Raw genomic sequence first — 444,619 nt, 5'->3', positions numbered from 1 at the left:
GCTCGCCACCCATTCCGACGTCTGGTCGGGCGACTCGCCGTTCGAGGTCGTGGTGTGGGTGCCGCTGGTCGATGTCCACCGCACCAAGTCGATGTATCTGCTGCCGCCGTCCCTGAACGGCGAGATGCAGGACCGGATGGCGGCCTTGCGCAGCGCCGAAGAGCTCTACAAGACCATCAAGCCGCACGCGACCTTCATCGAGATTCCCTACGGTCACGTCATGCTGTTCAACCAGACCCTGATGCACGGCAATCGCGTCAACGAGGAAGCCGGCACGCGCTGGAGCATGAACTGCCGCTTCAAGAGCATCATGTCGCCCTACGCGGACAAGCGCTTCGGCGAGTTCTTCGAGCCGATCCTGCTGCGCCCCGCAACCCGTGTCGGGATGCAGTACAAGCTGCCGGGAGGCTTCCATGGCTGAGCGAGCCGGCCACCGCGGCTATATCGGCGCCAGGCCGCTGAACGGCAGCCGCACCCCGCAGCACGTCCAGAACATCGTGATCCGCGACTATGCGCGGCGCAAGAACCTGCACTATCTGTTGAGCGCCGCCGAGCACACCATGCCCGGCAGCTACATGGTGCTGGAAGACATTCTGGACGAGCTGCCGCAGCTGCGTGGGCTGATCCTCTACAGCATTTTTATGCTGCCGCCCGACGAGGGTCGGCGGCGGCAGATCTACGACCGCGTGCTGCGCGAGGGCTGCGATCTCCATGCAGCGGTCGAGGAGATCACGCTGGCGTCTCAGAAGGACATCCAGGCCATCGAGGACATCCTGCTCGTCAACAGGTTCGCGACTATCCTGTGATGATGCCGCGGACCGGTTGGCCCCCATGACCGAGATCAACCTGCTCCAGCCGATGCACGCATCGACGAGGCGGGACTACGTCCAGCGCGTGGTCGAGCACGACAAGGCGGAATCCGCCACTGTGGCGCGGCAATGGGGACGCGACTATTGGGACGGCGACCGGCGCTACGGCTACGGCGGCTATCGCTATGACGGACGGTGGCGCCCGCTCGCCCAGACCCTGATCGATCGCTACGGCATCAAACCGGGCATGAGCGTACTCGACGTCGGCTGCGGCAAGGGCTACCTGCTCTATGAGTTCACCCAGCTCGTCCCCGATCTCAGGATCGCCGGCATCGACATCTCCGAGTATGGCATCGCCAACGCCAAGGAGGAGGTGCGGCCGCATTTGAAGGTCGGCAGCGCCGTCGAGCTCCCCTACCCCGACCACAGCTTCGACCTCGTCGTCTCGCTCGGCTTGCTGCACAACCTTCCGCTCGAGGACGTGTTCCGCGCGGTGCCCGAGATCGAGCGCGTCGGACGCGGCACCTCGAAATATCTGATGGTCGAATCCTTCCGCAACGAGCGCGAGAAGGCCAATCTGCTTTACTGGCAGCTCACCTGCCTGAGCTTCCACGGCCCGCAAACATGGGCCTGGATCTACGACAAATGCGGGTATCGGGGCGACCATGGGTTCATCTTCTTCGAATGAGGCAGGCCTGCACCGGCCGACCTCGTTGCGCGCGCAAAATCCGGAAGTGTACTATTCGGACGATGCCTTCGTCACCGCGGACGATGCCACGATCGCGGAGCTGAAGCGCATCGCCGCCGGCAACCCGCGCCTGCGCAGTCGGCTGTGCACGCATCCCGATCCCTCGTCCGGACTGCACGAGATGCTGATCGTGCACCATCGCGAAGCCTATGTGCGGCCGCACAAGCACCTTGGCAAACCTGAATCGTTTCACGTGATCGAGGGGACCGCGCAGGTCGTGATCTTCGAGGACGACGGCGGCATTCGCGAGGTGCTCGAGATGGCGCCCTACGGTCAGGGCAAGCGCTGCTATTATCGCATGCCGGAACAGGTCTTCCACTCCATCCTGATCACCTCGGAATGGCTGGTATTTCACGAAACCACCGCCGGCCCGTTCGATCCTTCGCGCACGGCATTTCCCGACTGGGCGCCTGATGGCAGCGACGCTGCCGCGGTGCAGGACTACGTCACAAGAATTGGTAGGCTCGCCGCGGAGCATCTGAACAAACGAGGCAAAGCCTAGGGCCATGGTCACCCCCGTCGGTTTCGACGATGCTCGCACGAATGTAGATCCGAAAGCTGCGGCTCTCCGACAACGGGAGCGGGCGGGCATTGGATACGTCTACGTCGCTCTGGTTCTCGCCTTTGTTACGGCCGTGCCCGCGCTGTTCGCGCGTGAGGTCTTCGGCGACGATTGGACTGTGTACTACATCTATTGGACTCAAGGTGCCGCTGGCGTCGCTCGCGTGCTGTGGGAGTCGGCACACGCCGGCTTCGCAATCCCGATGACGCTGTTTGTGGCGCTTTTGAACGATACTCCCGATGTCTCTGCGCGGCTCGCGGGACTAGCCTGCCATCTGGTCAACGGCGTGTTGCTTCACTCCGTCCTGTCGCGATCATCCTATACGAGACGGATCGCCGGTCTTGTCACGGCTCTGTTCCTGCTCAGCCCGTTCTATGCAATTCGCCTGACACTCAACGCGGTCTACGACTTCTTCCTGCTCTTCTATCTGCTGTCCTACGAGCTGTCCTATTCGAAGGTGCGGGCGCTTCGATGGAGCGCACCTTTTTGTCTGTTATTCGCGTTGTCGCTCGAGACTCTGATCGCCCTCGAACCGGTTCGCGTCGTGCTCACCTGGTCTGGTCCCGAGCGGTGGAGGCAGAAACTCGCGCGTCTTGTACCGTTCTGGCTGGCCGTTGCAGCCATGATCGTTCTGCGACTGACAATTCTGGGGAAGAGCGGCCACTACGCCGGACAATACAGTTTCGCGAACGATTTCTCGATCATAGCCAATGCGCTCTATGCGCACCTCATGGCCTTCCCGAGCGGCCTGAGCTACGCATATTCTCACGGGGTTGCGCTGCTGGGGCTTCCTGTTTCCGCGGCAGTGACATTGGCCACGATCGCCGTCTTTGCCCGGTTCTCATCGACAGCATTGTGGACGCCCTGGCTGCTGAACGGCCGCTCGACCACGAATGCGATGCTTCTGCTGCTGGTGCTGGGAGCCGCGATTGCCCTCATCGGCGCGCTGCCCTACGCTCTTACCGGAATTTATGGCGACGTGACGCGGGGCGAGTCCAGGCTACTCTTTCCCTCGCAGTTCGGCGTCTTGATCCTGATGGCGACCGTTGTGCAGGCGATTCCGGGATCGCGCGTCCGCGCAGCCGTCGCGGGGGGCTTGGTCGCGATCTTCGCCTTGTCGTCGGCTCACGATTCCAAATGGCTGCTCTACGACGGGTTGCTCAGCAGCGACATGCTGCGGCAAGTCCGAGCAGCCTTGCTCGCGGACCCCGAGCCAAAGGTCGTTAAGCTCCAGTTCGAGAACTCGCACGTCTTCTCGTTCCGCTCACGATGCCTCGGCGGCAATGACATGAACGTGGCACAGACGATCCTGCGGGATGAAAATCGCGAGCGGTCGTTTATCTACACGGACTACTGCGGGGATTTTACTGATCCTCATTTCGTTGTGAACGGCAACTGCCCGGTTTCCTACCTCGAGACCTTTCCTTGCCCACCCCGTCGCGAGACCTGGCGCTATCGCGCCGCCCCGGGAATTCCACGACCCGACGACATTGGATTCATCGAGCTTCTGACGGCGACCCTCGGAAATAACTCCTCGGCCACGGAGGGCCGCGGTGAACTGATGCAGTTGAAGGATGGAGAGCCGGCCCCTGTGGCGAGAGCCGAGTATCGGCCGCCTTGCAATCGGCCTGGCGTCCGAGGCGCAGCCTGGTTGCTGGCGCTGCCGGCCCCGGCATGTGAAGGTGCTGCCTCTGGAGTTCGCTAGAGCATGCGTCAGCCATGGAGGGTTCCAGCGCCCGTCATCCAGACACAAACATTGCCATGCCGGAGGCAACCACGGGCTTCGCGGGATTGTTCAGGGAACGCTGTGGTGGTAGAAGCGCCTCGCAACGGGAAGTTCAGGCAATTGGGGACTGGACGTGATTTCAGAGAAAGTTAGATTTTCCGCTGTGTTCGACGCAGCCTCCTCCCCGACTTCGATCGTAGCTAGCCTCGAGACCTCCTAGTGGAGTACACAAGGGAATTCTCGATCGCCGCCAGAGCTGTTGTGGCCGCCCTGCTGGGATGCGCCGTCGCCTACGTGGTGCTGCTGCTGGTGAAAAATCACCTTCCGTCATTTCAATCAAATTTCGTCGAAGGCTTCGACATGGCCTTGGCAGACAGGAATTGCGATTTCTGCAAGAAGGCGTTCTACGGCTCGTTCTTCCTGTCCGGGCCGATTGCGGCAGCAGCGGCATTGTACGCGACGTATCGATCATCGGGCTCGCTCGCACTGAGCGCCATCACGGCGAGCTTCGTCTATCTTGCCCTCGGCGCTGCCAACGATTGGAGGAGCCCCGGGATCGCGATCGCCCTGCTGGCGGTCGCCGCTATCACCGTCGCGCTCAATCGAGACGCCAACAATTACCTTCCTGCTGCAAAACCCTCGACCGACACCCGGTTCAGCGTGGGGGCCGGCGATCTGCTCGCGATCATATTCCTCGCTCTGCTGCTGATCCCCTCCGACCTCGAAGGCCTGACCGCGGCCGTGAGGGACGAAGCGCACAAGGTAAGTTACTTCATCGGTCCCGCGCTTTATGGCTACGCCCCCGGGCTCGTTCCCGGATTGGACTTCCATTCGCATTACGGCCCTGCGCTCGGCTGGTTCTTTCATCTCATCATGGGAGATGGCTGGAAATCGGCGGCGATGCGAGCGGTCGGATTGAACATCGCGGTCACGCTCGCGACCTACGTCCAGGCCTACTTTCTTCTGTATTACTTGATCCGCTCGAAGCTTGCCGCGATCGCCGTCATCACGGCGCTCGCCGTGCTGGCTTTCTCTACGACCGGCCAGTTCTACTCGCCATCTGCCTACCCGACGCGATTTCCGCTCTTGATCGTCTTTGCGCTCGCGATCAGCCTGCACTGCACCGCTCCCGGGCGCCTGACATGGCTAATCCTATCGGCCATCATGTGCGCCGTCTCGCTGCTCTGGCAGACCGAGATCGGGCTGTTCTTCCTTGTGACGGGTACCTTCGTCGCGGCGATCGCCGGAGGGTTGCCGAACTATCGCAATGCCCTCGTGTTCGCAGTCACATCGATAGGTGCCGCAATCCTGATGTGCCTGGTGCTGTTCGGCACGAGAGCCTTCTCCCTGGAGTTTCTGATCGAATGCTTTCGCCCGCTCGTACTCTACGGGACCGGGTGGGGAAGCACGCCCATCAAATGGGACTTGGGCTGGGGCATCATCTACAATCTGCCGCTCCAGATCGTCGGATGCATCACCGTCGGCTGGGCCGCGATCCGGCTGTCACGGCCCTCCGATTCTTGGCATGACCGGTTCGTGACCGGGATTCTGCTGACGCTGTCGATGATTGGCATGGCGCTGATGATCAAATGGGTCAACCGGACGCTGGACGCTGTCTGGCACCAGAACGCGTTGCCGCTGGTGATGGTCTCGGCCTGGTGGATCCGCCAGTTTTCAACGGGGTGGCAACCGTCGTTCCGAAGAACCGCCGGCGCCATAACGGCCGCTGCGACCGTTCTTGCGCTGCTGTTCGTCCAGGACAAGAACAATCCCCACCTCTACGGCCTGAGATCGTATGCAACTTATCCCAGCCTTCTGCGGTGGCCGTTCGTCTCGAGCCCGGCGGTCACGTGGCAGGAGGACCTGGATCAGATCACCGAGGCCGATGCGAAGTTCATCCAGGATAAAACCAGGCCAGACGAGAGGGTTCTGGTCATCGCCCTCAGGGATTGGGCCTATCTGGCCCAGGCCCATCGGGCGCCGATGGCCTATTTCATGCCGTTCCTGGTGTCCTTTGACGCGCGGTTCCTGGATCGCTCGATGAACCCGGCGGACCGGCTGTTCTACGACAGCATGGTTGAGCGCAGGCCGGAGTACCACCATGTTCAAGAGGTCATGAAGCGGATCAAGCGGGATTTCGTGGCCGTGGAGACCCGGGGTAATTTGACACTCTACGAGCGGCGGCGGCCTTGACGTCGACCGTGCTCGCAGCCGTCGCGCGCGTACATGGCCGGCCGCATCCACCTCCAATTGAGGGACGGCGGCACGTCTTGCAAGACCTATCCACGGCTGCTACCTGCTTTGGCCGAGAACGCACAGGCCGGAGGAATGCCCCGCGTAACCCGGTTATGATGTATCCGGGAGCGTCTCGTTGCCGGCCACGCCGGTTTCCATTGAAGGTCGCCTCGTCAGACCTGCCAAATGCGAGAATAATCAGTGACCGATCATTGCCGCCTCTGCCATTCGACCAACCTGCGACCGGTCATCGACCTCGGGCAAATGCCAATCGCGCATCGACTTCGGCGCAGCCGGAACGAGCAGGAGGAGCGGTATCCGTTCGAGGTGCTCGCCTGCGGCGACTGCGGCCTGCCGCAGATCGTCAAGCCGATTGATCCAGACATCCTGTATCGCCAGTTCAACTACAATTTCAGCAGCTGGAAGCCGGAGCCGCACCAGGTCGACGAGCTCGACACCATCGCGAAATTCTCGAAGCACCAATCCGTGTTCGAGATTGGATGCAACGACGGCCTGTTCATGGACAAGCTGCGCGAACGCGGCGCGAAGGTCCTGGTGGGTGTGGAGCCCAACCCCGTGTCGGGCAAGATTGCCCGCGAACGCGGCATCAAGGTCTATTCCGACATGATCAGCCCGGCCCTGTGTCACGACGCGGTCGCCCAGTCCGGCAAGTTCGATCTCGTGGTCTCGCGCCAGGTGCTGGAGCACATCGTCGATTTCGAGAACTTCTTCGACTGCGTGAAGATCGCGCTCAGCGACGACGGACTGCTGTTCATCGACGTGCCCGACTTTGATCCCGGTTCGACGGCGGGCGACCTCTCCGTGCTGTGGGAGGAGCACGTCAGCTACTTCACCGAGCCGACGCTACTCGCGCTCTTGGTCCGCCACGGCTTCGAGGCCGTCTCGGTGAAGAAATACAATTTCAGCGGCGGCAGCCTCGCGATCGCCGCCCGTCGTGCAACCCGCGACGTGACGCCGCCGCCTGCGCCCTCCGGCGTCGGCGAGAAATTCGGCCAGCGCGCAAGGGAGTACGGCGCGCGCCTGCGGCCGATCCTCGCCAAGGCCCGTGCGAACGGCGCCGAGATTGCCATCTACGGCGCGGGCTGCCGCGCCTGCACCTTCACCAACGCGCATGAGCTGGCGGAGCTCGTCGATCTCTCCGTCGACGACCAGAAGGAGCGCCAGGGGCTGTTCCTGCCCGGCACCGGCATACCGATCCGTTCGCCGGACGAACTCGCCGGCAAGTCGGAGCCGCTCGTCTGCCTTCTCGCCGTGAACCAGGAAAACGAAGCCAAGGTCAGCAGCCGGCTGCGGGAGAACGTGAAGCGGCCGCTGCACATCGTTTCGATTTTCGCGCCCTCCGACATCTGGAGCGAGCTCGATCGGCTCGAGGCGGCCTTGGGTTAGGGACGCGGCATGGCTGACGAGAAGCTCTTCAATTACTACGAACGTCAGGACGTCCTACCGACGTTCGGGAATTTCAAATCGGCCGCCGAACTCGATGCATATGCCAGCCAGCGGCGCGAGCTGTTTTCAGACAAGCTCGTGCTGCCGCCGCGGCTGTTCCGCGATGCGGAGGTGCTCGAATTCGGTCCAGATTCCGGTGAGAATGCGCTGGTGTTTGCCGGCTGGGGCGCGAACATGGCGCTCGCCGAACCGAACCGGCATGCGCATCCGAAAATTGAGGCCTATTTCGCGCGTTTTGGCCTGAGCGAGCGCCTGCGCGAACTCGCGTTGGCCGATGTCGAGGGATTTCGCAGCGAGCGCCGCTACGACATCATCGATGCCGAAGGTTTCATTTACACCGTGCAGCCGACCGAAAATTGGCTCGGCGTCTTCCATCGGCTGCTCAATCCGGACGGTTTCGCCGTCGTGTCCTATTACGAGCGCTATGGCGGCTTCTTCGAGCTCGCGCTCAAGGCAATCCATGCCGCCGGCAAGGCTTTGTCAGGCCGTCCCGCACTCGAAACCGCGAAGACGCTTTTCGACGCGAAATGGAACAGCATTCCGCACACCCGCAGCTTCGAATCCTGGCTGATGGACGTGCTCGAGAACCCGTTCGTCCGGCATCGGTACTTCCTCGACGCAGCCGCCTTGTGCACGGTAGCGCATGAGCAGGGATTCGACATCCATTCGGCGTGGCCAGCCTATCGCGACAGCCTGGACGTCTACTGGCACAAGAAGGTTCTCTCCGCCGACGAGAAGCTGCGGCGTGCGGCGCGCCATCTCCACCGCAGCCGCCTCAGCTTCCTCGGCGGACGCAAGCTCTACCTGGTCGGCAAGGCCGATGCCGTGGCGGCGATTTCGGCATCGATCGAGACGCTGGTTCTCGACGTCGACGCGATGATCGACGCCCCCTTCGGCGAGAGCCTGCCGCGCGTGATCGCAAGCCTTGCGTCCTTACGCGAGGCGATCCGAACGACGGACATTCTCGCGGACGATGCTTCCGACATCGAAACCATCGTTGCGACGCTCGACAGTTTCCACCGCATCTTCGCCGCGATCGGGCGACGCGATGCGCCTGCGGTCACGGCCCTGACCCAGACAGATCCGGCATTCATCAACACCTGGGGACAGCCGGCGCATTTCCTCGTCATCCGGAAGCGCTTCAAGGGATCATAGCCAGTGAGGCCAGGCATTGGCATCATCGGAACGGGGATGGTCGGCCAGATGTGCCACCTCGCCAATTTCGTCGCCAATCCCGCCTGCCGCGTCGTCGCCATCGCCGATCTCCGGCCGGATCTCGCTGGCGCCGCAGCGCAGAAGTTCGGCATCTCGCAGGTCTACGGCACGCATCGGGAGCTGCTCGCGGACGCTGCGGTGTCCGCTGTCGTGGTCGTGACAAAGCGGCGAGCCACCGGTCCGATCGTGCTGGACGCGTTGAACAGCGGCCGCCACGTGCTGTCGGAGAAACCGATGGCCTATACGACGGCTCAGGCGACGTTGCTGGTCGAAGCGGCGCGGCAGCGAAACCTCGTCTACAGCGTCGGCTACATGAAGCGTCACGATGCCGGTGTGGCGCGCGCGCTCGATGTGCTGACGCGCTTGCGCAACGACCGATCGCTCGGACGCGTGGTCCGCGCCAAGGGCTGGTGCTTCGGCGGCGACACCGGCCGGTCGCGCGACAATTTCGTGATGACCGGCGAAACACGGCCGGACGGGATCGAACTCTGGAAGGACGGTCCCGACTGGATGCCGAGCACGATGCGGGCCGGCTACGACAGCTTTCTGAACGTCTTCAGCCATATCATCAATCTGACGCGCTACCTGCTTGGATCATCGCCAACGCTCGCCGACAGCTCCGTCGAAACTTCGGGAGCCGCGCGCATCACCCTCGACTTCGACGGCATCGCTTGTACGCTGGATCTCGTGAACGGGTCCGAGGGAGCCTGGCGCGAGGGTCTGACGATCGATTTCGAGCGCGGCGCGGTGACCTTGAAACTGCCCCCGCCCTTTGCCGAGCAAGAGGCGGAGGTCATCGTCGAGCACGATGGTCAAAGCACGCATCTGACGGGTGAAAAGAGCTGGGCATTTCGGCGCCAGGCCGACGCCTTCGTTTCCGATATCGCCGAGGGACGCCCCCCCCTGGCCTCCGGCGCGGACTCGGTGACCGACATCTCACTGGCGGAGATGGTCTACAAGCGGCGGGCTGACGGCATCGCGTAATGCGGAAGTTTGCGCAGCCAGCCGTTTCCATCGCGACACACGCGAGTCCGCGTGACAATCGCCAGTCAAAGGCGCCGGGCTGCCTTGACCTGAAAAATACGACCCCCTATAGACTTTCGCTCTGACTGGCCTGAGAGGCGTCCGGGACGATTTTCCGCAATGAACCTGCTACCGGGCCCGGCGCAAGCTGCTGCGATTGGTGTCAGCCTCGCCTTTCCACTGTTGTTGCTGCTTTACGCGCGCATCGCCGCCACCGGCGGAGCCGGCCGTCGCTTCCGGCTGGGCTGCATCAGCGTCGTCATCCTTTACGCCGTCGCCTGTATCGCCCTTCCAGGTCAGCGCCACGTCGGCGATGTGCTTGGCGGTCTCTTCCTGCTCGGGACCGCAATGATGCTCTGCTACATCCTGTTCAGCCTGCTGGCCTGGGGCTTCACGCTGACGCTGCTCACCGCACTCGTTCAGGCTGGACATCCTCTCACCCTGGAGCAATGGGCGAGAGCCTACATGCAAGGTGGAGATCTCGGCACCTTCACGCACAACCGCCTGAAGCTCCTGATCGGGGCCGGGATGGTCATCACGGCGGACGGCCGGCTTGCCCCCACCTCCAAGGGGGTTGCGGTAGCGCATCTCGTCAAGCTCGTTCGTCTGTCGACAGGCCTTGGGTGAGTCGATGTCCTTTGCTGTCGGACTTGCCGCCGTCGCCGTTTTCGCCCTGCTGGCGCCTGCTCTGCAATTCATGGCCCGCGCACGCGCTTGGCCGCTCGGACCCGTGACCCTGCTGGCGATTGCCACGATTGTCTCGCACGGTCTCGGGGTGATGCTCGGAATTCTCTTCGTCCCGCAGCTTCAGTACTGGGACGCCGCATCGATTTTCGGATTTTGCGTCATGGCTTACGTGTTCGCCTTTGGCGCCGTGTATAAATCGGTTTCGCTGGGCATCCTGCTCAGCCTCGTCGATCGCCCCGATCGCAGGGCACCGCTATCGGAGATCGCTGACGGGCAGGTTCCAGATCTGTTCCGCGGACGAATTGGGAACTTGGTCGATGGCGGCCTGGTGGAACGGACCGATTCGCACTTCGCGGCGACGGCGGCGGGCCGGAATATGGCAGGCCACGTCGGACGGCTGCGCCGCGCCTTCGGCATTGGCGACACCAGCCTCTATGATTTTTCCGACTAGTTGCGCGGAACACACACATCATAGGTTTCGCGCCGGTCTTGTGGGCATACCGGCGAGCCGCATTGTTCGCCCGGTTCAGATGACCTAGACTTGCATGGGGTCACCGGGACAGAGTGGCCCCGCCAACGGGCGCATACAATGACACCTTCTAGGGCGGCAAAAAGGCTTACGATCGTCATTCCTGCACTGAACGAGCAGGACAAGATCGCCGACACGATCGACGGCGTGCTGCCGCTCGCCCGCGACCTGCTCGACGATTTCGAGATCTTCCTGATCGACGACGGCAGCACCGATGCCACTGGCGCGATCATGGACGAGTTCGCAGCCGGCGAGCCGCGCATCATCGTGCATCACAATGCCGAACCGCGCGGTGTCGGTGCCGGCTTCGAATATGCGCTGTCGCGCGCGAAATTCGATGCCATCACGCTCATCCCCGGCGATCACGCCTTCCAGAACGAGGGTGTTGCCCGGATGTTCAAAGCGGCGGGCGCCGCCGACCTCGTCATCACCTATCGCGACAACCAGTCGGACCGCTCCGTAAACCGCTCGCTGCAGTCGCATTCGTTGCGGTTCATCCTGAACTGCCTGTTCGGCTTCTGGCTGTCCGACTATCACAGCATGATCGTCTATCCCGTGAAATGGCTGCGCCAGATCGCGGTCAAGGCCGACGGCTACGGCTACCAGATCTGTGCGCTGATCTCCCTGCTCCAGCTCGGCCTCACCTACGTCCAGGTTCCGGTGAGCCTGAACGCGGAGCTGAAGGGCTCGTCGCGCGCGCTGCGGCTGCGCACCTATCTCGAGCTCGGCGGGACCATCCTTTCCCTGCTGCGCCGCGTTCCCATCCGGAACGTCAACCTCAGGCAGATTCCCGCCGACGCGGAACGGACCCCGGCGCGCTAGGCCTCGCCGGACTACGACACGGCACCTCCAGCACAGCGGCTGCGAGAGCACGGGCGCGCGCGGGACGCCCTCCCGCCGCAATCTAGTCTAAGTGATTGATTTGGCTGGCAGGAGTGGCAGGGCTCGAACCTGCGACCCCCGGTTTTGGAGTACGGGCGGCATTGTCTCAACCAGTGCCGCCCTGTTCGTTTCCGTAATGAAATCAAGCGGGCGGCACCCGACCGCAGTCCATCAGGTCCAGCCGGTGACGCCCCGTACTTTCGCCTTTGGGTCCAGGATTGGGTCCGGCCTTGGTCGCGCTCAGCGGCCGCGCGATTGTTCGCCGCCATCTCCAGCAGACCGGCGCGCTCCAGCGGCATCGTGCTGTCGTCGGCCAGGCAGAGCCGCTCGAACGCCTCGAGCTCGTCAATATCGTGCTGATGCTGCCCCCATGGGCGCCGATCAGACTCCGGCGCCCATGGTCTCGTCAATCCCGAGATCAGTTAAGCTTCTTCGGCTTGCTGTCTGCAATCAGCTTCGGAAGGTGCTGGAGCGCCTGGCTGTCACGCCCTGCGGCGTCAAGCTCCGCCCGGCTGCGCTGCACCCGGCTGCCGATTAGCTCGGTCTGCTTCGATCGCGCTGCGGATGGCGGATGCACTCGTCGCGCTGGCCTCGATGCAGTCATCGTTGCCAATTCGAATCTCCTGCTCGATGCGTTCTGCCGCGAGTGCTTCCGCCGCCATGACGAATGACAGTTCGGCTACGCTGAGATTGTCGCGGATGTTTGCCATCGGATCCAGCTCGCGGGCCTGGCGCAGCTGGTGAGATCGTCCGCCGAGCAGCTTCAAGTAAACGGCCTCGGTGCAAAGCATATAGCCCTTACCGGTGACGTGGTGCTGCTTGAGCGTGTCTGTGTAGGCGACGCGCTGCGATCGTGAGATGGCTCGAGCGCCGACCCACCTGTTCTCCTCGGCAGTGGCGCGCTGCAATATTTCATCTGCCAGCGAGGCATCGCCTGACCGATAGCGCAGCCAGATCTCACGGACTTCGAGCTCGAGCTTAGAGCTTAGATAGCCGGCGTAGGCGGCGGCCAGGATCGGATGAGCGAATGTGCCAGTACTGCCGCGGCCACGCTTCGCATAAATAGCTGACGTTACAGCCTTATTCTCCTTCAAAGAGGAATTGACGATCTTTTTCTCAAGCTCGCCGATGAGCGCTTTCGCCATTCGAGTGTTGCGCCACTTCGACGGCACCTTTCCTGCGCCAGCTTTCGCTGCCCGCCAGAGGTCGTCGAGGCATACATTCCCGTGGCTATCCTCGTAAACGCGGTGGCCCCGCAGGACCAGAATCGTCGACTCGTTCAAGGTCGTATCTCCTGTGCGATACGACCACTCCGTGCTTGTGGATTTCTCCAGTCAGAGTACAAAGGCCTTGTTCAGGGGCTGTACCGCGCACGTCGTGGTCCAGATTTGAATTAAGAAAGGCGGTCACCCGGTGGTGCGGGGCCGCCTTTCGGCTTTCATGAGCTCAAATTAATTCCGACGGGAGTTACCGGATCGTTCCCCGGTGACCGCTTCGAATCAGCGTGAGCACATGACGCTCATTGGACACCCGGGTGCCGACTCGACGCAACGAACAACGTCGGCACTCCATGAGTTACGAACAGGCACCTGCCCGTTAATTGTGCGAATCCGAAGATATACTGGCTCGTTTTCAGAAAATGTCGCCCGGTCGCAACATCCGGGCGTTACCGGGGATGGGCGCATCTGGCATTGCAGCATTCCACACCCACGACGCGCAGTAGCTGGCGCGCGCCTCGAGGCCCAAGGGATTGATAATTTGCGAGCTACTTAGGTTGCCGCTTTGATGGCGGCATGCCTCGCCCTCCCCGACGCTACACGCCTACGCATGCCGACGGCCGGCCGCTCAAGATCACGTTCGGAGAGATGCGTGAGATGGGCTTGCGCGGCGTCCTGGTCTACTGCCATTGCGGGCACCACGTCGCTCTGAGGGCCGATCGCTGGCCGGATGAGGTACGGCTATCCGACATCGAGCCGCGCTTCGTGTGTCAAGGCTGCGGCAATCGCGGCGCCGAGGTTCGCCCCGACTTCGAGTGGGGCGACTTGCGGCTGGCTATCAGAGGATACCGAAACACACGATGACCAAGGGCTGGGGGCGGCCTTTCGAGGATCCGATCAGGATCGGCGATCGCGTACTGGTGACGCTGCTCGACGCCGGCGAGTACATCGCTGCGCTGCCGAAGAAAGAGCACACCGCGCCGGAATGGCAAGCGGCGATGGAGGCGCTGCTTCTGGTGGTTGAGCGCGACGGCCCAACGATGTTCGCGCGGATCGGCGTCTTGCGGGCATTGAACCGTCACTACGTCCCCGAGTTCAACCCGAAGGGAAAAGAGCCGCATTGGGGCCGGCGCAAGCTGAAGAGGGACCAATGACCGTTTTCGTGTATGTGAACACCGCCAAGCAGGTCGGCGATAAAGACCACATCAAGGTGTTCGCCAACCAGGACGCGGCCGAAAAATGGTTCGAGGAGAACGATCCTGAGGGCGTGGCATTCGAATACGAGGTGCTGGAATAGGCCCGCCAGCCTGAGCCGACGGGCCCTCTCGTTCACTGAGCTCGGCGCTTCGTTGGCCACGCTCCGTCAGTCAAGTCGCCTTTTTGCTCGAGTCTTCGCTTCAACGCGCGGATCAAGTCTGTCGAGCGTCTAAACCTGCTCCGATAACGTTTCCTCAGGACCGCCTCGGTCACTATCAGCGGTCGCTCGGGAATGCGGTCTCTCGACGTCAGGATATAATCGACAGGCTCCTTATTCTGCTCATCCAGCCTGACCACAACGGCGATACCCGGACGCTGATTAGAGCTACGCCGTAGCGTCCAGACCCGACAGTGTCGCTGGGGATGCTGCCAGCATCGGGCGACGCGCAATGATATAAAGGAGCCATCTTTCGCGGCCAAACAGCCTCCCGTCCGCTCAGCAATGAGATTGGAGCCCACGTTAGGCACGCCAGCAGCAATTCTCGCGGCAAGTTGGTGGATCAGGCTCACGCGGTCGCCGCGCGTATCGAGATAGCTGTAGTCTCCTGGAGGATCAAAGCCGATCAGCGCATACGCTTTGCGAAGGCTGCCGAACCGGCGTTCATATATCGACGCGCATGGCACCCCCTTGGCCCGATTGATCGCATCGGCGGACAAAGTGCCTAGCCGGAGCTGTAGAACGCGCAATTTCTTGAGCAACATATCGGACGACAGCTTCAGTCGCACCCGACGCTCGATAATCCGCTGAGCGTTATCGAACACATCGCGAGGTACCATTGGCTCAAGGGTACCCTCTTTGCGGATCCACTTGGCCTTGCCGTTGATGACGCGACGTTGCCGGAGGTAGCTCGATGTCCGATAATAGACGGTATTGCCAATGTAGTTTTCATTGCGAAGCATGCGGCCGATAATCTGAAGATTCCACGGGACGCCGCAATGGTTGGCTACGCCCCTTTCGTTCAGCTCGGCCGCAATGGCGGTTTCCCCTTTCCCGCCAACGAAGCTTTCGAATATCCACCGCACGATCGCGATCTCATCGGGGGACCCGGCCCGTAGCAACACTCTGTCGGTTTGCAATGCCTTCTGCTCGCCAGGCTGGAGAAAGCCCCTCGATCTTCCCGTCGCGTCGACCAGTTCTCTGCGCAGTGCAAAGCCGGGCCGACCACCCACCCGATAGCCGAGCCCAACGATCCGGCTATGCCCCGCAAAAATCTTTGCCGACTTGTCGCGGCTGTCCTCGGCCGCCATAAGGCGCTTCATGCTTTTCCATAGGCCGGACATCGGGCTTCCATCGTTCTCGAAGATCTCAGCGCAATAGATCACCTTCACGCCGGCCAGTTTGCAGATGAACTCATAGTAGGCGCTCTCATCCGTGTCCTGGAAACGACCCCAGCGGCTGACGTCCCGGACCAGAACGTGGGCAAAGTCAGCATCTCCCGATTGCACGTCATTGAGCAGATCGATAAGCCCCTGGCGATTATTAATCCTCAACCCGCTAATGCCCTCATCCATATAGGTGCGCACGATCTCGAGCCGATGCTCGGCCGCGTAGCTCGCGATCAAAGCCATCTGATTTGCGATCGAGTATTGTTGCTGATCTGTCGACATTCGGATGTATTGGGCCGCCCGAAGCTCATTCTCGCGTCGGCGGAGCAACCTGGCACTCTGAACAGTGAGCGCAGTTCCCATGGAACGCCCCTACCGTTGGCCACGTCCAGCCTATCCCAGCCAGCCTGAAAGCCAAGACGAACAGTGCTTTCCGATCCAGTCCAGTGCAAGCGAACCTGCGACCGGCGCCAAGGCAGACCAGAAAGATGTTCCCCAGCAGCAATGTTGCTTGCATCCCAACCGCAGCCGCGGGGCGAAATCAACAGGCCGCATGGATCAATATGGATAGGCCCGCCAGCGTGAACCGGCGGGCCCTCGCCCTTACCGTCTCATCCGGCGGCGGTGGGTCATCAGCCGTTGCCGGTCGCGCTTCCTGTGTCTTCGGCGCCGACCCTTCATTTGCCTTTCCCGTACCGAGCGATTTTGCGCAGAGACAGTCTCACCGTCCGGAGCACGTCGAGCGCTAGCGACTGACCGTTACCGGAAGCGTGGATAATCTCGGTGGGCAAGATGCTGAAATTGCGCTCCAAGTAGAGCAAGAGGTCAATCAGCGCCGTCAGCTCCGTGGGCATGACGAGGAGCAGGTTGTTCGCCGCTTCCCTCATTTCCTCATAGGCCTTAACGGCTTCCAAGTTGGCTTGGCCGATCTGAGCGACAGGCATGTTTTGCTCGGCCATTAGGGCCGCCCGCATGGCGGCCTGCGCGTAGGCTTCCCTCGCGGTGACGTGCCTGCTGATGTCTTTGATGACCCATTGGCGATCGCGCCAGGTTTGAGCCTCGGGACTGGCAATTGAGGGCGCGGGATGGGCAACCGAAGAACTGCCCGGGAATCGAATTAGGTTGGACATGGTGGTGCTCGCGGTATGAACCGGCTTTCCTAGGGCCGGGCGCCAGCGGCGGGCTGGCACCGGGAGTCTAGGAACACGTCCGCGAGAACGTGCGCCACGGCCTTTACCCTTTCGGGCTGTTGCATAACCGTGGCACTCCCGGCATAGTGAGCCGGTCGCAGCCCACGGCAATGGGCGCGGTGACGTCTTTCAGCGGGACATGAGGCCCGGCAAGGCCGATGGCCCGCCTATCGCGGATGAAGCGCTATCCCCGGCAAGGGACCGCTTCGGGAGTTTCCTAGGCTCCGCGAGCATCCCACCATGATTTGGTGAATTTTGTCTATCCCCTTCCGGGGGCGCTTTCGCGCGCGTTCACGCCGGTGGAATTGCGGCCCATGACTAAACCGTTGGTGATGCGCGAGGCTGCATGTCTATGCCCCGGTCAAGGTCGGCGCCAAATCAAGGCCGCGCAGAAGATGACCAGAGGAACCATTACAGCGCTTATCCTGCCGACCCACTTTGCCATTCGCTCGATCTTAAATTGGAGCACCAATTCGTCGGCTCCGCAGGAAGCGGGGTCGGTTGGTTTTCTATGCATGGCAGCTTCTCAGGACGTTGAAGAAAGCTCGAGTTGATGTGCCAACTAAGCCGCGTTCGACCTCAAGCTGGCGGGCTTCTGCTCGAGCTTAGTGTAGCGATGATCACGATGGCTAGAAGAACCCATCCGAGGATATCGACGGATGTCATAGCTCGCTCCGTATCAAGTCAGGCGAAATCAAAGTCCGCGGGCAATTTCGTCTGGTCACTTGGGCCCTCGCTGAACACCCGGAGGCTACCGAGGTGCCGATTGAATATGCTGGCAGACCATCCCGCCCGGACTGTCCGATGTGGCCACGTCATGCACTGCCAATCGTACAGTGCCCTCTCGCTGCGGCTTGCCGGCTTCCAATTCCAGAGCGACGGCCTCAAGCCAAAGGCCTTGAGCCCTTATCAAGCGGCTCGATTCCGTAGCCGCAGCTCCACGCAGCACAGGCAATCTCTCGATCGCGTCCTGAATGGCGCCAGCAAGCGCCTCATCAGTGATGGGCTCTTTGACAACGAGCCCGGCACCTGAGCGCACGACTTCTGTCGCATATCCGCAGACATCGCTGACGATAGCCGGGACGCCGGCAAGCAACGATTCGAGGATCACTTGTCCAGCTGCCTCGACGCGCGCCGGGTGCACCAGGAAGTCAGCTGCACACAGTAACCGTATGACATCGGAGGTGTAGGGCACCAATCGCGCCCGATCCTTGAGCCCGAGTCTTCTGATCTGCCGCCGTATCCATCCCTTTTCCGAGCCGACGATCACGACATAAAGATCGGGATGGCGGGCCGCAGCAGCGAGGACCCTATCGACGCCCTTCTGCAACGGATCCACCGCGATTGCTATCGCTGCGGTTGCGTCCAAAGGGATGTTCAAGGCTTTGCGGACGTCTGATCGAGCCACCCTCGCCTTTGCAGCCTCTATCCTCTCCTGGTGCACGATAAGGGGCAGCACGATGCCGCGAGCCGGATCAAACCGATATACTTTGGCGTATTCGTCCCGCTGGCGCTCGGTTAGGAATAAAAGCTTTGTATTTGAGCCCGATCCGAAGACACCCTCCTCCAGAGCGCGGCGAGTGCGGTATCGCGGCAGCCAGGCGAACAAGCCTCCACACCGGACGACACCATCGGCCGCAAAATGTGCGTCGGCTCCGGGTATCCGTTCAAAAGCCAAGAAGGCCTCAGCGCCAGCAAGTCTTGACCACTGAAGAGCGGCCCGACTGAATGCGCGAGATCTGACGTGGTTGAATTGGCCCGGCGCCTCCAGCAGCACAACCGGACATGGCAACGAAAGCCTCTGATCAATGGCCGTCGCGATGATTGTGACCACATGTCCGCGGCCCCGCAAGAATCGAGCGACCGCAAGACAATCGCGCTCCTTGCCTCCCAGCTTGACAAGCTGGAACACAGCTAACACTACCCTCAAAGTCCGAGCCCCCCGGCCCAAATTGTTTGTTTTTCAATAGAAACATTGTAATGCACCTAACCGCCGGTTGCAAAACAAAAAGTTGCGGCAGTCGCGACCTCAAGCAACGGTTGATATGAAGATAATGCTTAACAATATCAAAGACTTAAAATCTAAACATTTGGGTATTGGGGCCATATTTCTGCTGGGTTTCGCCTGCGCCGCTGCGCCGTCTGTTGCCGAAATCATAACGGCGGTTTTCGTCATGGTGGCAATCGTCGTGCTAGCCCATGATCGCACGCCCCTCGGCGAGCCGCCTATTATCCTAGGTCTTGTTTGGATCGGTTTTGTCTTGTTGAGCGCGACATACGCCGCTGCCCACGGATTGCCGGGCGATCACTTCAAGGCGCTGGGGAAACACCTACCGATCGCTCTCGGGCCCATCGTGGCGGTCCCTCTGGCCTCTTTGCGGCTGCGCCAAGATACGGTTCTGGTCGTCTTCCTCGGTGGGCTCGCGATTGGCGCAGCGGTCTTGTTGGTGCGCAACGGTGCGATCTCCCTGATTGCCGGAGAACTCGTCGAGCCAGACCGCGCGTATCTAGGACACATAAACCGTAATTCTGCTGGTCTAGCATGCGGCCTCTTGATCATATCCGCAGCCTCGCTTTTGCAATATGTGGTGCTTCAGAAACCTTGGCGGCTGCTCTTCAGAGCCTCACTTACTGTTACGCTCGGAGCCGCAATTGTTTTCGCAGAGATCCTGCTGATCTCTCTCCAGAGCAGAACAGCTCTAATAGCTACCGGCATCGCCATGGCGACCTGGTTCGGCGCGCAGCTAAAATATGGTTTTGGTCGCGATGCCAGAGGGCGCGTAGATCGGTATGCTACCGTCGCCCTACTCGCGACTGTGGTCATCGTATCCGCGACAAAATGGTCCACGATTACGCAGCGATTTGATAATCCGATGACCGCCGCCATCGGGATCGGACGACCGCTTGGTGATCTCAGGGCGTCTGGTCAGGACCGGCTCGCTCTAACTGCTCTCGCGCTCGATCTGGTCCAGCAGAGGCCCTTGCTTGGTTGGGGACCCGATGTCTCTCGGCTGCCATACCTCTTCGCGCAGACGAACGGGGTAAAATCGCTCACGCAATTCCACAACGGCTACCTGCAAATCCTGGTCAACTTCGGCGCAATTGGCGCACTCCTTATGACCGCGCTAATAGTTGTGGCGCTGCGCGCGGCTGCTCGGTCGCCCGGCAGCATGCCAGCGGCGATCTATTCAGGAGCTCTTGCTATCGCCGCCTATTTCACTGTCGCAAACTTCACCGAAAGCGTGCTGTTCGTGAAACCAGCAGGAACGAGCGCTATGATCTTGATCGCGGTGGCTTGCATGCCGGCCCTAGGCCGGCGACTAGGCCGTGCAAGAACTTTTTAGCTGACCCCAAGGTCGTCAAATCCACTTTCAGTTAGCCTTGGGTAGCCACGCAAAGGCTTTAAACGACGACGACGCGGCGTCTGCTCGGCAAGCAGCGGGCGCGGATGATCTTGGCCCCGACGCGCAATCAGCACGCCCTCGTCATCGCGTGTCGGTCAGCGCTGGGCCCCCATTATTGCGTTCCAAAACATGCGACTTCCACGGTGGCCGGATCGTAGGACGTCCCGGCCAGGTTCACCGCGAAGATCGGGTTCGCACTTCCTGAACGCCCGCTTGAAGCGCCTTTGACGATTCCGTTGCTGCCGCTGTCCTCGATGTTTCCGACGCAGGTGTAGGTCGTGTTCGCGAACGCGGTCGAGAAGTTCAGAGTGTAGGATCCTGCCGACGAGCGCGTCACGCTTGCGACGTTATAGGCTTGGCTTATCGCTCCGCTTGCACCTGTGAAGCGAACCCACGCTTTGGCCGCGCTCGGATGGCTCTGCTGCTGAGAGGGCGTGACCACTGCGGTTGTGCTGGTAGCCGCCTGCTGATCCGACTTTGTCGCAGCCGTTGCGCAAGTGCCGATCGTGGTGATCGCCGAACCAAAGCACGTGATACTAGTGACCGTTCCGGTTCCGGAAGCGGTGATCCACGACGGATTTGCACCCGCACCACCGGTCGAAAGGAGTTGCCCTAACGTGCCGGGGTTGAGAGCCGACCAGGATGAAGCCCCACGATAAACCAGGCTGCCGTGCGTCGTGCCGAGCAGCTTGTCCAGGACCGCGGAAATGGGGTTATCGTCCAGCGTCGAGGTGATGCCGGAAATGTTGGACCTGATCGTCCCGTCCGGCGCGGTGCTGGGCGACACCAGCGAATGCGCAAACCAATTGCTATAGCCGTCGGAGATGAACACGAAGGCGCCGTTTGCGACGTTGATGACGACCGGCGAAATGCCGCCGTTGATCCTGTCGTCCCCCGCGGTGGTATTCCTCACAATAGTAAGCGGCTTGGCGGCGGTAATCTTCGATCCGAGATCGATGACGTAGAGCGGCTGGCCTGGATTGAAATCCGCGGCGCGGGGAAGAGTCCACGTGTGAGGGTCAAACCATGAGGCTAGCTTGTTCGTGGCAACGACGCGATCCGTATTGCCCATCACGTAGTCGGCATCCGCGACTTTAGTCAGGCTGTAGAGGTTTAAGATTTTCAGAAGCTCTGAGAATGGGAGCGCGTGAGCGGGATTGGTGTAATTCAGGGTGTTGGCAATAACGCTGTTCGGCGGCAACGTGTTGTACATCTGCGCAGTAGCCGCAACGGGCCAAAACGCGACTATCGCCGCTGCGAGCAGAATATTCCGGCCTTTCATCGAATTACCCCCTGGAGCTCTCAAAGTTTGACCTCGACACCGGCGGCCGCGACCCACGGCGCGGTCTCCAGGAAGCGTCGGAAGGCTTCCAAGGCGAGAACCGCATCCTTCTTGGTCCAGCCGGCGCCGTCGAGAATGCGCAGCTCAATGCCGGACGCGGCGCTCGATGCTGTCCCGGTGGTGAAGTCGCTCTGCTTGAAACCCTGGACGCCGCGGTTCAACGCGATGTAGTGATCGGCCACCTTCGTTCTCCGCTCTTTATGCCGCGCGCACGCGATTGCCGATCGGCATGAAGCCAACAGGCATCGCCGGCCGCGCCAGATCTTGCACGGCGCTCATCCAGCACTTGCTGCGCTTCGCCCTCGCCCGCTCCAGTTCGGACAGCACGACGGTGATCGTCTGCTCCTCGGACGTCTTCGGGTTGACGAGATCGAGTTGATATTTGTGCATGGTCAGAAGCTTTTTCGTTCACCTTTGATACCGATGGAGATGGCTGCGTTCGCGATCGTCATGAGCCGGACGGCCTCTTGGTCATTCGCGAGGAATTTCTTGGAGAACTCGGCGTCTCGCATGTGCCGGTCCTTCCAGGCTTTGATGCTTTTGATCTCCTCGGCCGTGTAACCTTCGGCCTTCAGAATCTCGCGGGTCGTGCCGACCGAGATCCCGAGCGAACGCATCCAGGCTGCGCCTTCAGCCAGACGCTTTGAATCGCTGTCCACGAAATCACCGATCCGGGGAACGATGCCCGCGATCGCAGCGTCAACTGCACTCTCATCCTCGCTTCCGAGGCGGGCATGCAGATCGCGCCACTGCTGGTTTGCTGCAACATCGCCGGCCAGCAGACGCTGGCTGAAGTCAGCATCCGCGATCAGGCCGTCGATCTGTGTTCGCGCCTCGGCGGAGGTCGCGGGGGGCGTTTGGGTGCTCATATCAACTCCTATGCTGCGGTCTTGGCCGCGATCGGCATCACTTCGCGGTCGAGCTTCTCGACCTGGGCCCGGACGCTGCGCAGCACCGCTTCGTGCGCATCTTGAAGCGTCTCCCGCGCCGGGCGCATCTTGGCGGTATCGTCCCCAGCGCTGAGCGGCGGGGCCTTCGCAAAGGGAGGCTTCGGCCCCGCGCCGGCAACCCGCCAGGCTTCGCGGCCGATAAGAGCCTCGCCGCTGCCAAGGAATGAGCCGCCATCGCCGAAGTTCATCGCCGGCAGGAAGGTCCCGGTCGGCAACGCGGTTGCGAGCTCGGCGGTCGCCTGCGTGTAGCGTGCCCACTCTGCAGTCGCCTCCGCGATCTTTGCCAGGACCGCAGCCATGGCGTCGACGCGCTCCGCGGCCGCCTTCTCGAACACGGCAAGCTGCTGAGCGCGCATCTCGACAGCTGCCGCAGCCGCGGTTTCGCGGTCCAACCGCTGGGCCAATTCCAGCGCCGCCCGCAGCTCGTCGACCGCCCTCTTGGCCGCTTCAACCTTCTCGCGATGCGCCGCCAGCTTCCCGGCCGCGCCGGGCTGGCGTTCGATCGCTTCAAGCGCGAACAGCGCGACCTCGGTCTCTAGCTCGGCTTGCACCGCCAAGGCGGTTTCGAGATTGGCGCGGACCTGCGGCGCGCGCTGCGTGCAGGCTTCGGGCACGAAAGGCTGGCCGTCCTTCGGCTCGGCGCCGGGTTTTTTGCGGAACATGCCCATGATCCTCACGCTGCCTCGCTGCGATGCTGGTCCTGCCGGCGCGCCGCGGCGACGGCGTCCTCCAGGCGGCACCGGATCCAGTCGGAGACCGTGCGCCGATCGCGTGCGGCGATTTCCTTCACCTGCTCCTCGAGATCAGGTTTGACCCGCGCACCGATCATCTTCGTGTTTGCCATCGTCGACCTCTGTCACGTTCGTAGCGCCACCATCCATCATGATTATATGGCCGCCAGCAACGCACTCGGTTGCTGCACGCTTCTTTGGCCTTGGTGATCGCAAGCGCGGCTTCCATCTGCCGCGGACGCGCTTCGCGAGCTCCTCGTCCTCGACAATCACACAGACCGCAATCCGCAGCGCCAGCGCATCCAGGACCGCCTGGAGCGACATTTCGCCGAAGCCCCTCATCGGTGGGTCCGAGAGCAACTTGCTTACGTAGCCGCTCTGCAAGCCCGTGATGGCGTCGATTGTTTCGTGGCTGAGATTGAGGGCATCCCTGCGATCGCGCACGACCTGCAGCAGCTGCTCGCGTGATGAGACCAGGCGCGGCTTCATGTCAGACATTGCTCAACAGTGTTTGCAGGGGATGGACGCGGAAATTGGCCGGGCCGCCGCGAAAGAGAACGGGGACATGAAATCTGCGAAGGGCTCGGGATTTTCCTGCCACCCACCCCCCGCCGGGTGTTTTTGCATCAGGCCATGGATATTTGCGCCGTCGACAGATCGCTCCACGCGCGCGCGCATTCGAAACGTCTAGAGTTGCTTCGCTGCGCCCATAAATCCCTTCCCCGAATGCGCAAACCGGTGTCGCCGCGTCGACAAGCTGCTGATTTTGTTCGCTGCTATCCAGCCGGGCGAAGGCATTGGACCCAAGCTCGGACCCAGCAAGGCGACAAACCCCGATGGTAACTGTTACTAACGAGTTACGTGCTCGACTAGGTGCCTGGTTATATCCCGACCGATCGCCAGTCGTTTCGACGTTACTACGCACGTGGGCCGAACGAGGTCCTTTCGGCTCAGAGTAACTGCCTATGCCGTTGGGCGAGCGTGCAGCACGCGTGCAGGCGTGCAGCTCGCCTATGGCTAGGCAGAGGAGTGGGCTACACGGGTAGCTGTACGTAGCTACACTGGAGCAACACGGTAGCTGCACGCTTCTGATCATGGCTTCACCGCCAGTCGGGAGGCAGGGCGAGAGGGTCGGCCGTAGTTCTCGACATGGACCTTGCCGGCACTGAACAGGCGCTCCATGGCATCCTTCAGATCGGGCTTACGAAGACCAACCCGCTTGGCGTCGGGATCGGCGGCGAATGCCGTCGGAGCAAAATTGGGCGCGGTCGGTGTCGCGCTCACATTGCGCCCCTGGTCGGCGAACCGGCGCAACAAGTCGAGGAACAACTCGTCAGCCCGACCTTCCCGCGCCAGCTTGTCCAGGCTCGACGCGCCTCCCTCGGGGAGGAAGAGACCGCGCTGATAGCGCAGCACGAGGGTCTCGCCGCGGGGGCCGTACTGGTTCTTCTTGAACTCGAGCTCGCGCAGATCGTTGTCCGGTTGTTCGCTGTCCTCGCTTTTGGCCGCCTTTAGGTACTGCCGGAAGCGGAAGGCGCCGTGCCATGCTGTGGAGCCTGACAGGCCGGAGCCGGAATTGATGCCTTGGAGGCTAGGATGGCTGAGAACGGTCACCGAACCGTCGGCCACCTTAGCGAGGGCCTGCATGTGCATCGCGAAGGCGTACACCTGCACACGATCGATTTCGTTGCCGGAGAAGGCGCGCGAGAGCGTGTCGACCGAGATATTCCGCGGTTTGATGTCGCCGGCGGCCTCGTAAAGTCTGTGATAGAGGCCGGTCACTTCCACCTTGCCCCCCTTCGTCGCGGCGACAAGCGTAGCGTCCTGGCCGAGTAGCGGCAGAACGCGCAAGCCGCCGTCGGCGAGATCCTTGAATGTGGCGTCGTAGTGCTTGGCGATCGCCGCGAGACGGATGTGGATTTCGTCTTGGTCGTCCTCGGCGCCAAGGTAGAATGCGGGCCCGGGCTCAGGCAGGGTGCCCAGCCAATCCTTTGCGGTGACGTGGGCCACATTCTTCATCAGCTCGATGATCGATTTACCGGTGCCCCCTTCCCCGCTGAACAGGCCGGCCTGTCGCAATGGGACACGGTCCTTGATTGCCCATTTGCGCTCCGGCACGGCTTGACCGTCCAGTGCAGACAAGTCGAGCCAAGCGAGTTTCTCGGTCGCCGAGGGCTGCTCTAGCGGAGCCGAAGCCTCGTGCCCGAAAGCATCAAATGACGTGACGGGCGGCCGATCGTCATGCGGCGGCTCCTCCGTAGGAGCCATCTCGCGCACATAGCCTAGGTCCTTGAATACCTGGAGGCCCATCGCGCGATGTGCAGGGTTCAGCATCAGGCGACCTCCAACGTATCAAGAAGCGCCGGCGCGTCGTTCGGATGGTTTCTCAGCCACTCCGCTAGCCGCTCGCGGTTACCCAGGCTCAGCACGTAGTGGAAGGCCTCGATCGTGGCTTGCGTGGTGTAGTAAGACTTGCCGTCGCGTCCGACGCGCTTCTCAGGTGCGTAGTCCTGCGCACCTGACTTGCGGGCCGGAGGCAATTCACCCGTCCATTTCCAGCGATCCCGTTCGTCATCGAGCTCCCAGCGCATGACCAAGTGCGCGGCGTAGTCGGACGGCAGGGTCTCGACTGGCGCGAAGGCAGCCGACATGAGCGCCTGCACCTCGTCCTGGCCGAGATCATCGACATACCCAGCGCATTCCGCGAGCAGCTGCAGGTTATCGACGGCAGTCTGTTTCTCGACCCATCGCTCATCGACGAACCAGCGCTGCGCGGCGCAGCATTCCGCAAATTCCTCAGCGACGCTCATTCGTCGTCGCTCCCGTCGAGGAGACCGAGCTCTCGCGCCTTTTCCACCGCCTTGTTGATCGCCTTGGCGAGATCCGGCAGCCGCGCGACTCCGATAGCGAGGCCCTTCGTCGTCGGAACGAGCTTCCCTTCCCTGTTCATCGCGTGCTTGCGCACGTTGATCAGGTTGTGACCTTTGAAGGTCGTGAGTTCGGTGATGATCGCATCGTGCCGACGGTTGGCCCAGAATTGATCCACGACGATGGGTTGGGCGAGCTCAGGGCGCTTAGCCATGGTGCTCTCCTCAGGCCGCAGTGAGCATGCGCTCGATGACGGCGCGCGGGATCACAATGCGGCGGCCGATCCGGATGCAGCCGATTTCGCCTTTAGCCACCGCCGCGTAGGCGCCGGCGCGGGAGATCGGAAAGATTTCCGGCAGTTCCTCGACTGAGAACGTCGCCCGCCCGTCCCACTTCGGTGGGAGAATTGCCGGTGATTTGTCCATGACATCCGCCTTTTTGGGATTGATGTGTCATGGTCTATTTGCTATTTTGTTTTCTGTAAGTCGTTTTATTGTGGGATTTTGGTATGCAAAAATCACCAAGGAAGCGCGGGCGCCCTCCGGTCGGTGAGGAGACCGAACAGGTCGCAGTCCGACTGCCGAGGGCCTGGATCGAGATGATGCGGCCGCATCTGTCGCAGAACATCCGCAATCGCCTCCATCGCTCTTTGTTCGAGGAGCAGATCGATCAGCAGCGCGACCAGCACCTAGTCAGGCTTGGCGGTCAGATTGAAGAGCTCGCCCGACGCGTTCGGAGAGCGACGCGCGCCGATTGGCATGCGGACCGCATCTCGCATCAGATTTTCTTGGAGACCCTGCGCCTGCTGTTCGAGAGCGAGCCTGCGCCGACGGCGGAGATTTCGAACGTGAAATCCGATCCGAAGCAGGCCGCCGAACTGATCTTCAACAGCTACATCGAAGAGGTTCGCGAGCACGAGCAGGGAAAACACACAATGAGGATGAAGCAAACTCTTCTATCAAAAATTGAGGGCAGCGATGGCTAAACGGGGACACGGCGAAGGCGGTATCGACGAGCGCGGCGAGAATGTTTTCAGGCTGCGGTGGCGTGCGAACGGGAGGCGGCACACGAAGACATTCCGCGGCACCAAGGCCGAGGCACGGAAGGAACTGCGCGCGCTGACCACTGCGGTGGACACGGGCGAGCACGTCGACCCGAGCAAGATCACCGTCAGCCAGTGGATCGATCAGTGGATCGCCGCGGGCGCGCCGGGACGAAAAAAGCAGAAGGTCGGGCAGCGCACCCTGGAACGGTATGAGGAGCTGCTACGCGTCCACGTCAAACCGAAGCTTGGGGACAAGATCCTCCAGAAGCTCAAGGCCACCGAGATCGATGAGCTTTATGGCGAGCTCGAGCAGAAGCTTGCGCCGATGACGGTCAACCATGTGCACCGGTGCTTCAACTCGGCGCTGTCCACGGCCGAGCGTAAGGGGATGCTGGCGAGCAATCCGATGACCCGGATCGAACAGCTTCCGTCGGCCGGCGAAAGCGATCACGGTCTGGCGCTCGACGAAGCGGATCTGAAGACCCTGGTGAACGGCTTCAAGCCGTCGGCGACGATGTACGCGCCGGTTGCCGTTGACGCCTCGACCGGGGTCCGCCGCAATGAGCTGCTGGCCTTCTGGTGGACCGATTTCGATCCCGAGAAGAAGACCTTGAAGGTCGAGCGGGCCCTGGAGGTCACGAAGAAGTTCGGCATCCGCTACAAGGCCCCCAAGACGTGGCGCGGGAAACGCACGATTGCTCTGGACGATGGAACCGTTGCGCTGCTGCTGACCGAGCGGGAGAAGTATCAGCGGCTCACGGCGGGCATCCCTGATGGCGCGGACGCGTCCAATGTCGACTTCACCAGGATCAAGCTGCCTGATGGTGCCTTGATCTTCCCCGGGGCGCCGGCGGCCGGAGAGGACTTCGACCTCACCAAGCCGCGGGACCCCAGCACATTCTCGAAGCGCTTCCGCAAGGGTGCGGATGCTCTCGGCTTCGCCGGTTTCGAGTTTCACCACCTGCGGGGCACTCACGCCACCCTCCTCCTGGACAAGGGCGTGCCGGTGCACACCGTCGCGGAGCGGATCGGTGATGACCCCGCGGTGCTGCTGAGGAACTACGCGAAGCGCAAGCGCAAGCAGACCGCCGACACGTCGGTCGCGTCGGTCATCAACACTATCTCTGCCGGAATTTTCGAGTCCTGAACCGGATTGGGTCCGGGTTGGGTCCAAGTTCAGCGTCTGTTCAGGAGGAATGCCACCTAAGCCTTTGACTTAGCTGGCAGGAGTGGCAGGGCTCGAACCTGCGACCCCCGGTTTTGGAGACCGGTGCTCTACCAATTGAGCTACACTCCTACGAACCCGCGTCGCCGCGGATCAGGGGCGCTTTCAAGCACAGAGAGCGGCCGGTTTGCAAGGGTGAACCGCGCCGGCTTCGCTTGTTTGTGCCGGGGGTTCTGGGCCACAGTCCATCGGCCATAACGAAAAACAATCGGGAGTGCCCATGACCGCTACAGCGACCGCCACTGCCGCCCCGCAGGCCGCAAACGCGCCCCACACCCCAGCTTTGCCGGAAGCGCGCCCAGAGACGCTCGGGCTGTCGCGGCCGCGGCTCCAGGCCATGTCGGACACCTTCAAGCGCGAAATCGACAAGGGAACCGTTCCCGGGGTCACCGTGCTGGTGGCGAGGCGCGGCCAAATCGGCTGGTTCGAGGCGCTCGGCAAGCAGAGCCCGGCAGGCGCGGCGCCCATGGCGCGCGATTCGATCTTCCGCATCTTCTCGATGACCAAGCCGATCGTCTCGGTCGGCATCATGACGTTGGTCGAGGACGGACAGTTCCTGCTCAGCGATGCCGTCGCAAAGTTCATACCGGAGTTCGCGAGCCAGCAGGTCGGCGCCGTCAAGGACGGCCGGTTGGAGCTGGTACCGCCGGCGCGGCCCATGACCGTGCAGGACCTGCTCCGCCACACCTCCGGCCTCACCTACGAGCACCAGGGCGACGGCCCCGTGCACAAGCTCTACCAGGAGTCCCGCGTCCGCAGCCGCAAGATCACCAACGCCGAACATGCCGCGCTGGTGGCGAGCTTCCCGCTCGTCTGCCAGCCCGGCGCGGAGTTCAACTACAGCCGCTCCACAGATATTTTGGGCCGCATCATCGAAGTCGTCAGCGGCAAATCGCTCGGCGCGTTCCTTACCGAGCGCGTGCTTGCGCCGCTCCAGATGGCCGAAACCGGCTTCTCGACAAGCCAAGCCAATGCCGGCCGCCTTGCCGAGCCGTTCGCGGCCGACCCGTGGACCGGCGACAAGGTCGCGCTGTTCAACATGCTCGAGCAGCCCGTGATGGAGTCCGGCGGCGGCGGCCTGGTCTCTACCACGATGGACTACGCCCGCTTCTGCCTCATGCTGCGCAATGGCGGCACGCTCGACGGCAACAGGATCATCGGCCGCAAGACCCTGGAGCTGATGGCCTCCGATCACCTCGGGCCAGGCGTGCCGACCAACGGCACGCTGCTATCGCCGGGTCATGGCTTCGGCCTCGGCTTTGCCGTGCGCCGCGAGGCCGGCATCGCGCCCTTCCCAGGCAGCGTCGGCCAGTATTTCTGGAGCGGCATTGCCGGCACGTTCTTCTGGATCGATCCGAAGGAGGATCTGTTCGCAGTGTTCATGAGCCAGGGGCCGGGACAGCGCGACCACACGCGGACCCTGGTGCGAGATCTGGTTTACGCGGCGGTGGAGTGAGGCCCTGCGCTTACGCGCGACGCCGTATCATCATCCGCACTGTCATGCCCCCGCGAAGGCGGGGCATCCAGTACGCCGCGGCGGTCATTCGTTCACACAACTGCGGCTGCGGGTACTGGATCGTCCGCCTTCGCGGGCGATGACCGCTGTGTATGGGTGGACTACGTGCCCTTTCCCTTCCGACAAACGCATCAACTGATCGTCGCGCCGCCGTCGATCACCATGGTCTGGCCGGTCATGAAGTCGCCGGCCTTCGAGCCCAGGAACACCGCCGCGCCGGCGATCTCGTCGGGGATGCCGATGCGCAAGAGCGGCGAGCGCGAGGTCGAGGCTTTCAGGTTCTCCGGATTGTCCCACAGCGCCTTGGCAAAATCGGTCTTGATCAGGCCCGGCGCGATGCAGTTCACGCGAATGTTGTGCGGGCCGTATTCGCAGGCGAGGTTGCGCGCGAGCTGCATGTCGGCGGCTTTCGAGATGGCGTAAGCGCCGAGGATGGTCGAGCCCTTGAGGCCGCCGATCGAGGAGACGATGATGATCGATCCGTCCTTGCGCTCGATCATCTGGGGCACCACCATCGAGATCAGCCAATTGTTGGCGACGATGTTGTTGTCGAGGATCTTCCTGAACTGATCGTCGGAGATGCCGGCGAGCGGGCCGTAATATGGATTCGATGCGGCGTTGCAGACCAGCACGTCGATCTTGCCGAAGGCGCGGTTGCTCTCGTCGACGAGGTTCTGCAAATTCTCTTTCGAGGAGATGTTGGCGGCGACCGCGACCGCGGTGCCCTTGCCAAATCTGTCGTTGATGCCCTTCGCCACCTGCTCGCACACGTCGGCCTTGCGCGAGGAGATCACCACCTTGGCGCCGTGCTCGGCCATGCGCTCGGCGATCGCAAGCCCGATGCCGCGCGTCGAGCCCGTGATGACGGCGACTTTCCCCTTCATGTCGAACAAGGTCATGTTTCTCTCCCAGATTTGATTTTCGTATTCAGTATCAGGCCAGCTTCTTGACTTCCGGTCCCGCCGGCTGATGCATCGCCGCGTGCGCGGGATCGGCGATCCAGGGCTGCTGATTGACCATCGGCAGCCGCCAGACCGTGCGATCGGGACTCGCAAAATAATCCAGCCGCGTCACCGAGCAATTATCGATGTCGAACGACAGCCCGCGTTCCGGCTGCCCGCCGAGCGCGAACCCCACTGCCGCCCTGATAGTGCCGCCATGCGCGACTGCGATGATGTCCTTCCCGGCCGCCTCGGCGTTGATCCGCTCGATGGTGCGGCGCGTGCGGTTGTAAAGGTCCATGAAGCTTTCACCGCCGGGCGCGGGCTCGTTGATGTCGGCGAACCAGCTCGCACCGACGGGGCGGCTGGCAATGAACTGGGCGCGGTTCATGCCCTGCCAGCGGCCGAGGTTCTGCTCGGCGAGATCCGCCTCCCATTTCAGCGCTGCCGGCCTTGGAAAACCCGCAGCCCAGATCGCCTCGGCAGTTTGATGGGTGCGCATCAGATTGCTCGAATACCAGACCGCCTGGCGTGGCAGCACCTTGGCAACAGCATTGAACACATAAGTATCGCTGGTGTCACAGGCGATGTCGCTCTGCCCGTAGATGTTGCCGCCGTCGTTGCGCACCGGCGCGTGACGGACCCACCACCACCGCGTGATGACCACGTTCGGCTTGTCTGCACCTGCCATCGAAACCCTTCCATCCCGTCTATTGTCGCTGTACGTGAGTAGTGAACGCGTCTCAAGACACTTTGCCGTTTGAAATCTTGTTTGAAATTCCGTCGCGCGGCAAGCGTCGTGCACGAGCAAAAGGGAGAAACGCATGGGTCGCCTGCAAGGCAAATCCGTCATCATCACCGGCGCCGGCAGCGGCATCGGCCGCGCGGCTGCGCTGCTGTTCACCAAGGAGGGCGGCAAGTTGATCGCGGTCGATCGCACCGAGGCGGTGAAGGAGACGGTCGAGGAGATCAAGAAGGCCGGCGGCGTCGCGGAAGCGATGGTTGCGGATGCCGGCTCCGAACAAGACGTCATCGCTGTGATCGACAAGGCGGTGAAGACGCACGGCCGGCTCGACGTGATCTGGGCCAATGCCGGCGTCTCCGGCGGACTCGTTCCGCTCGCCGAGCAGACCGTCGAGCATTGGCAGGAAATCCTGCGCGTCAACCTGATCGGGCCGTTCCTCGCGGTGAAGTACGCAATGCCGCACATGGTCAAGCAGCAGTCCGGCGCAATCGTGCTGACCGCCTCTGTCGCCGGCCTCAAGGCCGGCGCGAGCGGGCATCCCTATGCCGCGAGCAAGGCCGGCGTGATCAGCCTGGTGCAGACCACGGCGTATTCGCTCACCGGCACCGGCGTGCGCATCAATGCGGTCTGCCCCGGCCTGATCGAAACAGGCATGACCAAGCCGATCTTCGACCGCGCCAAGGAGCGCGGCACCCAAGACAAGATCGGCCAGCTCAACCCGCTCAAGCGGCCGGGACAGCCGCACGAGCTCGCGGCGATGGGACTGTTCCTGGCGAGCGACGAGGCTTCGTATGTGAACGGCCAGGCGTTCCCGGTCGACGGCGGCTTGACGGCATCGATGCCGTATACGGGCAAGCCGGTTTAGTTCGCAGGTCGTGTCCCGGACGCGACGCAGCGCGCAAGCGGTGCGGCGCAGAGCCGGGACCCAGCAGGCTACGTCGCTCGCTGCTGCACGGGCCCCGGCTCTGCAGCGCATCGTCGAACCGGACGATGCTTCGCATCGCCGGGGAGACGCTGCGCAGCGTCCGGGCCACGAGACGTGAGTTTCAGGTACACAGCTGCCTCAACCCGTCATTGCAATCCAGAATCCCTGCGCGGAAAGACTATGGATTGCTTCGCTGCGCTCGCAATGACGGTCGTGTGGTGGGCAGCATCCGGGCTGCGGGACTGTGTTGATTTGCTCGACCGGGGCTTACGTTGGTATGGTTCCTGCAGGCAACTCAGCCTCCATTCCCTGACAAGACCGAGACAATGCCAAGCTCAAGACCCGACCGCATCCGAAAACTCCTCGCCGACCTCGTCTCGTTCGACACCGTCAGCGACCGCACTAACCTGCCCCTGATTGCCCATATCGAGAGCTATCTCGCCGCGTTCGGCCTCAAAGGTGAGCGCATCGTCGACGAGACCGGCGAAAAGGCTTCGCTCTGGGTCACGATCGGGCCGGAGGATCGGCCGGGCTTCGTGCTGTCGGGCCATACCGATGTGGTGCCTGTCGTGGGCCAGGACTGGAGCCATGATCCGTTCAAGCTGGTGGAGCGTGACGGCAAGCTGTACGGCCGTGGCACCACGGACATGAAGGGCTATGTGGCGGTGTGCCTCGCCATGGTGCCGGAGATGGTGGAGGCGAGACTCAAGACGCCGATTCATCTGGCGATCTCCTATGACGAGGAGATCGGCTGCGTCGGCGTGCGGCCGATGCTGCACGAGGTCGCGAAGAAGAGGGTCCGGCCGCTCGGCGCATTCATCGGCGAGCCCACCCAGATGCAGGTCATCATCGGCCACAAGGGCAAGCACGGTGTACGCGCCACGTTCCATGGGCTCGCGCGTCATTCCTCGATCGCGCCCGACGGCGTCAATGCGATCGAATATGCCGCCGAGCTGATCGTCGAGATCCGCCGCCGCGCCGTGGCGCTGGCGGCCATGCGGTCGACGGACAGCCTCTACGACGTCCCGCATTCGACGCTGCTCACCAGCATCGTGCACGGCGGCGCAGCGCTGAACATCGTGCCTGATACCTGCACCATGGATTTCGAATGCCGCGGCATCGGGATCACCGAGTCCAAGGAGGTGACCGATGCGATCGTCGCCTGGGCCAAGGCCGAGATCGAGCCGGCGATGGAGGCGAGACATCCCGATTGCGGCATCGATTTCGAGGAGATCCTCGACTATCCCGCGCTCGACACCGCCGCCGACGCCGCCATCGTCACGCTGGCCAAGAGCCTCGCAGGACGCAACGACCACGCCAAGGTCGCGTTCGGCACCGAGGCGAGCTTGTTCGCCGGCATCGCCGACATTCCCTCCGTGGTGATCGGCCCGGGCTCGATCGCGCAGGCGCATACGCCGGATGAGTTCGTGGAGATGGCGGAGCTGGAGAAATGCGCGGGGTTCGTGGAGCGGCTGATCGCGCATTGTGCGAAGGGGTAGCTCGTCATTGCGAGGAGCAAAGCGACGAAGCAATCCAGACTGCGACCGCGGAAGGATTTCTGGCTTGCTTCGCTTCGCTCGCAATGACGGAGCGCGGGGGAACCACCTGTCCGGATCGTCGCACTCATTGCGACTACGGGCTCACCGCGCCCTATCGCTCCTGCAAGGCCAGCCGCACGCCGACGGCGCAGTAGATGGCGCCGACTACCTTGCCCTGCCACTTCACCACCGCCGGATGGCGGCGCAGTAGGTTGCCGAGACGACCGGCGCCGACGGCGAACACGACAGTGCTGACGAGACCGAGCAGCACGAAGACGACACCGAGAATGGCAAGCTGAAGTGCGGGCGCGCCGTGCTCCGGCTTCACGAATTGCGGCAGGAACGCCAGGAAGAACAGTGCGGTCTTGGGATTGAGCACCTCGGTCAGCACGGCCTCGCGAAAGGCACGGCCCGCGCCGATCGCGGGCGCGGCGCCGTTCAACTCGATCGGGGCCTTGTCGAGCATGGCGCGAATGCCAAGATAGATCAGGAAGCCAGCGCCGGCATATTTGACGATGCTGAACAGCAGCGCCGAGGTGGCGATGATCGCCGAGAGTCCGACAATCGCCATCCCCGTATGTACCAGGTCTCCAGCGGCGATTCCCGCACCCGTGGCGATGCCGACCTTCGTTCCCGAGCTTGCCGCCCGCGCCATCGTGAGCAGCGTCGCTGGTCCCGGGATGAAGACGAAACCGAGCACGATGAGGACGTAGGTGATGAGGGTAGTGTGGTCGATCATGCGCGGGTCTCCCGGGGCGGATTGGGCAAAGGGATACAAGGACTCGGTCGCTGCGAAAGGCACTTGCGCGGTGTGAATTGCGAGTCTTGGATTCCGCCTCCTCGTCATTGCGAGCGCAGCGAAGCAATCCAGGGGGCCACCGCGGAAAGAATCTGGATTGCTTCGCTGCGCTCGCAATGACGGCGCGTGTGGAGCAGCGCCTTACCAAAACAAAAAAGGGCGCAGCCATCGGCCGCGCCTTTGTTCTTCCTACACCGCCCCCGCCTTCTGCGCGTATTCCCAGGAAGCCTTCGACAGCGGCACGGTGCGCTTCGCGGATTCGAGCGCCTTGGCGTTGGCGGCGGTGCCGTCGCGGACGCGGCCGGCGATGCCTTGGGTGATGCCGGCGAGACGGAACAAATTGTAGGCGAAGTACCAGTTGAGATCGGGCACCGTCATCTCTGTGACGTTGCAATAGATCTGCGCGGCCTCTTCGAGGCTCGGGATGTTGAGCGCCTTGAGGTCGGTACCGTCGAGGCCCGGCATGATCCATTGCATCAATAGATAGGTGAAGTCGGCCATGGGATCGCCGAGCGTCGACAGCTCCCAGTCCAGCACCGCCTGCACGCGCGGTTCCGTCGCGTGGAAAATCATGTTGTCGAGGCGATAGTCGCCATGGACGATGGAGACGCGCGCCTGCTCCGGCACCGTCTTCGGCAGCCATTCGGCGACCTTCTCGAACTCCGGAATGTGCTGGGTCTCGGAGGCGCGATATTGCTTGGTCCAGCGGTCGATCTGGCGGGCAAAATAGTTGCCGGGCTTGCCGAAATCGCCGAGCCCGATGGTAACAGGATCGAACATGTGGAGTTTCGCCAGCGTCTCGATCTTGCTGGTGAAGATCTTTCGGCGTGCATCGTTGTCCTGGCTCGGCAGCGTCGGATCCCAGAACACGCGGCCCTCCTCCATCGACATGATGTAGAAGGCCGCGCCGATGACGCCGTCGTCCTGGCACAGCGCATAGGCGCGCGCGACCGGAAAGCCCTGCTTGCCAAGCGCCGCGATGACGCGATACTCGCGGTCGACTGCATGCGCCGAGGGCAGCAGCTTGCCGAACGGCTTGCGGCGCATCACGTAGGAGCGGTTCGGTGTGTTGAGGCGATAGGTCGGGTTGGACTGCCCGCCCTTGAACTGCAGCACCACAAGCGGGCCTTCGAAGCCTTCGACGTGCTCGCGCATCCAGGCCTCGAGCCGCATCTCGTCGAAGCGATGCCGCTCCTCGACCGGCTTGGTGCCCGAAAACTCCTCGTCTTTCCTGACGCCGTCAGCCACGGTCACGCTCCCTCTTCAGTCCGAACATGATCCTAATCGGTAACCGCTGACGCACTTGCGTCAAGCGGTTACCGCAATTGGATCATGTCCCGTCGTTTCTTCAAGTCGGGAGCGCCGCAGGGCTCCCCCGCTTAGTGATTGGGAGAGTTTGCATACTTCCGAAGTTCGAGCCTGGCAATGGCGCGATTGTGCACCTCGTCCGGGCCGTCGGCGAGCCGCAGCGTGCGGATGTGGGCGTAGTCCTTGGCAAGGCCAGCCTCGTCCGACACACCGCCGCCGCCGAACGCCTGGATCGCCTCGTCGATGATCTTCAGCGCCATGTTGGGCGCAGCGACCTTGATCATGGCGATCTCGGCCTGCGCGGTCTTGTTGCCGACCTTGTCCATCATGTCGGCCGCCTTGAGACACAGAAGACGCGTCATCTCGATGTTGGTGCGGGCCTCGCCGATGCGCTGCTCCCACACGCTGTGCTCGACGATTTTCTTGCCGAACGCGGTGCGCGAGGCGAGCCGCTTCACCATTTTCTCCAGCGCCTCCTCGGCCTTGCCGATGGTTCGCATGCAGTGATGGATACGGCCCGGGCCGAGGCGGCCCTGCGCGATCTCGAAGCCGCGGCCTTCGCCGAGCAGGATGTTCTCCTTCGGCACGCGCACGTTCTCGAGCAGCACCTGGGCATGGCCGTGCGGGGCGTCGTCGAAGCCGAACACAGGCAGCATCTTCTCGACCTTGATCCCGGGCGTGTCGAGCGGAACCAGGATCTGCGACTGCTGCTGGTGCTTGGCGGCCTTGAAATCGGTCTTGCCCATCAGGATCGCGATCTTGCAGCGGGGATCGCCGACGCCGGACGACCACCATTTGCGGCCGTTGATGACGTAATGGTCGCCGTCGCGCTCGATGCGGGTCTCGATGTTGGTGGCGTCGGACGAGGCCACCGCCGGCTCCGTCATCAGGAAGGCGGAGCGGATCTCACCGTCCATCAGCGGCCGCAGCCATTTCCGCTTCTGCTCCTTGGTGCCGTAGCGGATGAACACTTCCATGTTGCCGGTGTCGGGCGCGGAACAATTGAACACTTCCGAGGCCCAGGTGATGCGGCCCATTTCTTCCGACAAAAGCGCGTATTCGAGATTGGTCAGTCCCGCGCCGCGGAATTCATCGTCCTCATGCTCGGACGGCGGCATGAACATGTTCCAGAGGCCTTCGGCCTTCGCCTTCTTCTTGAGGTCCTCGAGAACAGGGATCACCTTCCAGCGGTCGCCGCTCTTGTCCTGCTGATCGTAGATCGGCACCGCCGGGCGCACGTGCTTGGCCATGAAGGACCGCACGCGGTCGAGCCATTCCTTTTGCTTGGGCGACATATCGAAGTCCATGCGACGCTCCTCTCTCTCACTGGTCCTTTTGCGCCGGACTGTCCTCCCGCTTTGCGCGGCCCGCAAGCGCGAATGCGCGTCCTTGCGGACCTGTCGAAACCCGGCTGCAGTTGCGAACGAGTCCCGATTGCGGATTGACTTTTCCCGACCTTCAAACGATAGTTTCATACAACTGTTTGAATTGCAACTCCCCTCCCCGAGGGCATCCATGGCCAGCGATCATACGAGGTCTGCCATTCTCGCCGCCGCCGAGCGGCTCTATGCCGATCGCGGCTTCGGCGACGTGACGCTGCGCGACATCGTCGCGGAGGCGGGCGTCAACCTCGCCGCGGTGAACTATCATTTCGGCTCAAAGGACGAGCTGATCGCGGAACTATTCGTCACACGCTCGATCGCCACCAACCGCGAGCGCCTGCACGAGTTGAAGGCGGCGGAGGAGCAAGGCGGCGGCCGCGCGCCGATCGAGGTCATCCTGCGCGCGTTGGTCGGGCCGACCTTGCGCGGCTGCCTGGGGCCGGAGAACCAACGCTCGACCGCGGCGCGCTTCATGATCCGCGCCTCGATCGAATCCGTGCCGCCGATCCGGCGCATCAAAAACCGCGAGATCGACCATTTGCGCAAATTCGTCGGCGCGATGCGGCGGTCCCTGCCCGACCGCAGTGACGTCGATATCTATTGGGGCCTCAACTTCGCGCTCGCCATGGCGCATCACACCATCCGTGAGAGCGAGCGGCTGACCAAGCTTTCGGAGGGCAAATGCGACCTCGACGACGTCGAGGATGTGGTCACGCGCGTCGTCAGCGTGGCGACGATGGCGCTGACGGCGGGACGGATGGAGCCGAAGGTCTCTTCAAAGGTGGCGGCGCGTTAGCGCGGATGGGCGTTGACGGTACGGAGCTGGAAGCTGCATTCGCGGTGCGCTCCCTCGCCCCGTTCTTACGGGGCCGCGACGAGCTTTGCTCGCGCTGAGAGGGGTTGGGGTGAGGGGCCTCTCTCCACACGTGCGGTCTTCGGGAGACCTGTACCCCCTCACCCGGATCGCACCGGACGATGCTTTCGCATCGCCGAGGCGATCCGACCTCTCCCCGCAAGCGGGGAGAGGTGAAGTCAGCGCCATTCACCTCACAACAGGCGATGCAGTCGATCTGGTCGAAGAATGATTGGTGGGCGGGACTACGCCCGCTGCGGCATCTCCTCGGCCTCTTCCTTGGCGAGCAGCAGCAGCATCTCGATGCCCATTTCGCCTTCCTGCGGCGAGCGGATGAACTTGATCTCGTCGGCGCTCTGCCGCAGCGCGGCAATGATGGCGACGGCCTGATTGGCGGTGGCCGCCTCGGTCGCCAGAATGGCTTTCTGGTCCTTGGCCTGGAACCCGATCGTGTAGGACATTCACTTCCCTCCCCGAACTCAAGTGGAGAGATCGAATCAGAGTCGGAGGCAAAGCGGAAGCCTGTGCGACTACGGACCGGGATTACTTGGGGATTGCGGGCAAGCTTCACGCAAGCCCCGGCATGGCGCCCCGATTTTTCTCGCCGTTTCCGCAAGCGCGGCCCTCTTCCCTTCTCCCCTTGTGGGAGAAGGTGGCGCGAAGCGCCGGATGAGGGGTTCTCTCGACGAACTCGACTGCAGCTTTGCACGCGGAGAGAACCCCTCACCCGTCTCGCCGCTTTGCGGCGAGCCACCCTCTCCCACAAGGGGAGAGGGAAAGCCGGCGCCGCTTCGTCGAATCTAGATGATGCCCTGCTGCTTCAGCTGCTCGATCTTGCCGGCATCATAGCCGAGCTTGCCGCCGAGCACCTCCTGGGTGTGCTCCCCGAGCAGCGGCGGGGCGCGGTAGTCCTTGATCGGTGTCTCCGAGAGCGTCAGCGCGTTGCGGACCAGCGACAGATCGGGCTCGAAGGGATGGTTGACCTTCACGCGCATGCCGCGCGACTGGACGTGCGGGTCGGAGAACACCTGCTCGAAATTGTTGATCGGCCCTGAGGGCACCCCCGCCTCCTCCAGCTTCTCCAGCCAGTAGGCTACCTTTTGCTTCAGGAACAGGCCGGCGAAGATCGCCATGATCTCCTTGCCGTGCACGACGCGGTCGTTGTTCTTGACGAAGCGCGGATCGCTTGCGAGCTCGGGCGCGCCGAGCACGGCGCAGGTGCGCTGAAACTGGCCGTCATTGCCGACCACGACCATCAGCTCGCCGTCGGTGCAGCGGAACACGCCGGCCGGCATGCCGCCATTGCCCCAGGTGCCGCGGCGCGGCGGGATCTTGCCGTTGACGAGATAGATTTGCAGCCAGTGCGACAGCGATGCGATCACCGTATCGAATAGGCAGACGTCGATGTGCTGTCCCTGCCCGCCCCTGGCGTCGCGATGGTAGAGCGCCGAGAGAATGCCGATCGAGGCGTTCATGCCGGTCATGTAGTCGACGATCGACGGGCCGACCTTCATCGGGCCCTCGCCCGGCTCGCCGTCGATATGGCCGGTGACGCTCATCAGGCCGCCCATCGCCTGCAGGATGGCGTCGTAGCCGGCGCGCGGCGCATAGGGGCCGGTCTGGCCGAAGCCGGTCACCGAGCAATAGATGATGCCGGGATTGATCGCCTTGATGGTCTCGTAGTCGAGGCCGTAACGCTTGAGGTCGCCGACCTTGTAATTCTCCATGAAGACGTCGGCATCCTTGGCGAGCTCGCGGACGATCGCCTGCCCTTCGGGCTTGGCGATGTTGACGGTGACCGACTTCTTGTTGCGATTGGCGCAGAGGTAGAACGAATTGTTGTTGTTGGCCTTGCCCTCGGGGTCGGTCAGGTAAGGCGGGCCGAAGGCGCGCGCGTCGTCACCGGTGCCGGGCCGCTCGATCTTGATCACCTCGGCGCCGAGATCGCCCAGCATCTGGGCCGACAGCGGCCCGGCCAGCACGCGGGTGAGGTCAAGGATCTTGATGCCTGAGAGCGGCAGGGCAGACATGTCGATTTCCTCCGGAGAACTGGATCTTGGCGCGGCGGCGGGATCGCGAGGCCGCGCTCCCTGCCGATACCACCATTTTCGCGCCCTGAGCACTGCACTGGCGGCATACGGCTATCTCCGGCCGGACCGGAGGTCGTCGCCGTCAGCAACTTTCCGCGCGGCGAAGATTGCGTGATCGGCTCAGGTCACAACAACCGGCAGCCGCGGCCGGCGCCGAGCGAGCAGAACGAGGATCAGCACCGTCGCGCAGGAGAACACCAGCGTGAGGCCGAGCGCGCCGCGGCTGCCGAACGCCGTGAGCAGGCCGACGAGGAGCGGCGGCGATATCGCGGAGGCCAAGTTGAGCGGCAGCGCGATCATCGACATCGCTTTGGCGAACTCGGCCTGGTCGTAGAACACCAGCGGGATGGTCGCCCGCGCCACCGCCATCGCGCCGCTGCCGGCGCCATAGAGCAGGATGAAGACCGCCACCGCCCAGGTGGCACCCTCGCCCGTCATCAGCAGCAGCATGGCCACCGGCAAGGCGCTGCCGGCGACGAGCCCCGTCGTGATGCCGTCCCATCGTCCGCCGCCGAGGAAATCCAGTCCGCGAGCGCTGACCTGGATCACGCCCAGCATGGAGCCGAACAAAAGCGCCTGAGCCGGCGCCAGCCCCTCTGCCCGCAACAGCTCGATCAGGATCGCACTGACGCCGAAATTGACGAAGGCGTTCAGCGTGATCGCGGCGACGACGAGACCGAACGTGCTCCGCGCAATCGCGGGCGGCGGCGACCGCGTGGCCGGCGCGGCGCCTTCGTCCCTTGCGATCTGTCGGCGCGGCGCGCAGAACGCATAGAGCGGAAGGCTGACGAGGAGCATCATCGCCGCATAGACCAGACACGTCCCCCGCCAGCCGAGGTGACCGCTCAGGAACGAGGTCGTCGGCCAGAAGATGCTGCTGGACAGGCCCGTCACCAGCATCAGCGCACCGATCGCGTTCTTGGCCTGCCGCCCCGCAATCTCGTTCAGCATGATATAGGCGCCGGTCGACAGCGTGGCGCTGCCGGCGATGCCGAGGACGATCCAGGCGGCGAAGTACAATACCGGCTCTTGCGCCAGCGACAGCAGCACGAAGCCAGGCGCCGTCACGATCGTGCCGACCATCATCACCGTCCGCGCGCCATGCCGCGCAAACGACTTGGCGAGCAACGGGCCGCACAACCCCATCGAGACGTAGAGAACGGACGTGCCGGCGAACACCGCCGGCAGGCTCATGCCGAGATCGGCGGCGAGTTCGCGCCCGACGACGGCGGGAAGCCCGATCGTGCCCCATCCGACCAACTGCGTGATGGCAAGCACCAGCAGCACGCCGATCAGCCTGCGGTCGGATTTCAAGAACTGCATTCCAAACGTCGCCCGCCCGGCAGGCGCCGAGTACGCCTGTAGCATCTGTCTACTCGGAGAAACGGCGCACGGGAACGCCGGCCGCCGAATGGCAGGCGGCAGCCGGGAGCATGTCAGGACGAGGAAGCCGCTTACCCTGCGATGCCGAGCAGCGATCGCGCTTCAGTCGCGGTCGCAACGCGCCGGCCCTGGCGCGCGACCGCCTCGCAGGCCAAGGTCACGAGCTCGGCGTTGCTGGCAGCGAGGCGCGTCTTGTCGATGCGGATATTGTCCTCGAGCCCGGTGCGGACCGCGTCCGCCCCTCGGGCGAGCGCCCACCCCATGACCTCGGCCTGATGGCGGCCGATTCCGGCTGCGGTCCAGGTTGCCTTCGGGATCAGCCGCCTGAGCTCGCCCAGGAGAATGTCGAGCACATGCTCGTCCGCCGGCATCGCGTTCTTGACGCCCATGACGAACTGCACGTGCGGACGCGCGTCGATGAGGCCCGCATCGATCAGGCGGCGGGCGCCATGCAGATGCGACAGATCGAAGATCTCGATTTCCGGCCGGATGCCGTTCGTCTTCATGCTAGTGGCGAGCGTCTCGACCAGCGCGGCGCTGTTCTCGTAGACGATGGTCGGAAAGTTCACCGATCCCGTGGAGAGCGAGGCCATGTCGGGCTTGAGGTAGAGCGCCGATCCGCGCGCCGAGGGATCACGGCCACGCCCGCCGGTCGAGAACTGGACGATCATATCAGGACAATGCTTTTTGATCCCCTCCTGCACCTGGGCAAAACGCTCGGGATCGGAGGACGGCGTCTCGTCGTCGTTGCGGACGTGGATATGCGCAAGCGTGGCGCCCGCCTCGAAGGCCTGGTGCGTCGATTCGATCTGCTCCGAGGGCAGGATCGGCACCGCCGGATTGTCCTTCTTGCGCGGAACGGAGCCGGTGATGGCGACGGCAATGACAGCGGGGTTCATCCAGCGACCTCATGATCTTTGCGCTCGCGCGCATAACGTTCGGCCAGTCTTGCTACAAGTGAAACCCTGTCGCGGCAACATTCGTCGATCGCAGCGACAGGGCCTTTTCGTCCGAATCAGGTCGGAAGTGCGGTCGCCCGGCCTGCTGTGGCCGTGCGGCTGGCGGCGGCGCGCGCGATGACCTCGAGGCGACTACCTCGATTCAAAGGCCGCTACGGAAATGACGGAGGAGTGCCGCCCGCCGCGGGCGATTGATCGTCTGGTCGGTTGGCCGCAGCGGAGCCCCCTCACGCGGTGTGGCCGGGATCCACGTGCTTCGGCGTCTTCTTCTCGCGCTGCGGCGTCATCTTGGCCGGATCGGGCGCGCCCGGCACGCCGCGCGGGCCGAGCTGGTCGCGCTGGATGTCGTCCTCGGAGCGGGATGGCTCGACGCCGTTGGGCTCACGGGGCTTGGTCATCGCGTCTTCCTTCTCAAGCGTTGTCCCGGACGCCGAGCGCGTTGCCTCCCGCCTCGCGGCCGGGCACGCTGACCTGAACTTCATGTCCCTCACGCAGCGCGAGGGATGCGGCGGCGACTGCGGACTCGAACGCGGCTTCCTTGGTGGCGTAGGTGTTCTTGACGTCGCCGTCGTGCAGCACGCCCCATTCGTCCCGCACCGGCACGATGGCATATTGCGCAAGGCCCATTGTCCAAACTCCTGGCTCTAGATTTCAGAGAAAAGGTCTGCACGACAACGCGCCTGCGCGCTTAACGTTGCGTCAGCTGCGGATCGGTCGCGCTCACTCGCCAGACCGTATTGCCGCTGTCGTCCGCAACCAGAAGCGCGCCGGTCTTGTCGATGGCAACACCAACGGGGCGGCCGCGCGCCTTATTGTCGCTGTTGAGGAACCCGGTGACGACGTCCTGCGGCGGGCCGCTCGGCTTGCCGTCCGTGAACGGCACGAACACGACCTTGTAGCCGCTCAGCACCTGCCTATTCCAACTGCCGTGCTCGCCAACGAAGGCGCCGCTGCGATAGGCGGCTGGCAGGCTGGTGCCGGTGTTGAAGGCGAGCCCGAGCGGGGCGACATGCGAGCTCAGCGCGTAGTCAGGCACGATCGCCCTGGCGACGAGATCCGGCCGCTCCGGCTTGACGCGGGGATCGACGTGCTGGCCGAAATAGCTGTAGGGCCAGCCGTAGAAGCCGCCGTCCTTCACCGAGGTCATGTAATCGGGCACGAGATCGGGACCGAGCTCGTCGCGCTCGTTGACCACCGCCCAGAGTGCACCGGTCTGCGGCTCGAAGCTGAGGCCGTTGGGATTACGCAGGCCGCTTGCGAACACGCGCCAGCGGCCGCTGGCGCGATCGACCTCGAGGATGGCGGCGCGATTGTGCTCGGCCTCCATGCCCCTCTCGGCGGCGTTGCTGTTGGAGCCGACGCCGGCATAGAGCTTCGAGCCGTCGGGGCTGGCGACCAGGCTCTTGGTCCAGTGATGGTTGATCGGACCGCCCGGCAGTGGCGTCAGCACCGTGCCCGGCGCGGTGATCTTCGTGTCCCCTTCGGTGTAGGGATATCTGAGGATGGCGTCGGTGTTGGCGACATAGAGATCGTTGCCGACCAGCGCGACGCCGAACGGCGAGTTGAGATGGTCGAGGAAGACGCTTTGCGTCTCCGGCACGCCATCCCCGTTGCTGTCGCGCAGCAGCGTGATGCGGTTGCTCGCGCCGCTGTCGCCGCCGGAGGTCGCCCAGGACTGGATGACGCCCATCACGAGTTCCTTGGGCCGCTTGATCGGAGCGCCTTTCGGCGCCTTGGATTCCACCACCAGCACGTCGCCATTGGGGAGAACGTAGAGCGAGCGCGGGTGCTGCAGGCCGGTGGCGAAGGCCTTGGCCTGCAGGCCCTGCGCGACCGTCGGCGTCTCGTCCTTCTTCCAGCCGACGATGCGGGCAATGTGGACCGGCGGCAGCAGATATTGCTGGATTTCGGGAAGTGCCGGATTGGCGCCGACCTGCGCGTTGGGATCGCCGCTGCCGTCATTGCAGCCGGCCAGCCCCAGCAGCGACGCGCACAACAGCGCGCGGATCATCGCAGACGTCATCGTGCAACTCCCACGCCGTGGCGATAGACGAGAGCCCAGCCGAGCCACCCCGTGATCGGCAGGATCAGCACTGTGAGCGCGGACAAGGCGAGCCCGCTCGGCCACACGGAAGTCCAGCCATCGCGCATGTGGATCATCAGATTGACGATCGAAAGGATCAGCACCACGGCATTGCCGATCAGATGCGGCCAGGCCGGCGCCTGCGCCCGCACCAGCCGATTGCCGAGGAAGTCGATCAGGCCCGCGATCGCCGCCAGCACGCCGAAGACGATTCCGGCGAGCAGCAGCCAGGCCGAAAAATTCGCCCACATGATCTCGGCACTGGCGACATAGGCGATGTCGGTCAGCAGCGCCCCGACGAAACACGTAATCGGGATCGGCACCAGCATCGGATGAATCGGATGACCCGCGATCTGCGCGGTGGAACGCACGCGCACGTCGTCTTGCACGGTTGGCCTCGTGACTTTCACCCTTGCCCCCACGGCGAACTCCTGCTCATGACGAAGGTTCCTCCGCGTGCTGCACCGCGCCTGGAGCGAGGCTGCACCGCGCAAGGGGAACTGAATGGGACATCCGGAAGTCTTGACTGGATCAGCCTTTCGGAGACCGCAGCGTGGATCAGTCTGGCGACGGCGCCTCATTCAACCCAGCATCCAAGCTCGACGGCGTGTCGCGGCGCCAGACCAGGCAGATCGAATCCCAGAGCAGGCCAAGCGCCGCGCTGATCCATGAGACGATCCGCGCCGAAGGCGAGCAGGAGCTGGAGCGGCGATGGTGGGCCATCGTGCTGTCCGGTTTTGCTGCCGGCCTTTCGATAAGCCTGTCGCTAATCGTTCAGGGCGAGTTGCATGCGCTGATCTCGGATGAGGCGACCCGCCGCCTGGTTGCTCCGCTCGGCTACACCGTCGGCTTCCTGGTCGTCGTGCTGGGACGACAACAGCTCTTTACCGAGAACACGCTGACACCGATCCTGCCGCTGTTGCACAACAGGGATCTCGGCACCTTGGCGAGCGTGCTCAAGCTCTGGATCCTGGTTCTCGCCTCGAATATCGCAGGGACCTGGGCAGCCGCCTCCGTGCTCGCTCGCACCAGCATCTTCGAACCTCGCATCGTGGACGCCTTCATCGATCTCAGCCGGCCGACGATCGAGGGGACGTTCTCGAGCACCTTCGTCAGGGCCATCTTCGCCGGCTGGCTGATCGCCTCGATGGCCTGGCTTCTTCCGGCTGCCAAAGGCTCGCGCGCACACATCATCGTAGTGATGACCTATGTGGTCGCACTCGGCCAGTTCTTGCACATCGTCGCGGGTTCGATCGAGTGCGCCTTTCTGGTGCAGAGCGGCCTGGCCTCGTTCAGCCAATATGCCTCCGACTTCTTCATACCCACGCTACTCGGCAATATTATCGGCGGAACGACCCTGGTTGCGCTGCTGAACTACGGACAGGTCGCCGCCGAAATCGATAACCACAGGGGATAGAGCCTGCACGAAGCGGCTGCTTTGGACAGGAACGATAGCGCAGAGCTGGGTTTGCCCTAGCAATCAACGCGGTCAAGCAGGATCATTCATGAGCATCGAGAGCAAGAGCCCATTCGACAGGAACCGGCCGAAGGATCACGCGACATCATTGATCGCGAACTTCAGCGCGGCGACGAGGCCGACAAGGTCGATCATCTCCCCGGCGTGAAGGTCAGCGGACAGCCTCAAGGCGGCGCGCTCGATCGCGCACGGAAGGAACGCGAGCGACGGGACGAGGAATAGCTGATCGGCCGTCAAGCCACGGGCGGCTATCGAGGAAACGCCCTGCTGGGATATCGCGTCCAACAGGTTCTGGAGCGGGTGAAGGGAATCGAACCCTCGTATTCAGCTTGGAAGGCTGCTGCTCTACCATTGAGCTACACCCGCGTTGGGGGCTCCCTAACACGGCCGGGCTGCGGTCTCAACTGCCCAGGAGGTCGCTTTCCGGCGTCTTCGGCGGCCTTGCGAACCACCCGGGTTCCTGCGGACCCGCCGCCCCTTAACAGCGGCGGGATCGCCGCCTATATTGAAGACTTCCGAAACCAACGAAAGGAGGTGATCCAGTGTCTTATCTCAAGCGCTGTCACCTCGCTGGGATCGCCCGCTAAGCTTCGAGTAGGGCTTGGCATCGGGGCGCTCTCAGCCCTGGACCAGCGAGCAAGAAATCGGGCGCGACGGGGCTTCCCCGCCGCGCCTTTTTCGTCTGTCGCCGCGGCTCAGGCGGGCGGCTCGCCGGCAAGCACCTCGCGAATCTTCTGCGACAGCTCCGCCTTGCGGTATGGCTTGAACAGCAGCGCCACGCCGGGATCGAGATGTCCGTCGTGGACGATGGTGTTGTCGGTATAGCCGGAGGTGTAGAGCACCCTCACGCCCGGCCGGCGGAGCCTGACGGCTTCGGCCAATTCATGCCCGTTCATGCCGCCGGGCATGATGATGTCCGTGAACAGCAGATCGAATCGGGCACCTTGGTCGACCAGCGCCAGCGCGGACGCGCCGTCGCTCGCAGCGAGCGTGCGGTAGCCGAGGCCGCCGAGTTGCGCGATGACATAGCCCTGGACCAGCGGATCGTCCTCCACCACGAGTATCGTCTCCCGCCCGCGCGCCGTGGCGGGCGCTTGAACCGGCGCCGTCCTGGCCACCGCCTCGCCCTTTGCCCGCGGCAGGAACAGCCGCATCACGGTGCCGCGCCCCTCCTCGCTTTCGATCGCAACAGTGCCGCCGCTCTGGCGGGCAAAGCCGTAGACCATGCTCAGCCCCAGACCGGTGCCGCGGCCGACCCCCTTGGTGGTGAAGAACGGCTCGAAAACACGCTCGCGGATATCGGCCGGAATGCCGTGACCGGTGTCGCCGACTGCAACCATCACGAAGGCGCCGCGCACGCCCTCACCAGCGGTCCCCGTGCCGTCGAGCTCGCGGTTCGCGGTTTCGAGGGTGAGCTTGCCGCCGCCCGGCATCGCGTCGCGCGCATTGACGGCGAGGTTGACGATCGCGGAGGACAGCTGCGACGGATCCACCATCGCGGACCAGGCCTCGTCGGCGAGCCGCGTCTCGATCTCGATTTGCTCGCCGAGCATCGGCCTCAGCAGCTTCGCGGTCTCGACCACGAGCGCGTTGACGTCGATCTCGCGCGGCTCCAGCGGCTGGCGGCGCGCGAAGGTCAGGAGTTGCGAGGTGATCTCCGCTCCGCGCGCGGCCGCATCATCGATCAATTGCGCGATCGCGGCCAGCTCGGGCTTGTCCGCAAGCCCCTCCTGGATGATCTCGATCGTGCCGGTGATAACCGTGAGCACGTTGTTGAAATCGTGCGCCACGCCGCCGGTGAGCTGGCCGATCGCGTCCATCTTCTGGGACTGACGCAGCCGCTCCTCGATCTCGTGCTGCGCGGTGAGGTCGGTCGCGGAGCCGCGGTAGCCGAGGAAGCGTCCATCGTCGTCGAAAACCGGCTTGCCGTTGACGCTGAAATGATGCATCCGCCCGCGCGTGTCGCGTCCGCGATACTCGAATTTGCGGAACGGCTCGTGACGGTCCAGCGTCGCCAGATGCGCGCGCCATTTTTCAGACTCGGTATCCCGATCGAGCGCAGTATCGATGCGACGCGTGCCGATCCGCACTTTGGGATCCATGCCGAAGGCAATCACCCGGTCAGAGAGGTAGGTGAAGCAGTGGTCCGGCCCGGTTTCCCAGAACCAGTCGGACGCGGTCTCGGCATAGTCGCGGAAACGCTCTTCGCTCGCCCGCGCCTCCGCTTCGGCGCGCCGGCGGATGGTTAAATCGCGCTCGAGATTGGCATTGGCCTCGCGCAGCTCGCCATAGGCCTGCTGGAGGTTCGCGCACATCGCGTTGAAAGCCTCGATCACCTTGTCCAGCTCGTCGGCATCGGAGGGCGGCCGGCGCTCCAGGCGTAACGGCGGTGGGGGCCGGGTCAGGCTGTATTTGCTGACGTACTCGGCGATGGCCGCAAGCGTCTCGATGTCGGTCAGACCAGGCTTCGCCGCCGTCGGCGCGATGGCGTGGCTGCGCTTGGCGTCCTCGTCAGCTGCGTTGGCCATGCACCATGTTCCCGAAATGGCGGCTCGCTGCTGCGGTCGAGCGGTTGCAGTCTCGAGCAATCCATGGGCTGAGACGCGCCCGTCTCGTCACCCGATGCAAGCGACGTCCCGTCGGCCCGCGAGCTCGAAGTCGGCAAGTCACGTCTTCCGCCCCCGCAGCGGCACTGCTGGGCAAATTATCACTGCTCGTGCTAAAATGTCATCGGTGAAAGTCCGGTATGGCTCGCGGGACGAGCGCGCAATGATCGTTGCGACCGGGTGTGCAGGCGCCAACTTTGGCGGCTAGCCGTCGCCTGCCTGTCGCTGCTCGCCACTGACCCTGCGTTGGCGCAGGACACGATCCGGCTGGCGCGCATCGCCTGCAACCACTACCTGCATGAACGTCATCGCGATCTGGTGCCTGAGGTCGGCAAGGTCATCGCCCAGATGCAGGCGAGCGGCGAGCTGGCCTCGCTGCGCGAGGCGCTGGTCAAGCAGGTCTTGAGCGGGCAATGACGAATGCTGCGTCAGCCAGCGCGAAGCCGCTCGCGCAGCGCGACGGCGGCGATCAGCATGCCGACGCACCAGGCCACGACCGCGCGGTGCGGCTCCTCGCCGAGCAGCACCGTGACCAGAGCATGATCCGGAAAGTGTGTAGCGGTTTTCCGAAAAGATCATGCTCAAACATAACCTCTGGTCAGAAGGCACGGGACGATGGCCTTGGAGGTCCGGATCATCAGCGCGAGCAGGAACGGCATCGCCGCGATCGATATCTGCGGAACGTCCATTTCGAACGCCCGCCTCGCCGCAAGGCTTCAGAAGCCGAAGAAGTTGAACGCGCGCCGCAGTTTGCCGCGCCGGCTCTCGACGATCCGCTCACCGCCGTTCTCAGCCGAGCTGCCGTAATAGCGGTGATGGCCGGCCTGGTCGTGCAGATCGGCCGGCTCCGACTGCCCTGCCCGCCGCGCGTCGCAGATGATCTTGATGGTATGACCCGACATTGCCGCCTCCAGCAAAGAACTTGTTGTTTATGGTCCATCAGTCGCGACCAGTTCCGGCGGCGTTCACATGGGCGAGGACGCAATCGGGTTTCAGGACGGTTTCGCCGCTTGCGGGCCACGCAATATTTTGCTTCGGAAGTGTCGGCACGGGCCGCCGTGCCACGTCCTCAGGACTTGCGCAGAAACAAAAGCAGAAAAGAACGAGGTGACGATGCTGTACGCCATCCTGGCCTATCACGTGGAAGACGAGGTCCTGTCCTGGACGGCGGAGCAGGACGCCGCGGTCGTCGCCAAGGTCATCGAGGTTCAGGCGCCGCTGCGGGCCAGCGGGCAGTTTGGTCCGGCGGCCCGGCTGGATGAGACCCGCAAGGCCCGGACCTTGCGCGGCCCCGGCGCGGGAATGGTGCTGGACGGGCCGTTTGCCGAGACCAAGGAGCAGCTTCTCGGCTTCCACTTGATGCAATGCGCCACCGAGGAGGAGGCGATCGAAGCGGCGCGGAAGCTGCGCGCGGTCAATCCGACGGCGGTGTACGAGATCCGCCCGGTCAAGCTTTACGTGCCGGCCGATGGGTTCGGCGCGACATAGAAGCGCTGGATCAGTAGGCCGCCAAAGGCAAAACACCAGATGTAGGGCGCGATATGCGGCGCAAACGCCGCAACGATGGTGCCCGGGATGAACACGGCGACCGGAAACAGCGAAGCCATGATCTCGCGGCCCCAGCCGCGCAGGATGGTCCACCACAGCAAGGCATTGAGGCCGCCGATCGTGGTCAGGTGCAGGCCGTAGAGCACCGCCACCGCGCTGCTCATGGCGTAGTTGGTGTAGAGCCCATTGGTGACCGGCAGCAGCACGATCGAGAGCAGGAAGAAAAGGTTGAGGACCACCATGCCGCGGCTGCCGACGGGCTGACGTGCCAGCCGGCGGTGATGGCTGATCCAGAACACCCCGGCGATGATGAAGCTGAGCGCGAAGCCGGCAAGCTTGCCGGAATACACCCGCGCGAGATCGTTCCAGTCGGGTGCGCCACTGAACACTGCCGCCTTCGGCAGGTCGTAGGCCAGCAGCGTCATGGCGACGCCGAAAATGGTGTTGCTGAGCGACTCCAGCCGCCGCATCTCGAATTGTTCGGGCTTGAGCTCGGTCATCTCGCCATGGGGTGCTGGAACCAAAGGGCCGTCATCCCCCTAAATCCTAATTCCAGTTCCGTCCAGCCGCATTGCGATTCGCGCCGGGATCGCCGAGTCTCATCCTTTCACCGGGGCGATTCGTGGCGACATATCTGGATACGCTCAATGCGGAGCAGCGCCGCGCCGTCGAGCATGGCGTGGCCGACGGCGCAACCGTGGGCGGCCCCCTGCTCGTCATCGCCGGTGCCGGCTCCGGCAAGACCAACACGCTCGCCCACCGCGTCGCGCATCTGATCGTCGCAGGCGCCGATCCCCGCCGCATCCTGCTGATGACGTTCTCCCGCCGCGCCGCGGCGGAAATGGCCGGAAGGGTCGAGCGCATCGCGCGCAAGGTGCTGGGCGAGAACAACGCCGCAATCATGCGCGATGCGCTGACCTGGGCCGGCACCTTCCACGGCATCGGCGCGCGGCTCCTGCGCGAATATGCCGAGCGGATCGGCGTCGATCCCGCCTTCACCATCCATGACCGCGAGGATTCTGCCGACCTGATGAACCTGGTCCGGCACGAGCGCGGCCTGTCGAAGACCGAGAGCCGCTTTCCGGCCAAGGGCACCTGCCTGTCGATCTATTCCCGCTGCGTCAATGCCGAGATGGAGATCGAGAAGGTGCTCGCCCAGCATTTTCCCTGGTGCGCGGGCTGGGCCGCCGAGCTGAAGGGTCTGTTCGCCGCCTATGTCGAGGCCAAGCAGGCCCAGCACGTGCTCGATTACGACGATCTGCTGCTGTATTGGTCGCAGATGATGGGCGATGCGCTGATCGCTCAGGAGATCGGCGGCCGCTTCGACCACGTGCTGGTCGACGAATATCAGGACACCAACCGTCTGCAATCCTCGATCCTCTTGGCGCTCAAGCCCGACGGCCGCGGCCTCACCGTGGTCGGCGACGACGCGCAGTCGATCTATTCGTTTCGCGCCGCCACCGTGCGCAACATCCTGGACTTTCCGCAGAGCTTCTCGCCGCGCGCGGAGATGATCACGCTCGACCGCAATTACCGCTCGACGCAGGCGGTGCTGTCGGCGGCGAACGGCGTGATCGGCCTCGCCCGCGAGCGCTTCACCAAGAACCTCTGGACCGACCGCACCTCAGGTCAGAAGCCGCAGCTCGTCACCGTGCACGACGAGGCCGACCAGGCGCGCTACATCGTCGAGGCGGTGCTGGCGAACCGCGAGCAAGGCGCGCTGCTCAAGCACCAGGCGGTGCTGTTCCGCACCTCCTCGCATTCGGGTCCGCTGGAGATCGAGCTGACCCGCCGCAACATCCCCTTCGTCAAGTTCGGCGGCCTGAAATTCCTGGATGCCGCGCATGTCAAGGACGTGCTGGCCGTGTTGCGCTTCGCCGAGAATCCGCGCGACCGCGTCGCCGGCTTTCGCATCCTGCACCTGCTGCCGGGTATCGGGCCTGCGACCGCACAGCGCGTGCTGGACCAGATGGCGGAGAGCACCGACCCGCTTGCCGCGCTCGGCCGGCTGCCGGGGCCGGCGCGCACCGGCGAGGACTGGACCTGTTTCGTCCGCACGGTCGAAAACCTGCGCTATTCGGAATGGCCCGTCGATCTCGAACGGGTGCGGCTCTGGTACGAGCCGCATCTCGATCGCATGCACGAGGATGCCGAGACGCGCCGCGCCGATCTGATGCAGCTCGAGCAGATCGCGAGCGGCTATGCCTCTCGCGAGAAATTCCTGACCGAGCTCACGCTCGATCCGCCGGATGCGACCAGCGACAAATCAGGGCCACCCCTGCGCGACGAGGATTACCTGATCCTCTCCACCATCCACTCCGCCAAGGGCCAGGAGTGGAAATCGGTGTTCGTGCTCAACGTCGTCAACGGCTGCATGCCGTCCGATCTCGGCGCCGGCACCAGCGCCGAGATCGAGGAGGAGCGCCGCCTGCTCTATGTCGCGATGACGCGCGCCAAGGACGATCTGCATCTCGTCGTGCCGCAGCGCTTCTTCGTGCACGGTCAGGCCGCCAGGGGCGACCGCCACGTCTACGCCTCGCGCACCCGGTTCATCCCGGAGCAATTGGTCTACCTGTTCGAGCGCACCGCCTGGCCGAAGGCAGCAAGCGGTGCCGCGCGCACCGCGGCGCAGGGGCCGAAGATCGACATCGGGGCGCGGATGCGGGGGATGTGGCGGTAGACACAAGAGGCTAGTGTCGAGACCTGTCAGGATAACTGGAACAACAGAGGTCCGACATGAAAGCCGTTGTCGTCGAGCAATACGCCCCCATCGATCAGATCGAGCTGAAGGACGTACCGCCGCCGTCCATGGAGGCGGAACAGCTGCGCATCCGGGTGGAAGCTGCCGGGATTGGCTTCGTCGACGGGCTGAAGATCGAGGGACGCTACCAGACCAAGGACCCCCTGCCCTTCATTCCCGGGACGGAGTTCGCGGGGGTGGTGACGGACGCGCCCGGCGCACCGGGGGGTTACCAACCCGGCATGCGCGTGATGGGCATGACGCGATCGGGCGCACTGGCCGAAGAGATCGTCGTTAGGCCTGAAGCGGTCCATCCCCTGCCGGATGGCGTCGCAGCCGAGGTCGCCGCCTCGTTTCGCGCCAATTACCTGACGGCCCTATATGCGCTGGGCGCGCGCGCTTCGCTGGCCGCAGGCGAGCAGCTTCTCGTGCTGGGTGCCGCCGGCGGCACTGGGATTGCGGCCGTCCAGATTGGAAAGCTGCTCGGCGCTCGCGTCATCGCGGCTGCATCAACACCAGAGAAGCGCGAGTTTGCGCAGGCGCATGGCGCCGATGCGGTGATCGACTATATGCAGGCGGGCTGGCGCGACACGCTCACGGAGTTGACGGCAGGACGTGGCGCGGACGTGATCTTCGATCCCGTTGGCGGCGAAATCTCGGTGCAGGCATTTCGATCCATCGCCTGGCGCGGACGCCATCTCGTGGTCGGCTTTGCCGCCGGCGCCATTCCCGCGCTGCCGTTCAATCTGCCGCTTCTGAAAGGCGGCGCCTTACTCGGTGTCGATCTTGCGCAGATTCCAACGCGCGAGCCCGATGTGCAGAAGCGCCTGATGTCACAATTGACGGACTGGCTTGCCGATGACCAGTTGAAGCCCGTGGTCGGCCAAGTCTTCGCCTTCGAGGATTTCCGCGCGGCATTCAAGACGATGCAGACGCGCGCTGCGCTCGGCAAGATGGTGGTGCGCATCGGGCGATAAGATCCACAAACGGAAACCGAGCATTTCCGCACGTGCGCTTGTGACCGGGCTGCGGTCCCTTAGATGTGGCCGATCCTCCCACAGAGACTTGATCGATGACCCCACCGCTCGAATTCGGATTGGATACCTTTGGCGACGTCACAAGAGATGCGTCCGGCGACATGATTCCGCATGCGCAGGTGATCCGCAACGTCGTCGACGAAGCGGTGCTGTCGGACGAGCTCGGTCTCGATTTCATCGGTCTCGGCGAGCATCACCGCGCCGATTTCGCGATCTCCTCGCCTGAAACCGTGCTCGCTGCGATCGCATCGCGCACCCGGCGCATCCATCTTGGCTCGGCCGTGACGGTGCTGTCCTCGGACGATCCCATCCGCGTGTTCCAGCGCTTTGCCACGCTGGATGCGGTCTCGAACGGACGCGCCGAGGTTATCCTCGGCCGCGGCTCGTTCACCGAATCCTTCCCGCTGTTCGGCTTCGACCTGCGCAAATATGAAGAGCTGTTCGAGGAGAAGCTCGATCTGTTCGCTGCGCTCTTGTCGCAGCAGCCGGTCACCTGGCAAGGCAAGCTGCGTCCGCCGCTGAAAGATCAGCTGGTCTATCCGCCGGTCGAGAACGGCAAGCTGAAAACCTGGATCGGCGTCGGCGGCAGTCCGCAATCGGTGGTGCGCGCCGCGCATTACGATCTGCCCTTGATGCTGGCGATCATCGGCGGCGATCCAGCGCGCTTTGCGCCCTATGTCGAGCTCTATCATCGGGCCTTCAGGGAGTTCGGTCGCCCGGCCCAGCCGATCGGCGTGCATTCGCCGGGCTACGTCGCCGAGACCGACGCGCAGGCGCGCGAGGAGCTCTGGCCCGACTACAAGGCGATGCGCGACCGCATCGGCAAGGAGCGCGGCTGGCCCCCGATGGGACGCGACGAGTTCGTCCATGAGGCCGAGCACGGCTCGCTCTATGTCGGCGCGCCGGAAACGGTGGCGCGCAAGATCGCGAAGACCGCGAAGGCGCTGGGGCTTTCGCGGTTTCAGTTGAAGTATTCGGCGGGGCCATTGCCGCACGAGAAGCTGATGCGGAGCATCGAGCTCTACGGGCGGAAGGTGGTGCCGATGGTGCGGGAGATGATGGGGTAGCGGGCTTGAGAAACAGTCCCAGTCCGCCTACGCCCTGCGGGCTACGGCGCGACAGCCTTCGCTCACTTCGCGCCACGAGCACTTATGCTGGCTTGCCTAGCCGTAGCTCTCGAAGCGAGCGAAGGCTGGTGGGGGAGGCAGGACTCGAACCTGCGAAGCCATGAGGCGGCTGATTTACAGTCAGCTCCCTTTGCCACTCGGGACACTCCCCCGCTCGACGGCAGCACAATCGGGCCGGACCTTGCCGGCGGACCGAAGACGGCCATGGAACGTGAAGGCCGCGGCAACCCGTATCGGGGCGCGACCGGGCGCGTTTATGGGCGAAGCGGTGGGGCAAAGTCAACCGAGGCAAGCAGCTAAAATCGCCCTCGAAGCCACTCAAATTGCCATATTGGGGTCCCCGTGACACAAGCGAGCCCATGAAGGACAAAAAATTCGCCCCGAGGGGCCCCCGCAGGGGGGCTAAGCCCTTCAACAAACCAGGGAAATCGACCGGCCGGCCGGCTTGGCGCGAACGCGATTCGCACCCCGACGGGCCCGTCATTCTCTATGGCTGGCACACCGTCACCATGGCCCTCGCCAACCCGCAGCGGCGGATCCGCAAGCTGACGCTAACCGAGAACGCCGCGCGGCGGCTGGCGGACGAAAACATCGCGACCCGCATCGCGCCCGAGATCGTCCGTCCCCAGGAGATCGACCGCCTGCTCTCGCCCGACGCCGTGCATCAGGGCCTGCTCGCCGAGGCCGATCCCCTGCCCTCGCCGGACATCGAGACGCTCAAGCAGGAAGGCATGGTGCTGGTGCTGGACCAGATCACCGATCCGCACAATGTCGGCGCCATTCTGCGCTCTGCAGCGGCCTTCGCGGTGAAGGCGATCGTGACCACCGCGCGTCACAGCCCCGAGGCGACGGGCGTGCTCGCCAAGGCCGCCTCCGGCGCGCTGGAGCTTGTGCCTGTCGTCACGGTGCAAAATCTCGCCCGCGCCTTAACGGCGTTGAACGAGCGCGGCTTCCAGACCGTCGGTCTCGACAGCGAAGGTACCGAGGACCTCTCGAACGTCACACTGCGCGAGCCGCTCGCGCTGGTGCTCGGCGCCGAAGGCAAAGGCTTGCGGCAATTGACGCGCGAGACCTGCAGCGTCGTGGCGCGGCTCGACATGCCCGGCGAGATCAAGAGCCTCAACGTCTCGAATGCGGCCGTACTCTCGCTCTATGTCGGCGCGAGCCGGCTGGGGCTGATGAAGCGCTAGCGCTTTAGGTGCCGCGCATATCCGGACGATGCTAGACTACGCCTGTTTTGCCCGACGGATCAATCGAAGTCTCTGTTTTTCCGAAATTTGGGGTTCGAACAATGAGCTAATGAGCGATGCTCGCTCATCTCGGTCACATTGCGCTTCAAGCCCTTGATTTCACTGTTCCCGGCTACTGTGCATGGGGTTGTTTTGAAGAGAAAGCAAAACGCCCGTCCGCATCACGCGAACGGGCGCTTCGCAAATCTCAACCGATCAGAGATCAGTAATAGCGGCGCAGCACGCGGTGACCGCCATAATAGCGCGGTGCATGGCGGTGGGCGTAGCCGTAACGGTGAGCATGGCCGTAGTGAACGCGCGGCAGATAGCCGTAGCGCGGGCCGTAGCCGTAGCGATAGGGACGGAAGTACGGGCGGCGATAGGGATAAGCGGCCGGCGGCGCGACCGCAGCGGCACGATAGCCATAGCCATAGCCGTAATTGGCGGGCGCGACGACCGCGTCCTCGCGATAGGTCGGGTACGGCGCGAAGGCTCCCGGACCGGTATAGGTCGGACCCTGGTTGACGTAATAATACTGCGTGGTCGGCTCGGCGAGACGCTCATAGGCGCCGTAGCCGTAGCCATAACCATATCCGCCGCATCCGGTGTTGCAGCCGGCATAGACCGGCGCAACGGGCGCGCATGTGCTGAAGCCGCAGGCCGCGGCCGGCACGGTGGCGGCGAACATCACGGCAGTTGCCGCGACCAGTCCCGAAATCATTTGACGCATTACTCTCTCCTGTTGATTTCCGTTTTTGGTTTTCACGTTTCTCAACCCGGCGGCCTGCCGGGTATCTCTGTGCGCGGCCGCGGCCGCGGGGGCCGAGGACGGTCGTTGATCTCGGGCGCGTAGATCACCGGCGGCGGATCGACGGGCGGATCCATCTGCGCCGGCAGCGGCGCGGACGAGGCACCCCAGCTCTGGTGGTAGCTCTCGGCGGGCTTGGGCAATTTGCGGTTCGCCGGCGGCTCGACCTCGAGCCGGCCGTAGCCCGGCCGCAGGCCCAGCGTCGGATAATAATGGCCGACGTCGTCGGGCTGCCGCTCGGCGATATAGCGTCCGCCATAGATCGTGGGCTGCACCTGCTGGCCCTTGCCGAGACCCCAGGTGCCCTCGACGACGGCATAGGACGCATCGATGTTGTTGATAATGATCGGCACGCCGGGACGGCCGGGAACGACGATCTCGAAGCCGGCTGCAAACGCGGTTGCAGGCAGTCCGATCAGAAAGGCGGCGAGCGCCACGGCACGCATGAGGAGACCCCGGTTATCCGGACGCAACCTAACCGATCGCGACGCAGAGAGAGTTAAGGCCTGCTCACCAAATTCCGGTAAGCCTAACGTGCAAGGATTGCGCGCCGCTCAAATGCTGCACGGCGAGCTAGCGAAGCGTTAACGGCGCGGAACCGCGCGGCTGGAACAACGCATGCTGCTCACATCGGTTTGACGGCTCGCCTCCGAAAAATCCCAAGGTTGCATCGGAACGTCCTGCGCCGTCAGCGTTTAGCTCCTGTCCACAAAATGGGAGCGAACAACCATGACCATCAAGCTTCTCGGGGCCACGGCGATCGCAGCGACCATGCTGGCAGGCTCTGCCATGGCGCAGACCGTCGTCACCAATCAGGGCCGCTGCTCGGCGCAATTCCCGAACGCCAATTGCCAGACCTTCGGACCGGGACAGGCCACCACCGAGAGCGGCTACCGCCACCGCCGCGCGGCCTATCGCCAGACCAACCGCGACTGGAATAACGACTGGAACAGAAGCCCCACTGGCTTCTGGCCGACCGACGTTGCGGCGGGCGCTGTCGGGACGGCGGCCGGCGTCGCGGGCGCCGCGATCGGCACCGCCGGCGCGATTGCCACCGCCCCATTCCGAGGTTGGGACAATTCCTACGCCTATGACAATTCGTGGGACCGCGGCTGGGACAATCGTAGCTGGGACAGGCGCACCTATGCCCAGCGCAACGGCTTCGTCTGTACGCCCGGCACGTACTTCAAGGGCGCAGACGGCCGCCGGCAGCTCTGCCAGTAAGCCGGCTTGAGCCGAACGCGACACATCGGGCGGCCCGCGCGGCCGCCCGATTCACGTCCTGCGACGACGACCTCCCGGTTCTGGCACTTTCCGATCAAGTCTGGTATTGCGGCGCGCACGGGTAGACGGGGCCCGGCGCGAGCCGAGCTCTGCCCTGCCTCTTGAGGCATCGCCGGCTTAGCTCAGCGGTAGAGCAGCGGTTTTGTAAACCGAAGGTCGGGGGTTCAATCCCCTCAGCCGGCACCAGCTTCTGACGCGAAGCTATTCTCCGGCAGCTCATCCAGCCGCCAGAGCCCGAGGCTCTTGTCGCGCCAGCCGCCACCGCCCTCCTCGCAACGCTCGTCGATCAGTGCCTGAGGTGCCGGCCAGCCGAACGGCGCTTTCTCCATGTTGAGCGCGCGCCAGTCGCCATCCTCGCAATCGTGATTGTCGTCCCACTCCGGAAAGGTCGTGACGAGCAGGAAGCGCGCGCCGCTCATCCGAAATTGCGCGAGCGCGCGATAGATGTTCGCAAAGCTCAGATGCACCAGGCAATCCCGGCAGAGAATAACGTCGGCGTGCGGCAGCGCATCGCGCGTGATGTCAGCGACGAGAAACCGACCGGACGAACCGTCGGCTGCGACACGCCGGCGGTTTGCATCGATCAGCGACGGTACGATGTCGATGCCGGTGTAATCGATATCGAGCGCGAGCCGGCCGATCCAACCTGCATCGCCGCAGGGCGCATCGAGCAGCGAGCGCGCGCCGAGCCGTTGCAGCAATGCAGGCAGCGCCTCCTGGATCGCGGCTGTGGCGACATCCTCCGAGCCGAGGCCGGACACCGAAGTGGCCGCGCCCCAGAGGTTGGTCCGCTCGATCCGCGCGAACCGCGCGGCGAGATCCAGCCCTGAGAAATTGTCACGGTCGGCAACGAAGCGTTCGTGCGCAAGCACGGGGGGACGATCGGCGGTCATTGGGCGAGCCTTTTGCGGCACGCGCGCACTATACAACCCAGGCGAACTGTTCGAAACCGGCGCGGTGACGGCTGTCGTCACGACGGCCATGCTGTTCGTGCTTGCGCTCGGCCTTGTGCTGTCGCACTAGGCGCGATCTAAAGTCCCCCGTTTTCGCATCGAAAATCGCCGGCCCGGAACCGGCTCCGGCGCCAGCCGTTGTCAGCGCATGCGGATCCGGGAAGAAAACCGAAGCATGATTCTGCTGGCGACGGTGATGCTGTGCTGCAGCGCCGTGGCCGGGACGCTGGCGCTGTTCGAGCCGGCGCCTGTACGGACGCCCGATAAGCTGGTCGCCGATAGGGCCGTGATCGAGCCCACTCCGCGCACGCCAGCTCAGATCCCGGTTCGGGTGGTCGGCGCGCCGTTCGAGCCCAACGTCAATCCGCGCGAGCGGTAGCGCTCACCTCGACGAGGTCTTGCTTACCTCGGCGAGGCCTTGCTCACCTCGGCGAGGCCTTGGCGCCCTCCTCGGGCCGGCCGTGGACACGCGCCAATTCCTCGACAAACGCGATCACCTCCGCCCGCTTGTCGGGCGGCAGCGTCAGGAACGCGCGGATGAGCCTCAGGCCCTCCGCCTCGTTCGGTCTTTCTTTCGATGCATCCATCTGCCCAGTGTCGGGCTACCGGGAAAAATATGCAACCCTTGCAAACAGCCTTGATTCGAAGCAGCCGCTTTGCTGGAATACGCGCGGCTGAGGTGGATCATGAAATGGATCAGGGAGCGCGACGCACTGATCGCGCAGACGCTGGCTTTCGTCCAATCGGTGACCGGCAGGAAGGATGACGTCCTTCAGCCGGAGGCGCCCGCATCTGGCCCGGCCGTCGCGATGGAGATCGTCACCGTGGAGGCGGTCACCGTCGAGATCGAACCGCCGCAAGCCCCCTTTCCGCCGCGGCCCGCGCCTCTGCCGACGCGGACGAGCGGCGAATTCCGTGCCGAGATGCAGGCCCGCATCGCCAATTTCCGCAAGCACCAGGAGCGCTTCGAGCGCGAACGTGAGGAATATTGTGCGGCGACCCTGACCAAATTGCGTGCAGCCATCCGCGACGCCTCAGGTCCGCCGGCCGAATAAGGCCCGGCCAGGGCCCTACAGCCAGGACCCTACAACCACGACCAGACCAGCCAGAGATTGGCCGCGCAGGCGCCGAACAGCGCCAGCGTGAGCGGCAGGAGCATGTGCCCGCAGGATGTGTTCAGGTCGCTCGTCATGGCCGAAAACATCCGCTGATTCCGGCCGAAGAGTCCCAGGGATTCTTTTTTCCGGGATTCAGGACTCGTTAAGGACTCAAGGGCCGTCCACGACGATCACGGGCGCGTGATCGGGCGGGTGGCCGGAACCCTCCCCCCGTAAGCTCGTTAACGGGCATTCCTGGAGTCGGGATGCATGCCCTACGCCCTCTTCTGCAATGACGCCCAAATCAGCAAGTCCTATCCGAGCGAGGCCGACGTCTGGAAGCTCGCCGAGCGGAGTGGTCTCGTCGTGGACGTGACGGCGGACGACGAGCGGCCGGGACCGCGCCGGGTGCTCGACAATGATTACAAGATCGAGCCGTGCCAGGCGGCTCAAGGCGAGGACCCCGCCAAGAACAAGGCGGAGGCCGATCGGCAGTCCAGAATGGAGCTCGAGCTGAATTCCTGAGCTCCGGCACGGAGCCGGAGCGAAAGCTCAGGGGGTGGCCGCCACAAGCGAGGCTTGCTCGCCCGGCATAGTCACGCAGGCCTTGCGGCGGTGCAGCCCGCGGATGGCGCCGGTGACCTTCATGACCTTGCCCGACGGACATGAAGCGTCCTTGACGAAGGCAACTTCGTACGGTGCCAACATCAGAGGCTCGGATCTGAGGATTGTCTGTGCAGAGCACGGCAGGCAGCCGAAGAACGAGAGCACCACTGCCGACACCAAGATACGCATGTCCGTCGTCCCACCTGCCCGGTAATTGTCATATAACGCGTTCCGGAGCGCGAGTTCCGTAAACCGCAAAAATTATTTTTGCTTTACGCCAGCCCCATGACGCGCGTGAGAAGGCGCGCCAGCATCGTTTGCAAGCAAATGACGCGCCAAATGGTTCACGGAATGCAAAGAAAGCAGGCGCCGGAGGCGGCAGGCCGGCAAACGAAAGGCCGGCGGAGCCGGCCTTTGTCAGGTCTTGGATCTTCAGGTCTTGGATCTTCAGGTCTTGGATCTTCAGATCTTGGGTCGGCGCTGACCGTCAGTACCGCGAGGCGGCCGGGCCGCCCCAGCCGAAGCGATAGTTCACCCCGGCCTTGACGGTATGCTCGTCCTCCCGGCCACGAACGCCGACGATGTCAGCCGGGCCGGAGGTGAAGGTCGTGCTGCCGAAATTGTAATATTGATACTCGGCCTTGGCCGACCAGTTCGGCGCGAACATGTATTCGAGGCCGGCGCCGACCGTATAGCCGTCCTTGTTGTTGCCGGTGGTGGTGAAGGCCTGCGGCACCCCGGCGATGTTCACGCCAAGGCCGTTATTCCGCCAGGCATAACCGCCCTTGGCGTAAAGCAGCGTCGGTCCCCAGGTGTAACCGATGCGACCGGTCACCGACCCGATCTGGTCGGTGTTGGATGTCACCTGCGTGCCCAGCGGGAAGATGGCGCCATTGTTGTTGGTCGGCAGCCAGGAATACTGGGCCTCGATACCCACCACCCAGTTGGGCGCGAACTGGTAGTCGAAGCCGCCCTGCACGCCGCCCAGAAAACGCGCATCGCTCGACTGGAAGCTGTTGTCGCCGGCAAACGCGCCGCCGAGATGGCCGCCGATATAGAAACCGGTCCAGTTATAGATAACCTGCGGCGGCGTGGCCGGAGCCTTGGTGTAGGCGCGCGGCTGCATGTCGGCCGCTGCGGCCGGCGCAACCAGCGCCAGCAGAGCTGCTGCACCCAGCAAGATCGACTTCATGATCATCCCCGTTCTTTCATTACGACACTCGGGAAACAACGTGGCGTGAATTGGGTTGCTTCGCGGCAATGCCGGAACGTTGATCGTTCGTGACTGTGACGGCCTGGCAACAACACGAATTTGTTCCGTCAACTCGGCTGCGCAAGGCCGCCGCCACGATTTGTCGCAAGTCGAAACCACCTCGTTCAAAGCTCGCCGAAATGTGATCCCGCGGCTCCGGCTCCTTCTGTCTAACACCGGGCGATGAAGGCTGCCTTTGCGCTACCGCGTCATCTTTTCCAGTTCCGGAAACGGTGCGTAAACCGCACCGGCGCAGAGATCGCTGGTCTGGTCGACCACGCGGTCCGCCCGGCCGTTGACGAAGATCACGGCCCGCTCGCGCATGCCCTTGTAGCTCCCATCCGTCTCGCGCGGGGTGAAGTGCAGGCAGCTCACATAGAACTGCCGGCCGCCGACCTCGCGCTGTACCGGCTCGGCCATGGCGGCATTGCGCACGCCGACCGGATTGTTGAGATAGGCCCGCATCAACGCCACCGTGTCGTTCCGGAAATTGTCGGGAAACGGCTGCGGCCCGCCGGCCTGGGTCCCGCCCATGAAAGTCGGACGGTCACTGTCGCTGCCGAAACATGCCGCAAGCGCCAGCGGCAACGCCAGGATCACCGCACATCTCGCCAATCGCCCCACAGGCCCCGCTCTCCGCTCGAACAGATCAGGAGACGTTCTAGCCCCAAGCCGGGATGAAGGGAATTCGCTTGCAGCGCGCAAACAGCGCATCGGCCAGCCGCCGAAATCTCGGGCTTCCGCCCGAGGCGTGGCAACGGGCCAGGCCTGACGTCCGCGCGCGGCGGCGGGCAATGCCAGGGATGCCGCCGCGCGGGATCAGTCGTCAGTTGCGCTTATCAGACGTCGCGGGCTTGGTCACATCCGGCTGCGCCTTCTGCGACTCCTTGGCCGTGACCTGCTTGTCGTGATGGCGATGCTTGCTCACGCTCTTGTGCTGGTCGGTGGTGACCGCGGCATTGGCGTCCATTGCCTTCGACTTGCCATCCACCTTGGCGTCCGTCTTGACATCGGAAGCCTTCGCGTCCGTCGTCTTCACGTCCGTCTTGGCGTCGGCCTTGACGCCGGCTTCCGGTTTTGCGGCAGTGGTCGCCGCCTTGGTCTGGCTCTGGTCGGCCTTGATCACCGGCGCGGCTGTGGTGGTCTTGCCGGCCTCGGCGGCGAACGCCGGGGCTGCGATCACGGAGGTTGCGAGCAAGGCTGCAGAAATGGTCTTCAACATGGTGGTCTCCTCTTGGAAGGATCATCAGGCGGCGCCCTCTCGCCCCATCGATCGTGGGAAGGAACATAAGCGGGGTGCACTGAACCCAATCTGAAGCCCCTTGCAGGCTTCCGTTCATCTCGATGACACGTTTGTCATCCACGGCCGGGGCGAATAGATCGTGCGACGCGGGAATGTTTTTGCCCGAGAGGTGTTCCGGTCTTCGGGCAATCGTGTAGGATCGCCACGTTCCATACCGGAGAACTTAGATGCGCAAACTCTCAATGCTCGTTGTGCCGGGACTCGTCGCTATGACACTGGCGGCCGCGCCGGTGCTGTCCAGCGCGTATGCCGCCGCCGGCGACGACCCTTCGTCGCCGCCGAAATCAGACACCTCGACCAAGAAGGGCAAGAAGAAGAGCTCTTCCGTCAGCGACCCCAAATTCCTCGCGGCCTACCGCACCGCCTACGCCGCGATCTACGACAAGCACGATTACAGGGGCGCGATCGACCAGCTGAAGTCGCTCAAGCGCAACGACGTCGCGGACGTCGCCAACTTGATCGGCTACTCCTATCGCAAGCTCGGCGACTACCAGTCGTCGAAGGCCTATTATGAGCTGGCGCTGAAGGACGATCCGAACCACGTCCGCACCTGGCAATATTACGGCCTCTGGCAGCTCGAGCAGGGCAACCGCGAGCAGGCGCAATACCACCTCGACAAGATCGCCTCGCTCGCCGGCACCGGCAGCTCGGAATATCGCTCGCTGGCCGAAGCGCTCGACAAGCCGACCGGCGCGACGCTCGTCTACTGAAGGCATAGACTGGAGACATCGCATCTCCGAACGACGCAAACGGGCACAACCTTTCAGGTTGTGCCCGTTCTGCTTTCTCGGCTAGCCTTTCGCACCGACCTCCCTCGCAAACCGGTAGCGCAATGGACACGTGGCTGCGATCCGCGATCGACTACATCGGCTCCTGGATCGAATACCAGCTGACGACGATCCAGCAGCCGGGCGTCATCGTGGCTTTCGCCCATCGCGGCGAGGTCGTCGCCGAGCATGCGTTCGGCCTCGCCAATCTCGACACCGGCGAGAAGCTCACCCCGCGCCATCGCTTCCGCATCGCCTCGCACTCCAAGAGCTTCACCTCGGCCGGCATCATGAAGCTGCGCGAGCGGGGCAAGCTCCGGCTCGACGACCATGTCGGCCGATATGTCGGCGGCCTCGATCCGCGCGTCGCCGAGACCACGATCGCGCAAGTGCTATCGCACAGCGCGGGGCTGACGCGCGACGGCGCCGATTCCGGCCAGTTCATCGACAGCCGCCCCTATCTCGATGCCAAGGAGCTGCTTGCAGAATTGAAGCTGCCGACCGCGATCGACCCCGGCACACGCTTCAAATATTCCAATCACGGCTTTGGCCTGCTCGGCCTCGTGATCGAAGCTGTTGCGAAGGAGCCCTACTCCGTCTGGATCAAGCGCGAGATCATTGCGCCCGCCGGCCTGCGCGAGACGGAGCCTGACGCACCGTTTCCCAAGGGCGCAGCGTTCGCGCGCGGCCACACGCGCAGGGTGCCCTTTGGCGAGCGTTGCGTGATCCCGGGCGACAATCCCGCCCATGCAATGGCATCTGCCGCAGGCTTCGTCGCCACCGCCGCCGACACCGCCCGCTTCTTCGCGCAGCTGGCGCCCAACGCGAAGAAGAGCGTGCTGTCGGTCGCCAGCCGCCGCGAGATGACGCGAAACCATTGGCGCATCCCGCAGAGCTTCGAGGCCTATTACGGCTTGGGCGTCAATGCCGGCAAGACCGATGGCTGGGACTGGTTCGGCTATGGCGGCGGCTTCCAGGGCTATATCTCGCGGACCTGCTCCATTCCCGCTTGCGAGCTTGCAATCAGCATCCTCAGCAACTCGATCGACGGCGCGGCGCCGTTCTGGATGGACGGCGCGATGCAGATCCTGCGCGTCTTCCAGACCCGCGGCGCCCCCGACCGGCGCGTGCGCGACTGGACCGGGCGCTGGTGGACGATCTGGGGCGCGACCGATCTCGTCCCCGCCGGCAACCGCGTGCTCGTCGCCAACCCGCAGTTCAACAACCCGTTTATGGATGCCGCCGAAATCGAAGTGACCGGCCGCGACACCGGCAAGCTCGCCTGGGCTGCCGGCTATTCCAGCCACGGCGAGCCGGTGCGCCGGGTCCGTGACAAGCGCGGCAAGATCAGCGACATCTGGATTGCCGGCGCGAACGTGAAGCCAAAAAAAGTCGTCGCACGCGAGATCGCGCGCCGGTATCCGCCGCGCAAGCGCCGGCCTACTCCCGAATGAGCGCCTCGACCTCGCTTCGGAACGCCTGCCGCGATCCGTCGCGCGAATAGAACATGTGGCCGCCGGGATAGACCACGAACTTCACGCGCTGCGTCACGAAGGCCGGCAACTGGTCGAGCACCCGCCTCGTTGCGAAATAGGGCGTGGCGAGATCGAACAGGCCGTGCGTGACCAGCACGTTCAGCTTCGCATCGGTGGCGAGGATCTGGCGCAGCTCGGAGACCGATTGCGGCGGGTTGATGCCGCGGCCGAAATCCCATTGCCCTTCGACAGCACCGTTCAGGACTTCATATGAGCCGCCGGGCCGCCAGTTGAGCTTGCGCGAGAGCACGTCGACCGCGGCGCTCGTCAGCGGTGCCTGGAGCGCATCGCCGGAGGGATCGCCGAAGCGCGAGCTGCTCGAGTCCGGATAGGGATCGAAGCCGCGCACCGAGGCATCGTAGCGTCCGGTCACCTTGCCGTTCTTGCGGTCGAATTCGCGGCGGAATTCACCGACGTCGAAGCGGCCGGCGAGGCGGCGGCTCACCGCCTGGTCGATGCCGGTGAGTTCGGCGACCTTGTCGGCCAGACGCGTCGTTGCCTCCTTGTCCGCCTCGCCCCTGACGAGGTCGGTCAGGAATTCGCCGCGCGCATAAGCTTCGACGTCGGCGAGGTCGGCGCGCTTGACTGGACGTTTGGCTTCGCGCGCCACTGCCACGTAGCTCGGCAGCGTCGCGACATATTGCAGGAGGCTCGTGCCGGTGAACTCGCGGAAATCCAAGAGCGGCGAGACCAGGATCAAGCCCCTGACGCCGACGCCGTGCTGGAGCTGCAACTGGCGCAAGACCTTGGGGCCGCGAATGCCGCCATAGCTTTCGCCGGCGACGTATTTCGGCGAAGTCAGCCGCTCGTGCTTTTCGAGCCAGCGGCGGATCACGAGCGCGATCGAGTTGGCGTCGCCGTCGACGGAGTAGAACGATTTGCGGGCATCCTCGCCGCTCGCCACGAAGCGGCTGTAGCCGGTGCTGACGGGGTCGATGAAGACGAGATCGGTGAAGTCGAGCCAGGTCTCCGCGTTCGGCTTCACCTCGGGCGAGGCCGACGGCGACAGGGCCTCGCCATCGAGCGGCAACCGCCACGGCCCGGCCGCGCCGAACTGAAGCCAGGCCGAGGACGCACCGGGCCCGCCGTTGAACAGAAACGTCACCGGACGCGTGGCACGCTCGGCACCGTCGAGCTGGTAGGACGTATAGGCGATGTCGGCCAACGGCTCGCCTTTGCCATCGAACACGCGGATCGACCCCGCGGTGGCCGTGAAGTTGAGGGTCCGGCCAGGCAGATCGAGCGTCTGCTTCGTGGTCGAATCCGGCGGCAGACGGTGCGGCTCGGCCGCGGACGACGACGTCTGCGGCGCGCCTTGCGCGGCACCGCCGCGCCCACCCTTCTGTCCGGCCGGCGCGGCCGCCTCGGAGCGCGGCTGCGGCGCATCATCTGCGGGTGCAACGCCGGCGAACGCGAAAGCCGACACCGCCAACACCAGGCCCGCGCTGCGGAGCGCCGGCAAAGTCGTGACCATGATCATCCTCCGTGTCCGGCCGTGACCGCCGGGGAGTCCGAAAGGTAGCGCCAAATTACGACGGTTTGGGGAATCATTGGCGGTGCGGGCCCTGAAGCGGCCGGCCGGGTTCAAATTGCCCGGTTCTGTGCTTAAGTCCGGTTGGACCGTCCCCATTAGCTTTGGTGGGCGGTCATCCTCGACAATACGGGCCTACCTCGTATAGACGAGCCCGGCGGAACCTTCCTCGACCCAGCGGCCCTGCCGAGAAGCCATGACCAAGCCTGCGCGATACGACCGGATCGCCTTCGTCGCCAGCCCGAGCAACGAGGCGCAAGCCGCCTTTGGCCAGCTGACCAGGGACTATGGCAATTGCGATCCCGATGAGGCCGACGTGGTCGTCGCACTCGGCGGCGATGGGCTGATGCTGCAGACGCTGCACCACCATATGCGTACGGGAAAGCCGATCTACGGCATGCACCGCGGCACGGTCGGCTTCCTGATGAACGAGTACTCGACGCATGATCTGCGCCAACGGCTCGAGACGGCGCATGAATCCGAGATCAATCCGCTCTTGATGCGCGCGACCGACGTCAACGACCGCGTTCACCTGCACCACGCCATCAACGAGGTCTACTTATTCCGCCAGACCTCCCAGGCGGCGCGCTTGCGGATACTTATCGACGAGCGCGAACGCATGCCGGAGCTGATCGCCGATGGCATTATCGTCGCGACGCCGGCAGGCTCGACGGCCTATAACCTCTCCGCCCAGGGACCCATCCTCCCAATCAACGCCGCCCTGCTGGCGCTGACGCCAATCAGCGCCTTCCGGCCGCGGCGCTGGCGCGGCGCCCTCCTGCCCAATACCGCCTATGTCGTGATCGAGGTGCTGGAAGACGACAAGCGCCCCGTCGCAGCGGTCGCCGACCACGAGGAGGTGCGCAGGGTCCGGCGCGTCGAAGTGCTTTCGGACAAGAGCATCTCGATGCGGATGCTGTTCGACCCTGGCCACAGCCTGGAAGAGCGTATCCTGCGGGAGCAGTTCGGCTACTGAGTGTCCTGCCGGCCCACCCCTGGCCGCAACCCTTCGTTAACTCCCGGCACGATATGGTTAACGAAGGTTGACCCGCTTTTGGCCCGGGCGTCATGTTCCGTATCGACTTCAACAAGCTGCGCTTCCTCGTCTGCGACGACAATCCGCACATGCGCCGCATCCTGCGGACGCTGCTGCATTCGTTCGGCGCGCGCGAGGTCTATGAGGCCGAGGACGGCGCCACGGCGCTCGAAATGTACAGCCATTACGTGCCCGACATCGTCATCACCGACTGGGCCATGCCGATCTTCGACGGGCTCGAGCTCGCGCAGATGATCCGGCAGCCGGAATCCAAGGGCAATCCCTATGCACCGATCATCATGCTGACCGGACATTCGGAGAAACGTCGCGTCACGGTCGCGCGCGATGCCGGCGTCACCGAATTTCTGGCCAAGCCGATCTCGGCCAAGGGGCTCTATCAGCGCATCCTCAACGTCGTCGCCAATCCCCGCCCCTTCATCAAGACCAAGACCTATTTCGGCCCCGACCGGCGCCGCAACACCAACTCCGCCTATATGGGCCCGGAGCGCCGCGTCGGCGAAAAGCACGAGGTGCTGCAGCAGCCCTCGCTGCTCGACAAGGCCCGCTCCACCATCTAGCGCAACCGCTTCAGACGAGGCAGGCATCATGGCGAAGAACAGCGCAAAGGACATCGAGGTCAAGGCCTTCGCCACGCACCAAGTCATCACGCAGCCCAATCCGCTGCGCAAGGTCCTGCGCCGCGTCGAAGAAAAAGACCTGGATGACCCGGTCGGCCGCGCCGAGCAGGCGCTCGCGCGCCTCTCCGGCGAGTTCAAGGACTGGATGGTGATCGAGGTCCAGCGACTGTCCGCCGCCTGGACCGCCGTGCAGAAGGACGGCTTCACGAAGAAACTGCGCGACGAGCTGTTTCACGCCGCGCATGACATCAAGGGCGATGCGGCGACGTTCGGCTTTCCTTCAGCCGCAGGCATCGCCGAAAGCCTGTGCCGCGTCATCGAGCACGCGCCTGACCTGGAAAAGGTGCCGGCCGAGCTGTTCACGCACCACATCAACGCCATTCTCGCCATAGTGCACGAGAACACCAGGCTGGACAGGATCAGCGTCTCGGCCGAGCTCAGCCGCCGCCTGCGCAAGGTCGCCGATGATTATCTTGCCTACGTCAACCGCGACCGCCCCGAGCATCTCGAGGTGATCCTGGCGCCGAGCATCGCGCCGGCGGAATAAGGCCGAACTCTCTCCTCTCGTCATTGCGAGCGCAGCGAAGCAATCCAGACTGTCCCCGTGGAGGGATTCTGGATTGCTTCGCTGCGCTCGCAATGACGGAGCCTGTCTCTTCCGGCCCGCCTTGTCGCGAGCTTCGAACTACGCCGCAATCAGATCGTCATAGACCGGATCGACCACATCATCCGCGACAATCTCGTCGCAGAACAGCCGTGCCTCTTCGCGCGCGGACTCGGTCGCGAAGCGTCGCAGCAGGACCATGAGTGGCTCGGTGGCGCCGCGATCGGATTCGCAATGGGTGAGCACGCGTTCGACCATGCGCCGGCGCAGCCGCACCGCGCCGTCGTCGCTGTCGACGAAGCCCTGCTCGTGGCAGGCATCGAGCGCGACCTGGAACGCCGCAAATGTCGCCTCCGGGAGCCCGGCGCGACGGAGCAGCGCGTGCACGCTGTTGCCGCCGCGCTCGTGCAGCAGCGCCGAGACGCGCGCGAGCGGCAGATCGGCGAGCTCGGCGAGTGCCGCATCGAACAAGCCCAGATTGCCGGACAGTAGTGCGCGCAGGATCAGGCCCGCGGTCAGCTGGCCGGTGACGCGCAAATGCCGGACCAGGCCCTGCATGTCATCGCCGCGCGAGCGCGCCGCGATGTTCATGGTGGAGCGATCGCGCGCCTCGATGGTGATGCGGTCCGCGCGCTCGGCGCTCAGCCAGTTCCGCGCCACGACGAATTGCGCCAGCGTCTCGGAGAGCTTTGCCACCAGCGCAGCACGCGTTGCGGCCGGCAGATCCTCCAGCACCAGCATCGCCTCGCGGATCGCGGCGAGATGACCGTGACGCTCGACGATCCGGTCCCAGGAGAACGGGGCGAGCTCGGCATGGGGATTCTCGATCAACTCCAGCGCGGCAGCCGCGCAGCCGACTTCGGCGATCGCGGCGCACACCGACACCGGCAATGCGATGCGGCGGGCGACTGCGCATTGCACCTCCTCGCCGCCGGTCGCGACGATGTCGACGAGATCGGCGTCGATCAAGAGCGGGGAATGTTCGAGCACCGGCAGTGCGACTGTCGGCTGATCGGCCGACAGCGCCCGCACGATTGAGGCCGGCGCGTCGAGGCTGCGGGCAAAGGCTTCGGCCATCGCCTGCCGGACCAGCGGCGAGGCATCGTCGAGCAGCATCAGAAGCGCGCCTTCGGCGGCGCTGCGATCGTCTGCAGAAAGGTCCGAGATCAGCCAGGCCCGGGCAAGCGCCCGTGTTGCCTCGGCCCGCTCGCCTGCGGGCGCCGTCCTGATCCAATGAATGAACTGCCGAACAATCATGCTGCTTCCGGCTTACACAACAAACGAAAAACGATGACGCTCGTCACCTGCAACACAAAATAAACCACGACGCTTAACAAAGCGTTCACCATAACTGGCTGGTTTTGTTGATGATTTGTTAAGGGAACAAAGCCGCCACGCGCGGCACACGCGACGAGCTCTCGCTGATCCTCCGTCATTGCGAGCGCAGCGAAGCAATACAGGACTGTATCCGCGGAGAGATTCTGGATTGCTTCGCTGCGCTCGCAATGACGGTGTTGACGCAGCTGCGCACACAGTCTCGATCTTGTGCACGGACGTAACGCGGCGTCCGGAGCAAGAGCGAAGCTAGCTCGAGAACGTGCCGCTGCGATCACTGAAGAGATCGAGCGGTTGCGGCGGCCGCACGTCCGGCGTCGCCGCTGCGACCGAGGTGAGCGAGGCATTGTTGCCCCATAGTTTCTGCACCGTGGTCGAGACCGGCTGCGTGGCATCGCCGGGTTGATAGATCGAACGAAACACCGGCGTGCCCGTCGGATTGTCCGCGACATGTGTCGACGACGTCGCGCTGACGGGCGTCACTGTGCGGGCATTCGGGAAGGTCTGGAGATAGGCGGCGTTGTCCACGACAGGCGCAGTGGGCACCACTGCATTGGCACTCGCGACCTGCGTGGTCGAAGGCGTGGCGCCATACATCGCCATCGCGCTGCGGGTCACCTTTGAATTGGCCGCGCTGGCATAGCGGCTGTCCAGGACCGAATAGACCTCGGAGACGCTGCGGGCGCGGCCGTCCTTGGCGTAGAAGATCGGGCGGTTGGCGGCCGCCGCGTTGGGAAACAGCCGCGCGCCGACGGCTTGCGGATTGTCCTCGGCATTGGCGATCAATTTCGCCGCGCCGCGGACGCCCATGAAATGGGCCATGTAGAGTTCGCTGTCGCTCGGCCTGCGCCCGAGCAGGCCCGTGAGCTTGAAGCTGTTCGACTGCGTCAGCGCCGCGGCCATGGCGGAAGCGGCTTCGGGATCGTCGCGCAGCTTCATGATCGACCGCTTCTTGACGGGATCGTCGACGGTGTAGGTCCCCGATGACGTCCTGGTGATGGCGTCGGCGTAGCTGCCATAGCCGAGCTGGGCACCCGCTTCCTTCACCGTGCCGAGCCAGGTCTGGTCGATGAACTGGTAGAGCCCCTGCGCGGACGAGGTGGTGGCGGTGGCCGTCGGATTGAAGTCCGATTCCATCTTGGCCGTGGTCAGCATGTACTGGAAGCTGACGCCTGTGACGTTCGAGGCCTGCTTGATCGCACCGGCGACACGCGCGCGCGACGGATCAAGGCCGGCCGTCTGCGTGGCACTGAAACTGTCGATCGACATGGTGGAGGGCCCGCCCCGCGCGGCGCTGAGCGACGCCGGCAATTCGGCGCCCATCGTCTCACCGTGGGGCAGGTATGGTTAAGGCGGGGTTAACTGACGCTCCGCGTCATTCCGGGGCATGCGACAGCGCGAACCCGGAATGACAGGCTGCTACTTCCTGTAAACGTCGTTCGGATCGAACAGCCGGTCCGCCTCAGTGAAGACCAATCTCGCTCCCCCGCCCTCGGCCTCGACCTTGCGGTAGAAGCACGACCGCCGGCCGGTATGGCAGGCCGCGCCGATCTGCTCGATGCGGATCCAGACCGCATCCTGATCGCAATCGGTGCGCATCTCGACCACGCGCTGGGTCTGACCCGACGTCTCACCTTTTCGCCACAACGCATTGCGCGAGCGGCTGAAATACCAGGCTTCGCCGGTCGCAATGGTCTTGCGCAGCGCCTCCTCGTTCATGTGCGCGACCATCAGCACGTCGCCGGTGGCGACGTCGGTGGCGACGACCGTCACGAGGCCAGCGGCATCAAATCTGGGCAGGAAGGCGAGGCCCTCCTCGATCTCATGGGAATGAGCGGACACAGCAACTCTCGCCGGTTTGTCGCGAGGTCAGCGCGTCGTGCCTCGCACCAGGGACAGGAAACGGGCCTGCTCCGCCGGATTGTCGCGGAACATGCCGGTGAAGCGGCTGGTGAAAGTAGAGGCGCCATGCTTGGCGACGCCGCGCACCGACATGCAGGTATGCTCGGCCTCGATCAGCACGGCAACGCCGCGAGGCTTGAGGACCTCGTCGATCGCGGCGGCGATCTGCGCGGTCAGGTGCTCCTGGGTCTGGAGCCGGCGGGCGAAAATGTCGGTCAGGCGGGCCAGCTTGGACAGGCCGACGACGCGCTCCACCGGCGTATAGGCGATGTGCGCCTTGCCGTAGAACGGCATCATGTGGTGCTCGCATTGCGAGGTGAACTCGATGTCGCGCACCAGGACGAAATCGTCATAGCCCGCCGTCTCGCCGAAGGTGCGGTCGAGCACCTCGGCCGGGCACTGGTGGTAGCCCTGATAGAGCTCGTCGAAAGCCTCGACGACGCGGCGCGGCGTGTCGAGCAGGCCCTCGCGCTCGGTGTTCTCGCCGATATAGGCGAGCAGCGTCTTCACCGCCGCTTCCGCCTCGGCGCGCGCGGGACGCGGCTGGTCGGCGCGGACGGCGGCCGCGAGGAATTCGGCAGGATCAAGCTCGGCCGGGCGGTTCTCGGGCTGCCGGTCGGAGGGCTTACCCGGGCGGATGGATTTGATTGCAGCGTCCATATCTTCTCCGTTCGACGGCCTAACGGCCGGAGTGTCACCGGCAGACGGGGCGGCCAAGCCGCCGGACGCCTGAACAGAACAGTTTCGGTGCAAAAGTCCCAAGGTCACAAAGCCGGCAGCGCAGATCTTGATCACCGCCACCGCTCCGCTGGACTGTTTTTCCACCAGTTCCGCCCCTATATAGGACCGTGGGCGGCGCCCGCCAAGGCCGATCCGGCTTGGATGCGGGTGTGGACGCGTTGGACTCCATCACATGCTGAACGACATTTACAACAAGCGGATCATCGAGCTGGCCGGGAATATTCCGCGGCTCGGACGGTTGGCGGACCCCGATGCCTCCGCCACCGCCCATTCCAAGCTGTGCGGCTCGACCGTGAAGGTCGATCTTAAGATGAACGGGGATACCGTCACCGACTTCGCCCATGACGTGAAGGCCTGCGCTTTGGGCCAGGCCTCTTCATCCATCATGGCAAGTCACGTGGTCGGCTCGACTGCGAGCGAACTCCGTGAGTTACGCGAAACCGTTCGCAAGATGCTGAAGGAGAATGGTGCGCCTCCTCAAGGAAAATGGGAGGAGATCAAGTTCCTCGAGCCGGTCCGCGACTACAAGGCGCGCCATGCCTCGACGCTTCTCACCTTCGATGCCGTGGTTGATGCCATCGGCCAGATCGAGGCCAGAACCAAGCAGCCGGCCGCAGCGCAAGGCTGACCCCCTCTCCGTCATTCCGGGCGAACTTGCGCACCCCAGGTACGCACTTGCTCACCAAGGTTCTCGCTGACGCGCGCCCCGGGATGACTACCGAGATTTAAGAGCTTACTTCGGCGCCGCCGCAGCAGCCGGTGTGGCAACACTACCGGTCGGCACCAGGGCTTCCGCCGTCTTGGTCGACTTGGAAGCCTGCTCCGGTTCCGCGCCGAACCTCGCCTGCGTCTTCGGTGCAAGCTCCGCCATTGCCGGCGCCGAGATATCCACGTGCGGGAGCACGTCAGCCACGAGATCGGTCGTAACCAGATTGGTGAGCTTGAGCTCGCCGGCATCGAGCTCGTGCAGGTCCTCCCAAGGCGGGACGCTGAGCGCAAGCGACAACAGATCCCCGGCGCCACCCATATCGAAGGTGTATTTGGCGAGGCGCCCGATGTCGCGCTCCACGATCATCAGGTCCTGCGCGCTATAGCTCGCCGCCTTGGCATCATCGGCGCGGTCGCCCATCCAGATCTGGTGAACCCGGACATGAGCGGCTTCCGGCACGTAACGCTTCTTGCCGGCCAGCAGCAGGAAGGCGCACATGGATTCGCAATACGCTTCCGGCGCGACGGCCGGCCGTGTCGACGGCCCGCCGCGGAGGCTCACGCCGACCGTGGTCAAAAGCCCGAGATTGCGGAAGCGCCGGCCGAGCGTGATCGCGTCATTGACGGAGCCGCCGCTGGAATCGAGCACTACGGTGGCGCCGCCGAGCTGGCGGCCGCGCGAAAACTCTTCGAATTCTTTGGGCGTATCGGCGGTGATGATGCCTACCGCGCTGATCCAGCCGCGGCAGTTCGGCTCGCAGGCGACCCAGCTGAACTTCATCGGCAGCTTGCGCTCTTCGAGGGCAGCGCCGGCGCGGGCCGACGATCCGAATGTTGCGACAGCGCCAGCCAGCGCGACTCCGCAGACGGCGGTTCCCACCAGCAACCAGCCGCGAAGTTTAAGGGAGTTCAGAAGTCTCAATCTGGTTCCTTCCCCAAGCCCCAAAGCCCCAAGGTCCCCAAACAATCCCCGGTGGCGCTACCTGAGTCCATCATACAGGCGTATGCTTCTACACACGACCGTCATAAAAATGGTATCCGGGCGAATACAGATCGTCCACAGATACTTGCTGCACTGCTCCCAAAAAACACGCAAAATATGGCGTGGAAACAACAACTTATGGTTCCCTGCACCGGAACCGGGCAAAGCTTCGCTCAACATCGCAGCACAACGCACATGAAGCATTCAGCTTGCGAGCATTGTTCCAGTTCCGTCGATGGTGTGCTCCGGCTGCCGCGCAGATTCGGCCGTGCACTGATCTGGCTGTATCGCCACACGCTGTCACCTCTGGTCGGTTACAATTGCCGGCACCTGCCGACCTGCTCCGTCTATGGCGATGAGGCAATCGAACGGTTCGGGCTGTGGGCCGGCGGCTGGATGACGCTCGCGCGCCTGCTCCGTTGCCATCCCTTCGGCACGTCCGGCATCGACAACGTGCCTCTCACGGCGCCCAAAGGCGCACGCTGGTATCTCCCCTGGCGCTATGGCCGCTGGCGCGGAGTTAACGCGTCCTGACCTGCGGTGCTCTGAACAGCGCCGCCCTGACCGGAACCTTAGACTTTCCGCCCGCGTTGTCTTGATGCTCCCCACGGGAGGAAACAACAATGCGCTGGAAAATCAGCCCGCATTTTCACGCTAAGCCCGGTCCGAATCTCGATCACAGGGCGCACGATCCAAGAACCATCGACCTGCTCGCCATCATCGCTTTGCTTGCGCTCGTCCTCGGCTCAGGCTGGTATCTTGAGAGGAGCCTTGCGACACAGCCGAGCACGACGACGTTCATCGTGCCGAGCCAGAGCGTGCATTGGTAGTCACCGGAACCAGTAGAACCGTCCCTGTGATGGAGGGATCGACTCCGGCGGTCGTAGCCGCTTCGGGCGCGGCGGCTTTGGCGCCGGCTCGGCGGCCGAAGTGGTCTCTGCAGCCGGTGCGGTCTCGCTGCCCGGCACCTTCACCGCCAGCAGCAAATTCGATTCACGCATGCGCCAGCGATAGCCGACGCCGAAATCGATCGGCTGGGCGCGCGTGAACAGCTCGGCGTAGCGCTCCTGGTAGCGGCCGGGGAATTCGTCGATGGGACCAAGATAGCGGCCGAACGGGAAGAACCGCCATTGCCGTGCATTGTAGTTCGCAAGCGGAATGCCGGAATCGTCCTGGATGATGGTGGCGCTGTTGGCGAGCAACCAGTCGCGTGCGACGGTGAAATTGCCGGAGTGCAACAGGTAGGACGCACTCTTGAGCAGGCTGTTGCCGGGCCCGAGCGTCTCGCAGAATTTCAGGAAGCCCGTGGCACGTGCGCCGGAATTTGAGAGGTCGGTCGCGAAATAATACAGCGTACGCGCTTCCCCGTCGCTGCCGGCAAAGCTGATGCGGACGCCGCGCGTCGCGTTCCGTCCGGGATTGTCGCCGCCGACATGTAGCCCGCCCTTGTCGTCGAGCGCGACCATCTCGACGTTGCGGATGGTCTTGCCGGAGCGGGCGAGGAAGACATAGAGGATCGGCAGGGTGCCGTTGACCTGGTTGGCGCTCAGGTCGACCTTCATCTGCTTGGTGATGAAGAACGAGAAGCTCAGGATCGAGCCAAGCGAGCGTTCGACGTTATAGAGCGCAGCGCCGACCGAACCGCGCGGCAGCCGCGTCAAATCGGGGACCGCGCCGACCGGCTCCAGCGCGCCGAGCACGTAGGTGCTGGCTTTGGGATAGAAGGTGTTGGCGTAGAGGAAATCGGGGCCGCTGAACAAATAGAACATGGTCGGTCGGGGCGCGGCCAGATTGAGGTCGGCCCAGCTGCGGATCTTCGAGAGCTGACGCTGCTCGAGCTGAGCGAAGGCGCCGTCGAAGAATTTGGCGTGACGCTGCCAGGCCGGGTCCCTGGTGAGCGGCACCAGCGGCGAGTCCGCCGAAGGCTGCATGCCCGCAAGGAAGCGCGCCGTGTCATCGAAGGTGACGTCTGCGGCACGCGCGGACGAGACGGCCGCAGCCAGGAGGACGAAAGCAACGGCCGCAATTCTCAGGGGGCGGAGCATGTCTATTCGCGATGCGGTGATGCGGCAGCGACGACGGGCCGCCTGCGGAAAACAGCGTAAATCAAAAGGCCGGAGAGCATGACGAGCATTCCCGACAGCGACTGAAGCGGCCGCTCCGTCAGAAGGTAGTACATCATGAACGCGGTCACGAGCAGAAACACGAGCGGCGTGAACGGGTATCCCCAGGTGCGATAGGGCCGCGGCAGATCGGGATCGGTGATCCGCAGCTTGATGACGCCGGCGACCGTGAAGAACGAGCAGAACAACAGCGCGAACTGGATGAAATCGAGCACCGCCTCGAAGCTGCGCGTGAACAACAGAAGATTGGCGATGGCCAGTTGGAACAGGATGGCATAGGCCGGCGCGCCGCTCACGGACCGCTTGGAGAAAACGCGCAAGGCGGGAATGTCCTCCCCCATCGTCATCATCACGCGCGGGCCGATCCACATCATCGCGCTGATCGAAGAGATCAGACCGAAGCAAATCATGGCGCCGACGATCCGACCGCCGAGGGTGCCGAAGATCGCCGTGCCGGCGACACTGGCGACGTCGAGCTGGCCGGCGAGCGCGCTGACCGGCGCCGAATGGAGAAATACCGCGTTCAGCGCGACATACAGCACGAGCACGATCAGCGTGCCCGCGAGCAGCGCGCGCGGCAGGTTCCGTTGCGGCGTCTTCATCTCGCCGATGATGTAGGTGGCGGCATTCCAGCCCGAGAACGAATACATCACGAAGACGAGCCCGATGGCGAACGGCGCGCTGACGATGTGAGCGATATCGCCGGGCTGCGGCGTGAAGCTGATCGGCTGCGGCACGGCGATGACGAAGCCGGCGACCAGGAAGCCGACGATCAGCACGACCTTGAGGACGGTCGAGATCAACTGGAACGTGGATGAGTGCCTGACGCCGGTCAGTTGCACCAGCGAAACCAGCCACACCACGCCGATGGCGAGCGGAATCGCCGGCAGATCGGGTACAACCGACTTGGCATATTCCCCGAACGCCATCGCGGCGAGCGCGACCGGCGCCGCGAAGCCGACCGTGGCCGACACCCAGCCGGCGAGGAAGCCGAAGGCCGGGTGATAGGCACGGCCGAGGAAATTGTACTCGCCGCTCGAGCGCGGAAACATCGCGCCCAACTCGCTGTACGCGAACACACCGCACAGCGCGACGACGCCGCCGACCGTCCAGAGCAGCAGGATCGAGAAGCCGGACGGGATGTCCTTGACCTGGAAGCCGAGGCTGGTGAAGACGCCGACCCCGATCATGTCGGCGACGACGATGGCGGTGGCGACCGGAACGGAGACCCCGGCCCCCCTCCCGGTCAGCCGGTCCGTCCAGGGCGGGGTACCCGCATCTGATGCCGTCATCGGGGTCCTTAACCTCAGGCGCTTCGCCTAATGGGCCGATCGTGCACTTTGGCCCAGTCAATTCAAGCAGGGTTAACAAGGGTTAAATGAGGCAACGGAGGTAGGTACCTGACCACCGCCTAGGCGCTTCTTTGGACGATGTCTCTGGATGCACCCGGGATTGTCCGTTCCGCTCCCCCACAATCAGGACACGATTGCATGGTCCTTTCGAGCGTTCCGGATGTGGGGAAGTTTCTCCGGACGCTTAACGTCGCCTAAACGCCAGTCGGCTCAATTGTTTCAAGTTTGCCGATGGACGTGTGACTTGGACGTGTGACCTGGGACGTAAGACTTGGGTCGTGACTTTGGGGTCATGGGTGGATGGCCGGGGCCGCTCCTAAACTGAGAGCTGATGATCGTGCCGATCGGACAATGTCCGGTCGGCATGATCGTGCGCTCCGGGCCGCTCTAATCTCAGTCATGGTGCCGTTGTCGCTGACGCTGGTTCAATGCGGCAAGGCGCCGGATCCGGCGGCGCTGGCGGCGAACTCCCAGGCGAATGTCCAGGTGGTCGCCAAGACCAATTCGCAGAGCTCGAACGCGCACCTGGCAAGCGGCGACACGTTCGAGGACCGCTTCCCTGCCCCGCAGTTCAGGGAGCGCTTTCCCTCGGCGAGTGAGAGCTTCCTGCAGCGGCAGATGTCGGACTTCTCGCCCAAGCGCGCCGTGCAGTCTCAGCCGGAGCAGGCGTCCTACAAGGTGGCCTCGCTCGAGCCGCAAGTGCCGTACAAGCGCCCCGCCCGCGAGGATCTGACGACACTCGTCAGCATGAAGTCGTCGGCCTTTCCCTATTTCGGCAACAACCCCGCCTCCGACGCGCCCTTCCTCAACATCTCCAAGGGCGACCGCCGCGGCCACCGCAGCTATTCCGGCCGCGTCTACTGGCAGGACGAGACCTACAGCGACAGCCGCGTGCTGGTGCACGTGCCCGAGCATTTCGACCTGCGCAAGCCGGGCGTGATCGTGGTGTTCTTCCACGGCAATGGCGCAACGCTCGAGCGCGACGTCCGCGACCGGCAGATGGTGCCGAAACAGGTCACCGATTCCGGCGCCAACGCGATCCTGCTCGCGCCGCAGATGGCGGTCGACGCCGCCGATTCCAGCGCCGGAAAATTCTGGCAGCCGGGCGGCTTCAAGCGCTTCATGGCGGAATCGGCCGACCATCTTGCGCGCCTCACCGGCGATCCCAACAGCGCGCGCGCCTTCGCCAACATGCCGATCGTGATCGTCGGCTATAGCGGCGGCTTCCTGCCGACGGCCTGGAGCCTCGAGGTCGGCGGCATCAGCGACCGCGTGCGCGGCGTGGTGCTGCTCGATGCCGTCTATGGCGAGATGGACAAATTCGCGTCCTGGATCGAGAACCACCGTTCCGGCTTCTTCGTCAGCGCCTACACCCGCCACACCGCGCGGCGCGACCGCGAGCTGATGAGCATGCTCCGCCAGAAGGGCATCAGCGTCGCCGAGGACATGGACGGGCCGCTACGACCCGGCAGCGTGGTGTTCGTGGAGACCGGCGAGGGCATCACCCATCGCGACTACGTCACGCGCGCTTGGACGCGCGATCCGCTCAAGGACGTGCTGGTGAAGATGGCGGCGACGCCGTCGCTCGCGCTGACGCGCGTCGCCTCCACAAATCCCTAGCCGGGATATCAGTTCCCAATATCAGTTCCTGGGCAGCTTCGGAATGCTCTCGGCAAAGCCGTTGAAGCAGGCCAGCCGCTCGTCCTCTTCCTTGAAGAAGCGGCAGTCGGCATAGCCCTTGGCCTTGGCCGGCTTCGGCTTCGGCGCCGGCGGGATCACGGCGTCGTAGCAATTGAGGCGATCCTTGGTGCCATCGTCGATGTCGAGGCAGGCTTGGAGGCGGACCGCGATCGATTGCGGCTTGCCCTTTGGAGCAGCGACAGCCTCCTTGGCGCCTTTCGGCTTGACCTGCACCAGCGGCTTGTCCCCCACCATGGGTGGCTTCTCGGTCTGCGCAAATGCGGAGGCTGAATAGAGCACCGCGGCAACCGCCAGAATCATCCTCATCTCAGTCAACTCTCTTTGATCCCCACGCCGGCCTTCTACCGCTCCCGCGCGAGGTTTGCCAAGCGCCTTGCGCGCACGACCTGCTGCGTTCAGGCGGTGGCGGCAGCCGCCCGCCTGGGCCGGGTCACGACCACCAGGATCAGTGCCAGCACGACGAAACCGACCGCGACGAAGCCGAGCGTGTGCAGGAGCTCGCGGGCGAACAGCAAGCCGCCGAGCGCGGAGCCGACCGCCTGGCCGATATAGAGGACGGATGTGTTGAGCGCGACGGTGGCCGATGCCAGCGGCGGCGCAGCCGCGACCAGCCGCACCTGCTGCATCGAGTTGGTCGAGGCGAAGCCAAGGCCCCAGATCGTCACCGCGCCCGCCATCATGACGAGCGAGCCGGCGCCGAGGGCCCACCCGCTCATCCCGGCAAGCAGCAGGCAGGTGAACAGCAACGAGGTGCGATAGGGCCCTGCAGTGTCGACGATGCGGGTGGCGACGACGACGCCGAGGAAGCCGCAGATCCCGTACAGCGCGAAGACCGAGCCGATCGCATCGGGACCGGCGCCGGTGAGCTTGTTGAGCAGCGGGCCCATATAGGTGAACACGACGAACTGCCCCGACATTTGCAGCATCGTGATCGCGAGCAGCAGCAGGATCGTCCTGCTTCGGCCGACGGCGGCCCATGTCTTCAGATCGACCGGTGCGCCCTGCAGGCCCGCCGGCAGGCGCAGCAGCAACAGCAGCAAGCTGACGCAGCCGAGCGCGCCGACCCCGCCATAAGCCGCGCGCCAGCCGTAACGGCTGGCGATAAAGGTGATCAGCGGCAGGCCGACGGCGGCTGCGAGCGACCAGCCGAGGAAGAGGTACGCAATGGTGCTGCCGCGCCGTTCCGCCGGCACGATCAGCGCAGCCGTGCCGGCGGCCTGCGGCGTATAGAGCGAGCCGACTGCGAGCATCGCGAGCCGAATGATCAGCAGGCTGGTGTAATCGGGCGCAAGCGCGGAGGCGAGATTGCCGAGTGCGAGCACCGCCAGCGTCGTGGCGAGCAGGATCCGCCGTTCGATGCGGCTGGTCAGCCACGCCGTCAGCGGCGAGCCGACGCACAGCGTCACCGCGCCGAAGGTGATCAGGAGCCCGGCCGCGTGGATGCTGATCCCGAGCCCCGCCGACAATTCCGGCAGCATGCCCGCCGGTGCCAACACCGAGCAGCCGGTCACGAGATTGCCGAGCATCAGGGCGGTTGGCGCGAAACGGCCGGCGGCTGGGGCGCTTTTCATGCAAACGCATGTAGCGGCGGCCTGCGACCGGTTAAAGGGTACAACGTGAAATAGTTGCTGGCTCCGCCCCGGGTTTTGCGCGCCACTTTCTTGGAAATGCCGGATTGCGCAGGCCGAATCGCCTGATATATCGCTCGTTCCCGCTTACCTGCGCTCGTTCGCAGGAGTGAGCCCCAGGAGAAAAGCAATGTCCGACCAGCCCAAATCCGAGTCCGGCTTCCAGTACAGCCTCTCCAATTTGAAGCCCGTGACCCCCGCCGCCAAAGTCACCCTCACCTTCCCCGACGGCGCCAAGCGCCAGTTCGACAAGGGCATCACCGGCCTCGATATCGCCAAGGGCATCTCGCCGTCGCTGGCCAAGCGCACGGTCGCCATGGCGCTCGACGGCACGCTTGCCGATCTCAACGATCCGATCGAGGCCGACGCTGGAATCGAGCTCGTCAATCGCGATGACCCGCGCGCGCTCGAATTGATCCGGCACGACTGCGCACACGTGCTGGCGGAAGCGGTGCAGACGCTGTGGCCGGGAACCCAGGTCACGATCGGCCCCGTGATCGAGAACGGCTTCTATTACGACTTCTTCCGCAACGAGCCGTTCACGCCGGAAGACTTTGCCGCGATCGAGAAGAAGATGCGCGAGATCATCGCGCGCGACAAGCCTTTCACCAAGGAAGTCTGGGACCGCGAAAAGACCAAGCAGGTGTTCCGCGACAAGGGCGAGGCCTTCAAGGTCGAGCTGGTCGACGCCATTCCCGGCACCGAGCCGATCAAGATCTACTACCAGGGCGACTGGTTCGACCTGTGCCGCGGTCCGCACATGACCTCGACCGGCAAGGTCGGAGGCGCCTTCAAGCTGATGAAGGTGGCCGGCGCTTATTGGCGCGGCGACAGCAACAACCCGATGCTGACCCGCATCTACGGCACGGCCTTCGCCAAGCAGGAGGACCTCGACGCCTACCTCAAGCAGATCGAGGAAGCCGAGAAGCGCGACCATCGCAAGCTCGGGCGCGAGCTCGACCTCTTCCACTTCCAGGAGGAAGGTCCGGGCGTCGTGTTCTGGCATCCGAAAGGCTGGACCATCTTCCAGCAGCTGATCGCCTATATGCGCCGGCGCCTCTCCGGCGACTACAACGAGGTCAACGCGCCGCAGATCCTCGACAAGGTGCTGTGGGAGACCTCGGGCCATTGGGGCTGGTATCGCGAGAACATGTTCGCGGCGCAATCGGCCGGCGACGAGGCCGAGGACAAGCGCTGGTTTGCGCTCAAGCCGATGAACTGCCCTGGCCACGTCCAGATCTTCAAGCACGGCCTGAAGAGCTATCGGGACCTGCCCTTGCGCCTCGCTGAGTTCGGCGTGGTGCACCGCTACGAGCCCTCCGGCGCCATGCACGGCCTGATGCGCGTGCGCGGCTTCACCCAGGACGACGCGCACATCTTCTGCACCGAGGATCAGCTCGCCGAGGAGTGCCTGAAGATCAACGATTTGATCCTGTCGACCTATGCCGATTTCGGCTTCACCGGCGACCTCACGGTGAAGCTCTCGACCCGGCCGGAGAAACGCGTCGGCACCGATGCGATGTGGGATCACGCCGAGCGCGTAATGGCGACGGTGCTGCGCGAGATCCAGTCGCAGAACAATCAAATCAAGACCGAGATCAATCCGGGCGAAGGCGCGTTCTATGGGCCGAAGTTCGAATACGTTCTGCGCGATGCCATCGGTCGCGACTGGCAGTGCGGCACCACGCAGGTCGACTTCAACCTGCCGGAGCGGTTCGGCGCCTTCTACATCGACCATGACGGCGGCAAGAAACCGCCGGTGATGGTGCACCGCGCGATCTGCGGCTCGATGGAGCGCTATATCGGCATCCTGATCGAGCACTATGCCGGCAACTTCCCGCTCTGGCTCTCGCCGGTGCAGGCGGTTGTCACCACCATCACCTCGGAAGGCGACGAATACGCCAAGGTGGTGCTGGAGCAGGCGCGGCGCGCCGGGCTTCGGGTCGAGATCGACCTGCGCAACGAAAAGATCAACTACAAGGTCCGTGAGCACTCGCTGGCCAAGATCCCGGCCCTGCTCGTGGTCGGCAAGAAAGAGGCCGAGACGCACTCCGTCTCGGTCCGCCGGCTCGGCAGCGACGGCCAGAAGGTGATGACCACGGCCGAGGCGATCGCCGCCCTGGTCGACGAGGCGACGCCGCCGGATGTGAAGCGAATGCGCGGCGCCGCTTGATCCTGAAATCGATCTAAATTCGCTTCCGGTTGCGGGCGTGCATGCTTATCTCGGCATGGCACGCCCGCCGACCATTTGAAGAGGATATCGCAGTGCCCGATGCCATCGAACTCCTGAAGACCCGCCGCTCGGTCAAGCCGCGCGAGATGACGGGGCCCGGCCCGTCGGCGGCCGAGCTCGAGACCATCCTCACCATCGGGGCGCGCGTGCCGGATCACGGCAAGCTCGCGCCCTGGCGCTTCATCATCTTCGAGGGCGAGGCCCGGCTACGTGCCGGCGAGGTGATCGCGCGGGTCTTCGCCAGGAAGAATCCGGGCGCGCCGGCGGCCGACGTCGAGACCGAGCGCAAGCGCCTAATGGACGCACCGCTGGTGATCGGCATCGTCAGCTTCACCAAGCCGCATCCGAAGGTGCCGGCGTTCGAGCAGGAATTGTCGGCGGGCGCCAGCGCCATGAACATCGTCACCGCCGCCACCGCACTCGGCTACGGCGCCTGCTGGCTGACCGGCTGGTTCTCTTTCGACCGCGACGTGCTCGACGGCCTCGGCCTCAAGCCGGATGAGAAGCTCGCCGGCTTCATTCATATCGGCACGCCGACCAAGCCGAACGAAGACCGTCCGCGCCCGTCACTTTCGGACATCGTGACGCGATTTTAATCGATGTTGTGTTGACGCATCGAGCCTCTTGCGGCTTTGATCCCGCCGAGGGAGGAAGGTGCGGATGAGACGCCGTGAATTTCTGGTCGGGGCCGCGATGCTCGCCGGCACGATGGCGCGAAGCCGGGCCGCGGACATCCCCGCCCCCTCGCCCGACGGCCTCGACCGCATCACGGCGTACTTCGACAATGAGGTGGCAAGCGGCCGGCTGCCGGGCGCGGTGATCCTCGTTCAGCAGCACGGCAAGCCGGTCTACCTGAAGTGCTTCGGCGTGCGCGACACCAGGAGCGGCGTCGCGATGACGCCGGACACGATCTTCGCCATCCATTCCATGACCAAGCCGATCACGTGCCTTGGCGCGATGATGCTGATCGACGAGGGCAAGCTCGCGCTGACCGACCCCGTCTCGAAATACGTCCCGCTGTTCGCCGGGACCAAGGTGGGCCGCGAGGTGACCCTGCCCAGCGGCACGGTCGAGCTGGACCTCGACCCACCGGACCGCCCCGTCAACATCGAGGATCTGCTGCGGCATACTTCGGGCATCAGCTACGATTACATCGGCAGCGAATGGGTCGAGCACGCCTACAAGATGGCCAACATTTTCGCGGGCCATTTCGACAACAGGGAATTCGCCGATCGCATCGCCAAGCTGCCGCTGGCGCGGCAGCCCGGAACGCTGTGGCGCTACGGCCATTCCACCGACGTGCTCGGCAGCGTCATCGAGATCATCTCGGGCCAGACGCTGTACGACTTCCTGAAAGCCCGCATCTTCGATCCGCTCGGCATGAACAGCACCAAATTTACGCTCGCGACCGAGGACGAGCTGGCGCGGATGGCGCGGCCGCTGCCGAGCGACTCAATCCTGCTCGCCGGCGAGCGCGACCGCCTGGACCATCCAGAATGGCAGTCGGGCGGCGGCGGCCTCCTCTCGACCATCACCGACTATCAGCGCTTCTCGCAGATGCTGCTCAACGGCGGCGAGCTCGAGGGCAGGCGCTATCTCAGCCCCGCCGCGTTCAAGGCCATGACGACCGATCAGATCGGGCCGGGCTCCGGCGTCGGACGCGACTATTTCTATTTTCCAGGCGACGGCTTCGGCTACGGCTACGGCCTTGCGGTGCGCACCGATCCCGGCAATGCAAAACCGCCGCCGCCGGGCTCGCTCGGCGAATTGAAATGGGACTCGGGGAGCGGCACCTATTTCGGCGTCGATCCCAAGCTCGACATGGTCTACGTCATGATGCAGCAGACCCAGAACGAGCGCGGCCGCATCACCCCCGCGTTCAAGGCGCTGGTCTACGATTGCTATCCGCCCGCGTTACGCCGCCCGTGAGGTGCGCTGGCCGAAATCGGCGAGGAGCTTTCCGAGCTCGGCCGCCGGCCGCGCGGCGCTGAACAGAAATCCCTGCACCTCGTTGCAGCCTTCGGCGCGCAGCCAGTCGAGCTGATCCTCGGTCTCCACGCCCTCCGCGGTCGTGGTGATGTTGAGGCTGCGCCCCAAACCCGAGATCGCGCGCACGATCGCACCGCAGTCGGGCCGCTCAGCCAGATCCTTGACGAAGGAGCGGTCGATCTTGATCTTGTCGAACGGAAAGCTGCGGAGATAGCTCAGGCTGGAATAGCCGGTGCCGAAATCGTCCATGGAAATGCCGACGCCGAGCTCGCGCAACTGGTGCAAGGTGGCGACATTGGCGTCGGTCTCGGCCAGGAAAATCGACTCAGTGATCTCGAGCTCGAGCCGCTTCGGCGACAGGCCGGACTGCGCTAGGGCCGAGATCACGACCTGGACCAGGTTGCGGCTGCGGAATTGTGCCGGCGACAGGTTGACGGCGACCTTGACGTCGACGGGCCATTTTACCGCCTCGGTGCAGGCTTCGCGCAGCACCCATTCGCCGAGCTGGGTGATCAGGCCGATGTCTTCGGCGACGGGTATGAACTCCGCAGGCGAGATCATGCCCTTGTCCGGATGACGCCAGCGCAGCAGCGACTCGAAGCCGGAGATGCGGTCAGAGGCGATCGACACCAGCGGCTGATAGTGCAGCTCGAACTCGCCGTTGGCGAACGCCCGGCGCAGATCCAGCTCCATGTCGCGGCGCCTCTGCGCCTGGAGGTCCATCTCACGCTCGAAGAAGTGGTGCACGCCGCCGCCGTCGGCCTTGGCCCGGTACAGCGCCATGTCGGCATTGCGCATCAACTCTTCCGGCGTGGTGCCATCGCCCGGCGACAGCGCGATGCCAACGCTGGCGCCGATCACCATCTCCTGTCCGTCGACGTCGTAAGGCGCCTTGAGCATGTCGATCAGCAGGGAGGCACAGGCGCTGGCCTCGTTCGGCGAGACGTCGGCAGCCAAGATGACGGCGAACTCATCGCCGCCGAGCCGCGCGGCGAGATTGGTGCCGCGGACCGCTATGGTCAGGTGCTCGGCGACCTGCTTCAACAGGCGATCGCCCACCGGATGACCGAAGGAATCGTTGATGTTCTTGAACAGGTCAAGATCGATGTAGAGCACGCCGACCCGTTTTCCCGCGGCCTGGTCCAGCGCCTGCTTCAGGCGCTCCTGGAAGTGCTCGCGGTTCGGCAGGTCGGTGAGCCCGTCATGATGGGCCATATAGGCGATGCGCGCTTCGGCCTTGCGTCGTTCGGTGATGTCGACCACCGCCACCAGATAGCCGTCGCGCTCGTCGAAGGCGACGCGACGGCCGAAGGTGAGCACCTCGATCTCGCTGCCGTCGGCGCGCAGGTGTCGCCAATTGCGCGAGGAGTGGTAGGCGTCGCCGAGGCGCTCCAGCGCCGCGGCGTGGCTGTCCCACTCGTCCTCCGGCCATATCTCGTGCAGCTTCATGCGCAGGAAGGTCGCGCGGCTGTAGCCGTAATGCTGGACCGCGGCGTCGTTGACGCTGAGGAACTCCTTGGTCTCTGCGTCGAACACCCACATCGGCATTGGATTGTTGTCGAACAGGAGGCGGAACGAGGCATCGCGCCGCTTCAGGACGGTGACATCGGAGATGGTCAGCGAGACCACGTCGGCAAAGGCCGTGGCGCTGAGCCTGAGGTAGCGTCCCTCGCTCTCCAGCTCGAGCTGCTCGCAGCGGCTGCCCGAAACGGCCTTGAGCAGGAATTCCATCACCTCGGGGAAAGCCAGCAGCGTGCCGCCTTCGCCGATCCGCCGCCACAACAGGCTTGCGCCTGCAACCTTCAGCAGCTCACCCGCGCTCTTGTTGTGGTGCACGACCTGAAGGTCGAACGGCTTGCCGGCGGCATCGCGCAGCGTCGCCAGGAAGACCACCGCGTCGTCGGTCGCGGAAAAGATGGCGTCGAGGAGATTGTATTGCGCGCCGCGCTCGTTGACATAGGCGCCGATCAGCGTCGCGCCCCAGCGCGAGGACGTCGGCAGCGCCAGCACGTCGTAGGTCCTGACCATGCCGTCGCGCACGCAATGCGCGCTCGCCCGGTGCGGCCGTCCGGCCGCCAGCGCGCTCGCCGCCGCTTCCGACAGCGCCGTGGCGCAATCGGGCGACAGCTCGGCTAGGGGAATGTCCCAGCGCTCCTCGCCGAGCCATTTCTGCACGTAGCGTCCGCTGCGCGACAGTTCGAGCACGCCATCGTTCTTCAAGAGCGCGATGTGGTCGGCGAGCCGTCCGAGACTGCCGAGCATGACGTCCTCGTAACGCGGCAACCGCTCACCCGGCTTCAACGCCGCACGCCATTTGCGCTGAAGCACCGGGATGTCGTCGAACATTTCGGCGGCCGGTTTGCCCGGCATCTTCTTCGCGGCAGTCATTGCAGTCCCCAACGCACTTTCCCGCCGCATCCAATGCAGGCGCGCTTAACGACGTGTAAAAAGCGCGCAGGCGTGGGTTCCATTCGGTGATTATGACAGTTTTAAGTCAGGTGTTGGTTAGTGGGCGTTAGAGACTGTGACGGTTGCGCGAAGGCGATGCTCTCGTGTCCCGGACGCGACGCGTAAGCGGTGCGGCGCAGAGCCGGGGCACGAGAGCGGAGCTTTGGCGCGCACCTGCCTCAACACCTTCATTGCGAGCGCAGCGAAGCAATCCAGAATCCCTCCGCGGATACATTTCTGGATTGCTTCGCTGCGCTCGCAATGACGGAGTGTGTGGTGGGCAGCGCCGTTCTTCAATTCGCATTTCGCTCGCGGACACGCTTCCGCATCCTCGCGGCGCATTTCGCCCGAGCTTTGCCTGTCGTCCGACCCTCAATTGAAAGAGGGCGCAGGGAAGACCGGGTGCCGGCCGGGCACCCACGGTCCACTGTGCGAAAGGTGGCAACGAAGAATTTGCACAGCGGCATACAGGTGAAGCCAAACATCCGGCCTTCCCTGCGCAGTGGCTTTACGGCTTATGTCGTGCTCTCCTCGGGGAGCGATGCACTATTGCCCCCGTCGCCTTGCGGATGGCTGACGCGTGGGCCCGGTTGGGCCGCTCACATCATCACAAGACTTGGCGCACAGACCCCGGGCGCCAGGACCACACGATTTTGCCGTACGCCGATGACACCGGTCGTATGCGCGAGGTCTTTGCTCACGGCTCTCCGCCCTGCAAAGCCTTTCGCGCCAACGCCATCAGCGTCCACCGCCCCTCGGCCCGCGTTCGTGACGATCGCGATACGCCCCTCTTCCTTGGGCCGGGTTGCGCGAGACATACGCGATTTCCGAATTTCGGTAAAGCGGAATATTTTGGGCCGTGTGCGTTGACCTAGCGCTCGCGTGTTTTGCCCGTCGGGCAACGCAAGGGATGGTGGCCTACCCCGCTAATCCTCGCTGGAGGCCGCCGAGCGGTTGCGCAAATAGGCCTGGGACAGCAGGAAGAACAACGCGCGTTCGCCCTGATATTTGGCGGACGGGCGCGTGCGCGCGAAGCCGTCGGCAAATATCTTGCCGGACTGGTCGCACACCTGCCACCGCCAGCCGAACCGCTTGCGCCTGGTGAGGATCACTTCGAACATGTCGACAAGCCTGGTCCCCTGCTCCATGCCGGTCCTGCAAGGCATGAGCCTGCTCCGGCTTCCCCCGTTGGACGGACGCCAGACATATAGCGCAGCAGGATGGAAAGAGAATAAAATTGATTATCGGAAATACGTACCGTCCACGATCGTAAGCAAGACGCGCTGCTGCTGGAATAAGCCGATGCCGCCGGTGTTTGCTGGCCCCTGCACGTAATGATGACGCTACCAGTGTTCACAACAGAACACAGAGAGGGGTCCGAGGTTACCTGGCAGAAACCCACTGACGGTGACGGTAACAGAAGATGCACATCCGTGCGCGCGATGAGAATCGTCGTGCCGGAGCCTCTCGCCGCCGGCTGCCCTTAGCGCGCGATGACCTCGACTTCGCCGTCGACGCCGTTGACGACGTTGAATCCGCGCTCGTAGACCTTGCCCTCGTTCTTGGCGATGGCGCGGTACTCGCCTTCGGACAGCACGACGCGCGGGAACGCGCCGATCGATTCCTTGATGACGTCGCCGCCGGGGGTCAGCACCGACCAGGCGGTGTTGGCGAGCGCCTCGCCGCCCCTGTCGCTGACCAGCTTGAGCGTGATGACGGCGGCGCGGTGGGTGATGGTGACGTCGGTGAGCTTGCCGGCCTGGACGCGGATGTCCGAGCGCACCACCGAATTGGCATCGCCGTAGTTGGAGACGATGTAATAGGTGCCCTCCGGGATCAGCACGACGTCGCCGGCGGCGACGTTCGGCACCAGGGAAGCGCGCTCGCCGGATTCGAACTGGCTGCCCTTGTAGATCGCGAATGAGATCTGGTTCTGCGGAATGCGGCTGGTGCCGACGCGGCCCTCGATGCGCAGGCCGCCGGCCGGCAGCACGAAGGATTCGCGATTGGTCTCGGACTTCAGGCTGACGGTGCGCACCGCGCTGACGAGGCCGAAGGCGACGTGGACGACATAATTGCCGGGCGGCAGCACGATGTTCGGCGTCCCGCTGCGGTCCTCGCGGATCAGCTTGAAGGTGCCGTTCTCGTCGGGCCGGTCGGCAAACACGCGCCAGACCAGGCCGCTGGTGATCGGGGCCGAGTCCTTGCCGTACTTCGCCGTCAGCGACAGCACGCCCTGTCCGGGCACGGCCGCATTCAGCGGGGCGGCGGGCGGCACGGTCGAGACAGCGGGCGGTGGCATGCTCGGGGTCGCCGGCTGCATCAGGGTCGGCGGCAGGCTTGGCGGTCCCGCGCCCAGCCCGGAGGGCGGCGCCAGGCTGACAGCGTTGCCTGGGTCGGGCACCGAGGCCGGCGGTACCGGCGGCGGACGATCCGAGAAAAGCTGCGCCTGGGCGGCATTTCGGCCGGAAGTAAAGAGGCATGCGGCAAGGACGAGCGCCGGCAGCAGCCTGCTGCTGCGCCGCCATCCGCTGATGCCGTCACCCCCGCGTGTCATGGTCCCTGCTTTTCACCGAAAACGCGGCAAATTCAAGCCTCTGAAACACCAGGGAATACGGCCCTGGACCTTCGGTGGAACCGGCTTGACGGTTGCGTGATTAGCCCCGTGGCAACCGGCCCTCGCCATATTCCTGCCCCGTGCCCTTTCCAAAGCGGCATAAACCATGCTTCGCGCCTGATATGGCGGAGCGCAAGTGCGATGCCTAGTCTGACGATGCGGGCTGGCCCGGCGTAGGAGAGTTTCGGTGCTGGACAGATTGAAAGGCCGGGGCGCGAACGGCTCGAACGGCGAGAAAGTGGGCGAAAAAGTCGGCGAAAAAGTTGGCCTGGGCAGCATCCGCCGGCCGGTGATCGGCCTTGCCCTCGGCGGCGGCGCGGCGCGCGGCTTTGCCCATATCGGAATCCTGAGGACCCTGATTGCCAATGGAATCGTGCCCGATGTCGTGGTCGGCACGTCAATCGGCGCCGTGGTCGGCGGCCTCCACGCGGCCGGCCGGCTCGATACGTTCGAGGAATGGGGGCGCAGCCTGCAAGGGATGCGCAACATTCTCGGCTATCTCGATATCCGTCTCAACGGCTCCGGCCTGCTCGGTGGCGAGAAGCTCGCGACCCGGCTCGAGGAGGCGATCGGGCAGATCCTGATCGAGGACCTGCCCATCAAGTTCGCGAGCGTCGCGACCGAGGTTCGCACCGGCCACGAGATCTGGCTGACGCGCGGCCGCGTGGTCGATGCCATGCGCGCCTCATACGCCCTGCCCGGCATCTTCGCGCCCGTGCTGATCGGCGACCGCTGGCTGGTCGACGGCGCGCTGGTGAACCCGGTGCCGGTCTCGGCCGCCCGCGCGCTCGGCGCCGAAATCGTCATCGCCGCAAATCTTTCCAGCGACATCTTCACCCATTCCACCACGATCTATTCGCACGGCGCAGTGCCCGCCCCGGTCGTACCGGTGGCCGAGGAGCCGACGGCGAAGCGGCGCTTCCCGCGCCTGTTCTCGCCCGAGAAGACGATGAAGCGCGAGTTCTTCGGCGGTAACGGCCGGCCCGGCATCTCCTCGGTGATGGTGGACGCCTTCAACATCATGCAGGACCGCATCACCCGCGCCCGTCTCGCCGGCGATCCGCCCGACATGCTGATCACGCCGCGGGTCGGTCAGTTCGGCTGGTTCGACTTCCACCGCTCCGAAGACCTGATCGCACATGGCACGCGCGCTGCGGAGCGTGCACTGGAGTCCATCCAGGAGGCGATCCACGTGCTGGCGCCGGCGCCCGCGGGCATCGCGCCGAAAGCGGACGAGCCGAAAGCGGGAGACTTGGCCTGATCAGGCGGTTTTGATGTAGTCGCGCAGGGCTTCCTGCTCGCTCTCGTATTCCTGGACGCGGCGCTTGACGATGTCGCCGATCGAGATCAGGCCGACCACCTTGCCGTTGTCGATCACGGGCAGATGACGGAACTTGCCGGTCGTCATCATCTCCATGAGCTCGGCGACGGTGTCGGTCTCCTTGCAGGTCACGACCTTGCGGGTCATCACCTCCGAGACCGGCGCCTCCAGCACGCCGGCGCCGCGCTCGCCGAGCACGCGCACAATGTCGCGCTCCGACAGGATGCCCTCGAGCCGGCTCTGGCTCATCACCAGCACCGCGCCGATCTTCTTCTCGCCGAGCAGCTTGATCGCGTCCGCCAGCTTGGCGTCGGGCTCGACGCTCATGATCTGGTGGCCCTTGGTGTTCAGAATGGAACGTACCGTCATCGTCGCCTCCCTGAATCCGAGCCGTCCGCCTTTGGCGGTTCGGACTTGTTCGCGAGTCTTCAACTAACAGTTACAGCGCCGGTTTCACGCTCGTGCGCTTTGCGAAGCATCGTCGCTAAGGACGTGTCGCTTCGGAACATTCTTCGCGGGAATGATGGATGAATTCGGGCCGCGTCGCAAGCGCCGCTTCAGATACGGTCTGAAACGTCCCGTGATGACGCATCCGCAGCATCGCTTCGCACGCGCGGCACGGGATCGAACAGCGCGAACAACAACAGGCCGGCGAAGAAGCCGCCGATATGCGCCTGCCAGGCCACGCTCGTGGTTTCCGCATCGACCCCGATCGCGCCCACGCCGAAGATGATGTTGATGCCGAACCAAACGGCGAGGAAGCCGACCACCCGCCCGTCGCGGAGCGCGCGCGACAGCGGCAGCGCCGGAACTTTCGCGGCGGTATCGGCATCCGATCGGCTGAACGACAGGAAGCTGCCGCGGACGAAGGCAAAGCGGATTGCGGCTGCCATCGCGCCCGACACCGAGGCCGAGGCGCCGATCATCGGCGCCACCGCATGCTCATGGGTGATGAGATGGGCGAGCGCGCCGGCCGCCGCCGTCACGGCCAGGAAGACGAAGAACCTGACGGTGCCGAAACGCCGCGCCAACGCGCTGCCGAACGGCAAGAGCCACAGCACGTTGAAGCCGAGATGGGTGAGATTGGCGTGCAGCAGCGAATAGGTGACGAAGGTCCAGACCTTCGCCCCCGCCCCGCCCGGGATCTGCAGATTGAGCAGCGAGGAATCGTAGCGCTTCGGGATGAAGCCGAAGACGTCGATGGTCCAGTTCTCGAGCTCGGGCGGTAGCAGCACGTGCAGATGGATCACCGCCAGCAGCAGGATATAGGCGGTCAGCGCCGGAGGCAGCGTCAGGATCGGCTCGCGCGGAGCCTCCACGACGGCCGGCGGGCCCGGCTCAGGACCTTGCGGCGACGAATCTTGCGGGGAATCCAAGGCAGCTTCGCTTTCGGGCGACATCGGGGCGACAGACTTGGAGATAGGCGCCTTTGCCGTCCCTGCGCAAGTGCACAAAAGGAAAAGGCAGGGCCGAAGCCCTGACTGTCCGTGTCGGTCTTCCGGTGGCCGGAGAGATAAGGCGTATCCCCACCCCTCCCCGCGGCCCGTGACCAAACTGTTTGACGCCCTGTACAGGCCCCGCCGAGAACCTGGAGAAAAGCGGCGAGGCTTGCGACCGCGGTCACCATAGCAGGCGCGCGGCCGGCACGAAGCGCATAGTTAATTTAACGTTAACGACGCAAAGGCCGGCCCAAGAAGCCTGAAAACGCGCCGGCGGCATGGACGCTGCAAATCCCCTCCTGCACAACAACAGAAGGGATCGCGGGTGCACTGAAGCGGGACAAGTCTGTCCCTTCGAGGTTGCACCCCGGGGCGAGCGTTCAGTCATGAAACATCCGTCGAGCCGCGCGTTCTTCGCGTATTGGGACAAGAAGCGCGGCACTGCACGGGCTCCTGACCGGGCCGACATCGACCCGGCCGCGGTCCGCGGCCTGCTCGGCGACATCTTCGTGCTGTCCTGCGAGCCGAACCTCGGCTTCCCGTTCCGCGTCGCCGGCACGCGCGTCTGCGCGCTCGCAGGAACCGACCTCAAGGACCGCAGCTTTGCGGCGCTGTTCACAGAAGCAAGCCGCAGCGAGATCGAGGAGATCACGACGATCGTCGCCGACGAGACGCTGGGCGCGATCGCCGGCGTCACTGCCGCGCGCGAGGACGGCAGCAAGGCGCATCTCGAGCTCCTGCTGCTGCCCTTCAACGCCCGCCCGCATACGCCGGTCAGCGTCACCGGCGTGCTCGCGCCGTTCGACGACGAATGCGGCACGTTGTCCGCCTTCACCCTCACTTCCTGGCGCTACCTGCACCAGCCGGAGAAACTCCTGCCGCGCGCCATCCGCAAATTGCAGATCGCGCGCGGGCTGATGGTGTATGAGGGGCTGCGATAGAGCCCCTGCAGACGTGCGGCGATCCTGCGATGGATCGTCGCGCAGCGTGACCGTTTTTGCCGGATTTGCGTCATTCCTGACGTCGATGCGACCGGATAGCTTCCGCGCCGCGTGAGACGAGCGGGTGACATCATGATGAGCTGGCGCAATCTGGCGTGGACTGCCCTCGGCGGCATGACATTGCTGGCAGGGATCGGCGCGACCTGGCTGCTCCTGCTGCCAGCCGCGCCAGCCTCGGGAACCGCGCCTGCGATTTCCAGAGACGAAACCGAATCGACCCTGGCGGCGCTGAAACCGCCGAAACGCAAGCGCCCCTTGATCGCCATCGTCGGCATCAACGACATGAGCGAGACCACCGATTACCTGATGCCCTACGGCATTCTCGCCCGCGCCGATATTGCCGACGTCCTCACCTTGTCGACGCAGCCAGGGCCCGTCACGCTCTATCCCGCCCTCAAGGTGCAGCCGCATGCGACCATCGCCGAGTTCGATGCCGCGCACCCCGATGGCGCCGACTACGTCATCGTGCCGGCGATGAGCCGCGACGACGACGCAACGGTCTTGCACTGGATCAGGAGCCAAGCCGGCAAGGGCGCGATTGTGATCGGCGTGTGCGTCGGTGCCACGGTTGTTGCCAACACCGGGCTGCTCGACGGCAAGCGGGCCACGACGCATTGGTATTCCGTGGGCGATCTGAAGAAGCATTCGACGATCCGCTACGCGGCGGACCGCAGGCTGGTCGTCGACCAGGGCGTCGCGACGACCACTGGCATCACCGCATCCATGCCGATGGCCCTCACCTTGATCGAGGCGATCGCCGGCCGCGCCAAGGCCGAGGCGGTCGCCGGCGACATCGGCCTTGCGCGATGGGACGCACGCCACCGCAGCGACGCGTTCAGCTTCACACGCCCCTTCGCGCTGACGGCGATCGCAAACACGCTCGCATTCTGGAAGCGCGAGCAACTCGGCATCGCGTTGACGCCTGATGTCGACGAGGTCTCGCTCGCCCTGATCGCCGATGCGTGGTCGCGCACCTACCGCTCGCGCGCCCTCACCTTCGCCGCCACGGCAGAGGCGCGGACCAGCCGCAGCGGTCTTCGCATCCTGCCGGACCGCATTGCCGGGAGCTGGCCGGCGGAGCAGGCCGTGCCGGATTCCGGCGCCTCGCCGCCGGCGCGGGCGCTGGACGAAACGCTGCGCGCGATCGAGACGCGCTACGGAGCACGCACGGCCGACTTCGTGGCGATGCAGCTGGAATATCCGCGATAACGACCGCCAGGATCTTTCCCGCTGCGCGCATCGCCGCGGCGGAATAGATTGGAAGGACACCACGGAACGACGGATCGACATGAGCAAGCCGCATTGGCGTCCCGCGCGCGCCTCCGACCTTCCTGCGATAAGCGCGATTGCGGCACGCATCCATCCGGCGTTGCCCGAACGCGAAGAGGTGCTGGCGGAGAAGATCAGGCTTTGCCCGGAGGGCTGCGGCGTGCTCGATACGGACCAGGGCATCATCGGCTACGGACTGGCACATCCCTGGATACGGTACCGAATTCCGCCGCTCGACGGCTTTCTGCAAGCATTGCCCGATCGCGCCGACTGTCTCTACATCCACGACGTCGCCGTATTGCCGGAGTTCCGCGGCGGCGGCGTGCGCGCTTATGTCGGTGATATCGAGAAGCTGGCGCGTGCATCACGCATCAGAACGCTCGCGCTGGTCTCGGTCTACGGCACGCCGCCGCTATGGGAACGCGTCGGCTTTCGGACCGTGACGGCGGACGCCGAGTTGCACGCAAAGCTCGCATCCTACGGCGACGGCGCGACCTACATGCTGCGCGACCTCGCCGCGACGTAATGCCCGTCCCCGGGCAAATTGATCGGATTGCTTCGCAGGACGCCGTCAGGCTGCTTCTTCACGCCGCCCCCGCGCGGAACGACTGCCTACCCCCGGACTTCCCGTTTCGTAGACCCAGGCCTCCTTGGCAAACCACTCGTGCGTTGCCGCACACATCTCGCAATAGGTGCGAGAGAAGAACACTACACTGCACCGAAATCGTTCGCGGTCCATCTCGATGCCGGTCGAAATGGCTCGGCCCGTTTCCGGGCACTTGATCATCACCATACCCATCTGATTTCCTCCAACTCGGCATCCCTTCACGGAAGGGCGTCGCCGCCATCAGCCGGACGGCGTCTCTTCTGGCGAAGACGCTCGTCCGCCGATTCACGCGGCCGATAGCCTCGATTCAAGCTGCCCTGTGCAGAACCCGGTTGAAGCTCTTCTTGATCGGCTCGGCCGTCTCGGTCGCAACCTTCTGAGCAAGGTCCCAAAGCTCCCGGTTATGCCCGGAAGCCATTTCAAAGGTCCTGCGGCTGTGGGTGGTGGAGAGGTTCACGACATCCGCAAACGACCTCGCATCGGCCAGTTGGGACAGGAATTCCAGGGTGGAGCTGGTATTGATTTTCGATATTTCGATGACCTTGGTGCCGTAGTCGGCGGCACGCGTGGCATTGGTCGCACAGGCTTCGCGGAAAGCGTCGGTGATCTCCTCGGAAGCCGCCTTCATCTGCTCGAGATTTGCCTTGGCCCGCGCGGCGCCCTGCTCGGCAAGATCACCGAAGATCTCCTGGATATTGAAAAACGGCACGTCGAACTTGAGCCTTGCACCACCATTCCCACCCGCGGGAGTGGCATTCGTCTCGGCTTTCACATTGGCATCATGCATCGTCATTCCATCCTTTCACGCGAAACCAGATGTTGGATTGAAGACTCTCAGAAGCTCCCGGGTGCGGGCCGCACCGGGAAACCAGTGCCCCTACTCTCAAAAATGGAGGGATGCTGCTGATGAGCTGCTCTCGCCCCCCTGCCGATGCCAACTATGACCAACCAGGATCGGACCTTCAGTTCGCTTTCAGACTCTCGACTTGATTAAATTCGATTCAAGCGACGCCTCGCCGCAGGCGCCGCTCTTGCCGCTTTGAGTTTGCCGAAAAGGATTCTGCCAACTCGAGAAGGCGCGGGCTCGCAGGCGCGTCCGGATGGCACCATGTTACTGATTGATTGCGCCATAGCGCACCGCGCGAGCCTTCGGCGGCGTTAGTCTGGCCGGGGCCGGAAAGCGGCAGATCAGCCCCGACGCTTCTTCTTCGCATTTTTCTCGGGCGCGCCCTTCGCAGGCCACGGCGTGACCGAAGGCTCTGCATGGCCGGGCTTGTTCTTGTGCTTCTTTTTCTTTGCGAAAGAACGCGCATCACCGAATTTCGACGCGCGCTCGCCCTGAGGCTTGCTGCGCGACTTGAATCCACTCGCCTCGCGCGGGCGATCCTCGCGCCGTTCATGATGAGCGCCGGCCTCGCGCTGCGGCGCGCGGGGGCGCTCCTGAGGAGCTTCTTGCCGGTCCGGCGCATCCGTCATCGGCTCGATCCGGATGCTGTCTTCCTTGTCGGGACGCTTGATCTTTGCCGCAAAGGATTCGGCGACCCGCTGGGAGATCTCGAACTCGGTGGTGGTGTCCATGATCCTGATGGCGCCGATGTCGCGCTTGTCGATGCCGCCGCGGCGACAGATCATCGGCAGCAGCCAGCGCGCTTCCGCGTTCTTGCGGCGCCCGATGGCGGCGCGAAACCAGACGCTGCCATCCGCCATGGCGTGCTTCGAGGATTTCCCAGCCTTCGACCGCGGCTTGGCGCGGTCCTCGCCCTGTTCCGACCTATCACGCCCGCGTTCCGGCCTGCCGCTTCGCTCGCCGGGATCGATGATGTCCTCGGGCGACGGCAGCCGCGCGCGATAAAGCCGCGCGAGCGCGGCGGCGATGTCCTCGGCCGAGCGCTCGGCCAATAGCGATTGCGCCAAAGCCAGATCGTCGGGACCAGTCTCCTCCGTGAACAGCACGTCCTTCATGCGCGCATGATCGAGCTTGCGGATGTCTTCCGCCTGCGGCGCCGTGCCCCAGACCGCGTCGACCCCTGCGAGATCGAGCAGCAGCTCGGCGCGCCGCCGCCGCGCGGGCGGCACCAGCAGGACGCTCGTCCCCTTCCGGCCCGCGCGCCCGGTGCGGCCCGAGCGATGCTGCAGGACCTCGGCGTCGTTGGGCAAATCGGCATGAATGACGAGGTCGAGGCTCGGCAGGTCGATGCCGCGGGCGGCAACGTCGGTCGCGACGCAGACGCGGGCGCGGCCGTCGCGTAGCGACTGCAGCGCCAGGGTGCGTTCGTTCTGCGTCAATTCACCCGACAGCGCGACCACAGAGAAGCCGCGCTCCAGGAGCGCGGCTTGCAAATGCCTGACGGCATCGCGCGTGCTGCAGAACACCAGCGCGCTCGGCGCCTCGTAGAAGCGCAGCACGTTGACGACGGCATGCTCGACGTCGGCGGGCGCGATGCGGATCGCGCGGTATTCGATATCGGCGTGGCCGCCCTCGTCGCCGGCGACCTCGATCCGGAAGGCGTCGCGCTGATATTGCCGCGCCAGCGCGACGATGCCACGGGGAAACGTCGCCGAGAACAGCAAGGTGCGGCGCGTCTGCGGCGTGGTCTCGAGGATGAATTCCATGTCCTCGCGAAAGCCGAGATTGAGCATCTCGTCGGCCTCGTCGAGCACAACCGCGGCGAGCTCGGAAATGTCGAGACGGCCGCGCCGCAGATGATCGCACAGACGCCCGGGGGTGCCGACGACGATATGCGCGCCGGCGGCGAGCTCGCGCTGCTCGCGCCGCGGATCCATGCCGCCAACGCAAGAGACGACACGCCCGCCGGCATGCCCATAGAGCCAGGCCAGTTCGCGCTGAACTTGGAGCGCGAGCTCGCGGGTCGGCGCCACGATCAAGGCCAGCGGCGCGGCCGCCGGTGCGAACTGCTCGGCGTCATCGAGGATGTTCTTCGCGATAGCCAAGCCGTAAGCGACGGTCTTGCCGGAACCGGTCTGGGCCGAGACCAGGAGGTCGCGGCTGGTGGCTTCATGGGCGAGCACCGCGAGCTGGACGGGCGTCAGTGAATCATAGTTCCGCTCGGCCAAAGCGCGGGCGAGCGGCGGGGTCAGGGCCGGAAGAGACACGAGATGGGAAACCTTGTTTGATTCAGGCGCGCGAACGGTTGAACCGGCGCCCCGAGCTGCGTGCGCGGCAAACGGCCCGACCGCACGCTGATTTGATCTGGGCGCTCTTTACGCCAAGCGCCCGGAAATCACCATAGCCGTGATGCATGGCTTGACGGCGAGCCGCGCCTGAAGCTTGCAGCGGATTTTTGCGGCCAGCTCGATTAACCTTGGCGCGGCGGAATCGGCCTATAGCCGAGCCACGCTCACGTCTGGCGATATGGGGAATAAAGATGCGATTGGCGGTCATTTCCGACATCCACGGCAATCTCGCCGCGCTGGAGGCGGTGCTGGCGGATATCAAGACGCGGGGCGTCGATCGGATAGTCAACCTCGGCGACTGCGTCACCAGCCCGTTGTGGCCGAGGGAAACGTTCGAATTCCTCCAATCGCTGGCGTTGCCGACCGTGCGCGGAAATCATGATCGCTGGATCGAGGAGTTTCCGGACGACAAGCTCTCGCCGGCAGGTCTGTTTGCGCGAAACGCACTGACTGCAGAGCAGCGCCGCGCGCTTCACAACCTGCCCTCCCAGCTGCGGCTGGACGACGGCATCCTGGCCTGCCATGGCACGCCCGAGAGCGATACGGCGTGCCTGCTGGAGGACGCACTCGACGACGGCCGCTTCGTGCCGGCACGCCGCGACGTGCTGGAAGCACGCCTTGCGAGCGAGCCGGCGGCGCGCGTGGTGCTGTGTGGCCATAGCCACCGCCCGGCCGTCGTTCACGGGCCGCGCGAATGTCTGGTCCTCAATCCCGGCAGCGTCGGATGCCCTGTTTTCGCTGACATTCCCTTTGCCGCGAAACTGGAACACCGCTCGCCTCACGCCCGCTACGCGATCCTCACCAAGGGCAAAAGGGGCTGGCAGGTCGAGCTGCTGGTCCTCGAATACGACTGGGAGGCCGCCTCGGCGCGCGCGCTCGCCAACAACCGTCCGGACTGGGCGCACGCCATGTTGTCGGGATACGTCAAATAGAATTTCTCAGATCTCGGCGTACACCTCCAGCAGATTCCCGTCGGGATCGCGGAAGAACAGCGTGCGATGGCCGAAGGGCTGGTTGGTCGGCGGTGACAGCAGCGCCACGCCTTGCCGCACGAGTTCATCGGCGCACGCGTCGACCTCTGCAGCAGAGACCTTGAAGGCCAGCTGCAGCGAGGCGCTGCCCGCTGGCGTCGGTGCATCGCTGGCGGTGCGGCTCGGCCTTGCCAGCACCAACGTGTTGCTGCCGAGGCCGTACTCGATCCAGTTCGGCGACAGCTCGCGCGAGAGCGGAAAGGCGAGGACGTCTTCGTAGAAGCGGCGCATCGGCGCCATGTCGCGCACGAAGATGACCGTGTAGTCGATCGCGCGGATGGCGTGGAAGGGGGATTGTCGGGCTGGTTCGGGTGTCTTTTCGTCGGTCATTTCGTCGCTCGTTCCAGGCTCCGACTTTTAGCCCGCATGGAGCAAAGCGGAATGCGGGACGGACGTCCCCGGATTACGCTCGGCTCCACCCGGGCTACGGATTTTGTCTATCGCAGCAGGCCGCCATCATAGCGCAGCTCATAAAGCGGTGTACCATCCTGCCGGGCAATCGTCTCCACACCGTGGAAGCGATCGGTACCGCCTTCGATCTCGTTGCGGTACGCCATGCCGTCCTGCTCGAACAGGCGAGGTCCCCGGTAAGGCTCTTCGACGCCGACGCGCAGCAACGCCTGGCGCAGGAATTTGTAGATGGCGAGGAAGATCTCCCGCTCCGTGATCTCCGCACGAACGCCGCCGCTGTAGCTCATCGACCAGATGACGCGTTCATCCCGCGACACGGTCTCCTGCCCGACGAAGAAGCCCATCCCGAAATAGATATCGCGATAGGCATAAGGCGGCGCGTGATGCTCGAGCTGCTTGGAGCCGGTAAGCAGCGGCGCAGCAACGGTCGCATCGTCATCGAGACCCGCATAGGTGCGGCGTTTGGCTTCGACCAGGAACGCCGCGAGATCGTGAGGCGCGGACGGCATCGTCTACTCCACCAGCTCCGGCCACGGCACGATCGTCGCCTTCACCGTCTTCATCGCCATTGCGTCCTGCACGGCCTGCGCGACGCCCGCTTCCGTGAACGGGTAGATCGTCTGCATTTTCAGCCACGGGTATTTGTCACGGGTGCGGTAGAGCATGTCGACGCCGAGCGGGAGGTCGTTCCCGGTGAAGCCCCAGGATCCCAGCACGTTGAGATCCTTGGTGCAGATGCGGTGCCAGGAGGTGTCGATCGAGCCGGCGTCGGTGAACTGGCCCATCTCGACATAGGTGCCGCCGTCGCGCAGCATCTCGATGCCTTCGGGGCCGGCTGAGGGGTGGCCCGAGCAGTCCATCACGAGATCGGCGCCGAAGCCGCCGACGATCTCGCGGACGCGCGCAATGCGATCCTGCGGTGATTTCAGCTCCTCGATGTTCACGGTCGCCTCGGCGCCGAACTCACGCGCCAGCTTGAGCCGCGGCTCCTCCGGCGCGCCGACGCAGATGATGCGCCCCGCCCCCATCTCCCTGGCGGCCGCGACCGCCAGAATGCCGATCGGGCCGGAGCCCTGGATCACCACGGTGTCGCCCCAGCTGAATCCGCCGGCGCGGGTCGCACGATTGAAGGCCCGAATGCAGGAGGTCAGCGGCTCCGACAGCGCACCCAGGCGCAACGACATGTCGTCCGGCAGCTTGTAGATCTTGGTGCCCGGCAGCATGTCGAGATCGACATAGACATATTCGGCCCAGCCGCCCCACAAATGCGGCGCCTTGTCGAAGCCGAGATAGCGGCCGTAATAGACCGGCGTCAGGCATTTGTTCGCGGTTTGCGGATAGTGGATGCAATAGTAGCAGCGGCCGCACGGCATCAAGGGCGGGATCATCACTTTCGATCCAACTTTGAGCGGCTTGCTCATGAAATCTTCGGTGAACTCGTCGCCGCATTCGACGATGACGCCGCCGAGCTCGTGTCCCAGCGTGAACGGCCAGGGCAGCGGCTTCGGCCAGTGCCCCTTGAGGATATGGAGATCGGTGCCGCAAACCCCGCAGGCGCCGACCTTGATCAGCGCAGCCTTGCGGCCGACCTTCGGCCACGGCACGGTGCGGATCACGGGCTCCGAGCCGGGACCTGCGTGGGTGCAGACGCGGATTTGTTGCATGGCTGTTTCCTCGCTGCCCGCTTGTTGTGTTTTGATTGTGCGGGCTGAGGCGAAGCGTATGTGAGATGCGCGCTCGTGCCAAGCGGACAGGATCGTAGCCCGGATGGAGCGCAGCGCAATCCGGGAGAAGTCCATCCACGGCTAACGGCCCGGATTTCGCTTCGCTCCATCCGGGCTACAGGACTAAAGGCCGCAGACGCATATCTGCCGCATGCTTTCCGCCGTTAACGTGCTGCGATCGAAATCACCGAAGCGCTCGATGAGGCGGAGGCCGCCCGAGGTCACGAGCAACGGCATCTCCTGCGGGAAGATGTTGCGCATCGGCAAGGCGGCTTGCCAAAAATCCTTCTCCGTCTTGCTCGACCAGCACCAATCCACGTGCCTGATCTGGGTGAGCGGGTCGTATCTCGCAGTCTCCTCGACAGTGATGGCGCCAAGGCGATCGTGGACCACCGTGCCGATCAACTCGCGCTTGTTGGGATCAGCGTTGAGCATGGCGATATTGGGCAGGAAGGCGTCGAACACCAGCCGACCCTGCGGCGACAGATGTCTGCCGACCGATCCGAAGAAGTCTCTGAAGTCGTCGAGACTATGCAGATGCAGGATCGAGTTCACGGCGACGACGATGGTGTCGAAAGTCCGCCCGCCGAGATCGAAATCGCGCATGTCCAACTCGACGAAGCCGGGCTCAACCGCGTTCGCCCTGGCGTAATCTCGCGCCCGCTCCAGCATCGCGCAAGACAGATCGCCTCCAATGACATCAAGGCCCGCCCGCGCCAATGGAACGGTGAGGCGACCGCTCCCACAGGCAAGATCGAGCACGCGGCCACCGCGTTCGCGCGCGATGTCGACATAGAAGCCTTCGAGGATCGGATCTGGCGGCGCCATCAGGTCATAGAGATCCGGCCGATCGTAGAGACTGTTCTGTTCCATGGAGACGATCGTAGCGAATAATTCCGTGCCCTGCATGCGGCGACTGCTGCGGCTCGACGAGCGCAGGCCGGAAGCCGCAAGGCTCGCACCTCAGATAACGCAGGCCTCGTGGCAGGAGTGCATGGCTGCTGTTCCAGCACGCCCAATTGTCTTGAGCGCCGACTGGCGAACGTGTAAGGCGCCAGGAGTCTCACCTCAGGTCCTCCAGTGAACCCCCTCCCCCAAAATCCCGTGGCCGCGTCCGGATCGTTCGCGGCGATGAGGTCCGTGCCCTACCGTCTCCAGTTCGCCTCTTACGTGCTGGCGATGATGGCCGACAATATCGAGCATGTGATCAGCTATTGGGTGGTGTTCCAGAAATTCCATTCGCCGACGCTGGGCGGGTTTGCCGTGCTGTCGCACTGGCTGCCGTTCCTGCTGTTCTCCGTCGCGGTCGGCGGCCTCGCCGACCGGTTTGATCCGCGCCGCATCATCCAGTGCGGCATGCTGCTGTTCATCGTCGCCTCCGCCGGTTGGGGCTTCTTCTTCCTGACCGATACGATCCAGATGTGGCACGCGATGCTGCTTCTGGTGATCCATGGCTGCGCCGGCGTGCTCTGGCAGACGCCGAACCAGCTCTTGCTCTACGACCTGGTCGGCCCGGCCGACCTGCCGAGCGCGGTGCGGCTGAACGCGATGGCGCGCTATCTCGGCATCCTGGTCGGCCCCGCGGTGGGCGGGCTCATCATGCTGACGCTCGGTCCCTCGCACGGCATCATCTTCAACACGCTGTTCTATCTGCCGATGCTGCTGTGGCTGTTCTGGGCCCCGATCAGGGACAAGAGCGTGGCGGCGCGCCGCTTCGCGGTGCGCGGCCTCGCCGACATCGTGCTCACCATCCGCGCGATCGGCACCCAGCCCGTGCTGTCGGCGATGACGTGGCTCGCCGGCCTCACCTCCTTCATGATCGGCAACGCCTATCACGCCCAGATGCCGGGCTATGCCGGCGATCTCGGCCATGGCGATCCCGGCGTCTCCTACAGCGTGCTGCTCGCCTCGGACGCGGCCGGCGCATTGCTGGCCGGCATCGCGCTGGAATCCTGGGGACGGCTGAAGGGCACCCCGCGCACCGCGATCACGCTGGCGATGCTGTGGAGCGTGGCGCTGCTCGGCTTCGCGCTCGTGCCGGTCTATCCGGTCGCGATCGCGCTATTGTTCTTCGCGGGCTTCTTCGAGCTCTCCTTCAACACCATGGCGCAGGCGCTGGTGCAGCTGAACGCCCCGCACGACATCCGCGGCCGCGTCGTCGGCCTCTACAACATGGCCGGGCTCGGCATGCGCGCCTTCAGCGGCATCACGGTCGGGGTGGCAGGCGCGGCGATCGGCATCCACTGGTCGCTCGGCTTGTCGGCCGCCGTGCTGCTGGCGCTGCTGTGCCTGCTTTATGGGCGCGCCGCGAGGAAGCCGAGCCCCGCCTGAAGGTGTGGCTTTTCGAGCGCATCGTGTCTGTCCGTGTCCAGCGCGCCCGATCCTAACGCGGCATTAACCCTGTGCACCTTAGGGTCGCAAGGACTCCGCCCGGGCGGGGGGTCGGGTGTTGGAAATGGCGTTGGCGAACAAAAAATTTCTTCCGGCCGCCGAGGAGCGCAGGCGCTTCCAGCGGGTGAAGGTGCACCTGCTCGGCCGCTACATGCTGCCGGACCGCCGGGAATTCCCCTGCCAGGTGATCAACATGTCGCCGGGCGGCCTCGCCTTGCTCGCCCCCGGCATCGGCAATGTCGGCGACCGCGTGGTCGCCTATCTCGACCATATCGGCCGCGTCGAGGGCAAGATCACCCGGATCATCGACAACGGCTTCGCCATGACCATCGGTGCGACGCCGCGCAAGCGCGACAAGCTCGCCGCGCAGCTGACCTGGCTCGCCAACCGCGACATCCTCAATCTGCCGGAGGACCGCCGCCACGACCGTATCGTGCCGCGCAACCCGATCGCGGTGCTGACGCTCGAGGACGGCACCAAGATGACCTGCCGCATCATCGACCTCTCGCTGTCGGGCGCGGCCATCGCCGCCGAGAACCGGCCGCCGCTGAAGTCGACGGTTCTGCTCGGCCGCGTCCAGGGCCGCGTGGTTCGAAACCTCGAGGACGGCTTCGCGCTCGAGTTCATGCACGAGCAGCCAGTGGAGACACTCGAAGAGAGCGTTACCGCGCGGTAAAGCGCAAGGACGCGAAAACCTCCATATTTCCAGGCTCGAAGGCGGCTTCCGCGATGCGGACGCCGCCTTTTTCATGTCTCGCGGTGAATGGCCAGCGGTTAACGGAGGGGCCGCAGATGAGCGCAAACAACGCTCCTCCCAGCGTTTCCGCGTTAATAGATAAAATTTGAATCAATTGCAGTCATATCCAATTTTACGCGAATTCTATTCAAGTATAGATCGAATTCGCCGCGCCTTTTACTTGCATTCGTCTCGACTTGACTTGGTCGACTTAGCGGCAACTCAAAAGCTCCGTGCGAAATGTGGTCCCAACAAGAAACGGGGGCCGCAATGTTTGACTTCAGGGGACGGGGGAAGGGACTGGCGCTGGCCGCCATGCTCTTCGGGATCAGCGCGGCAGCGCAGGCCGGCGAAGGCCGTCTGCTCTACGCGAGCCTCGGCGACACCACGCGTGCGCCGATCGGCTGGGTCGAGTTCTGCGCGGACAATGCTGCCCAGTGCCAGGGCGCACCGCTGCAGCCGCGCGACATCGTGATGTCGCAGGCGGCTTGGCGCGACCTCGTCAAGGTCAATCGCTGGGTCAACGAGACCGTCAAGCCTCTGACCGACCAGGAGCACTGGGGCGTGATCGAGAAGTGGTCGCTGCCGTCAGACGGTTACGGCGACTGTGAAGACTACGTGCTGTTGAAGCGCAAGATGCTGATGGACGCCGGCTGGCCGCGCCAGGCCCTGCTCATCACCGTGGTGCGCGACAAGAAGGGCGAAGGCCACGCGGTGCTGACGGTGAAGACCGACAAGGGCGAGTTCATTCTCGACAATCAGAACGAGAACGTCCTCGCCTGGACGGAGACCGGCTACCGCTTCGTCAAGCGCCAGTCGCAGAGCGATCCCAACGTCTGGGTCTCGCTGGGCGATACCAAGCCGGCGGTCTCCACCGCCAGCGCGAAAGATCAGTAGGAACGAGACAACAGGTTACGCGACCCGGTCACATCCCCACCCCTCCCCGTCCCAGACCGGTTCGCGCGCGGCCAGCCATCCCCCAATGGCTGGCCGCAACTTTTTTGGGAAAGCGCGATCAGCTCTGCTGGCCCTGGCGCGACCAGGGCACGCGTGCGGCGGCAAAATCCCGCCAGCTATCCTGCAAGCCCTGCTGCACGCCGATCGATGCCCGCGCCTGCCAGCCGGCGATCGCGGCCGCCGCAATGGCGCTGTCGCGATCGTCAGCGCCGAGCCCGTCGAGCAACGAGGCCGTCACCGCCATGTCGTTGAAGACGCCGAGCTCCTCCTGCAAGCCGGCGAGCCGGCGTGCGAATTTTCGTGCGGACTTGCGATCCTCGTAGAGCGGCAGCAGGAACTCGCCGAGATAGCGCAGCCGCTTGGTGGCGAGCCGCACGCGGTGCAGTTCGTCGACCGTCAGCGATTTGAAGCGGCGGCCGCGCTTGAGCACCTTCGCGTGCTGTTCCGATAGGACGCGCTGCGCGAAATTGAGGGCGGGCTCGGCGAGCCGGCCGAGATCTTCGGGCGCGACGCCGTTGCGCCAGCCGCGCGTCTCGATCCAGCCGCCGAGGCCGATCAGGAAGAGCGCGCAGCGGCGATCATCGAGCGCGTGGCGGGCGCTGCGATAGGCTTCCGCCTGACGCTGAGCCGCGGCGCGCCCAAGCGCATCGAAGCCCGCGACCGAAGGACAGGCTCTTGCGATCGCCGGCAAGGTGTCGAGCTGGAACACGTCCCAGTCGCGCGCGGCGGACAGGCCTTGCGCCAGCCATTTGGCCTCCGAACGCAGCGCCTCGAGATTGCTGAGCGCGCCGACCGAACGCATCAGGTCGAGCGCGGATCGCAGCCGGCGCAGCGAGACGCGCAGCTGATGCACGCCTTCCGGATTGCGGCCGTCCTCGGCCGCCGGCAGCGATTGCAGCAGGTGAAGGAAGCAGGCGCGCAGGATGGTCGCGAAGGCTTCGTCGAGCGTCACGGAGGGATCGAGGCGAAGCTTGCGCGGCCGGCGTGCCGACGGCGGCAGGTCCGCGGCAAGGTCGAAGCCGCGCGCAGACTTGCTGCGGATGGACGGCTTCACCGTTCCGTGCTCCGCAAGGCGCAGAGCGATCTCGTAGATCGCGCTCGTGCTGCCGCTCTTCAGCTCCAGCTCGATCTCGCTGACTGGAACCGACCGGTCGCCGGCCGTCAGCTCGCCTTGGTCGAAGGCGACCTCGACCGTGCCGGACGGCAGGTCGACGATGCGCGTATGCCGGTGCACATCGGCCGTGAACACCGCTTCCAGCGGCTGCGCCTTGAGTTGCTCGCGAAGCTTCTCCGGAATGAACGGCATCGCCAAAGCGAGATCGGGCACAAGCGAATGCACACTTGCTTCCCATTCGCCGCGACGCAACGGATCGTCCGCAACTTCGGTCTTCACGGTCTGCACGAAACGCGAGCCGCTGTGGCGGACGCGCAAGCTGAGGCCAGCGCGACGCAGCGCCCGCTCGGGCGTGTCGTAATAGACGGACTTGAGACGTTTGCGCGTGCCCTTGTTGCGTGCATTCGCTGCGATGACGGGCGCTGCGCCGAAATGCGCCATGCGATCGGCACCAACGAGCAGCTTGAGCTCGATTTCGGCGGCGGGAGATGCGGGCTGGGTCGGGCTCGGCGCGGGCGTCACGTCCTGCGATGGCGTCTGCTCAATGGCAGCGCGCTCCTCGACCGTCGCGGGTTCCACGCTGACGTCCTCGCGTCGCCCCGGGAAGCCGGTGAGGAGCTGCCTTCTCTTGGTGTTCCCAACAGCAGGATTGGCTTCCGGTGCGCCCGGAGTCTTGCGAGCCGGCGCAGCATCTGACTTTAGCATTTGCAATAACATGACAGTTCGATGACAAGGCGACAGGATATAGCCTGTACAGCCTGCGAGGACTAGTCACATCAGATCGCCGTGCGATCATGATTCACACGTAACGCGTCACATAAAAGCTGCAGCCGTCAGCGCATACCCCTTCAAAGCCTGACCACAACACGCCGAGGGATGCCGGTCATTCTGCCGCTTCAAGATTGGCCGGCTTATCAGCCTCGCCGAGCGGGGAAACCGCCGGGCCGTTGAGCGCGGTGCCATCGGGTGCAAACTGCGATCCGTGACATGGGCAGTCCCAGCACTGTTCGAGTGAGTTCCAGTGCACGACGCAGCCCAAATGGGTGCAGCTCGCCGAATGCAAATGCAAATGTCCGCTTCGGTCCCGGCACGCCGCGATCTTCTTCAGGCCGCTTCGGAAGAGGCGCCCCTCGCCGGGCCGCAGTTGTTCAGCGCTCGCGATTTCACTTGCGGTGAGATACTCCGCGAAATTCTTGATAGGGGTGATGTTCTCGCTGATGAACTCGCCGATGTTCCTTTGAATCTTCCGCGACGGAGCGTAGACGTCCTCCCAGGCACTTGCGCCGCTGGTGATGAGATCCGCGATCAGCATGCCGGCCACGAGCCCGTTGGTGATCCCCTGCCCGGAGTCGCCGCTGACAACGAATACATGCTCCTCGCCGGGGCTGCGGCCGATGAAGCCGGCGAAATCGACCGGCTCCAGCACCTGACCCGACCACCGATGGGTGACCTCGCGCAAATCCGGCAATCGCTCGCGCGCCCAGCGCTCAAGCGCGTCAAGGCGCTGTGCGCCATCATTCGCCTCACCCGACTTGTGATCTTCGCCGCCGATGATCACGATGTCCTCGTCGGCAGATAACGGGTGGAGGCGTACATAATGATAAGGATCGAGCGTGTCCCAATAGAGCGCATCCTCCACGGCGCCGGCCGCAATCTTCGCGGCGAGTGCATAAGTGCGGTAAGGCGCCTGCTTGGTGTGGATCGCCACCTGAACATTGACGGGCGAGTTGGTCGCAACCACCACGTCGGCGGCGTGAACCTCGTAGCCTGAGGCGGTGGTGACGACCATGCTACCCTGGCGTTGCTGGATGCTCTCGACGCAGGTGTCAGCATAGAGCTGGGCGCCCCGGCGCTGCAGTGCGCTCGCCAGACCGGCGAGATATTTAGTCGGATGCAGGCGCGCCTGGCGCGGAAAGCGCAGCGAACGCGTCTGACCGCTGTCATGGAATGGTGTCCGCTCGATGCAATTTTCGACCGGAATCTGCAGCTTGCGACAGCAGTCCAATTCACTATCCAGCTCGGATGCGGACGTTTCGGATGCCAGTACCCAATAGCCATCGACGCGCTTAAAACCGCAATCGATGTGCTCGGCGCCTTGGATGGCCTCGACGCGATCGATCGCGGCAGCGACGCTCTGATAGTAACGCCGCGCACAGTCAGGGCCGCGGACTCGCACAAACGCATCGTAACCATCATCAAGTGCGGTCGCCAGATGCGCCGTGGTGCGCGCCGTCATCCCGCTGCCGATGCGGCCGCGATCGATGACTGCGACCGAACGTCCATGGCAAGCAAGTTCATATGCGACCGAAAGCCCGGCTATTCCGGAGCCGACCACGGCAACGTCCACGCCGACCGTACTCGACAGCACCGGAGCTTCGGCGACAGATACGTCCATCCAGAGGGACCACGTGTGCTCATCCCGTACATTCATGGCGCTACTCCTCGGAAGAGCAAACGATGCAGCAGAATGACGGTTCCTATGTGCGCTATCGACCGAAACGCCGATGAGATGGCCGCATTCATTAGGAACCTTCATCGTGCTCGCGCTTGAACCGGCATGAAAAGTCCATCACCGGGGATGCGCAGGGCGCTACGCCAGGCGCGATTGTACGGGCACCTGCTCGTCCGCAACGACAGGCTGTATCACCCGGGCGGCAATCATCCGATCTGCTCGATACAGCTTGCACGAGAAATGGTCAGGTCAGGATGGATGACCAAGCACGACGGCGAATACGAGATCACGGCAGAGGGGCAGCTTGCCGCCGAAAGCGAAATCGGTCGCTGAGGTCGATGCGGCACCGTCCAATTCCCGGCCGGGAGTCGGGCCTGTTGACTGATCCGGCGATTACATCATTGACTAGCGGAACGGTCCTCACAAAGAGCTGCCATGCCCTCGTTCCGTCCCGTTATCGCGTTGTCGAGAGGCCTCGAGGTTCTGCGCGTCATCAACCAGGAACGGCAATCGACCGTAGGCTCGCTGCATAAGGCGACGGGCCTCAACAAGGCAACAATCGTCCGCATGCTCGAAACGCTGGAGCATGAAGGATATGTGGTGCGGCGCGCCGAGCCGCCCAGCTATGCCCCGACCGGACGGGCGCTCCTGCTCAGCGCCGGCTACGACGAACCCAATTGGATCGGCGGTATCGCCGAACCGATGCTCAACAAGTTTCGCCAACAGATTCAGTGGCCCTCGGACGTGGCTGTGCTCGACGAGGAATCCATGGTGATCGCGCATACGACGCGGATCGGCGGTTCGCTGCTCTTCTACCGTCCGCCGGGTTTTCGCTTTCCCGTGCTGGGCACCTCGATGGGGCGCGCCTATTTGGCGTTTTGCGAACCGGCCGAGCAGGAGCGCATCGCGGCGCGCCTTGCCCTCAGCCCGGAGCCCTGGAACGACCTCGCCCGCAATCCCGCCAAACTCACCAAGGTGCTGCGCGCGATCCGGAAAGCCGGATTCGCAGTGATGGACGAGAGCTACAGCCGCCGCATCTTCGGCGGCGCCGTCTGGGCGATCGGCGTTCCCGTCGCTGTTCCGAACCGCCTGTTCGCAAGCATGAACGTGATGATGCTGCGCGAGGCCGTCAGCACCGAGGAAGGTCTCAGGCGCTTCGTGCCTCAGATGAAGAAAGTCGCCTCCGCACTGGCCGAGACGCTCAGCGCCAGGCTTGCTGCGGCAGGCCCGTCCGCGGCCGCCAAGAGCTAGCCATTTCATACAATGAAATGTTGTTTCTATTTGACTCTGCTCGTGTGACATCTCTGCCCGGCGGCCAAAGGGCGCCCAAAGACGCAACAAAACCGGAGGGGCAAGTGAGGACATTCGTCGCAATGCTGGGCGCTGCAATTGCAGGCCTGGTGCTGGCCACGGCTGACGGGGCTGCGGCCGAAGCCTGGCCGACCAAAGCAATCAAGATCGTCGTGTCGACGCCCGCCGGCGGCATCACCGATGCGTTCGCCCGCGCCTATGGCGATTACATCTCTCAGAAGCTCGGACAGCCGGTCGTCGTCGAAAACAAGACGGGAGCGAGCGGCGCGCTGGCAGCCCAATCGGTCAAGGATTCGCCGGCGGACGGCCATACGCTGATGTACACGATCTCGTCCACGCTGCTCGGAAACCGGCTGCTGCTGAAGTCGCTCGCCTACGATCCGGACAAGGATTTCACGATCGTCGCGATGACGCCATCGGGTCATCTGCCGCTGGTCGTCCATTCCGCTACCGGTGCAAAGTCCATCGAAGATTTCGTCGCCTATGCGCGCCGCAACAAGGTCACGGCCGGGTCGTATGGGATCGGTTCGTTCGCGCACATCGCGATCGCCGAGCTCAATCGCCAATACGGCCTCGACATCTCCATCGTGCATTACCGCGGCGAAGCGCCGATGTGGCAGGACCTGGCGGCCGGCGTCATCCAGGCCGCGACCGGCAGCTACCAAGCCGCGCTTCCGGTCCTTGATACCGGCGTCGGCCGCGCGATCGCTGTTCCGTCACTGGTTCGCATGAAGAAGCTGCCGGACACCAAGACGTTCACCGAGCAGGGGGTCACCGGCAAGGTCTTCCAGCTGACCAGCTTCACGACCCTGGTGGCGCCCGCTGCGACGCCGACCGACCGGATCGAGCTGCTCGCCAAGCTGATGGTCGAAGGCGGCAAGACCGAGCGTGTCCAGAAGCTGCTGGAGGCCTTCGGGGTCGATGCGCCGGCAATGGACCGCGCATCCTCGGTCGCCCTCTACGAAAAAGAAGGGCCGGTCTGGCTGGAGTCGATCAAGAATCTCGGATTGGAGCCACAATAGCGTCCGGACCCGCCGATCCCGTGCGCTGGCGACGCCCTTCTCACGCCCCCAGCACGTCCGCCAGCCGCAATTCGTCGGCGGCGGGATCCTTCAGGAACAGCTCCGCCTCGATCTCGTTCAGGTGCGACAGCATCAAGGCGCCGGCGCGCGCCTTGTCGCGCTTGCGGATCGCGGCGGCGATCCCGGCATGATGATCGGTGCCGCACGCGGGCGTGTCGTGACGGCGGTAGAGCAGGATGATGAGCGAGGAGCGCGCGATCAGCTCCTTCAGGAAGCCGAGATAGATGCTGTGGCCGCTCATCTCGGCGACGAGACGATGAAACTCGCCGGACAGACGGACGGAGGCGCGGGCATCGCCGCGCAACTCGGCCTCGCGTTCTTCCGTGAGATGGTGCTGCAGGCGATCGAGCCAGGCCGGCGAAACCGCGTCAATGGCGCGGTCCACGATGCTGGGCTCGATCAGGCGCCGCGCCTCGAACACCTCGCGGGCATCAGCCGGCGTCGGGCGCGCAACGAAAGCGCCGCGATTCTTCTCGATATTGACGATGCCCTCATGCGCAAGCTGCTGCAGCGCTGAGCGCACCAGCGTCCGGCTTGCGCCGTAGATGTCGCCGATCTCGTCCTCCCCGAGCTTGGTGCCGGGCAGCAGGCGATGCTCGAGGATCGCGGCAGTCACACCCTCCCGGATACGGCTGACGCGATCGCTCGCGTCTGGCGCATCGGGTTTCTGGCGGGACTTGGCGGCCATGATTGTGAGGCTCGATCGACGAACGTTCGGCCTGCAATGTTAGTCGACGAGCTGTATCCAATCACAGGCGAAACTTTATACAATCTTCGCCCGTTTTGTGTGCAGCTGGCTGCACGGGTGACGGCCCGACATTGGGCCGGAATCGATCTAACGATCTGACTCCGCTGCACAGTTTCTGAAATTCGCATCGTCGCGGGCTGTTGGCACGGACCTTGCGGAGAGAGGCGGGACGCAACGCCCCTCCTCGGACACGCCATGGCCATTCCCGCCGCTCTCGAACTGGTCGCCGTCACCAAGCGCTACGACGCCACGCTGGCCGTTGACAACGTCAACCTGAAGATCCCGGCCGGCACCTATTGCTGCCTGCTCGGCCCCTCCGGCTGCGGCAAGACCTCGACGCTGCGCATGATCGCAGGTCACGAGGCGGTCAGCGAAGGCGACATCATCCTCGGCGCGCAGAACGTCACCGACCTCGAGCCCGCCAAGCGCGGCACCGCGATGATGTTCCAGTCCTACGCTCTGTTTCCGCACCTCTCCGTGCTCGACAACGTCGCCTTCGCCCTGAAGATGCGCGGCATCGACAAGCCGACGCGGCACAAGCGCGCCGGCGAATTGCTCGAGCTGGTCGCGATGAGCCAATATGCAGGCCGTCTTCCGGCGCAGCTCTCCGGCGGCCAGCAGCAGCGCGTCGCGCTCGCGCGCGCGCTGATCACCGAGCCGCAGATCCTCCTGCTCGACGAGCCGCTCTCGGCGCTCGATCCGTTCCTGCGCGTCAAGATGCGCGGCGAGCTGAAGCGGCTGCAGCGCGAGCTCGGCATCAGCTTCATCCAGGTTACCCACGGCCAGGAAGAGGCGATGGCCCTCGCCGACCACATCGTGGTGATGAACCACGGCAGGATCGAGCAGCAGGGCACGGCGCGCGACATCTTCCATCGTCCCCGCACCGAATTCGTGGCCCGATTCATCGGCGGACACAACGTGCTCAGCGACGCCGGCAATCTCATCGCCGTTCGCGCCGATCAGCTCGGCATCGTGCCGTTCGTCGACGGCGCCTTCGGCGCGCCGGCGCTGCTGACCCAGACCGAGTACCAGGGCTCCTACATCGCCGTCTCGCTCACGCTCGACGACGGCACCGCCCTTTTCTCCCACGTTCCCGAGGCCGCCTTCGACGTGCATCCGTTCCGCCCGGGCGATCGCGTGCTGGCGACCTGGGATCCCGCCAAGGCGCAACGCCTACAATAGCACCCTTCACCACGGAATGCGCAACACAGAGGAGTGAGCGAAATGACCGAGACGACCAGGAAGACCGGCGTCAGCCGCCGCACGCTATTGAAGGGCACCGCGGGTCTCGCCGGCCTCGCCGCCGGCTCCGGCGCGATCACCGGCTTTCCTTACGTGAAGTCGGCCGATGCGAAGGTGCTGCGCTATCTCGGCACGGCCGTGAACGAGGGCGACGACATCGCCAAGCAATGCCTGAAGGACACTGGTATCAAGATCGAATACATCACCGCAACCACGGACGACGTCACCAAGCGCGTGATGACCCAGCCGAATTCCTTCGACGTGCTTGATACCGAATATTTCTCGCTGAAGAAGCTGGTGCCGTCGGGCAACATCCTTGCGCTCGACGCCAAGAAGATCAAGGAGTTCGGCAACATCACGCCCGTCTTCACCAAGGGCGAGACGCCCGACGGCAAGAAGATCGGCGGCCAGGGCACCGCGCCATGGAAGGTGCTCTATCTCGAAGGCAAGGACTCCAAGAAGTTCGCGACGTCGGCGACCGAATTCGTCACGCTGATCCCGACCGTCTACAACGCCGACACGCTCGGCATCCGCCCCGACCTGATCAAGCGTCCGATCACCACCTGGGCCGAGCTGCTCAACCCCGAATTCAAGGGCAAGGCTTCAATCCTCAACATCCCCTCGATCGGCATCATGGATGCCGCCATGGTCGTGGAAGCCTCCGGCAAGTACAAATATGCCGACAAGGGCAACATGACCAAGGAAGAGATCGATCTCACCATGAAGGTGATGACCGAGGCCAAGAAGGCCGGCCAGTTCCGCGCCTTCTGGAAGGACTTCAACGAGAGCGTCAACCTGATGGCCTCGGGCGAGACCGTGATTCAGTCGATGTGGTCACCGGCGGTCACCAAGGTGCGCTCGATGGGCATCCCCTGCACCTTCCAGCCGCTGAAGGAAGGCTACCGGTCCTGGGCTTCCGGCTTCTGCGTGTCGAAGGGCGTCTCGGGTGCCAAGCTCGAATGGGCCTATGAATTCGTGAACTGGTTCCTGTCGGGCTTTGCCGGCGCCTATCTCAACCGCCAGGGCTATTACTCCGCCGTGCTCTCCACCGCGAAGGCCCACATGGAGCCCTACGAATGGGCCTACTGGATGGAAGGCAAGCCGGCCGAGAAGGACATCAAGGCGCCCGACGGCTCGCTGCTTGAAAAGGCCGGCGCGGTGCGTGACGGCGGCTCCTACGAGGATCGCATGGGCGGGGTCGCGTGCTGGAACGCCGTGATGGACGAGAACGACTACATGGTCCGCAAGTGGAACGAGTTCATCGCGGCGTAACGGACATGTCGGAAGAAGTCCTGCAACAGGCAGCCCCGGGCTTGATCCCGGGGTCGGGCACAGCGCGCGCCGCAAAGCCGACGCGCCTGTCGCCGTCCTTCATCTCCTGGCTCCAGGCCGGGCCGATGATGCTGGTCTTTCTCGCGTTCTTCCTCATTCCGCTCGTCTTCGTCGTCATCGTCTCGTTCTGGGACTACAACGAATACCAGCTGCTGCCGGCTTTCTCCGGCCGCGGCTACACCGACACGTTCGAAGGCTGCATTGCGCAGCTCCCTGAGCTCTGCACCATCGCCAAGACCTATCTGAAGACGCTGAAGCTCTGCTTCCTGGTCTGGGCCATCACCCTCTTCATCGGCTTCTGGGTCGCCTACTTCCTCGCCTTCCACGTCAAGTCCAAGACCTGGCAGATGGGCTTGTCGCTGCTCTGCACGATCCCGTTCTGGACCTCCAACGTGATCCGCATGATCGCCTGGATCCCGCTGCTCGGGCGCAACGGCCTGGTGAACACCGGCCTGATGAAGACGGGGCTGATCAACCATCCGATCGAATGGCTGCTGTTCTCCGAGTTCTCCGTGGTGCTGGCACTGGTGCACCTCTTCACCTTCTTCATGGTGGTGCCGATCTTCAACTCGATGGTGCGCATCGACAAGTCGCTGATCGAGGCCGCTTATGACGCCGGCGCCAGCGGTTTCCAGACCCTCGTCAACGTCATCATTCCGCTGGCCAAGCCCGGCATCGTGATCGGCTCGATCTTCGTCATCACCATCGTGATGGGCGACTTCATCACCATCGGCGTGATGGGCGGCCAGCAGATCGCCGCCGCCGGCAAGATCATCGAGACGCGGGTCAACGCGCTGCAATTCCCCGCCGCCGCGGCCAATGCCGTGATCCTCCTCGCAATCACCTTCCTGATCATCACCATGATGTCGCGCATCGTCGACATCAAGAAGGAGCTCTAGAGCATGAAGGAAGGACGCCCGCGCTCGTTCTACGTGCTCGCGATCTTCTTCGCGGCCTATGTGCTGTTTCTCTATGGGCCGATGATCGCGATCTACGTGCTGTCGTTCCAGGGGCCGCAGGGCGGCCTCACCTTCCCGATGAACGGCGTATCGACCTTCTGGATCGCAAAATTGTTCCAGGGCACCGGCATCGTCGATCTCGGTGCCGCCTTCCGCCGCTCGCTGCTGCTCGGCATCGTCGTGATGATCGTCACCGTCGTGCTGTCGGTCGCCGCCGGCATGGCGTTCCGGCGCAAGTTCAAGGCGCAGAGCATCCTGTTCTACTCGGCGATCGCCAGCCTCATCGTGCCCTCGATCATCACCTCGCTCGGCATCTCGCTCGAGTTCCGCATCATCGACGACCTGATCAAGGCGCATTGGAACGAGAATTTCGAGACCTCGATGGGCCTGCTGACGTCCGGGCTCGGCGCGCACCTGACCTGGACGCTGCCGTTCGGGCTGCTCATCATGTTCGCGATCTTCAACCGCTTCGATCCGCGGCTGGAAGAGGCCGCGCGCGATCTCGGCGCGACACCGTGGCAGACCTTTCGTCATGTCGTGCTGCCGATCATCCTGCCCTCGGTGATCGGCATCGGCCTGTTCGGCTTCACGCTGTCCTGGGACGAGCTCGCACGCTCCAGCCAGGCGATCGGCGCCGTGAACACGTTGCCGCTGGATCTTCAAGGCCTCACCACCACCGTGACCAACCCCGACATCTACGCGCTCGGCACCGTGATCTCGGCGGTCTCGTTCACGGTCATCACGCTTGCGCTCGGCACCATTCACGTGCTCAACAAGCGGCAGGCGGCCAAGGGCTCGGACGCCGGCAAGGGACTCGTCTGAGATAAGGACTCGTCTGTTCCAATGCGGCTTCACGTCGTCAATCCCAACACAACGGCGTCGATGACGGCGAAGATCGCCGCTGCCGCGCGCAGCGTTGCCCTCGCGGGCACCGTGATCGATGCGCGTCAGCCGGCGATGGGCCCGGTCTCGATCGAGGGGTTTTACGACGAAGCTTTCGCGGTGCCCGGCATGCTCGGCTGCATCCGCGAGGCCGATCGCGACGGCGCGGACGCACACATCATCGCCTGCTTCGACGACACCGGCCTGGATGCCGCGCGCGCCGCCGCCAAGGCGCCGGTGATCGGCATCGGCGAGGCCGGCTTCCACCTCGCGAGCCTGATCGCGGCGCGCTTTGCCGTGGTGACCACGCTCGGCGTCTCCATCGTGCCGCTCGAGCACAATCTGCGGAAGTACGGCCTGGCCGAACGCTGCGCCCGCGTCCGTGCCGCCGAGGTCCCGGTGCTGGCGCTCGAAGAGCGCAACATTGATGCGCTCGGCAAGATCTCGGCGGAGATCACCGCCGCCATCCGTGACGACCGCGCAGAAGCGATCGTGCTCGGCTGCGCCGGCATGGCCGATCTCGCAGGCGAGCTCGCCGCCACGCACGGCCTGCCCGTGGTCGACGGCGTCGCGGCCGCGGTGACGCTGGCGGAATCACTGGTGCGACTTGGACTGAAGACCTCCCGGCTCGGGCCCTATGCGGCACCGCGCGCAAAGAGCTATTCCGGGCCGTTCTCGCAATTTCAGCCTTGATCCCTGCCCCCTGCGCGGCGCTCCCGGGCTGCAAGAGCCGCTGATCACTGGTTTTTTGCCGCTCAGCCTCTTTTTGGTCCCATTCCTTGCCGAAACGTAAGGCTTTCGGGACGCCCCGGTGACCCCTCTGGGTTGCCGGTCTTCGCCACTCACCAAGTTTCAATTTGGGTTTTGTCAGCGATGATCGATCTCGCCCAGGACAGGCCGTCCAACACCCTCCTTCGCCTTGGCGCCCAGCCGATCGCGCTGACTGCTGCAGCCCTCCTGCTGCTGATCGCGGGCGTGACGTCGATCGCAATCTGGCGGGCCTATACCGGTGCCGCCCCCGAGCGCGACCGGGTGGTGGCCTCGCGGCAGCTTCAGGCCCGCACCGCCCAGGCCTCCGAGCAGCTGGTCGAGAAGACCAAGGGGCTGGAGGCGACCCAGCAGGAATCGATCGACCAGCTCCAGGTGGTGCAGGACCAGCTTCAGACGATGAAGCGGCTGCTGGCGGCGCAACAGGCCGACACCAAGCGCCTGTCGGAGCAGGTTACGGCCTTGAACGAATCCATCGACGGCTTGCGGCAGTCCTTTGCCAGTGCACGGGCGACCGAGGTCGAGACTCCATCGGTTACCCGCAGGAAACCGGCGCGGCACCGCCACGCCAGCGCACGCAAGCGCTCGGGCGGCTGAGCCGGGCACGGTGCGGGAACTTTATTTTCGCCACTTGTGAACTGGATCACATTCGCCGGTATGATTCCGCGCGATGCTCGCCGTTACCGGATGGCGTGAGCCGATTTCAATATCCGGGGCTGGCAAGGTCGTTGACGGTATACTGCGTCAACGACCTTGTTTTTTAACAGCTATTTCGCCTCACTCGCAGACGTCGACTTGGCGGTAGCGCCATCCCGACGGGGTCATGACGCGCTTGCGCACGACGTAGCAGCCGCCATAACCGTCGTTGTAGCCGACGCCATAATAGGTGGGGCCGCCGTAATAGGGGTAGCCGTAGCCGTAATAACCGCCGTAGTAGCCGGCGCCGGCGAGACCCACCCCGATCCCGATCCCTGGCCAGAAGCCGCCGCCATGCCAATGACGGTGCCCCCAGCCATGGAAGCCGCCACCATGGAAGCCACCGCCGTGAAAGCCTCCACCACGTCCGAAACCGCCGCCCGCCTCGGCCTTTTGTGGCGCCGACAGCCCGACCGCCGCCACGGCCAGCGCCGTCATCATCATCCTGCGTAACATCACTCGATCCTCCGCGTGGAGGTTGCTCCACGCTTCAAAGCAGGACCAAGCTACCGTCAGTCGGTCATTCGTGACAGCCACACTGTCTCACTTCCGCGCGAGCATCGGCAGCCCGCGGCAGATGCGAGCTGCCGCCGGCCGCTATGCCGCCGCTGCCGGCCGTTCGGTCCGATCCTCGACCATGGTCACGAACATGTGGGACTCCTCACCGGCGCCCCCCACCTGGATGCGGCGGGCGCAGATGACGCGGTGCCCGCGGACGGGATTATCGATGGTATCGATGATCGGCTCGAGCTGCTGCCGCTGTGCGAGCAACTGCTGGTCGCGCCGCTCGATCAATTCGGCAGCCTCCACGGAGAACAATTCCCGCGCCGTCTTGCCGATGATCTCGCCGCGCGACATGCCGATCATCTTCTCGGCGGCCTTGTTGACGAAGACGTAGCGCAGATTGCGCGCGTCCTTGGCGATAATGCCCTCGGCCACGTTCTCGATGATAGTGGCGAGAAAGCGCTCCATCCGTTCGAGAATGCGTTCGCGGTGGCGCTGTTCCGTGACGTCCTCCTGCACCGACACCCAGCCGCCGCCGTCCATCGGGCGCTCGTAGATCTTGATGATGCGGCCGTCGTTCAGCGCGATCTCGTACGACGTCGGCTGGCGTTTGGCGATGCGGTCGAGCACCGCCGCGACGTATTTCGTGACGTCGCCGCTGAACAATCCGCTCTCGACCCTGTGCTGGAGGATCTCCTCGAGACTCGACCCGGTCTGGATCGTCTCAGGCAGATTGTAGATCCTGCGGTAATTGGCGTTCATCGCGACCACATTGGCCTTGCCGTCGAGCATGATCAGCCCCTGCGGCATGCTGTTGATCGCCGCCGAAAGCTGCCACTTCTTGGCCTGGTACTTGTCGTTGAACTTGTCGCGCTCGGTCATCGCCGCGTCGCGCGCCTGCGCGGTGCCGACCTCGAGCTCCTCGAGCTCGAAGATGCGCGCCACCGCGTCACGGAAATTCTGCACCGCGCGCGCAAGGCGCCCGATCTCGTCGTGACGGCGCAGATGCGGCACCTCGCTCTTGACGTCGCCCTGCGCGATCCGGTCGGTCGCCTGCGTGATATCGGCGAGCGCGCCGACCACCGAGTTCCGCATGACGACGACGTTCAACGCCGCGAGCATCAGCGCCACGAGCCCCAGCGCGAACAGATAGGCGGCTGCGTAGCGGTGGCTGTCGGCGAGTTCGTCCGCCTCGCGGGCGCGCTGTTCGTAGATGCGCTCGAGCGCTTCGAGATCGCTGTTGAGCTTGCTGCGCAGGGTGCGATTGGCGTCGTTGTCGCCCCACTCGCGGGCCGCGGCCGGGCTGATCTCGACGCCGCGGCGCACCAGCTCCTGGCGGAAGTCGATGAATTGCTGGATGCGCTGGCGGAAGGAAGAGAACAGCTCGGCGTCGTCGTCGCGCACCGTACGCTCCATGCTCTTCACGGCCTCGGCGAGCTCGCGGTTGCGCCGCACCAGCCCGTCCGCGAACTGCTTCATCGCGGCACGATCGGCGGACATGTAGATGCCGCGCGATTCCATCACGACGGCGTAGATCAGGGCGTTGATGCGCCCGACGCCGACCGCCGCGTCGGCGGAGGTGGCATGCAGGTGGCGATACGTCGTCTGCAGGCGCACCGACTGGACCGACATCACCAGCAGGAAAGTGGTGACGATCGCGAGAAAGGCGGCGATGCTGTAGACCTTCTCCGCAACGGTCAGCGTGTCGGCGCCGCGCACGAAACGGACCAATTTCTTCAAGAATTTGGTTCCGGCACCGAGGCCGGATTCCAGCGCCGCAGCTCCCATGGCGCCGCTCCTCCTGGTTGAAAACGCTGGATGATAAGCGTGATCGCGCTAGCAGAGGATTAAAGCACCAACCTGTATTCTTACGGCATCGAGCCGTGGCCCGGCTGGGGCGAAGCGCGGCCGGGCGGGCCGGTCAGCCGATCCGCTTCAAGCCCTGCTTGAAGCGCGGACCGTTGGCCACGTAGAACCGGGCCGCGCTCCCCATCTTCTGCACCTGGGCGTCGTCGAGGGTGCGGATCACGCGCGCGGGCGAGCCGATGATCAGCGAGCGCTCGGGGAACTCCTTGCCCTCGGTGATGACGGAGCCGGCACCGACGATGCTGTTGCGGCCGATCTTTGCCCCGTTCATCACGATCGAGCCCATGCCGATCAGCGCGCCCTCCTCGATGGTGCAGCCGTGCAGGATGACGTTGTGGCCGACCGTGCAATTCCTGCTGATGACAAGCGGAAAGCCGAGATCGGTGTGGCAGGTCGAGCCGTCCTGCACGTTGGCGCCCTCGCCGACCTCGATCCACTCATTGTCGCCGCGCAGCACTGCGCCGAACCAAACGCTCGCGCCCGGCTTCAAGCGCACCCGGCCGATCACGGTCGCGGTCTCGGCGATGAAATAATTGCCGTCGGCGGGAAGGTCGGGCGCCTGCCCGTCAAGCTCGTAGATGGCCATTGGCTGTCTCCTGTCGCATTGACGACTGGCATAGCCAAACGGCAGCCGCGACGCAAAGGGCCGGCCGCGCTCGAGGCACTTCGGATCAGACCAGAATGCCGGCAGCGCGCAGCGTCATCAGGAAGAAGGTGCCGCTCATCATGCTCCAAAAGGCGGCGATGACGGTTGCCATCATCACGAATTCCATGCGGCGGCTTTCCACCCGCACGCCGCGCAGCGTGTTGCGCATGATGATGAAGGGCGCGGCGAACACCAGGAAGGGAACCGCCGCGAAGGTTTTCGGGGCCACGCCGTCCTGCAGCAGGCCGAAGCCGGCTGGCCGCTGTGCCAGCGCCTGGTATCCGTTCACGAGCGCGCCCGCGAGCGCGAAACCGATGCCGATCGAGAAGAAGGTGTTGAGAGCTTCAGGTGTCATCGGAAGTGCTCCGCCCTTACACAACGCGCGTGCCTTCCTGTGACAAACAGGGCCCGTTAACGCTACATTATCCTTAAGGAAAGGTTAACGCGGCCGGCCGTCCCGTGCAGGGGCCGTCCCCGATCCAAGCGGCCGGGAACGCTGCGCGAAAGCGCCGTCGCATGGCATATTCGCGCTGATTCGTCGGCCATCGGCCGACCTCCGGTCGACCTCGCACAATTCATGGCATTGTTCTCGGCAGCTCCCCTCAGGTCCCCCCGCACGCGCACCCGTGCGCATGTCGTGCCGATCGTGCTCGGCGGCGCGGCGGCGGTCGCAGCTGTCGCGCTCGTCGCCTACCTGCTGTGGCCGACCTGGGGCAGCCGGGGCGCGAACGCGCCGGACAAGCTGCCGGTGAGCGTCGGCGGCACGTTGTTCAACCTGCCGGTGACCGCGATCCGGATGAAGATCCAGCGGCACTCGGGGCCGCAGGAGCGCATCGATCTCGACTTCCTCTATCCCTCGCTGGAGCCGCCCGGCGCGCCCAAGCACGTCACCTCCGACACGGCGGAAGCGGCGCTGCAGTCGATCGACCGCATCTTCCTGTCGATCGCCGCCCATCACGATGCGCTCTCGCCCGAGCAGCGCACGGCCACGATCTATCCGCGCTATCTCGACCCGGCCGCGGCAAGCCCAGCGGACGGCCTGACGATGCGCATGTTCCGCACCGACACGCCCTACGGCAGCGAGGACCTCTATTCGGCTGCGAGCCCCGCGCTCACCGCGCGCTGCACGCGCGATGCCGCCACCCCCGGCATGTGCCTCTCCGAGCGCCGCGTCGGCGGCGCCGACCTCACCTTCCGCTTTCCACGCAGCTGGCTGTCGCAGTGGCGCGAAGTGGCGGAGGCGATGGAGAGGCTGACCGCGCAGCTGCGCGGGCCGCGGGGCTAAGGGCGGTCGGCTTACTGTCGGCTGGAGCCTCCAAACCAAAAAATCGAAAACAACCCCATGCACAGTAGCCAAGCGTTGGCAGCATCGAGTCTTTTCGTTTTTTTCGAATAACGATTGACCCATCGGGCCAAAACAGGGCATGATGGCCGTGATGCGTGGCACGGGGTTGCCCGGATGGCGCATGGATGTGTGACTGATATCACTGAGCACAGATTGCGATTGGCCATGCTGCGAATAATCTGACGCTATTGCATTCGGGGGCTGGAATGCGGCTTCGGCTGTTTGTTTTGTTGATATTTGCGATCTGCGTGGGAGCCGGACCGGCGCTGGCCGAGAAGCGCGTCGCGCTGGTGATGGGCAACTCGGCCTACAAGAACGTGGCGCGGCTGGCGAACCCCGCGAACGATGCCACCCTGGTCGGCGGCATGTTCAGGAAGGCCGGGTTCGATACCGTCGACATCAAGCTCGACCTCAACGGTTCGGAGATGCGCCGGGCGCTGCGTGACTTCGGCGGCAAGGCGCGGGATGCTGGGGTCGCGGTGGTTTATTACGCCGGTCATGGCATTGAACTGGACGGCGTCAACTATCTGATCCCGACAGACGCGACGCTGGAGACCGACAGCGACGTGCTGGACGAAACGATCGCGCTGGACCGCGCGCTGTTCGCGGTCGAACCTGCAAAGCAGCTGCGCCTGATCATCCTCGATGCATGTCGCGACAACCCGTTTGCCAAGACGATGAAGCGTACCATCGCCTCGCGTGCCATCGGCCGCGGCCTCGCCAAGGTCGAGCCAACCAGCCCGAATACGATGATCGCGTTCGCGGCGAAAGCGGGCTCGACGGCGTCCGACGGCGACTCCAAGAATAGCCCGTTCGCGGCGGCTCTCGTCGAACGTCTGCCGACGCCCGGGCTCGATCTGCGCAAGGCGTTCGGCTTCGTGCGCGACGACGTGCTCAAGAATACCGGCTACAAGCAGGAGCCATTTGTGTACGGCTCGCTCGGCGGCGACGACGTGGCCCTGGTTCCGGCCAAGCCGGTCGCGACCGGACCGCAGGCGAACCCGGACAGCGACATCCGGCGCGACTACGAACTGGCGCTCCAGCTCGGCACGCGCGACGTTTGGACTGCATTCCTCAATCGTTATCCCAGCGGCTTCTATACCGATCTCGCCAAGGCTCAACTCAACCGGATTTCTGCCGAAGACGCCCGCGCTGCAGCGGCCGAGAAGGCGCGGGCGGCCGAGGAGGAGAAGGCAAAGCTTGCCGCCGAACGGGCCAAGAAGGCCGAGCAGGAGAAAGCCGCAGCAGCGGCCAAGGCTGCCGAAGATGCTCGGATCGCCGCGGAGAAGGCCAAACGGATCGAAGAGGCCAAGGCGGCGGCCGCCGAGCAGCGCAGGAAAGATGCAGAAGCAGCCGCCAAGGCACTGGCCGACAAGCAGGCTGCCGAGAAGGCGCTGGCCGAGAGAATCGCCAGCGAAAAGGCAGCGGCTGAGCTAGCCGCCAAAGAGAAGGCTCAGCGTGACGCTGAGCAGAAGGTCGCGGCCGTGGCCCCCACCCAATCGCCGCCGAGTCTGTCGCCGCAGGAGACAGCCAAGCTGGTGCAGTCAGAACTCCGCCGCGTCGGCTGTCTCGCGAGCAATGCGGACGGCGACTGGAATGCGACCTCGCAGCGTTCGCTCAGCCTCTTCAACAAATATGCCGGCACGAAGTTCGACGCCAAATTCGCGAGCTTCGAAGCGCTCGATGCCATCAAGGCCAAGCCGGGGCGCGTCTGCCCGCTCGTGTGCAATCACGGCTTCAAGGCGGACGGCGATACTTGCGTGAAGATCACCTGCCGCGCCGGCTATCGCATCAACGACGACAATGAATGCGAGAAGGCGCAGGACAAGAAGCCGGTCGCGACCCGCGAGGATGCCAACAAGCAAGACAATGAAAAGAAGAAGGTCGAAACCACACCCGCGAAGCCGCAGGCGACGGGTCAGATCTATTGCAACTCTGTCGGTTGTCGTCCAGTTCGTTCTGGCTGCCGGCTCGAAGATACGGGGAGGCGAGGCGGAATAACTGGTACTTCGCTCGTTGAAGTCTGCAACTAAGAAGCCGCCGGCCACAGGGGAGGTTGCTTGCAGCCAAACGGGTTGTCGGCAGGTGAGGCCCGGCTGTCGCGTGGAGGTGAGGTCAATTGGGAGGACCAGCCTCGTCGGTGCTGGAGCGCTGAAATCTGCAATTGAGCCCGTAAAGCTGATCAGGATGCCGCTCCAGCAATGCTACCGCCGAGGCGTGTGTTGCCGAAAGAACCCCAAGCAGAACTATGAAAGCTTGATCGTACCCGATCGGAATGATGCGGCAGCTCGTACGCCATGATGACCCGCATCTTGCCGAACATATCGAAGCAATGATCTTGGGACGTGCCACTCTAGAGGCGCGCGATCGCGCGTCCTACTCACAGATTGTTGCCAATGGCATCAGCACCACGAAGCCTTGCGCCGAATCGACTGCTTGGTACCCTCGCCTTTGACCGCGAAGCTAACGGCGTCATTGCGAGCGCAGCGAAGCAATCCAGAATCCCTGCGCGGAAGAATTCCTGGATTGCTTCGCTGCGCTCGCAATGACGATGGGGAGAGAGTGCGCCTCGAACCTCGACGCGTACCCCGGATACAGCGCAGCGTCTCCCTGCCGATGCGAAGCATCGTCCAGTGACGATGCTCTGCTGAGCTGGGGCCCATGTCGCAGAAATATTCCGTGTGGCTTCTGGGTCCCGGCTCTGCACTGCAACGCCATAGCGTGTCGAAGACGCGCGTGAACGCGCTTAAGGAGCGTTGCAGTGCGTTCGGGACACGGAGAACGCCGCGCTCGAGCGAAGACTCCGCTTCGCTCGCGACCAACTACTCCTGATCGACCAGGTCGTCCTCGAGTATCGCCATCTGGAATTGGAACGAGCGATCGTCGTCCTCGTCGTCGACGAAGAGCACGCCGATGAATTCCTCGCCGATATAGACTTCGGCGGAATCGTCCTTCTTCGGCCGCGGCACGACGCGGATCTTGGGATTGCCGAATACGCGCTTCAGATACGCATCTAACTTTCTGACTTCTTTGACGTCCACGGCAAGTCTCCGATCGAAAATGGTCGGCGGGTTTTAGGACGAGATGCGGCGAACCGCCAGCACGAATTTGGCGAGGAAAAGGGCCGGAAAAATCCGGCCCTTCGCAGCATCAAGGGCCCGCTCAGAGCCCCATCGCGTTGATCATCTGATCCATGGTGCGCGACGGCTCGGCGCAGCCGGCTTCGCCGACGATCTTGGCCGGAACGCCTGCGACCGTGACGTTGTGCGGCACCGGCTTGACCACGACCGAACCGGCGGCGATGCGCGCGCAATGGCCGATCTCGATGTTGCCGAGAATTTTTGCGCCGGCGCCGATCAGGACGCCGTGGCGGATCTTGGGGTGACGATCCTCGTTCTCCTTGCCGGTACCGCCGAGCGTGACGCCGTGCAGGATCGAGACATCGTCTTCGATCACAGCCGTCTCGCCGCAGACGAAGCCGGTGGCGTGGTCGAGGAAGATGCCGCGGCCGATGCGCGCGGCGGGATTGATGTCGGTCTGGAACACCGCCGAGGATCGGCTCTGAAGGTAATAGGCGAAATCCTTGCGGCCCTTCAGATAGAGCCAGTGCGCGAGGCGATGGGTCTGGATGGCATGAAAGCCCTTGAAGTAGAGCAAAGGATCGATGAAGCGCGACGTCGCGGGATCGCGGTCGTAGACGGCAACGAGGTCGGCGCGGAAGGCGTTGCCGAGATCAGGGTCGTCGCGCAGCGCGTCCATATAGGCCTGACGCACCAGGTCGCCCGACAGCGCGGAATGATCGAGCCGCTCGGCGACGCGGTGGACCACCGAATCCTCCAGCCGGCCGTGATGCAGCACCGACGAATAGATGAAGGTCGCAAGCTCCGGCTCGCGGCGGACGATGTCCTCCGCTTCGCTGCGGATCCGGTCCCAGATCGGATCGAGCGATGCGAGCTTTCCTCCCGGATTGACCTGATGCACTGCCATGGGATCTGCTCTTTCGAATTGGCTGATTTTGTTGGCTCTATAGCACAGTCTAGGCGACAAAGTCCTGACGGGCTTGCCTGAGAGTGAACAGTGCCTTGCCTCGGATAGCAAGCCAAAGCATTGATAAACAAGGCCTTCTTCTGACGCCCCGAGCGGCAAGGTCGGCTCAAGGTGGTCAGAGTTTCGCCAAATTCAAGCCGGGCGGCGTCAAACTATTGGTGAATTCGCCTCCAACCGTTATTGCGGGCATGATCCGAGCGGGGGCAGAGCCGATTTGACCATCACCACCGATCAACTGCGCGCGCGCGCCGCGGGCTCTTTTTGGCTGCGGCTGGCCGCAATGGCCCTGCCCCTCCTGATGATCGCGCCGGCGGTCTGGAACGGCTATCCGCTGTTGCAATGGGATACCGGCGGCTATCTCGCGCGCTGGTACGAGGGCTATCTCGTCCCCAGCCGCTCCACGGTGTTCGGCCTCTATTTGCACTATGGCGAGGGTTTCGGCTTCTGGATCAACCTCGCCGCCCAGTCGCTGGCGACGCTATGGCTGCTGCAGCTCACTCTTCGCGTGTTGAGTTTGATGCAGACCTTCCGCTTCGTCGCAATCAGCCTCTCCCTGATGCTGTCGACCGCGCTGCCCTGGCTTGCGAGCATGCTGCTCACCGACATCTTTGCCGGGCTCGCGGTGCTGTCGCTGTTCCTCCTGGTGGTCGGCGCAAACCGCACCTCGGCGATCGAGAAGATCTCGCTGTTTGTCTTCACCGCCTTTGCCGCGGCGACCCACAGCGCCACGCTCGGCGTGCTGCTCGGACTGTGCGCCGCGGGCTGGATGGCGCGGCCGTTTCTGGGCGCGCGCCTGCCGCTGGCCGGACTACTGCAGGCGAGCCTCACCATCGTCGCGGGCGGCTTGATGCTGGTGTCGGCGAATTATGCGCTGTCCGGCAAGCTGGCCTGGACGCCCGGCGGCTACGGCGTCGCCTTCGGCCGCATGATGCAGGACGGCATCGTCGCGCAATATCTCAACGACCGTTGCCCGCGCGAACGTTACAAGCTTTGTCCCTACCGCAACGAGCTGCCGGCGAGCGCCGACGAATTCCTGTGGGGCAAGAGCGTGTTCAACACGCTCGGCCGTTTCGCAGGCATGAATGAGGAGATGGGCACCATCGTCGTGCAGTCGCTGAAGGATTATCCAGCCTGGCAGGCCGGCGCGGCGCTTCGCGCGATGGGACAGCAATTGCTGCACGTGGCGACCGGCGAAGGCACCAACGGCTGGATCCCGCACACCCGCGGCATCATCGAGCGCTACATCCCCGCACAGGCCGCGCCGATGCGCGCGGCGCGGCAGCAGAACTGGGGTGTCAATTTCGATGTCGTGAACTGGCTGCATGTCCCGGTCGCGCTGGCCTCGATGCTGGCGCTGCTCGCGCTGCTCGGCCATGCGCTGGCAAGGCGCCGGCTGGACGATCTGACGCTGCTGGCTGGGACGGTGACGCTGGCGCTGCTCGGCAACGCCTTCATCTGCGGCGTGATCTCAGGGCCCCACGACCGCTACGGCGCGCGCATGGTGTGGGTGGCGACGTTCGTGGTGCTGATGGCCGCGGCGCGGCGGCTGGGCGAGGACGGCAAAGCAGGATGAGATCGGGGTGAAGCCTCATCGCTCCCAATCTCCTGAGGGAGTGGACGATGTGTACACATTTGCACAGTTTAATGCGGCAGCCGTCTCGGTCAGGTAGGCTGTTCGCATGGACCGAGAATTCCGCCGCCTCGAACATGCCGCCCGCGAGCAAGCAGCACTGTCGGCTGACGGGCGCACCAAGGCTGCGCTGCTAGAGATCGCCGAAGAATACCGTTTGCGCGCCGACTACCTCGAAGCTCAAAAGCGCAGCCCTGCTGATTAAGTTGCAATATCGCTTGCTTGGCACTCTGACGGCATTGACTGCCAAGCCGTTGAGGAACAGTGTGTTCCATCACCGCCCGGTCCGTGGCTTCAATCGGTGACAGAGAGACTGGTTGTGCTCCCGCCCTACTCCAACAGGGAGCAGCGTCATGCCGATTCTACGGCTGATTGCGAATGTCGATCTCACCCGCGAACAGGAACATGTTCTTGAACTCGCCTTCAACCATGCCTTGCGCAAGCTCGACCTGGTGGATCGAAGCGATCCGATCTGTGATCTTCTCGCCAAGAGGATGATCGACATTCACATGCGCGGCGTGACTGACGCTGTCGCTCTGGCCGAAATCACCGTCCGGGAAATCAGAGCACCGAAACAATAGGGCCCGAGATCGGTGACGCCGTTGAGCGACGGCGCCTGGCACTGTCGCCACAGTTTCACATCGCCTTGGCGAGCGCGAACAGCCGGAAATCCTCAAGCGCCGCGTGCCGGTGGGGCGCCACTTCGCGCCTGTAAGTCTCGGTGTCGACGATCGAGCGGAAGGTGGCAAAGTCACCGTACTCATTGAGCGCCGCTTCGTCCCAGCGTTCGCTTGGCGAGCCGACGAGGCTCGCGAGGATCGGCCCGGAAAACATCGGCGCGATCGGCTTGCCGGCCGCAAGGCGCCGGAATGCCGGCCTGTAGCGCTCATGAAAGGCTTCACGGCCCGAGCAGGGCGCGGCGTCAAAGCCGTCCTCGTAACGCGCCTGCGCGCGGTAGCGCAGCAGATTGAGCATATAAACCGGCTGCCCGGATGGAATCGCCCGCTCGGCGGCGTCGAGGGCTTGCAGCGTAATTTCGATAGGGTTCATCGGACGTCCCGCGTTTCCAGCGCCGCAGAATGCGTGCTGATACTCCCCGATTAGCCGTTCTCGAATGGGTCTTGTAGTGACCGTCTGGCCATGGCTATGTGGACTTCATGTCCACAACGACTTTGCCTCCCGACCTTTCGCGCCTCCTCGCCTTCGTCCGCGTCGTCGAGGCAGGCTCCTTCGCCGAAGCCGCGCGGCGGGCGGGGACGACCACATCGGCGATGTCCAAGGCGGTCGCCCGGTTCGAACAGGCTCACGGATTGCGACTTTTGCATCGCTCCACCCATTCGTTGGCGCTGACCGCAGAGGGCGACCGGCTGATGTCGGCGGGACGCGCGTTGGCCGAAAGCCTCGCCCGTGTCCAATCCGCGCTCGGCGAAGTCGCGCGCGACGATGGCGGACGGGTGCGCGTGACCGCCCCCGCCTCGTTCGCGCGCGCCTGCATCCTGCCGCGACTGCCCGCGTTCCTGCGGGAACGGCCGGAAATCGAGATCGAGGTCAAATTCCGCAACGAGATTCTCGATCTCGCGGCGGAAGGCGTCGACATCGCGATCCGCACAGGGCCGCTCGATCGCGCGCCCGGTCATCAGGCACGGCGGCTTTGCACCTTCTCCTGGATCGCTTGCGCCTCGCCTGCCTATCTGAAAGCGCGCGGCGCGCCGGCCACTCCCTTTGAGCTTTCCGCGCACGAGCACGTCGGCTTCCGCAATCCCGCGAGCGGTCAGATCCTGACCTGGCGCTTCGCCGACCCGCGCGGCAAAGGACCCATTCGCATCACCCCCAAGCCCAAGCATATTTGCGACGACGCGCATGCTTCGCTCGCTTTGATCGTGAATGGGTTCGGTGTCGGCTGGGGGCCGGCGTGGCTGGTTGGCGAAGACCTTCGCGCCGGCCGGCTGGTCGAAGTGCTGGCGCCCTGGCGCGCGCCTGGGGAACCCCTTTGGATGCTGCGCACCTCGGGCCGCCGCCCGCCCCTGCGCACACAGCGCGTCATGTCGTTCCTCAACACGCTTCCCACCGCGTTCAGCGACAAGGTGGTGTGAAGCAGCAGTCGTCACCGACATTCGGTCGCCAGGAAAATGAGCTCCAGGCGGCGGCTGCCGGTGAGGTGTGGATTATGCGATCCCGTCTTGCATCAACCAAGGGTTTGAGATGTCCGATTACATTGGATCGAGATTCAAGCGGCTGGACGAATAGCGATTATGGCGCGTCCTCGCGCCGACGAGTGGTTGGAGATGGAAGTCATTGAGTGGAAGGACGCCCGAGTCGATCTGGTAGTGAGCCTTCTCGAGCGCGAGGAGGTTTCAGAGCTTGGGTTACAGCGTGAAGACGAGGTTTGTCGTTCTAACGGAATCGACTTCATCTCTTTTCCGATTCCGGATCGGAGATTGCCAGAATCGCGACCGGAGGCATCGCAGATCGCTCGCTTATTAGCCAGCGGCTTGCGAGATGGTCGTTCTATGGCGATCCATTGTCGCGCGGGGATCGGCCGATCTTCGGTAATTGCAGCTTGCGCACTGATCTGTTCCGGAATCCAAGCGAAGGAAGCTCTTGAGCTGATTGGAGCTTCGCGGGGCTTGATCGTGCCGGACACGGATGAGCAGCGCGATTGGGTGATGACCTTTGGCCAGGCGGAGCGCGGCGATGCGCCACGTACCCGATAGGCCATGCAATGTCGCCTCAGCCGCGGCGTGACAGGAAGTCGAGCACGCCGGTCTTGTAAACCTTGTCGCCGACTGCACGCATGTGGTCGCGATTGGGAATATCGAGCACTTCGGAACCCGGTATGATCGCGCCGAGCGCGCTGGCGCTTCCTGCGACATCGTCGGCGCTGCCGACCGCGATCAGCACCGGCACCTCGATGCGCGCGGCCTCTTGCCTCGTCATGAGATCGCGCGTGCCGCGCAGGCACGCGGCGAGTGCACGGCGGTCGGAGCGGGTCTGGTCGGCGAACGCGCGAAACGTGCGGCCGACGGGATCGGTGACGTCGTCCAGCGCGGGCGCCTCCAGCGCCTTGGCGACGTTCTCGCCGGGACCGCTGCCCTCGATCAGGCCGCCGATGCCGATGCCGCCGAGGATCGCCGAGCGCAGGCGCTGCGGCTCGTTGAGAGAGAGCCAGGCCGTCATCCGCCCGCCCATCGAATAGCCCATGATGTCGGCCTGCGGGATGGCGAGGTGATCCATCAGTGCGAGCACGTCGCCGGCCATTACGGGTATAGAATATTGCGCGGGTTCGTAGAGCTTTGCGCTCTCGCCATGGCCGCGATTGTCGAGCGCGATGACGCGGCGTCCGTTCTTGCGCAGCTCCGACACCCAGGTCGGATAGACCCAGTTCACGTTCTTGCTGGAGGCAAAGCCGTGCACCAGGATGATCGGATCGCCCTCGCCTTCGTCGAGATAGGCAATTTCAACGGCGCCGTTGTGAAAGCTCGGCATCAGCAGTTCCGTGGGATCTTGTGGGGGACAGCTCGATCTTAGAGCACGATCCGGCAAAGTGTGCAGCGGTTTTCCGGCAACATCATGCTCAAACAATAGCCCGAAGCGGATCGCGCCTCAGGCCGTCGCGGCCGCGTTAGCCAAAGCAGCGTCGGCCGCCATCTGCGCGCGGCGCAGCCGCCGCGCCCGCCTGCGATCGCACCAGGCCTGGGTCAGGCGCTCGGTCGTCGCCTTGATGGAGGAGAGCAGGCCGAACAGCGTCACGACCGCGCCAAACAGCCACATCGCCAGATCGAACGCGCCGCCGACGAGCAGCAGCGCGCCGCGGCCGAGCAGCTTGATGATCGCGCGCGTCTTGCCGCCTTGCGCTTCCGCAAGCCGCACGGCGCGCGCGACGTCCTTGGGGCCCTCGGCGATGCGGAGCGTATCCATGGCCCCGCGCGTGCCGGTCTTTCCGGCGACGCGCGTGACGTCCTTGCCGAGCCGGACCAGCGCACCGGCCTTCTCGGCCCGGAACGCGGCCTTGATCGCGCTCACGGTCTGGCCTGGGCGCAGCACCGAGCCCGATGCCACCGCGTTCCGCAGCATCGGCGCGTCGACGACCTCGCGCGCGGACCGGCCGGCCCATGCGGCGAGCCCCTCGCCGAGCCGTCCGAGCTTGCGCGCATCCTTCACCAGCGTCAGTCCTGCGCGCACCGGCGCGGCACCGCCGACGGAGATGTAGGTTGCCGCCGTCACCGCAAGGCCGGCCGCCGCAAGGGAGAGCACGAGGCGGTCGGTGTCCTCGCCCATGGCGAGGTGCTTGCCTTCGCGCACCACGTCTCTGATGTCGCCGAACACGAAGAGATCGCCGGCCACGGTCCCGGACAAGCTGGCGACATCGTCCGCGTTGCCGGTGACGAGACCCGTGGCGAAGCGCTTGGCGAAATGCGCGCTGGAATTCTCCGCTTTCACGGCATCAGCGACGCGGCTCAAGAGGTCGTCGGGAAGCGCGATGTTGCGCTCGCGCGCCAGCGTGACGAAACTGTCGGCGAGATCGGCATCGCCGGCCGCGAGCGCGGCCTCGATATTGTCCTGAACCAGGCGGTCGTTGTGCCGGAGCAGTGCATCGAGCTTCAGCTCGGAGAGCGCGACCGGATCGTCCTGGGCAGCCAGGATCGCGCCGGCCTCGCGGGCATGCGGCGCCACCTGCGCGAGCACGAAGCCGCACACGGCCATTCCCGCCAACGCCGTACTGATTCGCAGCCACTTCATGTGGAAAAGCCCGGATGCCCTGAGATCGCTTGCGCGGAACACTACGTCTTTCGTCCCGGTTTCACGCAACCACAGAGATAGTATGCCAAAATTGCGACACAACGTCCCCGACGAAAGAAGGGCTTCTCTCAGGCCGCAAGATTGTGTCGAATTTGCATGAGCAAATGAGCATGGGGCGCTTGCGAAGCTTTTCGGTTCCGCTGGACTAGCAATCACCTGTACCCGCCAGTATGGTCCGCAGCGCCTCAAAGATGCCGCGTAAGTTCGTGATTGTATCTGCCGCCATTGCCACTCCAGGATGAACTTCGATGTCCGACCATGTCGTCCCGCACTTCCATAACGATGCCGGTGTCCCCGTCATCGAGATCGGCTCGCAAGAGTTCATGTGCGTGGGCGCCAATCCTCCGTTCGACCATCCGCACGTCTTCCTCGACCTCGGCAACGACAACGAGATCATCTGCCCCTATTGCTCGACGCTGTACCGCTTCGCGGCCGACCTGAAGCCGGGCGAAGCCCGCCCGCCGGAATGTGTGCTGAAGGACAAGGTGGCCTGACCGCGTCCATCGGTTAAGGGGTGGCGCTCTCCCGAACGATCGTCGTCGCCGGTGCCGGCATCGGTGGCCTGACGGCCGCGCTCGCGCTCGCCGCCCGCGGCTTCCGCATCGTCGTGCTGGAGAAGGCCGAACGCCTCGAGGAGGTCGGCGCCGGCCTGCAGCTCTCGCCCAATGCCAGTCGCGTGCTGGTCGAGCTCGGCCTCACCGAACGCCTCAAGCTGCGCGCCGTCACCCCGGAAGCGCTCTCGATCATGAGCGCGCGCGCCGGCGGCGAGCTGCTGCGCATGCCGCTCGGCGAAGCCGCCTCGCTGCGCGCCGGAGCGCCCTATTGGGTGGTGCACCGTGCCGACCTGCAAGCGACCCTCGCCGGCGCCGTCGCCGACCATCCCGACATCGACCTGAAGCTGGGCGCGACCTTCGAGGACGTCGCGCCTCACGCCAAGGGCCTGACCGTGGTCCATCGCAGCGGCACGATCCGCCGCAGCGATCTCGCCAGCGCGCTGATCGGCGCCGACGGCATCTGGTCGGCGGTGCGCCAGCATCTGTTTCCCGAGGTGCAGCCGCGCTTTTCCGGCCTGATCGCCTGGCGCGGCACGCTCGATGCCACGCAATTGCCGAAGGACTATACCGCGCGCCGGGTGCAGCTCTGGATGGGACCGAACGCCCATCTGGTCGCCTATCCCATTGCGGGCGGACGCCAGATCAATGTGGTCGCGGTGCTGCCCGGCACCTGGAACCGGCCGGGCTGGAGCACGCCCGGCGATATCAGCGAGGTGATGGACGCCTTTGCCGGCCCGCGCTGGCCGCCGGCGGCGCGGATGCTGCTCGCCGCGGTCGACAGCTGGCGCAAATGGGCGCTGTTCGGCGTGCCCGAGGGGTGCCCCTGGAGCAAGGGTTCGGTGGCGCTGCTCGGCGATGCCGTGCACGCGATGCTGCCGTTCGCAGCGCAAGGGGCCGGCATGGCGATCGAGGATGCCGCCGTGCTCGCCCGGCATTTGAGCCTGGAGGCCGCCGAGAGCAGCAAAGCGGTTGCCGCCGCGCTGACGCAATACGGCCGTGCCCGCCAGGCGCGGGTACGGCGGGTGCAGCGGACCGCGCGGCAGCAGGGCCGCATCTATCATCTCAATGGGCCGCTCGCGCTCGCACGCGATCTTGCGATCCGCGCGCTCGGCCCAGAGCGCATGCTGGCGCGACAGGACTGGATCTACGGCTGGCGGCCCTGATGCGGCGCGCCGCCGGCAGGATGCCTCAGTGGGCCGCTTTGCCGGATTTCGACGCGGATTTGGCGCTGGCCGCGGGCGATGCCGGAGGCGGCGGCGCCTCGGGCGGCGTCTCCCGGCATCTGTTGCGGCGCCAGGCATCCTCGGCCAATTGGACCTGCCCGCGCACGGCGACATAATCGTTGCGATAAGCGAGCTCGGACACGACGGCGCCGCCGGCCCCGGTCTCGGCCTTCTCCATCAGCGCCCGCAAGTCCTGAGTGCGCTTGGCGAGGTTCTTGCGCTCAGCCTCCAGCTGCTTGCAGTCGTACAATTCGTATTTGGCGGGATCGGCAAAGGCCGGTGCGATCGTCTCGCTCACGCCGGCGCAGCCGGACAGCGCGAGGCCAGCCGCAAGCAGCGCGAACAGCGCGCCAAAGCCGCGCAGCGAAAAGGAAAACGAAGCAGCCATGCCGGATGAATAGCCCCCGTGGATTGAGAATGCCTAAAGCAGCAACAGATGTCCGGATTGAGGCTTTGCCTTGCGCCCCCGGCTCGCTTAAGGAAGAACCGTCCCTCCGGCGGCGAACGCGCCAATTCCAGACCGCCGGAACGGACTTAAGTGTTTGATCTCGTTGGATCAAGCGGGCATGGCGGAATTGGTAGACGCAAGGGACTTAAAATCCCTCGGTGCGCAAGCGCTGTGCCGGTTCGACCCCGGCTGCCCGCACCACTAGCTTGTATCACCCCCGCTCGAGGCGCTCGGGCTCTGCGCGGAAATCGAGCAGCACGATCCAGAAGCAGATCAGCGCGGTGACGAGGAGGATGAAGGTGCCCTCGATCGGCGCGCCCAGAAGCGAGACCAGTGCCGGAAAGGCGAGGCCGATGCCGAGGATGGCGGCGAGCGCCAGGGACGGAAGATCGACGATGAGGATCGCGGCAAGAAGCGCGAGCTCGAAGAAGGCATATTCCTTCAGACGCGGCGAGCTGAGATAGAGCGCGAACATGGCAAGCACCGTGATGCGCATGCCCGTGCGCGGGTGATCCATCAGCCAGCGATCGAGCTGCGTCAGGAGCGATGCCCCTTCGCGCACCGGTCCGCTCGCGGCCGCGCGCAGGACGGACAGCGCGAACGGCACGAGCACGAGCGCGAGTGCCGCGAACGCGTAGGCCGCCAACATCGCCGGCTTGCCGTCACCGAAGCCGGCCTGGGCCATGAGGTCGCGCGCCAGCAGCAACAGCGACGGATTGGTCTCCACGAGACCGACGGCATGCTGGCCGGGAATTTGTCCTGCGATCGCGAGCAGCCAGCTCGCGAACAGATCTGGATAGAGTAACCGCGACAGCGCGAGCGGCAACGCGAAGGCGAACGCGGCCACCGCGATCAAGGCCAGCTTGCGGCCACGCGGCAGCGGCAGGAAATAGAGCGCCGCCAGCACCGGGACGAACACCAGCTTGAACGAGGTCACGAGGCCGAGCAGCGCAGCGCCGGCGAGGCGCGAGGAAAAGTTCGAATTCTGTTCGGATGCGAGCGGGCGTAGCAGGAGCTTCAGCGCGATCGCGGTCAGCACTCCGCTCAGCAGCGCAAAATTCCCCGACGCCACCACGAATTCGAAACCGACGAACGCGCCGAGCGCGCAGAGCACCTTCAAGCCAGCATCGCGCGCGCTGGCACGCGTCCGGCCAAGGCCGGGCAGAAGCAGCGCGCAGAGCACGGCGAGGACGAGAAAGATGCTTCGGTAATGATCGAGCAGAACGCCGCCCGCGCAGAGGGGACGGAAGACGTCCAGCGTCACCGGCAGATAGGGATAAGAATAGGTGGTGCCCTTCAGGTTCTTGACGAAGTAGGGATCGAGCCCGTCGGCATGCGCATCGACCGCCGCGCAATTGACCCGGACGTCCCAGCCATACGGCAGGTCGAGCGAGGCATCGTTGGCGAGATTACCGAGCACCAGCAGCGCGGTCAGCGTGACCACGCCGGCAAGCCAGACGTTGCGCCTGGCAGCCTTGGCCGCAGGCGCCAACCATCGTGCTGCACCTGATATGTCGGACACGGGCGATACCCTGTTTGGCTTCTCGCGGCGCCGTTGCGGCAGCCGCTCCAGCCACAATGGACAGGACGGGTTGCCGATTCATCTCCCCGGCGTGCCGCGCCCGATCTTATGGTGAATCCCTGGTTGCAGGCCCAGCCCTCCGGCGCTGCGGATGGTCCATCAGGCCGGCGACGGGCCCTCACCCGTTTTTGACCGCTCCTGCTCCGCCTGCCAGCCATCCCGAAACATGGGTTGTGCAACGCAGCATCGGGGCTAGATAACTCGCTTGATTGCAGGGGTAAGCTTCTTGTCCGACGTCAATGCCGACGGTTGGGTGTCCTCGGGACACCGCCCAATGGGTTTTCCGGAGTTCGTCATCGTGATCGCGTCCATCATGGCGCTGAACCCGCTCGCGATGGACATGATGCTGCCGGCGCTGCCCAATATCGGCGCCGCCTTCAAGATTCCCGTCGAGAACCATCTGCAACTGGTGCTCTCGACCTTCCTGATCGGCTTCGGCGCCGGTCAGTTCGTCATGGGTCCGCTGTCGGACCGTTTTGGGCGCCGACCGGTGCTGCTCGGCGGCATGGCGGTCTATTCGGTGGCGAGCGTGCTGGCGGTCGCCGCACCCTCGTTCGAGACGCTGCTGCTGGCGCGTGCGCTCCAGGGGCTCGGCACCGCGGCGACGCGCGTGATCGCGACCTCGATCGTGCGCGATTGCTATGTCGGCCGCCGCATGGCGAGCGTGATGTCGCTCGCCATGATGATCTTCATCGCGGTGCCCGTGGTCGCGCCCTCGTTCGGACAGGCGGTGCTGCTGGTGACGGCGTGGCGCGGCATATTCGTGGTGCTGATGCTCTACGGCCTGCTCGCGCTCGCATGGTGCGTGCTGCGGCTGCCCGAGACGCTTCCCGAGTCGAAGCGCAGGTCGCTGGCGCCCTCCGACGTGCTCTCGGCATTCCGGCAGACCCTGACCCATCGCCAGACCGTCGGCTATGCCACCGCCGCCGGCAGCGTCATCGGCGCGCTGTTCGCCTATGTCTTCTGCGCCCAGCAGGTCTTCACCGGCATCTATCATCTCGGCCAATATTTCCCGCTGGCTTTCGCCGCGATTGCCGCCGGCACAGCCATCGCCGGCTTCCTCAATGCGAGGCTGGTCGGCCGGCTCGGCATGCGCGTGATCTCGCACGGCGCGCTGACGCTCTACACGGCCGTGGCCGGCGTGATGCTGCTGACGGAAAGCCTCGGCGTGCTGCCGCTCGCCTTGTTCATGGTGCTCTCGGCCCTGATGATGTTCTCGTTCGGCATGATGGTCGCCAACTTCACCGCGCTGGCGATGGAACCGCAGGGCCACATCGCCGGCACCGCCTCCTCGCTGTACGGCTCGATCACCACGCTGATCGGGATCGTGGTCGGCATGGCAATCGGGCAGAGCTTCGACGGCACGCTGCTGCCGTTCTCGATCGGCTTTTTCCTATCCACCCTCGCCGCGCTCGCGATCGTGCTGGTGGTGGAGAAAGGGCGGCTGTTCAGGCCGCATCATCGCCCGATCAGCTAGGAACTTCCCGCCCCTCGCGATGTTGTACTGCAGCAATTCAGAGGATTGGCGAGATGGAACAAGAGAACAGATCGGATCAGCCCGCGTCCGAGATCGAACGGCCGATTTCGCAGCCTCGTTCCGATGAACGAATGGACTCGAGCTTGGCATTCGTGAGTGAAGGGCTCGAGCAGCTGCGCGACAGCCACTGCTAGACGAGCGCGATCACAGACCGCCTCATAGAAAACGGCGCCGCAGGAAACTGCGGCGCCGTTCGTATTCACATGCAAGGCGCGCGGCGCGTAAAGCGCGATGAGATTCGGACGATCGTCATCGCGCTTTAGGTTGTTGTTTGCGCGTGATCTTTCCGGAAAGCCGCTTCGCACTTTTCCGGATCATGCTTTATTCCTTCTTGTCGATGTTCCAGAACACCGGCGTCGCGGGGCCGTCGAGCACGCCCGTCAGCGATTTGCGCCAGCCGCTCGGGATGAGATACTGCCCCAGCGGAATGTAGATCACCTGCTCATAGGCCTGCTTCTGGATATCGGCGGCGATCTTCTTCTGATCGTCGACCGAGGCCGCGCGGACGAAAGCGTCCTTGAGCTGCTCGATCTTGGCGTCCTCCGCCCAGCCGAACCAGCCCTTCTTGCCCTGGCCGCCGATCGAGAGATTGGCGATCGGGTTGGACACGTCGGCCGCGACCCAGTTGGTGAAGAACATGTTCCAGCCACCTTCCTTCGGCGGCTTCTGGCTGGCGCGGCGGCTCACCACCGTCTGCCAGTCGGTCGCCTGAAGGTCGACCTTGAAGCCGGCCTCGCGCAGCAGCTGGGCCGAAACGATCGGCTGCGCCTTCAGCGTCGTGACGTCGCCAGGGGCCATGATGACGATCGGCGTGCCGTCATAGCCGGACTCGGCGAGCGCCTTCTTGGCTTGCGCCATGCCGTTCCCCTTGACCAGGGTCTCGGAGCCCGCATCGGTTGCGAGCGGCGTGTCGCAAATGAAGAACGCGCCGCAGATCTTCTGATATTTGGCGTTGCCGACCAGCGCGTCGAGCACGTCCTTCTGGTTCAGGGCCAGCAAGGCAGCACGCCGCACCTTCACGTTGTCGAACGGCGGATGCAGAAAGTTCATCCGGCCGAGCGTCTGGAAGCCGAACTTGTTCAGAACCTCGATGGTGAGCTCCTTGTTGCCTTCCAGCACCGGCAGCATGTCGAACGGCAGGTTCTCCATGAAATCGATGTCGCCCGACTGCAGCGCGTTCACCGCGGTCTGCGAGTCCGGCATGGTGATCCACTCGACGCGGTCCACCTTCACCACCTTGCCGCCGGAGGTCCAGCTCGCCGGCTCCTTGCGCGGCACGTAGTCAGTGTTCTTGACGTAGACCGCCTTCACGCCGGGCTGGAATTCGCCCTGCACGAACTTGAACGGACCAGAGCCGATCTGCTCGGGGATCTGCTTGTCCGGCGGCGTCTCCGCAAGGCGCTTCGGCATCATGAAGGCGACGCGCGAGGACGGCTTGCCGATGGAGTCGAGCACCAGGCCGTAGGGCTCCTTCAGCTTCAGCGTGATGGTCTTGGGGTCGGTCGCCTCGATGCTGGCGGTGAAGTCCATGAGCTTCTGTCCCATGCCGTCGACCGCAGCCCAGCGCTTCAGCGAAGCGACGCAGTCCTCCGCCGTCACCGGCGCACCGTCATGCCACTTCAGGCCGTCGCGCAGCGTGAACGTGTAGGTGAGCTTGTCGTCGGAGACCTTCCAGTCCGCCATCTGCGGCTGGACCTTGAAATTCGAGTCGGTGGCCACCAGCGTGTCGTAAACCATGTAGCCGTGGTCACGCGTGATGTAGGCCGTGGTGAAGATCGGATCGATGATGCGCAAATCCGAATGCAGCACCGCCGTGAGAGTCTTGCCGGCCGCGAGCACCGGCGAGGCCAGCGCGGTCGAAAGCGCGACGACCGACAGCGCAAGTGTGGAGGCGAACGCGCGAGGCCCCCGGCGCATGAAGTGGAACATAGAAAGTTCTCCTGACGTGAAACTGTTCAAAGGCAGGTTATTGGTTGAGCATGAGGTTCGTTCGTTGGGCGAACTAACCTCATGCAATGCCTTCGTCTTTCGAGACTTGCAGACAGGGTGAAGCGCGTCAATCCGGTTTCGGTGCAAGCCCTTGCGGCGCGCGCACGGGCTCCACAAAGATCGGTTTGGCTCTACAACACCCTCCGCTTGTCCCGTCCGCGCCAATGCAATGCGCGTTCCATCTTTCCAAGCTTGAGAGACATTGAGATGAATCCTGCCAATCTTCCCTTTGATTCCGAGGCCATGCTCGAAGGCCTGCGCGGCTGGGTCGAATGCGAAAGCCCCACCTGGGATGCCGGTGCCGTGGACCGCATGCTCGATATCGCAGCGCGAGATATGGCGATCATGGGTGCGACGATCGAGCGCATCGCCGGCCGCCAGGGCTTCGGCGGGGTCATCCGCGCGCGTTTCCCCCATCCGAAGCAGGGCGAGCCCGGCATCCTGATCGCCGGGCACATGGATACCGTCCACCCGGTCGGCACCATCGAGAAGCTGAAATGGCGGCGCGAGGGCAACAAGTGCTATGGCCCCGGCATCTACGACATGAAGGGCGGCAACTACCTCTCGCTGGAAGCCATCCGCCAGCTGGCACGCGCCTCGTTCACGACCCCACTGCCGATCACCGTGCTGTTCACGCCGGATGAGGAAGTCGGCACGCCCTCCACGCGCGACATCATCGAGGCGGAAGCCGCGCGCAACAAATACGTGCTGGTGCCGGAGCCCGGCCGCGCCGACAACGGCGTCACCACCGGACGTTACGCCATCGCACGCTTCAACCTCGAAGCGACGGGCCGGCCGAGCCACGCCGGCGCGACGCTGTCCTCGGGACGCTCGGCGATCCGCGAGATGGCGCGACAGATCCTCGCGATCGACGCCATGACGACGGAGGACTGCACCTTCTCGGTCGGCGTCGTGCATGGCGGCCAATGGGTCAATTGCGTTGCTACCACGGCGACGGGCGAGGCGCTCTCCATGGCCAAGCGCCAGGCCGATCTCGACCGCGGCGTCGAGCGGATGCTGGCGTTGTCCGGCACCAGCAACGACGTCAGCTTCAAGGTCACGCGCGGCGTGACGCGGCCGGTCTGGGAGCCCAATGCCGGCACCATGGCACTGTACGAGAAGGCCCGCGGCATTGCCAAATCTCTCGGCATGGAATTACCGCATGCAAGCTCCGGCGGCGGCTCGGACGGCAACTTCACCGGCGCGATGGGAATCCCCACGCTCGACGGCCTCGGTGTGCGCGGCGGCAATGTCCACACGCTCGAAGAGTATATCGAAGTCGAGAGTCTCGCTGAGCGAGGACGGCTGATGGCGGGGCTGCTGGCGACGCTGGAGTGATCGCGAAGCGATCCCGTAGGTGGGCAAAAGGCGCAAAGCGCCGTGCCCACCGTTTTCCCGACCGAAAGCAGGTGGGCACGCTCCGCTTTGCCCACCCTACGAAGATTGGCTGCACCGCAAAAACTGTGGCCCTCGTGGCACGGGAATTGCTGAAATGTTAGGCTGATGGCAGGCTGGCCGAAGAGCCCTGCCCAATTTGACTCTAAACTGACGGATCCAACTTGCTCGGATATCTCCTTCGCCGAATTCTCGCCGCCGTGCCCGTGATGGGCGTGGTCGCGCTGTTCGTTTTCCTCCTGCTCCGCCTCACCCCCGGCGATCCCGCCGCGATCCTCGCCGGCGACAACGCGACCCCGGAACGGCTGGAGCGCATCCGCGAATCGCTCGGCCTCAACGAGCCGCTGATCGTGCAGTTCGTCACCTGGGTGAACAAGCTGCTGCACGGCGACCTCGGGACGTCGCTGATCTCCAATTTGCCGGTGATGAAGATGATCGGCCAGCGCGTCGAGCCGTCGATCTCGATCGCGCTGTGCACCATCATCCTCGCCGTCATCGTCGCAGTTCCCTTGGGGGTGATCGCGGCGTGGAAGCACGGCACCTGGATCGACCGTTTCGTGATGGGTCTGTCCGTGCTCGGCTTCTCGGTGCCGGTTTTCGTGGTCGGCTATGTCCTCATCCAGGTCTTCGCGATCGAGCTGCGCTGGGTGCCGGTGCAGGGCTTCCGTAGCATCTTCAACGGCTTCGGTCCGTTCTTCGAGCGCATGATCCTGCCGACCTGCGCGCTGTCCTTCATCTACGTCGCACTGATCGCGCGCATGACGCGTGCGGCGATGCTCGACGTGCTCGGCGAAGACTACGTGCGAACGGCGCGCGCGAAGGGCATCAACGAGATTGCGGTGATGATGCGCCATGCTCTGCGCAACGCCGCCGTGCCCGTGATCACCGTGATCGGCACCGGCTTTGCGCTCTTGATCTCCGGCGTCGTCGTCACCGAGAGCGTGTTCAACATCCCCGGCATCGGGCGTCTCACCGTCGACGCGGTGCTGGCGCGCGACTATCCGGTGATCCAGGCGATGATCCTGCTGACCTCGCTGATCTACGTCGTCGTCAATCTTCTCATCGACGTCGCCTACACCCTGCTCGATCCCCGGATCCGGTACTGAGGCAAGGACAAGAACAAAATGTCGGTCGATACCCTTCCCCAGTCCTCCATTCCGATCACGTCGCCGCTGCGGCCGCGATTCGGATTCCTCACCTCGACCCCGATCATCGCCACCGCGACGTGCCTGCTCGCCTTGATCGTGGTGGTCTCGATCCTCGCGCCGCTGATCGCGCCGCATGATCCGATCCAGCTCGCCCCGTCGCAGCGGCTCAAGCCATCTTCCGCACAGTTCCTGCTCGGCACCGACGCCTACGGCCGCGACGTGTTGTCGCGCGTGATCTATGGCGGCCGCATCTCGCTTCTGATCGGCATCGGTGCGGCGATCCTGTCGATCGCCATCGGGCTGGCGATCGGCCTCGTCTCCGGCTTCTTCAAGCTGGTCGATTCCGTGATGATGCGCGTCATGGACGGCCTGATGGCAATGCCGAGCATCCTGCTCGCGATCGCCGTGGTGTCGCTGTCCGGCGCCAGCCTCTGGACCGTGCTGATCGCGATCACGATCCCCGAGATTCCGCGCGTTGCACGCCTGGTCCGCTCGGTCGTGCTGTCGGCGCGCGAGGAGCCTTACGTCGAGGCCGCGATCTCGGTCGGCTCGAGCCTGCCGAAGATCATGTGGCGCCACCTGATGCCGAACACGATCGCGCCGCTGATCGTCCAGGGCACCTATATCTGCGCCAGCGCCATCCTGACCGAGGCGATCCTCTCCTTCCTCGGCGCCGGCATCTCGCCGGAGACGCCGACCTGGGGCAACATCATGGCCGAGGGCCGCCAGTACTTCCAGATCAAGCCGTCGCTGATCTTCTGGCCGGGCCTGCTGCTCTCCATCGCCATCCTCAGCATCAACCTGATCGGCGACGCCGCCCGCGACGCCCTCGATCCGCGCATGAAGCAGCGGGAGGGGAAGTGAAACAAGTAGCATTGTCATTCCGGGGCGCGCGTAGCGCGAGCCCGGAATCCATTTCACCACGCGTGCTGCGGCCCGATGGATTCCGGGCTCGCGACTTTGTCGCGCCCCGGAATGACGGAGAGAATTGACGTGACCGACACCATCCTCGACATCAACAATCTCGTCGTCTCCATCGGCAAGCAGCCGAAAGGCGCCAACATCATCGACGGCATCTCGATCCAGGTGCGCGAGCGCGAGACGCTGTGCCTCGTCGGCGAGAGCGGCTCGGGCAAGTCGGTGACCTCGCTCACCACCATGGGCCTGTTGCCGAAGGGCACGCTGGTGCCGACCGGCGGCAGCGTGAAGCTGGTCGGCGAGGAGCTGCTCACCGCCACCGACCGCCGCCTGCGCCAGCTCCGCGCGACCAAGATGGCGATGATCTTCCAGGAGCCGATGACCGCGCTCAATCCGGTGGTTCCGGTCGGCCGCCAGATCGACGAGGTGCTCCGCGCCCACACCAAACTCGATGCCAAAGCGCGCAGGAAGCGCATTCTCGACATGATGGAGCAGGTCCACCTGCCCCAGGTCGAGCGCATCTTCGCCTCCTACCCGCACCGTCTCTCCGGCGGCCAGCGCCAGCGCATCATGATCGCGATGGCGCTGGTGCTGGAGCCGAAGCTCCTCATTGCCGACGAGCCGACCACCGCGCTCGACGTCACCACGCAGAAGCAGATCCTGTCCCTGATCCGCGAGCTCCAGCGCGATCACGGCACCGCCGTGCTGTTCATTACGCACGACATGGGCGTGGTCGCCGAGATCGCCGATCGCGTCGCGGTGATGCGGCAGGGCCGCCTGGTCGAGACCGGCCCGCTCGAGACCGTGCTGCGCAATCCGACCATGGAATACACCCGCAACCTGCTCTCCTCGGTGCCGAGCCTGGTGCCGCGCCCGCCGCGCGAGGAAACCCGCGAGCCCGTGGTGCTGGAGGCCAACGAGCTCGGCAAGGTCTACAAGGAGCGCGCCTTCTTCGGCAAAGGCCGCGAGGTCGTCGCTGCCGACAAGGTCACGTTGACCCTGCGCAAGGGCCGCACGCTCGGCATCGTCGGCGAAAGCGGCTCGGGCAAGTCGACGGTTGCGCGCTGCATCGTGCGCCTGATCGATCCGACTTCCGGCGGCGTGCGCCTCGCCGGCCGCGAGATCGCCGACATCTCGCGCCGCCTGTTGCAGCCGCATCGGCAGAAGATCCAGATCGTATTCCAGGATCCCTATCGTTCGCTCAATCCGCGCGTCACCGTCGGCGAGAGCATCGCCGAAGGCCCGGTCAATTACGGCGTGGCGCACGCCGACGCGATGAAGCGGGCGCGCGAGTTGCTCGAGCTGGTCGGCCTGCCGCCGGATGCGGTGTCGCGCTATCCGCACCAATTCTCCGGCGGCCAGCGCCAGCGCATCGCGATCGCCCGGGCGCTCGCGCTCGATCCGGACGTGCTGGTCGCGGATGAAGCGGTCTCCGCGCTCGACGTCTCGGTGCAGGCGCAGGTGCTGGAGCTGCTCGACGAGATCCAGAAGCGGCTCGGCATCGCCATCCTGTTCATCACCCACGACCTCCGCGTCGCAGCCCAGATCTGCGACGAGGTCGTGGTGATGCAGCACGGCCGCGTCGTCGAACAGGGACCGGCCGCCGAAGTGCTGACGCATCCTAAGGAGGCCTACACCAAGGCGCTGCTGGATGCGGCGCCCGGGCGGGGTTGGGATTTTGCGAACTTCAGGCCGGTGGCCGAGGGCGTGGGGGCGACACTGTAGCTCTCTCCTCTGTCATTCCGGGGCATCGCGAAGCGATGAGCTATGGTGCGCAATTGCGCACCTGAGAATCCATTTAGCCGCGGACTCTGTCGCACGATGGATTCCGGGCTCGCGCCCAAGAGGGCGCGCCCCGGAATGACGGCGGAGTATGGGGCGCAGCATTCCCAAATCGTCTTGACCCTATGCACGTCGCGAGTGCTTCCTCACCTTGCCCTCCTCGCAAGGGCAAGGCTAACGTCGCGCACTTTCAATTGGGACTGAACTGAATGACACGTATTGCCGTCGGCGGCTTCCTGCACGAGACCAACACCTTCGCTCCGACGAAGGCGACATTCGCGGACTTCCAGCATGGCGGCGGCTGGCCGGCGATGACTGAAGGCGCCGACGTGTTGAAGGTGATGCGCCGCATCAATGTCGGGCTCGCCGGTTTCGTCGACAGCGCCGAGGCGAACCGCTGGGAACTCATTCCGACCATCGCCTGCGGCGCGAGCCCGTCGGCGCATGTCACCGAAGACGCATTCGAGCGCATCGTGAAGGTCATGGTCGACGGCATCGCCGCCGCCGGCCCGATCGACGCCGTCTATCTCGACCTGCACGGCGCGATGGTGACCGAGCATCTCGACGACGGCGAAGGCGAGATCTTGGCGCGCGTGCGCCGCGTCATCGGTAAGGATGTTCCGCTGGTCACCAGCCTCGATCTCCACGCCAACGTCACGCCCGAGATGATGGAGCATGCCGACGCGCTGATCGCCTACCGCACCTATCCGCATGTCGACATGGCCGAGACCGGCCGCGCCTGCGCGCGCCATCTCGCGCTGCTGCTGCAGACGAAGCAGCGCTTCGCAAAGGCCTTCCGGCAATTGCCATTCCTGATCCCGATCAGCTGGCAATGCACCAACGACCAGCCCACCAAAGGCATCTACGAAAGACTCGCCGCGCTGGAGAGCGATGCCGTTCCCACCCTCTCTTTCGCGCCCGGCTTTCCCGCCGCCGATTTCCGCGACTGCGGCCCCAGCGTGTTCGCCTACGGCAAGACGCAACACGACGCCGATCGTGCGGCCGACGCGCTTCTGAAGCTGATCGAAAGCCACGAGAACGATTTCGACGGCAAGATCTGGACGCCCGACGACGGCGTGCGCCACGCCATGGAACTTGCCAAGGGCGCGCGCAAGCCGATCATCATCGCCGACACCCAGGACAATCCGGGCGCCGGCGGCGATTCCGACACCACGGGCATGCTGCGCGCGCTGGTGCGCAACAAGGCGAGTGCCGCAACCGGCGCGATCTACGATCCGGAATCGGCCAAGGCCGCGCACGCAGCCGGCGTCGGCGCCACCGTGACGCTGTCGCTCGGCGGCAAGTCCGGCATCCCCGGCGACGAGCCCTATCGCGAGACCTTCGTGGTCGAGCAGCTCTCGGACGGCCGCTTCATCGCGCCCGGTCCCTATTACGGCGGCCGCGAGATGGAGATGGGCCCGTCCGCAGCCTTGCGCATCGGCGATGTCCGCATCGTCGTCTCTTCGCACAAGGCCCAGCTCGCCGACCAGGCGATGTACCGCTATGTCGGCATCGAGCCGACCGAACAGAAAATCCTGGTCAACAAGAGCTCGGTGCATTTCCGCGCCGATTTCGAGCCGATCGCCGAGAAGCTGATGATCTGTGCCGCGCCCGGTGCGATGCCGGCCGACACCGCTTCGCTACCCTGGACGCGCCTGCGCCCGGGCATCCGCATCAAGCCGAACGGCCCCGTATTCACGCCTCCCTCACGCTAACCGGACAGGACCACATGCCCACGATCGATCGCATCGACGGCTACGCCGACGAGCTCACCGCAATCAGGCGCGACCTCCACGCCCATCCCGAGATCGGCTTCGAGGAAGTGCGCACCTCCGGCATCGTCGCCGACAAGCTGAAGAGCTGGGGCATCGAGGTGCATCGCGGCCTCGGCGGCACCGGCGTGATCGGCGTCATCAAGGGCAAGGGCACCGGCAGCAAGCGCATCGGGCTGCGCGCCGACATGGACGCGCTGCCGATGGAAGAGAACACCAATCTGAAGTGGAGCTCGAAGATCCCCGGCCGCTTCCACGGCTGCGGCCATGACGGCCACACCACCATGCTGCTCGGCACCGCGCGCTATCTCGCCGAGACTCGGAATTTCGACGGCACCGTGCATCTGATCTTCCAGCCGGCCGAGGAAGGTCTCGGCGGCGCCCGCGCCATGATCAAGGACGGGCTGTTCGAGAAATTTCCCTGCGACGAGCTCTACGGCCTGCACAACGCGCCCGACCTCAACCATGGCGAGATCGCGATCCTGCCGGGCCCGGCCATGGCCAGTGCCGACTTCTTCGACCTGCGCATCACCGGCTACGGCGCGCATGGCGCGATGCCCGAGCGCTCCAAGGACGCGGTTGTCATTGCGACCACACTGGCGCAGGCGATCCAGACCATCGTCAGCCGCAACGTCGACCCGCTGCAAGCCGCGGTGATCTCGATCACCCAGATCCATGCCGGCTCGGCTTACAACGTCATTCCGGGCGATGCGCATCTGTGCGGCACCATCCGCACCTTCTCGAACGAAGTCCGCGCCCTGATCGCCGAGCGCATCCGCACCATCTGCGCCGGCATCGCCGCCGCCTATCAGTGCACGATCGAAGCCGACATCCGCGACACGTTCGGCGTTCTGGTCAACCAGGTCGAGCAGTCCAAGGTGGTCGAGGAGGTCGCGCGCACCATCGTCGATCCCGCCAACGTGATCACCCGCATCCAGCCGAAGATGGGCAGCGAGGATTTCGCCGACATGCTGGAGACGATTCCCGGCGCTTACTTCTGGGTCGGCCATGACGGCTCGGTGCCCGTGCACAATTCCGGCTTCGTGCTCGACGACAAGATCCTGCCGATCGGTGCCAGCATGTTCGCCCGCATCGTCGAGACGCGCATGCCGGTGGGTGGCAATGCATAAAAAGAGCGTCGAGGAAGCGGTCACCTCGCTGCACGATCTGTCCGCGGTCGACCTGATCGCGGGTTATCGTGCCAAGCAGTTCTCGCCGAGCGAGGTGCTGGAGGACGTGCTCGCGCATGTCGCGGCGTGGGAACCGCATCTGAAGGCGCTCTATGCGTTCGACCCCGATGGCGCGCGCGAGGCCGCAAAGGCCTCGACCGCGCGCTGGACCGGCGGCGAGCCCTCCGGGCCGCTCGACGGCGTGCCCGTGACGGTGAAGGACAACATCGCGACCAAGGGCGTGCCGGTGCCGCTGGGGGCAGCCAGCGTCAAGCTCGTGCCGGCCGAGAAGGACGCGCCGCCCGCTGCGCGGCTGCGTGAGGCCGGCAGCATCATCTTCGCCAAGACCACCATGCCCGATTACGGCATGCTGTCCTCCGGGCTCTCCTCGTTCCATGCGCTCGCGCGCAACCCGTGGGATCTCAGCAAGAACCCGGGCGGCTCCAGCGCCGGCGCAGGCGCCGCCGCCGCGGCCGGCTACGGGCCCTTGCATCTCGGCACCGATATCGGCGGCTCGGTTCGCCTGCCCGCCGGCTGGTGCGGCCTCGTCGGCCTGAAGCCGAGTTTTGGCCGCGTGCCGATCGACCCCACCTATGTCGGCCGTGTCGCAGGCCCGATGACCCGCACGGTCGACGATTGCGCGCTGATGATGAGCGCGATCGCAAAGCCCGACCGCCGCGACGGCATGAGCCTGCCGGCCGAGTTGCTGAACTGGAAGGGGCTGGAGAAATCTCCGCGAAAACTACGCATCGGGTTGATGCTCGATCCCGGCTGCGGCCTGGCGCTGGAGAAGCCGGTGCGCGAGGTCGTAGTGAAGGCCGCGAAGGCATTCGAGTCCGCAGGCAGCGTCGTCACCGAGGTCGACGGCATCCTCACGCGCGAGATGCTCGACGGTCTCGACAATTTCTGGCGCGCGCGGATGTGGGACGATCTGTCCAAGCTGACGCCGGCCGAGCAGGCCAAGGTGCTGCCCTATATCTTCAAGTGGGGCGAGTCCGGGGCCAAGCTCTCGGGCGTCGACGTCATCCGCGGCTTCAACCAGACCATGGCGATCCGCGCGGCTGCGGCGAAGCTCTTTTGCGAGCTGGACTATGTGATCTCGCCGACCGCGCCGAACGTGAACTTTCCGGCGGAATGGGCGTCGCCGACCAACGATCCCATGAAGCCGTTCGAGCACATCGCCTATACCGTGCCGTGGAATATGTCGGAGAACCCGGCGATCTCCCTCAACGGCGGCTTCGACGCCAGGGGTTTTCCCATCGGCGTGCAGATCATCGGCCGCCGCTTCGACGACATCGGCGTGCTCGGCATGGCCAAGGCGTTTGAAGGCCTGCGCGGCCCGCAGCGGCCCTGGCCGAAGCCGCCGGCGTAACAAACGCTCGCTCGTCATTCCGGGTTGCGCCCTCTTGGCGCAAGCCCGGAATCCACTCATCCGCATTACTGATGTGGACAAATGGATTCCGGGCCCGCGCTTCGCGCGCCCCGGAATGACGTGCTAGAGAGAGCGACAAAGAAACAGGGAAGGAAACCACCATGGCGTATGAGACGATCAAGTACGAGGTCGCCGATCAGATCCTCACCATCACGCTGAACCGGCCCGACAAGCTCAACGCCTTCAACGCGCAGATGCAAGCCGAACTGATCGACGCGTTCGACGCCGCCGACAAGGATGATAACGTCCGCGCCATCATCGTCACCGGCGCCGGCCGCGGCTTTTGCGCGGGCGCCGATCTCTCCTCCGGTGCCGACACGTTCGATCGCGACGCGCGGCGCGGGCCGGTCAAGCGTTTTGCCGACGGCAAGGTCGACTATAGCGACCCGCAGGTGCGTGACGGCGGCGGCCAAGTGACGTTGCGCATCTTCAAATGCCTCAAGCCCGTGATCGCGGCGGTGAACGGCCCGGCCGTCGGCATCGGCGTCACCATGCAGCTTGCAATGGATATCCGCATCGCCTCGGAGGCTGCGCGGTTCGGCTTCGTGTTCTCCCAGCGCGGCATCGTGCCCGAGGCGGCCTCGAGCTGGTTCCTGCCGCGCATCGTCGGCATCTCGCAGGCGCTGGAATGGTGCTATTCGGGCCGTGTCTTCCCGGCGCAGGAAGCGCTTGCGGGCCGCCTCGTCAGCAAGGTCGTGGCCCCCGATGATCTGCTGCCGACCGCCCGAGCGCTCGCCAAGGAGTTTGCGGCAAAGACCGCGCCGGTGTCGGTCGCGCTGATCCGCCAGATGATGTGGCGCATGATGGGCGCCGACGATCCAATGGAAGCCCACAAGGTCGACAGCCGCGGCATCTACGCCCGCGGCCGCTCGGACGACGTCAAGGAAGGCGTGGTGTCGTTCCTGGAGAAGCGTCCCGCGCACTTCAAGAACAAGGTGTCCACCGACATGCCGGATTACTTCCCGTGGTGGACGGAGCGCGAGTACAAGTGACGAGCGCGTAGCGCGCCTTAACGCGCAACTCGGCTGTTTGATCCATGCCAAGTGCGCATGGACAGTCGGTCGACAGGCCTGCTGCATCGCAAAACCACCTTGCGCTATCGTTCGCATCGCACAGGGAAGCGATGCCGATGCAACTTTGCCTGCGAATGGCGGCTCTCGCGCCACTCGTCCTTGCCGGCTGTGCCGAGCAGGACGCCGAGTGGGCGCAGCGCGGACGAGCCAGCTTGATCGGTCTCGACCAGTCGGCGATCCGCATGTGCGCCGGCCTGCCGGCCGGAACCGCCAAGGACGGTTCGGGCGAGATCTGGATGTACGAGCACGCGGCGAGCCCTCCCGGCGGCATCGCGCCGCCCACGCTCACGCTTCCGCCCGGCCTGAATATCGGAGGCCAGGCGCCGTCGGGCTATTGTCGCGTGCAGTTGCGCTTTGCTCGCGGCAAGGTCACCGAGGTGCAATATGCCGGGAATACCGACATCGGAAATGCGCGTGACGCCGTCTGCGGCCAGATCGTGCGGACTTGCCTCGGCTACGCGCCGGGCGGCCGCGACACCGTCGCGCGGACGTCACATCAGTAGCGCGACGCGTCCGATCGCCTTGCGGTCGAGCAACAACCGCATCGCCTTCGCATAGTCCTTAAGCGGCAGGCGGTGCGAGACGTTGGGGCGCAGCTTGCCCTCCTCCGCCCATTGCAACAGCGCCTTCAGGCGGACCTCGCCGAGCGCAGGATTCTTCCGCACCGCTTCGCCGGCGCGTACGCCGAGCACGCTGGCGCCCTTGATCAGCAACAGATTGGTCTTGGCCGAGCCGATGCCGCCGGTGAAGCCGATCACCAAGAGCCGCGCGCCCCAGGCGATGCAGCGCATCGAATCTTCGAAGACCTGGCCACCGACGGGGTCGAACACGACGTCGGCGCCGCGCCCCTCGGTGATGCGCTTGACGGCATCGCGAAACGGCTCGCGGTCGTAACGGATGAGATGATCGGCGCCGCGCGATTTCGCGATTCTGAGCTTCTCGTCGCTGGAGGCGGTCGCGATCACGGTCGCGCCCAGCATCTTGCCGATCTCGACAGCGGCAAGGCCGACGCCGCCGCCGGCACCGTGGACCAGCAGCACCTCGCCGGGCGCCACCCGGCCGCGATCGATCAACGCGTGATAGGCCGTGCCGTGGCCGGCGAGATAGGTCGCAGCCTCCGCATAGTCGAAGGTGGACGGCATGGGGGTGAGTTGCGACGGCATCACCACCGCTTCATCCGTGAAGGCACCAAAGCGCATCTTCACAATGACCTTGTCGCCGACGGCAACGCCGCTTGCCTCCGATGCCACCTCGATGACGTCGCCGGCCGCTTCCATGCCCGGCGTGAACGGCAGCTCCGGCTTGAGCTGGTATTCGCCGGCGGCCATCAGCACGTCGGGGAAGTTCAGCCCGGCGGCGCGGATGGCGACGCGCACCTCGCCCGGCCTCAGCGCGCGGGGCGGAAACTCCTCCAGCAGCAAACGCTCGGGCGCGCCGAGCTCGCGGCAGACGACGGCGCGCACCATCAGGCCGCGCTCGCCTTGCTGCGCAAAAGCGCTTCGCGGATCAGCGGCAGGCGGTCATTGCCGAAATACATGTCGGTCTTTTTCACGAAGATCGTCGGCGAGCCGAAGCCGCCGCGCGCGATGACCTCCTCGGTATTGGCCTTGAGCTGGTCCTTGATGCCCTGCTCGGCAATACCGGCGAAGAACTTTTGCTCGTCGATGCCGACCTTCCTGCAGATCTCCGCGAGCACCGCGTCCTGCGAGATGTCCTTGTCCTCGCCCCAATAGGCCTCGAACACTGATGTCGCGAACGGCACCATGTCCTGACCGAGCCAGAGGCAGCCGCGCATCGCCTTGACGCTGTTCACCGGAAACACCGTCGGCGGCATCTTGATGGCAAGACCCGCCGAACGCGCCCAATCCGCGAGGTCCTTCTTCATGTAGCGCGCCTTCAGCGGCACCGGCTTCTCGCGCTGCGCGTAGACGCTCGGATTGACCGAATTGAAGATGCCGCCGACCAGGATCGGCCGCCAGGTGATGTCGGCTCCGAACTCCTTGGCGAGCGGTTGGATGTTGTGGAAGGCGAGATAGGTCCAGGGGCTGGAGCAGTCGAAGAAGAATTCGATCATGGGGGTTTCCTTATTGTTGTCATTCCGGGGCGCGCCCCTTTGGGCGCGAACCCGGAATCCATTTCGCCTCTCATTACGCTGCCCGATGGATTCCGGGTTCGCGACTTCGTCGCGCCCCGGAATGACGGCGTGGCCGTCACTTCCTTCCCAGCACTTCCTTAGCCCGTTGCCCGAACATGATCTTGCGTGATTCCTCGTCGAACGGCTCTTTCACGAATTTTCCGATCGCTAGCCCCGCCTGCACCTGCGGCCTTGCCCGGACCTCGGCATACCAGCGTTTCACATTGGGATAGTCGTCGAGCGTAAAACCCTGCGCCTTGTGGGTCATGGTCCAGGGGAAGCAGGCGATGTCGGCGATGGAATAGTCGCCGGCGACATAGGCGCCGGTCCTGGCCAATTGGCGATCGAGCACGCCGTAGAGCCGCGCCGCCTCGTCGCGATAGCGCTCGATTGCGTAAGGGATCTTCTCGGCCGCATAGAGCGCGAAATGGCCGTGCTGACCGAGCATCGGCCCGAGGCCCGCCATCTGCCACATCACCCATTGGATCGTGCTGGAGCGGCCGCGCCAATCGGCGGGCAGGAAGCGGCCGGTCTTCTCCGCGAGATAGATCAGGATCGCGCCGGTCTCGAACGCCGAGAACGGCGCGCCGCCATCAGCGGGCGCGTGATCGACGATCGCGGGAATACGGTTGTTCGGAGAGATCGCCAGGAACTCAGGATTGAACTGCTCGCCGGCGCGGATATTCACGGGGATCACCCGATAGGGAAGCCCGAGCTCCTCCAGCATGATCGAGATTTTCCAGCCGTTCGGCGTCGGCGCGTAATAGAGGTCGATCATGGGCCTTCCCTTGCGCCGTCCCTATCGCTGCCGCCAGCCAATGACGACTTTTGTTGTTCTGTACCTCGACGTTAGGACATGGCAGGAAGGGGCGCAACAATCTGCCGGGAGGGCCGCCATGCTGTTTCCAACCACGATCGCCGGCTCCTTGCCGAAGCCGGAATGGCTCGCCGAGCCCAACATGCTCTGGGCGCCCTGGAAGTCCGAAGGCGACGAGTTGCTCCGGGCCAAGCGCGATGCGACGCTGATCTGGCTGAAGCTCCAGGAGGACGCCGGCATCGACATCGTCACCGAAGGCGAGCAGGCCCGGCAGCACTTCGTGCACGGTTTCCTGGAGAAGATCGAGGGCATCGATTTCGCCCACAAGGTCGAGATGGGCATCCGGAAAGATCGCTACAAGGCGATGGTGCCGCAGGTGGTCGCGCCGCTGCGGCTGAAGGACCGCGTCCATGCCTTCGAGGCGCGCGTCGCGCGCACGCACACCAGGAAGCAGCTGAAATTCACCCTGCCCGGCCCGATGACCATCATCGACACCATTGCCGACCGCTACTATGGCGACCGGGTCAAGATGGCCTTTGCCTTCGCCGAGCTCTTGAACGAGGAAGCCAGGGCCTTGCAGGCCGACGGCGTCGATCTCGTGCAATTCGACGAGCCCGCCTTCAACGTCTACATGGACGAGGTCAACGATTGGGGCATCAAGGCGCTGGAGCGCGCCGCACAGGGCCTCGCCTGCGCCACCGCCGTGCACATCTGCTACGGCTACGGCATCAAGGCCAATACGGACTGGAAGGAGACGCTCGGCAGCCAATGGCGGCAATACGAGCAGATCTTTCCGGCCATCGACGCAAGCCCGATCCAGCAGGTCGCGATCGAGTGCCGCAATTCCAAGGTGCCGCTCGACCTGCTCGCGCTGCTGAAGAACAAGATCGTGCAGGCCGGCGTGATCGACGTCGCCAGCGACATGGTGGAGACCGCCGAGGACGTCGTGAAGGTGATCGAGGCGGTGTCGCAATTCGTGCCCAAGAGCAACATCATCGCCACCACCAATTGCGGCATGGCGCCGATGCGGCGCGAGATCGCCGAAGCCAAGCTGATGGCGCTCGGCGCCGGCGCGGCGCTGGCGCGCGAGAGGCTGGGGTGATGGCGGTGATCCGCAGGTCGCTCGGCTAGTCCGGAGCGGTCGGATGCAACGCCGGTCGATATCCGGCGCTGAACGCCCGTAATGTGGATGGAGGCGTCAGCAGCATCGCACTCGACAGTTCGTGCTCGGTACGGGCATAGCCGGCTGGCGACCAAAGCAGCGGCCGGCCTTTCGTCACAAGATAGCTCTGCTCGCCCTGCTGCACCATCACGCCATCGGGTAAGTCTGCGAGCGGCCCTCGCAGTGGGTGCAGGCGCTTACGGCCGTGATCCAGACGCTCCGGGTGCAGCTTTGCGTCCATTGACTTTGCGCTCACCTTGCTTGCGCCGTTTCCCCTCTCCCATGCCGCGCGAAACCGGTGGGCATCGTCACGCCGGCAGAAGAAGCATGGGCGATGTCCGGCAGCAAAGGCGGTGGCTTCGTCGAGAAAGAACAGCTCGGTCCAGCTCCGCCGCGCCATCACCGGCCGCCGCCAGCCGCGGAATTCGCACAGGCATGTGATCCAGGCCGGCGTCGACCAGCGCTTCTTCAACAGCGTCTTCGTCGCGGGATCGTGGATGATGCCGCGATTGCCGGTGAACAGGCCGCGGTGGGGGGTGGCGATGATGTCGCCGGTGGGCGTGACTCGGTTCTGGAGGGGGCGAGTGGCGAATGGCGAATGGCGAATGGGGTCGGTGTTACTCGCCATTCGCTACTCGCCATTCGCTCTGGTCACGCCGCGCCGTCGCGCAGCGGCGGGTGGTAGGACAGTGCTGTGTCCCAGGGGAAGAAGATCCAGGTGTCCTGCGAGACTTCGGTGATGAAAGTGTCGACCAGCGGGCGTCCCATCGGCTTGGCGTAGACGGTGGCGAAATGCGCATCGGGCAGCATCTCGCGCACCATCCTGCCGGTCTTGCCGGTATCGACGAGGTCATCGACGATCAACAGGCCCTTGCCGGTGCCGCCGCCGAGCGTCATTGTCGCCTCGGAAATGCCCTTGAGCACCTGGAGCTCGCCCTGCTTGTTGTGGTCGTAGCTGGCGACGCAGACCGTATCGATGACGCGCACCCCTAACTCGCGCGCCACGATCGCGGCGGGCACCAGGCCGCCGCGGGTGATCGCAATCACCGCATGGAACGGACCGACCTCGTTGAGCCGCCAAGTCAGCGCCCGGCAATCCCGGTGGAACTGGTCCCACGAGACGGGGAAGGCCTTGCCTGCCCGCTCCTGCGCACTCAGTTCCGGTGCTTCACCAGCCATCGCCTGTCTCCTGCAATCTCGTCCGGCAATTCCCTGCTAGCGGTTGACGTTCAATCCCGCCAGCATTTCCTTCACCGCGGCCATTGCCGCCGCGAGCTTCTCGGGATCGCGCGAGCGCACCACCAGATTGGTGTTGGGCTTCTGCTCCTCGTCCATGAAGGGATAGCTGCCGATGACGGTGTCGGGATGGGCGGCAGCGATCGCCCGCAGCGGTCCGCCGATATCGCCCTCGCGCGCATTGGCCCGGACCGAGTCCGACAGCATGCGCACGCCCGACTTCAGTTTGGGCGAGACGATGTCCATCATCGCCTGCATGATCGAGGGCACGCCGGCCATGACGATGACGTTGCCGATCTTGAAGCCGGGGGCGAGGATGGTCGCGCTCTGGATCAGCTCGGCGCCGTCGGGGATGCGGGCCATGCGCAGCCGGGCCTCGTTGAGGTCCTGCTCGCTCCAGCGCTCGCGGAAGCGGGCGACGACCTCCGGGTGATGGTCGATACCGACGCCGAACGCCTTGGCCACGGCATCAGCGGTGATGTCGTCATGAGTCGGCCCGATGCCGCCCGTGGTGAAGACGTAGGTGTAGCGATGCCGCAATGCATCCAGTGCAGCGATGATATCCGGCTCGTCGTCGGAGACGATGCGGACCTCCTTCAGGTCGATGCCGATATTGGTCAGGTATTCGGCGATGAAGCCGATATTCTTGTCCTTGGTCCGGCCGGACAGGATTTCGTCTCCGATGACCAGAATGCCCGCCGTGACGATCTCGCTCATGCCTTAAGTCCCTCACCTGTGACGCCGACTTTGCCGAGGTAACGCGTTGAAGTCACGCGGTTTTGCTTCTGAAATAAGCAGTCTTCAGCCATTTTTTCAGGCACGCCGCCGGCCGTCGCCGGCAAATGCCCCCTCTCCATGCTTATCGCGCTGGCCCGGCCCTTGCTACCACATGAAAGTCATGCACTGTTGACGCATGGCCACAGGACGTTGCGGTCTCATCAAGGCCGACGCGAACTGGCGCATGGCGCAACGCCTGGGGAGACAAGTCGGGATCTATGGCAGTCGCGTTTGACGAAATGAACATTCCCGGCGGGGACCTCCGCCCCGCCTATCAGGAGCTGGCGCGCTGGCTCAAGGAGACGCCTCCCGAGGCGCTCGAATATCGCCGCCAGGAAGCTGAGCTGCTGTTTCGCCGGATCGGCATCACCTTCGCGGTCTACGGCGATTCCGAGTCCACCGAGCGCCTGATCCCCTTCGACGTGATTCCGCGGATCATGTCCGGCAAGGAATGGGCGCGGCTGGAGAAGGGCCTGAAGCAACGCGTGCGCGCGCTCAACATGTTCCTGCGCGACATCTATCACGGCCGCGACATCCTCCGCGCCGACATCGTGCCCGACGATCTGATCTTCCAGAACCCGGTGTTCCGGCCCGAGATGAACGGCCAGCAGGTGCCGCACGACGTCTACGTGCACATCGCCGGCATCGACATCGTCCGGGTCGACGCCGAGGACTTCATCGTGCTGGAGGACAACGCCCGCACGCCGTCGGGCGTGTCCTACATGCTGGAAAACCGCGAGATCATGATGCGGCTGTTTCCGGATCTGTTCGCCCGCCACCGGGTGGCGCCGGTCGAGCGCTATCCGGACGAGCTGCTCGCAGCGCTCCGCTCGGTCGCGCCGCAAAGCGCCTCCGGCGAGCCGACGGTGGCGCTGCTCACCCCGGGCGTCTACAATTCGGCCTATTACGAGCACTCCTTCCTCGCCGACAAGCTCGGCATCGAGCTGGTCGAAGGCCGCGACCTCGTCGTCAAGAACAACGAAGTGTTCATGCGGACGACGGAAGGGCTGAAGCGGGTCGACGTGATCTATCGGCGCGTCGACGACGACTTCCTCGATCCCCTCACCTTCCGTCCCGATTCGGTGCTCGGCGTGCCCGGACTGATGTCGGCCTACGCGGCCGGTAACATCACGCTCGCCAACGCCGTCGGCACCGGCATCGCCGACGACAAGGCGATCTACTCCTACATGCCCGACATCGTGAAATTCTATCTCGGCGAGGACCCGATCCTGAAGAACGTGCCGACCTGGCGCTGCCGCGAGCCAAAGGACCTCGCTTATGTGCTGGACAATCTAAGCGAGCTCGTCGTCAAGGAAGTGCACGGCTCCGGCGGCTACGGCATGCTGATCGGCCCCGCCGCGACCAAGGCGACGATCGAAGCGTTCCGCGACAAGCTCAAGCGCGAGCCGGAAGGTTTCATCGCCCAGCCGACCCTGGCGCTCTCGACCTGCCCGACCTGCACGGCGTCCGGCCTCGCTCCACGTCACGTCGATCTTCGCCCCTTCGTGCTCACGGGCAGCAAGAGCACGACCATCGTGCCGGGCGGGCTCACCCGCGTCGCGCTCAAGGAAGGCTCCCTGGTGGTGAACTCGAGCCAGGGCGGCGGCACCAAGGACACCTGGATTCTGGACGAGTAGAGAGATGCTGTCGCGTACCGCCGAAAACCTCTACTGGCTCGCCCGCTACGTCGAACGGGCCGAATATCTCGCGCGCACCATCGATGCGACGCTGCGCGTCACCGCGCTTCCCGCCGCCTATATCGGCAAGACCAATGAATGGGATTCGGCGCTGCTCACGGCCGGGGTCGCCGCGAGCTTCTATCAGGCCTATGAGGAAGCCAACGAGCACAACGTCGTCGAGTATCTCTCGTTCTCCCAGAACAACCCGTCCTCGATCCGAAACTGTATCGAAGCGGCGCGGCTGAACTCACGCTCGGTGCGCACGGCCCTCACCAGCGAGATGTGGGACACCATCAACTCGGCCTGGATCGAGCTTCAGGCGGTGTGGAGCAAGGGCACCTCGACGCGCGAGGACCTCGCAAAATTCCTGCGCTTCGTGCAGGAGACCTCGCTGCGCTTCGACGGCTCGGCCTATCGGACCATGCTGCGCAACGACGCCTATTGGTTCTCGCGCATGGGCGTGCACCTGGAGCGCGCCGACAACACCGCGCGCATCCTCGACGTGAAGTATCACGTGCTGCTGCCCGAGGAGGAGCATGTCGGCGGGCCGCTCGACTTCTACCAGTGGAGCTCGATCCTGCGCTCGGTCTCGGCGCTGACAGCCTATCACTGGGTCTATCGCGAGACGCTGAAGCCCTGGCTGATCGCGGACCTCCTGATCCTCAACGACACGCTGCCGCGCTCGCTCGCCAGCTGCTACGGCAACCTCGTGCGCAACCTCGACCAGATCGGCGTCGCCTATGGCCGCCAGGGCCCGGCCCAGCGCCACGCCCGCGGCATCCGCAACCGGCTGGAACACAGCAACATGAACGACATTTTCCAGCATGGCGTGCATGAATTCATTCAGGAATTCATCGCGGACAATTCCAGGCTGGGCGAAATCATCACGAAGCAGTATTTGATCTAATGTCGCTCGACTGACGACAGGGGATATTGTCATGGCCGGGCAAGAGCGCGAAGCGCGTCTTCGCGCTAGATGTCCCGGCCATCCACGTTCTTGCTTTTGCGCGACGAGGAAGAACGTGGATGCCCCGGGACAAGCCCGGGCATGACGAGCTTCTTTGCGACGGCAGTCACGCCTTACAACAAACGACACGGTCCACCATGCGCCTGCGAATCCAGCACACCACGACCTATCGCTACGAGCCGCCGGCCACCAGCGTGATCCAGATCCTGCGCATGACGCCGGGCAGCCATGACGGGCAATACGTCGCGGAATGGCAGATCGACGTCTCCACCGACACCAAGCTCGACATGCATGAGGACGCGTTCGGCAACGTCACCCACGTGCTGTCCTGCGGGCCCGTCGGCGACATCCAGATCATTGCCGAAGGGCTGATCGAGACTCACGACACCGGCGGCGTGCTGCGCGGCAGCGACGAGCGTTTTCCCCCCGGCATGTTCCTGCGCGTCACCGACCTCACCTCGGTCAATCCGGCGATGACGGCGGTCGCGCGCCAGTTGCGCAGCGAGGCCGAGAGCGACACGCTGGGCTTCCTGCACACGCTGATGACGCAGGTGGCCGATCACATGACGTTCGACGAGGACCCGACCAACAGCGGCACGTCCGCAGCGGAGGCGTTCACGCTCAAGCGCGGGGTCTGCCAGGATTACGCGCACATCTTCATCGCCTGCGCCCGCGCCGGCGGCGTGCCGGCGCGCTTCGTCTCCGGACATTTCCTGCGTGCGGACGACACGGTGCACCAGGACGCCGGCCATGCCTGGGCAGAGGCCTACGTGCCCGATCTCGGCTGGGTCGGCTTCGATCCCGCCAACAGCATCTGCGCCACCGACGCGCATGTCCGCCTCGCGATCGGGCTCGACTATCTCGGCGCGGCCCCGGTGCGCGGCACGCGCTACGGCGGCGGCACGGAAACGCTGACGGTGGCGGTGAAGGTCGAACAGGCCGGCCGCGGCGGGCAGTCGCAATCGCAATCCCAGCGGCAGAGCTAGGAGCCGCCAGCCGAACACATTCGGCGTGCTACAATCGCGGGATCGGATCAACCCGCGAGGTAGCCATGGCGACTGTGAAACTGCTTTCGGATGATGAACTCTCGACTGAAGCGCGAGCCGTTTTCGACGACATCCGTAAAGTGCGGAAATCGGACTTCGTCAACAATTTCTGGCGCGCGCTGGCGCACGATCCGAAGACGCTGCGGCGGACCTGGGAGAGCATCAAGGAGGTGATGGCTCCCGGCGCGCTCGATCTCAAGGTCAAGGAAATGCTCTACGTCGCGGTGTCGATCGCGCATGGCTGCAGCTATTGCATCCACTCCCACACGGCCGCGGCACGGGCCAAGGGCATGAGTGAGGCCGAATATGGGGAGTTGCTCGCCATCGTCGGCATGGCCGCGGAGACCAACCGGCTGGTGACGGCGCTCGGCGTGCCGGTTGATGAGGCGTTTCTGGTCGACGCAGCTGACTAGCTTGCCGTCTCGCACCGTCATTCCGGGGCGCGCGTAGCGCGAACCCAGAATCCATCTGGTCGCAGAGTTGGTGGAGGAATGGATTCCGGGCTCGCGACTTCGTCGCGCCCCGGAATGACGGGCTTAATCGGGGGTTGGAGTGGCCCTTGAAATTGGCTAGTAATTCCGCGCAAACGCGTTCGGGGACTGGAAATGACCTATTGCTGCGGAATCCTGGTTCGGGACGGTCTGGTGATGATCGCCGATACCCGCACCAATGCCGGCCTCGACAATGTCTCAACCTTCCGCAAGCTGCACATCTTCTCCAAGCCCGGCGAGCGCATCATGGCGATCGCCAGTGCCGGCAACCTCGCCATCAGCCAGTCGGTGCTGTCGACGCTGACCGAGGGCCTCGAAGATCCCAATACGGGCGAGATCGAGACGCTGATGAACGCGCCGACGATGTTCCAGGCCGCCCAGCGCATCGGCCGGGCGATCCGGGCGGTGCATGCCACCGAAGGGCCGGCGCTGAAATCCGAGGACGTGTCCTTCGACGTCTCCTTCCTGTTCGGCGGCCAGATCAAGGGCGCGCGGATGCGCCTGTTCATGGTCTACACCGCCGGCAATTTCATCGAGTGCACCACCGACACGCCGTACCTGCAGATCGGCGAGCACAAATACGGCAAGCCGGTGCTCGACCGCGCCATGCATTACGACGTCGAGCTCTATGAGGCGCTGAAGACCGGCCTGATCTCGATGGACTCGACGATGCGCTCGAATCTCGGCGTCGGCCTGCCGATCGACGTGCTGGTGGTGCGCAACGAAGCCTGCGAGGCCGATCTCAACCACCGCATCGAGGCGGGTGAGCCCTATTTCCACGACCTGCGCTCGCGCTGGTCGGCGGCCTTGCGCGCGGCGCATCAGAACATTCCGCGCCCGCCCTACAAGAACGACAAAGAACCCAAAACCTGACAGCAGAAGAGAAAAGGCAGGAAACGATGAGTGAAGCGAAAAAGATCGCATTGGTGACGGGCGCCGGCACCGGCGTCGGGCGCGCGGCGTCGCTGGCGCTGATGAACACCGGCTTCACCGTGGTGCTCACAGGCCGCCGGCTCGACATGCTCGAGGAGACGGCAAAGCTCGGTCCCGCGGGAAAAAGCCTCTGCGTCACCGCCGACATGACCAAGCCGGACTCCATCGCCGCGCTGTTCGACAAGGTGAAGGCGACCTACGGCCGGCTCGACGTGCTCTTCAACAATGCCGGCATGGGCGCGCCGGCCGTCAACTTCGAGGATCTCAGCCTCGAGCAATGGCAGGCCGTGGTGAACACCAACCTCACCGGCCCGTTCCTGTGCACCCAGCACGCCTTCCGCATCATGAAGGATCAGACCCCGCGCGGCGGCCGCATCATCAACAACGGCTCGATCTCGGCGCACGCGCCGCGGCCATTCTCGGCGGCCTACACCTCGACCAAGCACGCCATCACCGGCCTCACCAAGGCCAGCAATCTCGACGGCCGCATGTACGACATCGCCGTCGGCCAGGTCGACATCGGCAATGCCGCAACCCCGATGACCGACCGCATGGTCAACGGCCCCGGCGTGCTGCAGCCCGACGGCACCACCAAGCACGAGCCGCGCATGGACGCGAAAGCAGTCGGCGATGCCGTGGCCTACATGGCCAGCCTGCCGCTCGATGCCAACGTGCTGACCATGACGGTGATGGCGACCAAGATGCCGTTTGTGGGGCGGGGCTGAACAAAAAACGCGAAAACAACCCCATGCACAGGAGGCGTCAAGAGGCGCCTGCTGCTGCCGGGCTGCGGGCGTGACGCGAGTTAAGTCCCCACGCCATCTCAACAATCGTCATTGCGAGCGCAGCGAAGCAATCCAGGCTGCCGCCGCGGTGAGATTCTGGATTGCTTCGTCGCATCAGCGCAAAATTGCTACGCAATTTTGTCGCGAGCTCCTCGCAATGACGTTGAGAGAGCGGAGCGCCTACTCCAGGCTCTCCACCTTGCGCAGGGCTGGAAACAGCTTCATCCAGAGCAGCGCCAGTGCGACGGTGGCGACGCCGCCGAGCACGGCGGCAGGCATGGCGCCGAGCAGCGCGGCTGCCACTCCACTCTCGAACTGGCCGAGCTGGTTCGAGGCGTTGATGAACAGGAAGTTCACCGCGCCGACGCGGCCGCGCATCTCATCGGGCGTCGACAGCTGCACCAGCGAAAAGCGGATCACGACGCTGATCGTGTCGGCCGCACCGAGGATTGCAAGCGACAGCACCGACAGCCACATCCAGGACGACAGCGCGAACACGATGGTGGCGAGGCCGAACACGATCACGGCCTGGAACATGCGAAGGCCCACATGCCGGGAGATCGCGTGGCGCGCCAGCACCATGGTCATCAGCAAGGCACCGACCGCAGGCGCGGCGCGCAGCACGCCTAACCCGACCGGGCCGGTCTGGAGGATGTCGCGGGCATAGATCGGCAGCAGCGCCGTGACGCCGCCGAACAGCACGGCGAACAGATCGAGCGAGATGGTGCCGAGGATCGCCGGGTTGCTGCGAATGAAGCGGACGCCGGCGAAGATGTTGTCCGAGTCCATCCCCTCCCTCGCGATCGCCTGCGGGCGCGGCCGGATGAAGCCGGTCAAGATCATCCCCAAGACCCAGAACAGGACCATCACGGCATAGGCAAGGTGCGGGGCGACCGCATAGGCGATGCCGCCGAGCGCAGGTCCCGTGATGGTCGCGACCTGCGCCGCCCCACTGGAGACGGCAGTGGCGCGCTGGAGCGAGCCCTGCGGCGCGATCAGCGGCAGCAGCGCCGCCGTGGTCGGGCTCTCGAACGCGCCGGCGATTCCGAGCAGGAAAGTCGCGATGAAGATCTGCACTTCGCTGACCGCGCCGAGATAGGTGATGGCCCCGAGATAGAGCGCGGTCGCGGCCTCCACCAGCTGGCAGAGCTGGACGACGCGCTTGCGCTCGTAGCGATCGGCGGCGTGGCCGGCGACGAACACCAGAAGCGCGGTGGGCAGGAACTGGACGAGACCAACCATCCCGAGGTCGAACGCCGAGCCGGTGAGATCGTAGATCTGCCAGCCGATCGCGACGGCCGCGATCTGGCTGGAGAAGCGCGACAGGCTGCGCGAGAGCAGGAAGAACAGGAAAGCGGGATGGCGGAGGAGCTCACCGGCGGTGACCGGTCGATGTCCGGATATTGGCTGCTCTGGCATCGCCTCTTCGGTCACGCTCGGACCGCTCTTTCCCTCGATATCGAAGGCCCCCGGGGTGGCCGAGGTGGCCCCGCTTGTCAACACTGGTCGTTCCCGGCTGCTCCCGGCATTGCCTTTGCAACGCATGGGCGGCCATAATCATCGAGGGGCTTGAGACATCATGCTGCGCCTGCAATCTGCACTCGGCATTTTCGCATTGCTGCTGATCGCCTTCGCGCTGGCGGAAAATCGTCGCGCGGTGTCGCTGCGCCAGGCGGCGATCGGCCTTGCCGCGACCTTCGTCACCGCCCTCGTGCTGCTGAAGCTGCCGGTCGTCGCCCATGCCTTCGGCGCCATCAACGAGGCGGTCGGCGCGATCTCGGCGGCCTCGCGGGCCGGCTCCGCCTTCGTGTTCGGCTATATCGGCGGCGGACCCCTGCCCTTCGACCTGAAGGCGCCAGGCGCGGACTTCATCCTGGCGTTCCAGGCACTGCCGATCGTGCTGGTCATGAGCGTGCTCACGACGCTGTTGTTCTATTGGCGCGTGCTGCCGCCGATCGTCCGCGGCATGGCCTGGCTCTTGGAGCGCACCCTCGGCGTCGGCGGCGCCGTCGGGCTTTCGACCGCCGCCAACATCTTCCTCGGCATGGTCGAGGCACCGCTGTTCGTGCGGCCGTATCTGGCACAGATGACGCGCAGCGAGTTGTTCCTGGTCATGACCGGCGGCATGGCCGGCATCGCCGGCACCGTGCTGGTGCTCTATGCGACTCTGCTGGCGCCGCTCATTCCCGACGCCGCCGCGCATTTCGTCATCGCCTCGGTGCTCGGCGCGCCGGCGGCGATCCTGGTCAGCCTGATCATGGTCCCTGAAACCTCCGACAAGCGCACCGGCGGCACGCTGGAAGATCCGCAAATGGAGGTCGCCAGCACGATGGACGCGATCGTGAAAGGCACCAGCGCGGGCATCGAGCTGCTGATCAACATCGTCGCGATGCTGCTGGTGCTGGTGGCGCTGGTCTATCTCGTCAACGCCATCCTCGGCCTGCTCCCGCACGTCGGCGGCGCCGCGATCTCGCTGCAGCGGCTGCTCGCCCTCGTCATGGCGCCGGTGTGCTGGCTGATGGGGCTGCCGTGGGATCAAGCGATCACCGCCGGCAGCCTGATGGGCACCAAGACCGTGCTGAACGAATTGATCGCCTATGTCGACTTCTCGAAGCTGCCGCCCGATACGCTCGATCCGCGCTCGCGCCTGATCATGCTCTATGCGATGTGCGGCTTCGCCAATTTCGCCAGCCTCGGCATCATGATCGGCGGCTTAGGGGTGATGGCGCCGGAGCGGCGCGAGGAGATCAATGCGCTGGGGCTGAAGTCGATCGTGTCGGGGACGCTCACGACGTGCCTGATGGGAGCGGTGGTGGGGGTGTTGGCGTAGGCTCTCCTTCCACGCGTCATTGCGAGCGAAGCGAAGCAATCCAGACATGCGTCCGCGGAGACAGTCTGGATTGCTTCGTCGCAAGAGCTCCTCGCAATGACGGCGGCGAGAATCTTTGCCTCAACCGACTTCTGCAGGATGCGACGCACCTCAGGCATCTTGGCGCGGCAAGGCTCGGCCGCCATCGCCTTCGCCTCGCTGGTTCGCCCCTGCACCCACAGCAACACCGCCATCAAGCCCTGCGCCCCGGAGCGCACCGGCCCACCCGCCACGTCCGAAGCTGCGAGCGACATGGCGGTTTGCGCTTCCCTCTCGGCGGCATTGATATCCGCTTGTTCCAGGAAGAAGACAGCACGGTAGACGTGAGCCCGCGCGTCTTTCGGGTAGCGGCTAACGAGATCGAGCGACCGGCTGGCCATCTCGTCGCCCTTCATCGGCACTTCAGAGGCGCGGATATAGTGCGCGGCATCGGCCATGTAGGCCGAATAATGCGCGGCGGCGAAGCCGGCGCAGATGAGAGATCCGATGGATCCTGCCAGCAAGGTCATGCTCGCGCTCCGCGGCAGGCTGTCATAGGACCAGAAGGCGAGCCACGGCGTGACGGCGAGCGCGGCGCCGGCCACCGCACCGCCTGCGTGGGCGTAATAGTTGACGTTGCCGGAAGCGCCAAAGGCCATTGGCAGCAGTGCGGGAACACCGAAGAACAGCGACGTCTTCAGCCTCGATATGGTCTGATCGGCGTCCGCTTCGGGATCGAAGCTCGCCACGAACAGCGCGGCGATCAGCCCGGTGATGGCGCCGGACGCACCGACGCCGACCGTGCCGGGACCGTTGCCCAGCAGCGAGCCGGCCTCTCCGGCCAATGCACTGGCAACGAAGATCAAAGCAAACCAGCCGCGGCCGATCAGCGACTCCAGCCTGACGCCGACGATGAACAGCGCCACGCAGTTGCTCACGAGGTGCCACCCGCTGCCATGCAGAAGCGGCGCAAGGCCGATTCGCCACCACTCTCCCCTCCCGACGACGAGATCGTAGCCGGACGCCCCCTGAGCGATCAGCGAGCGCACATCAATGTCGCCGTCCCGCGCGATGTCGATGGCGAGACTACGCTGCAGAACGAAGATCAGGAGCAGACCGAAGATCAGGCCGATGGTGAGGAAGGGGATGTCGGCCAGAAGCTTGTTGTCGGCAAAAAGCGTCTCCTCGCTGGACGAGGGCTTCTCTATGGCGACCGGCGCGGCGGCGGCTTGAAACGATGCTCTTGGAGCTGGCGCTACGGTGCCGCGTCGGCCAAAAGTGTTGGTCGCCATGAAAGCATTTCCCGCGTTGACACAGCCTTGAGTTGACGCGAGAGGTATTTTCGACTGGTTAGCACCAGGCTTGCGGGGCGGCCGAAATCATCCCGATTGCTGACCGCCCGGTTTCTCGGATCGACCGCATTTTAGCGATCGAGAGTTGCGCTTACGCCTTCAGCTCCACCGTCTTGAACTCAGCGGGGAGGATCACCTCCAGCAGCTCCACGTCGTCCGAATAGTCCAGGATCATGTGCCTGATCTTCGGCGGCTGGGTCCAGGCGCTGCCTTGCTGCATCAAGGTCTCGCCCTGCCCGTCCATATAGGTCTTCACCCAGCCCTTGAGCACGTAGACCATCTGGAATTCGACGTCGTGATAGTGGAGCTTGGACACCTCGGCCGGGTTGCAGGGGCCTTGCAGGCGGATCACATGCGCCTGCGCGAGGCCATGGGTCGCCTCGGCGATGCCGAGATCGCGATACTTCGCGTAGGCACGCAGGCCGTCGGCCTTGAAGTCTTCCTCGCGGTGATGGCTGACGGCGATGCGCTGCTTCGGACGTGCGGGCTTTTTCGCAGCGGCAGTGCGCGCCTTCGCCTTCACGGCCTTGCGTGCCGAGGATCGCGCCGCCGCCTTGGCGCCACTCCGCTTCTTCACCGCGGTCTTCAATGCGGGCCTCGATGCCTTTTGCTTGGCCATTGTCTGCCTCCCTGTTTCTGAGCCGCCGTCGCGCGGTATGGCTTGAAGGTCAGCTTATCCAGTCGTGGGCGAGGCAGCAATCGCAGAGCTGGTCGTGTTGAGTAGTGCCGCATCCGCGCTGTCACCCTCCCCCTCCAGGACCCTCCCCTGGAGGGTAAGAGGCTGAGGCCAATCACGCGATCACCGTATCGGATCGTAGCTTGCCCCAAGCTGGCGCGTCGGGCTGGGGTCGTCTCGTCTTCGTTCTCGCGCTGAACTAGTCTCGCCCGGGACATCCGGGGGAATTGATTCATGGGCAGCAATGTCGGTCAGCGTGCATTTCAAAATGCCCGGCTTCAGAAGCGGCAAAAGGCAGACGTGCTGCCCTTGCTCGGGCAAGCGCTCGAATTGCACAAGAAGGGCCGCCTGCCCGAGGCCAAGGCTGCCTATCGCCAGCTCCTGCAGATCGCGCCCAATCAATTCATCGCGCTGCATATGCTCGGCGGGTTGGAGTCCGATGCCGGGAATTATCAGCAGGCCGAGAGCCTGCTGAGCCGGGCGGTTGTCGTCGATCCGCGATCGGCCGAAGCCCATATGAGCCTGGGCGTCGCGCTGAACGGGCTGAAACGTCACGCTGATGCCCGCGAGAGCTATCGCAAGGCGCTCGCCTTGCGGCCCAACTACGCCCTCGCCCTCTCCAATCTCGGGAACGCGAGCGCGGCCCTGGATCGCTACCAGGAAGCGCTCGACAGCTACGATCGGGCGCTCGCCGTCGACGCAAACCTCGCCGAAGCCCACAACGGCCGCGGCTCCACGCTCTGCCGTCTGCGCAACTACGACAAGGCTCTTGCAAGCCTGAACCGCGCGCTCGCGATCAAGCCCGACTATGCGGCGGCGCTGGCGAACCGCGCCGTGGCACTCCGGGAGCTGCAGCGATTCGACGAGGCCATGGCGGATTGCAACCGGGCAATCGCCCTCGCCCCTGACGACGTGAACGGATGGCTCTGGCGCGCCAATGTCTTGCTCCAGACCCGGCAGATGGCCCAGGCACTATCCGATTGCGAGAGGGCGCTCGCGATCGCGCCCGATTCCGATCAGGCTCATCTGGTGCTGGGCCTTTGTCTTGCCGGACTAGGCCGGGTCGACGAAGCCCTCGCCAGTTTCGACAGAGCCCTCGATATCAGGCCCGATCTCGAGAGCGCGATCTCGAGCAAGATCTTCACGCTCGATTTTGTGCCGGACGCCAGCGTCGAGCGGCATCAGCAGGCGCGACGCGTATGGTGGGAGCGGATCGGCGCGAAAATCGCTTCAGAAGCGGCGGCACCGCATGACAACGGCCGCGATCCGGATCGCCGCCTGGTGCTTGGCTACGTCTCGTCGGACTTCAACGCGCATTCGGCTGCGTTCATCTTCAAGCCCGTCCTGCAACACCATGACCGCGCCCAGTTCGAGATCGTGTGCTACTCGTGCTCGGCGAAAGTGGACGCGACGACACGCGAATTTCAAGGCATCGCCGATCGCTGGCGTGACGCCTCGCAATGGAGCGACGATCGCCTCGCCGCCCAGATTCGCGACGATCGCATCGATATCCTGATCGATCTGTCCGGCCATACAAAAGGAAACCGCCTCGGCGTATTTGCGCGCAAGCCGGCACCGGTCCAGGCGCACGGCTGGGGCCACGGCACTGGCACCGGGCTGCCGACGATCGACTATCTGTTCTCGGATCCGGTCGGGATTCCGCACGACGTTCGGCATCTGTTTGCAGAGACGGTGGTCGACCTGCCGTGCTTCGTGACGCTGGCGCCGCTGCCGGCCGGGATTGCGCAGGGCAAGACGCCGGCGCTCTCGAACGGCTTCGTCACGTTCGGTGTCTTCAACCGCATCAGCAAGATCTCGGACGAGGCGGCGGCAGTCTGGTCCAGGATCCTCGAGCGGGTGCCGGGCTCGCGCCTCCTGATCAAGGATGTTGCGCTCGACGATCAACTGGTCCGGGACAAGCTGCTGGCGCGATTTGCGGCTTGCCGATTGCCGGCCGAACGCGTCGATCTGCTCGGGGCCACCTTGCGGGACGAGCATCTGGCATCGTTCAATCGCATCGATATTGCTCTCGATCCGTTCCCGCAGAACGGCGGCGTCAGCACATGGGAAGCCCTGCAGATGGGCGTGCCCGTGGTGGCGAAGCTCGGCAACAGCCTGCCCGGCCGCGCTGCCGGCGCCATCCTCACCGCACTTGGCCTGCCGGACTGGGTCGCCGATAGCGAGGGGGCCTATGTCGAGATCGCGGCCAGCCGCGCGGCCGAGACCGGCGAGCTCGACAAATTGCGCCGCGAACTGCCCGCAACGATCAACGCCGCGGCCGCGGGCAACCCCGTCTCATATGCACGCGCGGTGGACGCGGCCTATCGGGCGATGTGGACGCGTTATTGCAGCGGCGGCGTCTGATTGCGTGATCTCGTAGGGTGGATTAGCCGAAGGCGTAATCCACCGTTTCTGTTTCGGCACGCGGAGAGAAACGAGGTGGATTACGCCAGCGGCAGCGCGTCGCGCCGCCGCAGGCTAATCCACCCTTGCGGCCTCAATGCAGGCGGAACACGCCGTCAACGGCGCGGAGCTCGGCCGGCTTGATCAGCTTGGAATGGGCCACCGTCACCGAATGGAGGGGACCGTCGAGCTTCTCCTGCCAGAACGCCAGGAAATCGGTCAGCGCGGGGAATTTCGGAAACATGTCGTAGTTCTGCCAGACATAGGTCTGGAGCAGCGAGGGATGATCCGGCATCCGATAGAGAATTTGTGCCGTCGTCAGCCCGTAGCCCAGCATCTGTTTCCGGAATTCCTCGGAAACGCCCCCAACGCGCAGTCCCATGCCAAACCTCCTTTGCAGGAGCGCATTCGGCGAGTGGCTTGGTCCGTGCCCCGGGGAGCCACCCGGAAACGATGCGCTCACATGAGAGAAATGTGACGCAAACTGACAACTCATCTCAAGCCCAAAAGTTTAACAAGCTGTTGAAATTCAATGCTTTAGCAGCAGAGACGACTCCGTGCTAATACGGTCACGGCTGCCCGGTTAACGATGGCGAGGGGTTTCTGGCAGTCCGCGCTTTCGGCTGCTAATTTTTCTGCTACAAACCCTTGCCCCCGCAAAATTCCTGTCCTATTTCAGGCTCGCCCGTGCTAGCACTCACGGGCAACGACTGCTAACAATCTCCAAATCCTCAACACGTGCAATTGCTTAGGAGGACTGCATGAAATTCCGTCCGCTTCACGACCGCGTCGTGGTCAAGCGCATCGACGCAGAAGAGAAGACCGCTGGCGGCATCATCATTCCCGACACTGCCAAGGAAAAGCCCTCCCAGGGCGAAGTCGTCGCCGTTGGTCCCGGTGGCCGCGACGAAGCTGGCAAGCTGATCCCGATCGACCTGAAGGTCGGCGACCGCGTGCTGTTCGGCAAGTGGTCCGGCACCGAGGTCAAGATCGACGGCCAGGACCTGCTGATCATGAAGGAGAGCGACGTGATGGGCGTTCTCGAAGTCACCGAGTCCAAGAAGAAGGCGGCTTAAGAGCCCCTCTCCTCCCTCCAGTCAAACTCACCTAAGGAAAACTCCAGATGGCAGCCAAAGAAGTCAAATTCTCGGTTGAAGCGCGCGACAAGATGCTGCGCGGCGTCGACGTTCTCGCCAATGCGGTGAAGGTCACGCTCGGTCCGAAGGGCCGCAACGTCGTGCTCGACAAGTCGTTCGGCGCTCCCCGCATCACCAAGGACGGCGTCACCGTCGCCAAGGAGATCGAGCTCGACGACAAGTTCGAGAACATGGGCGCGCAGATGGTGCGCGAAGTCGCCTCCAAGTCCGCTGACGCGGCCGGCGACGGCACCACCACCGCCACCGTGCTCGCCCAGGCGATCGTGAAGGAAGGCGCCAAGTCGGTCGCCGCCGGCATGAACCCGATGGACCTCAAGCGCGGCATCGACCTCGCGGTCGAAGCCGTCGTGGCCGACCTCGAGAAGAACTCGAAGAAGGTCACCTCGAACGACGAGATCGCCCAGGTCGGCACCATCTCGGCCAACGGCGATGCCGAAATCGGCAAGTTCCTCGCCGACGCCATGAAGAAGGTCGGCAACGAGGGCGTCATCACCGTCGAGGAAGCCAAGTCGCTCGAGACCGAGCTCGACGTGGTCGAGGGCATGCAGTTCGACCGCGGCTACATCTCGCCCTACTTCGTCACCAACGCCGACAAGATGCGCGTTGAGATGGACGATGCCTACATCCTCATCAACGAGAAGAAGCTCTCCTCGCTGAACGAGCTGCTGCCGCTGCTCGAGGCCGTGGTGCAGACCGGCAAGCCGCTGGTCATCGTCGCCGAGGACGTCGAAGGCGAAGCGCTTGCGACCCTCGTCGTGAACCGCCTGCGCGGCGGCCTCAAGGTCGCGGCCGTCAAGGCTCCGGGCTTCGGCGATCGCCGCAAGGCCATGCTGCAGGACATCGCGATCCTGACCGGCGGCCAGGCGATCTCGGAAGACCTCGGCATCAAGCTCGAGAACGTCACGCTCAACATGCTCGGTCGCGCCAAGAAGGTGATGATCGACAAGGAGAACACCACGATCGTCAACGGCGCCGGCAAGAAGGCCGACATCGAGGCGCGCGTGGCGCAGATCAAGGCGCAGATCGAGGAGACCACCTCGGACTACGACCGTGAGAAGCTCCAGGAGCGTCTCGCCAAGCTCGCGGGCGGCGTCGCGGTGATCCGCGTCGGCGGCGCGACCGAGGTCGAGGTGAAGGAGCGCAAGGATCGCGTTGATGACGCGATGCATGCGACCCGCGCGGCCGTGGAAGAAGGCATCGTCCCGGGCGGCGGCGTCGCCCTGCTCCGTGCCTCCGAGCAGCTCAAGGGTCTGCGCACCAAGAACGACGACCAGAAGACCGGCGTCGAGATCGTGCGCAAGGCGCTGTCGGCCCCCGCTCGCCAGATCGCGATCAACGCCGGTGAAGACGGCTCGGTGATCGTCGGCAAGATCCTGGAGAACAAGGCCTACAATTACGGCTTCGACTCCCAGACCGGCGAATATGCCGACCTCGTCAAGAAGGGCATCATCGACCCGACCAAGGTGGTCCGCACCGCGATTCAGAACGCTGCCTCCGTGGCTGCGCTCCTGATCACCACGGAAGCCATGGTCGCCGAGCTGCCCAAGAAGGGCGGCGCCGGCCCCGCGATGCCTCCGGGCGGCGGCATGGGCGGCATGGACTTCTGATCCAGCCTCTCAGGCACGATACGAATGCGAAACCCCGGCAGCGATGCCGGGGTTTTTGTTTTTTTGGGGAGCACGTCATTCCGGGGCGCGCCCCTCTTGGGCGCGAGCCCGGAATCCATAACCACGAAACTCACGGGCGACGGGCATAGCGGGCCCACTCCATCTGGCTGTGATTATGGATTCCGGGCTCGCGCCCAAGGGGGCGCGCCCCGGAATGACAAGGAGTGCAGGATGAACCTTATTTGGTCAGCCCCGGATAGAGATCATCCCAATTTGGGTTCTGCTCCTCGATGAGACGCGTCTTCCAGTCACGTCGCCATTTCTTGAGCTCCTTCTCGCGGGCGATGGCGCTCACGGCATCGTCGTAGATTTCGAACAAGACGAGCTTGTCGACGCCGTACTTGCTCGTGAAGCCGGGGACGGTCTTCGTTCTGTGCTGATACACGCGGCGCACCAGGTCGTTGGTCACGCCGATGTAGAGCGTGCCGTGTTTCTTGCTCGCAAGGATGTAGACATAGTAGGCCATTCCCGTCCGCCTGTGATTATGGATTCCGGGCTCGGCGCAGCGCGCCGCCCCGGAATGACGGAGCAAGCCTCACTCCACCTTCCCGATCCGCTCGAAGCGCGGCTCGCCGTCTTCGTCGAGCGACCAGAAGATCCGCGTCACCTTGCCGATGAGATTGTCCATCGGGACGAAGCCGAATGTCGACATGCGGCTGTCGGTGGAATTGTCGCGGTTGTCGCCGAGCACGAAGATGTGGCCCGGCGGCACCGTGAAGACGTCTGTGTTGTCGAGATAGCCGTTGTCGAGGCAGTCGTAGGTCACATAGGACGCGCCGCTCGGCAGCGTCTCGCGCCAGCGCTTGACGGCGGCGCGGTCGTCGACACCGCAGGCGTCGCCGGCAAATGTCGCCTCCAGGGCGACGCGGGTCACCGGGCGGCCGTTGAGGATGAGCCGGCCCTGCCGCATCTGGATGCGGTCTCCGGGCAGGCCGACGACGCGTTTGACGTAGTCGGCAGAACTGTCCTTCGCCGTCCGGAATACCACGATATCCCCGTATTCGGGATCGGCGGCGAGGATGCGGCCCGAGATCCAGGACGACGCGAATGGGAGGGAATAGCGGCCATACCCGTAAGCGTATTTCGCGGCGAAGACGTAGTCGCCGACCATCAGCGCCGGTGTCATCGAACCGGACGGAATGTTGAACGGCTGATACAGGACGAAGCGAAACAGGATCACCGGCGACCACAGCACCGGGATCATGAGGATGAGGACGACGATCGCCTTCCAGTCGCTGGATCGTGCCGCGGGGCGGATCGATTCCTGAAGAACGGTCATGGGCCTTCCCTGATCAAGACGTTGCGGTCCCAAGATGACGCAACCTGCGAGCGCGCTCAATCCCCGACGAGCTCAAATTGGTCGCGCCGCGCGCCGATCGCGTTCATCGCAGACGGCGGCAACGCCAATGTGAAGGGCCGCCCGTGGGCGGCCCTTCGGTTCATGCGCTCTCGGGCGCCTTCAGACGCACGAGCCGGGTCAGGAGGGCATCGAGGCCCTGGCCTTCACCGGCATGGAGGTCGATGCGGCCGACCTTCTCGACCAGCCGCTCCAGCGACTCCAGCTCCTTGAGCCGAAGCAGCAGGGGGTTCTCCTCCATCAGGCGGGCAGTGTTCAGGAGCGAACGCGTCGCCGCGGTCTCCTCCTGCCGGCGGATCAGGTTCGCCTTCGCGACTCGCTCCGCCTCCACCACCTTGTTCACCAGCTCCCGGATCTCGCCGGGCAGGATCACGTCCTTGACGCCGAGCTCGGTCACCTCCACGCCGGACTCTCCGACGCGTGCACGCACATAGTCGCGCAGCTCCGCATCCAGCGCCGCCTTCGCAGACAGCACCTCGTCCAGCGTCCGGCCCGCCACCGCCTCGCGGATCGCGAACTGCACCAGGCGGTACAGCCACGCATCCACGTCGGGCACGGTCGCCACCGTGCGCTCGGGATCGACGATGCGGCGGAACGCCGTCAGCGTCACCCGCAGCGCGATGCGATCCTTGGTCAGCATCTCCTGCGCGGTGATCTCGACCGCCTGGGGCCGCAGGTCGAGGCGCTTCACCTCGATCTTGCGGCCGACGGTCCAGAAGGCGTGCCGGCCGGGCGCGAGCCGCTCCACGAGCCGGCCCTCGACATAGAGCAGGCCCGCTTCGTGGTTCTCGACCACAGTCTCGCTCATGACGGTCGAGCGGCTACGCTCGATCATGGTGAGGTGCCGCGCGTCGACCCTGACGTCGCTGGACACATCGATGCGCTCGACATCGATGCGCGTTGCGACCTTCCAGTAGACGCGCACCTGCCAAGGCGTCATCAGATGCACGGGCCGGCCGTCGAGGCTGACGATGGCGATCTCGTCCGCCTTGGTCTCGACCGCCTCGAACAGCTCGGCGGCAAGATCAGGCCGCGCGGCCTTCAGCACTGCGTAGCGCTCCGCAGGAAATTCGCTGCGGACCACGTCGAGCACCTCGGCCTTCAGCTCGTGCAGGGGATCGAACAGGCGATGCTTGCCGGGCGCGAGCACGCGCACGAGCTGCCCGTTGCGCGTCAGCAAACCACGCTCGCCATCCTTCACCGTCACGTTCAGCATCAGCAAATGCCAAGTCTTGTTCAAAGTCATGGCACGCCTCCTTCAGTTGCCTCCGGCCGAGCGCGGCCGGATAGCGGGTTACACCTGCAAAGGACGTGAGGACGCGGACGACGCTTCCCGCGAAATCGGCGGGCCGGGGCTTGAGCTTGCATGACGACGGGCGCACGCGCGCGATCGCGCGACGCCTGTCGCGCGGCCGTGCGGAGCCACCCGGCATCAGCGCAAGCGGTATCTACCCGCGGCGCAAAGCCGGTCTCACAGTGTCTAGGTTCGGACGGAAAGCCTTGCGGCAAAACGGCCGGACCGCGACTGAAGCGCGCGTCCGGTCCTCGTCAGAGGTATCAGCGTTTCAGGCTGAAACGGAGCGCTGGAGCGGGATTCGAACCCGCGACAGGATGAGTAAAAGTCATCTGCTCTACCAAACTGAGCTATCCTTTGTGCAAGAGACCGGAATCGAACCGATGCCTTCGGGTGTTCAACCCGACGCTCTCCATGAGCTACGTCCTGCGTTTCTCCTTCATTCGGCGGAACACGAAACCGGCAAGACCCGGCCCGCGCCAGTCGGGATCTCAGCGAGCCCGAACCCATGGCCTAGCGAAGGACGGCGCTAATAGACCAGGCACGTTCGGGTTGCAAGGGGGGATGAGAAGATTTTTGGTTCGTCATTCCGGGGCGGCGCGGAGCGCCGAGCCCGGAATCCATAACCACAGGCCTTAGTTGGAGATTCCGTTGTAGAGATCATCCCAATTTGGATTCTGTTCGTCGATCAATCGTGTCTTCCAATCGCGCCGCCATTTCTTCAGTTCTTTTTCTCGAGCAATCGCGCTTGCAGGCTCATCGAAAACTTCGAACAGGACCAGCTTATCGACTCCGTATCGCTTGGTGAATCCCGGGACCATTTTGATCTTGTGCTCGTAGACGCGCCGAACGAGGTCGCTCGTTATGCCAATGTAGAGCGTGCCGTATTTTCTACTCGCCAGGATGTAGACGTAGTACGCCATTCCATCGGCCTGTGACTATGGATTCCGGGCTCGGCGCTTCGCGCCGCCCCGGAATGACGGGCGGATGTTAGGATCAAGCGGAGAACAGATCAACCAAAAGCTGTAGTCGCAGTATTGCGATCGTTGCTCTGCGAAGAGCATCACTCGCGCGCACTGTCCTGGAAGCACGCCCTCACCCACGCGATCGTCACGCGTGTCGCGGGATCGCGCTTGAGGTGGTTCTGCACGAGCAGCCAGACGTCGCGGCGCTTCGGCAGCAGGGTGGCGCGCAGGCTGCGGTCGGCGAGCAGGGGTGCGCAGCTGTGCTCGGGCAGCACGCCGATGGCCAGATGCGACTGGATCATGGTGCGGATGATGCGGATATTGTCGGTGACGCAGCGCATGTTGGTCAGCCGCTTCGCACGTAAGAACTGCGCTTCCGGGATCGCGTCGAGCTCGTCCGGATAGACGCACGCAACGGGCTCGCGGCCGCCGCGGTCCGCGGGCTCGAAGAAGTACAGCCTCACGTCGCCGAGCTTGGAGATGGTGAAGTCGCCCTTCTCCGGCTTGCGCAGGCGGATGGCGAGATCGGCCTGCCAGCGCGAGAACTTGACGTTGCCGCTCGCGGTGAGGAATTGCAGCGTCAGCCCCGGATGATCGCGCAGGAAGCTGCTCGCATGCGGCGCCAGCAGCTCCTCGGCGACCGCATTTGTCGAGGCGATGCGCAGCCGCCCGACCGGGCCGGCCTGGCCCTCCTTGATGCGGTCGATCGCCGCCGCATGCGCGGCCATCGCACCGACATGCGCGAGCACCGCCTCGCACTGGCGCGTCGGCCGCCGCACGCCGTCCACCGCATCGAACAGCTTCACGCCGAGATCGTGCTGGATGCGCGCAAGCCTGCGGCCAACGGTGGTCTCGTCGATGCGCAGCCGCGCGCTGGCGCCGGCATAGGTGCCCTCGTCCCTGACCGCGGCAATGATGCGCAGATCGTCCCAATTCATCGGGGCGAGCCTAGCAGGCGCCGCCGCTGCCTGCAAATTCGCAGCCATCAGCTGCAATAGTCCTGCACAATGGCAGGCTGCTGCTGCGCTAGTGTCGAAGCATCCGAATTCACGAAAGCCTGACGGCATGACCGCTCCAAAGACGCTGCTCGAACTCGCCGGCGCCGATCTCGATCCGCCCAAGCTCAACGAGACATGCCTCGTTCTGATCGACATCCAGAACGAATATTGCGCCGGCCCCATCGCCCTGCCCGAGGCGCAAGCGGCGATCGCCGCGGCTGCGCGCCTGCTCGCGCGCGCACGGGAGAGCGGAGCCGCGATCTTCCACGTCGCGCACAAGGGCCGCGCCGGCGGCCTGTTCGACCGCGAGGCGGCGCGCGGCGCGATCGTCGAACGCCTGACGCCACTCGCGACCGAGCCCGTGATCGAGAAGGCGCTGCCGAATGCCTTCGCCGGCACCGACCTGCAGGCCCGGCTGGCCGCGACCGGACGCAAGAACATCGTGCTCGCGGGGTTCATGACGCATATGTGCGTGTCTTCGACCGCGCGCGCCGCGCTCGATCTCGGCCTGCGCACGACGATCGCGGCGGATGCCTGCGCCACGCGCGATCTTCCCGATGGGCGCGGCGGCACGCTGCCGGCGAGAATTGTTCACGAGGTCGCTCTGGCCGAATTGTCCGACCGGTTCGCGATCATCGCGCAGAGCGACGTGCTGACCTGAGGAGACCTTCCCGATGCTGCAGCTCTATTTCTTTCCGATGGCCTGCTCGCTCTCGAGCCACATCGCGTTGCTGGAGGCCGGAATCGAGGCGCAGTATCACCTCGCCCATATCTGGACCAAGCGGCTCGTGGACGACGGCCGCGACTTCCGTGAGGTGTCACCGAAGGGCGCGGTGCCGGTCCTGGTGCTGGAGAACGGCGAGCGGCTGACGGAAAGCGCAGCGGTGCTGCAATACATCGCCGATGTGAAGCCGGAGGCACGCCTTGCGCCGCGGCCCGGCGACATCGATCGTTATCGCCTGCAGGAATGGCTGAGCTTCGTCGGCGCCGAGATCCACAAGGCGTTCCTGTTTCCAACCTTCTGGTACAAGGACGACGGCCCGCTGGCCAAGCCGCGCGCGAGGATCATGCAGACATTGTCGGTGCCGGCAGCGCATCTGGCGGGCCGCGAATTCCTCGTCGGCGACGCCTTCACCGTGGCCGATGCCCATCTCACCTGGACCTTGCTTCTGCTCCGTCCGGCAGGGATCGACATCGCGCAATGGCCACCGCTCGCGGCCTATCTCGAACGCATGCAGGCCCGCCCCGCGGTCCGGCGCGCGATCGCGACCGAGATGGCGCTGCGCAAGACCGTTGCGGCCTGAGCTCGCCTCACTCCACCCGCGCCAGCACCGCGAGCTTGCGGATGCCCTTGTTGCGGTAGGCGTCGAGGAACGCGTAATAGTCCTTGAACGACACGCAGCCGTTGGAATCGCCGCCCGGCCCGAGCATGAAGGTGTGAGCGAGCAGGCCGTCGCGGCCGTAGATCGCGCTCTCGCCGCCGATCGGGGTCAGGCGCAGCGCCGGCACGCCGTGGAACAGCGCCTCGCGCGGCTTCAGCGTGTAGATGTGCGGCGGCGTCACGCCGCGCATGCGCAGGCGGCGGGAGTCCGGATCGTCGCGGTTGGCGCCAAGGCCGGAATGCGCCTCGAGCCTGGTGCCGTCGGGCAGATACACCATCTTGGCCGTGATGTCGTAGACCGCGGTGTCCCGCTCATAAGGCGGAGCGCCGCCGAACATCGGGTTCTGCTCCTTCGGGGCGATGGACGCAGTGATGCTGGCATCGGCCGAGGCGTAGGCGAGCAGCCCGCCGGACACTTCGCGCTTGCCCCACAGCTTTTCCACCATCGCCTGGCGCGGAGCGGTGATCGACATCACCGCGGCCTTGGCACGGTCGGCGAAGGATTTTTGCTTGGCTTCGGGCGCCGGCACGATCTCGGCCGGGTCGGCCGAGGCGAGTTGCAGCTGGGCAGCCGGCGCGCGCTTGGTCTTGTCCGCGGCGTTGTCGGCGCCCTTGGCTGCCGGCTTCAGCGCTTCCGCGACCTTCGCGATCACGCCCTGCTTCGGAGCGTCTTTGGCCACCGCAACGACCTGCGTTGCGGGTGCGGCGCTTGCGGCACTCGACGGCACGCCTTGCGTTGCGGCCGCGGCAAAGCGCTCGTTGAACATCTCGCGCGAGATCGGAGCTGCGACCTGGAGGCGGTCGGGCAGCAGCGCGAAGGTTTCCTTGATGGCCTCGCCGGCCTCACGCAGCGCCACCCTGGGCGCGCGCTTGATCACCGGCTCGTCGTAGCCGACGCTGCCGACTGAGGGATAGACGCTCGCGCCGAAGATGTTGCTGTGGATGGTCCAGCCGGCGCCCATCACGGCGCAGCCGATCGCCGCGGCGCCAAGCCAATTGGTCGTGGTCATTTTCCGGGAAGATTTCCGCGAATTATTCTTCGAGAAATTCTTGGACTTCCGTGCCGCGTTACTCTGCGCAGCGATACTCGTACTCATTCGCCTTGCGTCCAGGACGGTGTCACTCAGTCCCCCTTCGAAGTGCCGCTGGTCACGATCCGGGAACAGCATCTCGCAGAGGGTCGGAGCGTCATTAAGGCGACTTTTAGTTAAATGCGGATTAAGTTCGGGCGGATCTGCGACAACTCGTTAACGCTGTCCCGTTTTGAGAAAAAGCCCGCAGAACTACGGACTTAGTCGGGTCTGTTAACTATAATTCTCGGCCGGTTCACCAGACTCTCGGACGTCTGCGCCCACATCCATGACGCACTTGAGAACGTCATTTTCGTGGCCCTCCACTGCCCCCGAACGTAACGCGCCAGCGTTGCGCGAGGCTGGTGGACGACACGTCGGATTGGCCTCGTCGGCCGCGCGGGAATGTTGCATGCTTATGTCGCGCCGGGCGACCTCACGCGGCACGGCGCCGTGATTGAAAGTTGATCGCCTCGGTTCTGGACATCGCGGGTGCGAGAAAATAGCTCCCACTTCGGCACTTTTCAGCAGCCTCTGCGCGTGATACGGTACCGTATCATCCTGCCCTGAGCTGTGCCGAGCACGCAAACGGAGGCTGGCATGAGAGGGATCGCGCGCGCGGGGTTTTTCGCCCTGGCGGGGTCGTTTCTGTTGATCGGATCTGCGACTGCGCAGCCTGCGGCGAATGCGGGCTGCACGGCATCGCCGTCGGCTGCCGGGACGCAGACCTGGCGCTGCGACAACGGCATCACCATCGTTGCGGAAAACGGCGCCAGATTTGAACTTAAGGACGCCAACCGCGACGGACATATAGACTCCGTGGAGTTGAGCAGCAAAGCGCTGCTGATCGAGGTGCCCAAGAAGCCGCGCGGCAATCCCTTCAAGGTGCTGACGCCGCAAGCGATCGCCGCAGTGCGCGGCACGAAATGGGCGGTCGATGCCGCCGACGCCAAGACTTCCGTGTTCGTCGCAGACGGCCGGGTCGGCGTGAGCCGCAGGGCTCGTGGACGCGGCGTCGTGCTCGGCCCCGGCGAAGGCGTCGATGTCGAGCCAACCGGTCCGTTGACCGTCAAGACCTGGGGCCAGCCGCGCGTCGACGCGCTCATGGCCAGACTCGGGCAATGAGCCGGGGCCGGCAAGGCCCGGCCCATGAGATTTGGATTATACGATTGCAAGACCGCATGCGCAGCCGACGCGTTCAGATCCTGGTGGCACTCGTCCTCACCGCGGTGTGGGGCGCGGGCATCTATGCCACGCACGCCCACGGCCATCTGCGCTTTCTAGACCGCCTCGAAGCCACGTTGACGGATTGGCGAACGCAGGCGCGCGGCGTGCGGCGTCCGCCGGATTTCGTCACCATCGTTGCGATCGACGACACCGTCGTGAAGCGCGGCGGCACCTATCCACTGCCGCGCGCCGATCTTGCCCGCGTGGTCGATACCATCGTGCAGTTTAAGCCGAAGGTCGTGGCGATCGACCTGCTGCTGGTCGACCGCAGCGCCGCGATCGGCGATGCGACGCTGGCCAACACATTGGCCACCGGCCGCATGGTGCTCGCCGCCGCCGCGATCTTCCCCTCGGCCAGCGAAACCGTGTCACCCAGCAGCGAAGGTCCGCTGGCCGTGCTGCCGGAGGCCGAGCGCTTTCTGCAGCCATTGCCCGCATTCGCCGATCACGCCGAGGTCGGCATCGTCAACGTCGCGACCGGGCAATCGGGCTCGCCGCTCTCGGTGCCGATGCTGTTCCGGACCCGCGACAAGGTCGAGCTGTCGTTTCCGTTGCGCGTTGCGGCGCGCGCGCTCGACGAGCCGCTGACCGTCGCGCCGGGCCATCTCATGCTCGGCGATCGCGTGGTGCCGACCGACAGCAATCTGGCATTGCCGATCACCTATTACGGCCCGCGCCGCACCATCCGTACCGTCAGCGCACAGAGCATCTTCGACGGCACGCTCGATCGCGCGGCCATCGAGAACCGGATCGTCGTGATCGGCGCCTCCGTCGCCGGCGGCGGCGACTTCTATCCGACGCCGTTCGATTCCCTGATGCCCGGCGTCGAGGTGGTCTCGACCGCAATCACGCATCTCGTCGCCGGCGACGCCATCCTGCGTGACCACCGCGTCCGCATTGCCGACGCGCTCACGGCGATCCTGCTGCCGGTGCTGCTGGTCGGCCTGCTCGCCTGGCGGCGCATCGCACTCGGCACCATGGCGGCGGCCGCGGTGATGATCGCCTGGGCCGGGCTCAACCTGTTCGCGTTCACGCACGGCGTCTGGCTGAACGCCGCGACCACGCTCGCCGCCGCCGTGCCGCCGGTTGCGGTCTTTGCCGGCGTGCAGCTGTGGGCCGGAGGCCGCCGCACGCAATATTTCGCCGCTAAGAGCAGGTCGCTTGCGCAATTCCAGGCTCCGGCGCTGCGGGATTGGCTCTCGCGAGATCCGAACTTCCTGTCGAAGCCGGTGCGGCAGGATGCAGCCGTGGTGTTCGTCGATCTCTCCGGTTTCACCGGTTTGAGCGAGCGGATCGATCCGGACGAGCTCACGGATATTCTGAAGGCGTTTCATGCGCTGATCGACCGGATCGCGATCGATTGCGGCGGCATGATCACGGGCTTTCTCGGCGACGGCGCCATGATCCTGTTCGGGCTGCCGCGCGCGATGCCCGACGATTCGGCGCGCGCGCTGAAATGTGCGGTCGATCTGCATCGCGGCCTCGCACGCTGGATCGCCTCGCTGCCGCCGGCGATCGCAGGTCAGCTTGGCTACAAGATCGGCGCGCATTGCGGCCCGATCGTCGCCTCGCGACTCGGCGAAAGCCATCAGCACATCACGGCGACGGGCGACACCGTCAACGTCGCAAGCCGGCTGATGGAGATTGCCGCCCAGAACGATGCGCGCCTTGCGCTGAGCGACACGCTGCTGGATGCGGCCGACTTCCAGGGCGCGCCCGACGGCGTTCTGTCCGGCCCCCTGCTCGCCCGGGTCCGCGGCCGTTCCGGCGTCGTGACTGTCTGGTTCTGGCGCGATCGCGATGGGCCGGGACAGGATGCTGACAAGGCCGAGATGATCGATTAAGCCGCTAGAGATGATCCGGAAAACCTAAAGCGCGACGATGATTCATCCTAATCGCATCGCGCTTTAGCGCGCTTCCGGCGGCGGCGAACGGTCCAGCACCTCGCCCTTGGCGACTTCCAGCAGGTCGATGCCGTAGGTCTCGATCACGAGCGGCCCGCGCTTGCGCTGCAATTGCGCCACCTGCGTCACCTTTGCAAAGAGAGCATTGAGGGTGGGATGACCGTCGGCGCGCAGCTCGTCGACATAGAGCAGCTTGCCGGCGAGCAGCTTGGGATCGGGCTCCGCCATGTTGATCCAGCGGATGCGCTGATTTTGCTGCGCGACGCAAGTGCCGCGCGGCAGATAGAATGCGAGCCAGCTCGTGGTGCCGTAATCCTGCGCCAGCACGCAGGTGGCGCCACTGCGCGCGCGCACCGCTTCGATTCCGGCCGCGAGCTCGCGCCAGCCGACACCGACACTGCGCACGGTGGCATCGCGGCGATATCCGGACAACCAGCCGGTATTGGCCTGCACGATCAAGGCGGCAAACATGACGATGCCCACAGGCGCGGCCCAGCGCAGGCAAACGTCGACGAGGCGCCGCTGACGCGGCTTCCATTGCGCAAGATTGGCCGCGGCGGCCGCGGCAATGACGAACGGCGGATACACCGGCGCGAACCAGTTGGCCTCGACGCGCGCATGCAGCGAATGCCAGACGAAATAGGCGACGATGGTCCAGAACATCGTCTCGATCAGCACGCGCGAGGCCAGCGCGCCGGCGCGCTGCCAGGTCAGCGCATGCAGGCCCATGGCGCCGAGGATGAAGACCAGCGGGGTTGCGAACGCGATCTGGGTCGGGATCAGCTCGGCGATGAAGACCGGGCGGAAGTCCTCGATCTTGGCACGGCCGAGCTGCTTTGCGAACGAGACCCATTGATGGTCGGCGTTCCAGAGGATCACCGGCGAGAACAGTGCCAGCGCCACGAGGCCGCCGAGATAGGGCCAGGGCGAGAGGAACCAGCGCCGCAGCTTCGGCACGCAAGCGAGCCAGATCAGGATCGCGGCGCCAAAGAACATCGCGGTGTATTTCGACAATAGCGCCGCGCCGACGGCGGCGCCGACCGCGAGCCACCAGGCGCCGCGTCCGGTCTCCAGCACCTTGGCGAGAAAGAACAGCACGAAGCTGGAGGCGACCAGCAGCGGCGCATCGGGCGTGACGATCAGCGTGCCGACGGAAGCCAGCAGCGTCACGTTGAGCAGGATGGCGCTGGTCGCGGCCACACGCACCCCGCCGAACAGAATTGCGGCGGAGCGATAGACCGCATAGCTCATCGGCAGCGCGAGCAGGATCGAGACGAGGCGGACGCCGAGCTCGGTATCGCCCGCGATCATGGTGCCGGCGCGGATCACATAGGCGACCATGGGCGGATGGTCGTAATAGCCCCCGGCGAGGCTCTTCGACCACATCCAGTAATAGGCTTCGTCGAACGTGATCGGCGTGAAGGCGGCTGCGACGAGCCGCAATCCCACCAGCGCGACAATCAGCAGCGCGGTGTTGCGGACGATCCGCGCGTCGGCCCCGCCCATCACGCGCTATTTCTTGCGCCAGACGAACAGTCCGGACATCGCGTAGTTCCACACCACGCCCATCAACGCGCCGGCCAGGCCGGCCAGCCACCAGATCGGCTCCTGGTCGTAGACCGAGAAGGCGACGCCGACATTGGCGAGCAGGCCGACGCTGCACACGATGTAGAAGGCGATCAGGCCGCGCAGCAGCGCAAAGCCCTTCAGCCGCTGGTCGCGATAGGTGAGGAAATTGTTGAGGATGAAATTACTGGTCATGGCGACGATGGCGCCGGCGGCCTGCGCCTCCGGGAACGGCACGTTGAACAGGCGAAGCGCGATGAACAGCGTGGTCAGGTGCACCACGAGGCCGATGCCGCCAACCATCGCGAACAGGATGAAGCGCAGCGAGACGATGTCGTTGGTCAGCTTGGCGAAGACGAGACCAAGGAAGTCGAGCGCGACCATGGAATCGAGCTTGCTCTCGCCGTGCTGGCGGGCGCCGAAGGTGTAGGGAATCTCGACCGCCCGCAAGCTGCCATGCGCGGTCGCGACGATGTCGAGCAGGATCTTGAAGCCGTGCACGGAGAGTTTTGGCGCGAGCTGCTCGAAGCGGTCGCGGCGGATCATGAAGAAGCCGCTCATGGGGTCGGCAATCTCGACCCGCAGCATCTTCTTGGCGACCTCGGTCGCGAGCGCGCTGGCGCCAGCGCGCTGCCTGTTGAAGCCTTCGCTCTTGTAGCCCTCGATGTAGCGGCTGCCGACGACGAGGTCGGCCTGATCGCTCGCGAGCAAGAGCAGCATCTTGGGCAGCTGGGTCTCGTCATGCTGGAGGTCGGCATCGATCACGGCCACATAGGGCGCGCTGGAGGCAAGGATGCCCTCGATGCAGGCGCCCGACAGGCCGCGGCGGCCGATGCGGCGGACGCAGCGCACGCGGCTGTCGCGCTGCGCCAGCTCACGCACGACATCCCAGGTGCCGTCGGGCGAATTGTCGTCGACGAACACGACTTCCCAGACGACGTTGGCGAGCGTCGCCTCGAGGCGCCGGTACAGCACGGTGACGTTGTCGCGCTCGTTGAAAGTTGGGACGATGACCGACAGTTCCGGCCCCTCGTGGGCTTGGTTGTCGATGCCCGGTCTGATCGCTTCGTTCATGACGGCAGCGTATATCCGCCGCATCCTGCGCTGCCAAGCCGGGGGTCTGGGGAAGGGCCGAAAAGGGGCCTAAAATGCCAACGACCCCGGAACGGCGGGCCGCGCGTACATCCGGCGCAAGCCTTAAGCTATTCCAAGGTCGTTCCAGCGACGGAGGTCTTTACGCTCAACGTCGCCGTTAGAAGCTAGATGGGAATGGCAAAAGCGTTCCGCAAGGGGCGGAAATCCGATTTTCAAACCCTATTGGTTGGGCACTTCCCGGATGACCGGCCCGCGCGGCGCGGGCGCGACCGGGGCTGCGGGTGCCGCCGCCGCCGGCTCGGCCTTCGCCGGCTTGGGCGGCTTGCCGTACTGGCCGATCGGCCCGAACACGACGGCAACCGCAAGGACGACCGCCGCGACGATCGCCCCCAGAATGCCACCCACCGACTCAGACGACATGCAAGTTCCTGCTCCAGACGGGCTCACTGATACCATGGATGAGCGCGCGACTGGAAGGCCCAGGGCGAATAGCGAATAGCGAATCGCGAATGGCGAATGAGCATGGCCTGCCTTGTCGCCCTATTCGCCATTCGCCACTCCCCTACTTCTGGGGCGGCCGGTGCTTGACGAAGGCCATCACGATGTCCTTCTGCGCCGCCTCCACCGCTCTGTTCGCGGTGGCGAGATGAGCGCCGGCATCGATATCAGGATATTGCGTGGTGAGATAATCGAGCAGCGTCACCCGGTAATATTGCCGCTCCGATGGACAGGCTCCCGCAACCGAGCGGCCGAAATCCTGCTCCGACAGGCCCTGATTGGACTCGCGCGAATATTCCCGCGCGAGGCAATGCCAATAGTCGTCGCGGCCCTGCTGAGCGAGCTTCTGCGCGCCCTTCGTGTCGTCGTCATCCGCCACGGCAGAACTTGTCATGGCAGCAGATGTCATCATGACGAGTGCGCCCCCCACCAGCAGCATCCGCATCTTGTTCTCCTTCTTCGCGGGCCCGTCGCGAGCTTAGACCGGACCGGCCAACTGGCCAATCACATCTGGTTTGATTAGGATGAGATCCCTCCCCGTCGATGCGAGATCCTCCCGTGGCCAAAGCAAAAACTGCGTCCAAAAAATCCGGCAACATCTTCATCGGTATCGGCGGCTGGACCTTCGAGCCCTGGCGCGGCGTGTTCTATCCGGAGAAGCTGGCGCAGGCGAAGGAGCTGTCCTATGCCGCCTCGAAGCTGACCTCGATCGAGATCAACGGCACCTATTACGGCTCGCAGAAGCCGGAGAGCTTTCGCAAATGGGCGAGCGAGGTGCCTGACGGTTTCGTGTTCTCGGTGAAGGGACCGCGCTTCGCGACCAACCGCCGCGTGCTCGCCGAGGCCGGTGATTCCGTCAAGCGGTTCTACGATTCCGGCGTGCTGGAACTCGGCGATCATCTCGGGCCGGTGCTGTGGCAGTTTGCGCCGACGAAGAAGTTCGATGGCGCCGATTTCGGCAAGTTCCTGGAGCTGTTGCCGCGCAAGCTCGAGGGGCGCGCGCTGCGCCATGTCGTGGAAGTGCGCCATGACAGCTTCTGCACGCCGGACTTCGTGGCGCTGATCCGCGAGTTCGAGACGCCCGTGGTTTTCGCCGAGCACGGCAAATATCCCGCCATCGCAGATGTCGCCGGCGATTTCGTCTATGCGCGGCTGCAGAAGGGCGATGACGAGATCAAGACCTGCTATCCGCCAAAGCAGCTCGATGCCTGGGCCGAGCGCTTCCAAGCCTGGGCTTCCGGCGGCGAACCTGACGACCTTCCGAAGGTCGACAAGGCCAAGCCAAAAAAGGAGCCGCGCGACGTGTTCGCTTACGTCATCCACGAGGGCAAGGTGCGCGCACCGCACGGCGCCATGGAACTGATCGCACGGGTGAGTTGAGGGTCCCATGGCAAAGGCGAAGAAGCTCTTCACCATCGGCTATGAGCAGACGCCGCCGAAGGCCGTGCTGGACGAGCTGGAACAGGCCGGCGTCAAGCTCGTGGTCGACGTGCGCGCGGTGACGTCGTCGCGTCGGCCGGGCTTTTCCAAGAGGCAGCTTTCGGCGGGCCTCGACGAGCGCGGCATCGGCTATGTCCATCTCGCCGCGCTCGGCACGCCGAAGGAAGGCCGCCTCGCCGCCCGTAGCGGTCAATACGACGTGCTGGAGAAGATCTTCTCCAAGCACCTGAAGACGCCGCAGGCGAGGGAAGAGATGGACGAGCTTTCTGCGCTGGTGAAAAAGGCCGGCCCGGTGTGCCTGCTCTGCTACGAGCGCGACCACACCCACTGCCACCGCCAGATGATCGCGGAGATCATCGAGGAGCGCGATGGGGTTGCGGTAAAGAATTTGGCGGGGCGGCAGGTGTAGTTGTCGCCGTCATTCCGGGGCGCGTAGCGCGAGCTAGGGTGCGCAATTGCGCACCTGAGAATCCATTCCTCCACCAACACTGCGGCTAGATGGATTCCGGGTTCGCGCTACGCGCGCCCCGGAATGACAAGTTACCCCTCCCCCGCCAGCCGGAACGTCCCCTCCATCATCTGCACGCAAGCGCCGCCGACGTGAGCGGATACAATTTTGCCGTCCTGCTTGCGTACGCGGGTCGAGAGGATGCTTGGACGACCCATGTCAAAACCCTGGCCGAGTGTGAGCTTGAGCTCGCCGTCGCTCGCGGGATCGAGATCGGCGAACAGCGCGGCGGCGGCAACCGTGGCGCTGCCGGTGGCGGGATCCTCGACGAGGCCGCTGGCACCGCGCATGAACATGCGCGCCTGTCGCTCGCAAGGCGCCTCCGCCGCCGGCACATCGCGCGTATAGAACCACACCGAGCGGGCACCGTCGCGCGGCAAGACCTTGCCAAAGGCCGCAGCATCGGGCCGGGCCCGCTTCAGCGCCTCACGCGAATGCAGCTCCATCACCAGAAACGCGTTTCCGACGGTGACGACCTGTGGCTCGTGATTGTCGGTCTTGATGTCGTCGGCAACGAGCGAGATGCAGCTCGCGGCTTCCGCTGTCGACAGCGTTGAGAGCCGCTGCAGCGGCTGCGGCGCGGTGAGCTCGGTTCTGATCACCCTGCCCTGCTCTCGCACGATCTCGACCGGAACCAATCCGGCCTTCTCCTCGAACAGCAGGCGTGGCTTCGGCTCCTTCGCCATCGAGGCCAGCACGAAGGCGGTGCCGACATTGGGATGGCCCGCAAAGGCGATCTCCTGCACCGGCGTGAAGATGCGCACCTCGGCGTCGTTGGCCCTGTCGCGCGGCGGCAGCACGAAAGTGGTCTCGGAATAATTGAACTCGGTCGCGATCGCCTGCATCTGCTGCGTCGTCAGCCCGCCGGCATCGAGCACCACAGCGAGCTGGTTGCCGCCGAAGGCGCGGTCGGTGAACACGTCGACGGTGATGTAGCGGCGCTGCATCGTCACTTCCCCATGCAAGTCGCGGCCGCGACCGGCCGCATCGCGCAGCACTCTACAAGCCGAAAACATCGCTCGTCATGCCCCAAAATTGAGTGCAATCGGAGCAATCGCTTGCATGAAAGAGAACTGCGCGCACCGATGTGTGATGCACATTACCCCAGCTGAAACACCGGTACTTTCTGCTCGTAGCCGCGCACTTCGACCTCGCCGAGCGCGACGGCATCGCTGCCGTCGGCTCCCAGCGCCTCGCGCACGGACGCCGAGATCAAGAGCTGCGAGCCGAAATCCTTGTTCAGCGCCTCGAGCCGCGAGGCGAAGTTCACGGTATCGCCGATGACCGTGTATTCCTTGCGCCGGGGCGAGCCGATATTGCCGGCGACGACCTCGCCGAAATGGATGCCAATGCCGATCCGCAGCGGCCAGCTGCTCTCAGCGTTGATGCGGTCCATGGCCCTCAGCATCTCGCGGCCGGCGGCGACCGCGCGGTGCGCGGCATCGGATGCTTCCAGCGGCGCGCCGAACAGCGCGAGGAAACCGTCACCGAGAAACTTGTTCACGATGCCGCCCTGGCGGTCGAGAATGTCGACCAGGACGGCGAAGGCGCCGTCGAGCCGGTCGACCACCTCCTGCGGACTGCGCGACTGCGCACCGGCCGTGAAGCCGCGGAAATCGACGAACATCACCGCGACACGGCGGACGTCGCCGCTAGCGCCCGTTCCCGCCGTCATCAGCCGCTCCACCACCTGCGGCGAGACGTGCTGGCCGAACAGATTGGTGACCCGGTCACGCGCGGTGGCGGCCGCGATGCTCGCGGCGAACTGCCGGCGCAATTGCGCGCCGACGGCGCCGGCGAGCACGCCGCAGATCAGGATGATGGCGCTGCGCACCGCGTGAAAATAGAGCTGGGGCTCGCCGACGCTGCTCGAGGGATCGTAGACCCGTGCGACCACGAACAGCTCGGCAGCAGCGACGAAGCCGGTGAAGGTCGAGAGCCAGAAATCGAGCCGCAGCGTCGAGAGGATGACGAAAATGAAATACATCAGCGGCACGGCGAAGCCGAGGGCCTGGGTCGCGCCCATGGACCGGATCTGCAGGATGAGGATCACGGTTGGCAGCGACGTCTCGATCAGCGTGCCGATATAGCGCCTGGCCACCGGCACGTCGCGGTCGAGGCGGAGGTTCTTCCTGATCTGGGTGTGGACCCAGGCCTCGAACAAAATGAACCCGACGAGCAGGCCGTAGACTTCGGCGAGCCCTTCGGTGCCGCGCCAGACCCGGTTCACCACGGCGGGGTCGATCAGATAGATTGCGGTGAGGAACAGCGTCATGACGCAGCCGGTCGCAATCAGCGCCCGGACCCGCAACAGCTCGGTGCGCAGCACCTCCCGCGTCAGCTCGCGCTCGAAGTCCTCCGACAAGACGGCATGCTGCCGCGCTTTCCTGCTCGCAAACTTGGCCATCCCGCCCCTCGATTCCGGGGTATTGTGCCTCAATCCAGCGTGCGGCGGAAGCGCGTCACCGCGACGGTCATGGCGAGCAGCATCAGGGCCGCCAGTGCCAGCGTATCGAAGCGCAAATTCTCCATGGTCGCGCCCTTCAGCATGATGGCGCGGACGATCCGCAAATAATGGGTCAGCGGCAGGCATTCGCCGAGATATTGCGCCCAGGCCGGCATGCCTGCGAACGGGAACATGAAGCCGGAGAGCAGAATGCTCGGCAGGAAGAACATCATCGACATCTGCATGGCCTGGAGCTGGTTCTGAACCAGCGTCGAGATGGTGTAGCCGACCGCCAGATTGGTGGTGATGAACAGCGTCGACAGCAGCGCCAGCAGGACGAGATTGCCGAGCACGGGCACGCCGAACAGGCCGACACCGATGCTGATGATCAGGAAGGCCTGGACGAAGCCGACCAGCACGTAGGGCACGATCTTGCCGAACATCACCTCGATCGGCTTGATCGGCATCGACAACAGGCTCTCCATGGTGCCGCGTTCGACCTCGCGCGTGACCGAGAGCGCGGTGAAGATCAGCATGGTCATGGTGAGGATGGTGCCGACGAGGCCTGGCACGATATTGAGGCTGGAATTCGCGGCCGGATTGTAGCGGGCGTGGGCGCGGATCTCGAACGGCATCTCCGGGGGCTCGCCGATATAGAGATCGTGCGCGAGCGCGGTCTGCACGATCATGCCGAGCGAGCCGAGCGCAGCGCTTGCGGCGACCGGATCGGTGGCGTCGGCCGCGACCAGCAGCGCCGGCCTGTCGCCGCGCCGCACCGCCCGCTCGAAGCCGCGCGGGATCTCGACCCCGAACAGCACCTTGCCGGACTTCAAGAGGTTGTCGAAATCGTCGACGTCGTGAACCTCGTAGAGGAAGCGGAAATATTTGGTGTTCTCCAGCGCCTTCAGCACCGAGCGGGCGAGATCGGAATCCTCCTGGAGCAGCACCGCGCTCGGCAGATGACGCGGCGTGGTGTTGATGGCATAGCCGAACAGCATCAGCTGCATCACCGGCAGCATCACGATCATCGCGAACGAGACGCGGTCGCGCCTCAGCTGGATGAACTCCTTGACCAGCATCGCGTAGGAGCGCCGCAGGAAACCGAAACGCTCGCGGATTTCGCGCCGTGGTTCGGGATGTTCTACCGCGCTCATTGGAAATTGTCCTTGGAGCGTCCCATCAGCTCGATGAACACGTCTTCGAGCGAGGGCTTGGACTTCTGCCAGTGCAGGCCGCCTCTCTCGCGCCAGGGCGCGATGCTGGCTTCGAGCGCCGGGACGTCGCGGCCGGAAACATGCAGCGAGGTGCCGAACGGCGCCACCATGTCGATGCCGGGCTTGCCCGTGAGCGCCGCGCCAAGCTCGTTCAGGTCGTCGCCCGTGACGGTGTAGGTCGTCAGCGCGGATTTCGCGATGACCTCCTCCACCGTGCCGTGCGCCAGCAGATAGCCGTATGCGATGTAGGCGATCTCGTGGCAGCGCTCGGCCTCGTCCATGTAATGGGTCGAGACCAGCACCGTGAGGCCCTCGGCGGCCAGCGCATGGATCTCGTTCCAGAAATCGCGCCGCGCCTTGGGATCGACGCCGGCGGTCGGCTCGTCCAGCAGCAACAATTGTGGATTGGGCAGCGTGCAGGCCCCGAGCGCCAGCCGCTGCTTCCAGCCGCCCGAGAGCTCGCCGGCGAGCTGCTCCTCCCGCCCCGAGAGCCCGAGCCGCTTGATCATGTCGCGCGCGGCGCCGCGCGCGTCAGCGAGGCCATAGAGCCGCGCCACGAATTCGAGGTTCTCGCGCACCGAGAGGTCCTGGTACAGGCTGAAGCGCTGGGTCATGTAGCCGACCTGGCGCTTGATCTTCTCGGCATCGCGGCGGATGTCGTAGCCGAGGCAGGTGCCCTCGCCGCTGTCGGGCGTCAGCAGGCCGCAGAGGATGCGGATGGTGGTGGTCTTGCCCGAGCCGTTGGGACCGAGGAAGCCGTAGATCGAGCCGCGCTTCACCTGCATCGACAGATCGTGCACGACCTCGCGGCCGCCGAATGACTTGGTCAGGCCCTTGACGTCGATTGCGATGCCGTTGCCGTTGCTCATCGCTTGTCCGCCACCGGTGTCTTGGTCTCAGGAGTTTTGGGATTGAGGTGGATGTCGATCGGCTGTCCGACGCGCAAGGCATCGGGCCGCGAGGGTCGCGCCTGGATCAGATAGACCAGCTTGTTGCGCTCTTCGAGGCTGTAGATGACGGGCGGCGTGTATTCGGCCGAGGTCGCGATGAAGTAGATCTTCGCGGTGAGGTCGGCGGCGCAATTGTCACAGGAGACACGCACCGTGTCGCCAATCGCGAGCTTCGGCAGCTCGGTCTCCGGCACGAAGAAGCGCAGCTTCATGTTGCCGGGCGGCATGATCGAGAGCACCGGCCGCTGCGCCGCCACCATCTCGCCTTCGCGGAAATAGATCTGCTGGATGGTGCCGGCGACTGGCGCAAAGCCCTTGCGCCGCGCCATCCGCGTCTCCGAGGTCGCCACCCGCGCCTCCGCGACGCGCAAGGCGGACACGGCGGAATCGAGATTGGCCTGCGTGCCCGAACCGGTCTTGTTTAGCGACGCCGCACGGTCATAGGTCTGCTGCGCATTCGCAAGCGTCGCCTTCTGCTGGTTGAGGTCGGCAAGCTGGAGATCGTCATCGACGGAATAGAGGTGATCGCCGACCTTGACCTCGTCGCCTTCGCGGACATTGAGCTTGGTGACGCGCCCGGCTTCGTCCGGACTGACGAAGATCATGTCGGCCTCGACCCAGCCCTGGAAGCCGGGATCGCGCTTCTCCTTGCACCCGGCAAGCCCGGTTGCGAGCACAAGGACCAATGCCAAGAAAGAAATCACTTGCGACGACCTCATGTCGTCCTCCGTTCGCCAAAAATCAAATCGAGATGAACGCGCAGCATCTCCTGCGCGTCGAGCGGCGCATGCCGCGCAAACAGGCTCTGCCAGATCACGGCGATCATCGCGGGCGCGACCAGGATCTGTGGATAGCGCGCGAGGTCCTTCTGCCGGATCTCGCCGCGGGCGATGCCGAGCTCGATCAGCGCGCGCATGGCAGTGATCCCGCGCGAGACCACCTCGCGGTAGTAGAAGTCGGCGACGGACGGAAAGCGCGGCCCCTCCGCCACGATCAGACGCACCAGATCGCCCCGTCTCGTGCCGATCACCTCCTTCAGGAAGTTGCCGGCGAACGTCTCGATGAGGTCGCGCACCGAGCCTGCCGGCGGCGGCAGCGTGGTCAGCCGTGCGACCACGGGAACGATGACGATGCGCACCAGCTCCTCGAACATCGATTCCTTGTCCTTGAAGTGCAGGTAGATCGTGCCCTTGGCGACGCCGGCGCGCTTGGCGATGTCGTCGAGCCTGGTGGCGGCAAAGCCGCGCGCGATGAACTCCTCCATCGCCGCCTCTACGATCGCCGCACGCCGCTCCGCCGCACGCGAGGCGCGGTTCGAGGCAGGCGCTGCATCGGGGCCAGCAGTCCCAGGGTCGTTCGCTCCGGTGGGAGCGGCGGAGGGCAAGGCGGCTTTGGTCGGCTTCTTCGTCATTCGATATATATGACTGACTGGTCAGTCATAGTCAAGAGCGCGCGGGGGCGGCGACTGTCCAGACGGATTAGTGTTGACTAATGCATTAGTATCCGCTAATTTGATGGCATGATCGAAGCCACCCCAAACCCCGTCACCACCGTGATGCGCGCCCTTGCCGATCCGACCCGCCGCGCCGTGTTCGAGCGTGTGTTCGAGAGCAAAGAGATCAGCGTCGCCGAGCTGACGCGCGGCAGCGGCGTCACGCAAGGAGCCGTCTCGCAACACCTGAAATCGTTGAAGCAAGCGGGCCTCGTCGCCGAGCGCGCCGAGGGCCGCAACGTCTATTACCGCGCCGCGCCGCAGGGACTCGAGCCGCTGGTCACCTGGATGGACCATTACGGCGTCTTCTGGCGCGAGCGTTTCCGGAACCTGCGTGACCTCTTGAAGGAGATCGACCCGTGAGTGCTGCCGCGTTGAAAGCCGACACAAGAGACATCGTCATCGACGAGGTCTTCCCTCACACAGCCCAGACGATCTGGAAGGCGCTGACCAGCGGACAGCTGATCGGGCGCTGGCTGATGCAGCCGACCGGCTTCGAAGCCGTCGAAGGCAAGGCCTTCACCTTCCAGACCACCCCGGGGGGCAACTGGGACGGCGTGATCCATTGCCGGGTTCTGGAGGTCGTGGCTTTCAGCCGCCTCGTCTACGCCTGGAAAGGCGGCGACGAGCGCAACACCGGCTATGGCGCCCCGCTCGACACCGTCGTGACCTGGTCCCTCACCCCGGTCGAAGCCGGCACGCGGATCCGCCTCGTGCATGCGGGCTTCGTCCTGCCCAGGAACGAGTCGGCCTACACGGTGATGAGCGGCGGCTGGAAGAAGGTCGTTCGCAAGCTCGACGAGATCAGCGGCGAAGGTTGAGTGGGAGATATTGCGATGGAGAAGCCCTATACCGGCGGCTGCGCCTGCGGCGCGATCCGCTATTCGATTGAAGGGGAGCCCCTCTTCAGCAATCACTGCCAATGCCGCGACTGCCAGCGGGAAAGCGGCAGCGGCCATGGCTCGTACGCGACCTTCGCGCGCGCCGGCGTCACGCTGACGGGCGATGCCAGGCACTGGGACATGGTCGCCGACAACGGCAAGGTGAAGACCCGCGGCTTCTGCACACAATGCGGCGTAGCTGTCTACATGACCTTCGCGGCGCAGCCTGACGTGTTCACGATCCGGGCGGCAAGCCTCGACGAGCCCGCCCGTTACAGGCCGCAGGCGGTGACCTTCGCCGCGCGCGGCCATGAGTGGGATCCTCTCGACCCTGGCCTGGTGAAGTTCGACGGCATGCCGCCAGGGTAAAGCGCCAGATTCTTGTTTTGACGCGTTTTCTTAACGCGAACCGGTGTCCACTTCGCTCGAAAACGCTTTAGCCAAAATCCAGCACCATGCGACCGTCGATCTTGCCGGCCCTCATCCGGTCGAAGACGTCGTTGATCGCTGCGAGCGGCACCTTGGTCACCTCGGCCTTGACCTTGCCGTCGGCGGCGAACGCGATGGCTTCGTCGAGGTCACGCCTCGTGCCGACGATGGAGCCGCGCACGGTGATGCGCTTGAGCACGACGTCGAAGATCGGTGTCGGGAATTCGCCCGGCGGCAGGCCGACGAGGCTGACAGTGCCCTTGCGACGCACCATCTTGAGCGCCTGAGCGAATGCAGCAGTCGACACCGCCGTCACCAGCACGCCATGCGCGCCTCCCCCACTCGCCGTCAGCACCTTCTCCACTGCACCATCCGCCAGCGCGTTGACCGCGAGATCGGCACCGGTTTCACGCGCCAGCTCCAACTTGTCCTCGGCGATATCAACCGCGGCGACCTTCAGCCCCATCGCCTTGGCGTATTGGATCGCGACATGGCCGAGCCCGCCGATTCCGGAGATCACGACCCACTCGCCGGGCTTGGCCTCGGTTTCCTTCAATCCCTTGTAGGTGGTGACCCCAGCGCAGAGGATCGGCGCGATGGCCGCGAAATCGATCGTCGCCGGCAGCTTGGCGGCGAACGCGGCCGAAGCGATGACATATTCGGCAAAGCCGCCGTTGACGCTGTAGCCGGTGTTGTGCTGGTGCTCGCACAGCGTCTCCCAGCCGGTCTCGCAATATTCGCACGACATGCAGGCGTCGTGCAGCCATGCGACGCCGACGGCATCGCCGACTTTCAGATTCTTCACGCCGGGCCCGAGCGCGGCGACGATGCCGGCGGCTTCATGGCCGGGGATGAAGGGCGGCACCGGCTTCACCGGCCAGTCGCCGGAGGCGGCGTGCAGATCGGTGTGACAGACGCCGCAGGCCTTGACCTTGACCAGAACCTCGCCCGGACCGGGCTGCGGCACCGGCACGTCCTCGATCACCAGCGGCTTGCCGAATTGCTTGACGATTGCGGCTTTCATGGTCGGCATCGGTCTGCTCCTTGTGCTTTGTGAAGCAGAATAGCGACGCCGCCTGGCGCACCCTTGAGGAGAGTCAAAAAGCACAATGTTTGCGCAATGGCGGGTCCATCATGACACCCCGATGACGCCGCGCGGTGCTCTCGATCTGTCAGCTATGGAACTTGAGACCGTCGACGATCTTGTCGATCACCTTCCGCTCGGCGCGCATCGCAATGCCGACGAGATTGAGGTCGCTACGCGCAACCGCCCTCACCGCCTCGCGGTTGGCGCCATCATGTGTCGTCTTGAACATGTCTTCGGTATAGACCGCCGCCTTGACGTTGCGGGCGAGCGCGCGGTCCAGCGCGCGCGACAGCGCCGGACCGTCGGCGCCATAGATCAGGATCGGTTGGCCGATCAGTGCATGATACTTCGTGCCCGAGGCGTCCTCATAGGCTTCGCCGATGCATTCCGGAAAGGCCGCGGCGATGCCGCTGGTGAGGAAGGAGGCTACGTTCAGCTTCTGCCAGGCCTGAAGATCGGTACGGATCACGACCGCGATCTTGGTGTCGAACTGCATGTATGCCTTCCACTGTCATTCCCTAGGCGATGCTACGCAACGCCCGATCACGACAGCAAGAGAAAATCACCCCTTGGCGTCACAGGCCCAGGCGCGGATCACGCATTCCTTGCCGCCGTATTTGTAGCATTCGCGCGTAGCGGCGTTGAGCGAGGCGGAAATATTCGGCTTGACGGCATAGCCGTAGGCGCCGCAGGGATTGGTCATATCGACCGACATCGCAGCGCAGGCGCGCTTCATCGTCATGGTGGTGCAATCGCCCTTGCACTGCTTCTGCGCGGCGGCGCGGGCCTCGTCCTCGTGGCCATAATCATAGGCCTGGCCATAAGCGCCGCACTTGCCGACCGCGAAAGCGCCGGCGGCCTGGGCTTCTGTCATATGGCGCGCGCCGGATGCAAAAACGGACAGCGCAAGGAAAAACATCGCGCAACGGCGCGCGACGACGTTCGAAGCCATGGAAAAACCCCTCCCCCCAAGGCAGGTGGCGGCAACTCTAAGCGGCGGTCGTTTCCAGATGGTGAACGGGTGGTTGAAATCGGCAGGCTTGGAGGATGCCGTAGTCCCGTAGGGCGGATTAGCGAAGCGTAATCCGCCTCTTTTGTTTCCGCGGAGAAACACAGCGGCGGATTACGCCTTCGGCTAATCCGCCCTACGAACCTTCAGCCCCGCCGTGCCGCCTCCAGCGCCTGCGGCGTGTCGATGTCGAGGAAGGCGCTCTCGCCGTCCACGGGCACTTCGGCGACCGCCTCGGTGTGCTTGGCGATCAGATGCCGCGCGCCGATGTCGCCGTCGAGCGTCATCAACTCCTTGAAGAAGCGGCGCGACCACAGCACCGGGTTGCCGCGGCGGCCCTCGCTGACGGGAACGACGATGAGATTGCCGCGGTCGGGCGCGAAACTGTCGATCAGGCTGTCGATCAGGCCGGCGTCGATCAGCGGCATGTCGCCGAGACACACGACGGCGCCATCGCAGGTCTCGGGAACGGCGACGATGCCGGCCTTCACCGAACTGGCGATGCCGCCGGCGAAGTCCGGATTGCGGACGAATGTCACCTTCAGGCCTTGTAGCGCCTGCTCGACGAGCTCGGCCTGATGGCCGGTGACGACGATCACCTCGGATGCCCTAGAGGCCAGCGCCTGCTCGGTCGCGAGGCGCACCAGCTTCTTGCCGTCGAGCTCGGCGAGCAGCTTGTTCGGCCCGCCCATCCGGGTCGAGCGGCCCGCCGCGAGCACGATGGCCGCGACCTGGCTGTTGCCCTCGGTCTCCGGCTTGGCGCGCGGCTGCGGCCGCGTCACGATCTCCATCAAGAGGCCGCCGACGCCCATGCCCATCAGCTCGGAGCGGGTCACCTTGATGCCGGCGAGAAGCCGCATCAAGACCCAGTCAAAACCGTTCTCGACCGGCGAGCGCGCGCAGCCCGGCGCGCCCAGCACCGGCACCTCCTCGGCGCGGGCGATCAGCAGGAGATTTCCGGGGTCGACCGGCATGCCGAAATGCTCGATCTCGCCGCCGATTCCGGTGACGGCCGCCGGAATCACGTCGCGGCGGTCAGCGATCGCGGATGCACCGAACACGATCACGAGCTCGGCGCCGAGGCCGAGCAATTCCTTGATCGCGGCCGACAGCGCCTGCTCCTCGTGCGGGACCCGGCGCTCGGCGATGATGCTGGCGCCGGCTGGCGCCAGCCGTTCGGCAGTGACGCGCAGCGTCTTGTCGATCACCTTGGTGGACAGGCCCGGCAGCAGCGTCGAGACCACGCCGACGCGCTTGATCACGTAAGGCGCGACCTTCAGCACGTCCTTGCCCGCCGCCTTCACCGCGGCATCGCGCAAACTCGCCTCGACGCCGAACGGGATGATCTTGACGGTTCCGACCATCTCGCCCTCGACCACCGGCTTGTAGGCGGCGAGCGTGGCAAAGGTGATGGCTTCGTCGATGTTGTTGATGCGGTCGACCGCGGCGCGATCGATCACCAGCACGCCCGCTCGCGCGGCGAACAGATTGGCACGGCCGGTGAAAGCGCGCTCGACATGGATGCCCTCGCCGCCGATGGCGAGCGCGATGCTGGCGGCGGCAACGTCCTCGGAGACGTCGCCCGCCTCCATGCGCACCACGACGATGTCCTTGATGCCGGCGCGCTCCAGCGCCTCGACCTCGGCAGGTCCGATCGTCGTGCCCTTCTTCAGCACCAGCGATCCCTGGCGCAGGGTGTGGACGGTCACCCCGCCAATTGCATCCTTGGGGCTCGCCGGGCCGAACTTCATGCCGCTTCTTCTTTTTCCTTGGGAGGCAGCCGAAGCACGGCCGTGATCTCGGCCATGATCGCCACCGCGATCTCGGACGGCGAGACCGCGCCGATCGCTAGCCCGATGGGCGCGTGGATGCGCGCGATGTCGCTTTCCTTGGCGCCCTGCGCCCGCAGCCGGTCGCCGCGCTTGGCATGCGTCTTCCGCGAGCCGAGCGCGCCGATGTAGAAGCAATTGCGCTCGAAGGCGTGCAGCAGCGCGGGATCGTCGATCTTGGGATCGTGAGTCACCGCGACGAAGGCGGTGTAGGCATCGACGTTGAGCGGCGGCAGCGCCGTGTCGGGCCATTCGGCGATGAGTGGAATGTCGGGAAAGCGCTCGGGGCTCGCAAAGGCCGTTCGGGGATCAACGACGGTGACGTCATAACCGAGCGAGCGCGCCAGCGGCGCCAGCGCTTGGCTGATATGGACCGCGCCGATGATGACGAGCTTTGCCGTCGGCGCGTAGACGTTGAGGAACAGCTTCTTGCCGCCGGCCTCGACACTGGCGCTCTTGCCCATGCGAAGCTGCTTCTCCAGCTCGGCCCGCAGCGGATCCTTGGCAAAATCCTTCGCCTTCACCAGCCGCTGGTCCCCACTCTCGGTGTCGGTCACCAGGATGACCGGCCGGCGCGCGGCGCGCTCGGCATTGAGCTCGTGCAGGATGTCGAGCTTCACGGCTAGCCGACCTTCTCGACGAAGACGCGGATGGTGCCGCCGCAGGACAGCCCGACGTTCCAGGCGGTCTCGTCGGCGACGCCGAACTCCAGCATCTTCGGCTTGCCGCTCTGGATCACATCCATGGCCTCGGTCACCACCGCGCCCTCGACGCAGCCGCCGGAGACCGACCCTAGGAACGTGCCCTCGTCGTTGATGACGAGGCTCGAGCCCGCCGGGCGCGGCGCCGAGCCCCAGGTTTCGACGACCGTCGCCAGCGCAACGCCACGACCGGCCTTCTGCCAGTCCTCCGCCGCCTTCAGGATGTCCTCGTCGCGATCGAGCATGGCTGGCCTCTCAAGCTGCGGAGCGGATCAGGCTGCGGTGATGCGGCGGCAGCGGCTGGGAGAGCGTCGTGATCAGCTCCTGGATCGAACTCAAATTATGCACGGGCCGGAATTCGTCAACGTGGGGCAGCATCATTTTGATGCCCTGCGCCTTGGCCTCGAAGCCGCCAAACCGCAGCAGCGGGTTCAGCCAGATCAGCCGCCGGCAGGACCGGTGCAGCCGGTCCATCTCGAAGGCGAGCTTGGAATCGGCCTCCCGTTCCAGCCCGTCGGAGATCAGGAGCACGATGGCGCCCTGGCTCAGCACCCGCCGTGCCCACAATTTGTTGAAGTTGTGCAACGAGGCCGAGATGCGGGTGCCGCCGGCCCAGTCCTCGACCGAGGCCGAGCAGCTCGCCAGCGCCTCGTCCGGGTCGCGCTGGCGGAGCGCGCGGCTCACATTGGTGAGGCGTGTGCCGAACAGGAATACCGAGACGCGCTTGCGCGCATCCGTGATGGCATGCAGGAAATGCAGGAACAGGCGGGTGTACTCGCTCATCGAGCCCGAGATGTCGAGCAGCGCCACGATCGGCGCCGGCTTCTCGATCCGTCCGAGGCGATGGATGTCGATGATGTCGCCACCGGTGCGCAAGGAGGCGCGCAACGTCCGGCGGAGGTCGAGGCGCAGGCCGCGCGCATCGGGCCGGCGCCGGCGCGTCAAGAGCTCGGCCTGCGGCAACCTCATCCGCTCGATGGCACGGAGCGCCTCGGCGATCTCCGCCGCGCTCATCTGCGCAAAATCCTTCTTCTGCAGGATCTCCTTGTCGGAGACCGACAGGCGCAGATCCTGCTCCTGGTGCTGCGGCGTCTCGGTCATGCGAGGCTGCGCCATCGCCTCCTGGACGCGGCGGGCGCCGGCCTGGGGCTTCTTCTTGGCCTCGTCCGGCAGCGGCACCGAATCCAGCATGTGCTTCCATTCTTCCGAGGCGCGGAAGAACAGGTTGAAAGCCTGCTTGAAGATCAGCGCATGCTCATGGCGCTTGACGAAGATCGCCTCCAGCGTGGTGAAGACGTCGGATCGGCTGCCGATGTCGATCACCTGCAGCGCGCTCATGGCATCGATGACAGCGCCCGGCCCGACCGGCAGGCCGGCCGCACGCAGCGCGCGTGCGAAGCCCACGATGTTGTCGGCGAATTGCTCGGTCTTTTCGGGAGCAAGGTGGTTGATGGCCATTGGTTCAGCACCCTCGGTCGTCATTCCGGGGCGATGCGCAGCATCGAGCCCGGAATCCATTCATCCACCAACTCTGCGGCCCGATGGATTCCGGGTTCGCGCTAACGCGCGCCCCGGAATGACGTGAAGATCAATTCTCGCTCGTCGCGTCCTTCAGCACCTTCTGCAGCGTGTCGCCCTGCATCCGGGTGATGTCGTCCTGGTACTTGAGCAGCGCGCCCAGCGTGTCGCCGACCACTTGCGGGGTCAGCGAGCGGGCATCGAGCTCCGACAGCGCGGTAGCCCAGTCGATGGTCTCGGCAACGCCCGGCGACTTGTAGAAGTCCTGGTTGCGCAGCGCCTGCACGAAACGCACGACCTGCTGCGACAGCTTGGCGGAGATGCCGGGTACACGTGTCTTGACGATCGCGAGCTCGCGCTCGGCGGCGGGATAATCGACCCAGTGATAGAGGCAGCGCCGTTTCAGCGCGTCGTGGATCTCGCGGGTGCGGTTGGAGGTGATGATGACGATCGGCGGGTGCGGCGCCTTCACGGTGCCGAATTCGGGGATGGTCACCTGGAAGTCACTGAGGATCTCGAGCAGGTAGGCTTCGAACGCCTCGTCGGCACGGTCGAGCTCGTCGATCAGCAGCACCGGCGGACCGGCGACATCAAGCTCCAGCGCCTGGAGCAGCGGCCGCTTGATCATGTAGCGGTCGGCGAAGATATCGCTCGAAAGCTGATCGCGATCAGTGTCGCCCGCGGCTTCCGCCATCCGGATCGCGATCATCTGCGACGCGCTGTTCCACTCATACACCGCGGAGGAGACGTCGAGGCCTTCATAGCACTGCAGGCGGATCAGCTTCCGCCCCAGCGCCGCCGAGAGCACCTTAGCGATCTCGGTCTTGCCGACGCCGGCCTCACCTTCCAGGAACAGCGGTCGGCCCATACGCAGCGACAGATACGTCACCGTCGCCAGCGAGCGCTCAGCGAGATAGCCGCGCGACGTCAGGAGTTCGAGCATCGCATCGACCGATGCCGGCAAAGCACCGGAAGAAGTAGCCGCTGAAGTCATGAAAAAGCCAGTCTCGCTTCGCCCTCACCGGGGACAGGTCTGGACCGAGGAATGAGGTCAGCTCATTCCTTGGCATTGGCGGCATCGACGGCGCGCCGCGTCAGCACGCCGATGAGATGCGCGCGGTATTCGGCGCTGCCGTGGATGTCGCTGTTGAGGCCTTCGGCCGGTACCGCGATGCCCTCCAGCGCCTTCGAGGCGAAGCGCTTCTTCAAGGCTTCCTCGAATGCGGTGACGCGGAACACGCCTTCGGAGCCCGCACCGGTGACGGCAACGCGCACGTCCGAAGGACGCCGCGCCACGAACACCCCGACAAGCGCATAGCGCGAGGCCTGGTTGCGGAACTTGACATAGGCGGCCTTCTTCGGCAGCGGGAACATCACCTTGGTGATGATCTCATCCGCTTCGAGCGCGGTCGTGAACAGGCCCTGGAAGAACTCTTCCGCCTTGAGGCGGCGCTTGTTGGTGACGATGGTGGCCCCGAGCGCGAGCACCGCGGCCGGATAATCGGCAGTCGGATCGTTGTTGGCGAGCGAGCCGCCGATCGTGCCCTTGTGACGCACGGCGGGATCGCCAATGCCGCCGGCAAGGTTCGCCAGCGCCGGAATGGCTTCACCGACGATGGCGGAGGTCGCGACCTCGGCATGCTTGGCGGTGGCGCCGATCACGAGCGAGCGGCCCTTCATCTCGATCGCATTGAGCCCCTCGATGTGGGAGAGGTCGACCAGATGCGGGGGACTGGCGAGGCGCTGCTTCATGACGGGAATCAGCGTGTGGCCGCCGGCGATCACCTTGGCGTCCTCGTTCTTCACCAGGAGGTTGGCCGCCTGGCGAACGGTCCCAGGGCGATGATATTTGAATTCGTACATCTGTATGTCCTGATCGCGGGAGGCGCGTTACGCGAGGTCGGATTTGGCCATCGCCTTCGCGCCGGCGGAGATCGAGGCGACGATGTTCTGGTAGCCCGTGCAGCGGCAGAGATTACCTTCGAGCTCCTCGCGAATGGTGTGGTCGTCGAGCTCGTGGCCCTTGCGGTGCACGATGTCGATCGCAGTCATGATCATGCCGGGCGTGCAGAAGCCGCACTGCAGGCCATGGTGCTCGCGGAAGGCCTCCTGCATCGGATGCAGCGGCGCGCCGTCCGCAGCCAGCCCCTCGATCGTCTTGACCTCGTGGCCATCGGCCATCACCGCAAGCGTGGTGCAGGACTTCACGGCCTTGCCGTCGAGATGCACGACGCAGGCGCCGCACTGCGAGGTGTCGCAGCCGACATGGGTGCCGGTCAGCCGCAGATTCTCGCGCAGGAATTGCACCAGGAGCGTGCGGGGATCGACATTGGCGGTGACTGGATTGCCGTTCACGATGAGGGAGATTTTTGCCATAAGCACTCTCTGTCAGCACCCCGACGGGTCCCGTCGAAGCGGTTCTTATAATTATTCCAACCCATCATATGGGCCATTATGCCCCGGGGCAACATCGCCCCGGGCGCAAGGCGCCATGCCGAAGGCGCTACCCTAAAGGTATTGGACCTTCAGCCCTGTACGGCCTTGGCGAAGTTCGCGAAAAACTCATCGGCAAGCTTCTTGGCGGCGCCGTTGATGAGGCGCTGGCCGAGCTGCGCCAACTTGCCGCCGATCTGCGCCTCGACGTCGTAGGAGAGCAGCGTGCCGCCGTCCTTCTCGGCGAGCTTGACGGTCGCGCCGCCCTTGGCGAATCCGGCCACCCCGCCCTCGCCCTCACCGGAGATCTTGTAGCCGTTCGGCGGGTCGAGATCGGACAGCGTGACCTTGCCCTTGAAGCGCGCCGACACCGGCCCGACCTTCATCTTCGCCGTCGCGCGGAAGCCGCCGTCGTCGGTCTTCTCCAGCTCCTCGCAGCCGGGGATGCAGGCCTTCAGCACCTCGGGATCGTTGAGCTTGGCCCACACGGCCTCGCGCGGCGCTGCAAGCTGGACTTCGCCGTTCATCGTCATGGCCATGAGGGTGCCTCCCGGATCGCGTAACTATAGTGCTGATCAAGTAACGCAGCGGCGCGGCAAAGAAAAGGCCGGCGCCCGGTCACGTGCAATGCATATTCGCAACTGCAAAATGACGTGTGCGGGCGGTGGGGGATTGGCACGGCCGGGCCATGATGATTAGGTCGCGCGCAACATGAGCACATCCATCTCCCCCCTGCTCGCACCGATGCTGTCGAGCGCCGCCATGCGCGTGGTCTGCGACGATCGGTCGACCTTGCAGAACATGCTCGATTTCGAGGCAGCCTTGGCACGGGCCGAGGCGGCCAGTGCGGTGATTCCCGCATCCGCCGTCGGACCGATCGAGGCGGCGTGCAAGGCCGATGGCTTCGACATGGCCGCACTGGCCGAGGCCGCGACGCGGTCGGGCAATCTCGCGATTCCCCTGGTCAAGATGCTAACCGTCAATGTCGGCAAGAATGACGCGGAGGCCGCGCGCTACGTGCATTGGGGCGCGACCAGCCAGGACGTCATCGACACCGCGACCATGCTGATGCTGCGCGCCGGCATCGCGGCGCTGGATGCCGACCTCAGCCGTGCCATCAAGGGCTTTGCCGCGATGGCGCGCAGCCATCGCAACACCGCGATGGTGGCGCGGACCTGGCTCCAGCATGCGCTGCCGATGCCGTTCGGGCTGAAGGCCGCCGAATACGCCTCGAGCCTTGCCCGCGCCCGCTGCCGCCTGCGGCGGCTCTCCCGCGAGGGCCTCGCGCTGCAATTCGGTGGCGCTGCCGGCACGCTCGCTGCGCTCGGCGACAAGGGGCTCGCGGTGGCCGAACGGCTGGCGCAGGAGCTCGACCTGCCGCTGCCCGAGGCGCCCTGGCATACCCATCGCGACCGCATCGCCGAGGCCGCATCCTGCTTCGCCATTCTCGCCGGCAGCTGCGGCAAGATCGCGCGCGACGTCTCGCTGCTGATGCAGACCGACGTCGCCGAAGCATTCGAGCCAGCCGGCGAAGGCCGCGGCGGCTCCTCGACCATGCCGCACAAGCGCAACCCGGTCGCCGCCGCAAGCGCGCTGGGCGCTTCCACCATGGCCCCGCAGCTCGCCGCGACGATCTTCGCCGCCCAGGTGCAGGACCACGAACGCAGCGCCGGCCCCTGGCACGCCGAATGGCCGACGCTGCCGCAATTGATGCTGGTCACATCAGGCGCGTTGGCTGCCGTCGTCGACATCGCCGAGGGTCTCGAGGTCGATGCGGCGCGCATGCGCAGCAATCTCGATGCGACGCATGGCTTGATCATGGCCGAGGCCGTCACCTTCGCGCTCGCCGAAGCCATCGGCAAGAGCAACGCGCATCATCTCGTCGAGGCCGCGAGCAAGCGTGCCGTCGCCGAGAAGAAGCATCTGCGCGAGGTGCTGTCGGCCGATTCGCAAGTCATCGCGCACCTTTCGCCGGAAAAAATTGCGGCATTGTTCGAGCCGATGGCCTATCAAGGGGCCTCACAGGCGCTGATCGACCGGCTGCTCGACAACCTCGATCAAGATTAAGAACGGAGACGCCGCATGCCCATGATCGATGCCGACGGATGCCTCCTCAACGTCTCCGTCGAAGGCCGCGACGGCGGGCCGACCTTGATGCTGTCGAACTCGCTCGGCTGCACGCTGCAGATGTGGGAGCCGCAGATGAAGGCGCTGACGCAGGTGTTCCGCGTCATCCGCTACGATCGCCGCGGCCACGGCAAGTCGAACGTCCCGCCTGGCCCCTACACGATGGAGCGGTTCGGCCGCGACGTGCTCGCGATCCTCGACGACCTCAACATCGAGAAGGTGCATTGGTGCGGCCTGTCGATGGGCGGCATGGTCGGGCAATGGCTCGGCGGCAATGCGCCCGAAAGGTTCGGCAAGCTGATCCTCGCCAACACGTCCTGCTACTATCCCGATCCAACAAACTGGCACAACCGCATCAAGGCGGTAAAGGAGGGAGGCATCGCCGCGGTCGCGGATGCCGTGATCGCGGGCTGGCTCACCCAGGATTTCCGCGAGCGCGAGCCTGCGATCACCGCGAAGATGAAGTCGATGCTGCTCGCCTCGCCTGTCGAGGGCTATCTCGCCTGCTGCGAGGCGCTGTCGACGCTCGACCAGCGCGCGCTGCTGCCGAAAATCAAGAGCCCGACGCTCGTGATCGCCGGCCGCCACGACGTGGCGACGCCGATCTCGGCGGCCGAATTGATCCGCTCCAGCATTCCCGGCGCCAGCATGACGATCATCGACGCCGCGCACATTTCGAACGTCGAGCAGCCGCATGCGTTCACGGATGCGGTGGTGGGGTTCCTGACGCAGCGCTAGCAACAACCGTCATTGCGAGGAGCGCAGCGACGAAGCAATCCAGTCCGTCTCCGCGGACACATTTCTGGATTGCTTCGCTGCGCTCGCAATGACGAAAGAGGAGGAACAGAATGGACGACCAGAAGCGCCGCGATGCCGGCATGAATGTGCGCCGCAAGGTGCTGGGCAATGCCTGGGTCGACAAGTCGATCGCGAACCGCAATGCCTTCAACACCGACTTCCAGGACCTGATCACCCGCTACGCCTGGGGCGAGATCTGGACGCGGCCGCATTTCGACGAGCGCACGCGGCGCGTGCTGGTGATCGGCACCATGGTCGCGCTCGGGCAATGGGACGAATTCCGCCTGCACGTGCGTGCGGCGCTGGCCGAGGGCGGCTTCACGCCCGACGACATCAAGGAGATCCTGCTGCAGCAGGCGATCTATTGCGGCGTGCCGGCGGCGAACCACGCCGTCAAGGAAGCCTCAGCGATTGTGCAGGAGCTCGGCCTGCTCAAGACCTAGAGGCTGAAGATTCGGCGGTGCGGCGACCTCGGCCGCCTTCGACGCTGCCTCCGGCTTCTCGATCACGAGCACGACGGCGGCACCGAGCAGCATCAGGAGCTCGGTGGCGTGGAGCCGAAGCGCGGCCATCTCGCCGACCTTCGAGGCCATCACCATGCTGGCAAAGGAGATCAGGCTGCCGATCGCCAGCGCAATCCCGAGCGCCTCGTCACTGCCGCCGCCCTTACGGGTGCGGGGAATACAGAGCAGCACGAGGTAGATTGCAAAGAACGCCACCACGGTCAGCCTTCCGAGCGCCAGCAGCCAGGCGGCACGCACCGTGTCCATGCCCGCCATCTGCAGATGGTCGCTCAGGTACAGCGCCACCGCGACGCTCGGCCGCTCGTAGAGGCCGCGCACGGGCGCGACGATGATGCTGAAGGCTATGAGGCTCCAGACGGGAATGAAATAGGCCGCCAGCAGCGCGCCGTTGACCGAGCCGATCCGCCAATTCCTGAACATGCCGCTTCCCGCCTGATTTGCCGAGCCTTCGATGGAAGGCGGCGGCCATGCCGGAGCTAACTCGCATCAGACTGTGGCGGCAATTTAAACCCTTTGTTTACCTTAACTGCCCGCCCGCTTTCGTCATTCCGGGGCGGCTCGCAGGAGCCGAACTATGGTGCGCAATTGCGCACCTGAGAATCTCGAGATTCCGGGCCTGCTGCTGACGCACCATCCCGGAATGACGGGCAAACGATTGCCCCAAGAAAAAAGGCCCCGCCTTCCGGCGGGGCCTCTCCTCACTCCTGGGCTCCCAAACTCGCTATTCCTGATCGCGCTGGCCGCCCTGCTGCTGGCCCGGGCGATCGCCCTGGCGCGGGTCCTGCTGCTGCTGTCCGGGTTTCTGGCCACCACCCTGCTGCGGGTTGCGCTGGCCGGGATTCTGACTCTGCTGACCCGGATTCTGGTTCTGCTGCTTCGTCATTCGGGGAAACTCCCTTGTTGGACGTCAGAGGGGAGACAACGGCCGGCATCCACTTTGGTTGCCTCGGGAACCGGGTTCCTCGCAGGACCCAGGGAACCCGGCGCCGAAATGATCTCTGTACAAGCCTTAAGGTGGAGACCGGGCCAGTTGCAGCCGCCAGTTCCCTCCTGTTACAAAACCCAAATGCTCAAGGGCTGCCGGGGCCCAAGAACTCTCTGCAAGAGCTCCCTTTGAGCAGCGTCAAGTTTGGGTACGGCAGCTTATGGATTATTTCGCCCAGCAGCTCATCAACGGCCTCGTGCTCGGCTCGATCTACGGCCTGATCGCGATCGGCTACACGATGGTCTACGGCATCGTCGGCATGATCAACTTCGCCCATGGCGACGTCTTCATGATCGGCGGCTTCATCGCCCTCATCACCTTCCTGATCCTGATCTCGCTCGGCCTCACGGCCATTCCCCTGATCCTGCTCGTGGTGCTGCTGGTCTCGATGGCGATCACCGCGCTCTATGGCTGGACCATCGAGCGCATCGCCTACCGGCCGCTGCGCCATTCCTTCCGCCTCGCCCCGATGCTGTCGGCCATCGGCATGTCTTTCGTGCTGACGAATTATTCGCAAGTGGCGCAAGGCGCCCGGGTCAAGCCGATCCCGCCGGTCATCACCGGCGGCTATACGCTGCATGAAAGCGCGGACGGCTTCGTCATCCAGCTTTCCAACATCCAGATCATCGTCGTCATCACCACCATCGTGCTGCTGGCGATCTTCACCTGGCTGGTGTCGAACACCCGGCTCGGGCGCGACATGCGCGCCTGCGAGCAGGATCAGACCATGGCAGCGCTGCTCGGCGTCAACGTCGACCGCACCATCTCCATGACCTTCGTGATCGGCGCGGCGCTCGCCGCCGTTGCGGGTCTGATGTACCTGCTCTATTACGGCCTGGTCGACTTCTTCATGGGCTTCGTCGCCGGGATCAAGGCCTTCACCGCCGCGGTGCTCGGCGGCATCGGCTCGCTGCCCGGCGCCATGCTCGGCGGCCTTGCGATCGGCCTGATCGAGACGTTCTGGTCGGCCTATTTCTCGGTCGAGTACAAGGACGTTGCGGCGTTCTCGATCCTGATCGTCGTGCTGATCTTCATGCCGACCGGCCTGCTCGGCCGTCCCGAAGTCGAAAAAGTCTGACGCGCGTGACAGCTCCCTCCACCCACACGACCAAACCTGCAACGGGCATCCCCGCTCTCCTCAAGACCGCCTTCATCAACGCAGTGATCGCGCTGGTGCTGTTCTCGCTGATGGTGGGCGTCCGCACCGAGGCGGGCTCCGACGGCCAGCTCACCTATTGGACGCGATTCGGCGAGCTCGCCTCCCTCGTCGCCGCGGTGTTCGGCGGCTCGATCGTGATCGAGCTGCTCAGGCAATGGATCGGCCCGGCCGGCACCGAGCAGCTGGTGCCGCCAGCGTTGCAGAAGGGCGTGTCGCTGGTCGGCCGCTACCTTGCGCCCGCGCTGCTGATCTTCACGCTGCTGGTGCCCGTGATCTTCTATAACCAGCGCTACATCCTCGACCTCGCCATTCTCGTGCTCACTTATGTGATGCTCGGCTGGGGCCTCAACGTCGTGGTCGGGCTCGCCGGCCTGCTCGATCTCGGCTACGTCGCGTTCTATGCCGTCGGCGCCTATTCCTACGCGCTGCTCGCCACCAATTTCGGCTGGTCGTTCTGGATTTGCCTGCCGCTCGCCGGCATCCTCGCCGCGTTCTGGGGCGTGCTGCTCGGCTTCCCCGTGCTGCGCCTGCGCGGCGACTACCTCGCCATCGTGACGCTCGCCTTCGGCGAGATCATCCGCCTCGTCCTGATCAACTGGCAGGATCTGACCGGGGGACCGAACGGCGTGTCCGGTATTCCGCGTCCGACCCTGTTCGGCATTCCGCTGAGCAACACTGACGATGGGCTGGCCAACAAGCTCGGCATCGAGTACTCGGCGACCCACCGTATCGTCTTCCTGTTCTATCTGATCCTGGCGCTGGCGCTGCTCACCAATTGGGCGACGATCCGCCTGCGCCGGCTGCCGATCGGGCGTGCCTGGGAAGCCTTGCGCGAGGACGAGGTCGCCTGCCGCGCGCTCGGCATCAACACCACGACGACCAAGCTCACGGCATTTGCGACCGGCGCCATGTTCGGCGGCTTCGCCGGTGCGTTCTTCGCCACCCGCCAGGGCTTCATCAGCCCGGAATCCTTTACTTTCCAGGAATCGGCGCTGGTGCTCGCCATCGTCGTGCTCGGCGGCATGGGCTCGCAGCTGGGCGTCGCGCTCGCCGCGCTGGCGATGATCGGCGGCTTCGAGCTGTTCCGCGGCCTCGAGACCTATCGTATGCTGGTGTTCGGCTGGGCCATGGTGCTGATCATGATCTGGCGGCCACGCGGCCTGGTCGGCCATCGCGCGCCGACCGTTTATCTGAAGAAGGCGCAGGCCATCTCCTCCGACCTCGTCAAGGAAGGACACGGATGAGCGGCGACAAGATCCTCAGCGTCGACCGGCTGACGATGCGCTTCGGCGGCATCGTCGCCGTGCAGGATCTCTCGTTCGCCGCCGAGAGGAAGAAGATCACCGCGCTGATCGGGCCGAACGGCGCCGGCAAGACCACGGTGTTCAACTGCATCACCGGCTTCTACAAGCCGACCGGCGGCGCCATCCGCCTCACCCACGATGACGGCAAGGAAATCGCGCTCCAGCGGCTCAATGACTTCCGTATCGCCAAGCAAGCCAAGGTCGCGCGCACGTTCCAGAACATCCGCCTGTTTCCCGGGATGACCGTGCTCGAAAACCTGATGGTGGCGCAGCACAATATGCTGATGCGCGCCTCGGGCTTCACCTTGCTCGGCCTGGTCGGCGCGCCCGCCTATCGCGACGCAGAAAAGCGCGCGATTGATCTCGCCTCCGACTGGCTGAAGCGGGTCAACCTGCTGGACCGCGCCGACGATGCCGCCGGCAATCTCGCCTATGGCGATCAGCGCCGCCTCGAGATCGCGCGCGCGATGTGCACCGAGCCCGCACTGCTGTGCCTCGACGAGCCGGCTGCCGGCCTCAATGCGCGAGAGAGCGCCGCGTTGAACGAGCTCCTGCTTTCGATCCGCAACGACCTGGGAACGTCGATCCTCCTGATCGAGCATGACATGTCGGTGGTGATGGAGATCTCCGACCACATCGTGGTGATGGATCACGGGGTGAAGATCGCACAAGGCACGCCGCGCGAGGTGCGCGACGATCCCAAGGTGATCGCCGCCTATCTCGGCGCCGACGAGGAAGAGGCCATGGCCGTCATGGAGAGCGGATCGTGACGGCGGCATCCCCCCTGCTCGCGATCCGGGGCCTGCGCGCGGCCTACGGCAAGATCGAGGCCTTGAAGGGCGTCGACGTCGACATCAATTCCGGCGAGATCGTGGCGCTGATCGGCGCCAACGGCGCCGGCAAGTCGACGCTGATGATGACGATCTTCGGCAAGCCGCGCGCCCGCGCCGGGCAGATCCTGTACGAGGGCAAGGACATCACGGCCGTCCCGACCCACGAGATCGCCCATTTGCGCATCGCGCAGTCGCCCGAAGGCCGCCGCATCTTCCCGCGCATGAGCGTCGCCGAGAACCTCCAGATGGGGGCCGACGTCACCGAGAGCACGCCGGCGGAACGGGAGAGCACACTCGAGCGCGTGTTCGCCCTGTTTCCCCGCCTGAAGGAACGTTTCGCCCAGCGCGGCGGAACCCTGTCCGGCGGCGAGCAGCAGATGCTGGCCATCGGCCGCGCCTTGATGAGCCGCCCTCGCCTGCTCCTGCTCGATGAACCCTCGCTGGGGCTCGCCCCGCTCATCGCGCGGCAGATTTTCGACGCCATCCGCACACTGAACCGGCAGGACGGCCTGACCGTGCTGATCGTCGAGCAGAACGCCAACCACGCCCTCAAGCTGGCCCATCGCGGCTATGTCATGGTCAACGGCCTGATCACGCTGGCCGGCAGCGGCGCCGAATTGCTGCAGCGCCCCGAAATCCGCGCCGCTTATCTGGAAGGCGGCCGGCACTGACCGGCCCCGCCCTGCGCGAGAATGCGGCTAGATATCTTGGCGTATGCCCGTATTTTGCCGGTGACTTCTCCTCGAATTCATTCAAGAATGGCGCCGGTTTGAACCGGGCATGCCCGGCAACTTCCACAGGCGACCACCCGCGAGGTATCTCATGAAATCACTGAAGCTCATCGGTCTGGCATTCGGCGCATCGCTCGCGCTATCGAGCGCGGCATTCGCGCAGGATGTCACCGTCGCAGTCGCAGGCCCGATGACCGGCGGCGAGTCCGCCTTCGGCCGCCAGATGAAGAACGGCGCCGAGATGGCCGTCGCCGACATCAACGCCGCCGGTGGCGTCAACGGCAAGAAGCTCGCGCTCAACGCCGAGGACGACGCCTGCGATCCGAAACAGGCCCGCTCGATCGCGGAAAAGATCGCCGGCGCCAAGATCCCGTTCGTCGCCGGCCATTTCTGCTCGTCGTCTTCGATCCCGGCCTCTGAAGCCTATGCGGACGGCAACGTCCTGCAAATCACCCCGGCTTCGACCAACCCGCTCTTCACCGAGCGCAAGCTGTGGAACGTGGCGCGAGTCTGCGGCCGCGACGACCAGCAGGGCCTGATCGCCGCGCAGTACATCGCCAAGAACTACAAGGGCAAGAACATCGCGATCCTCAACGACAAGACCACTTACGGCAAGGGTCTTGCCGACGAGACCAAGAAGGCGCTCAACAAGGCCGGCATCACCGAGAAGATGTACGAATCCTACAACAAGGGCGACAAGGACTTCAACGCGATCGTCTCGCGCCTGAAGAAGGACAATGTCGAGCTCGTCTATGTCGGCGGTTACCATCAGGAAGCCGGCCTCATCCTCCGCCAGATGCGCGATCAGGGCATGAAGACGGTGCTGATGTCGGGCGACGCGCTCGCCGACAAGGAGTACGCCTCCATCACCGGTCCCGCCGGCGAAGGCACGCTGTTCACCTTCGGTCCCGACCCGCGCAACAAGCCGACCGCGAAGAAGATCGTCGAGGCGTTCAAGGCCAAGGGCATCGATCCGGAAGGCTATACGCTCTATACCTACGCTGCGCTGCAGGTCTGGACGCAGGCGGTCAAGAAGGCCGGCACCACCGACGCCAAGAAGGTCATGGAGACCATCAAGGCCGGCAAGTGGGACACGGTGCTCGGCCCGATCGAAATTGACGCCAAGGGCGACCTCAAGCAGATCGACTATGTCGTCTACAAGTGGGACGCCAAGGGCAATTACGCCGAGCTCGGCGCCAAGGGCTCCTGATCAAGGGCTCCTGATTCCAGGATGCTCTTCGGGGATCCCGATCAGCGATCCCCCGAAAGGCTCCCGCCATCGACCACGCCCCGGCTTGCCGGGGCGTTCTTTTGCCCGGTCAGACCGCGGCCGAGATCTCGCCGCCGGCCCCGGCCTGGGCCTTGCGCAGGGCCTGCAGCAGATCGTTCGGCCGAAACGGCTTTTGCAGGCCGACCACGTTGGCGAGGTGGGGCGATTGGTCCATGAAATCGAGTGCCGTCATCCCGGATACCGCAATCACCGGCAGCGCCGGCGCGCGTTCGCGCAAGGCGGTGATGACGTCGACGCCGCTGGTATCGCCGAGGAAGATGTCCACGATCGCCGCGTCAAAGCGGCTTTCCGCAAAGGCCTTCAGCCCCTCCGCGCCGGTTTCGGCCTCCACGACCTCGAAATGGTTGACCCGAAGCACGATCGCCACCATCGCGCGGACGTCCTTCTGGTCGTCGATGATGAGAACGCGGGGCATGGGGGCAAACTCCCGATCTCGAAATCAAAATCGCCTGTTTCAAGCCTGGAACCGGCCGCAGCGGCAGGGCATTATGACACCGCCCAGTAAAGTGCCCCTTACCAATCCCTGTTCCGTGCTCTCACCGAAATTAGGTAAGCTGTAACCCTCGGTTGAGTCGTAAACCGGTTCCGTGACCACCTGCGCCCAGAACCCGCTACGATGAACGGACTGCCGGCGAATGAGACTAGCGGAGATGCTCAAGCCCATCGACTCGCGCGAAATGGACGTGCCTGCGCCGATCGACCGAAGCACATTTCTGTCGACGCTGCCGGCCACGTCGGCCGACCGCACTGCAGCATTGACGATTGTCGGTGTGTCCTCGCTCCTGTTCGCCGCAGCCGTGCCCTTCGCCGGTACCCCGCTCCTGCCGGTGCCAGCCTTCGTCGCCAGCTATCAATCCGCGCTGGCCGTGAGCGACATCGTCACGGCAGTGCTGCTGCTGTCGCAATTTGCGATCCTGCGCACCCGCGCGCTGCTGTGGCTCGCCAGCGGCTATCTCTTCACCGCCGCGGCGGCGCTGGTTCATGCCCTCACCTTCCCAGGGCTGTTCACCCCGACCGGACTCCTGGGCGCGGGCCGACAGACCACGGTGTGGCTCTACATGATCTGGCACGCCGGCTTTCCGCTCTGCGTGATGGCATATGCCTGGCTGAAGGAGAAAGACGGTGGGCCCCGGATCCGCGGCGCGGTAAGCACCGCGATTTATGCCTGCGGGCTCGGCGTCGTCGCCGCGATGGCGGTCTTCGCCTGGATCGTCACCGCGCAGCATGATCTGTTGCCGGTCCTGTTGAGCGAGGGCCGCTACACGGCGACCATGATCGGCGTCGTGTCCTTCGTGTGGTCGCTGAGCTTTGCCGCGCTGGTCTCGCTCTGGTTCCGCAGGCCGCATACGGTGATCGACATCTGGCTGATGGTGGTCATGTGCGCCTGGCTGTTCGACATCGCCCTGTCGGCGATCGTCAACGTCGCGCGCTTCGATCTCGGATTCTATGCCGGCCGGCTCTACGGCCTCGCCGCGGCGACCTTCGTGCTCGCGGTGCTTCTGATCGAGAATGTCCGCCTCCAGGCGCATACAGTGGGCCTCGTCGGAAAGCTGCGCCAGCAATCGGCCTCGCAACGCGACTATTTCGGCAAGCGCCTCGCGCTGTACGGCGCCGTGGTCGAATCCTCCAATGACGCGATCATCACCAAGTCGCTCGACGGCATCATCACCAGCTGGAACAAGGCCGCCGAAAACCTATTCGGCTACTCCGCCGCCGAGGCCGTCGGCAAGCCGATCGACATCATCGTGCCGCCGGATCGCAAGGGCGAGATCAGAAGCACCCTCAACCAGATCGCCAGCAATGAATCGATCGCCCAGCACGAGACGGTCCGAATCCGCAAAGACGGCCGCCCGCTCGACGTCGTCCTGAACGTCTCGCCGCTGCGGACCGACGATGGAGAGATCATCGGCGCTTCCAAGATCGCCCATGACATCACGGAAGAAAAGCAGGCTAGAGAGAAGCTGCGCCGCGAGACCGAGGAACGCCAGCGGATTTTCGAGACATCGCAGGACCTGATCCTGGTCACCGACGGCTACGGCAATTTCGTCCAGGTCAGCCCGAGCGTGCAGAACATTCTCGGCTACAGCCCCGAGGACATGGTCGGGCACAGCGCGATCGAGTTCATCCATCCCGACGATCTCGAGAAGACGCGGAGCGAGATGCGCGCGGCCCGTCGCGGCGCGGTCAAGCGCAGCTTCGAGGCGCGCTACTACCATTACGACGGTCACGAGGTCACGCTGAACTGGATGGGCACCTGGTCCGAGCCGGTGAAACGCCACTTCTTCATCGGCCGCGACCTCACCGACAAGCAGGCCGCCGAAGCCCAGCTCCGGCAGGTCCAGAAAATGGACTCGATCGGCCAATTGACCGGCGGCGTCGCCCACGACTTCAACAACGTGCTGACCGTGATCACGGGCACGATCGGCATTCTCAGCGACGCGGTCGCCGACCGGCCCGATCTTGCCGCGATCACCAAGCTGATCGACGACGCCGCCGAGCGCGGCGCGCAGCTGACCAAGCACCTGCTCGCCTTCGCCCGCAAGCAGCCGCTGCAGCCGCGCGAGATCGACGTCAACGCACTGGCGCTCGAAGCCGCCAAGCTCTTGCATCCGACGCTCGGCGAGCAGATCACCATCATGCCGCAGCTCACCGAGGATGCCTGGCCGACACTGGTCGACCCGGGCCAGCTCTCCACCGCGATCCTCAATCTCGCGCTGAACGCGCGCGACGCCATGCCCGAGGGCGGCACCCTGGTGCTAGAGACCCGCAACATCTTCCTCGACGACGGCTATGCCAGCATGAACCCCGACGTCGTTGCCGGCAATTACGTGATGATCGCGGTCAGCGACACCGGCACCGGAATTCCTGCCGAGCTGATCGACCGGGTGTTCGATCCCTTCTTCACGACCAAGGAGGTTGGCAAGGGCACTGGCCTCGGCCTCAGCATGGTGTTCGGCTTCGTCAAGCAATCGGGCGGGCACATCAAGATCTACAGTGAGGAAGGCCACGGCACGAGCGTGAAGATCTACCTGCCGCGCTCGACCGGTGTGCAGGAGACCGAGTTCGAATCGCTCCAGAATGCGCCAATCACCGGCGGTAACGAGAAGATCCTGATCGTCGAGGACGATGCCTTGGTGCGGCAGTATGTCGTGACGCAGGTCAAGAGCCTCGGCTATACCGCGCTCGAGGCCGCCAACGGCGCCGAGGCGCTCAATATCATCGACAGCGACGAGACCATCGACCTGCTGTTCACCGACATCATCATGCCCGGCAACATGAATGGCCGCCAGCTGGCCGACGAAGCCCACAAGCGCCGCCCCGACCTGAAGACGCTGTTCACCTCGGGCTACACCGAGAACGCCATCGTCCATCACGGCCGGCTCGATTCCGGCGTGCTGCTGCTGGCCAAGCCCTACCGCAAGTCCGAGCTCGCCAAGATGCTGAGGACCGCGCTCGCCGGTTGAGCCTGCGGCATTGCTGCGCTATCGCAGATCGTGAATTCTCAAACACGAGGCCGCCTTGAAGAACCTTCTCACCGATATCGCCGGCGTCCGGGTCGGCCACGCCGAAGATCCGAAAGTCGGTTCCGGTGCGACCGCGATCATCTTCGATTCTCCTGCGATCGCCGCGATCGACGTGCGCGGCGGCGGCCCCGGCACGCGCGAGGATGCACTGCTCGATCTCGCCAACACGGTCGAGCGCGTCGACGCTATCGCGCTGTCGGGCGGCTCGGCCTTCGGCCTCGACACCGGCGGCGGCGTGCAGGCCTGGCTCGCCGAGCAGGGCCGCGGCCACCGGGTTCGCGAAGCGCTGATCCCGATCGTGCCGGGGGCGATCCTGTTCGACCTGCTCAATGGCGGCGACAAGGCCTGGGGACGCTTCTCGCCGTATCGCGACCTCGGCTATGCCGCGGCGACTGCCGCCACCAGCGCGGATTTCGCGCTTGGCAGCGCCGGCGCCGGTTTCGGCGCCACCACCGCGACGTTCAAGGGCGGGCTTGGCTCGGCATCGGCCGTGACGCCGAGCGGAATCAAGGTCGCGGCGATCGTCGCCGTCAACGCCGTGGGCAGCGTCACCGTCGGCAATGGCCCGTGGTTCTGGGCGGCGCCGTTCGAGGTGGACGGCGAATTCGGTGGACGCGGCCTGCCGGACAAGTTCACCGAGGACATCCTCCGCATGCGCATCAAGGGCGGTCCTGCCGCGAGCGCGCGCGAGAACACCACCATCGGCGCCGTCGTGACCAACGCGGTGCTGACCAAGCCCCAGGCCAAGCGGCTGGCGATGATCGCGCATACCGGCTTCGCCCGCGCGATCTATCCGGTGCATGCGCCGACCGACGGCGACGTGCTGTTCGCCGCCGCCACCTGCGAAACGCCGATCGAGCCGCTGGTTGGCCTCACCGAGCTCGGCACGATCGCCGCCAACGTGGTCGCCCGCGCGATCGCCCGCGGCGTCTACAGCGCGACGGCCCTACCGTTTCCGGGCGCGCAGGCGGCTTGGAAGGACCGGTTCGGCTAGAAACGAAACCGTCACCCAAGCGTTACCCGGCGGACAAGGTGTGCGGCCATGCCCTCTTCCGTGATCCGCTTTTTTCGCTATGCGCCAGAGAGACGCGAACTGAAGGTGACGTTCGTCAGCGGGCGCCTCTATGTCTATGAGGATGTTCCGCCCGAGATCGCTGCTGCGTTCAGGGATGCGCGCGCAAAAGGAACGTTCTTCAATCGCGAGATCCGCGACCGCTATGCCTGTCGTGACATCACGCACGAACTTGCCGGGTAACTTCGGGACGCGCTCACACGCTGATCGACATCGATGAAGCTGCTGATCCCGCAGTGGCCTGCGCCTGGCGCTGCATCATCTGCCCGAACCAATCGTAAGGCGAATTGCCGCCACCTTTCGCATTCGACGAGCTGGCGGCGCCCGGCACCGTGGTCGACATCTTGAAGCCGTCGGCATAGGTGACGGTGGTGGTGGTCGAGCCGTCGGCATTGGTCGTCGTGGTCGACGTCGAGCCGCGGCTGGATTGCGACGAGGAATCCGAGCCATCGCCCGCGCCTTCCGCGTGATCACGGCCGTGACCGCCCCTCAGCGCCTTCGTCATCTCGCCGAGATTGACGCTGCCATCCGCATTCGCGTCCATCTTCGAGAACACGTCGTCGGCCTGGGCCAGGTTGGTGCCGCCCGCTCCGAGCGCGTCCTCGAACTCGGACTTGGTGATCTTGCCGTCGGCGTCAGCGTCGATCTGCGAGAACAGATCCTTCAGCGCAGCCTCCCGGCCCTTCGACGACGAGGATGTGCCGTTGGCCGACTGGCCCTGCGCCGCGAACAGCGCATTCATCGTCTCCGCCGAGATCTGCGGATATTTACCTGCATTGACCGACGAGGTCGCGCCGGTCGTGCTGCTGCTGCCGCTGTCGATTGCGAACGGATTGGTCGGCGCGCTCTGCGAGGAGCCGGTCTTGTGCGCCGCCGACGACGATTTCGCGTTTGTCAGCGACTGGATCGCGTCGAGCGCGCTCGATACCGCACCAAGGGCGAACAACATTGCACAACTCCAACAGGATGCGGCATGCCGCGACCAATGTTCTGCGGCTGAACTCAGCAAGCGCCGTGCCATCGCGAAAAGCTCAACGAATTCCGCATCCGTCGGGTCGTGCAGGCCGCGGGAACATCGGCAATTCATGCCGCCGGCGGCAGAAATTTCCGCCCACAGGAAGCGCGCCCCTCCTGCATTGCCCGCCACAAGAGCCCATGTTAGGCGAGGCCATTCGTCGTCCGTCCGCCCCGGGAAAACGCGCCATGACCCAAGCTTTCGCCCCCCGCCCCCTGGCCATCGCGCCCTCGATCCTGGCCTCGGATTTCTCGAAGCTCGGCGAGGAGGTGCGCAGCGTCGACGCCGCCGGCGCCGACTGGATCCATCTCGACGTGATGGACGGGCACTTCGTTCCGAACATCTCCTACGGTCCTGACGTCATCAGGGCGATGCGCCCGCACACCAAGAAGATCTTCGACGCGCATCTGATGATCTCGCCCTGCGATCCCTATCTCGAGGCCTTCGCGAAGGCCGGCTGCGACCACGTCACCGTGCACGCGGAGGCAGGTCCCCATTTGCACCGCTCGCTCCAGGCGATCCGCGCGCTCGGCAAGAAGGCCGGCGTCTCGCTCAATCCGGCGACGCCGATCAGCGCGCTCGAATACGTTCTCGACCTCGTCGACCTCGTGCTGGTGATGTCGGTCAATCCCGGCTTCGGCGGCCAGGCCTTCATCCCCTCCGCGATCAACAAGATCCGGGACATCCGCGCGATGGTTGCGGGCCGCCCGATCGACATCGAGGTCGACGGCGGCGTCGGCCCCGATGTCGCGGGTGCGCTCGCCGCGGCCGGCGCCAACGCTTTCGTCGCGGGCACCTCGGTGTTCAAAGGCGGCACGCAGGAGGCCTACAAGACCAACATCGCCGCGATCCGCAACGCGGCACTTGGGGCACGCGGCGAGGCGATCTGAGACCATCGCTATCCGAACCGGAGCCGCGGCCGCTACGACCAAGTGGAATGGATAAACTCCGCGCCACTCCGTTTACTGCCGGCCTGCTTCGTCTTCTCGCCGAGTCCCTTCATGATGGAGAGCAAGTGGTCTGGCAGGGGCAGCCCGACGCCATCGCCAACGCGACAATGTGGCGATTTCTCTGGTGGATCGGATTTCCCTGGTTGTTGCTGACCGTCATCGCCGTCAGCAACGATTGGATCGACCAAGCGACCCAACCTCTGGCAATGATTGGAGTTGGGATGATTGCAGCTCCGTTCGTGATGCTGCTGCAAGACCTGCAGACGCTTTATGTGATCACCGACCGCCGCGCGCTGATCGTGCGCACGGCCTGGAGCAGACGCAGCGTGACCGCTACTTCGTTCGACGCCATGGATGAAGTGTTCGAAATCCTCGACATCGGCGGCGGCGTCGGCCACCTGAACTTTGCGTCAGGACGCTCGACCCGTTCGCCCGATACCGACTACACCGGGCGCTATGGGTTTCGCTGTGTTCGAGACGCAAGGCGCATCCGGGGTATCCTCGATCATGCGCGCACCGGCAAAGTACGTCGGTCGCACGCGGGAAGAACTGCGGCTTCCACGGGTTCTGCAAGGCGCAAAGCTTAAAATTGTAGCCTTGGTCCGTACTCATCCGGACTTCACTGATTCGCGCAAATCATTGCAAGTGATTCCTGCCTGTTTTCGCGGGAGCACATCATGACGACGACCCTGGTTTGGACTGGCGTGGCGTTGTGGATTGGTTTCAGTGCGTTTGTGGTGTTCGGTCCCTCGGCCGGACCGGTCGAGGCCCCGGCACGTCCGGCCCGCAACATCCGCCGCGACCGCACCAGAGGCTGACGTCATGCAGATCGCACTCGTGAGGCGTCAGCCGAAGCGCCGGTGCCGGATTCCACGGCGCCCGCATCCGAGCCTCGATTATTTCTTCGGCCGCCTCGAGCGCGCCGATGGCACGCTGGACGACGATGCCGGGCTCGACAATTCGGACCTCGACCGTTCGCTTGGCTCACCGCGCCGACACTAAGACCTCTTTTCCGGACCACCCATGAAACCGCATTGCCCGAACTGCCTGAAGGAAATGACCAAGGCGTCCGCGTCGCGTAACCTGTTCAATTGCGAGCCCTGCCGCGAGATCATCCAGTATTTCGGCGGCAGCGCCGATCACGGCGAGCCGGGACCGCAATTCTCCTGGCCGATCCGCCGCAAGCGCGCGTTTGCCGTCCACGCGGCCTGATCCGGCCCGCAAATCGCCCCGGCCGGCCTAACCTTCGCCGGCCTCCGGCCCGTCGCCGTCCCCCGCCAATCGCGGCGGCCGCACCACGGTGACGGTGCAGTTCGCCTCCGAGGCCACCTTGGCCGACACGCTGCCGAGCAGCATGCGCCGGAACGAGCTCTGTCGCGCGCCGATGATGACGTGGTCGACCTGGTTGGCCTTGGCAAACTCCAGGATCGCGGCGGCGGGATCGACCGCCTCCAGCACATGAGCCGACAGCCGGCTCTCGTCCAGCTTGAGCGGCGTTGCCCAATGCCTGAGCGCGACCAGTCGGTCGATATGCTTGTTGGAGCCCTGCTCGTCCAGGGTCCGGTCGATCGCAATCCGGTTCAGCTTGAGCACGTTGACGCAGGCAAGCCGCGCCGAGGGCAAGGTGGCGAGGATGCGCTCGGTGGTCACGCGCAGCGCCTCGTTCAGCTCCGGAGCGCCCTCCGCCGTGTCGAGCGCAACGGCGAGGATCGGGCTCGATGCGATCTGGGCTGCGACATCCGATTTCGCGCGCGGCGCCATGACACCCTGGTTGAAGCGCCGGCGCCAGGCGATGCCGAGGGAATCGCGCTTCACCCGCTCCGAGCGCGCGGTGAGCTTGACCTGGTCCGGATAAGCGAGATCGAAGGCAAGCTGGGCCGCGGTCGGATAGCGCCACACCGGCTCGATCTCCAGACAGCGCAACACCACCTCCTGAAGCCAGGGCGGATAATCCGCACGAAGCTTCCGCGGCGGATGCGGATCGCGCCACAGCCGGCGCCGCATCGCCCGCAGCGTCTCGCCCTCGCCGAACGGCCGCTCGCCGGTGGTGAAGAAATAGAGCAGCACGCCGAGCGAAAACACATCGCTGCGCGGATCGTCGCGCACCCCGAGCAGCCGCTCGGGTGCCATATAGGGCGCGGTGCCGTAAGGCAGGCGGAATTCCTCCTGCAACAGGTCCGGCAGGTGGTTGTGATGCGACAGGCCGTAGTCGATCAGCACCGCCTCGCCGCTCTCGCGGAACATGATGCTGCTCGGCTTGATGTCGTGGTGGATCACGTTCTGCCGGTGCAGATCCGCAAGCGCCGTGGCGATCCTGGCGACGAGCTGCCGCGCCTCGTCATAGGGCAGCGGCAGGTCGGGGAGCCGCTTGTACAGCGTGGCACCTGGAATGCGCTCGATCACGACATAGGCTTGGCGGGCGAAATCACCGGTGCCGAAGCAGGCCGGCACGTGCGGCCCCGCCAGCCGCGGCAGGATCATCATCTCCATCTCGAAGGAGACGATCGCGGCGGCGTCCTCGCCCTCCGACACCCGCGGGATCTTCATCAGCAAGGGCACGTCGATGCCGGGATGGGTGACGGTCCACAGCGTCGCCATGCCGCCGGCATGAACGCATTCGCCGATCGTAAAACCGTCGATCTCCGCGCCCGACTTGACCAGGGGTTTGGGCATCCGTCAGCGCCCCTGCAACAAGCGGTCGGCAAGCCAAGGCGGCAGACCGTTGTCGCGGATCCTGCTCGCTGCGGTCTCGACGTCATAGGGCGCGCGGCAATAGGTGATCTGGCACGACTCGGTGTCGAACAGCACGAAGGCCGCCGACGGATCGCCGTCGCGGGGCTGGCCGACCGAGCCGAGCACGGCGAGCCATTGCCGTCCGCGCAGGAGCTGCACGGGGACGTCGGTCTTCGGCACGAAGCTCGTCATCTTCGCCGTGACCGACATCGAATAGAGCGCCGGCCTGTGGATGTGGCCGCAAAAGGTGACGTGGGCCCGTGTCGCAATCAGGCTCTTGGCGGCGTCCACGGTCGAGCGGACATAGTGCCAGCGCTGGGGATGCGAGGCTTCCGCATGCACGAACAGGCGGCCATCGTCCTCCACCTGCATCGGCAATTCGGCCAGAAACCGCCGCTGCGCCGTGTCGAGGCGGCCGCGGGTCCATTCGATCGCGATCTGCGCCTCGGCGTTCATCGTCTCGGCCGTGGAATTGATCGCCTGGTCATGATTGCCGCGCACCGCGACGGCGCCCTGCGCGACCAGCTCCATCGCGGTGTCCACCACCCATTCCGGATCGGCGCCATAGCCGACGAAGTCGCCGAGCAGGACGATGCCCTCCGCGCCCTTCGCACGCGCGATCTTCAGGCAGGCCTCGAACGCCTGCCTGTTGCCATGGATATCTGAGAAGACAGCGAGAAGCACGCACCCTCCACCCCTCAGATTCTTATTCGGGGCCGATGAGGCCAAATTGAGGGAGGTCAACAGGATGCGCCAGCACTGGGCCGTTTGCCAGCGCTGCTCTGCGGTGATGGTGATGGGCCTATTGCTCGTCCTTGGGCGGCATCCGGGGCGGCGGAATCGGCGTGAATACCGCGTCCTGGGCACCGGCCGGCGGCGCAGTGAACTCGCCGGTCGAGGAATCGCCGCCGCTGGTCTCCAGGATGGTCTTCGGCGTCACATATTCTCGAACCAAGTCGATCAGGCTGCCGTCGCCGCCGCCGAAATCCGCCGCGCGCCCTCCTTGCGGATGTCCGGCCGCGATCTCGTTCTCGGCGGCGTGGGTCTTGTCGGCCAGCCGGTCATTGTACGGCACACGAAAAGCGCGCGGGATGCCGCTCGGGCGATTGTCCTCGTCCAGCGCCTCGACCCAGAGATAGATGGAGCCGGGATCGCCCTCAAGCGAATGCGGCTCGACGATGCGGGCCTTCAGCAGCTTGAAGGTGGCCGGCAGCCGCTCCGTGCTGGCCCAACCGAGCAGGCCGCGCATTTCGGTGAAGCTGACGATGTAGAAGGTGCTGGTCACGACCACGGCGACCGCCTTCAGGGACCAGTGCAGCCGCGCATAGACCAGAACGACCAGCAGCAGCGCGCCGATGACGGCATACGCGACCGATAGCGTCAGGATGACCGTTTGCAGGTTACTCACGGCGTACCCTCGTAGCGTTCCTGCTCACACCGGTCCTGGCATCGAGATCGCCGCCGTTGCGCCAGCTGCTGCGGAACGTCTCCAACAGCGATTTCGGCCGCTGATCGACATCGACGACCTTGCCTTCCGCATCGATCCGGAATCGGACCGCGGTCTTCTCGTCGCCGGTGTGGTCGAGCGTGAACTTGTTGTCGAAGATCACCTGCGCGGTCGGATTGAGCTTCTGCACCTTCACACTGGCCGTCACAGGCTCGCCCGTGGTGGCGACGAAATGCGAGACGTTCACGACGTACTCGCCGGCGAGGATGCCACGCACGGTGACGATCTCCTCGCGGATCGGCGAGGCGATCTTCTTGCCGTTGACGATGATGAAATTGTTGGCCCCGCCGCGGTCGTCGCGGTCGAGCGTGAGGAAGCCGGCCTCGCGGTGGCGATACCAGGCGATGTTGCCGGCGGGATCCTGCACGAACAGGTCGAGATCGTCGGGGTGGTTGTCCGGCCAGTCCAGCGTGATCATGAACTCCGCCTTGGAATCGATCTTGCCGTCCTTGGCGTCGGGGGAGACCGCCAGCAGCGCCAGGAAGAACAGGAAGGCGATCACCTGGAGCGCCTTGAACAGCATCACGCCCAGCGGGTCGAACGGCTCCTCGCGCGGATAGAGACCGAAATCATCCATCATGACGGCGTTCCCGAACCCTTGCGCTCCAGCACTGGCGTCACATAGGTCTCGGTCAGCACCACCGCGTCCGAGAACACCCGCTGGGTCGCGGCGTCGAGCATGTAGTACTGGATGCGGATCAGGATCGAGCCGACAAGGCCGGCCAGCGTCGTGTACATCGCGATCGCCATGCCGTCGCTCATCAAGCCCATCGAGGAGCGCATCGCGACCTTGTCGGCGGCGTCCAGCCCCGCGATCGGCGCCAGCATGATGATGAAGCCGATGATGGTGCCGAGCAGACCGAGCTTCATCAGCGTATCGGAGACGAAGGCGCCGAACCCGTTGGAGCCGCGCAAGCGATCGGCGAGATTACGTAGCAGCAGCGTCTGGTCGACCGGCCGGTAGTCCTGCGCCGCGGCCTTGGTCACCAGGCTTTCGATGTGGTCGCGCACCAGACCGCGCGGCAGCGCCACGGCGCTCGCATCGAGCGCCTTGCTGCCGCCCGCTGCCGACAGCACCGCGCGGCAGCGCCGCGTCGCCGCCCCTTCCCGCGCGATGGCCCGGGTCCGCAGGAAGCAGTGGCCGCAGGTGAGGACGTAGAGCGCCGCGATCACCGCTGAAATGTAGGTGCGATCCGAGGTCAGCATCAGGTGAATCAGGCCGAAGCGCCACAGCAGCACGACAGCGAAGATCGACAGCCCGGTGAAGATCATCCAGAACAGCAGCGCGCTGCGCTCGGATGGATCGGCAGCCTGGCTTGCGATTGGTCCAATCGTCATCGAACTCATGCTGCACCGCTCCTGGCTTGCAGGCGCCGGCCTGCAACGTGTCCTCACCGATTAGATCAAAGCCGCCGTTTCAGGTCCAAAGACCCATGCCCAATCCGGCTTGGGAAATTTGCCCGAGCTGCAATCCCTAGCGTTCTGCGATTGGCAAGGCACGGCGGCGTTGTTAGGCTGACCTTAGCAAACGTCGGGGGTGATCGCATGCGCCTCGTGCTTCAGCTTGTAGCCCGCCTGCTTCTAATCGTAGCGCTGTGCCTGGGAGCCGCGACCGTATGGGCCACGTTCGATGCCTATCGCAGCGTCGATCGGGCGACGGCGGCGTCGGCGCAGCGGGTCGCGCAGGCGCTTCAGGCGCTGTATTGGCGCGAGCTGTTGTTGCGCAGCAGCAGGGCGCGCGAGCATCTCCTGCCGGTTCCGGACTGGCGCACGCTGGAGACGATGAAGCTGATCTCGCCCGGCGTCTGCGTCGAGTTCCAGCCCGCGGCGGCCTTCGAGAAGCCGCTCTGCGGCCAGAGCGAGGGGCTGGGCAAGACGCCGCCGCGCTGGTTCGCCGCCATCGTGCCGAGCTTCCTCGGCAGCCACGCCGAGGTGGTGCGGCCCGTCAGTCCCCGCGCCGCAGCCGCCGGCGCCGTCGTTGCGACGCCCCATGCGGCCGCCGCGATCGCGCTCGCCTGGGACTACGTCCTCAACGTCATCGACGTCGCGCTGCTGATGGCGGCGGCGATCGCCCTGCTTGCTTCGCTCGCCATCGCGCACGCGCTGGCGCCGGCGCGCGCGATCGTCACCGCGCTTCAGCGCATGGCGCGCGGCCAATATCGCACCAGGCTGCCGCGCTTCCGCTCGATGGAGCTGGCGATGATCGGCAGCGCCGTCGGCGAGCTCGGCGGCCGGCTGGAGGAAGCGACCGAGCAGCGCGCCGCGCTGACGCGCCGCCTGATCGAGATCCGCGACGACGAGCGCCGCGCGCTCGCCCGCGAGCTGCACGACGAGTTCGGGCAGAATCTGTCCGCCATTCTCGCCTTCGCCAACACGATCGAGACGGCGAGTACAAAGCAGCACAAGGATGATGGGATCGCGCAGGACGCGCGCATGATCTCGCAGGCGACGCACCATCTGATGGCTTCGCTGCGCGACGCGCTGAACCGGCTGCGCAATCCGCTGCCGGAGGAGCTCGGGCTCGAGGCGAGCCTGGTCAATCTCGTCGACAGCTGGCGCTCGCACAGCGCCGCGCGGCCGGCGATCCAGCTCGATCTCAGGGGCGACCTCACCGACATCAGCGGCCCGGCCGCCACCACCGCCTATCGAGTCGCACAGGAATGCCTGACCAACGCGCTGCGCCACAGTGCAGCGCGCGAGATCTCGCTCCGCGTCGAGCGGCGCGCCGGCGAGGACGATGCGCTGCTGATCCGCGTCGAGGACGACGGCGGCGGCGATGCGGAGCGAGTCGCGCAATCGGCCGGCTTCGGCCTCACCGGAATCCGCGAGCGCGTCACGGCCGCCGGCGGATCGCTGTCGATCCTGCCCGCGAACCGCGGCCTCAGCATCGCCGCCACCATTCCGCTCGCTGCATGAGGCCGGAATGAACGAGGTGGCGGCAACAGGCATCTCCGTGCTGCTGGTCGACGACCATCCGATCGTGCGGCAAGGCTATCGGCGCGTGCTGGAGAGCCAGGGCGATTTGCATGTCGTGGCGGAAGCCGACAACGCCGCCGACGCCTACGGCGCGTTCAAGGCGCATGACCCCGACGTGGTGGTGCTCGACATTTCGATGCCCGGCGCGAGCGGGCTGGAGGCGATCCGCAACATCCGCGCCCGCAGCCCGCGTGCGCGCATTCTCGTCTTCACCATGCACAATGAGGCCGTGCTGGTGAAGTCGGCCTTCGGCGCTGGCGCCTCCGGCTTCGTCACCAAAAGCAGCGAGCCGTCCGCGGTCGTGAATGCCATCCGCAGCGTCGCCCGCGGCGAGCGCGCCATGAGCGATGACATCGCGCATGTGCTGGCGGAGGACAGCCTGTCCCCGACCGGCTCGGTGCTGGACCAGCTGGGCGAGCGCGAGATCGAGATCTTGCGCCAGTTCGCCGGCGGCGCCACCACCGAAGAGATCGCGGCGCATCTCAATCTCAGCGTCAAGACCGTGCAGAACTATCACTACCTGATCAAGTCGAAGACCGGCGCGCGCACCGATGCGCAGCTGGTGCGGCTCGCCGCGACCTGCGGGCTGACGAGGATCTAGCAGCAAAGCTGCCGCACAGCCTCATCCCTCGCGATCCTCAATCGGCCGAACGAAATTGGAACGGTTCCGATCCGGCTCCGGTTAGTACGGCAGACAAGGAGTAAAGGGTCATGAGTAAGGGTCACCCCAAAGCAGTCGACCATCCCCCCATCATCACAGTAGGCGAGCTCATCGACGAACTTTGCCGCCTGCCGGACACCGCCATCGTCCACTTTCGCTGTCCGATGTTCGATCAGGAGCTGACATTCTACCGGCTTCGAAGGCGGTCGAAGGATGCCGTCGAAATCGCGGTCAACGCTTATCCGGATAGTCCGCCGGTCGTGCCATCGTCCGATCCTGCCTTCCACACGCGCAGACATTCGGCATCCGCACCCTTGCCCCGCGACGGCGCCGCTCTCCAGAAAACGCGAGGTTGATTGACAGCACCCAGGGCTGAACGGGTTCTGCGGCCTTACGCCTTCAGCCCACGCAGCAGCAGCGCCAGCGTCGCATCGAGGCGCGCGGCGAGATCGGCGTCCTTCCATTCCTCGGCATGGGCCGGATGGTGGAAGCGGACGGTCGCATCGAAGATCGCGCGCGCGGTCACCTTGACGTCGCCTACGGCGAACTCGCCCTGCTGCACGCCGTCGGTCAGGATCGCGGCGATCTGGTCGATCATAGTGTCCTTGTGGCACTTGACGGCCGCGCAGGCCTCACGCGCCAGAGTCAGATAAGTCTCGAACATTTCAGGATCGTCGAGCACACGCGAACGCTTGGCCGCGAACAGCGTGCGCAGCCAGCGGTCGAGCCTGTCGGGCGCCGAGCCCTGCTCCCTGGCGATCGCCAGCAGCGGGGCGTCGATGCGGTCCAGCCAGCGCTTGGCAACGGCCTCGCGCAGCGAGGCCTTGCTGGGGAAATGACGGTAGACGCTGCCGTGGCTCACATCGAGCGCACGGGCAACGTCGACTACGGTGGCCTTGGCAAGTCCGTAACGCCTGAGCACGTCCTCGGTGACTTCGAGGATCCGCTCCGGCGTCAAGACAACAGCTTCATTCATGCCAGCACCATGTTCCCGTTCAGGGCTCAGTTTACTCCGGCAGTAGGGCTGCTTCCGAAGCGCCCTGGCCGGTCGTTTCGGAAAGCCTATGCCTTAATGCGGCAGTTTTGCAGCCTGCGCCGCGATCTGGCGCGCCACCAGCAAATTGAGCCAATGCCCAATCACGCCAGTGAAATTGAGGATTTCGGTCGTCATTGTCTAAGTCTCCATTCGTCCGCGGTCCCCGCTCTTCAATCCGCCCTCCGATCCGAGCGTGGCTCGGATGTCGGGCTCCCCGGGGCTTGTCGCGGGACGCCCAATCGGAGCGTCCGAGAACGGATATACACGTCTCGCTGACAGATTTCAATATCTGTCAGTCAATGATCCGTGATTGACAGTTAATATCTGCGGCCAGGCGCCGCCATCCCGGCCGGCCGGTCTGGTGGAAAGGTCGGCGATGCCCTTCTTCCGGGGCCCAGACCGTTTGTTTCGCCCTGCCTGCTCTGTTACATCACGGCGTAAAAAGCATTTTGGCCGGCGCCGCCGTTCTCGGGACCGCCCGCCCACCTTCCTGGAGCCGCCCCATGATCCCCCGCTACACCCGCCCGGAAATGGCCTCGATCTGGGAGCCGCAGACCCGGTTCAAGATCTGGTTCGAGATCGAGGCGCATGCGGCGGACGCCCTCGCCGAGCTCGGGACCATCCCCAAGGAGGCCGCCCGGACGGTCTGGGCCAAGGCCAAGGACGCCATCTTCGACGTCGCCCGCATCGACGAGATCGAGCGCGAGACCAAGCACGACGTCATCGCCTTCCTCACCCACCTCGCCGAGATCGTCGGCCCCGAGGCGCGCTTCGTGCACCAGGGCATGACCTCCTCCGACGTGCTCGATACCTGCCTCAACGTCCAGCTCACCCGCGCCGCCGACCTGCTGCTCGCCGACCTCGACAAGGTGCTGGCCGCGCTGAAGAAGCGCGCCTTCGAGCACAAGATGACGCCGACTATCGGCCGCAGCCACGGCATCCATGCCGAGCCCGTCACCTTCGGCCTCAAGCTCGCTTATGCCTATGCCGAATTCACCCGTGCCAAGGACCGTCTGATCGCGGCGCGCAAGGAGGTCGCGACCTGCGCGATCTCCGGCGCCGTCGGCACCTTCGCGCAGATCGATCCGCGCGTCGAAGAGCATGTCGCCAAGGCCATGGGACTCGTGCCGGAGCCGATCTCGACCCAGGTGATCCCGCGCGACCGTCACGCGATGTATTTCTCGACCCTCGGCGTGATCGCCTCCTCGATCGAGCGCATTGCCGTGGAGATCCGCCACATGCAGCGCACCGAGGTGCTCGAGGCCGAAGAGTTCTTCTCGGAGGGACAAAAGGGCTCCTCTGCCATGCCGCACAAGCGCAACCCGGTGCTGTCGGAGAACCTCACCGGCCTCTCCCGCATGGTGCGCGCCTATGTGACGCCGGCACTGGAGAACGTCGTGCTCTGGCACGAGCGCGACATCTCGCACTCCTCGGCCGAACGCATGATGGGCCCGGACGCGACCGTGACGCTCGACTTCGCGCTGGTGCGCCTCGCCGGCCTGATCGACAAGCTGCTGGTCTATCCCGCCAACATGCAAAAGAACCTCGACCGCCTCGGCGGCCTCGTGCATTCGCAGCGCGTGCTGCTAGCACTGACCCAGAAGGGCGCCAGCCGCGAGGATGCCTACAAGCTCGTGCAGCGCAATGCCATGCCGGTCTGGCGCGGCGAAGGCGACTTCCTTCAGCTGCTGAAGAAGGACAGTGAGGTGAAGACATATCTCACCGACGCCGAGATCGAGGAGCAGTTCGACCTCGGCTATCACCTCAAGCACGTCGACACGATCTTCAGGCGCGTGTTCGGGGAAGCGTAGGATCGTAGGGTGGGTTAGCCTTGCGGCCTGCGCCAAGCGCAGTCCGCTGGGCGTAACCCACCTCTTTCGCTCCCACGGAAACCGTGGTGGGTTACGCCCCGTGGATGCGCTTGCGCATCCACGGGGCTAACCCACCCTACAAACGACAACCAGAAAACGGATTCCCTCATGCCCATCGTCAATCGCGTCGCCGCCCTCTCCGACGAAATGGCTGCCTGGCGCCATGACTTCCACGAGAACCCCGAGCTGCTCTACGAAGTCCACCGCACCGCCGGCATCGTCGCCGATCGCTTGCGCGAATTCGGCTGCGACGAGGTGGTGACGGGCATCGGCCGCACCGGCGTGGTCGGCGTGATCCGCGGCCGCAAGTCGGCCTCCGGCAAGACGATCGGCCTGCGCGCGGACATGGACGCGCTGCCGATCATGGAGACGTCGGGCGTGTCTTATGCCTCAAAGGTCCCCGGCAAGATGCACGCCTGCGGCCATGACGGCCACACCGCGATGCTGCTGGGCGCGGCCAAATATCTCGCTGAGACGCGCAATTTCGACGGCACGGCCGTGATGATCTTCCAGCCCGCCGAGGAAGGCGGCGGCGGCGGCAAGGCGATGGTCGAGGACGGACTGATGACGCGCTGGAACATCCAGGAGGTCTACGGCATGCACAACATGCCGAACCTGCCCGAGGGCCATTTCGCCACCACGCCGGGTGCGATGCTCGCCTCCTCCGACAACATCCAGATCACGGTCCGCGGCAAGGGTGGCCACGCCGGCGCCGGTCCGCACAAATCTGTCGACAGCGTGCTGATCGGCTCGCAAATCGTGAACGCGCTGCAATCGATCGTGGCGCGCAACGTCGATCCGCTGAAATCGGCGGTGATCTCGATCACACAATTCCACTCCGGCACCGCCTTCAACATCATCCCGGAGGTCGCCGAGCTCGCCGGCACCGTGCGCACGCTCGACCCCGAAGTGCGCGATCTCGTCGAACGCCGCATCGGCGAAGTCGCCGACAGCATCGCCCGCGCCTATGGTGGCTCGGCCGAAACGAAATACACGCGGATGTATCCGGTGACGATGAACCATGCCCGCGAGGCCGCACTCGCCGCCGACGTCGCGCGCGACATCGTCGGCACTGAGCGCGTCAACGACAAGTTCGTCCCGATGATGGGCGCCGAGGACTTTTCGTTCATGCTGGAAGCACGCCCCGGCGCGATGGTGCTGGTCGGCATGGGCGACGGCAACGAGTGTCACCACCCGGCTTACGTCTTCAACGACAACATTCTGGGTCACGGCGCCTCGTTCTGGGCGCGGCTGGTGGAAACACGAATGCCTGCGGAGTAGCAGGCGGGCAATCACCAGCTCAGTTGCAGACTTCGACCATGCTGGTGCCGCCGCCGGCCGTTTGGCCGGCAGTCCTATTGCCCCACGTCTCGAGCCGACAACCCTGCCGGACCGGCCGGCACCCTGCACTGTTGCAAAAGACCTGACCGGTCGCCTGCGGTTTTGACGGCGCGGACTCGCTTGCCTTCCGCTCATCGTCTCGCGGTCTGGAATTCTCGCGCGTCGCAACCGGCTTCTTCTCCTGCACCTTTTCGCATTCGTTATCGTCGTTGACACGATAACCGGCCCGGCAGGTGATCTTCACGCATTGGTCGCCGTCGGCCTTGAATCCGAAATTGCACACCAGCGGACAAACCCGTCCCGGCTTGGCCTTCAAAGCATCGAGTGCGTCGACGCTGGCCAGCTTCACGTCGAACTTGGTGCCGGAATATTTGTTGAAAAGCGTCAGCGAGCGCTGCGCGGCCGAGCTCCACTCGCTTTCCGCAGACGAGGTCAGGCAACCGACGCGGCGCAGTTCGCTTTGTACCGATTTGGAAAGCTCGGCCGCCGATAATGTGGATGTGGGTCCGGGCGAGAGCGCAGCCACTTTCTGGTTCTCGACTTCGGGCATCTGCCGATCGGCGGCCGGCTTGGCGGCCTGCTCCGCTTTCTCGGCGGCCTGCTTGGCCGCCAGCTCGGCCTTGGCCCTCTCTGCCGCCTGTTTCTCGGCCAGCGCTTTCGCGGCCGCCGCCTCGGCAGCTTTGCGCTGCTGCTCGGCCGCTTCCGCCCTGGCCTGTTCAATCTGCTTTTGCTTCTCCGCAGCGATCCGCGCCTCTTCAGCGGCTTTGGCCGCAGCAGCCGCCTTCTCCTGCTCGGCTTTCTGAGCGCGCTCGGCGATAAGCCTTGCCTTTTCCTGCTCGGCCGCCTTGGCCTTTTGCTCGGCAGCCAGACGCGTCTCTTCGGCACCGATCTTGTTCAACTGTCCCTTGGCGAGGCTGGCATAAAAGCCGTCCGGATAGGTCGCCAAAAAGGCTTCCCAGGCATCGCGCGTCGCAAGCTGGAGCGCGAGCTCGTAGTCCCTGCGAACCGCATCCTGAGGGTTTGCCTGCGGACCGGTTGCGGCCGGCTTCATTACGAGCGGCACGTCGTCGCCGCCGAGCGAGCCATAGACATAGGGCTCTTGCTTGTAGCCGGTGCTCTTGAGCACGTCGTCGCGCACGAAGCCGAACGCCTTGCGCAGATCGAGGCCCGGCTTCGGCAGGTGCTCGACCAGCGCGGCAGCAAACGGACTGTTGCGAGAATCGCCGTCGGATGCAGTCGAGCCGGCCTTCGCGGCGAAGGCAATCATCGTGTTCGGGCTGGTTGGCTCGACCTTAGCGAGGCCGCGTCCGATCGCCCGCGAGGCCAGCGTGCGCTTCATCGTCTTCGCAAAGGGGTTGTCGCGGCAGGCATCGAGGATGATCAGGCGCAGCTGCTTGGCCGGCTCGACCGCGAACAATGCGCGCTCGACAGGAATGGTTTCGTCGAGAACGTCGCCATCCGTCTCCAGCGTCGCGTCGGTCGGAATGAGATAATTGTTGCCGTCGAGCTCGATGCCGTGGCCGGCATAGTAGATCACCGCCATGTCCGCATCGCGTGACCTGCCGGCGAACTCGCGCAACATGCGCCTCATCTCGCTCGCACTGAGATCCAGCCTGACGTCGACGGAATCGAAGCCCGCCTTCTTGAACATGCCGCCAATCAGCGTGGCATCGTTCGCGGGATTGGTGAGCTTGGGCGCGCTCTTGTAGGCGGAATTGCCGATGACGAGCGCGACCCGCCGATCGGCGTGTGCCGATCCGCAGGCCAGTAAGGTCGCAAAAATCAATAAACCAAATAGCCGAAACGGAATCACTGCAGCCCCCTCGGATGCAATTCCCTGAGACTATTCGGAGCGTCGATGAAAGCCAAATTTTTCTATGTGAGGCCCATCACATAAACTCCTCGATCGCGGCTTATAGCTAATGCAGTCAGCCCTCGCCCCGCAGGCGCGGACCTACACCTGCACCACCTCGTGGCGCATCACGAAGGGTGCGAGCAGTGCGTGCACCTCCCCCTCCACCGCTTCGCGCTGCCCAGCCGGCAGGCCCGTCAGCGTCACGGTCGCGATCGAGCCGTGGCTGCCGTGCGGGCCGACCTTCACCTTGCAATCGATGCCGCGCTCGACCAGCGGCGCCAGCACCTTGGTGAACACGCGCGCGGCCGCGTCCCAGCGCAGCTGCGGCTTGAACACCTTGCCGACGCCCGTCACCGGCATTGGATCGATCGGGATGACCTGCACAGGAACGGCGGCGCGCTCCGGGGTGCGCTCGCGCACCCAGGCTTCCAGCTCGCCCGGCTCAACCTTTGCGCCGGGCTTCAACTGCACGTAGCCTACCGGCAATTCGCCGGCATAGGCGTCGGGCTGGCCAACCACCGCGGCGAAGCCGACGGCGGGATGGCGGAACATGATCTCCTCGATCGGCGCCGGATCGATGTTGTGGCCGCCGCGGATCACGAGATCCTTGGCGCGGCCGGTGATCCACAGATAGCCGTCGGCATCGAGCCGCCCGAGATCGCCGGAATTGACCCAGACCCCGTCGATGAAGGCACCCTTGTTGTGCTCGTCGTTGAGATAGCCGCCGAACACGCCGGGCCCGGCCATGATGACGACACCAATCTCGTCCGGCTTGCAGTCGCGGATCAGGCGGCCGTCGGCGTCGAGCTGCACGATGCGCACGCGCGCATAGGGCATGGGAAGGCCAACCGAGCCGAGCCGGATCGGCCGGCCCGGATAAGCGAGCGTGTGCACGCTCGAGGTCTCGGTCATGCCGTAGACCTCGACCACCGGCAGCTTCAGCGTCTCCTGAATCGCCGAGCCGACCGCGACCGGAATCGCCGAGCCGCCGCCGGCCGCATATTTCAGGCTCGAGATATCCGCATTCCCAGGCGGCACCGCGAGCGTCGCTGCGAGCACGGTCGGCACGCTCGACAGAGCTTCAGGCTTGAAGCGCGCGACGAGCTGCCAGATGTTCTTCACCGCATTCGGGTTGCGCCAGCCGCTCGGCGACAGCACGACCAGCGAACCCCCGCCCGACAAAGTCGTCAGCACCTGCGTCAGAGATCCGCCGACGTGAAACAGCGGCATGCCGAACAGCAGATTGGCGCCGGGTTTCCCCTTCAGCAACAGATTGAGAGCCCATGCCTGATAGACCTGGTTGGCATGGGTATGCCGCACCAGCTTGGGCGTACCCGTGGTGCCGCCGGTGTGGAAATAGGCTGCGATGTCGCTGCCGCGAATCTTGCGCCCGCTGACCAGCCGATCCGACGGCTGCTGCTTGATCAGGTCGCTGAAGGCGAAGATGCCATTGGCCGGATCGCCGCCGCCGAACACCTGCACGATGGCTTTCAGATGCTTCAGATGCGGGCGGATTTGCTCGACCTTCTGCCAGATGTCGGTGCCCGGCATCGGCCCGAGCGCCACCAGGATCTTGGTGTTCGCAGCTTCCAGGATTTCGGCGAGCTGGTGCGGCTCGAGCAGCGGATTGACGGGATTGGCGATGCCGGCGGCCTCGGCGCCGAACAGAGTGACGAACGCATCCGGCACCAAGGGCAGCATGAAGCTGATGACGTCGCCCTTCTCGGCGCCGAGCGCGTGAAACATGTTGGCGGCCTGGGTGACGCGCGCGATGAAATCGCGGTGCGTGACGACCAGCGGCGCGTCGGCGGGATCGGCATTTTGCAGGAACTGGATCGCCGCCCCGTCGGGATTGCGCTCGGCACCAAGCCTGATGGCGTCATAGGTACTCTCGGCCGCGACGCGGTCGGCGTAGGGGACCTGCTCGAACGCCCGGACCTCCTCGTCCGTCAACAGTTCCGGATAGTCGTTGCCGATCAACCGATCGAGCGCGTGGATGCCCGCCATGAATTCCGTCCTCCCTCAGATGCATGTCCCCGCCGCCGTATCTTTTGACAGTTTGGTTCGGCGAGGTCTCGGCCGTGTTCGGCCGAGCCGGACCAGAATGATGGATGATTTGCCGTTCGTCCATTGCCTACCGGCTGCGCCACTTGAACCTCTGCGCCTGATCGAGGGACCAAGAACTGCCGCTGACTTCACTCGCCAGCGCCCTGCCGCAAGACAAGAGGTCATCATGACGACGCCCCTGCGGAACCGGATCGCACGGCTGGTCGCTGCGTTCACAATGGTATCCGCGATCGCCCTGCCCGGCGCCGCGCTTGCCGACAGCCAGCTCGACAAGGTGCGGGTCAAGGTTGCCGCCTTCATCGCCGACAAGATGGAGAAGCTGGGCGGATCGCGGATCGTCTACGGGGTCGACACCGATGCCTTGCGGGAGGCGGTCGTCACGGATTTGCGCGACGACGTCTACAAGATCCTGCGCGAGGGCCGCATCGCGTTCTCCGGACTTGCGATCCGCGACGGCGGCGTCGACGTGAAGATCGCTGACGGCAAAGGCCGCGAACAGCTCACGCGCAAGCTCGTCGCGGCGGCGGAGGGGTTGCCGACACACGCGCTCAACGTCACCGACGCCGGCGACGGGCTGCTCAGGCTCGCGCCGACCGATGCCGCATCAGCCGCGCGGCTGCGCGATCTCGTAGAAGATTCCATCGCCATGATCGAGCAGCGCCTCAAGGACGCCGGCGTCAAGCTCGCCAGCGTCCAGCCCGAGGGAATGGACCGTATCCGCATCTTCCTGCCCGGATTGATGGAGCCCGAGCAAATCACCGCGATCTTCGCCAGGAAGGTCAAGGTCGGCTTCCGCCTGATCGACCTCTCGATGTCCGCAGAGCAGGCGCAATCGGGCACACCGCCGGCGGGCACGGAAGTCCTGCTCGGCTTCAAGGACAAGCTTCCTTATCTCGTCGCCAAGGACAGCGCCTTCGAGGGCGACGAGATCAGCTATGCCGGCCCGGGATTGACCGGCGACAGCAAGGAGCCGATCGCATCGTTCCGCTTCAACGGCCGCGGCACGCGGCGCTTCGCCCATATCACGGCAGAGAATGTCGGAAAGCCTTTTGCCATCGTGCTCGACGACAAGGTGATCTCCGCGCCCGTGATCCGCGAGCCCATCACCGGCGGCTCCGGCCAGATTTCCGGCAATTTCACCCTGGAAGAGGCCAACAGCGTCGCCATGCTGCTGCGCGCCGGCTCTCTGCCGGGGCGGCTCGGCCTCGTCGAGCAGCGGGTCGTGCAACCCGCCGCCAAGCCGTAAACGAAGGTCGCTTCGGGCCCGTCAGCGACGCTCAAGCCCGCACGGCTGGCCCGAATCACGGGCCTGCGCGGCCGGACGCGCAACCAACGGGCAATTGCCGAAACGCCCGATCAGGCTAAAATTTGCCCCTTGCGGCACGATGGCCGGAAGCGTCATTCAAGCGGTCGTCATTCGATTTCGGCTATACGGGTGCCGACCAGGACTGAATGCCTTACGTGGGGTTAGTACCATGCCGTCCGGCAGCGCAGACGTTTCGTCGATCCTCGACCGCATCCTCGAAGCGGCCACGGACAACCTCAGGATCGCGAAAATCCTGGTCCAGATGGGGCTCGATCCCGACAGCGTCACCTACGAGGCGATCTTCAACCGGCTCCTGGAGATCTTCGTCCACAACATCACGCTCGCCAATCTGTTCGCCGTGGTCGGGGCGGTCTTCTTCGTCGCCACCCTCTTGATGCGGACAATGGTGCCGCTGCGCGTCGCCAACATGATCGGCTGCGCGTTCTTCGCTCTCTTCGGCGCGCTCTCCGCCAACGTCGCGACGTTCCTGCTCTATCTCCTGATGCTTCCGATCAACGCGCTGCGCCTGCGGCAGATGCTGAAGCTGGTCAAGAAGGCGCGCCATGCGGCCGAAGGGGACATGTCGATCGAATGGCTCAAGCCATTCATGACCGAGCGCAGATACCGGCGCGGCGACATCCTCTTCAAGATGCGTGACCCAGCCAACGAAATGTTCCTCACCGTCACCGGCAAGTTCCTGGTCAAGGAGATCAACGTCGAGATCGGGCCCGGGGCGCTGATGGGCGAGCTCGGCTTCCTCACGCCGGACAACCGGCGCACGGGGACGGTCGAATGCATCGAGGACGGCCAGGTGCTGACCATCACCTATGACCGGCTGCTCGAGATCTACTTCCAGGATCCGCAATTCGGCTATTACTTCCTGGTGCTGACCAGCCAGCGCCTGTTGCAGAACATCGATCGCCTGCAGAAGCAGCTGGCAACCGAGCGCGGGACCACCACCAACAGGATCGCGTGAGCGCCGCGCGGCCGATCTGACGCCGGGGATGATGACGCAGCGCGTCCGTGACACGAGACGCCCCCCGGTCTTTGCGGGATCGCCGCAAAATCGCCCTAAAAACCGAATGGTAACCATGCCGGGCTAGGGTGGCGACGTGACCAATTCTCCGACGATCCTGGTGTTCGATTCCGGCCTTGGCGGGCTCACGGTGCTCCGCGAGGTCGTGGCGGCGCGGCCCGACGCGCATTACGTCTACGTCGCCGACGACGCCTTCTTCCCCTATGGCCACCACAGCGAGGACGAGATCATCGCCCGCGTCGTGCCGCTGATGGGGGAGCTGATCGGCCGGCATAGTCCAGACCTCGTCGTCATCGCCTGCAACACGGCGTCCACCCTGGTCCTGTCTCACTTGCGCGCCGCCTATTCCGTAGCCTTCGTCGGCACGGTGCCGGCGATCAAGCCGGCCTGTGCGCAGTCCAGGACCCGCCGCGTTTCGGTGCTCGGCACCAAGGGCACGGTGAAGCGCGAGTACACCAAGGCGCTGATCCGCGATTTCGCACAAGGATGCGAGGTGACGCTGGTCGGCTCGCCCGAGCTCGCTTCGCTGGCCGAAGCCGCGCTCGGCGGTAGCCCGATCAGCGACGAAGCCATCCTCGCCGAGCTCGCTCCCTGCTTCGTCGGCGACGCCTCGGATGCGAGCGCGCGCACCGACACTGTGGTGCTCGCCTGCACGCACTACCCGCTTCTGCTGGACCGGATGAAGAAGCTCGCGCCCTGGCCGGTCGACTGGATCGATCCGGCGCCCGCGATCGCCCGTCGCGTCTCCGACCTGCTCGGCCCGCCGACCGGCGGCATCGCGCAGTCCGGCGCCGAGATGATTTTTACATCGAACCGCGTGCATGGTCTCAGCGCCACGCTGACGCCGTTCTTCGGCGGACGCGCGGTGGCCTGAGCTTGCGCACTGGCGGCGCGCTGCTAGGCTTTGCCGTCGCCATCGTCCCGCAGGATTTTCCATGTCGGTCCCCGCAAAGCCGCTGAACCGCCTCCGCCAGCTCTGGCGCGAGGGTCGCCCCGCCTTCGGTGCGATCGCGACCATCCCGAGCGTGCAGATGGTGCAGATCATGGCGCGCTCGCTCGACTGGATCATCGTCGATCTCGAGCACGGCCCGATCGGATTGACCGAAGCCCACGCGATGATCGCCGCGACCACGGGCACGCCGTGCACGCCTCTGGTGCGGATCGCCGCCAACGAGCCGTGGCTGGCGAAAGCGCCGATGGACATCGGTGCCTTCGGCATCAACTTCCCGATGATCACGAGCCGCGCGGATGCCGAGAAAGCGGTGCGCAGCGTGCGCTACCCGCCGCACGGCGATCGGCTCTGGGGCCCCTTCCACGCGCCGTTCCGCTGGGGCCAGTCGATGCCTGATTACATGGCCTCTGCCGACGACGAGATGATCTGCATGATCACGATCGAGCACGTCGACGCGGTCGATCGCATCGACGAGATCATGGCAACGCCCGGTATCGACGTCGCGGTCATCGGTCCCGGCGATCTCGCCACCTCCATCAACAAGCGCGGCCGGATGGATGATCCGCAATTGCTGGACCTGATCGCGCGCGCCGAGGCGGGCATCCTCAAGAGCGGGGTGCCGATCGGCGGGGTGGCGCGCACCGCCGATCAGGCCAATGCGCTGATCGACCGCGGCTACCGCGCGATTGCGCTGGGCTTCGACTGGTCGCTGTTCCAGCGCGGCATCATGGCGGCCTACGAGGGGGTCAGGCGCTGATCGGGCCGATCGACGCATGACCGACCGACGCGACCAAGAGCGCCTGATCGAGATATAAATCATTGAAAATGGATGATTTTTTGGTCTAAAGGGGGTCCATCTTTGGCGCTGCCCGGTGCGGCGAACCGACCGGCCCCAAGCGGGTTGGTTCGTGCTAGAGCGAGCAGGCGGGCCCCGCTCGTTGCACATATTTTGATCTTTTGATTTGGAACCGGAGGCCTATGCGCGGGACGCCCAAGACCATTTCGCTGCGTCGTCGTGTGATCTGCGACCTCATGCACGCCTCGAAGGGCGTACCTTTCGTTTCATTGGCCCGTTCGCTCAATATCCGCCCCCTGCTGGAGGCCCGCGCGGACGCGGCCGCGCCCGCCGGCTGGGCCGCGATGTTCGTCAAGGCTTTCGCCCTGGTTGCAAAGGACGAGCCGATCCTGCGCACCCTTTACGTCAAATGGCCCTGGCCGGCTCTGTATGAGCTTCCAAAGAGCGTGGCGACGGTCGCGATCGCGCGGGTCGAGGATGGCGAGGAATGCGTGCTGCTGCAGCGAATCGCGGGTCCCGAGGCTCTTTCGCTGGCAGAAGTCGATGCGGAAATCCGACGCGGCAAGACGGCCCCGATCGAGGATGTTCCGATGTACCGCAAGATCATGCGGGCGACCCGCCTGCCGTTGCCATTGCGGCGCCTGTCCTTGGCCATCGGTCTGAATTTCGGCCGTCAGCGCGGTAACTGGTTCGGCAGCTTTGCGGTAAGCTCGGTCGCCGCCTACGGCGGCGGCGAGCTCCACCCGATCACGCCGGGCCCCTTTGTCCTGAGCTATGGGCTGGTCGAGCCAGATCAGACCATCCATGTCGTGATCCGCTGGGACCACCGCGTCACCGACGCCGCCCCGATCGCGCGGGTCCTGACCCGGCTGGAACAGGTCCTGAACACTGAAATTGCTGCCGAATTGCGGGCGGCGGGGTCAAAGCCGGTCCGGGCGGTCAGGACATAAGAATACCGTCGTCGCAGGTCCCGGAATGACAGGCTAAAGAATTGACAGCCAACCCCAAACTCCCCTAAAAGCCGCCTGCTCGCGGGCCGATTTCGGCCCGCGAAGCGTTTCGCGACCCGTGGTCCTCTCCCTTAAGCTTTGGGGATCGGACCTGTCGGTGCCGGGATCATCCCGTCACACAGGAGGGCGCGTTTCCTCAAACCATGACCTGAAGAGGACGCGATGACTAAGCGCAGTGAGGCGAAGTACAAGATCGATCGCCGTATGGGCCAGAACATCTGGGGCCGCCCGAAGAGTCCCGTCAACCGCCGCGAATACGGCCCCGGCCAGCATGGCCAGCGCCGCAAGGGCAAGCTCTCCGACTTCGGCGTGCAGCTGCGCGCCAAGCAGAAGCTGAAGGGCTATTACGCCAACATCTCCGAGCGTCAGTTCCACGGCATCTATGTCGAGGCCAGCCGCCTCAAGGGTGACACCGGCGAGAACCTGATCGGCCTGCTGGAGCGTCGTCTCGACGCGGTCGTGTACCGCGCCAAGTTCGTCTCCACGATCTTCGCCGCACGCCAGTTCATCAACCACGGCCACATCAAGGTGAACGGCCGCAAGGTCAACATTTCGAGCTATCAGCTCAAGGTCGGCGACGTGGTCGAGGTCAAGGAAGCCTCCAAGCAGCTCGCCCACGTGCTCGAAGCCAGCCAGCTTCCCGAGCGCGAGGTCCCCGACTATCTCGAAGTCGACCACGGCAAGATGACCGCGAAGTACGCCCGCATCCCCGGCCTCTCCGACGTGCCGTTCCCGGTGCAGATGGAGCCGCATCTGGTCGTCGAATTCTATTCGCGCTGATAAGTTTCGGCAGATCGACATTCAAAAGGCTCCGGTTCTCCGGGGCCTTTTTGTTTGGTAGCATGTCATCGATGTCTCGCGCGGCCGACCAGTTCGCCAACACTCTGCCTTCTGCAACGCCGACTGAAGCGGCGCTTCGCGCGTGGGAGGCCCTCTCCCGCGCCGAGCAGATCTGCCGATATCAGGGGCTGTTCGCTCTGCCCGATTGCAATATCTTCACAGCAGACACGCCAGACGACATCCTCCTCGCCGCGCGACAGCGCGTCGCTCAACGTTCTCGTGGCTAGTACAGGTCATCGGGGCACGCACGCAATACGTCGCAATTGTTCGACTAGAGATGAGACACGCCATGCTCTACACCCCTCCCCCCGTCGATCCCAAGGCGCCGCCGGTGCGCATCAATCTGCTCTCGGACACGCAGACCAAGCCGACGGCAGGGATGCGGGAGGCGATGGCGCGGGCGGAAGTCGGCGACGAACAGGTCGGCGACGATCCGACCGTGAACGCGCTGTGCGAGCGCGTGGCCGATCTGCTCGGCAAGGAAGCTGCGGTCTACATGCCCTCGGGCACGATGTGCAACGTCACCGCGACGCTGGTGCATTGCCGCCCCGGCGACGAGATCCTCGCCCATGAGACCGCGCATATCATCGCGCGCGAAGGCGGCGCGCATGCCGCAATCGGCGGTTTCCAGGTCACCCAGCTCAAGGGCCCCGATGGCCAGTTCACGCCGGAGACCCTTCGCAAGGCGCTGCATCCGCGCACGCGGTACCAGCCGCCGCAGACCGTCGTCAGCGTCGAGCAGACCGCCAATATCGGCGGCGGCACGATCTGGAAGAAGGCGGTGCTCGACGAGATCGTCGCGATCGCCAGGCAGCACGACCTCGTCACCCATATGGACGGCGCGCGCCTGCTCAACGCCACGGTCGCGAGCGGCATCTCGCCACGCGACATGACCGCGGGCTGGGACTCGGCCTGGATCGACTTCTCCAAGGGCCTGGGCGCACCGATCGGCGGCGTGCTCGCAGGCTCGCGCGCCTTCATCGACGCGGTCTGGCAGTGGAAGCAGCGGCTCGGCGGCTCGATGCGGCAGGCCGGCATCTGCGCCGCAGCGTGCATCTATGCTCTCGACCACCACGTCGAGCGCCTGGCCGACGACCACGCCAATGCGCGCGCGCTCGCCCGCGGCCTGTCGCAGATCTCGGGCATGGAGGTGCAGGAGCCCGAGACCAATCTCGTGTTCTTCAAGCCCGACGGCGCCGGCATTCCCGGCGACAAGATGGTCTCGGCCCTCCGTCAGCGCGGCGTGACGCTCGCGATGATGGACGGCCGCATCCGCGCCTGCACCCATCTGGACGTCAATGCGAGCCAGATCGAGGAGACGATCGGGTACGTGCGCGAGATCGTGCGCGGGGCGTAAAGCTCAGCCCCGTAGCCCGGATGGAGCGCAGCGAAATCCGGGATCTATCCACGCGGTGAGGACGTCCCGGATTGCGCTTCGCTCCATCCGGCTACGCAAAGGGGGAGAGGTCTCACCGCCCCATCGCCTGATAGATCAGCGTCTTCAGCTCGAGCTGGATCCGGCCGCGCTGCGAGGGGGTCTGCACCATGAAGATTCCGAACAGGTCGTCTTCGGGATCGATGAAGAAGAAGGTGCCGCCAACGCCGTCCCAGCGATATTCGCCAAGCGGCCAGTTCGTGCCCGGCGGCACTGCGGTACGTACGGCGAAGCCGAGGCCGTAGCCGCTGGTCTCACCCGGATAGTAGTGCTTGTCGCGCTCGACGCGGGTTTCGGGACCGATATGATCCCTCGCCATCAAGGCGATGGTTTCCGGCTTCAAATAGCGTCGACCTTCAAGCGTGCCGCCGTTGAGCAGCATTTGCGAGAAGCGGGCATAATCGCCGACCGTGCCGACGAGGCCGCCGCCGCCCGACTCCCATCGCAGCGGTTTCCTGATATCGCGAACCTGCGTGATCGGGCTGATCGCCCGATCCTGCGGCATCGGCTCGGCGATACGCGGCCATTGGGCGGAATCGGCGACGTAGAACGCCGTGTCCTTCATCCCGAGTGGATCGAGCAGCCGCGTCTTCGCGAACTCGAGCAGCGATGTCCCCGAGATCACCTCGATGATGCGCCCGAGCACGTCGGTGGAGTGGCCGTAGTCCCAGATCGTGCCGGGCTGTTCGGCGAGCGGAAGCGTGGTGATCTTCGCGACGAATTCGGCATTGGTCGAATTCCTGTCGAACAGTCCGGCGTCGGCATAGAGCTTGTTCACCAGGTCCCCGCCATAATAGCCGTAAGGGATCCCGGCGGTATGCCGCATCAAATCCTCGATCGTCACCGGACGTTTGAGCGGCTCCAACTCCAGTGAGACCTTGTCGTCCTCGGCCTTCTTCTCGACGCCGACCTTCATGCCGGCAAAGGCCGGAATGTATTTCGAGACGGGATCGCTGATCGCAAGCTTACCCTCCTCGACCAGCATCATCGCCAGGACCGAGGTGATCGGCTTGGTCATCGAATAGAGGCGGAAGATCGTGTCCGCACTCATCGAAAGTTGGGTCGCGACGTCGCGGACGCCGAAATTCTCGCAGTAGACCGGCTTGCCGTGTTGCTGGAGCAGCAGAATCGCTCCCGGAAATTTGCCGGTCGCGATCTCATTCCTGATGTAGTCGGAGACTTTTGCCAGGCCTTCGGGCGTGAATCTGTGCGCGCGGCCCTCCGAGCCCGCCCGCGCACTTACGGCGCCGAACAAAAGAACGAGCGCCGCGAACAGCGCGCGGCGCCCGTTCATGTCACTTCTCCATGGCTTCATAAACCAGCTGCTTCAATGTCCGCTGCACGCGCTGGCGCTCGCTCGGGGTCTGCTCCAGCAGCACGAAGAACATGTCCTGCTTGGGGTCGATCACGAAATAGCAGCCGGAGGCGCCGTCCCATTTGAGTTCGCCGAGGTTGCCGGGCGGCGGCGGCTTGGCATTGCCGGGCTCGGTACGGACCGCAAGCCCAAGGCCGAAGCCAAAGCCGTCGCCGGGGAAATAGAAATAGTCGCGCTCGACGCCGGAGCCGGGGCCGACCTGATCAGTGGTCATCAGCTTGAACGTCTCGGGCTTGAGGATGGTCTTGCCGTCGAGACTGCCGCCATTGAGCAGCATCTGCGAAAAGCGCCTGTAATCCGCCATGGTCGTGACCATGCCGCCGCTGGCGAACTGGATCTTCTTGACGACCGTCGGATCATTGATGCGGCCGACGCGGAAATCGGCATCGTTCGGCACGGGCTGGGCCAGAAGCTTCTGCTTCGCGGGGTCCGTGACCAAGAAGCCGGTATCGACCATGCCGAGAGGATCGAGCAGCTTCTCGCGCATGATGTCGATCAGCGGCTTGCCGGCGGCGACCTCCATCACACGCGCCAGCACGTCGGTCGAGTGGCCGTATTGCCAGAGCGCGCCCGGCTGGTTGTGCAACGGCAGCTTGGCGATTCGTTCGGCGAACTCGGCCAGATCGAAGTCGCCGGCATAGATGTTGGCCTCGCGATAGGCCTTGCGGACCAGGCTGTCGCCGTAGAAGCCGTAGGTGATGCCCGAGGTGTGCGTCATCAGATCGTGCACGGTCATCGGCCGCTTCGGCGGCACCAGCTCGAGGGATTTCGTGCCGTCCTCCGCCTTCTTCTCGACACCGACCTTCACATTGGCGAAGGAGGGAATGTATTTCGAGACGGGATCGTCCAGCTTGATCTTGCCCTCCTCGACCAATTGCATCGAGACCACCGCAGTGATCGCCTTGGTCATCGAGAACAGGCGGAAGATGGTCTTGTCCGTGATCGGAGCCTTGCTGACCACGTCCTGAACGCCGAAGACTTCGTGATAGACCGGCTTGCCATGCTGCTGGATCAGCACGTTTGCACCGGCGATCTTGCCCGTCGCAACCTCGTTCTTGAAGAACTCGGTGATCCTGCCGAGCTTCTCCTGGTTGAAACGTGCGCCGGCCGGAATCTCGTAAGTGCCCTCCGCGCGCGCCGGCGAGATCGCGGCAAGCGACACCAACGCGCCGCAGGCGAGCGCACGCAGTCCAAATTGTGAAATCATATCCCCTCCCCGGAACATGGCGCCTCGGAGTGTACCGACCGCGTCATCAGGCACAAGGGCTGCCGTACCGCGCCAAGACATCCGAATGGAGGGCGGCGCTTGCCTCCGAGAAACAACAAAATATGACGTGCGCAACCAACGGCGCAGCAGGCAGGGCTTCGATGGCGGCATGGACCGCGATCTTTGCCGCCTGGTCGGCAGGAAAACGATATACGCCGGTCGAGATCGCGGAGAACGCCAGCGAAGTCAGCCCATTGGCCTGGGAGAGCTCCAGCGCACGGCGGTAACAGGAACGAAGTGCCGCCGCCTCGCCGCGAGTGCCGCCGTGCCAGACCGGACCGACGGCATGGATCACGTATCGGGCGGGCAGACGATAGCCCTTCGTAATCTTGGCATCGCCGGTCGGGCATCCCCCGAGCGTCTGACATTCGGCGAGAAGCTCGGGACCAGCGGCGTCATGGATCGCGCCATCCACGCCGCCCCCGCCAAGGAGCGACGTGTTCGCGGCGTTGACGATGGCGTCAACGCCGAGTGTGGTGATATCGGCGACGATGACCTCGAGCTCCGCGCCGCCAATCCGGCGCGTCAGCACGGTCACGTGTCAGGCCGCGACGACGACGCCCTTCTCGGAGAAGAGCTGCTGCAATTCGCCGGCCTGGAACATCTCGCGGACGATGTCGCAGCCGCCGATGAACTCGCCCTTCACGTAGAGCTGCGGGATGGTCGGCCAGTTCGAATATTCCTTGATGCCGTTGCGCAGCTCGGCGGATTCGAGAACGTTGAGCCCCTTATAGCCGACACCGATATGGTCGAGGATCTGGACCACCTGGCCGGAGAAACCGCACTGCGGAAATTGCGGCGTCCCCTTCATGAACAGAACCACGTCGTTCGACTTCACTTCATTGTCGATGAATTCCGCGATGCTCATATCCGTGTCCTTCTGGGGCAGAGCCCTCACCAATTGCTTCGGGCCGGCTCAGCCGATTTAACCCGATACCTGCCCATATATGTAGCCCAAACCGTTGTGCATCCAAAGTAAAATGGCGGCGACGGGTCCCCGCCTGCCGGATTGACCCCAGCCGGGTCCATAGGCTGATGACATCAATATCATCGCCGCAGAGGACTTTCATACCGTAACGGAGCCCCTATCTAGGACGAACCCTGTTCATGGAACCGGGTCGTGCGAACAACGTTCTCTTGTCCTGTCTGGAGAAAAACGTGACGAAACAAGCCTCAGCCACGGCCTCCCTGCGTTCGTCACCGTCCTCCCGCGAGGACGACCTCGCCCAGCGGCTGGAAGCGGCGTTCTCGACTGTCCGCAATGAGACCGAACGCCGGGCCGCACCGCTGTCGCCCGAGGACCAGCAGATCCAGTCCATGCCGGATGCCAGCCCGACCAAATGGCACCGGGCCCATACGACCTGGTTCTGGGAGCAATTCCTGCTCGGCGAGCATGCTGCGGGCTACCGGCCCTTCCACCCCGATTTCGCGTTCCTGTTCAATTCCTACTACGTCAGCGCCGGCCCGCGACATGCTCGCAATCATCGCGGCGACATCACCCGCCCCAGCGCCGACGAGGTCGGCGCCTATCGCAAATACGTCGATACGGCCGTCGGCAAATTCTTCCGCGAGGCCGGCGCGGACAAGCTCCGCGCAATCGCGCCGCTGGTCGAGGTCGGGCTCAATCACGAGCAGCAGCATCAGGAGCTGATGTTCACCGACATCCTGCATGCCTTTGCGCAGAACCCGATCTATCCGGCGTATGACCCGGCCTGGCGCTTCCCGGCCGCAACGCGCGGCGGCGATGACTGGCTGACGCTGAACGAAGGCATCCACACCGTCGGCCATGTCGACGACGGCTTTCATTTCGACAACGAGAAGCCGGCGCACCGCGCCCTGGTCGGCCCGGTCAGGATCGCCCGCAATCTGGTCACCAATGCCGAGTGGCTCGCCTTCATGCAGGACGGCGGCTACCGGACCGCAACCCTGTGGCTGATGGACGGCTTTGCCGCGGCCAGCAAGGAAGACTGGCAAGCCCCCGGCTATTGGCGCGAGGTCGACGGCGCATGGCAGGTGATGACGCTGGCCGGCCTCAAGCCGGTCGATCCGGACGCGCCGGTCTGCCACATCAGCTATTACGAAGCGGATGCGTTCGCGCGCTGGTCCGGAAAACACCTGCCGACCGAGATGGAATGGGAGGTCGCGGCCCGCGCTGGCCAGCTCAACGACGCCTTCGGCCTCGTCTGGCAATGGACCCGCAGCTCCTACGCGCCCTACCCCGGCTATCGCGCCGTCGAAGGCGCGCTCGGCGAGTACAACGGCAAGTTCATGGTCAACCAGCTGGTGCTGCGCGGCTCCTCGCTTGCAACTCCGCAGGGCCACAGTCGTACCACCTATCGCAACTTCTTCTATCCGCACCACCGCTGGCAGTTCACCGGGTTGCGGCTTGCCGATTACGACTAAGTATTCCGACGACAGATGCGCGCCGGACAGCGCGTTCAGGAGAGTATCATGAATGTGCACGCCAGCGCTTTGGCCGAGGCCCATCTTCCCGACGAGCAGACCACCGCCTTTGCCCGCGAGGCCATCGAGGACCTCTCGCAGCAGCCGAAAAAGCTGTCGCCGAAATACTTCTACGACGCGACCGGATCGGAGCTGTTCGAGGCGATCACCAAGCTGCCGGAATATTATCCGACGCGCACCGAGCTATCGATCCTGAAGGAGCGCGGAAGCGAGATCGCAAGCATCATCCCGGAGCACGCCGCGCTGGTCGAGTTCGGCGCCGGCGCGACCACGAAGGTGCGCCTGCTGCTCGATCAGTGCAAATTCGCAGCCTATGTCCCCGTCGACATCTCCGGCGACTTCCTGAAGGCACAGGCGAGCGGCCTGAAGCGGGATTTCCCGGCGCTCGGCATCTATCCGGTGGCGGCCGATTTCACGACGCCGTTCGAGCTGCCCAAGCAGGTTGCATCCATGCCGAAGGTCGGCTTCTTCCCCGGCTCCACCATCGGCAATTTCGAGCCGCAGGAAGCGCAGGCCTTCCTGAAAAGCGCGCGCAAGATCCTCGGCAAGGGCGCGCAGATGATCATCGGCGCCGATCTCGAGAAGGACGAGCGGATCCTCTTCGACGCCTATAACGATGCGGCCGGCGTCACCGCGCGCTTCAACCTCAATGTGCTGGTGCGCATCAACCGCGAGCTCGGCGGCAATTTCGACCTGTCCGCCTTCACCCATCGCGCGATCTACAACCGCGAGCGGCACCGCATCGAGATGCACCTGATCAGCAGGAAGAGCCAGACCGTGCGCCTGCTGGGCACCAGCTTCTCGTTCCGCCCGGGCGAAAGCATCCACACAGAGAACAGCTACAAATACAGCATCGCGCGTTTTGCCGCGCTGGCCCAGGGCGCGGGCTGGCGGGTCCGCGAGAGCTGGACGGATGCGGCGAAGATGTTCTCGGTGCACGCGCTGGAGGTCGCGGAGTAGAGCCGGACGTCAATGCTCCTCGGCTTCTTCGGGCGCCGACCCCAGCGACACCGACTCCCACACCGCCACCACGATCAAAATGGCGCTCGTCGCGATCGAGAGCCACAGCGGCGACAAATCCGACGCAAACCACCACAGCACCAATAGCGCGATGATGCCGATGCCGTGCGAAAGCTGGAGGAAGCCGCGGACCGCGTGCTTGAACAGGATGGTGCCGATCAGAAACACCAGGGGGCCGCCGATCGTGCTCAGAACCGTGCGGACGTCGGAATGGCCGGACGGATGCTTCAGCACCAGTTCGTCCGAGACCGCGGTCAGGATGATGCCGGCGATGATCGGCATATGCAGATAGGTGTAGGCGAGCCGCGCCAGGCGGCCGGACTCGCTTGACTTCGAGATCCGCTCCAAGCCGGCCTCCGCGCCCTTGTGGAAATAGATCCACCACATCGCGATGGCGCCGACCAGCGCTGAGACGAAGGCGAGAATGTTGCTCGCGGTCCACTCCAGTTCAGCGAAGGTCGCGCCGTTGACGATAATGGCCTCGCCGAGCGCGATGATGACGAATAGACCGCAACGCTCGGCCATATGGCCGCCTTCGACCGCCCAGGCCTCAACGGAAGAAAAGCCCAGCTTCGGCACCCAGAACCGCGCGGCCGGCGAGATGTATTCCCAGGTAACCGCCGCGATCCACAGCCATAGCCGCCTCTCGCCCTCGGCCAGGCCGCCCGCGATCCACAACGCCGCGGAGATCGACAGCCAGGTCAGGATGCGGATTGCGTTATGCCGCACCGCTGTTCGATGCAGCGGCGTTGCGAGCAGCCAGAACGCGGTACGCCCCACCTGCATGGCCGCATAGGCAATCGCGAACCACAGGCCACGGCCCTCGAAGGCGGTCGGGATCGTGGTCGACAGCACGAGGCCGCCCAACATCATCGCAAAGAGCAGGAGCCGGACCGGGGTCAGCTCGGGATTGAGCCAGTTGGTAACCCAGGCGGTGAAAACCCACAGCCACCACACCGCGAGAAACAGCACCGCGACGTGCACGGCGCCGAGCGGCGTGAAATGGTGCAGCAGCGTGTGCGATATCTGCGTGACGGCGAAGACGAAGACAAGGTCGAAGAACAGCTCGACGAAAGTGACGCGGCTGTGCTGGTTCGGCACAATGACGCGGAACATCGCGCCGTGCGGATTGTCCGCAGCCATCATCGTCCCCTCGTGGCGCTGGTCAGGTGAGGTGCAGCTTCGTCAAGTACCTGGCACGCCGGTTTGCAGCGCCAGCGCGTGCAGCACGCCGCCCATCTGGCCGCGCAGGGACTGGTAGACGATCTGGTGCTGCTGGACGCGCGATTTGCCACGGAAGGATTCCGAGATCACGGTCGCGGCATAGTGGTCGCCGTCGCCGGCGAGGTCACGGATGGTCACCTCGGCATCGGGGATCGCTGCCTTGATCATCGCCTCGATATCGTGGGCGTCCATGGGCATTCGGGTCTTGCTCCTTATCTCGGCTGCAAAGCAGCCTCATCATCGAATCGCTGCCGGGGGTCCCCTCGCCGGCAAGGTCAAACTTAGCGTGAACGGCCTTCTACGTCACGCTTTCCGGCACTATATCCCTGATCCCATCAGGACAAAGGCACGACAAAGTGCCGCGCGCGGCAGATTGATCGAAAAGGCGTGAAATCATGAAGCTTCCAGGGCCCGACCACCCGATCACCATCACCCCAAATCCCCGGCGCGTCCGCGTCACGGCGGGCGACATCGTGATCGCCGAGACCAGCAAGGCGCTGACCTTGAAGGAGGCCAGATATCCGGCAGTGCAATATGTACCGCGGGAGGACGCCAACATGGCCCTGTTGGAGCGTACCGACCGCGTCACCCATTGCCCCTACAAGGGGGACGCGAACTATTACAGCGTCAAGGCCGACGGCAAGACGCTGGACAACGCGATCTGGACCTACGAGACACCCTTCCCCGCGATGACGGAGATTTCAGGCCATCTCGCGTTCTATCCGGACAAGGTGAAGATCGAGGAAGTGGAATAAGCGCCGCAACCCACGACCGTCATGCCCGGGCATCCACGTTCTGCACGCGGTAAGGCGTGGATGGCCGGGTCGAGCCGGCCATGACGGCGGAGAGGGCTGAATCAGCTACGCCCTGAAGATCGTGAGTCCCAATATCAGCAGCACCAGGAAGATCACGACGAAGACGTAGAACAGGAAGCGGGCGATGTCGGCCGAGGCGGCCGAGATGCCGGTGAAGCCGAGCACGCCGGCCACGATCGAGACAAGGAGGAAGATCAGCGCCCATTTCAGGATCGACATCGCCAGCTCCGAACTGCCGCGTCTCACGGCCTACGCTGTTTTCGGCGAACGCTAACATTGCTGCGAGGAACTGGTTCCTAGAGGTAGTCGGGGGCGACCTCCGAAACAAACGGCCCTTGCTGAATCGAGTTCCCGGCGGCAGAGTCCAGCCGAGGTCAGGATCGGGGCGGCCACGATGACGATGTCACATTCAGCGACGATCGGCGCGGAGGTGCATGCCGCGCCCACGAGCAAGGTGCGCAATTTGGCGATCGATCGCGCCCGCACCTTCCTCACTCTGGTGGTGCTGCTGCATCACGCGGTGATCCCCTATACCTATTTCGGGCATACCGATCCGAGTTATTTCTTCGGCTTCGACATGATCGTGCTCGCCACCGACAGCTTCTTCATGGCGATGTTCTTCTTCCTGTCGGGACTGTTCGCCTGGTCCGGCATCGCCCGGAAGGGAGTCCGGAGCTATTTGGCAGATCGCCTGCTTCGGCTTGGCCTACCCTTCGCGATCTGCGCCTTTACAGTCATTCCGCTCGCGTATTACGCGATCTCCCTGCGGCACCATCCCGAGATCGGTTTTGCGGAATTCTGGTGGAATATGGTCACGAAGGGCCCGTGGCCGAGCGGGCCGATCTGGTTCCTGTGGGTCTTGTTCGCCTTCGACCTGGTTGCCTGCCTTTTGTACCGGCTGTCACCCAACCTGCTCGATCCGATCAATCGCCTCTCGCTACATGGTCGCCGCCGGCCCGCCGTGTTCTTTGCGGTCATGCTGGCGGTCACCGCCGCGTTCTACATTCCCGGGCTGGTTCACTACGGACACAGCAGCTGGTTCGAGTTCGGGCCGTTCTCGGTCCAGCACGGGCGCGTGATGCTGTACGCGACCTATTTCTTTTTCGGTGCCGGCATCGGCGTTGCGCAAATGGATCGTGGGCTGCTCTCTGTCGACGGTCGCATGGCAAAGGTCAGCTGGGACTGGATGGTCCTGGCGATCGTCCCGTATTGCCTGTTGTGGGGCCTGATCTTCATCAAGCGCGAAATACTGGGCAACCCGTCGCCGTTGCCGGATTGGTATGAAGCGCTTTATGCCATCTGCTTCACCGTCTTCAGCGTGGCCATCATGTTTCTGATCCTGGCCCTTTTCCAGAGATTCAAGCAATCAGGCTCAGCCAGGCTGCTCGATCCAATGCAGGGCGACGCGTTCGGCATGTTCCTTGTGCACTATCCGATCGCGCTGTGGCTGCAATACTGGCTGTTCGACTATGACCTGCCGGCGATCGTCAAGGCCACGGTCGGGTTCGTCCTGACTGTCGCGGCGAGCTGGGCGCTGACGCGCGCGTTGCGGCAGATCCCGGGCGCGTCACGCGTGTTGTGAGGCACGGTCTCTCGGTCCGTAGCCCGGATGGAGCGCAGCGCAATCCGGGACCTCGCCACAAGTGATAGCGGTCCCGGATTACGCTTACGCTCCATCCGGGCTACAGATCTGATTTGTGGCAGCGCCTTACGCCGCCTTGCCGCTCATATATTCCGGCAGCCAGCGCTCGAACGACTTGCGCAAGCTGTCGATCGTAACCGGCGTCTCGCCCGCGATCGCGATGGCATCGCCGCCGGTGGTGCCGATCCGCACGCAGGGCACCTCGCAGCCGCGCATCTTGGCGAGCACGCGGCCGGCTTCGGTTTCCGGCACGGTGACGAGATAGCGCGCCTGGTCCTCGCCGAACCAATAGGCCTGCGGCACCAGCGCAGTCGGTGCCGCCAGCAGCTTGGCGCCGATGCCGCCCGCCATCGCCATCTCGGCCAGCGCGATCAGGAGGCCGCCGTCCGACAAATCATGCACGGCGGTCGCGGTGCCCGCATGGATCATGCCGCGCACGCAATCGCCGTTGCGCTTCTCGGCCGCGAGATCGACCGGCGGCGGCGCGCCCTCCTCGCGGCCGCAGATGTCGCGCAGATAGACGGATTGGCCGAGCCAGCCATGGGTCTCGCCGATTAAGAGGATCGCCTCGCCCTCGGCCTTGAAGGCGAGCGACGCCGACTTGGTGAAATCGTCGAGCAGGCCGACACCGCCGATCGAGGGCGTCGGCAGGATCGCGCGGCCGTTGGTCTCGTTGTAGAGCGAGACGTTGCCGGACACGACCGGGAAGTCCAGCGTGCGGCAGGCTTCCGAGATGCCCTTGAGGCAGCCGACGAACTGGCCCATGATCTCGGGCCTTTCAGGGTTGCCGAAGTTGAGATTGTCGGTGATCGCGAGCGGCTTGCCGCCGACCGCGGTGATGTTGCGCCAGGCTTCCGCGACCGCCTGCATCCCGCCTTGATAAGGATCGGCCTCGCAATAGCGCGGCGTGACGTCGACCGTGAGCGCGAGGCCCTTCGGCCCGTCCTGCACGCGCACGACGGCGGCATCGCCGCCGGGACGCTGCATGGTGTTGCCGAGAATGACGTGATCGTACTGCTCCCACACCCAGCGCTTGGAGCACATGTCCGGCGTGCCGATCAGCTTCTCCAGCGCAGCTCCAAGGCCCATCGGCGCCGGCACGTCGCGGGCATGCACGACCGGCAGCGCTGTGGACGGAACGTGCGGGCGATCATAGACCGGCGCCTCGTCGCCGAGCTCCTTGATCGGCAAATCGGCCATGACGTCGCCGCCATGCTTGACCACGAAGCGCTTGCTCGGCGTGGTGTAGCCGACAATCGCAAAATCGAGCCCCCACTTCGTGAAGATCGCCTCGGCTTCCTTCTCCTTCTCGGGCTTGAGCACCATGAGCATGCGCTCCTGGCTCTCCGAGAGCATCATCTCGTAGGCGCTCATGCCGGCCTCGCGGGTCGGCACCGCATCGAGGTCGAGGTCGACGCCGAGGTCGCCCTTGGCGCCCATCTCCACCGCCGAGCAGGTCAGGCCCGCCGCGCCCATGTCCTGGATCGCGATGACGCAGCCCTTCTCCATGATCTCGAGGCAGGCCTCTAACAGCAGCTTCTCGGCGAAGGGATCGCCGACCTGCACGGTCGGGCGCTTCTCCTCGGACTTGTCGTCGAACTCGGCCGATGCCATCGAGGCGCCGTGGATGCCGTCGCGGCCGGTCTTGGAGCCCAAATAGACGATCGGCATGTTCACGCCGGAGGCTGCCGCATAGAAGATCTTGTCGGCATCGGCGAGGCCCACCGCCATGGCATTGACGAGGATGTTGCCGTCGTAGCGGGTGTGGAAGCGCACCTGGCCGCCCACCGTCGGCACGCCGAAGGAATTGCCGTAGCCGCCGACGCCCGCCACCACGCCGGAGACGAGATGCCGCGTCTTCGGATGCTCGGGCGCGCCGAAGCTCAGCGCATTGAGGCAGGCGATCGGGCGCGCGCCCATGGTGAAGACGTCGCGCAAAATGCCGCCGACGCCGGTGGTCGCGCCCTGATACGGCTCGATATAGCTCGGGTGGTTGTGGCTCTCCATCTTGAAGACCACAGCCTGGCCGTCGCCGATGTCGATCACGCCGGCATTCTCGCCGGGGCCCTGGATCACCCAGGGCGCCTTGGTTGGCAGGCCGCGCAGATGGATGCGCGAGGATTTGTAGGAGCAATGCTCGTTCCACATCGCCGAGAAGATGCCGAGCTCGGTGAAGGTCGGCTCCCGCCCAATCAGCTTCAGGATGCGCTCATACTCGTCGGGCTTGAGCCCGTGGGCGGCAACCAGTTCCGGGGTGATCTTGGGTTCGTTCTTCATGGATTCGAGGCTTTCGGCGGCGGTTTGGCCGTTCTTAGGAACATCGGACGGCTTCGAAAAGCCCTTTATGGCGCATTTTCCCGCTGTCCCACGTTTTGCGCCGGCAGGGCCGGCGGGAACGGGAATTGCACGGCGCGGTCGGATCGGATTTAAGGTCTAAAGACCCGCAATTGAAGGCCTATTTCCTTGCACGAATTGACCAAAGCGCCCCCGCCCCGCCGCCCCGACCTCCACGTCGCCACCGAGGGCGAATTTGTGGGTTGGCGGACCTGGATTCGCGACAGTTTTGAGTCCCATGTCGGCCCGTTCTGGCACCGGATCGAGGCCGACGGCAGCGTCCGCAGCGCCTTCCGGGTCGAGAAGAAGCACCTCAACGGCTCCGGCAACGTCCATGGCGGCTGCTACATGGCCTTTGCCGACTATTCGCTGTTTGCGATCGCCACCCATGTCCTGGACAGCCGGGCGGTGACGACCAATTTCGCCTGCGAATTCCTCGATGCGGCACGCGAGGGCGAGCTGATCGAATGCACCGGCGAGGTCACCCGCGCCGGCGGCTCGCTGATCTTCCTGCGCGGCAAGATGGTGTCGGGCGAGCGGCTGCTGCTGACCTTTTCCGGAACGATCAAGCGGATGAAGCGGAAGGCACTCCCTCAGCCAAACGCATAGCTCGACGCCTTCCCTTTTCGCGCGCCCTCGCCCAGACTTCCCACCAAGCGCTTTGGCGCCGCGGAGCAAGAACAAGGTGCCGCAGAGCACATCCGAGGCGGGTCGCGCGACGGCGGCCGCATCGACGCCGTTGCCGTCCACAGCCGCTACCGGCGTGCGAAACTGGCGCGACTATGCGTTGCTGCTCGCGCTCGCCTGCTGCTGGAGCTCGACCTATCCGCTGACCAAGCTCGCGCTTCCCACCATTCCGCCGATCACCTTCATCTCGGCGCGCTCGCTGATCGCGTTCCTCTTTCTGTTCGCGATCCTGCGGATGCGCGGCGTCAAGCTGCCGACCGACGTGAAGGCGTGGAAGCTGTTTGCGACCCAGCAGCTGATCAACTCGACCTTTCCGTTTCTGGTCATCACCTGGTCGCAGCAATACGTGCCGGCGTCGAACACGGTGGTGCTGGCTTCGACGACGCCGATCTTCGCCTTCCTGATCACCTCGCTGATCACGCGGCACGAGCCGGCGACGCTGCTCAAGCTCGCGGGCGCGATCCTGGGACTGGCCGGCACCGTCGCGATCGTCGGGCTCGATGCTTTGCATGGCCTTGGCAGCGAGATCGTAGCGGAGATCGCGATCCTGCTTGCCACCATTTCCTTTGCCTGCGCGACCATCTTCGGCCTCCGTCTCTCCGAGTACGATCCGATGGTGGTGGCAACCGGCTCTCTGCTGTTCGGCGGTCTCGTGCTGCTGCCGCCCGCGCTGATCATCGACCAGCCCTGGACGCTGCAACCGACTCCGACCGCGATCGTCGCCACCATCGTCATGGGCATCGTTTCCAGCGCATTGGGCCTGTTGCTGTTCTACGTCTGCCTCGGCCGGCTCGGCACGCTGACGACCAACGCCCAAGGCTATCTGCGCATTCCGATCGGCGTCGGCCTCTCGGTGCTGCTGCTCGGCGAGAGCGTGCCGTCGAACCTCGCACTGGGGTTATTGCTGGTGATGGCCGGTGTTGCGGCGATGACGGTGCCGGCGGAGCGGTTGAAGTGGCGGTAGCCGACGGCGATGGTCAATCCGCCGAAATAAAGCGGAGGGTACCTGCACGGCGCGTCGGTTTTCCTGTGTCGTTGGTGTGATTGACACCGTCCATGACGGGCACCTCAGGAAAATCGAACGGACTTACCCCGTCGAGGCAAGCCACGTTGACAGCATACAGATTCTGGTCCGATCGACGCTGATGATGCGTGTAGATTCCGCAGCGGGAACAGAAGAAATGCTGCGCTGATCCGGTATGGAAGCGGTAGCTCGTCAGCGCATCCTCGCCCTTCAGGAACTTTATGCCGCCCATCTCCGCCATGACGACGACCGCACCGCGCATCCGGCAGTAAGAGCAGGTGCAGCGGCGGATCGAATTGAAACCGTCGCTCAGCGTCGCCTCGAAACGCACCGCTCCACAATGGCACTGACCAGCCCGGACGTTTGTATCACTCACCATGTTGCATGCTTCCTGGCGTTGCTGCGAATGACGACGCCGCTCGGCGACGTCAACGGGCAGGAACGTTCTCTCAAATGTGGGCCGAACAATCAAAAGGAATCGCCCAAGGCATCAGAACAACTCACGCGGGCCTGTTTCCTCACGCCGACAACTGCTTCTCCGCGATCGACAGCCACTCGGCCTGCGCCTTGCGCAGATATTTCGGCGCGCGGCGCATCTGGATCAGCAGTTCGTTGAAGACCATGCGTGCCTCTGCGGTGCGCCCCACCGTTTGCAGCAGCATGCCGTAGCGCACCCGCGCCTCGGCGCCGGGGAAGTAGTCGGCGAGCGCGTGATATTCCTCCAGCGCCTCGTCGACACGTCCGACCTCGGCGAGCGCGCGGGCGTAGAGCAGATGCGCGTCGGCGGAATCGAAATCGGGCCATTGCTTCTGCAGATCGTCCAGCGTCGCCAGCGCATCGGCCGGGCGGCTGGCGGCAAATTGCGCCTGCGCCCTGCGCAGCGCGTAGGAGGGATCGTGGCCCATCGGCAGCTTCAGGATGTGATCATAATGCGCTTCAGCTTCGCCGAACCGGCCGATATTCGCGCACTCTTCCGCCAGCGCCGCACGGTTGGCGATGGTGTCGGTGCCGGCGAGTTGGTCGGACAGCTCGCGATAGCGCTTCTCGGGATCGAGGCGATTGGCGACACGCTGGCGCGCCTGCCGGGCACCGGGGCTGGAAAACCATTCGGGAATGAGCTCGACCGCGATATAGGCGATCGCGCCCATCATCGGCACCAGCAGGATGATGAAGGCCCAGGGGCGCAACCGTCCAGTTCGCGAGGCGTGATAGATCAGCGTGATATCGAGCAGCAGAACGACCAAAGCAACGGGCATGTGACATCCGGAAAGCACAACGACAGCCGGTCTCCTGATAATGCAATCGAACCAATGAAACAACTTTGAGTTGCTTCAACCGGCAAAAATCAGCGAACCCGGACGCGCGCCTTAATGGTGACGAGGGGTCAGTCGCCGCAAAACCTATGCAGGTTCACGCGCCTCGCGTAGCAATCCACTCGCCAGCGTTCGAAACGCGTCGACGGCCTTGCTCAGCACATTCTTGGGATCGTCGGCGGCCGCGACCCACAAGGCGGCGCTGAGCGCAGCCCCGTTCAGCAACCGCCCCGCCGCTTCGACGTCGACCGGCTTCACGATTCCCTGCTCGATCAGCGCACGGATCGTTCGCATGGTGATATCGAGACAGGCGTTCTCGCCGGGCCATTTGGAGGGATCGCCGAGCACCGCAGGTCCATCCAGAAGCATGATGCGCTGAATCTCGGGTTCGAGCGCCATCTCGATATAGGCGCTTCCCTCCGCGAGCAGACCCAGCCACGGGCTGGGCGCTTGCTCCCGGACGATGCGGAGCCGCTCCGCCATTTCACCGTCGATCTGCTCGACGACGGCCCAGAGCAGCCCCTTCTTGTCTTCGAAGTTGTGATACAGCGCGCCCCGCGTCAGACCGACGGCCGCAGTGAGCTCGTCCATCGACGCGTCTGCGTAGCCCTGCGTGGCAAATGCCGCGCGTGCGGCGCGGATGAGCCTGGCCCGGTTTTCCGCCATCGCCGCAGCGCGCTTCCCTTTTGCCATGCCCTGTCCCCTCTTGACATACGCCTCGTATGTGAGCGATATCTCACATACGAAACGTATCTGAAATTGCCGTGACGCGCCAGCCATGGAACACCCACGATCCGCTCACGCCCATTAACCGAAAGGCCCTGCCATGCCCCAGCGAGAGGCAATCTTCCCCGCCAACCGCCACGCGCTCTACAAAGTGCATCGCTACTCCGCAGCGATCCGCTCCGGTGACCTGCTGTTCGTGTCGGGGCAGGTCGGCAGCCGCGAGGACGGCTCGCCCGAACCGGTATTCGAGGACCAGGTCCGGCGCGCGTTCGCCAATTTGCGTGCCGTGCTCGCCGCTGGTGGATGCACGCTGGACGATGTCGTCGATGTCACCACGTTCCACACCGATCCGGCGAGCCAGATCGAGACGGTGATGGCCGTTCGCGCCGAGGAGATCGGCGATCCTCCCTATCCGAACTGGACGGCCGTCGGCGTGAACTGGCTTGCCGGCTTCGACTTCGAGATCAAGGTCATCGCCCGCATTCCCGTGCTCCAGTAAGCTTCCGGGCGGCCATACGCCGGCCGCCAGCAGACAACTTGGCCGGGCTACTTGTTGGCGTCGTCCGCCAGCATCTTGCGGTACTTTTCGACGTCGCGCGTCACGAGCTTTTGCAGCACGTCGGGCGCGTGCTCGTCGGCATCGGGCGCGACGGTCGACAGGTCGGCGAAGCGCTTCTTCACCGCTTCGGTCTCGACGGCCGTGCGCGCCGCGGCATTCAGCTTGGCGATCACGGCCGGCGGCGTGCCCTTGGGCGCGAACAGGCCGTTCCAGCCTTGTGCCTCGAACTCGGGCAGGCCCGCTTCCGCCGAGGTCGGCAGATCCGGCAGCGTTGAGAGCCGCACGGTCGAGCCGACCACGAGGCCCTTCACCAGCTTGTCGTTGATCGATTGGGAAACCGAGGCGGCCGCATCGCAGACGCCGTCGATCTGGCCGCCGACCGCGTCGGTCAGCGCGGGCGCGGCGCCGCGATAGCCGATCAGCGTCGCGTCGATCCCGGCTGCTGTGACGAAGCTTTTGCAGATCAGATAGTTCGAGGAGCCGACGCCGGCATGGCCGAGATTGATCTTGCCCGGATTGGCCTTGGCATAGGCGATGAACTCTTTCAGGTCCTTCGCCGGAAAGTCCTTGCGCAGCGCGATGATGCCGAACGTCTTCGCCACCATCGCGATCGGCACGAAGGAATCAGGCGTGAACGGCAGTTTTGGATAGATCGTGTAGGTCGCGGCATTGGTGCCGGCATTGCCGATCGCAATCGTATAACCATCCGGCTCGGCGCGCGAGGCCCGCGCCAGCGCGGTCGAGCCGCCGGCCCCCGCAACATTCTCGATCACGATGGTCTGGCCGAGCGCGATGCCCATCTGCTCGGCCACCGCGCGCGCGATCACGTCTGAGGTGCCGCCGGCCGCGAACGGCACGATCATGGTGATGGGACGCTTGGGATAATCCTGCGCGGATGCGCAAGTGGCGATCGAAAATGTCGCGAACGCTAGCGCCGCGATCGCGGCGAGCGCACGCTTCACCACGAACGAGATCACGCGGCTTTTTCCAGATGCTGGGCGAGACCGGCGAACAAGCCGCGACCATCGGTGCAGCCCATGATGTCTTCGACGTGGTTTTCCGGATGCGGCATCATGCCGAGCACGTTGCCCCGGTCGTTGACGATGCCGGCGATCGAATGCGCGGCGCCGTTGATGTTGTTGAAATCGTCGACTTCGCCGGCAGCGGAGCAATAGCGATAGAGCACCCGCCCCTCGCCTTCGAGCCGCTTGATGGTCTCTTCGTCCGCCTCGTAATTGCCCTCGCCATGGGCGACCGGCACGCGGATCACCTGGCCGGCATTGTAGCCGCGGGTGAATGGCGTGTCGGAGCGCTCGACGCGCAGATGCACGTCGCGGCAGATGAATTTCAGCCGCGCATTGCGCATCAACACGCCCGGCAAGAGGCCGGACTCGCAGAGGATCTGAAAACCGTTGCAGACACCGAGCACGAGGCCGCCCTTGGCCGCATAGTCGCGCACCGCATCCATCACCGGCGCACGCGCCGCAATCGCGCCGCAGCGCAGGTAATCGCCGTAGGAGAAGCCGCCGGGCACGACGACGAGATCGGTGCCCGCAGGCAGCGAGGTCTCGGCGTGCCAGACCATCGCGGGCTCGCTGCCGGAGATCAGCCTCAACGCGCGCGCCATGTCGCGCTCGCGGTTGATTCCGGGAAAGACGAGGATGGCGGCTTTCATGGCAGAGGTTCCGACGCGGCTGGGAATCGAGGCTGGCCAACGGGCCAATTCGTGAACAGACATAACCATTTGACGGGGATTTTACCAGTGCTAGCGTTGCGGAGCGCCCTTGTACACAGGCCATAGCCACGCGCCTTTGGCCGCTCGATTTGCCCGGGATTGAAGCCATGAACGTCCCGTCGCTGCCCGCATCCCTCTCCGAACCGGTATCCGCCGAGGGCGTCGTCGCCGCCGGCGCTTATGTCGACGGCCGCAGAGTCGCCAATATCGCCATCAGCGAGGCCTCGAGTTGGCGAGCCAAGCCCGGCCATGTCGTGTGGATCGGGCTGCACGAGCCCGACATGGCGCTGCTCGGCGCGGTGCAGAAGCAGTTCGACCTGCACGACCTCGCCATCGAGGACGCCAACCACGCCCATCAGCGGCCGAAGATCGAGCAATATGGCGAGGCCCTGTTCATCGTCGCGCGCACCGCGCAATTGATCGAGGGACGCATCGCCTTCGGCGAGACCCACATCTTCGTCGGCGAAGGCTATCTGGTCTCGGTGCGCCACGGCGCCTCGACCTCCTACACGCCGGTGCGCGAGCGCTGCGAGAGCTGTCCGCGGGCGCTCGCGCGCGGCGAGGACTACATCCTCTATGCCATCCTCGATTTCATCGTCGACAATTACTCGCCCGTGCTGGAGAGCATCCACGACGAGATCGAGAGCATCGAGGATGACGTGCTCTCCAAGCAGATCAGCAAGGCGCAGATCGAGCGGCTCTACATGCTGCGCCGCGACCTGTTGCGGCTCAGGACCGCGATCGGCCCGCTGGTGGAGGTCTGCCGCCGGCTGGAGCATGACGACCTGTCGATGGTGCGGCAGGCCATGCAGCCGCTGTTCCGCGACGTCACCGACCACGTCCGCAACATCCAGGAGCGCATCGATTCCATGCGCGAGGTGCTGGCCTTCGCCTTCGAGGCGAGCCTTTTGGTCGGCCAGGCCCAGGAGACGGCGGTGTCCAAGAAGCTCGCATCCTGGCTCGCCATCATCGCGGTCCCGACCGCGCTCGCCGGCATCTACGGCATGAACTTCAAGCACATGCCGGAGCTGGAATGGGAGTACGGCTATTTCATGCTGCTCGGCGTGATGCTGGCGGCATGCGGGTCGCTGTACTGGCGCTTTCGGCGGGCGGGATGGCTGTGAGTCCAGACGCTCAGACTGGTTACATGCCTCGTCTGCCAGACCACGCGCTCTGCGCCACCTGAAGGTCGTGCAGCATGAGAAGCTGCTCTTCTCGACAGGCGCTCAGCTCAGACCTGATTTCGTCGATCTTGTATTCGACATCACCGAGGGTTTGCTCGACCTGCTTCAGCAGCTCGAAAATCAGCTCTTTGCCGATATCCGCCACTCCGCTCAGGCTTTCATCTCGATCGCATAATTCTCGATCACGGTGTTCGCCAAGAGCTTGTCGGCGGCCTCCTTCAGCGCCGCCTCCGCCTTGGCCTTGTCGGCGCCGGCGAGCTCGATGTCGAACACCTTGCCCTGGCGGACGCTGGCGACGCCGTCGACGCCGAGCGACTTCAACGCGCCTTCGATGGCCTTGCCCTGCGGATCGAGGATGCCCGTCTTCAGGGTAACGGTGACACGTGCCTTCACGTCAAAAGTCCTCTTCAGCTCTTCACCAGCACCGGGCCGGTGCCCTGGGGACGCTCGTTCTCCATGAGGATGCCGAGACGCTTTGCAACTTCGGTGTAGGCTTCGAGCAGACCACCGAGATCCCTGCGGAAACGATCCTTGTCGAGCTTCTCGTTCGACTTGATGTCCCACAGCCGGCAGCTGTCCGGCGAGATCTCGTCGGCGACGATGATGCGCATCATCTCGTTCTCGAACAGGCGCCCGCACTCCATCTTGAAGTCGACGAGGCGGATGCCGATGCCGAGGAAGAGGCCGGTGAGGAAGTCGTTGACGCGGATGGCGAGCGCCATGATGTCGTCGATCTCCTGCGGCGTCGCCCAGCCGAAGGCGGTGATGTGCTCTTCCGACACCATGGGGTCGTTGAGCTGGTCGTTCTTGTAATAGAACTCGATGATCGAGCGCGGCAGCTGTGTGCCCTCCTCGATGCCGAGGCGCTGCGACAGCGAGCCGGCGGCGACGTTTCGCACCACCACCTCCAGCGGCACGATCTCGACCTCGCGAATCAACTGCTCGCGCATGTTGAGGCGGCGGATGAAATGGGTCGGCACCCCGATGTCGTTGAGGTGCTGAAACAGGTACTCCGAGATCCGGTTGTTGAGGACGCCCTTGCCCTCGATCACCTGATGCTTTTTCGCATTGAACGCGGTGGCGTCGTCCTTGAAGTGCTGGATCAGGGTACCGGGCTCGGGGCCTTCGTAAAGAACCTTTGCCTTGCCTTCATAAATGCGACGCCGACGGCTCATGGGGATGTACCGTGTTTTGTTGAAATCCATGAATTTGGTGTGCTCCGGTTGACTAGGATTACGACCCACAGCGGAGCTGCCGTGAACGGCCAGGAACCCATCTATAACCCGTTGGAAACAGAACGGGAACCAAGCCTTAGGCAACCTATCCGATTGGCTGTCCGAGCACAATCGATCCGGCCGTCCGGCACCAACTTATACCGTCTTGCCTGCGGCTTAACGGCCCGTTGTTTTGCCGATTCGTGCTATCTATGTAGGCATGCAGCCGGGTCGCCGCAACGGAAGGCTCCCGCTCCATTCAGCGAGGATTTGGAACAGGCATGAGCGAGTTCGACAAACGCCAGGAAGGCTTTGAGAAGAAGTACGCCCTCGACGAGGAGCAGAAGTTCAAGGCGGAGGCCCGCCGCAACCGGCTGCTCGGCCTGTGGGCAGCCGAGAAGCTCGGAATCACGGGTGATGCCGCCACCGCGTATGCCAAGGAGGTGGTCGCGGCCGATTTCGAGGAGGCCGGCGATGCCGACGTCGTGCGCAAGCTGACGGCCGATTTCGCCGCCAAGAACGTTGTCGTCACCGAGCAGGCGATTCGCGCCAAGATGAGCGAGTTGCTCGCGGTTGCCGCCGCCGAGGTGAAGGCGGGGAAATAATCGAGTCAACCGACCCGCCGGCGCGCAATAGCCTTGCGCGCCGGCGTTCTTCTTCTGCCTTCCCGCGTGGTCGAGACATTCGGCCCGGCATAGTTGCGGCGGATGGTTTCGAGCAGGCGCTCTGCGGCAGCGCTCAAAAACCCGTCACGACGCGTGACGAGGATGATATCCTGGTGCGCACCAAGGTCGCCCACGGCGATCGTCGCGATCGAGCCCGCACGCAGCTCCTCCGCCACATGGCTTTTTGCCAGCAGTGCAAGACCGAAGCCCGATTCCACCAGCCGCTTCTGCGCAGTGAGGCTGTCCACGGCCGTCCATTCCACCTCGCCAAGTCCCCGCGTCAGAAACAGCGCGAACACGTGAGCCGCGGCAATCTCGCGGCGCCCGCGAATCTCGGGGAATGCGATCCAGCGCTCGCCACCAAGTTCGGCGAGGCGTTTCACACGCTGTCCGGCGCGAGGATGGTCGGGCGCACAGACCACTTGCAACGATTCGCGCAGGATCTGCTCGCAGGCGAGGTCGCCGGAGCGGTCGGCGTTGTAGCGCAGGCCAATCGTGGCCTCGCCGCGCCGGATGAGATCGCTGACCTCCGCGCTGGTCGCCGTCCGCAAGCTCAGCACGACGGCGGGATGCTCCTTGGTAAACCGCTTCATGATGGTCGAGAGGCGGCTGTCAGCGAGCGTCCCGGTCACGGCCAGCGAAACCGGCCCTGCATTCTGCTTGGTCAGTGCGCGGATCGCCTGTTCGGCATCCTGCGCCGCGGCCACTGCGCGCTCGGCATAGGGGATCAGCACGCGCCCGGCATCGCTCAGCCGGGTGCGGCCTGCCACCCGCTCGAACAGGGGAACGCCGAGCTCCTGCTCCAATAGAGCGATACGGCGCGAAATCGCCGGCTGCGAGCGGTGCAGGAATTTCGCGGCATGCGAAATCCCGCCTCTGCGATGAACCGCCAGGAAGGTGTTGAGGGCGTCACTGTCCATCGCGACCTCATGCAAAAAGCTGATGATATCTGACAGAATAACAAATTTGGCGGATGACGAAAGTGCGCCTAAAGCTCGTTGGGACAGACAATGGAGACGAGCCATGACGAGCCAGTTGGACAAGGCGAGAGCGTTTCGCGCGTTGCACGAGCGGCCCGGTGCCTTCATCATTCCCAATCCATGGGATGCCGGCACCGCGAAGCTGCTCGCGGCGATGGGCTTCGAAGCCCTGGCCACTACGAGCCTCGGGGTCGCCAACATGCTCGGCAGCAGCGGCGTCAGCCTCGACGTCATCCTCGCCAACGCACGCACGATCGTGGAAGCGACCGACCTGCCCGTCAGCGTCGACCTCGAGAATTGCGGCGCACATGAGCCGAGACGCGCCGCCGAAGCTATTCGGCGTGCCGCAGACGCTGGCGCGGTGGGCGGCTCGATCGAGGATTTCAGCGGCGATCGCGATCGCCCGATCTACGACTTCTCCCACGCCGTCGAGCGCGTCCAGGCCGCGGTGGAGGTGGCACGCGCGCTGCCCATTCCGTTCACGCTGACAGCGCGGGCCGAGAACTTCCTGCACGGCCGCAAGGACATCGACGATACGATCCGCCGCCTGCAGGCCTTCGAGGCCGCTGGCGCCGACGTCCTCTATGCGCCGGGCCTGTACGATCTCGCCACGATCAGGACGGTGGTGTCCTCGCTGGGCAAGCCCTTCAACCACGTGATGGGCTTTGCCGACCCGACGCTAACCGTCGAGCAATTGTCCGCCGCTGGCGTCAAGCGCATCAGCGTCGGCGGAGCCATGTCGCGCTACGCGCTCGCAGCGTTCCTGAACTGCGCGCGCGAGATGAAGGACAAGGGGTCCTTCACCTACATCCGCGAGATGGCGCCGGTCGGCGAGCTGCGCGCCGCCTTCGCCGCGGTCACTCCTCCTTGAAGCCGTACTCCGGCACGTTGCCGCTGGAGCCGTAATATTTATACGGCAGGAACTTGCCGCTCATGGTGATCTTGACGCGGTCGCCCTTGGGGTTGGCGACGCGCTCGATGCCCATGTCGAAGTCGATCGCCGACATGATGCCGTCGCCGAACTCCTCCTCGATCAGCGCCTTCCAGGCCGGACCGTTCACCATCACCATCTCGTAGAAGCGGTAGATCAGCGGGTCGGTCGGCGGCATCGGCGTGCCGGTGCCGCGCATCGGCACCTCGTTGAGCATCGCAACTTCCGCCTTCGACAGGCCGAACAGCTCGCCGGCATTGGCAGCCTGCGGCTTGGTCAGCTTCATCTGGCCCATGATCGCACCGACGATCAGCACCTCGGAATAGCCGCCGATCTTTTCGCAGATGTGTTTCCAGCTCCAGCCCTTCTCGCGCTTGATGTCGAGCAGCTTCTCGGTGAGGTCTTCGCGTTTCATGTCAGGATCTCCTTGTTAGGCGCTCAATCCGGGATTTGTCCCGGGCATCCAAGTTTGTCGTGGCTCTTCGCCGTTTGATGCGATCGAGAGCCCGGGCTTGCCGATCTGCACCGTCGGCACGTTGCGCGGATCGTGATCCGGCTTTTCAGTGGTGAAGTTCTTGCTGCGCGTCACCAGGAAATCGATGATGTGGTTGCGCAGCGCGTAGTACAGCGGATGGCGGTGCAGGTCGGTGCGGCCGCGGTCCCGCGGCAGCGGGTTCTCGACCACCTCCGCCAGCACCGCGCCGGGACCGTTGGTCATCAGGAAGATCTTGTCGGCGAGATAGATCGCCTCGTCGACGTCATGGGTGATCATGAACGCGGTCTGCCCGGACTCCAGGCAAATCCGCCGCACCTCGTCCTGCAGCGTGCCGCGCGTCAGCGCGTCCAGCGCCGAGAACGGCTCGTCCATCAGCATCATCTTCGGCGTGATCGACAGCGCCCGTGCGATGCCAACGCGCTGCTTCATGCCGCCCGACAGCTCCGAGGGACGCTTGTGCTCGGCGCCGGAGAGGCCGACCAGATCGATGAACTTCTGCGCATGCGCCTTGACCTTGGCGCGGTCCCAGCTGCGCCATTTCGAGCTGACGGCATAGGCGACGTTGCCGAGCACCGTGCGCCAGGGCAGCAGCGCATGGCTCTGGAAGATCACGGCGCGGTCGAGGCTGGTGCCCGAGATCGCCTGACCGTCGACGATGACCGCGCCCTCGCTCGGCGCATCGAGCCCGGCGAGGATGTTGAGCACCGTGGTCTTGCCGCAGCCGGAATGGCCGATCACGCAAGCGAACTCGCCGCGCGCCATCGAGAGCCAGAGGTTCTCGAAGATGGTGGTCGTCGCGCCGCCCGCACCTGGATAGCGCTTGGCGATGCCTTCGATCGAGATGAACTTGTCGGTCATCGCCTCTACTCCGGAAACGTGACCATGCGCGTGAAGCGCGCCAGGATCTGGTCGAGCAGCATTCCGACGATCCCGATCAGGAGGATCGCGATGATGACGTTGGTGATCGACAAATTATTCCACTCGTTCCAGACGAAGTAGCCGATGCCGGTGCCGCCGACGAGCATCTCGGCGGCGACGATCACGAGCCAAGCGATGCCGATCGAGATGCGCATGCCCGTCAGAATGGTCGGGGCCGCTGCCGGCAGGATCACGGTGAAGGCCCGCCTGACGGTGCCGACCTCGAGCGTGCGCGCGACGTTGATCCATTCCTTGCGCACGCTCGCGACGCCGAACACCGTGTTGAGCAGCATCGGCCAAATCGAGCAGATGAAGATGACGAAGATCGCGGAGACCGAGGAATCCTTAATTGTGTAGAGCGCGAGCGGCATCCAGGCCAAAGGCGAGATCGGCTTCAAGACCTGGATGAACGGATCGAGCGCCTTGCTCAGCAGCGGCGACATGCCGATCAGAAAGCCGAGCGGGATCGCCACCAGCACGGCCAGCAGATAGCCGGTGCCGACGCGCGCAATGGAATAGCCGAACTGGATGCCGAGCCCCTTGTCGTTCGGCCCGTTGTCGTAGAACGGCCGCTTCAGATGCTCCCAGAGCTTTGCGCCGACATCGAGCGGCCCGGGCATCGCCGATTTGCCCTGCGTCGCCGTGAGGCCCATCAGCTTGGCGTATTCCGGGCTCATCGTCGCCGTCGTGCCGGTCGAGCGTGTGGCGAGATGCCAGATGCCGAGGAAGGCGGCGAGCAGCACGATGGAGACGAGGCCGGCGCGGAGGCGGAGGGAGGCGGTCATCTCCCTCTCCCCGTTCTTACGGGGGCGCGACGAGCTTCGCTCGCGCTGAGAGGGTCGGGGTGAGGGGCCTCCCTCGACACGTGAGATTGTCGAGGGACCTGTGCCCCCGACCTCTCCCCGCAAGCTGGGCGAGGTGAAGATAGAGCGCTGGCCATCACGACGCCTTCCTGATCTTGAAGCTCGCCAGATAGTCCTCGGGCTTGGCCGGATCGAAATTCTTGCCCATCACCGCGAACGACTTGTAGGCACTCGCCGGCGGCGTGAGGCCCATCTCGGTCATCAGCTTCTTGGTATCGGTTGCCAGATACACCTGCTCGGCCACCGCCTTGTAGTCGACGTCGCCCTTGATCTGGCCCCAGCGCTTCATCTGCGTCAGCATCCACACCGCGAAGGACTGCCAGGGGAACGGATCGAAATCGACGCGCTTGGGATCGGTCTTCACCCCGCCGAGCCCGTCGGCATAGGTGCCGGTCAGGACCTGCTCCAGCACGGTGACCGGCGCGTTGATGTAGTTCGCAGGCGCGATGGCTTCAGCGATCTGCTTGCGGTTCTCGGCCTTGGAAGCATAGGCGGTGGCATCGACGATCGCCCGCGTCAGCGCCGCGAAGCTGTTCGGCGCGGTGGTGATGAACTCGCGGCTGGCGGCAAAGCTGCAGCAGGGATGGCCGTCCCAGATCTCCTTGGAGAGGAGATGCATGAAGCCGACGCCGTCATAGATTGCGCGCTGGCAGATGTTGTCGGGCGCGAGGAAGCCGTCGATGTTGTCGGCACGCAGATTCGCGACCATCTCCGGCGGCGGCACCGAGCGCAGCTGCACGTCGGTATCGGGATCGAGACCGTGCTCGGCGAGGTAATAGCGCAAGAGATAATTGTGCATGGAATAGTCGAAGGGGATGGCGAATTTCAGCCCCTTCCAGTCCTTCGGATCGCGCTTGTCCTTGTGCTTGCTCGCCAGCACGATGCCCTGGCCGTTGATGTTCTCGATGGCCGGGACGGTGAACGGAATGGCGTTGGCGCCAAGGCCGAGCGAGATCGCGATCGGCATCGGTGCCAGCATGTGCGCGGCGTCGTATTCCTTGTTGATGGTCTTGTCGCGGATCACGGCCCAGCCGGCGGTCTTCACCACTTCGACGTTGAGGCCGTGCTTGGCATAGAAGCCCATTGGCGCGGCCATGATGATCGGCGTGGCGCAGGTGATCGGGATGAAGCCGACCTTGAGGTCCTTCTTCTCGGGCGCGCCGGCTTGCGCGAACACCTCGGTCGCCGTCCGAATCGGGAAGAATTGCGACAGCGCCGCGAGCGCGGTCGATGCTCCGACCGACTTCAGAAAAGCACGCCGCGCCACGTCCTGCGGAAACATCGCGCGCATCAATGCGGAGGCGACCACGCCCTCGTAGCGCTGCTCTTCGCTTGCGACCGGCTCGCAATGCAGCGCCGTCGCCTGCTCATGCTCAGCTGCGGAACGATGCTGGCCGCAAACACAGCCGGCTCGAAGCTTGCGATCGGGATCAAACGGATTGTCGAACGTGGACATCGGCCCTCCTGCGCGTCAATGCGAGAAGGAATTACGCAAGGAGCATGCCACCGACGAATAGGCAGGCATTGCCTTGATGACGCAGCATTTTCACCCGCGCTTGGCCGCTACGAAAACTCGTGATAAACGAGATTTCGTAGTTCAATTACGAGATTTCGCAATGGCAACGACGCCAATGCCCGCCCACGACGAGGTGGCCCCCGTCATCGACCCGCGCATCGCGGCCTTCGAATCCTCGGTCGAGGCGATGCTGCTGGTCGATCCCTTTGGCGACCAGATCGTCGATGCCAATCCCGCCGCCGGCGCCCTGCTCGGTTACGACCGCGCTTTGCTGCGGCAGACCAGGGCCAGCACGCTCCACGCCGGCGAGCTTGCCGCCCTCACCGTCTTCACCCAGGCCGTGCTGCACAAGGGCGCCTACTGGACCACGGCGCTCAATCCACGCCACGCGACCGGGCAAGATCTCAAGCTCGAATATGCCGGCTGCCTGCTGCCGCATGACGGCCGCTCGCTGCTGCTGCTGACGCTGACCGACCTCGAAGCCCGCCGCCGGCGCAATGTCGATGCCGCCGCCGAGGACCATATGCGCGGCGGCATCTCGACCTGGCAGCGCGTCGAGCGCGTGTTCCAGGACATCGAGCGCGAGAACCAGCTGATCCTGCGCGCCGCCGGCGAAGGCATCTACGGCGTCAACGCCGAAGGCAAGACCACCTTCGTCAACCCCGCGGCCGAGCGCATGCTGGGCTGGACCGCCGAGGAGCTGGTCGGCAAGGAGATCCACCCGATCGTCCACCACACCCACCACGACGGCCGGCACTATCACAACCACGATTGCCCGATCTATGCGGCGTTCCGCGACGGCGCCGTGCACCAGGTCGACGGCGAGGTGTTTTGGCGCAAGGACGGCTCGCCCGCCTGGGTCGAGTACACGTCGACGCCGATCCGCGATCGCGGCGTCGTGGTCGGCGCCGTCGTGGTGTTTCGCGACGTCAGCCAGCGCCGCGAGGCCGCCGAGAAGCTGCACGCGGCGCTGGCCGAGGTCGACCGCCTGCGCGAGCGGCTCGAGCTGGAGAACGCCTATCTCCAGGAGGAAATCCGCATCGAGACCAATCCGCGCGGCATCATCGGCGGCAGCGAGGCGATCCAGAAGACGCTGCGCCAGGTCAAGCTGGTGGCACCGACCACCGCGGCGGTGATGATCACCGGCGAATCCGGCACCGGCAAGGAGCTGATCGCGCGCGCCATCCACGAGGATTCCACCCGCAGCGACCGGCCGCTGATCCGCGTCAACTGCGCCGCGATCCCGCGCGAATTGTTCGAGAGCGAGTTCTTCGGCCATGTCCGCGGCGCCTTCACCGGCGCAACGCGCGACCGCATCGGCCGCTTCGAGCTCGCCGACGGCGGCACGCTGTTCCTGGACGAGGTCGGCGAGATCCCGCTCGAGCTGCAAGGCAAGCTGCTGCGCGTGCTGCAGGAAGGCCATTTCGAGCGTGTCGGCGAGGCGCGCACCCGCGCCGTCGACGTTCGCGTCATCGCCGCGACCAATCGCGATCTCAAGCAGGAGGTCCAGCGCGGCCGCTTTCGCGAGGATCTCTACTTCCGTCTCAACGTGTTTCCGATCGAGACCGTCCCCTTGCGCGAACGCCGCGAGGACATTCCCCTGCTGGCCCAGCATTTCCTGACGCGCGAGAGCAAGGCGCTGAAATCGAACCTCCGTCTGTCGGAGGGCGATGCGCGGCGGCTGACCCGCTACAACTGGCCCGGCAATGTCCGCGAACTCCAGAACGTGATCGAGCGCGCCGCGATCCTGTCGCAGAACGGCCGCCTGCGCATCGATCTGCCCGATCCTTCAGGTGAACAAGCGCCCAGCGGCGCCACCCGCCAGAGGCCCGACGCGCGCCCCGCAATCATGACGTCGTCGGAAATGCGCGACCACGAGCGCGCCAACATTCTCGCCGCGCTTGAGGCCTGCGCCGGAAAAGTCTTCGGCCCCGGCGGCGCCGCCGAGATCCTCGACATCAAGCCGACCACGCTGGCCTCACGGATCAAGGCGCTGGGAATCGCGCCTCGTCCGCAAGGGGCCCATCCTTCGAGACGCCCGCTTTAGGCGGGCTCCTCAGGATGAGGTCGGAGGGCGCGGCAACAGTATCAACAGACACCGGTGCCGCTTAGCCTCATCCTGAGGAGACCGCGAAGCGGTCGTCTCGAAGGACGAGGCGCGCGCTCAGGCTGCCTTGGTGGTGACGTCCGATGCGATCGGCAGGCCCTGCTCGATCGGCAGCGAGGGATCGCGCGACCATTCGTTCCAGGAGCCGAAATACATCCGCACGTCCTTCACGCCGGCGTTCTTCAGCGCCAGGAACGTGTTCGAGGCGCGCGCCCCCTTGAAGCAGTAGAGATAGACCGGCGTAGTCTGCGAGATGCCGACCGTGGCGCATTCCGCCAGAATCTCGTCCTTGGATTTGAAGCGCGGGCCTTCGACGGTCGGCTTCATCATGCGATACCATTCCAGCCACACCGCGCCCGGGATGCGGCCCTTGCGCGGGCAGAAATCCTTGCCGTACGGGGACGAGCTGTCGCCGATCCACTCGTCGACGTCGCGCACGTCGAGGATCGCGATGCCCGGCTTGCCGACGGCGGCGAGCATGGTCTTGGCGTCGATCAGGATCTCGCCCGCTTCGGGCACGATCGAGAAAGAGGCCTTCCCAGGTGTGGGAACATCGTTGGTCACCGGGAAGCCCGCGGCCGACCAGGCGTCGAAGCCGCCATGCAGCACCTTCACCTTGGGATAGCCGAGCATGGTGAGCAGGTAATAGCCGCGGCAGGACTGGCCGAAGCCGGAGTTCATCGACTGTTCGTAGATCACCGCCGTCTCCTTGCCGGAAAGACCGGCGCTGCCGAACGCATCGGCGAACTTGGTCTTGAGCTCGGCCATGCCCTCGGGCGTGGAGGTCGCGAGGAACGTGAAGATCTCATGCACGTTGACGGCGCCCGGCAGATGGCCGGCGGCGTAGGCGTCGGGATTGCGGGTGTCGATGACGACACACGGCTCGGTCTTCAAGAGATCGGCGAGTTCGACGGCAGTGATCAGAACGTCAGTCATGGCAGCCTCTCCGTTGAGGTTGGGGGTCTTCGGGTGGACTCGTAGAACTCAGGACTCGGCCAGCATCTTGCGCAGCTGCTTGGTGGCCGGCGTGACGATCGCGACGAAATAGGCCTCGCGTAGGCGCCGCTGCGCGCGGTGGCTCTTGAGGTAGCCGCGGGCACCACAATGCAGCATCGCCGCATGCGCCGCCGCGACACTGGCTTCGCCGGCGCGCAGCCGCAGCGCAATCACCTTGCGCCAGTAGGTCTCCTCCTCGTTGTAGGGATCGCGCGCCAGCGCCATGGTCTCGGCCTCGAGCTCGGCGGCGAGCTCGCGGAAATGCACCGGCTGCTGCGGCAAATAGCGGTTGATATGGCCGAGGGGATTGTCGACCTCGTCCATGATGTTGATGCAATCCTTGATCACCCCCAGCGCCATGCCGGCCTGCAGCAGGATGAAGCCGGCGCGGATCTTCTTGACGAAGGGCGCGGCGGGATCGGCCAGGATCAGCTCATCGGGCACGAAAGCGTCGCGGAACTGCACGCCATAGGTGCCGGTGCCGTCCATCGCGAGGAACGGCTTGCAGGGCGTCAGCGTGATCGCGGGGTCGGAGCAATCGGCCAGGAACATGACAGTGCCGGGCTCGCCACTTGCGATGCCCGGCTCGTCCTCGCGCTCGAAGATGGTGCCGAAGTAGTGATCAGGCCCGAGGTTGGAGACCCAGGGCAACGCACCGCGCACGATATAGCCGCCCTCGACCTTGCGGCCCTTTAGCTTGAGCTTCTCGATGCCGAAGAAGCTCTTCATGGGATTGGAGAGCCCGGTGCCGCCAAGCACGCGGCCGGTCGAGAAGGCATCTCCGAAGCGCTTTGCGAGCTTCACATTGGTGGAGTTCGCCGCGTACCAGACCAGCGTGTTCTGGCACCACGCCATGAAGGCCGTGGCACCGCAGACCTCGCCGATCGCCGCCATCGCCTGGATCGCGCAGCGCAGATCGGCGGGGCCTTCGTGCGGCACATGGCTGCCCCACGCTCCGACCGCGCCGAACTTGCGCAGCACCTCGGCTGGATAGACCGAACCGTCGTCGATGCCGGCGGCCAGCGGCGCGAGCTCTTGGCGCGCGATCCGCGCCACCTCGTCCGCAATGGACGGTGCGGGCTGATCCAGAACGTCGGCCCGCGATAAAGCCAGTGAACCCATGATCGTCTCCCGCACCCTGTCCTGATTGCCGTCTGCTAGATGCCGACCTCGAGATTGACCGGCCGCGTGAAGGTGTTGGCGACCGGCGACCATTTCTTCACATGGGCGACCAGCGCGTTGATCTCGTCCGGCGAGATGCCCTCGCATTCCATGTCGACCTTGACGCGGACATCGGTGAAGCCGACCGGCTTGTCGGAGGTGTCGCCGGTGCCCCAGACCGCGGTGATGTTGAGATCGCCTTCGAGCTCGAGCTCGAGCTTGTTGACGATCCAGCCGCGGTGCACGGCGTTGGCATGCAGGCCGACCGCGAGGCACGAGCCGAGCGCGGCCAGCGAGGCTTCCGACGGATTGGGCGCGGTGTCGTCACCTAAGAGACCCGGCGGCTCGTCGACGATGTAGGGCTGCAGGTTGCGGATGTAATTGGCGTGGCGGAATTTGCCCTCCGCGACCGTCTTGCACTTCAAGGTCTTGATGACCTTCGGGTTTGCCTTGCCGTTGGCAATCAGTTGCTCGAGCCCGTTCTTGTCGATGGGCGCGAGGCACCCCGTCAGCACTGTCTTCTGAACGACGGCAGTCATCAATCTTCTCCCTGGCAGAAGTGGAAATCGGCAGGATACCGAACGGTCTGTTTCCTTGCATGGAGCGTGCCAGATCTCGCGAAAAACAAAAGGCGAGGCTTTGGAGCCGCTTAAACGTCGCTGCCTGCAGATTGGTCAGCCCACTCCTGCTCAAAGGCGGAGCAGCCGCGCGCGCGGATGCGAATCTTTTCGGCGCCGAACAGATGCGGCTTGCTGATGCGAGGCGGCTGCGATTAAGTTGTCGCTCATGGCAAAGCCGTCATCGAAGAAGAATCCGCCCCACGCCGCTGCCGGCGACGACGAATCCGCACGCGGTCGCCTTCTCAACGCGGCGACGCATCTGTTCTGCAAGAACGGCATCAACGCCACCGGCATCGATGCGATCATCGAAGAGGCCGGTACCGCCAAGACCACGCTCTACAAATTATTCGGCTCCAAGACCAACCTCGTCAACGCCGTGCTGGAGAGCGAAGGCAAGCAATGGCGCGAATGGTTCATCGGCGCCATGGAGCAAGGCGGCGGCGATGCGCAGGCGAAACTCACGCGCATCTTCCCCGCGCTGAAGAGCTGGTTCGCCGAAGAGCGCTTCTACGGCTGCCCCTTCATCAACGCCGTCGGCGAGCACGACAAGGACGCCAAGCAATTCCGCAACATCGCGCTGAAGCACAAGAAGATCGTGCTCGGTCACATCGAGAAGCTCGCCGGCGAGCTCGGCTCGGCCGAGCCTGCAGTGCTGGCGCACCAGCTCGGCCTCATCATCGACGGCGCCATCGTCGCCGCCATGATCTCGCGCGACCCGGCCGTCGCGGATACCGCGGCGCTTACGGCAGGCCCCCTGCTCGGCCAGGCCAAGGCGAAGAAGAAGCGCGCGGCGGAGCAGTTGGAGGCCGTGTGACGGTTCTTGCTTCGTAACGGGGACACTGTCCCGGATTGCGCTGCGCTCCATCCGGGCTACGATGACTTCGTAGGGTGGGCAAAGGCGCGACGCGCCGTGCCCACCATTCCGTCTCAACTGTAAGCTTTGATTTGCCCGCCTACGGACCCGTCCGCTCGATCAGCGGCTCGCTCGCAGCGCGGCAAGCTCGACGTCGGCGGCCGACTTCTCGATAAAGGTCCTCGGGCAATCGGCAGCCGCCTGCTCGAACAGTTTTAACGCCTCTTCCCTGGAGCCGCTCTGCAGGGCTCGCTCGGCAATATAGAAATTCGCCTCGCAGACCTGCCCCTTCTTCTTCGCCGGGTCGGCATCGTCCGCTGCGCTGCGCACTTGCTCCGGCGTCGTCGTACCCAGGAAGAGGTTGACGACCGGCGCGGGCCATTTCGTCGCGTCGAGCCGCTTTGCAGCCTCGCTCAGCCGGCTCGGTTGGTCGCTGCGCCTTGCAACAATTTCGCGCCAGATGACTGGATAGGCACCTTTCGGATCGAGCTCGATCGCCTGATTCAGATCGGTCAACGATTGGGCGAAGGAAGCGGTCTGCCAATAGAGCCTCGCACGATGAAAGTAGGCGCGCGCATCCTTGGGATCGAACTGCACGAGTTGATCGTAGTCCTCGAGCGAGCGGCCGAAGTCCCCCTTGGCCTTGTACGCGTTGGCGCGGAGCCCGAATGCATCCTTATCCTTGGGGTTGAGGCGTATCGCGTCATCGAAGTCTGCGATAGCGCGGTCAAGCTCCCCTTTCGCGTGGTAGGCCCCACCCCGAGCGCGGAGCACGGGGCCATCCGTGGACGCGAGCGCAATCGATTCACCTGCGACGGACGCAGAAATGGGATCTGCATCCTGACCTTGAAGCTGACTCTGCCGATCGCCGGTGTTTCCTTGACCCTTATGTGCCAGCTGGATCACCTGATTGTAATCGGCAATGGCGCGATCGTAATCACCCTTTTGAAAATAGGCGACGCCCCGGCAACCATAGGCAGACCGGCTCTGTGGGTTTAGCTCGATGATCCGGTCATAGTCGGCGATCGCGCGGTCGAGTTCACCCAGTTGAGAAAAGGATTCGGCTCGGAAGTAGTAAAAATTCTCGCTTCTGGGTTTGATCTGGATGGTTTGATCCAGTGCGGCCAACGCGAGCTCTCTCTTACCCTTTGCGAAGTAAACTCGACCGCGGCACAATTGGCCTCCACCGTTTTGCGGGCTGATCTCGACCGCACGATCGCAGTCAGCCATGGCCCGATCGGGATCCCCATTCCGGACGTAAGAGAGGCCTCGTTCGACATGCGCTATGACATTGTCCGGATGAATCAGAAGGGCCTGATCATAATCGGCGATGGCACGGACGAAGTCGCGTCTCGCCGAATAGACGTGAGCACGTCCGATATAGGCGTAGGTATTCTTCGGATCGAGCTCGATCACCTTGGCATAATCAAGCAGCGCAGCCTCGGGCTCTCGCTTTTGGATCAGCGCAGAAGCCCTCGCGATGCGGGAGTTCAGATTGCCCGGATCGCGCTCAATGATCTCGTTGTAGTCCGCTATCGCAAGGTCGATCTCGCCCTTCTGGCGGTAGAACATGGCGCGGCGGAAGCGCGCCATGACCACACCTTGCTGCATGCCCGTCCCCGCCGCCTGAATGATGGCGGTGCAGCCTGCGATCCTGTCATCGAGGCTGAAATTGCCGACCGCGTTACACTTGGAAGCCAACGGCATTTCCGCGCGAGCGCCTGACATTTCGAGCAAGGCCGTCAGCGCCACAACACCGAAGCTTGCTGCCGCACGAACTCCTGCGCGGCCGATCCTTCCAAACATGCAGTCCCCACTCAATTTCCAGAGACTTCATAGCAACCAATCTTGTCTATGCACAGCCCTTGGTTGCGCACTTGCAGGCGACGGGTCCGTGCGGCCCGATGCTCAGGCCGACTTGGTCATCATCCCCTGAAGCCGCACCAGTTCCGCCTCCAGATCACCGCTCCACATCCACTGCCCTAATGTCGAGCACGCGACGCGCCTCGAGCCGTGTCCGCCTACGCCTCGGCGATCTGCAACAAGGCCTCGCGAAAAGCCAGCGCGGCTGGTCCGAGCGGCTGGTCCAGCCGGTGCGCGAGATAGGCTTCTGCGGCAACCTGGCTGCGCCGTCCGAGGGCGGTGGTGGCAAGGCGCACGAGGCGCCTTTCCCTCAGATCGCGCTCCACCAGCCAGAACGGCAGGCGGCCCCAGCCGAGACCGGCGAGAATCATCGCATGCTTGGTGTCCTGATTGGTGACCCGGCAGGTCTGGGGCGAAAGCACACCGAACATGCGCCCTTCCGTCAGCGGCGTCGGATCGGACAGAACGATCTGCAGATGATCGGCCAGATCCTGAAGGCTGATCCTGTTGCGCGATTGCCGCCTCGCCAATGGGTGCTCAACGGAAACGACGGCAACCTGCTCGACCGACGAGACCGCCTCGACTGCGATCCGCGGGTCGCGGAAATCCTCGCCGACCACGATCGCGAGCGAACTGCGCTTGTCGATCAGCGAGGCGATCGGTCCACCCAGCGGCTCGACCGCAAGCCTGATCGAAACCGAGGGATAGGCAGCGCGCATCTTCGTCAATGCCGCACCGACCATGCCGATCGGAAACAATGTGTCGATTGTCAAGGAAAGCTCGAGCTCGACTCCCTCGCCAAGGCCCCGGGCTCTCGCCCGCATCGCATCCACTCTGAGAAGAATGTCACGTGCGTTCGCGAGCAGTGACTGTCCCTCAGGCGTCAGGACGGGCCGATGACCCGTGCGATCGAACAGCGCAAGACCCAGCTCGGCCTCCAGATTGGCGATGGCATGGCTGATGGCGGACTGAACACGGGACAGCCGAGCGGCCGCCGAGCGAAAGCTCCCGCTTTCCGACACCGTCACGAATGTTCGCAACTGATCAAGCGTCAGCACATCCAGCATGATCTATCCAATCGATCGAACTCATCGATCTTATCGCGCTACCGCTGATCAAGCACAGACCTATTTTGGCTGCTAGCCCCCACCTGAGAGCGAGGAAGCAAAATGACGAAGGTCCTGGTGCTGTACTACTCGTCCTACGGTCACATCGAGACGATGGCTGAAGAGATGGCCCGGGGTGCACGGGAGGCCGAAGCCGAAGTCGCCATCAAGCGCGTGCCGGAAATTGTTCCCGACCACGTCGCGCAGAGGGCCGGATACAAGGTCGATCAACGCGCCGACACCGCCGCCGTGGCCGAATTGCCGGACTACGACGCGATCATCCTTGGCACCCCGACGCGTTTCGGGAACATGGCCGCGCAGATGAAGAACTTCCTCGACCAGTGCGGCGGCCTGTGGTTCGAGAACAAGCTCGTGGGCAAGGTCGGCAGCGTCTTCACATCGACGGGCAGCCAGCATGGCGGCCAGGAAAGCACCATTCTGTCCGTGCACAGCGTGCTGCTGCACCTCGGCATGATCGTGGTCGGGCTGCCCTACACATTCAAGGGACAGATGCGCATGGACGAGGTCACCGGATGCTCGCCCTACGGCGCATCGACCCTCGCCGACGACGGCAGCGGCGGGGATCGTCGTCCAAGCGCCAACGAACTGGCTGGGGCACGCTTTCAGGGACGCCATGTCGCCGAGATCGCTCGCGCCCTGGCCGCTGGGCGGCTCACGGAGGCGGCCTGATGGCGGCGGCAGCACCTGCCTCGTCCTTGCGAGATCGGCATTGGCATGTGGTGAGCATCGTCGTGGGCTCCGGCGCCGTCGCCGCGATCCAGGTGGGGAAGGCTGCGATCGCCACGCCCATGCTGCAAAAGGATCTGGGCCTTGACCTCGCCGCTGCCGGCTGGCTGACCGGGATCATCGCTGTTCTCGGCCTGTTGGGCGGTATCCCTGCCGGCTCCCTCGTCGCCCGCGCCGGAGATCGGCGAAGTCTCATTCTCGGCCTCGGGCTGCTCATCCTTGGCGCCATCATCGGCGCGCTCGCAACCGACTATGCGGTGCTTCTCGCATCGCGCATTTTGGAAGGGGCAGGATTTCTTCTGATCATTGTTGCGGGGCCGGCGATCCTGAACAGAGCAGTCCCGTCCGGGCAACAGGACGTTCCGCTTGCCCTGTGGAGCTGCTTCATGCCGGCCGGCATTGCGCTCGCGATGCTCGTCGGGACGTTCTTCAGCGACTGGCGCGCACTGTGGTGGGGCAGCGCCGGTCCTGCAGCGATCGCCATCGTGGCCGCGTGGATGAGTATTCCGGCCGCTCCGAAGCGCACCCCGGCATCGTGGCGACGGACGATGTCCGATGCCGTGTACGTGGCGGCAAGCAAAGGCCCGCTTCTGCTGGCCGGATGTTTTGTCCTCTACAGCCTGATGTTCTTCGCGCTGTTCAGCTTCCTCCCGGTGCTGCTGATGGAACGGATGAACATCCCCCATGGCACGGCCGGCATGCTCAGTGCCCTCGCCACCGCAAGCAACATCATCGGGAATGTCGCTGCCGGCTACCTGCTCGCGCGCGGTGCCCGGCGTTCAGTGCTGATCTTCGCGGCCTGTCTGGCCATGGGCTTTTCAGCTCCTGGCATCTTCCTGCAGATATTCGGCGATACGCCGACGCTTCTGCTGTGCATCCTGTTCGCGGCGGTTGGTGGCCTGATGCCGGCCGTCCTGATCTCATCGATCCCGTTGCTCGCGCCATCCGCCGCACTCATTCCTGTTGTCACCGGTCTGGTGATGCAGGGCAGCAATCTCGGCCAGGTGGCCGGGCCTGTCGCGGTCGGAAGTGCCGTTGAAGCCTATGGGTGGACGGCCGCACTGGCCATCATCCTGATCGCCGCGCTGCTTGCCGCCATCGTCACCGCATCCGCTCGCTTCGATGACGCCGCGGCCCGCTGAGATTCTACTGTCCCAACATCCCGGCAAGCCGCACCAGCTCCGCCTCGAGATCGCGCTCCACATCCACTGCCCGGATGTCGAGCACCCGATAGTCGCGCGCCTCGAGCCAAGTCCGCCGTCCCGCGCGATCGGCCGCAATCGCCTCCCCCTCGCCCGGGTTCACCAGCTCGATCGCGATCCGGTGCGGAAATGAGACGAAGTCGGGGATGTGGCGCCCCACGGGAGTCTGCCGCTTGAACCCACCTGCGAAGCGGCGATCACGCGTCAGCGCCTGCCAGAGCAGGCGTTCGGCGTCGGTCGGGTTGCGGCGGAGCAGGCGGGCAAGGCCGCGCACGGTCGAGCCGCTGTCCGGCACGCCGCCGCCCTGCCCGTGCTCGGCCAGCAGCGCGCGCAGGCGCGTGGCCTGCTCGCCATCGAGCACGCCGCCCTTGGCCGGACCCTTGCGCCCCTCGGCGATCGCCATGATCACGCCGTGCAGCGTGTGCATATCCTGCTTGGTCGGCTCCATCCGGGTGAAGATGTTGCGCAGGTTCACCAGCATGGTGTCGCGCTTCTCGGCCGGGCGCAGGAACTCGACCTTGTCGAGCTCGCGCACGAGATTGTCGAAGAAGGCCTGCATCTGGTGCTGCGAGGCGCGCTCGGATCTTTCAGGCATGGCGTGCGGCAGCTCGCCGGAGGTGGCGCGCTTGAACCATTCATAGCCGACCAGCAGCACGGCCTGAGCGAGGTTGAGCGAGGCGAAGCCCGGATTGACCGGAAAGGTGATGATGCGGTTGGAGAGCCCGACCTCCTCGTTGGTCAGACCCCAGCGCTCGCGGCCGAACAGGATGCCGGCCCTGCCGCCGGTCGCGACGTGACCTGCGATCTCGGCCGCTGCGGCCTCCGGCCCGACCACGGGCTTGGCTTGGTCGTGGGGGCGTGCGGTGGTGGCGAACAGGAGGTCGAGGTCGGCAACCGCCTGCTCGACCGTGTCGAACAGCTGCGCCTTCTCCAGGATATGGTCCGCACCGGCCGCGGCGCGCTGGGCCGCGATGTTGGGCCAGCCGTCCCGGGGATTGACGATGCGCATCCGGTCGAGGGCGAAGTTGCCCATGGCGCGCGCGGCCATGCCGATATTCTCGCCGAGCTGCGGCTCGACCAGGATCACGATGGGACCGTCGAGGGAAAGGCCCGCTTTGCTCTTGTCAGTCCCCGACATCTGCTTTCGCTTCCACTCTTCGTCTCAAGGCCTTGGCAAGGCCGCCTTAGGAATTGATTCAAGCGGCCCCCACGACCGGGCCGCCTCGCGGTCTGTCGTTTGCCTGTCCTGACAAAATTCTCAAGGGAAATAACGACTTGGATTCGACTTTGAATCTCGCCCGAAACGGGCCCGAAGGCCGGGCCGAGGGCCGGCCGGCCGCTTCCCGCCTGCGCAAGCTGGATGAGCTAAAAGTGCATAATCCCTTGGCTTTCGCCCGCTGCTATCAGGTGCTAAGAGGCGGCGGATATTCCCGTGGCGCGCCGAAAGCGCCGTTCCCAAGAGGCTTCCCCGATCATGGCAAAAATCAAGGTATCCAATCCCGTCGTCGAGCTCGATGGCGACGAGATGACCCGGATCATCTGGCAGTACATCAAGGACAAGCTGATCACCCCGTTCCTCGATGTCGAGCTGCTCTATTTCGACCTGGGCATGGAATACCGCGACCACACCAACGATCAGGTGACGATCGACGCCGCCGAGGCGATCAAGAAGGTCGGCGTCGGCGTCAAATGCGCCACCATCACCCCGGATGAAGCCCGGGTGAAGGAGTTCAATCTCAAGCAGATGTGGAAGTCGCCGAACGGCACCATCCGCAACATTCTCGGCGGGGTGATCTTCCGCGAGCCGATCATCTGCAAGAACGTGCCGCGCCTGGTTCCCGGCTGGACCAAGCCGATCATCATCGGCCGCCACGCCTATGGCGACCAGTACCGCGCCACCGACATCAAGTTCCCCGGCAAGGGCACCCTCTCGCTGAAGTTCGTCGGCGAGGACGGCACCGTGATCGAGAAGGAAGTGTTCAAGGCGCCCGGCGCCGGCGTCGCCATGGAGATGTACAATCTCGACGATTCCATCATCGACTTCGCCCGCGCCTCCTTCAATTACGGCCTGCTGCGCAATTACCCGGTGTACCTGTCGACCAAGAACACGATCCTCAAGGTCTATGACGGGCGCTTCAAGGACATCTTCCAGGACATCTTCGACCGCGAGTTCAAGAAGGAGTTCGACGCCAAGGGCCTGACCTACGAGCACCGCCTGATCGATGACATGGTGGCCTCGGCGCTGAAATGGTCCGGCGGCTATGTCTGGGCCTGTAAGAACTACGACGGCGACGTGCAGTCCGACACGGTCGCGCAGGGCTACGGCTCGCTCGGCCTGATGACCTCGGTGCTGCTCACCCCCGACGGCAAGACCGTCGAGGCGGAAGCTGCCCACGGCACGGTGACCCGCCATTACCGCGAGCACCAGAAGGGCAAGGAGACCTCGACCAACTCGATCGCCTCGATCTTCGCCTGGACGAGAGGCCTGTCGCACCGCGCCAAGCTCGACAACAACCCCGAGCTCGCCAAGTTCGCGGCCACGCTGGAGAAGGTCTGCGTCGACACCGTCGAGGCCGGCTATATGACCAAGGACCTCGCGCTGCTGGTCGGCGCCGACCAGCGCTGGCTCTCGACCACCGGCTTCCTCGACAAGGTCGCCGAGAACCTCACGAAAGAGCTGGCGGCGTAAGTCGACCGCAATTTCGCCCGACGGAGCCAGACATCATCACGGGCCGCGCGACCAGCGCGGCCCGTTTTTTTGAGAGCATTCGCGGAGACCGCCATGTTCATCAAGCTTGCCACCCCCTGCCTGCTCCTGCTCGCCGCAATGGCCGGGCTCGCTGTCGCCGCCGACCCACTCCCCAACGCGATCGCCGCCCCCGGCGAGACCGTCGTGCTCAGCGTCCACGCCGAAGGTGCGCAGGTCTATGAGTGCAAGGCTGGCCTCGACGGCAAGCTCGCGTGGGCTTTTCGCGAGCCGATCGCGACGCTGCTGTCCGAAAGCAAGACCATCGGCCGCCATTATGCCGGCCCGAACTGGGAGCTTGCCGACGGCAGCGCCGTGACTGGTAAAGCCGTCGGCAATGCGCCGGGCGCGACCGCAGCCGACATCCCCTGGCTGAAGCTGGACGTCACCACTCACCGCGGCAGCGGCGTGCTTGCGCCTGTCACCACGGTCCAGCGCATCAACACCCAGGGCGGCAAGCTCGACGGCGCCTGCGACAAGGCCGGCGAATTCAGGAGCGTGCCCTACTCCGCCGACTACGTCTTCCTGAAGAAGGGCTGATCGCTTTACGGGCCGAACCGCGCGGCGCGATCAAGGTGCCACGCCGATGCCATTGAAGCCGGTGAGACGACCCTGGCGACGCGCGCCTTACGCGCCCGCCATCGCTTTTTCGATCGCGCTCAGGGCCTCGGACGCCTTGGCGCCATCGGGGCCGCCGGCCTGGGCCATGTCGGGCCGGCCGCCGCCGCCCTTGCCGCCGAGCGCCTCGGAGGCGATGCGGACCAGATTGACCGCGTTGAAGCGCGCGGTGAGGTCCTGCGTGACGCCAACCACGATTCCGGCCTTGCCGTCCCCGGTGACGCCGACGATGGCGACGACGCCCGAGCCGATCTGCTTCTTGCCGTCGTCGGCGAGACTCTTGAGATCCTTCATCTCGATGCCTTCGACCGCACGCGCCATCAGCTTGACGCCGCCGGCCTCGCGCACGCCCGACGCTGCGCCGTTGTTGCCGGCTGCGGCGCCGCCGCCCATCGCCAGCTTCTTGCGGGCATCGGAGAGTTCGCGCTCGAGCTTCTTGCGCTCCTCCATCAGCGCCGAGATGCGCGCCGGCACGTCGTCGAGCGAGGTGCGCAGCTCGTTCGCCGCGATCTTCGCCAGCGCCATGGTGTCGTTGGCATGTTTTCGCGCGTAGTTGCCCGTCAGCGCCTCGATCCGGCGCACGCCGGAGGCGACCGCGCTCTCGCTCGTGACCGTGATCAGGCCGATATCGCCGGTGCGCTTCACATGGGTGCCGCCGCAGAGCTCGACCGACCAGCCGAGCGCGTTGGCGCCGCGCTCGCGCGCGGTCCTGCCCATCGAGACGACGCGGACCTCGTCGCCATATTTCTCGCCGAACAGCGCGCGCGCGCCAGCCTCGCGGGCCTCGTCGACGCCCATGACGCGCGTGGTGACCTCGTCGTTCTCCAACACCACGTCGTTGGCGATGTCCTCGACCCGGGCGAGCTCCTCAGCCGTGATCGGCTTCGGATGCACGAAGTCGAAGCGCAGCCGATCCGGCGCGACCATCGAGCCGCGCTGGGCGATGTGATCGCCGAGCACCTGGCGCAGCGCCTCGTGGATAATGTGAGTCGCCGAGTGATGGGCGCGGATGGTCGAGCGGCGTGCGTGATCCACCTCGAGCTGCAGCGCCGTGCCGAGCTTCACTTCGCCACTCTCGACCGTGCCGATATGGACGAAGAGATCGCCGAGCTTCTTCTGCGTATCGGTGACGCGAACCTTGATGCCGCCCTCGCCCGAGAGCACACCGGTGTCGCCGACCTGGCCGCCGGACTCCGCATAGAACGGCGTCTGGTTCAGCACGATCGCGCCGGTCTCGCCGGCCTTGAGGCTCGTCACCTCGGCGCCGTCCTTGACCAGCGCCGAGACCACGCCCTCGGCGCTCTCGGTCTCGTAACCCAGGAATTCGGTGGCGCCGAGCTTCTCGCGCAGCGGGAACCAGATCGCCTCGGATGCCGCCTCACCCGAGCCCTTCCAGGACTCGCGCGCCTTGGCCTTCTGACGCTCCATCGCGTCAGTGAACGCCGCCTGGTCGACGCCGATGCCGCGCGACTTCAGCGCGTCCTGCGTCAGGTCGAGCGGGAAGCCGTAGGTGTCGTAGAGCGTGAAGGCGACGTCGCCGTCGAACATGTCGCCCTTCTTTAAGGACGCGCTCTTCTCGTCGAGGATGGCCAAGCCGCGCGAGAGAGTCTTGCGGAAGCGGGTCTCTTCCAGCCGCAGCGTTTCCTCGATCAGCTTTTCCGCGCGCATCAATTCCGGATAGGCCTGGCCCATCTCGCGCACCAGCGCCCAGACCAGCCGGTGCATCAGCGGCTCCTTGGCACCCAAGAGCTGCGCATGGCGCATCGCCCGGCGCATGATCCGGCGCAGCACATAGCCGCGGCCCTCGTTCGAGGGCAGCACGCCGTCCGAGACCAGGAAGGCGGACGAGCGCAAGTGATCGGCGATGACGCGGAACGAGCCGACGTTCTGCTCGTTCGGTCCGCTGCCGAGCGCGGACGAGGTCGCGTCGATCAGGTTCTTGAACAGGTCGGTCTCGAACACGGTCTCGACGCCCTGGAGGATGCAGGCCATGCGCTCCAGGCCCATGCCGGTGTCGATCGAGGGACGCGGCAGATTAACGCGCTCCTCCTTCGTCACCTGCTCGTATTGCATGAACACGAGATTCCAGAATTCGAGGAAGCGGTCGCCGTCCTCTTCCGGCGATCCCGGAGGACCGCCCCAGATGTGCTCGCCGCGGTCGATGAAGATCTCCGAGCACGGGCCGCACGGCCCGGTGTCGCCCATCGCCCAGAAATTGTCCGAGGTCGGGATGCGGATGATGCGGTCGTCGGAGAAGCCGGCGATCTTCTTCCACAGGCCGGCCGCCTCGTCGTCGGTGTGGTAGACGGTGACGAGCAGCTTGTCCTTCTTCAGCCCGAACTCGCTCGTGATCAGCTTCCAGGCGAGCTCGATCGCGCGCTCCTTGAAGTAATCGCCGAACGAGAAATTGCCGAGCATCTCGAAGAAGGTGAGATGGCGCGCGGTGTAGCCGACATTGTCGAGGTCGTTGTGCTTGCCGCCGGCGCGCACGCATTTCTGCGAGGTGGTGGCGCGCTGATAGGGCCGCTTCTCGACGCCGGTGAAGACGTTCTTGAACTGCACCATGCCGGCATTGGTGAACATCAACGTCGGGTCGTTGCGCGGCACGAGGGGCGAGGACGGCACGATCTCGTGGCCGTTCTCGGCAAAGAAGTTCAGAAAGGTCGACCTGATCTCGTTGACGCCGCTCATGTTCATCCAATCGGGTATGCTTGGGCCCGCTTTTCGCGGTCCAAACCGGACCGTTAAGGCTGATATCTGCGGGCCAAAGCGCTTTTAGACAAGGCCAGCTTCGCTGTCCAGAAACTGTGCAGGGAGATCAGAGGGTTGCCGCAGGCGCGCAATCCCGTTGGATAGGGCACGCGGACGCGTTGACAGGCTTGGCTCCGCTGTGGTCTCTACCCATCTGTATCGTACGGCCACGTCGGGAGAGACCGGCACCTGGTAGCCGGCGCCGAAGGAGCAACCGCCCCGGAAACTCTCAGGCAAAAGGACCGCGTGGCTTTGACAGCATCTGGAAAGAGGCGCCGACGGGTGTAGGCCCGGACAGCGTCCGCCGACGGGATAATACTCTCAGGCACAGCGACAGATGGGGCTTCGACTGGTGTCCATCGGGGAATCCTCCCCGAGGAACCGCCGAGGGCCCTCAAGATGCTAGCGCACGACCAAGACTCCCTGAAACGCACCCCCCTCTACGACCTCCATGTGTCCCTGGGGGGCAAGATGGTGCCGTTCGCGGGCTATGACATGCCCGTGCAGTACCCCGCGGGCGTCTTGAAGGAGCACCTCCATACCCGCACCAAAGCGGGCCTGTTCGACGTCTCCCACATGGGCCAGCTCGCGCTCCGGCCGAAATCCGGTAATGTGGAGGACGCCGCCCGCGCGCTGGAGCGGCTGGTGCCGCAGGATATCGTGGCGATCGCCGCAGGGCGGCAGCGCTACGCCCAATTCACCAATGACGACGGCGGCATTCTCGACGATCTGATGGTCGCCAATTTCGGCGATCACCTGTTCCTGGTCGTCAACGCCGCCTGCAAGGCCGAGGACGAGGCGCATCTGCGCGCGAACCTGTCCGACGCCTGCGTGATCGAGCAGCTTGCCGACCGCGCGCTGATCGCGTTGCAGGGCCCGAAGGCGGAAGCGGCGCTGGCGAAATTCTGTGCAGAGGTATCAGGCATGAAGTTCATGGATGCCGGCCCGCACGAGGTTGCCGGCATCAAGTGCTTCGTCTCGCGCTCCGGCTACACCGGCGAGGACGGCTTCGAGATCTCGGTTCCAGCAGGCGATGCCGAACGCCTCGCAAAGATGCTGCTGGAAAATCCCGACGTGCTGCCGATCGGCCTCGGGGCCCGCGACAGCCTGCGGCTGGAAGCCGGGCTCTGCCTGTACGGTCACGACATCGACGCCACGACCACGCCGGCCGAGGCCGCGCTGGAATGGTCGGTGCAGAAAAGCCGCCGCAGCGGCGGTGCACGCGCCGGCGGCTTTCCCGGCGCTGCGAAGATCCTCGCCCATTTCGATGGCGGCGCATCCCGCCGCCGCGTCGGCTTGCGCGCCGAAGGCCGCGCGCCGGTGCGCGAGGGCGCGCTGCTGTTTGCGAATGACGCGGGCGGCGAGCCGATCGGACAAGTCACCTCGGGCGGCTTCGGCCCGAGCCTGAATGCGCCGGTTGCGATGGGCTACGTGCCCACGAATCTGAGCGCGCTTGGCACAAAACTCTTCGCCGAGGTGCGCGGCCAGCGACTGCCCTTGCAGGTCGCCGCCATGCCCTTCGTCAAGAACACCTACAAACGCTGAGGATTCGAAATGACCACGACGCTGTACACCTCTGATCACGAATGGCTGGCGATCGACGGCGATGTCGCCACCGTCGGCATCACCGATTACGCGCAGCAGCAGCTCGGCGACGTCGTGTTCGTCGAGCTGCCCAAGGTCGGCCGCGCGCTGAAGAAGGCCGAAGCCGCCGCGGTCGTCGAATCCGTCAAGGCGGCCTCCGACGTCTACGCGCCGATCTCTGGCGAAGTGCTCGAGACCAACGCCGAGCTCGCATCCGAGCCGGCGCTGGTGAACTCGGACGCGCAAGGCAAGGCCTGGTTCTTCAAGATCAAGATTGCCGACAGAAGCGAGCTCGGCGGCCTCATGGATGAAGCCGCCTACAAGGCGCATACGGCGTGAGATGAAGCGAAGTCTAACCTCATGCTCAGTGTCATCACCCGCGAAGGCGGGTGATCCAGTACGCCGCGGCCCCTCGGTTCAATCCGCGCTGCTGGAGAGTACTGGATGCCCCGCCTTCGCGGGGCATGACACTGACAGCGAAATCTGAAGCGAGGACCCAATGATGACCGCGCACCGCAAGTCCAACGGCGACACCGCCACCTCCTTCGTCCGCCGCCACATCGGCCCATCGGCGCGCGATGTCACCGCCATGCTCGAGACAGTCGGCGCCAAGAGCGTCGATGCGCTGATCGCGGAGACCTTGCCGGCCTCGATCCGGCAGGCCGCCCCGCTCGATCTGGGCAAGCCCTTGAGCGAGACCGAGGCGATCGCGCACATGACCGAGCTTGCGCGTCAAAACCAGGTCTTCACCTCGCTGATCGGCCAGGGCTATTCAGGCACCATCCTGCCTGCGGTGATCCAGCGCAACATCCTGGAGAACCCGGCCTGGTACACGGCCTATACGCCCTACCAGCCGGAGATCAGCCAGGGCCGGCTGGAAGCGCTGCTCAACTTCCAGACCATGATCTGCGACCTCACCGGGCTCGACGTCGCCAACGCCTCGCTGCTCGATGAAGCCACCGCGGCGGCCGAAGCCATGGCGCTCGCCGAGCGCCACTCGCAGGTCAAGGCAAGGGCCTTCTTCGTCGACAAGGACGTGCATCCGCAGACGCTGGCCGTGATGCGCACCCGCGCCGAGCCGCTGGGGTGGACTCTGGTCGTCGGCGATCCCCTCACCGATCTCGACAAATCGGACGTGCTCGGTGCGCTGCTGCAATACCCCGGTTCTTCGGGCGCGTTGCGCGACCTCAGGCCCGCGATCGCCGCGCTGAAGGCCAAGGGCGCACTCGCGATTCTAGCCGCCGACCTCCTGGCGCTGACGCTGCTCGCCTCGCCCGGCGAGCTCGGGGCCGACATCGCCATCGGCTCGGCCCAGCGCTTCGGCGTGCCGATGGGCTATGGCGGGCCGCACGCCGCCTATATGGCGGTGCGCGATGCGCTGAAGCGTTCGCTGCCCGGCCGCATCGTCGGCCTCTCCGTCGATTCCCGCGGTGCGCCGGCCTATCGGCTCGCGCTGCAGACCCGCGAGCAGCACATCCGCCGCGAGAAGGCGACATCCAACATCTGCACCGCGCAGGTGCTGCTCGCCGTGATCGCCTCGATGTACGCGGTCTATCACGGCCCCGAGGGCCTCACGCAGATCGCGCGCAACGTCCACCGCCGCACCGCCGTGCTCGCGACCGGCCTGCGCAAGCTCGGCTTCGCGCCGCAATCGGACAGCTTCTTTGACACGCTGAGCGTCGATGCCGGCGGCAAGCGCGCCGAGATCGTCGCGCGGGCAGCAAGCGAGAAGATCAATCTCGGCGTCAGCGATACGGCTCTTCGCATCGCGCTCGACGAGACCACGACGCCTGCGACGATTGAAGCAGTCTGGCGCGCCTTCGGCGGCAAGCTTGCCTATGCCGAGATCGACGCCGAGACGCGCGAGGCGCTGCCGGACGCGTTGAAGCGCGCCACCGCATTCCTGACCCATCCGGTGTTCCATGCGCACCGCTCGGAGACCGAGATGCTGCGCTACATGCGCAAGCTCAGTGACCGCGACCTCGCGCTTGACCGCGCCATGATCCCGCTGGGATCCTGCACCATGAAGCTGAACGCGACCACCGAGATGATGCCGTTGACCTGGCCGGAATTCGGCTCGCTGCATCCGTTCGCCCCGCGCGAGCAGGCGGCCGGCTATCACGCGCTGTTCGCACGCCTGGAGAAATGGCTCTGCGACATCACCGGCTATGACGCGATCTCGCTGCAGCCGAACTCGGGCGCGCAGGGCGAATATGCCGGGCTGCTCGCGATCCGCGGCTATCATGCCGCGCGCGGACAGGGCCATCGCAAGATCTGCCTGATCCCCTCCTCCGCCCACGGCACCAATCCGGCCTCGGCCGCGATGGTCGGCATGGACGTGGTGGTGGTGTCTTGCGAGAAGAACGGCGACGTCGACGTCAATGATCTCCGCGCCAAGGCGGAGAAGCATGCAAACGATCTCGCCGCGGTCATGATCACCTATCCCTCGACGCACGGCGTGTTCGAGGAGCATATAAGCGAGATCTGCGACATCGTGCACGGCCATGGCGGCCAGGTGTATCTCGACGGAGCCAATCTCAATGCGCAGGTCGGCCTTTCCAGGCCCGGCGACTACGGCGCCGATGTCAGCCATCTCAACCTGCACAAGACCTTCTGCATCCCGCATGGCGGCGGCGGCCCCGGCATGGGCCCGATCGGCGTCAAGGCGCATCTCGCGCCGTTCCTCCCTGGCCACCCCGCGACGAAGGCAGACGCGCCGGTCGGTCCGGTCTCGGCCGCGCCGTTCGGCTCGGCCTCGATCCTCACCATCTCCTACATCTACATCCTGATGATGGGCGGCGAGGGCCTGAAGCGCGCCACCGAGATCGCGATCCTCAACGCCAATTACATCGCAGCGCGCCTCGATCCGCACTTCCCGGTGCTCTACAAGAACGCGAAGGGCCGCGTCGCGCATGAGTGCATCGTCGATCCCCGTCCGCTGAAAACGACGAGCGGCGTCACCGTCGACGACATCGCAAAGCGCCTGATCGACTACGGCTTCCACGCCCCGACCATGAGCTTCCCGGTCCCGGGCACACTGATGATCGAGCCGACCGAATCGGAATCCAAGGCCGAGCTGGATCGTTTTTGCGACGCCATGATCGCGATCCGGAAGGAGATCGCCGAGGTCGAGGCCGGCCGCTTTGAGATCGCAGCCTCGCCCTTGCGCCACGCCCCGCACACCGTGCACGACATCGCCGACGACGATTGGAAGCGCGCCTACACCCGCAGCGAGGGGTGTTTCCCCGACGGCGTCTCGCGCACCGACAAATATTGGTGCCCCGTCGGCCGCGTCGACAACGTCTATGGCGACCGCAACCTGGTGTGCTCCTGCCCGCCGGTGAGCGATTACGCAGAAGCCGCGGAGTAAGCTTTGTAGGGTGGGTTAGCCTCGCGGCTGCGCAAAGCGCAGTCCGCGACGCGTAACCCACCTAAACAGTGGTGGATTGCGCCTTCGGCTAATCCACCCTACGGCGCCGAACGCGCCGCTAAGGCGCAATCAGCAACCGGCTTTCGCGATCCCACCGCCACAGCCGTTCATTGGTGAGCAGCGTGCCGCCCCACCAACGTCGAATCGGATTGTGGCGACGGAAATCTTCGCGGCCTTCCAGAACCGCTTTGCCAAATTCGGTCAGCGACAACCGGCTCCGACGATAGGCGGCGTTGCGACCTCGCGCATCGTGTGGGGCGAGCGTCGCGAGTTTCGGATCGAGACCTGCGACCGCCGGCATCGGGCCCGACGCAAGCCCTTCGAGCAACGGACCCAGCTCCCACTGGTCGAACACGCGCGTTTCGAGCAGCCCGCCCGGCTGAAACAGTTCTTTTGTACGATTGTGCCCCCTTGCAATCAGCTCGATAAGCCGCGCCTCCGTCGCGCCCAATCCGGTGATTGGTGACGGCAGTTCAGCTAGCAACGCTTCCAGAGCCGGCTTCAGGAAAGGTAGCCTTGGTAAATCCCTTGTCAGCAACCCGAAGCAGAGTTCAGGCGTCGGCGCCCGATACGCCTCCCAGGCCATGTTGGCTATCTCGAAGTCGCACTCTGCGATCTCCGATTCCCGCACCGTACGATCGCGAAGTTGCGGGCCGTCCGCTTCGCGCAGATCGAAATTGACCCGTCGCAGTCTAAGACAATGGGTGATCGATGGATGGGACCGCAAATAGTCCAGGATCCAGATGAGTTGCAATTGACTGTTAGGCTCAGGGTCGAACCACAGCTCGATGAACTCGACGCCATAGGTCTCGCAAAACCAAACCAGGCCAGTCTCCTTGTGCGCGAGACCGGTCTGAGGCAACCGGCCAACAAGATCGGACCACCGCACCTCCGGATCGCCCCTGTAATAGCCTCCCGTAAGATAGTCCTCGAGGTGGTGCGACGTAGGCAACGGCCCCCAAACGAACCGAAAGATCAACGGGACGACCATGTCAGCACGACCAGCATAGGTGAGACCAACGCCGGACGAACTAGTCAGAATCACACGCTTCATCGTCGACGCGCCCTTGTTCACCGGCAGCATCAGGCCGGTACAATAGTCAAGCAGTGGCCTCATCCGCGCTGCCGGACCGATAACACTTCTCGCGGCGCGGCCGAGTGACTCAGTAAGACTAGTCCATCCTACGAAGCTGACCTAGGGCGCAACCAGCAATCGGCTTTCGCGATCCCACCGCCACAGCCGTTCGTTGGTCAACTCGGTCCCACCCCACCATCGTTTAATGGCATTGTGCCGCCACATATCGTCTTCGCGGGCGAGAAGTGAACGCCCGAGTTCAGTCAGCGTGAGCCTCCACTCACTCCTGCCGAAGTAACGATCCTCATTGTCGAACGCCGGATCGCCCAATAAGAGCGACGGCGCCGAATACGCCCCCAGCTCGAGCAAAGCGTCACGCGCGTCGTTTTCGCCGAATACATCGCGAAGCCATCTCGCGTGTTGGACGAGCCTTGGGTCGGTTTGCCCGTCGTTCACAGAATCCAGCAGATCCATTTCAGTTGCACCGAGTCCCGTCACGCTGTCCGGAAGCTCTTCGAGCACCGCGATTAGCGCCGATCGAAGTCTCGGCAGGAGCATCAGATCCGTCATGAGCAGATCGAAACAGGATTCTGGCGTTTCAGCCCGATAGGCCCGCCAGGCGCGGCTTGCCGTCACCAAATGGTTCTCGGTCACCTTGAAGGCCGGCAGCTTCCATTTTGCGACAGACTCCGGGGTATTGTTGGCAATAGTATCGTCCGCATGCACCAGGCTCAGCTTGCTCGTGATCTCCCTGTGAGGACGAATCAGGTCCAGCAGCCAGACGAGCACAAGTTGATCATTGGGCCGAGCATCCACCCATATTTCAATTGAGTCGAACTTCTCGCACAGCTCGAACAAACCAATATCGCGCGTGCCGAAGCCGTCGAGTGCACCGCGACAAACGTCATCGAGCCAATGATCGCCGGGATTGCGGTGCTTTTCCGATCGGCGCTCCAGGCCCCTCAAGAGTTGCTCGTCGGAAGGCAGTTCCCCCAAGACGAACCGCGGATAGAACCCGAGCGCGACGTTCGCAACGCCGGACTGGCGAAGTGTGTCCTCCGCACGATCGTTCGTTGCCAGGATCAAATGTGACACGATTGCCTCTCGAAATGATACAATACAAGAACACTCTGAGCGAAGAGTTACGCACTAATCAGGCGCGATGAGTGAGAGGGCCTCGGGGTCCCACTGCCACAGCCGGTCGTTGGTCAGATGGATGCCGCCCCACCAGCGATCGATTCGGTTATGGCGGCAAAAGTTTTCATCGCCGCCAAGCACCGCTTTGCCGAACGCGGTGAGCGACAAGCGGGATTGCTTGTACCGCTGGAGGCGGCTCGAATCGTCGTGCATCTCCAGGGAAAACGGGCCTTCGTCCAGTCCAGCGACCGCTGCCCTCTCGCATCGTGCTAGTCCATCAAGCAGGGCGCCAACTTCCCAGTAATCGAAGACGCGACGCTCGTTGGGCTTCTGATATCCCGGGAACACATCAAAGGGCTGCACCTCGCCCGGCGCGATCAATTCCAGAATCCGCGTTTCCGTGGCCCCAAGGCCGCTGGTCACGTTGGGAAGCTCTTCGAGCAGATCAACGACGCAACGCTCGAGCTGCGGAAGCAGGCGCAAATCCGTTTCGAGGAGATCGAACCAGGCCTGCGGCGTCGGCGCACGGTAAGCTCGCCAGGCGCGACCAGCCAGTTCAAGGTGATCTTTCGTGAGCTTGACAATCGGTGGGTTCAGCTTCGCCAGTTGCGTTGGCGCGACATCGCCTACGGCAAGGTCCAGGTGACGTATCGCGAGCTTGGACAATGCCGCTTCCTCGATGCCGCAATGGTCGAGTAGCCAGAGCAGAAGTAATTGTGCGTTCGGCTCTGGCCCCATCCATAGTTCGGCCGAGCCACATTCGGACAACAGATCAATCAGTCCGCGCCCCTTCACCCCAGACCTTTCCAGGCGCCAAACCGGCGTGTCGTCGAGCCAGTGCAGGCCGTTCGGCTGAGCCACGCGCGGGGAGAAGAATGCCTGGCATTCCGTTTGCGTGGGCGGCGGTCCCCAGACCAAGCGACGCTCGATCGCAAGGACGAGGTCGGCAAGGCCGGCCCGCTGTATCGCGCCGGCGGCGGACGAATCTGTTGTCACAATGAGCCGCGTCACGTCAGCCTCTCAGGGCATCGTCAGGACAGGGCCGGAGCGCCACAGCCGATCGTTGGTCAGATGCGTGCCACCCCACCAACGATCGATCGGATTGTAACGGCTGAAGTCGTCATGGCCCGCCAGGACAGCCTTCCCGAACTCGGTCAGCGAAAGGCGGCTGCGCAGATAGACTTCATGCCGAGCCCTCAAATTCTTAGGGTCGATCGTGCGCAGTTCGTCGCCCAAGCCGGCCACGGCCGGCCTCGGGCCGAGCGCTAGCCCCTCAAGCAACGAGCCCAACTCAAATTCTCCGAACACATAGGTACGCCGCTGCGAGCGCAGGTGAAACAACCCGTTCGTGTTGGCAAACCCTCTGGCAAGCATCTCAAGCAATCGCGTCTCGGTCGCACCAAGCCCGGTCCTGGGTGACGGCAGTTCCGCCAGCAGATCGAGCAAAACCGGCCGCAGCATCAGCAAGGCACTCAGATCGCGGTGAAGCAAATCCATGCAAGCCTCAGGCGTCCGCGCGCGATAGGCCGACCACGCCAACTTGGCAGTCTCGAACTCCTCCGCAGCAACGTCCATAACAGGAATATGGGGCTCGCCCTTGGCGAAATCATAATCGGGACTGAAAAACAGATCGGAGTCCAGCAATCGCAGCCCGAGCTTCTGCGCTAGCGCAGGATAGCTGCTGAGGTGATCGAGCAACCAGACCAGTTGCAATTGGTCGCGCGGAGTCGCTCCGAACCAGAGTTCGATCTCGTCATACGGCTCGCAAAATTCGGCCAGCGACAATTTGCGGCCCTTGGCGCCGCGGGACCAGCGGACCCAATCCGACCAATGTTCGGCATGGCCTAGCTCTGCGGTTTGGGCAGCCAAATAAGCTGAGAGCTTTTCCGCCGGCGGGAGCGGCCCCCACTCAAATTGAAAATGGAAAGGTATGACGATCTCGGCCAACCCCGATCGACCGAGATCACTCCCGCCGCCCCAGCCAGTCAAGATCAGCCGCTTCATCGCACCACCTGATCAACGCGACGCAAAACGAAACGGGCACCGAAGACGTCGGCAACTCAACGTCCTCAGTGCCCGCTCCTCGCGAAAAATTTTCGCGTTAGGTCTTACTCGTCCGCCGGCTCCTCGCCGTCGGCGTCGCGCTCCGGCGTGCCGGCCAGAATCTGCTCGGCGATCAAACCGGAATTCTGGCGGATCGCGGTCTCGATCTTGGCGGTGATGTCGGGGTTGCCCTTGAGGAACGCTTTGGCGTTCTCGCGGCCCTGGCCGAGGCGCTGGCTGTCATAGGAGAACCAGGCGCCGGACTTCTCGACGATACCGGCCTTGACGCCGAGATCGAGGATCTCGCCCATCTTGGAGACGCCCTCGCCGTACATGATGTCGAACTCGACCTGCTTGAAGGGCGGGGCCAGCTTGTTCTTGACCACCTTGACGCGCGTGGTGTTGCCGACCACCTCGTCGCGCTCCTTGATCGCGCCGATGCGGCGGATGTCGAGGCGGACGGAGGCGTAGAATTTCAGCGCATTGCCGCCGGTGGTGGTTTCCGGCGAGCCGTACATCACACCGATCTTCATGCGGATCTGGTTGATGAAGATCACCATGGTGTTGGACTTGTTGATGGAGGCCGTCAGCTTGCGCAGCGCCTGGCTCATCAACCGCGCTTGAAGTCCCGGCAGCGCATCGCCCATCTCGCCTTCGAGCTCGGCCTTCGGCACCAGCGCCGCCACCGAATCGACCACGAGAACGTCGACGGCGCCCGAGCGCACCAGGGTGTCGCAAATCTCCAGCGCCTGCTCGCCGGTGTCGGGCTGCGAGATCAGGAGCTCGTCGATGTTGACGCCGAGCTTGCGGGCATAGACCGGATCGAGCGCGTGCTCGGCGTCGATGAAGGCGCAGATGCCGCCCTTCTTCTGCGCTTCCGCCACCGTATGCAGCGCCAGCGTGGTCTTGCCCGAGGATTCCGGCCCGTAGATCTCGACGATGCGTCCCTTGGGCAGGCCGCCGATGCCGAGCGCGATATCGAGCCCGAGCGACCCGGAGGACACCGCCTCGATGTCCATGGAGCGGTCGTTCTTGCCGAGCTTCATCACCGAGCCCTTGCCGAACTGCCGCTCGATCTGGGAGAGCGCGGCGGCCAGAGCTTTACTCTTGTCCATGGAAGATCCTTCGACGATACGCAGGGCAGTTGCGGACATTGGGTCGTGCTCCTTATGGCGAGGATTCGCGTGAGGGACAAACGGTTGCGAGGCAGCTCGGCGATAAAAGCAATGTACCCCATTTGTTCTCAGTTCGCAATATGTTCTTTTGCGGGTTTTCCCCTTTGCCCTAATTTCCCTCAGCAGTGTCAAAGCGGCGGCCTGTCCTGAACACATTCCCAGCCGGTTAGCGTCAGGCGCTCGGTACCGCGGAAACAATTCGGCTTCGTCAACAAGACGAAAGCCAAACCCGATGCGATGGAAATCAAAATGGCCCAGCCAATCCGCTTCAAGGGGAGAATTCTCTAACTGTTCTAATCTGTCTCTGCGGGTGTCCTAATTAGGACAGCCCCAAGGGTTTTTGTCTTGCCGACTGGACCAGAAGACCACAGAGCTGTTCGAAACAGCTTCATGAACCATGGCTGCGCGTCCGCGTTGCCGCGGCATGCATCGCCTATGGTATTTCGTGGCCTTCCTCGCCGTCACCGCAACCTCATTCGGTGCCCTGGTGGCAAGTTCCTGGGATGACCGGAGGCCGCCTCGTCTGGCGGCCTCTTTCGGTTGATAAATCAACCTCTGACAAACCAGCCATGCTGGATCGTCACGCTCCCCGCTTTGCTCTGCGTGCACAACTGAACAGACGCGGATCCATTTCCGGATCCTAATGCATCATCACCGCGCGGACCCCGGCCACTATCGGTGATGAGAACGCTCACCTCGCGCTCCCGCCTCATCGCACGGAAAGAGCGCGCCATGTTCAAGCGACGACGTTTCAAGCAGCAACTGACCCTTCAGGACCGGCTGTCCGCATGGGTGAAGCAGGTCCGCGAGCAGGCGTCCAAGCTACCTCCCGGGCCGGAGCGGGACGCGCTGCTCAAGAAGGCGCGCCAGGCCGACGTTGCCAATCATCTGAACGATTGGGTCAAATCGCCGGGGCTGCAGCCGCCGGAATAGTCGCCTACGCCGGGTTCCTCGACGCGACCATGACCGGGATCAACGACGCGCGACCAGGGCGCCGTCATGTTTCCGTAATCCTGCGGCACCGAACCTTTTCGCGGTCTCGGGCCTTCTGTGGGGATGGGACCGCAACTTTTGGGGATCTCTGGTCATGACGAACAACGACACGCACCACGATACGCTGAGGCGAAAGCCGCTGCTGGACGCCGCCCACGAGGAGATGGTGAAGTTCGAGCGCAAGGAAAACGAGTTCCGCAAGAAGGACCGCGAAGAGCGCGCCGCCGAGCTCCGTCTGCCGCTGAACGAGATCAAGGTTCATTAGGCACTGCCAGGACCGCCGTCCGGAGCGGGCCAGGCCCGCCCGCGATGCGGCACTCCGCTCTGTTCCTTGCCCGGAACCTCCGATCGGCATCGCCGGTCGGGGCGCCGCGACCGCGGATGCACCAGGTAGCTAAATACTACCAGCAACCATTGGCGAAGCGATGAAATCGCCAGGATCCCTACTGTGCATGGGGTTGTTTTGCCACTTTTGAGAGGCAAGGCGCGCCGGCGCCTTCGATAGGACGGCCCAGCACGTCAGTTCCGTCTGCAGCAGCGCCTGCTAGAGCACCGCCAGCAGAACCAGACCTATCACCAGCACGACGAAGCCAGCCGCCGTCGCGGCGGCGAATGACCGCTCTACGTTATCCATATGATGCCACCCCGTTTCCGGCGCGCCACGTTTCCCCCATGGCTGCGCCGAACGGATAAAATCTTGCCGACGGGTGTGTCCGCAGTGGTGCGGACGGATGTCGAAATTGGGACCGGTACGGGGCCAGTGTGCGGCCTTTCGATCGCGCACCTGCCGGCGGTCCGCCTGTCAGGCTGTCGTCAGCCAGCCGGCTAGGGTCGCCCGGCTACCGGCCAGCGCGGGGCTCCTGCTCCTCCTGCGTCAGGCGCAGCGAGAAGGCGCGGATCGCGGGCGCCGCCAGCAGCACGACCGGCAGCATCGCGGCCCATGCGATCAGCCAGGACACCATCCAGTGCCGCACGAAGAGCATCGGGCTGCCGGCGGGAAAGCTGGCGATCCCCGCCGCGATCAGCGAGGTCAGCCCGGACTGGATGATGCCGAAGACGAAATGCGAGTAGCGGCGGGGAATGCCGAGCATGAGGCGCCCATGGTTGCTTGCCCGTGATCGGCAAGCAAGGCACATGCCGTCGAGCGGATCCGGCGCTTCGATTGGAACCGCGATGCGGGACCGCCGGATGCACCCCGGCCGGGCTCCAGGAACTTTGTTCATGGTCGGAGAACCACGGAGGCCGTGGGCGACATTTTGCTTTCTGCGGAATATTGCGACGACCAACATGTTTGCAGGCATGAGGGTGAATCGTGGGAGGTGACCATGAATCACAGGGGCGTCGAGTTCACCATCGCCAAGACGGCGATTCCCGGAATCTGGCAATGGCAGTTTCGCATCGGCGACCGGATCAAGACCGGCAAGACCGAGACCCGGATCGACCTGCTGGCGATCCGGCGCGTGCAGCTGCGCATCGACCGGGAGCTGAAGGCGATCGGGCGAAAGACGGCCTGAACCGTTTCGACCTCATGCGCCAAAGCGCGCCATAGCCAGCGTCAGTCCGCGCTGGGCAGCCGACGCATGGTGAACTCGATATCGCCGCCGGGCAATTCGCGCCAAGTCTCGACCTCGCTCATATAGCCGGCCTTGGGATAGCGGGCAAAGAAGGCCTGCGCCCGCTCCCGCGCCGCCGCGCGCGGCAGCGTGAAGGTCTCGCGCAGATAGCCATCGCCGGCGGACTGGTCCGGCTTACCGGCCGCCTTGCGCCGGCGCGCCATCCGCTCGGCGAGATCCCGCGGACGATCGGCCATATCCTGCCTTCCTCTGCGCACTACGCTACGGACAATGTAGGGCGCGGGCCGGATCAAGAGGAGTCCTTCCGAGGAGCATTGTGCCTCCCCGGAACGGGTCAGTTGGCGGCCGTCCCGCTCTTGGCCTTCTTCGGCGCACTGGTCGCGGCCGACGCCTTCGGCGCCGCCGGCTGCTTCGGCTGTTCGGCGCGCATGCCGCCCCAGGGATCGCTGGACGCCTTGGTATCCGGAATCTTCTTCAGCGTTTCCTTGTAGGCCTTCTCACGCTCGGCCTCGATGGCCTTCTCCTCCGGCGACTTGCTCGGGGCATCCTGCATCAAATTGATGTTGGGCATTTGCGCGTAGGCAGGTCCCGCCAGCACGGCCAGCACCGCGGCCAAACGGAAAAGCTTCATCATCCACTCCTTAAGTCTTTCATGAGGCGCGGATCGCCCCGCGCCGTGTCATCCTCGTCAGCCCGGTCACGACCCGGTGGCCGCTAGTGCCGATCCGATCGGCATGATTTGGGCGCCTGCAGCCAATCGTCCCAGATCGGACCGCATTTGGTGCACCCGCTCAGCGCGAGACCGAGCAGGCCCATGCCAAAGACGAGGATACAGCGACGCAACATCATCCACCCCTACCCAAGCCAGGCATCATATCGGGCCAAGTCAGGCATTTTCAAGCCGAGGCGGCCGGCGCCAGACCGGGTGACTTTGCCTCGCGGATGCGCGCACAATGCGGTGAAACATCCGGCAACACAGGAGAGCGCGACAGCAATGCAAACGCAGCCAGAAGCCGAGTTCGGCCCCGCCGACGCCAGTCGCATCCTCGGCGAGGTCTTTGCGCCCTGGGTCCAGGATCTCAACCTCGCGGTCGAGCGCATCGAGCATGTACAGCCCGCGGACGACCCGGACTGGCAGCCCGGCGCGCTGCTGCGCATGCCGTTTTCGGAGCGGCTGTGCCGCAACGGCGGCGTGGTCTGCGGCCAGGCCCTGATGGCGCTCGCCGATACCGCGATGGTGATCGCGATCCTCGCGGCCAATCGCGGCTACCGTCCCATGACCACGGTCGATCAGACCACGCATTTCATGCGCGCGATCGCCGCGTCCGACGTGCTGGCGGATGCGCGCGTGGTGCGGCTCGGGCGCACCATGAGCTTTGGCCGCGTCACGCTGCTCTCGGCCGCCGACGGCAAGCCGGCCGCGATGGTGTCGAGCGCGTTCGCGATGCTGCCGGGGTGAACGCGCCCTGAAAACAAGAGAGCCGCGCGAAGCGCAAGGCTCGAGGCGGCTCTCGATGGAAATCGTGTCGGGACAGCAAGCGCGATCGCGCTTGCCGTCATTGCGCCGGCAATGTCACTTGCCGAGGATCTCGTCGGCCGCGGTGACGACGCTGACGGTCGGATTCTTTCCGCAATAGGCGCCGAACTTCTTGGCATTCTCGATGAAGACGTCGGTGTCGATGATCGCATTGTCCTCGTCGCCCTTGTACCAGCCGTCCATCCAGGTCAGCACGACGCCGATGTTGTCCTCGCCGCTCTCGAGGAACTGCTTGCAGGTCATGGTCGAGAGGTCCCACTTGACGGCGTGGGCGGGCATCGAGGCCAGCGAGAGCGCTGCGGCGAACAAAATCGAAAGCGAAGTCTTCATCAATATCTCCATCGGCGCGTCGCGCCATAAAGGAAAGGCACTTGGGTAGGCTCTTTGGGTAGGCTCTTTGGGCAGGTTCGTGGGAGCGGCTCGCCGCTCCAACGTCGTAAACAAAGTCTGAAACGCCGTGCAAGTAGCGCCAGTATTGAGTTTAGTTCAACGTAATTTCTATGCACTACTTCATACTCATCGGCAGGACTGATGCAGATGATTGAGAAGCGCACATCGCAACGTCACCGTGTTTTCAAGGGCGGAAAGATCACGTTCGAAAACAGCGGCATTCCTTGCACGGTGCGAAACATGTCGGCGGGCGGCGCGGCGATCGACCTCGACACTCCCGTCATGTTGCCGCAATCGGTCACGCTCTCGATCGCCTGTGACCATTTCGTACGGCATTGTCGCACAGTTTGGCGCAGCGACAAGCGCGTCGGCCTCGCTTTCGTGCAATAGCGGGCGCGATGTGAACGAAGGTTCGCATCGCGTGCACACCACCATCATGACTGGCTCGCAATCACGCGCGTAACACCCGCGAGCGATGATGAGCCCCGCAACGTCGATCGACTCGACGCGGTCATTGGGCGGGCACTGCGCCTGCGCTGAGGCGGCCCTCAGCGCCAGCACGGCGGCGTGATGACCAGAATCCGCATTACCGCAATCCCCCACCTCTGGGGTACAAGCCAGCCCCCAATCGCGGAATAGCGATGTCCGGGTTCCGGGACCTCAGCAAATCTTGATCGGCCTGGACTTCGTCCGATCGCATTCGTGCCTATCTGTCGGCCCGCAGGGGACCTTTCACGGATGTTGCGGATCATTGCTCATGCGGCGCTGCTCATTGGCGCGCTTGCGCTCGGTGCCTGCGGCTTTGCCGACAGCCGCGCACCGGTGCCGGAATTCATGCGCATGAAGGAGCCCGAGCAGCCGCCGGAAGCGCCGCCCGACGTCAAGCGCGTGGTGCGCGAGCAGATCGACGTCGTCTTTCTCGCAACGTCCTATCCGCGCGAGGTTCACGTCGCCCCGCCGCATCGTGAGCTGCGAGGACCGGGCTGGACCGCGTGCGTCCGCGCGCAGCTCACCTCGGCGACCGGTACGTCGCTCGGCGCCCAGACCTACATCGTGACGATCAACGACGGCAGGGTCGTGGACCGCCGGCGCGCCGACGCCGACGACATCTGCGGCACGGAGACTTACGAGCCGATCTAGGAACCCGCCCCTGACGACAGGTTCCGGGAAAAACCTGTAGATGACCCGGAACGATCACCGCCTCCCCTTCTTGTTACCGCCGAGGGCAGTTTCGAGGAGGACATGATGAGGACGTTGACTATTGCGCTGCTGGCAGGCGTGGGGGCCTTGGCCGCCGCCTCGGGGGCCAAGGCTTCCGATATCTATACGACCAGCGAATACACCAATCCGGATCTCGTGCAGCAGGTGCGACTCGTCTGCGACGAGGATGGTCGCTGCTATCGCACGCGCGGCGGGTCGCGCGTGATCGTGCGCGATTCCTACAATTACATGCCGCGCGACCGCTACTATGAGCGCCGGAGCTATCATCGCCACTACGATGACGGCCCGCGCGCCGGCGTCGGCATTCGCGCGCCCGGCGTCAGCGTCGGCGTCGGTAGCTGGTGAGCGATGAAGGCTTGATGGTCGGAGACCGGGCGAGACTATTCGCCCGGTCCCGTGACCTCAGGTTTCGAGTGGATCGGCCGGCGTGATGTAGCGCGTCGATGACGGCAGCTGAGCGATGAAGCGGGCGAGCACCATGCCGGCGCACATCGCCACGACAAAGATGACGGCGGAGAGCGAGCCAAATCCGAGCGCGGTCAGCGCCGGCCCCGGGCAAAAGCCTACCAGCCCCCAGCCGATGCCGAAGATCGCCGGACCTGCGACGATCCTGGGATCGATGTCTCGCCGCGTCGGCAAATAGAATCGATCAGCGAAGAATGGACGCGGAAGCTTGAGAACGCGGCTGAAGCCGACGAAGGTCACGGCCACCGCGCCCGCCATCACGAAGGCGAGGCTTGCATCCCATGTCCCTGCCTGAATGCCGGCGACGTCCAGGAAGTTCAGCACCTTTGCGGGGTTCGACATGCCGGAGACGATGAGGCCGAGGCCGAAGATCAGCCCAATCGCGAATTGAACCAGGATTGCCATCGCCGTCAGTTCCAGTGCCGCATCAAGAACACGGTCGCCATGCCGGCGGCCATGAAGGTGATGGTCGCAACCAGCGAGCGCACCGACAGCCGCGACAGGCCGCAAACGCCGTGGCCCGAGGTGCAGCCGCTGCCCCACACCGAACCGAAACCCGTGAGCAATCCGCCGATGATCAGGAGGGCCGGCCCCGCCGCGATCGTCTGCTCCGGCAGACCTCCGGTGACGAGCCGGACCAGCACGGGCGCAGCAGCAAGACCGGCGACGAAGGCAAGGCGCCCAGCGAGTTCGCTGTCCTCATAGGGCGGAAACAGCCGCGCCGCGATGCCGCTGACGCCGGCGATCCGACCCGTTGCCCACATCAGCAGAACGGCCGCGAGGCCAATCATCGCACCGCCAACGAGCGACGCGATCGGCGTAAAAGACGTCGTGACCATGACCTCTCCTGAGCGAGAGCGCCCTTGCGTAGGGCGCAAATACCATGGCCGCGCTATCCCAGCATCTCGGAAAGATGCGCGCATTGAGCTTGGTCAAACCAAAGCGGGACGGCCAAACGATATACTACAATATCGCGAGCCCGAAAGTCCGCGCAGTGCTGGAGATTCTTTGCCGGCTCTTCTGCGCCGGCAAGTCGGACTCTCGCCTTCGCAAAACGCGGGGAGCATGGGATGACCGACGACACCTTCATCGAGGGGCCTCTCTACGAGAAGCGGAAGAAGGTCTACCCGCAGTCGGTCAATGGCCCTTTCCGCCGCATCAAATGGGCGATCCTGTGCGTCACGCTCGGAACCTATTACCTGCTGCCGTTCGTGCGCTGGAATCGCGGACCCGGCCTGCCCGACCAGGCCGTGCTGATCGACTTCCCGCATCGGCGCTTCTATTTCTTCTTCATCGAGCTGTGGCCGCAGGAGGTCTATTATTTCACCGGTCTCCTCATCATCGCGGCGATGATTCTGTTCCTGATGAACGCGGTCGCGGGGCGGCTGTGGTGCGGCTACATGTGTCCGCAGACGGTGTGGACCGACCTGTTCTACGCGGTCGAGCGTTGGGTCGAGGGCGACCGGCGCGAGCGCATGCAGGGCGACAAGCGCTACTGGACGTTCGACCATCTTCGCAAGGTCGCGCTCAAGCACTTCCTCTGGATCATGATCGCCTGGTGGACCGGCGGCGCCTGGGTGCTCTACTTTTCCGACGCGCCGACGCTGGTGAAGGAGCTCGCGACCTTCCAGGCACCGTTCATCGCCTATCTCTGGATCGGCATCCTCACCGCCACGACCTATGTCTTTGCCGGTCACGCCCGGGAGCAGATGTGCATCTACATGTGCCCGTGGCCGCGGATCCAGGCGGCGCTGACCGACGAATGGGCGCTCAACGTCACCTATCGGCGTGACCGCGGCGAGCCGCGCATGTCGGTGAAGAAGGCGGATGCCGCGCGCGCCCATGGCGATCCCGCCGGCGATTGCGTCGACTGCCATCAGTGCATCAATGTCTGCCCGACCGGCGTCGACATCCGTCACGGCATCCAGCTCGGCTGCATCCAGTGCGGCCTGTGCATCGACGCCTGCGACAACGTCATGCGCGAGATCGGCCGGCCCCAGGGCCTGATCGGCTACGACACCGACATCAATATGCAGCGCCGACACGAGGGCAAGCCGCCGATCTACCGCATCATCCGTCCGCGCACGCTGATCTATGCCGCGGCCATCGCCATTGTGGGCAGCATCATGCTGTACACTCTCGCCACTCGCGCGACGATGGACGTCAACGTACTGCACGAGCGCAATCCCCTCTTCGTCCAGCTTTCGGACGGCGGCGTGCGCAACGACTACACCGTGCGTATTCTCAACAAGAGTGCACAGCGGTCGTTTGTGCTCGACGTCTCCGGCCTGCCGGGCGCGACCATTCGCATCGCCGGCATCGAGGCGGGCCCCGGCGGCAAGCCCATCATCGAGGTCGGGCAGGATCAGACCCGCGAGGTCAGGCTGTCGGTGCAGGTCGGGCCGGGCGACCTGCCGAAGACCTCCCGCGACATCGAGATCACCATCACCGAGACCGCCAGCGGCGGCCGCGCGAGCGCCCGCGATCATTTCGTGCCGGGAGACTAGCCACCTTTCGGCAGAACAGCCGCGGCTGGATGCTGAATCAAACGTTAACGCTACCGCTCGAATTGCAGTGGCATGCCAACCGTATTTTCCAATCTTTGCGCTAAGCATCACCGGTGGCACGGGCTGAGCTCGCGTGAACGGGGACAACGTGGTCGACATCGCGCATCAGGCAGCGATCAATCCGGCATCGGCAAGGGATGTCGCGATGGCGCGCGCGCCTGTTCCGCTTGCGGCCGTCGACACCGGCCAATGGCGCGCGCTGGCGCAGCGGGCGATCGAGCCGAACGGATATTACCTGCCCGCCTGGGAGCTCGCCGTCAGCGCAACTGCGCGCGGTCGCACGAATGCCTCGGCACTGTCCGCATTTGACGGCACTTCGGCCCGGCTGATCGGCCTGATGCCGGTGGTCTCACTCTGGCGCGCCCTGAAGATCCCCCTGCCTGCCCTGGTGACCGCGCATCCCTATGGCACGCTGTGCAGCCCGCTGCTCGACCGCGACGTTCCGCTCGACGCCGCCGCGCGTCTGCTGCAGCAGGCGCGCGAGGCCGGCGCGCACGCGCTCGTGCTGACCGATGTCGCGCTCGATGGCGCAGCCATGGCATCACTCAAGCAGGTGCTGAAGCGCGACGGTTTGAAGCCGAGAATCCTCAGCTCCTACATCCGCGCCAGCCTCGATGCGACGCAGGATGGCGACACGCTGTTGCGCGAGGCGCTCGGCGCCAAGAAGCTCAAGGAGCTGCGGCGCCAGCGTCACCGTCTCGAGGAGCACGGCCCCGTCGTGTTCGAGATCGCGCGCAGCTCCGACCAGATCGGACGTGCGCTCGAAACCTTTCTGCAGCTCGAAGCGAGCGGCTGGAAGGGCAAGCGGGGCACCGCGCTGGTCCAGCATCCGGGCGACGCGACCTTTATTCGCCGCGCCGTGCCGGCGCTGGCAGAGACCGCGCAGTGCGAGATCGTCACCCTTCGCGCCGGCGCGACGCCGATTGCCGCCGGCATCGTGTTGCGCCATCAGGATCGTGCCTTCTTCTTCAAGCTCGGGATCGACGAGCGCTTTGCAAAATATTCGCCGGGCGTGCAGCTCACGCTCGACCTCACCCGCCATCTCTGCGCCGACCCCGCCGTCGCCAGCGCGGACTCGACGGCGAATGCCGATCACCCCATGATCAACCCGATCTGGCGCGGACGCCTCGCGATCGGCGATGTGCTGATCCCGCTGCGGCGGCACGACCCGGTCGTGGCGCTCATTCACGGCGCGCTGGTCGGCCTCAACGCCGCGCACGAGGCCGCGCGCGGCGTGGTTCGCCGGCTCCGAAAATAAAAAGTTACTCCGCCGCCTGCGCGTTGATCTCCTCTGAGACCTGGCGGATGGCGCGGGCAAGCAGGTTCGGATCCTGCGCGCCGGAGACGGCGTACTTCTGCGCAAAGACGTAGGTCGGCACGCCGGAGATGCCCTTGTCGGCGGCTTCCTGGGCATCTGCCGAGACGCGCGCGACGTCCTCGCCGGTGGCGAGGCGCTTGCGCACGTCGTCGGCGTCGAGGCCGATGTCGGCTGCCGCCTGCACCAGCACGTTCACGTCGGTGAGATCACCGCCGTCGCGGAAGTACAGCTCCATCAGGCGCTGCTTCATCTCAGGCGCCTTGCCGATCGCTTCCGCCCAGAGGATCAGGCGGTGGCAGTCGGTCGTGTTCGGCTGGCGCGCCACGAGCTCCGGCTTGTAGACGAGCCCCTCCTCGCTCGCGGCCGCGACGACGCGTCCCGCAATGCCCTTATAGGCTTCGACCGAGCCGAACTTCTGGGTGAGATAGGCCTCGCGGCTGATGCCCTCGCGCGGCACCCAGGGATTGAGGAAGAAGGGACGGAAATTGAGCTTGACCGGAACGTCAGGCACCAGCGCCAGCGCGCTCTCGATGCGATGCTTGCCGATATAGCACCAGGGGCAGACCACATCTGAGACGACGTCGATCTGGAGCGGTTTCAGCGTGCTCATGTCAGGCGCCTCCTTCGGGCACTTCGAGGGTCCGCCCGAACATAAGCCGAACCGGGGGCGGCGCAAGGCACCCGTCCTGCATGGCTCACGACTTCACCTCTGCGGTTATTGTGACCGGTTCTCCCCGCCCCGATACTTACGGCCACGATACTTACGGCCACAATCAAGCCCAAAGGGGAGACCGCGATGAGCGCCATTTTCAAGCCGGACGGCGAACTGTTCCGGGCCACCGAGCATGCCGGCGGGCCGTGGTGGCCGGACATGCTGCAGGGAAGCGCCACCACCGCGCTGATGACCCGTGAGGTCGAGCGCCTCGCCGCCAGATCCGGCTTTGCTGTGCGGCGCCTGACCTTCGATCTGTGGCGGCCGGCGGGCCTGCGCCTGTTCAGGGCGGTCAGCGAGCTGCTGCGCGACGGTCGCAAGGCCAAGACCCTGCAGGTGCGGCTGATGGACGGCGAGACCGAGATCGGCCGCTGCACGGCGCTGCTGACGGCGCCGAGCGGCGAGTCGCCCATCGATCCGTTCGCGAGGCCCACGCCCGTCGACAAGGGCCCCGAGGCCGGCAGCCCGCCGCCCGCCTTCGCGCAGAAATGGAGCCGTTATTTCCAGAATGTGTCGGTGCGGCTCATTGAGGGCGCGCTGGAGAAGCCGGGCCCGGCCGCGGCCTGGATGCGGCTCGATGCGCCGCTGGTCGAGGGCGAGCCGAACACGCCGCTGCTCCAGGCGGTGCAGGCGGCGGACTTCTCCAGCGGCGTCGCGCAGATCGTCGACATGCGCCAATGGACCTTCATCAACCCGGAGATCAGCCTCTATTTCTTCCGTCCGCCCGAGGGCGAATGGATCCTGATCCGCGCCGCGACGCGCGTCGGCGCCCATGGCGCGGGCCTCACCACGGCGACACTGAGTGACCGCAACGGGCCGTTCGCGGAGGTGATGCAGGCCATGAGCTTCGAGCGGCGCGAAGCCGTGCAGGCTCAAGCGTCCTGATCTGCAAGCGCGACCAAGGCGGCCTCGGAGGCGGCATCAACAGGCATGAACATCTCGACGCGAAGCTCCTGCAGCGTGACGTCCTGCGGGGTGCCGAGCGTCAGCACCGCACCGATCAAACCAACGCCGATATCGCCCTTGCGCAGGCGCACCTCGCAGAGCGGCCCCGGGGCCGCGTTGTCCTCGGTCGCCTCAGGCAGCTGCGGCAGCCGCATCAATTCGCGCCAGGTCGATTGCAGGGCCTCATCGAGCGGCGCGGCCATCGCCTCATGCCGCGCCCGTGCCAGCAGCGCGGCCGCAACAATCGGCCAGTTCTCGACGAACGGCTTGAGCTCGTCGGGAGCGAGGAACATGCGCATGTGGTTGAGCGGCCGCTGCATGCGTAGAGGGCCAAGCAGCATGGTCATCAGGCGCGAGGCGGCGCGATTGGCCTGCATCACGTTCCAGCGCCGGTCGGTGACGATTGCCGGGAACGGCTCGTGACGGAGAAGCAGAAGATCGATGGCACGCCGCGCCTCGGCAAGCTCCGGCGCCGACAGATCGCGCTCGCCATATTGCCGCGCGAAGCCGCCGGCCTCGAGCAGCGCATTGCGATCACGCAACGACAGATCGAGCGCCGACGCGAGCTGCAGCAGGATGTCCCGGCTTGCCGCCGCCTTCCCGGTCTCGACATAGCTCAGATGCTTGACCGAAATGCCGGCCTCGAACGCCAGCTCCGCCTGGCTCAATGCACGACGGGTGCGCCAGCCGCGCAGGAGATCGCCGATGGGATTGGCCGGCCGCAATCGCCGGAAGGAGCGTGTGTCCATCCGCCGATTATGCGAGCGCCGCTCCGTCGTGTAAACGGCGCTAGCGCAGCCCGGCCGCCATCTGCTTCAGCCGTTCGGCGGTGCGCTCGTCTGCCGGAAAGAACGTCTCCAGCGCCAGCTCCGACAGGGTGATGTCGACCGGCGTGCCGAACACCATGGTGGTGGAGAAGAAGCTGAGGATCTCCCCGCCATGCCTCAGCTTGAAGGGGATCGCGACGTTGTCGGCTGGCAGCGGCGCCGAGCGCGCCGGAATCGGATAGCTCTTCAGATCGTTGTACAGCTTGATCAGCTCCGGATCGGCCGTCGCCTCGCACTGCCGGTGCAGCCGTTCCAGGAGATGCCCGCACCACTCGGCGAGATTGACCGTGCGGGGCGCCAGCGCCTCGGGATGGAAGGCGAGCCTGAGCACGTTGATGGGCTGGCCGAGCAGATGCTGCGGGATGCCCTCGAGCAGCGGCGCCACCATGCGATTGGCGGAGACCAGGTTCCAGTGCCTGTCCACCGCAAGCGCCGGATTGGGTTCATGGGCTTTCAAGACGAGGTCGATCGCCGCACGGGCTGATTTCAAGGCGGGATCCTCCAGCGGGCGCTGCGGAAAGGCCGGTGCGAAACCGGCCGCGACCAGCAGCACGTTGCGTTCGCGCAAGGGTACGTCCAGGCGCTCGGCGAGCCTGAGCACCATGTCGCGCGACGGCGCGGCGCGGCCGGTCTCGACGAAGCTCAAATGCCGCGCCGAGATTTCGGCTTCGCCGGCAAGATCGAGCTGGCTCATGCGGCGGCGCTGCCGCCATTCCCGCAAATGGTCGCCGATATGGACCGGCTGGCTGCGTTCGGTACGTACGGTGGATGCATGTGCGTTCATGATCAAAAACTAGCACGCGAATTTAGGCGCTTCCATTACCACCGAGGTAATCGAAATGGGGGACGAGCACGCGCATCTTTGGTCGCAACAGGAGATGACCATGATCGCATTGCTGCTCTACCGGACCGTCGCAGACCACGTCTTGCCCTGGGCCATGGCGTTCGCAACGCGGATGCTGGCGCGCAGCCTCAACATGCCGGAGCCGCTGCTGCATTCGACCGGCGACTATGTGGTCGCGCAGGTCATCGCCTTCGAGCACGGCGTCGGCAGGAGCCTCTGCCCGTTCCGGCTCGCCCGTCTGCTCCGCGCCTGGTGGCGCGGTCGGCGCTAAAGTTCCACCCCAGCCCAACCAAGGAGACCTGAGATGATCGATGCATCCACCTTCCTGCGCCGCGCCCTCTTCGCCGACGCCGTCTTCAGCGGCGTCGCCGCGCTCGGCTTCACCTTCGGCGCGAGCGCTTTCGCTGCGCTGTTCAACCTGCCCGAAGCGCTGCTGCGCGAGAGCGGCCTGTTCCTGATTGCCTACACCGCCCTGGTCGGCTGGCTCGCCTCGCGGGCCACGGTCGCGAAATCGCTGGTGCTACTGGTCGTGATCGGCAATGCCGCCTGGACCGTTGGCAGCATCGCGCTGCTGCTTTCGGGCGCGGTGTCGCCGAACCTCGCCGGTCAGCTCATGGTCGTCGCGCAAGCCATCGCCACCGGCGTGTTCGCCGAGCTGCAATATGTGGGCTTGAAGAGGAGCGGGCGCGCCGTGGCGGCGTGATCCTTGCGTGCCAGCTCCGCGGCAAGCCGGGGAACGCGAAGGCTTCGTCATATCGGATCGTACCTGGATGCATGCATGACCTCGCGTTCTCGCGGCGGATTTCGCCCGAGCTTTGCTTCGTTGCTTGCGCCCTTCGGTTGCCGGAGGGCGCAGGGAAGGCCGGGCGCCGGCGGCACCCGAGTCCGTGTACAAGGAAATGCACACGGGGTGGACCACAGGTGTTGCCGGTCGCCCGGCCTTCCCTGCGCGGATGGTTTTAACGGTGTCCTTCGTGCTCTCCTCGGGGAGCGCTGCACTATTGCCCCCGTCGCCTTGCGGCTTCTCTGATGCGCGCACCCGGTTGGGCCGCCGCATCACCGCAAGCCTTGACGCACAGACCCCGGGCGTCAGGACCACACGACTTCTCCGTCCGCGGACGATTTGGCCTCAGCGCCCGGGGCTTGGTGTGCGCACCCCAGACCATCGACCAAACCGCTGTGACCGCGCCGTGTCGTATGCGCATCGCCTGAGACTCACGGTTGCCCGCCCTGTCCTCAAGCAAATCGCGCCGGCGCTACCGCGTCCACCGCACCCCGACCCGCATCTCGTGACGATCGCGAAGCGCCCCTCTGGCAGGGCCGGGATGGCAGACATATGCCATAAATCCGAAATTCGGAAAAGCGATATATTTCTGTGCGACGGGATTGACAGATTTTGGGTGTTTTGCCCGACGCCTCGCCGGTAGATTCATGATCACGCGGGGGCACCAACTGGATCGTCAGAAAGGCTAGAGGCATTCTCCCTCCGTTGGATCCACGGATTTTTCGAGCCGTTCGCGGAACGTTGCTTCTCTCTGCAAGAGTTCCTGCAACATCACCTTCAAAGCCAGGTACTCTGGCAGCTTACAAAAGCCCTTCGCGACTTCCTCTCGTGCACGCAGGCTCCGAACTCGATCATAGTCGGCGGCGATTTTGTCGTTATCAAATTTTGCGTTTTCGTTGATGAACCTTTTCAAAGCCTCGCGGAGTTCCTGATAAGCATGCTCACTCTTGCGATCGAGCGTGCGTTCACAAAGAACCATGGCCTCTCGGGCGGACGTCATGATCTCATAGACACACGTCAAACTCATTTCTCGGCCAATTGCCCCGGACGGCCATAGTATGGTCATCGACAGGAGCAAACATCCAACTCCTGCGCAGACCTCGCGATATAGGATGCCTAAGGTTCGCATCGTCGTCTCATGGGTATGGTGGGTACGGTAATACTAAATCCCCGGCGCTCCAAAATTCCAACCGAAAGTGGGGGATTATTTTGGTTGTTTCGCTTAACTGTGCCCGAAATCGTTGGTCGTGCAGAGCAATCGAGATGGAGGCCGGCAACGCCTACGGCGAGCAGCGAAGCAATGACGGAGAGGAGACGAGAACGTCGTTCCCGGGCTGAGGGCGAGCCGAGCGGAGGCTTTGGCCGTGCGCGAAGCCTGTCAGCTTGCGCGGCAGAAGGGCGCGCGACGGCCGATGCGAAGCTACGCCTTGGCGCGGCCGACCTTGCCGGGGAAGTGCTTGCCGTTCAGCTTCTTCTTTTTCACGGCCGTGCTTTTCGCGCCCGCCTTCTGCGCCTTGCGCTCGGCCCGCGCCTTCACCTTGGCGGATTCCGCCCGCGCCTCAGCGCGCAGCTTCTTGCGCTTCTTCTCGCATGAATCGCATTTGCAGCCGATCGGCTTCAGATAGGCTTTGAAATAGTCGGTGCCGTAATCGTAATTGATCTCGTCGCCCGGCTCGATGTTCCTGATGGCGCGGATGAACACCTTGCGCTCGCGCGGACGAACGTCGGATTCCGCGTTGGGCCGGCAGGAATGGTTGATGTAGCGGGCGAGGTTCTTGCGCACCGAGCCGTCGATGGTCCAGCGCCCGTTGAGCTCGAACAGATATTTGTTCTCGATCTCGTCGTGCTCGGGAATCCGCGAGTCCAGAATCGGTCCGAAATAGCGGATGATCCGGGTCCCCTTCTTGATCGGCTTGGTGGCGAAGAGGCCGAGCCCGGTCTTGGAGCGGCCGACGCGATAAGGTTTGTTCGAGGTGGCTGGCATGATCGAGAAAATGAGAACGCGAACGAGGCAGGAGGAGCCCAAGCGAAGCCGCTCTTGTAGAACGATTCCGCGCTTCTGTCAGGTATATCCCAACCCTGTTTGAACCTTGCCCACAATCAAGACGTCTGATGGAACGAAGTTCCCAGTCCATCAAAGCCTCACATGAACCGTATCACTACTATTGGCTTGGCCGTCCTGATGGCTTGCATCGGCCTGAACAGCGCCGACGCCCAATCCCTGGGCAGCAGCTACACCTCGACGGCACCAAAAGATTGCCGGCAGATCGGCAAGCCCGGCGCGCTCGACGGCAGCAGCACGCGGGTTTGTCCGGGCAAGGACGGCCTGATCGTGCTGATCGCCGAGGACGACCTTCGCGAGATCGTCGCGGTCGGACGCAACCGCAAGGCAGCAGCTGAGGAACCCGCGGCCAACCTCTGGTTCGCCCCGTTCAATTCATCCGAGACGACTATCGAATGGCGCGCGGCCGGCGCAAGGCCGTTTGCGATCATCCAGCGCTGGCACATCGCCGACAATTCCGATCCCGACAAGCAGGGTCGGCCGAACACCAAGGCCATGCTGGTCGTGACCCGGCTGCCGCCGGGTCCGGTCTGCCACGTCGCCTATGTCGATGGGATCGCCAACCCGAACGCCAACGAGCTCGCGCGCAAGGCCGCCGACGATCTCGCCCGCGGCTTCGCTTGCGGCAAGGACGAGGTCAAGATCATCGGCACACGCGGCCGCGCCGTCGAGCTCGCGACAATGCGCTAGGCATTGTCCTTGATGCGGCGGTAGCGCGCCAGCAGGCGCTCGCCCTTCGCGGCAATGCGCCTGGCCGCTGCCACCGTCCTCGGAACAGGCTCGCCCCAGGCATGTGCCGACAATGCGTGCCGGGTCGGCTGACCCTTAGCATCGACCAGCGGTGGCACTTTGGCGCGGCCGTAGAAGCGAACCGCCCAGCTTCCCTTCCGGCGCATTTCCTGCGGGGTCATCTCGGATTGTTTCTTGGTGACGCCTGGTCGCAGATGGGAACCCTGCTTGCGGGCGAAAGCCTTTCTGCCAGCTGCTGTCAGCCCGCCCCGCGGATCCTTTTCGCGCGCGGAGGCGACGCGCTTGCGCGAGGACTTTGAGGTCTTCTTTGCGTTACGCTTGCCGGTTTTCCTGACAGATTTCTTCGCAGACTTTGCCTTGGAGGATTTCGACTTGGAAGGCGTCTTCCTCTTGGAGGTCTTCTTCGCTGCCACGCGCATGTTGTCCACGAGGTTGGGATAGCGTCGCCCGGCGCGGCGGGCGCGTGCCTTCGCCGCCGATTTCTGTGCAGGACTGAGATGCTTGGATGCCTTACCCGCGCGTTTACGGGGGTTGGCACGTTTCCAGGGAGAGCGCGATGCCTTTGCCATGGCGCATCAACGCTTGAATAAAGCAAGAGTTGCGTCACACCTGGTGATCAGGAGCCGGGCAGCTTACCGGTCACTGGAGCGGTCAGCATCGTCTCGAGCAGCCGCTCCGCCGTCGTCCCCTCCGGCAGCCGCGCGAGAATGTCCTTCAGCCGTCCGTCGAGCAGCAGCATGGTGAAGCCGTGAACCAGCGACCAGGCTCGCGCGATCGCGGCGCCCTGGTTCAGCGTCAGCGCGTCGCCGCTGATCTGCTCCTGCCGCATCATGCCGATCGCATTGGTAAGGCCGGCGAAAGATGCCTCGGCCGCCTCGTGCAGCGACGGCCTCGAATAATCCAGCCGCTCGGTGCGGAACATGATGCCGTACATGCCAGGATGGGCCTGCGCATAGGCGATGTAGGCTTTCGGCCGCGCCAGCGCGGCTTCGAGCGGCGTGGTGGCGGCATCGCACGAAGCGTTCATGACCGCGTTGAACTGGCGGAAGCCGACGGCCGCGAGCTCGCTGAGCAGGCCCGTCAGGTCGCCGAAATGATGGGTGGGAGCGGCATGCGAGACGCCGGCCTCGCGCGCCACCGCGCGCAACGTCAGGCCAGCGAGCCCGTCGCGCTCCAGCACCCGTTCGGCGGCCTGGAGCAGCGCCTCGCGGAGCGCGCCGTGATGATACGGCGTCTCGGTCTTGGCGCTTCTCGCGCGCCGCGAGGCGCGCGATGCCGCGGTCGAGGTGGTTTTTCTTAGGGCACGCGGGCTGCGCGCCGCGTCGCCCTTGGTGTCTGTCTTGGCCATTTGCAAGCTATATGACGCAATATTGACAGTGTAAAGATTTCGCTTGACGAAAGCTGCGATCGGGTCTACTCAATCTTTACGATGTAAAGATAAGGGAGGATTCGCCGTGCAGCACGACGCCATGGCCGAGCGCAGCAACAATATCGCGCCGATCCCATTCGAGGCCGACGCGCCCTTCCTGAAGATCGTCGGCGAATTGCCGCGTGAGCTGAACGGCACGCTGTACCGCAACGGCCCCAATCCGCAGTTCGATTCGCCCGGCGCGCACTGGTTCGTCGGCGATGGGATGCTGCACGCCTTCCATCTCGAGAACGGGCGCGCCAGCTACCGCAACCGCTGGGTCCGCACGCCGAAATGGCTCGCCGAGCACGACGCCGGCCGCGCGCTGTTCGGCGGCTTCGGCCGCAAGCTGCCGGATGCGCCGGCGAGCCTGACCGACGGCGGCGTCGCCAACACCAACATCATCTTCCACGCCGGCAAGCTGCTGGCGCTGGAAGAAGCGCATCTGCCGACGGAGATCGAGCCGGGCACGCTGGCGACGCGCGGCTATCACAACTACCAGGGCCGCGTCGCCGGCAGCTTCACCGCGCATCCCAAGATCGATCCCGTCACCGGCGAGCTGGTGTTCTTCGGCTACAACGCGGCGGGCCCGCTGACGCCTGCCCTCTCCTACGGATCGATCGACGCAACAGGCAAGGCGACGCGGTTCGAGCGGTTTGAGGCGCCCTATGCCAGCATGGTGCACGACTTCATCGTCACCGCGAACCATGTGCTGTTTCCGATCCTGCCGATCACGGGCAGCATGGAGCGCGCGATGAGCGGAAAGCCGCCCTATGCCTGGGAGCCGGACAAGGGCGCCTATGTCGGCGTGATGAAGCGCAGCGGCACGGCGAAGGACATCGTCTGGTTTCGTGCCGAAGCCTGCTACGTCTTCCATGTCATGAATGCGTGGGAGGACGAGGGCCGTATCGTCGCCGACGTCATGCAGTTCGAGGAAGCGCCGCTGTTTCCGCATCCGGACGGCCGGCCCACCGATCCCGAGAAATCGCGCGCCCGCCATTGCCGCTGGACCTTCGATCTCGCAGGCAATACCGACCGCTTCCAGCAGACCTACCTGGACGACCTCACCGGAGAATTCCCGCGCATCGACGATCGCCGCGCCGGGCTGAAGAGCCGTCACGGCTGGTACGCCTGCGCCAATCCGAAACTGCCGATGTTCGGCGCGCTGTCGGGCATCGTCCATGTCGACGGCAACGGCAGGCGGCTCGGCCAATATCTGCTGCCGGCCGGCGACACCATCTCCGAGCCTGTTTTCGTCGAGCGATCCAGGGATGCCGCCGAAGGCGACGGCTGGCTGCTCGCGGTGGTCTGGCGTGCGCGGGAGAACCGCAGCGATCTCGCCGTGTTCAACGCCACCGATATCGAGGCCGGCCCCGCGGCCTTGGTGCAGCTCGGCCACCGCGTCCCCGACGGCTTCCACGGCAATTGGGTCGGCGCGGCGTAGCCCCTCGTCAATGGGGGCGCGAGGAGGTGGCAATCCCGGAACCCACGTGGATATTGCGTGGTCAAAGAAAGCCCGATGCACATGCTCTCGATCACCGCGTATTCCACCGCTGTCATCGCCCCGGCCGGCGCCGTACTTGCATGCTTGGCGATACGGCTGCGCCGGCGAAGCCTCACGTTCTTCGAAGGCGGCGTCCTGCTCGCTGCCGGCCTTCTACTCGCGGCCGCACTCCCGATGGTGTCGCGCCTGCCCTGGACGGGGTTGGTCGACGAGATGACCAGCCAGCTCGTTGCAGCACTTCATTTTCTGGAGGTCGTTTACGTCGTCTTGACATTGTAAGAGACGGGCGGTCCGGCGCGGCTCCCTGTCTCGCGCATCGCGCTCTGCTTGTTGCGGTTCCGAATCCCCGCGCTGCTGGTCCCGGCCTGGCATTCTGGTCGGGGGCTGCCATGCGCTATCTCGTATGCGGTTGTCTTCACAAAGTGATATGCCGGGCATCGCCGGATCAAGTAGGGTGCGGCAGTCTGCGCCCTGCCCACGACCGCGAAACAGGAATGACGATGAAGGACGTATTCGCCCGCCTCGCCTCCGACCTCCTCTCCGTTATCATCTTCCTGGCCGTCTATCTCCTCACCGACAACGTGATCCTCGCAACGGCGGTGGCGATTGCCGGCGCGTTCGCGCAGGTGCTCTATGCGCGCCTCAAGGGACAGCCGCTCCACTACATGACCTATGCGAGCCTCGCTCTGGTCATCGTGCTCGGCGGTATCACGCTGCTGACCAATGATCCGCGCTTCATGCTGGCAAAACCCTCGATCGCACATTTCGCGATCGGCGCGATCATGCTCAAGCGCGGCTGGATGCTGCGCTACATGCCGCCCGTCATCGTCGAGACCGTCCCGGAATATGTCACCATCGCGGGCTATGCCTGGGCGGCGCTGATGTTCGTGATCGGCGCCGGCATGATGGCAGTCGCCGCCACCGGCGATCTGAAGCTCTGGGCGTTCTATCTTATGGTGGTCGCAGGCGGCGCCAAGATCCTGGCTTTTGCCGTGCAGTACTTCGTTCTGCGGCTGATCGTAACCAACCGCCGACGCGCCGCTGCCCGCGCCTAAATGCCCTACCGGAGCGTTAGGCAGGAGCTGCGAGTTGGGCTATAGGCTCGGCCAGGGACGGCCGCGGATCGTCGCGGACCGCAGCAATCTGTTCGGGAGACGGGAATGGCCGTAGACGGCAACTGGAATCTGACCATGACGACGCCGATGGGCGAGCGCCAGGCGACGCTGAGCCTGAAGGCTGCTGGCGGCACGCTCACGGGCACGCAGGGCGCGGAAGGCAATACCACCGAGATCTTCGACGGCACCGTCTCCGGCGACAACGTCTCCTGGAAGGTCTCGATCGACAAGCCGATGCCGCTCACGCTCGAATTCACCGGCACGGTCTCCGGCGACAGCATCAGTGGCGAGATGGGCATCGGCCCGATGGGCAGCTTCCCGTTCACGGGCGCGCGGGCGTAAACCGCGCGCTGCACCGATGCGTGCGCTCCTCCTCATCGCGGCGGCAGTCCTGTCTGCCGTAGCACAGGCCGCGCGCGCAGGTGACAGCGAACCGGCGTGGCGCGCGAGCGCGCTCGCCTTGGTGCCGGCAGGCTATGTTGCCGGCACCGCTTATCGAACCGAGGGGTCGACCGGTTATCTCGCGGTCTATCCCGCGACATCGAACGATCCGAAGACACCGGGGAGCGTCTTTGCGGCGCGCCAGGTTCTGGTCGTCACGCTGACTGCGGACGCGACGCGGGCGACGTCAGCCGAGCTGAAGCCGCGCACCGGGCCGGCCCCTGATAACGACGACAATGATTTCGCCGGGATGCACGCCGAGCTCGCCGCCAAGCGCGCAAAGCTGCCTGCTGGCACCGAGCCCTGCGATCTCGGCGCCTGGTCCATCGACAACGATTCCAGCGGCCTCAACGTGCGCGCCGAGCCGTCGATCAAGGCGCGCGTGCTTGGCACCTTGCCGCCGCCCTACCGGCTGAGGCTCGGCGGCGCCGAGAACACGCCCGAGGGCGGCTGGCTCACCGAATTCCGCATCATCGGCTTCAAGGACGGTTGGTTCCTGATCGAAGGCGCGAGGCCGCCGGGCAAGGACTATGAGGACGAGACGCGATATCCGCGCAGCGCGCCGAGGCCCTATGCCGGGCGCGGCTGGGTCGCCTCGAACAAGGTCGGCGCGAACTATGCCAATGGCGCCACGCGCATGGGCGGGCTGTTTCAGGCGCCCTTCATCGATGCCAAATGGATGCCGGCCCAGCGCGAGCTCGGCGGGCCGCTCGACACCGACGGCGGCCCGAAGCGCATCTTCGCCTGCAGTGGGCTCTGGGGTCTGGTCGAGAGCCACGACGGCGTCCGCGGCTGGTGGCGCGCGCTGTGCTCCAACCAGGTCACGAATTGCAGTTGAGGCGCTGAAGCATTGGCTTCGTCATGGCCGGGCTTGTTGTTCAGCCATCCACGGCTTCTTTGCGGCACTAAGAACGTGGATGCCCGGGCCTTCGCCTCGCCGAAGCGGCTTCGGCCGCGCAGGCGGGACAAGCCCGGGCATGACGATCATTGTTACGGCACGAGCATCTTCCCCCGCGCGCGTGCGGGTGAAGCAACTAGCCCAAATTCAACTCCTTGAAGAAGTCGTTGCCCTTGTCGTCGATGATGATGAACGCCGGAAAATCGACGACCTCGATGCGCCAGATCGCTTCCATGCCGAGCTCGGGATATTCGAGCACCTCGACCTTCTTGATGCAGTGCTCGGCGAGGTTCGCCGCGGCGCCGCCGATGGAGCCGAGATAGAAGCCGCCGTATTTCTTGCAGGCCTCCCGCACGCTAGGGGCGCGGTTGCCCTTGGCGACCATCACCATCGAGCCGCCGGCGGCCTGGAACTGGTCGACGAAGGAATCCATGCGGCCCGCGGTGGTCGGACCGAACGCGCCGGAGGCGTAGCCCTCGGGCGTCTTGGCGGGGCCGGCATAATAGACCGGATGGTTCTTGAAATAGTCCGGCAGCGGCTCGCCCTTCTCCAGCCGCTCGCGCAGCTTGGCATGCGCGCTGTCGCGCGCGACGATCATGGTGCCGGTCATCGAGACGCGAGTCTTGATCGGATATTTCGAGAAGGTCGCCAGAATGTCCTTCATCGGCTGGTTGAGGTCGATCTTGACGACCTCACCGCCGAGCGACTGCTCGACCTGCGGCAGGTATTGCGCGGGATTGTGCTCGAGCTCCTCGAGATAGACGCCGTCCCTGGTGATCTTGCCGAGCACCTGGCGGTCGGCCGAGCAGGACACGCCAAGCCCGATCGGCAGCGAGGCGCCGTGGCGCGGCATGCGGATCACCCGCACGTCGTGGCAGAAATACTTGCCGCCGAACTGCGCCCCGACGCCGAGTGACTGCGTCATCTTGTGGATTTCCTTCTCCATCTCGACGTCGCGGAAGGCGTTGCCGTCGGGCGAGCCGTGCGTCGGCAACGCATCGAGATAGCGGGCGGAGGCAAGCTTCACCGTCTTCATGCACAGCTCGGCCGAGGTACCGCCGATCACGATGGCGAGGTGATAAGGCGGGCACGCGGCGGTGCCGAGGGTGAGGATCTTTTCCTTCAGGAACGCGAGCAGCCGGTCCTTGGTCAGCACCGAGGGCGTGGCCTGGAACAGGAAGCTCTTGTTGGCGGAGCCGCCGCCCTTGGCCATGAACATGAACTTGTAGGCGTCATCGCCCTCGGCGTAGATCTCGCACTGCGCCGGCATGTTGTTGGCGGTGTTCTTCTCCTCGTACATCGAGAGCGGCGCGACCTGCGAGTAGCGCAAATTGCGGCGCAGGTAGGCGTCACGCGCGCCTTCGGACAGCGCCGCCTCGTCGTCACCGTCGGTGATGACGTTGCAGCCCTTCTTGCCCATGATGATCGCGGTGCCGGTGTCCTGACACATCGGCAGCACGCCGCCGGCCGCGATATTGGCGTTCTTCAAGAAGTCCAGCGCGACAAACTTGTCGTTCGGGCTCGCCTCGCCGTCCTCCAGGATCGCGCGGAGCTGCTTCAGATGGCCGGGGCGCAGATAATGGTTGATGTCGCCAAAGGCCGCCTCCGACAGCGCCCGCAGCGCCTCGCGCGACACCACCAGCATGTCCTTGCCGAGCACCTTCTCGACCCTGACGCCCTCGGACGAAATCTTCTTATAGGGCGTCTCGTCCTTGCCCAGCGGGAACAGCGGGGTGTGCTTGTAGGGCGGAACGGGCTTGGACTGGTCGGGGAAGGCGGTGGGAGCGTTCATGGGGCAAATCTCGGGGTTTTGGGGCCGTGGCGGGCCTCTCAGCATAGAAGCGTTCTAAGCGCATTCTAGCCAGAAAAGAAAGGGAGCGGTGCGCATGGGAGGGGTAGGTTCGGCACGGGAAGGCATTGGCACAGCTCGTGGAAATGCCTCTGCCCACCCTTGCGATTCGCGTCCGCCGACGCTTGAATGCGTGCCCTAAGGGGCTTTTCATCATGACATTGAAACTGAACGTCCGCGGCGCGATCCTGGTCGCCGCCGCCTTCACCGGCCTTGTGGCTCTCGCTTCGCCTGCCCGCGCCGATCGCTGCGACGACAGCGCCAAGGAGCTGGCGAGCCAGGTCGATCGCCTCAAGGTGAATTTTCGCGCCGCCAATGTCGTTTACCTGACGCACCCGGCGGCCAAGGAGCTGTCCGTGGGTTGCCGCGGCGACAAATATTCCATCGAGCTCTACGCCAAGGGCGATCGCAAGCCGAAGCCGGAATTCTACGCGCTGGTCGGCTCGATGGCGGCGATCGTCTTCACCGTGACCAAGGACGACACCACGACGGGCGCGACGCGCTGCCTGAAGCGGATGGGTCTACTCCGCGGCGACAAGGTCACCATGCGCTACCGCCGGCTCAACATGGAATGCACCCGCACCAAGACAGAGGCGTCCATCGCCATCACGCGCGGCAAGGACGAATAGGGCACGCGCCAGCTCTTTCCGCACCCTTGCGGGGTGCGTATCGCGCGATGGCGTCCGCCGCATACTCCGTCATTGCGAGCGCAGCGAAGCAATCCAGTCTGTATCCGCGGAAGCAGTCTGGATTGCTTCGTCGCAAGGGCTCCTCGCAATGACGGGGAGAGGCCTCGTCGTCTCGGTTTGCGGATGCCACGCGTGCACAGCCTTCACCGCGCCAATTCCCTCACATTTTAACGATTGGCTTGAAGGAAATTTCGCTCCTCGCAGGGCAGGCTTGATTGTTTCCATGTGTGAGGATTTGCGGATGAAGGTTTCTACCGTTGCGCCCCCGCCGATCGCGATCGTGGTTCCGAACTACGACACGACCAAGCCGCAGGACGATCAGACAAAGGTCAAGGACGAGAATCCGACCTTCAAGCCGCAGCCGCCGGCGCCGCTGCCGCCGGGTCAGGGCACGCGGATCGATCAGCTCGCCTGATCAGGCGTCCCGAGACCGAAGCGCCCGATCCGGTCGATCGGGCTTTTGGCGTGTCCGGCCGCATCTTTGCCGGATAGCTGCACGAGGATCATGCGCCGTTCACTCGGGACCTGCGCATGTTCGCACGGCTGCTATTGCGGAACACGGTGTTCGTCGTCGGCATGGGCGCGCTGCTGTTCGCGTGCGCGGGGACGCTGCATTGGCCGTCGGCCTGGGCCTTCCTCGCAACCTCCGCCCTGCTCGGCCCACTCTGCGGCTGGTGGCTCTACCGGACCGATCCGGCGCTGCTCGCCGAACGCCTGCGGCCGGTGCTGCAAAAGGATCAGCCCGCCGCCGACAAGATGTTCATGGCGCTGTTCATCGTCGCCATCCTGGCCTGGCTTGTCCTGATGGGGCTCGACCGGCGTGTTCGATCCTCTGACATGTCGACGGCGTTGCAGGTGCTCGGACTCGGGCTGTTCCTGGGCTCGACACTGTTCACCATGTGGGTGTTCCGCGAGAACTCGTTCGCCGCGCCCGTGGTGAAGCTGCAAGCCGAGCGCGCGCAGCACGTGATCTCGACCGGACCCTATGCCTATGTCCGCCATCCCATGTACAGCGGCATGATCCTGTTCTTCACCGGCGTGCCGTTGCTGCTGGGATCGTGGTGGGGACTTGCGATGATGCCGTTCCTCCTCGCCTTGCTCGCGGTCCGCATCCCGATCGAGGAGCGCACGCTGCGCGAGGGTCTGCCCGGTTACACCGATTACACGGCGCGGGTGCGCCATCGCCTCATCCCCGGCGTCTGGTGAACGCGCCAACTGCACGAAGCCGCTATCGGTCCAGCTCGCGATAGCGGCGGAAGATGCCCTGCTCGTTGAAGGGAATGCGGCGCTCGCTTGCGAGATAGGCCTGGATGTTGGGCCGTGCGGCGATGCGGTCGTGCAGGCCGACGAGGCTCGGGACATCCTTCTCGAACGCCTTCATGCGCTTGGGGAAAGCATAACGCAGCCCATCGACGAGCTGGAACAGCGAGAGGTCGACATAGGTCAGGCGCCGGCCCGTCACGTAAATGCCGCCGCTCCCGGCGAGGAGCCGCTCGAAATAGCCGAGATATTTCGGCACGCGCTCGTCCCAGAAGTCGGCCGTGCGCTTCTTCGCCGGCGCCTTCTGATCCTCATAATAGAGCGAGGGCCCGAGCGGATGATGGGTGTCGTGGATCTCGACGACGAAGTCGGTGATCGTGAGCTGAAGCTGGTGCACCCAGAGCCTGCCGGCTTCCGTCTTCGGCGCAAGCCCATGGCGGGAGCCGAGATAGAGCAGGATGTTGGCGGTCTGGCCGATGACGAGCTTGCCCGCTTTCAGGAACGGCGGCGCAAAGGGCGGCGTGCCCTTCTGCGCATCCATCATCTTCATCATCGCGGCCGATCCGCGCGGACCGCGCGCGACGTCGACGTAAGCGGCGCCCGCCTCCTCCAGCGCCAGCCGCACATATTCGCCGCGGCCCTGGATCTCGGGCCAGTAGTAGAGCTCGTATGTCATGGGGGAGGTCCGTGAGCGTGGAGGCGATCGGACCAATGTAGCACGTGGCTGAAGGTTCCGTCAGCGTGAGGCGGAACGGCGGTTCAACATACGCCGTCATTGCGAGCGCAAGCGACTTGTCCGCCGAAGCCTTGGCGAAGGCGGAAGCAATCCTGAAATGCCTCCGCGGAGACACTCTGGATTGCTTCGTCGCAAGAGCTCCTCGCAATGACGAATGGAGAGAGCTCCGCGACGGTGGAGAGAACTCAGCGCCTCAATTCGCCGCGAAGCAGTACAGCAGCCCGTCGCCGCCGGTGGTCTTCAAATCGGCCTGCGAGCAGCCGCCGTCGGGACCGCGCGAGGGGTGAGAGCTATTCCAGGATTTCGAGGGTTCGTCGTCGCGCAGACCCCGGCGATCGAAATGGCCGACCATCGCGGCGCCTTGCGTGCTCGACGTCCAGTTCTTGCAGGTGCGATCGTCCGGCCCGGCGAACGCGGTGCCGTCCGGTTGCGATCCCGTGAGGATGTCGTGCCGGTTCGGCTGGTCGCCGGCACCATTGATGACCTCACCCTTTTCGCTGAGCGCGGTCTGCTTGGTGAGATTGTTCGTCGCGCCGTGCAGCTCGGCGACGTCCTTGGCGATCACCGTGCCCTTGGCGTTCTGCCACGGCCCCTTGCCGATGCGATCCTTGGCGTTGACGGCCGGCTTGCCGTCGGCGGCCTGCGTCGACAGATAGGCGCGCCAAGTCTTTGTGCCGGCGCCGGCCGCTTGTGCAAGCTTCTGGCATTGCGCGTCGGCTCCTTCGAGACCGCCGAGATCGGCGCCCTTGCCGGGCCCGTTCGACGTCACGAAGAAGGTCATGTCGGCCGACTGCGCTTGCGCCGATGGGGCAGCAAGCAAGACAATAGCCAGCGCAACACCGGAAATCGTCATGGATTTCTCGATACGGATCATCCTGTCCTCCCAACGTTTTTTTTGTTCGCCGCCTGACTTCAACCCGAGGCGCCCCCGCTTATTCCGATGCCGTGCTGCGAGAGGCCCAAAAGAAAAGGGCGCCGTGCCGAAGCACGACGCCCTGGTTCCTCATCTCGTCCGCGATCAGTTGGTCTGCTGAATCGCTGACAATTCCCAGCCTGTGCCCGGCCGGCGGGCGAAGGTCCAGATCTCGGTCGCCTCGCCCGGCTGCTCGCTGCCGGCGACGATTGCGCCGGTGTTGCGATCCACCGTCTTGTCGGTGAGCGCGAAGCGCAGCGCCACCGTGGCATAGTCGGTCTCGCCTTCGCGCCAGGCTTCCGCGAGGTCGCCCTGCAACAGCTTCACGTCCGCGACCTTGTTGACCACGTTGCGGGCGCGGTTCTGGGCGAGGTCCTGCTCGAAATAGGAGACCATTTCCGGCGTCGCGAGCGTGTGCAGCTTGGCCACGTCCTCGTTCGACCAGGCGGCCTGGACGTCGCCGAGCAGGCGCTCGAACGCCTCATAGTCGTCCGGCTTGATCTCGAGCGGCGCGTTGTTGGCGCCGAAGCCGAAGCCGCCGAGTCCGCTACCAAGGCCGCCACCGAGGCCGCTGCGATAGTTCGTCTGCGGTCCGGGCGCTGCGCCGGCCTCAGCATTGGCGTAAGCCGCCCGCGGAGTGTGACGGCGCTGCCACCAGGACATTGCCAGCCGGACCACGAGCACCACCAGCGCGATCTGGATGATCAGGCCGATGATCGAGGACAGGCCGCCGAGGCCGCCGAACAGGCCGCCACCGAACAGCATGCCGAGCAGGCCGGCGCCGAGGAAGCCGGCCGCAAGGCCGCCCATGAAGCCGCCGGCGCGGCCAAACAGGCCGCCGCGCGCCGGCGCGGTCGCGGCCGAGTTCATGCCTGCGCCCGGCTGGGTGTAGGTGCGGTTGAACTGCGAGGCCGAGCCGGGTGCGGTCGTGGTCGACGGCGGCGCCGAATAGGAGCGCGTACCGCGCGAACCGGACGACATGCCGCCACCCGCGCGGGCGTCGGCCGACGAGATCGTCAGCGCGGTCGGCAGCGCAAGCGCCAGCACGACGGCGATCGTGTTGAAGAATTTCCGGGAGCGAAGCGAGAAAGTCATGTGCGTTTCCCAAATCCCCGGCATGGGGACGTGCCCCTAAGATGGTCAGACTTCCCGAAAAGTGAAGCCGGTTTCGGAACTTGCGGCTGCGGCCCTCAGTCGCGGGGATGTGGCAAAAGCCCATATATGACAGGGGTTTTACGGGAACCATTGGAGGATGCTTACCGCCGGGTTTACGACCCGATTTCCGCTTTTCCCCGGGTCCGCGAGCCGAGCTGGCCCACCAGCCGTCATTGCGAGGAGAGCGGCAGGTCTCACCCCTGCTTCGTCATCGTCTCCTTCACCGCCGCGACCAGCTGGCTGAGCGTGAAGGGCTTTGGCAGGAAGTCGAACTGCTGGCCTTCGGGCAGGCTCTTCTCGAAGGCATCCTCGGCATAGCCGGAGACGAAGATGAACTTGATGTCGGGGTTCTTCTCGCGCATGGCCTTCAACAGCGACGGGCCGTCCATCTCCGGCATGACGACGTCGGAGACGACGAGATCGATCGCGCCACTTTGCTCGTCCAGCACCTCCATGGCCTCGACGCCGTTCTCGGCCTCGACCACGGTGTAGCCGCGCGAGCGCAGGCCGCGGGCATTGAGCGCGCGCAGGCCCTCCTCGTCCTCGACCAGCAGGATGGTGCCCTGCCCGGTGAGGTCGGTACGCGGCTTCGCCTCTGCCGCCGCAGCGGGCGCGGCTTCCTTCGCGGCTCCGCTGGTCGCGCCGATTGCGGCTGCGGGCTGCTCGACCTGCACCTCCGGTTCGGCGATGTGGCGCGGCAGGAAGATGTGGAACGAGGTGCCCTGCCCCGGCTCGGAATCGACGTAGATGAAGCCGCCGGTCTGCTTGACGATGCCGTAGACGGTGGAGAGCCCGAGGCCCGTGCCCTTGCCGACCTCTTTCGTCGAGAAGAACGGCTCGAAGATCTTGTCGCGGATGTCGGCGGGGATGCCGGTGCCGGTGTCGGCGACCTCGATGCGGACATAATCCGCGGCGGGCATACCCTTGTAGGCGAGCTTGCCCGAATCGTCGCTGGTGACGTTGGCGGTGCGGATGATCAGCTTGCCGCCGTCAGGCATGGCGTCGCGCGCGTTCACCGCGAGGTTGACGATCACCTGCTCGAACTGGGAGACGTCGACCTTCACCGGCCAGAGGTCGCGGCCGTGGACGAGGTCGAGCTTGACCTTCTCGCCGATCAGCCGGCGCAGCAGCATGGTGAGATCGGACAGCGCGTCGCCGAGATCGAGCACCTGCGGCCGCAGCGTCTGCCGCCGCGAGAACGCCAGCAACTGCCGCACCAGGGTGGCGGCGCGCGTTGCGTTCTGCTTGATCTGCATGATGTCCTGGAACGACGGGTCGGTCGGCTTGTGCGCGTTCAGCAGGAAGTCGTTCGCCATCATGATGGCGGACAGCACGTTGTTGAAGTCGTGGGCGATGCCGCCGGCGAGCTGGCCGACCGTCTCCATCTTCTGCGACTGGTTGATCTGGTTTTCCAGCGCGCGCCGCTCGGTGGTCTCGAGCATGTGCACGATGGCGGCTTCCGCCTCGGTCTCGGCCGAATCGACCGGCGTCACGAAGAACTGGCCCCAGCGTTCCTTGGCCCCTTCCAGCGCCACCTCGACCGGCGCGATATCGGCCTTGCCTTCGGCGGCCTGGTTGATGGCCGCGATCAGGAGGTGCCGGTCGCGCGAATTGACCGCGCGGAAGATCGACTTGGAGGAGGTGTCGAGCCCCAGCGCCTGACTGAGCTTGGCGTAGCGCGCATTGGCGCGCACCACGTTGCCGGCGCGATCGACGGTCGCGATCGCCATCGGCGTGTGGTCGAAGAAGCGCATGAAGCGCACTTCGGCGGCACGATCAGGGTCGCTGCGCTCGTCGCGGGCGCGGCTGATCACGAGCGTGCGCGAGGGCCCCGGCGCGCCGTCGGCGCCGAAGGCGAGCTTGTGATAGAGCCGCACCGGCATGGTCTTGCCGGTGCGCATGCGCAGGTCGATGTCGAACACCTCGGTCTTCACCTCGCCCGGCACCGCCACGATCGAGGTCAAGAGCGAAGCGCCGTCGCCGGAGACGATATCGGTAAGCTTCAGGCCGCCGGAGCCGATCTCGGCGAGGTCGTAGTCGAGCCAGTTCGCCAATGTCGCGTTGACATAGGCGAGCTCGCCGGCCGGATTGACCGAGAAGAAGCCGCACGGGGCGTGATCGAGATATTCGATCGCGTGCTGGAGCTCCTGGAACACGTCCTCCTGGCGTTCGCGGTCGCGCGTGATGTCAGCGATCGACCACACCGCGTATTTCGCCTCGCGCTTGCCGGTGCCGAGCGGGCGCACGCGCATGCGCAGCCAGCGGCCCTGATTGCCGTCATGGCCGGAGATGCGCACCTCTTCCTGCTGCCGCTTGCCCTCGCGGGCGGCCTTGAGCAGCCGGAACACGGCTTCCGAGACGTCGGGATTGCCGATGAAGACGCGCTCGACGGGGCGCACGTCCTGCGGGCCGGTGGCGCCGGTCAGCGTCAGATAGGCAGCATTGGAGTAGACCACGTGTCCGCGCGCGTCGGTGACCGCGAGCCCGTCGAAGGCGTGATCGGAGATGCGGCCGATGACGGGATCGTCGAGATTGCGGTCGGCGAAGCGGATGATGCCGGCGGCGAAGGCGAACAGGTTGAACAGGCCGACCATCGCCAGCACGGCGAGGATACCGAGGATATAGGGCTGCGCCTGCGCGCGCCCGAGCGTCATCAGCCCGACGGCCACGGCGACGAGGCCGGCGGCCACCAGCAGCACCAGCGCAATGCTGCCCGAGCGCGGCGACGGCTCGTGCGCCGCAACGGGCTCGCGTGTGAGGTCGTGGTCGGTCTCGGCGGTCATTCTCGAGCTGGCGCAGCCTGTCGGCAGAGAATCAACGCGCCACCGGGCGCGTGGGGTCCTCCCTGCCTGAATCGGACCCTGAGGTGCAAGGGCAGCAGCGGCAAAAGGTACGCTGATTCCCAGATTACGGCCATTTCCGGTTCTTTTCGGGCATCTTATCCCCGCCCGGCGCTGAATCCGCGCTTCAGGCGCATGACGTAGCCGATGACTTCGGCGACGGCATGGTAGTGCTCGGTCGGGATCTCCTGGTCGATGTCCACTGTGGCGTAGAGCGCGCGGGCCAGCGGCACGTTCTCCACGATCGGGATGTCGTGCTCGCGCGCGATCTCCCGGATCTTGAAGGCGAGATTGTCGACGCCCTTGGCGACGCAGATCGGCGCGGTCATGCCGCGCTCGTAGGACAGCGCTACCGAATAGTGGGTTGGGTTGGTGATGATCACGGAGGCCTTGGGAACCGCCGCCATCATGCGCTTCTTGGCGCGCTGCTGCCGGAGTTGCCTGATCTTGCCTTTGATGTGGGGGTCGCCTTCGGACTGCTTGTACTCTTCCTTGATCTCCTGGAGCGACATCTTCTGCCGCTGGAACCAACTTCGGTACTGGAAGAAATAGTCGGCGATGGCGACGATCGCGAGCGCGGCGACCACCGCGCCGAGCAGTTGGATGGTCATGCTGGTGCTGGCGCCGAGCATGGCGGCCGGATCGAGCCTGACCATCGCCTCCATGCGGTGCCGCTCCGGCCACAGGATCATGGTCATGACCACGGCCAAGGCGACGAGCTTGCCGATGCCTTTGAGAAAATTGGCGGCCGCCTGCTTGCCGAAGATGCGTTTGAAGCCGGCGCCGGGCGAAATCTTGTTGAATTTGGGCTTGAGGGACTCGGCCGACCAGACCAGCCGGTGCTGCAGCATGTTGCCGGCGATGGCCGCCAGCACCAGCATCAACAGGGGCACGCCGACCGCGGCAAGCACGGCGAGCTCGATCTGCTGCATCAGCGCCAGCAGGGCCTTGCCGTCGGTCTTGATCATCCAGGAATTGGCAAGCAGGTTGCGCATCGGCGTCAGCAGCCCGCTGCCGACCGAGCCCGAGAAGGTGGAGACGACGAGCGTGCCGCCCGCCATCATGAACCAGGTGTTGATCTCCTGGCTCTTGGCGACGTCGCCGCGTTCGAGCGCATCGTCGAGGCGCTTTTGCGTCGGGTCTTCTGTTTGACTTTCGGGATCGTTGTCTTCCGCCACCGATCGATCCCCCTCACTTGAGCGGCATCATCTGGTGCATGACACCGATGAAGTAGTCGAGAAAGGTGCCCATCATCGCGGTGAGCACCACGGCAAGCACCAGGAAGCCCGCGAAGATCGACAGCGGCACGCCGACGAAATAGACCTGCATCTGCGGCATCAGCCGCGCCAGCACGCCCAGTCCGATATTGAAGACGAGGCCGAACACCAGGAACGGCCCGGAGAGCTGCAAGCCGAGACGGAACGCGGCGGCGAAGGCACGCGTCGCAAGCGAGGCGACGTCGCCGCTCGACACGGTCTCGCCCGGCGAGAAGATCGTGTAGCTGTCGTTCAGCGCCGCGATCACCAGATGATGGCTGTCGGTGGCAAACAGCAGCGTCACGCCCAGCATGGTCAGGAAGTTGCCGACCAGCACGCCCTGCTGGCCCTGCGTCGGATCGACCGAGGTGACGAAGCCGAGCCCCATCTGCTGCGCGATCACGGATCCCGCAACCTGGAGCGCCGACAACGTCACGCGCGCGGTCGCGCCGAGCACGATGCCGATCGCGATCTCATGCAGCATCAGCACCAGCAGCGGCGCCAGCGAGCCCATGTCGACCTGATAGGCGTTGCGATGCAGCGGCAGGATGATCAGCGTGAGCAACAGCGCGATCGACAGCTTGATCCGCGTCGGGATGTTGGTCTCGCCGAGGCCGGGCAGCAGCATCACCATCGCGCCGACCCGGGCGAAGGCGAGCATGAAGGAAGCGGCGAGCGCCGGCAGCAACGAGACGTCGATGCGCATAATTCACGCATAGTGCCTCAGCCGCCTATGATTCGCGACGATATCCGCAGCATGTGGGCGTGCATCGAATTGGCCATGAACGGCAGCGCCAACAGCATCGTGGCAAAGATCGCGAGGATCTTCGGCACGTAGATCAGCGTCTGCTCCTGGATCTGCGTCAGCGCCTGGAACAGCGACACGATGACGCCGACCACGAGGCCGACCACCATCAGCGGCGACGACACGATCACGATGGTCCAGATCGCATCGCGCGCGACGTCGAGGGTCTCGGGTCCGGTCATTTGGAGGTTCCGATGGGGTTAGAGGAAGGCGCGAGAAGCGAGTAGCGAATCGCGAGTAGCGTATGGTGGCCAGAGCTCGCCATTCGCCACTCGCCATTCGCTTCAAATCAGATCGGCATCTTCATGATGTCTTCATAGGCCGCGATGACGCGGTCGCGGACCGAGACCAGCGTGGACACCGCGACATCGGTGTCTGCGACCGCCGTAACCACGTCCATCACGTTGGCCTTGCCGGCGGCCATTGCGACCGTCTGCGCGTCGGACTTGCGGCCGGATTCCACGACGCTTCCGACGGCGTCCTTCAGCAGCGCGGCGAAGGATTGCCCGTTCGGTTCGCTGCCCTTGCCAGCGCCGGTGTTCTCCAGCACGCGGGCGAGGCTGGCGTAAGCATTGGCGGCAATTGTCGGTGATGCCATGGCTCAAATGTCCTGTTCAGCTCTTGAGGATGTCGAGCGTGCGCTGGATCATCCGGCGCGTCGCACTGATGATGTTGAGGTTGGCCTCGTAGGACCGCTGCGCGTCGCGCATGTCGGTCATCTCGACCACCGAGTTCACGTTGGGATATTTGACGTTGCCGCTGGCATCCGCAGCCGGATTGTTCGGCTCGTATCGGACGCGGAAGGCGGACTGGTCGGGCTTGATCCTGCCGAGGGTGACGACCTGCGCGTCGAGCGTGCGGTCGAGCGCGGATGAGAAGGTCGGCACCTTGCGCCGGTAGGGATCGCCGCCGGCGGTCTGCGCCGTCGAGTCCGCATTCGCGATGTTCTCCGAGATCACCCGCATGCGGCCGGCCTGCGCGCGCAGGCCCGAGGTCGCGATTGCCATGGAGCGGGCGAAGTCGCTGCTGTCATTTGCCATGATCCGCCTCCTTTAGGGCCTAACCTTTGCCGATCGCGGTCTTGAGCAGGCGCAGGCTCTTCGAATAGAGCGAGGTCACCGCGGCGTAGTCCATCTGGTTGCTGGCGGCCTTCATCATCTCCTCCTCGAGATTGACGGCATTGCCGGCGGGGCGGGTCTCGAAACCCGCGTTCTTGTTCTGGTCGAAGGCGGAAGGGGCCCCCGACGGCGCCAAATGCGAGGCGCTGGTCCGGGTCAGGACCAAGGGCCCCATGGACCCCGTGACGGCGCCGGCCTTGTCGAACTTCGGCTCGACCAGGTCGCGCGGCCGGAATTTCGGCGTGTCGGAATTGGAGACGTTCTCGGACAGGACGCGCTGGCGCTCCTGATGCCACTGCATCTTGGTGCGAAGCACCGACAGTTCCGGAATATCGTTGATGGACATCGTCGCGGCTCCCTCCGCCCCGACGGACCCTAGGGACCGCCGCTAGGCAGAATTTGCCGCCTGTATGGTTAACAGCTGGTTAAGGACCGGTCGTGATGCATGTCCCCAGCCGAAATCTGATTCTTGCGCCCCCGAGATTCGACGGCGCGAAAAGTGGCATTAACCCAACCGTTTGGCGAGACGTGCACAGGGCAAGAAGTCGTTTTGGATCGGGCGATTCATGGGTTATTAAGAGTTGGGGACGGCAAAACTTGCCGTGGAACGTTAAGAAATCGCAGTTTGGGGCATCGTCCGCCGGTGGTCGGCTCGACTGACCATGGGCACGAGAAAAGCGCCATTTGTCGGGGACAAGTATGCAAGGCAGCCCTATCACCTTCATCGTCGCGTTCATCGTCGTTCTGGCGTTGATCGGCGTCGCTGCATGGCTGGTTCGCCGATTCGCCGGAAGCCGCATCGGCGCCAACACCCAGCGCGGCCGGATGCCCCGCCTCGCCGTGATCGACGCCGCCGCGGTCGACGGCCGGCGCCGCCTGGTGCTGGTCCGGCGCGACAATGTCGAGCATCTGCTGATGATCGGCGGCCCGACCGACATCGTCGTCGAGCCCAACATCGTTCGCGCCGCGCCCAGCCGCGACCAGATTCCGCAACGTCCGAGTGCCGCCGAACCGCCGCGCCTTGCCCCCCTGCCCGATGCCGGCGGCTGGGCCGACGACGCGCCGCGGCCCGAGCTGCTCGATCATCCCGAGCCGCAAATGCCCGAGCCGCCGCCGCGGCCCGCGCGGCCATCCTTCGCCGACGAAGTGCGTCGGCCTGCGCCTGCACTGGCCGAACGCCGCAGCGAGCCGGCTCTGGGCGGCTTTACGCCGGAGCCGATCGCGCCACGTCCCGAGCGCGAACCGCGGCCCGAGCCGCTGCCGCCGCGCATCGCCCGCGGCGAGCCGCCGCTGATGCCGCGTCCGCCGCGCGGCAGTGAGCCGATGAAGATGCCGCCGGTGCGGGCCGAGCGCGCCGCGGCGCCACCGCCTCCTCCACCCGTGCCGCAGGCTGCCCCCGTTCCGCCGCCGGCAGCGGCTGCCGCGCCCTCGAGCGCCGAGCAGAATCTCGCCGAAATGGCGCAGCGCCTCGAGGCTGCCCTGCGCCGCCCGGCCGGGGAAACGGTCGCGCCTCCGGTTGCGCCGGAGCCGCCGCCCGCTCCGGCGCGCGCCGCCCGCAGCGAGCCGCCGGCACCGCCCGCTGCGCCGGCGAAGCCGGCTGCGGAAAAGACCAGCTTTGAAAATCTCGAAGACGAGATGGCCTCCCTGCTCGGCCGTCCGAAGCCATCTTCGTGAGGTTGCCCGCCCTCCCGCGTAGAGTTCTTTTCCTTTCTGTCCTGGTCGGCGCGGCTTCGCTCGCAATGCCGTCGCATGCCCAGGACATCAGCATCAATCTCGGCGGCGGCGCCGGTGGCGGCGGCGTCACCGAGCGCGCGATCCAGCTGATCGCGCTGCTCACGGTGCTCTCGATCGCCCCGTCGATCCTGATCATGATGACGTCGTTCACCCGCATCGTGGTGGTGCTGTCGCTGCTGCGCACCGCGATGGGCACTGCGACCGCCCCGCCGAACTCGGTGATCATCGCGCTCGCGATGTTTCTCACCTTCTTCGTGATGGGCCCAGTGCTGCAGAAATCCTACGACGAGGGCATCCGCCCGCTCGTCGCCAACCAGATCGGCGTCGAGGACGCGTTCCAGCGCGCCTCCGTGCCGCTGCGCGGCTTCATGCAGAAGAACGTGCGCGAAAAGGACCTGAAGCTGTTCCTGGACCTCTCCGGCGAGCCGCCGCCGGCCACGCCCGACGATCTCGCCTTACGCATTCTCGTCCCCGCCTTCATGATCTCCGAGCTGAAGCGCGCCTTCGAGATCGGCTTCCTGTTATTCCTGCCGTTCCTGATCATCGACCTCGTCGTCGCCTCCGTGCTGATGTCGATGGGCATGATGATGCTGCCGCCGGCGACGATCTCGCTGCCGTTCAAGCTGATCTTCTTCGTGCTGGTCGACGGCTGGTCGCTGGTGGCGGGGAGCCTGGTGCAGAGTTACGGGGGGTAAGGCTTCGTTCGCTGCTGCGTCCTTTCCGCTCTCAGCGACAGCCCCCGCTCCCTCCTCGTCATTGCGAGGAGCCCTTGCGACGAAGCAATCCAGACTGCCGCCGCGGAAAGAGTCTGGATTGCTTCGCTGCGCTCGCAATGACGAGTTTGTGGCGCGGTCGCGGGCCGCGCTTCGCGCGGAGACAGTCCTACCGCGTCATCTTGATCTGCCGCACGACCGGGATCGTGGGCAGCGAGCCGGTGTGGTCGCTCGTATCTTTGGCCTGCGGCGCGCCGGGCGCGCGGGCGGTGGCGTCGGGGAAGCGCTGCTTCATCTCGCGCAGGAAGCCGTCGAGCGTGTCGACGCTGGCAGCGAGCTTGGCGATCTCAGCGAATTCGGCGCTGGAGGCTGCGGCCGGCTTGCTCGCAATGTCGAAGGCGAGACGGTCGGCGCTCTCGCTCATCAGCGGGGCGTATTTCTCGCGGAAGCGCGACAGGCCGATCGAGTCGTCGGCGAGGGCGTAGCCGACGGCGGCGCGGATGATGTCGCTCTTCTCGACCGTATTGAGCGGCTTGAAGTCGCGGAAGCGGTCTCCGTAATAGAGCTCGATCTGCTCGGCGGATTCGCGCCAGCGCCGCGCCGCCCAGAAGATGTCGGAACGCAGGCGCAGCACTTCCCGCCCGGCGACGTTGGAGACAATGTCGAGCGCAAGATCGTGACGGCCGACGTCGCTCTGCGCACGCGCCTCCAGCAGCAGGCGCTGCTGCCGGAGCTCCCCGGAGAGATCGCTGATGCGGCTCGCGCGTAGCGCGGTGATGGCCAAGTCGGGCTTGCGGTTGGCGAGATAGATCATGGCGAGGCGCGCGGCGACCTGGGCGCGCGCGGCGCCTTCGAGGCGATGATCGATCTGGTATTGCAGGAGCTCGGCGGCCTGATCGAGCAGATCGATCGAGGCGAGACGGTCGGCGAGACGGCGGATCAGCTCGTCGCCGCGGCGGCCGATCGGCGTCAGCTCGCGGAACTCGTAGAACATCCCGAGCGCCTCGACCGGCGGCAGCTCGTCGCCCTTCGGCCCGAGGAAGATCTGCGTGAACAGCTCGGAGGCGAGATCCTGCGCCTGACGCGAGGCTTCGGCGTTCGGCTGCAGCCGCGTCGCGGTACGCGCGGCGGTGAGCGCATCGCGGTAGCGCCCGTTCTCGGCATAGAGGCGCGACAGCATCTGCAGCGTCTTGACCTCGATCGCATCGCCGCGCCAGGTCATCGACAGCGTCTCGAGCTCGCGCAGCGCCTCTTCCTTGCCGATCTCGTCGCGCTTCTGACGCAGCGCGATCTCGAGCTGCTTGGCCTCGGCCGCAGCCGGACGGTCATTCGAGGCGACCGCGAGCTTGTAATCGTCGAGCGCATCCTTGTCGTGGCCGAGCGCCTCGGCGAGCCGGCCGCGCAGCACGGCGAAGCCTGGCGCGGCCTCGGGCGGGACACCGACCACCTCGAGCTCGTTGCGGCGCTTGGAGGCGCCGGCATAGTCCTTCACCTCGAGGGATGCGCGCATCGCGTCCATCGTCACGATGCGCTGGATGTCGAGCGGCAGCGAGGCGATGGCGAATTCGACGTTCTTGAACTTTTCGCGCGCATCGGCCCATTTGCCCTGGCGCGCATAGGCGAGCGCCTTCCAAAGCTGGGAATCGTGGCTATTGCCGATCGCAGGATTGGCGAGATCCTTCAGGCCCTGCGCCGGCCGGCCGATCAGGATGTTGGCGATCGCATGCATGATCAGCGCGCCGCTCTCCTCCTTGTTGAGCGGATCGCTCAGCATCACGTCGGTCACGGCCTTGGCCTCGTGATACATGGCGCGCGACATGTAGAATTGCGCAAGATCGAGCCGCGGCAGCGAACGCAGCGCCGGCTCGACCGCCGAGATCGCCGTCATCAGTTCGCCCTGGCGCGCCATGAAGTTTTCCGACTGGCCCTTGCGCCAGCCTTCGGGACTGAAGATCGGGCGCACGGCGGTCGGCGCCCGCTCGGCCGAGATGTCGACCGGCGACAGGGTCAAGCCGCCCTTCTTGCCGAGAATGACCTTGTCGGAGCCGACCTCGACGCCGATCTCGTCGGAGTTCGGCCGGATCGCGATGCCGTGCGCGGATTCCAGCAGCGAGAGATCGACGAGGTCCTGCCGCTTGATGAAGCCGCGCACCGGCCGCAGCGCGGTGACGACATAGAGCGTGTCGCCGGCATCGGGATCGGTGAGCTTGTGCAGTTGGCCTGGATTGGCGAAGGGGATCGCGATATTGGCGAGCGCGGGATCGGTGATGTTGCGCGACATCATCAGCGGCAGCGGCGTCGCCTGGATCTTGTCGGCGAGCGTCAACATCCAGTTGGTCTCCTTGCCGACCTCCTCGCTCGTCAGCGAATAGACCAGCGGACGGGTGAGACGGATGCGCACCGCCTGCGCCTTGTCGAGCGGGACGCGGCCGACCTCGCCGATCATCGCGCCGCCCTTGGTGCGGATCGCCTCGACATCGACGAGCTTCGGCGTATCGAACACCAGCCACACGGTGTCGCCGCGGCGGAACGCCGCCGCCGGCGTTGCGACCTGAAACGGGAACGTCACGCGCAAGCCGTCGCTGTCGCGGCGCGCATCGACGCTGGCAATCGCGGGCGCGACCGGCACCTCCGCCGGCACAGCCTTGGCAGCATCCTTGCCAGCATCCTTGGCGGCATCCTTGACCGGTTCCTTCGCGACCTCCCTGGGCGCTTCGACGTGCGCAGGCGCAGCCGCCGGCTTCGCAGCTTCCTTGGGCGGTTGGGCCGCTTCGGCCGCGGGAGAGGCTGCCGGTTTCGGCGCTTCGGCGGGCGGCAGCGCGGCGGGCGCTTCCACCTTCACCTCGGGCTTGATGTCGATCCTGGCCTCGCGCGCGATCGTCTCGGAGGTCGGCGGTGGGATCTCGCGATGGGCGTCCTTCTTCTCGGCGGCGGGCTTTTCCGGTGCAGGTGCAGCGGCAGCGGCAGCCGCCGGCCCGCGACCGACCGGCTTCATCTGCGCGATCGTCGCCTCGGGCGTTGCCGCCAACTTCCCCTTGTCGGGCTGGAAGGAGACGTCGACGACGTAGTTCTTCTCGTCGCGGAACGAATGCACGTCGGCATCGCCGATCAGCGCGATCTCGACATTGGTCTGGTCGATATCGGACTTCTGCTTGATCGAGGCGACGTTCGGCGGCGCGGCGAGAACCGCGTCCGCCAGGTCGAAATTGAGATTGGCGTTGAAGACGAGCGTCAGCTTCTGCTCGTTGAGCACGGAGGAGACGCCGACCCCGTCGGGCATCTCGAACACGAAGCGCACGAAGGTCGGCTGCACCGAGGCGCGCACGCGGATCGGCGGACGCTTCCTGGACTCCGCGGCGGCACGCTGGGCGCGCAGCGCACGCTCGGCCGCGCGTGCCCGCTCGGCAAGCTCCTTGACCACGTCCATGGGCAGGCTCGGCGGCGGCCCCTTCCAGCCCTCGGGCAGCAGGTCGATGAAGGTGCGCTCGCCGGCGTTCATGGTGTTGACGGTGACGCGCCGCGCCAGCGACAGGCGGATGGCGCCGCCGTCAGGGTCGCGGCGGGCGGAATTGACGTAATCGGGCGCGCCTTCCGGAATGCGCTCGACGGGCACATCGACGGGCCGGTCGAAGCGGATGACGAGGATCGAGCCCGCGGTCGTCACCTCGGAGGGAACGTCCTCGCCGAGCTTGATGACCAGACGGGCAAAGCCGCCACCGGCTGAAAACGTCGCCTCGCCCCTGATCGGATCGGCCGCCCGGCCGGGCGCCGCAAGGCCAAGCAGGAGACAGGCCGCCAGCAAGGCCGCGGCGCGGGCGTGACGCGACAAGCCCCGCGCCGATGCGCGGGCTCGCGACACAAATCCAGCGGCAGCCTCTCGCGCCATTGGCGGCATTTCTTCCGGTTCGGCGGGCATGCCGGCACTGGCGCCGGCCCGTGCCGTCGACTGTAGGTCTCGCCAATTAAGGACTTGTTAATGCTATGTCTTGATTTGCGGGAACAGCATGCCGTGCCGGATGGAGCGGGGGCCGTTCCGCGAGTTTGAATTTGAGACGCAGGCGGTTAAGCAGTTGTTAACGGCTGCACGATGTCGCGGCCTGTCAGTCCCTTTGCGGCACCCCATAGCGGACAAAATCTTCGGCGATTCCGGCCTCGATCCTTCTGGCCGCCGAGATATCGCTATTGCCGCCGTCTGTGTCGCCGAGCTTGAATCTGGCGACCCCGCGACCGTACAGCGCGCTCGCCAGCTTGGGGGCGTACCGCAGCGCCGCGTTGTAGTCGTCGATAGCCGCGGAGAGTTGTCCCATTTTCAGATTTATCAGGGCTCGCGAATCGTATATCGCGGCGTTACCCGCTCCCGATCGAAGCACCATCTCGCAATCCTCCATCGCAGCCTGCAAGGCGCCGAGGATGGCCCGGGCCCAACAGCGTCCGCTCCAGGCCGCCTCCAGCTTCGGGTCAAGGCGAATTGCTTCGTCATAGTCCTGCGCTGCACGGTCGTACGCATTCCTCTTCAAGAACGCTGCCGCACGGTTGGCAAAGGCAGTGGCATAGTTGGGGTTGAGCTTCAGCGCCTCCTGAAAAGCGCCAAGGGCAAGGTCGTGCGAGCCCGTCCTCAGATAGGCCACTCCGAGGTTGTTGAAGGCCTTCGCATAATTCGGGTTATGCCGGGTCGCTGCGACGAAATCCTTGATCGCGCCTTCGTAGTCGGCTTTGGCGCTATGGGCATTGCCCCTGTTGTTGTGGGCGACGGCAAAGCCATTTGTGCTCCCCTCGCCCGCATCGATAAAGGCCGTGCAGGCCTCGATGCGAGCTTCGGGCGAGACCCGATCTGACCCGTTACATAGCTCGATATTCTTGAGTGAGCTGCTCTTCTTCGACGTCTGCGCCAAGCCTGACGAACCGGAGAGTCCAACGATCAGAATGAGCATCCCTGCCCTGATGACACTGGCCCGTGCGATTTTCACACCAAGCGCCGAACTCCGCGAGCGAAACGAAGCACTCATGTTGCGTCTCTCTGCCGGGCCGGACGCTGCGCCGGCATCACGGCGGCTTCGGCCGAGCAAACTTCTCAGCATCCCCGACAGATAATGAGCCTGCGATTGGCGCTTCGATCGGGCTCCGGCGCCGCGCCGGCCGGCGGCTTCTTCAGGACCTTGCTTTTGCCCTCTTCGATCAGCGTCGAAAATTTGGCTGACCCGTCATCAGAAATCTCGATGTGCGGCGTCGTACCTCGGATCCCCAACGTGGCAACGGGCGTATCGACCTTCATATCGCCGGTCTTCGCAACATTGCCCGCAACAAAAGTGAACGTTCCCTTGGCAAGACTGAACAGGGTCGCGTTGGACTTGCCGGCCGGCTCATACACATAGTGATCCAGCACCATACGGGCGTTGCTCGATAAATTGAACGAGCTGCCGTCGCTAAGATTTATTCCGACCCGGCCGTCGTCTCCGGTCAGCACCACGTCACCAAGATATACGGGATCACCCCTCTTGGCCTGGCCGGACTCACTTGAGACATTCGCTTGAACGATCACTGCGCCCGCATGTTCGATCGTGACGGAGCCTGTGGCCGTCGCCACCTTCCCGATCGGTTTGGAAGACGAGCTGGCGACGGCGGGCCCGGTGGAATCGACTTGCGCTTGAGCCGCACTCGGCGAGAAATTGGCTAGCGCCAAGACCAAGCCGGTCGCCAAAGCGGCTGTCGTAGGTCTGCACATGATCCGCCCTTTCCGAGAAGATCCTATCGACTAGCGGCGGCTCATTTCTTGAACCGCTCTTGAACCGCGAAGCGCGGTCGCAATAAATAAATTTCTTGTTTAATAATTTTAATCGTCCTAATTTACCATAACGCTACGGAAGCGCCACAAATTAAATAAGCTCTCGTTTGTCAATTTAATCACTTTAGCGGGAGGGATACGCGCCGGGAATGGCATTACGCGCCGCCGTCCCCGCGCCATGCGTCTCTCTGGCCCAGACTTGATGATTTTCGGCGGCAAGCCTTCGGCTGCCAGCGCCCAGGATATTTGTCCCTTGGCGAGGGCCGCCCCGAAAGACCATGGCAGCACGCCGAGCCTGAATTAATCACCCAGGCGAGGTCGAGCCATGTTGGTTGCATCCGATGTCCAGGTTGGCAATAGGGCCGCCGCGGCCCTGCCCGTCCAAATCATTGGCCATATTCATACAGCGATCGGCTGCGGTACGCTCACGCGAGCCAGTGGCGTCGCCACACAGGCCGTAGCCGGCGCGCCTGTCTACCGGGCTGACGTGATAGAGACTGACGCCGACGGACAGATCACGATTCGCATTGTCGACGGTACTTTCTTCAACATCTCCTGCGACACTCGCCTCGCGCTGAGCGAATTCGTCTTCGACGTCGAAGGCACGCCACCTACAGCCCTGTTCGACGTGACCCGAGGCAGCTTCAGTTTCGTACCAGGTCGGCTGGCAGAAACCGGGTCTCTCCAGCTGAATACGCCAATTGCAGGCATTCGCGCCCGAAGTCACGCGGGCGGTTTCGGAATGCTGACGCTTGCAGCATTGACTTTCTCGGTTGCGGAGAATGCCGAGGCCGCGGACCCGGACGTCACATTCCTGGATGACGACTCCATCACTTACAAGGACCTTGCGCACGGCGCATTTGAGCTCGTGACCAAGGAGCCGATCCCACGGCACATCATCGTCGATGATCCCGGCGAAACGATCATCGTCAAGAAAGTGGGATCCACCATCAGTGTCAATCAGGTCGCGAACTCGGCCGCTCGCATGGACGAGTTGCGCGCCGCACAGCAGGACGTGCTCGCCAATCTGGACGGACAGGGGCCGCATGGCTCGAGCACGCCTCCCTTCGTCAAAACCCAATCGCTGCAGCCGATCAATTTCATTCAGCCCGACCCGCCCTCGCTGCAGAATTTGCTGGCGCCTGTGTCGCCATTCGCCATTCCCGTTTTCGACCCCATACCGCCGACACTCAGCACCGGAGCGGGGCCGACCGAGCTCGATACGGTGGTGTTTGATACATTCACTGCGACGAGCGGAATCTTCGCTGCCAGCAGCACCAGCGGCAGCGCCAAGCTGACCTTTGGCGTCATAGGGGCAACCGCCGGCGAGACGGTCCTCGGCGGAGTGACATACGACCTGTCAAAGCCCGGTCCGTACGGAACGCTCTACGTCAACAGTACGAGCGGCGCCTACACGTTCGTGCCTGACAGCATCGCGATCAACGCGCTGAAGGCGCCCACGACCGACAGTTTCGTCATCACGGTTTCCGACGGCCTCAGTTCTGCGAGTCAGACGTTCACAGTCACCATCAACGGTGTCGACGACGCTGCAATCATCTCCGGCACCACGACCGGCTCGATCGTCGAGGCTGGCGGCATTGCCAATGGAACGCCCGGCACGCCGATTGCGACCGGCACGCTTTCCGATACCGACGTCGACGACCCACCAAATACGTTCACGGCCGTGAGTTCGCCAACGACGAGCACCGGCGGCTATGGCACCTTCACGATGACGGCTGCCGGCGTGTGGACCTACACCGTGGACAATTCGAACCTCGCAGTGCAGAGGCTCAATGCCGGCCAAACGCTAACCGACAGCTTCACGGTGACCACGATCGGAGGCACGCCCCAGGTGGTGACGATCACCATCCAGGGAGCCAGTGATGCAGCGGTCATCTCCGGCGACACGACCGGCGCCGTCATCGAGGCTGGCGGCGTCGCCAGTGCTAACCCCGGCACGCCCATCGCGACCGGCACCCTCACCGATACCGACGTGGACACGATCGCAAATGCATTCACGGCCGTCGGCTCGCCGACGCAGAGCGCCGCCGGCTACGGCACCTTCACCATGACGGCTGCCGGCGTGTGGACCTACACGCTCGACAACGCCAACGCTGCGGTGCAGGCGCTCAATACCGGCGAAACGCTGACCGACACGTTCACGGTGACCACTCTGGATGGAACCGCCCAAGTGGTGACGGTCACCATCCATGGCACCAACGATGCCGCCATCGTTTCCGGCACCACGACCGGTGCGGTGACCGAGGCCGGCGGCGTTGCCAATGCGACACCGGGCAGCCCGAGCGCAACCGGCACGCTGTTTGCCGCCGACGTCGACAATGCGTCCAATACCTTCACTGCGGTGAGTTCGCCCAAGGCAAGCACGAATGGTTATGGCACCTTTACGCTAACCGCCGCCGGCGCGTGGACCTACATGCTCGACAATGCGAGCGGCGCGGTGCAGGCGCTGAATGTCGGGGACACACTCACCGACAGTTTTACTGTCACGACCCTCGACGGCACGCTACAAGTGGTGACGATCACCATTCACGGCAGCAACGACGCGGCCCTCATTTCCGGCACCACGACCGGCTCAGTGACCGAGGCAGGAACCTTCTCGCCCGGCGCTCCCATCGCGACTGGCACGCTGACCGATACCGACGTCGACAACGCGCCGAATACGTTCACCGCGATCTCTTCACCGACCGCGAGCGACGACGGATACGGCACCTTCACGATGACCGCAGCCGGCGCATGGACGTACACCCTCGACAACAACAACAGCGTGGTTGAGGCTCTCGATTCCGGCGACACCCTGACCGACACATTCACGGTGACCGCGATCGACGGTACCACGCAGACGGTGACCGTCGCCATTCATGGCGCCAGCGATGCCGACCCCAACGATTTTGACAACCTGGCCACCGGATCCGTCGTGATCTCCGATCCTCCGAACGTGTACGGAACGCCGGGGAGCGAAACCATCGCCGGCGGCGGCGACACAGGTCAGGTCATCTATGCGGGAGCCGGCAGTGATACGGTCAATGGGACCGGCAAGACGGACGTTCTCTATGGCGGCTCAGGCAATGACACGATCAAGGGCAACGATGGCAATGATGCCATCTACGGCGGCTCGGGAAACGATACGGTAAACGGCAACAACGGCGCCGATACCATAACCGGCGGATTTGGTGCGGACCAACTCACCGGCAGCAATGGCAACGATCGTTTCGCATATTTGTTCGTTGCCGATTCCCGTGCCGGTCAGTTCGACACCATCACCGACTTCGCATCGGGAGCGGACAGGATCGACCTGACCGCCTTTGGCGCGCTCGGGTTTGCCATCCTGGCGTTGAGCTCAACCAACACGACGGTGCCGCCACATACGATCGCCTGGATCTATGACAGCGCGTCGAACGAAACCATCGTGTACGTCAACTCAACGGACCAGACCCTGCACATCGGCGATTCCAGTCTGCTCGAAATCCATTTGCAGGGGATTGCAACCGTCGATGCCTCGGACTTCATCCTGGCGCCAGCGGCGCCTGTAGTGGCGGTCGCCAGCGAGCTGACCGACCTCACCGCAACCCTGCAGAGTGATGCGGCCGGGCTAATGACGATCACTTCCGAAATCTCGTCCGACTCCGGAAGCGGCGACGGCACGCTCCTCGCAGAGAGTCCGGACATCCAGTCAAGCGAGCCGCTCCACAACCTGGATACGCCTTCGGACCAGATCGAACAAACTGAATATTCGAGCATCTCCAGTTCGGACCCGATGCAAACGCCCTCGACCGAAACACTCGCTATTGTTGCGGTAGCTCCTTCGGGCAGCGGACCGTCTACGATGTCGCAATACGTCGCCGCACCGACGGAGGCCAGTTTTGTCTTCGACCACCTGGCCGGTCCCGACACAGCATTGCTGGCCAAAAGTGGCGCGATTGCTGGAAGCGGCCACATGCCTGACATTGCCATCGCCGCGCTGAATTTTGACCAGAATGCCGCCGAACAGCACGCCGGGCGCGGGCTTGCACCGGGGAACAATGCCGGGAATCACGGCGCCTCGCCTCAAGGAAACGCCGACGAGGCGGCGCATGCCCACGGTCGTGCCAACGATGGAATGGCAGAGGCGACGCTCAATCCGAGCCTTCTGAAGTCGTCGAGCGGAGGCGCCAACCATTCGCTTGCAAGCGAGACGCAACAGCTCGGCGAGTCGTTCAAGTTCAAGGATAACGCTTCGCAGGGCTCACAGCACAGCGTGGTGCCGGATCATCTAGACCTCGCCGGTCATCCCGGCCACGCTGGAGGATTCCACGGGCTCGAACTGGCGTTCACGCCTGAACCATCTCCGCCCGATGTTGATCCGCCTCATGGCCCAAGTCCGGCTCACGGCCACGGCTTGCACGATCTGATCTTGTGACGCCCCGAGCCAATGGGCTCTTCAGTGTTGCGTCCCGGCGCCATCGGGCGCCGAGGAGCTCTCTTCGCCAAGAGAAGATTGATCATCGTTGCCGGCCTCGCCATCCGGCGGCGCGGCATGCTGATGGCTTAGCGCGGATGTCCATGCGGATGTCATCGCCGCTATGAGCATCCGGTTGACGGCCTCGATGACGCGTTCTGCTGCGGACGAGTAGTTCATGGCCTCCTCCTGCGCTGCCGACTGCGAATGACCGAAGCGTAGGACGGCGCCTTGAGCACCACTGTACGCCACTTCACACCTGCGCGCGTCAAGTCATCGCAGTCCCGGAGGATGCCGCCTGCCCCGGCTGCATCCGCCACGGGTTCTGATTTCCACCTTGACGGGTTGCTGAGCGCGCGCACTCACAACCTTCGGCTCGTTGCGGTTCGCGCGCGACTCTGAATCAGATGTGAATCTCGGCGATGCAAATCGCATTGGTTAGCTCTGGGGGTAATCAATGAGCGGAGAAGCCGGTTGCATTGTGTGTAGCAGAGCAAGAGCGGTCGTCGCGATCGTCCCGATTGCAAGAGGATATGCCCTGAAGACATATGAATGTGCCTGTTGCCACAGCACCCTGCAGCTCGTGACCCGCGTCTCAAAGGCGGCGCTGATCAAGCAGCAGGTCAATATCCTCGCCCAGATGGAGCAGCAGTTGCGCCCGCCTGTTCGCAGGGTGCAACAGGCCTTCGCGAATTAGGCGCACGAGGCATTTCTCTGGGCTTCAGTCGACAGCGCGCGGATTGAAAGCGCGCTTCTCCTCGAGCCTCAATTCGGCTTTTGCGTCGGCTTGCCGTCGATCTTGGGCAATTCGCCGGCCGAGGCGGACTGATCGCCGCCGCCATTGGCGCGGCGGGCCATCTCGACGGTCAGCCGCTCGGCGGCTTCCGATGACATCAGGCCCAGGATGTCCGACATCTTGCGCGGCGCGATCGCCGAGGCGATCTCGATCAGCACGCCCATTTCGAGCCGGTCGAACACCCGCGCGGCATCCTTGGGCTTCATGCCCTCGTACATGGTCACGAGGCCCTTCATGCGCTGGGCTTCGGCGGCCTTCTGCTCGGCCTGGGTCGCGGAGATGCGGGTTTCCACCGCCTTCATCTCCTCGACCTTGGTCTCGATGCGCTTCTCGGCCGACTTGAGCAGGCTTTCGCGGATGTCGATCTCGCGCTGGCGCGCCTCGATCTCCTGACGCCGCGCCTGCAACCGTTCCAGGATCGCGCGCTCCGCGGCCGAGACCTGCGGCTGCCCCTCGTCGATCTTGACGACGGTGCCACCCTCCATCTTGGTCTCGGGCGCTGCCGGCTTAGGTGCTTCCTTCGGCGCAGGGGTCGAGCCGGTGATGTCGGGATCCTCGCGGCCGGTCGGGAAATTCAGGTTCTCTTCCGCCCAGGATTTCTTGCCCTGGTTCGGCTTGTAGTCGAAGACATAGCCGCCGTTGATCGCAAGGCCCGCCACCTTCAGCGTGGCGAGGCCGGCAACGGCGACCAGGACGACCGGAATGACGCGGATGTTACGAAAGGACTTCATACCCAGGCTTCATGCGGCAAGGCCGTTGGATCGTCGGCGCTCGGAGAAGGCTTCGGCGGCCGCCGCCACCGCCTTCGCGGACGACGGCTTGGGCGCGGGCGCGGCGACCGTCTCCGGATTGGTGACGGGACGCGCGGCGATCGCGATCTTGGACAGGCGCCGCACCACGTTGTCGGCCTCGCCGAGCTGCTTGTAGAGCTGATCCGACATCTGCGTCGCGGCGGCGAGCTGGCTGCCGAGGTTCTCGTTGACGTCGCGCACGGCGAGCTTCAGCCCGCCGATCGCGCGCTCGGCAATCTCGGTCGCGGTGATCAGCTCGGCGATGACGGCCTTCAGCGAATGCTCGTCCGCCTTCAGCCGCCTCAAGCGCTTGTTGAGCGTGACGCAGTAGACGATCGTCAGCATCAGCAGGATAGCCACCAGCGTCTCGATCGCCATTCCCAGGGAGTGGTTCATGGGGCCTCCATCATCTTGTTCTGCTCGTCCACCTTCTCGAACATCGCAAGTGTCGTACTTGGCTTGCGCAAGGGTTTCGTCACACGGATCGCGACGCGGTCGCCGACCCGGCCCATCCGCCCCTCGGTCAGCGTGACGTCGCCGCAACGCACGGTGACGTTGGCGTCGGCGCGCATGTCGAGCGGCAGCGTGTCGCCGACCTTGAGCCGCATCAGCTGCTTGAGCGGAATGTCGGCCTCGTAGAGCACGGCGTCGACGGCGATCTCGGCCTGCACGATCTCGGTGGCGAAGTGGCCCTCCCAGACCGGGTCGCGGCCGAACTTTTCGCCCATGAACATCTGGAGCAGGACGCCCCGGATCGGCTCGATGGTCGCATAAGGCAGCAGCAGCTCGATGTTGCCGCCGCGGTCTTCCATGTCGATGCGCAGGCGCACCAGGATCGCGGCGTTGGCGGGACGGCTGATCGCGGCGAAACGCGGATTGGTCTCGAGCCGGTCGATCGAGAAGGTCACCGGCGACAGCGGCCGGAACGCCTGCTCGGCGTCGGCCAGCACCACCTCGACCAGCCGCTTGACCAGCTCGGTCTCGATCGTGGTGTAGGGCCGGCCCTCGATGCGCAGCTGGCTGGTGCCGCGGCGGCCGCCGAGCAGCACGTCGATCATCGAATAGATCAGGTTGGAATCGACCGTCGCCATGCCGAAGTTCTCCCACTCCTCGGCCTTGAAGACGGTGAGGACGGCGGGCAGCGGGATCGAGTTCATGTAATCGCCGAAGCGCACCGAGGTGATGCGGTCGAGCGAGACTTCGACGTTGTCGGAGGTGAAATTGCGCAAGGAGGTCGTCATCAACCGCACCAGGCGGTCGAAGACGATTTCGAGCATCGGCAGGCGCTCGTAGGAGACCATCGCCGAATCGATGATCGCGCGAATGCCGGAATGGTCGTCGAGCGTGACGTCACCGACGGTGAAGCCGAGGAGATTGTCGATCTCCTCCTGGGACAACACCCGCTCGCCGGAATTCTTGCCGGTGCCGAGATCGCGGCTGCCGTCCTCGACCATGGCGGCCCATTGCAGGGCCATCGTCTCCGATAGCTCGTTCTCGGCGGCAGCCTTTGCCGCCTCGGCGGGATCCTCGCTATCGAGCGAGGCCTCCCACTGGGCGGCAATTGCATCCTGGTCGACTTGGTCGTTGCCCGCCATGATCCCTAGTCCGTCATGCTCACTGGACCACGACTTCCTTGAACAGCACGGCGCTGACCTGGATCGGGGCGACCGCCGCGTTGACGCGCTTGGTCAGCTCCTCCTTGAGGCGGAAGATGCCGGCCGAACCGTTGAGGTCGGACGGGCGCAGCTCGCGCACATAGGTCTGGAAGATGTCGGTGACGCGCGGCATCGTCGGCTTGATCGCCTCGATCTGCTTCTCTTCCTTCAGCTCCAGCACGATCTTCAACCGCAGATATTGCACGCGCTCGCCGGGCGAACCGGCGAGGTTGACCATCAGGTCGGGAACGTCGACGAAGGCCGGCGGCTTCGGCGGCGGCGCGGCCTCGGCATGATGCTCATCGCCGCTATGACGGAAGAAGAAGAACCAGGTCGCAGCACCGCCGCCGAGCACGGCGAGCGCGCCGACGACCATGATGATGAGCTTGAGCTTGTTCTTCGGCGGAGCGGCTTCCGCGCCATCAGCGGCTGCGCCGCCTTCCTCGTTCTCTGCCATGGTTGCCGCGCCCGTTCATCTCTCAAAGGGGTCGAAAGAGCGAAGCCTCCTGGCAGACAATGACGCGATACGAATGCCCCAGCGCAATGCGCTCCTCTGATGCGCAAACGCTACGGTAATAATGGTTAACGGAATCTTTCGATTGGGCCGCCGCTAGGAAAAATCTGCCGGGCAAACATGGCTAACAGAACCTTTCTGCCGCCTGCTCGCGCCCCTCGAAAGTCGCCAACACATTGAAGTTACGTGATTTTCCTGATTGGCACGGCTTTCGCTGAGACAGGCCCGAGACCGCACGGCTTGGGAGAGCCCGACGGTCTCGGTCACGGGGTCCGCCAAGGCGCTTGGGAGAGCGAAATGGCAGATCCGCTCAGGGGAGATTTCCGATGCAGAACGCGCGTCTGATCGGCTTGTCACGGCAGATGACGTTGGAACGGCAGATGGATGTCATCGCCAACAACGTCGCCAATGCCAACACCAACGGCTTCAAGTCCGACCATTCGCTGTTCGAGGAATATCTGAACTCGAACGCGCGTGAGGACAATTTCATCGGCCGCGACCGCCGGGTCTCCTATGTCCACGACCGCGGCACCTTCCGCAACATCAGCCAGGGGCCGCTGGAGCCGACCAACAATCCGCTCGACATGGCGATCAACGGCGGCGCCTATTTCGCAGTGCAGGCCAACGGCGGCGAGTTTTATACCCGCGACGGCAAGTTCTCGCTCAACAGCACCGGCCAGCTCGTCACCGCCGACGGCAATCTCGTGCTTGGCAATGCCGGCCCGATCACCTTTCAGCCGACCGACCACGACATCAACGTCGCGCCCGACGGCACCGTCACGGTGCTCGAGGGCACGGCGCGGACCGACTCGATCCGCGGCAAGATCCGCATGGTCTCGTTCGACGATCCGGCCAAGCTGACCAAGCTCGGCGCCAATCTCTATGCCGCCGGCTCGGCGAACCAGCAGCCCGACACCAAGTCCACCCTGCAGCAGGGCTATGTCGAGAAGTCGAACGTGAATGCGGTCGGCGAGATGACCCGCATGGTCGAGGTGATGCGCAGCTACGCCGCGGTCGCCAACCTGCTGCAGCAGCAGAGCGACCTCCACAAATCGGCGATCGAGAAGCTCGCCGACGTTCCGGCCTGATTGAAGGAGAACTGAGATGCAGGCGCTTCACACCGCAGCGACCGGAATGGCGGCACAGGAACTCAACGTTCAGGTGATCTCCAACAACATCGCCAACCTCCGCACCACCGGCTTCAAGAAGCAGACGGCGGCGTTCCAAGACCTGATCTACGAGCACGTCCGCCGCGTCGGCGCCCAGTCGTCGGACCAGGGCACCATCCTGCCGGTCGGCGTCGACATCGGCGGCGGCGTCAAGACCGTCGGCACGCCACGCAGCATGACGCAAGGCACGCTGTCGCAGACCGGCAACGACCTCGACCTCGCCATCTCGGGCGAGGGCTTCTTCAAGATCCTGATGCCCGACGGCACCTTCCAGTACACCCGCGACGGCACCTTCCAGATGGACAATCAGGGCCGCGTCGTCACCGCGCAGGGCAATCCGGTGCAGCCCACCATCACCATTCCCAACAACGCCTCGGGCATCTCCGTGAGCGAGCAGGGCCAGGTCTCGGTGACGTTGCCGGGCTCAACCACCTCCTCGATCGTCGGCCAGATCGGCGTCACGCGCTTCATCAACAAGGCGGGCCTGCAGCCGGTCGGCAACAACCAGTTCACCGAGACGCCCTCGTCCGGCGCGCCGCAGGACGGCACCGCGAACACCGAAGGCTACGGCAAGCTCACGCAAGGCAGCCTGGAGCAGGCCAATGTCGACGTCGTCTCGGAGATGAGCGACCTGATCGCCGCCCAGCGCGCCTACGAGATGAACGCCAAGGTGATCAGCGCCGCCGACCAGATGATGCAATCGACCACGGCGCTGTTCCGCTGAGGTGATGACGATGATCCGCGCCACCCTCGCCGCCATCTCCATCCTTCTCGCGCTGGCCTTGCCGGCAGCGGCCGCCAACGATTTCATCGCCGCGCCGACGCTGCGCGCGAGCGTCACCGTGACCTCGGACGTGGTGCGGATCGGCGATCTCATCGACAACGCCGGATCGGCCGCGCTGATCCCGGTCTACCGCTCGCCCGATCTCGGCACCACCGGCACGCTGACGGTCGGCCAGGTGCTGTCGGTGCTGCGGGCCAAACAGGTGATCGGCGTCATGACCGGGGACATCAAGGAGGTCCAGGTCACCCGCCTCGCCCGCACGCTCGCGAGCAAGGATATCGAGAACGCCGTCGCCGCGGCGCTCGAGCGCCGCTTCGGCCTCGGAGACGCCGCCAACATCACCATCACGTTCGACCGCAGCGTCGCCGAGATGCGGCTGGACGCCTCCAACAGCGGCGCGCTGCAGCCGGTCGCAACCCGCTATGATGCCCGCAGCGGCCGTTTCGACATCGCCTTCGAGATTGCCAACGACGGCAATGCCGCGCCGACCAAGCTGCGCTTCACCGGCACCGCGATCGAGACGGTGGAGGTCGCCGTGCTGACCCGCGACATCGACCGCGCCGAGCTTCTGAAATCTTCCGACCTGTCGTTGGAGCGCCGGCCGAAGGCCGAGGTCACCGGCGAGCCTGCCTCGCGCGACCGCAGCATCGGCATGCAGCTGCGCCGAGCAATGCGCGCGGGCACGCCGATCCGCGCCGCCGACCTCGTCAAGCCCGACTTCGTGGTGCGCGACCAGGCCGTCACCATCATCTACCAGGTGCCCGGTCTCTATCTCACCACGCGCGGCAAGGCGATCGAGAGCGGTGCCGAGGGCGACACCGTTAGCGTGCTCAATCTGCACTCCAAGCGCACGCTGACCGGCATCGTGACCGGCCGCGGCCAGGTCACGGTGCAGGGCGCCAGCCAGTCCGCACCGATGGCACCGGCGGTCGAGCAGACCTCGTCGGTCAAGCGCGACCCCGTGCCGGCGGCCGCTGCCCTGGCGCAGAGCCTGGTCCAGGCACCCGCGTCCGCAGCCGAGATCGCCCAAGCCCAGATTCCGCAAGTCCGCCTCTCGCAAGCTCCAGCCAAGTCAGAGTAGATTCATGTCCACGTTCAGTTCGGCCTCCCGCCTTCGTCGCATCGCGATCTCTGCCCTGCTGCTTGCAATTTGCGCCTTGGCGAGCGGCTGCTCCTCGATCGACCGCCTGTCGCAGATCGGCGAGCAGCCGAAGCTGTCGGCGATCGACAACCCGACGACGCAGCCCGGCTACAAGCCGGTGCAGATGCCGATGCCCAAGCCTGAGGTCGCCTCCTACAATCCGAACTCGCTGTGGCGCAACGGCAGCCGCGCCTTCTTCAAGGACCAGCGCGCCCGCCAGGTCGGCGATCTCCTGACGGTAGCCGTGAACATCACCGACAAGGCCAACATCGAGAACGACACCTCGCGCAGCCGCAGCAACAAGGAAGATTCCGGGATCACGGACTTCATCGGCTCCCAGACGATCACCCAGGCCAACAAGATCCTCCCCGGCCGCATCCTGACCGCCGACTCGACCTCCTCGAGCGAGGGCAAGGGCAGCGTCGACCGCAAGGAAGCTCTGCAGACCAACGTCGCCGCGGTGGTGACCCAGGTGCTGCCGAACGGCAATTTGGTGGTCGAAGGCAAGCAGGAGATCCGCGTCAACTTCGAAATTCGCGAGCTGATCGTCGCCGGCATCGTCCGCCCCGAGGACATCCAGAGCGACAACACCATCGACTCCACCAAGATCGCCCAGGCCCGCATCGCCTATGGCGGCCGCGGCCAGATCACCGACGTGCAGCAGCCGCGCTACGGCCAGCAGGTCATGGACGTGCTGCTGCCCTTCTAAGCCCCTTCAAGAGCTCCCACATCGTGCTCGCGAACTAAAGGCGCGAACGACGATGTACTACGCGGCCCTCGCTAGCTCCCCTGGCGAGGGCCGCATGTATTTTGCCTGCGCCGCCGAAGCGGCGCAGGCTTCTCTCACAGCAGCATGATCCCGCGTGCTTGCGCCCATCGCTGGAGGATCTTGCACTCCTCGGCAAACGGCGGACGGTTCGCAAACCCACGAACCTGAACCGCCCTGGAACGGGTATCAAGCTCGATGGTCAGCAGCCGCTGGACGTCACCCGAGGCACGGCGACGGAGCGACCAGATCGAGGCATGCCCGGCAATGCACTTTGTCGCGTAAGTGGCGACGCAGTGACGCATGCTGCGCGTCTCAGCCACGAGATCGGCTGCCGTCCTCAACTGGATCACAACATATTCTTCGCGCTTGGCCCGGTCCTTGGACGACTTTGTCCATGACCAGTCCGCGATCGCTGCACCGAGCCAACGGTCCTCGCTCTGCTCGGGGCCTGCTGCCAGCCCCCGCGCACGGTTTCGCGCCGCCTCGGCGCGACGGCGTGCGGCCTCGATACGAGCAATGGCATCGAGATCGCGATGCCATTCGCGCATCTGCCGCCCAAGCGAGATCAGTGAACGCCCCTTGAGGGTGTACTCTGGATCACGCCGGTGGCAATCGGCGAGGTAGTCATGGAAGTCATCCATGTCCTCGACCGTGGTGGGTTGCGCGCAGAAGAAGCGCACCACCTCGCGCCAGAAGCGATGCTGAGCGCGCTGCGTCTGCGTGATCCTGGTGCGCGCGATCCGCATCGCAACAGCGGGATCGGTCGCATAGGAACGCGCAATCGCCTGCCAGATCGCAGCCTCGAAGCCGACCTTCCCCAACGGATTGAGGAAGGCATGGACCTCCTTGCGAGACAGCCATTCGGCCGCACCGGCGGCGTAGAGCGAACCGCCGCCGGCCGCCACGACATACCATCGCTTGCGCAACATGATCTCGTCGCGGCTCAGTCCCGCGCTGTCGATCCAGATCTGCTCCAGATGCTCAGCGACAGGATAGCGCGCAAAGAGATAGCGGGCGGCGCCAAGACGAAGACGCGCGGCGTCGCGAGTTTTCAGCTGCGGCTTCCATGCCGAAGCATCGCGAAGGATGTCCGCCTCGAAGCCACGCCTGGCCTCTTTGATTGCGTTCTCGAAATCCGGTGGAGGACGCGTCCGCTGCGACACGTGCCGCAGCGACAGCTCGTAGGCTTCAACCCGCGTGCGCTCGGCCTCCCGCCGGCGCTGAATCAATGACTGTGCCATTGTCGTTCAACATGATTGGATGACTGTCAGCCGGACGCACTGAGAGCGTCGGCACGGAATGTGTCGATCGCCACAAAGTACTCACGGCTGGTCTCCTCATTTTTGAACGCGCAGGTTGAATGGGACGGGGCTCATAGACCCGATTGCCGGCGGGCGCAAGATGCCTTTGTCGGGATGTGTCAGAAACTGCGTACCGCGAGGCAGGTCCGCGACATTATTGCAACGCCGCGACAACACACTCCGTCATTGCGAGCGCAGCGACTTGTCCGCCGAAGCCTTGGCGAAGGCGGAAGCAATCCAGAATCCCTCAACGGAGACAGACTGGATTGCTTCGTCGCGAGGGCTCCTCGCAACGACGGAAAAATGAAGGCAGAAGCGTGTGCCCCGTCATCGTCCGCGAAGGCGGACGATCCAGTATTCCGAGACGTCAGTGGTTAAATCGATTCTGCGCGGCGTACTGGATTCCCCGCCTTCGCGGAGAATGACTGCGGAGAGGACCAATGCCGCTCACGTAAACTCCGCCTCCACCACGCCGAGCCCGTCCAGCTCCATCCGCACCTTGTCGCCGGCCTTCAGCCACAGCGTCTTCACCAGGCTGCCGGTGAGCACGAGCTGCCCGGCGTGCAGCCCCTTGCCTTCGGCGGCGAGATGGTTGGCGAGCCAGGCGAGCGCGTTGTGGGGATGGCCGAGCACGTCGGCGCCGGTGCCGTGGCTGACCTCCTCGCCGTTGACGATGGCGCGGCCTTTGACCGCCTTGAGGTCCGGCACCAACGAGCGCGGGACCGAGGGACCCAGCACGCAGCCGGCGGCGAAGAAATCGTCGGCGATCAAGGTCGGCGCGCCCATCGTCTCCCATTTCACGTAGCGGTCGTCGACGATCTCGATGGCGGGATGATAGGACTCGACCGCCTCGCCGACCCATTCGGCCGTGAACGGCGCTTCGCCGGCGGCAAGATCCCGCTTCAGCCGCACCGCGATCTCGCATTCGACGCCGACCCGGACATAATTGGAGGCGGTGAGCTTGGCGCCGCTGTCATGGACGCCCTTCTGGAACACGCCGCCGCCGCAAGGATGCGGGATGCCGATATAGTCCTGCATCACCTGGCTGGTGCAGCCGATCTTGTAGCCGACGAGCGGGCCGACATGCGGCAGCAGCAGATCGTGCAGAGTGCGCTGGACCTGATAGCCCTCGGCTTCGTCCGCAGGAGGCCGCTCCAGCGCCGCAAGTGGGGCGTGGTTGCGGCGAGCCAGCGCGATCGCCTTTGCGGCTTCGAGAATCTTGTCCATCGGCGCCGCCTCCCACGCTACGCAGTCGAAGGGTGGCACTTCAGCATCCCCGCTCCGGCCTGACAAGCGCGGGCGGCATGCCCTCACCCCTTGACGAGGCCGAGCCGGATCAGGCTCTCGGCGGTCGCAAGGATCGCCTCCTCGTTGGAGCGGGCCTGCCAGCCGAGCAGCGACTTGGCCTTGGCGCTGGTGGAATGCCTGACTTTTCCGAGCATCGGCACGACCGCACGCAGCAGCGGAATCCGGCGCGCGGCCAGCCGCACCAGCCAGTCCGGCGCCTGGAGCCACGGAACCCGGCGCGCCCGCGGCCCGAGTTCCCGCCGCAGCACGCGGGCGATGTCGAGGATCGACATCGTCTCGCCGGAGACCGCGATGAAGCGCTCGCCTTTCGCCTCCGGCGCAGTCATCGCCCGCAGGTGCAGCTCGGCGACGTCGCGGACGTCGACCACGCCGAAATAGACCCGCGGCACGGCCGGCATGGCGCCGTCGAGCAGCGATCTGACGATCTCGATCGAGCCGGAAAAGTCCGGCCCCAGCACGGGCCCGAGAATGCCGGCGGGGTTGATCACCGACAGCTCCAGCCCATCGCCCTCGCGCGCGACGAAATCCCAAGCCGCCCGCTCGGCCAGCGTCTTGGACTTGACGTAGGGTTGGCCGTCGACACCGGCGAGATTGGTCCATTCGGTCTCATCGAACGGCTTGTCGCGCGGCGGATGGCCATAGCCGATCGCGCCCAGCGACGAGGTGATGACGACTCTCTTGACACCGGCCGCGCGCGCGGCCCGGAGCACCCGGATCGTTCCGTCGCGGGCGGGGATGATCATCTCGTTCTCGTCCGTGGGGACGGTGGTCGAGAGCGGGGACGCCACATGGAGAACGTAGTCGCAGCCCGCGACCGCCGCCGCCCAGCCGTCGTCCCGGGTCAGATCGGCGGTGACGAAGGCCACGCTCTCGGGCGTCGCCGCCTCGCCCTCGCGCAGCATGGCGGGCACATCGGCCTGGCGCTCTGGCCGGCGCACCGTCGTCCGCACGGCATGGCCGGCGGCCAGAAGTTGCAGGACGACATGGATGCCGACGAAGCCCGACCCGCCGGTGACCAGAACAGTGCTCATGACCCACGTTCCCCGCAAGCTGGAGACTCTGTTAGCGCTGAAGAACGGCGCGCTTCGTGTTGGCGCCTTTGCGGCGCTCGATCGGCGTACGGCCTGCTGCCGGCGTTTAAGGAAATATTGAGCTGGCCCAGGCTTAATGGGGATACCCGGCTTGGGACGTCGCAGCAGGCCTGATTGCAGCGATGCTTGATGCAGCTGGATCAGCGTCTCAACTTCAGAGTTGATCTCGTTGATGCGACTCGCAAAATCTCCCGCACCTGAAGTGAAGGCTGTTTCTCATCCGAACTCACGTGAGCTCGGAGCAATCCGGTCTAGCCCGTTGATCGCGATTCACTTTTCGCGATCGCGCTGTCGCCATGGTGGGCGCGACGGCAAGCTGTGGGCAATATGCGGAGCATGGCGCGAAATGGCGCCTGCGTCCAAAAACAAAGAGCCGCATCTCTGCGGCTCGGACCTTATTCGTCGCGATAGACCTTCTCGCGTTTCTCGTGGCGCTCCTGCGCTTCCACCGAGAGCGTCGCGATGGGCCGGGCCTCGAGCCGCTTCAACGAGATCGGCTCGCCGGTTTCCTCGCAATAGCCGTAGGTGTTGTCCTCGATACGCTGGAGCGCGGCATCGATCTTGGCGATCAATTTGCGCTGGCGGTCGCGGGCGCGGAGTTCGATGGCACGGTCGGTTTCGGACGAGGCCCGATCGGCGAGATCGGGGTGGTTCACGTTCTCCTCCTGCAGAGCCTGCAGGGTGAGCTTGGATTCTTTGAGGATCTCATCCTTCCAGGCGAGGAGCTTCAAACGGAAGTACTCCTTCTGCCGGTCGTTCATGAAAGGCTCTTTGTCGGTCGGTCGGTAGTTTTTCAACTTTTCCAAGGGAGGCCTATCTTCTTAAGCAACGACTCGCGGACGGACCGGGGTCCGTTGAGCCGGGCCTTATATAGTGGCCTCCCGTGACAGACAATATTTCCCTCACCGCCCGATCCGCGCCCCCAAGCCCTTGCACAGGAAGGTTTATCCTTGAGGGCTTGGAGGCAGCTGGCCGCCATTAATAGCCGACCGTGAAGCGCTGCTTCAGGTGGGCCGGCTTTTCGATCTCGTCGGCGAGCGCAATGGCGTAGTCGGCGAAGGTGATCCAGCTCTTGCCGTTCGCATCTGCGAGAAGCTGGTCGGTCCCGAGCCGGAACTTGCCGGTGCGCTCCCCCTCCTCGAACAGCGCCGAGGGCGAGATGAAGGTCCAGTTCAGGTCCTTTTCCTGCCGCAGCAGGTCCAGGAAGGCCGAGCCCGCCTCCGCTTCGGCCTTGTATTGGGCCGGAAAATTGGGAGTCGTGACCAGCTTCACGCCCGGGGCAACCTCGAGGCTCCCGGCGCCGCCCACCACGAGGTAGCGACCGACCTTGGAGTCCTTCGCCGCACCGATCAGCTTGAGCGGATCACTGGCCAGGAAGTGCACGGAACTCACGGCGACGTCGTGACCGGCCCACAGCTTGGCGAGGCCGGCCTGGTCGAGCACATCCCCCTTGGTTGGCGTGACGTTCGGCAGGGCCGCAATCTTTTCCGGGTTCCGGGCGATGGCCGTGACCGTGTGGCCGCGCAGGGACAGTTCCCTGGTGATCTCCGACCCCGCCCGGCCCGAGGCACCGGCGACTGCGATTTTCATGGAAGGCTCCTTTGCTTCTATAGTAACTGACAGAGACTAGATATCGCAAAGAATGCTGGTGTTAAGAGAGCACTTTGTGCTTACCTGATTACGCTGAGGTAACTGATCGCGTACAACCGGCACGCAGATGCCAAGCAACGGTATGGATTTCCGAGAACCGACGATGAAACCCGACGTCTACGCAGCGAACTGCCCCACCCGCCAAATCCTCGATCGCGTCGGCGACAAATGGGCGGTGCTGATCCTCTTGCTCCTGCGCGAGGAGCCGATGCGCTTCAATCAATTGCGCCGCACGATTGAAGGCATCTCGCAGAAGATGCTGAGCCAGGTGCTCAAGTCGCTCGAACGCGACGGCCTGATCAGGCGCCGCGCCATCGCGACCGTGCCAGTGACGGTGGAGTATTCGATCACCCAGCTCGGCCTGACACTGGCGGCGGCTGTGGATCCCTTACGCGATTGGGCCGAGCAAAATCTGAAAGACGTGCTCGCCGCCCAGCGCCGCTATGATGCGCAGTTGAAGGAGGAAGCGGCGTAAGAGCCTCCGTGACTACGCCTGCCCGGCCTTCGCCAGTTCGACCTCGACCCGCAGCTCGATCTCGGAGAGCACCGCATCGAGACCGGCATCGCCTGAGGACGATTTCAGGTGGGCCGCCGCATCACGCAGCCGCATCACGGTCGAGGCGTCGAGATTGCCGGACAACAGGCCCATCTTGAGATCGTCGAGCACGTCGAGCGCAGTCCTGCCGCGGGCGACCGAGCGCTTGCGGCGCTCGACCGGATCCTCCTCGACACCCTGCAACGCTAGCAGCGCATCGATGTTGGCGGCCGCCTTCGGTGCGGCAGCGCTCCGCGTCTCCTGCGCCGATGAGGTGTCGGGCAGCACGAAGCTGCCGGAGCCCGTCCGCTTGGCCTGGCTGGCCGGCGTGCCAAGCGTCGTACCGTTCGGTCCGTAGATGCGCATCGGAAAGAATCCGGGTGATCGATGCCTCACCTTCGCTGTCTTATGGTTAACGGGGCGTAAACGGCCCGGCAAAATCTGCCGACAGCCGGCAGTTTCGCTCCTCAGGGCGAACCAGTGCTGACAGCGGTCGCAACAGATTTATTCAAGCTATTCAGCCACCTACCTCGCCATCAGGCGTTGGCACAGCGCTCGCAAGGAAAGCGCCGGACCAGCTCGTCATGGGAGTGTCGTGCAAGTCCTGTCCGATTTGAGGAGCCTTTTCTAGGGGCCTTGGGGAGCAGAGATGCCAGGCGTTCGTTGGGTGAGGATTGTTGGGTTGGCCTGCGCCGCGCTGTCGGCGCTGGCGCTGTCGGTCACCTCGGCGGCGGCGACCTCGCGCATCAAGGACCTCGCCAATATCGAGGGCGTGCGGCAGAACCAGCTCATCGGTTATGGCCTCGTCGTCGGCCTCAACGGCACCGGCGACACGCTCAACAACATCCCCTTCACCAAGCAGTCGCTGCAGGCGATGCTCGAGCGCATGGGCGTCAACATCCGCGGCGCCACCATCCGCACCGGCAACGTCGCCGCCGTCATGGTCACGGGCAACCTGCCGGCCTTCGCCACTCAGGGCACGCGCATGGACGTCACGGTGTCCGCGCTCGGCGACGCCAAGAACCTCCAGGGCGGCACCCTGCTGGTCACCCCCCTGCTCGGCGCCGACGGCAACGTCTATGCGGTGGCGCAGGGCTCGCTCGCGATCTCCGGCTTCCAGGCCGAGGGCGAGGCGGCCAAGATCGTGCGCGGCGTGCCAACGGTGGGACGCATCGCCAACGGCGCCATCATCGAGCGCGAGATCGAGTTCGCGCTCAACCGGCTGCCGAACGTCCGCCTGGCGCTGCGCAACCCCGACTTCACGACGGCCAAGCGCATCGCGGCCGCAATCAACGACTATCTCGGCGTCAAGACCGCCGAGCCGATCGATCCCTCGACGGTGCAGCTGTCGATCCCGCCCGAGTTCAAGGGCAACGTCGTCGCTTTCCTCACCGAGATCGAGCAGCTCCAGGTCGACCCTGATCTCGCCGCCAAGATCGTCATCGACGAACGCAGCGGCATCATCGTGATGGGCCGCGACGTCCGCGTCGCCACCGTCGCGGTGGCGCAGGGCAACCTCACGGTCACCATCTCCGAGAGCCCGCAAGTGAGCCAGCCCAATCCGCTGTCACGCGGCCGCACCGTGGTCGCGCCGCGCAGCAGCGTCACCGTCACCGAGGACGGCAAGAAGCTGGCGCTCGTCAAGGACGGCGTCTCGCTCCAGCAGCTCGTCGACGGCCTCAACGGCCTCGGCATCGGCCCCCGCGACATGATCAGCATCCTCCAGGCGATCAAGGCCGCCGGCGCCATCGAAGCCGACATCGAGGTGATGTGATGCAGACCAGCGCGATCAACACCCCGCGCCTCGCCACCAGTTCGGCCTTCTCGGTCGAGAGCCGGAACGGCCGGCCGGACTTCGAGCTCGCCGCCGCGCTGCAAAAGGTCTCGCCGCAGCAACAGGCCAAGGCCCAGAAGACCGCCACCGACTTCGAGGCAATGTTCCTCAACAGCATGTTCGCGCAGATGACCTCGGGCCTGAAAGGCGAAGGCCCGTTCGGCGACACGCCCGGCACCGGCGTATGGCGCTCGATGCTGACCGAGCAATATTCCAAGAACTTCGCCCAGGCCGGCGGCGTCGGCATCGCCAGCGACGTCTACCGTACCCTCATCCTGCAGCAGGCGAAAACGATCCGCACGGCATAAGGTCAAACGAGATGAACCATTTCAACGCCTCACGTCAGCCGATGCAGGCCCAGCGCCCGGGCAGCGCGCCCGTCAGCAGCGAGGCGCGCAAGCTCGCCGAAGGCCTAATGGACGCGATGAGCGCCCTGCTCGGATTGATCGAGCGCGAGACAGAGCTCGTCCGCGCCGGCAAGGTCCGCGAGGCGATGACGCTCGAGGGCAAGAAGCAGGAATTGTCGCGCAGCTACGTCAGCGCAGTCGGCCAGCTGAAGGCAAACCAGGACCAGCTCGCGAAGTCCGCGCCGGAGCTGCTCTCGACGCTGCATCGCCATCACGATGCGTTCCGCGCGATGCTCCAGGTCAATCTCACCGTGCTCGCGACCGCGCACGCGGTTTCCGAAAGCGTCGTGCGCGGCGTCAACGCCGAGATCCAGAAGCGCAACGTGCCGAACACCTATACGGCCGCCGGGCGCAGCGCAGCGCCAGGTCCGCGCCATATCACGCCGCTTGCGGTCAGCCGCTCGCTCTGAGCAGCACGAGAACAACCGACAATTTTAAGAAAAACCGCGCGGCGATGGCGTCGCGCGGTTAGGCACGTTTCCTTACCGGGTGTTCAGTCCTGGTGTTCCATGCTTGCGTGATTAGAGGGGTTGGGATTTGACTCACGTAAGGCAACCAGGAGGCTGCCATGAGTACAGATTTCAGCATCAGGCCGGTGGGGATCCCGGCCCCCGTGCAGATCGTACCGACGTCGAATTCGGCGGCGAACGATGCTGTGCAAACTGATCTTCCGGTGAGGCAAACGGTCGCCGCGAGCGATACGAGCGCGCCGGTGCGCAATGATTTGCCGAACCACGAGAACATCTCGCGCCAGGTCGTGTTCGACCAGGCGGCCGCGTCCTTCGTCTTTCAGGTCGTCAACGACAAGACCGACACGGTGGTGAACCAGTTCCCTGACGAGGCGATGCTCCGCCGGCGTGCCTATTTCCACGCACTGGACATGAAGTCCGAGCCCTCGCGTCCGCTCAGCACGGATCTCAGCGCCTAACGATCACGCGATCGATGCCGATGTTTCTGCTCTGCGTCTGGCCGTCATCGGTCAGCGCGGAGTTCGCGTGCCGAGGCAAGACCACTGGCCGCGATCAGCTCCTGCCTAAATTGCGAGTTTCGCCGATGTGCTCGTGATGCGACCATCACGAATTCCGTCACGGCCGTCCGGACAGCCCTGCCGCGATATTGCGGTTGATCTCGATCAGCGGACGGAAGTGATCGAACTGCGGGCTCATCTGCAGCGCGGCGGTCTGGCTCAACACGAACACGCTGATGTTGGCGATCTTCTGCCGGACGTCGATCGGCTGCGGATTGCTGTCGCGCATCGCCTCGCTCAGGAAGATGGTCCAGAGCTTGCGGTTGAACATCAGGGCCTGCATGGTCTGCTCGCTGAGCGGATCGGCGTTGTTCACCGCGTCCTGGAGCTTGTTGGCGGCCTTGAGCAAAGTCTGCGCCTCGATGTCGCGAGGAGATGCGGTGGTGGTTGCAACACGCGCATAAGCCGAGGCAGCGGAATTCGACATCAATCACACCCTGGAGGTTACCTAGCGCGTTGTACGCGCTTAAGGATTTCTTTCCCAACCCTAGGCAGCACCGCTTAAGATTTGCTTACGTATCGTGCTTGGAAGTACTCCGCAGAATTACGGGGCACGGAGTCCTTCGTCAGCGCAACGCTAGATCTACGCACGCACGATGTAAACTCGCCTGGCGTGATCCGCGTCGATCTCGGCTAATCTCGACTTAGCGATCTTCCTCAAAAGAACGGCGGAGCATCAGCTCCGCCGCGTAATCTCGAATAGCGAAGTTGCGCTGCGGAATTAGCGGAGCAGCTGCAGCACGCTCTGTTGCGACTGGTTGGCCAGCGACAGCGCGGAGACCGCGATCGACTGGCGCGTCGACAGCGCCTGGCTGTTCGCCGCTTCCTCATTGGTGTCGGCAAGCGTCAGGTTGGCTGAGCCGGTCTGCAGCACGTTGATCAGGTTCTTGGAGAAGTCCTGACGCACCTGCACGATCGACAGGTTCGAACCGAGCGTGGAGCCTTGCGAACGCAACGTGCTCGAGGCCGCGTTCAGGCTGGCCAGCACCCTGTTGGTGGCACCGTTGTCGATGAAATCGACGCCGTTGACGAGATTGCTGAGACCGAGGCCCGCCGCATTGAACACCACGCCGTTGATGCTCAGCGTGGAGCTGCCGGTCTCGTTGAAGACCAGCTTCAGCGTGTCGCCATTGAGCAGGTTGACGCCGTTGAAGGAGGAGTCCTGCGAGGTCGTGTCGATCTGGGCCAGAATGTTGTTGAACTGGTTGACCAGGTTGGAGCGCGCGGTCTGCGCCACGGGATCCTGGACCGGCGGCTGCGCGGTGGTGAAGGCGAGAACGCCGGTGATCGTGCCGCCGACCGCGCCGCCCGCGATCGTCGAGCCGAGCGTCGAAGAGGCGTATTCATTGACGGTGGTCACCGTGAGCACGCCGTTGGCATCGATCGTGGCCGTCAGGTGATTGGCCTGAAGCTGCGCGTTGAGTTGGTCAAGCGTCTTGACGGTGCCGTTGGTGCCGTCGCCGAAGGTGACGTTGACAGGCGTGCCGCCGTTGAAGGAGGTGAAGGTCAGGGTCTTGCCGCTGATGCCGCCGACGCCCGAAGTGCGCGCCGCGGTGAAGGCCGTCGCCGTTCCCGTGTTGCCGCTGAGGCCGAAGGCGCTGAGCGCATTGCCGGTGCCGGTGATCGACAGGTCGGCATTGATGCCGGTCGAGAGCGCAAGCTGACCGCTGCTGTTGACCGACGACGGGATCTGGCCCGCGGTGGTCGAGATGGTTGCCGCGCCGTTGAAGATGCTGGCGGTCTTGACGCCGGTGGCGAGGTCGACCGCGTTAAGCAGATCGGTCAGCGTCGCGCTCTGGATGTAGACCGTCGAGTTACCGTTGCCGTCTGTGACGACGTTGCCGCTGACGCCATAGCCGGTGGCCACGCTCGCTGTCGATTGCGGCGTCTGCGCGTTCTTGAAGGTGATGGTCTTGCCGCCGATGTTCAGCGTCGAGCCGTCCTGGACCAGGGTGCCGAGCGAACCCGCGGTCGTCGAGCGGTTCGCGGTCACGTTCGCGTTGCCCGCGCCGGTCGCGGACGTCAGGCCGAGTGCTTTGAGGAAGTCGGCCTTGCCCGTCACGCTCAGATCGGCGCCGGTCGAACTCTTCAGCGTCACCGCGCCGCCGCCCGATATGGAGGATGCCACCTGGAGCGTGCCGACAGGGCCGGCCGAGCCGCTGACCGCGAATGTGGCCGCGCCTGCGCTGATGGTTGCGGTCTTGACGCCGCTGGCGAGGTCGATGGCGGTGAGGACGTCGTTGACGGTCGCAAGGGGCGCCGCCGCCGTTCCCTGATAAATGATTGAATTGCCGTTGCCATCGGTGGCGATGTGCCCGCTGGCGTCGAGGCCCCAGCCGGTCGGCTGGGCGCTCGGAGCAGCGCCGGTGCGGAACGTGATGGTCTTGCCGTTCACCGTGATGGTGTCGCCGTCCGCGGGCGGCGTGCCGAAGGTGGTCGATGCCGTGGTGCCGACCAGCGTCGCCGTGCCGGACAGCGCGGTGGTGCCGTCAGCCGCGAGCGCGGCCGTACCTGTGAAGGTGCCGGCGCTCGAACCGAGCGAGGCGCCGAGTGCGGCGGTTCCCGTGACCGGGGTCACACCGCCGGCCGCGCCGGTATAGAGCACGTTGCTCTTCGCGGTCGCACTGGCATACGAGGTCGTGCCGCGCAGGTCGGCGGGCGTCGCGCCGGGAATCGTGGTGGAGACGTTCGACTTGGTGGAATAGCCGACCGTGGTCTGCAGCGCCTGGTTGGCGATCGACTTGGCGCTGTCGATCAGTTTCTGCAGCGAGGTGATGCCTGTGTTGGCGGCCTGCAACACCTGGACGCCGTTATTGATGCCGTCGAGCAGGTTGCTGATGTCGCTCGCCCGGTTGTCCAGCCCCTGCGCCGTGAAGAAGTTGGTGGGATTGTCGAGCGCCGTGTTGACCTTCTTGCCGGTCGACAGCCGCTCCTGCGTCGTGGCCAGCAAGTCGGCCGTCGACTGCAGCGACAACAGGTTCTGGCGAACTGACGCCGAGAGAACGATGTTGGACATTGGCGAGTCTTCCTCTTGAACCGGATACGAATCGGCCGCGCGGACTGGAAAGCCGGCCTTTTGTCCAGTTTTAGGAGGTGTCCTTTAAAGTATGGTTAACGGCGGTTTAAGGGATAGGGTTAACCGCCGATGAACGCCCCTGCCCGCCCCCGGACGCAAAGAAAAAGCGGCGGGGCCAAGGCCCCGCCGCTCGATTTTAGTCAGTGATTTCAGCCGCTTGTTAGCGGAGCAGCTGCAGCACGCTCTGCTGCGACGTGTTGGCCAGCGACAGCGCGGAGACCGCGATCGACTGCCGGGTCGACAGTGCCTGGCTGTTGGCCGCCTCGACGTTGGTGTCGGCCAGGGTCAGGTTGGACGAGCCGGTCTGCAGCACGTTGATCAGGTTCTTGTTGAAGTCCTGACGGATCTGCACCACCGAGAGGTTCGAGCCGAGGCTCGAGGCCTGCGAGCGCAGCGTGCTCGATGCGGCGTTGAGGTTGGTCAGCACCCGGTTGGCGGCGGCGTTGTCGATGAAGTCGACGCCGACCGTCAGCGAGGCGAGGCCGAGACCCTTGGAATTGTAGGTCACGCCCGTGATGTTCAGGCTCGACTTGGCGGTCTCGTCGAACACCAGCTTGAGCTGGTCGCCGTTCAAGAGGTTGACGCCGTTGAACGAGGAGTCCTGCGCGGTGGTGTCGATCTGGTTGAGGATATTGTTGAACTGAGTCACCAGATTGGCACGCGCCGTCTGGGCAACGCCATCCTGGACAGGCGTGGAAGCGGTCGAGAAGGTCAGGGCCGAGGTGAGCGTGCCGCCGATCGCACCGCCGGCAGCCGTCGAGCCGAGCGTCGAGGACGCATAGTCGTTGGAGGCGGTGATGGTCAGCAGGCCGTTGGCGTCGATCGTTGCGGACAGGTTGTTGGCCTGCAGCTTGGTGTTGAGTTGATCGAGCGTCTTGACCGTGCCGTTGGTGCCGTCGCCGAAGGTGACGTTGACCGCCGTGCCGCCGTTGAAGGAGGTGAAGGTCAGGGTCTTGCCGGCGATGCCGCCGATACCGGAGGTGCGTGCCGCGGTGAACGCGGTCGCATTACCGGTGTTGCCGGCGAGGCCGAACACGTTCAGCGCATTGCCGGTGCCGGTGATCGACAGATCAGCGTTGACGCCGGTCGAGATCTTGAGCTGACCGGACGTATTGATCGTCGAGTTGGACTGGCCGGTGGCCGTCGCAAGCGTGGCAACGCCGGCGGCGCTGATGGTCGCGGTCTGCACGCCGGTGGCGAGGTCGATCGCCTTCAGCACGTCGTTGACCGTACCGGCCTGCAGATAGACGGTCGAGTTGCCGTTGCCGTCGGTGACGACGTTGCCGTTGACACCGAAGCCGCTCGGAACGCTGGGAGCACCGGTCGAGCCCGGAACCGGCGCGTTCTTGAAGGTGATGACGTGACCGTTGACGTTCAGCGTCGAACCGTCGGTGATCGTCGCACCCAGCGAAGCCGCGCTCGTGGTCCGGTTGACGTTGACAGTGGCGTTGCCTGCACCTGTCGACGTCGTCAGGGCGAGAGCCTTGAGCAGGTCGGCCTTGCCGGTGACGCTCAGATCCGCGCCTGTCGAGCTCCTCAGCGTGACGGCGCCCGCAGCGACGGTCGAAGCGGTCTGGCCGTTGCTCGTGGCGATCGTCGCCGCACCCGAGGTGATCGAGACCGTCTTGACGCCGCTGGCGAGATCGATCGCGCTCAACAGGTCGTTGACGGTCGCGGCCGGAGTGCCGGCGGTGCCGAGATAGACGGTGCTGTTGCCGTTGCCGTCGGTGACGATGTTGCCGCTGACGCCCGAGCCGGCCGAAACGGAGGACGCGCCCGGAGCCGAGCCGCTGCGGAAGGTGATGGTCTTGCCGTTCACGGTCAGCGTGTCGCCGTCGGCAGGCTGGGCGTTGCCGGCGAGGCCGGTCGCGGTCGTGCCGTTGGTGGCGATCAGGGTCATGGTGCCGGTCAGCGCCGTGGTGCCGTCGCCGGCCGTTGCGCCCGTGCTGGCGAAGACGCCGATGGTGGCGCCGAGCGTGCTGGTGCCGTTCGCCGCCGTGGTGCCGCCGGCGGTGCCGTTATACAGCACGTTGCTGCTCGCCGTCGCGCTGGCGAACGAAGTCGTGCCGCGCAGGTCCGCCGCCGTCGCACCGGCGATCGTGGTCGAAACGTTCGACTTGGTGGAGTAGCCGACGGTGGTCTGCAGCGCCTGGTTGGCGATCGACTTGGCGCTGTCGATCAGCTTCTGCAGCGAGGTCAGGCCGGTGTTGGCAGCCTGCAGCACCTGCACGCCGTTGGCGATGCCGTCGAGCAGATTGTTGATGTCGCTGGCGCGGTTGTCGAGCGACTGGGCCGTGAAGAAGTTGGTGGGATTGTCCAGGGCCGAGTTGACGCTCTTGCCGGTCGACAGACGGTTCTGTGTGGTGGCGAGAAGATCGGCGGTGGACTGGAGAGACAGGAGGTTCTGACGAACCGACGCAGAGAGAACAATACCGGACATGACTCTTACCCTTCTGGCTTACGCGTCTTCGTTCGATCGCTTCCGGATCGAGTGACGGCGCCAGCGTGCCGTGACATGGCTAACAAAGGGTGAAACGCACGAAGCCCGCATAAGCGCCGGTTCACCATAAGCGGGGCGAACGTGCGGGCACGGCCTGCAATCCATCTGAAATCATTGGCAATTCCTGGTGCTTACGCTCCATTAACCATAACCGCTGGTTACTTTTCCAGCGCCGGCTGCCCTCTCGAAATCTCCGAGCCCTGCGCAAAAAGAAAGCGGCGGGGCCGAAGCCCCGCCGCCGGATCTTGCTTGCGATGTCGTCCGCGACTTAGCGGAGCAGCTGCAGCACGCTCTGCTGCGACTGGTTGGCCAGCGACAGCGCGGAGACCGCGATCGACTGACGGGTCGACAGCGCCTGGCTGTTGGCCGCCTCGACGTTGGTGTCGGCCAGCGTCAGGTTGGACGAGCCGGTCTGCAGCACGTTGATCAGGTTCTTGTTGAAGTCCTGACGAACCTGCACGATCGTCAGGTTCGAGCCGAGGCTCGAGGCCTGCGAGCGCAGCGTGCTCGAGGCGGCGTTGAGGTTGGTCAGCACCTTGTTGGTGGCAGCGTTATCGATGAAGTCGACACCGCTGGTCAGCGAGGCGAGGCCCAGACCCTTGGAGTTGTAGGTCACGCCGGTGATGCTGAGGCTCGACTTTGCAGTCTCGTCGAACACCAGCTTGAGCTGGTCGCCGTTCAAGAGGTTGACGCCGTTGAACGAGGAGTCCTGTGCGGTCGAGTCGATCTGGTTCAGGATGTTGTTGAACTGAGACACCAGATTGGCACGCGAGGTCTGGGCAACCGTATCCGCGACGGGGCTGGAAGCCGTCGAGAACGTCAGCGACGAGGTCAGCGTGCCGCCGATCGCACCACCCGCGGCGCTCGAACCGATGGTCGAGGACGCGTAGTCGTTGGTGGTCGAGATCGTCAGCAGGCCGTTGGCGTCGATCGTCGCCGACAGGTTGTTGGCCTGCAGCTTGGTGTTGAGCTGATCGAGCGTCTTGACCGTGCCGTTGGTGCCGTCGCCGAAGGTGACGTTGACCGCCGTGCCGCTGTTGAAGGAGGTGAAGGTCAAGGTCTTGCCGCTGATGCCGCCGATGCCGGAGGTGCGCGCCGCGGTGAAGGCGGTCGCCGTTCCGGTGTTGCCGGCAAGGCCGAGCGCGTTCAGCGCATTGCCCGTGCCGGTGATCGACAGGTCGGCATTGACGCCAGTGGACAGCTTCAGCTGGCCCGAGGCGTTGATCGACGAGTTGGTCTGGCCGGAGGCCGTCGCAAGCGTGGCAGCGCCGGCGGCGCTGATGGTCGCGGTCTGCACGCCGGTGGCAAGGTCGATCGCCTTCAAGACGTCGTTGAGCGTGCCGCCCTGCAGATAGACGGTCGAGTTGCCGGCGCCGTCGGTGAGGACGTTACCGTTCGCACCATAGCCGGTCGGAATGCTCGGCGCACCGGTCGAGCCCGGGATCGGCGCATTCTTGAAGGTGATGACTTTACCGTTGACGTTCAACGTCGACCCGTCGGTGATCGTCGCACCCAGCGAGGCCGCGCTGGTGGTCCGGTTGACGTTGACGGTGGCGTTGCCGCCGCCCACCGACGTGGTCAGGGCGAGAGCCTTGAGCAGGTCGGCCTTGCCGGTGACGCTCAGATCCGCACCTGTCGAGCTCCTCAGCGTGACAGCGCCCGCAGCGACGGTCGAAGCGGTCTGGCCGTTGCTCGTGGCGATCGTCGCCGCACCCGAGCTGATCGAGACCGTCTTGACGCCGCTTGCCAGATCGATCGCGCTCAACAGGTCGTTGACGTTCGCTGCCGGCGTGCCGGCGGTGCCGAGATAAACGGTGCTGTTGCCGTTGCCGTCGGTGACGATGTTGCCGCTGACGCCCGAGCCGGTCGGAACGCCGGTCGCACCCGGAGCCGAGCCGCTGCGGAAGGTGATGGTCTTGCCGTTCACGGTCAGCGTGTCGCCGTCGGCAGGCTGGGCGTTGCCGGCGAGGCCGGTCGCGGTCGTGCCGTTGGTGGCGATCAGGGTCATGGTGCCGGTCAGCGCCGTGGTGCCGTCACCGGCCGTTGCGCCCGTGCTGGCGAAGACGCCGATGGTGGCGCCGAGCGTCGTGGTGCCGGTCGCCGCGGTGGTGCCGCCGGCCGCGCCGCTATACACGACGTTGCTGTTCGCCGTCGCGCTGGCGTAGGAGGTCGTGCCACGCAGGTCGGCCGCCGTCGCACCGGAGATCGTGGTCGAGACGTTGGACTTGGTGGAGTAACCGACGGTGGTCTGCAGCGCCTGGTTGGCGATCGACTTCGCAGAGTCGATCAGCTTCTGCAGCGAGGTGATGCCGGTGTTGGCAGCCTGCAGCACCTGCACGCCGTTGGCGATGCCGTCGAGCAGGTTGTTGATGTCGCTGGCGCGGTTGTCGAGCGACTGGGCCGTGAAGAAGTTGGTGGGATTGTCCAGGGCCGAGTTGACGCTCTTGCCGGTCGACAGACGGCTCTGGGTGGTGGCGAGAAGATCGGCGGTGGACTGGAGGGAGAGCAGGTTCTGGCGAACCGACGCGGAGAGAACGATACCGGACATTGAGTGTTACCCTTCTGGTACGCAACGCAACAAAACTTCGATTAGGATTAATCGATGGCCGGGACGGTGAACGTTGTGGGCTAACAAAGCATGAAGCGAGTCGCGCCAGGCCCTCCACCGATTCACCATGTGCGCATCCGGAGCCTCAGCGTTCTCACCCATATCGTCATGATAGGACGGTGCTTTTCCGTGCACCGATGAGGCATTTGCGACTTGTCAACCATAACTGAGAGTGAGCAATTGGCTGCATCGAATGCACCGCTGCGACCTTGCCGGGCAGCACTCGCACGCCGGCCCAAAAAGAAAGCGGCGGGGCCGAAGCCCCGCCGCCGGATCTTGCTTGCGATATCGTCCGCGACTTAGCGGAGCAGCTGCAGCACGCTCTGCTGCGACTGGTTGGCCAGCGACAGCGCGGAGACCGCGATCGACTGGCGGGTCGACAGCGCCTGGCTGTTGGCCGCCTCAACATTGGTGTCGGCCAGGGTCAGGTTGGACGAGCCGGTCTGCAGCACGTTGATCAGGCTCTTGTTGAAGTCCTGACGGACCTGCACCACCGAGAGGTTCGAGCCGAGGCTCGAGGCCTGCGAGCGCAGCGTGCTCGAGGCGGCGTTGAGGTTGGTCAGCACCTTGTTGGTGGCAGCGTTGTCGATGAAGTCGACACCGCTGGTCAGCGAGGCGAGGCCCAGACCCTTGGAGTTGTAGGTCACGCCGGTGATGCTGAGGTTCGACTTGCCGGTCTCGTCGAACACCAGCTTGAGCTGGTCGCCGTTCAAGAGGTTGACGCCGTTGAACGAGGAGTCCTGCGCGGTCGTGTCGATCTGGTTCAGGATGTTGTTGAACTGAGACACCAGGTTGGCACGCGAGGTCTGCGCGACGACGTCCTGGACGGGGCTGGAAGCCGTCGAGAACGTCAGCGACGAGGTCAGCGTGCCGCCGATCGCACCACCCGCGGCGCTCGAACCGATGGTCGAGGACGCGTAGTCGTTGGTGGTCGAGATCGTCAGCAGGCCGTTGGCGTCGATCGTCGCCGACAGGTTGTTGGCCTGCAGCTTGGTGTTGAGCTGATCGAGCGTCTTGACCGTGCCGTTGGTGCCGTCGCCGAAGGTGACGTTGACCGCCGTGCCGCCGTTGAAGGAGGTGAAGGTCAAGGTCTTGCCGCTGATGCCGCCGATGCCGGAGGTGCGCGCCGCGGTGAAGGCGGTCGCCGTTCCGGTGTTGCCGGCAAGGCCGAGCGCGTTCAGCGCATTGCCCGTGCCGGTGATCGACAGGTCGGCATTGACGCCAGTGGACAGCTTCAGCTGGCCCGAGGCGTTGATCGACGAGTTGGTCTGGCCGGAGGCCGTCGCGAGCGTCGCGGTGCCGTTGGCGCCGATCGTCGCGGTCTGCACGCCGGTGGCGAGGTCGATCGCCTTCAAGACGTCGTTGAGGGTACCGCCCTGCAGATAGACCGTCGAGTTGCCGGCGCCGTCGGTGAGGACGTTACCGCTCGCACCATAACCGGTCGGAATGCTCGGCGCACCGGTCGAGCCCGGGATCGGCGCATTCTTGAAGGTGATGACTTTACCGTTGACGTTCAGCGTCGAGCCGTCGGTGATCGTCGCACCCAGCGAAGCCGCGCTGGTGGTGCGGTTGACGTTGACGGTGGCGTTGCCGCCGCCCACCGACGTGGTCAGGGCGAGAGCCTTGAGCAGATCGGCCTTGCCGGTGACGCTCAGATCCGCACCTGTCGAGCTCCTCAGCGTGACGGCGCCCGCAGCGACGGTCGAAGCGGTCTGGCCGTTGCTGGTGGCGATCGTCGCCGCACCCGAGGTGATCGAGACCGTCTTGACGCCGCTTGCCAGATCGATCGCGCTCAACAGGTCGTTGACGGTCGCTGCCGGCGTGCCGGCGGTGCCGAGATAGACGGTGCTGTTGCCATTGCCGTCGGTGACGATATTGCCGCTGACGCCCGAGCCGGTCGGAACGCCGGTCGCACCCGGAGCCGAGCCGCTGCGGAAGGTGATGGTCTTGCCGTTCACGGTCAGCGTGTCGCCGTCGGCAGGCTGGGCGTTGCCGGCGAGGCCGGTCGCGGTCGTGCCGTTGGTGGCGATCAGGGTCATCGTGCCGGTCAGCGCCGTGGTGCCGTCGCCGGCCGTTGCGCCCGTGCTGGCGAAGACGCCGATGGTGGCGCCGAGCGTGGTCGTGCCGGTCGCCGCGGTGGTGCCGCCGGCCGCACCGCTATACACGACGTTGCTGTTCGCCGTCGCGCTGGCGTAGGAGGTCGTGCCACGCAGGTCGGCCGCCGTCGCACCGGAGATGGTGGCGGAGACGTTGGACTTGGTGGAATAGCCGACCGTGGTCTGCAGCGCCTGGTTGGCGATCGACTTCGCAGAGTCGATCAGCTTCTGCAGCGAGGTGATGCCGGTGTTGGCAGCCTGCAGCACCTGCACGCCGTTGGCGATGCCGTCGAGCAGGTTGTTGATGTCGCTGGCGCGGTTGTCGAGCGACTGGGCCGTGAAGAAGTTGGTGGGATTGTCCAGGGCCGAGTTGACGCTCTTGCCGGTCGACAGACGGTTCTGCGTGGTGGCGAGAAGATCAGCGGTGGACTGGAGGGAGAGCAGGTTCTGACGAACCGATGCGGAGAGGACGATGCCTGACATGACTCTGTTACCTTTCTGGTAAACGACGCTACTGTTACACGTCTGCTTGGATCGCGATGGACCCAGCGACGGCGGACCGTGCCGCCGAGACCTCTAACGAAACATGAAATGAAACCCGCGCTTTTGCCCGGTCACACGTGATTCGGCCTCGGAAGCGACGCGCCTAGCAGCACCACCGCGCCAATCCTGTCCTTGAAAGCATTGAGCTTTTTGGCGGGGATGGCTCAAATTTACAGCTCGTTAACTAGTTGCGAGCGAGAATCACGTCCTGATAGGCCGCAACGAACGCTCGGTTACGAAAGCGTTGATGGAGAACAGGAATGGCCCTCAAGGTCGAGCTCAAACCGCACGAACGCATCATCGTCGGCAATTCCGTGATCACCAACACGGACCAGCGGGCCCGCCTCCTGATCGATGGCGAGAACGTGCCGATCCTGCGCGAGCGCGACATCCTCACGCCGGAGACCGCCGACACACCCGCCAAGCTCGTCTATCTGGCGGTCCAGCTCATGTACATCTCCCCGGATCCGCAGACCCAGCACGGCACCTATTTCAACCTGGTGCGGGACATCGTCACCGCGGTGCCGAGCTCCTGGCCGATCATCGAAGGCATCAACAACAACATCCTGAACGGCGACCTCTATCGGGCGCTGAAGGAAGCCCGCAAGCTGATCGCCTATGAAGAGAAGCTGCGCAACCAGTTCGAGGCCACTCATCCCAAGGCGGCAGCCGACAAGGACGACGTCAGCACCGCCGCCTGATACAGGCGTTCGCGCCAACGACAACGGCCCCGGATCGCCTCCGGGGCCGTTGTCGTTTCAGACGTTCGTCAAGTTATTGCGCTACGAGCGGTGGCGCGTCGACCTCGATCACTCCGCCGCTCCGCTGTCCACCGAACTGCAGCACGGCTGCGATCAGCGCATCGATGTCCGCCTCCTCGGTGCGGTGATTGACGATCGCGGCGCGGATCGCGAACTTTCCGTCCAGTGTCGTGCTCGATGGCGCAGCGATGCCGGACTCCTGGACGTCGGCGACGATCTCGCGATTGACCGCATCGCCGCTGCGATAGCGGAAGCAGACGATGTTGAGATTGACCGGTGCCAGCAATTCCAGCCGTGGTTCGGCCAGCACACGCGCCTCCAGATATTTGGCGAGCGCGCAGCTTCGTGCGATTGCCCGGCCCAGCCGGTCGGTGCCGAACGTCTTCAGCGTGAACCACGTCTTCAGCGCACGAAAGCCGCGCGACAGATCAGGGCCGAGATCGCAGGGCCAGACCGCGCCCGCCGCGAGCCCCCTCGCCTCGCGGCTCAGATAGGCCGCCGGCTGCGCGAAGGCCTGCCGATGCTGCTCGCCGTCGCGCACCAGCAGGAAGCCAGCGTCATACGGCACCTGCCCCCATTTGTGGAAGTCGAGTGCGATTGAATCCGCAAGCTCGATGCCGCCGAGCAGCGGCGCAAGCTCCGGCGACAGGATTGCGAGCGCACCGAAAGCGCCGTCGACGTGAAACCAGATTCCTTCCTCGCGGCACAACGCAGCGATCGCCCTGAGGTCGTCGATCGCCCCGATATCGACCGTGCCGGCGGATGCGACCACCAGGAAAGGCTTGAAGCCGACCTCGCGATCGACGGCGATCTGTGCGCGCAATGCGGCAACGTCGATGCGATGATCGGCATCGACTGCGATCTTGCGCAGCGCATCGGTGCCGAACCCGGCAATGTCCATCGCCTTCGATATGCAGCCATGCGCTGCCTGCGACGTATAGGCCGTGAGCAGCGCACCGTCATTGCCGATGCCGTGCTGCCGCGCCAGCGTGCCGAGCGCGGTGGTGCGTGCCACCAGCACGGCCATCAGATTGGCCATCGACGTGCCCGTGACGAAGATGCCGCTTGCGCTCTCGGGAAAGAGGAACAGGCGGCGCATCCACTCGACGATCTGGCGCTCCACCTCGATCGGCATGTGGTCGCGTCCGCCGAGATTGGCGTTGAGGCCGGCGGCGAGCATCTCTGCGAGCATGCCGACGGCGGTGCCGCCGCCATGCACCCAGCCCATGAAGCCGGGATGGACGTTGCCGGTCGCATAGGGCGCAACATGCTCGGAGAATTCGCGATAGACCTCCGCGAGGTCGCTCGCCTCGCGCGGCACGTCCGCCCTGAAGGCCGCGCGCACGTCATCGGGAATCGGCCGCCAGACGGGGCGCGCCCGAACGTTGGCAATGCCGTCGATCGTCTCGTCCAGCATGCGGTGGGCCAGCGCGCGAAACTCGCTCCAGTCCTGCGGATCTAGCGGGGTATTCGCGACGGAGCTTTGCGTATTGCGGATGATCTCGTTCATGCTGCGCTCTCCGCGCCCGTCTTCGCATGCCGCAACAGCATCGCCGTGAACGCGGAAAAGATCTTGCGCATCTGCGGCGGCTTGTACGGAAACACGACCGGCGAATCCATGTTGTGCACGACGGCGGTGTTGTCGGCCTCGAACACAAGAAGCTCGCCGTTCGCGTTCTCGGCGCAATCGACGATGAAATAATCGAGGCCGACGCGCCGGCTCATCTCTTCGATCGCGTTTCTGTGGCGCTCGCCGAAAGCATGATCGAAGTCGCGCATGAAGACGGCTTCCTCGGCCCGCTTCTCCTCGCTGAAGGCCATGTAGGCGTTGAGATACCAGATGTCCCAACGGTCGGCGATCGCCATGTGGCACGCGTACGGCTTGCCGTCGACCATGGCGAGGCGATACTTGCGGTAGAGCCCGTCGGGGCTCACATAATCGACGAAGCGTGCGACGAAGAAGTCCTGCTCTTTCCGTTCGGCGAGATAGGCCGCCAGAGCCGCCGCATCGTCGAGCTTCGCGAGCCCGACGCCGGCATGCGAGCCGCGCGGCCGCGCGATCATCGGAAAGTGCAATTCGCTTGCGATGCCTTCGCTTGCTATCCGCCCCTGCGCGAGGTCCGACAATTGCGCGCGCGTTGCGTGGATGGTCGCGGGAATGTCGAGGCCGGGCACGTCGGTCAGCAGCCGGTACAGCTTGTCTCGATCGAGATTGCCGATGCGATCGGGGCGATTGAGCAGCGGCCGCGGCCAGTGCGGCGCGGCCTTTTCGATCAGCGCGAGCGCCTCACGGCATTCCTCGGAATCGGACGCGACCACGATGGCCACGTCGTGCTCCGGCAAGGTCTCGGGCAAACCGATGCCCTTGATCACATAGAGCGTCAACAGCTCGACATCGGAGCCTTCGAGCAGGAAATCGATCGGCGTGTTGCCGCCCATGTCGATGTCGGCTGCAAGCGCGAGCAGGCGCAGGCCCGACTTCGGAGCTGCGCTGGGCGTTCGGAACAATTGATGGAAGGCCAGCACCTCGGACTGGATCGCAAGCCCCCGATCCTTGTCACCCAGCAGCTGGGTGATCAACGACAGGTCCAGCCCCTCGCCCGCCAGCGCGGTCCCCGCCGCGATGCGCGCGACGAGCTGATCGCGCAACGGATGCAGATCGACGCCTTCGAAGGCCCGGCGCGTCAGCTGCGCAAAGCCGATGCGGTCGGCATAGTTCGCCGCGGTCAGGCCGATCGGCGGGGAAACCGGATGCTGCATCTCACACCTCGAACGCGGACTTTACCGGCACGGCCGCTGCGCCACCGGCGAGCAGCAGCTCGATCTTCACCAGGACGTGGGCGATCTGGTCGAGAAGGTGCTGCACGTTGCGCTGCGCCTCCGCCCTGTCCGGCGACCAGGCCTCAGCCACGAGCCGCGCGGCGACGCAGAGGCGCAGCACGGCCTGCGGCGTCTCGTCCTGCCACTCCAGCCGCACCGGCTGGCCAATCAGGCAGCGCTGCGCGGCGACCTGACGGTCCTCCGTGCTGCCGTTGATCTCTTGGCTGACATCACGCGCCAACGCGCGATGAACAGAAGCGGTCTCGGCAACACAAACCGGCTTGCCGTCGCGCAGCAGCGTGAACGGAAAGATGGTCGGCTGCACGAATTCCTCGTCGTCGATGCCGGCCGCGTGGGTCGCGGCCGAAACAGCGCGCAACGACGGCGACAATGCGATCATGCTGTCGATGCCGGCAGCGAGTTCGGCGAGCATCCCGGCGCGGAAGGCCCCGGGCACGCCATAGTAGCTGCCGATCTCGGTCAGCGCCGCCTCCCAGCGCAGCCATTGACCGAAATTCGGACGGCGCTCGAAGCGCGAACGCAGCACCGTCCAGGCCATCGGCCAATCGCAGCGTCCGGCGTAATCAAGGATTCCAGATGCGATCCCCTCGACGCGATCGAGCGACCGCGACAGGCCTTTCGGCACCAGCAGTGCACCGCTGAAGGCAGGTCCGCCGAAGAATTTGGAGCCGGTGATCAGCACCATATAGCCGCGGTCGAGATAGGAGCGCAGCCGCCGGCGGCCGAGCCGGGCCTGGCAGGCGTCGACGACGATCTGGACCTTGCGCGGCCAGCGCCGCGCGATCTCGTCGAGGCAGGCCGCGCTCGGCGCACGCCATCCGAGCTTCGAGGAATCCATGATCTGGAGCAGCACGGGCGCGCCTTGCGCGATCGTGGCCTCGACCGCATGCAGCACCGCTTCATCGGCATCCGTGCGCATCGCGATCCCGGCCCCCGGCGCGCGCAACGGCAGCGAGATGCCGGCGCCGGCCAGCCCCGCGACCGCGGCGTCCTTGCGAACCGCAAAGCCGCTCGCCGTCAGGGTGCTGAAATGATGTCCACGCGCGGTATGGGCCGTGCCGCTGCCGGTCTGGTCGGCGCCGACCACGATCGTCACCGGCCGCGCGCCGAGCATCGTGCGCGCCAGGAACAGAGCGTGGAGCTGGGAGTCCGTGCCGGACGGCGAGAACACCACGTCGACGCGCGGCGAGAGCTGGAGATGACCGCGCAGCTCGTGGCGCATGTCCTCGCAGCGTGCATCGAAAGCGAGCTCGACCTCGTCGAGCAGGCATTTGTGCATCAGCTCTTCACGCGCCAGCGCGGCGCGGTCATAGGCCGCCTGCGAGATCGTCGACGCGGTCGAGGAGGCGAAATTCCACACCTCCGGCTCCGGCGAAGCCGGGCAGCCATAGGCGTTGGCGCGGCCGGTGGGATCGAGCGCCAGGCGCGGATCTCCGCCGGAAACGAGCAGCGTGTCGAGCGGCGTGAAGAGGTCGCGCAGGCGATAACGCGAGCCGCCGTCGGCGGCGCGTTGCATCTCGGGCCGAGGGGATGGGCCGCCGCTCATCCCGAAAGGCTCACGCCGCGGCATCGGCCGCCGCAGGCGCAGCTGCGAATTGCGAGGCGATGTCGCCATGGAACACCGACGGCCCGACGTGGTCGAGCGGGCTCTGGATGTCGGCCCAGATCTCGCCGCCGATATCGGTCCAGCGCTTGCAGAAGGCGAAGTCCTCGGACAGATAGGTGCCGGTCGCCGGATCGATCATGCATTCGAACAGCGCGAACCGGTTCCGGCTCGCCGCCAGCGCATCATGGGAATGCTCGCGGAAGAACTGGAGGTTCGCGTAGTCGGGGTGGCGGCACATCGCCTCCAGCACGTGACGCCGGATCATCAGGAAGCCGGTGCCGGCATAGCGCACGCGGGTGAATCCGTTGACCACCACGATGCGGTCGGGATCCTCGATCTCGAGCACGTAGTCGAGCGAGGCGGCCGGCACGTCGGCCCGACCCGACTGGATCGCCCGCGCGGCCTTGTCCCAGTTGACCCGCTTGATCGGATAGCAGCCGGCGACGACGTCCGCGCCGCATTCGATCAGGCGGAACACCTGCTCCGGCTTGAAGCCGATATCGGCATCGATGAACAGGAAATGCGTCGCCTTCGGATCGTCCAGGAACATCGCGGCCAGGTTGGCCCGCGCACGGGTGATCAGCGCGTCGCCGTCGCGCAGGAGCACCTTGAGCTCAAGATTGGACATGCCGTGCACGGCCCGCTGCAGCGCGAAGATCGAGCTCGCATAGATGCTCGACACCTGCCCGCCGAAGCAAGGCGTCGCCACAACCAGCTGCATCTTGTCCGACATCGACCGCTCCGCCCCCGCTTGCAATCCTCACCAAGAGGTAAACAGGCATGGTTAACGGCGTCTTAACGCTTCATTACAGGAACTTGACGAGCGAGAGCTGCGCCAGGTTCGAGGTCACCTGGTAGGACGCCTGCAGGGCGTTCTGCAGCGCCAGGATCTCGCTCGCGACCTGGTCGGGCGAAGCCGATTCCGCCTGGTCAATGATGGTCTGGAGCTGCGCCTTGGCCTGGGTCTGGCGCGTGCTCGCGTCCTTCATCGTGTTCTGGGCCATCGCGATGTCGGTCTGGATGTCCTCGATGCGCTGCTGTCCGGGCTGCTGGGTCAGCGCCTGGGTCGTGCGCAGGCTCAGCGCCGAGACCTGCCCGCCCGAATATTGCCCCGTCGGCGAGGTCGAGAAGGTGCCGAACACCGCGATCGCCTGCAATTGCCGGCGGATCGCATCCTCATTCGCCTGGGCGCCGTACTGCACCGTCACGGCATCGTCGACCCGCGCCATCGCGGTCGAGCGCGCCGAGCCGGGCCCGTCATTGCCCAAATACCATTTCACCGTATTGGCCGAGCCGTTCACCAGCGTGGTCGCCGAGCTCGCAGGCGAGGAGCCGACGCGCAGCGGCGGCTGCGTGGCGGTCACCGGCGTCGAGCTGAACCCGAGCGCGCTCAGCGCGCCGGTGTTCGACGTCGTGATGTTGAGGCTCGCCGCATCGTCGGTGTTGATCGTGATCGAGCCGCCATGGACCGTCGAAGGCTTCGAGGTCCCGGTGATCGCGTCGACCTTGCTCAGCAGGGTCTGGATGCTGTCGGTGACATTGAGCTGGTTGCCGGTCGCGCCCGAGGCCACGAAGGTCAGCGTGGTCCCGTTGACGGTGATGGTATCGCCTGCGACGAAGCCCGGCGAGATCGAGTCCGAGGGGCTCGCGCCCGATAGCGCCGTCGCGCCGGTGACCGGGGCCGCCGGCGCCGTCTGGTTGTTGACGGGGGTGCCGATCGCAGAGCTCGCGGTGTTGAAGAAGTTGTCGCCCGCAACGATCGCCGATGCCGCCACCAGCGAGGTGTTGGCGAGCTTCTGAATCGCGGTGTTCAGCGCCGTGTTGAGATTCGCAGCAGTATTGTTCGGGTTGACGGGCGTGCTCGCATCGATCGCGAAGCTGCCGAGCGGCGTCGGCGTTGCCGAGGACGCCGTCAGGTCGATCTGCTCGGTCGTGCCGTCCGGCAGGGTGAACTGAATGCTGAGCTTGTCGCCGTTGTTCGGATTGACGCCGTTGAGATCGACCGAGAACGACACCGGCGAGCCGCTCGGGCCGGTGACGGTCGCGCCTGTCAGCGTCGAGGACACCGCCTTGATCTTGAGGCCGAACGGCGATCCGGCGACGTCTTCCGACACCTGCACGGAGCTTGCCGTCGGCTGCGTCTGCACCAGGCGGCCCATGCCGCTGGCCCCTAAGTCCGCGGCTTGGCGCTCGGCCATGACGGCCTTGAAGCCGGCCTGTGTCGTGGTGCCGTTAATGATGTCGCCGGCATCGGCGACCGACTGGGTATTGACTGCCGTTCCGGAGAACAGATAGCGGCTGCCGGTCTGCGTGTTGAGGACACCGACCATCGAGCCGAACTGGGCGGCGGCGGTGTTCTGGGCAATCGTCTGGCCGTTGACGTTGAGGTCCTGCGCGGTAGAGGCCGAGCCGGTCTGCACCGTGCTGCGGATCTTGGTCAGCGATTGCAGCGCGGTGTTGGCGAGGTTGATGCTGACGTTGACGTTGGTGATCGTGTCGGTATAGCCGGCGATGTTGGAGAGCTGCGCGCGCCCGGCGATCGCAAAGCCCTCGTTCGTCCCCATGCCGGCATAGTTCTGCGACAGCTTGCCGGTCGAGAGCTGCGTCGAGAGATCGGTGAGCTGCTGATTGATGTTGCGGATCTGCGCGCCGAGGATCGACGAAGAATAGTTGATGCTGCTGATCGCCATCTTTCGGAGCCCTGTTACTGTTTACAATTGAGCCTGGATCAACGTGTTCATCATGGTCTGCACCACCGACATGACATGGGCGTTGGCGGCATAGGCATTCTGAAGCTGGATCAGGTTCGACATCTCCGAGTCCAGGTTGACCTTGGAGGTCGAGTCGAACTTGGCCTGGAGCGTCGAGACCACGACGCTCTGGCCTTGCTGGAGCTGGGTGGCCTGGGTCGCGGCGTTGGCCTGCACGCTCAAGAACTGCTGGAGGAAGTTCGAGACGCTGCCGGTGAAAGGCTGGCTCGCCGAGCCGAGGCCGCTCTGCGGCGAATAGGAAAACACTGCACTGGTGAGCTGCGAGTAGAGATAGTCCGAACGCGTGGTGTCGCCTGCGGGCGTCACCGGCGAGGTATTGTAGACCGACATCCGGGTCGGATCGGTCACGAGCTGCGTGTTCACGGCGATGCGCCCGGCAAGACCGGTCATCTGCGAGCCCGACGCCGTGATTGCGCCGGTGTAGAGCGCCTGCCCGCCGTCGGTGAACAGCGGCAGCTGCGGATTGCCCGAGGTCAGCGACGAGATCGTCTTGGTGGTCGAGGCCGAACCGACCTTGGCAAGCCCGGTGTTGTCGTCGGTCACCCGCAGCGTCGTGGCGGTCGCCGGCGACGGGGCGGCGGAGAACGACAGATGCGTGCCCGACAGCGCGGTGTTCAGCGCAGAAGCGATCGCGCTCATGCCGCCGGCGAAGTCGACGCCGATCCGCATCGGGTTGGCGTTGGTCGCGTTCTGGAGCGGCAGCGCAGCGGGGTCGGTCACGTTGACGAGCGTGATCTGGCGCTGCGTGTTGGTCGCCGTCTCCGTATAGGTGATGTTGACCGTGTTGCCCGGCAGCGCACCGGCAAGCTCGAGATCGAAGCCGGCCGGCGGGCCGGTGACCGTGCTGCCCGCCGTGGTCTTATCGGACAGCGCGCTCGCCATCGTGGCGGCGAGCTGGTCGATCTGGTTCTGCGCTTGCACCAAAATGTCGTCGCGCAGCTTCAGGTCGGCCGCGATCTGGCCGGACGACACCACGTTGTTGGCGACGACGTCGACTTGCGAGCCGTTCGGGAGCTTGATGTTGAACGCGCCGACGCCGGACTTGGCAGGGTCGATGTTGTAGAGCGACGTTGCCGACAGCGCGCCGGCGGAGGCAAAGGAGAATTCCGAGGCGAGCCCGGCGCCGACCAGCTGGATGCCGGTCGTGGTGTAGATGTTGGCCTGGTTCGAATTGTCGGTGGTGACGCGGACGTCGACATATTTCGACAGCGTGTTGATGGCTTGGTCGCGCTGGTCCATCAGCGTTGCGGCCGAGGGATCGTTGGCCGATAGGCCCTGGAGCCTGGTGTTGATGTCGGCGATCTGCTTCATGGCCGCATTGGCGGCCTGCGCCGAATTGCTGAGATCCTGTTCGACGTTGGAGCGCAGCGACTGGATGCCCTTGGTGGTGACGTTGAGCTGCGTCGCGAGCGCCTGGGCCGCCCCGAGCGCCACGGTCTGCGCCGACGACGCACCCGAGCTGGTCGACAGCGCCTGCAGCGCCGTGGTGAACTTGTTCAGCGCGCTTTCGAGCGTGCCGGAATTGCCGGGCGTGCCGTAGACATTCTGAAGCTGCTTCAGGATGTTGGCCATCTGGTCGGCGTAGCCGCCGCCGCCGGTCTCGGTCCGTAGCTGGTTCTGCACATAGGTGTCGAGCAGGCGGCTGACGCCGGTCGTCATCGCCGTCGCGCCGAACTCGCCGGTGGTGACCTCGATCTGGTTCGGCGTCTGGACGACGTAACCCGGCGTCTGCGCATTGGCGACGTTCGAGGAGACGATCGAGAGCGCGGCCTGGTTGGCACGCAGACCGCTCATCGCGCTGGCGAGGGCTGAACTCAAACCCATATCACTGGCCCGCCTTTGTTACGTCACGCGCCGATCAGCGCAACACGTTGAGGAGATCCTGCACCATCGAGTTTGCCGTCGTGATCACCTTGGTGTTGGCCGAATAGGCCTGCTGGGTCACGATCAGCTTGGTGAATTCGTCGGCGATGTCGGTGTTGGATCCCTCCAGCGACGAGCCGCTGATGGTGCCCGAAGCGCCGTCGATGGCGTCACCCGATTGTTCGGTCGCGGCATAGGCGCCGCCGTCCATCGCCTTCAGATAATTGGTGCCGTTGAAATGCGACAGCTGCACCTGCGCGAGGTTGAGGTTCTGGCCGTTGGAGAAGGTGCCGACCACCACGCCGTTGTTGTTGACGGCGACCGATCGGAGCTGACCGGCGGCGTAGCCGTTCTGGGTGATGGTGTTGATCGTCACCGCGCCGCTGGTGCTGGCATATTGCGTCAGCCCTCCGGAGGAGATGTTGAAGGCGACGGAGCCGAGCGACTGGCCGCTGACGGTGACATTGTTGATGGTGATGCCCGAGCCGCTCGGCGAGGTCAGCGAGCCGTCGGCGGCAAAGGTGAAGGTCTGGCCGGTATTGACCCATCCGACCGTCGTGCCGGTCGCGTTCGGGTCGGTCTGGTAGAACAGGTTCCAGCTGTCGGAATGACCCGCGCCCAGCGAGGCACTGTCGGTCTTGGCCCAGCGCAATTGCAGGTTCACCGGCGTACCGGCGGCGTTGTAGGCGGTCACCGCGCCGCCGCTGATCGATTCCTTGGTGAAGGTGGCGATGTCGTTGCCGATCACGCCGCCGGTGCCGGCCGTGCCGCCACCCTCGCGATTCCTGGTGATGGTCGAGGTGAAGCCGAGCGCGGAGAAGGCCGCGCTGTTGGAGCTGGAGACCGTCAGGTTGGAGACGGTGCCGGTGTTCAGCGTGATCACGCCGCCGCTGCTGACCGACGATCCCGAGGCGCCGGAGAGCGCGTCGATCTTGCCGAGCAGGGTCGTGATGTTGTCGGTGACGTTGATCTGGTTCGCACCCGAGGCGCCCGAGGCCATGAAGGTCAGTGTCTGACCGTTGACGGTGATGGTGTCGCCGGGGGAAAAGCCCGACGTGAGCACCTGGGCACCGCCCGCGGTGGCCGAGCCGCTCAGGACCGTCGCGCCGGAGATTGCAGGCGAGGACAGCACGTTGCCACCGCGCGTCACACTGCTGATGCCGAGCGCGGTCGCGGCCGTGCCGCTGCCGATCGCGACGTCGGTGCCGGTGCCGGTCGCGATCTGGATATTGCCGCTGACCGAGAGCGAAGCGGTGACGCCGGCGCCGCCGGCGGTCTGGATCGCGTTCAGGATGTCGGCCACAGTCGCCGTCGTACCCGCACCGAGACCGATCGTGGTGTTGCTGCCGACGGTCGAGACCGTGGTGCCGCCGTTGAAGGTGATGGTGTTGCCGTTGATGGTCAACGTCTGGCCGCTCAACGCGGTCAGAATGCTGGAGGCGAGATGCGTGCCGGCGGTATTGTCGAGCGATGTGGTCGTCGAGGCGACCGCGGACGAATTGTTCTGGAGCGCAACCGTACCGGTGGCCGTCGTCGACGAATAGGCCGAGCGGATGTTGCCGGTTGCGGCCGCGCCTGACACGGTCGCATTGGCATAGGGCGCCGGCGGCGTGCCGACCGGCAGCGGATTGGCGGCGAAATCGGACGGGTTCAGGCCGCCGGCCGCGAGCAATGTGCCGGTCGAGGCGGTGGTTTTCGCCACCGTGTTCGGCTGGGTCGGCAGGTTCGCCGCGTACTGGATTGAGGTGGTCGCCTGCGCCGGAATGAAGTTGTTCTGGAATTGCAGGACGTTCGCCACGCTGCCGGTCGGGTTGCCGGTCTTCGGGTCGACGGTGACGCCCATCAAATAATAGCCGGCGCCGTTGACCAGGTTGCCGTTGGCATTGAGCTGGAAGTCGCCGCGCCGCGTATAGTAGGTCACCCCGGTGAAGACAGGCACGTTGTCAACGACGCCGCTCGCCTTCTGGATCGAGAAGAAGCCGTCGCCGGTGATCGCCATGTTGGTGGCGACGCTGGAGGACGAGATCGTGCCCTGCGTCGTGATGGTAGCCTTGGCGTTGGCCTGCACGCCGCCTGCCACCTGCTTGCTCGGAACCGAGGAGTCCGGGATGAGGTCGACGAAGCTGGTGCCGATGCCCTTGTAACCGGTGGTGGATGAGTTCGCGATGTTGCCGGAAATGTTCTGCAGCGCGAAGGACTGCGCCTGCAGGCCACCCACCGAGGTGTTCATTGCATCGAAGATACCCATAACTTTGTCTCCAAATCCGATCTCGGCGGCCGGTCGACCATGGCCGCAATCGGAAAGAGACGTCGCAAGGCCTATGCCAATGCGGGTATCTTCAGGAAATCAATGACTTAATGAAAAAGCCCCGGTCTGACGACCGGGGCACATTTGCCGGGACCGGCAACAATTGCCGGGGCATCCTGTCGTTCCGGAGCGGTCCGCAGGACCGGAATGACTCCCGCGAAACCTACGTCGCCGACGCCGCCGCGGGGTGGAAGACCAAGCCGAAACCGTCGATGCAATAGCGCAATCCGGTTGGCTTCGGGCCGTCGTCGAAGACATGGCCGAGATGGCCGCCGCAGCGCCGGCAATGCACCTCGGTGCGGACCATGCCGTAGCTGCGGTCCTCGGTCTTGCCGACATTGCCTTCGATCGGCGCATAGAAGCTCGGCCAGCCCGTGCCGCTCTCGAACTTGGTCTCCGACGTAAACAGCGGCAGGTCGCAGCCGGCGCAGGCGAAGATGCCCTTGCGCTTCTCCTTCAGCAGCGGGCTGGAGCCGGGCCGCTCGGTGCCGTGATTGCGCAGGATCTCATATTGCTGCGGCGTGAGCTGGGCGCGCCATTCGGCTTCCGTCTTCGTGATCTCGAACTTTTGCGCGGCCTTCTCGCCGGCCTCGGCAGGTGTTCCTCTCAGCCAGCGCAAGGCGGAAAGGCCGAACAGGCCGGCGACAGTCGTGAGCAGGATGCGGCGGTCAAGCATGTCATTCTCCGTGCGCGGGAAGTCCACGCCCTGAGATACGGGCTTCTGCCGGCCGAAGTTACACGTCGGAGCGGAATTTCGCTCAACTTATTGCGAGACGCGGTCCTCGTGCACGACCGGTTCCGCAGCGCCGACCGCGGCTTTCGGCGGTGGCGCCGGTCGGGGTCGCACGCCGGGCGGCGCTCGGCGCGGACCGGTGCCGGCGGCGCGGTTGGCTTCGGCGAGGCGGGCCTCGCGTTGCCTGTCCTTGACCCTCGCGCGCTCGCGATAGCGGGCGAGCGCACCTGCGGCGGCGGAGCTCGCCCTGCCCCAGATCCCGACCAGCTGGCCGGCGACGCGCCCCGTGGCGCCGCCCGCCCAGACCAGTTCGAACGGCGAGAACAGCTTCCAGCGCTCATCGCCCCGCAAAATGCTGCGCGCGATCATCTGTCCGGCCATGGCGGAGGTGTTCATGCCCTGGCGACCGAACCCGCTCGCCACCCACAAGCCTTTGCGCAGCTGGCCGATCTGCGGCATGCCGTGCACGGTCTGGCCGGTGGCGCCGCCGAAGATGTCGGTGATCTCGACATTGCCGAGCTCGGGAAAGATCGTCCGGATCCGCCGCTTGATGGCGCCGGCGAAGCGCTGCGGACGCGCGGCCCAGGTGGTCTCCGGGCTCTCCCACATCAGCCGGTCGCCGTCGACAAGCCGGAAATGATCGACACCGTCGGAATCCATCACCGATCCCTTGAAGGCGATGATCTCGTGCAGGCGCTCGCCGAGCGGCGCGGTCACGCCGGCATAGCGCCAGACCGGCAGCAACGTCTCCGACAGGCGCTTGGAGGGGGCGCCGAGATGAATGTTGCCGGCGAGCACGATGTGGCTCGCCCGCAGCCGCGCCGAGGGCGTGACGATGCGCTTGCGGATGCCGGAATGATCGATGCTGACGACCGGCGTGTCCTCGAAGATGCGGGCGCCTGCCCGCCGTGCCAGCGCCGCAAGGCCGTGCACGTATTTCCGGCCGTCGACCTGGAACGCTTTCGGATAATACACGCCGTGGAAGTAATGATCGGACTTGAGCGCCTCGCGCACGCGGTCGACCTGCCAGCCTTCGACCTCGGTATCGAAATCCTCGTTCAGCATCTGCAGCCGGCTGATCAGCCGGTCGCCGGCATCGACATTGGAGACCTCCAGCACGCCGTCGCTGAGGCCGATCCCCGGCATGCTCTCTTCGCTGGCGTTGGCCCGGACGAACTCGGCGCCCTGCTTCGACAGGGTCCACAATTTGCGGGCGTCCTCCAAGCCGATGCGCTCGATCAGGTCCGTGAGCGGCAGCGCAAAGCCCGGCATCACGGTGCCGAGCTGGTTTCCGGAGGCGTTCCAGCCAATATGCCGGCCCTCGAGCACCGCGACACTGGCCCCGAGCCGGGCCGCCTCCAGCGCCACGGTAAGCCCGGCCAAGCCCGCCCCGATCACACAAATGTCGGCATCGAGATCGAACGACAGCCGCACGCGGTCGCGAAAGCCGGCTTCTTCCTGGGACACGCTTGTGAAAGTCTCGCTCATGCAGTTTTCTTAGAGGACTGTGCGGGCCCTTGTCACCTTGTCCTCAACCGGCGCCTGTAGATTATCCTGGACGTGGAACGATTCGAGAATGCCATGCGCCGTTTGATGCTGCTGCGTCACGCCAAGACCGAGACCGACGCACCGAGCGGCCGTGACCAGGACCGCCGGCTCGACGACCGCGGCCACAAGGATGCCGCGCGGATGGGAGACTGGATCGCGGCCCATCCGCCCTTCCCCGATACCGTATTGGTCTCCCACGCCGTGCGGGCCCGTCAGACCTGGGACATCGCCTGGGAGGCGATGAAGGACCGCGTCCCGGCGCCGCAGGTCGAGGTCCTGCCGGAACTCTATGGCGCCGATCCCGCGCAGATCCTGGACACCATTCGCACCGCAACCGCCCCGGCCGATCCGAAGCGGCTGCTGCTGATCGGCCACAATCCCGGCATGCACGAGGTCGCGCTCATGCTGATCGGCGGCGGCGATCCCGATGGCGCCAAGACCCTCGGCGACAACCTGCCCACAGCGGGGCTTGCGATCTTCGACTTTGACGTCAAGGATTGGGATGACGTGGCCTACCGCCGCGGCAAGCTGGTGCTGTTCGTCAGCCCCAAGCTGCTTCGATCGGGCTAGACGCGCGGGCGCCGTCTCGACCGGTTGGTTCAGCCTGGTTCACAGGGAGGCGCAGATGTTCAAGTCCATCCTCGTGCCCATCGATCTCGCCGACACCGATCTCGCCAAGCCGGCGATCGCGACCGCGGCGACTTTGTCGCAGACCTGGAGCGGCACCGTGCGCCTGCTCAACGTGCTGCCGATGACGCCGGTGATGCTGGCCGAGTACGTCCCGGCCGATTTCGACGAGCAGCAGCGCCAGACCTCGGAAGAGGCCCTCGCCATCGTCGCCCGCGAATCCGGCATCGAGCCCTCCCGCATCTCCAGCGTGGTGCGCCAGGGCGGCATCTATCACGAGATCCTGGAGGAAGCCGCGCACATAAAGGCCGACTTGATCGTGATGACCTCGCACCGGCCGGCGATGCGCACCTATTTCCTCGGCTCCAACGCCGGCCACGTCGTGCGCTACGCCAAGTGCTCGGTGCTGGTGGTGAGGCATTGAAGGGCAGCAGACTCCGTCATTGCGAGCGAAGCGGAGCAATCCAGAGTCTTTCCGCGGCAACAGCCTGGATTGCTTCGCTGCGCTCGCAATGACGTAGAGGCAGCTGCGTGCCACACTCGCGCTTCCGTGCCCCGGACGCTGCGCAGCACGAAGTGATGCGCTGCAGAGCCGGGCCCATGCGTCAGCGAGTGCGATCCGCTGGGTCCCGGCTCTGCGCAGCAGCGTTTCACGCTGCAGCGCGGCCCGGGACACGCGAGTATCATAGATACCGCGACAGCTCCGTCTTGAACTGCCCGTACACGGCATCCTCAATCTGGCTGCGCGTGATGCCGATGTCGCGCAGGGCGCGGTCGTCGAGTTCGTTCAGGGTCTTGACGGCGGAGCGGCGCTCCAGGCGGTCGAACAGCGCGGTGAGGCGCAGGGCTAGGGCACTGAAAAATCCGCCCGATGAGGATGGGCGTAAAGTCCGCCCGGCAGTTTGCGAGATCGTGGTCATTCTTCTTCTCCGGCCTATTGTCCCGCGCGGCGATGCAGGTGCCGTTGGCGCGGACGCTTGTGGGCGCCTGCACCTCATTTGCCGTCGGATTGCTCTCGCTCTCCTCGGCCCAATCGCGGAACTTGATGGAACCTAAATGCTCCAGTACACTCCTCGGAGCAAGCAAAACATTGCTCTCGGTGCAATATGTCCAAGTTCGAGTACGTGAAGCTCGCCGATGCCATTGCGGCCGATATCACTAACGGCACGTTAAGACCCGGCGACCGGCTGCCGCCGCAGCGCAATTTTGCCTATGACCGTGGCATCGCGGTCTCGACCGCGAGCCGGGTTTATACGGAATTGCTCCGCCGCGGCCTCGTGGTCGGCGAGGTCGGGCGCGGCACGTTCATCTCCGGCGACGTCAGGCGTGAAGTCGAGACCATGCGCGAGCCGGCCGACGCGCGCATCAATCTCGAGGTCAATTACCCGCTATTGCCGCAGCAATGGGCGATGATCGCCAAGAGCCTCGCGGGGCTCGAGCGCATCGACGCGCTGGAATCCGCGCTGCGCGTTTCGACCAGCACCGGCACCAAGAGCGCCCGCGTTGCCGCCGCTGCCTATCTCGCACGCAAGGATTTTTCGCCGCAGCCCGAGCAGATCTTCTTCACCGCCAACGGCAAGCAATCGCTCGCGGCCGCGCTTGCCGCGCTGGTGCCCACCGGCGGCCGCTGCGGCGTCGAGGCGCTGACCTATCCCTACGTCAAGAGCATCGCCGCGCGGCTCGGTGTGACGCTGGTCCCGATCCCCATGGACGAGGTCGGCGCGCGGCCCGACGCCATCCAGAAGGCCCATCGCGAGGCGCATCTGTCGGCGCTGTATCTGCAGCCCATCATCCAGAACCCGCTCGGCGTCACCATGAACGCGACGCGGCGCGCCGACATCATGCGCGTCGCCGAGAAGCTCGATCTCACCATCATCGAGGACGCCGTCTACGGCTTCCTCGCCGACGACACGCCACTGGCGGCGCTCGGGCCCCACCGCTGCATCGTGCTCGACAGCCTGTCCAAGAAGGTCGCGCCGGGGCTCGCGCTCGGCATCCTCGTCGCGCCGCCTCACTTGCGCGAGAGTTTGATGAGCGCGGTGCGGACCGGCGGCTGGATCGCCTCCGGCCATGCGCTCGCGGCCGGGCAGCGGCTGATGGCCGACGGCACCGTCGCCGAGCTGACCCGGCTGAAACGCATCGATGCCGCGCGCCGACAGCAGACCGCCGCACGGCTGCTTTCCGGCTACCAGCTCGCCGCCGATCCGCGCTCGTATCATCTCTGGCTGACGCTGCCACCGCACTGGCGCTCGCAGACCTTCGTCGCCGCAGCAGCAAGGCGCGGCATCGCGCTGACGCCATCCTCGACCTTCGCGATCGCGCACGGTCATGCGCCGAACGCGGTGCGGCTCGCGCTCGCCCCGCCGTCGCCCGAGCAGCTCGATTCCGGCCTGCGCACCATCGTCTCGCTGCTCGGCACCAAGGAGGACGATTTCGATTCGACGGAGTAGGGCTCTCATCTGACGCGTTTTCTTCACGCGAACCGGACCCACTTCGCTCGCAAACGCTTTAGGGCAGCAGGGCCTTCGGCACGCGATCGAAACTGTAGCTCTGCGGCCGGTTGCGCCGCACGAAGCCGCCGACCTGCCAGGCGAACAGCGCGGCGAAGCCGAGGATGAACAGCACGCCCGCGAGCTCGCCGGTCAGAAGCGCGCGGATCAACAGCCCCGCCATTGCCACGGCGAGCACGGCCAGGAACGCCAGCACCGCCGCATAGGTTTTGCGGCCGAGGCCCGCGGTCAATTCGGCGCGGCTGCCGGCTTTGGCCATCCGCGCATGCAGCTCGATCAGGAAATCGCGAAAACCGTTGTCCTGCGGCGCCATCAGCGCCGCGGTCTGCCAGCTCGTCGACAGGATCGCGATGCGGCCGCCGCCGGCGCGGCTGATATCGGCGCGGAAGCGGTGCTGCTGCATCGACACCGGGCGGAACGACAGCCGGATCGCCGAAATCTCGTCATAGCGCCACAGGCCGGAGCGGCCGGCGATGTGCCAGGACAGCCCCTGCTCCGTCAACTCGAAGCGATGCGCCGAGCCAATCAGCGAGGCCTTGTAGGCATAGCTCGTGGTCGAACCCGCTTCCGCTCCCGGCATGTCGTCAACGAACCCATGGGCGATCGCTTGGGCGATCGGCTTGCGCGATCGCCCCCGGCCATCCTACAAGCGAGGCATGGCTGAGACGACCTTTTTTCCGCGCCGCCTGATTCTCGGCGCCGCGATGATCTCCGGTGTGTTACTGGCGCTCGCGGTGCACATGCTGGGCGCGCGCTACGGTCTCGATCTCGGCCGCCTCTGGCGCTCCGACACGCATGAGTTCATTCCGGCGGGCGCCGCCATCGCCTGGTGGCTGATCGCCACCGTCGGCTTCTCCGGCGGCTATTTCACGGCGAGCCTGATGCAGAGCGCCGTCTCCGGACAGATCCCGCAGCGGATGCGGCAATTCCTGATCGCGGTCGGCGTGCTGCTGCTTGCGGGAGCGGGTCAGGCGGCGTCGGCGCCGAGCCCGATCCCGACCGTCTCGGGCGTGCTCGCCGGGCTTGCCGCCCTGTGTCTCGGCGCCGTGATGGCGTTCTGCGGCGCGCATTTCGCGCTGCGCCGAAGCTGACCTCTCAAGCCGACGCGCGCAGCCGCGGCCGTTCCAACATGATCGCGACATCCGAGGCGGGCCGCGGCTTGCTGAACAGATAGCCTTGCGCCTGGGTGCAGCCCTCGCGCCGGAGCAGCTCGAGCTGCGCGTCGTTCTCGACGCCCTCTGCCGTGGTGACGATGCCGAGGCTGCGGCCGAGGCCGGTCACGGCGCGAATGATCGCCATGGAATCCTCGCGCGTCGCCAGCTCCGACACGAAGGAGCGGTCGATCTTGATCTTGTCGAACGGGAAGCTGCGCAGATAACTCAGCGACGAATAGCCGGTGCCGAAATCGTCGAGCGAGATCCGCACGCCCATGGCACGCAGCTCGTGCAAGGTCGTCAGCGTCGCCTCGCTGTTCTGGAGCAGGACGGATTCGGTGATCTCGAGCTCGAGACGGCGCGCACCGAGTCCCGATATGGCCAACGCCTCTGTCACCGCCGCGATCAGGTTCGGGCTCTTGAACTGCACTGGCGACAAATTGACGGCGACGTCGACATCGTCGGGCCAGGTGGCCGCGTCGGCACAGGCGGAGCGCAGCACGAACTCACCAAGCTGAACGATGAGCCCGGTCTCCTCGGCCAGCGGGATGAAGCTGATCGGCGCGATCAGCCCGCGTTGCGGATGGTTCCAGCGCAGCAGCGCCTCGAAGGCGACGACGCGACCGCTGGCGACCTCGCGGATCGGCTGGTAATAGACTTCAAACTCGTCGCGTTGCAGCGCCGCGCGCAGATCCATTTCCAGAAGGCGCCGCGCCTGCGCACGCGCATCCATGCCGGTCTCGAAGAAGCGGTAGGTGCCGCGGCCATCCGCCTTGGCGCGATAGAGCGCAAGATCCGCGTTCTTGAGCAGCTCGTCCGGATTGCTGCCGTCCTGCGGCGACAGCGAGATGCCGATCGAGACGCCGATCACGATCTGATGGTCGTCGATCTGGTAAGGCGCCGAGATCACCTCGACGAGGCGTCCGGCAAGCGATCGCGCGGCGATCTCCTCGGAGCGTCCGATCTGGACCACCGCGAACTCGTCGCCGCCGAGCCGCGCCACGGTGTCCTGTTCGCCGACGGTGGCCTCGAGCCTGCGGCCGACCTCCTTGAGCAGCGCATCACCGATGGGATGGCCGAGCGAGTCGTTGATGTCCTTGAAGTGATCGAGATCGAGGCAAAGCACTGCGAGCTGGTCGCCCGACTTGGTCTGGCGCAGTCCCTGCTCGAGCTGTTCGTGGAACAGCACGCGGTTCGGCAGGCTGGTCAGCGCGTCATGTCGCGCCATATGCGAGATCTTGGCCTGCGCCTCCAGCCATTCCGTGATGTCCTCGAAGGTCGCGACCCAGCCGCCGCCCTGCATCGGCTGGTTGACGACCCGGATGGAGCGGCCGAACCGGTTGACGACGTCGGTCGTGGTGCGGCCTTCGCGCGCATCGGCGACGAGGCGGGCGAAGAATTCATCGGCATCGCCCTGCCACTGGCCCTTGGCCTGCTCTTCCCTGAGCACGTCGACCAGCAATCGGCCGGTGAGCGGCACGTCGGTTCGACGGAGCATCGCGGCATAGCGCTCGTTGAACAGGATGATCTTGCCGTCGGCGTCGAACATGCACAGCCCCTGCGACATGTTCTCCAGCGCGCTGTCGAGCACGATCTGCTGGCGGCCCAGTTCGCCCTTGGCGCGGCGGTCGAGCAGCGCGGCCACGAGCGCAATCGCGATGATCGCGACGGCGGCGCTGGCAGTCAGGAACGACAGCGAGGCCGGCGGGACCGAGAGCCCGCTGATCGCGATCGTCGGGTCCGGCGTCAGCAGCACCGCGCCCATCGCGGTGAAATGATGGGCAACGATCGCGAGCGTCAACAGAGCAGTCGCGCTCAGCGCATGTCGAATGCCGTCACCTCGCGCGGCGACGAACAGCGCGAGCGCTGCGAAGACGATTCCGAACAGCACCGAGGCGGCAACCGTGCTCCGGATCCAATCCAGCCGTGCCGGCATCTCCAGCGCCACCATGCCGGTGTAATGCATCGCCGCGACACCAAGGCCGACGATGGCGCCGCCGACGACGATCCACACCGGGCGCGAGGACGCCACGGCGATGCTGAGGCCCACGAAGGTCAAGGAGATCGCAAGCATCAGCGACAGAATTGTCACCGGGATGTTGTAGGCGCCGGCGCTTCCCGGGCCGTAGGCTAGCATCGCGATGAAATGCGTCGCCCAGATGCCGCATCCGCTCACGGCCGCATCCAGGGCGATCCAGGCCAGGCGCCCGGCTCCGTGCGTCGCGCGTGCGCGCTGAAACAGGCTGATCGCCGCGGCGCTGGCGAGCAGGCACACCGCGCCCCCAAGGGCCACCAGTCGCCAGTCATGCTCGTCGGTGAGACAGTAGAGAACTTGATACATTGCCGGCCCCTATCGACCCGCACTTGAGCCGACAGTGGTGGACGATCGGTAACCGGCTACAAACCTGCTCCGGAAGTGGTGAATGGAAGATGAGCGAGTTCGCTCACATTGCTGATCCTCGCGACGGCGCACCGAAGCAGCACCACGGCAGCGGGAAGCGAACAAGCAAAAGCGCCGCGCGGACCATCGCGCGGCGCTCGTAGTTTCCTCTTCTCAGCTCGCCGCGCGCAGATTCACCTTGCTCTCGGCGAGCGTCGTGAGCTTCTTGTCGGTCGCCTTCTCCTCCTCGAGCGTCTTGGCGAGCACCGCCGCACAATCGTTGCGGCCGAGCTGCTTGGCCCAGGCGATCAGGCTGCCGTAGCGGACGATCTCGTAATGCTCCGCGGCCTGCGCCGCATTGATCAGGGCCGCGTCGAGCACCGCCTTGTCGGCGACTTCGCCGGCGGTCTCGTCGGCTTCCTCGATGATGCCATCGATCGCCGGGCAGTCGACCGCCTTCACGGGGACGCCGTGCATCTTGAAGACCTCCTCGAGCCGCGCAACGTGCTGCTTGGTTTCCTCGAGGTGCGTCAAAAAGCCCTGTTTCAGCTGCGGATCAGTGGCCTTGGTCGCCATCTTCGGCAGCGCCTTGGTGAGCTGCTGCTCGGCGTAATAGATGTCCTGGAGCTGATGTACGAACAGGTCGTTCATGGTCTTGATGTCTTTTGTGAACAGTCCCATCGTTCCGATCCTCTCGGGTCTTGGGAACACGGAGGCGCCGGCTTGCACGAAAAAGCCGCGTATTCCGCCATGTTCGATTGCTGATGGAGGCTAACGACCACGCGGCATCGACGTTCCAAAAACGCCGATACGGCTCTGCGTTGGAACAATGCGGACGGCGCCGGATCTGAGATCGTATCGGCACGGTGAGCGCGCGGATGGAGCCTGGTTTCGCGACTCATATGCTTAACGCGCCGCCGATATGAACCGCGTATGACAAAGTTGCCCGCCGAACGCAGAACCTATTGTTGTCAAGGGCTGCACAAGCCGCTGATTTTGCCTTAAATGAACTGGATCATGCCTAGCGATCGATGCCTGCCTTTTGGCCGTGATCGCACCCGACCGGCCAATGTCTGGCCCGGTCGGTCTTGCCCCCCGCCGGGAGGATGAATGCACGGACTGCTGCCCGCGTTGAAACGCGGCTTCAATAGATGGATCGGCTGGCGACGGCTCGGCGTCGCCGCGAGCATCTTCATCATCGCGTTTGCGATCACGACGCTGGTGCGGACGCTCAAGGGCATCGATACCGGGGTCATCCTGACCGCGTTGACGGAGATTCCCCGCGGCAACATCGGGCTGGCGGCGATCTGCGTCTTCTTCGCGTTCTGTACGCTGACCTTCTACGACTATTTTGCGCTGCGAACGATCGGCAAGAAGCACGTGCCCTATCGCATCGCGGCGCTGTCCAGCTTCACGTCCTATTCGATCGGGCACAACATCGGCGCCACGGTCTTCACCGGCGGCGCGATCCGTTTCCGGATCTATTCGGACTACGGACTGAACGCGATCGACGTCGCGAAGATCTGCTTCCTGTCCGGCCTGACCTTCTGGCTCGGTAACATCTTCGTGCTCTCGATCGGCATGGCCATCCATCCGGACGCGGCCTCCTCGATGGATCAGCTGCCCTCCTCGCTCAACCGGTTGATCGCCCTCGGCGGTCTCGCATCGATCGGCGCGTATCTGGTCTGGCTCTGCATGGGCGAGAAGCGCCGTGAGCTCGGCCAGAAGGGCTGGAAGGTGGTGCTGCCCTCGGCGCCGCTGACCTTGGTGCAGATCCTGATCGGCGTCGTCGATCTCGGCTTCTGCGCCACGGCAATGTACCTCTTGATGCCGGCCAACCCGCCGATCGACTTCATGTCGCTCGCGGTCGTGTTCATCCTGGCGACCCTGATCGGCTTTGCCAGCCACGCGCCGGGCTCGATCGGCGTGTTCGATGCCGCCATGCTCGTGGCGCTGCCCCAGTTCGGCCGCGAGGAGCTTCTGGCCACGCTGCTGGTGTTCCGTATTCTCTATTTCGTGATCCCGTTCGGCCTTGCCATCTCCATCATGGGCACGCGCGAGCTTTGGACGAATGTGGTCGCGCCGTGGCAGGAGCGGCGGCGGCTGGCGGAAGCCTGCGCGCAGGCCAACCTGCCCAAGGAGGTGACGCCGATGGAGCGCGAACGGCTGCTGCGGCGGGCCAGCAAGCGCTGAGCCGCCGACGCCACCTCCGCAATCGTCGGGCAAGGGTTGCAGGCCGCGGCACAATCCTCTCTTATTTCCGCCTCAACTTTGCCGTTGAAGACGCGGGCCATGATTTCCGTATTCCTTCGCACCCTCTCGGCCGGCGCCGTGCTGCTTGCCGGCATCCTTGCTTTGCCCGAGCGCGCCGCCGCGCAGGACGCCGGCACCATGCAGATCAGCTGGGAGGTGCGTAACCGCTTCCGGCTCTTCCGCGAGGAGCGCGACTTCCTGCTCCATGTCGAGAACGAGCGTAACCGCAGCATTCTAGCCGCCGAACAGTCCCTCGAGCTCCAGAGCGAGGGCCGCGGCTGGGCCCGCAACATGGTCAACCGGCTCTGCATCGACCTGCAGGGCCGGGTCAACCAGCCCTGCACCCGCGACAACGTCAAAGAGAACTACATCACGCCGATCGACCATCCCGTGACGGTGCGCCTGACCGGCGCGGTGCCGGTCGGCGCCACCTGCGCCTGGTCGTTCGATGACGGCGACGGGCCGCAGAGCTCGACCTTCGACTGCGCCGAGCCGATCAATTTGCGCGTCCGCTACGGCAAGCCGACGGTTGCGACCGTCGATGTCTCGGCCGGCTCCGATCCGACCCAGCGGGTCCAGACCGAGATTCAGGTCCGCGACATCTTCATCGCAGGTCTCGGCGACAGCATCGCCTCCGGCGAAGGCAATCCGGACCGGCCGCTGGCGCTGTCGGACGAAGGCTTCTGCTTCCGCTCCTATCTCGGCACCGCCGGCGCGCAGTACTACCGGCCGAGCCGCCACGGCTTCAAGGGCGGCCGCGCCTGCGAGGCGCCGGATACGCTCGCCAACTGGCAGCGCTACAGCGCGCTCTGGTTCAATGCGCCGTGCCATCGATCGCTCTACAGCTATCAGGCGCGCACCGCGCTGGCGCTCGCGGTGCGCTACACCCACATCGCCGTGACCTTCCTGCCGCTCGCCTGCACCGGCGCGAGCATCGGCGACGGGCTGCTCGGCTCGCAGCGCGCCCGCGAATGCCCGCCCGGCAAGACCGGCGTCTGCAACACCAGCGTGAACGCGCAGGTCGCCGAGCTGCGGGAAGCCGTCACCGCGGCGAAGAAGCGCCAGCCCGATCGCACGCTCGATCTCGTGCTGCTCTCGGTCGGTGCCAACGACGTCTATTTCTCCGGCCTCCTCGCCGACGTCATCGTCGAAACCGCGACCGAGCGCGCGCTGTTCCGCCGCTCCGGCGTGTTGGCGAGCGTCGACGATTCCCGCGATGCGCTCCAGCGCGAGCTGCCGCAGAATTTCGTCAAGCTGCGCGAGGCGCTGAAGCCGCTGGTCGGCGGCGACCTCTCGCACGTGGTCTATGTCTCCTATGCCAACCCTGCGCTCGCCGACGGCGGCGCGCCCTGCCGCGGCGGCCGGGCCGGCTTCGACATCCACCCGTCCTTCAATGCCGATCCGCAGCGCCTTTCCCGCGTCTCCGCCTTCGTCGACAGCGAATTCCTGCCGCAGCTGAAGGGGCTCGCCACCTGCACCCGCGGTGCGCTGTGCCGCGATCCCGAAGCCGACCGCATGACCTTCGTCGATGCGCACCAGGCCGCGTTCGCCGAGCACGGCTTCTGCGCCCGTTCCGGCAACGATCCCGAATTCGACCGCAGCTGCTTTGCCGCGAACGGCCAGAGCTTCGATCCCGACATCGTCAGCGCGGCGAGCCAGCCGATGCTGTGCGGCCGCGGCGCCTCGGAGTACCGCGCCTACCTCCCCCGCGCGCGCTGGATCCGCGACGCCAATGACAGCTATTTCGCCGCGATGACCTATCCGCAAGGCCTGCCGGCGGCGAGCCAGCCGACCGACATCCACGATGCGACCTGGGGCGTGCTCTCCGCCGTCTATGGCGGCGCGGTGCATCCGAGCGCCGAGGGCCATGCCGCGATGGCCGATGCGGCGCTGCCGGCGGCGAGCGCCGTGCTCGGTCTCGACGCCGTGCCGCCGAACGTGACGCGCGGACTGCTGCCGCAGTTGCTGCCCAGCGCGCAGCAATAGCGCGCGCTGTCTCCACACACTCACCGTCATCGCCCGGCTTGACCGGGCGATCCAGTACTCCGTGACAGCAGTATTGAATCGAGAAGCCGCGGCGTACTGGATTCGCCGCCTTCGCGGGGATGACAGCGGTGCGAGCGGCATCACCGTCGCTCGCAGATTCTTTCGCGCCAGCATCCTTCCCCAACCTGCCGTTCCATCGATCCAAAAACAGCATCGATCGATACTGCCTTGAACTTGGACACTTCGCCGCGCGCACCTCTAGGACTCGTGTCGGGCAAACGGCCGAGGCCTGAGAGAGGCGCGTGATGAGCGCAGTGGCGTCCGCAGCGGACGTGAGGCGGTCTCGCATCAGCCTGTTCCTCCTGAGGGCTCCCATGGGAGCTTGACCAGGCAACTCAACGGCGGCCCACAAGGCCGCCGTCTTTGTTTTGGGGGTGATCGATGCTAGAAGTGCCGGGGAAACGCCTTATTCATCTAAGGCATGTATCGATGTTCGACCTCAACCAGCTCCGCTGTTTCGTCACGGTGGCGGAGGAATTGCACTTCGGCCGCGCCGCCGTGCGGCTCAACATGACGCAGCCGCCGCTGTCCCGGCAGATCCAGGTGCTCGAGCACATCATCGACGCGCCGCTCTTGGAGCGCACCAGCCGCTCGGTACGCCTCACCCCGGCCGGGCGCAGCTTCCTGCCGGAGGCGCGGCGCATTCTCAAGCTTGCGGAAAGCGCTTCGCAGGTGGCCCGCCGCATTGCGCTCGGCAAGACCGGCTCGCTGAAGGTCGGCTTCACCGCGGCCGCGGCCTATGGCTTTCTGCCCGAGCTCATCGCCGCCTGCCGCGCCAAATTGCCGGAGGTCGATTTCTCTCTGAAGGAGATGGTATCGGGCGATCAGTTCGAGGCGCTGACCTCGGGCCAGATCGATGCCGGCCTGCTGCGGCCGCCGATCGCGCGGCCCGAGCTTGCCAGCCGCCGCGTCGTCGCCGAGCCGCTGCTCGCGGCGATCCCGAAGAAGCATCCGCTGGCGAATGCCGACGGCATCACCATCAAGGATTTCGACGACCAGCCCTTCGTGATGTACTCGCCCTATGAGAGCCGCTACTTCCACGATCTCCTGGTGGCGCTGTTCACCCGCGCCGACGTGCTGCCGCGCTACGTCCAGCATCTCAGCCAGATCCACTCGATCCTCGCGATGGTGCGCGCCGGCCTCGGCCTCGCCATCGTACCGGCGGCAGCGGCGAGCCTGAAGATCTCCGACGTCCGCCTGCGTCCGCTGAAGCTGCGCACGCGCGTTCCGGTCGAGCTGTTCATGGTGTGGCGGCGCGAGGACGAGAACCCGCTGCTGTCGGCGCTGGTCAAGATCGCCGGCGAATTGTCCTCCGCGGAGCTGGCGGAGGATTGATGCTCAATCCGCATCGGTCGATATAGGCTTTGGCTTGGACGCGCATCGAACGGTCTCCTAAACCACGGCGCATGGACGTGCGGCCTCTGCTTGCGTCCTCCGCAACACGAGAAGGGAGCGCCCATGAGCAAGATGACCCCGCAGGAAATGGCCCAGAAGATCGGATCGGGACTCCTGTCCTTCCCCGTCACGCCGTTCAGGGCGGACTACTCCTTCGACGAGGCGACCTATCGCGCCAACATGGACTGGCTGTGCGGTTATGACGTCGCAGGCCTGTTCGCCGCGGGCGGCACCGGCGAGTTCTTCTCGCTGACGCCATCAGAAGTTCCTGAGGTCGTGAAGGTCGCCGTCGACGAGACCAAGTGCCGCGTGCCCGTGCTCGCCGGCACCGGCTACGGCACCGCGATCGCCCGCGAGATCGCCATCGGTGCGGAAAAGGCCGGCGCCGACGGCCTCCTGCTGCTGCCGCCCTACCTCACCCATTCCGAGCAGGAAGGCCTTGCCGCCCACGTCGAGGCGGTCTGCGCCGCCGTGAAGATCGGCGTCATCGTCTATAACCGTGACAACGCCATCCTCCAGCCCGACACGCTCGCACGCCTTGCCGAGCGCTGCCCCAACCTCGTCGGCTACAAGGACGGCATCGGCGACATCGAGCTGATGACCCGCGTCTACACCAAGCTCGGCGATCGTCTCACCTATGTCGGCGGCCTGCCGACCGCCGAGACCTTCGCGCTGCCCTATCTCGACATGGGCGTGACGACCTATTCCTCGGCCGTGTTCAACTTCGTGCCGGAATTCGCCACCAACTTCTACGCCGCGGTGCGCAAGCGCGACCACGCCACGATCCAGGCCGGCCTGAAGGATTTCATCCTGCCGCTGATCGCGATCCGCAATCGCAAGAAGGGTTACGCGGTCTCGATCATCAAGGCCGGCATGAAGGTGATCGGCCGGGATTCCGGCCCGGTCCGTCCGCCGCTGACTGATCTCACCGAGCAGGAGATGGCGGAGCTGACCGCACTGGTGCAGAAGCTGCCCGCCGCACGATCGTCACAACAGGCTGCAGAATAGTAAGACGACACGGAGGAGCCTGCGATGGCCCAGACTGAGATTTCCGGCGCACCTGTTATCACGGCGATGCAGGTGATCCCGGTCGCGGGCCGCGACAGCATGCTCCTCAACCTCAGCGGCGCGCATGCGCCGTTCTTCACCCGCAACATCGTCATCCTCACCGACAATGCCGGCCACACCGGCGTCGGCGAGGTGCCGGGCGGGCAGAAGATCTGGCAGACGCTCCAGGACGCGCGCGACCTCGTGATCGGAAAGACGGTCGGCGCGATGAACAACATCCTCGCCGATATCCGTACCGCCTTCGCCGACCGCGACGTCGGCGGACGCGGCAAGCAGACCTTTGATCTTCGCGTGATGATCCATGCGGTCACCGCGATCGAATCCGCGCTGCTCGACCTGCTCGGCCAGCATCTCGGACTGCCCGTCGCAGCACTGCTTGGCGAAGGCCAGCAGCGCACCAGCGTCGAGACGCTCGGCTATCTCTTCTTCGTTGGCGACCGCCGTAAGTCGAAGCTCGACTACGTCACTGGCGAGACCGCCAAGCCCGACTGGTTCAACCTCCGCCACCAGGAGGCGATGACGCCAGAGGCCGTGGTGCGGCTTGCGGAGGCGACCCACGACCATTACGGCTTCGCCGACTTCAAGCTCAAGGGCGGCGTGCTCCGCGGCGAGCAGGAGATCGAGGCGGTTACCGCAATCGCAAAACGCTTCCCCAGCGCGCGCGTCACGCTGGACCCCAACGGCGCCTGGTCGCTCGATGAGGCGATCAGCCTCTGCAAGGGCATGCATGGCATCCTCGCTTATGCCGAGGACCCCTGCGGCGCCGAGGCCGGCTTCTCCGGCCGCGAGATCATGGCCGAGTTCCGCCGCGCCACCGGCCTGCCGACCGCCACCAACATGATCGCCACGGACTGGCGGCAGCTCTCCCATGCGCTGCGGCTCGGGGCCGTGGACATCCCTTTGGCCGATCCCCATTTCTGGACCATGCAAGGCTCGGTGCGCGTGGCCCAGACCTGCCGTGACAACGGCCTGACCTGGGGCTCGCACTCCAACAACCATTTCGACATTTCGCTTGCCATGTTCACCCATGTCGGCGCCGCCGCCCCCGGCAAGGTCACCGCGATCGACACCCACTGGATCTGGCAGGACGGTCAAGCGCTGACGAAGGAGCCGCTCCAGATCAAGGGTGGCAAGATCGCCGTCCCGGACCGCCCGGGCCTCGGCATCGAGATCGACCGCCCCGCCATCGAGGCCGCGCACGAGCTCTACAAGAAGCATGGACTTGGGGGGCGGGATGACGCTATGGCCATGCAGGACTTGATCCCCGGCTGGACGTTTGACGACAAGCGTCCCTGCCTCGTGCGTTAGAAACGTTCCCCTGGAGGAAAAAGATGACAGCGATCCTGAAGAACTTCATCGGCGGCGAATGGGTCGACGGCTCCGGCGTCACCAGGAACATCAATCCCTCCAACACCAACGATCTCGTCGGCGAATACGCCAAGGCCGACAAGGCGCAGACCGAGAAGGCGATCGCCGCCGCGAAGGCCGCCTTCCCCGCCTGGGCGCAGTCGACCCCGCAGGCGCGCTACGACGCGCTCAACAAGATCTCGACTGAAATCCTCGCCCGTAAGGAAGAGCTCGGCCGCCTACTCGCGCGCGAGGAAGGCAAGACCCTCCCCGAAGGCATCGGCGAGGTCGCCCGCGCCGGCCAGATCTTCGCGTTCTTCGCCGGCGAAGCGCTGCGCCTGATCGGCGAGAAGGGCGCCTCGGTGCGTCCCGGCCTCGACGTCGAGCTCACCCGTGAGCCGGTCGGCGTCGTCGGCATGATCACGCCCTGGAATTTCCCGATCGCGATCCCCGCCTGGAAGATCGCGCCTGCGCTCTGCTACGGCAACACCGTGGTGTTCAAGCCGGCCGAGCTGGTGCCCGGCTCGGCGCATGCGCTGTCCGAGATCATCACCCGCTCCGGCATTCCCGCGGGCGTGTTCAACCTCGTCGTCGGCTCCGGCTCGGTGGTCGGCCAGACCCTGCTCGAGCATCCGGACGTCGCCGCGATCTCCTTCACCGGCTCGGTGCAGACGGGACGCAAGATCGCGCAGGCCTGCGTGCTCTCGAACCCCATGAAGAAGTTCCAGCTCGAGATGGGCGGCAAGAACCCGCTGGTCGTGCTCGACGACGCCGACCTCAAGACTGCCGTCGAGGTCGCCGTCAACGGCGCTTATTTCTCGACCGGCCAGCGCTGCACCGCCTCGTCCCGCCTGATCGTCACCGAGGGCATCCACGACCGCTTCGTCGCCGCCATGGCCGAGCGCCTGAACAGCCTGTCGGTCGACGATGCGCTCAAGGCCGGCGTGCATATCGGCCCGGTGGTCGACCAGAACCAGCTCGACCAGGACCTCCGCTATATCAAGATCGGCCAGGACGAAGGCGCCAAGCTCGCCTTCGGCGGCGAGCTGCTAAAGCGCGAGAATCCCGGCCACTATCTCCAGCCGGCGCTGTTCACCGAAGCCAACAACAACATGCGCATCGCGCGTGAGGAGATTTTTGGCCCGGTCGCCGCCGTCATTCGTGCGAAGAATTACGAAGAGGCGCTCGCCATCTCCAACGACACCGAGTTCGGCCTCGCCTCCGGCATCTGCACCACCAGCCTGAAATACGCATCGCATTACAAGCGCAATAGCGAGTCCGGCATGGTGATGGTCAATCTGCCGACTGCCGGCGTCGACTATCACGTGCCGTTCGGTGGCCGGAAGGGCTCGAGCTACGGCGCCCGTGAGCAGGGCTCCTACGCGCGCGAGTTCTACACCACGGTGAAGACGGCTTACACCAATCCGGGCTGAGATATCGTAGGGTGGGCAAAGCGAAGCGTGCCCACCACTTACGCTCGGTGTGAGGACGGTGGGCACGGCGCGTTGCGCCTTTGCCCACCCTACGACTTCTGAGGCAGCGCAGATGGACCAGGACGTCGCAGCGAAAGAGCAGCCCCGCTACATCAAGCTCAACGAGCGCGACAATGTCGCGATCGTGGTCAATGATTTCGGGCTCCCCGCCGGCGCGCGCTTTGCCAGCGGCCTGACGTTGCGCGCCTTCGTGCCGCAGGGACACAAGACCGCGCTGGTCGACATCGCGGAAGGCGAACCGATCGTCCGCTATGGCGAGATCATCGGCTACGCGCTGTCGCCGATCCTGGCCGGCGAATGGGTGGACGAGGCGCGCATCCGCATGCCGGAGGCCCCTGCCCTCGACAAGCTCGAAATCTCGACCGCCGTCCCCGCACCGCTGCCGCCGCTCGAAGGCTTCACCTTCGAGGGCTACCGCAATCCGGATGGTTCGGTCGGCACCAAGAACATCCTCGGCATCTCCTCCTCCGTGCAATGCGTCAAGGGCACGATGGAATATGCGGTGAAGCGCATCCGCGCCGAGCTGCTGCCGAAATATCCGAACGTAGATGACGTCGTGCCGCTGACGCACGCCTATGGCTGCGGCGTCGCCATCACCGCGCCCGACGCGGTGGTGCCGATCCGCACCCTGCAGAACCTCGCGCTCAACCCGAATTTCGGCGGCGAGATCCTCGTTGTCGGCCTCGGCTGCGAGAAGCTCGCACCCGAACGCCTGGTGCCGGAAGGCGTGGGTGACGCGATCATCCGCATGCAGGACGAGGCTTTCGACGGCTTTGGTGCGATCGTCGAGGCGATCATGACCCAGGCCGAGGCGCGGCTCAAAGTGCTCAACACCCGCAAGCGCGAGACCTGCCCGGCGTCCGACCTTGTGATCGGCCTGCAATGCGGCGGCAGCGATGCCTTCTCCGGCGTCACTGCCAATCCCGCCGTCGGCTTCGCCGCGGACCTCCTGGTGCGCGCCGGCGCGACCGTGATGTTCTCGGAAGTGACTGAAGTGCGCGACGCGATCCAGCCGCTCACCCGCCGCGCCATCAACGAGGACGTCGGCCGCGCGCTGGTGCGCGAGATGGCTTGGTACGATTCCTATCTCGCCCGCGGCGGCGCCGACCGCAGTGCCAACACCACGCCCGGCAACAAGAAGGGCGGCCTTGCCAACATCGTGGAGAAATCGCTCGGCTCGATCGTCAAGTCCGGCTCGAGCGCGATCACCGGCGTGCTCTCGCCCGGCGAGAAGGCGACGCAGAAGGGCATGCTGTTCGCCGCGACGCCGGCCTCCGACTTCATCTGCGGCACGCTGCAGCTCGCCTCGGGCATGACGTTGCAAGTGTTCACCACCGGCCGGGGCACGCCCTATGGCCTTGCGGCAGCACCCGTGATCAAGGTCGCGACGCGCAGCGAGCTCGCGCGGCGCTGGAAGGACCTGATCGACTTCGACGCCGGCAAGATCGCAACCGGCGAGAAGACCATCGAGGAGACCGGCTGGGACCTGTTCCGCCTGATCCTCGATGTCGCCAGCGGCCGAACCAAACCCTGGTCGGACCGCTGGGGCATCCACAACGACCTCACGCTGTTCAATCCCGCGCCGGTGACCTGAGGCGTTTTCGAGCGAAGTGGATCCCGGTTCGCGTCAAGAAAACGCGTCAAAACAGAACCGTCACTGTCCCTCGATCAAGTGCATGTCGCCCAGCGTGAGCGGCAGGCTTCGGACGATGAGGTTCGCGATCGCCGCACGCAGCCGTTCGCTCGAACCCGCGTCCTCGAACGTCGCTTCGATCGGTCCGCTCGGGCCGGCGATCCGCACCGTGCCAGTGTTGTCGAGCGGCGCGGCCACCCTCTTCTCGATCACGTCGAACGACTTGCCCTCGATGATGCGAACCTCGTACAAGGCGTGGATCAGTCCGTAATCCGCAAGCAGCGTCCGATATTCGGCGAACCCGACGCCCTCGACGTTGCGGCCGTTTCCAAGCTTCGATCTCGCCCGGGTGATGACGATATATGCGTCCAGTCCCTGCGGCGTGACATCGCTGCGAACCAGCTCCTTGAACGGGTCGCTCCGCAGCAGATTGACCGGCGCGACCGCCGAATCCCTGATTGCGGCGAAGGCCGCGCGCCGGTAGCTCACCGGCTGCACATGAAACCGTCCGCTCAGCAGCTTCGTCGCCTGCTGGACGATCAGCTCGTCCAGCCCCCATGCGCCGATCGAGGCGGTCTGCGCGGCGTTGTCGAGCCCGGTCAGGCCGGCTCGCGTCAGGCTGATCTCCTCGCCGATCGCCGAGATGATGCCGACGGTCTTGATCGCCTGGAGCCGGCTGGCACGCGTCTCGAACGCCGCGGCAGCGCCGAGCGCGACGCTAGCGATCGCGCAAGCGAGAGTTAGGATGATCTTACCGCGCATGGTCTATCGGATCCTGAAATCGAATGAATAGGACGCACCGAGACCGACGGTGGTCTGGTTCGAGGATCCCCGCAGCTTCACCAGCGGGCTGTCCGCGACATCGCCGAGCAGCTTCTGGTACTCGACATAGGCGTGGACCTCCCACTGCGGGTTGATGCGGTAGGAGATCTGGCTGCCGAAACCGACCGAGTGCGCACCGCCTCTGGCATCGTATCTTGGAAGCCCCGATGCCAGCGCCTGCACGGCATCGACGCCGAAATACGGCGCAGTGGCATTGGTGCTCTTCCAGGTGAAGCGCGGGCCGGCCGAGATCGTCAGCCTTTGAATCAGCGGCACGATGACGTCGGCAGATACATCCGCGACGGTGCCGGTATGGCCGCCCATGCCCTGGCGCAACTCGCTGCGCAGGCGCAGCCAGTCGACCGGATAATACTCCACGAAGCCGCCGAGCTCATAGGCGGCGTCGACATTGCCAAGGCCGGTCAGCTCGGCATATTTGTCGGCCTTCCTTGAGGCGACGTATTTGAACGCGGGGCCGGCGCGAAAATGGCCGATGTCGAGCAGCGCGATGCTGGTGCTGTCGCGCGGTCCGCGAAACTGGTCGACTGATCCGGCGCGGCGGATGGAGAAGATCGGGACCGGAGCAAACCTTCCGTTGTTCGATCCGACGAACTCGGGCTTGTATTCGCCGCCGATGCCGACCATGACGGTCCAGTTGCCCGACGGCGAGGGCAGCATCGGCAGCTCCAATGGCGGCGCTGGCAGCGTGAAGGCGGTCTGCGCCGAGACTGATGGCGCAGTCGCCATGATCGCACCGAGTGCGGCGAGACAGGCGGTCGTCCGCCGCACAATCGCCGTGAGGCGGAGAGCGGCTTCTTCGAAATCATTCATTGCGGGGCCCCGGACCGGCCTTTGCAGGCCGAGTCGACTGTTGTGGTTAGGAGCCACAGCATCTGGTCCGGCAAAATTGCCCCAAGATTGCAAGGTGCGATCGGATGCTCCCCAGGGCCATGTCCGCCGCTGGCAGGCACGCCCGCCGGATCAACATTGCCCCAACATTGCACCACCGCGATCACGCCCTCAAAAACGTGACGGGCCGTGCCCGCGCGCTCACCCGGTCCTGCCTTTTATTCGCCAAGCTCGCTGCCTTTAAGGGAACCCTCGCGCACGAGCCGAAACGCCAGAATTCGGCCAGGGAGCGTCACGGTCAGGGTGTTGTTGCCCCAGCAGAGTCAAGGACGACCCGCGTGCGCTCCCTCGTGATCGAAGACGAACCACAGATCGGCGCCTATGTGAGCCGGCTGCTCGGGCAATTGCACGGCATCGTCGACCTCGTCGGCTCGATCGCCGATGCCCGCCAGGCACTGAACAATTTCAAGTATGATCTGGCGATCGTCGACCGGATGCTACCCGACGGAGATGCGCTCCAGGTGGTCACGGCGCTGAGCCAATCGGCGGAGCGGCCCGCAATTATCATGCTGACGTCCAAGGACGCCAAGGAGGATGTCGTCGAAGGGCTCAACGGCGGGGCCGACGATTATCTCGGCAAGCCGTTCGAGCCGCAGGAGCTGCTTGCGCGCGTGCGCGCGGTGCTGCGCCGGCCTCGGCTGCTGGCCCCATCGGTGCTGTCGCTCGGCAACGTCGAGTTGCACCTCGGCAGCAACGAGGCGGTAGTCGCCGACACCAGGATCCTGCTGCGCCGGCGCGAGGCGCTGATCCTGGGGGCGCTGCTGATGCGGCGCGACCGCGTCATCACCCGCGCCGCCCTGATCGAGGAGATCTACGGCTTCGACGACGAGATCGAGTCCAACACGCTCGAGGCGCAGGTCTCGCGCTTGCGCAAGAAACTGGCCGAACTCGGCGGCGACGTCGAGATCCGCAGCATGCGGGGCATCGGCTACATCCTGCGGCTGGCAACGCCGCGATGAAGTCAATCGCCCGAACCTTTGCGTTCTCGCTCGGTATCGCCGCCACCACGATCTTCCTGATCATGCTTGGCCTCTTCATATGGCGTTACCCGACGGAGGAGCGCGAGTTCAGGGCGTGCCAGGTCGTAGCGGCCGTTCTCGATCGCGCGACGGTGATCGAAGGGCAAAGACTGATAATACGCTCGACTCCTGCGCTCGAGGAATTGAAGCTGGACAGCCCAAACCTCTGGTACGTGGTGTCCGCGGGCGACCTGCTCAGCGAGTACGGCAGCGAACACCGGCCTCCCCTTCCCTTCGTGCTGCCCTACCACGGGCCCATCGGCTCGTCCGTTTTCAGCACGCTCGACCAGAAGAGCACCTTCTGTCTTTCCGCCGTACAACGGGGCCCGTTGCGGCTCGCGATGATGGTCGGCGAGCCTCAGGTTCGCTTTGGCCGGATTGCAAGGACTTTTCTCCTCCGCAGGGTCTTTTCGATCGCCTTGGTGGCGCTGGCCTTTGCCGCGACCGTCGCCATCGGTTCAGCGCTTGCCGCACGTTTCGTCTCTCGTAGCATCGAGCGGGTGGCGCGTCGCGCGCTCGCGATCGACCCCTCGGCGCCGCAAGGTTTGATATCGCTGTCCGAGGTCCCTCGCGAGTTGAAGCCGCTGGTCGAGGCGCTGAACCGCGCTTTCGGCGAGATCGACGCCTATATCAGGATGCAGCGCCGCTTCCTCGGCAATGCCGCCCATCAGCTTCGCACGCCGCTGACGCTGCTGCGCGCCAAGATCGAGGACGTGCCCGAGCCGGCCCTGAAGGCCGAGCTGGTGCGCGACGTCCGCCGGCTGACCTCGCTGGTCTCCGCGATGCTGGACCTGGCGCGATTGCAAAATCATGCGATCGAGAAGCGGCCGATCGATCTTGCCCAGATCACGCTGGACGTGCTGGCCGATTTCAGCCCGTCGGCGCTGGACGCCGGCATCGAGCTTGCGCTCGAGCACGAGGGAAGAGGTCCCTTCGTGGTGCAGGGCGTAGACGCTGCGATCCGAAGTGCACTTGCCAATCTCGTCGGCAACGCGCTCATCCACGCCCATGGCGCGCGGCGCATCGTCGCCACGATCGGCTGCGATGGCGTGGCTATTCACGATGATGGCGCGGGCCTGCCCGACGGCGCCGAACACAGGCTGACCGAGCCGTTTCAGACCGGCAACGCCGCAGGTGCAGGCGCCGGTCTCGGCCTGTCGATCGTCCGCGAGATCATGGCGGCGCATGGCGGGGAGCTGGTCGTCGCTTCCGCGCCCGGCTACGGCACGACGATGCGCCTGCGCTTTGCCGCGGCCGCCGCGCCGGCGAGATCTGCGCAGTTCGATCTGCAAGAGCATTGAGCGGGCGCATCGGCGCTTTTCGCGAAACCGTCCGGAAACATTGGCGCGGAAAACGTCTTCCGCGTTTCGTCCCTTCGCATCACGCAATCAATATCTGCGCCGAAGACAACGGGAATGTTCGCGCGCGGGCGAACCTGTTCTGCCATCGCGGCGACCAAACCTCCGATTGACATCTTCCACGGAGATTTTCCAATGCGTGTTCTCTCGATGATTGCCGTTGCCGGCGCCATGATTGCGAGCTCAGCCGCCGCGTTCGCCAGCGAGCTTCCCTCCTACGAAGTGACGTCGTTTCCGATCACGACAACGCAAGTGCAGGTGCTCGGCGGCGCCGGCGTCCAGGAGCAGTCTGCGAGCCCCGCGATGATCGTCGCCGGCATGCCGGCCTCGCCCGTGCAGGTCGCCGTGCTGTCGCCGCGGATCAAGCAGCTCGCGAGCGCGGGTTCGAACAACCAGGCGCGCTAAGCTTGGCGTTGTCGTTCCGGCTCGGCGCTCCGCGCCGGCCGGAATGGCCACGCGCCTCTACGTCATGCTGCCCGGCATGAAGCAGCGCACGCGCGGATGGCCGTCGATATAGTGCTTCCACACCATGGTGCGGCCGATCTTGTTCGGGACGGTGATCACGGCGCCGTCAGGCACCACGACCCACTCGTCGTCGATGCGCACGCGGTAGCGACCGCGATCGGACTCCCAATCGACGTCGGCGATGACGTAGCCGTCGGCATCCGAGCAGCATAGCCCGAACTCGCTACGCAGACTCTCGAACCAGGGTTTCAGGGGCGAGTTGGCGAAGCGGCCGTCGTCGCGCGCCAGCGCCGCATGCGTCAGAACCGCCAGCCCCAGCAGCACGGCGGCACACTGTCTTGCACGTTTCATGTGGTCTCCGCGGTCGAAGTGATCACCGCGGGGCAAACGCTGCCGTCCGCCTTCCGCATGGTGCGCGGCAGGCGTGGAGACGGCGACTCGCTCCCCCAGCAGCTTTGCCGACAGCTATGCAAATCCAGCGCCAGCGCGCATTCCGGGGAACTACTGGAGGGCGCCCGAGGCACGTTCGCCCTTCGGCGAAGGTGGCCGCACAGGCTGGAGACCGGGCCATTGAGACCGCGCAGCGCGCGGCTTGCGCCCTTACTGCTTTGCCGGCGCCATCATCGCGCCGCCCTTCTTCGCCGCGGGCGCCGGTTGCTTGGCGGCTGCAGCCTGCGCGGGCAAGTATTTTGCGACGATGGCCGGATCGACCTGCGCGATGTTGGCATCGGGCAGGCGCGTCCAGGTCTCGTCCTTGCCGAGCAGCGCGATGCCGAGATAGCCGCGCAACGTCAGGGTCTGACCGTCGGGGCTGACCCGCATGTTGGCCTTCCAGATCTGGCCGTCGCGCGGATTGAGCACGTTGCCGCCCTCGTACTTCAATCCTTCGCGCTTCATGTCGCGGACGAAGGAGATGCCGAGCACCCGAGCGTTCTTGCGATCGTCGGTGCACTTGGAGCAGACCTCATTCGGGTCGTCGGTTGGCCGCGGGAAGGTCTTGGCGATCACACCTTCGAAGACGCCGTTGCGATCTACGAAGAGGAACCATCCGACCGTCCTGCCGTCTTCGACCTTCTGCCAAAGGCCCGCCGCAGTGGGCTCGGCGGTCTGCGCCGCGCACGGCGTCACGATCGCGAGCGACAATGCGAGCGCCAGGAAGGAGGGCAGCCGAAAGCTGGAAATGAGAGTCCGCATTATGATCACCTTGCTGAGCCAATCACCTTTGCTGAGCCAAGACTTCGCAGAGCCAAACTGTGCTAAGCCAAAAACCTGGCCAAGCCTATGACCGGAATGGCCGCAGACTACGGCGATTTCACGAACGGTTCCAGCACCAGAAACATGGGGCATCGCCGCCCCGAACGCTTCCGTCAGTTGACACCGAGCTTCTTTTGCAGGCTGGAGGACGAGGTCGTGTACTGGAACACGAGCCGCTTCTCCGGATAGACATAGCGATGGGCTTTTTGCGACATCAGCGCGCCCTCGTGGAAGCCGCACAGGATCAACTTGATCTTGCCGGGATAGGTGTTGATGTCGCCGATCGCGAAGATGCCCGGCACATTGGTCTCGAACGCCGACGTCTCGACAGGCACCAGATTGTTCTCCAGCGCGATGCCCCAATTCGCGACCGGGCCGAGCTTCATGGTCAGCCCGAAGAACGGCAGCATGGTGTCGCAAGCGATTTCGGTGACGCTGTTGTCGTTGCCCTTGACGGTGGCGCCGGTGAGCTTTCCGTCAGCGCCGGAGAGCGCGGTGACCTGGCCGAGCCGCAGATCCATCTTGCCGCCGGCAACCAGCGCGCGCATCTGCTCGACACTATGGGGCGCGGCGCGAAACTCGTCGCGCCGATGCAGCAGCGTGATGCGCTTCGCAATCGGATGCAGATTGAGCGTCCAGTCGAGCGCGGAATCGCCGCCGCCGACGATCAGCACGCTCTTGTCGCGGAACGTCTCCATCTTGCGCACGGCGTAATGCACCGAGGTGCCTTCATAGGCCTCGATACCGGGCACAGGCGGGCGCTTGGGCTGGAACGAGCCGCCGCCGGCCGCGATCACCACCACCTTGCATTCGAACACCTTGCCGGCATCCGTGGTGCAGCGAAACAAGGGATCGCCGATCTTCTCCACGGTCTCGACCATCTCGCCGAGATGGAAGGTCGGATGAAATGGCTTGATCTGCTCCATCAGCGCGTCGGTCAGCCCCTGCCCCGAAACCTGGGGAATGCCGGGAATGTCGTAAATCGGCTTTTCCGGATAGAGCTCGGCACACTGGCCGCCGACCTTGTCGAGGATGTCGACGAAATGCGCCTTCATGTCGAGAAGGCCGAGCTCGAAGGCGGCGAACAGACCACACGGCCCGGCCCCAATAATCAGCACATCGGTTTTGATCACGTCGCTCATGTCGTCTCTTTATCGATCGTTATCGGTTGGACGGCGCCCGTTGGGCAGAGGTGACCCTGCCTGTCTAGCCAACGGGGATGGAACAGGAAAGGCATAAAAGCGGGATCGCCCCGCAGCCGCGCCCACTTGCCGGGCCAAAATAACTGGGCTGTAACGAGGATGGATATGACGGAGATCAATCGGTGAACGCACCAGCCCGCCTCGACACGACCCCGCGCCTTGAGGACTTTCCGTTTCGCCTCAGCGACAACGTCCGGTTCGGCGACCTAGACCCGAACCAGCACGTCAACAACGCGGTCTATGCCACATATTTCGAGACCGGCCGTGTCACGCTGATGAAGCTTCCCGAATACGGGCTGACCCCGCCGGGGCTCGCCTGGATCATGGTGCGGCTCGACATGCATTTTCGCGCCGAGCTGCACTGGCCCGGCTCGATCGAGCTCGGCCTCGGCGTGGTCAAGCTCGGGCGAACGTCGGTGACATTCGAGCAGGTCGTGTTCTCGAACGGCACGTGCATTGCGTCGGCGACGTCGGTCGGCGTCCTGCTCGACGAGGCGACGCGCCGACCGGCGCCGCTGACCGCAGAGGTGATCGAGAAGCTCAGACCCTGGCATAAGCGCGGCATCGAGGTCGCGCCGCCGAGCACCTAATCGACTTGGACAGTCTGCTTGGAGACGATCAGGCCTGGCGCTCGGGCGTCGCCACGACGAGGCCGTCGAGCTCGTCGGAGACCTTGATCTGGCAAGACAGGCGCGAATTCGGGCGTACGTCGAAGCCGAAGTCGAGCATGTCCTCTTCCATCGGCGTCGGGCTGCCGACCTTCTCGCGCCAGGCTTCGTCGACATAGACATGGCAGGTTGCGCAGGCGCAAGCGCCGCCGCATTCGGCCTCGATGCCGGGAATGCTGTTGCGGATCGCAGCTTCCATCACGGTTGCGCCGTTCTCGATTTCCACCGTGCGGGTTTCGCCCTTGTGGTCGACAAAGTGAATCTTGGCCATGTGTGCTCGTGCTGCCGCGGTGCTTTGAATGAAGGAGGGTCCCGGCTGTCCTATAACGGGTCGGTCAGCCCGGCGCCATAGCGTTTTGAAGCCAAATGATTCCCGCTTTGCGGGAAGAAAACGCGTCAAAACAAGCGACTAGAGCCCGGCTCCGGCTGTATCGGCTCAACGCTTCAGCATCGCCGCGATGGCAGCGCGGGCCTCGGCCACCGACTCTTCCAGCGCGGCGAAGGCGTGGGGCCGGCCATGGCCGGTCCGGATCGCAGTCTCCAGGCTGGCAGCGGCATCAGCGACCGCAAAGGCGCCGATCCCGCGCGCCGAGCCCTTGAGCTTGTGCGCGAGCGTACCGGTCTCGGCCGGCAATGCCGTCATGGCCGCGAGCAGACGCGCCGCCTGCTCCGCGAACATCGCCAGCACTTCCTGCTCCAGCTCAGCGTCGCCGAGCGTCATTCGGGAGAGGTGATCGAGGTCGAGCGGGCTGTCGATGGGCGCAAGCGGGGGCGAAGGCATCCAGTCCATCCCTTGCAGTTCAGGCGTCATGGCGCAGGCCCCGGCATCGCGCGACCGCCGCCGGTCCGGCGGTCAGGTTCCCCTCACCCAAGCATGGAAGTGGTTAACGAAATGTTTGGGGGATTTGACGCAGATCCGCCGGTTTATTGACGAAAAGTTGCCGTAATTGGCCGAGTCCGGTTGAGAATTCCGTTGATTGCTAAGGCGTTACGCCGCGATGCTGTTAACGATGATTAAGAATGTCTTAATCGCGGGCATTTCATTCGCGACGCTCTGCCAATAGGATGTTGCAGAAATTGGCGGACAAGCCGTTCGGGTGGGGACGGCTCGGAGATCCGCGCAAGCGGCATGATCCGGTCTGTGGGCTTGCGCCGCGCGCAGGGCTCGCGGGGGGACGCGTACAAGTAACGAGGGCTCGGACTGAACATGGCGAACACTCCGAAAAAGGTCAAAGACCCTACAGAAGTTGCGCTTTCTGCAATCCAGGAAGCTCTGAACATCAGCGACACGGCGGCCGATACCAGCCGCAACGCCGCAATGCGCAATGAAACGGCGCCCCCGGTACCGCCGGCCGCGCCTCCGGTCTTCGACGAGCCGAGCTTCGAGCCGCGCCCCGCCGCCAACGAGCGCTCGACTGTGTTCGACCCGGTCGAGGAGCCGCGCACCGCGCGCCGCGCCGCCAACGACGATCGCGAGACCATCGGCCAGCTGCTCCAGGCGCTGCAGAAGGGCCGCCCTGCCCGCAGCGTCTACACCTTCGCAACCATCTTCGCCGGCATCTGGCTCGCCGCCTGCGCCGCGCTGACCGTCGGCTTCCTTCCCTCGATCCAGGCCGCCATGGGCCAGAGCGGCGGCGTGCTCGTGATCGCCGGCCTCGTCGCGATGTTCTTCGCGCCCGTCATGCTGTTCTACTTCCTCGCGAGCCTCGTCTGGCGCGGCCAGGAAATGCGCATGATCGCGCAGGCGATGGCGCAGGTCGCGATCCGCTTCTCCGAGCCGGAAGGCTCGGCCTCCGATTCCATGGTCACCGTCGGCCAGGCCATCCGCCGCGAGGTCGCGGCGATGGGCGACGGCATCGAGCGTGCGATCGCGCGCGCCGGTGAGCTCGAGACGCTGGTCGCCAATGAGGTCGCCGCGCTCGAACGCGCCTATTCCGACAACGAGGTGCGCATCCGCGCTTTGCTCCAGGACATCGCGCATCAGCGCGACAACCTGGTCGGCCAGGCCGAGCAGGTTCGCAGCGCCATTTCCGGCGTGCAGATCGACCTGCGCCACGACATCGCGCTGATCTCGGACGCGATCGCCTCCCGCGTCGACGAGGTGGCCAAGTCGATCACCGGCGCTCTGGAAGAGCGCGGCGCCCACATCACCCAGGCGCTGAGCAACGCCGGCGACAACATGATCCTGGCGCTCGGCGAGCGCGGCGGCGACCTGCTCGACCGTCTCGAGGAGGCCAGCAACGAGACCACGCGCGCCGTGCTCGACGCCAGCGAGCGGCTGACCACGAGCCTCAACTTCAAGACCGGCCACGTCCACGACGAGTTCGTCGACCTCGCCGACCGCGTCCACGAGATGCTGAACGAGCGCATCGACCGCATCACCGGCGAGTTCGAGCAGCGTTCCGCCGCGATCGTCGACGGCATCTCCGAGCGCACCGAGCAGGTGCACGATTCCTTGAAGAACTCATCGGACTCGCTGCTGCTCGAGCTCGAGCTGCGGTCCAACGACATCTCCGCCAAGATCGACGACGCCGGCAATCGCCTCGCCGGCCAGATCATGACGAGCGGTGACAAGGCCAGCGAGGCGCTCGACGCCACCGTCAACGCCCTGGTCGCCAAGGTCGTCAGCCAGACCGAGACCGCGCACGATTCGCTGTCGCTGCAGATGAGCGCGTTCGACGAGCTGGTGAGGAACCAGGGCACCGAGCTGGTCGAGAAGTTCGCCCGCGACTCCGGCACGCTGGGCGCGCTGATCACCCGCCACATCTCCGAGTTCGACCGCACCGTGAAGACCTTCGGCGGCGAGATCGTCGAGCGCATGGGCCAACGCACGCAGGACATCGCCGAGACACTGAAGACCTATGTCGACGATTTCGACACCCGCTTCACGTCGAACGGCGGCCAGATCACGGCGGTGCTCGACCAGCGCCTCGCGCAGTTCGAGACCACGATCGGCGAACGCGTCGGCAATATCGACGCCTCGCTGAACGGCAAGATCGCCAGCCTCGACGGCACCATCCAAGGCCACATCAGGACCTTCGACGAGCAGCTCGTCGGCCGCGTCGCCGCGCTCGAGCTGTCGTTCGACAGCCGCGCGAAGTCGATGACCGAGACCATCGACGGACGCATCAACACGCTGGCGAACTCGCTGACCGACGGTGCCGCGCAGGCGATCCAGTCTATCGACTCCCGCCTCACCTACCTCACGACGTCGCTGACTGGCGGGGCGTCGCAGGCCATCGAAACAATCGATGCAAGGCTCAATCACCTCACGAGCTCGCTCACCGACGGTGCCTCGCAGGCCATTGAAACCATCGATGCGCGCCTCAACCACCTCACGAGCTCGCTGACCGACGGTGCATCGCAGACCATCCAGTCGATCGACACCCGCCTGACCCACCTCACGACCACACTCACGGGTGGCGCGACGCAGGCGCTCGAATCCATCGACTCCCGCCTCACCTACCTGACCACCGCCGTGACCAACGGCGCATCGCAGGCCGTGCAGTCGATCGACACGCGCCTGACGCTGCTGACCTCGACGCTCACCGACGGCACCGCGCAGGCGATCGAGGCGGTCGACCGCCGCATCACCGGCGTCACCGAGATCATCGACGGCCGCAGCACGCATCTGACCGACACGGTCACGGCACGCTTCCAGGAGATCCAGCAAGCCATCGAGACCAAGGTCGGCTCGGTCGCCAGCGACATCGACGTGCGCGTGGCTCAGTTCGAGGATCTGCTCGGCTCGCGCGTCGAGGCCGTCGCCGGCCGCATCGAAAGCAGCGGACGCCAGGCCAGCGAGGACATGATGTCCCGCGCCGAGATGATCTCGACCGCGATCCGCTCGCATGTCGAGGACGCCGAGCGCTCGCTCACCAACCTCGTCGTCAACACCAGCGAGACCATCCAGACCGGCGCGCGCACCGCCCAGCAGTCGCTGCTGACGGTCTCCTCCGATGTCAACGCCCAGCTCAAGATGACCTCGGCCGAGGTCGAGCAGGCGCTGACCGCAGTCGGCACCGGTGCGGCGAACTCGATCCTGACCAGCGCGCGCGAAGCGCAGTCGACGCTGGTCGCGGCCTCGGGCGAAGCCTCCACCCAGATCAAGGGGCTCGCGGCCGACGTCGAGCGCACGCTGTCGGCGGCGGGCTCCGCCACCGCAGCCTCGATCCTGGCCGGCGCCCGCGAGGTGCAAACCACCCTCGTCACCGCGTCCTCGGATGCGGCTAGCCAGGTGAAGACCCTCACCGCCGACGTGCAGCGATCGCTGTCGATGGCCGGCACCGCCACGGCGGAGTCGATCACCGCCGGCGCCCGCGATGCGCAGAGCACGCTGATCGCAGCCTCGACCGAGACCGCAAACCAGATCAAGGCGCTGTCCTCGGACGTGCAGCGCTCGCTGACGATGGCGGGCACCTCGACGGCCGAGACCATCATGAGCGGCGCCCGCGAGGCCCAGAGCACGCTGGTGACGGCGTCCTCGGACGCGGCGAGCCAGGTCAAGTCGCTCGCGGCCGAAGTGCATCGCTCGCTCTCGCAGGTCGGCCAGACCACCGCCGAGACGATCACCACCAGCGCCCGCGATGCCCAGAGCACCCTTCTTGCTGTCTCCGCAGAACAAACCAGCCAGGTCCGTTCGCTCGCGGCCGAGATGCAGCGCGCGCTGGCGACAGCCGGCGGCGCCACCATCGAGGCGCTCACCAGCGGCGTGCGCGAGGCCCAGGGCACGCTGATCTCCGCCTCGACCGATGCGGCGGGCCAGATCAAGTCGCTGACGACGGACATCGAGCGCACGCTGACCGCGGTCGGCGCCGACACCGCCTCGACCATCCTCAACAGCGCGCGTGAAGCCCAGATCTCGCTGACCTCGACCTCGGCCGACGCCGCGAGCCAGATCCGCACGATCTCGACCGAGATCGAGCGCACGCTAAGCGCGGCCACCGCCAACGCGACCAACGACATCCAGACCAGCGCGCTTAACGCCCAGAACGCGCTGATCTCCGCCTCCAACGAGGCGAGCTCGCGCGTCAAGTCGAGTTCGGCCGACGTCGAGCGCTCGGTGCTCGCCGCCAGCTCCAGCTTCGGCCAGGCCATGACCGGCAAGACCGACGAGATCGTCACCTACGTGCAGCAGCAGGCCGACCGCCTGTCGAACATGATCGACGCCAAGCGCGGCGCACTGGTCGACGCGATCGGCTCCAAGACCAGCCAGCTCACGCTCGACATCGACCGCGTCACCTCCGACGCGCTGAAGTCGATCGAGACGCGCGGCCAGGCCTTCTCGCAGACCATGATGGGCAACGGCTCGGAAGTCGCCCGCACCATCAACGCGGCGAGCGAGGTCGCCACCAGCGCGGTCGGCAAGTCGCTCAAGGACCTCGAGCAGGCCTCGCGTTCCGCGATCGACCAGTCGCGCCAGGTCTCGATCGCGGCCGTCACGGAGATGCAGGAGACAAGCAAGATCCTGCGCACCGACACGGTCGCCCTGTTCGAGCGCCTGCGCGAAGGCAACATCCTGCTCCAGGAGGTGCTGACCGGTGCGCACGACAACCTCAACTCGCTCGAGCGGGCGCTGGTGACCCGCGTCGCCGACTTCGTCTCGGCGATGAACGACGTCACCTCGCGCAACGGCGCGGCGACGCAGAACCTGGAAGAGCAGCTCAACGTCTTCAACAGCAAGACCACGAAGGCGCTGCAGGATCTCGGCGAGCTGTCGACCCAGTTCGACAAGCATGGCCAGGCGCTGGTCGAGGCCGCGCAGGTCGTCGAGCAGAGCAACAAGAACACCACTGCCTCGCTCGCCGAACGCAAGCAGGCACTGGAATCGCTCGTCACCACGATCGACCTGCGCACGGCCGATCTCGACCAGCGGCTGTCGCGCTTCACCGGCCTGCTCGATGAATCGCTTGCCGCGGCCGAAGAGCGCGCCCGCGACATCGCCCGCGTCGTCGCCGAGACCGCCGGCGCCGGCTCGGCCGCGATCACCCGCCAGTTCGAGGCGGTGCGCGCGGCGTCCGAAGAGGAGCACCGGCAGACCATCGAGGCCATGCACGACATCTACCGCCAGACCACGGACGAGGCGGATACGATGTTCAAGCAGTCGACCGAGAAGTTCACCAACCTCGTCGCCAGCATGAAGCAGATGGCTTTGGAGATGCACAACGAGCTCGAAGCCACCCGCAACGAGCTGCGCCGCGGCGTACTCGAGATGCCGCAGGAGGCCGCCGAGAGCACGGCGCAGATGCGCAAGGTGATCGTCGACCAGATCGAGGCGCTCGCCGAGCTCAACCGTATCGTGGCCCAGCACGGCCGCGGGCTCGACGTCACCACGGCGGGCCGCGCCGCCGTGCAACGCCAGGAAGAGCCGGTGCTGGCGGCCGTCGGCAGCCGGGCTCCCGAGACCCGCATGCGCGACATCGGCAGCGCCTCGACGCTGCCGCCGCCGGACCTCGGCATGCCGGCCGCGCGCCGCACCGAAGCGCCGCCGGTCGCACCCGGCGGCAACGACCAGGGCCGTGACGGCTGGCTGTCGGACCTGCTCAACCGCACCGACGCCAATCAGGGCGCACCGGCCGGTCAGGCTCCCCGCGGCCGCGCGGCACCCGCGCCGCAGCCGCAGGCGCCGCAGGCCAGCAGCAATCCGTTGGAATCGCTGTCACTCGACATCGGCCGGCTGATGGACCGCAACCTCGCCGCCGAGATGTGGGACCGCTACCAGCGCGGCGAGAACAAGGCCTTCACCAAGCGCCTGTACACGCCCGCCGGCCAGAAGGCCTTCGACGAGGTCGCCCGCAAGTACCGCGCCGACCGCAACTTCAAGGGCACGGTCGACCGCTACGTCGCCGAGTTCGAGCGCCTGCTCGACGAAGTCGCCCGCGACGGCCGCGGCCCGCAGGAGCTGCGCAGCCACCTGATCTCGGAGACGGGCCTGGTCTACACCCTGCTCGCGCACGCGGCGGGCCGGCTGGGATGAGCGGAAGCTCGCCAATGGCGAACAGCGAATAGCGAATGAAAACGGAGCCCTCGCGGGCTCCGTTTTTGTTTGGGATCGATCCGTGAGGAAGGCTGTATACGCTACTCGCTATTCGCCACTCCCCCATTCGCGCTTTCCTACCGCCTACCGCCTCGGCGCTGCCGCAGGCTTCGGCGGCTCGGGCGGCGGGGCGGGCTGCGACGAATTGCTGGCGCCGAACAGGACGCGGGTCGGGTTGCGGTCGAAATTGTTCACGGCGCGGCTGATGTCGCCGAGGGTGCGGCGGCCGTCGGCCATCAGAGCGCCCGAGCGCTTGTCGAAATCTTCGGCTAGCTCGCGGATCGACTTCACCGCCTGGAACAGCTCGCCGCCATCCTTGCCGCCGGCCAGCGTGTTGAGGCCGAGCATGAGATTGTCGGCCTTGAGCATGACGCCGTCGACCTTGGCCATCACGGCGTCGATCTTTTCGGAATTGCGCGCCAGCGAGTTGGTAAAGGTCTCGAGGTTCTTCAGCGAGTTCTTCACCGATTCCTGATTGTCGGCGACGATCTTGTTGACGTTCTGCAGCGTGGCGCGGATCGCCTCGGTGACATCCTGGAGCTTGTTGGGGTCGGCCGTGAGCGTCGGGATGCCGTCCTGGTCGAGCGGCGGCGGGGCCGCAGCCTCCTCGCCGCCCTTGAGCGAAATTGCGGCGACGCCCGTGAGGCCCTGGAATTCGAGGCCGACCAGGGTGTCCTTGCGGATCGGGGCGTTATTCTCGATCATGGCGAGTGCGACAACCCGCCGCGGGTTGTCCAGCTTCACCGAGACCACCTCGCCCACCCTGATACCATTGAAATTGACGCTGCCGCCGTTGCGCAGGCCCGCCGCCGGGCCCTCGAACACGACGCGCAAGGGGCTGCGCTGCTTGGTCGTGTGCAGCGACTGAAACCACAGCACGAAGCCGATCGCGGCGGCGATCACCGCCAGCGTGAACGAGCCGATCAAAATGTAGTTCGCCCGCGTTTCCATCAGGTGCTCCGGCTACTCAACCCAGCTCTCAACCCATGACCGCGCGGGCGCGCTTGCCATGAAAATACTGCCTCAGCCAGGGATGCTGCGAGGCCTGCATGTCGGCGATCGACCCTGCCGCAATGATCTTACCGTTCCCTAAAACGGCGATGCGGTCACATGCTGTGTATAGGCTGTCGAGGTCGTGGGTTACCATGAAAACCGTCAGCCCCAAAGTGCGCTGCAGGGTCCGAACCAGCTCGTCGAAGTCGCCCGCGCCGATCGGATCGAGGCCGGAGGTCGGCTCGTCCAGAAAGACGAGGTCGGGATCGAGCGACAACGCACGCGCCAGCGCCACGCGCTTGATCATGCCGCCGGAGAGTTCGGACGGGAAACGCTCGGCGACCTCGGGCTTGAGGCCGACCATGGTGAGCTTGGCCATGGTGATCTCGTCCATCAGCCGCTGCGAGACGCGCAGATATTCGCGCATCGGAAACTGGATGTTCTGCCGCACGGTCAGCGAGGAGAACAGCGCGCCCTGCTGGAACAGGACGCCCCAGCGCCGCTCGACATTGCGCCGCTGCGACGCGCTCGATGAATCGAGGTCGACGCCGAACACTTCGATGGAGCCCGCGACCTTCGGCACCAGGCCGATGATGGTGCGCGTCAGCACCGACTTGCCCGCGCCGGAGGGACCGACGAAGCCCAGGATCTCGCCGCGCTTGACGTCGAGGTTGAGCCCGTCCAGCACGCGCGTGGCGCCAAACTGCACGGTGATGTCGCGGACGCGGATGATCGGGTCCTGTATCTCGCCTGCCATCGTCACATCCCGATCGAGGCGAAGAAGATGGCGAAGATGCCGTCCATGACGATGACGAAGAAGATGCCCTTCACCACCGACGCGGTGGTGTGCTGACCCAGCGATTCCGCGCTGCCCTGCACGGCGAGCCCTTCGACGCAGGCGACGATGCCGATCACGGCGGCCATCACCGGTGCCTTGACGATGCCGACGATGAAATGGTCGATCGAGATGGCGTCGCGCAGGCGCAGCAGGAAGGCCTCCGGCTGAACGCCGCCATAGAGCCAGGCCACCAGACCGCCGCCATAGAGCGCGGCCATGGCGCCGAGGAATGCGAGGATCGGCAGCGCCAGCACCAGCGCCATCATGCGCGGCAGCACCAGGACCTCGATCGGATCGAACCCCATGGTGCGCAGCGCGTCGATCTCCTCGCGCATCTTCATCGAGCCGAGCTCGGCGGTGTAGGCGCTGCCGGAGCGGCCGGCGACCATGATCGCGACCAGCAGCACGCCGATCTCGCGCAGCACCAGCACGCCGAGCATGTCGACCACGAAGATGTCGGCGCCGAAGCGGCGGAAATGGAAGATGCCTTGCTGCGCGATGATGCAGCCGATCAGGAAGGTGATCAGCACGATGATCGGCACCGCGCGCCAGCAGACCTGCTCCATGTGGTGCACGGTCGAGGTCAGGCGGAACGAGCGCGGATGGATCAGGACGCGAAACCACGCCGCGAGCACGGCGCCCAGCATGTCGACGAGGCCCGCCACCGTCCCGGCGACGCCGGCCACGGCCCGTCCGATCTGCTCCAGCATGCCGGAGATGGTGATCGGGTCGCTGTCGACCACCGCCGCCCCCCTGACCCGCCGCACCTCGTCCACGAGGCTGGAATAATTGGCGGAGAGCCCCGCGATCTGCGCCTCGACGGCCCCCTGGGTCAGGCTGCGGCGCAGCCGCTCGATCAGCCAGGCACCGAACGTGTCGAGCTTGGCGACCTCGGAGACGTCGATGAAGATGCTTTGCGGGGTGCCTGCGAGCTTCTCGGCGTCCGCCACCATGCGCTCCAGGACCGGCGCAAAGCTCGCGGTCCAGGTGCCGGTGGCGCACAGTGCCAGCGCGTTGCCCTTGGCAATCCGTTCCAGCTTCGGATCGCCACTCATGTCCGCTCCCGCGCCGGGGCGGAGAAAATCAGATGGTTGCGCACGCGCCCTTACCCAGAGAAGGTATCCCCAAGGGGTTAATGTTAGTTGCTAGAGGTAACTAGCAGGTTCAGATTTCGCCAGAGTTCAAAATGACTTCCAGCAAACTTGTGACCCTGGCGGCGCGAATCGAGCGCTTCCCGATCGCCGGCAGCTTTACCATCAGCCGGGGCGCCAAAACCGAGGCCGTCACGGTCGTGGCGGAGGTCAGCCGGGGCGGCCTGACCGGCCGCGGCGAGTGCGTGCCCTATCCTCGCTACGGCGAGACGCCGGAGGCGACGCTGGCCGCGATCCAGGCCATGCAGGAGGCCGTCGCGGGCGGGCTGACGCGAGAGACCCTGCAGGCCGCAATGCCATCAGGTGCGGCCCGCAACGCCTTGGATTGCGCCCTGATCGACCTCGAGGCCAACGCGGCCGGCTTGCGCGCCTGGAACCTGCTGGGCCGCCCGGCGCCAGTGGAGCGCACCACGGCTTACACGATCTCGTTAGCGACCCCCGAGGCCATGGCCGCGGCGACCGCCAAAGCGGCGCACCGTCCGCTGCTCAAGATCAAGCTCGGCGGCGACGGCGATCCGGAGCGCATCGCAGCCGTGCGCAAGGCCGCTCCCGAAGCCGAGCTGATCGTCGATGCCAACGAGGCCTGGACCGAGGCCGATCTGGAAGCCAATCTCGCCGCCTGTGCCGCCGCCGGCGTGACCCTGGTGGAGCAGCCGCTGCCGGCAGGCCGCGACGAAGCGCTGGCGCGCATCAGGCGCCCGCTCGCCGTCTGCGCCGACGAGAGCGTGCATGACCGCAAGTCGCTTGCGCCCTTGCGCGAACGCTACGACGCCGTAAACATCAAGCTCGACAAGACCGGCGGCCTCACCGAGGCGCTGGCCATGGCCGATGCTGCCCGGGCGCTCGGCTTCGAGATCATGATCGGCTGCATGGTCGCGACCTCGCTGTCGATGGCGCCTGCAATGCTGGTGACGCCGCAGGCGCGCTTCGTCGATCTCGACGGCCCCTTGCTGCTGGCGCGCGACCGCGACCACGGCCTGCGTTATGACGGCAGCCTGGTCTACCCGCCGGACGCTTCGCTCTGGGGCTGAGCCGTGAGGCGATGCCGCGCCGACCAGATCAGAATGGCACCGGCAGCGGCCATCGCCGCCATGACGTAATAGACATTGTCGCCGATGCGGGCGTAGATCGCGCCTGATGCGATCGACGTCGCCGCCCCCAGGAGCCCGTTGCAGGCGGCGTAATAGCCCTGCCCGCGCGCGATCTGATGCGAAGACACGCGCTGCGCCAAAAGGTTCATGGTGCCGACGATGGTCAGGCCGAAGCTGAAGCCGTGGCCGAGCTGGGCGATCGCGAGCAGCACGAGCGGCGGCTCGCTCGCGGTGACGATCCAGCGCAGCACGGCGACCACGCCGCCGATCGCCATCAGCGTGGACGGCTGCAGCGAGAAGCGCGGCGACAGCGCGAACACGACGATCTCTGCCATGATGCCGAGCGTCCACAGCACCGCGATGGTCAGCCCGCTGATGCCTTGCAGCTGCCAGTTGATGGCCGAGAAGGTGTAGAAGGCGATGTGGCTGCTCTGGATCAGCGCCGCCGACGCGATCACGGCCCAGAAGTCTGCATCGCGCAGCAGCGGCTTCCCGGCATGCCGCTCCGGCGTCCTCCGCCTGAGATCGTCGAGCGGCTGCAGCAGCAGGCTGGCTGCGACCGCGACGACGGCCCAGGCCACGATGACCCAGATCAGGTCGCGCGGAGCGATGACGTCGACGAGATAGCCGCAGGCGAGCGAGCCGGCGGCAAACGCCGCCGACCCCCACAGCCGCAGGGGTCCGTAATCGAGCCCGTAGCGAGCGACACCGCGCAACGCATAGGCATCAGTCAGCGGCATCGTCGGCGTCCACACCATGCAGGTCAGCGCATAGATCAGGAACAGCGCCAGCGGCTGCTGCTGCAGGCCGACCATCGTAAATCCGATCGCGGTGGCCAGCGCCGACACCATGATGGCGGCGCGAATGGCCTGCCGCTTTTCGGCAAAAGCGGTCACTTGCGGCAGCGTGGTGAAGCGCGTGATCGCCGGCAGCGCGGCGATGATGCCGATCCAGACAGCGTCGATGCCGATCGCCTTCAGCCAGACCGGGAAGAACGGCACATGCGTGCCCAGGACCGCAAAAAAGGCCGAATAGAACACGGCGAATCGCCGCTTCGTCGCTGCCGCGATGGGGATTTGTGATTCGGACTGCATCAAACCAATTGCGATTCGGTCGATATCGTGGTGATCGTTACAGTAACGCGCACTGATTTGCGCGACGAGATTGTCATGGCCAACGAAGCATTCGCCCTCTCGCCCATGTCTGCCCGCGCGGCCGCGCCGAACGAGCAGGATTACGACGCGATCCGCGAAGCCTTCATGGAGACCGCGCGCGGCCGCTGGTTCCTCGGCGAATATGCCAAGCGCAACCGCAATGCCGACACAAGCATGGTGCTGGATGCGGTCGCCAAAATCGAGGAAACCCTTGCGGCACAGCGGCAACCGGTCGTCGAGGACCGCTTGCCCGAGGCGCTGGTCGAGATCCGCCGCGCCATCCGCGAGGCCGAGACGATCGCGCTCGCCGCGGTCGATCCCGGCGCGATCGAGGCGAGTCTCGCGCCGATCCCGCGCGGGGTACGCATCATCAAGGAGATCTCCTGGCGCTGGCGCGAGATCGGCGCCGACGGGCGAATCTGCGACCTCATTGATTCGCAGCTCGCCTCGATCGAGGCCGCCTGCGGGCAGATCTCGACCCTCGATCCCCGCATCGAGCTCAAAGCCGCGTTCGATCTGCTGAAGGACCGCGTCGAGCAGCTCGACGGCGACGCAACGCCACAGGCCGCTCCGGCTCCGACGCAGGAGGCGCCGTCATCAGTCGCAGCAGCCTCGCCCGTCGAGATGGCGGCGATGGCGGGCGATGCATCCGTGGCTTTTACGGAGACGCGCGAAGAGATCGCGGCAGCTCCGGAACTCGATGCGGCCGTCGAAGCAGCGGCCGTCGCTGAAACCTCCGCCATCGCCGAGCAGGCCATGGACGCGGCTGCCGCACAGGGGATCGCGGCCGAAAGCCAAATCCCTGCCGAAAGCGCGGCGCTCGAAAACCTCGCGCCTGATGATGCCGAGCTCGAAGCCGTCGCGTTTGAAGAGCCGGCCGCTCAGCCGGAGGTCTTGACGGAAGCAAGCGAGGAGTTCTCGCTCGACGCCGCAGCCGAGGCCGAGGACGAAGCCATCCTCGAGGCCATCGCGATGGAGATGGCCGCGCCCGATCCCGAGTTTGACGAGATCATCGAGCCGGTGGAGATGGCAGCCGCGACGCCGGAGCCGGCGCTCTCGGATGTCGTGGCGCCTATTGCCACCGAACAGCCGGAGCCGGTCGCAGCCGAGCCTGTCCTCGCAGCCATCGCCGAAGAGCCCGCCGCGGACGCGCCGATCGCGCTGGACTCGCTCGCGCGCCTCACCGACGCCATCGCGGAAGCCGCCGCCGAAGTGATGGAGCAGCAGGCGCCCGCCGTGGCGGCCGCAGCATCATTGGCGGCAGCCCCGACCGCGACGCTGCCGATGCCCTCGCCCCTGCCCGCGTCCATGTCCGCGTCCATGTCCGACGCCTCGCTCGGCGCCACCATCCTCGCCAGCGGCATCTTGCAAAAACCCCGCGCACCGGCCAACGACCCGCTCGCCCCGATCCGCCGCATGACCCAGGCCGAGAAGATCGCGTTCTTTTCGTAAGGGGCGCGCACTCCCCCCACACCGTCATTGCGAGCGCAGCGAAGCGATCCAGGCTGTCTCCGCGGAGGATTCTGGATTGCTTCGCTGCGCTCGCAACGACGACGGTCGATCTTGGACCTCACGCCCATGTCCCCCACCGAAGATGCCCTCACTCTCTGGCGGCCCGTCGGTCCAAAAGAGCTGGAGTTGATCCAGCAATCCGGCATGCGCGCGTTTCCGCCGCGCCTGCCCGACCAGCCGATCTTCTATCCGGTGCTGACCGAAGACTACGCCATCAAGATCGCGCGGGACTGGAATGTCCCGGCGAGCGGATCGGGCTTCGTGACCCGTTTTGCAGTCAAGCGCAGCTTCATCGAAAAATACGATGCGCAGGAAGCGGGCGGACGCTCACATCTGGAGTACTGGATTCCGGCCGAGGACCTCGATGCGTTCAATGCCGCAATCGTCGGCTTGATCGAGGTCGTCCGCAGCTTTCCCTGACTGTCAGCGCCTCACCCGCAATTCCAGATCGGACCGATCGGCGTGCGCGTCCAGCACGGGCCATAGCTGCCGCCGTTGTAGCGGCCGCCGTTGAATCCGGGGCGACCGAAATAGTGCCACTCGCCGTCCCAGCGATAATATTGTGGAACCGGGTCGATGTACCAATGGCGCCGGTCGGCGCGCGACAGGCGGCGCATGGCGTCTTTCTGCTTGTAGAGCGGGATGCTGTTGCTGAGCGGCTGCCGATAGCCCGGCAGGAAGCCGTAGCCCTTCCAGACCGGCTTGGGGCGCTTTTGCACGGGCTCGGCCGGTGCCACAGCGGGCAGCAGCGACAGGACGACAGCAACGAAGAGACACAGAAGGCGAGACATGAATCGACGATAGACAGGCGGATGCGAGAAGGCCACTCAAATTCGAGTGCGAGGCGTTTCGTCCCAGCAAACGCCAGTAAGACGACTAGCCGATCTTCTCGCGCACATGCGCTTCAACGCGGTCCAGGACATGTTCGAGCGAACTCTCGGCCGTATCGAGCACCAAGTGCTCCCGATCCCACGGCTCGTAAGTCAGGCTCACGACGTCATCCCAGGTTGGAACCCTGTGACCGTCAATGTCGGGCAGCCGGTTTTCCACGCGCTGCCGGTGTAACGCCGGTTCGCTGCAAATCACTTCAATCTCGACGATGCCTGCGCCGGTTCGCAAGGCAGTCTGCCGCCATCCGGCGCGGCTTGCCAGCACGGGATTGACGCAGTCCGCGATGACGATGCGCCCGAGCTTGAGGTTTTCGGCGGCGAGCGTGTTGGCAACGGCATAGCCGGCTGCGCCGACGATGAAACCTGCGTCCCGCAACGGCTGCTCGATCGCATCGATACGAAGATAGGTTGCCGCCAGCCTGGCGGTGAGTTCGCGAGCGATCGTCGTCTTACCGGTACCTGGAAGGCCGCCGAACACGATCAGTGAGGATGGATGCTTCATGATATTCCTAACCGATCACGCCCTTCCTGATCAGGAAGCAGCCATAGCCCCTGCTGTCACCGACCTGCACGACGCCAAAGCCTGCCGCTGCCGCGCGATAGAAATCGGGACGCGCGAGCTTGCCGGGCGTGACCGGCCGGCCAGCCGCACGTGCGATCTCCGCGAGCACGGCGCGCTGCACCTCGGGCACGCGGTCGGGATCGTCGACCGGCATCATCACACGCACCGGATCGGGATCGAAATCGTCGAGCGGATAGACCGACATGATGGCCCGGATGGCAGTTTCCATCGTCATGCCCGGCAATTGGATCAGGCGCTGCGACGAGGTGCTCTGCGCGATCCGGGTGGCGGGGTGATTGGCGTCGACGAACACGAGGTCGTCGCCATGGCCCATCGCGGCGAGCAGCCAGAGCAAATCGGGGGTGAGGATCGGATCGATCGATTTCAGCATGTGGCGGACGTCCTCCCAATCGATCGCTAACCATAACAGGTTCCGAGCGTGATTCAGATCACGGAGGCCAGCATGGTGACAGGGATCACGGACCGCAAGGGTCGAACGCGGCCAAGCTTGCGCGCAACCAATCTCGCATCGAGATGAGTGCCAAAGGAGCACGCCATGTTCCGCCTAAAGCCCTTTTTCATGACGGCGAGCCTGCTGGGAAGCCTGTTCGGCTTCGCCTGCGGGCCCGTTTCCGCGCAAGTCGCCCCCGTGCAGCCTGCCCCCACCGCGCTGCAAGGCCCGGAGCAGCGGGTGGCGCTGGTGATCGGCAATGCCAACTACCAGAACGCGCCGCAGCTTGCGAATCCCGACGATGACGCCCAGTCGATGGCGCAGTTCCTGAACTCCGCCGGGTTCGAAGTGGTCGCCGCGACCGACTTGACCCAGAACGACATGCTCCGCGTCGTCCAGGACTTCTCCGCCAAGGTCGCCTCGCGCGGTCCGAACACGGTGGCGATGGTCTATTACGCCGGTCACGGCGTGCAGCTCGCCGGCGAGAACTATCTCGTTCCGGTCGACGCCAAGGTCTCCAGCCCGACCGAACTGGTCAACAATTCGCTGCGCCTCGTCGACGTGATGTCGACGCTGGAGACGATCCCGAGCCGCATGCGCATCGTCATCCTCGATGCCTGCCGCAACAACCCTTTCCCTGAAATCAACGACGCCGGCCGAGGCTTGGCAATCGTCGATGCGCCGAACGGCTCGATCGTCGGCTACTCGACCGCGCCAGGTGCCGAGGCGCTCGACGGCACCAATGGCCACAGCCCGTACACACAGGCGTTCCTGAACGTCGCGCGCGAGCCCAACGTGCCGATCGAGCAGCTGTTCAAGCGCGTGCGCCTGCAGGTCAACCAGACCACCAGCGGCGCGCAGATTCCGTGGGAGAGCTCGTCATTGACGAGCGACTTCACCTTCTTTGGTGACACCGCCGTTGCCGCCAACCGCGCGCCGGTGAAAGCGCCGGTCGTGCAGATGGCCTCCAATTTGCCGAGCCGCTCCACCCGCCAGGCCTATGACTACGTCGTGTCCGAGGGCCGTCCGGAGTACTATCAGGAGTTCATCCGGATGTACCCGCACGACCCGCTGTGCGACCACATCCGCTGGCTGCTCAACAACATCCTGATCTCGCAGGCCTGGCACAAGGCGGTGCTCGCCAACTCGCCGCTCGCCTACAAGAGCTTCTATGACAGCTACGGCAACAGTCCCTATGCGCAGGTCGCGCTGAAGCTGCAGGTGCAGCCGAAGCAGATCCCCCTGATGCAGGCGACCAAGTTCCTGGCGCCGCAGACCATTGCTCCGGCGATCAAGATCGGCAATCTCGGCCAGCCCAAATACATGCCGCTGATGCAGCAGGGCAATGGCGCGCAGGTGAACGGCAATCTGCCGGTCGTGCAGAAGCCGCTCGACGGCAATGTCGTCGGCAAGCTCGGCAATGGCGGCCAGATCGTCACCCTGCCTGCCGGCAACAACCAGCCGAACCCGCAGAACGGCACGCCGCCGCAGACCCCGAGCAAGATCGTCACGCTGCCTGCGCCGACCAACACGGTCAACGGCAAGGTCGGCATCGGCAAGATCGTGACCCTGCCTGCGACCAGCACCATGCCGAATGGCGGCACCATCAAGCCGGGCAAGATCGTGACCATGCCGGTGAATGTCGGCAAGGGTGGCCCGAACATCGAGTCGAAGCCGGTCAACGTGCAGACTCCGAACCGCCCGATCCGGCTCAACAACGGCAACACCGGCATCGTCAAGCTCAACAATAACCCGGTGAAGAAGGTGCAGGTGCAGACCAACGTGCAGAACACCCGCCCGCAGCTCAACACGATGCCGAGCCGCATGGTCAGCAGCAACAACAACTTCCGGCAGTCGATGAACCAAGCGCCGAGCATGAACAATGGCGGCAACCGTCGCGGCGGTTTCACGCACTGATTGCGGCGAGCGAGACGACAGAGGGGCAGAGCGGAAACGCTCTGCCCCTTCTTCATGTCTGTTCTTGGTCATTCCGGGATGCGCCGTAAGGCGCAGGCCCGGAATCCATACTCCCGATCGTGGTTATGGATTCTCAGATGCGCAATTGCGCATCATAGCTCTCGCTGCGCGAGCCCCGGAATGACGATCAGGCCACCAGCTCCGCGAACAGTTCCGCATCGACATTGCCGCCTGACAGCACGATGACGACGTTCTTGCCGGCCACATCAAGGCGGCCCGCGAGTAGCGCAGCAAGCCCCACCGCGCCGCCGGGCTCCACCACCAGCTTCAGCTCGCGATAGGCAAAGGCGACCGCCGCGCCGACTTCCTTGTCCGACGCCGTGACGCCGCGCGCCAAGAGCTTGCTGTTGATCGCAAACGTCATCTCGCCCGGCATCAGGGCCATCAGCGCATCGCAGATGGTGCGGCCGGCCGGCGGATGCGGCTCGCGATGGCCTGCGCTGAGTGAAATGCCGTGATCGTCGAAGGCCTCGGGCTCGGCGACCACGATCTCGGCTTGCGGATAGCGCGCCTTCACGGCGGTCGCGACACCCGCGATCAAGCCGCCGCCGGAGGCCGGCGCCACCACGATGTCGGGGCCGAGGCCGAGCGTTGCCATGTCCTCGGCGATCTCGCGGCCGGCGGTGCCCTGCCCTGCGATCACGAACGGATCGTCGTAGGGTTTGACCAGCGTCGCGCCGCGCTTCTCGGCAATGCCGCGCGAGATCGCCTCGCGGTCGTCCTTGTCGCGGTCGTACAGCACGACCTCGGCGCCGTAGGATTTGGTGCGCTCGCGCTTCGACAGCGGCGCATCCGCTGGCATCACGATGGTGGCCTGCATGTCGAGGATCTTTGCCGCCGCCGCCACGCCCTGGGCGTGGTTGCCGGAGGAGAACGCAACGACGCCGCCGGCGCGCTTGTCCTGCGGGATCGAGAACACCTTGTTGAAGGCGCCGCGGAACTTGAACGAGCCGGTGCGCTGAAGCATCTCCGGCTTCAGGAACACTTTCGCACCGACGCGCTCGTTGAGCACGGGGAAGGACAACAGCGGGGTGCGGATGGCGTAAGGCGCGATCACGCGCGCTGCGGCATCGATGTCGGCAGGGCCGACCGGAAGGGCCTGTTCGGTCATGGCGGAATGCTATCGCGGCCGATCAGGCCCGGGCAAGACACCTCCGCGAGAGGATTTCTTGCCTCAAGCCACGAAACGCGGCTGTTCCGCGGCGTTCCGACCGGGCAGCACCGCCCCGACCGCCAAAATGCTGTCGATAAAGACCGTTGCAGAGGCCTCCCAGGTGTAATTGGCGGCGAACGCGACGCAGTCCTGCCGGGAGATATCGAGCGCGGCGAAGCAGGCATTGCGCAGATCGTGATCGAGCGCGCCCACCGGCGCATCGCCAATCACGTCGCGGGGACCCTTCACGGGGAAGGCCGCGACCGGCAGGCCGCTCGCGAGCGCCTCCAGCAGGACCAGGCCGAAAGTGTCGGTCTTGCTCGGGAACACGAACACGTCGGCGGCCGCGTAGATATCCGCCAGTTCGTCGCCGTGCTTCTCGCCGAGGAAGATCGCATCGGGGTAGGCCTCTTCCAGCGAGGCGCGCGCCGGGCCGTCGCCGACGACCACCTTGGTGCCGGGTAGGTCGAGGTCGAGGAACGCCTCGAGATTCTTCTCGACTGCGACGCGGCCGACCGACAGGAACACGGGTGCCGGCAGGCAGAGATCGATGACTCGCGGGTGGAATAACGTGGTGTCCACGCCGCGCGGCCACAGCACGACATTGTCGAAGCCGCGCTCGGTCAGTTCGCGCGCGAGCGCCGGCGTCGCCGCCATCACGGCGCGACTGGCGCTGTGGAAGCGCCGCAGCGCCCGCCAGATCAGCGAGCCCGGCACTGGCACGCGGGCGCGGACATATTCGGGAAAGCGGGTATGGAAGCTGGTCGTGAACGGCAGCTTGCGCTGGCGGCAATAGCGGCGGACCATCAGGCCGATCGGCCCTTCGGTCGCGATGTGGATGCTGTCGGGACGTGCCTCCTCGATCAGCCTTGCGATCCGGGCCGGGCGCGGCATGGCGAGGCGCACGTCGCGATAGCTCGGCATCGCGAAGGTGCGGAACGATTGCGGCGTCAGGAACGTGAACTCGACGCCGAGCGCTTTTGCAGCGTCAGAGAGCTTGGTCAGCGTCCGAACCACACCGTTGACTTGCGGGTGCCAGGCGTCGGTCGCGACCAGGATGCGCATCAAGTGGTCCTTGTTATGCAGCTCTAGCTGCGACCTGTGGCACCTGCTCCGGCTTCCGCAACTGATCCGCCCAGGTGATGATCTCGAAATGGCCGTCGTCATGCTCGACCAGGGCGGTGCAGCTCTCCACCCAGTCGCCGCAATTCATGTAGCGGATGCCGGCCTCGTCGCGGATCACGGCGTAGTGGATGTGGCCGCAGATCACGCCGTCGGCCTGGTGACGCCGCGCCTCGGCGGCGAGCGCCTGCTCGAACGCGCCGATATAGTTGACGGCGTTCTTGACCTTCTGCTTGGCCCATTGCGACAGCGACCAATAGGGCACGCCGAACAGGCGGCGGAAGAAGTTGACCAGGCGGTTCATCTGGATCGCGAAGTCGTAGGCCTTGTCGCCGAGATGGGCGAGCCAGCGCGCGTTCTGCACCACGAGATCGAAGATGTCGCCGTGAATGACGAGATAGCGCTTGCCGTCGGCGCCGGTGTGAACCGTGTTCTCGACCACGTCGATGCCGCCGAAATGCGTACCGTAATAGTTGCGCAGGAACTCGTCGTGATTGCCGGGAATGTAGATGACCTTGGCGCCCTTGCGCGCCTTGCGCAAAAGCTTCTGGACGAGGTCGTTATGCGATTGCGGCCAGTGCCAGCTCGATTTCAGCGCCCAGCCGTCGACGATGTCGCCGACGAGATAGATCGTATCGGCATCATGGTAGCGCAGGAAGTCGAGCAGAAGATCGGCTTGTGAACCGCGGGCCCCGAGATGGACGTCGGAGATGAACAACGTGCGAAAGCGCCGCTCCGGGCTCTCGTCACTCACATCGTAACTTCCCATGCGCCAGCCTGTAACAATGTCCCGTGACAGGGGGATGACCGATTGAACCCTTGAGGCACCTTCAAATACGAATCACGCCTTGCCTCGCCCTCCCCGCGAATATCAGTCGCATGCGACAATCAGGCGACATGGCGCCGCAGGGGCGCAAGCCCCCGCTCTTCTCTGAGGCAAACCTCCCCGCGGCACATCCTTCGAGACGCCCGCCCTTGGCGGGCCCTCAGGATGAGGACCGAGTGTGCGGCCCTAGCTTCAACGGGCACAGTGCTGCTTAGCCTCATCCTGAGGAGACCGCTGGAAGCGGTCGTCTCGAAGGATGGGGCGCGCGTTCAGGTGCCCGCCTCAGTAGAACTTGTGGAAATGATGGATCGGCCCGTGGCCGTGGCCGACGCTGAAGCGGTCGGCGGCGGCGATCGCGGCGCTGATCCAGGCCTTGGCGTTGCGCACGGCGGCCTCGAGGTCCTCGCCCCTGGCCAGCCCGGCCGCGATGGCGGAGGACAGCGAGCAGCCGGTGCCATGGGTGTTACGGGTGGCCACACGCGGCGCGGCGAGCGCGATCGCGGTCTCGGCAGTGACGAGATAGTCGGTGCTCTCGGCGCCCTCCCCGTGCCCGCCCTTGATCAGGACGGCGCGGCAGCCCAGCGCCAGCAGGCGGCGTCCCTGGCTTTCGATCTCGGCCTCGCTCGCCGCCACCGGTGCACCGAGCAGGGCCGCAGCTTCCGGCAGGTTCGGCGTGATCACGGCAGCCAACGGCATCAGCCTGGCGCGCAGGGCGTCGACGGCTTCAGCGGCGAGCAGGCGGTCGCCGGAGGTCGCCACCATGACGGGATCGAGCACGACATGCCGCGGCGACCAGCGCGACAGCGCGGCCGCGATGGCATCGATGCTGGCGGCCTGGGCCACCATGCCGATCTTCACCGCACCGATGTCGAGGTCGGAGAACACCGCGTCGATCTGCTCGGTGACGAACCCGGCCGGCACCGCGTGAATGCCGGTCACGCCGCGCGTGTTCTGCGCCGTCAACGCCGTGATCACGGAGGCGCCATAGACGCCGAGCGCGGCAAAGGTCTTCAGGTCCGCCTGGATGCCGGCGCCGCCGCTCGAATCGGAACCGGCGATGGTGAGTGCGACCGGGGTCGTCATCGCGGGAGACATGTGCTTGAGGAGGCCGCCATGGCCTCTCGTAGCGCGACCGTGGAACGTCAGCAAGCGCGCCGGGCCGCCGCCAGGCGTGATTCGCGAACCGATTGCGCGCCTTGCGAATCAGTCGGACACCGCGCGGACCAAGGCCCGAAATGATGGGGGCTTGAAAATGCAACGGCGCCGGACCCTTGCTATAGTCGCGTACCTTAGCGTGCTTCGCCGGTTACGCGAGACGTCAGGTGGTGGAACCGTCCAGCGCCCCCATGTTGCGGGCCGCCGGCCCCGCAAGCCACCTGAACAAGACTCCTTGGGGTGGAACGATGTGGGCCTTCTTCGAACGTCTCCTCGACTCGTCCATGCTGTCGCCGCACGGCATCTGCCTGTTGTGGGAGCCTCAGCTGATCTGGCTTCACGTCGTTTCCGACGCCAGCATTGCCGCTGCCTATTTCTCGATCCCGTTCGCCCTCGCTATTCTCGTCACCAAGCGGCGCGACCTCAAGTTCGGCTGGGTCTACTGGGCGTTCGCGATCTTCATCATGGCGTGCGGCCTGACCCACGTGCTGTCGATCTATACGCTCTGGGTTCCGATCTACGGCATCGAGGGCATGCTCAAGGCCGCCACGGCGGTCGCGTCGGTCTTCACCGCCGCCGCGCTCTGGCCGCTGCTGCCGAAGATCCTCACGATCCCCTCGCCGTTCGAGCTGCGACAGGTCCAGGCCGCGCTCGAGGAGGAGGAAATCAAGAGCCGCGACGCCACGCTGCTGCTGCAGCAGGTCCGCGACGCCCAGCGCGCGATGCGCGAGAGCGTGGCGCGCCTCACCGCGATCGTCGAGACCGCGGTCGACGGCGTCATCCTGCTCGATGCGCAGGACCGCATCCTGCTGTTCAATCCGGCCTGCGAGCGCTTGTTCGGCTACCGTGCCGACGAGGTGATGAACCGCAACGTCGGCATGCTGATGCCCGAGGCGGATGCAGGATCCGAGCGCCAGGTGCGGCATTTCGCGACCAGCGGCGAGGCCGTCGGCCTGCGCAAGGACGGCACGACGTTTCCGATGGAGCTGTCGGTCGGCCAGGCGCGGCAGGACGGCGAATTGATCTTCGTCGGCATCGTCCACGACCTCACCGCGCGCAAGCTGACCGAGCAGCAGCTTCAGCAGGCGCAGAAGATGGAGACGGTCGGTCAGCTCTCCGGCGGCATCGCGCATGACTTCAACAATCTGCTGACCGTCATCATCGGCAATGCCGAGCACCTGAGCGAGCAGCTAAAGGCGAGGCCCGACCTCGGGCGCTTTGCCGACGACATCTGCCAATCGGGCGAACGGGGTGCCGAGCTGACGCAGCGCCTGCTCGCCTTCAGCCGCCGCCAATTGCTGCGGCCTCAGACGATCGATTGCCGGAGCCTGCTCGATTCCATGTTCAAGCTGCTCAAGCGCACCTTGCGCGAAGACATCGAGATCAGGACGACTCCGGGCCCGGCACGATCCTGGCCTTTGCCGACCGCGCCCAGCTCGAATCCGCCGTGCTCAATCTCGCGCTCAACGCGCAGGATGCCATGCCATCGGGAGGCCACCTCACGCTTGCCACGGAGCTGATCACGATCGAGGATGATGACGGTGCCGTTCACCGGGAGGTCGCACCCGGCAGCTACGTCCTGATCGCGGTTACCGATGACGGCGAAGGCATGACGCCCGAGGTCGCCGCTCGCGCGTTCGAGCCGTTCTTCACCACCAAGGAGGTCGGCAAGGGCTCGGGCCTCGGCCTCAGCATGGTCTATGGCTTTGCCAAGCAATCAGGCGGCCATGTCTCGATCTACAGCGAGGCTGGCCTTGGGACCACGGCCAGGATCTACCTGCCGCGCGCGAGCACCGGTAGGTCGCAAGCCGATCTTCCCGACGGCGAGGACACGGCGCCGCGAGGCTACGAGACGGTCCTGATCGTCGAGGACGATCCGTTCGTCCGCTCCTCCGTCATTCGCAGGGTGGAAGCGCTCGGATATCGCGTCGTCGCCGCGGTCAACGGCAAGGATGCCTTGCAGCAGCTGCAGAGCGATCCCGGCATCGACTTGCTGTTCACCGATATCGTGATGCCCGGCGGCATGAGCGGCTGGGAGCTCGCCGATCAGGCGCGGCGGGTGCGTCCCGGCCTGCCGGTCCTGTTCACCTCGGGCTACGCGCTGGAGACCTTGGTCGAGCAGGGCCGCGCGCAGGCGCGAGCGGTCGTGCTGACCAAGCCCTACCGCAAGGTCGAGCTCGCCCAGCGCCTGAGGGATGCATTGGCCGCCGCAGTGGTCCCATCCTAGCATCGCGCCCGAATGCACCTCGGATGATCCAGCAAGTTCGCTTGCTAAATCCAGCCGGTTTTGGCCTATTAGCCGGAAGAATACGCTTTCGGAGTGCCCGCGATGGTTCCTTTTTTCGTTCAGATCAAGTGCAAGCTCGGCCAGTCCTATACGGTGGCCAATGCGCTTGCCGAAGCCGAGATCGCCTCCGAGATCTACTCCACGGCCGGCCAATACGACCTCCTGGTGAAGTTCTACGTCGACAAGGATACCGACATCGGCCACTTCGTGAATGAGAAGGTGCAGGTGCTGCCGGGCATCCAGGACACTCTCACCATCATCACCTTCAAGGCGTTCGGCACCGGCTAAAGCATGATCCGGAAAAGTGCGAAGCGGTTTTCCGGAAAGATCATGCGTAAACAACAACCTAAAGCGCGATGATGATTCATCCCAATCTCATCGCGCTTTAGATCACGCGCAAAACAACGGCCGAAGCGCCGGCAGCGCTAGCCGCCCTCCTTGCGCTTGGGCGGTGTCGGTCCCTGCACCGGCGGCAGCGACTTCAGATAGGCGGCCATCGCGGCGCGGTCTTCCGCGGTAAGTTGCGCCAGATTCTTGATCACCGCCCGCATCGCGCCCGAAGCGCTGTCGCCCTCGGGCAGGTCGCCGGTCTCGAGAAAATCCGCGATATCCTTCTCGCTCCAGTTGCCGATGCCCTGCTGCGTGATGTTGGGCACCCAGCCCTCCCCTTCGGGATTGGGCCCACCGGCAAAGCGCTGGCTGGCGATGATGCCGCCGAGCGCATTGCGCGGGCTGTGGCATTCGGCGCAATGGCCGAAAGCGTTCACGAGATAGGCTCCGCGATTCCATTGCGGCGAGCGCGCGGCGTCCGCGACGAACGGCGCGGTGTCCATGAACAGCAGCTTCCAGATGCCGACATTGCGGCGGATGTTGAACGGAAACGGCAGCGCGTGGTCGCCCACTGTGCCGGACACCGACGGAAGCGTCTTCAGATAGGCAAAGAGATCGCGGACGTCGTCGACACTGGCCAGATGATAGGACGTGTAGGGAAAGGCGGGGAAATAGTGCGTGCCCGTGGGCGAGATGCCGCGCATCACGGCGTTGACGAAATCGGCCTCGCTCCAGCGGCCGATCCCGTAGGCGGGATCGGGGGAAATATTGGGGACGTAGAACGTCCCGAACGGCGAGCCCAGCGCCAGCCCGCCGCCGAGCCGCAGGCGATCGGGCTGATTGGGGGTGGCATGACAGGACGAGCAGCCGCCGGCGTTGAACAGCTCCTGCCCGTTGGCGAGATCGGGGTTGCGTGTCGGCGCCGGCAAGGCCAGCACGGCCGGGGCGGTCAACCACCAATAGAGTGCGAACGCCGCGGCGGCGGCGATCAGGGCGGCAAGGAGCGTTCGTCGCAACATTCGATCATTCCATCGTGAACGCGCGAACTTAAGGGTCATGCCGCGCTCGATCCAACCACGAATATTTTAGACGGCCCGGATGTAATGCCGGAATAAACCGCATGACGCACTGTTTGAAAAGCAATCAGGCGTCAACAGGAGAAAGCCATGACCAAAGCCGTTTTTGCCACACTGGTACTCGGAGCCGCCGTTGCGTTCGCCGCCCCGGCCAGCGCGGAGAAACTGAAGGCGACGCTGGACGGCAAATCCGAAGTCCCCGCCAACACCAGCAGCGCGACCGGAACGGCCGATCTGGACTACGACGCTGCCAGCAAGAAGCTGTCCTGGACCGTCACCTATTCCGGCCTCTCGGGCCCCGCCACCGCCGCGCATTTCCACGGGCCTGCCGAAGCCGGCAAGAACGCCGGCGTCGCGGTCCCGATCCCGAATGCAGCCTCGAGCCCGGTCAAGGGCGAAGCCACGCTCACCGACGCGCAGGCCGCCGATCTGCTCGGCGGCAAGTACTACATCAACATCCATACCGCGGCGAACCCGGCCGGCGAGATCCGCGGTCAGGTGACGAAGTAAAGCGAAAACGCGGGCTTCGTCGCGGAAAGGCCGGACGCAAGGAGGGAGCGTCCGGCCTTTTCGATTCCAAGCAACTTCGTAGCCCGGATGGAGCCAACGGTCGGCGCGAAGCGCCGCCCGTTGGTGCAATCCGGGAGCCCTGCGCGTTGCGGACAGGTCCCCGGATTTCGCTGCGCCCCATCCGGGCTACGACGCTACGACTCTGACCGTGCTCAAGCCGCGTTCAGCGCCTGCGCGAGGTCGGCGATCAGGTCCGACGGGTTCTCGATGCCGATCGACAGCCGGATCGTGGAATCGAGCACGCCGATCTTTTGGCGGATGTCGGCGGGAACGCCGGAATGGGTCATCGTCGCCGGCAGGCTTGCGAGCGATTCCGTGCCGCCAAGGCTCACCGCCAGCTTGAGGATCTGCAGCGCGTTGAGGAATTTCACCGCCGCCTCCTTGCCGCCGACGATGTCGAACGAGAACGTCGAGCCCGCGCCCAGGCATTGCCGCGCGAACACACGGCCGGACAGCGAGCCCTGCTCGTGGTGACCGAGGTAGTGCACCCTGGCGACCTTCGGATGGTCGCGCAGGAAGTCTGCCACGAGCCGCGCATTCGCATCGGCCTTCTCCATCCGCAGGCTGAGCGTCTCGAGCGAGCGGTTGATCATCCAGCACGAATGCGGATCGAGCTGGGTGCCGATGGCGCCGCGCAGCGCCTTGATGCCTTTCATGATCGCCTTCGATCCGAGCGCGGCGCCCGCGATCAGGTCGGAATGACCGCCGACATACTTTGTCAGCGAATACAGCGACAGATCCGCGCCGTGCTCGATCGGCCGCTGAAACACCGGCCCGAGCAGCGTGTTGTCGCAGGCGATGACCGGCGTATGTCCCTGGGCCTTGCCGATGGAATCGGCGATGCGGCGGATCATTGCGATGTCGACGAGGCCGTTGGTCGGATTGGCCGGCGTCTCGATCAGGATCATCGAAACCCGCCCCTTGCCCATGGCCTCCTCCGAGGCCTGCTTGACCGCCGTCTCGTCGATGCCGTCGGCAAAGCCGACGGCGCCGATCGACAGGCGCGCAAGCGTGTTCGTCAGCAGCGTCTCCGTCCCGCCATAGAGCGGCTGCGAGTGCAGGATGACATCGCCCGGGCGAACAAAGGCCAGAATCGTGGTTGCGATGGCCGCCATGCCGGACGAGAACAGCGCGCAACTCTCCGTGCGCTCGTAGATCGCGAGCCTGTCCTCGACGATCTCGCTATTGGGATGATTGAAGCGCGAATAGACCAGGCCGGCGCCCATGCCTTCCGGCGGCTCGCGCCGTCCGGCGACGTAGTCGAAGAAGTCCTGGCCATCCTCGGCGGTCTTGAACACGAAGGTGGAGGTCAGGAACACCGGCGGCTTGATGGCGCCCTCGGACAATTGCGGATCATAGCCATAGGTCAGCATCAGGGTTTCCGGATGCAGCATATGATTGCCGATATGGGTCTTGGAGGGGAACGGTTTTGCCATGGCCTGTCTCGCTGTTGATCGAGGTGCTCGCCGCGCGCTGGGAATCCCGACGTGAGGATGCCGGGAGGAGACTCGTGTGAGCGCACGGCCGTTGGCGCAAGGATAGCCGCTCTCGCGGCAATCCGTCAGGCCTTGCGGACGGAAGTTCCTGCGGGCCGCGGTCAAGAAAAAGGCGGTTGCTTTCGCAACCGCCCTTCTGAAGTCCTTGGTAGCCCGTTAACTGCGCCCGCTATTTCAATTTCACGCGATAGGTTTCGTGACAATCATTGCAGCGGTCGTTGATCGCCGTGTAGGCCGCCTTCAGGCCCGCGACATTGGTGATCTTGCCTTTGGCGTCGGCGATCGCCTTCTGCACCGGCGGGATCTTGGCATCGAAATCGGCCTTGTTCTGCCAGACCTTCGGCGAGGAACCATAGGTCGCGTTGACGACATCCTGCTTGGGATTGATCTCGAAGGTCTTGGCGATCTTGGCAACATCGGCCTCGATGCTGGCGATGGCCTCATCGGCAGCCTTCTTGTCGAAGGGAATATCGCCCTTGCTCATCTTCTGAAGCACGCCATACTGATTCTTGGCGATTGCCCGCATCAGATTGTCCTGCTGGACGGCAATCTCCTGTTGCGCCATGACGGCGCCCGCGCCCAGCACGAGGGCGCCCGCGACAATCATCGTCCGTTTCATTGGTTCGTTTCTCCGGCTCTCGAGACGTTCGGGGAATGAGACTGTCACCGGCTTCGCGCGAAGCCGGGACCCATCATGGGTAGAACCCCGCGCGGCGGGTTTATTCCCGTGCGCGCGGGAAGCGCGGCTTCACAAGCTGTGACGGCGGTGATGCTCGCTGATCGCAACCCACACCCGCTCGGGCGTTGCCGGCATGTCGATGTGGTCGATCTTGTACTCGCGCCAGAGCGCATCGACGATGGCGTTGACCACGGCCGGACAGGAGCCGATCGCGCCGGCCTCGCCGGCCCCCT

At 64.8% G+C, this 444,619-nt stretch carries 440 protein-coding genes, 7 tRNA genes, 5 pseudogenes and 1 riboswitch (2 of these 453 cut by a window edge); of the genes and pseudogenes, 209 read left to right on the top strand and 243 right to left on the bottom strand.

Features of this window, described 5'->3' with window-relative positions:
• The 12 genes from I6F31_RS14640 to I6F31_RS14585 form a co-directional block, all read left to right on the top strand.
• On the top strand, positions 1–421 hold the 3' portion of the coding sequence (locus I6F31_RS14640; RefSeq protein WP_025037016.1) for a sporadic carbohydrate cluster 2OG-Fe(II) oxygenase. It extends 386 nt beyond the left edge of the window; only the last 421 of its 807 coding nucleotides appear in the window; the start codon falls outside the window, past its left edge; it ends in the stop codon at positions 419–421.
• Positions 414–806 carry an LIC12192 family sporadic carbohydrate cluster protein gene (locus tag I6F31_RS14635; RefSeq protein ID WP_225113238.1) on the top strand — a complete coding sequence of 131 codons (393 nt, stop codon included), beginning with the start codon at positions 414–416 and terminating at the stop codon, positions 804–806. The genes I6F31_RS14640 and I6F31_RS14635 overlap by 8 nt, the downstream gene beginning before the upstream one ends.
• Before the next feature lie 25 nt (positions 807–831).
• The gene (locus I6F31_RS14630; RefSeq protein ID WP_225185608.1) at positions 832–1,497 is read left to right on the top strand and encodes a class I SAM-dependent methyltransferase; all 666 of its coding nucleotides are present in this window, start codon (positions 832–834) and stop codon (positions 1,495–1,497) included.
• Complete coding sequence (locus tag I6F31_RS14625; RefSeq protein WP_225185607.1) at positions 1,475–2,059, top strand: WbuC family cupin fold metalloprotein; 585 nt, start codon at positions 1,475–1,477, stop codon at positions 2,057–2,059. Before I6F31_RS14630 ends, I6F31_RS14625 begins: the two co-directional genes overlap by 23 nt.
• A 4-nt stretch (positions 2,060–2,063) precedes the next feature.
• Positions 2,064–3,824 carry a hypothetical protein gene (locus I6F31_RS14620; protein WP_109143348.1) on the top strand — a complete coding sequence of 587 codons (1,761 nt, stop codon included), beginning with the start codon at positions 2,064–2,066 and terminating at the stop codon, positions 3,822–3,824.
• A gap of 282 nt (positions 3,825–4,106) precedes the next feature.
• A complete protein-coding gene (locus I6F31_RS14615) occupies positions 4,107–6,038 on the top strand; it encodes a hypothetical protein (protein ID WP_036010931.1) in 1,932 nt (643 codons plus the stop codon).
• Between the two features lie 243 nt (positions 6,039–6,281).
• Positions 6,282–7,487 (top strand): class I SAM-dependent methyltransferase, encoded by a 1,206-nt coding sequence (locus tag I6F31_RS36710; protein WP_036010928.1) that lies wholly within the window; start codon positions 6,282–6,284, stop codon positions 7,485–7,487.
• Between the two features lie 9 nt (positions 7,488–7,496).
• The gene (locus tag I6F31_RS14605; RefSeq protein ID WP_225185606.1) at positions 7,497–8,702 is read left to right on the top strand and encodes a class I SAM-dependent methyltransferase; all 1,206 of its coding nucleotides are present in this window, start codon (positions 7,497–7,499) and stop codon (positions 8,700–8,702) included.
• A 3-nt stretch (positions 8,703–8,705) separates the two neighbouring features.
• On the top strand, positions 8,706–9,746 hold the full coding sequence (locus I6F31_RS14600; protein WP_225185605.1) for a Gfo/Idh/MocA family oxidoreductase: 1,041 nt from the start codon (positions 8,706–8,708) through the stop codon (positions 9,744–9,746).
• Between the two features lie 159 nt (positions 9,747–9,905).
• Positions 9,906–10,412, top strand: a complete 507-nt coding sequence (locus I6F31_RS14595; RefSeq protein WP_109143344.1) for a hypothetical protein — start codon at positions 9,906–9,908, stop codon at positions 10,410–10,412.
• 4 nt (positions 10,413–10,416) lie between these two features.
• Positions 10,417–10,923, top strand: a complete 507-nt coding sequence (locus tag I6F31_RS14590; RefSeq protein ID WP_225185604.1) for a hypothetical protein — start codon at positions 10,417–10,419, stop codon at positions 10,921–10,923.
• A gap of 138 nt (positions 10,924–11,061) precedes the next feature.
• Positions 11,062–11,823 (top strand): glycosyltransferase family 2 protein, encoded by a 762-nt coding sequence (locus I6F31_RS14585; RefSeq protein WP_036010911.1) that lies wholly within the window; start codon positions 11,062–11,064, stop codon positions 11,821–11,823.
• A 557-nt stretch (positions 11,824–12,380) separates the two neighbouring features.
• On the opposite strand, the gene I6F31_RS14580 is transcribed toward I6F31_RS14585, so the two are convergent.
• On the bottom strand, positions 12,381–13,166 hold the full coding sequence (locus I6F31_RS14580) for a KilA-N domain-containing protein (protein WP_225185603.1): 786 nt from the start codon (positions 13,164–13,166) through the stop codon (positions 12,381–12,383).
• A gap of 510 nt (positions 13,167–13,676) precedes the next feature.
• Between I6F31_RS14580 and I6F31_RS14575 the strand changes: the two genes are divergently transcribed.
• Genes I6F31_RS14575 through I6F31_RS14565 form a run of 3 tightly spaced genes read left to right on the top strand, consistent with a single transcriptional unit; the run spans position 13,677 to position 14,397 of the window.
• Entirely contained in the window at positions 13,677–13,964 is a 288-nt protein-coding gene (locus I6F31_RS14575; protein WP_225185602.1) for a hypothetical protein, read from the top strand.
• The gene (locus tag I6F31_RS14570) at positions 13,961–14,254 is read left to right on the top strand and encodes a hypothetical protein (RefSeq protein WP_225185601.1); all 294 of its coding nucleotides are present in this window, start codon (positions 13,961–13,963) and stop codon (positions 14,252–14,254) included. Before I6F31_RS14575 ends, I6F31_RS14570 begins: the two co-directional genes overlap by 4 nt.
• Positions 14,251–14,397 (top strand): hypothetical protein, encoded by a 147-nt coding sequence (locus tag I6F31_RS14565; RefSeq protein ID WP_018642104.1) that lies wholly within the window; start codon positions 14,251–14,253, stop codon positions 14,395–14,397. Before I6F31_RS14570 ends, I6F31_RS14565 begins: the two co-directional genes overlap by 4 nt.
• Positions 14,398–14,429: 32 nt before the next feature.
• On the opposite strand, the gene I6F31_RS14560 is transcribed toward I6F31_RS14565, so the two are convergent.
• The 3 genes from I6F31_RS14560 to I6F31_RS14550 all read right to left on the bottom strand — a co-directional run bounded on the left by I6F31_RS14560 (position 14,430) and on the right by I6F31_RS14550 (position 18,482).
• Positions 14,430–16,046, bottom strand: a complete 1,617-nt coding sequence (locus I6F31_RS14560) for a recombinase family protein (RefSeq protein WP_276573202.1) — start codon at positions 16,044–16,046, stop codon at positions 14,430–14,432.
• 314 nt (positions 16,047–16,360) lie between these two features.
• Positions 16,361–16,813 (bottom strand): hypothetical protein, encoded by a 453-nt coding sequence (locus tag I6F31_RS14555; RefSeq protein ID WP_225185599.1) that lies wholly within the window; start codon positions 16,811–16,813, stop codon positions 16,361–16,363.
• An 811-nt stretch (positions 16,814–17,624) separates the two neighbouring features.
• The gene (locus I6F31_RS14550; protein ID WP_225185598.1) at positions 17,625–18,482 is read right to left on the bottom strand and encodes a glycosyltransferase family 4 protein; all 858 of its coding nucleotides are present in this window, start codon (positions 18,480–18,482) and stop codon (positions 17,625–17,627) included.
• A gap of 445 nt (positions 18,483–18,927) precedes the next feature.
• On the opposite strand from I6F31_RS14550, the gene I6F31_RS14545 reads away from it, so the two are divergent.
• Entirely contained in the window at positions 18,928–20,217 is a 1,290-nt protein-coding gene (locus I6F31_RS14545) for an O-antigen ligase family protein (RefSeq protein WP_225185597.1), read from the top strand.
• Between the two features lie 172 nt (positions 20,218–20,389).
• Here the strand turns inward: I6F31_RS14545 and I6F31_RS14540 are convergent, their stop codons facing one another.
• From I6F31_RS14540 to I6F31_RS14490, 11 genes are all read right to left on the bottom strand, one after another.
• Positions 20,390–21,559: a hypothetical protein gene (locus I6F31_RS14540; RefSeq protein WP_225185596.1), complete on the bottom strand. Its 1,170-nt coding sequence runs from the start codon at positions 21,557–21,559 to the stop codon at positions 20,390–20,392.
• Positions 21,560–21,579: 20 nt separating this feature from the next.
• Positions 21,580–21,801: a hypothetical protein gene (locus tag I6F31_RS14535; protein ID WP_225185595.1), complete on the bottom strand. Its 222-nt coding sequence runs from the start codon at positions 21,799–21,801 to the stop codon at positions 21,580–21,582.
• Between the two features lie 16 nt (positions 21,802–21,817).
• Positions 21,818–22,009, bottom strand: a complete 192-nt coding sequence (locus I6F31_RS14530) for a hypothetical protein (RefSeq protein WP_225185594.1) — start codon at positions 22,007–22,009, stop codon at positions 21,818–21,820.
• A 2-nt stretch (positions 22,010–22,011) separates the two neighbouring features.
• Positions 22,012–22,488, bottom strand: a complete 477-nt coding sequence (locus tag I6F31_RS14525; protein WP_225185593.1) for a hypothetical protein — start codon at positions 22,486–22,488, stop codon at positions 22,012–22,014.
• 8 nt (positions 22,489–22,496) lie between these two features.
• The gene (locus I6F31_RS14520) at positions 22,497–23,231 is read right to left on the bottom strand and encodes a hypothetical protein (protein WP_225185592.1); all 735 of its coding nucleotides are present in this window, start codon (positions 23,229–23,231) and stop codon (positions 22,497–22,499) included.
• An 11-nt stretch (positions 23,232–23,242) separates the two neighbouring features.
• A complete protein-coding gene (locus I6F31_RS14515; protein ID WP_225185591.1) occupies positions 23,243–23,413 on the bottom strand; it encodes a hypothetical protein in 171 nt (56 codons plus the stop codon).
• Complete coding sequence (locus I6F31_RS14510; RefSeq protein WP_225185590.1) at positions 23,373–23,789, bottom strand: hypothetical protein; 417 nt, start codon at positions 23,787–23,789, stop codon at positions 23,373–23,375. Before I6F31_RS14510 ends, I6F31_RS14515 begins: the two co-directional genes overlap by 41 nt.
• A gap of 603 nt (positions 23,790–24,392) precedes the next feature.
• On the bottom strand, positions 24,393–25,634 hold the full coding sequence (locus I6F31_RS14505; RefSeq protein ID WP_225185589.1) for an AAA family ATPase: 1,242 nt from the start codon (positions 25,632–25,634) through the stop codon (positions 24,393–24,395).
• A complete protein-coding gene (locus I6F31_RS14500) occupies positions 25,634–26,110 on the bottom strand; it encodes a hypothetical protein (RefSeq protein ID WP_225185588.1) in 477 nt (158 codons plus the stop codon). Before I6F31_RS14500 ends, I6F31_RS14505 begins: the two co-directional genes overlap by 1 nt.
• Positions 26,107–26,382 (bottom strand): PC4/YdbC family ssDNA-binding protein, encoded by a 276-nt coding sequence (locus I6F31_RS14495; protein WP_225185587.1) that lies wholly within the window; start codon positions 26,380–26,382, stop codon positions 26,107–26,109. The genes I6F31_RS14500 and I6F31_RS14495 overlap by 4 nt, the downstream gene beginning before the upstream one ends.
• A gap of 10 nt (positions 26,383–26,392) precedes the next feature.
• On the bottom strand, positions 26,393–26,593 hold the full coding sequence (locus I6F31_RS14490; protein ID WP_225185586.1) for a helix-turn-helix domain-containing protein: 201 nt from the start codon (positions 26,591–26,593) through the stop codon (positions 26,393–26,395).
• 83 nt (positions 26,594–26,676) lie between these two features.
• Between I6F31_RS14490 and I6F31_RS14485 the strand changes: the two genes are divergently transcribed.
• Together I6F31_RS14485 and I6F31_RS14480 are read left to right on the top strand one after the other, a co-directional pair.
• A complete protein-coding gene (locus I6F31_RS14485) occupies positions 26,677–27,153 on the top strand; it encodes a hypothetical protein (RefSeq protein ID WP_225185585.1) in 477 nt (158 codons plus the stop codon).
• Positions 27,146–28,360, top strand: coding sequence for a tyrosine-type recombinase/integrase (locus I6F31_RS14480; RefSeq protein WP_225185584.1), 1,215 nt, complete (start codon positions 27,146–27,148; stop codon positions 28,358–28,360). Before I6F31_RS14485 ends, I6F31_RS14480 begins: the two co-directional genes overlap by 8 nt.
• Before the next feature lie 74 nt (positions 28,361–28,434).
• On the opposite strand, the gene I6F31_RS14475 is transcribed toward I6F31_RS14480, so the two are convergent.
• A tRNA-Trp gene (locus tag I6F31_RS14475) sits at positions 28,435–28,510 on the bottom strand.
• 148 nt (positions 28,511–28,658) lie between these two features.
• Between I6F31_RS14475 and I6F31_RS14470 the strand changes: the two genes are divergently transcribed.
• Positions 28,659–29,894: a serine hydrolase domain-containing protein gene (locus I6F31_RS14470; RefSeq protein ID WP_225185583.1), complete on the top strand. Its 1,236-nt coding sequence runs from the start codon at positions 28,659–28,661 to the stop codon at positions 29,892–29,894.
• A gap of 191 nt (positions 29,895–30,085) precedes the next feature.
• Here the strand turns inward: I6F31_RS14470 and I6F31_RS14465 are convergent, their stop codons facing one another.
• Both I6F31_RS14465 and I6F31_RS14460 read right to left on the bottom strand, forming a co-directional pair.
• Complete coding sequence (locus tag I6F31_RS14465) at positions 30,086–30,853, bottom strand: SDR family oxidoreductase (RefSeq protein ID WP_225139860.1); 768 nt, start codon at positions 30,851–30,853, stop codon at positions 30,086–30,088.
• 34 nt (positions 30,854–30,887) lie between these two features.
• On the bottom strand, positions 30,888–31,586 hold the full coding sequence (locus I6F31_RS14460) for a histidine phosphatase family protein (RefSeq protein ID WP_057029612.1): 699 nt from the start codon (positions 31,584–31,586) through the stop codon (positions 30,888–30,890).
• Positions 31,587–31,719: 133 nt separating this feature from the next.
• Between I6F31_RS14460 and I6F31_RS14455 the strand changes: the two genes are divergently transcribed.
• A complete protein-coding gene (locus tag I6F31_RS14455) occupies positions 31,720–32,505 on the top strand; it encodes an SDR family oxidoreductase (RefSeq protein ID WP_109143341.1) in 786 nt (261 codons plus the stop codon).
• 386 nt (positions 32,506–32,891) lie between these two features.
• Positions 32,892–34,064, top strand: coding sequence for an acetylornithine deacetylase (gene argE / locus I6F31_RS14450; RefSeq protein ID WP_225185582.1), 1,173 nt, complete (start codon positions 32,892–32,894; stop codon positions 34,062–34,064).
• Positions 34,065–34,215: 151 nt separating this feature from the next.
• Here argE and I6F31_RS14445 read toward each other — a convergent pair whose 3' ends face one another.
• The 3 genes from I6F31_RS14445 to I6F31_RS14435 all read right to left on the bottom strand — a co-directional run bounded on the left by I6F31_RS14445 (position 34,216) and on the right by I6F31_RS14435 (position 37,517).
• Entirely contained in the window at positions 34,216–34,842 is a 627-nt protein-coding gene (locus I6F31_RS14445) for a LysE family translocator (RefSeq protein ID WP_225185581.1), read from the bottom strand.
• A 249-nt stretch (positions 34,843–35,091) separates the two neighbouring features.
• Complete coding sequence (locus I6F31_RS14440) at positions 35,092–36,150, bottom strand: phosphotransferase family protein (protein WP_225185580.1); 1,059 nt, start codon at positions 36,148–36,150, stop codon at positions 35,092–35,094.
• A 131-nt stretch (positions 36,151–36,281) separates the two neighbouring features.
• Entirely contained in the window at positions 36,282–37,517 is a 1,236-nt protein-coding gene (locus I6F31_RS14435) for an acyl-CoA dehydrogenase family protein (protein WP_036027669.1), read from the bottom strand.
• A gap of 208 nt (positions 37,518–37,725) precedes the next feature.
• Here I6F31_RS14435 and I6F31_RS14430 point away from each other — a divergent pair, with 208 nt between their 5' ends.
• Positions 37,726–38,388 (top strand): TetR/AcrR family transcriptional regulator, encoded by a 663-nt coding sequence (locus tag I6F31_RS14430; protein WP_036027671.1) that lies wholly within the window; start codon positions 37,726–37,728, stop codon positions 38,386–38,388.
• Between the two features lie 302 nt (positions 38,389–38,690).
• Here the strand turns inward: I6F31_RS14430 and I6F31_RS14425 are convergent, their stop codons facing one another.
• The 8 genes from I6F31_RS14425 to I6F31_RS14390 form a co-directional block, all read right to left on the bottom strand.
• Positions 38,691–38,906 carry a hypothetical protein gene (locus tag I6F31_RS14425; RefSeq protein WP_036010888.1) on the bottom strand — a complete coding sequence of 72 codons (216 nt, stop codon included), beginning with the start codon at positions 38,904–38,906 and terminating at the stop codon, positions 38,691–38,693.
• Between the two features lie 339 nt (positions 38,907–39,245).
• On the bottom strand, positions 39,246–40,475 hold the full coding sequence (locus I6F31_RS14420; protein WP_225185579.1) for a CaiB/BaiF CoA-transferase family protein: 1,230 nt from the start codon (positions 40,473–40,475) through the stop codon (positions 39,246–39,248).
• A 180-nt stretch (positions 40,476–40,655) separates the two neighbouring features.
• Positions 40,656–41,858: an MFS transporter gene (locus I6F31_RS14415; protein WP_225157132.1), complete on the bottom strand. Its 1,203-nt coding sequence runs from the start codon at positions 41,856–41,858 to the stop codon at positions 40,656–40,658.
• Positions 41,859–41,989: 131 nt separating this feature from the next.
• Entirely contained in the window at positions 41,990–42,817 is an 828-nt protein-coding gene (locus I6F31_RS14410) for a 3-keto-5-aminohexanoate cleavage protein (RefSeq protein ID WP_225185578.1), read from the bottom strand.
• 287 nt (positions 42,818–43,104) lie between these two features.
• On the bottom strand, positions 43,105–43,275 hold the full coding sequence (locus I6F31_RS14405; RefSeq protein ID WP_167361681.1) for a hypothetical protein: 171 nt from the start codon (positions 43,273–43,275) through the stop codon (positions 43,105–43,107).
• A 13-nt stretch (positions 43,276–43,288) separates the two neighbouring features.
• Entirely contained in the window at positions 43,289–43,504 is a 216-nt protein-coding gene (locus I6F31_RS14400; RefSeq protein WP_036010879.1) for a hypothetical protein, read from the bottom strand.
• A gap of 61 nt (positions 43,505–43,565) precedes the next feature.
• The gene (locus tag I6F31_RS14395) at positions 43,566–44,900 is read right to left on the bottom strand and encodes a sorbosone dehydrogenase family protein (protein WP_225185577.1); all 1,335 of its coding nucleotides are present in this window, start codon (positions 44,898–44,900) and stop codon (positions 43,566–43,568) included.
• Entirely contained in the window at positions 44,897–45,349 is a 453-nt protein-coding gene (locus I6F31_RS14390) for a DUF2231 domain-containing protein (protein ID WP_036010873.1), read from the bottom strand. The genes I6F31_RS14395 and I6F31_RS14390 overlap by 4 nt, the downstream gene beginning before the upstream one ends.
• 164 nt (positions 45,350–45,513) lie before the next feature.
• On the opposite strand from I6F31_RS14390, the gene I6F31_RS14385 reads away from it, so the two are divergent.
• Positions 45,514–46,377, top strand: a complete 864-nt coding sequence (locus tag I6F31_RS14385; protein ID WP_036010870.1) for a formate/nitrite transporter family protein — start codon at positions 45,514–45,516, stop codon at positions 46,375–46,377.
• A gap of 135 nt (positions 46,378–46,512) precedes the next feature.
• Here the strand turns inward: I6F31_RS14385 and I6F31_RS14380 are convergent, their stop codons facing one another.
• The 3 genes and pseudogenes from I6F31_RS14380 to I6F31_RS14370 form a co-directional block, all read right to left on the bottom strand.
• Complete coding sequence (locus tag I6F31_RS14380; protein ID WP_157784055.1) at positions 46,513–46,674, bottom strand: hypothetical protein; 162 nt, start codon at positions 46,672–46,674, stop codon at positions 46,513–46,515.
• Between the two features lie 55 nt (positions 46,675–46,729).
• Positions 46,730–46,803: transfer RNA gene (locus tag I6F31_RS14375), tRNA-Gly, on the bottom strand.
• Between the two features lie 329 nt (positions 46,804–47,132).
• Positions 47,133–48,878, bottom strand: a pseudogene (locus I6F31_RS14370) (ATP-binding protein); the annotation flags it as partial.
• A 453-nt stretch (positions 48,879–49,331) separates the two neighbouring features.
• On the opposite strand from I6F31_RS14370, the pseudogene I6F31_RS14365 reads away from it, so the two are divergent.
• Positions 49,332–49,460, top strand: a pseudogene (locus I6F31_RS14365) (ABC transporter substrate-binding protein); the annotation flags it as partial.
• An 11-nt stretch (positions 49,461–49,471) separates the two neighbouring features.
• On the opposite strand, the pseudogene I6F31_RS14360 reads toward I6F31_RS14365, so the two are convergent.
• Positions 49,472–49,732, bottom strand: a pseudogene (locus I6F31_RS14360) (hypothetical protein).
• Positions 49,733–49,759: 27 nt separating this feature from the next.
• Positions 49,760–49,945, bottom strand: a complete 186-nt coding sequence (locus I6F31_RS14355; protein ID WP_036010865.1) for a hypothetical protein — start codon at positions 49,943–49,945, stop codon at positions 49,760–49,762.
• 211 nt (positions 49,946–50,156) lie between these two features.
• Between I6F31_RS14355 and I6F31_RS14350 the strand changes: the two genes are divergently transcribed.
• The gene (locus I6F31_RS14350) at positions 50,157–50,531 is read left to right on the top strand and encodes a YciI family protein (RefSeq protein ID WP_036010863.1); all 375 of its coding nucleotides are present in this window, start codon (positions 50,157–50,159) and stop codon (positions 50,529–50,531) included.
• On the opposite strand, the gene I6F31_RS14345 is transcribed toward I6F31_RS14350, so the two are convergent.
• Positions 50,498–51,091 (bottom strand): TMEM175 family protein, encoded by a 594-nt coding sequence (locus tag I6F31_RS14345; RefSeq protein ID WP_036010860.1) that lies wholly within the window; start codon positions 51,089–51,091, stop codon positions 50,498–50,500. The two genes, I6F31_RS14350 and I6F31_RS14345, sit on opposite strands and share 34 nt — an antisense overlap.
• 122 nt (positions 51,092–51,213) lie before the next feature.
• Here I6F31_RS14345 and I6F31_RS14340 point away from each other — a divergent pair, with 122 nt between their 5' ends.
• The 3 genes from I6F31_RS14340 to I6F31_RS14330 all read left to right on the top strand — a co-directional run bounded on the left by I6F31_RS14340 (position 51,214) and on the right by I6F31_RS14330 (position 55,435).
• On the top strand, positions 51,214–53,271 hold the full coding sequence (locus I6F31_RS14340) for an ATP-dependent helicase (protein ID WP_036010858.1): 2,058 nt from the start codon (positions 51,214–51,216) through the stop codon (positions 53,269–53,271).
• A gap of 56 nt (positions 53,272–53,327) precedes the next feature.
• The gene (locus I6F31_RS14335) at positions 53,328–54,308 is read left to right on the top strand and encodes an NADPH:quinone oxidoreductase family protein (RefSeq protein WP_225185576.1); all 981 of its coding nucleotides are present in this window, start codon (positions 53,328–53,330) and stop codon (positions 54,306–54,308) included.
• A 95-nt stretch (positions 54,309–54,403) separates the two neighbouring features.
• Positions 54,404–55,435 carry an LLM class flavin-dependent oxidoreductase gene (locus I6F31_RS14330; RefSeq protein ID WP_036010854.1) on the top strand — a complete coding sequence of 344 codons (1,032 nt, stop codon included), beginning with the start codon at positions 54,404–54,406 and terminating at the stop codon, positions 55,433–55,435.
• 126 nt (positions 55,436–55,561) lie between these two features.
• Here the strand turns inward: I6F31_RS14330 and I6F31_RS14325 are convergent.
• Positions 55,562–55,647, bottom strand: a tRNA-Tyr gene (locus I6F31_RS14325).
• A gap of 207 nt (positions 55,648–55,854) precedes the next feature.
• Between I6F31_RS14325 and rlmB the strand changes: the two genes are divergently transcribed.
• The gene (rlmB, locus tag I6F31_RS14320) at positions 55,855–56,685 is read left to right on the top strand and encodes a 23S rRNA (guanosine(2251)-2'-O)-methyltransferase RlmB (protein ID WP_036010853.1); all 831 of its coding nucleotides are present in this window, start codon (positions 55,855–55,857) and stop codon (positions 56,683–56,685) included.
• Between the two features lie 262 nt (positions 56,686–56,947).
• Here the strand turns inward: rlmB and I6F31_RS14315 are convergent, their stop codons facing one another.
• Together I6F31_RS14315 and I6F31_RS14310 are read right to left on the bottom strand one after the other, a co-directional pair.
• Entirely contained in the window at positions 56,948–57,454 is a 507-nt protein-coding gene (locus I6F31_RS14315; protein WP_109143326.1) for a hypothetical protein, read from the bottom strand.
• 41 nt (positions 57,455–57,495) lie between these two features.
• Complete coding sequence (locus I6F31_RS14310) at positions 57,496–57,978, bottom strand: hypothetical protein (RefSeq protein ID WP_036010846.1); 483 nt, start codon at positions 57,976–57,978, stop codon at positions 57,496–57,498.
• 283 nt (positions 57,979–58,261) lie between these two features.
• Here I6F31_RS14310 and I6F31_RS14305 point away from each other — a divergent pair, with 283 nt between their 5' ends.
• Together I6F31_RS14305 and I6F31_RS14300 are read left to right on the top strand one after the other, a co-directional pair.
• A complete protein-coding gene (locus I6F31_RS14305) occupies positions 58,262–58,756 on the top strand; it encodes a hypothetical protein (RefSeq protein WP_057029593.1) in 495 nt (164 codons plus the stop codon).
• Between the two features lie 171 nt (positions 58,757–58,927).
• Positions 58,928–59,002 (top strand) — tRNA-Thr (locus I6F31_RS14300).
• Here I6F31_RS14300 and I6F31_RS14295 read toward each other — a convergent pair.
• Positions 58,990–59,709, bottom strand: coding sequence for a class I SAM-dependent methyltransferase (locus tag I6F31_RS14295; RefSeq protein ID WP_225185575.1), 720 nt, complete (start codon positions 59,707–59,709; stop codon positions 58,990–58,992). The two genes, I6F31_RS14300 and I6F31_RS14295, sit on opposite strands and share 13 nt — an antisense overlap.
• A 235-nt stretch (positions 59,710–59,944) precedes the next feature.
• On the opposite strand from I6F31_RS14295, the gene I6F31_RS14290 reads away from it, so the two are divergent.
• A complete protein-coding gene (locus I6F31_RS14290; protein WP_225185574.1) occupies positions 59,945–60,148 on the top strand; it encodes a hypothetical protein in 204 nt (67 codons plus the stop codon).
• Positions 60,149–60,191: 43 nt separating this feature from the next.
• On the opposite strand, the gene I6F31_RS14285 is transcribed toward I6F31_RS14290, so the two are convergent.
• Positions 60,192–60,356, bottom strand: coding sequence for a hypothetical protein (locus I6F31_RS14285; RefSeq protein WP_167361680.1), 165 nt, complete (start codon positions 60,354–60,356; stop codon positions 60,192–60,194).
• Between the two features lie 99 nt (positions 60,357–60,455).
• On the opposite strand from I6F31_RS14285, the gene I6F31_RS14280 reads away from it, so the two are divergent.
• Both I6F31_RS14280 and I6F31_RS14275 read left to right on the top strand, forming a co-directional pair.
• Entirely contained in the window at positions 60,456–60,824 is a 369-nt protein-coding gene (locus tag I6F31_RS14280; protein WP_036010583.1) for a hypothetical protein, read from the top strand.
• A gap of 312 nt (positions 60,825–61,136) precedes the next feature.
• The gene (locus I6F31_RS14275) at positions 61,137–61,391 is read left to right on the top strand and encodes a hypothetical protein (RefSeq protein ID WP_036010552.1); all 255 of its coding nucleotides are present in this window, start codon (positions 61,137–61,139) and stop codon (positions 61,389–61,391) included.
• 27 nt (positions 61,392–61,418) lie between these two features.
• Here I6F31_RS14275 and I6F31_RS14270 read toward each other — a convergent pair whose 3' ends face one another.
• The 4 genes from I6F31_RS14270 to I6F31_RS14255 form a co-directional block, all read right to left on the bottom strand.
• Positions 61,419–61,661: a DUF6719 family protein gene (locus I6F31_RS14270; protein ID WP_036010549.1), complete on the bottom strand. Its 243-nt coding sequence runs from the start codon at positions 61,659–61,661 to the stop codon at positions 61,419–61,421.
• Between the two features lie 298 nt (positions 61,662–61,959).
• The gene (locus tag I6F31_RS14265; RefSeq protein ID WP_225132631.1) at positions 61,960–62,664 is read right to left on the bottom strand and encodes an outer membrane protein; all 705 of its coding nucleotides are present in this window, start codon (positions 62,662–62,664) and stop codon (positions 61,960–61,962) included.
• Positions 62,665–62,925: 261 nt separating this feature from the next.
• Positions 62,926–63,321, bottom strand: a complete 396-nt coding sequence (locus I6F31_RS14260; RefSeq protein WP_036010577.1) for a hypothetical protein — start codon at positions 63,319–63,321, stop codon at positions 62,926–62,928.
• 229 nt (positions 63,322–63,550) lie between these two features.
• Positions 63,551–63,946: a hypothetical protein gene (locus tag I6F31_RS14255; protein ID WP_225142735.1), complete on the bottom strand. Its 396-nt coding sequence runs from the start codon at positions 63,944–63,946 to the stop codon at positions 63,551–63,553.
• 248 nt (positions 63,947–64,194) lie between these two features.
• Here I6F31_RS14255 and I6F31_RS14250 point away from each other — a divergent pair, with 248 nt between their 5' ends.
• Together I6F31_RS14250 and I6F31_RS14245 are read left to right on the top strand one after the other, a co-directional pair.
• Positions 64,195–64,737 (top strand): tetratricopeptide repeat protein, encoded by a 543-nt coding sequence (locus tag I6F31_RS14250; RefSeq protein WP_036010542.1) that lies wholly within the window; start codon positions 64,195–64,197, stop codon positions 64,735–64,737.
• 122 nt (positions 64,738–64,859) lie between these two features.
• Positions 64,860–66,248: a serine hydrolase domain-containing protein gene (locus tag I6F31_RS14245; RefSeq protein ID WP_225185573.1), complete on the top strand. Its 1,389-nt coding sequence runs from the start codon at positions 64,860–64,862 to the stop codon at positions 66,246–66,248.
• Here the strand turns inward: I6F31_RS14245 and I6F31_RS14240 are convergent.
• A complete protein-coding gene (locus tag I6F31_RS14240) occupies positions 66,235–67,803 on the bottom strand; it encodes a peptidase S10 (RefSeq protein WP_225185572.1) in 1,569 nt (522 codons plus the stop codon). The genes I6F31_RS14245 and I6F31_RS14240 overlap by 14 nt on opposite strands.
• 253 nt (positions 67,804–68,056) lie before the next feature.
• Here I6F31_RS14240 and I6F31_RS14235 point away from each other — a divergent pair, with 253 nt between their 5' ends.
• The 3 genes from I6F31_RS14235 (at position 68,057) to I6F31_RS14225 (ending at position 70,081) form a co-directional block, all read left to right on the top strand.
• Positions 68,057–68,836 carry an NAD kinase gene (locus I6F31_RS14235; protein ID WP_036010536.1) on the top strand — a complete coding sequence of 260 codons (780 nt, stop codon included), beginning with the start codon at positions 68,057–68,059 and terminating at the stop codon, positions 68,834–68,836.
• Positions 68,837–68,928: 92 nt separating this feature from the next.
• Entirely contained in the window at positions 68,929–69,474 is a 546-nt protein-coding gene (locus I6F31_RS14230) for a response regulator (protein ID WP_011088265.1), read from the top strand.
• Positions 69,475–69,502: 28 nt separating this feature from the next.
• A complete protein-coding gene (locus I6F31_RS14225) occupies positions 69,503–70,081 on the top strand; it encodes an Hpt domain-containing protein (protein ID WP_225185571.1) in 579 nt (192 codons plus the stop codon).
• Positions 70,082–70,219: 138 nt separating this feature from the next.
• Here I6F31_RS14225 and I6F31_RS14220 read toward each other — a convergent pair whose 3' ends face one another.
• From I6F31_RS14220 to folE, 4 genes are all read right to left on the bottom strand, one after another.
• A complete protein-coding gene (locus tag I6F31_RS14220) occupies positions 70,220–71,395 on the bottom strand; it encodes a DUF2336 domain-containing protein (protein WP_225185570.1) in 1,176 nt (391 codons plus the stop codon).
• Between the two features lie 327 nt (positions 71,396–71,722).
• Positions 71,723–72,796, bottom strand: a complete 1,074-nt coding sequence (locus I6F31_RS14215; RefSeq protein ID WP_085972297.1) for a transglycosylase SLT domain-containing protein — start codon at positions 72,794–72,796, stop codon at positions 71,723–71,725.
• Between the two features lie 96 nt (positions 72,797–72,892).
• Positions 72,893–73,315, bottom strand: a complete 423-nt coding sequence (gene hisI / locus I6F31_RS14210) for a phosphoribosyl-AMP cyclohydrolase (protein WP_128264665.1) — start codon at positions 73,313–73,315, stop codon at positions 72,893–72,895.
• A 27-nt stretch (positions 73,316–73,342) separates the two neighbouring features.
• Positions 73,343–74,035 carry a GTP cyclohydrolase I FolE gene (folE, locus tag I6F31_RS14205; RefSeq protein WP_036027718.1) on the bottom strand — a complete coding sequence of 231 codons (693 nt, stop codon included), beginning with the start codon at positions 74,033–74,035 and terminating at the stop codon, positions 73,343–73,345.
• 253 nt (positions 74,036–74,288) lie between these two features.
• Here folE and I6F31_RS14200 point away from each other — a divergent pair, with 253 nt between their 5' ends.
• On the top strand, positions 74,289–74,744 hold the full coding sequence (locus tag I6F31_RS14200; protein WP_036044037.1) for an iron-sulfur cluster assembly scaffold protein: 456 nt from the start codon (positions 74,289–74,291) through the stop codon (positions 74,742–74,744).
• A 105-nt stretch (positions 74,745–74,849) separates the two neighbouring features.
• Here the strand turns inward: I6F31_RS14200 and I6F31_RS14195 are convergent, their stop codons facing one another.
• Positions 74,850–75,746, bottom strand: a complete 897-nt coding sequence (locus tag I6F31_RS14195; protein ID WP_036027720.1) for a hypothetical protein — start codon at positions 75,744–75,746, stop codon at positions 74,850–74,852.
• 255 nt (positions 75,747–76,001) lie between these two features.
• Between I6F31_RS14195 and yidD the strand changes: the two genes are divergently transcribed.
• Positions 76,002–76,340: a membrane protein insertion efficiency factor YidD gene (gene yidD / locus I6F31_RS14190; RefSeq protein ID WP_036027721.1), complete on the top strand. Its 339-nt coding sequence runs from the start codon at positions 76,002–76,004 to the stop codon at positions 76,338–76,340.
• Positions 76,341–76,429: 89 nt separating this feature from the next.
• Complete coding sequence (locus I6F31_RS14185) at positions 76,430–76,636, top strand: hypothetical protein (RefSeq protein ID WP_225142720.1); 207 nt, start codon at positions 76,430–76,432, stop codon at positions 76,634–76,636.
• Here the strand turns inward: I6F31_RS14185 and I6F31_RS14180 are convergent, their stop codons facing one another.
• On the bottom strand, positions 76,637–77,851 hold the full coding sequence (locus I6F31_RS14180) for a hypothetical protein (RefSeq protein ID WP_085972298.1): 1,215 nt from the start codon (positions 77,849–77,851) through the stop codon (positions 76,637–76,639). It abuts the gene before it with no gap.
• Positions 77,852–77,853: 2 nt separating this feature from the next.
• On the bottom strand, positions 77,854–79,221 hold the full coding sequence (locus I6F31_RS14175) for an APC family permease (protein ID WP_036027723.1): 1,368 nt from the start codon (positions 79,219–79,221) through the stop codon (positions 77,854–77,856).
• 360 nt (positions 79,222–79,581) lie between these two features.
• Between I6F31_RS14175 and I6F31_RS14170 the strand changes: the two genes are divergently transcribed.
• Positions 79,582–80,901 carry an alpha/beta hydrolase gene (locus I6F31_RS14170; protein WP_225147499.1) on the top strand — a complete coding sequence of 440 codons (1,320 nt, stop codon included), beginning with the start codon at positions 79,582–79,584 and terminating at the stop codon, positions 80,899–80,901.
• Positions 80,902–80,922: 21 nt separating this feature from the next.
• Here I6F31_RS14170 and I6F31_RS14165 read toward each other — a convergent pair whose 3' ends face one another.
• Complete coding sequence (locus tag I6F31_RS14165; RefSeq protein WP_036044032.1) at positions 80,923–81,288, bottom strand: hypothetical protein; 366 nt, start codon at positions 81,286–81,288, stop codon at positions 80,923–80,925.
• 89 nt (positions 81,289–81,377) lie between these two features.
• A complete protein-coding gene (locus I6F31_RS14160) occupies positions 81,378–82,553 on the bottom strand; it encodes an MFS transporter (protein WP_225185569.1) in 1,176 nt (391 codons plus the stop codon).
• Positions 82,554–82,740: 187 nt separating this feature from the next.
• Between I6F31_RS14160 and thrS the strand changes: the two genes are divergently transcribed.
• The 3 genes from thrS to I6F31_RS14145 all read left to right on the top strand — a co-directional run bounded on the left by thrS (position 82,741) and on the right by I6F31_RS14145 (position 86,772).
• On the top strand, positions 82,741–84,783 hold the full coding sequence (gene thrS / locus I6F31_RS14155; RefSeq protein ID WP_225185568.1) for a threonine--tRNA ligase: 2,043 nt from the start codon (positions 82,741–82,743) through the stop codon (positions 84,781–84,783).
• A 92-nt stretch (positions 84,784–84,875) separates the two neighbouring features.
• On the top strand, positions 84,876–85,439 hold the full coding sequence (locus I6F31_RS14150; RefSeq protein ID WP_036010490.1) for a nitroreductase: 564 nt from the start codon (positions 84,876–84,878) through the stop codon (positions 85,437–85,439).
• A 64-nt stretch (positions 85,440–85,503) separates the two neighbouring features.
• Positions 85,504–86,772: a serine hydrolase domain-containing protein gene (locus tag I6F31_RS14145; protein ID WP_225147502.1), complete on the top strand. Its 1,269-nt coding sequence runs from the start codon at positions 85,504–85,506 to the stop codon at positions 86,770–86,772.
• On the opposite strand, the gene I6F31_RS14140 is transcribed toward I6F31_RS14145, so the two are convergent.
• From I6F31_RS14140 to I6F31_RS14130, 3 genes are all read right to left on the bottom strand, one after another.
• On the bottom strand, positions 86,758–89,220 hold the full coding sequence (locus tag I6F31_RS14140) for an EAL domain-containing protein (protein WP_225185567.1): 2,463 nt from the start codon (positions 89,218–89,220) through the stop codon (positions 86,758–86,760). The genes I6F31_RS14145 and I6F31_RS14140 overlap by 15 nt on opposite strands.
• Positions 89,221–90,206: 986 nt before the next feature.
• Positions 90,207–90,446, bottom strand: coding sequence for a hypothetical protein (locus I6F31_RS14135; RefSeq protein WP_225185566.1), 240 nt, complete (start codon positions 90,444–90,446; stop codon positions 90,207–90,209).
• 317 nt (positions 90,447–90,763) lie between these two features.
• Positions 90,764–91,837, bottom strand: coding sequence for a hypothetical protein (locus tag I6F31_RS14130; RefSeq protein WP_036029640.1), 1,074 nt, complete (start codon positions 91,835–91,837; stop codon positions 90,764–90,766).
• 247 nt (positions 91,838–92,084) lie between these two features.
• Between I6F31_RS14130 and I6F31_RS14125 the strand changes: the two genes are divergently transcribed.
• Positions 92,085–93,158: a patatin-like phospholipase family protein gene (locus tag I6F31_RS14125; RefSeq protein ID WP_036015237.1), complete on the top strand. Its 1,074-nt coding sequence runs from the start codon at positions 92,085–92,087 to the stop codon at positions 93,156–93,158.
• On the opposite strand, the gene I6F31_RS14120 is transcribed toward I6F31_RS14125, so the two are convergent.
• Positions 93,159–93,587, bottom strand: coding sequence for a CBS domain-containing protein (locus tag I6F31_RS14120; protein ID WP_036015240.1), 429 nt, complete (start codon positions 93,585–93,587; stop codon positions 93,159–93,161).
• 188 nt (positions 93,588–93,775) lie between these two features.
• Positions 93,776–94,594: a rhomboid family intramembrane serine protease gene (locus tag I6F31_RS14115; RefSeq protein WP_036015285.1), complete on the bottom strand. Its 819-nt coding sequence runs from the start codon at positions 94,592–94,594 to the stop codon at positions 93,776–93,778.
• Positions 94,595–95,043: 449 nt separating this feature from the next.
• Here I6F31_RS14115 and I6F31_RS14110 point away from each other — a divergent pair, with 449 nt between their 5' ends.
• The 3 genes from I6F31_RS14110 to I6F31_RS14100 all read left to right on the top strand — a co-directional run bounded on the left by I6F31_RS14110 (position 95,044) and on the right by I6F31_RS14100 (position 97,453).
• Entirely contained in the window at positions 95,044–95,598 is a 555-nt protein-coding gene (locus I6F31_RS14110; RefSeq protein WP_036029643.1) for a PAS domain-containing protein, read from the top strand.
• 135 nt (positions 95,599–95,733) lie between these two features.
• Positions 95,734–96,867: a DJ-1/PfpI family protein gene (locus I6F31_RS14105; protein WP_036015286.1), complete on the top strand. Its 1,134-nt coding sequence runs from the start codon at positions 95,734–95,736 to the stop codon at positions 96,865–96,867.
• A 79-nt stretch (positions 96,868–96,946) separates the two neighbouring features.
• On the top strand, positions 96,947–97,453 hold the full coding sequence (locus I6F31_RS14100) for a GNAT family N-acetyltransferase (RefSeq protein WP_225185565.1): 507 nt from the start codon (positions 96,947–96,949) through the stop codon (positions 97,451–97,453).
• A gap of 45 nt (positions 97,454–97,498) precedes the next feature.
• Here I6F31_RS14100 and I6F31_RS14095 read toward each other — a convergent pair whose 3' ends face one another.
• From I6F31_RS14095 to I6F31_RS14085, 3 genes are all read right to left on the bottom strand, one after another.
• Positions 97,499–97,726 carry a hypothetical protein gene (locus tag I6F31_RS14095; protein WP_225185564.1) on the bottom strand — a complete coding sequence of 76 codons (228 nt, stop codon included), beginning with the start codon at positions 97,724–97,726 and terminating at the stop codon, positions 97,499–97,501.
• 115 nt (positions 97,727–97,841) lie between these two features.
• Positions 97,842–98,327: a phasin gene (locus I6F31_RS14090; protein WP_225150468.1), complete on the bottom strand. Its 486-nt coding sequence runs from the start codon at positions 98,325–98,327 to the stop codon at positions 97,842–97,844.
• A gap of 395 nt (positions 98,328–98,722) precedes the next feature.
• Positions 98,723–100,648, bottom strand: coding sequence for a DEAD/DEAH box helicase (locus tag I6F31_RS14085; RefSeq protein WP_225185563.1), 1,926 nt, complete (start codon positions 100,646–100,648; stop codon positions 98,723–98,725).
• Between the two features lie 272 nt (positions 100,649–100,920).
• Between I6F31_RS14085 and I6F31_RS14080 the strand changes: the two genes are divergently transcribed.
• Positions 100,921–101,661, top strand: coding sequence for a metallophosphoesterase family protein (locus I6F31_RS14080; RefSeq protein ID WP_225185562.1), 741 nt, complete (start codon positions 100,921–100,923; stop codon positions 101,659–101,661).
• A 6-nt stretch (positions 101,662–101,667) separates the two neighbouring features.
• On the opposite strand, the gene I6F31_RS14075 is transcribed toward I6F31_RS14080, so the two are convergent.
• From I6F31_RS14075 to I6F31_RS14060, 4 genes are all read right to left on the bottom strand, one after another.
• The gene (locus tag I6F31_RS14075; RefSeq protein WP_036015254.1) at positions 101,668–102,090 is read right to left on the bottom strand and encodes a VOC family protein; all 423 of its coding nucleotides are present in this window, start codon (positions 102,088–102,090) and stop codon (positions 101,668–101,670) included.
• Positions 102,091–102,197: 107 nt separating this feature from the next.
• A complete protein-coding gene (locus I6F31_RS14070; RefSeq protein ID WP_225185561.1) occupies positions 102,198–102,680 on the bottom strand; it encodes a DUF5680 domain-containing protein in 483 nt (160 codons plus the stop codon).
• A 3-nt stretch (positions 102,681–102,683) separates the two neighbouring features.
• On the bottom strand, positions 102,684–103,835 hold the full coding sequence (locus I6F31_RS14065; RefSeq protein WP_225115092.1) for a zinc-binding dehydrogenase: 1,152 nt from the start codon (positions 103,833–103,835) through the stop codon (positions 102,684–102,686).
• A gap of 183 nt (positions 103,836–104,018) precedes the next feature.
• Entirely contained in the window at positions 104,019–104,768 is a 750-nt protein-coding gene (locus I6F31_RS14060; RefSeq protein WP_158284384.1) for a class I SAM-dependent methyltransferase, read from the bottom strand.
• Between the two features lie 207 nt (positions 104,769–104,975).
• On the opposite strand from I6F31_RS14060, the gene I6F31_RS14055 reads away from it, so the two are divergent.
• From I6F31_RS14055 to I6F31_RS14045, 3 genes are all read left to right on the top strand, one after another.
• Positions 104,976–106,226 (top strand): MFS transporter, encoded by a 1,251-nt coding sequence (locus I6F31_RS14055; RefSeq protein WP_345944093.1) that lies wholly within the window; start codon positions 104,976–104,978, stop codon positions 106,224–106,226.
• Between the two features lie 124 nt (positions 106,227–106,350).
• Complete coding sequence (locus tag I6F31_RS14050; RefSeq protein WP_025037137.1) at positions 106,351–106,962, top strand: PilZ domain-containing protein; 612 nt, start codon at positions 106,351–106,353, stop codon at positions 106,960–106,962.
• 330 nt (positions 106,963–107,292) lie between these two features.
• Positions 107,293–107,919 carry a transglutaminase-like cysteine peptidase gene (locus tag I6F31_RS14045; RefSeq protein WP_225124837.1) on the top strand — a complete coding sequence of 209 codons (627 nt, stop codon included), beginning with the start codon at positions 107,293–107,295 and terminating at the stop codon, positions 107,917–107,919.
• Between the two features lie 118 nt (positions 107,920–108,037).
• On the opposite strand, the gene I6F31_RS14040 is transcribed toward I6F31_RS14045, so the two are convergent.
• Positions 108,038–109,798 carry a CYTH and CHAD domain-containing protein gene (locus I6F31_RS14040; protein ID WP_225185560.1) on the bottom strand — a complete coding sequence of 587 codons (1,761 nt, stop codon included), beginning with the start codon at positions 109,796–109,798 and terminating at the stop codon, positions 108,038–108,040.
• A 178-nt stretch (positions 109,799–109,976) separates the two neighbouring features.
• A complete protein-coding gene (locus tag I6F31_RS14035) occupies positions 109,977–111,524 on the bottom strand; it encodes an FAD-dependent oxidoreductase (RefSeq protein WP_225185559.1) in 1,548 nt (515 codons plus the stop codon).
• 174 nt (positions 111,525–111,698) lie between these two features.
• Between I6F31_RS14035 and I6F31_RS14030 the strand changes: the two genes are divergently transcribed.
• From I6F31_RS14030 to I6F31_RS14020, 3 genes are all read left to right on the top strand, one after another.
• Positions 111,699–111,878 (top strand): hypothetical protein, encoded by a 180-nt coding sequence (locus I6F31_RS14030; protein WP_225185558.1) that lies wholly within the window; start codon positions 111,699–111,701, stop codon positions 111,876–111,878.
• A gap of 102 nt (positions 111,879–111,980) precedes the next feature.
• The gene (locus tag I6F31_RS14025) at positions 111,981–112,796 is read left to right on the top strand and encodes a helix-turn-helix domain-containing protein (protein WP_036015272.1); all 816 of its coding nucleotides are present in this window, start codon (positions 111,981–111,983) and stop codon (positions 112,794–112,796) included.
• Between the two features lie 104 nt (positions 112,797–112,900).
• The gene (locus I6F31_RS14020; protein ID WP_036029677.1) at positions 112,901–113,878 is read left to right on the top strand and encodes a tripartite tricarboxylate transporter substrate binding protein; all 978 of its coding nucleotides are present in this window, start codon (positions 112,901–112,903) and stop codon (positions 113,876–113,878) included.
• 40 nt (positions 113,879–113,918) lie between these two features.
• Here I6F31_RS14020 and I6F31_RS14015 read toward each other — a convergent pair whose 3' ends face one another.
• Positions 113,919–114,626: a GntR family transcriptional regulator gene (locus I6F31_RS14015; RefSeq protein ID WP_225114712.1), complete on the bottom strand. Its 708-nt coding sequence runs from the start codon at positions 114,624–114,626 to the stop codon at positions 113,919–113,921.
• Positions 114,627–114,881: 255 nt separating this feature from the next.
• On the opposite strand from I6F31_RS14015, the gene I6F31_RS14010 reads away from it, so the two are divergent.
• The 6 genes from I6F31_RS14010 to I6F31_RS13985 all read left to right on the top strand — a co-directional run bounded on the left by I6F31_RS14010 (position 114,882) and on the right by I6F31_RS13985 (position 120,466).
• On the top strand, positions 114,882–115,868 hold the full coding sequence (locus I6F31_RS14010; RefSeq protein WP_036015276.1) for an ABC transporter ATP-binding protein: 987 nt from the start codon (positions 114,882–114,884) through the stop codon (positions 115,866–115,868).
• A 42-nt stretch (positions 115,869–115,910) separates the two neighbouring features.
• Positions 115,911–117,200, top strand: coding sequence for a PotD/PotF family extracellular solute-binding protein (locus I6F31_RS14005; protein ID WP_225185557.1), 1,290 nt, complete (start codon positions 115,911–115,913; stop codon positions 117,198–117,200).
• A gap of 5 nt (positions 117,201–117,205) precedes the next feature.
• A complete protein-coding gene (locus I6F31_RS14000; RefSeq protein WP_157280642.1) occupies positions 117,206–118,159 on the top strand; it encodes an ABC transporter permease in 954 nt (317 codons plus the stop codon).
• A 3-nt stretch (positions 118,160–118,162) separates the two neighbouring features.
• Positions 118,163–119,041: an ABC transporter permease gene (locus tag I6F31_RS13995; protein ID WP_025037151.1), complete on the top strand. Its 879-nt coding sequence runs from the start codon at positions 118,163–118,165 to the stop codon at positions 119,039–119,041.
• A 21-nt stretch (positions 119,042–119,062) separates the two neighbouring features.
• Positions 119,063–119,794 (top strand): aspartate/glutamate racemase family protein, encoded by a 732-nt coding sequence (locus tag I6F31_RS13990; RefSeq protein WP_036015281.1) that lies wholly within the window; start codon positions 119,063–119,065, stop codon positions 119,792–119,794.
• Between the two features lie 180 nt (positions 119,795–119,974).
• The gene (locus I6F31_RS13985) at positions 119,975–120,466 is read left to right on the top strand and encodes a hypothetical protein (protein WP_225185556.1); all 492 of its coding nucleotides are present in this window, start codon (positions 119,975–119,977) and stop codon (positions 120,464–120,466) included.
• Positions 120,467–120,646: 180 nt separating this feature from the next.
• Here the strand turns inward: I6F31_RS13985 and I6F31_RS13980 are convergent, their stop codons facing one another.
• The 4 genes from I6F31_RS13980 to I6F31_RS13965 all read right to left on the bottom strand — a co-directional run bounded on the left by I6F31_RS13980 (position 120,647) and on the right by I6F31_RS13965 (position 123,936).
• On the bottom strand, positions 120,647–121,021 hold the full coding sequence (locus I6F31_RS13980) for a hypothetical protein (RefSeq protein ID WP_225147515.1): 375 nt from the start codon (positions 121,019–121,021) through the stop codon (positions 120,647–120,649).
• A 141-nt stretch (positions 121,022–121,162) separates the two neighbouring features.
• Positions 121,163–122,857 carry a PAS-domain containing protein gene (locus I6F31_RS13975; protein ID WP_225185555.1) on the bottom strand — a complete coding sequence of 565 codons (1,695 nt, stop codon included), beginning with the start codon at positions 122,855–122,857 and terminating at the stop codon, positions 121,163–121,165.
• 133 nt (positions 122,858–122,990) lie between these two features.
• Positions 122,991–123,521 (bottom strand): gamma carbonic anhydrase family protein, encoded by a 531-nt coding sequence (locus I6F31_RS13970; protein WP_225124829.1) that lies wholly within the window; start codon positions 123,519–123,521, stop codon positions 122,991–122,993.
• Positions 123,522–123,606: 85 nt separating this feature from the next.
• On the bottom strand, positions 123,607–123,936 hold the full coding sequence (locus tag I6F31_RS13965; protein WP_109143294.1) for a hypothetical protein: 330 nt from the start codon (positions 123,934–123,936) through the stop codon (positions 123,607–123,609).
• A 222-nt stretch (positions 123,937–124,158) separates the two neighbouring features.
• On the opposite strand from I6F31_RS13965, the gene I6F31_RS13960 reads away from it, so the two are divergent.
• Positions 124,159–124,866: a hypothetical protein gene (locus I6F31_RS13960; RefSeq protein ID WP_225147517.1), complete on the top strand. Its 708-nt coding sequence runs from the start codon at positions 124,159–124,161 to the stop codon at positions 124,864–124,866.
• Between the two features lie 266 nt (positions 124,867–125,132).
• Positions 125,133–126,959 carry a caspase family protein gene (locus I6F31_RS13955; protein WP_225147518.1) on the top strand — a complete coding sequence of 609 codons (1,827 nt, stop codon included), beginning with the start codon at positions 125,133–125,135 and terminating at the stop codon, positions 126,957–126,959.
• 789 nt (positions 126,960–127,748) lie between these two features.
• On the opposite strand, the gene I6F31_RS13950 is transcribed toward I6F31_RS13955, so the two are convergent.
• Both I6F31_RS13950 and cysE read right to left on the bottom strand, forming a co-directional pair.
• Positions 127,749–127,967, bottom strand: coding sequence for a DUF3126 family protein (locus tag I6F31_RS13950; RefSeq protein ID WP_007602550.1), 219 nt, complete (start codon positions 127,965–127,967; stop codon positions 127,749–127,751).
• 121 nt (positions 127,968–128,088) lie between these two features.
• Positions 128,089–128,913, bottom strand: a complete 825-nt coding sequence (gene cysE / locus I6F31_RS13945) for a serine O-acetyltransferase (protein WP_036029708.1) — start codon at positions 128,911–128,913, stop codon at positions 128,089–128,091.
• Positions 128,914–129,187: 274 nt separating this feature from the next.
• Between cysE and I6F31_RS13940 the strand changes: the two genes are divergently transcribed.
• From I6F31_RS13940 to I6F31_RS13930, 3 genes are all read left to right on the top strand, one after another.
• On the top strand, positions 129,188–130,546 hold the full coding sequence (locus I6F31_RS13940; protein ID WP_225185554.1) for a hypothetical protein: 1,359 nt from the start codon (positions 129,188–129,190) through the stop codon (positions 130,544–130,546).
• 106 nt (positions 130,547–130,652) lie between these two features.
• Complete coding sequence (locus I6F31_RS13935; RefSeq protein WP_156447197.1) at positions 130,653–130,808, top strand: hypothetical protein; 156 nt, start codon at positions 130,653–130,655, stop codon at positions 130,806–130,808.
• Between the two features lie 148 nt (positions 130,809–130,956).
• A complete protein-coding gene (locus I6F31_RS13930; protein WP_146207712.1) occupies positions 130,957–131,184 on the top strand; it encodes a hypothetical protein in 228 nt (75 codons plus the stop codon).
• A 55-nt stretch (positions 131,185–131,239) separates the two neighbouring features.
• Here I6F31_RS13930 and I6F31_RS13925 read toward each other — a convergent pair whose 3' ends face one another.
• Positions 131,240–131,653, bottom strand: a complete 414-nt coding sequence (locus I6F31_RS13925; RefSeq protein ID WP_057029559.1) for a hypothetical protein — start codon at positions 131,651–131,653, stop codon at positions 131,240–131,242.
• A 107-nt stretch (positions 131,654–131,760) separates the two neighbouring features.
• Between I6F31_RS13925 and I6F31_RS13920 the strand changes: the two genes are divergently transcribed.
• Positions 131,761–132,696, top strand: coding sequence for a LysR family transcriptional regulator (locus tag I6F31_RS13920; protein WP_225139951.1), 936 nt, complete (start codon positions 131,761–131,763; stop codon positions 132,694–132,696).
• Positions 132,697–132,888: 192 nt separating this feature from the next.
• Positions 132,889–133,317 carry a dual specificity protein phosphatase family protein gene (locus tag I6F31_RS13915; RefSeq protein WP_225147520.1) on the top strand — a complete coding sequence of 143 codons (429 nt, stop codon included), beginning with the start codon at positions 132,889–132,891 and terminating at the stop codon, positions 133,315–133,317.
• Between the two features lie 16 nt (positions 133,318–133,333).
• Here I6F31_RS13915 and I6F31_RS13910 read toward each other — a convergent pair whose 3' ends face one another.
• Positions 133,334–134,089, bottom strand: a complete 756-nt coding sequence (locus I6F31_RS13910; RefSeq protein WP_036015305.1) for an alpha/beta hydrolase — start codon at positions 134,087–134,089, stop codon at positions 133,334–133,336.
• 117 nt (positions 134,090–134,206) lie between these two features.
• Positions 134,207–135,343 carry a hypothetical protein gene (locus I6F31_RS13905; protein WP_225185553.1) on the bottom strand — a complete coding sequence of 379 codons (1,137 nt, stop codon included), beginning with the start codon at positions 135,341–135,343 and terminating at the stop codon, positions 134,207–134,209.
• Between the two features lie 308 nt (positions 135,344–135,651).
• Between I6F31_RS13905 and I6F31_RS13900 the strand changes: the two genes are divergently transcribed.
• Positions 135,652–135,897, top strand: coding sequence for a zinc-finger domain-containing protein (locus tag I6F31_RS13900; protein ID WP_008562814.1), 246 nt, complete (start codon positions 135,652–135,654; stop codon positions 135,895–135,897).
• A 20-nt stretch (positions 135,898–135,917) separates the two neighbouring features.
• A complete protein-coding gene (locus I6F31_RS13895; RefSeq protein WP_225185552.1) occupies positions 135,918–137,120 on the top strand; it encodes an FAD-dependent monooxygenase in 1,203 nt (400 codons plus the stop codon).
• A 25-nt stretch (positions 137,121–137,145) separates the two neighbouring features.
• Here the strand turns inward: I6F31_RS13895 and I6F31_RS13890 are convergent, their stop codons facing one another.
• Entirely contained in the window at positions 137,146–137,568 is a 423-nt protein-coding gene (locus I6F31_RS13890; RefSeq protein ID WP_225185551.1) for a twin-arginine translocation pathway signal, read from the bottom strand.
• 172 nt (positions 137,569–137,740) lie between these two features.
• Here I6F31_RS13890 and I6F31_RS13885 point away from each other — a divergent pair.
• Positions 137,741–137,829, top strand: a tRNA-Leu gene (locus I6F31_RS13885).
• Between the two features lie 10 nt (positions 137,830–137,839).
• Here I6F31_RS13885 and I6F31_RS13880 read toward each other — a convergent pair.
• Positions 137,840–139,150, bottom strand: a complete 1,311-nt coding sequence (locus I6F31_RS13880; protein WP_225185550.1) for a hypothetical protein — start codon at positions 139,148–139,150, stop codon at positions 137,840–137,842.
• A gap of 286 nt (positions 139,151–139,436) precedes the next feature.
• Here I6F31_RS13880 and I6F31_RS13875 point away from each other — a divergent pair, with 286 nt between their 5' ends.
• The gene (locus I6F31_RS13875; protein WP_225185549.1) at positions 139,437–140,687 is read left to right on the top strand and encodes a multidrug effflux MFS transporter; all 1,251 of its coding nucleotides are present in this window, start codon (positions 139,437–139,439) and stop codon (positions 140,685–140,687) included.
• Positions 140,688–141,068: 381 nt separating this feature from the next.
• Here the strand turns inward: I6F31_RS13875 and I6F31_RS13870 are convergent, their stop codons facing one another.
• Positions 141,069–142,676 (bottom strand): ABC transporter substrate-binding protein, encoded by a 1,608-nt coding sequence (locus I6F31_RS13870; RefSeq protein WP_036015319.1) that lies wholly within the window; start codon positions 142,674–142,676, stop codon positions 141,069–141,071.
• A gap of 267 nt (positions 142,677–142,943) precedes the next feature.
• Between I6F31_RS13870 and I6F31_RS13865 the strand changes: the two genes are divergently transcribed.
• The 9 genes from I6F31_RS13865 (at position 142,944) to I6F31_RS13825 (ending at position 153,928) form a co-directional block, all read left to right on the top strand.
• Positions 142,944–144,074, top strand: coding sequence for a M20/M25/M40 family metallo-hydrolase (locus I6F31_RS13865; RefSeq protein ID WP_036029750.1), 1,131 nt, complete (start codon positions 142,944–142,946; stop codon positions 144,072–144,074).
• A gap of 221 nt (positions 144,075–144,295) precedes the next feature.
• Positions 144,296–145,237: an ABC transporter permease gene (locus I6F31_RS13860; protein WP_225185548.1), complete on the top strand. Its 942-nt coding sequence runs from the start codon at positions 144,296–144,298 to the stop codon at positions 145,235–145,237.
• An 18-nt stretch (positions 145,238–145,255) separates the two neighbouring features.
• Complete coding sequence (locus I6F31_RS13855) at positions 145,256–146,143, top strand: ABC transporter permease (protein WP_036029754.1); 888 nt, start codon at positions 145,256–145,258, stop codon at positions 146,141–146,143.
• Between the two features lie 129 nt (positions 146,144–146,272).
• Complete coding sequence (locus tag I6F31_RS13850; RefSeq protein ID WP_225124813.1) at positions 146,273–147,922, top strand: dipeptide ABC transporter ATP-binding protein; 1,650 nt, start codon at positions 146,273–146,275, stop codon at positions 147,920–147,922.
• A gap of 266 nt (positions 147,923–148,188) precedes the next feature.
• Entirely contained in the window at positions 148,189–149,694 is a 1,506-nt protein-coding gene (locus I6F31_RS13845) for a M81 family metallopeptidase (protein ID WP_036045893.1), read from the top strand.
• Positions 149,695–149,708: 14 nt separating this feature from the next.
• Positions 149,709–150,881 (top strand): M20 aminoacylase family protein, encoded by a 1,173-nt coding sequence (locus tag I6F31_RS13840; protein WP_225185547.1) that lies wholly within the window; start codon positions 149,709–149,711, stop codon positions 150,879–150,881.
• Positions 150,874–152,292, top strand: a complete 1,419-nt coding sequence (locus I6F31_RS13835) for an amidase (protein WP_225185546.1) — start codon at positions 150,874–150,876, stop codon at positions 152,290–152,292. The genes I6F31_RS13840 and I6F31_RS13835 overlap by 8 nt, the downstream gene beginning before the upstream one ends.
• Positions 152,293–152,453: 161 nt before the next feature.
• The gene (locus tag I6F31_RS13830; protein WP_057029550.1) at positions 152,454–153,344 is read left to right on the top strand and encodes a crotonase/enoyl-CoA hydratase family protein; all 891 of its coding nucleotides are present in this window, start codon (positions 152,454–152,456) and stop codon (positions 153,342–153,344) included.
• Between the two features lie 137 nt (positions 153,345–153,481).
• Positions 153,482–153,928, top strand: a complete 447-nt coding sequence (locus I6F31_RS13825) for a hypothetical protein (RefSeq protein WP_225114408.1) — start codon at positions 153,482–153,484, stop codon at positions 153,926–153,928.
• Here the strand turns inward: I6F31_RS13825 and I6F31_RS13820 are convergent.
• The 3 genes from I6F31_RS13820 to I6F31_RS13810 all read right to left on the bottom strand — a co-directional run bounded on the left by I6F31_RS13820 (position 153,917) and on the right by I6F31_RS13810 (position 156,337).
• Positions 153,917–154,891 (bottom strand): NADPH:quinone oxidoreductase family protein, encoded by a 975-nt coding sequence (locus I6F31_RS13820; RefSeq protein WP_225185545.1) that lies wholly within the window; start codon positions 154,889–154,891, stop codon positions 153,917–153,919. The two genes, I6F31_RS13825 and I6F31_RS13820, sit on opposite strands and share 12 nt — an antisense overlap.
• Entirely contained in the window at positions 154,891–155,499 is a 609-nt protein-coding gene (locus tag I6F31_RS13815; RefSeq protein ID WP_225185544.1) for a 2-hydroxychromene-2-carboxylate isomerase, read from the bottom strand. Before I6F31_RS13815 ends, I6F31_RS13820 begins: the two co-directional genes overlap by 1 nt.
• Before the next feature lie 136 nt (positions 155,500–155,635).
• Complete coding sequence (locus tag I6F31_RS13810) at positions 155,636–156,337, bottom strand: glutathione S-transferase N-terminal domain-containing protein (RefSeq protein WP_109143282.1); 702 nt, start codon at positions 156,335–156,337, stop codon at positions 155,636–155,638.
• A 118-nt stretch (positions 156,338–156,455) separates the two neighbouring features.
• On the opposite strand from I6F31_RS13810, the gene I6F31_RS13805 reads away from it, so the two are divergent.
• Positions 156,456–157,478 (top strand): methionine synthase, encoded by a 1,023-nt coding sequence (locus tag I6F31_RS13805; RefSeq protein WP_225185543.1) that lies wholly within the window; start codon positions 156,456–156,458, stop codon positions 157,476–157,478.
• Between the two features lie 25 nt (positions 157,479–157,503).
• Here I6F31_RS13805 and I6F31_RS13800 read toward each other — a convergent pair whose 3' ends face one another.
• Genes I6F31_RS13800 through I6F31_RS13790 form a run of 3 tightly spaced genes read right to left on the bottom strand, consistent with a single transcriptional unit; the run spans position 157,504 to position 159,491 of the window.
• A complete protein-coding gene (locus I6F31_RS13800; protein ID WP_225185542.1) occupies positions 157,504–158,166 on the bottom strand; it encodes a hypothetical protein in 663 nt (220 codons plus the stop codon).
• A gap of 23 nt (positions 158,167–158,189) precedes the next feature.
• Entirely contained in the window at positions 158,190–158,717 is a 528-nt protein-coding gene (gene gpt / locus I6F31_RS13795; RefSeq protein ID WP_036015348.1) for a xanthine phosphoribosyltransferase, read from the bottom strand.
• Between the two features lie 36 nt (positions 158,718–158,753).
• Positions 158,754–159,491, bottom strand: coding sequence for a molybdopterin-binding protein (locus tag I6F31_RS13790; RefSeq protein ID WP_225114403.1), 738 nt, complete (start codon positions 159,489–159,491; stop codon positions 158,754–158,756).
• A gap of 278 nt (positions 159,492–159,769) precedes the next feature.
• Here I6F31_RS13790 and I6F31_RS13785 point away from each other — a divergent pair, with 278 nt between their 5' ends.
• The 6 genes from I6F31_RS13785 to I6F31_RS13760 all read left to right on the top strand — a co-directional run bounded on the left by I6F31_RS13785 (position 159,770) and on the right by I6F31_RS13760 (position 165,392).
• Positions 159,770–161,188 carry a circularly permuted type 2 ATP-grasp protein gene (locus I6F31_RS13785; protein ID WP_225185541.1) on the top strand — a complete coding sequence of 473 codons (1,419 nt, stop codon included), beginning with the start codon at positions 159,770–159,772 and terminating at the stop codon, positions 161,186–161,188.
• A 4-nt stretch (positions 161,189–161,192) separates the two neighbouring features.
• Positions 161,193–162,137, top strand: a complete 945-nt coding sequence (locus tag I6F31_RS13780) for an alpha-E domain-containing protein (RefSeq protein WP_036015356.1) — start codon at positions 161,193–161,195, stop codon at positions 162,135–162,137.
• A gap of 197 nt (positions 162,138–162,334) precedes the next feature.
• Positions 162,335–163,183: a transglutaminase family protein gene (locus tag I6F31_RS13775; RefSeq protein WP_036029799.1), complete on the top strand. Its 849-nt coding sequence runs from the start codon at positions 162,335–162,337 to the stop codon at positions 163,181–163,183.
• A gap of 65 nt (positions 163,184–163,248) precedes the next feature.
• Complete coding sequence (locus I6F31_RS13770) at positions 163,249–163,656, top strand: carboxymuconolactone decarboxylase family protein (RefSeq protein WP_225185540.1); 408 nt, start codon at positions 163,249–163,251, stop codon at positions 163,654–163,656.
• A gap of 192 nt (positions 163,657–163,848) precedes the next feature.
• Positions 163,849–164,607: a proteasome-type protease gene (locus I6F31_RS13765; RefSeq protein WP_036046219.1), complete on the top strand. Its 759-nt coding sequence runs from the start codon at positions 163,849–163,851 to the stop codon at positions 164,605–164,607.
• Between the two features lie 26 nt (positions 164,608–164,633).
• Positions 164,634–165,392, top strand: coding sequence for an SDR family oxidoreductase (locus I6F31_RS13760; RefSeq protein WP_036029803.1), 759 nt, complete (start codon positions 164,634–164,636; stop codon positions 165,390–165,392).
• Positions 165,393–165,632: 240 nt separating this feature from the next.
• Here the strand turns inward: I6F31_RS13760 and I6F31_RS13755 are convergent, their stop codons facing one another.
• A complete protein-coding gene (locus I6F31_RS13755) occupies positions 165,633–166,871 on the bottom strand; it encodes an MFS transporter (protein WP_036015379.1) in 1,239 nt (412 codons plus the stop codon).
• A 160-nt stretch (positions 166,872–167,031) separates the two neighbouring features.
• Between I6F31_RS13755 and I6F31_RS13750 the strand changes: the two genes are divergently transcribed.
• Positions 167,032–168,282, top strand: coding sequence for a nucleoside transporter C-terminal domain-containing protein (locus I6F31_RS13750; RefSeq protein WP_036015385.1), 1,251 nt, complete (start codon positions 167,032–167,034; stop codon positions 168,280–168,282).
• Between the two features lie 608 nt (positions 168,283–168,890).
• Here the strand turns inward: I6F31_RS13750 and I6F31_RS13745 are convergent.
• Positions 168,891–169,592, bottom strand: a pseudogene (locus I6F31_RS13745) (rhomboid family intramembrane serine protease); the annotation flags it as partial.
• A 151-nt stretch (positions 169,593–169,743) separates the two neighbouring features.
• On the bottom strand, positions 169,744–170,271 hold the full coding sequence (locus I6F31_RS13740; RefSeq protein WP_036015391.1) for a cupin domain-containing protein: 528 nt from the start codon (positions 170,269–170,271) through the stop codon (positions 169,744–169,746).
• A 291-nt stretch (positions 170,272–170,562) separates the two neighbouring features.
• Here I6F31_RS13740 and I6F31_RS13735 point away from each other — a divergent pair, with 291 nt between their 5' ends.
• A complete protein-coding gene (locus tag I6F31_RS13735; RefSeq protein WP_036015393.1) occupies positions 170,563–172,692 on the top strand; it encodes a glycosyltransferase family 41 protein in 2,130 nt (709 codons plus the stop codon).
• Positions 172,693–172,825: 133 nt separating this feature from the next.
• Here I6F31_RS13735 and I6F31_RS13730 read toward each other — a convergent pair whose 3' ends face one another.
• Positions 172,826–173,113 (bottom strand): usg protein, encoded by a 288-nt coding sequence (locus I6F31_RS13730; RefSeq protein ID WP_036015394.1) that lies wholly within the window; start codon positions 173,111–173,113, stop codon positions 172,826–172,828.
• Between the two features lie 379 nt (positions 173,114–173,492).
• Between I6F31_RS13730 and I6F31_RS13725 the strand changes: the two genes are divergently transcribed.
• Entirely contained in the window at positions 173,493–173,807 is a 315-nt protein-coding gene (locus I6F31_RS13725) for a co-chaperone GroES (RefSeq protein ID WP_008563030.1), read from the top strand.
• A gap of 47 nt (positions 173,808–173,854) precedes the next feature.
• Positions 173,855–175,495 (top strand): chaperonin GroEL, encoded by a 1,641-nt coding sequence (gene groL / locus I6F31_RS13720; RefSeq protein ID WP_057029537.1) that lies wholly within the window; start codon positions 173,855–173,857, stop codon positions 175,493–175,495.
• Between the two features lie 238 nt (positions 175,496–175,733).
• Here the strand turns inward: groL and I6F31_RS13715 are convergent, their stop codons facing one another.
• From I6F31_RS13715 to I6F31_RS13685, 7 genes are all read right to left on the bottom strand, one after another.
• The gene (locus tag I6F31_RS13715) at positions 175,734–176,021 is read right to left on the bottom strand and encodes a GIY-YIG nuclease family protein (protein WP_036012793.1); all 288 of its coding nucleotides are present in this window, start codon (positions 176,019–176,021) and stop codon (positions 175,734–175,736) included.
• Positions 176,022–176,090: 69 nt separating this feature from the next.
• Entirely contained in the window at positions 176,091–176,834 is a 744-nt protein-coding gene (gene lepB, locus I6F31_RS13710; protein ID WP_036012794.1) for a signal peptidase I, read from the bottom strand.
• A 160-nt stretch (positions 176,835–176,994) separates the two neighbouring features.
• Positions 176,995–178,158: a slipin family protein gene (locus I6F31_RS13705; protein ID WP_036012796.1), complete on the bottom strand. Its 1,164-nt coding sequence runs from the start codon at positions 178,156–178,158 to the stop codon at positions 176,995–176,997.
• Positions 178,159–178,496: 338 nt separating this feature from the next.
• Positions 178,497–178,562 (bottom strand) — tRNA-Lys (locus tag I6F31_RS13700).
• Between the two features lie 4 nt (positions 178,563–178,566).
• Positions 178,567–178,636 (bottom strand) — tRNA-Phe (locus I6F31_RS13695).
• Positions 178,637–178,841: 205 nt separating this feature from the next.
• Positions 178,842–179,129 carry a GIY-YIG nuclease family protein gene (locus I6F31_RS13690; RefSeq protein WP_036012798.1) on the bottom strand — a complete coding sequence of 96 codons (288 nt, stop codon included), beginning with the start codon at positions 179,127–179,129 and terminating at the stop codon, positions 178,842–178,844.
• Between the two features lie 140 nt (positions 179,130–179,269).
• The gene (locus I6F31_RS13685; RefSeq protein WP_036012800.1) at positions 179,270–180,109 is read right to left on the bottom strand and encodes a LysR family transcriptional regulator; all 840 of its coding nucleotides are present in this window, start codon (positions 180,107–180,109) and stop codon (positions 179,270–179,272) included.
• Between the two features lie 127 nt (positions 180,110–180,236).
• Between I6F31_RS13685 and I6F31_RS13680 the strand changes: the two genes are divergently transcribed.
• Positions 180,237–180,830 carry a cysteine hydrolase family protein gene (locus I6F31_RS13680; RefSeq protein ID WP_036012801.1) on the top strand — a complete coding sequence of 198 codons (594 nt, stop codon included), beginning with the start codon at positions 180,237–180,239 and terminating at the stop codon, positions 180,828–180,830.
• Between the two features lie 13 nt (positions 180,831–180,843).
• Positions 180,844–181,473 (top strand): glutathione binding-like protein, encoded by a 630-nt coding sequence (locus I6F31_RS13675; protein ID WP_036012803.1) that lies wholly within the window; start codon positions 180,844–180,846, stop codon positions 181,471–181,473.
• A 7-nt stretch (positions 181,474–181,480) separates the two neighbouring features.
• Here the strand turns inward: I6F31_RS13675 and I6F31_RS13670 are convergent, their stop codons facing one another.
• Positions 181,481–182,560 carry a DUF2778 domain-containing protein gene (locus tag I6F31_RS13670; RefSeq protein ID WP_225185539.1) on the bottom strand — a complete coding sequence of 360 codons (1,080 nt, stop codon included), beginning with the start codon at positions 182,558–182,560 and terminating at the stop codon, positions 181,481–181,483.
• 660 nt (positions 182,561–183,220) lie between these two features.
• On the opposite strand from I6F31_RS13670, the gene I6F31_RS13665 reads away from it, so the two are divergent.
• A complete protein-coding gene (locus tag I6F31_RS13665) occupies positions 183,221–183,745 on the top strand; it encodes a FecR family protein (RefSeq protein WP_036012807.1) in 525 nt (174 codons plus the stop codon).
• A gap of 56 nt (positions 183,746–183,801) precedes the next feature.
• Complete coding sequence (locus I6F31_RS13660) at positions 183,802–185,691, top strand: adenylate/guanylate cyclase domain-containing protein (protein ID WP_109143267.1); 1,890 nt, start codon at positions 183,802–183,804, stop codon at positions 185,689–185,691.
• A 63-nt stretch (positions 185,692–185,754) separates the two neighbouring features.
• Here I6F31_RS13660 and I6F31_RS13655 read toward each other — a convergent pair whose 3' ends face one another.
• The 4 genes from I6F31_RS13655 to I6F31_RS13640 all read right to left on the bottom strand — a co-directional run bounded on the left by I6F31_RS13655 (position 185,755) and on the right by I6F31_RS13640 (position 189,355).
• On the bottom strand, positions 185,755–187,257 hold the full coding sequence (locus tag I6F31_RS13655) for a glycosyltransferase family 39 protein (protein ID WP_225185538.1): 1,503 nt from the start codon (positions 187,255–187,257) through the stop codon (positions 185,755–185,757).
• A gap of 6 nt (positions 187,258–187,263) precedes the next feature.
• Complete coding sequence (locus I6F31_RS13650) at positions 187,264–188,391, bottom strand: glycosyltransferase family 2 protein (protein ID WP_225124781.1); 1,128 nt, start codon at positions 188,389–188,391, stop codon at positions 187,264–187,266.
• Positions 188,392–188,631: 240 nt separating this feature from the next.
• The gene (locus tag I6F31_RS13645; protein WP_036027765.1) at positions 188,632–188,832 is read right to left on the bottom strand and encodes a hypothetical protein; all 201 of its coding nucleotides are present in this window, start codon (positions 188,830–188,832) and stop codon (positions 188,632–188,634) included.
• Between the two features lie 142 nt (positions 188,833–188,974).
• The gene (locus I6F31_RS13640) at positions 188,975–189,355 is read right to left on the bottom strand and encodes a hypothetical protein (RefSeq protein ID WP_036012816.1); all 381 of its coding nucleotides are present in this window, start codon (positions 189,353–189,355) and stop codon (positions 188,975–188,977) included.
• A gap of 98 nt (positions 189,356–189,453) precedes the next feature.
• Between I6F31_RS13640 and I6F31_RS13635 the strand changes: the two genes are divergently transcribed.
• Entirely contained in the window at positions 189,454–190,290 is an 837-nt protein-coding gene (locus I6F31_RS13635) for a DUF72 domain-containing protein (protein ID WP_225147536.1), read from the top strand.
• Between the two features lie 7 nt (positions 190,291–190,297).
• A complete protein-coding gene (locus I6F31_RS13630; RefSeq protein WP_225185537.1) occupies positions 190,298–190,759 on the top strand; it encodes a DUF488 domain-containing protein in 462 nt (153 codons plus the stop codon).
• Between the two features lie 131 nt (positions 190,760–190,890).
• Here the strand turns inward: I6F31_RS13630 and I6F31_RS13625 are convergent, their stop codons facing one another.
• The 6 genes from I6F31_RS13625 to I6F31_RS13600 form a co-directional block, all read right to left on the bottom strand.
• Complete coding sequence (locus I6F31_RS13625; RefSeq protein WP_225147537.1) at positions 190,891–191,805, bottom strand: PhzF family phenazine biosynthesis protein; 915 nt, start codon at positions 191,803–191,805, stop codon at positions 190,891–190,893.
• A 152-nt stretch (positions 191,806–191,957) separates the two neighbouring features.
• Positions 191,958–193,265: an adenylate/guanylate cyclase domain-containing protein gene (locus I6F31_RS13620; RefSeq protein ID WP_225132695.1), complete on the bottom strand. Its 1,308-nt coding sequence runs from the start codon at positions 193,263–193,265 to the stop codon at positions 191,958–191,960.
• 29 nt (positions 193,266–193,294) lie between these two features.
• Positions 193,295–194,458, bottom strand: a complete 1,164-nt coding sequence (locus tag I6F31_RS13615) for an ABC transporter permease (protein ID WP_036027772.1) — start codon at positions 194,456–194,458, stop codon at positions 193,295–193,297.
• Positions 194,455–195,387 carry an ABC transporter ATP-binding protein gene (locus I6F31_RS13610; protein WP_036027774.1) on the bottom strand — a complete coding sequence of 311 codons (933 nt, stop codon included), beginning with the start codon at positions 195,385–195,387 and terminating at the stop codon, positions 194,455–194,457. The genes I6F31_RS13615 and I6F31_RS13610 overlap by 4 nt, the downstream gene beginning before the upstream one ends.
• Entirely contained in the window at positions 195,384–196,187 is an 804-nt protein-coding gene (locus tag I6F31_RS13605; RefSeq protein ID WP_036027776.1) for an efflux RND transporter periplasmic adaptor subunit, read from the bottom strand. The genes I6F31_RS13610 and I6F31_RS13605 overlap by 4 nt, the downstream gene beginning before the upstream one ends.
• Complete coding sequence (locus tag I6F31_RS13600) at positions 196,184–196,879, bottom strand: TetR/AcrR family transcriptional regulator (RefSeq protein WP_085969158.1); 696 nt, start codon at positions 196,877–196,879, stop codon at positions 196,184–196,186. The genes I6F31_RS13605 and I6F31_RS13600 overlap by 4 nt, the downstream gene beginning before the upstream one ends.
• Before the next feature lie 108 nt (positions 196,880–196,987).
• Between I6F31_RS13600 and I6F31_RS13595 the strand changes: the two genes are divergently transcribed.
• From I6F31_RS13595 to I6F31_RS13585, 3 genes are read left to right on the top strand one after another with little or no spacing between them, the layout of a single operon-like run.
• Positions 196,988–197,323, top strand: coding sequence for a metalloregulator ArsR/SmtB family transcription factor (locus I6F31_RS13595; RefSeq protein WP_036012825.1), 336 nt, complete (start codon positions 196,988–196,990; stop codon positions 197,321–197,323).
• On the top strand, positions 197,320–197,781 hold the full coding sequence (locus I6F31_RS13590; RefSeq protein WP_036027779.1) for an SRPBCC domain-containing protein: 462 nt from the start codon (positions 197,320–197,322) through the stop codon (positions 197,779–197,781). The genes I6F31_RS13595 and I6F31_RS13590 overlap by 4 nt, the downstream gene beginning before the upstream one ends.
• A gap of 15 nt (positions 197,782–197,796) precedes the next feature.
• Entirely contained in the window at positions 197,797–198,210 is a 414-nt protein-coding gene (locus I6F31_RS13585; protein WP_036012827.1) for a GFA family protein, read from the top strand.
• A 67-nt stretch (positions 198,211–198,277) separates the two neighbouring features.
• On the opposite strand, the gene adhP is transcribed toward I6F31_RS13585, so the two are convergent.
• From adhP to I6F31_RS13530, 11 genes are all read right to left on the bottom strand, one after another.
• Positions 198,278–199,303, bottom strand: a complete 1,026-nt coding sequence (gene adhP, locus I6F31_RS13580; RefSeq protein WP_036027781.1) for an alcohol dehydrogenase AdhP — start codon at positions 199,301–199,303, stop codon at positions 198,278–198,280.
• 139 nt (positions 199,304–199,442) lie between these two features.
• Positions 199,443–199,853, bottom strand: a complete 411-nt coding sequence (locus tag I6F31_RS13575; RefSeq protein WP_036012829.1) for a DUF2000 family protein — start codon at positions 199,851–199,853, stop codon at positions 199,443–199,445.
• Between the two features lie 66 nt (positions 199,854–199,919).
• A complete protein-coding gene (locus I6F31_RS13570) occupies positions 199,920–200,309 on the bottom strand; it encodes a DUF4189 domain-containing protein (protein WP_057029515.1) in 390 nt (129 codons plus the stop codon).
• 203 nt (positions 200,310–200,512) lie between these two features.
• Positions 200,513–202,117 carry a molybdopterin-binding/glycosyltransferase family 2 protein gene (locus I6F31_RS13565; RefSeq protein WP_225185536.1) on the bottom strand — a complete coding sequence of 535 codons (1,605 nt, stop codon included), beginning with the start codon at positions 202,115–202,117 and terminating at the stop codon, positions 200,513–200,515.
• Positions 202,114–202,815 (bottom strand): XdhC family protein, encoded by a 702-nt coding sequence (locus I6F31_RS13560; RefSeq protein ID WP_225185535.1) that lies wholly within the window; start codon positions 202,813–202,815, stop codon positions 202,114–202,116. The genes I6F31_RS13565 and I6F31_RS13560 overlap by 4 nt, the downstream gene beginning before the upstream one ends.
• A 2-nt stretch (positions 202,816–202,817) precedes the next feature.
• Positions 202,818–203,141, bottom strand: coding sequence for an XdhC family protein (locus I6F31_RS13555; RefSeq protein WP_025037240.1), 324 nt, complete (start codon positions 203,139–203,141; stop codon positions 202,818–202,820).
• 10 nt (positions 203,142–203,151) lie between these two features.
• Positions 203,152–204,354 (bottom strand): VWA domain-containing protein, encoded by a 1,203-nt coding sequence (locus I6F31_RS13550; protein WP_036027787.1) that lies wholly within the window; start codon positions 204,352–204,354, stop codon positions 203,152–203,154.
• Positions 204,355–204,484: 130 nt separating this feature from the next.
• On the bottom strand, positions 204,485–205,408 hold the full coding sequence (locus I6F31_RS13545) for a MoxR family ATPase (RefSeq protein ID WP_225185534.1): 924 nt from the start codon (positions 205,406–205,408) through the stop codon (positions 204,485–204,487).
• 62 nt (positions 205,409–205,470) lie between these two features.
• Entirely contained in the window at positions 205,471–206,277 is an 807-nt protein-coding gene (locus I6F31_RS13540) for a xanthine dehydrogenase family protein subunit M (RefSeq protein WP_036012847.1), read from the bottom strand.
• 27 nt (positions 206,278–206,304) lie between these two features.
• Positions 206,305–206,790, bottom strand: a complete 486-nt coding sequence (locus I6F31_RS13535) for a (2Fe-2S)-binding protein (protein WP_014494194.1) — start codon at positions 206,788–206,790, stop codon at positions 206,305–206,307.
• 149 nt (positions 206,791–206,939) lie between these two features.
• Positions 206,940–207,386, bottom strand: coding sequence for a carbon monoxide dehydrogenase subunit G (locus tag I6F31_RS13530; protein WP_036043583.1), 447 nt, complete (start codon positions 207,384–207,386; stop codon positions 206,940–206,942).
• A 172-nt stretch (positions 207,387–207,558) separates the two neighbouring features.
• On the opposite strand from I6F31_RS13530, the gene I6F31_RS13525 reads away from it, so the two are divergent.
• From I6F31_RS13525 to I6F31_RS13515, 3 genes are all read left to right on the top strand, one after another.
• Positions 207,559–208,914 carry a 3-carboxy-cis,cis-muconate cycloisomerase gene (locus I6F31_RS13525; protein ID WP_225175034.1) on the top strand — a complete coding sequence of 452 codons (1,356 nt, stop codon included), beginning with the start codon at positions 207,559–207,561 and terminating at the stop codon, positions 208,912–208,914.
• 15 nt (positions 208,915–208,929) lie between these two features.
• On the top strand, positions 208,930–209,712 hold the full coding sequence (pcaD, locus tag I6F31_RS13520; protein WP_225185533.1) for a 3-oxoadipate enol-lactonase: 783 nt from the start codon (positions 208,930–208,932) through the stop codon (positions 209,710–209,712).
• A gap of 110 nt (positions 209,713–209,822) precedes the next feature.
• On the top strand, positions 209,823–210,215 hold the full coding sequence (locus I6F31_RS13515) for a carboxymuconolactone decarboxylase family protein (protein WP_024340834.1): 393 nt from the start codon (positions 209,823–209,825) through the stop codon (positions 210,213–210,215).
• Here I6F31_RS13515 and I6F31_RS13510 read toward each other — a convergent pair.
• Together I6F31_RS13510 and I6F31_RS13505 are read right to left on the bottom strand one after the other, a co-directional pair.
• Entirely contained in the window at positions 210,177–210,716 is a 540-nt protein-coding gene (locus I6F31_RS13510; protein ID WP_036012858.1) for a hypothetical protein, read from the bottom strand. The two genes, I6F31_RS13515 and I6F31_RS13510, sit on opposite strands and share 39 nt — an antisense overlap.
• A 301-nt stretch (positions 210,717–211,017) precedes the next feature.
• The gene (locus I6F31_RS13505) at positions 211,018–211,179 is read right to left on the bottom strand and encodes a hypothetical protein (RefSeq protein WP_167361691.1); all 162 of its coding nucleotides are present in this window, start codon (positions 211,177–211,179) and stop codon (positions 211,018–211,020) included.
• Positions 211,180–211,441: 262 nt separating this feature from the next.
• Here I6F31_RS13505 and I6F31_RS13500 point away from each other — a divergent pair, with 262 nt between their 5' ends.
• The 5 genes from I6F31_RS13500 to I6F31_RS13480 all read left to right on the top strand — a co-directional run bounded on the left by I6F31_RS13500 (position 211,442) and on the right by I6F31_RS13480 (position 216,518).
• Complete coding sequence (locus tag I6F31_RS13500) at positions 211,442–212,359, top strand: branched-chain amino acid ABC transporter permease (protein WP_057029507.1); 918 nt, start codon at positions 211,442–211,444, stop codon at positions 212,357–212,359.
• Positions 212,360–212,364: 5 nt separating this feature from the next.
• Positions 212,365–213,684: a high-affinity branched-chain amino acid ABC transporter permease LivM gene (gene livM, locus I6F31_RS13495; protein WP_225114385.1), complete on the top strand. Its 1,320-nt coding sequence runs from the start codon at positions 212,365–212,367 to the stop codon at positions 213,682–213,684.
• Complete coding sequence (locus I6F31_RS13490; protein ID WP_036012867.1) at positions 213,681–214,514, top strand: ATP-binding cassette domain-containing protein; 834 nt, start codon at positions 213,681–213,683, stop codon at positions 214,512–214,514. The genes livM and I6F31_RS13490 overlap by 4 nt, the downstream gene beginning before the upstream one ends.
• Positions 214,511–215,248 (top strand): ABC transporter ATP-binding protein, encoded by a 738-nt coding sequence (locus tag I6F31_RS13485; RefSeq protein WP_025037253.1) that lies wholly within the window; start codon positions 214,511–214,513, stop codon positions 215,246–215,248. Before I6F31_RS13490 ends, I6F31_RS13485 begins: the two co-directional genes overlap by 4 nt.
• Positions 215,249–215,399: 151 nt before the next feature.
• Positions 215,400–216,518 carry a branched-chain amino acid ABC transporter substrate-binding protein gene (locus I6F31_RS13480; protein WP_036012868.1) on the top strand — a complete coding sequence of 373 codons (1,119 nt, stop codon included), beginning with the start codon at positions 215,400–215,402 and terminating at the stop codon, positions 216,516–216,518.
• Positions 216,519–216,627: 109 nt separating this feature from the next.
• Here I6F31_RS13480 and I6F31_RS13475 read toward each other — a convergent pair whose 3' ends face one another.
• A complete protein-coding gene (locus tag I6F31_RS13475; RefSeq protein WP_225185532.1) occupies positions 216,628–217,014 on the bottom strand; it encodes a response regulator in 387 nt (128 codons plus the stop codon).
• A 235-nt stretch (positions 217,015–217,249) separates the two neighbouring features.
• On the opposite strand from I6F31_RS13475, the gene I6F31_RS13470 reads away from it, so the two are divergent.
• From I6F31_RS13470 to I6F31_RS13460, 3 genes are read left to right on the top strand one after another with little or no spacing between them, the layout of a single operon-like run.
• Entirely contained in the window at positions 217,250–220,063 is a 2,814-nt protein-coding gene (locus tag I6F31_RS13470) for a PAS domain S-box protein (RefSeq protein WP_036043571.1), read from the top strand.
• Between the two features lie 55 nt (positions 220,064–220,118).
• The gene (locus I6F31_RS13465) at positions 220,119–221,117 is read left to right on the top strand and encodes a P1 family peptidase (RefSeq protein ID WP_225185531.1); all 999 of its coding nucleotides are present in this window, start codon (positions 220,119–220,121) and stop codon (positions 221,115–221,117) included.
• A 48-nt stretch (positions 221,118–221,165) separates the two neighbouring features.
• Entirely contained in the window at positions 221,166–221,378 is a 213-nt protein-coding gene (locus I6F31_RS13460) for a KTSC domain-containing protein (RefSeq protein WP_036027804.1), read from the top strand.
• A gap of 13 nt (positions 221,379–221,391) precedes the next feature.
• Here the strand turns inward: I6F31_RS13460 and I6F31_RS13455 are convergent, their stop codons facing one another.
• Positions 221,392–222,144, bottom strand: a complete 753-nt coding sequence (locus I6F31_RS13455; protein ID WP_225185530.1) for an EF-hand domain-containing protein — start codon at positions 222,142–222,144, stop codon at positions 221,392–221,394.
• A gap of 254 nt (positions 222,145–222,398) precedes the next feature.
• Between I6F31_RS13455 and rpe the strand changes: the two genes are divergently transcribed.
• The 5 genes from rpe to I6F31_RS13430 all read left to right on the top strand — a co-directional run bounded on the left by rpe (position 222,399) and on the right by I6F31_RS13430 (position 224,372).
• Positions 222,399–223,100 (top strand): ribulose-phosphate 3-epimerase, encoded by a 702-nt coding sequence (gene rpe, locus I6F31_RS13450; RefSeq protein ID WP_036012875.1) that lies wholly within the window; start codon positions 222,399–222,401, stop codon positions 223,098–223,100.
• A 47-nt stretch (positions 223,101–223,147) separates the two neighbouring features.
• Positions 223,148–223,747: a hypothetical protein gene (locus I6F31_RS13445; RefSeq protein ID WP_225185529.1), complete on the top strand. Its 600-nt coding sequence runs from the start codon at positions 223,148–223,150 to the stop codon at positions 223,745–223,747.
• A 90-nt stretch (positions 223,748–223,837) separates the two neighbouring features.
• Entirely contained in the window at positions 223,838–223,978 is a 141-nt protein-coding gene (locus I6F31_RS13440) for a hypothetical protein (RefSeq protein ID WP_167361692.1), read from the top strand.
• Positions 223,979–223,982: 4 nt separating this feature from the next.
• The gene (locus I6F31_RS13435) at positions 223,983–224,162 is read left to right on the top strand and encodes a hypothetical protein (protein WP_036012879.1); all 180 of its coding nucleotides are present in this window, start codon (positions 223,983–223,985) and stop codon (positions 224,160–224,162) included.
• Positions 224,163–224,183: 21 nt separating this feature from the next.
• Positions 224,184–224,372: a hypothetical protein gene (locus I6F31_RS13430; protein ID WP_036012880.1), complete on the top strand. Its 189-nt coding sequence runs from the start codon at positions 224,184–224,186 to the stop codon at positions 224,370–224,372.
• A gap of 27 nt (positions 224,373–224,399) precedes the next feature.
• On the opposite strand, the gene I6F31_RS13425 is transcribed toward I6F31_RS13430, so the two are convergent.
• The 5 genes from I6F31_RS13425 to I6F31_RS13405 all read right to left on the bottom strand — a co-directional run bounded on the left by I6F31_RS13425 (position 224,400) and on the right by I6F31_RS13405 (position 228,747).
• On the bottom strand, positions 224,400–225,833 hold the full coding sequence (locus I6F31_RS13425; RefSeq protein ID WP_225185528.1) for a bifunctional serine/threonine-protein kinase/universal stress protein: 1,434 nt from the start codon (positions 225,831–225,833) through the stop codon (positions 224,400–224,402).
• Between the two features lie 3 nt (positions 225,834–225,836).
• The gene (locus I6F31_RS13420) at positions 225,837–226,577 is read right to left on the bottom strand and encodes a metallophosphoesterase family protein (protein ID WP_036043558.1); all 741 of its coding nucleotides are present in this window, start codon (positions 226,575–226,577) and stop codon (positions 225,837–225,839) included.
• A gap of 118 nt (positions 226,578–226,695) precedes the next feature.
• Entirely contained in the window at positions 226,696–227,301 is a 606-nt protein-coding gene (locus I6F31_RS13415) for a hypothetical protein (RefSeq protein WP_225185527.1), read from the bottom strand.
• Positions 227,294–227,980 carry a hypothetical protein gene (locus tag I6F31_RS13410; RefSeq protein WP_036043556.1) on the bottom strand — a complete coding sequence of 229 codons (687 nt, stop codon included), beginning with the start codon at positions 227,978–227,980 and terminating at the stop codon, positions 227,294–227,296. The genes I6F31_RS13415 and I6F31_RS13410 overlap by 8 nt, the downstream gene beginning before the upstream one ends.
• On the bottom strand, positions 227,977–228,747 hold the full coding sequence (locus I6F31_RS13405) for a MotA/TolQ/ExbB proton channel family protein (RefSeq protein WP_057029496.1): 771 nt from the start codon (positions 228,745–228,747) through the stop codon (positions 227,977–227,979). The genes I6F31_RS13410 and I6F31_RS13405 overlap by 4 nt, the downstream gene beginning before the upstream one ends.
• A gap of 198 nt (positions 228,748–228,945) precedes the next feature.
• Here I6F31_RS13405 and I6F31_RS13400 point away from each other — a divergent pair, with 198 nt between their 5' ends.
• Together I6F31_RS13400 and I6F31_RS13395 are read left to right on the top strand one after the other, a co-directional pair.
• On the top strand, positions 228,946–230,316 hold the full coding sequence (locus I6F31_RS13400; RefSeq protein WP_225185526.1) for a histidine kinase: 1,371 nt from the start codon (positions 228,946–228,948) through the stop codon (positions 230,314–230,316).
• 7 nt (positions 230,317–230,323) lie between these two features.
• Entirely contained in the window at positions 230,324–230,977 is a 654-nt protein-coding gene (locus I6F31_RS13395; RefSeq protein ID WP_036012892.1) for a response regulator transcription factor, read from the top strand.
• Positions 230,978–231,428: 451 nt separating this feature from the next.
• On the opposite strand, the gene I6F31_RS13390 is transcribed toward I6F31_RS13395, so the two are convergent.
• On the bottom strand, positions 231,429–232,013 hold the full coding sequence (locus I6F31_RS13390) for a TetR family transcriptional regulator (RefSeq protein WP_225185525.1): 585 nt from the start codon (positions 232,011–232,013) through the stop codon (positions 231,429–231,431).
• 563 nt (positions 232,014–232,576) lie between these two features.
• On the opposite strand from I6F31_RS13390, the gene purB reads away from it, so the two are divergent.
• The gene (purB, locus tag I6F31_RS13385) at positions 232,577–233,884 is read left to right on the top strand and encodes an adenylosuccinate lyase (RefSeq protein ID WP_036027821.1); all 1,308 of its coding nucleotides are present in this window, start codon (positions 232,577–232,579) and stop codon (positions 233,882–233,884) included.
• A 168-nt stretch (positions 233,885–234,052) separates the two neighbouring features.
• Complete coding sequence (locus I6F31_RS13380) at positions 234,053–235,225, top strand: M20 aminoacylase family protein (protein ID WP_225185524.1); 1,173 nt, start codon at positions 234,053–234,055, stop codon at positions 235,223–235,225.
• Between the two features lie 19 nt (positions 235,226–235,244).
• On the opposite strand, the gene I6F31_RS13375 is transcribed toward I6F31_RS13380, so the two are convergent.
• A complete protein-coding gene (locus I6F31_RS13375; RefSeq protein WP_225185523.1) occupies positions 235,245–237,071 on the bottom strand; it encodes a caspase family protein in 1,827 nt (608 codons plus the stop codon).
• Between the two features lie 168 nt (positions 237,072–237,239).
• Positions 237,240–239,147: an acyl-CoA synthetase gene (locus I6F31_RS13370; protein ID WP_225185522.1), complete on the bottom strand. Its 1,908-nt coding sequence runs from the start codon at positions 239,145–239,147 to the stop codon at positions 237,240–237,242.
• 226 nt (positions 239,148–239,373) lie between these two features.
• Between I6F31_RS13370 and I6F31_RS13365 the strand changes: the two genes are divergently transcribed.
• From I6F31_RS13365 to I6F31_RS13330, 8 genes are all read left to right on the top strand, one after another.
• Positions 239,374–240,453, top strand: a complete 1,080-nt coding sequence (locus I6F31_RS13365; RefSeq protein WP_225185521.1) for a preprotein translocase subunit SecD — start codon at positions 239,374–239,376, stop codon at positions 240,451–240,453.
• Positions 240,454–240,682: 229 nt separating this feature from the next.
• Positions 240,683–241,489: a cyclic nucleotide-binding domain-containing protein gene (locus I6F31_RS13360; protein ID WP_036012905.1), complete on the top strand. Its 807-nt coding sequence runs from the start codon at positions 240,683–240,685 to the stop codon at positions 241,487–241,489.
• 136 nt (positions 241,490–241,625) lie between these two features.
• Positions 241,626–242,423, top strand: a complete 798-nt coding sequence (gene murI / locus I6F31_RS13355) for a glutamate racemase (protein WP_036027824.1) — start codon at positions 241,626–241,628, stop codon at positions 242,421–242,423.
• A 61-nt stretch (positions 242,424–242,484) separates the two neighbouring features.
• The gene (locus I6F31_RS13350) at positions 242,485–243,258 is read left to right on the top strand and encodes an aldolase/citrate lyase family protein (RefSeq protein WP_036027825.1); all 774 of its coding nucleotides are present in this window, start codon (positions 242,485–242,487) and stop codon (positions 243,256–243,258) included.
• 221 nt (positions 243,259–243,479) lie between these two features.
• Positions 243,480–244,247: an acyltransferase gene (locus I6F31_RS13345; RefSeq protein WP_036012914.1), complete on the top strand. Its 768-nt coding sequence runs from the start codon at positions 243,480–243,482 to the stop codon at positions 244,245–244,247.
• Between the two features lie 222 nt (positions 244,248–244,469).
• Entirely contained in the window at positions 244,470–245,087 is a 618-nt protein-coding gene (gene rpsD, locus I6F31_RS13340; RefSeq protein WP_036012915.1) for a 30S ribosomal protein S4, read from the top strand.
• Between the two features lie 71 nt (positions 245,088–245,158).
• On the top strand, positions 245,159–245,374 hold the full coding sequence (locus I6F31_RS13335; RefSeq protein WP_225132719.1) for a hypothetical protein: 216 nt from the start codon (positions 245,159–245,161) through the stop codon (positions 245,372–245,374).
• 62 nt (positions 245,375–245,436) lie between these two features.
• The gene (locus I6F31_RS13330) at positions 245,437–246,504 is read left to right on the top strand and encodes a threonine aldolase family protein (RefSeq protein WP_036027826.1); all 1,068 of its coding nucleotides are present in this window, start codon (positions 245,437–245,439) and stop codon (positions 246,502–246,504) included.
• Between the two features lie 112 nt (positions 246,505–246,616).
• Here I6F31_RS13330 and I6F31_RS13325 read toward each other — a convergent pair whose 3' ends face one another.
• The 4 genes from I6F31_RS13325 to grxD are packed head-to-tail and all read right to left on the bottom strand — an operon-like array spanning position 246,617 to position 250,092.
• Positions 246,617–247,876, bottom strand: a complete 1,260-nt coding sequence (locus I6F31_RS13325; protein ID WP_225139774.1) for a serine hydrolase domain-containing protein — start codon at positions 247,874–247,876, stop codon at positions 246,617–246,619.
• 1 nt (position 247,877) lies between these two features.
• Positions 247,878–249,164 carry a serine hydrolase domain-containing protein gene (locus tag I6F31_RS13320; protein ID WP_036012922.1) on the bottom strand — a complete coding sequence of 429 codons (1,287 nt, stop codon included), beginning with the start codon at positions 249,162–249,164 and terminating at the stop codon, positions 247,878–247,880.
• A gap of 46 nt (positions 249,165–249,210) precedes the next feature.
• Positions 249,211–249,762, bottom strand: coding sequence for an O-acetyl-ADP-ribose deacetylase (locus I6F31_RS13315; protein WP_109143232.1), 552 nt, complete (start codon positions 249,760–249,762; stop codon positions 249,211–249,213).
• 3 nt (positions 249,763–249,765) lie between these two features.
• Entirely contained in the window at positions 249,766–250,092 is a 327-nt protein-coding gene (gene grxD / locus I6F31_RS13310) for a Grx4 family monothiol glutaredoxin (RefSeq protein WP_018647423.1), read from the bottom strand.
• A gap of 239 nt (positions 250,093–250,331) precedes the next feature.
• Here grxD and egtB point away from each other — a divergent pair, with 239 nt between their 5' ends.
• Positions 250,332–251,627 carry an ergothioneine biosynthesis protein EgtB gene (gene egtB / locus I6F31_RS13305; RefSeq protein ID WP_225185520.1) on the top strand — a complete coding sequence of 432 codons (1,296 nt, stop codon included), beginning with the start codon at positions 250,332–250,334 and terminating at the stop codon, positions 251,625–251,627.
• Between the two features lie 48 nt (positions 251,628–251,675).
• Positions 251,676–252,647, top strand: coding sequence for an L-histidine N(alpha)-methyltransferase (egtD, locus tag I6F31_RS13300; RefSeq protein ID WP_192893154.1), 972 nt, complete (start codon positions 251,676–251,678; stop codon positions 252,645–252,647).
• Positions 252,648–252,656: 9 nt separating this feature from the next.
• Here egtD and I6F31_RS13295 read toward each other — a convergent pair whose 3' ends face one another.
• On the bottom strand, positions 252,657–253,850 hold the full coding sequence (locus I6F31_RS13295; protein ID WP_225147607.1) for a low temperature requirement protein A: 1,194 nt from the start codon (positions 253,848–253,850) through the stop codon (positions 252,657–252,659).
• 42 nt (positions 253,851–253,892) lie between these two features.
• Positions 253,893–254,129 (bottom strand): BolA family transcriptional regulator, encoded by a 237-nt coding sequence (locus tag I6F31_RS13290; protein ID WP_011088461.1) that lies wholly within the window; start codon positions 254,127–254,129, stop codon positions 253,893–253,895.
• A gap of 197 nt (positions 254,130–254,326) precedes the next feature.
• On the opposite strand from I6F31_RS13290, the gene I6F31_RS13285 reads away from it, so the two are divergent.
• Positions 254,327–254,686, top strand: coding sequence for a DUF427 domain-containing protein (locus I6F31_RS13285; protein ID WP_225139771.1), 360 nt, complete (start codon positions 254,327–254,329; stop codon positions 254,684–254,686).
• Between the two features lie 105 nt (positions 254,687–254,791).
• Here I6F31_RS13285 and I6F31_RS13280 read toward each other — a convergent pair whose 3' ends face one another.
• Positions 254,792–254,965, bottom strand: coding sequence for a DUF1328 domain-containing protein (locus I6F31_RS13280; RefSeq protein WP_157280741.1), 174 nt, complete (start codon positions 254,963–254,965; stop codon positions 254,792–254,794).
• A gap of 175 nt (positions 254,966–255,140) precedes the next feature.
• On the opposite strand from I6F31_RS13280, the gene I6F31_RS13275 reads away from it, so the two are divergent.
• Positions 255,141–256,328 carry an acyltransferase gene (locus I6F31_RS13275; RefSeq protein ID WP_225139770.1) on the top strand — a complete coding sequence of 396 codons (1,188 nt, stop codon included), beginning with the start codon at positions 255,141–255,143 and terminating at the stop codon, positions 256,326–256,328.
• A 126-nt stretch (positions 256,329–256,454) separates the two neighbouring features.
• On the opposite strand, the gene purL is transcribed toward I6F31_RS13275, so the two are convergent.
• Positions 256,455–258,665, bottom strand: coding sequence for a phosphoribosylformylglycinamidine synthase subunit PurL (purL, locus tag I6F31_RS13270; protein WP_225139769.1), 2,211 nt, complete (start codon positions 258,663–258,665; stop codon positions 256,455–256,457).
• A gap of 186 nt (positions 258,666–258,851) precedes the next feature.
• Between purL and I6F31_RS13265 the strand changes: the two genes are divergently transcribed.
• Both I6F31_RS13265 and I6F31_RS13260 read left to right on the top strand, forming a co-directional pair.
• The gene (locus tag I6F31_RS13265; RefSeq protein ID WP_225185519.1) at positions 258,852–259,331 is read left to right on the top strand and encodes a PaaI family thioesterase; all 480 of its coding nucleotides are present in this window, start codon (positions 258,852–258,854) and stop codon (positions 259,329–259,331) included.
• Positions 259,332–259,407: 76 nt separating this feature from the next.
• Positions 259,408–260,373 carry a DMT family transporter gene (locus tag I6F31_RS13260; protein WP_225185518.1) on the top strand — a complete coding sequence of 322 codons (966 nt, stop codon included), beginning with the start codon at positions 259,408–259,410 and terminating at the stop codon, positions 260,371–260,373.
• 13 nt (positions 260,374–260,386) lie between these two features.
• Here the strand turns inward: I6F31_RS13260 and I6F31_RS13255 are convergent, their stop codons facing one another.
• From I6F31_RS13255 to I6F31_RS13245, 3 genes are all read right to left on the bottom strand, one after another.
• Positions 260,387–260,812: a GFA family protein gene (locus I6F31_RS13255; protein WP_036043496.1), complete on the bottom strand. Its 426-nt coding sequence runs from the start codon at positions 260,810–260,812 to the stop codon at positions 260,387–260,389.
• Positions 260,813–260,951: 139 nt separating this feature from the next.
• The gene (locus I6F31_RS13250) at positions 260,952–261,689 is read right to left on the bottom strand and encodes a tetratricopeptide repeat protein (RefSeq protein WP_225142578.1); all 738 of its coding nucleotides are present in this window, start codon (positions 261,687–261,689) and stop codon (positions 260,952–260,954) included.
• 144 nt (positions 261,690–261,833) lie between these two features.
• On the bottom strand, positions 261,834–262,439 hold the full coding sequence (locus I6F31_RS13245) for a TetR/AcrR family transcriptional regulator (RefSeq protein WP_225185517.1): 606 nt from the start codon (positions 262,437–262,439) through the stop codon (positions 261,834–261,836).
• Positions 262,440–262,572: 133 nt separating this feature from the next.
• Here I6F31_RS13245 and I6F31_RS13240 point away from each other — a divergent pair, with 133 nt between their 5' ends.
• Positions 262,573–262,971: a RidA family protein gene (locus I6F31_RS13240; RefSeq protein WP_036012940.1), complete on the top strand. Its 399-nt coding sequence runs from the start codon at positions 262,573–262,575 to the stop codon at positions 262,969–262,971.
• 47 nt (positions 262,972–263,018) lie between these two features.
• On the opposite strand, the gene I6F31_RS13235 is transcribed toward I6F31_RS13240, so the two are convergent.
• Positions 263,019–264,008: a tripartite tricarboxylate transporter substrate binding protein BugD gene (locus tag I6F31_RS13235; protein ID WP_225185516.1), complete on the bottom strand. Its 990-nt coding sequence runs from the start codon at positions 264,006–264,008 to the stop codon at positions 263,019–263,021.
• Positions 264,005–264,706 (bottom strand): phosphoribosylformylglycinamidine synthase subunit PurQ, encoded by a 702-nt coding sequence (gene purQ, locus I6F31_RS13230; protein ID WP_225147567.1) that lies wholly within the window; start codon positions 264,704–264,706, stop codon positions 264,005–264,007. Before purQ ends, I6F31_RS13235 begins: the two co-directional genes overlap by 4 nt.
• A gap of 167 nt (positions 264,707–264,873) precedes the next feature.
• On the opposite strand from purQ, the gene I6F31_RS13225 reads away from it, so the two are divergent.
• Positions 264,874–265,890 (top strand): magnesium and cobalt transport protein CorA, encoded by a 1,017-nt coding sequence (locus I6F31_RS13225; protein WP_225139763.1) that lies wholly within the window; start codon positions 264,874–264,876, stop codon positions 265,888–265,890.
• Between the two features lie 19 nt (positions 265,891–265,909).
• Here the strand turns inward: I6F31_RS13225 and I6F31_RS13220 are convergent, their stop codons facing one another.
• Genes I6F31_RS13220 through purC form a run of 3 tightly spaced genes read right to left on the bottom strand, consistent with a single transcriptional unit; the run spans position 265,910 to position 267,125 of the window.
• Positions 265,910–266,095, bottom strand: a complete 186-nt coding sequence (locus I6F31_RS13220; protein WP_225185515.1) for a hypothetical protein — start codon at positions 266,093–266,095, stop codon at positions 265,910–265,912.
• A gap of 5 nt (positions 266,096–266,100) precedes the next feature.
• Positions 266,101–266,343 carry a phosphoribosylformylglycinamidine synthase subunit PurS gene (gene purS, locus I6F31_RS13215; protein ID WP_036012950.1) on the bottom strand — a complete coding sequence of 81 codons (243 nt, stop codon included), beginning with the start codon at positions 266,341–266,343 and terminating at the stop codon, positions 266,101–266,103.
• Between the two features lie 14 nt (positions 266,344–266,357).
• Entirely contained in the window at positions 266,358–267,125 is a 768-nt protein-coding gene (gene purC / locus I6F31_RS13210; RefSeq protein ID WP_172782948.1) for a phosphoribosylaminoimidazolesuccinocarboxamide synthase, read from the bottom strand.
• Positions 267,126–267,445: 320 nt separating this feature from the next.
• Between purC and I6F31_RS13205 the strand changes: the two genes are divergently transcribed.
• Entirely contained in the window at positions 267,446–267,769 is a 324-nt protein-coding gene (locus I6F31_RS13205; protein WP_225185514.1) for a DUF1476 domain-containing protein, read from the top strand.
• A gap of 5 nt (positions 267,770–267,774) precedes the next feature.
• Here I6F31_RS13205 and I6F31_RS13200 read toward each other — a convergent pair whose 3' ends face one another.
• On the bottom strand, positions 267,775–268,872 hold the full coding sequence (locus I6F31_RS13200) for a LysR family transcriptional regulator (RefSeq protein ID WP_225185513.1): 1,098 nt from the start codon (positions 268,870–268,872) through the stop codon (positions 267,775–267,777).
• Here I6F31_RS13200 and I6F31_RS13195 point away from each other — a divergent pair.
• A complete protein-coding gene (locus tag I6F31_RS13195) occupies positions 268,853–269,680 on the top strand; it encodes an isocitrate lyase/phosphoenolpyruvate mutase family protein (protein WP_225185512.1) in 828 nt (275 codons plus the stop codon). The two genes, I6F31_RS13200 and I6F31_RS13195, sit on opposite strands and share 20 nt — an antisense overlap.
• Here I6F31_RS13195 and cynS read toward each other — a convergent pair.
• The 4 genes from cynS to I6F31_RS13175 form a co-directional block, all read right to left on the bottom strand.
• The gene (gene cynS, locus I6F31_RS13190) at positions 269,667–270,155 is read right to left on the bottom strand and encodes a cyanase (protein ID WP_225185511.1); all 489 of its coding nucleotides are present in this window, start codon (positions 270,153–270,155) and stop codon (positions 269,667–269,669) included. The genes I6F31_RS13195 and cynS overlap by 14 nt on opposite strands.
• Before the next feature lie 15 nt (positions 270,156–270,170).
• Positions 270,171–271,094, bottom strand: coding sequence for an ABC transporter ATP-binding protein (locus tag I6F31_RS13185; protein WP_225185510.1), 924 nt, complete (start codon positions 271,092–271,094; stop codon positions 270,171–270,173).
• A 5-nt stretch (positions 271,095–271,099) separates the two neighbouring features.
• Positions 271,100–271,939, bottom strand: coding sequence for a nitrate ABC transporter permease (gene ntrB, locus I6F31_RS13180; RefSeq protein ID WP_225185509.1), 840 nt, complete (start codon positions 271,937–271,939; stop codon positions 271,100–271,102).
• A gap of 154 nt (positions 271,940–272,093) precedes the next feature.
• Positions 272,094–273,473, bottom strand: a complete 1,380-nt coding sequence (locus tag I6F31_RS13175) for a CmpA/NrtA family ABC transporter substrate-binding protein (protein WP_225185508.1) — start codon at positions 273,471–273,473, stop codon at positions 272,094–272,096.
• A 160-nt stretch (positions 273,474–273,633) separates the two neighbouring features.
• Here I6F31_RS13175 and I6F31_RS13170 point away from each other — a divergent pair, with 160 nt between their 5' ends.
• Positions 273,634–275,580 (top strand): sigma 54-interacting transcriptional regulator, encoded by a 1,947-nt coding sequence (locus I6F31_RS13170; RefSeq protein WP_225185507.1) that lies wholly within the window; start codon positions 273,634–273,636, stop codon positions 275,578–275,580.
• A gap of 117 nt (positions 275,581–275,697) precedes the next feature.
• Here the strand turns inward: I6F31_RS13170 and I6F31_RS13165 are convergent, their stop codons facing one another.
• The 3 genes from I6F31_RS13165 to I6F31_RS13155 are packed head-to-tail and all read right to left on the bottom strand — an operon-like array spanning position 275,698 to position 278,336.
• Complete coding sequence (locus tag I6F31_RS13165) at positions 275,698–276,576, bottom strand: sulfurtransferase (RefSeq protein ID WP_225185506.1); 879 nt, start codon at positions 276,574–276,576, stop codon at positions 275,698–275,700.
• 48 nt (positions 276,577–276,624) lie between these two features.
• Positions 276,625–277,758, bottom strand: coding sequence for an acyl-CoA dehydrogenase family protein (locus I6F31_RS13160; RefSeq protein WP_225124737.1), 1,134 nt, complete (start codon positions 277,756–277,758; stop codon positions 276,625–276,627).
• Positions 277,759–277,793: 35 nt separating this feature from the next.
• The gene (locus tag I6F31_RS13155; RefSeq protein WP_036012963.1) at positions 277,794–278,336 is read right to left on the bottom strand and encodes an OsmC family protein; all 543 of its coding nucleotides are present in this window, start codon (positions 278,334–278,336) and stop codon (positions 277,794–277,796) included.
• 247 nt (positions 278,337–278,583) lie between these two features.
• Between I6F31_RS13155 and I6F31_RS13150 the strand changes: the two genes are divergently transcribed.
• Positions 278,584–279,231, top strand: coding sequence for a TetR/AcrR family transcriptional regulator (locus tag I6F31_RS13150; protein ID WP_225114230.1), 648 nt, complete (start codon positions 278,584–278,586; stop codon positions 279,229–279,231).
• Positions 279,232–279,390: 159 nt separating this feature from the next.
• Here the strand turns inward: I6F31_RS13150 and I6F31_RS13145 are convergent, their stop codons facing one another.
• Positions 279,391–281,076, bottom strand: coding sequence for a tetratricopeptide repeat protein (locus I6F31_RS13145; protein ID WP_225185505.1), 1,686 nt, complete (start codon positions 281,074–281,076; stop codon positions 279,391–279,393).
• 215 nt (positions 281,077–281,291) lie between these two features.
• The gene (locus I6F31_RS13140) at positions 281,292–282,200 is read right to left on the bottom strand and encodes a LysR family transcriptional regulator (protein WP_225139755.1); all 909 of its coding nucleotides are present in this window, start codon (positions 282,198–282,200) and stop codon (positions 281,292–281,294) included.
• A 102-nt stretch (positions 282,201–282,302) separates the two neighbouring features.
• Between I6F31_RS13140 and wrbA the strand changes: the two genes are divergently transcribed.
• Together wrbA and I6F31_RS13130 are read left to right on the top strand one after the other, a co-directional pair.
• Positions 282,303–282,929 carry an NAD(P)H:quinone oxidoreductase gene (gene wrbA, locus I6F31_RS13135; protein ID WP_225147576.1) on the top strand — a complete coding sequence of 209 codons (627 nt, stop codon included), beginning with the start codon at positions 282,303–282,305 and terminating at the stop codon, positions 282,927–282,929.
• Positions 282,929–284,128, top strand: a complete 1,200-nt coding sequence (locus I6F31_RS13130) for an MFS transporter (protein WP_225147577.1) — start codon at positions 282,929–282,931, stop codon at positions 284,126–284,128. Before wrbA ends, I6F31_RS13130 begins: the two co-directional genes overlap by 1 nt.
• Before the next feature lie 4 nt (positions 284,129–284,132).
• Here the strand turns inward: I6F31_RS13130 and I6F31_RS13125 are convergent, their stop codons facing one another.
• Positions 284,133–285,326, bottom strand: a complete 1,194-nt coding sequence (locus I6F31_RS13125) for a TrmJ/YjtD family RNA methyltransferase (RefSeq protein ID WP_036027863.1) — start codon at positions 285,324–285,326, stop codon at positions 284,133–284,135.
• Positions 285,327–285,662: 336 nt separating this feature from the next.
• Here I6F31_RS13125 and I6F31_RS13120 point away from each other — a divergent pair, with 336 nt between their 5' ends.
• Positions 285,663–286,877 (top strand): NADP-dependent isocitrate dehydrogenase, encoded by a 1,215-nt coding sequence (locus I6F31_RS13120; RefSeq protein WP_225114235.1) that lies wholly within the window; start codon positions 285,663–285,665, stop codon positions 286,875–286,877.
• 93 nt (positions 286,878–286,970) lie between these two features.
• Positions 286,971–287,474 (top strand): DUF3455 domain-containing protein, encoded by a 504-nt coding sequence (locus tag I6F31_RS13115; protein WP_225147579.1) that lies wholly within the window; start codon positions 286,971–286,973, stop codon positions 287,472–287,474.
• An 87-nt stretch (positions 287,475–287,561) separates the two neighbouring features.
• Here I6F31_RS13115 and alaS read toward each other — a convergent pair whose 3' ends face one another.
• The gene (gene alaS / locus I6F31_RS13110; protein ID WP_225185504.1) at positions 287,562–290,243 is read right to left on the bottom strand and encodes an alanine--tRNA ligase; all 2,682 of its coding nucleotides are present in this window, start codon (positions 290,241–290,243) and stop codon (positions 287,562–287,564) included.
• 223 nt (positions 290,244–290,466) lie between these two features.
• Positions 290,467–290,557: riboswitch (glycine riboswitch) on the top strand.
• A gap of 145 nt (positions 290,558–290,702) precedes the next feature.
• Between alaS and gcvT the strand changes: the two genes are divergently transcribed.
• From gcvT to gcvP, 3 genes are all read left to right on the top strand, one after another.
• Positions 290,703–291,848 carry a glycine cleavage system aminomethyltransferase GcvT gene (gcvT, locus tag I6F31_RS13105; protein ID WP_225185503.1) on the top strand — a complete coding sequence of 382 codons (1,146 nt, stop codon included), beginning with the start codon at positions 290,703–290,705 and terminating at the stop codon, positions 291,846–291,848.
• Between the two features lie 9 nt (positions 291,849–291,857).
• A complete protein-coding gene (gene gcvH, locus I6F31_RS13100) occupies positions 291,858–292,226 on the top strand; it encodes a glycine cleavage system protein GcvH (protein ID WP_109143207.1) in 369 nt (122 codons plus the stop codon).
• A 163-nt stretch (positions 292,227–292,389) separates the two neighbouring features.
• Entirely contained in the window at positions 292,390–295,257 is a 2,868-nt protein-coding gene (gene gcvP / locus I6F31_RS13095; RefSeq protein WP_225132793.1) for an aminomethyl-transferring glycine dehydrogenase, read from the top strand.
• A 118-nt stretch (positions 295,258–295,375) separates the two neighbouring features.
• On the opposite strand, the gene I6F31_RS13090 is transcribed toward gcvP, so the two are convergent.
• From I6F31_RS13090 to recA, 5 genes are all read right to left on the bottom strand, one after another.
• Positions 295,376–296,434 (bottom strand): hypothetical protein, encoded by a 1,059-nt coding sequence (locus tag I6F31_RS13090; RefSeq protein ID WP_345944097.1) that lies wholly within the window; start codon positions 296,432–296,434, stop codon positions 295,376–295,378.
• A gap of 78 nt (positions 296,435–296,512) precedes the next feature.
• The gene (locus tag I6F31_RS13085) at positions 296,513–297,487 is read right to left on the bottom strand and encodes a hypothetical protein (protein WP_036027867.1); all 975 of its coding nucleotides are present in this window, start codon (positions 297,485–297,487) and stop codon (positions 296,513–296,515) included.
• A 54-nt stretch (positions 297,488–297,541) separates the two neighbouring features.
• A complete protein-coding gene (locus I6F31_RS13080; RefSeq protein ID WP_036027868.1) occupies positions 297,542–298,540 on the bottom strand; it encodes a hypothetical protein in 999 nt (332 codons plus the stop codon).
• A 9-nt stretch (positions 298,541–298,549) separates the two neighbouring features.
• Complete coding sequence (locus I6F31_RS13075; RefSeq protein WP_036027870.1) at positions 298,550–299,533, bottom strand: hypothetical protein; 984 nt, start codon at positions 299,531–299,533, stop codon at positions 298,550–298,552.
• A gap of 104 nt (positions 299,534–299,637) precedes the next feature.
• Entirely contained in the window at positions 299,638–300,726 is a 1,089-nt protein-coding gene (recA, locus tag I6F31_RS13070; protein ID WP_027577058.1) for a recombinase RecA, read from the bottom strand.
• Positions 300,727–301,479: 753 nt separating this feature from the next.
• Here recA and I6F31_RS13065 point away from each other — a divergent pair.
• Positions 301,480–301,680 carry a hypothetical protein gene (locus I6F31_RS13065; protein ID WP_225185502.1) on the top strand — a complete coding sequence of 67 codons (201 nt, stop codon included), beginning with the start codon at positions 301,480–301,482 and terminating at the stop codon, positions 301,678–301,680.
• Between the two features lie 154 nt (positions 301,681–301,834).
• The gene (locus tag I6F31_RS13060; RefSeq protein ID WP_109143205.1) at positions 301,835–302,005 is read left to right on the top strand and encodes a hypothetical protein; all 171 of its coding nucleotides are present in this window, start codon (positions 301,835–301,837) and stop codon (positions 302,003–302,005) included.
• A gap of 574 nt (positions 302,006–302,579) precedes the next feature.
• On the opposite strand, the gene I6F31_RS13055 is transcribed toward I6F31_RS13060, so the two are convergent.
• A complete protein-coding gene (locus tag I6F31_RS13055; RefSeq protein ID WP_109143204.1) occupies positions 302,580–302,831 on the bottom strand; it encodes a DUF2798 domain-containing protein in 252 nt (83 codons plus the stop codon).
• A gap of 234 nt (positions 302,832–303,065) precedes the next feature.
• On the opposite strand from I6F31_RS13055, the gene I6F31_RS13050 reads away from it, so the two are divergent.
• Positions 303,066–303,254, top strand: a complete 189-nt coding sequence (locus I6F31_RS13050; protein WP_109143203.1) for a hypothetical protein — start codon at positions 303,066–303,068, stop codon at positions 303,252–303,254.
• 41 nt (positions 303,255–303,295) lie between these two features.
• On the opposite strand, the gene I6F31_RS13045 is transcribed toward I6F31_RS13050, so the two are convergent.
• Both I6F31_RS13045 and I6F31_RS13040 read right to left on the bottom strand, forming a co-directional pair.
• On the bottom strand, positions 303,296–303,550 hold the full coding sequence (locus tag I6F31_RS13045) for a hypothetical protein (RefSeq protein WP_225185501.1): 255 nt from the start codon (positions 303,548–303,550) through the stop codon (positions 303,296–303,298).
• Between the two features lie 98 nt (positions 303,551–303,648).
• Positions 303,649–303,945 carry a hypothetical protein gene (locus tag I6F31_RS13040; RefSeq protein WP_036013030.1) on the bottom strand — a complete coding sequence of 99 codons (297 nt, stop codon included), beginning with the start codon at positions 303,943–303,945 and terminating at the stop codon, positions 303,649–303,651.
• Positions 303,946–304,308: 363 nt separating this feature from the next.
• Between I6F31_RS13040 and I6F31_RS13035 the strand changes: the two genes are divergently transcribed.
• A complete protein-coding gene (locus tag I6F31_RS13035) occupies positions 304,309–304,773 on the top strand; it encodes a PaaI family thioesterase (protein WP_225147582.1) in 465 nt (154 codons plus the stop codon).
• 114 nt (positions 304,774–304,887) lie between these two features.
• On the opposite strand, the gene I6F31_RS13030 is transcribed toward I6F31_RS13035, so the two are convergent.
• The gene (locus I6F31_RS13030; RefSeq protein ID WP_225128886.1) at positions 304,888–305,181 is read right to left on the bottom strand and encodes an HdeA family protein; all 294 of its coding nucleotides are present in this window, start codon (positions 305,179–305,181) and stop codon (positions 304,888–304,890) included.
• Between the two features lie 201 nt (positions 305,182–305,382).
• Between I6F31_RS13030 and I6F31_RS13025 the strand changes: the two genes are divergently transcribed.
• The 3 genes from I6F31_RS13025 to I6F31_RS13015 all read left to right on the top strand — a co-directional run bounded on the left by I6F31_RS13025 (position 305,383) and on the right by I6F31_RS13015 (position 306,807).
• The gene (locus I6F31_RS13025; RefSeq protein ID WP_225147583.1) at positions 305,383–305,631 is read left to right on the top strand and encodes a PilZ domain-containing protein; all 249 of its coding nucleotides are present in this window, start codon (positions 305,383–305,385) and stop codon (positions 305,629–305,631) included.
• Positions 305,632–305,979: 348 nt separating this feature from the next.
• Positions 305,980–306,381 carry a hypothetical protein gene (locus I6F31_RS13020; protein ID WP_036027875.1) on the top strand — a complete coding sequence of 134 codons (402 nt, stop codon included), beginning with the start codon at positions 305,980–305,982 and terminating at the stop codon, positions 306,379–306,381.
• 102 nt (positions 306,382–306,483) lie between these two features.
• Positions 306,484–306,807: a hypothetical protein gene (locus I6F31_RS13015; protein ID WP_036013014.1), complete on the top strand. Its 324-nt coding sequence runs from the start codon at positions 306,484–306,486 to the stop codon at positions 306,805–306,807.
• A 57-nt stretch (positions 306,808–306,864) separates the two neighbouring features.
• On the opposite strand, the gene I6F31_RS13010 is transcribed toward I6F31_RS13015, so the two are convergent.
• Positions 306,865–307,332 carry a DUF6691 family protein gene (locus I6F31_RS13010; RefSeq protein WP_036013015.1) on the bottom strand — a complete coding sequence of 156 codons (468 nt, stop codon included), beginning with the start codon at positions 307,330–307,332 and terminating at the stop codon, positions 306,865–306,867.
• A 5-nt stretch (positions 307,333–307,337) separates the two neighbouring features.
• Positions 307,338–307,766 carry a YeeE/YedE family protein gene (locus I6F31_RS13005; RefSeq protein WP_036013017.1) on the bottom strand — a complete coding sequence of 143 codons (429 nt, stop codon included), beginning with the start codon at positions 307,764–307,766 and terminating at the stop codon, positions 307,338–307,340.
• 47 nt (positions 307,767–307,813) lie between these two features.
• On the opposite strand from I6F31_RS13005, the pseudogene I6F31_RS13000 reads away from it, so the two are divergent.
• From I6F31_RS13000 to I6F31_RS12990, 3 genes and pseudogenes are all read left to right on the top strand, one after another.
• A pseudogene (locus I6F31_RS13000) lies at positions 307,814–307,954 on the top strand (transcriptional regulator); the annotation flags it as partial.
• 43 nt (positions 307,955–307,997) lie between these two features.
• Positions 307,998–309,434, top strand: coding sequence for a cytochrome c oxidase accessory protein CcoG (gene ccoG, locus I6F31_RS12995; protein ID WP_225185500.1), 1,437 nt, complete (start codon positions 307,998–308,000; stop codon positions 309,432–309,434).
• A gap of 148 nt (positions 309,435–309,582) precedes the next feature.
• Entirely contained in the window at positions 309,583–310,752 is a 1,170-nt protein-coding gene (locus I6F31_RS12990; protein ID WP_225185649.1) for a GNAT family N-acetyltransferase, read from the top strand.
• A gap of 4 nt (positions 310,753–310,756) precedes the next feature.
• Here the strand turns inward: I6F31_RS12990 and I6F31_RS12985 are convergent, their stop codons facing one another.
• A complete protein-coding gene (locus I6F31_RS12985) occupies positions 310,757–311,422 on the bottom strand; it encodes a DsbA family oxidoreductase (RefSeq protein WP_225185499.1) in 666 nt (221 codons plus the stop codon).
• Positions 311,423–311,608: 186 nt separating this feature from the next.
• Here I6F31_RS12985 and I6F31_RS12980 point away from each other — a divergent pair, with 186 nt between their 5' ends.
• On the top strand, positions 311,609–312,409 hold the full coding sequence (locus tag I6F31_RS12980) for a thioesterase family protein (protein ID WP_225185498.1): 801 nt from the start codon (positions 311,609–311,611) through the stop codon (positions 312,407–312,409).
• Here I6F31_RS12980 and I6F31_RS12975 read toward each other — a convergent pair.
• Together I6F31_RS12975 and I6F31_RS12970 are read right to left on the bottom strand one after the other, a co-directional pair.
• Positions 312,397–313,218 (bottom strand): helix-turn-helix transcriptional regulator, encoded by an 822-nt coding sequence (locus I6F31_RS12975; RefSeq protein WP_225151186.1) that lies wholly within the window; start codon positions 313,216–313,218, stop codon positions 312,397–312,399. The two genes, I6F31_RS12980 and I6F31_RS12975, sit on opposite strands and share 13 nt — an antisense overlap.
• Before the next feature lie 40 nt (positions 313,219–313,258).
• Complete coding sequence (locus tag I6F31_RS12970) at positions 313,259–314,080, bottom strand: helix-turn-helix transcriptional regulator (RefSeq protein WP_225151185.1); 822 nt, start codon at positions 314,078–314,080, stop codon at positions 313,259–313,261.
• A gap of 100 nt (positions 314,081–314,180) precedes the next feature.
• On the opposite strand from I6F31_RS12970, the gene I6F31_RS12965 reads away from it, so the two are divergent.
• Both I6F31_RS12965 and I6F31_RS12960 read left to right on the top strand, forming a co-directional pair.
• A complete protein-coding gene (locus I6F31_RS12965; RefSeq protein ID WP_192893150.1) occupies positions 314,181–314,411 on the top strand; it encodes a hypothetical protein in 231 nt (76 codons plus the stop codon).
• A 33-nt stretch (positions 314,412–314,444) separates the two neighbouring features.
• Complete coding sequence (locus I6F31_RS12960) at positions 314,445–314,843, top strand: hypothetical protein (protein WP_225185497.1); 399 nt, start codon at positions 314,445–314,447, stop codon at positions 314,841–314,843.
• A gap of 766 nt (positions 314,844–315,609) precedes the next feature.
• Here the strand turns inward: I6F31_RS12960 and I6F31_RS12955 are convergent.
• Positions 315,610–315,924, bottom strand: a complete 315-nt coding sequence (locus tag I6F31_RS12955) for a hypothetical protein (RefSeq protein ID WP_225185496.1) — start codon at positions 315,922–315,924, stop codon at positions 315,610–315,612.
• Positions 315,925–316,344: 420 nt separating this feature from the next.
• Positions 316,345–316,908 (bottom strand): SET domain-containing protein, encoded by a 564-nt coding sequence (locus I6F31_RS12950; RefSeq protein ID WP_225185495.1) that lies wholly within the window; start codon positions 316,906–316,908, stop codon positions 316,345–316,347.
• Positions 316,909–317,070: 162 nt separating this feature from the next.
• On the opposite strand from I6F31_RS12950, the gene I6F31_RS12945 reads away from it, so the two are divergent.
• A complete protein-coding gene (locus I6F31_RS12945) occupies positions 317,071–317,676 on the top strand; it encodes a hypothetical protein (protein WP_225185494.1) in 606 nt (201 codons plus the stop codon).
• Here the strand turns inward: I6F31_RS12945 and I6F31_RS12940 are convergent.
• Positions 317,673–318,305 carry a DUF6321 domain-containing protein gene (locus I6F31_RS12940; RefSeq protein WP_036013043.1) on the bottom strand — a complete coding sequence of 211 codons (633 nt, stop codon included), beginning with the start codon at positions 318,303–318,305 and terminating at the stop codon, positions 317,673–317,675. The two genes, I6F31_RS12945 and I6F31_RS12940, sit on opposite strands and share 4 nt — an antisense overlap.
• A 47-nt stretch (positions 318,306–318,352) precedes the next feature.
• A complete protein-coding gene (locus tag I6F31_RS12935) occupies positions 318,353–319,084 on the bottom strand; it encodes a TetR/AcrR family transcriptional regulator (protein WP_225185493.1) in 732 nt (243 codons plus the stop codon).
• A gap of 106 nt (positions 319,085–319,190) precedes the next feature.
• On the opposite strand from I6F31_RS12935, the gene I6F31_RS12930 reads away from it, so the two are divergent.
• The 5 genes from I6F31_RS12930 (at position 319,191) to I6F31_RS12910 (ending at position 323,042) form a co-directional block, all read left to right on the top strand.
• On the top strand, positions 319,191–320,588 hold the full coding sequence (locus I6F31_RS12930; RefSeq protein ID WP_225185492.1) for a carotenoid oxygenase family protein: 1,398 nt from the start codon (positions 319,191–319,193) through the stop codon (positions 320,586–320,588).
• Between the two features lie 75 nt (positions 320,589–320,663).
• On the top strand, positions 320,664–320,927 hold the full coding sequence (locus I6F31_RS12925) for a hypothetical protein (protein WP_036043814.1): 264 nt from the start codon (positions 320,664–320,666) through the stop codon (positions 320,925–320,927).
• 221 nt (positions 320,928–321,148) lie between these two features.
• Complete coding sequence (locus I6F31_RS12920) at positions 321,149–321,703, top strand: septation protein IspZ (protein WP_036013049.1); 555 nt, start codon at positions 321,149–321,151, stop codon at positions 321,701–321,703.
• 105 nt (positions 321,704–321,808) lie between these two features.
• Positions 321,809–322,105 carry a hypothetical protein gene (locus I6F31_RS12915; protein WP_036013050.1) on the top strand — a complete coding sequence of 99 codons (297 nt, stop codon included), beginning with the start codon at positions 321,809–321,811 and terminating at the stop codon, positions 322,103–322,105.
• A gap of 16 nt (positions 322,106–322,121) precedes the next feature.
• Positions 322,122–323,042, top strand: coding sequence for an SH3 domain-containing protein (locus I6F31_RS12910; protein ID WP_036013051.1), 921 nt, complete (start codon positions 322,122–322,124; stop codon positions 323,040–323,042).
• Positions 323,043–323,238: 196 nt separating this feature from the next.
• Here the strand turns inward: I6F31_RS12910 and I6F31_RS12905 are convergent, their stop codons facing one another.
• Positions 323,239–324,894 carry a fumarate hydratase gene (locus tag I6F31_RS12905; protein WP_225139741.1) on the bottom strand — a complete coding sequence of 552 codons (1,656 nt, stop codon included), beginning with the start codon at positions 324,892–324,894 and terminating at the stop codon, positions 323,239–323,241.
• Between the two features lie 212 nt (positions 324,895–325,106).
• On the opposite strand from I6F31_RS12905, the gene I6F31_RS12900 reads away from it, so the two are divergent.
• The 3 genes from I6F31_RS12900 to I6F31_RS12890 all read left to right on the top strand — a co-directional run bounded on the left by I6F31_RS12900 (position 325,107) and on the right by I6F31_RS12890 (position 326,846).
• A complete protein-coding gene (locus tag I6F31_RS12900) occupies positions 325,107–325,580 on the top strand; it encodes a hypothetical protein (RefSeq protein ID WP_036013057.1) in 474 nt (157 codons plus the stop codon).
• A gap of 301 nt (positions 325,581–325,881) precedes the next feature.
• Complete coding sequence (locus tag I6F31_RS12895) at positions 325,882–326,055, top strand: hypothetical protein (RefSeq protein ID WP_167361693.1); 174 nt, start codon at positions 325,882–325,884, stop codon at positions 326,053–326,055.
• A gap of 116 nt (positions 326,056–326,171) precedes the next feature.
• Positions 326,172–326,846, top strand: a complete 675-nt coding sequence (locus I6F31_RS12890; protein WP_036013059.1) for an isoprenylcysteine carboxylmethyltransferase family protein — start codon at positions 326,172–326,174, stop codon at positions 326,844–326,846.
• 22 nt (positions 326,847–326,868) lie between these two features.
• Here the strand turns inward: I6F31_RS12890 and I6F31_RS12885 are convergent, their stop codons facing one another.
• The 10 genes from I6F31_RS12885 to flgB form a co-directional block, all read right to left on the bottom strand.
• Positions 326,869–327,576, bottom strand: a complete 708-nt coding sequence (locus tag I6F31_RS12885; protein ID WP_036013061.1) for a glutathione S-transferase — start codon at positions 327,574–327,576, stop codon at positions 326,869–326,871.
• A gap of 253 nt (positions 327,577–327,829) precedes the next feature.
• Entirely contained in the window at positions 327,830–328,510 is a 681-nt protein-coding gene (locus I6F31_RS12880) for a lectin (protein WP_036013064.1), read from the bottom strand.
• Positions 328,511–328,654: 144 nt separating this feature from the next.
• The gene (locus I6F31_RS12875; RefSeq protein WP_036013065.1) at positions 328,655–329,668 is read right to left on the bottom strand and encodes a TIM44-like domain-containing protein; all 1,014 of its coding nucleotides are present in this window, start codon (positions 329,666–329,668) and stop codon (positions 328,655–328,657) included.
• Positions 329,669–329,898: 230 nt separating this feature from the next.
• Complete coding sequence (locus I6F31_RS12870) at positions 329,899–332,487, bottom strand: PAS domain-containing protein (RefSeq protein ID WP_036013067.1); 2,589 nt, start codon at positions 332,485–332,487, stop codon at positions 329,899–329,901.
• Positions 332,488–332,642: 155 nt separating this feature from the next.
• Positions 332,643–333,722 carry a flagellar biosynthesis protein FlhB gene (gene flhB, locus I6F31_RS12865; RefSeq protein WP_036013070.1) on the bottom strand — a complete coding sequence of 360 codons (1,080 nt, stop codon included), beginning with the start codon at positions 333,720–333,722 and terminating at the stop codon, positions 332,643–332,645.
• A gap of 13 nt (positions 333,723–333,735) precedes the next feature.
• Entirely contained in the window at positions 333,736–334,506 is a 771-nt protein-coding gene (fliR, locus tag I6F31_RS12860; protein ID WP_027575944.1) for a flagellar biosynthetic protein FliR, read from the bottom strand.
• A gap of 17 nt (positions 334,507–334,523) precedes the next feature.
• On the bottom strand, positions 334,524–334,787 hold the full coding sequence (fliQ, locus tag I6F31_RS12855) for a flagellar biosynthesis protein FliQ (RefSeq protein ID WP_225185491.1): 264 nt from the start codon (positions 334,785–334,787) through the stop codon (positions 334,524–334,526).
• Between the two features lie 107 nt (positions 334,788–334,894).
• On the bottom strand, positions 334,895–335,203 hold the full coding sequence (gene fliE, locus I6F31_RS12850) for a flagellar hook-basal body complex protein FliE (RefSeq protein ID WP_036013071.1): 309 nt from the start codon (positions 335,201–335,203) through the stop codon (positions 334,895–334,897).
• A gap of 16 nt (positions 335,204–335,219) precedes the next feature.
• Entirely contained in the window at positions 335,220–335,645 is a 426-nt protein-coding gene (gene flgC, locus I6F31_RS12845) for a flagellar basal body rod protein FlgC (protein ID WP_036013073.1), read from the bottom strand.
• A 19-nt stretch (positions 335,646–335,664) separates the two neighbouring features.
• A complete protein-coding gene (gene flgB, locus I6F31_RS12840) occupies positions 335,665–336,069 on the bottom strand; it encodes a flagellar basal body rod protein FlgB (protein ID WP_036013075.1) in 405 nt (134 codons plus the stop codon).
• 353 nt (positions 336,070–336,422) lie between these two features.
• Between flgB and I6F31_RS12835 the strand changes: the two genes are divergently transcribed.
• Both I6F31_RS12835 and fliP read left to right on the top strand, forming a co-directional pair.
• Positions 336,423–337,397 (top strand): flagellar biosynthetic protein FliO, encoded by a 975-nt coding sequence (locus I6F31_RS12835; protein ID WP_225124698.1) that lies wholly within the window; start codon positions 336,423–336,425, stop codon positions 337,395–337,397.
• Positions 337,394–338,152, top strand: a complete 759-nt coding sequence (gene fliP, locus I6F31_RS12830) for a flagellar type III secretion system pore protein FliP (protein WP_036013079.1) — start codon at positions 337,394–337,396, stop codon at positions 338,150–338,152. Before I6F31_RS12835 ends, fliP begins: the two co-directional genes overlap by 4 nt.
• A gap of 187 nt (positions 338,153–338,339) precedes the next feature.
• Here fliP and I6F31_RS12825 read toward each other — a convergent pair whose 3' ends face one another.
• The 3 genes from I6F31_RS12825 to I6F31_RS12815 form a co-directional block, all read right to left on the bottom strand.
• Positions 338,340–342,056, bottom strand: a complete 3,717-nt coding sequence (locus I6F31_RS12825) for a tetratricopeptide repeat protein (RefSeq protein WP_225185490.1) — start codon at positions 342,054–342,056, stop codon at positions 338,340–338,342.
• Positions 342,057–342,270: 214 nt separating this feature from the next.
• Positions 342,271–343,176, bottom strand: coding sequence for a tetratricopeptide repeat protein (locus I6F31_RS12820; RefSeq protein WP_225147595.1), 906 nt, complete (start codon positions 343,174–343,176; stop codon positions 342,271–342,273).
• Between the two features lie 65 nt (positions 343,177–343,241).
• Complete coding sequence (locus tag I6F31_RS12815) at positions 343,242–343,868, bottom strand: FecR family protein (protein WP_346656482.1); 627 nt, start codon at positions 343,866–343,868, stop codon at positions 343,242–343,244.
• A gap of 409 nt (positions 343,869–344,277) precedes the next feature.
• Between I6F31_RS12815 and I6F31_RS12810 the strand changes: the two genes are divergently transcribed.
• On the top strand, positions 344,278–348,369 hold the full coding sequence (locus I6F31_RS12810) for a VCBS domain-containing protein (RefSeq protein ID WP_225185488.1): 4,092 nt from the start codon (positions 344,278–344,280) through the stop codon (positions 348,367–348,369).
• Positions 348,370–348,390: 21 nt separating this feature from the next.
• On the opposite strand, the gene I6F31_RS12805 is transcribed toward I6F31_RS12810, so the two are convergent.
• From I6F31_RS12805 to fliL, 5 genes are all read right to left on the bottom strand, one after another.
• Positions 348,391–348,588, bottom strand: a complete 198-nt coding sequence (locus I6F31_RS12805) for a hypothetical protein (RefSeq protein ID WP_074448248.1) — start codon at positions 348,586–348,588, stop codon at positions 348,391–348,393.
• Between the two features lie 585 nt (positions 348,589–349,173).
• The gene (locus I6F31_RS12800) at positions 349,174–349,935 is read right to left on the bottom strand and encodes a flagellar protein FlbB (RefSeq protein ID WP_036013086.1); all 762 of its coding nucleotides are present in this window, start codon (positions 349,933–349,935) and stop codon (positions 349,174–349,176) included.
• 9 nt (positions 349,936–349,944) lie between these two features.
• On the bottom strand, positions 349,945–350,391 hold the full coding sequence (locus I6F31_RS12795) for a DUF6468 domain-containing protein (RefSeq protein WP_074448249.1): 447 nt from the start codon (positions 350,389–350,391) through the stop codon (positions 349,945–349,947).
• Complete coding sequence (fliM, locus tag I6F31_RS12790) at positions 350,388–351,590, bottom strand: flagellar motor switch protein FliM (protein WP_036027916.1); 1,203 nt, start codon at positions 351,588–351,590, stop codon at positions 350,388–350,390. The genes I6F31_RS12795 and fliM overlap by 4 nt, the downstream gene beginning before the upstream one ends.
• Before the next feature lie 19 nt (positions 351,591–351,609).
• A complete protein-coding gene (fliL, locus tag I6F31_RS12785) occupies positions 351,610–352,107 on the bottom strand; it encodes a flagellar basal body-associated protein FliL (RefSeq protein WP_036027917.1) in 498 nt (165 codons plus the stop codon).
• A 383-nt stretch (positions 352,108–352,490) separates the two neighbouring features.
• Here fliL and flgF point away from each other — a divergent pair, with 383 nt between their 5' ends.
• Genes flgF through flgH form a run of 4 tightly spaced genes read left to right on the top strand, consistent with a single transcriptional unit; the run spans position 352,491 to position 355,967 of the window.
• Positions 352,491–353,252: a flagellar basal-body rod protein FlgF gene (flgF, locus tag I6F31_RS12780; RefSeq protein ID WP_036027918.1), complete on the top strand. Its 762-nt coding sequence runs from the start codon at positions 352,491–352,493 to the stop codon at positions 353,250–353,252.
• 16 nt (positions 353,253–353,268) lie between these two features.
• Positions 353,269–354,057: a flagellar basal-body rod protein FlgG gene (gene flgG / locus I6F31_RS12775; RefSeq protein ID WP_036013098.1), complete on the top strand. Its 789-nt coding sequence runs from the start codon at positions 353,269–353,271 to the stop codon at positions 354,055–354,057.
• A 10-nt stretch (positions 354,058–354,067) separates the two neighbouring features.
• Positions 354,068–355,198 (top strand): flagellar basal body P-ring formation chaperone FlgA, encoded by a 1,131-nt coding sequence (gene flgA / locus I6F31_RS12770; protein WP_225185487.1) that lies wholly within the window; start codon positions 354,068–354,070, stop codon positions 355,196–355,198.
• Positions 355,199–355,202: 4 nt separating this feature from the next.
• Positions 355,203–355,967 (top strand): flagellar basal body L-ring protein FlgH, encoded by a 765-nt coding sequence (gene flgH, locus I6F31_RS12765; protein WP_036027919.1) that lies wholly within the window; start codon positions 355,203–355,205, stop codon positions 355,965–355,967.
• 134 nt (positions 355,968–356,101) lie between these two features.
• Here flgH and I6F31_RS12760 read toward each other — a convergent pair whose 3' ends face one another.
• From I6F31_RS12760 to I6F31_RS12740, 5 genes are all read right to left on the bottom strand, one after another.
• Positions 356,102–357,268: a PcfJ domain-containing protein gene (locus tag I6F31_RS12760; RefSeq protein ID WP_225185486.1), complete on the bottom strand. Its 1,167-nt coding sequence runs from the start codon at positions 357,266–357,268 to the stop codon at positions 356,102–356,104.
• 507 nt (positions 357,269–357,775) lie between these two features.
• Positions 357,776–358,555: a fumarylacetoacetate hydrolase family protein gene (locus I6F31_RS12755; RefSeq protein WP_225185485.1), complete on the bottom strand. Its 780-nt coding sequence runs from the start codon at positions 358,553–358,555 to the stop codon at positions 357,776–357,778.
• An 83-nt stretch (positions 358,556–358,638) separates the two neighbouring features.
• Complete coding sequence (locus I6F31_RS12750; RefSeq protein ID WP_225185484.1) at positions 358,639–359,667, bottom strand: aldehyde reductase; 1,029 nt, start codon at positions 359,665–359,667, stop codon at positions 358,639–358,641.
• A 455-nt stretch (positions 359,668–360,122) separates the two neighbouring features.
• Positions 360,123–360,488: an RNA polymerase-binding protein DksA gene (gene dksA, locus I6F31_RS12745; RefSeq protein WP_085966600.1), complete on the bottom strand. Its 366-nt coding sequence runs from the start codon at positions 360,486–360,488 to the stop codon at positions 360,123–360,125.
• A gap of 217 nt (positions 360,489–360,705) precedes the next feature.
• A complete protein-coding gene (locus tag I6F31_RS12740) occupies positions 360,706–361,317 on the bottom strand; it encodes an NAD(P)-dependent oxidoreductase (RefSeq protein ID WP_225185483.1) in 612 nt (203 codons plus the stop codon).
• Between the two features lie 163 nt (positions 361,318–361,480).
• Here I6F31_RS12740 and I6F31_RS12735 point away from each other — a divergent pair, with 163 nt between their 5' ends.
• Complete coding sequence (locus tag I6F31_RS12735; protein ID WP_025037390.1) at positions 361,481–361,852, top strand: helix-turn-helix domain-containing protein; 372 nt, start codon at positions 361,481–361,483, stop codon at positions 361,850–361,852.
• Between the two features lie 12 nt (positions 361,853–361,864).
• Here the strand turns inward: I6F31_RS12735 and I6F31_RS12730 are convergent, their stop codons facing one another.
• Positions 361,865–362,278: a flagellar assembly protein FliX gene (locus I6F31_RS12730; protein ID WP_036027923.1), complete on the bottom strand. Its 414-nt coding sequence runs from the start codon at positions 362,276–362,278 to the stop codon at positions 361,865–361,867.
• A gap of 283 nt (positions 362,279–362,561) precedes the next feature.
• On the opposite strand from I6F31_RS12730, the gene I6F31_RS12725 reads away from it, so the two are divergent.
• From I6F31_RS12725 to I6F31_RS12710, 4 genes are all read left to right on the top strand, one after another.
• Positions 362,562–363,686 carry a flagellar basal body P-ring protein FlgI gene (locus I6F31_RS12725; protein ID WP_036027924.1) on the top strand — a complete coding sequence of 375 codons (1,125 nt, stop codon included), beginning with the start codon at positions 362,562–362,564 and terminating at the stop codon, positions 363,684–363,686.
• The gene (gene flgJ, locus I6F31_RS12720) at positions 363,686–364,054 is read left to right on the top strand and encodes a flagellar assembly peptidoglycan hydrolase FlgJ (protein ID WP_036013115.1); all 369 of its coding nucleotides are present in this window, start codon (positions 363,686–363,688) and stop codon (positions 364,052–364,054) included. The genes I6F31_RS12725 and flgJ overlap by 1 nt, the downstream gene beginning before the upstream one ends.
• A gap of 11 nt (positions 364,055–364,065) precedes the next feature.
• A complete protein-coding gene (locus tag I6F31_RS12715) occupies positions 364,066–364,563 on the top strand; it encodes a hypothetical protein (protein WP_036013118.1) in 498 nt (165 codons plus the stop codon).
• Positions 364,564–364,721: 158 nt separating this feature from the next.
• Positions 364,722–365,081: a hypothetical protein gene (locus tag I6F31_RS12710; RefSeq protein ID WP_036013119.1), complete on the top strand. Its 360-nt coding sequence runs from the start codon at positions 364,722–364,724 to the stop codon at positions 365,079–365,081.
• Between the two features lie 157 nt (positions 365,082–365,238).
• On the opposite strand, the gene flaF is transcribed toward I6F31_RS12710, so the two are convergent.
• The 5 genes from flaF to I6F31_RS12685 all read right to left on the bottom strand — a co-directional run bounded on the left by flaF (position 365,239) and on the right by I6F31_RS12685 (position 375,943).
• The gene (gene flaF, locus I6F31_RS12705; RefSeq protein ID WP_018642830.1) at positions 365,239–365,607 is read right to left on the bottom strand and encodes a flagellar biosynthesis regulator FlaF; all 369 of its coding nucleotides are present in this window, start codon (positions 365,605–365,607) and stop codon (positions 365,239–365,241) included.
• A 294-nt stretch (positions 365,608–365,901) separates the two neighbouring features.
• Positions 365,902–368,196 carry a DUF1522 domain-containing protein gene (locus tag I6F31_RS12700; protein ID WP_225185482.1) on the bottom strand — a complete coding sequence of 765 codons (2,295 nt, stop codon included), beginning with the start codon at positions 368,194–368,196 and terminating at the stop codon, positions 365,902–365,904.
• A 220-nt stretch (positions 368,197–368,416) separates the two neighbouring features.
• On the bottom strand, positions 368,417–370,696 hold the full coding sequence (locus I6F31_RS12695; RefSeq protein WP_225185481.1) for a DUF1522 domain-containing protein: 2,280 nt from the start codon (positions 370,694–370,696) through the stop codon (positions 368,417–368,419).
• Between the two features lie 328 nt (positions 370,697–371,024).
• Positions 371,025–373,304: a DUF1522 domain-containing protein gene (locus tag I6F31_RS12690; protein ID WP_225185480.1), complete on the bottom strand. Its 2,280-nt coding sequence runs from the start codon at positions 373,302–373,304 to the stop codon at positions 371,025–371,027.
• 359 nt (positions 373,305–373,663) lie between these two features.
• Positions 373,664–375,943, bottom strand: a complete 2,280-nt coding sequence (locus tag I6F31_RS12685; protein WP_128264464.1) for a DUF1522 domain-containing protein — start codon at positions 375,941–375,943, stop codon at positions 373,664–373,666.
• A gap of 320 nt (positions 375,944–376,263) precedes the next feature.
• Between I6F31_RS12685 and flbT the strand changes: the two genes are divergently transcribed.
• A complete protein-coding gene (gene flbT, locus I6F31_RS12680; protein ID WP_036015664.1) occupies positions 376,264–376,704 on the top strand; it encodes a flagellar biosynthesis repressor FlbT in 441 nt (146 codons plus the stop codon).
• Positions 376,705–376,777: 73 nt separating this feature from the next.
• Here the strand turns inward: flbT and I6F31_RS12675 are convergent, their stop codons facing one another.
• From I6F31_RS12675 to I6F31_RS12635, 9 genes are all read right to left on the bottom strand, one after another.
• Positions 376,778–378,274 carry an aspartate aminotransferase family protein gene (locus I6F31_RS12675; RefSeq protein ID WP_225185479.1) on the bottom strand — a complete coding sequence of 499 codons (1,497 nt, stop codon included), beginning with the start codon at positions 378,272–378,274 and terminating at the stop codon, positions 376,778–376,780.
• Positions 378,271–379,524: a hypothetical protein gene (locus I6F31_RS12670; RefSeq protein ID WP_225185478.1), complete on the bottom strand. Its 1,254-nt coding sequence runs from the start codon at positions 379,522–379,524 to the stop codon at positions 378,271–378,273. The genes I6F31_RS12675 and I6F31_RS12670 overlap by 4 nt, the downstream gene beginning before the upstream one ends.
• Before the next feature lies 1 nt (position 379,525).
• A complete protein-coding gene (locus tag I6F31_RS12665; RefSeq protein ID WP_225185477.1) occupies positions 379,526–381,151 on the bottom strand; it encodes a hypothetical protein in 1,626 nt (541 codons plus the stop codon).
• A gap of 10 nt (positions 381,152–381,161) precedes the next feature.
• Complete coding sequence (locus I6F31_RS12660; protein ID WP_109143176.1) at positions 381,162–381,944, bottom strand: hypothetical protein; 783 nt, start codon at positions 381,942–381,944, stop codon at positions 381,162–381,164.
• Positions 381,945–382,017: 73 nt separating this feature from the next.
• Positions 382,018–383,901 carry a flagellar protein gene (locus I6F31_RS12655; RefSeq protein ID WP_225185476.1) on the bottom strand — a complete coding sequence of 628 codons (1,884 nt, stop codon included), beginning with the start codon at positions 383,899–383,901 and terminating at the stop codon, positions 382,018–382,020.
• A 21-nt stretch (positions 383,902–383,922) separates the two neighbouring features.
• Positions 383,923–385,806 (bottom strand): flagellar hook-associated protein FlgK, encoded by a 1,884-nt coding sequence (flgK, locus tag I6F31_RS12650; protein WP_225185475.1) that lies wholly within the window; start codon positions 385,804–385,806, stop codon positions 383,923–383,925.
• A 34-nt stretch (positions 385,807–385,840) separates the two neighbouring features.
• Complete coding sequence (locus I6F31_RS12645; RefSeq protein ID WP_036046246.1) at positions 385,841–388,093, bottom strand: flagellar hook-basal body complex protein; 2,253 nt, start codon at positions 388,091–388,093, stop codon at positions 385,841–385,843.
• A gap of 223 nt (positions 388,094–388,316) precedes the next feature.
• The gene (gene msrB / locus I6F31_RS12640; RefSeq protein ID WP_036015643.1) at positions 388,317–388,829 is read right to left on the bottom strand and encodes a peptide-methionine (R)-S-oxide reductase MsrB; all 513 of its coding nucleotides are present in this window, start codon (positions 388,827–388,829) and stop codon (positions 388,317–388,319) included.
• Between the two features lie 87 nt (positions 388,830–388,916).
• Positions 388,917–390,374, bottom strand: coding sequence for an FAD-binding oxidoreductase (locus I6F31_RS12635; protein WP_225185474.1), 1,458 nt, complete (start codon positions 390,372–390,374; stop codon positions 388,917–388,919).
• A gap of 93 nt (positions 390,375–390,467) precedes the next feature.
• On the opposite strand from I6F31_RS12635, the gene I6F31_RS12630 reads away from it, so the two are divergent.
• Positions 390,468–391,004: a histidine phosphatase family protein gene (locus I6F31_RS12630; protein WP_036015636.1), complete on the top strand. Its 537-nt coding sequence runs from the start codon at positions 390,468–390,470 to the stop codon at positions 391,002–391,004.
• A 55-nt stretch (positions 391,005–391,059) separates the two neighbouring features.
• Positions 391,060–391,485, top strand: a complete 426-nt coding sequence (locus I6F31_RS12625) for a universal stress protein (protein WP_036030185.1) — start codon at positions 391,060–391,062, stop codon at positions 391,483–391,485.
• Between the two features lie 259 nt (positions 391,486–391,744).
• Here the strand turns inward: I6F31_RS12625 and I6F31_RS12620 are convergent, their stop codons facing one another.
• A complete protein-coding gene (locus I6F31_RS12620; protein ID WP_036015631.1) occupies positions 391,745–391,981 on the bottom strand; it encodes a DUF1127 domain-containing protein in 237 nt (78 codons plus the stop codon).
• Positions 391,982–392,167: 186 nt separating this feature from the next.
• Here I6F31_RS12620 and I6F31_RS12615 point away from each other — a divergent pair, with 186 nt between their 5' ends.
• Entirely contained in the window at positions 392,168–393,511 is a 1,344-nt protein-coding gene (locus tag I6F31_RS12615; protein WP_225185473.1) for a PLP-dependent aminotransferase family protein, read from the top strand.
• A 58-nt stretch (positions 393,512–393,569) separates the two neighbouring features.
• Here I6F31_RS12615 and I6F31_RS12610 read toward each other — a convergent pair whose 3' ends face one another.
• Positions 393,570–394,151, bottom strand: coding sequence for a hypothetical protein (locus I6F31_RS12610; RefSeq protein ID WP_225129421.1), 582 nt, complete (start codon positions 394,149–394,151; stop codon positions 393,570–393,572).
• Positions 394,152–394,227: 76 nt separating this feature from the next.
• Between I6F31_RS12610 and I6F31_RS12605 the strand changes: the two genes are divergently transcribed.
• A complete protein-coding gene (locus I6F31_RS12605; protein WP_036015623.1) occupies positions 394,228–394,662 on the top strand; it encodes a hypothetical protein in 435 nt (144 codons plus the stop codon).
• A 4-nt stretch (positions 394,663–394,666) separates the two neighbouring features.
• Here the strand turns inward: I6F31_RS12605 and I6F31_RS12600 are convergent, their stop codons facing one another.
• Together I6F31_RS12600 and I6F31_RS12595 are read right to left on the bottom strand one after the other, a co-directional pair.
• Positions 394,667–397,066, bottom strand: a complete 2,400-nt coding sequence (locus tag I6F31_RS12600) for an EAL domain-containing protein (RefSeq protein ID WP_225185472.1) — start codon at positions 397,064–397,066, stop codon at positions 394,667–394,669.
• A gap of 213 nt (positions 397,067–397,279) precedes the next feature.
• Entirely contained in the window at positions 397,280–397,786 is a 507-nt protein-coding gene (locus I6F31_RS12595) for a ferritin-like domain-containing protein (RefSeq protein ID WP_057028778.1), read from the bottom strand.
• A gap of 429 nt (positions 397,787–398,215) precedes the next feature.
• Here I6F31_RS12595 and I6F31_RS12590 point away from each other — a divergent pair, with 429 nt between their 5' ends.
• The 7 genes from I6F31_RS12590 to garD all read left to right on the top strand — a co-directional run bounded on the left by I6F31_RS12590 (position 398,216) and on the right by garD (position 408,301).
• Positions 398,216–399,298 (top strand): YbhN family protein, encoded by a 1,083-nt coding sequence (locus I6F31_RS12590; protein ID WP_036015615.1) that lies wholly within the window; start codon positions 398,216–398,218, stop codon positions 399,296–399,298.
• A 99-nt stretch (positions 399,299–399,397) separates the two neighbouring features.
• Entirely contained in the window at positions 399,398–401,344 is a 1,947-nt protein-coding gene (locus tag I6F31_RS12585; RefSeq protein WP_225185471.1) for a hypothetical protein, read from the top strand.
• Positions 401,345–401,833: 489 nt separating this feature from the next.
• The gene (locus I6F31_RS12580) at positions 401,834–402,739 is read left to right on the top strand and encodes a LysR substrate-binding domain-containing protein (protein ID WP_109143167.1); all 906 of its coding nucleotides are present in this window, start codon (positions 401,834–401,836) and stop codon (positions 402,737–402,739) included.
• Positions 402,740–402,862: 123 nt separating this feature from the next.
• Positions 402,863–403,807 (top strand): 5-dehydro-4-deoxyglucarate dehydratase, encoded by a 945-nt coding sequence (gene kdgD / locus I6F31_RS12575; RefSeq protein WP_225185470.1) that lies wholly within the window; start codon positions 402,863–402,865, stop codon positions 403,805–403,807.
• 24 nt (positions 403,808–403,831) lie between these two features.
• Positions 403,832–405,175 carry a glucarate dehydratase gene (gene gudD, locus I6F31_RS12570; RefSeq protein ID WP_225142579.1) on the top strand — a complete coding sequence of 448 codons (1,344 nt, stop codon included), beginning with the start codon at positions 403,832–403,834 and terminating at the stop codon, positions 405,173–405,175.
• A 23-nt stretch (positions 405,176–405,198) separates the two neighbouring features.
• Complete coding sequence (locus I6F31_RS12565) at positions 405,199–406,647, top strand: aldehyde dehydrogenase family protein (protein ID WP_036044516.1); 1,449 nt, start codon at positions 405,199–405,201, stop codon at positions 406,645–406,647.
• Between the two features lie 112 nt (positions 406,648–406,759).
• Positions 406,760–408,301, top strand: a complete 1,542-nt coding sequence (gene garD, locus I6F31_RS12560) for a galactarate dehydratase (protein ID WP_036015602.1) — start codon at positions 406,760–406,762, stop codon at positions 408,299–408,301.
• Between the two features lie 60 nt (positions 408,302–408,361).
• Here the strand turns inward: garD and I6F31_RS12555 are convergent, their stop codons facing one another.
• Complete coding sequence (locus I6F31_RS12555) at positions 408,362–409,102, bottom strand: hypothetical protein (RefSeq protein WP_036015600.1); 741 nt, start codon at positions 409,100–409,102, stop codon at positions 408,362–408,364.
• Between the two features lie 3 nt (positions 409,103–409,105).
• Positions 409,106–409,993: a MipA/OmpV family protein gene (locus I6F31_RS12550; RefSeq protein ID WP_225114190.1), complete on the bottom strand. Its 888-nt coding sequence runs from the start codon at positions 409,991–409,993 to the stop codon at positions 409,106–409,108.
• A 356-nt stretch (positions 409,994–410,349) separates the two neighbouring features.
• Between I6F31_RS12550 and I6F31_RS12545 the strand changes: the two genes are divergently transcribed.
• The 3 genes from I6F31_RS12545 (at position 410,350) to I6F31_RS12535 (ending at position 412,853) form a co-directional block, all read left to right on the top strand.
• Complete coding sequence (locus I6F31_RS12545) at positions 410,350–411,030, top strand: response regulator transcription factor (protein ID WP_036015597.1); 681 nt, start codon at positions 410,350–410,352, stop codon at positions 411,028–411,030.
• Positions 411,027–412,391, top strand: coding sequence for a HAMP domain-containing sensor histidine kinase (locus I6F31_RS12540; protein ID WP_036030218.1), 1,365 nt, complete (start codon positions 411,027–411,029; stop codon positions 412,389–412,391). The genes I6F31_RS12545 and I6F31_RS12540 overlap by 4 nt, the downstream gene beginning before the upstream one ends.
• Before the next feature lie 192 nt (positions 412,392–412,583).
• Positions 412,584–412,853, top strand: coding sequence for a hypothetical protein (locus I6F31_RS12535; RefSeq protein WP_036030219.1), 270 nt, complete (start codon positions 412,584–412,586; stop codon positions 412,851–412,853).
• A 57-nt stretch (positions 412,854–412,910) separates the two neighbouring features.
• Here the strand turns inward: I6F31_RS12535 and I6F31_RS12530 are convergent, their stop codons facing one another.
• The 3 genes from I6F31_RS12530 to I6F31_RS12520 form a co-directional block, all read right to left on the bottom strand.
• A complete protein-coding gene (locus I6F31_RS12530) occupies positions 412,911–413,264 on the bottom strand; it encodes a hypothetical protein (RefSeq protein ID WP_036015590.1) in 354 nt (117 codons plus the stop codon).
• A gap of 249 nt (positions 413,265–413,513) precedes the next feature.
• Positions 413,514–414,107, bottom strand: a complete 594-nt coding sequence (locus I6F31_RS12525) for a DUF2147 domain-containing protein (protein ID WP_225148301.1) — start codon at positions 414,105–414,107, stop codon at positions 413,514–413,516.
• Between the two features lie 173 nt (positions 414,108–414,280).
• Complete coding sequence (locus tag I6F31_RS12520; RefSeq protein ID WP_036015581.1) at positions 414,281–415,309, bottom strand: NAD(P)/FAD-dependent oxidoreductase; 1,029 nt, start codon at positions 415,307–415,309, stop codon at positions 414,281–414,283.
• A gap of 182 nt (positions 415,310–415,491) precedes the next feature.
• On the opposite strand from I6F31_RS12520, the gene I6F31_RS12515 reads away from it, so the two are divergent.
• Positions 415,492–415,959, top strand: coding sequence for a thioesterase family protein (locus tag I6F31_RS12515; RefSeq protein WP_225114188.1), 468 nt, complete (start codon positions 415,492–415,494; stop codon positions 415,957–415,959).
• A gap of 28 nt (positions 415,960–415,987) precedes the next feature.
• Here the strand turns inward: I6F31_RS12515 and I6F31_RS12510 are convergent, their stop codons facing one another.
• The gene (locus I6F31_RS12510) at positions 415,988–416,308 is read right to left on the bottom strand and encodes a 2Fe-2S iron-sulfur cluster-binding protein (RefSeq protein ID WP_008143731.1); all 321 of its coding nucleotides are present in this window, start codon (positions 416,306–416,308) and stop codon (positions 415,988–415,990) included.
• Between the two features lie 165 nt (positions 416,309–416,473).
• Positions 416,474–416,848, bottom strand: coding sequence for an Hpt domain-containing protein (locus I6F31_RS12505; RefSeq protein ID WP_225185469.1), 375 nt, complete (start codon positions 416,846–416,848; stop codon positions 416,474–416,476).
• 396 nt (positions 416,849–417,244) lie between these two features.
• Here I6F31_RS12505 and I6F31_RS12500 point away from each other — a divergent pair, with 396 nt between their 5' ends.
• Positions 417,245–423,013, top strand: coding sequence for an apolipoprotein A1/A4/E family protein (locus I6F31_RS12500; RefSeq protein ID WP_225185468.1), 5,769 nt, complete (start codon positions 417,245–417,247; stop codon positions 423,011–423,013).
• 144 nt (positions 423,014–423,157) lie between these two features.
• Here I6F31_RS12500 and I6F31_RS12495 read toward each other — a convergent pair whose 3' ends face one another.
• The 3 genes from I6F31_RS12495 to I6F31_RS12485 are packed head-to-tail and all read right to left on the bottom strand — an operon-like array spanning position 423,158 to position 425,959.
• On the bottom strand, positions 423,158–424,024 hold the full coding sequence (locus I6F31_RS12495) for an MlaD family protein (protein WP_057028765.1): 867 nt from the start codon (positions 424,022–424,024) through the stop codon (positions 423,158–423,160).
• Between the two features lie 28 nt (positions 424,025–424,052).
• Positions 424,053–424,823, bottom strand: coding sequence for an ABC transporter ATP-binding protein (locus I6F31_RS12490; protein ID WP_036044529.1), 771 nt, complete (start codon positions 424,821–424,823; stop codon positions 424,053–424,055).
• A 2-nt stretch (positions 424,824–424,825) separates the two neighbouring features.
• Positions 424,826–425,959, bottom strand: coding sequence for an ABC transporter permease (locus tag I6F31_RS12485; protein WP_225135887.1), 1,134 nt, complete (start codon positions 425,957–425,959; stop codon positions 424,826–424,828).
• A gap of 131 nt (positions 425,960–426,090) precedes the next feature.
• Between I6F31_RS12485 and dgcA the strand changes: the two genes are divergently transcribed.
• The gene (dgcA, locus tag I6F31_RS12480) at positions 426,091–427,086 is read left to right on the top strand and encodes an N-acetyl-D-Glu racemase DgcA (RefSeq protein ID WP_225185467.1); all 996 of its coding nucleotides are present in this window, start codon (positions 426,091–426,093) and stop codon (positions 427,084–427,086) included.
• Here dgcA and I6F31_RS12475 read toward each other — a convergent pair.
• Positions 427,056–428,240, bottom strand: a complete 1,185-nt coding sequence (locus tag I6F31_RS12475) for an MFS transporter (protein ID WP_225185466.1) — start codon at positions 428,238–428,240, stop codon at positions 427,056–427,058. The two genes, dgcA and I6F31_RS12475, sit on opposite strands and share 31 nt — an antisense overlap.
• Before the next feature lie 75 nt (positions 428,241–428,315).
• Here I6F31_RS12475 and I6F31_RS12470 point away from each other — a divergent pair, with 75 nt between their 5' ends.
• The gene (locus I6F31_RS12470; RefSeq protein WP_225185465.1) at positions 428,316–429,752 is read left to right on the top strand and encodes a hypothetical protein; all 1,437 of its coding nucleotides are present in this window, start codon (positions 428,316–428,318) and stop codon (positions 429,750–429,752) included.
• A 126-nt stretch (positions 429,753–429,878) separates the two neighbouring features.
• Positions 429,879–430,232: an ADP-ribosylation/crystallin J1 gene (locus tag I6F31_RS12465; protein ID WP_225148294.1), complete on the top strand. Its 354-nt coding sequence runs from the start codon at positions 429,879–429,881 to the stop codon at positions 430,230–430,232.
• Between the two features lie 11 nt (positions 430,233–430,243).
• Here the strand turns inward: I6F31_RS12465 and I6F31_RS12460 are convergent, their stop codons facing one another.
• From I6F31_RS12460 to I6F31_RS12450, 3 genes are all read right to left on the bottom strand, one after another.
• Positions 430,244–430,603 (bottom strand): hypothetical protein, encoded by a 360-nt coding sequence (locus tag I6F31_RS12460; protein ID WP_036015565.1) that lies wholly within the window; start codon positions 430,601–430,603, stop codon positions 430,244–430,246.
• Positions 430,604–430,688: 85 nt separating this feature from the next.
• Entirely contained in the window at positions 430,689–431,204 is a 516-nt protein-coding gene (locus tag I6F31_RS12455; RefSeq protein ID WP_225148293.1) for an AAA family ATPase, read from the bottom strand.
• Positions 431,205–431,211: 7 nt separating this feature from the next.
• Positions 431,212–431,655, bottom strand: a complete 444-nt coding sequence (locus I6F31_RS12450) for an RbsD/FucU domain-containing protein (RefSeq protein WP_036015548.1) — start codon at positions 431,653–431,655, stop codon at positions 431,212–431,214.
• A 165-nt stretch (positions 431,656–431,820) separates the two neighbouring features.
• Here I6F31_RS12450 and I6F31_RS12445 point away from each other — a divergent pair, with 165 nt between their 5' ends.
• The gene (locus tag I6F31_RS12445) at positions 431,821–433,632 is read left to right on the top strand and encodes a caspase family protein (protein WP_225148292.1); all 1,812 of its coding nucleotides are present in this window, start codon (positions 431,821–431,823) and stop codon (positions 433,630–433,632) included.
• 187 nt (positions 433,633–433,819) lie between these two features.
• Here I6F31_RS12445 and I6F31_RS12440 read toward each other — a convergent pair whose 3' ends face one another.
• The 4 genes from I6F31_RS12440 to thiD all read right to left on the bottom strand — a co-directional run bounded on the left by I6F31_RS12440 (position 433,820) and on the right by thiD (position 437,876).
• Complete coding sequence (locus tag I6F31_RS12440; RefSeq protein WP_225114178.1) at positions 433,820–434,803, bottom strand: threonine/serine dehydratase; 984 nt, start codon at positions 434,801–434,803, stop codon at positions 433,820–433,822.
• A 63-nt stretch (positions 434,804–434,866) separates the two neighbouring features.
• Complete coding sequence (locus tag I6F31_RS12435) at positions 434,867–435,910, bottom strand: glycosyltransferase family 1 protein (protein ID WP_225148291.1); 1,044 nt, start codon at positions 435,908–435,910, stop codon at positions 434,867–434,869.
• A 13-nt stretch (positions 435,911–435,923) separates the two neighbouring features.
• Entirely contained in the window at positions 435,924–436,736 is an 813-nt protein-coding gene (locus tag I6F31_RS12430) for a UDP-2,3-diacylglucosamine diphosphatase (RefSeq protein WP_109143147.1), read from the bottom strand.
• A 339-nt stretch (positions 436,737–437,075) separates the two neighbouring features.
• Positions 437,076–437,876 (bottom strand): bifunctional hydroxymethylpyrimidine kinase/phosphomethylpyrimidine kinase, encoded by an 801-nt coding sequence (gene thiD / locus I6F31_RS12425; protein WP_225185464.1) that lies wholly within the window; start codon positions 437,874–437,876, stop codon positions 437,076–437,078.
• 320 nt (positions 437,877–438,196) lie between these two features.
• On the opposite strand from thiD, the gene I6F31_RS36705 reads away from it, so the two are divergent.
• The 3 genes from I6F31_RS36705 (at position 438,197) to I6F31_RS12415 (ending at position 440,523) form a co-directional block, all read left to right on the top strand.
• Positions 438,197–439,468, top strand: a complete 1,272-nt coding sequence (locus I6F31_RS36705; protein WP_346656481.1) for a PAS domain S-box protein — start codon at positions 438,197–438,199, stop codon at positions 439,466–439,468.
• The gene (locus I6F31_RS36700; protein ID WP_346656480.1) at positions 439,429–440,175 is read left to right on the top strand and encodes a response regulator; all 747 of its coding nucleotides are present in this window, start codon (positions 439,429–439,431) and stop codon (positions 440,173–440,175) included. The genes I6F31_RS36705 and I6F31_RS36700 overlap by 40 nt, the downstream gene beginning before the upstream one ends.
• A 102-nt stretch (positions 440,176–440,277) precedes the next feature.
• Positions 440,278–440,523 (top strand): Lrp/AsnC family transcriptional regulator, encoded by a 246-nt coding sequence (locus I6F31_RS12415; protein ID WP_018642903.1) that lies wholly within the window; start codon positions 440,278–440,280, stop codon positions 440,521–440,523.
• Between the two features lie 137 nt (positions 440,524–440,660).
• On the opposite strand, the gene I6F31_RS12410 is transcribed toward I6F31_RS12415, so the two are convergent.
• Positions 440,661–441,584 carry a cytochrome c gene (locus I6F31_RS12410; protein WP_036015538.1) on the bottom strand — a complete coding sequence of 308 codons (924 nt, stop codon included), beginning with the start codon at positions 441,582–441,584 and terminating at the stop codon, positions 440,661–440,663.
• 147 nt (positions 441,585–441,731) lie between these two features.
• On the opposite strand from I6F31_RS12410, the gene I6F31_RS12405 reads away from it, so the two are divergent.
• The gene (locus I6F31_RS12405) at positions 441,732–442,151 is read left to right on the top strand and encodes a CHRD domain-containing protein (protein WP_036015536.1); all 420 of its coding nucleotides are present in this window, start codon (positions 441,732–441,734) and stop codon (positions 442,149–442,151) included.
• A gap of 212 nt (positions 442,152–442,363) precedes the next feature.
• On the opposite strand, the gene I6F31_RS12400 is transcribed toward I6F31_RS12405, so the two are convergent.
• The 3 genes from I6F31_RS12400 to I6F31_RS12390 all read right to left on the bottom strand — a co-directional run.
• A complete protein-coding gene (locus tag I6F31_RS12400) occupies positions 442,364–443,647 on the bottom strand; it encodes a cystathionine gamma-synthase family protein (RefSeq protein ID WP_109143142.1) in 1,284 nt (427 codons plus the stop codon).
• Between the two features lie 229 nt (positions 443,648–443,876).
• On the bottom strand, positions 443,877–444,326 hold the full coding sequence (locus tag I6F31_RS12395) for a cytochrome c (protein WP_057028751.1): 450 nt from the start codon (positions 444,324–444,326) through the stop codon (positions 443,877–443,879).
• Positions 444,327–444,455: 129 nt separating this feature from the next.
• Positions 444,456–444,619, bottom strand: the final stretch of a protein-coding gene (locus I6F31_RS12390; protein WP_225148288.1) for a xanthine dehydrogenase family protein molybdopterin-binding subunit. The gene runs 2,146 nt beyond the window's last position; 164 of the gene's 2,310 nt are visible here — the last part of the coding sequence; the start codon falls outside the window, past its right edge — the gene reads right to left on this strand; its stop codon occupies positions 444,456–444,458.

Source organism: Bradyrhizobium sp. NBAIM01 (genome assembly GCF_020194115.1).
GTDB lineage: Bacteria > Pseudomonadota > Alphaproteobacteria > Rhizobiales > Xanthobacteraceae > Bradyrhizobium > Bradyrhizobium yuanmingense.
Note: the sequence above shows the minus strand (reverse complement) of the source record. Positions and strands in the feature narration are given on the sequence as shown.

Bases quoted from the DNA above. Each gene is read 5' to 3' on its own strand.
- I6F31_RS14635 (WP_225113238.1), top strand. From the start codon at position 414: ATGGCTGAGCGAGCCGGCCACCGCGGCTATATCGGCGCCAGGCCGCTG.
- I6F31_RS14630 (WP_225185608.1), top strand. From the start codon at position 832: ATGACCGAGATCAACCTGCTCCAGCCGATGCACGCATCGACGAGGCGG.
- I6F31_RS14625 (WP_225185607.1), top strand. From the start codon at position 1,475: ATGGGTTCATCTTCTTCGAATGAGGCAGGCCTGCACCGGCCGACCTCG.
- I6F31_RS14620 (WP_109143348.1), top strand. From the start codon at position 2,064: ATGGTCACCCCCGTCGGTTTCGACGATGCTCGCACGAATGTAGATCCG.
- I6F31_RS14605 (WP_225185606.1), top strand. From the start codon at position 7,497: ATGGCTGACGAGAAGCTCTTCAATTACTACGAACGTCAGGACGTCCTA.
- I6F31_RS14595 (WP_109143344.1), top strand. From the start codon at position 9,906: ATGAACCTGCTACCGGGCCCGGCGCAAGCTGCTGCGATTGGTGTCAGC.
- I6F31_RS14590 (WP_225185604.1), top strand. From the start codon at position 10,417: ATGTCCTTTGCTGTCGGACTTGCCGCCGTCGCCGTTTTCGCCCTGCTG.
- I6F31_RS14585 (WP_036010911.1), top strand. From the start codon at position 11,062: ATGACACCTTCTAGGGCGGCAAAAAGGCTTACGATCGTCATTCCTGCA.
- I6F31_RS14575 (WP_225185602.1), top strand. From the start codon at position 13,677: ATGCCTCGCCCTCCCCGACGCTACACGCCTACGCATGCCGACGGCCGG.
- I6F31_RS14570 (WP_225185601.1), top strand. From the start codon at position 13,961: ATGACCAAGGGCTGGGGGCGGCCTTTCGAGGATCCGATCAGGATCGGC.
- I6F31_RS14565 (WP_018642104.1), top strand. From the start codon at position 14,251: ATGACCGTTTTCGTGTATGTGAACACCGCCAAGCAGGTCGGCGATAAA.
- I6F31_RS14560 (WP_276573202.1), bottom strand. From the start codon at position 16,046: ATGGGAACTGCGCTCACTGTTCAGAGTGCCAGGTTGCTCCGCCGACGC.
- I6F31_RS14555 (WP_225185599.1), bottom strand. From the start codon at position 16,813: ATGTCCAACCTAATTCGATTCCCGGGCAGTTCTTCGGTTGCCCATCCC.
- I6F31_RS14545 (WP_225185597.1), top strand. From the start codon at position 18,928: ATGCTTAACAATATCAAAGACTTAAAATCTAAACATTTGGGTATTGGG.
- I6F31_RS14540 (WP_225185596.1), bottom strand. From the start codon at position 21,559: ATGAAAGGCCGGAATATTCTGCTCGCAGCGGCGATAGTCGCGTTTTGG.
- I6F31_RS14530 (WP_225185594.1), bottom strand. From the start codon at position 22,009: ATGCACAAATATCAACTCGATCTCGTCAACCCGAAGACGTCCGAGGAG.
- I6F31_RS14525 (WP_225185593.1), bottom strand. From the start codon at position 22,488: ATGAGCACCCAAACGCCCCCCGCGACCTCCGCCGAGGCGCGAACACAG.
- I6F31_RS14520 (WP_225185592.1), bottom strand. From the start codon at position 23,231: ATGTTCCGCAAAAAACCCGGCGCCGAGCCGAAGGACGGCCAGCCTTTC.
- I6F31_RS14515 (WP_225185591.1), bottom strand. From the start codon at position 23,413: ATGGCAAACACGAAGATGATCGGTGCGCGGGTCAAACCTGATCTCGAG.
- I6F31_RS14510 (WP_225185590.1), bottom strand. From the start codon at position 23,789: ATGAAGCCGCGCCTGGTCTCATCACGCGAGCAGCTGCTGCAGGTCGTG.
- I6F31_RS14505 (WP_225185589.1), bottom strand. From the start codon at position 25,634: ATGCTGAACCCTGCACATCGCGCGATGGGCCTCCAGGTATTCAAGGAC.
- I6F31_RS14500 (WP_225185588.1), bottom strand. From the start codon at position 26,110: ATGAGCGTCGCTGAGGAATTTGCGGAATGCTGCGCCGCGCAGCGCTGG.
- I6F31_RS14495 (WP_225185587.1), bottom strand. From the start codon at position 26,382: ATGGCTAAGCGCCCTGAGCTCGCCCAACCCATCGTCGTGGATCAATTC.
- I6F31_RS14490 (WP_225185586.1), bottom strand. From the start codon at position 26,593: ATGGACAAATCACCGGCAATTCTCCCACCGAAGTGGGACGGGCGGGCG.
- I6F31_RS14485 (WP_225185585.1), top strand. From the start codon at position 26,677: ATGCAAAAATCACCAAGGAAGCGCGGGCGCCCTCCGGTCGGTGAGGAG.
- I6F31_RS14480 (WP_225185584.1), top strand. From the start codon at position 27,146: ATGGCTAAACGGGGACACGGCGAAGGCGGTATCGACGAGCGCGGCGAG.
- I6F31_RS14470 (WP_225185583.1), top strand. From the start codon at position 28,659: ATGACCGCTACAGCGACCGCCACTGCCGCCCCGCAGGCCGCAAACGCG.
- I6F31_RS14465 (WP_225139860.1), bottom strand. From the start codon at position 30,853: ATGACCTTGTTCGACATGAAGGGGAAAGTCGCCGTCATCACGGGCTCG.
- I6F31_RS14460 (WP_057029612.1), bottom strand. From the start codon at position 31,586: ATGGCAGGTGCAGACAAGCCGAACGTGGTCATCACGCGGTGGTGGTGG.
- I6F31_RS14455 (WP_109143341.1), top strand. From the start codon at position 31,720: ATGGGTCGCCTGCAAGGCAAATCCGTCATCATCACCGGCGCCGGCAGC.
- argE (WP_225185582.1), top strand. From the start codon at position 32,892: ATGCCAAGCTCAAGACCCGACCGCATCCGAAAACTCCTCGCCGACCTC.
- I6F31_RS14445 (WP_225185581.1), bottom strand. From the start codon at position 34,842: ATGATCGACCACACTACCCTCATCACCTACGTCCTCATCGTGCTCGGT.
- I6F31_RS14435 (WP_036027669.1), bottom strand. From the start codon at position 37,517: ATGGACTTCGATATGTCGCCCAAGCAAAAGGAATGGCTCGACCGCGTG.
- I6F31_RS14430 (WP_036027671.1), top strand. From the start codon at position 37,726: ATGGCCAGCGATCATACGAGGTCTGCCATTCTCGCCGCCGCCGAGCGG.
- I6F31_RS14425 (WP_036010888.1), bottom strand. From the start codon at position 38,906: ATGTCCTACACGATCGGGTTCCAGGCCAAGGACCAGAAAGCCATTCTG.
- I6F31_RS14420 (WP_225185579.1), bottom strand. From the start codon at position 40,475: ATGTCTGCCCTGCCGCTCTCAGGCATCAAGATCCTTGACCTCACCCGC.
- I6F31_RS14415 (WP_225157132.1), bottom strand. From the start codon at position 41,858: ATGCAGTTCTTGAAATCCGACCGCAGGCTGATCGGCGTGCTGCTGGTG.
- I6F31_RS14410 (WP_225185578.1), bottom strand. From the start codon at position 42,817: ATGAACCCCGCTGTCATTGCCGTCGCCATCACCGGCTCCGTTCCGCGC.
- I6F31_RS14405 (WP_167361681.1), bottom strand. From the start codon at position 43,275: ATGACCAAGCCCCGTGAGCCCAACGGCGTCGAGCCATCCCGCTCCGAG.
- I6F31_RS14400 (WP_036010879.1), bottom strand. From the start codon at position 43,504: ATGGGCCTTGCGCAATATGCCATCGTGCCGGTGCGGGACGAATGGGGC.
- I6F31_RS14395 (WP_225185577.1), bottom strand. From the start codon at position 44,900: ATGACGTCTGCGATGATCCGCGCGCTGTTGTGCGCGTCGCTGCTGGGG.
- I6F31_RS14355 (WP_036010865.1), bottom strand. From the start codon at position 49,945: ATGTCGGGTCATACCATCAAGATCATCTGCGACGCGCGGCGGGCAGGG.
- I6F31_RS14350 (WP_036010863.1), top strand. From the start codon at position 50,157: ATGCTGTACGCCATCCTGGCCTATCACGTGGAAGACGAGGTCCTGTCC.
- I6F31_RS14345 (WP_036010860.1), bottom strand. From the start codon at position 51,091: ATGACCGAGCTCAAGCCCGAACAATTCGAGATGCGGCGGCTGGAGTCG.
- I6F31_RS14335 (WP_225185576.1), top strand. From the start codon at position 53,328: ATGAAAGCCGTTGTCGTCGAGCAATACGCCCCCATCGATCAGATCGAG.
- I6F31_RS14330 (WP_036010854.1), top strand. From the start codon at position 54,404: ATGACCCCACCGCTCGAATTCGGATTGGATACCTTTGGCGACGTCACA.
- rlmB (WP_036010853.1), top strand. From the start codon at position 55,855: ATGAAGGACAAAAAATTCGCCCCGAGGGGCCCCCGCAGGGGGGCTAAG.
- I6F31_RS14315 (WP_109143326.1), bottom strand. From the start codon at position 57,454: ATGCGTCAAATGATTTCGGGACTGGTCGCGGCAACTGCCGTGATGTTC.
- I6F31_RS14310 (WP_036010846.1), bottom strand. From the start codon at position 57,978: ATGCGTGCCGTGGCGCTCGCCGCCTTTCTGATCGGACTGCCTGCAACC.
- I6F31_RS14305 (WP_057029593.1), top strand. From the start codon at position 58,262: ATGACCATCAAGCTTCTCGGGGCCACGGCGATCGCAGCGACCATGCTG.
- I6F31_RS14295 (WP_225185575.1), bottom strand. From the start codon at position 59,709: ATGACCGCCGATCGTCCCCCCGTGCTTGCGCACGAACGCTTCGTTGCC.
- I6F31_RS14290 (WP_225185574.1), top strand. From the start codon at position 59,945: ATGATTCTGCTGGCGACGGTGATGCTGTGCTGCAGCGCCGTGGCCGGG.
- I6F31_RS14285 (WP_167361680.1), bottom strand. From the start codon at position 60,356: ATGGATGCATCGAAAGAAAGACCGAACGAGGCGGAGGGCCTGAGGCTC.
- I6F31_RS14280 (WP_036010583.1), top strand. From the start codon at position 60,456: ATGAAATGGATCAGGGAGCGCGACGCACTGATCGCGCAGACGCTGGCT.
- I6F31_RS14275 (WP_036010552.1), top strand. From the start codon at position 61,137: ATGCCCTACGCCCTCTTCTGCAATGACGCCCAAATCAGCAAGTCCTAT.
- I6F31_RS14270 (WP_036010549.1), bottom strand. From the start codon at position 61,661: ATGCGTATCTTGGTGTCGGCAGTGGTGCTCTCGTTCTTCGGCTGCCTG.
- I6F31_RS14265 (WP_225132631.1), bottom strand. From the start codon at position 62,664: ATGAAGTCGATCTTGCTGGGTGCAGCAGCTCTGCTGGCGCTGGTTGCG.
- I6F31_RS14255 (WP_225142735.1), bottom strand. From the start codon at position 63,946: ATGTTGAAGACCATTTCTGCAGCCTTGCTCGCAACCTCCGTGATCGCA.
- I6F31_RS14250 (WP_036010542.1), top strand. From the start codon at position 64,195: ATGCGCAAACTCTCAATGCTCGTTGTGCCGGGACTCGTCGCTATGACA.
- I6F31_RS14245 (WP_225185573.1), top strand. From the start codon at position 64,860: ATGGACACGTGGCTGCGATCCGCGATCGACTACATCGGCTCCTGGATC.
- I6F31_RS14240 (WP_225185572.1), bottom strand. From the start codon at position 67,803: ATGGTCACGACTTTGCCGGCGCTCCGCAGCGCGGGCCTGGTGTTGGCG.
- I6F31_RS14235 (WP_036010536.1), top strand. From the start codon at position 68,057: ATGACCAAGCCTGCGCGATACGACCGGATCGCCTTCGTCGCCAGCCCG.
- I6F31_RS14230 (WP_011088265.1), top strand. From the start codon at position 68,929: ATGTTCCGTATCGACTTCAACAAGCTGCGCTTCCTCGTCTGCGACGAC.
- I6F31_RS14225 (WP_225185571.1), top strand. From the start codon at position 69,503: ATGGCGAAGAACAGCGCAAAGGACATCGAGGTCAAGGCCTTCGCCACG.
- I6F31_RS14220 (WP_225185570.1), bottom strand. From the start codon at position 71,395: ATGATTGTTCGGCAGTTCATTCATTGGATCAGGACGGCGCCCGCAGGC.
- I6F31_RS14215 (WP_085972297.1), bottom strand. From the start codon at position 72,796: ATGGGCGCCGAATTGCCGGCGTCGCTCAGCGCCGCGCGGGGCGGGCCC.
- folE (WP_036027718.1), bottom strand. From the start codon at position 74,035: ATGGACGCTGCAATCAAATCCATCCGCCCGGGTAAGCCCTCCGACCGG.
- I6F31_RS14200 (WP_036044037.1), top strand. From the start codon at position 74,289: ATGCTGAACGACATTTACAACAAGCGGATCATCGAGCTGGCCGGGAAT.
- yidD (WP_036027721.1), top strand. From the start codon at position 76,002: ATGAAGCATTCAGCTTGCGAGCATTGTTCCAGTTCCGTCGATGGTGTG.
- I6F31_RS14185 (WP_225142720.1), top strand. From the start codon at position 76,430: ATGCGCTGGAAAATCAGCCCGCATTTTCACGCTAAGCCCGGTCCGAAT.
- I6F31_RS14180 (WP_085972298.1), bottom strand. From the start codon at position 77,851: ATGCTCCGCCCCCTGAGAATTGCGGCCGTTGCTTTCGTCCTCCTGGCT.
- I6F31_RS14175 (WP_036027723.1), bottom strand. From the start codon at position 79,221: ATGACGGCATCAGATGCGGGTACCCCGCCCTGGACGGACCGGCTGACC.
- I6F31_RS14170 (WP_225147499.1), top strand. From the start codon at position 79,582: ATGGCCGGGGCCGCTCCTAAACTGAGAGCTGATGATCGTGCCGATCGG.
- I6F31_RS14165 (WP_036044032.1), bottom strand. From the start codon at position 81,288: ATGAGGATGATTCTGGCGGTTGCCGCGGTGCTCTATTCAGCCTCCGCA.
- I6F31_RS14160 (WP_225185569.1), bottom strand. From the start codon at position 82,553: ATGAAAAGCGCCCCAGCCGCCGGCCGTTTCGCGCCAACCGCCCTGATG.
- thrS (WP_225185568.1), top strand. From the start codon at position 82,741: ATGTCCGACCAGCCCAAATCCGAGTCCGGCTTCCAGTACAGCCTCTCC.
- I6F31_RS14145 (WP_225147502.1), top strand. From the start codon at position 85,504: ATGAGACGCCGTGAATTTCTGGTCGGGGCCGCGATGCTCGCCGGCACG.
- I6F31_RS14140 (WP_225185567.1), bottom strand. From the start codon at position 89,220: ATGACTGCCGCGAAGAAGATGCCGGGCAAACCGGCCGCCGAAATGTTC.
- I6F31_RS14135 (WP_225185566.1), bottom strand. From the start codon at position 90,446: ATGCCTTGCAGGACCGGCATGGAGCAGGGGACCAGGCTTGTCGACATG.
- I6F31_RS14130 (WP_036029640.1), bottom strand. From the start codon at position 91,837: ATGACACGCGGGGGTGACGGCATCAGCGGATGGCGGCGCAGCAGCAGG.
- I6F31_RS14120 (WP_036015240.1), bottom strand. From the start codon at position 93,587: ATGACGGTACGTTCCATTCTGAACACCAAGGGCCACCAGATCATGAGC.
- I6F31_RS14110 (WP_036029643.1), top strand. From the start codon at position 95,044: ATGAAACATCCGTCGAGCCGCGCGTTCTTCGCGTATTGGGACAAGAAG.
- I6F31_RS14105 (WP_036015286.1), top strand. From the start codon at position 95,734: ATGAGCTGGCGCAATCTGGCGTGGACTGCCCTCGGCGGCATGACATTG.
- I6F31_RS14100 (WP_225185565.1), top strand. From the start codon at position 96,947: ATGAGCAAGCCGCATTGGCGTCCCGCGCGCGCCTCCGACCTTCCTGCG.
- I6F31_RS14095 (WP_225185564.1), bottom strand. From the start codon at position 97,726: ATGGGTATGGTGATGATCAAGTGCCCGGAAACGGGCCGAGCCATTTCG.
- I6F31_RS14090 (WP_225150468.1), bottom strand. From the start codon at position 98,327: ATGACGATGCATGATGCCAATGTGAAAGCCGAGACGAATGCCACTCCC.
- I6F31_RS14080 (WP_225185562.1), top strand. From the start codon at position 100,921: ATGCGATTGGCGGTCATTTCCGACATCCACGGCAATCTCGCCGCGCTG.
- I6F31_RS14075 (WP_036015254.1), bottom strand. From the start codon at position 102,090: ATGACCGACGAAAAGACACCCGAACCAGCCCGACAATCCCCCTTCCAC.
- I6F31_RS14070 (WP_225185561.1), bottom strand. From the start codon at position 102,680: ATGCCGTCCGCGCCTCACGATCTCGCGGCGTTCCTGGTCGAAGCCAAA.
- I6F31_RS14065 (WP_225115092.1), bottom strand. From the start codon at position 103,835: ATGCAACAAATCCGCGTCTGCACCCACGCAGGTCCCGGCTCGGAGCCC.
- I6F31_RS14060 (WP_158284384.1), bottom strand. From the start codon at position 104,768: ATGGAACAGAACAGTCTCTACGATCGGCCGGATCTCTATGACCTGATG.
- I6F31_RS14050 (WP_025037137.1), top strand. From the start codon at position 106,351: ATGGCGTTGGCGAACAAAAAATTTCTTCCGGCCGCCGAGGAGCGCAGG.
- I6F31_RS14045 (WP_225124837.1), top strand. From the start codon at position 107,293: ATGTTTGACTTCAGGGGACGGGGGAAGGGACTGGCGCTGGCCGCCATG.
- I6F31_RS14040 (WP_225185560.1), bottom strand. From the start codon at position 109,798: ATGCTAAAGTCAGATGCTGCGCCGGCTCGCAAGACTCCGGGCGCACCG.
- I6F31_RS14035 (WP_225185559.1), bottom strand. From the start codon at position 111,524: ATGAATGTACGGGATGAGCACACGTGGTCCCTCTGGATGGACGTATCT.
- I6F31_RS14025 (WP_036015272.1), top strand. From the start codon at position 111,981: ATGCCCTCGTTCCGTCCCGTTATCGCGTTGTCGAGAGGCCTCGAGGTT.
- I6F31_RS14015 (WP_225114712.1), bottom strand. From the start codon at position 114,626: ATGGCCGCCAAGTCCCGCCAGAAACCCGATGCGCCAGACGCGAGCGAT.
- I6F31_RS14010 (WP_036015276.1), top strand. From the start codon at position 114,882: ATGGCCATTCCCGCCGCTCTCGAACTGGTCGCCGTCACCAAGCGCTAC.
- I6F31_RS14005 (WP_225185557.1), top strand. From the start codon at position 115,911: ATGACCGAGACGACCAGGAAGACCGGCGTCAGCCGCCGCACGCTATTG.
- I6F31_RS14000 (WP_157280642.1), top strand. From the start codon at position 117,206: ATGTCGGAAGAAGTCCTGCAACAGGCAGCCCCGGGCTTGATCCCGGGG.
- I6F31_RS13995 (WP_025037151.1), top strand. From the start codon at position 118,163: ATGAAGGAAGGACGCCCGCGCTCGTTCTACGTGCTCGCGATCTTCTTC.
- I6F31_RS13990 (WP_036015281.1), top strand. From the start codon at position 119,063: ATGCGGCTTCACGTCGTCAATCCCAACACAACGGCGTCGATGACGGCG.
- I6F31_RS13985 (WP_225185556.1), top strand. From the start codon at position 119,975: ATGATCGATCTCGCCCAGGACAGGCCGTCCAACACCCTCCTTCGCCTT.
- I6F31_RS13980 (WP_225147515.1), bottom strand. From the start codon at position 121,021: ATGTTACGCAGGATGATGATGACGGCGCTGGCCGTGGCGGCGGTCGGG.
- I6F31_RS13975 (WP_225185555.1), bottom strand. From the start codon at position 122,857: ATGGGAGCTGCGGCGCTGGAATCCGGCCTCGGTGCCGGAACCAAATTC.
- I6F31_RS13970 (WP_225124829.1), bottom strand. From the start codon at position 123,521: ATGGCCATCTACGAGCTTGACGGGCAGGCGCCCGACCTTCCCGCCGAC.
- I6F31_RS13965 (WP_109143294.1), bottom strand. From the start codon at position 123,936: ATGACACCTGAAGCTCTCAACACCTTCTTCTCGATCGGCATCGGTTTC.
- I6F31_RS13960 (WP_225147517.1), top strand. From the start codon at position 124,159: ATGGCATTGTTCTCGGCAGCTCCCCTCAGGTCCCCCCGCACGCGCACC.
- I6F31_RS13955 (WP_225147518.1), top strand. From the start codon at position 125,133: ATGCGGCTTCGGCTGTTTGTTTTGTTGATATTTGCGATCTGCGTGGGA.
- cysE (WP_036029708.1), bottom strand. From the start codon at position 128,913: ATGGCAGTGCATCAGGTCAATCCGGGAGGAAAGCTCGCATCGCTCGAT.
- I6F31_RS13935 (WP_156447197.1), top strand. From the start codon at position 130,653: ATGGACCGAGAATTCCGCCGCCTCGAACATGCCGCCCGCGAGCAAGCA.
- I6F31_RS13930 (WP_146207712.1), top strand. From the start codon at position 130,957: ATGCCGATTCTACGGCTGATTGCGAATGTCGATCTCACCCGCGAACAG.
- I6F31_RS13925 (WP_057029559.1), bottom strand. From the start codon at position 131,653: ATGAACCCTATCGAAATTACGCTGCAAGCCCTCGACGCCGCCGAGCGG.
- I6F31_RS13920 (WP_225139951.1), top strand. From the start codon at position 131,761: ATGTCCACAACGACTTTGCCTCCCGACCTTTCGCGCCTCCTCGCCTTC.
- I6F31_RS13915 (WP_225147520.1), top strand. From the start codon at position 132,889: ATGGAAGTCATTGAGTGGAAGGACGCCCGAGTCGATCTGGTAGTGAGC.
- I6F31_RS13910 (WP_036015305.1), bottom strand. From the start codon at position 134,089: ATGCCGAGCTTTCACAACGGCGCCGTTGAAATTGCCTATCTCGACGAA.
- I6F31_RS13905 (WP_225185553.1), bottom strand. From the start codon at position 135,343: ATGAAGTGGCTGCGAATCAGTACGGCGTTGGCGGGAATGGCCGTGTGC.
- I6F31_RS13900 (WP_008562814.1), top strand. From the start codon at position 135,652: ATGTCCGACCATGTCGTCCCGCACTTCCATAACGATGCCGGTGTCCCC.
- I6F31_RS13890 (WP_225185551.1), bottom strand. From the start codon at position 137,568: ATGGCTGCTTCGTTTTCCTTTTCGCTGCGCGGCTTTGGCGCGCTGTTC.
- I6F31_RS13870 (WP_036015319.1), bottom strand. From the start codon at position 142,676: ATGTTCCACTTCATGCGCCGGGGGCCTCGCGCGTTCGCCTCCACACTT.
- I6F31_RS13865 (WP_036029750.1), top strand. From the start codon at position 142,944: ATGAATCCTGCCAATCTTCCCTTTGATTCCGAGGCCATGCTCGAAGGC.
- I6F31_RS13855 (WP_036029754.1), top strand. From the start codon at position 145,256: ATGTCGGTCGATACCCTTCCCCAGTCCTCCATTCCGATCACGTCGCCG.
- I6F31_RS13845 (WP_036045893.1), top strand. From the start codon at position 148,189: ATGACACGTATTGCCGTCGGCGGCTTCCTGCACGAGACCAACACCTTC.
- I6F31_RS13840 (WP_225185547.1), top strand. From the start codon at position 149,709: ATGCCCACGATCGATCGCATCGACGGCTACGCCGACGAGCTCACCGCA.
- I6F31_RS13835 (WP_225185546.1), top strand. From the start codon at position 150,874: ATGCATAAAAAGAGCGTCGAGGAAGCGGTCACCTCGCTGCACGATCTG.
- I6F31_RS13830 (WP_057029550.1), top strand. From the start codon at position 152,454: ATGGCGTATGAGACGATCAAGTACGAGGTCGCCGATCAGATCCTCACC.
- I6F31_RS13825 (WP_225114408.1), top strand. From the start codon at position 153,482: ATGCAACTTTGCCTGCGAATGGCGGCTCTCGCGCCACTCGTCCTTGCC.
- I6F31_RS13820 (WP_225185545.1), bottom strand. From the start codon at position 154,891: ATGGTGCGCGCCGTCGTCTGCCGCGAGCTCGGCGCGCCCGAGCGTTTG.
- I6F31_RS13815 (WP_225185544.1), bottom strand. From the start codon at position 155,499: ATGATCGAATTCTTCTTCGACTGCTCCAGCCCCTGGACCTATCTCGCC.
- I6F31_RS13810 (WP_109143282.1), bottom strand. From the start codon at position 156,337: ATGATCGACCTCTATTACGCGCCGACGCCGAACGGCTGGAAAATCTCG.
- I6F31_RS13805 (WP_225185543.1), top strand. From the start codon at position 156,456: ATGCTGTTTCCAACCACGATCGCCGGCTCCTTGCCGAAGCCGGAATGG.
- I6F31_RS13800 (WP_225185542.1), bottom strand. From the start codon at position 158,166: ATGGCGAGTAACACCGACCCCATTCGCCATTCGCCATTCGCCACTCGC.
- gpt (WP_036015348.1), bottom strand. From the start codon at position 158,717: ATGGCTGGTGAAGCACCGGAACTGAGTGCGCAGGAGCGGGCAGGCAAG.
- I6F31_RS13790 (WP_225114403.1), bottom strand. From the start codon at position 159,491: ATGAGCGAGATCGTCACGGCGGGCATTCTGGTCATCGGAGACGAAATC.
- I6F31_RS13785 (WP_225185541.1), top strand. From the start codon at position 159,770: ATGGCAGTCGCGTTTGACGAAATGAACATTCCCGGCGGGGACCTCCGC.
- I6F31_RS13780 (WP_036015356.1), top strand. From the start codon at position 161,193: ATGCTGTCGCGTACCGCCGAAAACCTCTACTGGCTCGCCCGCTACGTC.
- I6F31_RS13775 (WP_036029799.1), top strand. From the start codon at position 162,335: ATGCGCCTGCGAATCCAGCACACCACGACCTATCGCTACGAGCCGCCG.
- I6F31_RS13770 (WP_225185540.1), top strand. From the start codon at position 163,249: ATGGCGACTGTGAAACTGCTTTCGGATGATGAACTCTCGACTGAAGCG.
- I6F31_RS13765 (WP_036046219.1), top strand. From the start codon at position 163,849: ATGACCTATTGCTGCGGAATCCTGGTTCGGGACGGTCTGGTGATGATC.
- I6F31_RS13760 (WP_036029803.1), top strand. From the start codon at position 164,634: ATGAGTGAAGCGAAAAAGATCGCATTGGTGACGGGCGCCGGCACCGGC.
- I6F31_RS13755 (WP_036015379.1), bottom strand. From the start codon at position 166,871: ATGCCAGAGCAGCCAATATCCGGACATCGACCGGTCACCGCCGGTGAG.
- I6F31_RS13750 (WP_036015385.1), top strand. From the start codon at position 167,032: ATGCTGCGCCTGCAATCTGCACTCGGCATTTTCGCATTGCTGCTGATC.
- I6F31_RS13740 (WP_036015391.1), bottom strand. From the start codon at position 170,271: ATGGCCAAGCAAAAGGCATCGAGGCCCGCATTGAAGACCGCGGTGAAG.
- I6F31_RS13735 (WP_036015393.1), top strand. From the start codon at position 170,563: ATGGGCAGCAATGTCGGTCAGCGTGCATTTCAAAATGCCCGGCTTCAG.
- I6F31_RS13730 (WP_036015394.1), bottom strand. From the start codon at position 173,113: ATGGGACTGCGCGTTGGGGGCGTTTCCGAGGAATTCCGGAAACAGATG.
- I6F31_RS13725 (WP_008563030.1), top strand. From the start codon at position 173,493: ATGAAATTCCGTCCGCTTCACGACCGCGTCGTGGTCAAGCGCATCGAC.
- groL (WP_057029537.1), top strand. From the start codon at position 173,855: ATGGCAGCCAAAGAAGTCAAATTCTCGGTTGAAGCGCGCGACAAGATG.
- I6F31_RS13715 (WP_036012793.1), bottom strand. From the start codon at position 176,021: ATGGCCTACTATGTCTACATCCTTGCGAGCAAGAAACACGGCACGCTC.
- lepB (WP_036012794.1), bottom strand. From the start codon at position 176,834: ATGACCGTTCTTCAGGAATCGATCCGCCCCGCGGCACGATCCAGCGAC.
- I6F31_RS13705 (WP_036012796.1), bottom strand. From the start codon at position 178,158: ATGACTTTGAACAAGACTTGGCATTTGCTGATGCTGAACGTGACGGTG.
- I6F31_RS13690 (WP_036012798.1), bottom strand. From the start codon at position 179,129: ATGGCGTACTACGTCTACATCCTGGCGAGTAGAAAATACGGCACGCTC.
- I6F31_RS13685 (WP_036012800.1), bottom strand. From the start codon at position 180,109: ATGAATTGGGACGATCTGCGCATCATTGCCGCGGTCAGGGACGAGGGC.
- I6F31_RS13680 (WP_036012801.1), top strand. From the start codon at position 180,237: ATGACCGCTCCAAAGACGCTGCTCGAACTCGCCGGCGCCGATCTCGAT.
- I6F31_RS13675 (WP_036012803.1), top strand. From the start codon at position 180,844: ATGCTGCAGCTCTATTTCTTTCCGATGGCCTGCTCGCTCTCGAGCCAC.
- I6F31_RS13670 (WP_225185539.1), bottom strand. From the start codon at position 182,560: ATGACCACGACCAATTGGCTTGGCGCCGCGGCGATCGGCTGCGCCGTG.
- I6F31_RS13665 (WP_036012807.1), top strand. From the start codon at position 183,221: ATGAGAGGGATCGCGCGCGCGGGGTTTTTCGCCCTGGCGGGGTCGTTT.
- I6F31_RS13660 (WP_109143267.1), top strand. From the start codon at position 183,802: ATGCGCAGCCGACGCGTTCAGATCCTGGTGGCACTCGTCCTCACCGCG.
- I6F31_RS13655 (WP_225185538.1), bottom strand. From the start codon at position 187,257: ATGGGCGGGGCCGACGCGCGGATCGTCCGCAACACCGCGCTGCTGATT.
- I6F31_RS13650 (WP_225124781.1), bottom strand. From the start codon at position 188,391: ATGAACGAAGCGATCAGACCGGGCATCGACAACCAAGCCCACGAGGGG.
- I6F31_RS13645 (WP_036027765.1), bottom strand. From the start codon at position 188,832: ATGTCGTCTGAGTCGGTGGGTGGCATTCTGGGGGCGATCGTCGCGGCG.
- I6F31_RS13640 (WP_036012816.1), bottom strand. From the start codon at position 189,355: ATGCGGATGCTGCTGGTGGGGGGCGCACTCGTCATGATGACATCTGCT.
- I6F31_RS13635 (WP_225147536.1), top strand. From the start codon at position 189,454: ATGCGAGATCCTCCCGTGGCCAAAGCAAAAACTGCGTCCAAAAAATCC.
- I6F31_RS13630 (WP_225185537.1), top strand. From the start codon at position 190,298: ATGGCAAAGGCGAAGAAGCTCTTCACCATCGGCTATGAGCAGACGCCG.
- I6F31_RS13625 (WP_225147537.1), bottom strand. From the start codon at position 191,805: ATGCAGCGCCGCTACATCACCGTCGACGTGTTCACCGACCGCGCCTTC.
- I6F31_RS13620 (WP_225132695.1), bottom strand. From the start codon at position 193,265: ATGGCCAAGTTTGCGAGCAGGAAAGCGCGGCAGCATGCCGTCTTGTCG.
- I6F31_RS13615 (WP_036027772.1), bottom strand. From the start codon at position 194,458: ATGAGCGCGGTAGAACATCCCGAACCACGGCGCGAAATCCGCGAGCGT.
- I6F31_RS13610 (WP_036027774.1), bottom strand. From the start codon at position 195,387: ATGAGCAACGGCAACGGCATCGCAATCGACGTCAAGGGCCTGACCAAG.
- I6F31_RS13605 (WP_036027776.1), bottom strand. From the start codon at position 196,187: ATGAGGTCGTCGCAAGTGATTTCTTTCTTGGCATTGGTCCTTGTGCTC.
- I6F31_RS13600 (WP_085969158.1), bottom strand. From the start codon at position 196,879: ATGACGAAGAAGCCGACCAAAGCCGCCTTGCCCTCCGCCGCTCCCACC.
- I6F31_RS13595 (WP_036012825.1), top strand. From the start codon at position 196,988: ATGATCGAAGCCACCCCAAACCCCGTCACCACCGTGATGCGCGCCCTT.
- I6F31_RS13585 (WP_036012827.1), top strand. From the start codon at position 197,797: ATGGAGAAGCCCTATACCGGCGGCTGCGCCTGCGGCGCGATCCGCTAT.
- adhP (WP_036027781.1), bottom strand. From the start codon at position 199,303: ATGCCGACCATGAAAGCCGCAATCGTCAAGCAATTCGGCAAGCCGCTG.
- I6F31_RS13575 (WP_036012829.1), bottom strand. From the start codon at position 199,853: ATGCAGTTCGACACCAAGATCGCGGTCGTGATCCGTACCGATCTTCAG.
- I6F31_RS13570 (WP_057029515.1), bottom strand. From the start codon at position 200,309: ATGGCTTCGAACGTCGTCGCGCGCCGTTGCGCGATGTTTTTCCTTGCG.
- I6F31_RS13565 (WP_225185536.1), bottom strand. From the start codon at position 202,117: ATGAAGTTCGGCCCGGCGAGCCCCAAGGATGCAATTGGCGGGGTGACC.
- I6F31_RS13555 (WP_025037240.1), bottom strand. From the start codon at position 203,141: ATGCTCGATCGCGACGAGGACATCCTGAAGGCGGCGGAGGACTGGCAG.
- I6F31_RS13550 (WP_036027787.1), bottom strand. From the start codon at position 204,354: ATGGCCATCAACCACCTTGCTCCCGAAAAGACCGAGCAATTCGCCGAC.
- I6F31_RS13545 (WP_225185534.1), bottom strand. From the start codon at position 205,408: ATGACTTCAGCGGCTACTTCTTCCGGTGCTTTGCCGGCATCGGTCGAT.
- I6F31_RS13540 (WP_036012847.1), bottom strand. From the start codon at position 206,277: ATGTACGAATTCAAATATCATCGCCCTGGGACCGTTCGCCAGGCGGCC.
- I6F31_RS13535 (WP_014494194.1), bottom strand. From the start codon at position 206,790: ATGGCAAAAATCTCCCTCATCGTGAACGGCAATCCAGTCACCGCCAAT.
- I6F31_RS13530 (WP_036043583.1), bottom strand. From the start codon at position 207,386: ATGGCCATGACGATGAACGGCGAAGTCCAGCTTGCAGCGCCGCGCGAG.
- I6F31_RS13525 (WP_225175034.1), top strand. From the start codon at position 207,559: ATGAGCACATCCATCTCCCCCCTGCTCGCACCGATGCTGTCGAGCGCC.
- pcaD (WP_225185533.1), top strand. From the start codon at position 208,930: ATGCCCATGATCGATGCCGACGGATGCCTCCTCAACGTCTCCGTCGAA.
- I6F31_RS13515 (WP_024340834.1), top strand. From the start codon at position 209,823: ATGGACGACCAGAAGCGCCGCGATGCCGGCATGAATGTGCGCCGCAAG.
- I6F31_RS13510 (WP_036012858.1), bottom strand. From the start codon at position 210,716: ATGTTCAGGAATTGGCGGATCGGCTCGGTCAACGGCGCGCTGCTGGCG.
- I6F31_RS13505 (WP_167361691.1), bottom strand. From the start codon at position 211,179: ATGACGAAGCAGCAGAACCAGAATCCGGGTCAGCAGAGTCAGAATCCC.
- I6F31_RS13500 (WP_057029507.1), top strand. From the start codon at position 211,442: ATGGATTATTTCGCCCAGCAGCTCATCAACGGCCTCGTGCTCGGCTCG.
- I6F31_RS13490 (WP_036012867.1), top strand. From the start codon at position 213,681: ATGAGCGGCGACAAGATCCTCAGCGTCGACCGGCTGACGATGCGCTTC.
- I6F31_RS13480 (WP_036012868.1), top strand. From the start codon at position 215,400: ATGAAATCACTGAAGCTCATCGGTCTGGCATTCGGCGCATCGCTCGCG.
- I6F31_RS13475 (WP_225185532.1), bottom strand. From the start codon at position 217,014: ATGCCCCGCGTTCTCATCATCGACGACCAGAAGGACGTCCGCGCGATG.
- I6F31_RS13470 (WP_036043571.1), top strand. From the start codon at position 217,250: ATGCTCAAGCCCATCGACTCGCGCGAAATGGACGTGCCTGCGCCGATC.
- I6F31_RS13460 (WP_036027804.1), top strand. From the start codon at position 221,166: ATGCCCTCTTCCGTGATCCGCTTTTTTCGCTATGCGCCAGAGAGACGC.
- I6F31_RS13455 (WP_225185530.1), bottom strand. From the start codon at position 222,144: ATGTTGTTCGCCCTTGGTGCGGTATCGAGCGCGCTCGACGCGATCCAG.
- rpe (WP_036012875.1), top strand. From the start codon at position 222,399: ATGACCCAAGCTTTCGCCCCCCGCCCCCTGGCCATCGCGCCCTCGATC.
- I6F31_RS13445 (WP_225185529.1), top strand. From the start codon at position 223,148: ATGGATAAACTCCGCGCCACTCCGTTTACTGCCGGCCTGCTTCGTCTT.
- I6F31_RS13440 (WP_167361692.1), top strand. From the start codon at position 223,838: ATGACGACGACCCTGGTTTGGACTGGCGTGGCGTTGTGGATTGGTTTC.
- I6F31_RS13435 (WP_036012879.1), top strand. From the start codon at position 223,983: ATGCAGATCGCACTCGTGAGGCGTCAGCCGAAGCGCCGGTGCCGGATT.
- I6F31_RS13430 (WP_036012880.1), top strand. From the start codon at position 224,184: ATGAAACCGCATTGCCCGAACTGCCTGAAGGAAATGACCAAGGCGTCC.
- I6F31_RS13425 (WP_225185528.1), bottom strand. From the start codon at position 225,833: ATGCCCAAACCCCTGGTCAAGTCGGGCGCGGAGATCGACGGTTTTACG.
- I6F31_RS13410 (WP_036043556.1), bottom strand. From the start codon at position 227,980: ATGATGGATGATTTCGGTCTCTATCCGCGCGAGGAGCCGTTCGACCCG.
- I6F31_RS13405 (WP_057029496.1), bottom strand. From the start codon at position 228,747: ATGAGTTCGATGACGATTGGACCAATCGCAAGCCAGGCTGCCGATCCA.
- I6F31_RS13400 (WP_225185526.1), top strand. From the start codon at position 228,946: ATGCGCCTCGTGCTTCAGCTTGTAGCCCGCCTGCTTCTAATCGTAGCG.
- I6F31_RS13395 (WP_036012892.1), top strand. From the start codon at position 230,324: ATGAACGAGGTGGCGGCAACAGGCATCTCCGTGCTGCTGGTCGACGAC.
- I6F31_RS13390 (WP_225185525.1), bottom strand. From the start codon at position 232,013: ATGAATGAAGCTGTTGTCTTGACGCCGGAGCGGATCCTCGAAGTCACC.
- purB (WP_036027821.1), top strand. From the start codon at position 232,577: ATGATCCCCCGCTACACCCGCCCGGAAATGGCCTCGATCTGGGAGCCG.
- I6F31_RS13380 (WP_225185524.1), top strand. From the start codon at position 234,053: ATGCCCATCGTCAATCGCGTCGCCGCCCTCTCCGACGAAATGGCTGCC.
- I6F31_RS13370 (WP_225185522.1), bottom strand. From the start codon at position 239,147: ATGGCGGGCATCCACGCGCTCGATCGGTTGATCGGCAACGACTATCCG.
- I6F31_RS13365 (WP_225185521.1), top strand. From the start codon at position 239,374: ATGACGACGCCCCTGCGGAACCGGATCGCACGGCTGGTCGCTGCGTTC.
- I6F31_RS13360 (WP_036012905.1), top strand. From the start codon at position 240,683: ATGCCGTCCGGCAGCGCAGACGTTTCGTCGATCCTCGACCGCATCCTC.
- I6F31_RS13350 (WP_036027825.1), top strand. From the start codon at position 242,485: ATGTCGGTCCCCGCAAAGCCGCTGAACCGCCTCCGCCAGCTCTGGCGC.
- I6F31_RS13345 (WP_036012914.1), top strand. From the start codon at position 243,480: ATGCGCGGGACGCCCAAGACCATTTCGCTGCGTCGTCGTGTGATCTGC.
- rpsD (WP_036012915.1), top strand. From the start codon at position 244,470: ATGACTAAGCGCAGTGAGGCGAAGTACAAGATCGATCGCCGTATGGGC.
- I6F31_RS13335 (WP_225132719.1), top strand. From the start codon at position 245,159: ATGTCTCGCGCGGCCGACCAGTTCGCCAACACTCTGCCTTCTGCAACG.
- I6F31_RS13330 (WP_036027826.1), top strand. From the start codon at position 245,437: ATGCTCTACACCCCTCCCCCCGTCGATCCCAAGGCGCCGCCGGTGCGC.
- I6F31_RS13325 (WP_225139774.1), bottom strand. From the start codon at position 247,876: ATGAACGGGCGCCGCGCGCTGTTCGCGGCGCTCGTTCTTTTGTTCGGC.
- I6F31_RS13320 (WP_036012922.1), bottom strand. From the start codon at position 249,164: ATGATTTCACAATTTGGACTGCGTGCGCTCGCCTGCGGCGCGTTGGTG.
- grxD (WP_018647423.1), bottom strand. From the start codon at position 250,092: ATGAGCATCGCGGAATTCATCGACAATGAAGTGAAGTCGAACGACGTG.
- egtB (WP_225185520.1), top strand. From the start codon at position 250,332: ATGGAACCGGGTCGTGCGAACAACGTTCTCTTGTCCTGTCTGGAGAAA.
- egtD (WP_192893154.1), top strand. From the start codon at position 251,676: ATGAATGTGCACGCCAGCGCTTTGGCCGAGGCCCATCTTCCCGACGAG.
- I6F31_RS13295 (WP_225147607.1), bottom strand. From the start codon at position 253,850: ATGGCTGCGGACAATCCGCACGGCGCGATGTTCCGCGTCATTGTGCCG.
- I6F31_RS13290 (WP_011088461.1), bottom strand. From the start codon at position 254,129: ATGCCCATGGACGCCCACGATATCGAGGCGATGATCAAGGCAGCGATC.
- I6F31_RS13285 (WP_225139771.1), top strand. From the start codon at position 254,327: ATGAAGCTTCCAGGGCCCGACCACCCGATCACCATCACCCCAAATCCC.
- I6F31_RS13280 (WP_157280741.1), bottom strand. From the start codon at position 254,965: ATGTCGATCCTGAAATGGGCGCTGATCTTCCTCCTTGTCTCGATCGTG.
- I6F31_RS13275 (WP_225139770.1), top strand. From the start codon at position 255,141: ATGACGATGTCACATTCAGCGACGATCGGCGCGGAGGTGCATGCCGCG.
- purL (WP_225139769.1), bottom strand. From the start codon at position 258,665: ATGAAGAACGAACCCAAGATCACCCCGGAACTGGTTGCCGCCCACGGG.
- I6F31_RS13255 (WP_036043496.1), bottom strand. From the start codon at position 260,812: ATGGTGAGTGATACAAACGTCCGGGCTGGTCAGTGCCATTGTGGAGCG.
- I6F31_RS13250 (WP_225142578.1), bottom strand. From the start codon at position 261,689: ATGCCCGTTGCTTTGGTCGTTCTGCTGCTCGATATCACGCTGATCTAT.
- I6F31_RS13245 (WP_225185517.1), bottom strand. From the start codon at position 262,439: ATGGCAAAAGGGAAGCGCGCTGCGGCGATGGCGGAAAACCGGGCCAGG.
- I6F31_RS13240 (WP_036012940.1), top strand. From the start codon at position 262,573: ATGCCCCAGCGAGAGGCAATCTTCCCCGCCAACCGCCACGCGCTCTAC.
- purQ (WP_225147567.1), bottom strand. From the start codon at position 264,706: ATGAAAGCCGCCATCCTCGTCTTTCCCGGAATCAACCGCGAGCGCGAC.
- I6F31_RS13225 (WP_225139763.1), top strand. From the start codon at position 264,874: ATGAACGTCCCGTCGCTGCCCGCATCCCTCTCCGAACCGGTATCCGCC.
- purC (WP_172782948.1), bottom strand. From the start codon at position 267,125: ATGAGCCGTCGGCGTCGCATTTATGAAGGCAAGGCAAAGGTTCTTTAC.
- I6F31_RS13205 (WP_225185514.1), top strand. From the start codon at position 267,446: ATGAGCGAGTTCGACAAACGCCAGGAAGGCTTTGAGAAGAAGTACGCC.
- I6F31_RS13195 (WP_225185512.1), top strand. From the start codon at position 268,853: ATGACGAGCCAGTTGGACAAGGCGAGAGCGTTTCGCGCGTTGCACGAG.
- cynS (WP_225185511.1), bottom strand. From the start codon at position 270,155: ATGAAACGCGAAGACCTCACCGAGAAGCTGCTCGACATCAAGCGCGAG.
- I6F31_RS13185 (WP_225185510.1), bottom strand. From the start codon at position 271,094: ATGACCGACAAGTTCATCTCGATCGAAGGCATCGCCAAGCGCTATCCA.
- ntrB (WP_225185509.1), bottom strand. From the start codon at position 271,939: ATGACCGCCTCCCTCCGCCTCCGCGCCGGCCTCGTCTCCATCGTGCTG.
- I6F31_RS13175 (WP_225185508.1), bottom strand. From the start codon at position 273,473: ATGTCCACGTTCGACAATCCGTTTGATCCCGATCGCAAGCTTCGAGCC.
- I6F31_RS13170 (WP_225185507.1), top strand. From the start codon at position 273,634: ATGGCAACGACGCCAATGCCCGCCCACGACGAGGTGGCCCCCGTCATC.
- I6F31_RS13165 (WP_225185506.1), bottom strand. From the start codon at position 276,576: ATGACTGACGTTCTGATCACTGCCGTCGAACTCGCCGATCTCTTGAAG.
- I6F31_RS13160 (WP_225124737.1), bottom strand. From the start codon at position 277,758: ATGGGTTCACTGGCTTTATCGCGGGCCGACGTTCTGGATCAGCCCGCA.
- I6F31_RS13155 (WP_036012963.1), bottom strand. From the start codon at position 278,336: ATGACTGCCGTCGTTCAGAAGACAGTGCTGACGGGGTGCCTCGCGCCC.
- I6F31_RS13150 (WP_225114230.1), top strand. From the start codon at position 278,584: ATGGCAAAGCCGTCATCGAAGAAGAATCCGCCCCACGCCGCTGCCGGC.
- I6F31_RS13145 (WP_225185505.1), bottom strand. From the start codon at position 281,076: ATGTTTGGAAGGATCGGCCGCGCAGGAGTTCGTGCGGCAGCAAGCTTC.
- I6F31_RS13140 (WP_225139755.1), bottom strand. From the start codon at position 282,200: ATGCTGGATGTGCTGACGCTTGATCAGTTGCGAACATTCGTGACGGTG.
- wrbA (WP_225147576.1), top strand. From the start codon at position 282,303: ATGACGAAGGTCCTGGTGCTGTACTACTCGTCCTACGGTCACATCGAG.
- I6F31_RS13130 (WP_225147577.1), top strand. From the start codon at position 282,929: ATGGCGGCGGCAGCACCTGCCTCGTCCTTGCGAGATCGGCATTGGCAT.
- I6F31_RS13125 (WP_036027863.1), bottom strand. From the start codon at position 285,326: ATGTCGGGGACTGACAAGAGCAAAGCGGGCCTTTCCCTCGACGGTCCC.
- I6F31_RS13120 (WP_225114235.1), top strand. From the start codon at position 285,663: ATGGCAAAAATCAAGGTATCCAATCCCGTCGTCGAGCTCGATGGCGAC.
- I6F31_RS13115 (WP_225147579.1), top strand. From the start codon at position 286,971: ATGTTCATCAAGCTTGCCACCCCCTGCCTGCTCCTGCTCGCCGCAATG.
- alaS (WP_225185504.1), bottom strand. From the start codon at position 290,243: ATGAGCGGCGTCAACGAGATCAGGTCGACCTTTCTGAACTTCTTTGCC.
- gcvT (WP_225185503.1), top strand. From the start codon at position 290,703: ATGCTAGCGCACGACCAAGACTCCCTGAAACGCACCCCCCTCTACGAC.
- gcvH (WP_109143207.1), top strand. From the start codon at position 291,858: ATGACCACGACGCTGTACACCTCTGATCACGAATGGCTGGCGATCGAC.
- gcvP (WP_225132793.1), top strand. From the start codon at position 292,390: ATGACCGCGCACCGCAAGTCCAACGGCGACACCGCCACCTCCTTCGTC.
- I6F31_RS13090 (WP_345944097.1), bottom strand. From the start codon at position 296,434: ATGAGGCCACTGCTTGACTATTGTACCGGCCTGATGCTGCCGGTGAAC.
- I6F31_RS13075 (WP_036027870.1), bottom strand. From the start codon at position 299,533: ATGAAGCGGCTGATCTTGACTGGCTGGGGCGGCGGGAGTGATCTCGGT.
- recA (WP_027577058.1), bottom strand. From the start codon at position 300,726: ATGTCCGCAACTGCCCTGCGTATCGTCGAAGGATCTTCCATGGACAAG.
- I6F31_RS13065 (WP_225185502.1), top strand. From the start codon at position 301,480: ATGTTCAAGCGACGACGTTTCAAGCAGCAACTGACCCTTCAGGACCGG.
- I6F31_RS13060 (WP_109143205.1), top strand. From the start codon at position 301,835: ATGACGAACAACGACACGCACCACGATACGCTGAGGCGAAAGCCGCTG.
- I6F31_RS13055 (WP_109143204.1), bottom strand. From the start codon at position 302,831: ATGCTCGGCATTCCCCGCCGCTACTCGCATTTCGTCTTCGGCATCATC.
- I6F31_RS13050 (WP_109143203.1), top strand. From the start codon at position 303,066: ATGAATCACAGGGGCGTCGAGTTCACCATCGCCAAGACGGCGATTCCC.
- I6F31_RS13045 (WP_225185501.1), bottom strand. From the start codon at position 303,550: ATGGCCGATCGTCCGCGGGATCTCGCCGAGCGGATGGCGCGCCGGCGC.
- I6F31_RS13040 (WP_036013030.1), bottom strand. From the start codon at position 303,945: ATGAAGCTTTTCCGTTTGGCCGCGGTGCTGGCCGTGCTGGCGGGACCT.
- I6F31_RS13035 (WP_225147582.1), top strand. From the start codon at position 304,309: ATGCAAACGCAGCCAGAAGCCGAGTTCGGCCCCGCCGACGCCAGTCGC.
- I6F31_RS13030 (WP_225128886.1), bottom strand. From the start codon at position 305,181: ATGAAGACTTCGCTTTCGATTTTGTTCGCCGCAGCGCTCTCGCTGGCC.
- I6F31_RS13025 (WP_225147583.1), top strand. From the start codon at position 305,383: ATGCAGATGATTGAGAAGCGCACATCGCAACGTCACCGTGTTTTCAAG.
- I6F31_RS13020 (WP_036027875.1), top strand. From the start codon at position 305,980: ATGTTGCGGATCATTGCTCATGCGGCGCTGCTCATTGGCGCGCTTGCG.
- I6F31_RS13015 (WP_036013014.1), top strand. From the start codon at position 306,484: ATGATGAGGACGTTGACTATTGCGCTGCTGGCAGGCGTGGGGGCCTTG.
- I6F31_RS13010 (WP_036013015.1), bottom strand. From the start codon at position 307,332: ATGGCAATCCTGGTTCAATTCGCGATTGGGCTGATCTTCGGCCTCGGC.
- I6F31_RS13005 (WP_036013017.1), bottom strand. From the start codon at position 307,766: ATGGTCACGACGTCTTTTACGCCGATCGCGTCGCTCGTTGGCGGTGCG.
- ccoG (WP_225185500.1), top strand. From the start codon at position 307,998: ATGACCGACGACACCTTCATCGAGGGGCCTCTCTACGAGAAGCGGAAG.
- I6F31_RS12985 (WP_225185499.1), bottom strand. From the start codon at position 311,422: ATGAGCACGCTGAAACCGCTCCAGATCGACGTCGTCTCAGATGTGGTC.
- I6F31_RS12980 (WP_225185498.1), top strand. From the start codon at position 311,609: ATGAGCGCCATTTTCAAGCCGGACGGCGAACTGTTCCGGGCCACCGAG.
- I6F31_RS12975 (WP_225151186.1), bottom strand. From the start codon at position 313,218: ATGGACACACGCTCCTTCCGGCGATTGCGGCCGGCCAATCCCATCGGC.
- I6F31_RS12970 (WP_225151185.1), bottom strand. From the start codon at position 314,080: ATGAACGCACATGCATCCACCGTACGTACCGAACGCAGCCAGCCGGTC.
- I6F31_RS12965 (WP_192893150.1), top strand. From the start codon at position 314,181: ATGATCGCATTGCTGCTCTACCGGACCGTCGCAGACCACGTCTTGCCC.
- I6F31_RS12960 (WP_225185497.1), top strand. From the start codon at position 314,445: ATGATCGATGCATCCACCTTCCTGCGCCGCGCCCTCTTCGCCGACGCC.
- I6F31_RS12955 (WP_225185496.1), bottom strand. From the start codon at position 315,924: ATGACGTCCGCCCGAGAGGCCATGGTTCTTTGTGAACGCACGCTCGAT.
- I6F31_RS12950 (WP_225185495.1), bottom strand. From the start codon at position 316,908: ATGCCAGCCACCTCGAACAAACCTTATCGCGTCGGCCGCTCCAAGACC.
- I6F31_RS12945 (WP_225185494.1), top strand. From the start codon at position 317,071: ATGAACCGTATCACTACTATTGGCTTGGCCGTCCTGATGGCTTGCATC.
- I6F31_RS12940 (WP_036013043.1), bottom strand. From the start codon at position 318,305: ATGGCAAAGGCATCGCGCTCTCCCTGGAAACGTGCCAACCCCCGTAAA.
- I6F31_RS12935 (WP_225185493.1), bottom strand. From the start codon at position 319,084: ATGGCCAAGACAGACACCAAGGGCGACGCGGCGCGCAGCCCGCGTGCC.
- I6F31_RS12925 (WP_036043814.1), top strand. From the start codon at position 320,664: ATGCACATGCTCTCGATCACCGCGTATTCCACCGCTGTCATCGCCCCG.
- I6F31_RS12920 (WP_036013049.1), top strand. From the start codon at position 321,149: ATGAAGGACGTATTCGCCCGCCTCGCCTCCGACCTCCTCTCCGTTATC.
- I6F31_RS12915 (WP_036013050.1), top strand. From the start codon at position 321,809: ATGGCCGTAGACGGCAACTGGAATCTGACCATGACGACGCCGATGGGC.
- I6F31_RS12910 (WP_036013051.1), top strand. From the start codon at position 322,122: ATGCGTGCGCTCCTCCTCATCGCGGCGGCAGTCCTGTCTGCCGTAGCA.
- I6F31_RS12905 (WP_225139741.1), bottom strand. From the start codon at position 324,894: ATGAACGCTCCCACCGCCTTCCCCGACCAGTCCAAGCCCGTTCCGCCC.
- I6F31_RS12900 (WP_036013057.1), top strand. From the start codon at position 325,107: ATGACATTGAAACTGAACGTCCGCGGCGCGATCCTGGTCGCCGCCGCC.
- I6F31_RS12895 (WP_167361693.1), top strand. From the start codon at position 325,882: ATGAAGGTTTCTACCGTTGCGCCCCCGCCGATCGCGATCGTGGTTCCG.
- I6F31_RS12890 (WP_036013059.1), top strand. From the start codon at position 326,172: ATGTTCGCACGGCTGCTATTGCGGAACACGGTGTTCGTCGTCGGCATG.
- I6F31_RS12885 (WP_036013061.1), bottom strand. From the start codon at position 327,576: ATGACATACGAGCTCTACTACTGGCCCGAGATCCAGGGCCGCGGCGAA.
- I6F31_RS12880 (WP_036013064.1), bottom strand. From the start codon at position 328,510: ATGATCCGTATCGAGAAATCCATGACGATTTCCGGTGTTGCGCTGGCT.
- I6F31_RS12875 (WP_036013065.1), bottom strand. From the start codon at position 329,668: ATGCCGGGGATTTGGGAAACGCACATGACTTTCTCGCTTCGCTCCCGG.
- I6F31_RS12870 (WP_036013067.1), bottom strand. From the start codon at position 332,487: ATGACCGCCGAGACCGACCACGACCTCACACGCGAGCCCGTTGCGGCG.
- fliR (WP_027575944.1), bottom strand. From the start codon at position 334,506: ATGCGCATCGACGTCTCGTTGCTGCCGGCGCTCGCCGCTTCCTTCATG.
- fliQ (WP_225185491.1), bottom strand. From the start codon at position 334,787: ATGACCGGACCCGAGACCCTCGACGTCGCGCGCGATGCGATCTGGACC.
- fliE (WP_036013071.1), bottom strand. From the start codon at position 335,203: ATGGCATCACCGACAATTGCCGCCAATGCTTACGCCAGCCTCGCCCGC.
- flgC (WP_036013073.1), bottom strand. From the start codon at position 335,645: ATGGCAAATGACAGCAGCGACTTCGCCCGCTCCATGGCAATCGCGACC.
- flgB (WP_036013075.1), bottom strand. From the start codon at position 336,069: ATGTCCATCAACGATATTCCGGAACTGTCGGTGCTTCGCACCAAGATG.
- I6F31_RS12835 (WP_225124698.1), top strand. From the start codon at position 336,423: ATGCAAGGCAGCCCTATCACCTTCATCGTCGCGTTCATCGTCGTTCTG.
- I6F31_RS12825 (WP_225185490.1), bottom strand. From the start codon at position 342,056: ATGGCGCGAGAGGCTGCCGCTGGATTTGTGTCGCGAGCCCGCGCATCG.
- I6F31_RS12820 (WP_225147595.1), bottom strand. From the start codon at position 343,176: ATGAGTGCTTCGTTTCGCTCGCGGAGTTCGGCGCTTGGTGTGAAAATC.
- I6F31_RS12810 (WP_225185488.1), top strand. From the start codon at position 344,278: ATGTTGGTTGCATCCGATGTCCAGGTTGGCAATAGGGCCGCCGCGGCC.
- I6F31_RS12805 (WP_074448248.1), bottom strand. From the start codon at position 348,588: ATGAACTACTCGTCCGCAGCAGAACGCGTCATCGAGGCCGTCAACCGG.
- I6F31_RS12800 (WP_036013086.1), bottom strand. From the start codon at position 349,935: ATGAAGTCCTTTCGTAACATCCGCGTCATTCCGGTCGTCCTGGTCGCC.
- I6F31_RS12795 (WP_074448249.1), bottom strand. From the start codon at position 350,391: ATGAACCACTCCCTGGGAATGGCGATCGAGACGCTGGTGGCTATCCTG.
- fliM (WP_036027916.1), bottom strand. From the start codon at position 351,590: ATGGCGGGCAACGACCAAGTCGACCAGGATGCAATTGCCGCCCAGTGG.
- fliL (WP_036027917.1), bottom strand. From the start codon at position 352,107: ATGGCAGAGAACGAGGAAGGCGGCGCAGCCGCTGATGGCGCGGAAGCC.
- flgF (WP_036027918.1), top strand. From the start codon at position 352,491: ATGCAGAACGCGCGTCTGATCGGCTTGTCACGGCAGATGACGTTGGAA.
- flgG (WP_036013098.1), top strand. From the start codon at position 353,269: ATGCAGGCGCTTCACACCGCAGCGACCGGAATGGCGGCACAGGAACTC.
- flgA (WP_225185487.1), top strand. From the start codon at position 354,068: ATGATCCGCGCCACCCTCGCCGCCATCTCCATCCTTCTCGCGCTGGCC.
- flgH (WP_036027919.1), top strand. From the start codon at position 355,203: ATGTCCACGTTCAGTTCGGCCTCCCGCCTTCGTCGCATCGCGATCTCT.
- I6F31_RS12760 (WP_225185486.1), bottom strand. From the start codon at position 357,268: ATGGCACAGTCATTGATTCAGCGCCGGCGGGAGGCCGAGCGCACGCGG.
- I6F31_RS12755 (WP_225185485.1), bottom strand. From the start codon at position 358,555: ATGGACAAGATTCTCGAAGCCGCAAAGGCGATCGCGCTGGCTCGCCGC.
- I6F31_RS12750 (WP_225185484.1), bottom strand. From the start codon at position 359,667: ATGAGCACTGTTCTGGTCACCGGCGGGTCGGGCTTCGTCGGCATCCAT.
- dksA (WP_085966600.1), bottom strand. From the start codon at position 360,488: ATGAACGACCGGCAGAAGGAGTACTTCCGTTTGAAGCTCCTCGCCTGG.
- I6F31_RS12740 (WP_225185483.1), bottom strand. From the start codon at position 361,317: ATGAAAATCGCAGTCGCCGGTGCCTCGGGCCGGGCGGGGTCGGAGATC.
- I6F31_RS12735 (WP_025037390.1), top strand. From the start codon at position 361,481: ATGAAACCCGACGTCTACGCAGCGAACTGCCCCACCCGCCAAATCCTC.
- I6F31_RS12730 (WP_036027923.1), bottom strand. From the start codon at position 362,278: ATGCGCATCTACGGACCGAACGGTACGACGCTTGGCACGCCGGCCAGC.
- I6F31_RS12725 (WP_036027924.1), top strand. From the start codon at position 362,562: ATGCCAGGCGTTCGTTGGGTGAGGATTGTTGGGTTGGCCTGCGCCGCG.
- flgJ (WP_036013115.1), top strand. From the start codon at position 363,686: ATGCAGACCAGCGCGATCAACACCCCGCGCCTCGCCACCAGTTCGGCC.
- I6F31_RS12715 (WP_036013118.1), top strand. From the start codon at position 364,066: ATGAACCATTTCAACGCCTCACGTCAGCCGATGCAGGCCCAGCGCCCG.
- I6F31_RS12710 (WP_036013119.1), top strand. From the start codon at position 364,722: ATGAGTACAGATTTCAGCATCAGGCCGGTGGGGATCCCGGCCCCCGTG.
- flaF (WP_018642830.1), bottom strand. From the start codon at position 365,607: ATGTCGAATTCCGCTGCCTCGGCTTATGCGCGTGTTGCAACCACCACC.
- I6F31_RS12700 (WP_225185482.1), bottom strand. From the start codon at position 368,196: ATGTCCAACATCGTTCTCTCGGCGTCAGTTCGCCAGAACCTGTTGTCG.
- I6F31_RS12695 (WP_225185481.1), bottom strand. From the start codon at position 370,696: ATGTCCGGTATTGTTCTCTCTGCGTCGGTTCGTCAGAACCTCCTGTCT.
- I6F31_RS12690 (WP_225185480.1), bottom strand. From the start codon at position 373,304: ATGTCCGGTATCGTTCTCTCCGCGTCGGTTCGCCAGAACCTGCTCTCC.
- I6F31_RS12685 (WP_128264464.1), bottom strand. From the start codon at position 375,943: ATGTCAGGCATCGTCCTCTCCGCATCGGTTCGTCAGAACCTGCTCTCC.
- flbT (WP_036015664.1), top strand. From the start codon at position 376,264: ATGGCCCTCAAGGTCGAGCTCAAACCGCACGAACGCATCATCGTCGGC.
- I6F31_RS12675 (WP_225185479.1), bottom strand. From the start codon at position 378,274: ATGAACGAGATCATCCGCAATACGCAAAGCTCCGTCGCGAATACCCCG.
- I6F31_RS12670 (WP_225185478.1), bottom strand. From the start codon at position 379,524: ATGCAGCATCCGGTTTCCCCGCCGATCGGCCTGACCGCGGCGAACTAT.
- I6F31_RS12665 (WP_225185477.1), bottom strand. From the start codon at position 381,151: ATGAGCGGCGGCCCATCCCCTCGGCCCGAGATGCAACGCGCCGCCGAC.
- I6F31_RS12660 (WP_109143176.1), bottom strand. From the start codon at position 381,944: ATGTCGGACAAGATGCAGCTGGTTGTGGCGACGCCTTGCTTCGGCGGG.
- I6F31_RS12655 (WP_225185476.1), bottom strand. From the start codon at position 383,901: ATGGCGATCAGCAGCATCAACTATTCTTCGTCGATCCTCGGCGCGCAG.
- flgK (WP_225185475.1), bottom strand. From the start codon at position 385,806: ATGGGTTTGAGTTCAGCCCTCGCCAGCGCGATGAGCGGTCTGCGTGCC.
- I6F31_RS12645 (WP_036046246.1), bottom strand. From the start codon at position 388,093: ATGGGTATCTTCGATGCAATGAACACCTCGGTGGGTGGCCTGCAGGCG.
- msrB (WP_036015643.1), bottom strand. From the start codon at position 388,829: ATGCTTGACCGCCGCATCCTGCTCACGACTGTCGCCGGCCTGTTCGGC.
- I6F31_RS12635 (WP_225185474.1), bottom strand. From the start codon at position 390,374: ATGAGCGAGACTTTCACAAGCGTGTCCCAGGAAGAAGCCGGCTTTCGC.
- I6F31_RS12630 (WP_036015636.1), top strand. From the start codon at position 390,468: ATGCGCCGTTTGATGCTGCTGCGTCACGCCAAGACCGAGACCGACGCA.
- I6F31_RS12625 (WP_036030185.1), top strand. From the start codon at position 391,060: ATGTTCAAGTCCATCCTCGTGCCCATCGATCTCGCCGACACCGATCTC.
- I6F31_RS12620 (WP_036015631.1), bottom strand. From the start codon at position 391,981: ATGACCACGATCTCGCAAACTGCCGGGCGGACTTTACGCCCATCCTCA.
- I6F31_RS12615 (WP_225185473.1), top strand. From the start codon at position 392,168: ATGTCCAAGTTCGAGTACGTGAAGCTCGCCGATGCCATTGCGGCCGAT.
- I6F31_RS12610 (WP_225129421.1), bottom strand. From the start codon at position 394,151: ATGCCGGGAGCGGAAGCGGGTTCGACCACGAGCTATGCCTACAAGGCC.
- I6F31_RS12605 (WP_036015623.1), top strand. From the start codon at position 394,228: ATGGCTGAGACGACCTTTTTTCCGCGCCGCCTGATTCTCGGCGCCGCG.
- I6F31_RS12600 (WP_225185472.1), bottom strand. From the start codon at position 397,066: ATGTATCAAGTTCTCTACTGTCTCACCGACGAGCATGACTGGCGACTG.
- I6F31_RS12595 (WP_057028778.1), bottom strand. From the start codon at position 397,786: ATGGGACTGTTCACAAAAGACATCAAGACCATGAACGACCTGTTCGTA.
- I6F31_RS12590 (WP_036015615.1), top strand. From the start codon at position 398,216: ATGCACGGACTGCTGCCCGCGTTGAAACGCGGCTTCAATAGATGGATC.
- I6F31_RS12585 (WP_225185471.1), top strand. From the start codon at position 399,398: ATGATTTCCGTATTCCTTCGCACCCTCTCGGCCGGCGCCGTGCTGCTT.
- I6F31_RS12580 (WP_109143167.1), top strand. From the start codon at position 401,834: ATGTTCGACCTCAACCAGCTCCGCTGTTTCGTCACGGTGGCGGAGGAA.
- kdgD (WP_225185470.1), top strand. From the start codon at position 402,863: ATGAGCAAGATGACCCCGCAGGAAATGGCCCAGAAGATCGGATCGGGA.
- gudD (WP_225142579.1), top strand. From the start codon at position 403,832: ATGGCCCAGACTGAGATTTCCGGCGCACCTGTTATCACGGCGATGCAG.
- I6F31_RS12565 (WP_036044516.1), top strand. From the start codon at position 405,199: ATGACAGCGATCCTGAAGAACTTCATCGGCGGCGAATGGGTCGACGGC.
- garD (WP_036015602.1), top strand. From the start codon at position 406,760: ATGGACCAGGACGTCGCAGCGAAAGAGCAGCCCCGCTACATCAAGCTC.
- I6F31_RS12555 (WP_036015600.1), bottom strand. From the start codon at position 409,102: ATGCGCGGTAAGATCATCCTAACTCTCGCTTGCGCGATCGCTAGCGTC.
- I6F31_RS12550 (WP_225114190.1), bottom strand. From the start codon at position 409,993: ATGAATGATTTCGAAGAAGCCGCTCTCCGCCTCACGGCGATTGTGCGG.
- I6F31_RS12540 (WP_036030218.1), top strand. From the start codon at position 411,027: ATGAAGTCAATCGCCCGAACCTTTGCGTTCTCGCTCGGTATCGCCGCC.
- I6F31_RS12535 (WP_036030219.1), top strand. From the start codon at position 412,584: ATGCGTGTTCTCTCGATGATTGCCGTTGCCGGCGCCATGATTGCGAGC.
- I6F31_RS12530 (WP_036015590.1), bottom strand. From the start codon at position 413,264: ATGAAACGTGCAAGACAGTGTGCCGCCGTGCTGCTGGGGCTGGCGGTT.
- I6F31_RS12525 (WP_225148301.1), bottom strand. From the start codon at position 414,107: ATGCGGACTCTCATTTCCAGCTTTCGGCTGCCCTCCTTCCTGGCGCTC.
- I6F31_RS12520 (WP_036015581.1), bottom strand. From the start codon at position 415,309: ATGAGCGACGTGATCAAAACCGATGTGCTGATTATTGGGGCCGGGCCG.
- I6F31_RS12510 (WP_008143731.1), bottom strand. From the start codon at position 416,308: ATGGCCAAGATTCACTTTGTCGACCACAAGGGCGAAACCCGCACGGTG.
- I6F31_RS12505 (WP_225185469.1), bottom strand. From the start codon at position 416,848: ATGACGCCTGAACTGCAAGGGATGGACTGGATGCCTTCGCCCCCGCTT.
- I6F31_RS12500 (WP_225185468.1), top strand. From the start codon at position 417,245: ATGGCGAACACTCCGAAAAAGGTCAAAGACCCTACAGAAGTTGCGCTT.
- I6F31_RS12495 (WP_057028765.1), bottom strand. From the start codon at position 424,024: ATGGAAACGCGGGCGAACTACATTTTGATCGGCTCGTTCACGCTGGCG.
- I6F31_RS12490 (WP_036044529.1), bottom strand. From the start codon at position 424,823: ATGGCAGGCGAGATACAGGACCCGATCATCCGCGTCCGCGACATCACC.
- I6F31_RS12485 (WP_225135887.1), bottom strand. From the start codon at position 425,959: ATGAGTGGCGATCCGAAGCTGGAACGGATTGCCAAGGGCAACGCGCTG.
- dgcA (WP_225185467.1), top strand. From the start codon at position 426,091: ATGACTTCCAGCAAACTTGTGACCCTGGCGGCGCGAATCGAGCGCTTC.
- I6F31_RS12475 (WP_225185466.1), bottom strand. From the start codon at position 428,240: ATGCAGTCCGAATCACAAATCCCCATCGCGGCAGCGACGAAGCGGCGA.
- I6F31_RS12470 (WP_225185465.1), top strand. From the start codon at position 428,316: ATGGCCAACGAAGCATTCGCCCTCTCGCCCATGTCTGCCCGCGCGGCC.
- I6F31_RS12465 (WP_225148294.1), top strand. From the start codon at position 429,879: ATGTCCCCCACCGAAGATGCCCTCACTCTCTGGCGGCCCGTCGGTCCA.
- I6F31_RS12460 (WP_036015565.1), bottom strand. From the start codon at position 430,603: ATGTCTCGCCTTCTGTGTCTCTTCGTTGCTGTCGTCCTGTCGCTGCTG.
- I6F31_RS12455 (WP_225148293.1), bottom strand. From the start codon at position 431,204: ATGAAGCATCCATCCTCACTGATCGTGTTCGGCGGCCTTCCAGGTACC.
- I6F31_RS12450 (WP_036015548.1), bottom strand. From the start codon at position 431,655: ATGCTGAAATCGATCGATCCGATCCTCACCCCCGATTTGCTCTGGCTG.
- I6F31_RS12445 (WP_225148292.1), top strand. From the start codon at position 431,821: ATGTTCCGCCTAAAGCCCTTTTTCATGACGGCGAGCCTGCTGGGAAGC.
- I6F31_RS12440 (WP_225114178.1), bottom strand. From the start codon at position 434,803: ATGACCGAACAGGCCCTTCCGGTCGGCCCTGCCGACATCGATGCCGCA.
- I6F31_RS12435 (WP_225148291.1), bottom strand. From the start codon at position 435,910: ATGCGCATCCTGGTCGCGACCGACGCCTGGCACCCGCAAGTCAACGGT.
- I6F31_RS12430 (WP_109143147.1), bottom strand. From the start codon at position 436,736: ATGGGAAGTTACGATGTGAGTGACGAGAGCCCGGAGCGGCGCTTTCGC.
- thiD (WP_225185464.1), bottom strand. From the start codon at position 437,876: ATGACGACCCCGGTCGCACTCACCATCGCCGGTTCCGATTCGAGCGGC.
- I6F31_RS36705 (WP_346656481.1), top strand. From the start codon at position 438,197: ATGTGGGCCTTCTTCGAACGTCTCCTCGACTCGTCCATGCTGTCGCCG.
- I6F31_RS36700 (WP_346656480.1), top strand. From the start codon at position 439,429: ATGCCATCGGGAGGCCACCTCACGCTTGCCACGGAGCTGATCACGATC.
- I6F31_RS12415 (WP_018642903.1), top strand. From the start codon at position 440,278: ATGGTTCCTTTTTTCGTTCAGATCAAGTGCAAGCTCGGCCAGTCCTAT.
- I6F31_RS12410 (WP_036015538.1), bottom strand. From the start codon at position 441,584: ATGTTGCGACGAACGCTCCTTGCCGCCCTGATCGCCGCCGCCGCGGCG.
- I6F31_RS12405 (WP_036015536.1), top strand. From the start codon at position 441,732: ATGACCAAAGCCGTTTTTGCCACACTGGTACTCGGAGCCGCCGTTGCG.
- I6F31_RS12400 (WP_109143142.1), bottom strand. From the start codon at position 443,647: ATGGCAAAACCGTTCCCCTCCAAGACCCATATCGGCAATCATATGCTG.
- I6F31_RS12395 (WP_057028751.1), bottom strand. From the start codon at position 444,326: ATGAAACGGACGATGATTGTCGCGGGCGCCCTCGTGCTGGGCGCGGGC.